Below are 461,373 nucleotides of genomic sequence, written 5' to 3'. Positions count from 1 at the left end.
TGGAGCCGAAGCCACCGGTCGCCATGTTGATGAAAGGGATACCGTTCATCTCGCCGACATCTATCGACACCGGATTACGGTCGAGCAACGTCAGCGCATCGAAGGGCGCGACTGGAATCTCGGCAGCCTGGGCAAAATCATTGGCGGTCCCGAGCGGCAGCACGCCCATGCTCGCATCGGAACCGCTGTCGAGCAGCGCCTGAGCCACTTCACGCACCGTGCCGTCGCCTCCACCGGCGATCACCGTTCGATAACCCGCAGCGAGCGCTTCGCGCACCAGCCGAGCCGAGTCGCCGGCTTCCCAGGTCACCCGCACGGCCAGTTCGTGTCCAAGCTCGCGCCATTGTTTGACAGCCGCACGCACCTGCTCGTTGAGTCCTTGCTTGCCGTGAAGCACGAGCAGCGCCTTGGGTTCATTCATGCTTTCGCTTCCAGATCGGTAACCGCAGATAAGACACGTGGCAGAACTGGAAAGTTGTGACGCAGCGGAAATCGTAGGGCTTAAGCCGAATCGGAAAAAGAGACGACCATCGGTCAGAAGCAACCGTAAAAAACCATCTACAGCAGATGGTTTATTGATGCTTTTTGTTATTAATCAATTGGTTATCACACAAATTTAATCCCTGGCGCTTCTTTGGCGGTTTGTACCCGTTTGATGAACTCATTTCATTGGAGGCGGTCGGAGCAGTTGTCCAGGTGAAGGTTGCGATAGCGGCCTGCCATCAGAACCGCGGATCGCGGCGATCAAAACGAGTATTGAGAGCTAGTAATAGCCGAAGGAAGGAGCCTTGTATGCGCTTACAGTCCGTTGGGACCCTTGAATACGCCCACCCCAGTTTCGTCGATTACTTCCTTGCCAGCGTTCGCCTGATCCACGGGCTGACTGCTGTGTTGCCGGGCGTTCTGCTGCTGCTTTTTCTGCCGCTCGACCTGCCGGCGGGCGGTGGCACCTTCAGCACCTTCCTGATGTTCTTCGGCGTAATCAGTGTGGTCATCTTCCAATCGGTCGGCATCTACAGTGAGGAAGTGTTCAGCACCCTGCTCCGCTTCCGCACCATGCTGGTCGCCTGGGCCGCAGCGTTCAGCCTGCTGATCTTCATGCACCAAGGTTTGGGCATGTTCAGCTATCTGGAAGCCAAGCACCTGACGTTCTGGTTCGTCACCAGCATCATCCTGTTCGGCGCCGAGCGCCTGATGATGCTCGCACTGTTCCGCCGCCTGATGGCCAAGGGCGTCTATCTGCAGAATGCTGTGATTCTCGGCGGTACCGATAACGGCGTGCGCGTTGCCGAATACCTTGCTCATCACCGTGACATCCGTACTGGCGTGCTCGGCTTCATTGATGACCGCCTGGAGCGCTTGCCCAAGACGCTCGCCGACCTGCCGCTTCTGGGCAATACGCGTGATCTGGAGCAGATGATCCGTGAGGAAAAGGTCACTCAGGTGCTGGTCGCCCTACCCTGGTTCGCCGACAGCCGCATCGGTCAGGTGATCAACGAGTTGCGCAAGCTGCCGGTCAATGTGCTGCTAGTGCCCGACATGGTTGCCTTCCGCCATGCCAACAAGCGCATCACCGAGGTTGGTGGCCTGCCCACACTAATCGCCTCCGACCTGCCGCTGCGTGGTTGGTCGCCAATGTTCAAGCGCATCGAGGACATCATCCTCTCCAGCTTGGCCCTGCTGGCCGCAGCGCCCGTAATGCTGCTGCTGGCACTGGCGATCAAGCTGGACTCGCCCGGCCCGGTGCTGTTCAAGCAAAAGCGCTACGGCTACAACAATCGTCTGATCGAAGTGTTCAAGTTCCGCTCGATGTACCACGCCAAATCGGACGCCAACGCCGAACGCCAGACAACGCGTAACGACGATCGCATCACCCGCGTGGGCCGCTTCATTCGCAAGACCAGCCTCGACGAACTGCCACAGCTGCTCAACGTTTTTCTGGGCAGCATGTCCATGGTCGGCCCTCGCCCACACGCCACCGCGACCAAGGCCGCAGGCGTGCTGTTCGAAGAAGCTGTCTCGGAATATTCCGCTCGCCATCGGGTCAAGCCAGGCATCACCGGCTGGGCGCAGATCAATGGCTATCGCGGCGAGACCGACACGCTCGAAAAGATCGAAAAACGCGTCGAGTTCGACCTCGATTACATCGAGCGTTGGTCGGTCTGGTTCGACATCTACATTCTCGCCCGGACCATTCCCGCCCTAGTGTTCAACAGGGACGTCTACTGACTGCGCGCGGCAGAACAGCCCATCACGGCAATCAGCCATATTTCATGCGCGAGCACAGCAGGAAGATTGAACTAATGAAGCGAGGCAATATCAGATTTGCGTTCTGTGATGCGTACGCCCAACCGCCCATGAATTCAGGGCTGCGAGGCTAAGCGACATGTTCCAGAACATCTTGATCATCTGTGTCGGCAACATCTGCAGAAGCCCAGCGGCCGAAGCGCTGCTGATACACAAACTGCAGGGAAGAAACCTGACGATCAGCTCGGCAGGCATAGGCGCATTAGTAGGCAACCCAATGGATAAGACCGCACATGAGGTGCTTCACGATCACGGACTGGAACACCTGTCCCACCGTGCTCGGCAGGTTGATAGTGAGATGTTGCACCAGGCGGACCTCATCCTCGCCATGGAGCAGAGCCACATCCAGCACATTCGCCAGATAGCCCCCGAAGTACATGGCAAAACCTTCCTGATGGGTAAATGGCTAGACGGTATGGAAATCCCGGATCCCTTTCGTCAATCCAAACCCGCATTCGAGCACGTTCACAGCCTTCTGACGCAGTCCGTCGAAAGCTGGCTTCCTTACCTGAAATAAGAAGAAGGAACTTCAATGACCACCATGCCCCGCCCTATCTACGAAACCAAAGAGGAGAAGGATATTGATCTGGCCCACCTCTTTGACACCTTGCTCAACAACCGGGCTCTCATCCTCACCATAACCGGCTTCTTCGCGGCGCTGGGTATCGCCTATGCGCTGCTTGCCACGCCGATCTATCTCGCCAGCGCGATGATCCAGATCCAACCGAAAGGTGGACTTCCCAGTCTTACCGATGTGGTGGGCGCCGCTCCGGCAGTCTCGCCCGCGCAGACCGAGATAGCGCTGCTCAAGTCACGCACCGTTGTCGGTGGCGCGGTCGAAGCACTGAACCTCGATATCATCATCGAGCCTCACCACTTCCCGGTGTTCGGTGGCTATATATTCCGCGGCTTCGAACCCACCGAGGAAGGTGAGCTTGGCTGGTACCCGGAAGGGTTCGAATCATACGCCTGGGGCGGCGAGTCGCTACGCGTCACTCGGCTGATCGTTCCGGACAACATGCATGGCGAAGAGCTGACGCTGGAAGCCGCAGAGAACAATGGCTTCATCCTGCGCGATACCGACGGTGAAGTGGTTGTACAAGGCGTAGTTGGCGAGCCCATGGAAACGCCGGAATACGGCATTACCGTAGCGGAGCTGAACGCACGACCGGGCACTACTTTCAGCGTGATCAAAAACCGCACTTATGCCACCACCGAGGACTATCAGAATCGTCTGTCGGCCGGTGAGCGCGGCAAGCAATCAGGCATCCTCAACGTGACGCTCGAGGACGCCGATCCGGAGAAAGCCGTTCGAGTACTAGAAGAAGTGGCCCAGCGCTACGTAGACCAGAACATTGCGCGCAACGCGGCCGAAGCAACACAGAGTCTGGAGTTCCTGAGCGAGCAAGTGCCGGAAGTTCGCAAGAAGCTCGACGCCGCTCAAACTGCGTTGAACAAGTTCCAGACCGGTAATCGCTCGGTGGACATCTCAGCGGAAACCCAGTCGGTGCTCGATCGTATCGTTGACCTCGAGAAGCAGATTTCCGAGCAGAACCTCAAGCGCACCGAGATGGAACGTCGCTTTACCCGTCAGCACCCTAACTTCCAGGCGCTGATTAACCAGACCAACCAACTCCAGGCGCAGAAGGCCGAACTTGAAAAGCAAATCGGCACCCTGCCCTCGACCCAGCAAGAACTGCTGCGTCTGAACCGCGATGTCGAGGTTTCGTCCGAAACCTATTCGATGCTGCTGAACAAAACGCAGGAGCTGGACATCATTCGTGCAGGTACCGTTGGCAACGTGCGCATCGTCGACCACGCCGCTGCTGACATCGATCAGCCGATCAAGCCGAACAAGCCGTTGATCGTCATTGCCGCGATTCTGCTCGGCGGTATCCTCGCGATCGCCTTCGTCTATGTTCGCGAAGCGCTCAAGCGGGGCGTGGAAAACCCAGAAGAAATCGAGCGTGTCGGCATCCCGGTGTACGCGGCGATTCCCTTCAGCGAGAAACAGGGGCTGCTGGAAAAGCGTCTGGTCAACTTCAAGCGTGACAAGAGCAGCGCGTCTTATCTGCTGACGATCAACGACCCGGCTGATCTGGCCACCGAAGCCATGCGCAGCCTGCGCACCAGCCTGCACTTCGCCATGATCGAGGCCAAGAACAACATTCTGATGATTACCGGTCCTAGCCCGGGAGTCGGTAAGTCGTTCGTCACCAGTAACCTGTCGGCAGTGATTGCACAGTCCGGCAAGAAAGTGCTGTTGGTCGACGCGGATATGCGCAAGGGCTACTTGCACAAAGTCATGCGTTGCCAGGGTGAGAAAGGCCTTTCGGACATTTTGTCCGGCCGTGTCACGCTGTTCGATGCGATCCAGAAGACCCAACTCAACAACCTTCACGTGATCACTCATGGTCAGTTACCGCCGAACCCTTCCGAGCTGTTGATGCACGAGAACTTCTCTCGCTTCGTCAAGGAAATCAGCGGCATGTACGATCTGGTGATTTTCGATACGCCGCCGATTCTCGCGGTCACCGACGCTGCGCTGGTTGGTAGTCAGGCCGGCACGACCCTGATGGTGACCCGTTATGGCCTGAACGGAGTCAAGGAAATCGAATTCGCCAAGCGCCGCCTCGAACAGAACGGCTTGATGGTCAAAGGCGTGATCTTCAATGCCGTCATCCGCAAAGTGTCCAATTACAGCGATTACGGCTACTACCAGTACGAATACCAACACAGCAAATAAGCGATGAGCGCCTGATGCCCGATGACTATATGCATCGGGCGCTCGAACAACTCCGTCCAATCGCCTGCACGCATTCGAACCGTTGCTTACTTGGCATCGGCCCTTCGTTGATCGTTACGCCGTGCGATCGAAGGACAGTCATTCGCTACATGCTCATTGGAGTTCAAAAATATGGAACGTCGCTCTCTCTCGCCTTTGCTCGGCGCGATACGTTTGATTGCTGGCCTATCCCTGGTCGGTTGCGTGTCCCTTGTCCAAGCTCAGCCCAGCACTGAACGCGCAGGTATCGACTTGGTCGGCATCAATATGTCCGGCGCCAATTTCGCACCGCATATAACACCAGGCAAGGTTGGCACCAACTACTTCTATCCCGAGAAGAAATACTTCAAGTATTACGCAGACAAGAACATTCGCTTGATCCGCTTCCCCTTCATCTGGGAACGCGTACAACACGACCTGAATAGAGGCGTCAACTTTGATCAGATACGCTTACTGAAAAGAACGCTTGATTTTGCTGCGCAGCATGACCAGAAAATCATTCTGGATATGCACAACTACGCTCGATACAAGGGCAAGCTGATTGGCTCACCCGAAGTACCATACGAAGCGTACGCCAACGTCTGGCGCAAGCTCGCGGAAGAGTTCAAGGATCACCCCGCCCTTTTGGGCTACGACATCATGAACGAGCCCCATTCGACCGATGGTTTGTGGCCTGCGGCGGCCCAGGCGGCAGTCGATGCAATTCGCCAGGTCGACGTGAAAACCTTGATATTCGTTGAAGGCGACCGCTGGGCGAGCTCGTTCCATTGGCGCAAGGTCAACGAGGATTTTCTGATCGATGATCCGGCGAACAAGATCATTTACGAAGCCCACCTCTATTTAGACAAAGATTTCTCAGGACGCTACGCGAACGACGAAACCGTTGACCCCATGCTGGGCGTCGAGCGTGCCCGCCCCTTCGTAGAGTGGCTGAAAGAAAACAACCTGAAGGGCTTTCTGGGCGAATATGGCGTTCCCGGCCACTCCGATTCGATGCTCGTCGCCATGGACAATATGCTCGCCTATCTCAACGAGAACTGCATGCCAAGCGCTTATTGGGCAGGCGGACCGGGCTGGGGCAAATATGTTCTGGCAGTTGAGCCCATCGACGGCAAGGACCGACCTCAAATGGCAGTCCTGCAGAAGAACATCGCTAACGACTGCACCGAATACGGGCCAACGCCGGGCTGACAGGACGTGAGCTCCGTCATAAAAATTTGGCGAAACCTGAGATTTCTACGCAACACAACCGCTAGCACGGTTGTCAAACGCTTCGACCGAGCACAGCGGAGCTAATCCAAGGGAACTTGATGACCCTCTGCTTATCGAAAGCGTTTGGTAACCGATGCCATGCGGGTGTAATCCGCGTCATAAAGGCATCAACATCGCAATGTTAAAAGTTTGAGTTTGTTGCGGCGTAGTTATCTGGATAATGGAAACGCACCTAAGGACTAAGGTGATGACAAGCATCAGCTCAAAATTCTTTTATTTGCCACTGACTATCCTGGCGCTCGTTCTGCATTTTTCTGTATTCGGCGACAGTACGCATAACCCACTTGGCTTCAAATTTCTCAACGAAGCCTACCTGGCGGCTTGCTTGGGTGTAGCGTTTCTCTTGATTCTTGCCAGCACGGAAGATGCCTCCAGAGAATTCCGCATTCTCATGTACTACGCGTTTTACAGCGTTTTCGTATTTACCGTGCTGCCTGCAGTATTTTCATTTTTTACCTTCGGCCAACCGATCGCCTACGGCCTGATCGAAGAACGCCGAATGTTGTTCACATTCGGGTTCGTGCCCCTGTTATTGCTTACCAAGCACATCAGCACTCTTCAGTTCGAGCGCGCGATCATCTATGCCGCGCTCATTGCAGTATTTTTGTCCTGGTGCTTCAAATTCGGACTGGTGCCTGATTTACGCGAAGAGCAAACGTCTTGGGATCGCCCGGATCGCTCCTCGATCGGCCCCTTCCTGATTTGCTTTGCCTATTTCTACTGCATTCAAATCTGGGCGAAAGGAAAGTCGCCAATCAACGGTGAACAACGGCAGAAAATTTTCTATTTGATCATCGCTGCGATCTTGCTGCTCACCTTGGTGTTCGCCACGCAAACTCGCCAACTTATCGTTCTGTGCCTGGCGTTTACCCTTTTTTCATTGAGGGTCAAAGCTGTCGCCTGGGCGGCCTCGCTCTGCGTTCTGCTATCGCCATTCTATTTCTATCCAGAATTACTCGAAATTCTCGGATTGAACATGGAGTTCTATGGAAGCAGCCTGGATGGCAACGTGGAAGACGGCGTGCGCCCTCACACGATCGCATCTGTGTTCAACCATCTGGAACTGGTCAGCTGGCTCCCAAGCGGTTCACTATCGCTCATGTGGCAGGACGGGTTCATTCCCTATTTCGGCGAGCATTTCTTTCTCTCCGACATTGGAATTATTGGCACACTGTTCCGCTTCGGTTTTCTTACCTTTCTGGTGGTTCCGCTGACGCTGTTCATTTATCAGCGTATCGCCCGGAACATCAACACGGAGATGGAATTCACCTATTCGGTAATGCTTGCGTTTTTCGTGATATGGCCGCTAAACGGTTTGTTCGAATATGTGCAGCCAGTTATTTGCATGCTTTTCGTTATTCACGCTCTGAGAGCACGCCATCTACGCAGCAAGGAACGAGTTCATGAACGTCGCACTTATTCTCAACTACAAAGCTGCTACTGAAACCATCAGCTGCGCTGAAAGCCTGCTCGCTCATTGCTCGACCATCGACCATATCGTCATTGTCGACAATGACTCGCAGGATGGCTCGGCGCTTGCTTTTCAGCAGTGGCTGGATGAAAAGGCTTACCCACAGGTGACGCTGCTCTGCAACCCTGAGAACAACGGGTACGCCGGCGGCAATAACTATGGCCTTCGCTGGGCGATGAAGAACCTGCAACCGACGCATTTCTGGGTCGTCAACAATGACACCTATGTCGAGAGCGATGCCTTCTCGCCTCTTCTCGAAGCACTGCAGCGCAACGACCGCCAATTCGTTGGTTCGCTAGTCTTGAGCGCCGACACCGGGCGTCTGGAATGTTATGGCGGCGGAAAACTGTATCCGATCCTCGGCAAGGCTCGCCTACTGGGCAAAAACCAGAGCATCGAGACACTGCAACAGCAGAATCTTCATCACGATCCGGATTACATAATGGGTTGCAGCCTGGCATTTTCAGCTGCGCTGACGGAAGAAATCGGGCTGATGGACGAAGATTACTTCATGTATTTCGAAGAAGTGGATTGGCAGTACCGCGCCAGGCGCTTTGGAGTGTCCATACAAGTCATCCCCGAAAGCCGTCTGTTTCATTACGGGTCACTCAGTCTAGGTAACCGTTCGGCGTTCTATCACTATTACCGCAACCGCGCTGCCACACGATTCAACAAGCGCTTCTATGGTTCGATGTTCGCGGTGGTTTCCGCGTTTCTTCTTTCGGCCGTTACGACGATCAAGGAATACAGGAACCCCACCCTCGCCTGGTCGGGTATCAAGGGCGCCTTCAAGGGAGTAGCAATGAGTGTCAAGTGATACTAATGCGTTCGGAATAGACTTCTATTCCGGCAATAAGAAAGCTTTATTGTCCTGCATCCGCGAGGGCATCAAGCAGCCCTATTCGTTTGTGGTAACGCCGAACGTTGACCACCTCGTTCAGTTGGAGCATGACGCAGAGCTACGGGATGCTTACGCCAAGGCACGCTGGAGGCTTTGTGATAGTCGCATTCTCCTATCGCTGCTCGACCGCCTGGGCGTACACCTCGACGAAGCCATTCCTGGCAGCGACCTGACGCTGGATCTGCTCAAGTGGGCAGACAAGGATCGCCTGCGCGTGGTTCTGATCGGCTCGCTGCAATCCGAAGCCGACAAACTTCGAGCGATTTATCCCGGCATCGAGCTTTATCACTACAACCCGCCGATGGGCTTCATCAAAAAACCGGAAGAAGTGCAGCGTTGCCTGCAGTTCGTGCGTGAAAACCCATCGGACCTGGTTCTCTATGCGGTCGGTACGCCTCGCGGCGAGGTCCTGGCCGCGGCGACTCAATCGCATGAGCGTTCAGGCATGGGCTTTTGTATTGGCGCCTCCATTTCGTTCGCCACAGGCACCATCAAGCGAGCTCCTAAATGGATGCGTGAGTACAAACTCGAATGGCTCCATCGCATGTGTTTGGAGCCTCGCCGGCTGGCCAAGCGCTATTTGATCGACGCGATGTATATCGTGCCTGCTTATTTACGTGAGAAAAATTCCAGACAAAAAGGCAGTCCTGCGAAACAGCAGTCTTGATTGAGCTTGGCGTTGGACTATTTCGGTCACGGTGACTGTTAAGGCAACCGGAAACAGGCCTATCTAATAACGCTTCGCTACTTTCCCAGCGCTATGCGACAGGCAGAGCGAAGCGAATGCACTTTAAACCTAACCTCATACAGGGAAGACAATGAAAGCGATTATCACCGGTATCACAGGGCAAGACGGCGCCTATCTGGCAGAGCTTCTGCTGGAAAAAGGCTATACCGTATACGGCACATTTCGCCGCACCAGCTCGGTGAACTTCTGGCGAATCGAAGAGTTGGGCATCGACAAGCACCCTAATCTGCATCTCGTCGAATACGACCTTACCGACCTGTCCTCCAGCATTCGGCTGCTGGAGAGCACTGGCGCAACCGAGGTCTACAACCTCGCAGCACAGAGCTTCGTCGGTGTGTCCTTCGAGCAGCCGTTGACGACACTGGACATCACCGGCGCAGGCGCAGTGAACCTGCTGGAAGCGATTCGTATCGTTAATCCGAAGATTCGTTATTACCAGGCGTCGACTTCCGAAATGTTCGGTAAGGTCCAGGCCATTCCCCAAGCGGAAACGACCCCGTTCTACCCCCGTAGTCCCTATGGTGTTGCCAAGCTTTATGCACATTGGATGACCATCAACTACCGGGAGTCGTACGGCATTTTTGGCTGCAGCGGCATCCTGTTCAATCATGAGTCGCCTCTACGGGGCCGTGAATTCGTGACGCGGAAAATCACCGACTCGGTGGCCAAGATCAAACTCGGCCAGCTGGATGTCCTCGAACTGGGCAACATCGACGCGAAACGTGATTGGGGCTATGCCAAAGAATATGTCGAGGGTATGTGGCGCATGCTGCAGGCCGACGAGCCAGACGTTTTCGTACTGGCAACCAACCGCACCGAAACCGTACGCGACTTCGTGACGCTGGCTTTCAAGGCAGTGGACGTCGAACTTCAGTGGGAAGGTGCCGGCGAGCAAGAACAGGCGATCGACATGGCGACCGGCAAAGTTGTCATGCGGGTGAATCCGAAGTTCTATCGTCCTGCGGAAGTGGACCTGCTGATCGGCGATCCTCAGAAGGCCAAGGATGTACTGGGTTGGGAGCCCAAAACTTCGCTGGAGCAACTGTGCCGCATGATGGTCGACGCTGACATGCGCCGCAATCAGCAAGGCTTTTCATTCTGAAGTGATTCGACCCGGTTGACGGGAAGCTATGTCGGAAGCCGTAAGCGGCAATACGAGAATGTTCGGTCCGGCAAACTGCACAGGGGCAACCGAGCTGCCCTGTGCATTCACTTCCCAACCAGCCACCCGTCAATACAGGCGGCATATAAATCGATTGTGGTTCTTACCGAGCAACCACCCGCACAGCACAGTTCGACAGCAGTCGTGTGGTCACTCGATCAACCGTAATCGGGACGCAACATCCCACCTCTATACAGGGATAAAGCGCTCCGCAGAACTTGGAATTCATCCCGGAAAGATCATGCGCAAAGTGCTGATTACGGGCGTCACCGGTTTTACCGGCCGCTATATGGCAGAAGAGCTCGCAGCCCAGGGCTACGAGGTCCACGGCCTCAGCTATCGCCAACCCGTGGGCGAGCTGCCTACGGCTGTTTCAGCCATCCACTGCTGCTCGCTGAACGATGACGAGACGCTGCGAACATTGCTGATGGAGATACGCCCGACCTACGTCGTGCATCTGGCAGCAGTCTCTTTCGTCGCGCATACCGATGCGGACGCAATCTACAATGCCAATCTGCTCGGCACTCGTCACTTACTCGAAGCGCTGCGCACCTCAGCAACGAATCTTGAAGGCGTACTCCTTGCCAGCAGTGCCAATGTCTACGGAAACGCTACCGAGGGTGTTCTGCCCGAATCCGCCCCCTTTGCTCCAGCCAATGATTACGCGGTGAGCAAGGCAGCGATGGAGTTCCTCGCCGGGCTCTATCGCGGTCGTTTGCCGTTGATTATCAGCCGGCCATTCAATTACACCGGAGTCGGCCAGGCTGAACAATTTCTCATCCCAAAAATAGTCGCGCACATACGTCGCCGAGCCGAGGTCATCGAACTGGGCAACCTGGATATCGCGCGCGATTTCTGTGATGTTCGCCAGGTCGTACAAGCCTATCGGCGACTGCTCGAAACGCCTGCCGCGATTGGCGAAACCGTCAATATCTGCTCAGGTTCTGCGTATACGCTTCAATATGTTCTGGAACAGGCGGCGGCCATCTCCGGTCACCTCTTGGACGTTAGAGTCAATCCAGCCTTCGTACGTAGTGCTGACGTGAAGAACCTGTTCGGCAGCAGAGCCAAACTGGACTCACTTATCGGCGATCTGCCCCAGCTTGAATTAAAAGACACGCTACGCTGGATGATCGAATACCCCACTGCGGATTAATACCTGCTGCAAAACACAGAGAAACACCTGCCAGCTACGCTAGTGCTCGACGCCTACTGAACGACGCAGGTGCGATTCATAACCGCCATTGGCACCGATATGCATACGCACAGAATCAGCAGCAGCTCTGTCAATTGATGATGGGCCTGTTCTAGACAGGTTCCAATGCAGTGCGCTACGCCTCTCTTTTTGTCAGCGCTTCATTTATGCGCATTGTCTTGAACCCCGCGTAAACGGAGCGGTCTATGGCTACTGTGAGCGGCAAAGCGTCTGTTTTCTCGGCCTGATGATGCGCTAGCGGTTAAGCGGAACCTATCACTGGCTCATCCGAAAAGTCTCACTTTGGAGTCGAGGAATTACACCAAGAGCTTTGCGGTAACGACACCGAGAGAAGCTGTTATTGAATTCGTTGTTATGCATTTTTCGAGGAAATCACCGCCGACAAATGGCAGACGAATCAATTTTCGCTCGCTCCTTAAGCAAAAAGTGAATCCCGCAGTTTCACTTCGTAAAAACAACTATTCCGTCAAGGATGAAGAACCATGAAACCATTATTTGCTCTCGCTTTCTCTTCCGTGCTGGCGCTCCAAGGATGTGTGTTTTCGCCCGGCCAATACCTTGATCCAGATGAGTTCAAGGATGGCGCAAAATCGGAAGACGGTACGGTACAGCTCATTCGCATCACGCCTGACATTCTCAAGGGCGAACTGTCTTCCGACAGGGGCACGTCCAGCAAGCAAGAGCTGCTCGACTTCAAACCCGAGGCATATCGCATCGGCGCCAACGACCTTCTCTACATCACCGTATGGGATCACCCTGAACTGACCGCGCCGTCCGGCCCGCAGCAGCAGCTCGATGCCAACGGTCGCCTGGTTCGTCCGGATGGCACTCTCTTCTACCCTTACATTGGCAACGTCAATGCTGCGGGCCGCACCATCGAAGAACTGCGGTCCGAAATCGCACGCCGCCTCGCCAATTACATTGACAGCCCACAGGTCGACGTCAGCCTGCTGCGCTATGGCAGCCAGCGCATCGTGCTCTCGGGCGCATTCAACACCGCCGGTGAAGTTCCGGTCACCACCGCGCCGATGACCATCGTCCAGGCGATCGGCCAGGCGAGCGTCGACACCGAGAACGCAGATCTGTCCAGCCTGATGCTCAAGCGCGACGGCCGTGAGTACCTGCTGAACCTCGACGACCTGAACCGCCCGGATTCTTGGTTGCATCAGGTCTATCTGAAGGACGGCGACCAGCTGCACCTGCCTTACAACGATCAGAAGAAGATTTACGTGTTGGGTGAAGTTACTCAACCGCAGGCTCTCAGCTTCAAGACAACGAGCTACAACCTGATGGATGCCATCGGTACTGCTGGCGGTATCCGTCAGGAAACCGCAGACGGCGAAGCGGTATATGTCATCCGCGGCGCGGAAAACATCGCCACCGAGCAAGCCAAGGTCTTCCAGCTGAACGCCGAATCGCCAACCGCCTTTGCCTTGGCCAGGAGCTTCCCGCTCCAGCCACAGGACGTGGTATTCGTCGGTCCGGCCGGTATCACTCGTTGGAACCGCTTCATCACCCAGCTGCTGGGATCAGCATCGGTCGTTGGGACTGGCGCAGCGTTCAACCGTTAATGACGTGACAAACACCAGGCTGGCAACAGCCTGAGCACAAACCGCAGTCAGCCCGTTGGGCGGCTGCGGTTTTTTATTTCCCCCATTTTCAGTCTCCGCAGATCGACGTTCATTATTCGTAGCCTGAAGGGTTACAAATGCAACGTATTCGCATTAACATCCGCATCTCAATAATAAATGCAATTGGAGATGCTCATGTCACGCCGCCCTGCCCTGCGTCCTCTCTTCGTGGCGTTGCGCACCGCCGGTCTAGCCCTGCCGGTCGTCTCCCTCAGCCCCGTTGCTTTGGCTCAATCAATGGATAGCGCCCCGGCAACAGACGCATCGGCGTTCGAGCTGCCGGCGCAGGAGGTTGTCTCCAGCGAGGCCGAACGCGCTGACGGACCGGTCGAGGGCTATGTTGCGACACGTTCGGCGACAGGTACCAAGACTGACACACCGCTGCTTCTGGTCCCGCAATCGATCAGCGTGATCACCGCCGATCGCATACAAGACCAAGGGGCGCAGACGCTGCAGGACGCATTGCGATACGTCTCTGGCGTACGCGGCGAAGCCTTTGGACTGGACGCTCGCGGCGACTCATCCAAAATTCGTGGCAGCACTCCGGTGCTCTATCTCGATGGTCTGCAACAGACCTTCGGCAGCTACACCAATACCCGCACAGACCCATTCACCCTCGAACGCATCGAAGTGCTGAAGGGCCCGTCGTCGATGCTGTACGGACAAAGCCCCGTTGGCGGCCTGATCAACATGGTGAGCAAACGGCCGCGCGACGAGCAGCGTACAGAACTACAGCTTCAATACGGCAGCTACGACCGCAAACAAATCGCGATCGACAGCACCGGCCCGCTGAACGAGGAAGGCACACTCCTGTATCGAGTCGTGGCGATCGCGCGTGATAGCGACTCGCAGGTCGATTACGTGGAAGACGATCGGCTGCTGCTGATGCCTTCGATTACCTGGCGCCCCACCGCCGACATCGAATGGACGTTGCTGGCGAACATACAGCGGGACGACAGCGGCTCCACCTCGCAGTTTCTTCCACACCGCGGCACCGTTCTCGATGCGCCTTACGGACACTACGACACCGATCTGTTCGTCAGCGAGCCGGGATTTGACGAATACGATACCGAACAGATGGCGCTCACATCACAGCTAAGCTGGCGACTGAACGAAACCTGGACGCTGCGACAGAACCTGCGCTACCAGGAAAGCGAAGTCAGCTACCAGCAGATCTATGGCTGGCCACCGGTGCTCAACGCCGATAACCGAACCCTCGATCGCATCTACCACGTAGCCAAACCCGAAGTTGACGTCTGGGTCGCCGATCACAATGCCCAGGCCTTGTTCGACACCGGTCCGGTGCAGCACACGCTGTTGATTGGCGGCGACTACCAGCACGCCACCACCAACCGTAAACGAGCCGGCGGCGCGACCACAGCGCTGGATCTCTACGATCCGGTCTACGGCACCTTCGATCCCTCCGTTATCGATCTCACCGCCGACCCCGAGCAGACGGTCGCGCAACAAGGCCTTTATCTGCAGGATCAGCTCAAGTACGAACGCTGGATGCTGACGTTGGGGCTGCGCAAGGACTGGGTCGACAACCGCACCGAAGGTGGTACACGGCAGAAGGACGATGCCGTCACCGGACGGGTTGGACTCACCTATCTCTTCGAAAACGGAATCGCGCCGTACATCAGCTACAGCGAATCCTTCCAACCAATCGTTGGCTTGAACACCTCGACCGGCGAGCCCTACAAGCCGCTGGAAGGAGAACAGTGGGAGTTGGGGATCAAATATCAGCCAGTCGATAGCAACAGTCTGTACACCGCCGCGGTGTTCGATCTGCGCGAACAGAACCGGCAGATGCCCGATCCGAACGACCCATCGAATACTGTCCAGACAGGCGAAACGCGCACGCAGGGGCTGGAACTGGAGGCGATGGTAGCCGTCCGCCCTGACTGGGATCTGATTGCGACCTACACCCATCTCAACACCGAAGCACTCAAGGGAACACCGCGCGAGGAAGGCGCTCGCCTGGCAACGATCCCGGAAGACATGGCCTCGCTCTGGTCCCAGCATCGTTTCGAACTCTTTGGCGTTCCCGGCTTCAGCGCAGGCGCCGGTGTGCGCTACGTCGGAGCGAGCTGGGATGGCACCGACACGCTGAAAACGCCATCCACAACCCTGTTCGACGCCATGCTCGGCTACCGCTATCAGGACTGGGCGTTCACGGTCAACGCCACCAACCTGGAAGACGAAACCTACTACACCAGCTGCCTGTCGCGCGGTGACTGCTTCCTCGGCAGTCGCCGGACGGTGGTCGGCACCGTCAGCTACAGCTTCTGATGGACGGATATCGGAGTCAGCACAAATGACTACACTCGCATCGTCCCGCCTCGCCAATCTGGCCGGGCGCATTTCCGCCGCGCTTTTCGGTGGCTATGCGTTGGCCTATGGTTTCACGGCATTTTTCTCTGTGTATCTGCCATTACCGCGTCCTGACCGGGTCGTGACGGCCAGCCTGCTCTGCTTCGCCGTCTGGGTCGCGGCGGTCATCTACGCCTTCGCCGCTCGTAGCGCCCTCGCCGCCTGGTTGCTGATCGCCGTGCTGGCCGCGCTCTTGCTCCTCGGCGCGTACCTACCCGTCGAGTGGAGGACCCGGCCATGATGCTTCGTCAATCCATGGCCGGGCTGCACACCTGGGGCGGGCTGCTGCCCAGTTGGTTGCTGTTCGTGATCATCTTCGCCGGCACGCTGGCCTGTTTCGACAAGGAGCTTGAACGCTGGATGCGGCCCGCCCTGCATACGCCTGCAGCAACCGCGATGACCGCTACTGACGTCGGCAACTGGGTGCAAGCAAACGTGCAGGCACCTCTGCATGCCTATTGGCTGCACGGCCCGACCGAACGCGAGCCATACTGGCGGCTGGGCTGGGAAGAAGATGAATCCGGGACCCGCGGTCGCGTCGCATTCGATCCTCGCACCGGACGGCCCATGCCCGAAACAGTCGGTGGCGAGTTTTTCTTCACACTGCATTACAACCTGCACGCCGGAACGATCGGCATGTACATCGTTGGCCTGGCCGGCATGTTCATGCTGGTGGCGCTGGTGTCGGGCATCATCGTGCATCGCCGGATATTCAAGGACTTCTTCACCCTGCGTCCACAAGCGAACGGCCAACGCGCCTGGCTCGACGCGCATAACCTGTTCGGTGTCATCGGCCTGCCTTTCCATCTGATATTGGCGTACACCGGTGTGGCGGTGTTTATTGCATCCTACATGCCCGCCGGGGCGATGGTGGCGTACGGAGGCGACCCTCTCGCCTTTTACGAAGAGGTGCAGGGTGGCTATCACCGCAACGAACTGAACCAGCCACCGGGTCGGTTCGCCCCGCTCGAGACGCTGCTGACCGACGCCCGCGAGCGTTGGGATGGCGCAGAGATCGGTTGGATCATCGTCGAGCATCCGTCCGATGCATCCGCCGTGGTCAGCGTGCGTCGCTTCGATCCATCGCGCATCGGCTCGCCACAGGACGCCCTGAGTTACGACGCATTCACCGGCGAGCTTCTTCATCAACAGCAGGCTCCGGCCGGCTATCGCGCCTACATATGGCTGGTGGGACTGCACATGGCGCAATTCGGCGGGCATATTGTGCGGCTGTTATACGGCCTGCTCGGGCTGGCCGGCTGCGCCATGCTGATTGCCGGCACTGGCGTATGGCTACGCAAGCGCGAGGGACGGCAGATTCGAGGCATCGAAATCGTGCGCGCGCTCAACGGCGCGGTGTTCTTTGGCATGCCTATCGCCTCGCTCGCATTGCTGTGGGCGAATCGTCTCCTACCCGACACATTGGCTGAGCGTGGCGCTGCCGAGGCCTGGTGCTTCTCCCTGGCCTGGCTGGCCGTCGCGGTGTTCGCCTACCTGAGTCGTCGGCAACCGCTCGGACTGTCTCGCCGGCTATCCGCCTTGCTGGCAATACTCGCGCTGGGTCTGCCGCTGCTTAACGGCCTGACGACACCGGAGGGGCATCTTCTGGCAAGCCTCGCGCGCGGGGAGCTGATGCTGGCGGGTATCGATGCAGTGTTGTTACTGGTCGGCAGCCTATGTGCCTGGTACTCGCTTCGCAGTCCACAAACGAAGAAACCGGCACGCGAGGAGACACGCCCGGCTACTCGGCAACAGGAGTTAGCTCCATGATCCTGCTCGCATTCGCACTGGCCTACCTGGCCATGCTGGCACTCTGCCTGGCAATGGCTCGACACCATCGAGCGGTGTACAACACCGCGCCGACACCCAGACGACAGCGCTGGCTGCGTGCCACAGCGTCCGGGCTGTTACTCGGCGCAGCTCTGCTGAATACCGCATCGTCAGGATTAGCGATTGGCTTGGTGATTGCGCTGACACAGCTGATGCTTGCCGGCCTGGTGGTCAGCCTGACGCTCGCATGGCGTCAGCGGTGGGCCGCGCCACTCGGCGCCCTGCTCGGTGTGATTGGAATGTTGTCAGCGATCAGCGGCGGCTAGCGGAATCCAACGAGACATGGGAGTGCCGGTTGAACCGATGCGACATAAAGCCTTCAGCCCGGGTACTAATCCTGGGCTGAAGGCATTTTGACCCCTTCGATCTATACCGGCAGATAAACGAACCGACAACAATCTCATTGCTTCGCCTGTGATGTACGGAGCCAATCCATCATGAACAGGAGAGATTCCAGTGACTCGTATGACTCCTCTCGCAGCAGCATTGCTGCTGGCGGCAAGCGGCAGCGTCATAGCCAGCGAACACATCGCCGAAATAAGCCAGACCGGCATCAACAATGTCGCGGAGCAGCAACAGAGCGGCGGGCTGCAACGCTCTTACATCACGCAAAACGGTACCGAGAACAGCGTACTAACCGAGCAGACCGGTATCAACGACCAAGAAAGCGAGGCGAGCATCGACCAGGTGGGCTCGCTGAATTCGGCCACTGTCTATCAGATCCATGGCGACCGGTCGGGCATGGCCAGCATCGAGATCCATCAAACAGGCGTCTCAAACAGCGCTCAGGTGGAGCAACGTGAATACCTCGGCGAGTTGTCATCGACCGCGACGGTTCACCAAGAGGGCACCGGCAATCGTCTCGACGCAACGCAGACTTGGGTGGGCAACCAGCTCGACGCGGTGTCGGTGGGGCAGGACAACGTCATCCATGTGGACCAATCAGGCTTTAGCACGGCGGACCTGCAACAGCGGGGAAGCGATAACCTGGTGCAACTACAACAAGTAAGCTTCGGCATTGGCGGTGGTTTTGCCGTGGTCGATCAGGACGGTACCGCCAACCAAGCAGACATCTATCAGGTTTCCGGTCGCTACCCTGCCGGAGACGTTTTCCTACAGCAAATCGGCGATGCCAACATTGCGGAGATCTCTTCCGGCGATGGTTACAGCGTCCTGGATTATCGCCAGCAAGGCGTTGGAAACGAGCTATATGCGTCCTTCGGCGGACAGGGCTCAAGCATTACTGGCTATTCGGAGGGCGACTATAACTTTGTCGATATTGCCCAAGTGGGCGACGACAACAGCATTGAGATTGCCCAACTTGGCTCTGACAACCGGATCGAAGCCTACCAAGGGTTCCATGCTCACGACGCGTTGATCAACCAGACGGGGCACGGGAACCAAGCGTCCCTTTGGCAGGATACGCTGACGTATACCACCAACTCCGCCAGCATTATCCAGAACGGAAATGGCAACATCGCCAACGTCACTCAGCGATAGGCACATCCCAACGGCGAGCCGATCCTGCCCGTGCGCCACGGACGCGCATGGGCAGGGCCTGAACAGAGCGAGATTTCTTGAGGCCTGCCAGGTCGCTCATTTACTCGGACACTTCCCGCGCCTAAGCCGCCCTTGCGCGCAGCTCTCCTGATAAACTTGCGCGCATTCCAAGCGGCTTATCTGGCCGCCTCATCAGCTTTTTGAGCTGAAATAGCCTCTGGTACATCACGTTCCTAGACGCTAAAAATTGCCCAGTCATCAAGTACCTATTCAACACTCCGGAACCCGATGGAAAACCGTCCTGCCCCGATAACCACGCCCCGCTCGCCATCACGCCGCTTCTCCGTCGCGCCCATGATGGATTGGACCGATCACCATTGCCGGTACTTTCTGCGTCAACTTTCCCGACACGCCCTGCTCTACACCGAAATGGTTACGACCGGTGCGCTGATCAATGGCGATGCGGAGCGTTTCCTTCGTCATGACGAAGCGGAACATCCCCTTGCGTTGCAACTCGGCGGCAGCGTGCCGGCGGAGCTGGCAGCATGTGCAAAGATGGCCGAAGCGGCGGGCTACGACGAGGTAAATCTCAACGTCGGCTGCCCCAGTGATCGCGTGCAGAACAATATGATCGGTGCTTGCCTGATGGGTCACCCGGCGCTGGTGGCCGATTGCGTGAAAGCGATGCGGGACGCCGTCGGGATCGATGTGACAGTCAAACATCGAATCGGCATCAACGGGCGCGACAGCTACGCCGAGCTCTGCGACTTCGTCGGTCAGGTTCGCGAAGCGGGTTGCCGCAGTTTTACCGTGCACGCGCGCATTGCCATTCTCGAGGGGCTGTCGCCCAAAGAAAATCGCGAGGTTCCACCCTTGCGTTACGACATTGCCGCGCAGCTCAAAGACGATTTTCCAGACTTGGAAATCATCCTCAACGGCGGCATCAAGACGCTGGACGAATGCGAGGCGCTTCTCCAACGCTTCGATGGTGTGATGCTTGGACGCGAGGCCTATCACAATCCGTATTTGCTCGCGCAGGTGGACGCCCTGCTGTACGGCAGTCATGCCCCGGTCATCAGCCGCGCCGAGGCACTAGCGCGGATGCGGCCTTATATCCAGCGGCACCTCGAAGCGGGCGGCTCGATGCATCACATCACGCGCCATGTTTTGGGGCTGGGTCTGGGCTTTCCAGGTGCGCGACGTTTCCGTCAGTTGTTATCGGTCGATATCCATAAGACGAAGGAGCCATTGATCCTTCTCGATCAGGCGATCGGCCTGCTCGAAGGACGTTGATAAAGTCTTGCGGAACACGCGGGACCATTTTCAATCCAAGTGCTGTCCGCCCGGACCATCCACTCGTCAAGTGGCTCGGTGGCCTCGGGTTCAGTCATGTCAACTCAGAGGATAGAGCGCCCCCATGACATCCAAGCTGGAACAACTCAAGCAGTTCACCACCGTCGTCGCCGACACCGGCGATCTCGATGCCATCGCCCGCTTGCAGCCGGTCGATGCCACCACCAATCCTTCGCTGTTGCTCAAGGCCGCCGCCCTGCCCCGTTACGCGGAACATCTGCAGGCCGCCATGTCCCGTTGTGGCGGAGACATCGGGCTGGGCTGCGATCTATTCGCCGTCGCGGTCGGCCAGGAAGTGCTCAAGCTGATCCCCGGGCGGATTTCCACTGAGGTCGATGCACGGCTTTCGTTCGATACCCAGGCGATGGTGCAGCGCGGCGAACGCCTGATCGGCCTGTACGAACAAGCAGGTATCGCGCGGGACCGCGTGCTGATCAAACTGGCTTCCACCTGGGAAGGCATCCGCGCCGCCGAGCAATTGGAAAAATCCGGCATCCAGACCAATCTTACGCTGCTGTTCTCCTTCACCCAGGCGGTCGCCTGCGCCGAGGCCGGTGTGTTCCTCATTTCGCCGTTCGTGGGCCGGATCTACGATTGGTACAAGAAACATGAAGGTCGTGATTACACAGGCAGCGAAGACCCAGGCGTGCTGTCGGTCAGCCGAATCTACGACTACTACAAGGCCCACGGCTACGACACGGTGGTAATGGGCGCGAGCTTCCGCAATACGGGGCAGATCGAAGCCCTGGCGGGCTGTGACCGTCTGACGATAAGTCCCGAGCTGCTCAGCCAGTTGGCACAGGAAGAAGGTTCGCTAGAACGTAAGTTGTCGCCAGGCCGCGCATCTGAGCCGCGCGTCACACTGGATGAGAGCAGTTTCCGCTGGGGTTTGAATGAAGACCCGATGGCGACCGAAAAGCTGGCCGAAGGCATCCGCCAGTTCGCTCGTGATCAGGAGAAACTCGAGGCTCTGCTGGAAGCTAAGCGCTAGATCAGGAGCGCTCGAGTGCCGTCACGAGGTCACGAAAGGCCTCGCGATTGGAGTCATTGAGGCTCATCAAAATACGGTGGGCCTCAAGCACTTTGTTCTTCACCACGTCTTCCGACTGATCCTGGCTAGGCAGGTCGGCAAGCTGCTCTGGCGATGGCAGCGGCTGATCGACGATATTGAATACCTGATCGAAGCCCATCGACTGCAACAGACGCGTGATATCAGCGTGCGTCGTAACCAGCGTAGGCAACATGCCGATCTTCTGGCTGGACAGAATCGACAGCTTGGCCAGCAACCCCAATGTCGTGCTGTCGATGCTGCGGCTTTCGGTGAGGTCGATGACGATCGCCGAGAAATTCAGCGACGAGAAGATTTTTTCGATCGTAGCGTCCAATGCCGAGCAAAGCGTCAGTCGGATTTCGCCGACGAATTTGAGAACGAACGTGCCGTCCTGCTCGGCGAACTGGATCTTACCAGTGCTCATGCAAGGTTCCTGCTCAATACCAGCAACGCGATGTCATCGGGCATATCCTCGAGATCGGCAAGGCCGAGCACTCGCTGGAGACCATCCAGCCTACCCCCGGCTTCGGAAATCAGTCCAGGCAAGCCTGCTTCCTTTTCTTTGAGCGTGTCACCAGGCAAAAGGTCCAGAATGCCATCGGAAAGCAGCGTGAGGCTGAATGCTTCGGGCAACTCGATTTCATAATTATCGTAGGTCGCTTCGACGAACAGGCCAACCGGCAAGCCCCGTCCCTCCAGATAGCTCGCAACGCCGCCTGTATAGAGCACCGGCATCGGCAGGTGCCCGCCGATGCTGTAGTGCAGCACGTTGCGCTCCTGATCGATCACGCCGCCCAGCATGGTGACATGCTTGCCGAGCTTGCAATTGATCAGCCCACGGTTGATGTGATCGAGCACTTCGGACGGTTTGAACGCGCGCGGCGCTCCCCTTCCCCGTCGAGACTCGTACAGCAGTCGCGTCGTCATGAATTTCAGCAGCGCCGTGACGAATGCCGAAGAGGCGCCATGGCCGGACACGTCGGCCAGATAGAAGCCGATGCGATGCTCGTCCACGCGGAAGTAATCGACGAAATCCCCGGACAGATAGAGGGAAGGGATGATCTGATGGGCGAAATGGAAGTCATCGATGCTGTAGGGCGTGACAGGCAGCATGTTCATCTGCACCTGACGCCCGGCATCCTGATCTTCCTGCAATAAATGCAGACTGGCTTGCAGGTCGCGGTTGGCGGTTTCCAACTGCTCACGGTAGCGCCGGTTCTCCATGCGCAACCGTGATCGGTCAAGTGCTCGACGCACCGAGTGCTCGAGCATCGCCAAGTCTTCAAGCGGCTTGATCAGGTAATCGGCCGCACCCAGACGCAGGGCTTCAACGGCATCGCTCATCACGCCGGCGCCAGACACTACGATGACTGGCAGGTCGGCCTGGCGTTCGCTGATCTGACGGATCAGCTCCAGACCGTCCATCTGCGGCATGCGCAGATCGCAAATCACCAGATCAGGCTGTTCGGCCTCGAACAGTTCCATGCCTTGCGGCCCGTTAGGCGCCTGCAGGACTTTGAAACCACTGTCATCCAGATAGGCGGCCAAACTGGCTCGTACCACATCGTCGTCATCTATGATCAGCAGCGTCGCGCTTGGGTTGTGCATGTTCCTACCAGGCGGTATCGCCAGGATGATTGGCGAAAGCATCGGCCCCCGCACGAACGCTGGGGCAAGGGATCTTTTCAAGGCGCAGACGGTACTCCCATACGATCCGCGTTTCAAGCCAGGCGCCGCCGCCCCGCCTGTGCTTTACAGGCTTAATTAACGGGCGTTATAAGAACTGACGCAACCAAAACTCAGAGGACGAAAAATGAGCCAGAGTGATCGGGACTACAGCGAAAAACGCGACTTCATCCGCATGCAAATAGAGACGGCGATCACCCTTATCCATAACGGCCAGCGCTACGACGCGATCTGCATGGACCTTTCGAGCACAGGTATGCAGGTGCTGGCCGCGACGAGCCTGCAAATGGGCGACAAGGTACGGGTGAATATCCCCTCGGAGCACGATCAGCTGGAGGGACTGGAGGCGGACACCGAAGTGGTACGAGTTGGCACGCATGAAGATGGACGGCAGAGCCTTGGCTTGGCCATCCTGTCGATGAGCTAAAAGGCACTCGGCGCTGAACAGCGCCGGGGGGCTGCGAACGCCACGTCATCCCCGTGGCGTCGCCGACAGCCATCAGAAGTCGTCTTCGACCTGCCCGTCCTGTGTGCGGAACTCGCGGTTCTGCAGATAGGCATTGCGAACGAAGATGTACTTATCACCGGTGATCATCTTCTCGGCCGAGAGCAAACCGGCGCGCAGGTCGACCACATTCACCGCTCGCGTCACGTTCCGGGTCGGTACATGGTCCATGTGGGGATAAGGCTGCAGGAAGGCATCAGGCACACGCCCTGCCGCGTCGCGCACGGTGCTCGGCCCGAGCAGCGGCAATACGACATAAGGTCCACTGCCAAGTCCCCAGGCACCCAGAGTCTGGCCGAAATCTTCGTCGTTCTTCTGCAAGCCCATGCGGGTCGCCACATCGAAGAAGCCCAGCACGCCAAAGGTGGTGTTGAACAGGATGCGGCTCGTATCGATGCCGGCATCGTGAACCTTGCCCTGCAGCAGATCGTTAGTCAGCACCACGACATCGCCCAGATTGCTGAACACGTTACCTATGCCGTCTTCGAGGAAATTAGGCGTGACTTTCTGGTAACCCTGCGCGAGCGGTTTGAGCGTGTAGGTATCGAGCTTGTCGTTGAAGTTGAACACCACCCTGTTCACGCCTTCCCAGGGATCCTCCTCGGCGGCCTGCAACGACGACGCGCTAAATATCGTCAGCGCTGCGACGAGCGTGACCCTGACATATCCGATCCAATCCTTGCCGATCATTTGCATCGCGGCCTTCCCCTTATCCCGAATGGTGGCGTGCCCAACAAAGCGCAACAGTATAAATCCATTCTGGAGATTGCGGCAGCGAACAGACATGCGGCTGCGAGCGAACTTCGCTGCACGACTCGCCCTCCAAGGAGGACAAGCCCGGGCCGCTGGCTTACTCCATCTTCACGAGCTGGCGAATTCGTAGTCTGAAATAAGAGGGAAGCAATATGCCGGAACATGATCTGCAGTCGCAGCTAGCAGAGTTGCGTAGTCAGCTGGCCCAGGACACGCCGCTGACCGAAGAGGAGCGCGCATCGCTACAGGCCATTGCACAGGACATCGAGCTTCGCCTGGCGAACCAGGGCGTAGTCGATCAGCACGATTCGCTGGTCGATGGCGTCAACCTCGCGGTAGAACGTTTCGAGGTCAGCCATCCCAATACCGCCATGACGCTGCGCAACATCATGCAGACGCTGGCGAACATGGGCATATGAAGAGCGAAAGCCGATAAAGCGGCTGGAGGCTGGACGAAAACGCCTCCGGCCCGCCGGCTGCACTCACTGTCTGACGAGACGCCCGTTGTTTACGGTGACGGCCTCGGTACTGCGATACGGATTGATGTCCAGCCCGCCGCGACGCACGTAACGCGCGTATACCGTCAGCCACTCCGGCTTCAGCAACCGCTGCAAATCGAGGAAGATGCGCTCCACGCACTGTTCGTGGAAGTCGGCGTGCTGACGGAAGCTCACCAGATAAGTCAGTAGACTGCCGTGATCCAGCGCAGCACCACGGTACTCGACCACCACCGTGCCCCAATCCGGCTGGCCGGTAACGGGGCAGTTGGATTTGAGCAAATGGCTATAGACGCATTCTTCGACCTGACGACTCGGGTCACAATTCAGCAGATCCGCGCGCGGGGAATCGTAGTGCTCGATGGCCACGTCCAGCTCATCGATGCAGCGTCCCGCCAGTGGTGCAATGCCTTCCCCGGTAACTTCGTCCAGCGTTCGTAGGCGAACACCGACCGGCTTGCCCGCTGCGGCCGACAAATCTTTGACCATGACCTCAACCAGCTCTTCGCGGCTTTCGAACACCGACTGGTTCAGCGAATTCAGATAGAGCTTGAACGACTTGGATTCGATGATGTTCGGCGAATCCGCCGGGATGCTGAACTCGCCGATGGCCACCACCGGCTTGCCGGACGGCAGCAGCCAGGACAGCTCGTAGCAGTTCCAGATGTCCACGCCTCGATAAGGAAGAGTGTCGACCGTCAGCCCCAGCTCGGCCCACTTCGGCGCGCGCGGGATCGGAAACAGTTGCTCGGGACTGTAGGTCGCGACATAGGCGCTGGTTTTACCCAGCGGTGAGAGTTCGGCGGGGTGTTGCATGGCGGGAACCTGTACGAAAAATGACCGCAAGTGTATCGGTTCCCGCCGTGTTTATCATCGCCAAAAACGTCCGCCGTCCTACCGCATGGCTGGCACTCAACGGGTCACTGGCGCATTCCACGGCCGCTTTTGAGCAATCGGATGCACCACAGATACATCAGCACGGCCGCCACCGCCATGAAGCTGATGGCAATCCCGATTTGGATATCGGAAACCCCAAGGATGCCGTAACGGAACGCATTGACCATGTGCAGGATAGGGTTGGCCAGCGACAACGTCTGCCAGAACGGCGACAGCAAGGTGATCGAATAGAACACGCCCCCCAGGTAGGTCAGCGGCGTCAGCACGAAAGTCGGAATGATCGAGATATCGTCGAAATTTCGCGCAAACACCGCATTGATGAAGCCGCCCAGCGCGAAGATCGTCGAGGTCAGGGTGATGACCAGCAGCGTGACGCCTAGGTGATGAACCTGCAGATTGGTAAAGAACATCGACAGCACGGTGACAATCAGCGCAACGGCCAGGCCCCGCGTGATGCCGCCCAGCGCGAAACCGATGAGAATCACGTGCGGCGAAACCGGCGAGACCAGTAGTTCTTCGATGGAGCGCTGGAATTTACTGCTGAAAAAGCTCGAGACCACGTTGCTGTAGGAGTTGGTGATCACCGACATCATGATCAGCCCCGGCACGATGTACTCCATGTAGCTGAAGCCGCCCATCTCACCGATTCGCGCGCCGATCAGGTTTCCGAAGATGACGAAGTACAGCACCATGGTGATCGCCGGCGGCAGCAGGGTTTGCGGCCAGATGCGCGTGTAACGGCGGATTTCACGATGGACGATGGTTTGCAGCGCAACCAGATTGGGCCGAAATTCCGCGTTCATTTGGCCACCTTGGGCAGATTGTTCTCCACCATCGAAACGAACAGCTCCTCCAGTCGATTGGTCTTGTTGCGCAGGCTCAGCACTTCGATGCCCTGCGCTGCCAGCAGACGAAACAGGTCGGTAATGCCCTGGCTCTTTTCCACCTGCACCTCGAGCGTGTGGTGATCGACCAGCCTCGCCGGGTAGTTGCCCAGCTCTGGCGGCACCAGCTGCGATTCCTTCAGATCGAGCAGGAAGGTTTCAACATGCAGCTGCTTGAGCAGCTCGCGCATGCTGGTGTTCTTGACGATCTGCCCATGGTCGATGATGCCGATGTTACGGCACAGCTGCTCAGCCTCTTCCAGATAGTGAGTGGTGAGGATGATGGTGATGCCTTCACGATTCAGTTCGGTGAGAAACGACCACATCGAACGACGCAGCTCGATGTCCACGCCAGCCGTGGGCTCGTCGAGAATCAACAGGCGCGGGCGATGGATCAGCGCGCGAGCGATCATCAGCCGTCGTTTCATGCCGCCGGAGAGCATCCGCGAGGACACGTCACGCTTGTCCCACAAACCCAACTGGTTCAAGTACTGCTCGGCGCGCTCCTTGGCGACCTTGGCCGGGATGCCGTAGTACCCGGCTTGCGTGACGAGAATATCGAAGGCCTTCTCGAACTGGTTGAAGTTGAACTCCTGCGGCACCACACCCAGACAACGCTTGAGCCTGGCGGGGTCGCGATCCAGATCATGGCCGAACACATTGACCGTGCCGCCTGTCTTGTTCACCAGCGTGGAGAGGATGCCGATGGTGGTGGATTTGCCAGCCCCGTTGGGCCCCAGCAACGCGAAGAAGTCGCCTTCGGCCACGTCCAGATCGATGCCCTTAAGGGCCTCGAATCCGTTTCCGTAAACCTTGGTCAACTGCCGAATGGACAGAGCGGTACTCATATGAACATGCACGCAAAGCAAGAGATTCAAACTAGATAAGGGCGCGGTGAGGCAATTGCAACGCCATCGCGTGGCTTTGCCCCAACCGGCCGACGCTGTATCTCCGATGAGGAACGCAGCCGCAATGCCCTACGCCGCTGGGACGCGGGCTCCGACGCTGGAGCATGGGCACGTGAAGACGCAAACCGCTATTCCCTAGAAGTCAGCCAGCTTGGTGCGAAACACGTCGTGACTGCGCTACCAAGTCATGCTCGAACTCACCATCCCCGGTCCGGTCATTACTTGAAACCAAACGCATCAACCGTCGCTGATCTCGATTCGCTTCCAACGCCTATGCTCAAGTAGGACGCCCTTCGCTCAACAAAGGAAAACTCATGACCCTGCTCTGGCTGCTCGTGTTACTGCTCGGCATCGCCGTGATCGCCCATCTACGGGTTTCGCCCGTGCCCGCGCTGGCCATCGTGGCCGCGTACTTGGTGTTCATGGGAGTCGCCGACGAAACGCCGGCCTGGCTGATGGTCATCCTCTGGCTCCTGCTCATTGCCGTCGCGGTGCCGCTCCTGGTTACCGATCTGCGCATCAAGCATTTCAGCGGGCCGATGTTCGACTGGTTCAAGAAAGTCCTGCCACCCATCTCCGACACCGAACGCGATGCCATCGACGCCGGCAGCGTCTGGTGGGATGGCGAGTTGTTCAGCGGCCGGCCGAACTGGGACACCCTGCTCGGCTATCCCAAAGCCACACTCACCGACCAAGAACAGGCATTCATCGATGGTCCCACCGAAGCGCTCTGCGCCATGGTCGACGACTGGGATGTCGGCCAGCGTCTGGATCTGCCGCAAGAAGCATGGGACTACATCAAGGCCGAAGGTTTCTTCGCCCTGATCATTCCCAAGGAATACGGCGGCAAAGGCTTCTCGGCCTATGCGCACTCGCAGATCGTGATGAAGCTGGCCACTCGCAGCGGCGACCTCGCAAGCACCGTAATGGTGCCCAACTCGCTCGGACCGGCCGAACTGCTGATGCACTACGGCACCGATGAACAGCGCAACCATTACCTGCCGCGTCTGGCCAACGGCACGGACATCCCCTGCTTCGCCCTGACCGGCCCCTACGCCGGCTCCGACGCGGGTGCGATGAACGACAGCGGCGTGATCTGCAAAGGTCAGTGGCAAGGCGAAGAAGTCATCGGGCTGCGCCTGAACTGGGAGAAGCGCTACATCACCCTCGGTCCGGTCGCGACGCTGCTGGGTGTTGCCTTCAAAACCTATGACCCCGAACACCTGCTGGGCGATGAAGGAGAACTCGGCATCAGCCTGGCCCTGATTCCCACCGACACCGCCGGCGTCGAGATCGGCCGTCGCCACCTACCGCTGGGCGCCGCGTTCATGAACGGGCCGAACTGGGGCAGGGACGTATTCGTTCCGCTGGAAGCCATCATTGGCGGGCGCGACATGATCGGCAAAGGCTGGATGATGCTGATGAATTGCCTGTCCGTTGGCCGTTCCATCTCGCTGCCAGCCACCGGTGTCAGCGCCGCCAAGGCCTGTAGCTATGTCAGCGGCCGCTATGCGCAGATCCGCGAGCAATTCAACGTGCCGCTGGCCGCATTCGAAGGCATTCAGGAACCGCTGGCCCGCATCGGCGGTAACGCCTGGCTGATGGACAGCGCACGAATCCTGACGGCCAATGCGGTGGATCTGGGCGAAAAACCGTCGGTGCTCTCGGCCATCCTCAAATATCACCTGACCGAACGCGGCCGCGAATGCGTCACCGACGCCATGGATATTCACGGCGGCAAAGGCATCATCATGGGCCCGAACAACTACCTGGGCCGCTTGTGGTTATCCGCGCCGATCTCCATCACCGTTGAAGGCGCGAACATCCTGTCGCGCAACCTGATGATCTTCGGCCAAGGCGCGATCCGCTGCCATCCGTTCGTATTGCGCGAGATGGAACTGGTCCATGAGCCGGACCGCGATGCCGCGGTGAAGAAGTTCGACAAACTGCTGATGCAGCACATCGGCTTCGCCGTCAGCAATACCGCCAGTACTCTGGTGCTCGGGCTGACTTTCGGCCTGTTCGGTAAAGCGCCAGGCAACGACCTCACCCGCCCCTATTTTCGCGCACTGAACCGTATCGCAGCGGCATTCGCCATGCTGGCCGATGTGTCGATGATGCTGCTGGGTGGCGAATTGAAGCGCCGCGAACGCCTGTCGGCCCGGCTCGGCGATGTGCTCAGCCATCTGTATCTGGCATCAGCCGCGCTCAAGCGTTATCACGATCTGGGCCATCCGGTGGAACAGGCGCCGCTGCTGCGATGGGCTTTGGATGATTGTCTATGCAAAGCCGAGGAAGCATTGGCCGGCACATTGGCCAACTTCCCCAACCGGCTGCTTGGCGGCGTGCTGCAGGTGCTGGTGTTCCCCTTCGGTACTCGTCACCGGGGGCCGTCAGATGAACTCGATGCGGAAGTTGCCGCCATCCTCGGACGGCCGGAAGGCGACGCGGCGCTGGAGCAGATTCTTGAAGGCGTTTATCGCCCGCTCGGCAGCGAGGAAGCCTTCGGCGCGCTGCGCGCTGCGTTCGACACGCTGGCCGCCACGCAACCGTTGCAGAAGAAGCTGCACAAAGCGCTCAAGAATGGAGAGTTCAAACCGACCGCGGCGCAAGACCCCATCACTGCGGCTGTGACAGCGGGCGTGTTCGATGAGGGCGAAGCTGCGCAACTGCGCAGCGCCGAAGCCGCCCGACGTAAAGTCATCGACGTGGACGACTTCGCCAAAGAGGCGCTTGAGCTACAGCCAGGCCGGATTCGCTAGCTGTTCGGCCCACCTCGGCAACGCCAAACGCTTCGCGCCGAGGCGGGTCTTTCTCATCGAGGTTGAACGTACGCAGCGTGGGCACGGCACAGTCAGCTACCTGCCTAGACACGCCTCTAGCAGTTTCGAATCGAACCCATGCCGTGGTCGCGAGTCAACTAGACACGTCCTATTTAATTACGCGCCGCCCTATAATCGCGCGCCCAACCCGACACAGGTGAACCATGGCCAACCCTTATCACGCCCACAACCTGGCTCTTCTGGCCCATCTGCGCGGCATCCTGCTTGCCATGGGTGAAACCGGACAGGTATCGGAAGAAAGCCACGCGCTGTTTCTTGAGCGCTTCGACGAGCTGATCATGAATCTCAAAGATGTGCCGGAAGAACGGCATATGGGCCAGGACATGATCTGCCAGGTCTTCCACCGTTATCCGCAGATCGCGCATCTGGTCCCTCGGGATCTGCTGTGGTACTTCGGCGGTGATTGCCTGCACTTCATGCCGGACGAAGAGATCGAGATTTTCCAGCAGCTGGAAGAGCGCCGCTACGAAGCCGAACAGAACGACGAACCTTTCGACTGGAACATGGAAAGGCAGCTGCTGAGCATGCCGGAAGAAAGCCCACGGCACTGACTAACTACCTGTCACTTAGTGCTAATGCAGGGCTTTGTAGGAGCGGGCCGCGCCCGCGATCCACGCGCATGGTGCGCTCCTGCAGGGCTTCAGCGCTTATCTGAACGGCTTAAGCACTGCTAATTCCGTCTCTGCTCGGCAGCGGACTTGGCGCCTCGGCTGAGCGGAACGATTGCGACACAGCTGTTGGCAAGGCTTGCCATTGCAAGATCGGCGCGGCGCGTCACGTCATGTCATGACTCGTTCGGATTACAGCAAGCGAGTCGCTTTTGCCGCCTCACTCCGCTCGAAACCGATCTCTTTCCGGCTCTCTGAGCGGGCGGCTCAGGCGTTCGGCAAACCGAATTATTTTCGCCGTCACCTATTGCATTTATCGCAAGAATGGAAGCGAAGCCCCGCTAACCGCCCGTTGATGGTAGACTGCGCGCCGTTGCGTCGCCGTTCAGCAAAGACGCAACCTCATTCTGCCGGGAACGCACCCGGCACCGCCGCTGCAGGATCACAGCGATCGCCGCCCATGTGCGTGCCGCTTGTGACGCTTTCGGATCGCGCTTGTCGGTCTCCCTCCTGTCAGCTTCCAGTCCGCACCCCTCGAACACCGGTTCGATCATGCCTGCCTCGCGCAGTGATTCGGGTGCCATAACGCCATGCCGTGAATACGGCCCTGCGTCGTGCCAGCGATGCTTGAGGCTCATAAAAAGGAGACGTTGTGTACCAACTCGCCCTACCCACCGTTTTGCTTCTGTTGCTGGGCTTCTATGGATTGACGTTTTTTCTGTCGACCCGCATCGGCCAGAAGAAAGAGAACGTAGACAGCTACATGGTTTCCAACAACTCGGTGGGTTTCGGCATGTCTGCCGCTAGCATGACCGCCACCTGGATCTGGGCCGCCTCGTTCTACGCCGCAGCAAGCGCGGGTTATAAGTACGGCCTCTCCGGTGCGCTGCATTACGGATTCTGGGGCGCGCTGATGATTCTGTTCATCTACCCCTTCGGCAAGCGCTTCCGGCAACTCGCGCCCAAGGCCCACACCCTTGGCGAGATCATGCAGGCGCGCCACGGTCGCTCCAGCCAGATGATCCTTGCAGGCTCCAACATCCTCGGTAGCTGCATCAGCCTGACGGTCAACTTCACCGCCGCTGGCGCGCTGGTCGAAGTGCTCTCGCCGCTGAGCTTCGTGCATGGCGTCCTGTTCGCCGGTCTCGGTGTGCTGTCCTACACGCTGTGGTCGGGCTTCCGTTCTTCGGTGCTGACCGACTTCGGCCAGCTGGTCGCCATGATCCTCGCGGCGGTCATCATCATTCCGATGATCTTCTTCCAGCTAGGCGGGCCGGAGCTGTTCGAGGCGGGAATGCCACGCCTGGCGCCGGAGCAAGCGAGCTTCTATTCACCCACGGCGATCCTTGAGCAAGGCGCGCCCTTCTTCGTCGCGGTGCTGGCCTACGCCATCGGCAATCAGACCATCGCCCAGCGCCTATTCGCCGTACGCGAGGATCTGATCAAGCCAACCTTCCTCACCGCGACCGTCGGCTACGGCGCCATTGTCATCGGCCTCGGCATGCTCGGCCTGCTAGCGCTGCTGGCCGGCATCGAGCCCATTGACGGTGATCTGAACAACCTGATCCCGCAGATGGCCTCCAACTACCTGCCGCCGTTCATGATCGGGCTGCTGTTCATCATGGTGATCGGCTCGCTCTCGTCCACAGCCGACTCTGACCTCTCCGCTCTGTCGTCCATCGTCATGACAGACATTTACGGCAAGACGCTGGCCAAGAACAAACCCAACCCGACCGTGATGCTCTGGGTCGGCCGCCTGACCATGATCGTCGCGACCATGGTCGGCGTCGCCTTCGCCAGCCTCAAACTCGACATCCTCACCATGCTGATCTTCGTCGGTGCGCTCTGGGGCTCCATCGTCTTTCCGGTGATCGCCAGCCTGTTCTGGGATCGTGTTACCAACAAGGCCTTCACCAGCGCGGTGGTCGCGGCCTTCGCCATGTTCATTGTCTGCCGCTTCGAACTGGTGCCGCTGGACGGCGTATTGGCGGTGTTCTTCGAACTCTGCGCCTCCGTCGGCGGCGGCGTGGTGATCGGCCTCATGACCTTCGGCTTCTTTGGTCGCCGCGCCGGCATTCTGCTTGGCGTACTGACGACGCTGGTGCTGGCGCCATTCGCCGTCGGCTTCCTGCGTAATTACACGGTTCTGCTCAGCTCGTTGACCGCCTACGGCGTCAGCATGGTGGTTTGCGTGGCTATCAGCCTGCGTAACCAGGAACGCTTCGATTTCGACCGGATCGGCGAAAAGGTCGTCGCCTTCCAGACCGTACAACCCGAAACCAATACCAAAGAGAAGGAGAACATCCCATGTCCAGTATCGCTCTGACCGCTTATGTCCTTATCTGGCCAGCCCTGGCCGCCCTTGTCCTCGGCCTGCTCTGCGTTGCCCTTGTGCACGACATGCGCGAAGCCAAGCGCAAGGGAACGGACTTAGTCTGATTCATTGCCCAGGCGGGACTCACCCGCCACAACGAGAAAGGCCCGCATTTATCAGCGGGCCTTTCTCGTTGTGGCATTGCGACTATCAGGACTTGTTGGATGACTTCGCAGCTTCGATCAGGTCCTTGCCGATATCCTGCTCGAACTTCTTCCACACCGGCTGCATCGCCTCGCGCCACTTGGCACGCTGTTCGGGCGTCAGTTCGATGATTTCGCTGGTGCCTGCATTGGCGATCGCATCACGCGCCTCGCGGTTCAGGTCGTCGGCCTGACGGTTCACCTCGACGGTGACCTCATCCATGATCGCTTTCAGCTCGCTACGAACGTCCTCCGGCAGCCCTTTCCAGAACTTGGTATTGGTGATCACCATGTAGTCGATCACACCGTGCTCGGAGTGGGTGAAGTACGGCTGCACTTCATGCACCTTCTGGCTGAAGTAGTTGGACCAAGTGTTCTCGGTCCCGTTGACCACGCCGGTCTGCAGCCCCTGATAAACCTCGGCGAAGCTCATCTTGCGCGGGTTGGCACGCAGCGCCTTGAACTGCTCGTCGAGCACGTTGGAAGCCTGTACACGGAACTTCAGGCCGCGCGCATCCTTGGGCTCGTGCATCGCCTTGTTGGACGACAACTGCTTCATGCCGTTGTGCCAGTAAGCCAGCCCGGTAATGCCTTTGTCTTCCATGCTGCTCAACAGTCCCTGGCCATGCGGACTCGCCTGAAAGCGGTCGACCGCCGCGATATCGTCGAACAGGAACGGCAGGTCAAAAATCTGGATGGGCTTGGCGTAATGCTCGAATTTGGCCAGCGACGGCGCCAGCATGTGCACGTCGCCCAACAGCAGCGCCTCCATTTCCTTACCGTCGCCGAACAAAGACGAGTTCGGATAGACCTCGACCTTGACCTTGCCTGGCAGGCGTTCCTCGGCGAGCTTCTTGAACAGTAGCGCGCCCTGCCCTTTCGGTGTGTTGTCCGCAACTACATGAGCGAACTTGATAGTGATCGGATCGGCGAAGGCCAGGCCGGCGGTGAGGGAAAGCGCGCAAGCAAGTGCTTTTACGGTGGTTTTCAGCATGGTGGTACCTCTGTTGTTTTTGTCAGATTTGGTACGAGTGCCGGGTGGATTGCCGTCAGGACACTCCTTGCCCGGCACGTTGCAGCAGACGACGGGCGCGACCGATGACGGGCGCATCGACCATCTGTCCGTCCACTACGAAAACCCCATCGCCGGACGCACCGGCGGCGAGGATGCGTTGTGCCCAGTCGAGTTCTCCTGCGCTGGGCATCAGCGTTTCATGCACCACAGCCACCTGGCTGGGGTGAATGCACAGCAAGCCGCCGAAGCCCATATCGCGGGCGTCGGCAGTCATACGGGCGAGGCCGCCCACGTTTTTGATATCGGGGAATACGCTGTCCAGCGGCGGCGCCAGATCAGCCAGCCGGGACTGCAGCAGAAGTGCATAGCGCGCCTGGTCGAGGATGCGCTCGGCGCCCGCGGTGCCGCTCGCCAGACCCAGATCCAGCCCGAGGTCAAGCGCGCCGAAGGACAGGCGCTCGACGCCCTGGGCATGGGCGATGTCCGCCAGATGAGCGAGCCCGCGGGCGCTCTCGATGATCGGCCACACCGGTTTGCCGCAGCCGACTGCCAGCGCCACTTGCACCGCGCTTTCCACCTTCGGCAGCAGGACGCCGATCACACCGGCGTGCCGCGCGCAGAGCGCTAGATCCGCGGCCTGTTCGGCATGGGTCGGCGCATTGATGCGCACCAGCACGCGAGCCTGCGGATTGGTCCGAAGAAACTCGTCGAGATTGAGGCGCGCCTCGCTCTTCTGGTTCTCGGCGACCGCATCCTCGAGGTCGACGATCACCGCGTCGGCACCGGTCGCCAGCGCCTTGGGAATACGCTCGGGGCGGGTCGCCGGGACGAACAGAGCGGTGCGGATGATGGCAGATGTCATGCTGCTTCCTTCTCGAATTGGTTTCGTAGGGCGGTCACACCGCGCCCTGTTCATGCAGGCGCTGAATATCACCGGCCGCATAGCCCAGCTCGGCGAGCAACGTGTCGGTGTGCTGGCCCAGCGCGGGGATCGGGTCCATGCGCGGCTCAAAAGCGGTATTGCGCCCTGGGGGCAGTAACGCAGGTAACTTGCCGGACGGGCTGTCCACCTCGCTCCACCGCTGGCGAGCCTGTAGCTGCGGATGCGCCCAGACGCCGGCCATGTCGTTGACGTGGGCGTTGGCGATCGGTGCGTTGTCTAGCCGAGCGATCACTTCTTCGGCGGTCAGCCTGGAGAACGCCTCGACGATAATGGCGCGCAGCTCGGCACGGTTTTCCGAGCGCTTGAAATTCGCCGAGAAACGCTCGTCTTGCGCCATCTCTGGCTGCAGCAGTACCTTCTCGCAGAACAGCAGCCACTCGCGCTCGTTCTGCAGGCCGAGCATTACGGTGCCGCCGTCGCCTGTGGGGAACGGTCCGTAGGGGTAAATGGTGGCGTGGGCGGCTCCGGCGCGCGGCGGCGGCGTGGCGCCCTGGTAGGCGTAGTACAGCGGGTAGCCCATCCACTCCACGAGGCTTTCCAGCATGGAGACGTCGATGCGGCTGCCGACGCCGGTCTTGTCGCGCAGCATCAGCGCCGAGAGCACGCCGGTATAGGCGTACATGCCGGCGGCGATGTCGGCGATGGAGCAACCGGCCTTGGCCATCTCGGTCTCGCCCGGCCCACCGGTGACGGAGAGGAAGCCGCCCTCGGATTGGATCAGCAGGTCGTAGGCCTTCTTCTGTTCGTAGGGCCCGCCTTCGCCGTAGCCGGAAATATCGCAGACGATCAGGCGCGGAAAGCGCTCATGCAGTTGCTCGAAAGACAGGCCCATGCGAGCCGCGGCACCCGGCGCAAGGTTCTGTACCAGCACGTCGGCGCCAGCCAGCAACTGATCAAGTACTTGCCCAGCGGCCTCCTGCTTGACGTCCAGCGTCAGGCTTTCCTTTGAGCGGTTGGTCCAGACGAAGTGCGAGGCAAGGCCGTCGACACGTTCGTCATAACCCCGGGCGAAATCGCCGGAGCCGGGGCGCTCGACCTTGATCACCCGGGCGCCGAGATCAGCCAGCTGGCGCGTGCAGAACGGCGCCGCGATGGCGTGCTCGAGGCTGACTACAGTGATGCCGTCGAGTGGGCGGGGTTTGGCGGTTGTGTCGTTCATATCTATTCCTGCTCGAGTGCCTCTGGTGGGCTGAGGCGGAGCGCAACCCGGCCCGCCAATGTCATTTTTCCGGTGCCCCGTTCTGGTGGGCTGAAGCCCACCCTACTGCTGAAGGGGAGCGTCGCCCGGCGCACCTACTGCTGTCCCCCGTAGGGTGGGCTTCAGCCCACCAGCTTTTTGCGATCAGCGAAAAACTCTCAAATCGTCGATCTCGCGCAGATGCCACACCTGCTCAATCAAAGCACCCGCCTCATCCGCACTGCGCGCACCGGAGAACTGCACCAGGCGCTGGAACTTGTCCTCCAGCTCGGCGCGGCTCAGGGTGTTGCCCGGATCGCCCTTGGGCTCGTCGATGGCGCCGTGCAGCGTGCGACCGTCGGTGGTGGTCACCTCGACACGGCCCAGCCAGCACGCCGGATAAGCGCCATCCACCTCGGAATCGAGCGTCATCGAGACCTTCTCGCGGAACTGGCCGACACGCGGGTCGGTAAGCGCGTGGGTATGGAATTCGGTCAGCCCGGCCTTGCCGTACAGGGCGATCAGGCCCAGCACAGTGCCCATTGAGAACTTCGCCTGGTGCACGGTTTGCGGCACCACCACACGACCCAGAACGTCGATGGCGCCCTGGTGAACGTGGGTGGTGACGCTGGCAATGTCTTCGGCGGTGAGCTTCTCGCGCTGCATCAGGTCCAGCAGCGCATCAGCGGCCGGATGGGTATGGCGACAAGAGGCGTGGAACTTGAACGAGGTTTCGGCCAACGCCCAGCGGCTGCCGAGGCGATCGGAAAGCGCACTCGGATTGGCGTCCTTCGACATCCCGGCGGCCATGCCCTGCTCGCCTTCGAGAATGTTCTGCGCGCCCGTCAGTCCTTCGGCGGTCAGGTAGGCCGCAAGCAGACCATCGGCGGCAGCCTTGGCGGTGTGAAGCTGCTTTGAGTCGGCGGCATCGCGAAGGAATTCCCACAAGCCCGCGGCCTGAGTGCCAGCGCTGCCCAGCAGATTGGTGAACTGCTTCTGATCGAAGCCCATCAGCTTGCCCACCGCCACGGCGGCAGCCAGGGTTCCGACTGTCGCGGTGGTGTGGAAGATGCGGTAGTGCGAGCGGCCGAGGAATTCGCCGATGCGAATGCCCGCCTCGTAGCCGGCCACCGAGGCAACCAGCAGGTCGCGGCCGGATTTGCCCAAGTCCTGCGCCGCCGCCAGTACAGCTGGGAAAACCACCGTAGCCGGGTGCAACACCGAGCTGTTGTGCAGGTCGTCCTGCTCCACCAGGTGCGAGCTGGCGCCGTTCACCAGAGCCGCAAAATAGGCGGAGCTGCTGCTGCGATTGACGAAGATGTGCGATGCGCCGGAAGCCGGACCCATCGTCTGGGCATAGCGTTCGAATAGCGGGATCGGGTGCGAACCGGCGCTGGCCAAAGCGGAGCCGAGCCAGTCGAGGAAAAGGTCTTCGGTGCGGGCGAGCACCGTATCGGGAATCTGCTCGTAGTGCAGCCCGGCGAGAAATTCGGTCAGCGCTTGGGTGTGCTGGCTCATGCGTTCGGCTCCAATGGATTGGATAGTTCGATCAGGTTCAGGTCCGGGTCACGCAGGTAGACGGAGCGGATCGGCCCGGTGGCGCCGGTACGCTGGACCGGTCCTTCGAGGATCGCGACGCCTTGTTGCCCGAGGTGCGCGATGACCTCTTCCAGCGGCGTGGCGACGATGAAGCAGAGATCCGCCGAGCCCGGCATCGGCCGCTTGGCCTTGGGCTCGAACTCACGCCCGGCCAGGTGCAGGTTGATCTTCTGCCTACCGAACGCCAGCGCCTTGCGGCCTTCGCCGAAGGTCACGGCCTGCATGCCGAGCACACAGCAGTAAAAATCCGTCGTGACGTCGAGGTCGGCGACGGTCAGCACCAGGTGGTCGAGGTGGCTGATGTGCATGGCGTATCTCCTTTCGCTCCTTTGGTGGGCTGAAGCCCACCCTACACGGCTGGCGTTTCGCTCTTTGGTGGGCTGAAGCGGGCGCTCAAAAAGAGCGCGGCAGATCGAGCAGGTGCTCGGCCACGTACGACAGAATCAAGTTGGTGGAGATCGGCGCCACCTGGTACAGCCGTGTCTCGCGGAATTTGCGCTCGACGTCGTATTCGTTGGCGAAGCCGAAACCGCCGTGGGTCTGCAGGCAGGCGTTGGCCGCTTCCCAGCTCGCCTTGGCCGCCAGGTACTTGGCCATGTTGGCCGCGGCGCCGGCGTTGCGACCAGCGTCGTATTCCTCGCAGGCGCGCCAACGCATCAGGTCGGCCGCTTCCAGCTCGATGTGCGACTCGGCGATGGGGAATTGCACGCCCTGGTTCTGGCCGATTGGGCGACCGAACACCACGCGGTCCCGTGCGTACTGGGCGGATTTCTCGGTGAACCAGCGACCATCACCGATGCACTCGGCGGCGATCAGCGTGCGCTCGGCATTGAGGCCGTCGAGGATGTAGCGGAAGCCCTTGCCCTCTTCACCGATCAGGCTGCTGGCCGGGATTTCCAGGTTGTCGAAGAACAGCTCGTTGGTCTCGTGATTGACCATGTTGGCAATCGGCTGCACGGTCAGGCCGTTGCCGATGGCTTCACGCAGGTCCACCAGGAAGATCGACATGCCGTCAGCCTTGCGCTGTACCTCGGCCAGCGGCGTGGTGCGCGCCAGCAGGATCATTAGGTCCGAATGCTGGATGCGCGAGATCCACACCTTCTGGCCGTTGATGACGTACTTGTCGCCCTGCTTCACCGCGGTGGTCTTGATCTTGGTGGTGTCGGTGCCGGTGGTCGGCTCGGTCACGCCCATCGATTGCAGGCGCAACTCGCCGCTGGCCAGCTTGGGTAGGTAGTAGCGCTTCTGTTCCTCGCTGCCGTTCCGCAGCAGGGTGAACATGTTGTACATCTGGCCGTGCACGGTGCCGGAGTTGCCGCCGCAGCGGTTCACTTCTTCGAGGATGATAGAGGCCTCGGCCAGGCCCAGACCCGACCCGCCATATTCTTCCGGGATCATCGCCGACAACCAGCCGGCTTCGGTCAGCGCGGTGACGAAGGCTTCGGGGAAGCCCTTTTCTTCGTCGATCTTGCGCCAGTATTCGGCGGGGAACTCAGCGCAGAGGGCGCGCACGCCTTCGCGGATGGCGTTGTATTCGTCGTTCAGGTACGGGTTCATGTTTTTGGTTCCTCGAATCTTGTCATGTACGGGGTGTCGGTTTTCGCCTCGCCCCTACCCTCTCCCCTGAGGGAGAGGGGGGTTGGTCTGTGCTGCTCTTGGGCTACGCAGCTCCGGCAACTCTCTTCAAGGGAGGGCTCGATCTGCGTAGTCAAAGGGCTCAGCGGCAGTGGCAACCCCATCAATCTGTCCCCTCTCCTCTCGGGGGAGAGGGCTAGGGTGGAGGGGCCGCCGCCACCGGCCTCACTCGAATTCCACTTCAGCTTTCTGCGCCAGTCCGTTGTGGTCCCCGGCCCAAAGCTCGGCCTTGCCCGGCGCGACGGCGCGGCCGCCGACCTCGAACGGCTGCGGCGCGATCAGCGGGCGCAGGCCGCGATAGGCGAAGCGCCGGGGACGCATATCGGGATTGGCGCGGCAGAAGGCACGCAGATTGAGGGTGGCGATCAGCGGGCCGTGCACTACCAGTCCCGAATAGCCTTCGGTTTCGGTGACGTAAGGCCAGTCGTAGTGGATGCGGTGGCCGTTGAAGGTAACGGCGGAATAGCGGAACAGCAGCGTCGGGGTCGGTGTTACCGCTTCGCGCCAGTCACCGGCGACCATCGGTTCGCCACTGACGGTTTTCGGCGGGCTGGGCTCGCGGTAGACGATGTCCTGTTCTTCGCGAATCGCCAGGCGGCCGTCCTGCAGATACTCGTGCTGCACGGTGACGAACAGCAGCGCGCCGGTGCGGCCGTGCTTCTCCTCGATGTGCTTGATGGTCGAAACCCGAGTCGCCTCACCGCCAGCCCGTAAAGGCTCGAAGAACTCCACGCGGCCACCGGCCCACATGCGGTTGCGATTGTCAGCCGGCGGCAGGAAGCCACCGCGCGCCGGATGGCCGTCTTCGCCCAGTCCGCTTTCGGCGACGGCATCCTGAAAGAAGCACCACTGCCAGAGCGGCGGCAGCGGCTCGCCATGGGCCGGCGTCGGTTCGCCGAGCGTCGCGGCGATGCGCTTGAGCATATTGCGGCTGAGCTGGTCATGGGTTTCTTCGGTGCGGCCAATCCAGGCTGTTAGGTCGGTCATCGCGAGCTTCCGGCTGTGTTGTTTTGCCGCAGCATGCTCCGAAGCCGGCGTTCCGAGAATTTGTATTTACCAACACCAGCGTTCGGCTATCCTGAACGCCGTTTCTCCCAGCGAGCGCTCTCATGCACTTCGATCTGGCCGATCTGCGCCTCTTCATTCACATCGCCGAATCTCCCAGCCTGACCCAGGGCGCGCGTCGTGCGCATCTCTCGCCAGCAGCCGCCAGCGCACGGATCAAAGCCCTGGAAAGCCAACTCGACAGCCGCCTGCTGTACCGCGACAGCCGCGGCGTGGAGCTGACGCCGGCAGGCAACCGGTTGCTGCAGCACGCGCGGCTGATCATGCGCCAGGTCGATTACCTGAAAAGCGAATTCACCGAATACGGCGCGGACAATGCCGGGCACATCCGCATCTTCGCCAACACCACGGCGGTAACCGAGTTCCTGCCCGAGGTGCTGGCGGGCTTCCTGGCCCAGCGCCCCGGCGTTACCGTCGATCTGCAGGAACGCCTCAGTCGTGACATCGTCCGCGGCGTGCTCGATGGCAGCACGGACATGGGCATCATCGCCGGCCCGGTACGGGCACAAGGCCTGCAGGTGCTGCACTTCAGCACCGATCGCCTACTGCTGGCAGTGCCAGTCGGCCATCCGCTGGCGACCGAAAAGCGCGTCAGCCTGCGCCAGACGCTGGCCTACCAGCACATCGGCCTGCACGAGGGCAGCACCCTGCTGACCTTTCTGCGCAACCAGGTGGAAAAGCTCGGTGGCAACCTGTCGCTGCGCATTCAGTTGTCCAGCTTCGAGGCGGTGTGCCGGATGATCGAGGCCGGCGTCGGCATCGGCATCATTCCCGAGTCCGCCGCGATCAGGCATAGCCGCACGATGCAGCTGGCGACGGTGGAGCTGGACGAGCCTTGGGCAGTGCGCGAACGCAGCATTCTGGTGCGCGATCTGGAGGCGTTGCCGGGTAGCGTTCGCGCCCTGATCGCAACGCTGCTACCGGGACAAAACGGAAAGCTTGAGCCAAGCTGAACGCTTATATGGACGGAGCTGCTCAGCCGTGACGGCTTTTCTGGTCCTGGAGTCGGCACGTCAAGGCGGCGAGCCGTGCTGACACGCTTCACTGGAGATTACCCGGCGTTTTGAATCCTCAGCGCAAACTGCTGCCCAAACCGCATACGCTGAACGCAACGGTGAGGCAGGTTGTCACCCGTTCTGGATGCTTTAACGGTTAGCCGCTTCTAGTCGATCGGCTCGTCACCCCAGACCATTGCATAAGGTTGTTCGCCATGACGTCGTTATTAGCCCCCATCAGTTCACTGCTGGGTGGCGTTGCATTACTACTGCTCGGCCACGGCTTGCTGAATACGCTGCTAACGCTTCGCGGCATCGCCGAGGGTTACTCCACCGGGATGATCGGCTTGCTGATGTCGGGTTACTTCGCTGGCTTTCTCGTTGGCACCTGGCTCGCTCCATCATTGATCCGACGTGTCGGCCATATCCGCACCTTCGCTTTTTACGCCGCACTGGCAGCGATCGCCGTGTTGCTGCACGTAATGATCGTCAACCCCTGGGTGTGGCTGATGTTGCGCGTACTTTACGGTGTGGCGCTGGTCACGCTGTACATGGTCATCGAGAGTTGGCTCAACGCCCAGGTCAGCGGTGAAAAACGTGGCCAGGTATTCGCTCTGTACATGGCAGTCAACCTCGGCTCGCTGGCCGCTGCTCAGCAATTGCTGAGCCTCGATAGCCCGATGAATTTCACCCTGTTCGCGCTGGCCGCCATTCTCATCTGCGCCGCGCTGATGCCGATCACGCTGACCCGCCAGGCGCAGCCCGCACAGCCCGACATGCCGGCGACCGACCTGCTGCAACTGGCTCGAATCGCGCCGCTCCCCTTGATGGCTGCAGGAATTTCGGGCCTGACTCTCGGCGGTTTCTGGGGGCTGGCGCCTGTCTACGCCTCGCAGAGCGGCTTCGATGCGTCCGGCGTGGGTCTGCTGATGAGCATCACCATTCTCGGCGGCGCCGTTCTGCAGTGGCCCATCGGGCTATTTTCCGACAAGCATGACCGTCGCCTGGTGATGCTCTGGGTCGTAGCGATCGCGGCGGTCCTTGGCGGCCTGATTACACCGCTGACATCCGGCCCGTTGTTGTTGGGCATGATGTTTCTCTGGGGCGGTCTGGCCTTCTCGATCTATTCCATCGCAGTGGCGCAGATGGTCGACCAGTTGCACCCGGACGAAATTCTGTCCGGCTCCAGCGGCCTGCTGTTGGCCAACGGTTTCGGCGCCGCCTTCGGTCCGGTGGTCGCCGGCGGCCTGATGAGCGTTCTCGGCCCCAAAGCCCTGCCGGTGTTCTTCGCCGTCACGCTGGCGTTTCTCGCCATCTATTCCTACTTCCGCTCTCGCCGGGTAATCGATCTGGTCACCGAGCCGCATGGCCACTTCACGCCGATGCTGCGTACCAGCCATACGGTGCTTGAGTTGATGCCCGATACGCCTGAAGGCGATAGCACGGAAACCCCGGCCACCGAGCCGGAAGCCGACGACGGCGTGCCCAACGATACGATTATCGAACAGCGCACTGGCACGCACTAAAACGCCTGAGCGGTGTCTGATCGCCGCTAAAAATCCACCTTGCCGCGCCCTGCCTTGATCGCGGCGCGTTTGCTCTTGCCTTCGAGGCGGCGCTTTTTCGAACCCAGCGTCGGACGTGTCGGGCGCCGCGTCTTTTCGACTTTCGCCACGCTGCGAATCAGTTCGGCCAGCCGCTCTAGCGCATCGGCGCGGTTCTGCTCCTGAGTGCGGTATTGCTGGGCCTTGATCACGATCACGCCGTCGCTGGTGATGCGGCTGTCACGCAGTGCCAGCAAGCGTTCCTTATAGAACGCTGGCAATGAGGACGCGTTGATATCGAAGCGCAGATGCAGCGCGCTGGAGACCTTGTTGACGTTCTGGCCGCCAGCACCTTGGGCGCGAATAGCGGTCAGCTCGATCTCGCTGTCAGGTAGCTGCACGCTATTGGATATGTCGAGCATCGGCCCTTCATGAATCAAAAATGAACAAGCATTGTCCACGAACCGGGCGGCGTGGACACGTTTTTATATGATTTCGAGCCGCTACAGGCGAGTCGGTTCGGCTACTGTAGCCCGCTTGCAACAGATGGATTTCTGCATGGACTCGATTACCCAGGCCCTTCTCGGCGCGACTGTTCAGGCGTCTATGCTCGGCCGCTGGCAAGGCCGCAAAGCCCTGCTGTACGGCGCGATACTCGGTACCCTGCCCGACCTCGACGTCGTGATCGACTACGGCGACGCGGTCGCCGACATGACCTATCACCGCGGCTTCAGTCATTCGCTGTTCGTGCTCAGCCTGCTTGCCGTAGCGCTGACCTGGCTGGCGCGACGAATACGGCCGAACCCGAATTACACCGGCATGCGGCTGTTTTTCGCGCTCTGGCTGGTGCTGATAACCCACGTCCTGCTGGATGCGTTCACCAGTTACGGTACTCAACTGTTCTGGCCCCTGACACCGTCCCCGGCGGCCTGGTCCAGCGTCTTCATCATCGACCCTTTGTACAGCGTGCCTTTGCTGCTTGCTGTGCTTGCCGGAACCATATTCGGCTTGCAGGGGCGCAGTGTCCGCGGGCCGGCGTTCGCACTGATCGTGTCATCGCTGTATCTGGGATTCACCCTGGCGGGCAAGCAGATGGCCGAGCGGCAAGTCGAGACCGCGATGGCCAGCAACGGCATCGAGAACGCACGGATATTCACCACGCCCACGCCCTTCAACAGCCTCCTGTGGCGGGCCATTGTGGTGGACGGCGACGTCTACTACGAGACGTTGGTCAGTTGGTTCGACGAGACGCCACCGCAACTGGTGCGCATCCAGCGCGGAGAACGCCTCGCTGCGCACCTCACGGAATCGCCGCAACACACCCGCTTGCAGTGGTTTACCGGAGGCGTGCTGCGCTATGACGAAATCGATGGCCAGATTCTGGTCACGGATCTGCGGCTCGGCATGACCGGCTTCCATCCCTTCCGCTTTGCCCTGGCCGAGCGCAACGGCGATGACTGGCAGCTGATCACGCATGTCGAGCGGCTGCCCGCCGAGCGTGGTGACATGGATCGCCTGAAGCAGATCTGGCAGCGCATCTGGCAACAGGAGCCGGGACTGCCACTCGCCGAGTGGGCGGCCGATCTCAACGCGCGCTAGCCCGACGATTCTTGTGCCAATGGCCGAAACCGTAGAGCAAGGTGCCAAGCGCCATCAACAATCCTGCTCGCAGCCAGGTGCCCGCGCCCTGCTGCGAAAGCAGTACCAGACAGGAGCCGATCGCCAATATCGGCAGTAGCGTCGGCGTACGGAAGTGCGGCGCGGCTACGTGATCCCTGCGCAGCACCAACACCGCCACGTTGGTGCTCATGAACACGAACAGCAGCAACAGCACCACGGTTTCGGCGAGCGCCGCCAGCGTACCGGTCACGGTGAGAATCATCGCCAGCAAGGTGGTGACGATGATCGCCAACCAGGGCGTACGCCGCTCGGGCAGCACGCGAGTCAACACTGACGGCAGCAGTCCCTCATCGGCCATGCCGTAGGCCAGGCGGCTGGACATAATCATGGTCAGCAGCGCGCCATTGGCCACCGCCACCAGCGCCACGGCAGCGAACAGCCAGTCCGGTATGGCATAGCCGGTCGCGCGTACGACCTCCAACAAGGGCGCGGAAGATTCGGCCAGCGTCGCCGGGGAAAGGATGGCCGTTGCCGCGACGCCGACGCCCACATAGACCAGCCCGGCCACCAGCAGCGCACCGAACAAAGCGCGCGGGTAGTTGCGCCGGATATCCTTGACCTCTTCGGCAACGTTGGCCGAAACCTCGAAGCCGACAAAGGAATAGAAGGCAATCAGCGCCGCTCCCAGCACGGCGATAGCCGGCGACACGCCTGGCGTGAACTCCATCACCCGCGCCGGCTCGCCCTGTCCGCTAAGAAGAAAGCGCGCAGCCAGCACGATGACGAACAGCAGGCCCGAGACTTCGATGACGGTCATCACCGCATTGGCGCCGAGGGATTCCTTGATGCCGCGCGCATTGAGCAATGCGACGACCGTCAGAAAGACCAGAGCGGTGGGCACCGCCGGGGTGTCCAGAAAGGCGCCGAGATAATCGCCGGCAAACGCCAGCGACAGCCCGGCCGCGCTGGTCACGCCAGCAGCCAGCATGCAGAACCCCACGAGAAAAGAGATCAGTGGCTTGCCGAACGCACGCTCAGCGAACACGGCGGCGCCACCGGCTTTGGGGTATTTGGTGACCAGCTCGGCGTAGGACGCCGCGGTCAACATCGCAAAGCCCAACGCAACCAGCAACGGCACCCAGACCGCGCCGCCCGCCTCGCCGGCAATCTTGCCCACTAATGCATAGACACCGGCGCCCAGCACATCGCCAAGGATGAACAGGAACAGCGCCGGCCCGGTAATCGCCCGCTTCAGCCGGGATTCGCCTGCAACGAATGCGGTGGTTTTCATCGGCGGGTCGCTCCCGGAACGGGAAGGGCGTTAACGAGCGACGGGGTGTTCAATCGAGCATCTCCACAGCGTGCGGCGACGGCCGCGTTTCTTTCTAGAGCGGTGGAGGCTCAATGGAGTTCAGCGCCAGATACGACAAAGCCCCGGCGGGCCGGGGCTTCAGTGCGGCAAGCGGGCGGGATCAGGTGCGGAAACGCGCCACCAGCCCCTGCAATTCGACGCCCAGGCGCGCCAGTTCCGCACTCGACGCGGCGGTCTGCTCGCTGCCGCTGGCGCTCTGCTCACCGATGTCGCGCACTCGCGTCACGCTCTCGGAGATATTTTCCGCGACGGCGCTCTGCTCTTCGGCAGCGGCGGCGATCTGTTGATTCATCTGCTCGATGGTCGATACCGACTCGGTGATGCGTTCGAGTGCGGTACCGGCTTCGCTGGCCAGATCAACCGTGCGCTGGGTCAGCTCACGGCTGGTCTGCATCTGCTCGACAGCATTTTGCGCAACCCGCTGCAGATTGCCGATCAGGCCTTCGATTTCTTCGGTGGAATCGTGGGTGCGACGCGCCAGCGCGCGCACTTCATCGGCCACCACCGCAAAGCCGCGGCCCTGCTCACCAGCGCGAGCCGCTTCGATGGCAGCGTTGAGCGCCAGCAGGTTGGTCTGTTCAGCAACCGCGCGAATCACCTCCAGCACGCTACCGATGCGTCCACTTTCAGTATTCAGCTCTTCGATGGCGTGAGCCGACTGCTCTACTTCGCCGGATAGGCTGTCGATCTGGCCGATGGCTTCCTTGACAACCAGGTCGCCCTGACGTGCCTGCTGATCCGCTTGGCGAGCAGCGTTAGATGCCTGCTCGGCGTTCTGCGCGACTTCCTGCACGGTTGCGGCCATCTCATGCATCGCGGTCGCGACCTGATCGGTCTCCTCACGTTGCTTCTGTACACCAACGCTGGTTTGCGCGGTGACGGCCGACAGCTGCTCGGCGGCAGCGGCAATCTGCCCTACGCCGCCACCGATGCGACCGATCAAGGTACGCAGGCTTTCGGTCATGCCAAACATGGCCTGCTGCAACTGCCCAAGCTCATCACGACGAGTGACCTTCTGCGATTGGGTGAGGTCGCCATCTGCCACCCGCTGCGCCAGCTGCACGGTATAACGCAGCGGCACAACGACCATGCGGGAAATCGCCGTAGCCGCTCCCAAGCCGATGATGACAGCCAAGGTCGTGATGACCGCGAGCAGCCAGTAGGCGCTGCTGCGCTGGCTCTGCATCGCCTGGTTGGCGGCCGCTAGCGCCTGGTTGGCGGTATCGAGTATCCGCTGTGCCTGGCCGACCATGGCCTCTTCCAGGGCGACCCGCTCCAAGCGATAACGCTGAAACTCGCCGAACGCTTGTTCGTAGATGGCAAGCGCGGCTAGCGCGCCATCCATGGTGGCTTTCTGTTCGTCGTTGATCCAGGTCTTCAGACTGGTGCCAATGGTAGTGACATCGTCATAGGCCTCGTTCCAGGCGTCCTTGGCTTCCTGGGAGCTGTCGCTGATGAACAGGTTTTCGAAGGTGCGCAGATCGAGGATGCGCTTGGTCAGGCCTGATGCCGCCTCGGCTATCGTCAACGGATCACTGCCCTTGAGGTGATCGCCCTCGAGTCGCAGGACGCGAACCGCGTCGTACATGTCCAGTTCGATGTATTCGAATTCTTCACGGCTGGTCTGCGCGGCGTCAGCCATGCGCTTGCGCAGCTCCACGCCTTTGCTAATCAGTACGCCATAGTCGGCAAACTGTTGGGCATAGATCGCTGCGTCACTTCGGATCTGCTCCAGCACCGCCTGTTCCTCAGCGCTAGAGACTTTGGCGAGATCGTCCAGGTCCCTGTTGAGCTGGTCCAGGATATCGCTCAGCGCAGCGGCCGAAGCGTCGCTGCGGGTCAGGGCGTAATCGCGCTCCTGACCGCGCGCGTCGAGAATTGCGGCGTTGATGGCCGCCAGCTGATCCGTCTGGGAAGAGCGGGTCAGGATCGAATCCACGGCAAAGAAACCGGTCCCGGCGACTCCCAGGGTCAGCAACAGCACCATGGCGAAGCCGAGCAACAGCTTCTTGCCCACGGAGAGGTTGGCGAATATGTCGAAAGACTGCATCAGAAATCCTTTGGAAAATAAGCGCACGTCATGGAGTCGGCCGGTGTTGGCCAAAGTTGAGCGCAAAAACAGGGCAATTTAAACAAGTTGCAATGGCTATTTGCCAGCAATCATTCCAAAGAATCGAACAGAACGCACAGCGAAACGGAAAGCGCGACTCAATGCTGCTGCAAATGTCCGTAAAGCTTGGCGTAGAGCCCTCCGTCGGCGATCAGCTGCTGATGGTCGCCCTGTTCGGCGATGCGCCCGCCATCGAAGACCAGTACCCGATCGGCCTGCTTAACAGCCGAAAGTCGGTGGGCAATGATCAGCGTCGTACGGCCATGCAGAAAGCGGTTCAGCCCCTCGTGCAGCGCATACTCGGTAGCGGCGTCCAGGGCGGAGGTTGCCTCGTCGAGAATCACCACCTTGGGTTCGGCCAGAATCATTCGCGCCACAGCCAGTCGCTGCCGCTGGCCACCCGACAGGCGCACCCCGGACCGACCGACAACACTGTCGAGCCCCGCCGGCAACTGGCGAATGGTCTCGGCCAGTTGCGCGATCTCCAGCGCCTGCCAGCAGGCCTGATCATCGCGCTCGCGGCCCATCAGCAGATTGGCGCGCACGGTGTCGTTGAACAGCGCGGGATGCTGCAGCACCACGGCAACATTGTCGCGAACCGTGCCGAGGCCAATATCCTGCACATCGACCCCGGCGAAGCGAATCTGCCCCGCCTGCGGCTGATACAGGCCCAGCAGCAGCTGGACCAGCGTGCTTTTGCCTCCGCCGCTAGCCCCCACGATCGCAACCTTTTCGCCCGCCGCGATGGACAGATCCAGGCCCTCCAGCACCGGCTCGTCCTGATAGGAGAAACGCAGCCCGCGGACTTCGATATCCACCGTCTCCCGTCCCGCGAACGGGTCCTGCCCTCCGGCATATTGAGGCTCATCGGCACGCGCCAGCAGCTGGTTGATCCGGCTGAGCGCGCCACCGGCTGCAAAGAAGGCGTATTGCAGATTCAGCAGTTGCTCCACCGGCCCGATCATGAACCACAGGTAGCTGAACACCGCGAGCATCTGCCCGATCGACAGGTCAGAGAACAGCACCGTGAGCATCGCCGCGGCGCGGAAGATATCGATGCCGAACTGGAACAGCAGACCGCTGGCACGGTTGGAGGCGTCGGTTCGCCACTGTGAGGCCACCGCGTAGTCACGTACCTCGCGAGCCCGCAGGCCCAGGCGGCCAAGGAAGAAACCCTGACGGTTGCCGGCACGCACTTCCTGGATCGCATCCAGAGTTTCGGTCAGCGCCTGGGTAAACAGCGAAGTGCTGTCGTTCTCCAGTTTTTTCAGGTGCTTGACGCGCTTGCCCAGTTGTACCGTCGCGTAGATCACCAGCGGGTTGAACAACAGGATCAGCAGTGCCAACTGCCAATGCATCCAGACCAGAATCGCCGCCGTGCCGGCGATTGAAAGCAGTGCCACTAGGAGGCGGCTAAGGGTCTCGCCGATGAATTTATCGATGGTTTCCAGATCGGTGACCAAGTGCGCCGCAACCGTGCCGCCGCCGAGGCTTTCGTACTCGCTCAGGGCAATGCGCTTGAGCCGCTCGATCAAGCGGATACGGATGCGATAGACCAGATCCTTGGACAGCCGTGCAAACAGCCGGGCCTGCAAGACGTTGAAGATAAGAGCGAAGGCGCGCAGCAGCAGCGTTGCGCAGAGCATCAAGCCGATATAGCCGATCGCCGTCTCCCAGCCTGCGGGCAGCACCCGATCCATGACCTGTAAAGCCGTGTCGCCATGCCCCAGCAGCACCTCATCGACCAGCAGCGGCAGCAGCAACGGGATCGGCACGCTGCACAGCGTCGCCAGCACGGCTACCAGGTTAGCGAGGACCAGCGCCTTGCGATGACGCAGCGCGAGTCGACGGATCTCCGCCCAGCTGAGCTGATCAGGCACCGACATTGTGTTCCAGCCAGCGATTCAACAGAGGCGAAAGCGCAGCGAGGGGCTGATAGCCGTTGGTCAGCAGAGCGAGCTGGCCGTCGTGCTCGGCAAGCAAGGTAGGAAAGCCGGCGATACCCAGATTGCGTGCCCAGTCGAAGTCGGCGGCAGTGGCATCACGAACGGCTTGGGAATCGAAGCGGTCGGCGAACTCGCTGCGCGAGATGCCAGCCGCTTCGGCCAGTTCGACGAGTTCCGGTGGCAAAGTAACGTTTCGTCCTTCGACATAGAACGCTCGCTGGATCAGCCCAGCGAGGTTCCAGTCAGCTTTAGCCTCGAAACCGCGCGCCGCAACCAGCGCGCGACAGGCCGGCTCCGTGTCGTACACCAGCCCGTCAGGCAAACCCGCCTCGAAGTTGAACGGCTGGCCGCTTGCCTCGTGGACCGCGTGCCAGTAGGACGCCGTGCGCTCGCGAGCCGGCTGATCCATCGCAGTGCGCTCCCGACGCAGGCCGCCGACGATTAGCTCGGCGCCGACGCCGCGCGCCTGCGCTTGCTCGATGAGCGCCTGCACCACCGGCGCAAAGCCCCAGCACCAGGAACACATCGGGTCCATCACATAGATCAATCGGGTGCTCATCTGGGCTCCGGTTCTCTCGGGGAGCGCGAACTGCGCACCATCATCTATCCAGGCAGCTTTAGCTATACACCCTGTTTGCGGTAGTTGTGACCGATCGGGTGCGGCTGGTTGCGCTTGAGCGCCAACTCGATCTGCTTCTGCCGCTCACGCGCACTGTGGCGAGTCTTCTCGCTCAGGGTATTCCAGCAATGCGGGCAGCTGATACCTGGAGCGTAGTGCTCCGATTGGCGGTCCTCCAGCGAGATCGGCGTGCGACAGGCATGGCACTGGTCGAAATCACCTTCGCTGAGGTCGTGACGCACGGTTACGCGGTTGTCGAAGACGAAGCAGTCGCCGCGCCAGCGCGTCTCGTCCTGCGGTACTTCTTCGAGGTATTTGAGGATGCCGCCCTTGAGGTGATAGACCTCCTCGAAGCCCTCACCGAGCATGTAGCTCGACGCCTTCTCGCAGCGGATGCCACCGGTGCAAAACATCGCGACCTTCTTGTGCTTGGACGGATCGTAGTGCGCCTTGATGTAGTCGGGGAACTCGCGGAAGGATTTGGTCTGCGGATCGATCGCACCTTCGAAGGTGCCGATGGCCACCTCGTAATCGTTGCGGGTGTCGATCAGCAGGACTTCGGGATCATCGATCAGCGCGTTCCAGTCCTGCGGTTCAACATAAGTGCCGACGCGCTGGTTGGGATCGACGCCTGGCACGCCGAGGGTGACGATTTCTTTCTTCAGCTTGACCTTGGTGCGATAGAACGGCTGCTCCTCGCAATAAGATTCCTTGTGATCGATATCGGCCAGGCGCGCATCGGTGCCAAACCAGGCGAGTAGCGCGTCGATGCCTTCACGGCTACCGGAAACCGTGCCGTTAATGCCTTCTTCGGCGAGCAGCAGCGTGCCCTTGATGCCGTTGGCGTTGAGTGTTTCGAGCAGGGGCTCACGCAACGCGACGTAGTCCGGCAGCGAGACGAACTTGTACAGCGCCGCGACGACGATGTTCTGGGTCATGCGGGTTACTTCCTCCAGTGGTCACCCTCGTAAAGGGCGGACCGGGAATACGAAAACGACAACGCCGGCGTGAGCCGGCGCGGCGCGCATTCTATCAATAAACGAGCAATGGACTTCAAGCGGCAGGCAGATAGCTACTTATGGCCACCGGCGCAGACAGGCGAGGCCGGAGCCGCGCCCTGCTCTGCCCACTCTTCAGGGGTATAGGTGTGCAACGCGAGGGCGTGTATTTGCTGCATCAGTTCGCCCATCGCGGCGTATGCCTTCTGATGGCGCTTGACCGCATTCAGCCCGGCGAACTGCTCGCTGACGATCACCGCCTTGTAGTGGGTTTCCTGCCCGCGGCTATGCATGTGGCTTTCATCCAGCACCTGCAGATACACGGGCTGCAGGGCCGATTGCAATGCGTTTTCGATGGTAAATAGTTTGGTCATGCCTGATGCACTCCCTCAAGGGTTCTTCTGGGTGTCGAGTTCGGCTGTCATTTCCGCCAGCAATTTATTCACCTGCGGCACAGCGCTTTCCAGCTTGGCCTGGGTCACTTGAGCCGAGCGCGTGTTGAGCTGCGGTAGCTGGGTGAGCATCTTCTTGCCCAACTCGGATTCGTAGAATTCGTTCAACTGCGTGAGTTCGGCTTCGCTGAAGACCTCGGTGTACAACGCCACCAGTTCGGGCTTGACCTCCTTCCAGCCGATGGCCTTTTCAAGCGCAGCATCCGCCTTGGATTGGTAGCTTTCCAGCAGTGCCCGTTTGCTCTCGGGAGCCTGGGTCTGGGCGAAGCGCTCGGCGAACATCTGCTGCACCTGGGCGTAGACCGGCACCGCAATGCGATCGGCGTTAACCAGTTCGAGAAAGCGCTCGGCCTTAGCCGCATGGCTGGCGCTGTCGGCGGTGGCCTGGCCGCTCAGCAGCGCCAGCGACAGGGCGCCGCACAGGCCGAGGGCCCGAAGCCCAGAGGTACGAAAAGAGTGCATTGGATGTTCCTTGGCGAACGATAGATGAGCCTCAATGGACTCATTCTGCGCGCGGAGTTCCAATCGCTCAAGAAACAGCGAGCCAGCCGATTGAACCTGTGTCCTCGGCGGGCGACCTAACAGGAAGACCTCATCGATGGAGCACGGCATGACCCGCACCGAAACCGACAGCCTTGGCCCAGTGGAAGTCCCGGAACAGGCGTACTGGGGAGCGCAGACCCAGCGCTCGCTGAGCAACTTCGCCATCGGCGAACAACGCATGCCGCTCGCCGTATGCCACGCGCTGGCCTTGATCAAGAAGGCTGCAGCGCGTGTGAACGACCGTATCGGCGACCTGCCACCGGATATCGCGCGTCTGATCGAGCAGGCCGCCGATGAAATTCTGCACGGCCAGCACGACGATCAGTTCCCCTTGGTCGTCTGGCAGACCGGCAGCGGTACCCAGAGCAACATGAACGTCAACGAAGTGATCGCCGGCCGCGCCAACGAGCTGGCCGGTGGTACCCGTGGCGGCAAGAGCCCGGTCCACCCTAACGACCACGTAAACCGTGCGCAGAGTTCCAACGACTGCTTCCCGACCGCCATGCACATCGCCGTCGCCCGTGCAGTTCACCATGACTTGCTGCCGGCTATCGCCGAGCTGTCCGGAGGGATTGCCGAACAGGCTGCGCGACACAGCCAACTGGTCAAGACCGGGCGCACGCACATGATGGACGCCACGCCGGTGACCTTCGGCCAGGAACTGTCGGCTTTCGTCGCCCAGCTGGACATCGCCGAGCAGTCGATTCGTCACACGCTGCCCGCAGTATTCGAGCTGGCGCAGGGCGGCACGGCGGTGGGTACCGGCCTCAACGCGCCGCACGGTTTCGCCGAGGCGATTGCCGCCGAGCTGGCCGCGTTGTCCGGCCTGCCCTTCGTTTCCGCACCGAACAAATTCGCCGCGCTGTCCGGACATGAGCCGCTGGTCGCGCTCTCCGGCGCTCTGAAAACCCTCGCCACGGCACTGATGAAAATCGCCAACGACCTGCGCCTACTCGGCTCGGGCCCACGTGGCGGCTTCGCCGAAGTGCGTCTGCCGGCCAACGAGCCGGGCAGCTCGATCATGCCAGGTAAGGTCAACCCGACCCAATGCGAGGCGTTGTCGATGCTGGCCTGTCAGGTGATGGGCAATGACGTGACGGTCGGTTTCGCCGCGAGCCAAGGTCATCTTCAGCTCAACGTGTTCAAGCCCGTGATCGTGCACAACCTGCTCGAATCGATCCGGCTGCTGGCCGACGGTTGTCGCAACTTCAATACGCATTGCATCGTCGGCATGGAGCCGGACACCGCGCGCATGGCCGAGCATCTGGAGCGTGGGTTGATGCTGGTGACCGCGCTGAATCCGCATATCGGTTATGACAAGGCTGCGGAGATCGCCAAGAAGGCATACGCCGAGGGCTCCACCTTGCGCGAAGCAGCATTGGAACTCGGCTATCTCACGGATGAAGAGTTCGATCAGTGGGTACGGCCGGAAACCATGCTGGAATCCAGCCGCAGCTGAGTGGGACGGTGGGCTGAAGCCCACCCTACGATTGAGTCGATGTGCGGTAGCGGTGGACTGGAGCGGAACGCCGCCCGGCCCCACCCTACGGGTTTAGTTTCGGGTGGGCTCCACTTGTAGGGTGGGCTTCAGCCCACCAAATACGCAGCCGCGCGTTCCCTTGAAACGTGCCGCTGCGTTCAACGCACCGCTTCGAACAGCCCTGACGCCCCCATGCCCCCGCCAACACACATGGTCACCACCCCATAACGCAGGTTGCGCCGCTGCAGCTCACGAATCAGATGCCCAGCGGTACGCGATCCGGTCATGCCGAACGGGTGGCCGATGGAAATCGAGCCGCCGTTGACGTTGAATTTCTCGTTGTCGATTTCCAGCGTGTCGCGGCAGTACAGACACTGCGACGCGAAGGCCTCGTTCAGCTCCCACAGATCGATGTCGCTGACCTGCAAGCCCTTGGCCTTGAGCAGGCGAGGCACCGAGAAGACCGGGCCGATGCCCATTTCTTCCGGCTCGCAGCCGGCCACGGTGAAACCACGGAAGAACGCGCGTGGCTTGAGGCCCAGTTCGAGGGCCTTGTCCAGGCTCATCACCAGCGTCATCGAGGCGCCATCGGACAGTTGCGAGGCGTTGCCGGCGGTGACCGAGCCGTCTTCCGCGAATACCGGTTTGAGGCCCGAAAGGCTTTCCAGCGTGGTGTCGGGGCGGTTGCAGTCATCACGGTCCACCACACCTTCGTGCTCGGTGCGCTCGCCGGTAGCCTTGTCCTCAGTGAAATAACGGACATTCATCGGCACGATTTCGTCCTGGAACAAGCCCTCGGCCTGGGCGCGTGCGGTGCGCTGCTGGCTCTGCAGCGAATAGATGTCCTGCTGTTCGCGGGTCACGTTGTAGCGGCGCGCCACCAGCTCGGCGGTCTGGCCCATGGTGTGATAGATGCCCGGCACCCGCTCCTGAATGATCGGGTTGTAGAGGTTATCGGTGTTCTTGCTCTTGGCGGTCAGGGTGATGGATTCGACCCCACCGGCTACGATCACGTCGCTGCAGCCGGATGCGATTTGGTTGGCCGCGATGGCGATCGCCTGCAGGCCGGACGAGCAGAAGCGATTGAGCGTCATGCCCGCGCACTGAGTGCCCAGGTTCGACAGCACCGCAACGTTACGGCCGATGTTGTAACCCTGCGCGCCTTCGTTGGAGCCGGCTCCGACGATACAGTCCTCGACCAGCTTGGGGTCGAGACCGTTGCGCGCCAGTAGCGCGTTGACGCAATGGGCCGCCATGTCATCCGGCCGGGTCATGTTGAACTTGCCACGGAAGGACTTGGCCAGGCCGGTCCGTACGCTGTCGACGATCACTACTTCACGCATGGCATACCTCGAATGGTGTGGCGAGTCATGACCACCGCGACCCACCTATTGACGATCAGCCGAGCATAGTTCCAGCCGTTCGCCGATGGCGACGACCATTCAGCAGGGATATAGTCGACCATCGTTCCGTCATTTTTCGCCGATGGCAGCCGCCAGCGCATCGTTGAGGGTACGCAGCACCTTGACCCTGGCGAAGCGCTTGTCGTTGGCCTCAACCAGCGTCCAGGGGGCGATCTCGGTGCTGGTGCGGTCGACCATATCCGCCACCGCGTGCCCGTAGTCTTCCCATTTGTCGCGGTTGCGCCAGTCTTCCTCGGTGATCTTGAACCGCTTGTGCGCGGTGTTTTCGCGCTCCTTGAAGCGCTCCAGCTGCGTTTCCTGGTCGATGGACAGCCAGAACTTGACCACCACCACGCCAGCGTCCACCAACTGCTCCTCAAAATCGTTGATCTCGGTGTAGGCACGCAGCCACTCATCCGGGCGGCAGAATCCTTCGACGCGTTCGACCAACACGCGGCCGTACCAGGAGCGATCGTAGATCACGAACTGGCCGCGCGCCGGTACGTTGCGCCAGAAGCGCCACAGCCAGGGTTGAGCACGCTCGTCCTCGCTGGGCGCCGCAACCTGAACCGTACGATACAGGCGTGGATCCAGCGCACCGGTGATACGGCGAATGGCGCTGCCCTTGCCTGCCGCATCGTGGCCTTCGAACAGCGCCAGCACGCCACGCTTGCGTAGGCGATGGTCGCGCAGCAGTTGGGACAGTCGCGCCTGCTCTTGAACTAATTGTTGCTTGTACCCGTCCTTTTCGAGCGTCTGGGTGAGATCGAGGCTGGCCAACAAGCTCATGCGGTCGGTGTGCAGTTCGACCGGTGCGGCGTGTGGCTGCACCGGCGGTTGCTCGGCGGCATCCAGCGCGGCGTTGAGCCCTTCGAGCAGCAGCCGTCCGGCCGTCAGGCTGCGATAACGCTCGTCGCTGCCCTCGATCACATACCAGGGTGCGAAGTCCCGGCTGCTGCGGCGCAGGATCAATTCGCCGTATTTGACGAAGCGGTCGTAAGTCTTGGACTGTTGCCAATCCAGCGGGCTGATTCGCCAGCTGTGCAACGGATCGTCCTTCAGCGAATCCAGCCGCTTCATCATCTGCTTCTTGGACAGATGGAACCAGAACTTGAACACCAGCATGCCTTCCATGCAGAGCATCCGCTCCAGACGCTGGGCGCGATCGATGGTCAACTCCAAATCGGCCTTTTTGGTACGACCGTGAACGCGATCCTCAAGCATCTTGCTGTACCAATTGCCGAAGAAGATGCCGGTCTGGCCCTTCGGCGGCAAGCGTCGCCAATAGCGCCAGGCCGGCGGATGCGAGAGTTCTTCATCGGTGGGCACGTCGAAGCTGTCGACGCGAATCAGCCGCGGGTCCATCCATTCACTGAGCAGCTTGATGGTCTCTCCCTTGCCGGCGCCCTCGATGCCATTGATCAGGATCAGCAACGGAAAACGCGCCTGCTCGCGTAACCGGTACTGCGCATCCAGCAAGGCCTGGCGCAGGGCCGGCTCCTCGGCGTCATAGGTTACCTTGTCGATGGTGTGGCCGATTTCTGCGGATTCGAACATGTGTTCTCCAGAACAATGACAGTACGGCAACTCCAGCGGGCAGAGCACCGCATCGGGGCCGCATAAATAAGCGCTATGTCGATGCGACAAACAGCACCCACGGCAGGTTTCGCACCGCTGCTAGAATCGCCTCCTTTCGCGCCAGGAATCGCCTATGCCTTCTCAGCCCACCACCGGTTTCCAGCATGCCGAGCTCGACTGGGATGAGAACGGCCAGCCGCAATCACGGCAGTACGGCGATGTGTATTTTTCGCGTGCTTCGGGTATGGATGAGACTGCTCACGTCTTCTTGCGACCCAACGCACTCGCCGAGCGATTCGCCGCGCTCGGTGCCGCGGAGCGGTTCGTCATCGGCGAAACGGGTTTCGGGACCGGGCTGAATTTTCTTTGCGCCTGGGCATTGTTCGAGCGCACCGCGCCGCCGGCAGCACGGCTGCATTTCGTCAGCGTCGAAAAGCATCCGCTGACCCGCGACGATATGCAGCGCGCATTGGCACTCTGGCCCGAACTGCAGCTCCTTGCGCGGCAGCTGCTTGATCAGTACGTGGCGGTCAATCAGGGTTTCCAGCAATTTCGTTTCGGCCGCGTGGTGCTGACCTTGCTGGTCGGCGATGCGCTCGATTGCCTCAGCAGCCTGGATGCGCAGGTCGATGCCTGGTTTCTCGATGGTTTCGCCCCGGCCAAGAATCCCGAGATGTGGCAACCCGAACTGTTCACTCAACTGGCGCGTCTGTCGGCGATCGGCGCGACCCTGGCAACATTCACCAGCGCCGGCAGCGTGCGCCGCGCATTGCAGAACGCAGGCTTCGAGGTCGAGCGGATTCCTGGCTTCGGCAAAAAATGGGAAAGCTTACGGGGCCGTTTTCTCGGCACGCCGCAGCCGGCCGGGATTCCCTGGTACGCCCGACCTGCGTTCAAACCGGAGCAGCGCGAGGCCTTGGTAATTGGCGCGGGGCTGGCCGGTTGCGCGACTGCGGCGAGCCTCGCCGCCCGTGGCTGGCAGGTGACAGTGCTGGAGCGGCACAGCGACATCGCCCAGGAAGCATCCGGCAATCCCCAGGGTGTGCTCTACCTGAAGTTGTCTGCCTACGGCACCGCGCTCTCGCAGCTGGTGGTGAGCGGTTTCGGCTATACCCGCCGTCTGTTGGGCAGCCTGCAGAAAGGCCGTGATTGGGACGACTGCGGCGTGTTGCAGCTCGGCTTCGACGACAAGGAACGCACACGCCAAGCCACGCTGAGCGATGCCTTTGCGCCCAGCCTGCTACGCAACGTGGAGCGAACCGAGGCCGAGCAGCTGGCCGGTGTGGCGTTGGACGATGGCGGTCTGTTCTACCCCGATGCTGGCTGGGCGCACCCGCCCGCGCTGTGCCGGTCTCTGCTCGATCATCCCGCCATCAAGCTGATCCGGCACCGACAAGCTGTCGATCTGCGCCGCGTTGACGGACGCTGGCAGGCATTGGATGGCGACGAGCTTTTGGCCGACGCCCCGATAGCGGTTCTGGCAGGTGCGGCCGACGTCGCGCAATTCAGTCAGAGCGCCTGGCTGCCGCTCAAGCGCATTCGCGGCCAGATCACTGAGTTGCCGGCGACCGAACAAAGCGCGGCATTACTTACCGTGCTTTGCGCCCAGGGCTATGTCGCCCCGCCACGCGACGGTCTTCACACACTGGGTGCCAGTTTCAATTTCGCCGAGACCGACCCGGCCCCGAGCGAAGCGGAACATCGATCCAATCTGGACATGCTCGAGAACATTTCCGCCGACCTGCATCAGCGTCTGGAGGCCGAAACCCGCCCCATCGAGGACCTGCACGGCCGCGTCGCGTTTCGCTGCACCAGCCCGGACTATCTGCCGATCATCGGTCCGCTGGCCGATCCCGAACGATTCGCCGAGGCCTATGCCGTGCTGGGCAAGGATGCCCGCCAAGTGCCGGACACAGCGTGTCCCTGGCTGGACGGGCTTTACGTCAATACCGCCCACGGCTCGCGGGGGCTGATCACCACGCCGCTGTCCGGCGAACTGCTGGCCGCATGGCTCGATGGCGGGCCGCTACCTTTGCCGCGCGCCATCGCCGAGGCCTGCCATCCGAATCGATTTCTGCTACGCAAGCTCATTCGGCGAACGGACTGAAGCGTCGAATCAATCGCGACGAAGGGGATCGTCCCAAAATGGACGATTCGCTTCGGTTTCGACATCGGCACGGCTCAGTCCGAGATCCTTAAGCATGTCGTCGTTCAGCGCGGCGAGCTGCCGACGCTGCCGATACAAGGCGTGCCAACGACCGAGCCGCTGCCAGTAAGTGAGCAGCAACGAGGCAAGTGACACGCTACGGCCGCGGGGCAAATACGAGGTCTTCAAAAACTCAGCATGGCTTTTCATCTGATGCACCTCCAAGTGGGATGGCATCAGTTTCCGGCCAGGATTATGATCAATCCAACGAATGTTTCTGATGACATTCATCTCGGAGATTGATGAATGGCCCACTACCCAAGTATCGATGCCGAACTGCTGCGCAGCTTCGTTGCCATTGCCGATCACGGCGGTTTCACGCGTGCGGCCGAAGCCGTCAATCGCACGCAATCAGCCATCAGTATGCAGATGAAGCGCCTGGAAGAAGACGTGCTGCAGCGGACCGTGTTCGAGCGCGACGGTCGTCAGGTTCGGCTCACGGCTGAGGGTCAGATACTGCTCGGTTATGCGCGGCGGATTCTCAAGCTGCACGGTGAAGTGCTGACTACTTTGCGCGAGCCACACATGGTTGGATCGGTGCGCATCGGCACGCCGGACGATTATGTGATGCGGTTTCTGCCCGGCATCCTTTCGCGCTTCGCCCAGGCCTATCCCCTGGTGCAGGTGGAGGTGCACTGCGAGCCGTCCTACCAGTTGCTCCAGCGCCGCGATCTGGACCTGACCATCGTCACCCGCGAGCCGGGCACGGAAATCGGCCAGTTGCTGCGTCGTGAGCGCTTCGTCTGGGCCGAAGCGCCGGGTTTCAATATTCACGAGCAACGGCCGATGCCGCTGGCGATGTTCAATACCACCTGTTTCTGCCGAGCCTGGGCATGCAACGCCCTGGACGGCCTGGATATCCCTTATCGAGTCGCCTATACAAGCCCGAGCCTGTCCGCGCTGATGGCGGTGGTCAACGCCGGGCTGGCGGTGACCGCACAGTTGCAGAGCCTGGTGTCGTCGGATATGCGCCAGCTGGGCGAGGCCGAGGGAATGCCGGAGCTGCCGCTGAGCAGCATCGTGCTGCTACGCAGCGAGCATAGCCAGTCGCAGGTGAGCGAAACCCTGGCCGAGCATATCGTCGAAGGGTTCCGTATCTAGGCCTTGGTGCGATGGGCTGAAGCTCACCCTATTTGGCTGCGGCATCACCTGTAGGGTGGGCTTTAGCCCACCACGCCGGCTGTCTTGTGTCGGTCTGACCGTTGCGGCTTGGTGGGCTGAAGCCCACCCTACGAATTGTAGCCCATCCTACCCGGAGCGCCGCCTTGGCCCACCCTACGAGCGATCTGGTTTGACCTGAGCGCGCATGTCTGTTTTGGTGTAAAGCCCGACTGACGCCGCAGGACGCGATCCGCGCGGTGCGGATTGCATCGACAAGCAGCAAGCCAGAGCAGCGCACGCTTGTCCGGAAACCTGAACTTCGCAATCCGCGCGTCAGTCACACTCCCCAACGGCAAAACCGGTAAGGATCTTATGTGTGGCATAGCTGGAGAACTTCGTTTCGATAATCGACCCGCTGACCTGGCGGCGATTGAACGCATCACTCAACACCTCACCGCCCGCGGTCCCGATGCGAGCGGTTTCCATAGCGCCGGACCGATGGCGATGGGGCATCGGCGGCTGAAAATCATGGATCTCTGCGAGGCCTCGGGCCAGCCGATGATCGATTCCGCGCTGGGCCTTTCAATGGTCTTCAACGGCGCCATCTATAACTATCCCGAACTACGCGCCGAGCTCGAAGCGCTGGGTTACAGCTTCTTCTCTGGCGGCGATACCGAGGTGCTGCTCAAGGGCTTCCATGCCTGGGGCGAAGCCTTGCTGCCGCGCCTCAACGGCATGTTCGCCTTCGCCATCTGGCAGCGCGATCGGCAGGAGTTGTTCATCGCTCGTGATCGTCTGGGCATCAAGCCGCTGTACCTGTCGAAAACCGGCGATCGACTGCGCTTCGCATCGAGCCTGCCGGCCCTGCTCAAGGGCGGCGACATCGCCGGCGTGCTGAACCCGGTGGCGCTCAACCACTACATGAGTTTTCACGCCGTGGTGCCGGCGCCGGACACGTTGATCGCCGGCATCGAAAAGCTTCCGCCTGGCACCTTCATGCGCGTCGATGTCAACGGCAAGGCAAGCCAGCATCGCTGGTGGCAACTGGAATTCGGCGCTCGTGAGGACGAGCAAAATTACACATTCGAGGACTGGCAGGACCGTACGTTAGCGGCGCTCCGTGAATCCGTGGCGCTGCGCCAGCGGGCAGCGGTGGACGTCGGCGTGCTGCTGTCCGGCGGTGTCGACTCCAGCCTGCTGGTCGGGCTGCTGCGTGAAGCCGGTGCGGCGGACAATCTGCTGACCTTCTCTATCGGTTTCGAAGATGCCGGCGGTGAGCGCGGCGACGAGTTCAAGTATTCCGACCTGATCGCCGAGCATTACCAGACCCGCCACCATCAGCTGCGCATCCAGGAAAAGGAAATCCTCGAACAGCTGCCCGCCGCCTTCCAGGCCATGAGCGAGCCGATGGTCAGCCACGACTGCATCGCTTTCTACCTGCTGTCGCGCGAGGTTTCCAAACACTGCAAGGTGGTGCAGAGCGGCCAGGGTGCCGACGAGCTGTTCGCCGGTTATCACTGGTATCCGCAGGTCGATGGCGCCGAGGACCCTGTCGCGGCCTACCTCGCCGCGTTCCGTGACCGCAGCTACGAGGAATATGCCGACACTGTGCAGGCGCAATGGGCCAAGGGCGATTTCTCCGGCGACTTCGTACGCCAGCACTTCGCCCAACCGGGCGCCGACGCGGCCGTGGACAAGGCGCTGCGCATCGACAGCACCGTGATGCTGGTGGACGATCCGGTCAAACGCGTCGACAACATGACCATGGCTTGGGGCCTGGAGGCACGGGTGCCCTTCCTCGACCACAACGTGGCGGAGCTGTCGGCGCGCATCCCAGCGAAGTACAAACTGCCCGACGGTGGCAAGTACGTTCTCAAGGAAGCCGCACGCAAGGTCATCCCCGCAGCCGTGATTGATCGACCAAAGGGCTATTTCCCCGTGCCCGGCCTCAAGCACCTGCAGGGCGATACCCTGAACTGGGTAGGCGAACTGCTGACGGACCCGAGCCAGGATCGCGGCCTATACAACCCGGCAATGATAGAGAAGCTGCTCAACGATCCGGAGGGGCAGCTGACACCGCTGCGCGGTTCGAAACTGTGGCAGTTGGCGGCAGTCAACCTATGGTTGAGCGAGCAAGGCCTATAAGCACTCGATCGTGACGACGCCCGGCCTGCACATGGACTCTTAGTCCCGCCTGCAAGCCGCAGCGTCCTGAACAAGCCTCAAGGAACACACCATGCAGAAGTCTCAAGCTTACGGACAGCGATTGTTGCGCGGCCAGACACCCACTTATGAGCGGCTGCAGGCACGGTTTGCCGAAGATGGCCAGGACGAACCCCAGGGGCCTGTCACGTTGCATTGCGGCTGGGGCCGCATCCTGGTTGGCCACACCTATTCCGATCCGGCCGATCTGGCCGCAGCCCTGCTGGATGAGCAGGCCGGTGAGCGCGATATCGCGCTCTATGTCGCCGCGCCCCATCAGGTGCTCGCCTATGCACCGCAGCAACTGTTTCTCGACCCGTCCGATACCTTGCGCATCTGGTTCACCGATTACCGCCCGGCCCGCCGCAGCTTTCGCGGTTTCGGCATCCGCCGCGCGCAGAGCGACGCGGACTGGAAGGCAATCAACTGTCTGTATCAGTCGCGCGGCATGCTGCCGGTCAATCCCGAGCTGTGCACGCCACGCGAACAAGGCGGGCCGGTCTACTGGCTGGCCGAGGATGACGACTCCGGGCAGATCATCGGCAGTGTCATGGGCATCAATCATCACAAAGCCTTCAACGATCCGGAGAACGGGTCAAGTCTCTGGTGTCTCGCGGTGGCGCCGAGCTGCACGCGTCCCGGTGTCGGCGAGGCGCTGGTTCGCCATCTGATCGAGCAGTACATGGGGCGCGGTCTGGCCTATCTCGATCTGTCCGTGCTGCACGACAACAAACAGGCCAAGGCGCTCTACGCCAAGCTTGGCTTCCGCGATCTGCAGACCTTTACCGTCAAGCGTAAGAACACCATCAATCAATCCCTGTTTCTCGGCCCTGGCCCGGAAGCGGAGCTGAACCCCTACGCCCGAATCATCGTCGACGAGGCCCGGCGTCGCGGCATCGAGATCAGCATCGATGATGCCGAAGCCGGCCTATTCACCCTGACCCAGGGCGGTCGCAAGGTGCGCTGTCGCGAGTCGCTATCCGACCTGACCTCGGCCGTGAGCATGACGCTGTGCCAGGACAAGTGCCTGACCCATCGCACCCTGGCCCGAGCCGGCCTGAAGCTTCCCGCGCAGCAGCTGGCGGGCGACGAGGACAGCAACGCGGCGTTTCTCGCGGAACATGGCAGTGTGGTGGTCAAGCCGGTCGATGGCGAACAGGGCCACGGCGTATCGGTGGACCTGCGCCGCATCGAAGACGTCGAGGAAGCCATCGCCCGAGCACGCCAATTCGATCAGCGTGTGCTGCTCGAGAGCTACCACCAAGGAGACGACCTGCGCATCGTGGTGATCGGCTATGACGTGGTAGCCGCCGCTATCCGCCGTCCTGCTGAAGTCGCTGGTGACGGCAGCCATACCATTCGCGAGCTGATCGAAACCCAGAGCCGCCGACGCCAAGCTGCCACCGGTGGTGAAAGCCGCATCCCGATGGACGAAGAAACCCAGCGTTGCATCGAAGATGCCGGTTACGACTACGACAGCGTGCTGCCGCGAGGCCAGCATCTGGCAGTCCGGCGCACCGCTAATCTACATACCGGCGGCACCCTCGACGACGTCACCGATCAGTTGCATCCCGAATTGATCGACGCGGCCGTTCGTGCGTCACGAGCGCTGGATATTCCGGTGGTCGGACTTGATCTGCTGGTACCGGCGGTAGACCAGCCGGAGTATGTCTTCATCGAAGCCAACGAGCGCGTCGGCCTGGCCAATCATCATCCGCAGCCGACCGCTGAGCGCTTCATCGATCTGCTGTTTCCGCTCAGCCATAACACTCATTGACGGCAAGTCACGGCGCCCCGACTGGGGCGCCATGCCCGCCCGTGGTACATCCGCATTCATTCAACCGCATGGCGGCAGCCTCTGCCCCGCAAGGAATGACCATGACTGCAAAACTTCCCGAACCCGATCTCAATTACCTACAGCGCGTGCTGCTGGAAACGCTGGCCATCCCCAGCCCCACCGGTTTCACCGACACCATCGTGCGCTACGTCGCCGAGCGTTTGCAGGAGCTGAAAATCCCATTCGAGCTGACCCGTCGCGGCACTATCCGCGCGACGCTCAAGGGTCGCCAGGACAGCCCGGACCGCGCCATCGCGGCGCACCTCGACACCATCGGCGCCAGCGTTCGCGAAATTCATGAAACGGGCCGGCTGGGTCTGTCACCGGTCGGCTGCTGGTCGAGCCGTTTTGCCGAAGGCAGCCGCGTCAGCGTGTTCACCGATGAAGGCGTGATCCGCGGCAGCGTTTTGCCGTTGCTCGCCTCCGGGCATGCCTTCAATACCGCAGTGGATGAGATGCCGATCAGTTGGGACCATGTCGAGCTGCGCCTGGACGCCGTGACCCGCAGCCGCGCCGATACCGTTGCGCTGGGCATTCGCGTCGGCGACGTGGTCGCGTTCGATCCGATGCCGGAGTTCACCGACAGCGGCTACATCAGCGCACGGCATCTGGATGACAAAGCTGGCGTTGCTGCTCTGCTGACGGCGTTGAAGGCGCTGGTCGAAAGCGGCCAGGAGTTGCCGATCGACTGCCATCCGCTGTTTACCATCACCGAAGAGACCGGCTCCGGCGCGGCAGGTGCGCTGCCGTGGGATGTCAGCGAATTCGTCGGGATTGACATCGCGCCGACGGCCAAGGGTCAGGAGTCCAGCGAGCATGCCGTCACGGTCGCGATGCAGGACTCTGGCGGGCCTTACGACTTCCATCTGTCCCGGCACCTGATCAGGTTAGCCGAAGGCCACGACATACCGGTGCGGCGCGATCTGTTCCGCTACTACCACAGCGACGCACAATCCGCAGTGGCTGCCGGACACGACATCCGCACCGCCCTGCTCGCCTTCGGTTGCGATGCGACCCATGGCTACGAGCGAACCCATATCGACAGCCTGGCCGCGATGAGCCGTCTGATATGCAGTTACCTGCTCAGTCCGCCTGTGTTCGCCAGCGATGCTCACAGCGGCCAAGGGACCCTGGAAAGCTTCAGTCATCAGCTCGAACACGAGACCCAGATGGAAATGACACGCGAGTACCACCAGTCGACTCGATTCTCGACAAGCGAACCGACGATTGACGTCCAGGTTTCATGATGTGCCGCCAAGTTGAGGCGTTTGCCAATTGCGATGAATCGGCGATAAGGGCAAAGTCGCAAGCCACTGATATTCATGGATCTGCAAACCAGCCGGACAATGCTGGTTTTGCCATATGCGTATAAACCGCGCACTGTTCGCGATTGGACTGCTTCGCTTGATCCGCTGCGACTTGCACCACTCCGGGTCCCTACATGCTGCCGCGTCTTTGCCTGGCCATCTTCCTGTTCTGCCTGTCTGCCCAGGTCTGGGCTTCCGCCCCCGTCCCAGTGGACTCGGACGATTTCCGCCAACCGCTTGGCAGCTGGACCTATTTCCTGCGCGATCCGGCCGCCGAGCTGGACGTTGCCGAAGTGTTCGAGTTGGCGGACAACACCTTCGAACCGGTCACCGGCATTCACCCCAACAAGGGCAAGAACAGCGCCGTATGGTGGTTTCGAGTGGAGCTCGACAATCAGCTGAGCGAGCCCATCGGCGGCTTCTTCGAAATCAACTACCCGCTACTCGACCACATTGACCTGTATCTGCGGCATCCCGATGGCAGCATAAGCCGACAGCAAGCCGGCGACAGTCACCCTTTCAGTGAGCGAGCGGTCAAGGTCAGCAATTTCTTGTTCCCGGTCGATCTGCAGCCCGGCACATCGACGCTGCTGCTGCGCGTGCAGAGCACCAGCACTCTGTATGTCCCGCTTTACTTCAGCAGCTATGCGGCGAACGCAGCCGCGGCCGAAGAGACAATGGGCCTCGCCGGAGCCTTCTACGGCGTGCTTTTCGCGATGTTCTGCTACAACCTCTTCCTGTTTCTGTCGCTTCGCGAGCCAGCCTATTTCTGGTACTTGGTCTACAACCTCAACGTCGGACTGTTCACGCTCAGCTTCGACGGCATGCTGGTCAAATGGCTGAGCGGTGATGGCGGCTTCGTCACCCAGGGCATCTATGCGCTGATGCTCAGCCACTGCCTGGTCTCGATCCAGTTCAGTCGCCACTTTCTGCATACCCGCGAGTACTTTCCCAGGCTCGATCTCACGCTACGTGTGGCGCTCGTGGCGTCACTTGGGGCGCTCCTGTCCGGGTTGGTGCTCGACATGCGAACCTGGAGCATCCTGTCCAGCGTCATGGTGATCGGCTCCTCAATCGGCCTGTTGCTGACCGGAGCGTTCGTCTGGCGCCGCGGTGTTCGCTATGGTCTCTATTACACCCTGGCCTGGGGCGTGTTGCTGGCGACCTTCGCGATCGTCACCGCCGGGTCCCTGGGCTTCAACCTGTTCGGTTTGTACGGCTCCTCGGTGGTCAAGGTCGGCATAGCCTTCGAGCTGATCACGTTGTCCATCGGCTTGGCCGACCGGATCAATCTACTCAAGGAAGAAGGCTTCCGGTCACGCCAGGCCGCCGCGCGGGCCGAAAGCGAGAATCAAGCGAAAAGCCGTTTTCTAGCGAAGATGAGTCATGAAATCCGGACCCCGCTCAATGGCGTGCTCGGCATGCTGCAACTGCTGCGCGGGACCTCGCTGGATCGCAAACAGCGCTTCTATCTCGACACCATCGCCAGTTCCAGTTCCTCGTTGATGTCAGTGATCAACGACATCCTGGACTATGCACGGATCGGCGCTGGCAAGCTGGTCCTCGAAGACATCGAATACGATCTCGAAGCGCTGATATCAGAAACCATCAGCCTGTTCACGGCCCAAGCGCTGGACAAACAACTCCAGTTGCACGTTGGCCTCGCCGCCGGCGTGCCCAGGCGAGTACGAGGTGATCCGACCCGGCTCAAGCAGGTATTGATGAACCTGCTCAACAACGCATTGAAATTCACCGAGCGCGGCTGCGTCATGATCGAGGTGGAGGCTCAAGGCCCGGCCGATGCACGACGGCTGGTGTTTTCCGTGACCGATAGCGGCATCGGCATGCGCGCCGAGGAGCTCTCGCAACTGTTCGTCTCTTTCGCCCAGGCCGATTCGAGCACTACCCGGCGCTACGGCGGAAGCGGCCTGGGACTGGTAATCAGCAAGGAGCTGGTGGAAATGATGGGCGGCCAGATCGACGTGCAGAGCGCACCTGGCCAGGGCAGCCGCTTCAGCTTCGACATCGCACTGTGCGATGCCGGCGACAACCATGATCCGCTCACCGCCCTGCTCGAAGGCCGAACCGCGGTGATCGCGTCCCAGGACGCCCATGGGCTCGATGCCATGAGCAATTTGCTCATGCGCTGGGGCATGCGTGTACTGCGCTGCGAAGAGCCACAACGGCTGTCCCGCTACCTCGACGACCATGCCGTCGCACCGTTGGTGGTCGTGATAGCGCCATGGCCTGGCAAGCCGCGGGATTGGCTGGCGACACTGAGCAACCAGCTCGAGCCGAACCAGCGGGTCATGTTCCTGTACCCACCACAGAGCGAGTATCCGGTTCTGGCGCCAGCGCTCCGGCTGGTCAACCTGTCATTGCCGCTCCCGCTCGGCCCGCTACGCGAGGCGCTGCATCGGCTCTACCAGCCAACGAACCCTGCAATCGAGGCGGTCGCCCCCCACGTAAACGAGACGAAGTCGTGCTCGCGTGTCCTCATTGCCGAAGACAATCCGGTCAGCCAGATGGTGGTGTCGGGTCTACTGCGCAAACGCGGTTACGAAGTGCTGATCGTCGAGAACGGACGCCTCGCTGTGACGACCTACAGCGAGAACCCTTCCGCCATTCAATTGATCCTGATGGACTGCGAGATGCCGGAACTGGACGGCTTCGAGGCGAGCCGGCAGATCCGCCGCATCGAGGCTGAACAGGGCTTGGACGAAGTGCCGATCATCGCGCTTACCGCTCATGTCCTCGACGATCATCGCCAGCAAGGCCGCGATGCGGGGATGAACGACTTCATTGGTAAGCCGCTGGAGAGTGAGCAGCTGTATGCTTGCCTGGATCGCTTTCTCAATGAGCCGATCACCGAATCCGACCATCCAACCTGATCCGACTCCATGCTCATTCCTTACGACCAACTCGAACCCGACACCCTGACCCGCCTCATCGAGGACTTCGTGACCCGCGATGGCACCGACAATGGCGACGAGACGCCGCTGCAGACCCGTGTCGAACGGGTACGCCGGGCGTTGAGCAAGGGTACGGCGGTGATCGTGTTCGATGCGGATCACCAACAGTGTCAGCTGGCGCTCAGAAGCGACGTGCCGAAGGAGTGGCTGGAGGACTGACGCTCAGCCCAGCACGCCGCCGTCACGCTCCCAGGCGCAACGCATCCGCAGATCGCGCTGATGAGGGCTGTGCGTGCCGCTTTCGGTTTCCCAGCGAAAAGTGTGCGTGCCGTTGAGTTCGGTTTCCAGATGGACCACCGCACTGGTCCAGTAGAGTTCGCTGAGCAGCGCCTCGAAGTTGCGTACCCATAACGCCCACTCGTACTCGACCGCGCGATAGCTAGCGCCGAAGTGGATGACCTGGGTCTGATAGACGCCCTCCTCCGCGCAGCAGGAAAACATTTCCCGCCCGATGAAGGGCCAGCCCTCGCCTTGCGGCAGACTGTCCAGCGCACGGCGGTTAACAGCGCGACGCATCCGACACTGCTCGGTGTCTGCCGATGGCCAGTCGCGGATACTGCCGTAGACGATGGATTCTGGCTCCACAGGGACGCTCCAGACGAAAGCCCGACATGTTCAATCAATTACGCGCTGTGTTCCAGCACCCGGCATCACCACCTGACGCAGGGGTGACGCAGGCCACAGCTCGCGACGCCAATCGCCTCGTCAGGTGGCAGTCGCGGCAGCCAGATCGCGCCGTGGAGCCAGACGCAAGGCAAGGACGCACATCACGGCAGACATGCCCGCCAGCACCAGAAACGGCCAGCGGTAGTCGCCGGCGACGTCACGCCCCAGTCCGGTCAGCACGGGCGTGAAGCACGCCAGACAATAACCGGTACAGAGCATCATGGCGGTCAATCGGCTCACCGCCAGCGGCGTGCTGGCCTCATACATCGGCAGTATCAGCGACATGGAAAAGGTGCCGTTCAACGCCACACCCAATAGCATGCAGACCACCAGCGGCTGGACCTGCGGAACCCAGGCGATGATCAACAGACAGATTGTCGCCAGCAAGCCACAGCCCGACATCAGCAGGTGCCGATTGCCGAAGCGCTGCGCCAGCCAGGGCATGGCGAACGAGCTGGGCAAGCCAATCAGCATGAAACCGCTGAAGAACGCGTTGCTCTGCAGCACGCTGAAACCGGCTTCGTGATAGCGCGCCACCAACCAGGTGGCCAGGGCGTAGAACAGCCCCGCCTGTAGCGCGAAATAGATACTTACCAACCAGGCACGCGACTCGCTCCACGGCAATCCGGCCTGGCGCTCGACGGCCGCTTCCGGCTGGCTCGGTAACCGCCACCACAGCGCCAGCGCCAACACGGCCGGAATGGCCCAGAGCGACAGACCCAAAGTCCAGCGCTGGTCCAACAATTGCGTCGCAGGCGCCGTCAGCACAACGCCAATGGTGCCGCCCACGGCCATAATCAGCGAATAGAAGGCTGCGGTTTTGCCCATGCGATCGAGAAAATGACGCTTGATGAAACCCGACAGCAGCGGCCCTGCAACCGCGATGCCGGCACCGACCATCGCCGCCGTGCCGATCAATACTGCGGCACTTTCGCCGAACAGACGCAGCACCAACGCCAAACCGATGACGCCCAGACACAGGGCAATGGTCCGCTCCAGCCCGAAACGCATGGCCAGACGCGGCGCGAGGGGAGCCAGCAGCCCCATCAAGAGAACCGGCAAAGCCGTGGTCAGGCTGATCAGACCGCGGCTGAGGTTCAGCTCTTCGGCGATGCGTTCGATCAAGGGAGCGAAGGATGTAATTCCGGGGCGAAGATTGATGGCGGCAAGCACCAGGGCCAGCATGAGAAGCCAGCGGGATGGGTTTTTCACAGTGAATCCATGGGTCGGACTGGGATCGGACCGGCAACCCTACTCTCGACCCCAGATCACAGCAAGCAAAACGGACCGGTTGGTCAGGTTCTGCTCTTGTTACGCTTCTTCTCCGCCAGCGCAGCCATCTCATCGTAGATGGCTTGCGGGTTCTGCTGCTTGATCTTCCAGGCCATACGCCCTTCGTCGTGCGGCAGAATCATGAACACGCCTTCTGCGACCTGCCGATACATATAGTCGGCGATATCCGCGGCGGTGATCGGCGATGCTTCGAGCAGCTTGCTGATCTGCGCCTTCATGTTCGGTGTCGGCCCCCGGTAGGAATCCATCAGATTGGTCTGAAAGAACGACGGACAGACCACATGGACGCCCACTTCCTGCTGCTTCAGTTCGACCAGCAGGCTTTCCGACAGCGCCACCACGCCGGCCTTGGCCACGTTGTAGTTACTCATGCCCGGCGCCTGCATCAGCGCGGCCATGGAGGCGATGTTGATGATCTTGCCGCGGCTCTTCTGCACCAGAGGCAGGAACGCCTTGCAGCCCTTGACCACGCCCATCAGGTTGATCGCGATCTGCCAGTCCCAATCCTCCAGCGACAACTCCTCGAAGAAGCCGCCGGACGCAACACCGGCGTTGTTGACCACCACGTCGATACCGCCGAGCTTGCTCTCGCAAGCCTGCGCCAGTGCGGTCAGCTGGCTGTAGTCGCGCACGTCGCAGCGTTGGATAAAACCGTCGCCTCCCGCTTCGCGCACCATTTTCAGAGTCTCTGCCAGACCGGCCTCATTGACGTCCGAGAGCGCCAGCTGCCAGCCCTCACGCGCCCAGCGCAGGGCGATTTCACGACCCAGGCCGGAACCGGCACCCGTGACCATCATGCGGTTTTGCATCGTTGTTGCCTTCTTGTTCGTTGAGTTGCAACGAGTCTAGCGAAAGCCGAGGCGCGCTCCGGCCTCTATCGAAATGCTGAATGACGGGCATGTTCCGAGTCCGATTGACGCCGCCGATATCCAGCCAGAGCGCCTTTGCCCGTACCGAAACGACGAAGGGCAGCCCTTGGGCTGCCCTTCTTTCGATGCTCGATCAGCTGTCAGTGAGCGACTGCGCCACTGGAACCCAGACCGGTCTGCGACCGCACGAACTGCGAGAAGAAACGCTCGCGCTCGAGACCCGCCGCCTTGGACTTGTCGGTGACCGAGAAGAACCAGATCCCCACGAACGCGACGATCATCGAGAACAGCGCCGGATACTTGTAGGGGAAGATCGCCTCGGCATAACCGAATACATCGACCCATACGGTCGGGCTGATGATGGTCAGGATCAGCGCTGTCGCCAGGCCCAACGAACCGCCGATCAGCGCTCCGCGAGTGCTCAAACCTTTCCAGTACATGGAAAGGAACAGCACCGGGAAGTTGCAGCTGGCTGCGATGGAGAACGCCAGACCCACCATGAACGCAATGTTCTGCTTCTCGAAGATGATACCCAGCAGGATCGCCACGACGCCCAGAGTCAGAGTGGTGATCTTGGTGACACGCATCTCGTCCTCTTCCTTGGCCTTGCCCTTCTTGATCACGCAGGCATAAAGGTCATGGGAAACTGCCGAAGCGCCCGCCAGTGTCAGACCGGCCACTACCGCGAGGATGGTCGCGAAGGCCACCGCGGAGATGAAGCCGAGGAACAGGTTGCCGCCAACGGCGTTGGCCAGGTGGATAGCGACCATATTGGTGCCGCCGACGATGGCGCCCGCTGCGTCCTTGAATTCCGGGTTGGTGCTGACCAGCAGGATCGCGCCGAAGCCGATGATGAAGGTCAGGATGTAGAAGTAACCAATGAAGCCGGTGGCGTAGAACACGCTCTTGCGCGCTTCCTTGGCGTCAGCGACGGTGAAGAAGCGCATCAGGATGTGCGGCAGACCCGCGGTACCGAACATCAATGCCAGACCCAGCGAGATCGCGGAGATCGGGTCGGAAACCAAACCACCCGGGCTCATGATCGCAGCGCCCTTCTCATGGATGCTCACGGCCTCGGCGAACAGGCTGCCGAAGTCGAAGTTGACCGCCTTCATCACCATGATCGCCATGAAGCTGGCACCGGACAGCAGCAGCACCGCCTTGATGATCTGCACCCAGGTAGTCGCCAGCATGCCGCCGAACAGCACATACATGACCATCAGCACGCCTACCAGAACAACCGCGACGTAATAGTCGAGGCCGAACAACAGCTGGATTAGCTTGCCGGCGCCGACCATCTGCGCGATCAGGTAGAAGGCCACCACGATCAGCGAGCCGAATGCAGACAGGATGCGGATCTGGGTCTGGCCGAGACGGTAGGACGCCACATCGGAAAAGGTGAATTTGCCCAGGTTGCGCAGGCGTTCGGCCATCAGGAACAGGATGATCGGCCAGCCGACTAGAAAGCCGATGGAATAGATCAAACCATCGTAGCCACTGGTGTAAACCAGCGCAGATATGCCCAGAAAAGACGCCGCCGACATGAAGTCCCCGGCAATCGCCAGACCGTTCTGAAAACCGGTGATGCTACCGCCGGCGGTGTAGTAATCGGAGGTGGATGTGTTGCGTTTGGCGGCCCACTTGGTGATACCCATGGTGAACGCGATGAACGCAACGAACATGGCAATCGCTGTGTAGTTGACGCCCTGCTTCTGCACTTCGCCGGTCAGGGCGTCGGCCATCAGTAAGGGCGAGGCGAGCAGCAGAGCGGCTGCCAGCAATGGACGCACAATCATTTTTGCTGAGCCTCGTTGAGGATTTCCTGGTTGATGCGATCGAATTCGCCATTGGCACGCTGGACATAAACGCCAGTGAGGATGAACGCCATGAAGATCACACCGACGCCCACCGGAATACCCCAAGTGGTGACAGTATCGGCGGCAAGCGGCACACCGAGGATCGCTGGCTCGAAGGCGATCAGCAGGATGAAGGCGAGATATGCGCCCAGCATGACGGCCGATAGCAGCCAGGCGAAGCGGCCGCGCTTTGCGACCAGTTCCTGGAAACGCGGATTGGCATAAATCTGCCGGTAGATATTTTCGTTGTTCATTGACTGTCTCCACACGATCACCGCCACTGATGAGGCGGGGCGGCTACTTTAGAGCCCGACAGACCGAACACCACCCGACCATAGTCTGGTTTTTATTTTCTGAAACGGCCGGAATAGACGGCTTGCGGCAAGCCCTTCGATACGCATAGAGCCGATCTATGTGGCTTATCAAGCACGACGATTTTCAAAACCAGCGTGGCGAAGCGAGACTTCAATCAACGGAGAATCATTCTCGACTGCATTTGGAGATCTACCATGACCAAGACCGTAACCTTCACCCTGATGCACTTCTGTATTGCCTTCGCGGTGACCTATGCCTTGACCGGTAGTCTCGCTGCAGGCGGCCTGGTGGCAGCCATCGAACCCATCTGCAACTCGGTCGGCTTCTACTTCCACGAGAAAATCTGGCAGCGTCTGGAAAAGCGCCAGACGCCTCGTGAGACGATCCCCGCTCACGCCTGGTTGCATCATCAGGCCTGACGGATGCACTAGCCACTCGCCAGATCCGAGCCGAGCCGAGCCGTTTGCATCGGCTCGCCTCTCCCATAAGCTCTCCATACGCAGCAACGAAGCCTGCAACCAGCCGGCTTGCTTGTGGTCAATGGCTAACGCGCCATGTCTTTCGCGGCGTCCCATTGTCGGAAGAGATGACGGCAGCATGCGCCTGCGGCTTAATCTGGCAACCTCGAAGACCGATCCCCCAATGCTGAAGTTTGCCGGCCATCCAAGCCCGCTAAGGAGAGCTCCCTACATGCGATTGCTGCTGTGCTTGATCGCGGTGCTTACGTTGGCCGTCGCGCCTGTCCAGGCTGCGGATATCAGCGTCGAGGCGTATGGCTACCCCTTGAGCAACCCCTTCGAAGCGACCATCGCCACGACCCCCGTGGCGCTGCGCGCCGAAGTACCCAGCGATGACGACATCGATCAGGCGGACTATCGCCTGCGTCTGCGTCCCGAACGGGAATTCATCCTTCCGGAAAATTTCTGGGCAGTGACACGGCTGACCTACCGCTTGGCACGGCAACCTGGGCCTGCCCCACTGATGTTCATCATCTCGGGCACCGGCGCAAGCTACGCGGCGGCGAAAGCCGAGTCGCTGAAGCGACTGTTCTACGGGGCCGGCTATCACGTGGTGCAGCTGTCTTCGCCAACCAGCTTCGACTTCATCGCCGCCGCCTCACGTTACGCCACCCCGGGTTACAGCCCTGACGATGCCAAGGACATGTATCGAGTCATGCAGGCCGTCCGTGCGCAGCAGCACGACCTGCCGGTCACCGAGTTCCATCTCACCGGCTACAGCCTCGGCGCGCTCAACGCGGCCTTTGTCAGCAAGCTCGATGAGACGCGGCAGAGCTTCAACTTCAAGCGGGTGCTGATGCTCAACCCGCCAGTCAATCTCTACACATCGATCAACAATCTGGACAAGCTGGTGCAAACCCAGGTCGAGGCGATCGACAGCACCACCACGTTTTACCAAGTCATTCTGGAAAAGCTCGCCCGCTACTATCGGCAAAAAGGCGCGATTAACCTCGACGAGGCTTTGCTGTTCGACTTCCAGCAGTCATCCCTGCGGCTGACCGACGAGCAAATGGCGATGCTGGTCGGCTCGGCGTTCCGTTTCTCCGCTGCCGATATCGTCTTCACATCCGACCTGATCAACCGCCGAGGATTAATCGTCCCGCCCGGCTACCCGATCGACGAAGGCACCAGCCTCGAGCCCTTCTTCCGCCGCGCCCTGCTCTGCGACTTCGATTGCTACATGACCGAACAACTCATCCCCATGTGGCGGGCCCAGCAAGATGGCGGAAGCCTGACGCAACTGGTGCAACAGGTCAGCCTGTATGCGCTGGAAGATTATCTGCGCGACAGCCCGAAGATCGGCGTCATGCACAACGCTGACGACATAATTCTCGGTGCTGGCGATCTGGGCTTCCTGCGCCGGACGTTTGGCGAACGCATGACGCTGTATCCGCGCGGCGGCCATTGCGGCAATCTCGATTACCGGGTCAATGCTCAAGACATGCTGGAGTTCTTCCGTGGCTAGATGTCATTTGTTTGCATTGCTGTTCTTGGCCAGCGGCATCGCCCATGCACAGACGCCGATCCCCGATGAGGATGGCTTCACCCATCCGCTGCGTAACCTGAAATTCAATCCTGGCCTGGATCAACGCGAGTTCGAGCGCGCCACCTTCGACGCGCTGGATATTCACGATCCCTGGGAATCGCTGAACCGGCGCATGTATTACTTCAATTACCGTCTGGATCAGTGGGTGATGCTTCCGGCGGTGCGCGGCTACCGCTATGTCACGCCTCGGATCGTGCGCACCGGCGTGAGCAACTTTTTCAGTAACCTCGGCGAGATCCCAACGCTGTTCAACAGCGTGGCGCAGCTCAAGGGCCAGCGAGCGATGAGCACCACAGCACGATTGCTGTTCAACACCATCATTGGTGTCGGCGGCATTTGGGACCCTGCGACCCGCATGGGCCTGCCGCGCTACAACGAGGACTTCGGCCAGACGCTAGGCTTTTATGGCGTCCCGCATGGGCCGTATCTGATCCTGCCCGCGCTCGGCCCATCCAACCTGCGCGATACCGCTGGACAGGTAGTGGACTTCGGCGTCGGGCGGCAAGTCGATTACTTCGACTATGGCGAAGCCAGCGGTGGTGAATTCGGCATTACCGCGCTTCGACTGATCGACATCCGCCACACCACCAGCCTGCGCTATGGGCAACTCAACTCGCCGTTCGAATATGAAAAGGTCCGCTACGTTTACACCCGAGCGCGGGAATTGCAGATAGGCGAGTGATCGAAGCGTTAGATAAGAATCGTGGAAACTTCGCATCAATCAATCGCGTGGGGCACGGTAGCCTTCATCCAAACCTCTTTGGAGATATGCCATGCCCATGCGCGAGATTCTTGAAATCAGCACCGGTCGCGCCACCTCCGATGGCGCCGGTGTCAGTCTGACCCGTTTGTTCGGCGGTGACGTAGCGGAGCGATTCGATCCATTCCTGATGCTCGACGAGTTCGGCTCCGACAACCCTGACGAGTACATCGCCGGCTTCCCGCCACACCCGCACCGCGGCTTCGAGACCGTGACCTATATGATCGAGGGCCGCATGCGCCACGAAGACCATCTCGGCAATGTCGGGCTGCTCGAAAACGGCGGTGTGCAATGGATGACGGCGGCACGCGGCGTGATCCACAGCGGGATGCCGCAACAGGAACAAGGCGTCATGCGCGGCTTCCAGCTGTGGCTTAACCTGCCCGCCAAAAGCAAGATGGGCAATCCGGGTTATCGGGACTTCGCGCCAGCAGAAGTCCCGCGCGTCACCTTGCCCAGCGGCGTCGAAGCGGTGGTCATCGCCGGACGGTTCCAAGCCGACGGGGTGGATCAGCCAGGCGCCGTGCAACGACCGGATACCGAACCGCAGCTGATCGACCTGCACCTGCCCGCCGGCAGCCAGCTCAACCCGCAGCTGCTCGATGGACACCGGCTGATCCTGTACGTATATGAAGGCGAGATCGAGATTGCCGGAAAGCGCCTCGGCAAGAATCAGCTGGCCAGGCTTTCCGATCAGGGCGAACTGCAGCTGAACTCCGGCACCGGCGCGCGAGTGCTGCTATTGGCCGGCCAGCCGATTGGCGAACCGATCGCCCAGTACGGCCCGTTCGTGATGAACAGTCGCGAGGAAATCGAGCAGGCCCTGCGCGACTTCCGCGACGGCGTACTTACGGAGTGATCGGTTTCTTCGGCAACTTTCTATAGAGGCTTGGCTCACCCTCTGGACGCGTCTTGAAGCGGCGGTGGGCCCACAGATATTGCTCGGGATGCTGCCGCACCACGTGCTCCACCCACTCGTTGATGCGCCGGCAATCGGCCTCCTCGCTTTCACCCGGGAAATCAAGCAGCGGTGGGTGAATGGCCAATCTGTAGCCAGAGCCATCGGCGAGCCGCGTCTGCGTATACGGCACGACGCGTGCCTTGCCCAGGCGGGCGAACTTGGTGGTGGCGGTCACGGTTGCGGCATTGATACCAAACCAAGGGACGAAAAGACTCTGCTTGCGCCCATAATCCTGGTCCGGCGCGTACCAGATCGCTCGACCGGCGCGCAGCACCTTGAGCATCGCGCGTACGTCCTCACGCTCGATGGCGCTAGCGTCGAGATTGTGCCGCTCCCGCCCGCGTCGCTGGACGAAATCGAACACCGCATTCTTGTGCTCGCGATACATGCCATCGATGGTGTGACGCTGACTCAGCAAGGCCGCACCGATTTCCAGCGTAGTGAAATGCAGCGCCATCAGAATCACGCCCTGCCCCTCGGCCTGGGCCTGTTGCAGGTGCTCGAGACCCTCGACATGCGCCAGCTTATGCAGCCGGTCCTTGGACCACCACCAGCTCATGGCCATTTCGAAGAAGGCGATACCGGTCGAGGCGAAGTTCTCGCGTAGCAGTCGCTCGCGCTGCTTGTCGTTCAGCTCGGGGAAACATAACTGCAGGTTGCGCCGAGCGATTTGTCGCCTGGAGCGGGCAACCCGATACATCAGTGCACCGAGGCCGCGCCCAAGAAGCAGCAGAACGCGGTAAGGCAGCCGCACCACCAACCACAGCAAAGCCAGTCCCAGCCACAGCAGCCAGAAACGCGGATGAAGAAAGGATGCGCGAAAACGAGGACGATCCATCGGCAAGCCCGAACCGGTAAAAGCGCGCATTCTAAGCCCTTGCGGCAAAAATTGCCGGAGCGGGACTTGGCCACAGCGGGTTGGTCGCTCGGCTTGCCGTTGATTTTTCTTGCCGCTGGCCGCTTGTGGCTTGCAGCTCAACGCCTCCCCCGCTATAAGTCCTCGCCATTTACCGCAGCAGGCAGACCATGAGCCAAGCCGACCTTTCCGACCAAGCCCCAGTGTTCCAGCTCAAAGGCAGCATGCTTGCCATAACCGTGCTGGAGTTGACGCAGAACGACCTGGAGCGCCTCAATCAACAGCTGGCCGTGAAGGTCGAGCAAGCGCCGGATTTCTTCAACAACACCCCGCTGGTCCTCGCGCTGGACAAGCTGCCCGCCGATTGCAATCTCGACCTTCCGGCACTCATCGCGCTGTGCCGCAAGCACGGCCTGCGCACCCTGGCGCTGCGTGCCGGCGATCCCCAAGTCATCGAGGCGGCAGCGGCGCTCGACCTTCCCGTACTGCCACCGTCCGGTGCCAAGGAACGCAAGCTGGACCTCGCCAGCAAGGCATCGGCAGCACCGGCCAAACCCGCCGAACCGATCTATCGCCCCACCCGCGTGGTCACCACGCCTATCCGCGGCGGCCAGCAGGTCTATGCGCAGGGTGGCGACTTGATCGTACTGGCCGCCGTCAGCCCGGGCGCGGAACTTCTCGCCGATGGAAACATCCATGTGTACGGTCCATTGCGTGGGCGTGCCTTGGCAGGTATCAAGGGAGATACCGACGCACGCATTTTCTGTCAGCAGCTCGCCGCCGAAATGGTCTCCATCGCCGGGCATTACAAGGTTGCCGAAGACCTGCGGCGCGACCCGTTATGGACCGAAGCCGTACAGATGAAGCTATCCGGCGACGTGTTGAACATCACCCGCCTTTAACGGATACTGCCGCGAATTTTCAAGCACCAAAACGGGCGTACCGCGAGCCGAATTGGCTACGGTCCCGACTTCCATATTAGGGTGAATCACCTTGGCCAAGATCCTCGTAGTCACTTCCGGCAAGGGTGGCGTCGGTAAAACCACATCCAGCGCCGCCATCGGTACCGGTCTCGCCTTGCGCGGCCACAAGACCGTCATCGTCGACTTCGACGTTGGCCTGCGTAATCTGGACCTGATCATGGGCTGCGAGCGCCGCGTGGTGTATGACTTCGTCAACGTCATTCAAGGCGACGCCACCCTCACCCAGGCCCTGATCAAGGACAAGCGCCTCGAGAACCTCTACGTGCTGGCCGCCAGCCAGACCCGTGACAAGGACGCCCTGACGCTCGAAGGCGTTGGCAAGGTGATCGATGAGCTGGCCAAGACATTCGAATTCGTCATTTGCGACTCCCCGGCAGGCATCGAGAAAGGTGCTCACCTGGCAATGTATTACGCCGACGAGGCCATCGTCGTAACCAACCCGGAAGTCTCCTCGGTTCGTGACTCTGATCGCATGCTGGGCCTGCTAGCCAGCAAGTCCCGTCGCGCCGAAAACGGCGAGGAATCGATCAAGGAGCATCTGCTGCTGACCCGCTACAACCCCGAGCGTGTGGTCAAGGGCGAAATGCTTGGTGTCGAAGACGTTGAGGAAATCCTCTCGATCCGCCTACTGGGCGTCATTCCGGAATCCCAAGCGGTACTCAAGGCTTCCAACCAGGGCGTACCGGTCATCCTCGATGACCAGAGCGATGCGGGCCAGGCGTACAGCGACGCAGTGGATCGTTTGCTGGGTAAAGAAGTGAACCATCGCTTCCTAGACGTTAAAAAGCAGGGCTTCCTGCAACGATTGTTCGGAGGTCGCGAATGAACCTTCTCGACTTCTTTCGTGAGCGCAAGAAGAAGGAAACGCCAGCCAACATCGCGAAGGAACGCCTGCAGATCATCGTTGCGCACGAGCGCGGCCAGCGTACGCAACCGGACTATCTGCCCGCTCTACAGAAAGAGCTGGTCGAGGTGATTCGCAAGTATGTGAACATCGAAAGCGATCAGGTGCAGGTCGCACTGGAAGATCAGGGCAGCTGTTCGATCCTTGAATTGAACATTACCCTGCCGGATCGTTAAAAATCTGCCTGGATCTGCTGCGCGTCGGCCCTGCAGCGTTAAAAACAGGCTCGGATGCTCATTTACAACAGTAAACTCCGCTTCCTCGCCTGTTTTTGCCTTGCATGGCTCTAGCTCGCGAGTTCCAGAATAGATTTTCAGTAACCTCTGACGGACGGCGACCCACGGGTCGCCGTCTTCGTTTATGGGAAACGCAGATGCCGTTAAGCAACATCCAGATTGTTCACCAGGACGCCGCTCTGTTGGTGATCAATAAACCCACCCTGCTGCTCTCGGTACCCGGCCGCGCCGAGGATAACCGTGACTGCCTGGTGACCCGCCTGCAGGAAAACGGCTATCCCGAGGCGCGCATCGTGCATCGGCTGGACTGGGAAACCTCCGGCCTGATCGTGCTCGCCCGCGACGCCGATAGTCACCGCGAGTTGTCGCGCCAATTCCACGATCGCGAGACGGAAAAAGCCTATACCGCGCTGTGCTGGGGCGAACCGGAACAGGACAGCGGCAGTATCGACCTGCCCCTGCGATACGACCCGCCAACCAAGCCCCGGCACGTGGTCGATCATGAACAAGGCAAGCATGCATTGACCTACTGGCGCGTCCTGGAGCGCTGCAGCCACTACAGCCGCGTCGAACTGACCCCTATCACCGGCCGCTCCCACCAGTTGCGCGTGCATATGCTTTCTATTGACCATCCGCTACTCGGCGACCGCCTCTATGCCCACGAACAGGCACTGAACGCCCATGAACGACTGTGCCTGCATGCGAGCATGCTCGCCCTGACTCACCCGCAGAGTGGCGAGCGGATGCGCTTCGAGTGCCCAGCCCCGTTTTGATCACCTTCCTCGACGTCACCCGTGGAGCGCCCGCGCACCCTAACGTGCACAAAGCACTCGACTACTGGACGCACAGCCCAGGCCTGGCGCTGGATCTAGGCTGCGGTGCTGGGCGCGATAGCTTGGCGTTGCTTCGCGCAGGCTGGAATGTTGTCGCGCTCGACCGGGACCCGGACGCATTGCTCACGCTGCAGGAACAGGCCGCTGCATATGCGCCCGGTGCGCTTACGACGCTGTGCCGGACATTTGAGGAAGCCGCTCCGTTGCCGGCAGTGGACTTCGTAAATGCCAGTTTCGCACTGCCGTTCTGCCGACCAGAGGCATTTGCCGACCTCTGGATGCGAATCACCCAGGCGCTACGGCTAGGTGGTCTGTTCACCGGGCATTTTTTCGGCCCTCAAGACGACTGGGCGGCGAAGGGCCTCAGCATCCACAGCCAAGACCAGCTCCGACGGCGGTTCGAACGCTGGGAGCTGCTGGAACTCAACGAATTCGAATACGACGGAAAGACCGCGATAGGACGGGCCAAACACTGGCATATGTTTGAGGTCATTGCACGGCAGGGTTGAAACGCCCGCCGTAAAGCGTCGAAGACTGCAGTCACCCTACCAATGGGATAGACTTTTCAGCCTTGCCGTCCGGAGCCCCCCATGCACGAAGAACTCAACCAAGGCCTGATCGATTACCTCAAGGCCTCGCCAACGCCGTTTCACGCTACCCGCAGCCTTGCGTTAAGCCTTCAGGCAGCCGGCTACAAGGCGCTGGATGAAAGCGAGACCTGGCATACCGAGCCAGGCGGCCGTTATTACGTCACCCGTAATGACTCGGCGATCATCGCCTTCCAGCTCGGCACAAAATCCGCCATCGAATACGGCGCGCGCTTGGTTGGTGCTCATACCGACAGCCCCTGCTTACGAGTCAAGCCGCAACCGGAGCTGCAGCGTCAGGGTTTCTGGCAGTTGGGTGTGGAAGTTTACGGCGGCGCCTTGTTGGCGCCCTGGTTCGACCGCGACCTATCACTGGCTGGCCGTGTCACTTATAGCCGCGACGGGAAGATCGAAAGCCAGCTGATTGATTTCAGGCTGCCCATCGCCGTGATCCCAAGCCTCGCTATTCACCTGAACCGGGACGCCAATCAAGGCTGGGCGATCAATCCGCAGAACGAACTGCCACCGATCCTGGCGCAGATCGCCAGCGAAGACAGCCCGGATTTCCGCGCCTTGCTGGCGGATCAGCTCAGCCGCGAACACGGCCTGGTCGCCGATGTGGTGCTGGATTTCGAACTGAGCTTCTACGACACCCAGAGCGCGGCGGTCATTGGTCTGAACGGTGAGTTCATCGCCGGCGCCCGACTGGACAATCTGCTGTCCTGCTATGCCGGACTGCAAGCCCTGCTGCGTGCTGGTCCGAACGAGACTTGCGTACTGGTCTGCACGGATCACGAAGAAGTTGGCTCGGCCTCCATGTGCGGCGCCGATGGTCCCTTCCTGGAGCAGGTACTGCGTCGCGTCCTGCCCGAGGGCGAAGCGTTCCAGCGCTGCATCAACCGCTCGCTGCTGATTTCGGCCGACAATGCCCATGCGGTGCACCCGAATTACATCGACAAGCACGACGGCAATCACGGGCCGAAACTCAATGCTGGCCCGGTGATCAAGGTCAACAGCAACCAGCGCTACGCCACCAGCAGCGAAACGGCCGGCTTCTTCCGGCATCTGTGCCTGGAAAACGAGGTATCGGTACAGAGCTTCGTCACGCGCAGCGACATGGGTTGCGGCTCGACCATCGGCCCGATCACGGCCAGCCAGCTGGGCGTACGCACCGTGGACATCGGCCTGCCGACCTTCGGCATGCATTCGATCCGCGAACTGGCCGGCAGCCAGGATCTGGCGCATCTGGTCAAGGTGCTCAGCGCCTTCTATTCGAGCGCCGAGCTGCCCTGACTCGGAAGATCCAGGCGAGCCTGCGCCCGCCTGGATTCGCTCACTCGAGGCTCTCGTCGATGACGAGCGCGACCTTGCCCGAGACTTGATTGCTAGCCAACGCAGCGAAGGCAGCTTCCACATCGCGGATCGGGAAGCTGCGCTCCAGTCGCGGCGAGAGGGTTTTATCAGCGAACAATGGCCAGATCCGCTCATGCATGTCCGCGAGCAGCTCGGCCTTGTCATCGGCGTTGCGACTGCGCAGTGTCGAGCCGATCAGTTGGATGCGCTTGGCCAGCAGGGCCGCCAGATCCATCTCTGCCTTGCGCCCGCCCATCATGCCGATGATCACCCAGCGCCCTTCGGTTGCGAGCAGCTGCGTATTGAGCGCTACGTACTTGGCGCCGACCGGGTCGAGAATCACGTCGAAGGGACCGAAGTCGCGAAGCGCTTCCAGCGAATCATCGCGCAGCACGCCGCCCCTAGCGCCCAAGGACTCGCAGTAGCCCAGGCGTTCCGCCGAGCCGACGCTGACCCAGCACGGGCTGCCGAACGCCTTACACAACTGGATGGCAGCCGAGCCGACACCGCTGGCGCCGGCGTGAAGCAGGACCTTCTCGCCCGGCTGTAGTGCGCCCAGACGGAACAGATTCAGCCACGCAGTAGCGTAGACTTCCGGAATCACGGCAGCCTCCATCAGCGAAAGGCCTCGCGGCACCGGAAGGATATGACGGGCATCGACAACCACTTCCTCAGCCATGCCGCCGCCAGCCAGCAAGGCGCAGACTCGGTCGCCTATACGATGAGAAACGCCGGACCCTACCTCACTGATGACACCGGCACACTCCAACCCCAGGATATCGGTCACGCCCGGTGGCGGCGGATAATGCCCGGCACGCTGCAACAGATCGGCCCGATTCAGGCCGGCAGCCGCCACCCGAATCCTTACCTGCCCATCACCGCACACCGGAGCGGCGCGCTCCACCCACTCGACCTGCCCCTCGACGCCTTGCAATGCCTTCATGCTGCCTCCATAGTGCTTAACACCTGTGCCCGCTCCACCGTTACTTGCCGGCGATGCAGGCCGCTGATAATTGCTGCATCAGACCATATGGCTATCCCTTACCACGAATTGCCGATTCGGTATGGCGTGGCGCCGGGGTTAGCCTGCCGGCTGATGCGATCTCTGTCGCGGCGTGTTAGCCGCCAGGTACCATCGGGCTGTTGTTATTCCGTCGGGCGGATGCCGCTCGACGCCTGATTGATGGCCTAATATGCGTTATTACCCAGCCTCGCGACGCCCCTTCGAAATGAAACGATCATTGACCGCCGGTTTTCTGGCCCTGCTGCTAGGCCTTCAGGCCAACACCGCCCTGGCCAAGCCAGCCGACGGACATGACTGGGATTACCTGCAGCCCGACCGTGATCAGGTGATCGCCAGCCTCAACGTGGTCGAACTGCTCAAGCGCCATCATTACAACAAACCCCCGCTTAACGATGCCCGCTCGGCAAAGATTTTCGACAGCTACATCGCAATGCTCGATCCGTCGCGCAGTTATTTCACTGCGGGAGATCTTGCCGAGTTCGAGGGCTGGCGCAATCAATTCGACGACTTCCTCAAGAACGGCAATCTTGAGCCCGGCTTCGCGATCTACAAGGTGCACCTCGAGCGCTTGCAGAGCCGGCTCGAATACGCGCGGGGCCTTCTGAACGAAGGCGTGAACAGCTTCGATTTCACCCTGGACGAAGAGTTACTAGTCGATCGTGAAAATGCCGCCTGGCCCAAAGACGAAAAGGAACTGGACGATCTATGGCGCAAACGCGTCAAGGACGAGGTTCTGCGTTTGAAGATCACCGGCAAAGAACCCAAAGCTATCGAGGAGTTGCTGACCAAACGCTACAAGAATCAACTGGCGCGTCTGGAGCAGACCCGTGGCGAGGATGTATTCCAGACCTATATCAACGCATTTGCCCAGTCCTACGATCCTCACACTCAGTACCTGTCGCCCGACAATGCAGAAAACTTCGACATCAATATGAGCCTTTCCTTGGAAGGCATCGGTGCCGTGCTGCAGAGCGACAACGAGCACGTCAAGGTCGTGCGCCTGGTCCCGGCTGGCCCCGCAGAGAAGAGTAAGCAGATTGTCCCTGCCGACAAGATCGTCGGTGTCGGCCAGGGCGACGAGGAAATGGTCGACGTGATCGGCTGGCGCCTCGACGAAGTGGTCAAGCTGATCCGTGGTCCGAAAGGATCGGTCGTTCGCCTCGAAGTCATCCCAGCGAGCAACGCACCAAACGATCAAAGCAGCAAGATCGTCGCCATCACCCGTGAAGCAGTGAAACTCGAAGAGCAGGCAGCGAAGAAATCAGTGCTCAATCTTGAGCAGGACGGCCGTAACTATAAGCTCGGAATCATTGAGATCCCCGCGTTCTACCTTGATTTCAAGGCCCTGCGCGCCGGAGACAAGGACTACAAGAGCACTACCCGCGACGTGAAGAAGCTGCTGACAGAGCTGAAAGACGAAAACGTGGATGGCGTCGTCATCGATCTGCGCAATAACGGCGGTGGATCGCTCCAGGAGGCGACGGAGCTGACTGGCCTGTTCATCGATCAGGGCCCGACGGTGCTGGTACGCAACAGCGATGGCCGTGTCGACGTGCTTGCCGACGAGCAGCAAGGCGCGTTCTACAAAGGTCCTTTGGCCGTGCTGGTTAATCGGCTGTCAGCGTCGGCATCTGAAATTTTCGCTGGCGCCATGCAGGATTATCATCGCGCCCTCATCGTCGGTGGCCAGACCTTCGGCAAGGGCACCGTGCAAACCGTCCAGCCTCTCAATCATGGAGAGCTGAAGCTGACGCTGGCCAAGTTCTATCGTGTCTCCGGCCAGAGCACCCAGCATCAGGGCGTGATCCCCGATATTTCTTATCCCGCCGAAGTCGATACCAAGGAAATTGGCGAAAGCGCCCTGCCGGAAGCGCTGCCGTGGGACAGCATCCGCGCTGCGATCAATCCCGATATCAATCCGTTCAAACCATTCCTCGCAGAACTCAAGGCGCGCCACGAAGCACGCACGACCGAGCACCCTGATTTCGTTTTCACCCGTGATCGCCTCGCGCTCACACAGGAGCTCATGCACGAGACGAGTGTCAGTCTCAACGAGGAGAAGCGCCGGGCGCAGCAGGAAGGCATCGAGAAGCGGCAACTGGCGCTTGAAAATACGCTGCGCAAGGCCAAGGGCGAGGAGCCGCTGGCCAAACTCGAACGGGAAGATGAAACGATCCCGGTCATTGAAGAGAAAAAGGTAAAGCCAGAGGACGATGCCTACCTTTCGGAAAGCGGCAGAATTCTGTTGGACTATCTGGGGCTACAGGACGCAATGGCTAGAAATACCGCCGTAGAGCGATAGCCACTCAAGATGTCATTAAAATGACATCATCGAGTAGTGAAATACGAAGGGTCGCCACTGTGCGGCCCTTCGCATTTCTATGGCCAACACGAGATCACCATGACCGTCACCGAGCAGTTGAGCACGCTGGATAACATCCTTGCTCACGGCGACATCACCAGCCTTTTCCAGCCTATCGTTTCACTTTCCGAACGGCATATTCTCGGTTACGAAGCGTTGACTCGCGGCCCGTCCAACACCGCTCTGCACTCCCCCATCAATCTGCTCGCGGCCGCACGACATGCCGGTCGGCTCAACGAACTCGAAATGACCTGCCGGGAAAATGCTTGTCGCCGCTATAGCCAGCAGAATCTACGAGGCAAGCTGTTTCTCAACGTATCGCCGGAAACACTGCTGGAGGCGGCCCACAAACCGGGCCGAACCCTGGAGCTGCTACAGAAATACCGCATCCCGGCGGACAGGGTCGTGATCGAGCTTACGGAGCAGACCCCCACGGAAGACTTCGAACTGCTCGATGCCGCACTGCATCACTACCGTGACATGGGTTTTTCGATCGCGCTCGATGATCTCGGCGCCGGCTATTCTGGACTGCGCATGTGGTCGGAACTGCGCCCCGATTACGTCAAGATCGATCGTTATTTTATCGATGGCATTCACCGGGACGCCGTCAAACGCGAGTTTGTCGAATCCATCATGAAAATCGCCCGAGCCTCACGCGCCCAGGTGATCGCCGAAGGCATAGAGCTAAGCGAGGAGCTCCGGATACTTTCGGACATGGGGGTCGATCTGGTTCAGGGGTACTTGTTGGGCCGACCGGAAGAGATACCGGCTATCGATGCAGCGGTGCTGCTGCCAAATATAGGGGATCGTGATGATACGCTGGACGAGAACCAGCCGGACCTGTCTCCACTGGTACTGAAACAAGCCGCGGTTACCATCTCCTGCCCGATAGGGGACGTGCTGGAACTGTTCCGCCTGCAAGCGAATCTGAATTCGGTCGCGGTCCTCGACGCGATGGACACGCCAGTAGGTGTCGTGCATCGAAGCCTGCTCTCTGACGCCTTGCTCAAGCCCTTTGCAACCGACCTGCTGGCGCGCAAACCCATCAGTAGATTGATGAGCGATGACTTTCTCGCCGTAGAGCTTGGCCAGTCCCTGCAACAGGTCAGCCGGCTGTTGACCTGCCGAGCACGACAGCGCATCGACGAAGATTTCGTCATCACCCTCAACGGTCGCTATCACGGCCTTGGCAGGGTCATCGATGTGCTGAGGCTGATTACCGAGATGAAGGTTCAGCAGGCACGCCATGCCAACCCGCTGACGCTGCTACCCGGTAATGTACCGATTCAGCAATGCCTGACGCGACTGCTGCGGCAACATCGAGAGGCGGTGATCTGCTACGTCGATATCGATCATTTCAAACCCTTCAACGACCTGTACGGGTACGCCAAGGGTGACGAGGTCCTGCTATGTCTTGCTCACTGCCTGGATGAACAGATCGATTCGAGTCGTGACTTCGTGGGTCACATCGGTGGGGATGACTTCATGTTGGTGATGAGGTCCGAAGACTGGTCAGCGAGAATCAGCCGGCTGTTCGACACATTCGAGCGACGCTGCCGATCCTTCTACCGCGACGATCATCTGGCCGAGGGTTGCTTCATTGCCGAAGGGCGGCAAGGCGGCCAGCAACGCTATCCCCTACTCTCTCTTTCGATCGGCGCGGTCCTTCTCAAGTCAGGGCCAACCCCCGAAATCGACGCCGCATCCCTCGCCGTCCTGGCCTCCGAAGCCAAGCGTCAGGCCAAGCAGGTAGCGGGTTACAGCCTGTACACGATCGATACGGAACGGCGGCCGTTAGGCGATCAAAGGCCGTGTTTGGCGGCGCTGGCTCTGTAACGTTCAGCCTCTTGCCGATCAGGCGCCAATCCATGCCCGCCCGCCTTGTACAACTGAGCCAGACGGGTCGTGGCTAATGGATGTCCGGCCTCGACGGCGAGCTTCCACCAATGCGCCGCCTGGGCTCCGTCCGGGCCGTGTTCGGCATCCTCACTGAGGGCGATCACGCCCATCTGGTAAGCAGCCTTGGCATCGCCTCCTTCGGCGGCCAGGCGCAACAAACGTATACCTTCCCGTCTTGCACCATAACCCTGCCCTCTGAAAAGCAGGATGTGCCCGTAAAAGCTCTGCGCCTTCGGATCACCTATCGCGGCCATACGCGAAAACTGACCCTCCATCCAGCGCCACAACTCTGGCTGCTCGACAGCCCACCGCATGCTCAACAGTTTGCGTGCGGTCAGATAACCGGCACGCGCCCGAACCTTGTGCAGCATTTATGGCGCCTCCGGATAGTCGAATTCGAACACGCGCGCGACTTCGCCTGCATGCCAGGAAGCAGCAGCTGCGCCATCGGTAGGACCTGCAAACCGCCCAAGACGAGCGGCGCATTCGAAGAAACCCGTTCTGGGCAAACGGCTGGCACCTTGGCTGATCACCAGTGCGCTGCGCAACGGTCGACCAGCGCGTGCGTCCAGTGTCGCCAAGTACTCCAACGCAGCCGTCAATGTCTGCATCGCTGGCGTGGGTAACTGGAGGCGCTCGACCAGCGCACGATAAGTCACCAGATGACGCTGCCGTCGAGCGGCGGTCAACTCATCCAGCAACGCCTGCCAGTGCGGGCGGCTGATGCGAATCGACGGCGCGGCGTCTTTCAAGCTTCCGGCTCCCATCCTTCGATCTCCATCGCACGGGCCAGGGAGCGGCGTATGGGGTCACCGGGATCACGCTCGCCGCTTTCGATAAGGCCAAGATAAACGGGGCTGATGCCTACGGAACGCGCCAGCGTCTCCTGACTCATGCCCTTGGCTTCGCGCATCGCCGACAATTCGCTGAATTTCGGTAAAGCAATCGGAGCCTCAGCGCCCGCCTGGGCAGTGCGCTCATTACGTTCACTCAGCAGCGCCTGATATTCATCCCAAGGCAGCACGGCGTACTCTGGCACACCGTCACGCATGATGACTTGAACACTCATCCGCTACCCCGCTCGTTTGTCCGTGAATGAAAGCGGATCTTAACAGCCTGAGAACGGTTTTTTAGCCTACGGGCACGCACTAAAGAGTGAAAGCGTGGCCGCCCATAGCAGCACGAAAGGATTAATCCCTTGATGTATCGTCTCGGAATCGGGCGCTGCGCGCATGGCTAACGTCGTCCGCCATTGGCTCATCTACCGAAGGGAGACGATCGATGTCAGCCTGCACATCAACTGGCTGGCTGTCTCTCCAATCGCGGAATGCCTGCAGCTCGCCGGACCATTTGCGCATGACCCATCCCAGCACCGCGAGATCGTCGATGAAGCCAAGCCCGGGAATCCAGTCCGGTATGGCATCCATCGGTGAGAGGAAGTACAGCAGCCCAGCCACTGCGGCGATCAGCGCGGGTCTGCTGATGGCTCTGTACTCGCCCCGCCACCAGGCCACACATAACGCCTGCAGCAAGCCCAGATCGTCACGCAGACCTTTCATAAGCCCGCCACGTGCCGAGCGCTTGCGAGCGACGGCAAGCAGCACCATGGGTAACCGCCCGCGGGCGAGTACGCGTTGCGCTATGGGCAAATAGCGGAAGAATTTCCAAGGGAGCTTCATTGAATACCTCCTGCAAAGCCGCGCCATAGAAGCATTCGGCAATTATCCACAATTCCTGTGGATAACCTTGTGAACAGTTCTTGGATGACTTCCCCAAACGCCCGTCTGACGCGGCCTTCAAACAGATCGATGGGTTTTTGTTCAGCGAACATAAATCCTTAAAAATCAGCAACTTAAGAATGTCCAGAAATTTCTTTAGCAGTGACGGTGAAGCCGGTGAGTTACGTTTCCTGGAATGTGCATAACCGTAACATGTCAACGCTTTTTTAAGGCAATTTCGGCTTCTCAGGAGTAGACAAAATCGCCTGATCGTTCTAACAGAGACAGCCCAGCGATCCTCTATGTTCAAGCCGAGCAGCTGTCTTTCCGGATTGAATCAAGCGCGCCACGAACGAAAACCCCGCCGAAGCGGCGGGGTTCTCCATCAGTCAACGAGCGGCAATGCGACCCTGTGCGGGTTACGCCTCATTCAGAGCCAGGCGCTCACCGTTAATTGGAATGCGCTTGGGCTTGGCTTCCTCCGGGACCACGCGCTCGAGCTGGATGCTCAGCAGGCCGCTGTTAAGTGCTGCGCCTTTGACCTCTATATGATCGGCGAGACGGAACGAGAGCTTGAACGCACGCTGGGCAATTCCCTGGTGCAGATAGGTGACGTTCTCGCCACTGCTCTCTCGTTTGCCGCCGCTGATGGTCAGCACGCCACGCTCGACCTGCAGGTCCAGATCGGACTCCTGGAAACCGGCGGCTGCTACGATGATGCAGTACTGGTCATCGCCGTGCTTTTCGACGTTATACGGTGGAAACGAGCTGCCCGCGTCGTTGCGCAGGGCCGACTCGAACAGATCATTGAAACGATCGAAACCAATGGATTGGCGGAAAAGCGGAGCCATGGAAAAACTAGTCATTTGTATCTCCTGATATTCAGCGAGTGGTTACTACAGGACCCGAATTCGGCATCCTGTGTAGCCCTAAATAGGAACTGCCCCACCCATTTCAAGACCATTCGTCGGAGTTTTCATGTCCAGAGTCATGCTGATTACAGGCAGCAGCCGAGGCATCGGTGCGGCCACCGCCAGACTCGCCGCAGCCGAAGGCTACGCGCTGTGCCTCAACTTCTATCAGCGTCAAGATATCGCGCAGCAGTTGCTCGAGGAGCTTCGAGGTGCCGGCGCTCACGCCATCGCGGTAAGAGCCGATATCGCAGACGAGGCACAGGTCGCCAGGCTGTTCGCCACGATCGACAAGGAATTCGGCAGGCTCGACGTTCTGGTCAATAACGCCGGCATGCTGGAGCGGCAGATGCGCCTGGACGAGATGGATGCGGCGCGGCTGGTGCGGGTGTTCGCAACCAATGTGACCGGCAGTTTCCTTTGTGCGCGCGAGGCGGTGAAACGCATGTCTACCCGCTATGGCGGCAACGGCGGCGCCATCGTCAATGTCTCTTCGATTGCCGCAAAGCTCGGCGCACCTAACGAATACATCGATTACGCGGCCGCCAAGGGCGCGATCGACAGCATGACGCTTGGCCTGGCGAAAGAAGTTGCCGCAGAAGGCATTCGGGTCAACGCGGTGCGGCCGGGCGTGATTCGTACCGAGATTCATGCCAGCGGTGGCGAGCCGGGACGCGTTGAGCGCGTCAAGGCCAGCGTGCCCATGGGGCGCGGCGGTGACGCTGAGGAAGTGGCTGAGGCGATTCTATGGCTGGCCAGTGAAAAAGCCAGCTATACCAGTGGCGCCCTATTGGACGTCAGCGGCGGACGCTAGACGACCGCCTCGAACTCCGATGCCTTGTCGGCGATGCCCAACAAGGCATCGAGTCGCTCACAATCGTCGACCCGTCGAAGCTGGGCAAACAGCGCAACGGCTTGCGGGTAAGTTCGGGTCAGCATGGAAAGCCATTGCTTGAGACGCCCGGGTGCGTAGCGCGGAGATATCTTGCGGCGCGCCTGCAACCAGAAGTCAGCGAGCAGCGGTTGCAGATCTTCCCAGCTCATCGGCTCAATCTCCGCGCCATGCTTTGCAGCATTGATCTGGCGCGCCAGGTCAGGCCGACAGACCAGCCCACGCCCAAGCATGATGTCTTCGACGCCGCTGATTTCGCGGCAACGGCGCCAGTCGTCCAGCGACCAGATATCGCCATTGGCGAACACAGGGATATTCACCACATCCTGAACCCTGGCGACCCATTCCCAATGCGCAGGCGGCTTGTAACCCTGCAACTTGGTTCGGGCATGCACGACCAGTTGCTCTGCACCACCATCCACCAGGGCTCTGGCGCAATCGAGCGCGCCTTCCGGACTGTCGAAGCCCAGCCGCATCTTGGCCGTGACCGGGACATGCGCAGGCACCGCCTTGCGTACCTCGCGCAGTATCGAATGAAGCAGCTCTGGCTCTTTGAGCAGAACAGCGCCGCCACGAGACTTGTTTACCGTTTTAGCCGGGCAGCCGAAGTTGAGATCGATGGCAGGCGCACCGAGGGTACAGGCAAAGGCCGCATTGTCGGCCAGGCAAGACGGATCCGAGCCCAGCAATTGCACACGTAACTGGGTGCCGGCGCGAGTCCGAGCGCCGTTATCGAGCTCGGGTGCAAGCTTGCGGAAGCTGGACGGCGGCAACAGGCGATCCGATATTCGAATGAACTCGGTCACGCACCAATCGATACCGCCGACACCCGTCAACACATCGCGAAGAATCTCATCGACCAGCCCTTCCATGGGGGCCAAGGCAATTTGCATCAGAAACAGCCCAATCGAAAAAGGAGCGCATTGTACGTAGCCCGACAGCGCTTAGAAACGCCCGGAGCGTGCCGCCTGGCGACTACTGGTCTGTATCTTCGCGGTCTCCAATGGTATCGGTACCGGTCGTTGCGCCCATGCCACCCGTGGTGCCGGTGGCTCCCGTGCCCATGGTGCCCAACGCAGGCTCATCATCCAACCCTTCGCCATCATCCGTTGGAGCGTCCCGCTCATCCCGCGCGCTCCCAATATCGGATGATGGCTGCTCTATCGCTTGGTTACCGGTGGTAGACGGATTGGACAGTTCAGTGTCAGCCAAGGCAGCGCCGGAGGCGAATATCAGGCCAGCGATCATCAAGACAAGTGTGTTCGACATCGTTGCTCTCCCGTTTCATCGATTCAGCCAGTCAGTCGTCATCGCGATCACGATCGCCCAGGGTGCGGCGCGGGCGATGTTCCATATCGGTGTCGTTATCACCGTGACCCGCTTCGTCGTAGATCTTTTTTTGCCGCTCCTTGCGCTCGACGCGATCTGCCCCGGGCTGCTCGGGTAGTCGCTGGATTCCTTCACCGACGCCCATCGAGCCGTTACCCAGAGAACGGTCGACCGCCCCCGTGTTTTGTGCCAACTCGATATCAACGGAATTGGCCGATGCGGCAGCTGCGCCGATCGCGGCAAGCCCAGCCACGAAGCCAAGCGTGATTACCAGACAGGTCTTCATATCTCCTCCTTCAAGAGTCGCGGCAATCGTTAGGCAACCCTCAGTGCGAGCCGTGCGCCGCCGAGCAGCATCACTGACCAGCGGCAGCGGAACCGTCCATCCAAACCCGGGTCCCAACTACAGAGGCTGATGTCAGGTTAGAAAGGAATCCAACAATGATTACTCCCGCACTGGTAATTCTTTTAATGATCGTCGGCTGGAGCACTGCCGCATTGGCAATGCTTTGGGGAATGCTGCGAATCGCTCGTTACCATCAGAAGCCCAGCCCGAGCGCTCCACCGGCCCGGCAGTTCCCGGCCGCTACTGCGAAACCAGGTATCAGCGTTTCGCTAAGCGCTTGAAGAAATAGGCGTTCTCCTAAATTAGGCCGTGACATGGCGAACCAAAGCTGTAGAATGCCGCCCCACAGACGCGGGATGGAGCAGTCTGGTAGCTCGTCGGGCTCATAACCCGAAGGTCGTCGGTTCAAATCCGGCTCCCGCAACCAAATACGAAAAGGCCACTCTCTGAGTGGCCTTTTTCGTTTCTATGTCCTGTCACTTGCGTAAAGCAACGTCGCTTGCTGAGCGCGCCGCTAAATAACTGAATAGAAACGCTTTCTTTTCGGCTTTTAGCTTGACAGCGTCATGCCAGCCTGTAGAATGCGGCCCCACAGACGCGGGATGGAGCAGTCTGGTAGCTCGTCGGGCTCATAACCCGAAGGTCGTCGGTTCAAATCCGGCTCCCGCAACCAAATACGAAAAAGGCCACTCTCATGAGTGGCCTTTTTCGTTCCGCCTCGCTGAAATCCCCTCCTCTCTCCACTTAACCTCGCGACCTTCGCTTGCTTAGGTTGAGTTCAGTCTCACGTTCCATTCTTTCCTTTTAACTTTTCCACGCCAAAAATTTATAGGCCGTTCGGCTTAGTTCCGAAGATGGATGACTTCAAAAGAATAGTTATTGACTCGGTAACCCAAGGCACTTTTATCCTTTTGCCTATCAATGGATTACGACAGACAGGCCGAAAACCCCCAAAAAAAAATTTAGTTTCCCATCTTGACTGCCGTCAGGTTCTGAATGATAACTAGGTCACACAAACGAGACAGGACGTTTCCTCGAGTGGCAAGCCAGACAGAACCCGGCATTGCTATTAAGTCCGCAGGGATAGCATCTCCGTAACAGCTAATTTTTGCTGTTCTGCGTTAACAGTTATTTCTCTTTATTGCTTCTCTCGAAACCCAGCCGAGTGCGGTAGCTTTGCCTGAAAGCCGCGCTATACGGGCCGCCCCAAGGAGTAGACGCCTGCGAGAGATGGCAAGCCAAATGGCGGCGAAAGCCTGCAATGGCGGTAGCTTTCCTAATAAGAACAGGCAGCAAAACCTCATATCTGGATAATTGAAGATTTCGCGTACCGTTCAAATAACAATTTAACTTTCAATCGCCGTACTCATATATTTATCCAAACCGGAGCTGATCGTGAATACCCTGTTCCGTAGCATCGACATCGAAGCGTATCAATTGATTGCCAGGGAAATGAGCGTCAAGGGAAGCTCCTGCATTACCAACTTCCTTACGCCCGAACAATTAATCTCATTACAAGAGCACATCCGTAATTATGCCGACAAACATAAAGGCCAATACTTCGCGCACCATGGTGGAGTTGAGATCGAAAGTTCTCTATTGGGCGTTCTAGGCGCTGCGCCGGAGTTCCGGCAGATGCTTGAAAGCATTTATCAGGCGGGCATCGGGAAAACTGCGTACAGCGATGAGATTCTTAAGGTGTTGCGCTGCGTGCAAGGGGCTTCAGGGCGTCGTGAGTCCAATTGCTTTCATTACGATGCAAGCCTTGTAACCGTACTGTTGCCCATCGAAATCCCTCAGAACGGGAATGATCGTGGTGATTTGATCATGTTTCCCAATCTCCGCCGAGCACGCTCGAATGTTCTGTTCAACGTGCTGGAAAAAATGCTGTTGCAGAATGCGCTGAGCCGAAAGGCGATAACCACAGCCATTCGCCATCATCTTCTGAAGCCCGAAAAGCTGCAGCTGATTCCGGGCAATCTGTATCTGTTCTGGGGCTACCGGACACTGCACGCCAACGAGCCCTGCGACCCCACCAGCCGCCGGGCAACCGCCATATTCCATTATGGCGACCCGCACGCAGGCAGCCTTGCGACCCGGCTGATTCTCAAGCTCAACCAGCGTCGCGCCCGTCGCGCGACCGCGCTCGGCACGCAGCCTACCGCATGACCGAACCCGGCCTCGGCCAGAGGTTTGCGCCTATCGATCTCGACGTGACTACCGATAAGGACATCGCGATGATCAATGTCACCAAATCCTTTCTAGGTAACAAAGCCAAGTTTCTGGGCTACGTCGACAGTATCTATGCGTCCGGCTGGCTGACCAATCACGGGCCGCTGGCCACCGAACTGGAAGATCGCCTACGCGATTACCTAGGTGTCCGAAATATCATCCTCACCAATAACGGCACCTTGGCGTTGCAGATCGCCTATCGGGCATTGAACCTGTCCGGCAGCGCCATCACGACCCCGTTCAGTTTCGTTGCGACCACCAGCTCGCTGCAGTGGGAAGGTATCCGGCCAATCTTCGCCGACATCGACAAGGCAAGCTGGAACATGGACCCGCAGGCTATAGAGGCGCGGATCGACAGCGACACCCGCGCAATCGTCGCCACGCATGTCTTCGGTAACGCCTGCGATGTGGAAGGCATCGCGCGCGTCGCCGAGCGGCATCGGCTGAAGGTCGTCTACGACGGTGCCCATGCATTCAGCGTGCGCTACAGGGACCGCTCGGTACTCCACTGGGGCGATGTCAGCACGCTCAGCTTCCATGCAACCAAGCTGTTCCACACCATCGAAGGAGGAGCCATCGTCACCAATGACGATGCACTGGCGGCAAGGATTCGTTTGCTATGCAACTTCGGAATCGTCGACACAGACACCATCGACGGTATCGGCATCAACGCCAAACTCAACGAGTTCGCTGCGGCCATGGGCCTGTGCATCCTGGATGACATGGCATTGATTCTGGAGCAACGGGAGGAGATCGCCAGGCGCTACGAAGACCAGCTGGGCGATTACTTCGACCTGCAGCACCAGCAGCCGTACTCCCAGCGCAACCATAGCTATTTCCCGATTGCCCTGGCGAACGAAGACCAGTTGCTGCGCTGTCGGAGGGCGCTGAATGCCAAGGGCATCAACCCCAGACGCTACTTCTACCCTTCGCTGGACACTCTCGGCTATCTGCAGCCGCAACCGCCGCAAATGCAGTCGAGAACCCTGAGCCGTCGAGTGCTGTGCCTGCCGATCTATCCAGGCCTGCCGCGGCATATCCAGGACACGGTTATTCAGACGCTGGTGCAAGAATCTTCGCGACGCAGCCAGCGGCAAACCGAGCGCTTCTGGCCACAGGCCAACGCTACCGACTTGATGGAACAGCGTTTCAGCCTGCCCGATTCTGGGTTCAAGAATATTTATTGATTCATTAGCGGCGGCCCGACTACATGTCTGATCGAAAGCTATCGATGATTCGCAACACCGGCCTGAGTTACGCCGGTCAGGCGTACGCCCTGCTCATCGGCATTCTCGTTCTACCCTTCTATCTCGGGCATCTTGGTGCTGAAGCCTACGGCTTGATTGGCTTCTTCGCGGTGCTACAGGCCTGGTTGCAGCTGCTAGATGCGGGGCTGTCACCGTCTCTGGTCCATCGGATTGCGCACTATCGCGGGCGGCTCGCCAGTGGTGCGCAGTGCTACGAGCCCGGACAACTGCTGCGCTCGTTCGAAATCATCTTCTTGCCATTGGCAACACTGACGGTTTTGAGCGTTTATTTCTCCAGTGGCTGGATCGCCCACCAATGGTTGCAAGCGCAGGAGCTGAGCACGGACACCATCGTTCAGTGCATCAGCCTGATGGGTCTGATGGTCGGCCTGAAGCTGTACGCCACTCTTTATAAGAGCGGCCTACAGGGCCTCGAACTGCACGCATGGCTGAACGGCGCCAACATCCTGATAGCGACGCTGCGCTATTTTGGTGGCCTGTTTCTGGTGGCCAATGTCAGTCAGAACCCTCTGGACTTCTTTCTGTTCCAGACGGTGGTCGCTCTGTTCGAGACGCTGGTGTTCGCCGCCAAGGCCTATGCGCTGATGCCTAACCCAACGATCCTGACCGGATTCGACTGGGCGGTGGTCAAGCCGGTATTGCCGTTCGCCGCCGGCATGTCGCTCACCTCGGTGCTGTGGATCATCCTGACGCAGCTGGACAAGGTGTTGCTGTCCAACGTGTTGCTGCTCAAGGAGTACGGTTATTTCTCGCTGGTGGCGCTGATGTCGACCGGCATCATGACCCTCACCAATCCGCTGGTGCAGACGCTGCTTCCACGCATGACCATGCTCGTGGCCGAGAACCGGATCGCCGACATGCAGGCGCTCTACCTGAACGCCACGCGATTCGTCTGCAGCCTCTTGTTCCCGCTCTCGGGGGTCATCGCCTTTCACTCCGCCGAGCTGGTCTTCGCCTGGACCGGCGATACAGAAGCGGCGCAATGGAGCCGACTGGTGTTGCCTTGGTATGTGGTCGGTAGCGCGATCATGGCCGTCACCGCCTTCCAGTTCTATCTGCAATACGCCTACGGGCAGCTGCGCCTGCATGTGTGGTTCAGCCTGGTCTCGGCAGCACTCAGCATTCCGCTGGTGGTTTATGCCGCGCTCGAGCATGGCGTTTATGGCGCAGCGCTGGCCTGGTTCGGACTGCGCATGCTGACGTTCCTGATCTGGCCTTCGATGGTGCACAAGCGCTTCGCCCCGGGCCTGCATCGGCAATGGCTACAGGACTTGTTGCGCATCACCGCCATGACGGGCCTGGGTCTGTTGATCGGAGAACCCGTGTTCGTGGCGATCGCGAGCGACAACCGTTTCGACATTCTTCTGGGACTGGCAGTCAGCGGCCTGATCTGTCTGGCGCTGGTTACCCTCACATCCAAGCCCGTCGTAATGCGGCTTTACGTACTGATGACCAAATCGAGCGTCTGAATGGACATGGAACTGAAAAACGAGCAGGACTTGATGGCAGCCTGGGGCAATAGCCGGGAACCGCTGCTGAGCATCGTCTGCCTGGCCTACAACCACGCAGCTTTCATCAGGGAAACGCTGGAGGGGTTCCTCCGGCAGGAAACGGACTTCCCTTTCGAGGTGATCGTTCATGACGACGCCTCGACCGACACCACTGCGGCGATCATCCGTGAATACGCCGCGCGCTTCCCGAGCGTGATCAAGACGATCTATCAGCGCGAAAACCAGTACCGCCAGGGTGTGCCGTTCAGCACGCGGTTGTTTGCACAAGCGCGCGGCAAGTACATCGCCTATTGCGAAGGGGACGATTACTGGATCGACCCGCGCAAGCTGCAAATCCAGGTCGACTTTCTCGAACGACACCGCGACTACGTGATGACGTACCACGATGCGTTCATGTTCGACAGCCAGGGCGTGGTGCGCAGCCCGCACCTGCAAGGCAAATATCGAAGGGACGCAACCGCCCGCCAACTGATGCAGGCGCGCCCGGTCTCCACCCTGACGGTGTGCTTTCGCAATCTGGTGCAGGAGCTGCCGCCTGAGCTGCACGGCGTCGAAGTACTGGATATCTGCTGGTGGTCGTTGCTCGGAGCCCACGGCAAGGGCAAGTTCATCGAAGAGATAAAACCCGCCGCCTACCGCGTGCATGAGGGCGGGATCTTCTCCATGCGCAGCAGCAAGCAACGCATCCAGATGTCCATGCACGCCTATTACAGCCTTGCCCGCTATTACCAGCGGATCGGCAACCAGTCGCTCTACGAGTACTTCATGATCCAGGTCTTCGCCCAGGCGCTGGCATCGATTTCGCCGCTCAGCAAGCTTCAGGCGTTGAGCCAGGTATTCCAGAACGCCAGCCTCAACCTGTTACGCAGGCTGATTCCAGGCGCCTGACAGCGCATGCCTGACACCTGCCGCACCGATGGCGCAATACTCAAGGAAGAATCCGCAATGACTGCCATGGCCCGCTCTTCACTGGAATACGACGAAGATAATCGCATCGACCTGGCGCGTATTCTGCGCGTGGCGTTCGATCATAAGGCTCTGATATTCACCATCACCGCCCTCTTCGCCCTGCTCGGCGTCGCCTATGCCGTTGTCGCTACGCCGGTTTACCGAGCGAGCGCAATGATCCAGATCGAGCCCAAGAAAGCCGGCATAACCGGCGTACCAGAAGCCATACCCCGACCGAACTCGGTTTCCCAGGCGGTGACCGAAATCGAACTGATCAAGTCACGCTCGGTACTCGGGCGGACGGTCGATGCGCTGAAGCTCTACATCACCACTCGCCCCAAATACCTCCCACTTCTCGGCAGCTATATGGCGCGCCAGCATGACCCAGATACGGACGGCGAACTCGCCGCGCCTCTGCTAGGTATGAGCAGCTATGCCTGGGGCGGCGAAAAACTGGACATATTCCAGCTGGATGTACCCGAAGCCTATCTAGGAGAGAAGTTGATCCTACGTGCCGGTAGTGCGGGCGCTTTCAGCCTATATGACGCGGACGAGAAATTGCTACTGAGCGGCAACACCAACGAAGCCGTGCAGCACGAGGGCTTTCGCGTACAGATCGCCGAACTCAAAGCCCGCCCGGGTACGGAATTCGCCGTCGTGCGCAGCCGTCCGCAAACCACCGCACTGGATTATCAGAAGCGCCTCAAGGTGGGTGAAGCCGGCAAGGACTCGGGAATCATCTACCTCACCCTCGAGGATCCGGACGCGGACAAGGCCAATCACGTGCTCGATCAGATCAGCCGTCTGTATGTGCGCCAGAACATCGAGCGCAGCTCCGCCGAAGCAGCACAGCGCCTGGAGTTTCTGCGTTCGCAGGTACCGCTGGTACGCAAGGAGCTGGAAAAAGCAGAAGCGGCGCTCAACGACTATCAGACCAGCGCGCAATCGGTGGACATCAGCATCGAAACCAAAGGTGTGCTGGACCAGGTCGTCGCGCTGGAAGCACAGATCTCCGAGCACGAACTCAAACGCACCGAATACAACCAGCTGTACACACCGGAGCACCCTACCTACCAGACGCTGATGAAAAAGATCGGTCAGCTGCAGGCACAAAAAGCTGCGCTGATGGGCAAGATCGACACATTACCGATGACTCAACAGGAGTTGTTGCGCCTCAATCGCGACATGCAGGTCACGACCCGCACCTACACCCTGCTATTGGACAAGGCCCAAGAGCAGGACATCTTGCGCGCCGGCACCATCGGCAACGTGCGCATCATCGACAACGCCTACTCGGTGGTGGAGAAGCCAGCCAAACCGATCAAGCCCCTGGTCGTACTGGTCGCCATATTCGTCGGCCTGCTGGTGTCGGCGATGGTGATCCTGTTGCGCCAAGTGTTCTATCGCGGCGTAGAGAGCCCGGAGACCATCGAACATCTGGGCATCCCGGTGTATGCCGCTCTGCCTTATTCGGCGAAACAGGAACACCTTTACCGGCTCAGGAAAATTCGCGACGGAAGAAGCAAGCTGCTGGGCACAGCCGATCCGGCCGATTTGGCCATCGAGTCACTACGCAGCCTGCGCACCAGCCTCAAATTCGCCATGCTCGAGGCTCGTAATCAAGTGCTGGTGGTCACCAGCCCGACCCCTTCGGTGGGCAAGTCCTTCGTTTCCAGCAATCTGGCTTCGGTGATCGCCCAGGCAGGCCAGCGGGTACTGCTCATCGATGCTGACATGCGTCGCGGTTATCTCGCCGGCGTGTTCGGCATGGCGCCGCGCAACGGTCTGTCCGATGCGCTGGTCAGCGGGCTGCGTCTCGCCGCGGTCATCAACAAGACCGACCAGACCAACCTGCATTTCGTTGCCAGCGGTTGCAGCGCGCCAAATCCGTCCGAGCTGCTGATGCACGACAACTTCGCCAAGTTGCTCAAAGAGGCGGAGCGCGAATACGACTTCGTCATCATCGATACACCACCGGTATTGGCCGTGACCGATGCGGTGCTGGTCGCGCAACAGGCTGGCACCTGCCTGCTGGTCGCGCGCTATGGGTTAAGCACCGCCAGCCAGATCGAAGCTTCCAAGCGGCGGCTGGCGCAGAACGGCGTATTGCTCAAGGGCGCGATTCTCAACGGCGTCAAGCGTAAGGCCTCGAGCACCGCCTATGAAACCGGCGCTTACGGCTATTACAGCTACTCTCAAAAAGCCTGATACGTGCGAGGGACCTGCCGTGCTCAGAACCGCAGCGATGATGCAACCCTACCTGTTTCCTTACCTCGGCTATTTCCAGCTGATCGCCCACAGCGATGCCTTCGTGCTGGGTGACGACCTTCAGTACGTCAAGGCTTCGTGGATCAATCGCAACAGGGTGCTAGTGAACGGGCAGCCTAAATTGATCACCTTCCCCCTGCGCAAGGGTGGTCAATTCGACCCGATCAACCAGCGTTGGCTATGCGAGGCCTTCCCGCAGGAAGCCCAGAAGCTCTTGAAGACGCTGGAATTCGCCTACGCCCGCGCCCCTTATCACGATGAAGTGATCGCACTGATCCGCGAAATCCTGACGCACCCGGAGCGCAATCTGGCGCGGTTCATCGAACATTCCATCCGCTGCATCTGTGCTTACCTGCAGATCACGACACCCATCCATATCGGGTCGGAGATGGGATTGCCGGCCCGCATGGACAAGCAGGAGCGGGTCATCGGCCTCACGAAAAAGCTGGACGCAGAGCGCTATATCAACCCCATCGGAGGCATGGCGCTGTACTGTCCCGCGCTTTTCCGAGCTTACGGCCTGTCACTGCGCTTTCTGCGCATGGACGACCTGAGCTACCCACAGTTCGGTCAACCTTTCGTGCCTGCGCTATCGATCATCGATGTGCTGATGTTCAACAGCCAGAGCGATGTGCAGGGCCTGCTCAAGCGTTTTTCTCTCGTCGAAGGGATCGAGCAGCAAGCCGCATTGCAGGCATGAACGACATCGACAAAACGGACTTCAGCAACCTCATCTCTATGGAAGGCAGCTTCACATGTCAGCGCTCGGCAACAATCCACACTGGTATCTGATTCAAACCAAACCCCGTCAGGAGATCCGCGCCGAAGAGAATCTCCAACGCCAACACTTCGAGTGTTACAGGCCACACAAGCCAAGCACTTCCGGTGACGGCAAAGCGGACGAAGCGCTGTTTCCCGGTTATTTGTTCATCCGCCTCGATCGGCACATGGACAACTGGTACCCCATCCGTTCGACCCGAGGCGTCGCCCGAGTGGTCTCTTTTGGCAGCGAACCCACACCGGTTCGGGACGAACTTATCGAGCAGCTGCGCCAGCGACTCGCGGCCCCGGCAGAGAAGCCGAAGTTCCAACCTGGCGAGCGTGTACATCTGCAGGGTGGCGGCTTCAACGAACTCGAGGCGATCTTCGTCAGCGACGACGGAGACGAACGTTCGGTGATCCTGCTGAAGCTGTTGCAGCGTGAGCAGAAAGTCCGCGTGCCAACGCGCTATCTCAGCGGTTGCGTCGCGCAGCCCTGACTCACGTGCACCGATGAACTCGGGGTTCCGATCATGAAGATTCTGTTTCTGCACAGCCTGTACGCACCCCATGTGGGTGGTGGCGCGGAAATTGTCGTGCGCCAGTTGGCCGAAGGCCTTCAGGGCCGAGGGTGCGACGTAACGGTGCTGGCCACCGGCCCGGAGACCGGGCTGCATGAGGAAACGCTAGGCGGCGTGCGACTCTATCGCGCCGGCCTGCACAACCTTTACTGGCACTTCACCCAGAGCCGGCCCAACCTGTTGTTGCGCCTCGGCTGGCATTACCGCGATCGCTACAACCGCCGCATGCGCCTGTACGTTCGCGAGGTGATCGCACGTGAGCAGCCGGACGTGGTGATCTGCCACAACCTGACCGGATGGTCGATCTCCGCGTGGGACGAGATCAGCGCGGCCGGTGTGCCGATCGTTCAGGTGCTGCATGATCTCTATTTGTTGTGCCCTAAAGACACCATGTTCAGCAAAGGCCGCAGTTGCGAGCGCCAGTGCGGTATGTGTTCGGCTTTCCGTCAGCATCACGCGGGGGCCTCGGCACAGGTCGCCGCGGTAATCGGCGTCAGTCGCTTCATTCTGGACCGGGTGTCCGGGCACGGGTATTTCAGCCAGGCCAGCCGCCACGTGGTGCATAACAGCGCGACACTGAGCGAGAGCGCACCGCGCACGCCGCGTCATAACCACAGCGGCCTGTTGCGTTTCGGCTATATCGGCACGCTGTCGGAAAACAAGGGCGTGGGGTGGCTGATCGATCAGTTTCAAGAACTGTCAATCAACGCCACCCTGGAAATCGCCGGGCGCGGCAAGCTGGACGATGAAGCGCAGCTGAAGGCAAAGGCCGATCCGGCCAAAGTCCGCTTCGTCGGCTATCAGAATGCCGCCACTTTCATGCGCAACATCGACGTACTGGTGGTGCCTTCGATATGGGCCGAGCCCTTCGGGCTGGTAGCCGTCGAAGCCTGTGCCCAGCACCTGCCCGTCATCGCAACGAACATGGGTGGCCTGCCGGAGATCATCCAGAACAATCTCAACGGGCTGCTCTGCTCACCGGCCGACCCCGACTCGCTCGGCAGAGCGATGCTCAAGCTCTATCTGGACAGCGGCCTGCGCCAGCGGTTATCGCAGCAGGCGCATAACAGCGTTGCGCCATTTCTAGACATGGAACGCATGCTCGATCAGTACCAATCGATCCTGCATGCCGCGCTACACGGCCGGAGAGCCCACGATGACGCCGATTTCACTGATTACACCGCATCCCAGATCGAGCCCGCTGGCGATTGACAAGCCAACCCTGCTGACATTGATCGCGGCCTCGCTGCTGATCAGCGAAACCTTTGCCGGGGCGCTGCGCTATTACCTCGATATCGCCGGTATCTCCGCCCTGCTCTACCTACCAAAGCTGGCTTGTTTGGCAGCAGTGGCGCTCGAATTGCCGCACGCACGAAGCAGGCCCGGCGTATGGCTGGTGCTATTTGCATTGGTGGTTTCGAGCTCGTTCGCGCTACTTCACGGGGCTTCGCTGAGAAACATCGGCTTCAGCTTGTTCATCTATGTTCCGCTGCTGTTCGGGCTGTTCTGCGGCACCTACCTGGAACGCAGAACCGTCCTGTTGGGCTGGGTGATCGGGCTATGTCTGATGGCCTCTCTGCTAGGCATCGCACTGGATATGTTCACCCACGTGCCATGGAAGGGGTACAGCTACATGATGGGCGACGTCGAGGTGACTGCGAACAAATCCTGGGCCTTCGGCAGTACCGACCGTCTCGCCGGATTCGCCCGGATGTCGACCAACCTGGCGGTGATGATCGCTCTGTACAGCCTGTTTCTGGCGGCTTTCCTGCGCTCCCGACTGCTGCGGATGATGCTTTACCCGCTGGCCTTCGGCGCGATCTTTCTCACCACCAACAAGTCCACCGCCGCGGCTTATCTGCTGACGCTGATGATGCTGTTCCTCGCCGGATATCGCATGCCCAGCGCCACGGCGTTTTTCATTGCGGTGCTGACAGGGATGGCATTGCCGATCGCCAGCCTGCTGCTGAACATTCCGCAGGCCGAGGCCTACAGCGGCGGCATGCTTGCGTCCTTCAACGACCGTCTGATCCATAGCTGGCCGAATTTCATTGAGGTGATCACCAACGAAGGTTGGGGTTGGTGGGGTGCAGGTTTCGGTGCGGTAGGCAGTAGTGCAGCGGTCTTTCCACTGGCCTGGCTGGAGCTGCTGAGCATCGCCGACAACACGGCGCTGTATCTCTGGGGAATGCTCGGCGTGTTCGGCGTACTGCTGTATTTGCTGTTGTTCCCGTTGCTGCTGCGCCTGCACGACCGTGGCCCGCGCATTCGTGACGCCCTGCTGGGCATCGTCTTCTGCACCTGCCTGATCGGCTGGGCAACCGATGTATTGGAAGTCACCACCTCCACCCTGTTCCTCGGTATGGCAATCGCCCATGTCCTGACGCCTCGGGACGCGCTTCATCGAGGGACGTACAGCCAGGTCACCACAGCACAACCGCATGGCGGCCTTGAACCGCATGCCTATAGACACAGGGACGAGCGACCATGAGTACCCGCCTCAATTTTTGCCGTCTGGCACTTGTCGCGGCCATATCCGGCCTGGCGCTGCAGTCACCGGCACAGCAGCCGGAAGACCCGTTCATCCTCGGCGTCTGCTCGCATGACCTGCATTTACGTGACAGCCGCAGCCAAGGCAATCAACTGTTGCGCGACGCCGGTATCGAGTCGATACGAACCGACGCGCACTGGGCGTTTCTCGAACGCAGCCGCGACCGGCTCAAGGTGGAGCCGCACTGGTACCGCTATCTCGCCGGCACCGAAGCGCAGGGGCTCGATAGCCTATTCATTCTGGGCTACGGCAATCATTTTCACGGCGACGGAGAAAAGCCGCGCAGTGAGCCGGTACGCGCCGCCTTCAACCGTTACGTCGCCTTCGTCGCGCAGCAATTTCGCGGCCGTATCAAGCACTACGAAGTCTGGAACGAGTGGGACGTCGAGAACCCGATTGATCCGCAATTCACGCAGGACTACGTCCGGTTGATCACCGACGCAGCGGGCATCATTCGCCAGCATGATCCGGACGCCAAAGTGTTGGCCGGCGCGGTGACCACCAAAGGCATCGAATCCGGTTTCGCCCTGCGCCTGATCGAAGCCGGCGTGATGCAATCGATCGACGGCCTCTCGCTGCACCCATACGTACATTGCCGTGGCCGGGGCAAGAACACCCCAGAGGCCTGGATCGAGTGGCTTGCCGACGTTGATATGGAATTGTCAGCCGCCGCCGGCCAGCCGGTGCCGCTGTATCTGACAGAGATGAGCTGGCCGGCCTATCAGGGTTCCTGTGGCATCGACGAAAGCCTGCAGGCCGCTTATCTGGCGCGCAGCTTCCTGCTCGTGAAGACGCTGCCCAATGTGCGGGGCTACTGGTGGTACGACTTGCGAAACGATGGCACCGACAAGCGTGAGCGGGAGCACAACTTCGGCTTGCTCCGTCAGAACTACGCCCTGAAGCCCGCGTATCGGGTGCTCAAGGTGGTCAGCCCGATCATCCAGAACTACCAGTTCCTTGGTCATGTCGACGAACCCAGGAAAGACACCGTTCTGATGCGCTTCGGTAACGCTGAAGAACAGCTTCTCGTCGCCTGGAGCACCGACCAAACACGCTCAATCAGCATTGAATCCGCGGGCCAGGCAACCGGCGCGCTGGAGCTGATCGATACCAAGCATCCTGAAAACGGCCGAACCCAAAGCGACGCGGCATGGAATTGCCCGGCCGAGGCGAACAACTGCACCGCCAATATCGAACTCGATGGATTTCCGAAAATCATCAGCCTCGGCAAGTCCGCTGCGGCTCGCTCCGGCTCCTAGGGTCTGTTGCCGTTTCGTACGCGGCCGCGCCTTGCGGAACGCCGCCCGGCCTGGCGACATTTGGCGCAGCAACGCGGCTCGCGACAAAACGGCAACAGACCCTTGCAGAAGCTCTCGACTCGTGAACAGTTTTTTGAAAAGGGGAATTTCAGATGATTGTGATCAATGCCCGCTTTCTGACCCAGGAAATGCGAGGTGTACAGCGCTTCGCGGAGCAGATCAGCCTGCAGCTCGGAAGCCTGCGCGATGACCTGGTCTTCGTTGCGCCAAACGACATACGCCTGCACGACAGCGCCGAACAGTTGCAGGTACGCCGCATCGGGCGCCACCGAGGCCATCTCTGGGAACAACTGGACCTCCCGCTGTGGCTCGCACGTAATGGCAGCCCACCGCTGGTTTCGCTCTGCAATACCGCCCCGCTCGCTTATGGCAACCAGATCGCGACCCATCATGACATTACCTATGTCAGGCATCCGGAAAGCTACTCGAGAGCGTTCCGGGCCATCTATCGCAATCTGACACCGCTGTTACTCAAACGAATCAAGGCGCTGATTACCGTGAGCGAATTTTCCCGGAAAGAGATAGCGCGCTTCTATGGCTATCCGGCACGCCATATTTGCGTGGTGCCCAACGCCGTGGACACGCGCTTTCAACCCTTCTGTGCCGAGCAATGTTCGCGTGGCTCGGCGCCTTATCTGCTTGCAGTGTCATCACCCAGCGCGCACAAGAACTTCGCCAGGATGGTCGCGGCATTTCTGAAACTTGAAGGGCTCGATGAAGTCGAGCTGCGCATCATCGGCGACTCGAACCGAATCTTCTCCGGCAGCGTCCATGATGTGGCCGGCAACCGGCGCATCCGCATGCTTGGCAGGCTCACCGATCAAGAGCTGGTGGAGGCCTACCAGGGCGCAACGGCCTTCGTGTTTCCGTCGATTTACGAAGGCTTTGGCATCCCCCCGCTCGAGGCGCAGGCCTGTGGCTGCCCCGTCATCGCGGCACGTGCCGCCTCCATTCCGGAAGTCCTGGGCGACAGCGCGCTGTACTTCGATCCTTTGAAGGTCCAGGACATCGCAGATTGCATGCAGCGGGTCCTGCGCGACGAGGCCTTACGCCAGGATCTGCGGCGGCGTGGCAAGGCGAATGTAGCGCGGTACTGCTGGAATTCGTCCGCCCGGCAGGTATCCCGGCTGATCGACCAAGCATTCACTGGCGTGAGTGATGGTAGGAAAGCAGACCTACAACAGCTCCCGCTCGGCCAGCCCAAGCATTAACTCGGGCAAACGCCGACAGAAGCCGGCCATGCCGAGTGCGTCCACAACCATCTGCCGCATCGCCGCGGCACTCCCAAACTTCAGTCGCCGACCGATCGACGATTGATCCCGCTGCCACTCTTTATCCATGAAGGCTAACGTATGAAAATCGCCATTGTTCATGACTGGCTGGTGACCTACGCAGGCGCCGAACGGGTGCTTGCCGGGCTGCTTGAGACCTGGCCGGAAGCAGACCTGTTCGCCGTCATCGACTTTCTCTCCGACGAAGATCGAGCCAGTCTCGGCGGCAAACGCGCCACCACCACTTTCATCCAACAACTGCCCAAGGCGAAGACGCACTACCAGAAGTATCTGCCCCTGATGCCCCTGGCTATCGAGCAGCTCGACATGTCGCCCTATGACCTGGTGATATCCAGCAGCCATGCCGTGGCAAAGGGCGTACTCACCGGGCCGAACCAACTGCACATCAGCTACGTGCACTCGCCGATCCGCTACGCCTGGGACCTCCAGCACCAGTATCTGCACGAGGCCAGTCTGGACCATGGTCTCAAGGCCAAACTGGCGCGCATGCTGCTGCACTACATGCGCATGTGGGACCAGCGCACCGCGAGCGGCGTAGACGAGTTCATCGCCAACTCTCACTTCATCGGCCGGCGCATCAACAAAAGCTACCGCCGTGAGTCAACCGTGATCTATCCGCCCGTCGACACCCGTCAGTTCACGCTATATGCGGATAAAGAAGACTTTTATCTAACGGCGTCTCGGATGGTGCCGTACAAACGCATTCCGATGATCGTCGAAGCCTTTTCGCGCATGCCAGACAAGAAGCTGATCGTGATCGGCACCGGACCCGAAATGGAGAAGGCAAAGGAGCTCGCAACACCTAACGTGACGCTGATGGGCTATCAGAACTTCGCCGTGCTGCTGCATCACATGCAACGCGCCCGCGCCTTCGTGTTCGCCGCGGAGGAAGATTTCGGCATCGCGCCCATCGAAGCTCAAGCCTGTGGCACCCCCGTGATCGCCTATGGAAAAGGTGGCGTGCTCGAAACCGTGCGGGGAATCGATCACCCCGAGCCGACAGGGATCTTCTACGCCGAGCAGACGCCAGAGTCCCTGATTGCTGCGGTCGCGGAATTCGAATCGGAAGCACATCACATATTGCCCGACACCTGCCGTGCAAGCGCGGAGCGTTTTTCAACCGAACGATTCAGGCAAGAGATTAAGACCTTCGTCGATACTAGGGTTCGCGAGGTTTCTTTGCTTCAGGGACAGGATGCGCTGTTGCCCCGACCGACCGTTGCACCGGTGAGCGTCGCACCGGTTTACCCAACGGCGGTTCCAATGAAGCCCGCCTGATAAGGACCCCATCTCAATTGCGAGGTTTCAAGGATGAACACAGCAACCGCAACTCAACGAGTCCAGACCACCTGCGTATTAGGCCTTGCCTTGCTGATCAGCGGGACGACAGGCGCCGTCCATATCGCCCAGCACACCGACGGTGAGCTGTATCGGCAAGGTCACGAAAGCTTCGCACGGGACGTGCCCAGCTGTGCCAACAGCTCGGTGGGCCGGGCGATTATCTTCGATCATGGGGCTCGCCGGATCGCACCATCGTGCAGCGCCACCAGTGGGTCCGTAACGATTACGCCCCCGCCAGTACGTCTGGCGAGACCGCTTTCCGATAGCCAGTACATCCGCTCTGGCGACAGCATCCGCTACTCGTTTTAACCCTGCGACCTTTTGGAGGTGCCATGGACAGTGCAGACCAAAATAGGCAATCGCTGGTTTACGCCGACGGTTATTCCTATACCGAAATATTCCAGGCGCCCGAGTTGCCAGGAATGCCCAATGGAAGCCGGTTGATCAGCGTCTTCCATGCGTTCTTTATCGCAGACCGGGACACCGACATTCTCGGTGCCGATCTGGCCACAGTACCGCCCGATGCCGAGATGACTGAAACCGCCAGCGACCTCTGACACTCCAGTCCACGGGCTTCGCGCTGCCGCGCTTCAAGCGCCTCACCGACGGCGTTGCGCCGTTGACGCGACAGCCGTTCCGCGATTCATGCCGAGACACCCCATGACTCCCAAAACCACAGTGGTGACCGTGACCTATGGCGATCGGCTGGCTTACCTGCAACAGCTGATCGAGCGCGCGCTGGCCTTCGTCGAAATCAACGAAGTGATCGTCGTGAGCAATGCCGCGCTGGCGCCGCTGGAGCAACTGCCGGAGCGCTGGCCTGGAAAGGTCCGACTAATCCAGCTCCCGCACAATACAGGCTCGGCGAATGGCTATGCCGTGGCGCTCGAAGCTGCCCTGGCAGGCGGGGCCGATTACATCTGGATGATGGATGACGACAACGCTCCGACCACCGCGGCGGTGTCGATCCTGCATCGTGAACTGGCACGCCTGGGTAGCCTGCTAGGCCCGGAACGAGTCGCGGTGCTGGGCTATCGCGCGACGCAGCAGGCGGACGTTGCCCAAGGCGTACCGCCGCGCTACATCCTTCAGCCGCGCTCCAGCTATTTCGGCTTTCACATCGCGCAGCTCCCCTACAAGCTGTGGCGCCGCCTGCCGTGGGCCAAGCGGCCCGGTAAACGGCCAGCGAGCATCAGCCTGCCGTTCGCCCCCTATGGCGGTATGCTGGCGCATCGCAGTCTGTACCAACGCATCGGCTTGCCGCTGAAGGAACTGGTGCTTTATGTCGACGACACTGAATACACGCGACGCATCACTGCTGGCGGCGGTCGTCTGTTCCTCTTTACCGATGCCGTGATCGACGAGCTCGAAGAATCCTGGAACATCAAGGCGCGCACCCGCAACATCTACGAAACCTTCCTGCTCGGCGACTCGGATTTCCGCGCCTACTACGCCGCGCGCAATCAAGCCTGGTTCGACAAGAACGTCTGGGCCGCTTCTCCCCGGCTGCATCGCCTCAATCGTGCGATCTTCTTGACCCTACTGCGCTTAATCGCCCGGCTGCGTAATACCCGTAAGCGCCTGAAGCTTATCGAGCAAGCCATTCATGACGGCGAAAACGGTGCCCTGGGCATGAGCAAGATCTTTCCATTGCGTTGACCTATCGCTGGCGGCTCCCCGCTGCCCAGCTCATCGAGGGATGGCTCATGGACGTCACATCAGTGCAACGTGACGCAAACAACTTCGACTTCCTGCGATTCTTCGCCGCTTCGGCAGTTGTCATCGGCCACTGCTATTGGCTGTCGGGAGCCGGCAATGTCGAACCGGTACGGCTATTCACCGGATCGATGGATACCGCCGACATTGCCGTGAACCTGTTCTTCGTAATGAGCGGCTTTTTGATCGCCGCCTCATGGATGAACAGTCGCAGCGTTCTGGACTTCGTCGCCAAGCGCGCGCTGCGGATTTTTCCAGCGTTGTGCGTATCGGTCTTACTCACTGCGTTCGTCGTCGGGCCACTGGCGACCGGGCTGTCGCTGAAGGCATACCTTCTCAATAGCCAGACCCTGGGCTACCTCAGCAACATGGCCCTGATCACGCAATTTCATCTACCGGCCGTCTTCACCGACAACCCCTTTCCCGGCACCGTCAATGGATCGGTCTGGACATTGCCCTACGAAGTGCTGATGTACGCCTCATTGCTGGCGATGGGGCTGCTCAAGTTATTCGGGCGACTCGCCGTGCTGACCGTGCCCGCGATGTTGATGTTGATCCATTTCCAGCTAGCACCTGGTCTGGGGCTGGACAGCGACATTCTGCGTAAGTCCACCCGGCTGGGGATGTTCTTCTTCCTCGGTTCGGCGCTATACCTACATCGCAGAAATCTGCCCTGGAACTGGAAGGTCGCCCTGAGCTTGCTCGCGCTTTCGCTGCTCAGTGCCAAAACTGAGCTATGGCTGTACATCCACGTTCTGACATTGCCTTACCTGACCATCTATCTGGCACACCTGCGGATTCCACGATTGTCCGGATTCGGCAGGTATGGCGATTTCTCGTACGGCATCTACATTTTCAGCTTCCCGATCCAGCAGTTGCTGATGCACTGGTTCAGCCCGCAGTTGCCGCTGGGCGCATTCATGGCGATCAGCCTCTTTGCAAGCATCGCCATCGCAGCGTTGTCCTGGCATTGGATCGAGTCCCCGGCATTACGGCTGAAACGCTATCTACCTGGGGCTCGCGAGCGTGCCGCCCGTATAGACCTCAGCCCTGCGCCCTGATTTCTGCCTACACCATAGACAGCCTGCTCGATTTGCTGCGAAAGATTGTGACGAGGCCTGGAGCGTCATAGCTAAACCCCCTACCATGCATCGCGATTTCCTTCTGCCTATCGACAATCAGATTTCATGTCTTTTGCCCTACTGTTTCGCGTAGACCTGCGGCGGCTGATTGTGATGCTGGCGATTCTCAGCGGGCTGATTACGCTGAGCATCAGCTTTTATGCGAGCTATCAGGTGCAGCGCGAATCGCTCATCGACAGCACCCTCGAGGCCAATCGGGCCTACGCGGCCAAACTGGCGGTCGGCACCGAAACCTTCTTCGATTCGGTGCAGCAGCAGCTCCGCTACAGCGCAAATATCCTGGCAGAGCAGTTCGATGATGAAACGCTGCGCAGGGAGGTCGAACGACTGCGGTTGCAGACGAACAGTTTCAACACCGTCGTCGTCACCGACGTCCGGAGTGTGGTGCGTGCGATTTCGCCCAACAGCGAGCCGCTGATCGGGCACCAACTGGGTTCACCCGGCGCGCAAGAAGCACTTCGAGAGCGACGGCCGCTGATCAGCAGCCCCTACATTTCAGCGCTCGGGACGCTCGTGATCTCGATATCCCAACCGATCCTCGACGAAGACGGCACGTACCTTGGCTACATCGGCGGCGTCATCAGTCTCAAGGAGCCGAACATCCTTAACAGCATGCTCGGCGAGCATTTTTACCAGGACGGTTCCTACCTGTACGCGGTAGACCAGAATCGGCGGTTGCTCTACCACCCGGACCCCAAACGCCTCGGCACCGTAGTCGGAGGAAATGCGGTCATCGATCGGGTTGTCAGCGGCGAGTCGGGTAGCCAGCGGGTCATCAACAGTCAGGGACAAGACATGCTGGCCGGTTTTGCCGCGGTGCCGACCGCGCGCTGGGGCATCATCGCGCAACGCCCGACCGCGGCGACGCTACACCCGCTCGACGACTTGATGCTTGAAGTGTTGCGCCAAACGGCCCCCCTCGCACTGCTGACCTTCGTTGGCGTCTGGTGGTTATCCGGGCTGATTTCGCGTCCGCTCTGGCAACTGGCCAAGAGCGCAGGCGGGATGGATGCACCCACCAGCGCGGAACGTATCCAGCGCATCCGCTCATGGTATTTCGAGGCAGCGCAACTCAAACGAGCGATGCAGCTGGGCATCAACCTGCTGCATCAACGTATCGGCAAGCTCAACCTCGATGCCCAGACCGATCCCTTGACCGGTCTGCACAACCGCCGCGGCCTTACCCTTGCACTGGAGGCTCTGAGTGCCGAAGGCCATTCATTCGCGGTCGTAGCCCTGGACATCGACCACTTCAAACGCATCAACGACAGTTACGGTCACGATGCTGGCGATCAGGTCATTCGTCAGCTGGCGCAATTGATGACCGCCTGCTCGCGAGACGCCGATACCCTTTGCCGAAGTGGTGGCGAAGAATTTCTGATGCTGTTGCCGAATACCAATGTCGAATCGGCATTGCGAGTCGCCGAACGCTTGCGCCATTGCGTCGAGCAAAAGCAGATCCCACCGGTGGGTCACATCAGCATTTCCCTCGGAATCGCCGTCTGGCCCATACACGCCGACAACATCGAGCGCGTCCTCAAACTGGCCGACGGCGCGCTGTACCTGGCCAAGCAGCACGGCCGCAATCGCTCAGAGGTCGCCGAACTGGATCGGGATCCAGCGTTGGATTTCAACCGGGGCGGTTGAATCGATTCAAGCTCGACCATGCTGAATGCCGCCTGGCACCTGTGCCTCAGATGACCACCGAAAGCCGCAGAAATAGCTGTATACTCGCGCGCTTTTTTACGCTTGGTGTCCTGAGGGTTACTCGATGAGCAAAGCGCCTACTGTTGGATTTGTTTCACTTGGCTGCCCTAAAGCCACGGTGGACTCCGAACGCATCCTGACCCAGCTGCGTATGGAGGGGTACCAGATCGTGCCCACCTATCAGGACGCCGACGTGGTGGTGGTCAATACCTGCGGCTTCATCGACAGCGCCAAAGCCGAATCGCTGGAAGCAATCGGTGAGGCCATCGCCGAGAACGGCAAGGTGATCGTCACCGGCTGCATGGGCGTGGCTGAGGACAACATCCGCAGCGTGCACCCCAGCGTGCTGGCTGTCACCGGTCCGCAGCAATACGAACAAGTCGTCAATGCCGTGCACGAAGTGGTGCCGCCCAATATTGATCATGACCCCTTCGTCGATCTGGTTCCCCCGCAGGGCATCAAACTGACGCCGCGTCACTACGCCTATCTGAAGATATCCGAAGGCTGCAACCACACCTGCAGCTTCTGCATCATCCCCTCCATGCGCGGCAAGCTCGTCAGCCGTCCGGTGGGCGATGTGCTCAGCGAAGCCGAGCGCCTGGTGAAGGCTGGCGTCAAGGAGATCCTGGTGATTTCCCAGGACACCAGCGCTTATGGCGTCGACGTAAAGTACAAAACCGATTTCTGGAACGGCCAGCCGGTCAAGACCCGCATGCTGGAACTCTGCCAGGCGCTGTCGAGCATGGGCGTGTGGGTACGTCTGCATTACGTCTACCCCTACCCGAATGTCGATGACGTGATTCCTCTGATGGCCGAAGGCAAGCTGCTTCCCTACCTGGATATCCCGTTCCAGCACGCCAGCCCGAAGGTACTCAAGGCCATGAAACGCCCGGCCTTCGAGGACAAGACCCTGGCACGCATCAAGAAGTGGCGCGAGATCTGTCCGCAGCTGACCATTCGCTCGACCTTCATTGTCGGCTTCCCAGGCGAGACCGAGGAGGACTTCCAGTACCTGCTCGACTGGCTGACCGAAGCGCAATTGGACCGTGTCGGTTGCTTCCAGTACTCCCCGGTCGAGGGCGCGCCGGCCGAGGAACTGGACCTCGAGCCGGTACCGGACGAGGTCAAGCAGGATCGCTGGGACCGCTTCATGGCCCATCAGCAAGCCATCAGCGCCGCTCGCCTGGAGCGCAAGATCGGCCAGGAAATCGAAGTGCTGATCGATGAGGTCGATGAAGACGGCGCTATCGGCCGCTCCTACGCCGATGCCCCGGAAATCGACGGTATGGTTTACGTCGACAGCGAGCATCCACTGCAGCCTGGCGACAAGGTCTGGGTCCGCGTGACCAATGCCGACGAGTACGACCTCTGGGCTGAGACGATCTAAGCGAGCAAGCCGCGCTAGCGGGCACTCATAGAGAAGCCCAGTCAACCAGAGTGACGTTCCAAACTTGATAATGGCAAACGCCCCGACTGCTGTACGGCATCGGGGCGTTTGTTTATGTCTTGAGAGCTACCTGAGAACGGATTTGCCGGCACCCTCACCGGATGAACCCCACAAAGGGAAAAGCCCGTATCGAGTGATACGGGCTTTCATTTTCAGCTTGCGTCTAGTCTGCGGATTTACAACCTGACGGACAGGGCTTCGATACAGCGAAAACCTTACTGTGCAGTGGCTTCTTCGGCAGCCTCGGGCTCGACTTCGGTGGCAGGGGCCTCTTCGGTTTCGTCGCCTTTGATACCCAGCAGTTCAAGATCGAAGACCAGCACCGAATTGGCCGGGATCAGCGGGCTCGGGCTTTGCTCGCCGTACGCCAGCTCGCTCGGGATGTACAGCTTGTACTTCTCGCCTACATGCATCAGTTGCAGTCCTTCGACCCAACCCGGAATCACGCCACCAACGGGCAGGTCGATCGGAGAACCACGCTTGATCGAGCTATCGAAAACGGTGCCGTCGGTCAGGCTGCCCTCGTAATGAACGGTAACGACGTCATTCGGACCAGGCTGAGGGCCATCGGCCTCCTTGATCACTTCGTATTGCAGGCCGGATTCGGTGGTCTTCACGCCTTCACGCTTGGCGTTCTCTTCAAGGAATTTTTTCCCGGCTGCGACCGCCTCTTCGTTCATTTTGACCATGCGCTCTTCGGCACGTGTCTGCAGATAGGCAAAGGCCTCCATCAGCTCCTCGTCGGTCAGCTTCTGCTCCTGCTTGGTCAGGGCATCGTCGATACCCTGCGCAACAGCGACCGAGTCGAGATCATCCATCCCTTCCTGAGCCAGGCTCTTGCCCATGTTCAGGCCAATGCCGTAGGACGCCTTCTGCGCCGGAGTTTCCAGCTTGGCGCTGGTTTCCGAATCACAGCCCGTCAGGACCAGGCCAACCAGGGCTATCGCAGACGCCAAACGATGATGTCTCATTCTGTTTCCTTAAATGCGCTTGAAAGGGAGGCGAAATCAATTGCCGGAGCTTAACAGTCGCCCCCGACAGTGGCTACCGAGCGTACCGATGTAAAGAGTAAAGACAGCGCAAAGAAAGGAAGTGCCGCACGAAACAAGCGAGCAGAGCGTGAAGCTTTCCTTTTACCGCGCTCCGCTGGCGGGCTGAAACGGAACGCCGCCCGGCCCACCCTGCAAATGTCTGGGCTTGGCGAACGTCGGTCGACAAGTGGTTTTGCGAATCGAAGACGAAAAAAAAGCGACCCTAAGGTCGCTTTTCTCATGCTATCAAGGCGTTCAGTGGTCCCTGATAACGAATATGGCGCAGCGGACGGGACTCGAACCCGCGACCCCCGGCGTGACAGGCCGGTATTCTAACCGACTGAACTACCGCTGCGCTAAACCTCGAGTGGTGGGTGATGACGGGATCGAACCGCCGACCCTCTGCTTGTAAGGCAGATGCTCTCCCAGCTGAGCTAATCACCCGTTTGCTCTCGAAGTGGGGCGCATTCTAGAGACGGTTCCGAACCTTGGCAACCCCCTTTTGAAAAAAAAATCAAAGAACTTACAAAGACTTAGGAACCCACTGTTTATTGCCGAATTGCGGTTTCCATCGGCATTGGCACCTTGCAGGCTTGGCCTGGGTTGCTCGGACGGGAATAATGCGCGCTTTGCTTTTACCGGAGTTCCAAATCGCCATGTGGTTTCGCAACCTGCTCGTCTACCGTCTCACCCAGAACGTCCCTTTCGATGTCGAGACACTTGAAGCTGCATTGGCCGCCAAGCCCGCCCGCCCCTGTGCCAGCCAAGAGCTGAGCACCTACGGTTTCGTCGCGCCCCTCGGTAAGGGCGAAGATGCGCCTCTGGTGCACGCCAGCCAGGGCTTTTTGCTGATCTCCACGCGCAAGGAAGAGCGCATCCTGCCCGGCAGCGTGGTCAAGGACGCACTGAAGGAAAAGGTTGACGAGATCGAAAACGAGCAGATGCGCAAGGTCTACAAAAAAGAACGCGATCAGCTCAAGGACGACATCATCCAGTCCTTTCTGCCGCGCGCCTTCATCCGCAAGTCCGGCACTTTCGCTGCCATCGCGCCGGAACAGGGTCTGATTCTGGTCGACTCCTCCAGCCCCAAACGCGCCGAGGATCTGCTCTCCACCCTACGCGAGGCCATCGGTTCCCTGCCGGTGCGTCCGTTGACCGTCAAGATTGCTCCTTCGGCGACCATGACCGAATGGGTGAAAACTCAGAAAGCTGCCGATGACTTTTTCGTGCTCGACGAATGCGAGCTGCGCGATACGCACGAAGACGGTGGCGTGGTGCGCTGCAAGCGCCAGGACTTGACCAGCGACGAAATCCAACAGCATCTGGAAGTCGGTAAGCAGGTCACTCAACTGTCGCTGGGCTGGCAGGACAAACTGTCCTTCGTGCTCGACGACAAGATGGTGATCAAGCGGCTGCGCTTCGAAGAATTGCTGCAGGATCAGGCCGAACAGGACGGCGGTGACGACGATCTCGGCCAACAAGACGCCAGCTTCCTGCTGATGATGCTGACCTTCGGCGAATTCCTACCCGCTCTGTTCGAGGCCCTGGGTGGTGAGGAGATCCCGCAGGGCATCTAAACTGCCCTAGCGCCGTCGGCCCGGCTGACGGCGCACTCTCAATAATCACAAGGTAAGCCCAATGCGAGCCCTCGCCGCCCTCAGCCGCTTTGTCGGCAACACCTTCGCCCTCTGGGTCCTGCTGTTCGCCGTTCTCGCCTTCTTCCAGCCCAGCTGGTTTCTGCCTGCCACCGCCTGGATTGTCCCGTTGTTGGGGCTGGTCATGTTCGGCATGGGACTTACGTTGAAAGCGACCGATTTCGCGGAAGTCGCGCGTCGCCCGCTTTGGGTGGCGTTGGGTGTCGGGGCGCAGTTTCTGATCATGCCAACTTTGGCCTGGCTGCTCTGCAAGTTGCTGGGGTTGCCGGCCGAGATCGCCGTCGGAGTGATTCTGGTGGGCTGCTGCCCGGGCGGTACCGCGTCTAACGTGATCGCTTGGTTCTCTCGCGGTGATGTGGCGCTATCGGTGGCGATCACCGCTGTCACTACGCTGCTCGCCCCGCTGGTAACGCCCGCGTTGATCTGGCTGCTCGCCTCGGCTTGGCTACCGGTCAACTTCGGCGCTCTGTTCATGTCCATCGTCCAGATCGTACTGCTACCAATCGCTCTCGGCCTGATTGCACGCCGTCTGTTGGGCAACCGTGTGCACCATGTGATCGAAGTGCTGCCGCTGGTCTCGGTGGTCAGCATCGTGATCATCGTCGCCGCCGTGGTTGCAGCCAGCCAGGCCAAGATTGCGGAGTCGGGATTGCTGATCATGGCGGTGGTGATGCTGCACAACGGTCTGGGGCTTAGCCTCGGCTACTTTGTCGGACGCCTATTCGGCCTGCCGCTGGCGCAGCGCAAGACACTTTCGATCGAAGTCGGCATGCAGAACTCCGGCCTCGGTGCGGCCCTGGCCAGCGCGCACTTTTCGCCCTTGGCGGCGGTACCCAGCGCGCTTTTCAGCGTCTGGCATAACCTCTCCGGCGCGCTGCTCGCGACTATCTACCGCCGGATGAAGGATCAGGAGCAGCAAGCCAGCTAATCGCAGCCCCATTGGTCCGGGCCGCTTGCCCGGACCATTTCCTTGTGCACAATAGCGCCTGCTGAGGACGACCTCAGGCTGCACAGACGCATCGGGGACGGCCCCACCCACATTACCGTCCTGTAGAGGTGCACATGTCCTGGATCATTCTGTTTCTCGCCGGTCTGTTCGAGATTGGCTGGGCCGTTGGCCTGAAGTACACCGATGGGTTTACCCGTCCTCTTCCCACCGTGCTTACGGTCGCCGCGATGCTGATCAGCCTTGGATTGCTGGGTCTGGCGATGAAGGAATTGCCGCTGGGTACGGCCTACGCGATCTGGACCGGCGTAGGCGCGGTTGGCACCGTGATTGCCGGCATCATCCTGTTCGGCGAGTCGATGAGCTTGGTTCGCCTGGGCAGCGTGCTGCTGATCTGTACCGGCTTGCTGGGCTTGAAGCTCAGCCATTAACAGATCTTTTCACGCCCGTTAGACATCGAGGCAGCCGGCCGAACGCCTGCTGCCTCGCTCATCAGCCGTGCAGCGCTGGCTCGCGGTAGTGCCTCGCGCAGGCCGCACCGTCGGCGCGGAACAGGTGGCATTTGTTAGCCAACAGCCCGGTGGCGTAGGGTTGGCCGACGGCAACGCGGCGATTGCCATCGCTGGCTACCGCAACCATGTCATCCACACCTTCGAAGTTCAGGTGTAGCAGGTTGTGATCGCCCAGTCGCTCGGCCACCGCAATCTCGCCGTTGAAGACGAAATCCGCTTGTTCGGCATCGACGAAATGCTCAGGCCGAACGCCGAGCGTCAACGCATCGCCTGGGTTGATCAGCGTGCCATCCACCGGCACCCGCAACGTGCTGCCGCCCGGCATCGTCACCTCTACCGAATCGGCGTCCGCACGCAGTACGCGCACGGGCAGGAAATTCATCTGTGGCGAGCCGATGAAACCGGCCACGAACTGGTTCTTCGGATAGTGATACAGCTCCAGCGGTGGCCCGACCTGGGCGATGCGCCCGGCGTTGAGCACGACGATCTTGTCAGCCAAGGTCATGGCTTCGACCTGATCGTGGGTCACGTAGATCATCGTCGCCTTGAGACGCTGATGCAGACGCGAGATTTCAATGCGCATCTGCACGCGGAGGAAGGCATCGAGATTCGACAGCGGTTCGTCGAACAAAAATACCTTGGGCTCTCGCACCATGGTGCGCCCGATGGCAACCCGCTGGCGCTGTCCACCGGACAGATCCTTTGGCTTGCGGTCGAGCAGTTTGTCGAGTTGCAGAATCTTCGCCACCGAATCCACGCGTTGTTTTATCTCGGCTTTGTCGATCTTCGCTAGTTTCAAGCCGAACGCCATGTTTTCGGCGACATTCATATGCGGATAGAGCGCGTAGGACTGAAACACCATTCCCACCGAACGATCCATCGGCGGCAGTTCGTTGACCCGCTCGCCGTCGATCTGCAGCTCTCCGTCGGTGATGTCCTCTAGGCCTGCGATCAGCCGCAGCAGCGTCGACTTGCCACAGCCGGACGGGCCGACGAACACCACGAATTCCCCATCGGCGATATCCAGATCGATACCGCAGGTGATGGGGACGTCTTCATAGCTCTTGCAGATATTGCGCAGGGTTACGCTGGCCATTCTTGTTGTTCTCCTTCAAACAGCCGCCGCGACGAATCGCGGCGAGCGGTAGGCCGGTCGAAACGAAGCAAGCGCCTCGTCCCTACCGGTCGACTCATCCGAGCCGGCGTGCGAATCCGAATCCATGCGCCGGCAGGTGGACGCCCTGCCCTTCGAAAACGGCCGTCGCCGATGGCACGTCCAGCCCTTCGACCGGTGCCGATAGATCGAAGTGCCGCGCACTGTCGCCCATATTGAACAGGCAGACCCAGACTTCTTCATCCAGACGGCGCTCGTAGACCAGCAGCGCATCATCATGGTGAATGGTGCGCATACTGCCTTCGATCAGCAAGCGCTGATCCTGGCGCCAGGCGAGGAAGCGACGGTAGATGTTGAGCATGGAGTTCGAGTCAGGCTCTTGGGCAGCCACCGACAGCGGCAGATGCTTGTCGGCCAGCGGCAACCAGGGCTGCTCTCGGCTGAAGCCGCCGTGCTGGTCCTGATCATGCCAGGGCATCGGCGTGCGGCAACCGTCTCGACCCTTGAATTCGGGCCAGAAGCGGATGCCGTAGGGGTCGACCAATTGCTCGAATTGCAGTTCGGCCTCGTCCAGGCCCAGCTCTTCGCCCTGATACAGGCACACGCTGCCACGCATCGACAGCAGCATCGCCATGAACATCCGCCCGCGCGCATGATCCGGCTGGCTGGCCAGTGCCCAGCGGCTCATCACCCGCACCACATCGTGGTTGCCGATCGACCAGCACGGCCAGCCGTCGACCAGCTCGCGCTCGACGCAATCGATGGTGTGCCGCAGAAAACCCGGGCTGCACTGCTCGGTGAGCAGATCGAAGGAATAAGCCATGTGCAGGGCGTCGCCTCCGCCGGTATAGGCCGCCATGGTGCTCAGGGAATGATCACAACCGATTTCGGCCACGGTGGCGCTGCCTGGATAACGATCGAGCAATTGCCGAATGCGGCGCAGGAAGCCCAGGTTTTCCGGCTGGGTCTTGTCGTACACATGCTTTTGGAACGCGTAGGGATTATCGAGCCGCACGCCGATGCTGCCTTCGCGAATATCGTGGTTCGGCGGGTTGTCGCGCAACTCGCGGTCATGGAAATAGAAATTCGCGGCGTCCAGACGGAAGCCGTCGACGCCTAGCTTCAGCCAGAACTCCATGTCATCGAGCAGCTGCTGCTGGACTTCTTCGCAGTGGAAGTTCAGATCCGGCTGGCTGGAGAGGAAGTTGTGCAGGTAGTACTGCTTGCGCCGGCTGTCCCAGGTCCAGGCAGCGCCACCGAACACCGACAGCCAGTTATTGGGCACGGTGCCGTCGTCTTTCGCGTCGGCCCACACGTACCAGTCTGCCTTGGGATTGTCGCGACTGGACCGACTTTCCTTGAACCAGGCGTGCTGATCCGAGGAATGATTGAGGACCTGATCGATCAGGATGCGAATGCCGCGTGAATGGGCGACGTCGATGACCTGCTTGAAATCTTCCAACGTACCGAACAGCGGATCTACGCCGCGGTAGTCGGACACGTCGTAACCGAAGTCCTTCATCGGCGAAGTGAAGAACGGTGACAGCCAGATGGCATCGACGTTAAGGCTGGCGATGTAGTCGATCTTCTCCACCACACCGAGCAGATCGCCGACCCCATCGCCATTGCTGTCGAAAAAGCTGCGCGGGTAAACCTGATAAATGACGCCGCCGCGCCACCAGTCATTGCGATTCATACAACCAACCTTCGATGTTTGGGGGAACACGCCGCCACTCTAGGTGCGTCAAACCACCGCAACATCCTCCCGCGCATCGATTGTCGAGGCGTATGAACCCGGCGTAGAGAGGCTCCTTAAAGGGGGCGTAGTGCCCGTCACGCCATCGAGTCAGCGCCCCGAATATTTCGTCATAAAACCGTCGACAAACAAGCGAATCGACACTTATCTGTCACGAGCGGCTTATAGGATCAGTGCAGTTCCAGGACTGATCCCGTAGTAGCTGCCGCGCCCAGCACTCCTTGCGCCGCCGCACCAGCCAGGAGCGACACGCATCCCCAAACCCATGGAGAGACGAAATGTTCAAGTGCAAGCCCCTCGCAGCCGCCATCATCGCGATCCTCGCCACCCAGGCTTATGCCGACGAAAACAGCGCAGAACAAAACCAGTCGGGTGCCGACAACATCGCGGAAGTGACCCAGACTGGCGGCCAGGACAACCTGTCCTATCAATCGCAGATCGGCGCGAACAATGATGGAACGGTCACCCAGGACCAAGCGACGATGTCGGATGCCGTCCAGACCCAAACCGGCGACCTGAATTTTGCCGATATCGTGCAGAACTCGACTGAACAGAGCGAAGCGGTCCAGCTGCAGAACGGCGACAACCACGACGCGAGCATCGTCCAGACCGACACCTTCGGCGCCAGCGCGCGTCAGTACCAGGAAGGCAGCTTCAACACCGCGATCACTGAGCAGACCTCCGCCAACCTGAGCACAGCCGTGACCGAGCAGGACGGTAACGACAACTTCGCCGAAACCATCCAGAGCAGCACCGAGTCGAGCCTGTCCGAGCAGCTGCAGATCGGCAACGACAACGTCTCACTGGTGTGGCAGGAGGGCGGCGCCCGCAATGACGGCTTCGTCGATCAGCAAGGCGATGGCAACGATGCGACCGTGTATCAGGTGAATGCCTTCGACTCCAGCGCTGAGGTCGTCCAACAAGGCGATCTGCAGACCGCGTCGGTGATGCAGGAAGGTTCGGAACATGCCGCCAGCATCGAGTCGCAGGGCCTGATGAACGAAGCCTACATCGACCAGAGTGGCAGTTTGCAGACTGCGTCGATCTACCAGGACGGTACCTCGAACAACGCCGACATTTTCCAGGCTGGCGAAAGCAACAACGCCAGCACCGAGCAGACCGGCGAAAACAACTACGTCACGGTCGACCAGCTCGACGGCAACTTCCAGACCGCTTCGCTGCAGCAAACCGGCCAGTACAACGAGGCTTATCTCACTCAGCAAGGCACGGATCACCTGATCGACTTCGCTCAGGACGGTTCCGACAACCTGCTCACCGCAGAGCAACGCGGCAATGGCAACGAGCTGACCGGTTCGAGCTATGGCGATAACAACCGCGTGGACGTCATGCAGGACGGCGACCTCAACGTGGCCGATATCCAGCAGATCTACGGCTCCGACAACGAGGTCAGCCTGATGCAGACCGGCGAAGGTCATCTGGCTCAGGTGCTGCAAGGCGGCACCGCCAACCAGGCGATTCTCGATCAGAGCGGCATGGGTAACTCCGCCATCGTGTCGCAGATGGGCTCGGGCAACATGGCCATCGTGACCCAGCAGTAAGCGATATCGGCAGCCGGCCCATGTGGCCGGTTGCCCTTCCCTTAGCGACTGCGTGCTGGGTTACCGACCACCGTCGCTCCTGCCGCTACATCTCGAGTCACCACGCTGCCCGCCCCGATCAAGGCACCATCGCCGATGGTCACGCCCGGCAGGATGACCGCGCCGCCGCCGATCCACACGTGCTCGCCTATCACGACCGGACGCCCGAACTCCAGTCCGCTGCGGCGCTCCTCGGCACCGCGCGGATGGTCCGCGGCATAGATTTGCACGGCCGGCCCGATCTGCGTGCCGGCACCGATACGCACCTCCACCACATCCAGAATCACGCAGTTGAAATTCAGGAATACCCCTTCGCCCAAGTGAATGTTGTAGCCGTAATCGCAGTGAAACGGTGGCCGTATCACCGCGCCTTCGCCGACGCTGCCAAACAACTCGCCCAGCATGGCCCGACGCACTGCGGCGGTTTCGCCGAGCGCGGCGTTGTAACGCACCATCCAGGCCTTGGCCGCGGCCTGGTCAGCCTGCAACTCGGCGTCGCCCGGCTGATACAAGTCGCCAGCGAGCATCTTTTGTTTTTCGGTCATGGGCATGGTCTGGCTCCAGCGATGGGAAGGTACGCACCCGCCGTTGGACCGGACGGATGCGCAAATGCTCGCAACGACGCTGTCGCTACTCGCCCTGGATCTTGCTCAACAGGCTGCGCGCCAGCTGCACGGCCTCGTTGCGGTGGGTGATATTGAGCTTCTGATAGAGGCTGCGAATGTGCGTCTTGATGGTGGTCGGCGCCACGTTCAGGTGTTCGGCGATCTGCTCGTTGGACTGGCCGGCGTGGATCAGGCTCAGCACCTGCCATTCGCGGCGGGTCAGCGGCGAATGACGGATCAGTTCAGGCACGTCCGGGCGATTGATGATGTCCTGGATTACCGCCTCATCCAGCGTGATGCGGATCGCCCGGCTGAAATCGCGCTGCTGCTGGGCCAACTGGATCAGCCGATCCGCGCGCTGGGCTTCGAGCTCATCGAGCTGGCGCTCGTGTTGCAGCGCCTTGAGCATGGCGATGATCAGCTTGCCGATGCGCAGGAAGCTGCCGATGGCCCCGGTGCTGCTGGCCAGTGTCAACGCCTGCTGCAGATGATCCAGCGCCTGCTGACGCTCCTCGCGCAGCCAGTGCAGCTGGGCCAGCAGGATGTGATTGCGGTTCAGGTCCATGATCAGGCCGTGCTGTTCGGCATCGACCTGCAGCTGCCTGAGGATCGGCAGTGCCCTGTCCGGCTGCTTCAGCGACAGATGGGCGCGCGCATGGTTGCGGCCGTTGTACTGGGCGAAGTGGTTGAGCCCGCGCTGCAACGCCGGTGCGGTGAGCAGCCATTGCTGGATAGCGGTTTTGTCCTGGGTCGAATCCCAGTAGCTAAGCATCACCGCGTGCGCGTTGGCCAGCCAGTCGACGTGGTAGTTGTCGTTGGCCAGCATGCTCTGGATCTTGCCGATGTAATCGGCGCACGCGCTCTGCTGGCCACGGGCATGGGCGACGCCGGCCAGCAGCGCATAGCACTGCATGAGCCAGCGATCGCCGACGTCTTCGAGAATCTGGATGCCCTGCAGCGCACACTGCTCCGCGGCGTCCAGATGATGCCATTCGAGCAGCACCTGTCCGCGCACGCGGTAGATGAATTCCATGATCGGCGTGGCTTGCAGCTCGGCCTGCTCGACGTACTGAATGGCTCGTTCCTGCAGCGAATAGGCCTTCTGCAGATAGCCCTGGGCGATGGCGATTTCCGAGAGCTGACCGAGGTTCCACACCACCAGATGCGAGGCACGAATCTCCCGCGCGCGGCGCTCGGCTTCTTCGTACTGCTTTTGCGCCTGGGGCAGCAGCCCCTGAACGAAATGCGCCTCGGCGAGCCCAGATAGCGCCGCCACCCTGGACGTGCGCATGATCAACGGTTCGCACGCCAGCGCTTCACGGGCCAGGGCGATAGCCTGCTGCTCATCGCCACGGTTCATCGCCACCTGCGCGCGCACGGCATTGAACTCACCAACGATGCGCGCCCAGTCCTCGTCCGAGCAGCTGTGTTGCAATGCCTGCTCGCTGGCCTTGAACCAGCGCTCGACCTGATCGAACTGATAGGAATTCTGCGACACCCAGGCTTGCAGCAACGTGAACAGCGGCGAGCCGGCGATGACCTGCTCCGGCAGCGTTTCCAGGCACTGCTGAAGCAGCCCCAACCGCCCCAGGCGGTAGAACTGCCGGCCATGGCGCTCCAGCACCTCGCCGACCCGCACCGGGCAACCCGCCTGCACCGCATGGCGCGCCGCCTCTTCAGGCAGGCTCTCGGCCATCAGCGCTTCGGCGGCGCGCAAATGCAGCTCCGACATGCGCTGCGGCTGGTGCGTGCGCAGCTCACCCTGGAGGAAGGTCGCGAACAGCGGATGGTAGGCGTACCACTGGCGCAGGCCGTCTTGCGGCAGCAAGAACAGGCCGCCGCGATCCAGCTGTTCGAGCATGTCCCGGGCGTTGCTGTTCTGGGTCAGGTGATTGGCCAGGGAGGCGTTGAAGCGATCCAGCAAGCAGGTGGCCTGGAGAAAATCGAGCGTCGACGCGCTCAGCCGGTCCATCACCTGCTCGCGCATGTAGTCACGAATATAGGGATGCCCGAGCTGCAGGTTCTCCAGAAACAAGTCCATGCCGCGTCCGGTCTGCACCTCTTGCAAAGCCAGTTGCAGTGCGCAGGGCCAGCCGCCGATGCGTCGATTGAGGCGCTCGACCTGCTCGCGGTTGACCGTCACCGGCAAGCCCAACCCAAGCAGCGCTTCCACCTCATCGGTCTCGAACGCGAGATGCTGCACATCCACGATGAGCAATTGATGTTTCACGCGTAGATCGGCCACGCCCAGTTCGGGCAGGCCGCGACTGCACACCAGCAGCGTTATCCACGCCGGCATGTTGCGCAGAAAAAACCGCAGGGCCGCGATAACTTCGGCGTTATGCAGCACTTCGAAGTCGTCCAGCACCAGCAGCAAGGGTTCATGCTCGCCCGGCAGTTCCGCCAGCAGATGCGTGAGCAGGGTGTCGAAGACTTCTCTGCCCTGCTCGGCCAACAACAGGCTGCGCGGGCAGCCATGTTCCAGCTGCGCATCGAACACGTGCAGCAGATAGCGGCCGAGCTGAAGCGGATCGTTGTCGCCGGGGTGCAGCTGCAGCCAGGCGACTCGCCCTTCGAAGGCAAGCGCCCACTGACACGCCAGGGTGGTTTTGCCAAACCCGCTGGGCGCCTGCAATACCGCCAGACGCACCTCGCCCAAGTGGTGAAACCACTCATCCAGTCTTGGCCGCGCCAACAGCCCGCGCGGCATCGGCGGCATCTTCATTTTCGCAGGTATCAGTGGCAGCGGAGCAGGCATTGCGGCATTCATATCGTCTCCCTCGATTCCGTTCACTGGTGCGCCTCTGGATGCGCGCTACCCCTTCACTCCGCCGGCTGTCAGCCCGCCGACGATCCACTTCTGGCAGTAGAGAAACACCGCGGTGATCGGCAGGCCGGACAACACCGCCGCCGCGGCGAAATCGCCCCACAGGTAGTTCTGCGGATACAGGTACTGCTGCGCGCCGACAGCCAGGGTGAGCTTGTCCACGTCCATCAGCAGCACCGATGCGATCGGGTATTCGGTCACGCTGGTGATGAACGAGAGGATGAACACCACCGCGAGAATCGGCACGCTCATGGGCAGCAGGATATGAAAGAACGCTTGCCAGGTCGTCGCGCCATCGACGATGGCCGCCTCCTCCAGCGAGCCATCGATGCTTTCGAAGTAACCCTTGATGGTCCAGATGTGCAGCGCCATGCCGCCCAGCGAAGCGACGATTACCGCGCCATGGCTATTCACCCCGAGCCAGCTGACATGCTGGCCGAGCTGGTCGAACAACGCATAAATGGCCACCAGCGACAGTACCGGCGGGAACATCTGGAAAATCAACATGCCCTTGAGAATCGGCGCTTTGCCGACGAAGCGCATGCGCGCAAAGGCGTAGGCACTGGTGGTCGAGAGCATGAGGATCAGCACCGAGCTGATCAGCGCGATCTTCACCGAATTCCACAGCCACAACAGCACCGGGAACGGCGGGTTGGTCACCGTGCCGTCCGCGTGGGTGTAGGGAATGCCCAGCGCCAGCGACCAATGCTCGAGCGTCGGGTTGTCCGGGAACAGGCTGCCGGTGGCGAAGTTGCCTTCACGGAACGAGATCGACACCACCATCAGCAGCGGGAACACGATCAGCGCGATGAAGCCGAGCAGCGCGGCGTGCGTCAGCCAGAGGCGGTACTTGACGGATTTAGGTTGAACCATGGCCATGTCCGGTCTCCTTAAAGTTTGCGAAAACTGCGAGCGCCGTCGCGAGGTTGTCTCAACGAGTTCGCGGCAAGGCGCGTTACGCAAAAAACGGGGGAGTTTGGCGATTCCAAATGACGCCGTTTTTTGCGTGGCGCAACGTCAGCAGCGGACATGTGGAGACGGCCGCAGTAGGCGAGAGCGTTTTTGCGAACTTTCATACTTTCACTTTCGAGAGTTTCAGATTCAGCCAGGCCATGGCGCCGACAACGATGAAGATCAGCGTGGCGATGGCTGCGGCCAAGGCAAAGTTCTGCCCCGAATCCTGGAAGGCGATGCGGTAGGTGTAGCTAACCAGCAGGTCGGTAGTCCCGGCCGGCGTGGTCGCGCCGATGATGTCCGGTCCGCCACGCGTGAGCAGCGTGATCAGCACGAAGTTATTGAAATTGAAGGCAAAGCTTGCAATCAGCAGCGGCGCCAAGGGTTTGATCAGTAGCGGCAGCGTGATCTTCAGCAGGTTATCCAGCGGCGTTGCGCCATCCATCGCCGAGGCTTCGTAGAGGTCACGCGGAATTGCCTGCAGCAGCCCCATGCACAGCAGCAGCATGTAGGGGTAACCCAGCCAGGTGTTGACGATCAGAATCATGCTGCGCGCCAGGGCCGGGTCGCTGAACCAGTCCGGGCGGATGCCGAACAGGCTGTCGAGCAGCAGGTTGATCTCACCGAAGTTCTGATTGAACAGCCCGCGGAACACCAGAATCGAGATGAATGCCGGTATCGCGTACGGCAGGATCAGCATGACCCGGTAGAACGGCTTGCCACGCACCATGTCCCATTGCAGCAGGTTCGCCAGCACCAGGCCCACGGCCAGCGTGAAGACCACCGTCAGCGCAGCGAAGCACACCGTCCACACGAATATCTGCAGGAATGGCTGACGGATGCTCGGGTCGGTCAGTACCTTGGCGAAGTTGTCGAAGCCGGCAAACACGGTGAAGCCCGGCGCCAGCGCCTTGCCGGCGCTGTCGATGTAGAACCCGATATCAAGGTCTGGCGTCAGGCGCTCGTCGGTCTGGTTGTTGATCAGCACACCATCTTCACCTTCGCGGTAGAGCGGCTCCACCGCCGCCACTTCACGCAGGCCATAGAGACGTAGCAGATGACCGTCCGGGCCGCGCATCACCCGCTGCTGCAACTGATCACGGCGCTGGATGACGTCGCGCAACGGCAGTGCCTCGCCAAGGTCGTTGACCTCTTCGGCCCGCTGCATTGCCAGCGGCTCCTCGGCATTCGGCTCGCCCGTCAGCGGCTCGCTGACGAACACACCCTGCTCACCCTTGTCGACGCGCAAACGCTCACCGTCCGGGCTCGTGTGCAGGCTGAACCGATAACGGTCGCCGGCGAGGTAGGTCTGGTTCAGGTGGTACTGCTGCACCTGTTTCTGGCTAAGCAAGTTGCTGCCACTGTAATTGGTGAAGCCGATGCCCACCGTGTACAGCAATGGAAAGATGACGAACACCAGCATCCCCGCCACCGCGGGGTAGATGTAGCGGTGGGCATAGGTACGGCGGTTGATAAAGACGTAGCTGGCCAGCCCGGTAACGACCAGGCCGAGCAGCGCGAATGCCATTTGCCCCTGGGCATAGAGCGCCACGACAAGATACAGCGCGAAGGCATTGAAGGTGAGCCAAACCAGCCAGCGCAACCCGGCCTTCAGCGAGGGGTGAAGCGTCTTGGTACGGGTGTTCATGGCAGGGCTAGGCAACTCAGCGAGGGCATTCACAACGGGGAACCTTTCTAACCTGAGAATAGATCACCGGCCGCGCCATGGCGGCCGGTGACGGTTTCATCGGGTGATGCGCTTGGCGGCATCGTCCAGAGCGGCGTCGACAGTCTGCCGGCCCGAAGTGATGTTGGTGAGCGCAGCCGCCATAGACGACCAGAAGACGCCCATTTCCGGCACGTTCGGCATGGGCTCGCCCATTTGTGCGTTCTCGAACGTGGCCTTGATGTGCGGGTTGGACGACAGCTCTTCCATGTACGCCTGATTCGCTACCGCGCCTAGCGGCACGTCGGCGTTGACGGCCTTCAGGCCTTCTACCTCGAGCAGGTAGTTCTCCAGGAACTCGACCGCCAGATCCTTGTTCGGGCTGGCCGCATTGAGCGTCGCGGCAGTGACGCCGACGAAGGGCTTACCGGGCTCGCCATTGATCGCCGGAATGGGCGCCACACCAAAGTCGATGCCGCTCTTCTCGATGTTGCTCCAGGCCCAGGGACCGCTGATCATCATCGCCGAGTCGCCCTTGTTGAAGGCCGCTTCGGCGACGCTATAGTCAGCGCCCTTGGGCATCACGCCCTTCTCGACCAGATCGCTGAGCACCTTGGCACCCTGCTTGGCGCCAGCGCTGTTGACGCCTGTGGACTCGACGTTGACGCCGCCATCGGTTTTCTCGAACACATAGCCGCCATTGGCAGCCAGCAGCGGCCAGGTGAAGTAGGTGTTGTTGTAGTCCCAGAGGATGGCGCGCTTGCCATCGGCAGCGAGCTTTTCATTGAGTGCGAAGACTTCATCGAAGGTCTTCGGGGGCGTATCGACCATCGCCTTGTTGTAGATCAGGCCGATGGTTTCCACCGAAATCGGGTAGCCCCACAGCGCGTTGTCGTAGCTCACCGCATTCCAGGCGAAATCCGCGATCTCGCCCTTGGTCTCTTCGCTCGGCGAGACCTTGGTGATCAAGCCGCTCTTGGCCCACTCGCCGATGCGGTCGTGTGCCCAGATGAAGATGTCGGGGCCGTTGCCGGTGGCGGCGGCCTGCTGGAACTTGTCAGTGGCGCTGTCCGGATGCGCCACTTCGACCGGGATACCAGTTTCGGCAGTGAACTTCTCGCCGACCTTCTCCAGCCCCTTGTAGCCTTTGTCACCATTGATCCAGATGACCAGCTTGCCTTCCTCGATCGCCGCCATGGCCGGCAATGGGAGACTGAAGGTTGCAGCCAGGCCGACCGCGGCCATACCCCACAGCGTCTTGTTCATGCTTTGTTTCCTCGTGGCTTCTTATTGTTGATCCCACATCTGCAGCCCTCGGGCATTTGCAGTTCCTGAATACTCGACCAGCCTCCTCGTGCGCACATCCTCCCCGGCGTAGTCAGCGAGGGCGTAGAGATGGGGCGTAGATGAGCCGGCTGCGCCATGAAAAATTCCGCCTGCAAAAACCGGTATTACGCCTGCACTTCGCTGACAGCAGGGTGTTAAATGCAGCGAAAACAACAAAACGGATCGATACCATGCACCGCCGGACGTCTGTTTGTCACTTGGCCTTTGGCCTCGCTCTTCCCGCTCAGCTCGTGCTGGCCGAACCGACCCTCACCGCTCGCATCGGCGACGAACCGCTTCACCTACGCTGGAGCGAAATGCAACCGGAGCGCTACAGCACCGAGCTGGCGCTGCCCGCCGGCGAACTCGAGCTGGGCGCGCCCGACGCCGATAACACGCAGCCATTGGCGCTCTACCGCAAGCAGCCGCTGGGCAAAGACAGCGCGTATCGCTTCAACGTTCCGGCGGCCGGCAATTACCGCCTGATTGCCGACATCGGCGAAGACGCCAGCCTGCGTCTGCTACCGATCAAGGAGGCCGAACCGTCAGAACCCTCCATTGCCTGCCCGGTCTGGCGCGGCGGGCCAGTAACGATCAGCGTCGGTGACGTCTTCGCAGAGGGCGAACGGGTGCGCGACGCCTACGGCGGCCAGACGACCGAGGTCCGAGGTGGACGCGTTACGCTGACGCCCGCCGCCGGCAGCGACGGCCTGCTCTTGCTGGAAGCCGTCGAAGCCCCCGCGACCGCTGCTCACGACTGGCGCAACGCAACCGTCTATTTCGTCGTCACCGACCGCTTCGCCAATGGCGACCCAACCAACGACAACAGCTACGGCCGCCAGCCCGACGGTAAAAATGAAATCGGCACCTTCCACGGCGGTGACCTGAAAGGCTTGACCGGCAAGCTGGACTACCTCGCCGAGCTGGGTGTCAGTGCCGTCTGGATCACCGCGCCGTACGAACAGATCCACGGCTGGGTCGGCGGCGGCGATAACGGCGATTTTCGCCATTACGGTTACCACGGATATTACGCGCTCGACTTCACCGAACTGGACGCCAACATGGGCAGCGAAGCCGACCTGCGCGAGCTGATGACCGAGGCCCACGCGCGCGGGATTCGTGTGCTGTTCGACGTCGTGATGAACCACCCCGGCTATTCGACTTTGGCGGACATGCAAACCTTCGGCTTCGGCGGGCTGCGTGACGGTATGGCGCAGTACCTGCCCGAACGCTGGGCAGACTGGCAGCCCGAGCCTTACGAGAATCTGCACGCTTACCACAACCTGGTCGACTACCAGCACCCGGACTGGGTCCGTTGGTGGGGAAAGGAGTGGGTACGTGCAGGCCTCGGCGATTACGACCAGCCGCCGAGCGCGGTGGTCGATCCGGTCAAGGGCTCGCTGAGCTTTCTGCCCGACTTCAAGACCGAGAGCGATCAGCTCGTCGGCTTGCCGGCTTTCCTGCAGCACAAGCAACCGACCGGCGCGACGGCCCGCGAAGGCTACCGGGTGCGCGACTACCTGATCGAATGGCTCACAGACTGGGTGCGTGAATATGGAGTCGACGGCTTTCGCGTCGACACGGTGAAGCATGTCGAACCCAATGCCTGGGCCGAGCTGCGTAAGGCGGCCGACCGCGCCCGTGCCGACTGGTCGGCCGCGAACCCGGACGACCCCTTCGCCGGCACGCCGTTCTGGATGGTCGGCGAAGTATTCGGTCACGGGCCGGAGACCAGTATGTACCGCGAAAACGGCTTCGATGCGCTGATCAACTTCGCCTTCCAGACCGAGGCGGCACCGGCGGCCAGCGAATGCCTGACCAAGGCCGAGCCGACCTATGCCGATTACGCCCGGTTGCTGGCCGAGCATCCCGAGCACAACTTCATGAGCTACGCCTCGTCGCACGATACCGCGCTGTTCTTTCAGCAAACCGGCGAAAGCCTGGGCAAGCAGCGCGGTTTGGCCAACGCCTTGCTGCTTGCACCCGGCGCGGTGCAGATCTTCTATGGCGACGAGACGGCCAGGCCGTTCGGCCCGACGGGTTCGGACCCCTTCCAGGGCACGCGCTCGTCGATGAACTGGGCAGAACAATCGCAACCGGAAATCAGCGAGCTGCTTCGCCATTGGCGCGTGCTCGGCCAGTTTCGCGCGCGGCATCCGGCTATCGGCGCCGGGCGGCACGAGCGGTTGCCCGGTCAGCCCTATGCGTTTTCTCGAACCCTGAGTGACGACCGCGTGATCGTAGTGCAGGCCGGGGCTTCGGCCGACCAGTGAATTGGCCGCAAGCCTTCGTCTATCCACAGAACGCGCTCGAAGCGCCACATGCCGGAACGTTCAGATGAATGCAACCTTGAATACGCGACAGAAGGCCCAGCTGGCCTTCATCGCGAGCGGTGCCGAGCTGGAAGTCGGGCGGCCCGAAGATTGCCCGCTGCCACTCTCAACCCTGGCGATGACCGACGGCAGCCAAGCCTACGTCAGCCGCGAGTTGTCCGGCGGTCTCACCGCACACGTCTATCGGGTCGAGGCGCGAGGCCAGAGCTGGACGCTCAAACGCGCCCGCGAGCGTTGCCTGGTGCAGAACGCCGACGGCCAGACCTCTTTTCTCAACGAGGTGCAGCGGCGGGCCGACCTCCAGGCGCTGAAGGTACGCCACGAGCTGGCCGAACGCCTGAGCGGAATCGTCGACACCTGTTATGCAAACTTCCGCCGTGGGGTGCTGCTGTCGCCCTGGATAGAGGGCGAGCAGGTCACCGATTGGAGCGAGACGCGGCTGATCGACCTATTCGATACCGTCATCACCCTCGCCTCGCAGGGCCTGTTCGAATGGGACTTATGTCCAGGCAATGTGCTGGATGATGGCCGGATCCGCCTGTTCGACTTCGGCTACCTGTACCGCTTCGATCCGCTGCGCGAATTCAACAGCGATGGCCTCGCCTCGCCGGGCTTTCATCCGGTCGAGCGCTTCGAAACGCGGCAGTTTTTCGCATGGCTGCTGGGACAGGAGCAGGCCGGTGAGAACCGCGCGCTGGCTGCCTTCCGCCTGGAGAAATCGATCGCGTTAGACCGTTATCAGCGCTGGCACAGCGAACTGGCGAGGCAAGGTGCGAGTGCGGCCGTACTGGATCGGCTCAGCGAAGTCATCCGCACCTGGCAAACGGCACTCAGCGGCTCGGCCGAGGCACTTTATTTGCGCGAAGCCTGGCGTTCGCACCGCCTCGATCTTGCCGACGATCTCGACGGCCAGACCTGCACGCCGCTCACGCTGCAACGGCTCGCCTGGCTCAAAGATATTGCCGCTACTCGCTACGCCGATCTCGTCGCCTGCGGCGCGTTGGCGATCGAGCGGGCCGAAGGACGCGACGATCTGCTGGATCAGCTTGACCGCGCCGAAGCGCAAGCCGTCGGCTGGCAGGTGCCACGCGCTAGGCCAGCCGGTCTGTAGGCAACTCGATGATGGCGTCAGCCTGGGCGAATAATTTCGCCTACGAGGTGCTGCATGGCTTGGCGAACCTCCGTACGCAGGCTGTCCTGTAGAGGCGAACTTTTCGCCCAAAGACTTCGTCATTCGACGACCATCACGTGCAATAACGCGCACAAAGCGCCTGCTGTTCGGCCGACATGCGCGCCTGGCGGTCGCTGCTTTCGCTGATCGCTACGACGCTTCCCATATTCTGCTCAGCCGCCGAGTCGATCGCATGCATGCCGCGCGAAACCTCCTCCGCTGCAAGACGCTGCTGGCCGGTGGCTGAATCGATCTCGCGCGACATCACGGCGATGCGCTCGACCTCCCGGCGGATGTCCTGCATCAGGTGATCGGCCTCGCCGACCTGGTCGAGATTGCCCTGCATCTGCGCTCGGCTCTTCTCCACCGACTGCACCGCCGATGCGATGCCTTGCGTCAGGCGCTCGATGCGCTGCTGGATTTCACCAGTGGATTGCGCCGTGCGTTGGGCCAGGCCGCGCACCTCATCGGCTACCACCGCGAAACCACGTCCCTGCTCACCGGCACGCGCCGCCTCGATGGCCGCATTGAGCGCCAGCAAGTTGGTCTGATCGGCGATCCCGCGGATGACGTCGAGAATTTGCCCGATCTGCTCGCTAAGGGCCTCGACATTGGAGATCTTGGCGACGCTCGCCTCAAGTTGCTGCGCCAACGCCCCGGTGTTCTCGCGGGTTTCGGCCATCAACTGGCTGCCCTGTCGGGTCAGGGCCTCAACGCTGCCGACCCGTGCCGCCGTCTCGCCGGCGTGCTGGGCAACCTCGCCGAAGCTGGTTTCCAGCTCGGCCAGGCTGGCGACCAGCGCTCCGATACTGCTGCGCTGTTGCTCCAGCCCGGCACGCGCCTGGCCGCACGCTGTGGCATTACGCCGGGCAATCTCGTCCTGCTCGTCGGCGTTGCGCCCGAGTTGCGCCAGCGCGTCGCGCATGTTGCCAGCGACCCGGTTGACGTGTTCGCTGACACGCCCGAATTCGTCCGGCCGACGGTAGTCGCACTGGCCGCGCAGGTCTCCGGCAGCCAGATGCTGCAAGGTGCCGGTGACGGCACCAAGCGCAGCGCGCATGGTGCGGCTCAGCCACAGTCCCATGAACAGTGCGAGCCCGATCGACAGCCCCGCCATCAGTAGCAGGCGGGTGACGCCATGCTGGTAGGTTTCGGCGGCCAGAGCCAACTGCTCGTTGCTGGCCTCTTGCGCACTAGTGATGAGCGTGCCGATGTCGTCTCGCGTCTGGCGCTGCAAGGCGTTGAGCTGGGCCTTCTGCTGCCGATTGGCCTGCTTGTCGCGGAGCCAGGCGTAGTACTGACCCACCGCGCCCGCGCCGGCGGTATCCATCTGTCGCTGAATGTCCTCGAATGGCGGGCGGAAGCTGTGCACATAGTCGGTTCGGCTGTCTTGATGCGGAGCGAGGTCCATCAGCACGTTGTCGAGCTTCTTCTGCAGGTCGGGCAGGCGTTCGGCGATCTTCACCCGGGCTTCGTCGAGCTTTTGTGTAGAGGCGCCGCCGATCGCGTCGAACAACAGGGCCTCGACCTGTTCGAGCGGGATGATGAAATGCTTGATCGAATAGGCCGCCAGGTCGTCGCCAGTGACGAACTGAGCTTGCAGCAGGTCCTGCTTGAGCCGCGAGAACTGCAACTGCAGATCACGCAGCGCCACGGCATTGCGGTCGACACGCTCGAGCAGGCCGCGATGCGCGCCGATTAGCGCCAGGCTGCGGCGGTCGAGCTCCGGCAGCATGTCGCTCAGTCGCTGTTTGGCGTCGGTATGCCCCGGTGTCAGGCCTTCGAGCTGGCTTAGCAGTTCGACTGATCGTTGGTGTAGTGCCTGGTGCCGCGTGGTGAAGGCGGCCAGCTGCTCCGGCCGGTCTTCGGCAAGGGCATCGGAGAGGTTCTGGGTCAGGCTCTGCAGCGTACTGAAGAAGCTCTCACTGACCAGCAAGCGGGAAGCGGTGGTCGAGATCTGTTCGGCATTGCCCTGCAGGCGGGTGACGGCGACCAGGCTGGTCCCGGCCACGAGCACCAGCAACGCCACGAGCGCAGCGATCAGCACATACAGCCGCGGCAGAAAACCGAGCCGAAAGACGGAGAAGCGAGAATGGGCGGACATGTGAGCTCCTGACGCGACAGCGAAACGCGATGGCTTTTTGTTATTGCGTCAGGATTGTCCGGGCTGCTCGACAGGACATCCTCCCCGAGCGTTATCGACAGGGAGGAGTGAATAGGCGTAGTGACCTCGGTGGGCTGAAGCGGAGCGCCGCCCGGTCCACCCTACCCCGTGCGGTCGAGCGTTAATCGGTGGGCTGAAGCCCACCCTACAGTGCGGTCCCATTCCGTAGGGTGGGCTTCAGCCCACCACGATGTCCGACTCAGAACGAGCCGCTAGTGCTCGCCCCGGCGGCAACCTGGACGCTGTTGTTGCCGCCCGAATCCCACTGACGTACCTGGGTGGGCCCACCCTACCCGTGCGGCCGAGCGTTAATCGGTGGGCTAAAGCCCACCCTACAGTGCGGTCCCATCCCGTAGGGTGGGCTTCAGCCCACCATGATGTCCGACTCAGAACGAGCCGCTAGTGCTCGCCCGGGCGACAACCTGGACGCTGTTGCTGCCGCCCGATTCCCACTGACGTACCTGGGTGGGCCCACCCTACCCGTGTGGTCGAGCGTTAATCGGTGGGCTAAAGCCCACCCTACAGTGCGGTCCCATCCCGTAGGGTGGGCCGGGCGGCGCTCCGCTTCAACCCACCACGATATCCGACTCAGAACGAGCCGCTGGTGCTCGCCCCGGCGGCAACCTGGACGCTGTTGTTGCCGCCCGATTCCCACTGACGTACCAGCGTGCCGTCAGCCTCGTTGCGTACGATGCACTTCCATTCCACCGCGTGCCCGGCCGGCAAGGCGATGGTGCCTTTCCAGGTTGGGTAGGCGCTGGTGTCGGTCAGGCGCACCGCGTTGGCCGGGCTCCAGTTGCCGAGCTGGCTGACGTTGCCGACGGCATAAACGCTGTCGCCCATCTGGGTCACGCCGTTGTCGCAGCGGAAGTTGACGCTGACCACGCTGCCATCGTCGCCACCGCCGTTGCCGTCATCCCCGCCCGTACTGCCAGTCGTCCAGATCCGCAACTGGCCGTTGTCCTGATTCAGCGCCTGGTTGAAGCTCCCGCTGCTGACTTGACCGGGATTGCTCAAATTCGATCCGAGCGCTATCACCAATGTCTGCGCGGTCCCGCTGACGGTCGCCACCAGCCCCGAATAGCCGTTGTGGAAGCTGATCGCCGAGTCGGCTTTCACGCCTGCGGCGCGGCGGATCTGGATCAGTTGGCGGATCAAGTCGCCGTGCCCCCAGTCGTACATATGCGACCAGTACACCACCGGTGTGCCGGGGCTGGAGAGAATATAGGCGTAGGCTTGGCGCACCAGATCATCACGCAGTGCCCAATGGTGCTGACCGCCGTTCTGCCCCGGCGAGTAACCGGTGTCGTGGTTGTCGACGAAGGTCACCGCGACTTCGCGCCAGCGCGCGTCCGGGTTGCCGTTGAGGCCGTTTTTCCAGTCGGCGATAGAGCCATTTTGCATGCGCTCCTTGAGGGCGAAATCGAACACCGGACACTTGGCGCGATCGGACCAATCCTTGATCACCTGCTGCCAGCTGGCGGTGTTGCGCCAATCCCAGCTCGGGTATTCGGCCGGCGCCTTCCAGAGTTCGCCGACACAGAAGGCGTTGTCGTTGGCCGCGCTCATCCAGCTGTCGACCCGCTCGCCGGCGTAGCCACGGACGAAGTCGAAGCGAAAGCCGCCGGCGCCATAGTTGCTGCGCAGGTTGGCGAACTCGTCGCGGAACATGCCGTAGACCTGCGGGTTGGCCGTATTCAGGTCGGCATCGCCGCCCATGAAGCGATCACCATCATCGCAATCGTTGGCGTAGTTGCCGGGGTCGGTGCAGTCGTGGCGCCAGAAGCCCTGGCCGCCCGGCAGGTTGATTTCCTTGTCCGGGTAGCCACGGTTCATGTGGTTGGGCACTGCGTCGTAAAGCACTTTCACCTGGGCGTTATTCAGCGCGGCGGCGGCCTGCTTGAGCTGGGCGTCAGTGCCGTAGCGGCCGTTCTTGTTGAAGTCGTGCCAGAAGTAGCCTTCGCCGCCGCCGGACTTGGCGCCATCGCTCCAGCTGGAGAAGTCGCGCCAGGGCACCGGCATCCAGATCGCGCTAAATCCGTCGGCGGCAATAGTCGGCGCCATGCTGCGCAGCGTGTTGTACCACTGGTTGGGCGATTCGCGGACGACGTTCCAATGAAAGCCCTGGAGGATGATTTCATCACCGCCGTGATAACGAACCCCGGCCGGGCTCTTGCCGGCCAGATCAGCTGCCTGAGCGGTGCCCAGGGTCAGCATCAGGGAGGAAACCGCCAAGGCCAGGCGGGCAGGAGACAAGCAATATTTCATCGAAGTAGCTCCACTTTTTGTAATTGTCGTGAGCACCCGACTGCGGGAACCAGCTCCCCGGATGACAGGGCGCAAGCGGCGCCAGAACACCGCCCGCCTGGCCAGACTGCCGCGCCAGGCGCTCTCGCCATACCTCCCCCCTGGCTTTTTTCCCGGCTTAGTGGCCAGGCGTAATGCGCACCGATACGCACACCACTGCCCCTCCTCCCCCGCTACGCCCCGCCGCTCCGCCTCGAAAAAAAACGGTCGGGAGGATGTTGCGAACGTCGTCGATCCGCAGGCTTTCGTCACCGCCAGCCCGATCCGGATACGACCGGGGCGATGTTGGCGCCACGGCTGGCAGTACCTAACTGGCCGCACTGCCCAACAACAAGAACAAAGGACTTTCGCGATGAACCCGCAACAATCCATACGTCTTCTGCAACCCACCCTGCTCTGCGCTGCCATATTGGCGGCCATGCCGAGCCATGCGGTGGATTTTCATGGCTACCTGCGCTCCGGTGTCGGCGCTACCGCTGGCGGTGGCGATCAGGCGTGCTTCCAGGCAGCCGGTGCGCCGGCCAAGTACCGCCTGGGGAACGAGTGCGAGACCTATGCCGAAATCGGTCTGGGCAAGGAGGTCTGGAAGGAAGGCGAGCAGAGCTTCTACGTCGACAGCATGATCGCCTACAACTCGCGCCAGGCTAACGACTGGGAAGCGACCCGCACCGATACCAATGGCAATGCCAACAACCCCTTCGATGAAGGCGGTGACGTGGCCATACGCCAATTCAACGTGGTCGGCCACAACCTGATCGCGAGCCTGCCGGGCGCCGATATCTGGGCCGGTAAGCGCTACTACAAGCGCCACGACGTACACATCAACGATTACTACTATTGGGACGTATCCGGTCCCGGCGCCGGCATCGAAGACATCGACCTGGGCTTCGCCAAGGCCAGCATCGCCTGGATCCGCAACACCGACGGCGAATGGACCTATCAGGGATCGGGCACCGGCACCAACATCGCCAACGACACGCTGGACATCCGTCTGGCCGAGATCGACGTCAATCCCAACGGCAAGCTCGAAATCGGCTACGACTACGGCAAGGCCAACCTCACCGACGAGCAGGAAAGCGACCCAGGCTTCACCGACCAGAAAGGTCACCTGGTCACACTCGAGCACACCCAGGCCAGCTGGTTCGGCGGCTACAACAAGCTGGCGGTTCAGTACGGCACTGACGGCATCATCGGCAGCAGCGGTCGCAACAGCACCGGCAACAGCGATGGCGACATGCTCCGCCTGGTCAACCAGGGCGTGGTCGGCATCACCGACAACATCGAAATGATGTACGTGCAGATCTATGAAGACCGCGACTTCGACAACGACTCCGGCCAGAAATGGCTCTCCTTCGGTGTGCGTCCGGTCTACAAGTGGAACGACACCATGAGCACCGCCCTGGAGTTCGGCTATGACCGCGTCGACCCGCAGGCCGATGGCGAGCGCAGCCGCGATCTGAAAAAGCTCACCCTCGCCCAGCAGTGGTCAGCGGGCCGCAGCTTCTGGGCACGTCCGCAGATTCGCGTGTTCGCCACCTACGCCCAGTGGGACGGCGGTCGCTACCAGGCTGCCAGTGAATCCATCGACGCGGGCGACGACGATGGCCTGACCTTCGGCGTCCAGGCCGAAGCCTGGTGGTAATCGCCTGAGTGTCGGCGGCGTGCGGCGGTCTCTCTCCTCCCGCTGCGCCCGCCGGCACTGGGCACGCTTCTGACTTTCCGCTCCCACCGTTTTTGACGGTGTGTTTACCCCGACCATGGCTGGTCGGGGTCTTTTTCGATTGGCGACTGGAGTATTACCCATGAGCAATCTGCGATTTCCCTTGCTTGGCCTTGCCGTCGTTCTGGTCACCGGTTGCGGCAGCGATCCCCTACGCCGTGTGGATGCCCTGGCGCACACGTCCGCCCCGCTGGAGCTATCCATGACCGACGCCCGCCAGGCATTGGCGAGTGCGCCGATCTGCTGCGACGCGATCGAAAACCTGCCCTTTCAACCGATCCCCGTGAATTTTTCCGGTGACGTGACGCTGGACGCCACGGCTCCGGCCTACCGCTTCGACAGCGGCAAAAGTTTCTTCCGCGCCTTCGCCCTGCCCAAGGACAGCAAGTCCTTCGAGGTTCGCCTTTACAGCCAGGCCGGCAAGACCGTACTGGCCCCCAGCGCCATGCTGCTCGACAGCCGCTTGCGCCCCACGCGCCTGCTCGATGCCGACGATTTCACCTACGCCCCCGCGTCCGGCCTGAAAGGCGACAGCCTGGATGCCCGCCTGCGCATCGACCGCACCTACCTGGACAACCCCGGCAACGAGTACTACCTGGTGCTCTTCACCGGCGAGCAGCAGACACAAGGCCAAACCACTCTCGAACACCCGGCCAAGGCCTACGCCAAGGCGCTGGGCAACGAGCCGCCCAGCCTTCCCGATCCGGTGGCGCAGCATGCGCCCACCGGCGTGATCAAGATGGTGCTGATCGAAGACAAGGTCGCCGGCCAACAGGCCAACACCTATGTGCCGGCTTACAGCATCGGTCGCGAGATGGGCAACGATTTGCCATCAGTACCCGCGCCCGCGGTACTGCCCGAAACCCAGGCCTATTACCGCCAGGGCATCGATGCGGCATTGGCGGCGAAGGATCTGGAGCGCGCGCTGCGCCTTGCTGACGAAGCCGCGCGAATCGGCGATCCAGAGGCCAAGGTCTATCTGCTCGAGCGCATCGAGATCAAGTGAATCGGTCGCCAGGCTGTCGTCGGTATCGCGCCGCGTCTGCCTGAGCCCATCCCTCATAACAAGGACGTAGCGGACCGGCCCTGCCGTTCGGCATGGACCGGTGCGGATTGGCGATGCGCAACTGCGCACGGCCAGCCGCCCGCATGCCGTCATGCAAGGAGGCATCCATGATCGCTTTGTTCAACGCCACGACGCTTTCGCTTCTTCTGCTCTGCCTGTCTGGGAACGCGCTTGCGTTCGAACGCGACAAGCTGCTGGTCTGGGTCAATCAGGACAAGGGTTTCAACGGCGTCGCCGAGGTCGGCAAGCGTTTCCAGGCCGACACCGGCATCACGGTCGAAGTCGCCACGCCGGACGACCTGGCCGCTCGCTTCGACCGTCAGGCCAATACGGCCAAAGGGCCGGACATCGTTATCTTCGCTCATGACCGCTTCGGCTCCTGGCTCGACGCCGGGCATCTGGCCGCGTTGTCCCCGAGCCCGGCCGCGCTGCAGCGCACACCGGCCTTCGCCTGGGAAGCCGTCAGCGTCGCCAAGCGCATCTACGGTTACCCGCTGTCCACCGAGGTGGTCAGCCTGATCTACAACCGTGACCTGGTGCCAACGCCACCGCGAACATGGGGCGAGGTGATCGAACTGGACCAACGATTGCGCGCCCAAGGCAAGCGCGCCATCGAATGGGACTACGCCAACCTCTACTTCTCCTGGCCGATCATCGCCGGCAGTGGCGGCTACAGTTTGCGCAAGCGCAACGGCTTGTATGACTTCGACGATCCGGGTATCGCCAATTCCGGGGCAATTGCGGGCTTCAGGCAGATTCAGCAGTTGCTCGAACTCGGCGTGCTGTCACCGGAAGCCAGCTATGGCCGAATGATGGATGCGTTCAAGGCAGGCGAGCTGGCGATGATGATCAATGGCCCCTGGGTGTGGAATGAGTTGCGCGCGGCGGGGCTCCGCTTCGGTGCTGCCGACGTGCCGGGCATCGATGCCAACCATCCCGGCAAACCCTTCGTGGGCGTCGTCGCCGCCGCGGTCAATGCGCACAGCCCGAACCAGAAGCAGGCACAGCGATTTCTCGACGACTACCTGACCACCGCAGAGGGACTTCGCAGCATTGATGCCGACAAGCCGCTGGGCGCGGTAGCGAATCTGGAACTGCTGGAAACGCTGCAGCATGAACCCTTGATCGCGCATACCTATCGCTCGGCCACCAAGGGGGAAATCATGCCCGACGTACCGGAGATGAAGCGTTTCTGGGCATTGTTCGAAAGCCGCCTGAAGCCGATGCTGCTCGGCGAGCGGCCAATCCCGGCAACGCTCGAAGAAATCAGCGGTCGCCTGAGCCAACATGCCCAGATGCAGAGCGTGCGCCGCCGCTTCTACCCCATCGCCCAAGCGAGCGACTCAGCGCCCTGAGCGCAACAGCCGGCCCGCTAATTTCCCAGCGCCTGTTCAAGGCGCTGAACTGCGCTCACCCAGCAGCCAGAGCCGGAAGCGCACCGCGAATTCCGGTACCGAGCTGAAAATCCAGCCGGCAACTAGCACGTTGAGCAGCGCCACGGCGAGAAACAGCTGCGGTATCGACAGCCCGGCTACGGTCAGAATCAGGATCGAGAAGATCGCCGAAATCACCATGAACAGCGCATTGAGGATGTTGTTCGCCGCCACCACGCGCGAGCGCTCCTCCAGCGCGGTGCGCGACTGGATCAAGGCATACAGCGGCACGATATAAAGCCCGCCGAAGGCGCCGAGGCCAAGGATATCGATCAACACCCACCAGGCCCGCGGCTCGGCCAATAGTGCCGTCCAGTCCCGGATTTCACTGGCTGCCGGCACGCTCGTCGCGTGCCACCAGAGCAGCACGCCGAACAGCGTCAGGCCGATCGAACCCAGCGGCACCAGGCCCATCTCCACGCGATGCCGCGACAGCCGTTCGCAGAGCATCGAACCCAGCGCGATGCCGATCGAGAAGACTGACAGGATCAACGTCACCACACCCTCGTCGCCCTGCAACAGGTCACGAGAAAACGCTGGAATCTGTGTCAGATAGACCGCGCCTAAGAACCAGAACCAGGAATTTCCCACCATCGCGCGCGACACGGCGCGCTGCTGGCCCAGCCCCAGGCGCATGATCCGCAGCGACTGGCGCAGTAAGTTCCAGTCCAGGCGCAGGCTTGGCAGCGCCGCCAGCGAAAACGGAATCTTCCGACTGGCCAGATAACCGATCACGGCCAGCAGCACCACGGCCACCGACACCCGCATGGCGTAATCGCCACCGGACATCAGCACGCCAGCGGTGATGGTGCCGCCGAGAATCGCCAGGAAGGTACCCATTTCCACCAGCGCGTTGCCGCCGACCAACTCATCGCTATGCAGTTGCTGCGGCAGGATCGAATACTTCACCGGCCCGAACAGCGCCGACTGCGTGCCCATGCAGAACAGCACCACGAGCAATAACGGCAGATTGCCCAGCAACATCCCCACGGCGCCGACCAGCATGATCAGGATTTCGGCGAACTTGATTCGGCGTATCAGCCACGCCTTCTCGTACTTCTCACCGAACTGGCCGCCGAGCGCGGAGAACAGGAAGAACGGCAGGATGAACAGCAGCGCGCAAAGATTCACCAGCAAGCTGACGTCGGCCGTGGTGCCGAGCTTGTAGAGAATGGCGAGCACCAGCGCCTGCTTGAACACATTGTCGTTGAACGCACCGAGCAGCTGCGTCACGAAGAACGGCAGGAAGCGCCGCGTACCGAGCAGACGGAACTGGGAATGCTGGCTCATCGGAAACCCCCGCGGCTACGCTCGCCCCGCACGAGATCCGCCCCGACGCTCACAGCGGCAGCTGCCCGAACGCCCAGCGTAAAAGAAAGAAACTCAGCAGCCCGCCGCCGATGGTGGCCAGCAGGTTGCGGCTGATCGCCGCGATGAAGATTGCCAGCAGGCCAGCCAGCAGATAGGCGTTGTCCCACGCCAGCGCCCATTCGCCCTCCGGCATCAGCATCGCCGGCACGACGATGGCAGTCAGCACGGCCACCGGCACGTAATGTAAGCCCTGCTCCACCAGACGCGGGAAGCGCAGGTCGGGCCAGGCGAAGAAGCTGTAACGAATCACGAACGTGATCGCCAGCATGCCCAGAATCAGCAACCAGATTTGCATGGGTTCGCCTCCTTTCGTGCATCACGTTCGGCTCGCCGTTCGGCTCGCTGTTCCAGCCAGACACCTACGACGATGCCGGCCAGTGCCGCGGCGATCAGGCCCAGCTTGTAGGGCAGTTCCCAAGTCAGCAGCGCCACGGCGGCGGCCACCAGCGCGGACGCCACTTGCGGGCGGGTGCGCATCATCGGTACGGCGATGCCGATGAAGGTCGCGATCATGGCGAAATCCAGGCCCCAACTGGCGACATTCGGCACCGCCTGACCGAAGGCGATGCCGGCCAGCGTCGCCAGTTGCCAGCTCAGATACATGGTCAGCGCCGCGCCGAGGAAGAACCAGTGCTTGTGCGGCGACGCGTCGTCGCTGGCATAGCGGTGCTGAATGACCGCAAAGGCTTCATCGGTCAGCCAGAAGGCCAGCGGCACCCGCCAGCGGCTGGACAAATGCCGCACGAACGGCTGCAGCGCCGCGCTGTAAAGCGCGTGGCGCAGGTTGACTACGAAGGTCGTCAGCAGCACCACGGCCGCGCCAACGCCACCGGTGATCAAGGTGATCGCAATAAACTGCGCGGAGCCGGCGAACACCAGCGCCGACATGCCGATGGTCTGCCAGGTCGAAAGTCCGGCCCCGATGGAGAGCGTGCCGAAGATGATGCCAAACGGGATCGCACCGACGATCAACGGAAGAATATCGCGGCAACCGTGCCAGAACTCTTGCGAGCGGGACATCGAGGCTCCTTAGGTGTGCACCGCAAACGATAACGAGCTACGCGCCGCCATCGCGGTCGGAGCGTAGGGAATTTTGAAGACGGGCTGATGACCACAGGACAACCCGCCCGTGGAAACGGCAGACATTACCTTATGTCGGCGCCTGACGGCGACGGGCGTGCTTCTCGTGGAGTTAATGACGAGGGCCGGGGCCGCTTTCCCCTCCCCCAACCCTCTCCCCGGTGGGGAGAGGGAGCTGAAAGCGGGTCCAGGAGGTGCCCTGAGCTACTGGGTTGGTCCGCAGCATTTCATCGCCCGGCAAACACCACCTGTAAAGCGGCTGGAGCACATCAGGCGAGCAAGCACGATGCTGACTGATCAACCAATAGCCCGCGCCTCCAACATACCCCTGACTGCCGGCCATTCTCGATCAGTGATGCTGTAGAGCACCGTGTCGTCCAGGCGGCCGTCGGCGAGGCGGCGATGGTTGCGCAGCACGCCTTCGCGCTGTGCACCGAGCTTCTCGATGGCGCGCTGGGAGCGCAGGTTGCTGGCGGCGGTTTTCAGTTGCAGGCGTACCAGTTGCCACTCATCGAAGGCGTGTTTGAGCAGCAGGTATTTGATCGAGGTGTTCAGCCCAGTGCCGTGCTCGGCTTTGTCCAGCCAGGTCCAGCCGAGTTCGCCAGCCGGCAGCGACGGATTGAAATCGGCGAAGCGAGTCGTCCCGATGATGCGCTCGGCCATGCGCAGGGTGAACGCCACCGCGCGACCGTCGCGCTGTTCGCTGAGCGCGAAACGATACCAGTCCGGGCGTAGCGGCCCGTTGAGGTAAATCAGCTCGTCGCGGTTACGCTCGGCGAGCTCGACCAAGGCCGGGATGTCGGCCTCTGCGAGCGGGTCCAGGCGCAGAGCGCCTCGCTGCAAAGTGACCGGACGCGGCATGAACATCGAGATTCTCCTATGTGGGCACGCTTGTTGTGATCACGGCGCAGGCGGTAAGTGCCCAGCGGCCATCCGCGTCAGCTGACAATGGGTACAAGCCAGCCCGGACGCGCGTGCCGAGACACCGAATCAGCCACCACAGCAGTAAGCCGCAGGCAAGCCAGTATTTGTCTAGTCCGGTACTTTCGCCCGTTGCGCCCGCGACGACCAGCCTCATGCGACGATGGTCGCAGCCGCCACACGCCGATCGCTTTTACTGCGAAACTTTACACATTGATCTATCACCAAGCGGCAGCCTTCGGTTATCCAAGACTTGCCGAGCATGAGCTGTCGCCGAGCGGTAATTCCGGTCCTGAAACAGTCGCATCGCACCGGCTGACCCTGATCAGCCGGTGCGAACGTACTGCTATACCGGCTATCGTCTAAGCGCAGCCCGGCTCGGCATGACGACCGGCCGGGCTGGAGCCTGCTACTTATTTGCTGTCTGGAGTTTGCATGTCATTGTCCGGTGGGTTGATCGCGCTGGTCGCCTTTACCTATATGGCCGTGCTGTTTGCCATCGCGTTCTATGGCGATCGAAACCGCGCGCATATGTCACCGCGTGTACGCGCCTGGGTCTATAGCCTGTCGCTGGCCGTCTACTGCACCAGTTGGACCTTCTTCGGCGCCGTTGGCCAGGCAGCCGAGCAGCTCTGGTCATTCCTGCCGATCTATCTCGGGCCCATCCTGCTGATGCTGCTGGCGCCCCAGGTGATCCAGAAGATGATCATAATCAGCAAGCAGGAGAACATCACCTCCATCGCCGACTTCATCGCCGCGCGTTACGGCAAATCGCAGACATTGGCGGTGGTGGTGACGCTGATTTGTCTGGTGGGAGTGCTGCCCTACATTGCCCTGCAGCTCAAAGGCATCGTGCTCGGTGTGAACCTGCTGATCGGCAAGCACAGCGAGGCCGTCGCCGGCTCCGGCACGCAGGACACGGCACTGATCGTATCCGTGGTACTGGCGCTGTTCACGGTACTGTTCGGCACGCGCAACCTGGATGTCACCGAGCACCATCGCGGCATGGTGCTGGCGATCGCCTTCGAGTCCCTGGTCAAGTTGCTCGCGTTCATGGCAGTCGGCGCCTTCGTCACCTTCGGTCTGTATGACGGTTTCGGCGACCTGTTCAATCAGGCTTACGTTTCCACGGAACTGACCGGCTTCTGGGAAGAAACAGTCAACTGGCCGGCCATGCTGGTACAGACCACCGTGGCGCTGATGGCCATCGTTTGCCTGCCGCGACAATTCCACGTGACGGTGGTGGAGAACATCGAACCGCGCGACTTCCGCCTGGCGCGCTGGGTCTTTCCGCTGTATCTGGTGCTGGCCGCGCTGTTCGTCATTCCAATCGCACTGGCCGGACAGCTGCTTCTGCCGAGCGGAATCAGCCCCGACTCCTTCGTGATCAGCCTGCCGTTGGCCGAAGCTCACCCGGCGCTGGCAATGCTGGCCTTCATCGGTGGCGCCTCGGCCGCGACCGGCATGGTCATCGTCGCCAGCGTCGCGTTGTCGACCATGGTGTCCAACGACATGCTGCTGCCTTGGTTGTTGCGCCGCAAAGAAGCCGAGCAGCCTTTCGAGGTGTTCCGCCACTGGATGCTGTCGGTGCGCCGCATTAGCATCGTCGCCATCCTGCTGCTGGCCTATGTCAGCTACCGCCTGCTCGGCTCCAGCGCCAGTCTGGCGACCATCGGCCAGATCGCCTTCGCCGCCCTGACCCAATTGGCGCCGGCGATGGTCGGTGCGCTGTACTGGAAGCAGGCCAACCGGCGTGGTGTGTTTGCCGGCCTCACTGCCGGCGCGATGATCTGGGTCTACACGCTGATTCTGCCGCTGCTCGGCTGGCCGCTGGAGATGTTTCCCGGCCTGCAATGGATGTACACCGCCGAGCTGCCGTTCGGCGCCAGCGCCCTGACGCTCGGCGTGACGCTGTCTTTGGTGGGCAACGCGACGCTGTTTTTCTGGGTCTCGATCCTGTCCCAAACCCGTGTGGCCGAGCACTGGCAGGCCAGCCGCTTCATCGGCCAGGAGATCCACCCAACCGCCAGCACGCGCCGACTGCTGGCCGTGCAGGTCGAAGACCTGCTCTCGCTGGCCTCGCGCTTCGTCGGTGCCGAACGCGCGGAGCTCAGCTTCCAACGCTTCGCCCGCCGTCATGGCCATGATTTTTCGCCCAGGCAACAGGCCGACGGCCAGTGGATCGCTCACACCGAGCGGCTGCTCGCTGGTGTCCTCGGCGCCTCCTCGACCCGCGCGGTGGTCAAGGCCGCGTTGGAAGGCCGTGACATGCAGGTCGATGACGTGGTGCGCATCGTCGGCGAGGCATCGGAGGTGCTGCAGTTCAACCGCGCACTGCTGCAGGGCGCGATCGAAAACATCACCCAAGGGATCAGCGTGGTCGACCAGTCGCTGCGACTGGTGGCCTGGAATCATCGCTACCTCGAGATTTTCGAATACCCGGACGGGCTGGTTTACATTGGCCGACCGATCGCCGACATCATCCGCTACAACGCCGAGCGCGGCCTCTGCGGTCCTGGCGACGCGGACACCCACGTGGCCAAACGGCTGTACTGGATGCGCCAGGGTCGCGCGCACACCTCCGAGCGGCTGTTCCCCAACGGTCGAGTGGTCGAACTGATCGGTAATCCGATGCCCGGCGGCGGCTTCGTCATGAGTTTCAGTGACATCACCGCCTTCCGCGAAGCCGAACGCGGCTTGAAGGACGCCAACGAAGGCCTCGAGCAGCGGGTCATCGAGCGAACCCAGGAACTGTCGGAGCTGAACAAGGCGCTGACCGCAGCCAAGAGCACGGCCGAAGCGGCCAATCAGTCGAAGACACGCTTTCTCGCCGCAGTCAGCCATGACTTGATGCAACCACTGAATGCGGCGCGGCTGTTCTCCGCCGCCCTTTCGCACCAGCACGACGCCCTGCCCCGCGAGGCGCAGGATCTGGTGCGCCATCTGGATAGCTCGCTGCGCTCGGCCGAAGACTTGATCTCGGATCTGCTGGATATTTCCCGCCTGGAAAACGGTCGCATCACGCCCGATCGCCACCCGTTCCCGCTGGCCACGCTGTTCGACACGTTGAACACCGAATTCACCATGCTCGCCGCCGAGCAGGCGGTCGATTTCAAGGTGCATGGCAGCCGGTTGCGGGTCGACAGCGACATACGCCTGTTGCGCCGGGTGCTGCAGAACTTCCTCACCAATGCCTTCCGCTACGCCAAAGGTCGCGTGGTGCTGGGCGTGCGGCGGCAGGGCGAGTCCCTGCGTCTGGAAGTCTGGGACCGCGGACCGGGAATTTCCGAGGACAAACTGCAAGTGATCTTCGAGGAATTCAAACGCCTGGATAGTCATCAGACCCGCGCCGAAAAAGGCCTGGGGCTGGGCTTGGCGATTGCGGACGGTTTCTGCCAGGTCCTGAACCACCCGCTGTCGGTACGCTCCTGGCCAGGCACGGGCAGCGTGTTCAGCGTAACGGTTCCGATCGCGAGCAATGTAGTCCGCCAGGCCAAGGTCAACGGCAAGTCCGAAGTACAGCAGACCGCACTGACCGGCATCCAAGTGCTGTGCATCGACAACGAAGACAGCATCCTGGTCGGCATGCAAAGCCTGCTTTCACGTTGGGGATGCCAGGTGTGGACCGCCAGCAACCGAACCGAGTCCGAGGCGTTGCTGAAGGACGATATCCGGCCACAGCTGGTGCTGGTGGATTATCACCTTGACCACGGCGAAACCGGCCTGGACGTCATGGCCTGGCTGCGTGCCCGCCTCGGCGAGCCGGTGCCCGGTGTGGTGATCAGTGCAGACGGACGCCCAGAGCTGATCGCGGCGGTGCATGCGGCGGGGCTGGATTTCCTTGCCAAGCCGGTCAAGCCGGCAGCACTGCGGGCACTGATGAGCCGGCACGTGCCTTTGCATTGAGCGAAATGCCCTGCTCCGCACCGATCCACTTTCGTAGGAAGCGCACCCTCGGCCTTATCCCAGCACAAGAGCCAATGCTTCGCCCCGAGGGCGGGCCTCCCACAAAAACCGCTGCTCCGTGCCGACCCGCTTTCGTAGGAGGCGTGCCCTCGCGGCAAAAGCGGACCTTATGCCAACATAAGAGCAAAGCTTCGCCCCGAGGAGGGACCTCCCGCAAAAAACCGCATACGCCGCAGCACGCCGCCTCCGTCGGTTATTCCCCAGCCTCTTCCAACGGCGTTTCCGCCCCGGCACGCTCAAGCCAGTCGGCCGGCAGCTTCTTACTCGCACGCGCGCCCAGAAGCTTCAGCTGCTCGGCACGACCAACCAAATTGCCCCGCCCATCGGTGAGCTTGTTGCGCGCCCCGATAAAGGCCTTGTCCAGTTGCTGCAGACGCGTGCCGATCTCGTCCAGGTCCTGAATGAAGGCGGCGAACTTGTCGTAAAGCGCACCGGCCCGTTCGGCGATCTCACGGGCGTTCTGGCTTTGCCGCTCCTGCCGCCAGAGACTGTCGATCACCCGCAATGTGGCAAGCAGAGTGGTCGGGCTGACTATTACGATGTGCTTGCTGTAAGCCTCTTGGAACAGCTCGGGATCGCCCTGCAACGCCGCGGCGAATGCCGCCTCGATCGGCACGAAGAGCAGCACGAAATCCAGACTCTGCAGCCCTTCGAGCCGCTGGTAATCCTTCAACGACAGCCCTTTCAGGTGACTGCGCAGCGACAGTACGTGCTGTTTGAGCGCCAACGCGCGGCTGCCTTCGTCTTCGGCGCAGGTCAGCGCCTGATACGCGGTGAGGCTGACCTTGGCATCCACCACGACCTTTTTGTCGCCCGGTAGCTGGATCAGCACGTCGGGCTGGAAGCGTTCGCCATCGGCGCTCTTCAAGCTGACCTGCGTATGGTATTCGCGGCCCTTCTCCAGTCCTGCATGTTCCAGCACGCGCTCGAGAATCAGCTCGCCCCAGTTTCCTTGAGTCTTCTGCCCCTGCAACGCACGCGTCAGGTTGGTCGCCTCGTCGCCCAGACGCTGATTGAGCTGTTGCAACCGCTCCAGCTCCTTGGCCAGGGAAAAGCGTTCGCGCGCCTCGCTCTGGTAGCTTTCCTCGACTCGTTTCTCGAACGACTGGATGCGTTCCTTCAAAGGGTCGAGCAATTGCCCGAGCCGCTCGTGGCTGGCCTCGGTAAAGCGCTGTTCGCGTTCCTCGAAGATTTTCCCAGCCAACTCGGCGAACTGCGCCCGCAGCTCGTCGCGAGCACTCTGCAGATCAATCAGGCGCTGCTCGTGGGTCTTCTGCTGTTCGTTGAGTTCGGCGGTAACGGCGGCATGAGCAGCGCTCAGGGCTCGTAGCTCGGATTGCTGCGCATCGCGCTCGGCTTCCAGATCATTGAGCGCATCGCGGGATTCCAGGCGCTGAGCCTGTAGCCACTCGGTTTCGCGGCGCAGCGCCGCGAGTTCGGCCTGCAGCGCGGCGCGCGACTCGTTGAGGTTGGCGTGTGCCAGACGACTGGTTTCGAGCTGCGCACTCAGACCTTCCTGCGCCATGGTGGCCTGGGCGAGCCGCTCGTCGAACAAGGCAAGTTCGGCCTGACGCCGAGAGAGACGAAGCTGCAACGCGACGGCCACGGCAGCCAACAGCACACAAAGGGAACCAAGCCCGGCGAACAGATAGATGGGGTCAAGAGGCATGAACGGCTCCGGCTGAATTGCCGGGCAGTATAGCCAGCCGTCGTTTGCCGGTCGCCTGTGTCAGCGCTTCGCGGAGAAGCGCTGTAGAGCGCTCGATGCCTCAGCCGAACCTTGCGCAGCGGCTTGCTCCAGCCAATGCCGGGCCTTACTCAACTCGCGGTACTGCGGCTGACAATACAGCTGCCCCAGCTCCAGCTGCGCCTGGCAATCACCGGCACGGGCGGCCTGGCGCAGCATTTCGAAACCGATGCGCCGATCACGCTGGCTGTCGCAGTCGGTGCAGAGCAGCCGCCCGAGCCGACTCTGCGCTTCGACCACGCCCTCGCGCGCGGGCTGCTTGAGCATCCGACCGGCGATTCGTTTGACACTCTTGGTTTGTCCTAGATGCTGGTTGTCCAGCAGCCATAGCGCCATGCGCAACGGCAAGCGCGGGGACGTTGATAGGCTATCGACGGAAGTCGAAGCGGTAGAGCGCGTTCTCATGAGTACCGAAGGGGTTCGAGGACAGGGCGCGCACTCTACTCCTTTTTTCTTAGAGTTAAAGCCTTGCAAAATTTGCAGAAAGGCGATCCGTATCACATAAAAATTTCATCCACAAAAGCTGTGGATAACTCTGTGGGCAAACGGGTTACAAATCCCGCTAGCGCTTATGGTTAGTGGGCTGCAGTTAAACTGGCGTTTTTTTCGCCAGTAGAAAATCTCCTTATTTTTCAGCAAGTTATTAATGATCTATGCGTCCGTACGATTTGCGACAGTTTGTCATAAGCGCTTGACAAGCCCGCTCGCGAAATGTGCACAAGTTTGTGGCAGCAAGCGCAGAGAGCCCGTCCCAAGCGGCTTTTGCGCAGGTTTGAGCGGCTAACGGGGAACTTTGTACTGCCTGACCGGTCGTCGGGTGCTGCCAGTTAGGGCACATCGCAATACCCGCAATGACCGGCTTATGCTTGGGCATCGGTCACAACGGGATAAGTCATGACGAAGGGGCGCAGGGTCCTAGGCTGGACGGTCGCGGGAGTGGTTCTGCTGGTTCTTAGCATTGCCGTCTACGGTGGCTTGCGCTGGCAAGAATTCAAGCGTGAGTTCGATATCGTCACGCTCGACATCGACGGGTTGCGCCTGTCGACCGATCAGCTACGCGTGCGACAAATTGTCTTGGTTAGGCAGACCGCATCCGACGAACGGCTCGCGGTAACGGTCGATAATTTGCGCCTCGGCATCGCGAACTGGTGGCGACCGCTGCCGCTCCGGTCGCTACGCATCGATCACCTCGACGTACAGTGGCAGCCGGTGCCCAACGCGAGTGATGAGCGCGAACCCACCGCCCTGCCCAGCCGCCAGCAACTGGAACGCTGGACGGCCTGGTTGCCCCGTAGCGGCCATATCGCTTCGCTCGTCACCACCCTGCCCTGCGCCAGCGGTACCTGTCAGGAACAGGGCGAGCTGAGCTGGCAGCACGCCGGTAGAGAGGTGCTACCCGCCACACTGAACCTGCAGCTACATCACGACACGCATCGGCTGGCACTGACGCTGGACATCCACGAACGGGGCGCCGACACCCATGCCGATCTGCAATTGCAACTGGACGACCAGCAGCGCCTGTCCATGCAAAACCGGCTGACGCCAGAGGCCGACTCGACACAATGGCGCGGCACGCTGGCCATGAGCGAGCTGCCGGAAGCGCCTTGGCTGCTGGAGTGGTTGGGCGAATGGCTGGCCTACGCACCGCCAGCTTTGCCCGAATTGCCGGAGCAGATGCGCATTGGCGCGGGCTGGTCGCTGCAGATCGATACCGGCGACCTTACGGGTGTATGGCGTGTGCTCGATGGCGAGCTACGCCTGTCGAGCCATCTGCCCGCACCCTGGCCGGTACCCGGCATCGGTCAACTGCAGGGACGATTGGATGCAACAGCCGAAGCCAACCGTGGCATCTGGCTACCTACCGAACTGACCGCCGATCTGCAACTGCGCCCGGCGGCCACGTTGGTCGAAGCCCTTCCGGCACCGCTGCGACCCGACGCGATCAGTCTGCAGATCACGCCAGCGCCGGCCACTGAAACAACGTCCACGATACCGCTGCAGATGCGCCTGAACGCGAGCGGGGCTACGCCGCTCACACTCGATAGCCTGATCGCGCTCGAAACCGCCGCGCCCTATGCGCTGTCCTTCGAGCAAACCAGATTGATGCTGGATAGCAGAGCGCTTTCGTTGGCGGAAATGACCTTGACCGACCTTGAAGCCGATCTGCGGATGCGTGGCCGCGCAACCATGGAAGCAGCCAATATCCAGTTCGAGAAAGGCTCACAGATCGCACTGGCTCGTCTGAGCAGCGGCGCCAATGTGGTGGCTAACAGCGTGCAACTTGACCCATCCGGGCTCGATATCGCTCTTGACTCCGACGACCAGCAGTGGGACGAATTGTCAATCGAAGGCAAGCCCACGCTCAAGATCGCCGAACTCCGGCAACCGGCGCTGCGCCCCATGGGCTGGCAATGGAGCGGCAAACTCGTTGCCGGAAGCGAACAGCTTTCGCTCGAAGGCCCGCTGCAAAACGACGCCGGGCTCACGCTCCCTCTGACGCTCAACCACAACTGGTCCAGCGGCGCGACGCGGCTGAATGCAAGCCTTCCTGAACTGTTCCTGCGCGCGGGCAATCCGTTGGCTGCGACGCTCACCGACTGGCCGCAGGTTCTGGAACTGAGCACTGGAAGGCTGCAGGGGCAAGGTCAGCTCGACCTGCCTGCCAATGGTCTTCCCGAGGCGAGCGCGACGCTCAGCGTCAAAGGGCTCGGTGGCATTTACGACCGCACCGAACTGAGCGGGTTGGACGCGAATCTCTCGATTGCGCTGCGGCGAAACCAGCTGCGCCTGGAGATTCCCGAACTGATCCTGCGGGAAGCCAATCCCGGCTTCACCTTCGGCCCGCTGCGGTTCGGCGGCGTATATACGGGCGACATCGATCACCTCGATCGGGGCCGTCTCGCCTGGAGCACCGCAGAGGTGCAATTGCTGGGCGGCCGGCTCTGGCTCGACCCCGGCGAGGCGGACCTGGACGCCGGCACGCAGCAGCTGAGCGCGCATTTGCGCGGTCTACAACTGCCGTTATTGCTCGAGGCCTACCCCGCCGAAGGCCTGTCCGGCACCGGCGTAATTGATGGCGAATTGCAGCTGCAGCGCAGCGAGGCTGGCGTGAGCATCGAACGCGGCTCGCTGCAGGCGCGGGAGCCGGGCGGCGTGCTGCGGTTCCGCTCAGCGAAAATTCAGGCGCTCGGCCAGTCCAACCCAGCGATGCGTCTGGTGACCGAGGCCCTGGATGACTTTCACTACGACCTGCTCGCCAGCGACGTGCACTACGCCGCCGACGGTACGCTCGACCTGGGGCTCAAGCTGCACGGTCGCAATCCGGCGTTGGAAGGCGGTCGCCCGATCAACCTTTCGATCAACCTCGAAGAGAACATTCCGGCTCTGCTGACCAGCCTGCAACTGTCCGATCGCGTCAGCGAAACCATTCAAAGGCGGGTGCAGGAGCGCCTCAGATAAGGCAATGTATCCGCCACCCCGAACAGGAGAAGACCGTTATGCGGTTGCGCTATCCGATCAGCATTCTGGCGCTGGCCCTGCTCGCCAGCGCCTGCACCCCAAGAGTGGAATTGGCTGTGCCCAACGAGCCGATCAACATCAACCTCAACGTGAAAATCGAGCACGAGATCTATATCAAGGTCGACAAGCAGCTCGACTCGATCATCAACGAAGACAGCGGCCTGTTCTAAGGAGCCTTATGAAAAGCTATCTGAAACTCGGCACCCTGCTCCTGGCGCTGTGCCTGGCCCTGCCCGCCGCCGCTATGACCCTCAATGAAGCCATGGCCGCTCTCGGTCAGGCCAAGGCCAGCGGCCAGCTCGGCGAGAAGCCCGACGGCTATCTGGGTGTGGTGCAGTCCGGTGGCCAGGCGGAAGATATCGCCAGTCAGATCAACCAGGCGCGGCGCGCCGAATATCACCGTCTGGCGCAGAAGAACGGCATCGCCGTCAGCGATGTCGAGGCGATTGCCGGCAAGAAGGCCATCGAGAAGACCCCCTCAGGGCAGATCATCCAGCTCAACGGCAGTTGGGTGAAGAAATAACCGGTCTACCCCGTTCGTAGGGCGAACTCGTTCGGGCTTGGCCAAGCAGGCCGCGCATTGGCCGAATGAATTCGGCCCTACAGCAACGCGCACCACTTCGCATCAGAACCAGGCGGAAAGCGTCAGGGAACCGAACTGATCGTGTTCGTCCTGGCCATTGAATTCGCGGGTCCGCCAGACACTGGCAAACGCCAGTTGCCAGCTGTTCCAAGTCAGCGCCACGCCGGCCTTGGCATCGCCAACCCACTCGCGGCTGTCGACCGAATGGCTGCTTTTGAAGGTATTGCCCTCCAGCAGCATGTTGTGGGCCATGTAGCGTCCTTCGAGGTTGGCGAAAAGGCTCCAGGCGAACCCGCCGCCCTGGTCGAAGAACATGCTGCCACTCTGTGCGGGCGCCACTGCCGGGATGCTGAAGCTGCGCGCCAGGCCCTGGCCGATACGAACGCCCAGGCCTGCGGAACCGTAGGTGTAGAGATTGCCGAGCGCGACGCCTGCGCTCGGCCCGTACTCCATTTCCAGCCCGGCGAAGCGCTGCTGCAACCACCAGCGTTTCTGGTAGCCGAGGTTGACGAAGGGCTCGTTGCGCAGCTGGTTGTCCCAACCCCTGGGCTCGTCGCTGTCGGTCGCATCATGCACCCAGCGCTGAATTCTCTTGCCGCCCGCAGCCGGCCCGACTACACCCACGTCGAGGTGCAGGCCGCTGGCTTCGCGCCAGCCCTCGTGCTGTATATCGGAAAAGAGCGACATTCCGGCGAACAACAGGCCGGCATAAGGCCGATCGTCCTCGATCAGCTCGGCCTGTTCGATCTCGTTCGGAGTGTAGATCTGATGCCCGAAGCGATAGGCCACGTTATCGACCTCCTCCGCCGCCCAACCCGGCATGGACCCAGCGAACCCGCGCGTCCAGTGATCGGCCTCGGGCTTGAACGAGCGCATCAGCTCGAAGCCGTTGGTGTAATGACCGTCACTACCGGTGGCGATGATGTCGTTCTCGATCTTCAGCGAGTACAGATCCGCCTGGCTGACGAGAGGAACACAAGCGACAAGTACGGCGAGGGAAATACGAGTACGCAAATGCGGGTTTGCCATGGCCCAGCTCCTTGGTTACATGCAACAGGAAATGTATCTGCATGTTTTAGAGCCGGGCGTTTACCGAAACGTTCACCGAAGCGTTTAGCGTGCATCTGCAACGGGTGAGCCGGCTCTAAGCCTAGCCGTGAAGCGGCACGGCTTCGACGTAGGGTGCGCTCCGCGCACCACCGAGCTCCGGTGCATGCGGCGTGCATGTAGCCTGCGGATGAATCTCCACAGACCTGCCCATCGTTCGAAGCTTCGCTGTCAGGTGCCGATAACGCCTCCGTCGCTCTTGGTGATGAGCACCGTTGAGGAACGCGGGCGAGTCTTGCCGTCGCCGGCCGGAAAACTCAGCTCGGGATGCTGCACATTGATCCACATGGCCCGGTAGTCCGGGCTCCAGGTGATGCCGGTGATCTCGCACCCGCGCGGGCCGACCAGAAAACGCCGCACCTCACGGGTCCGTGGGTCGGCGCATAGCAGCTGGTTGGTGCCCATGGCCTGCATCGCTGGCTCCTCGTCGCCGTAGTCGGTTTCGATCCACAACCGGCCGGCGCCATCGAACGCCACGCCATCTGGCGAAGAAAAAATATCCCCGTTGATGGTCCCGGTGAGATGAGCCGGCACCGGCTGGCCGTCCGCGTCTTTAGCGCCGCGTCGCTCACCGGCCAACAGGAAGATTTCCCAGGTGAAGACCGTCGCGGTCGGATCTCCGCCCTGCTCGTTCCAGCGCAGGATCTGCCCGTGCAGGTTGTTCGGTCGCGGGTTGGCCTTGTCGGTTGGCTGCTTCACGCCACGGCCATCATTGTTGGTAAGCGTCACGTAGACCTCCCGACTGTGAGGATGCACCGCCACCCATTCCGGCCGATCCATAGGTGTCGCTCCGACGTGATCGGCAGCGGCGCGGGCGTTGAGCAGTACCTCGGCCTGGTCGGCGAAACCGTTCGCGGCGCTCAAGCCGTTCCGCCCGTGCATCAACGCCAGCCACTCGCCGCTGCCGTCGGCATTGAAGCGCGCCACGTAGAGCGTGCCTCTGTCCAACAGCTGACGGTTGGCGTGATCAGCACCCGGCACGTAGCGCCCGCTGGGGACGAACTTGTAGACGTATTCGCCCTTGGTGTCGTCGCCCGAATAGAAGGCCATGCGCCCATCCTCGCCCAACGACAGAACGGAGCATTCGCGGCAATATCGGCCAAACGCGGTGCGCTTGATCGGCGTGCTCTGCGGATCGAACGGGTCGACTTCCACCACCCAGCCGAAACGGTTCGGCTCGTGCACATGGCCATTGTGGGGTTGCGCCGGGTCCGGCGTGGCGTTGAAGCGCGGATCGGCGGTCTCCCAGCCGTAGAGCTTGCTCAGCCCTTCGCCGGCAATACCGTAGCGCTTGTGCGAGACGCGCGTGGCCAGGTCCGCGGCGTCGTGGTTGACGAAGTAGTTGTGCCAGTTTTCCTCGCACACCAGATAGGTGCCCCACGGCGTGAAGCCGCTGGAACAGTTGTTCAGCGTACCGATGATTTCCCGCCCGCTCGGGTCGGAGGCGGTCTTCAGCGCGTCGTTACCGGCCAGCGGTCCGCTGACGGCCATAGGCGTCATCGCCGAGATACGGCGGTTGTAGCGCGACGGCATGACCCGCTGCCATTGTCCCTGCGCATCCTTCTTCACTTCGATGACACTGACGCCGTGTGCCGCCTGCTCCTTGCGCACTTCGTCCAGCGGGCGCTTGCCGTCGGTGAGCGTCATGCCGTTGGGGTGCAGTGGCGGATTGACGTACTCATGGTTGATCACCAGCAAGCCGTGGCTGTCCGGGTTTTCTGGAAACGGGAAGAAATGCATGCCGTCGTGGTTGTCGCCGGCCTGCTTGAGCTGGGCCTGCCAGTCGTCGCTGGCGTCCGGGTTCCACTCTGGTGCGTCGGCCAGCACCGCATCGCCCCAGGAAAAGAACGTCCGCGCGCTGTAGCCGGGCGCCACCTGCACGCTGTCGAATTTCGGGTCAAGCTGAGTGGGGATCCCGCTGAAGCCGATCAGCGAATCAGACTGCCCGGCGCTGCGGCAGGCGCTCAGGCTCGCGCCGAGAAAGCCGAGCGCGGCCAGACCAACACTGCCCTTGAGCATGCTCCGCCGGCTGCGATCGACCAGTTGCCCCAGCGAGGCATTCGAGCTCGGGTTAATGGCCTGATCGTCGAGGGCTGAAAGGTTGGCGTGAAAACTCTGAAAATCCTGTTTCATCAATGGCTCGTTCGGCAAATGGATCTGCTGCGCATCATTGGATGCGGTAGTGGAAGGTGTTCTTCACTTTGGGCACTGACACTGCACGCCCGTCGATGACACGAGGCTGATAGCGAAAGCTCTTGGCGGCAGAGAGCGACGGACGGATGAACAGCGGATGGCAGTCATCCAGCGCCTTCGGATTCTCGATCCGCCCCTGCGGGTTGACCGAATAACTCACGGTGCAGGTGCCCTCGATACCCTTGTCCAACGCACGTTGCGGGTAGGCTGGCGCATCCTTGGCGATCGGCAAGTACTGCCGACTGGCAGCCGCGGCGGCTTCGGCTTGGCGTGCTCGTTCAGCGGCGGCAGCCGCTTCGGCCTGCGCTGCCTGCTCGCGCTGTCGCGCCTCGCGGGCCAACTGTTCACGACGCTGGGTTTCGTGCTGCTGACGCTCGACCTCGAGCCGCTCTTGCCGCTCACGCTCCAACTGCTGCTTGCGTTGCCGCTCTTTTACGCGCTGCTCTTCGGCCCGTCGTTCCAGTTCGGCGCGCTTGTAGGCGAGCTCGGCCTGTTCGAGCCGATGCTGTTCGATTCGCGGATCGACTTGCGGTTCCTCGACCACGTCTCGAACCATGGTCTCGACTGGCTCCGGCAACGGCGTCGGCTCGGGTTCGACAGGCGCCGCGAGCACCGGTTGCGGAGCCGGCAAGCTGACCAGCTGGGTCTTGAGCACCTGTGTTGAGCTGGGTGCCGTCAGCTCCGGCGTCCAACCGTGCAACAGCAGGCCGAATACCGCCGCGTGCAGCGCGACGGTCACCACCGCTGCGCTGGCATGGCTGAGCCACTGCGGCCGGGGAGCTGGAAAGCTGTTGGGCAATGTCATGATCAGACTGCTCATGGCGCGGGCTGTCCGGGCGGCGCCTCGGTGATCAGGCCCAGATTCACCACGCCGCCGCGCTGCAACTCGGCGATCCCGGCCACCACGCGGCCATAATCGGCAGCGTCATCGGCGCGCACATAGACCTGGGTATCGCCGCGCTCGGCGATGATTGCCGCGACCTTCTCCCGCATCTCCTCGAGGTCGATGGCGCTGTCGGTCTGGTCCTCGGCGTTCAGCTCGCTGCCCAGGTTCCAGTAGAAGCCGCCGTCGGCCTTCACCGAGAGCGTGAGGATCTGCCGCTCGTTCTCCGTGGGCATCGCCTCGGCGGCCACCTTGGGCAGTTCGATCTTCACGCCCTGCACCAGCATCGGCGCGGTGACCATGAAGATCACCAGCAGCACCAGCATCACGTCGATGTAAGGGACCACATTCATTTCGGCCTTGGGGCCGTGTTTACGCTGTGGCTTGACCAGCATGGCTAGGCTCCTTTCAGGCGGCTGCCGCTACGCTGGGCGATGCGGCATGCAGGCGACGATGCAAGCGTGCCTGCAGCTCGTTGGCGAAGCTGTAATAGCGACTGCTCAGCGTCTGGCCACGCGCGGAGAAGCGGTTGTAGGCCATCACCGCCGGGATCGCGGCAAACAGGCCAATGGCCGTGGCGATCAAGGCTTCGGCGATGCCCGGAGCGACGGTCGAAAGTGTCGCCTGCTGCACCATGGACAGGCCGAGAAATGAATTCATGATGCCCCAGACGGTGCCGAACAGGCCGATGTAGGGGCTGACCGAACCGACGGTGGCAAGAAACTGAAGACCACTCTCGAGCCGCTCCTCCTGTTCCGCGATGGCCACATAGAGGCTGCGCTCGACCCCTTCGATCACCGCATCCGGTGCAATACCAGGCTGGCGGTGCAGCTGGTTGAATTCCTGATAACCGGCCAGAAAGATGCGTTGCAATGCCGCCTCGTTGGGGAGCGCCTGTTCGCTGCCCTCCCGGTACAGCTGGGCGAGTTCTCCGCCGCCGCGAAAGCGTTGCAGGAAGGTGTTCAGCAATCGTTCGCTGCGGCGCAACGCGGCCCCCCGTTGGATAATCAGATACCAGCTGGCGACCGAAGCCAGCACCAGCGTGATCATCACCAGCTGCACCACCAGGCTGGCCTCGCTGACCAGCCCCCAGACCGACATGTGTTCGAGTGTGCTTTGCATAGTTTCCTCCAGGCCGTCCGACGCGACGGCCTCGTATTTGATTGCACCGGCATGACCATGCGATGACAGTCACGCTAGATAGGCAGAACGACGGCTCAGTCCAGACCCAATGCCTCGGCAACGGCCGCCCAGGGGAGGTACTTGTAGTTCTGTGGCCCCTCGGGCATGCGCTTGCGGCCGTCCTGCACCACCAGCATTCCGCGGCTCCAGATGCCTCCGAGATTGGCCGAGGTGACCTCCAGACCGTCGGTTTCCGAAGCGCCATCGATACCCAGCTGGGCGTTCAAGCCCACACGGAAGGCGCCGCGCATGGCGTAGGGCGCGTGGGCATCGAGCACCACATAGCTGTCGTTGCCCTGGCTGGATATCACCAGGTAGTCAGCCTTCTCGCCCTGGTAGATCGCCAGACCTTCGATGTCGTCGTGCACCGGGCCGCCCACTCCGATGACCTTCTCCAGTACGGTCGGCGCGTCAGCACGGGCATCGAGCGTCCACACCGCGACGTCTTCCTCACCGACGTACAAGCGCTGGTTGCGGTCGTCGGCCACGCAGCCTTCCGGCTGGGTCTCGACTTTGAAGCTACGGACCAATTCACCGCGCGGCTCACCCGTGACGCCATCCAAGCGGTATTGCAGGAATCGGCCGTCCTTGTCGTTGGCGATGGCGTGGATGGCACCCTGCTCGTCCTTGAACATGCACAGGCCGTAGATATCACCAAGCAGCGTCTCGATCTGCCCGATGTCGCTCAGCCACCCGCTGCGTTGATCGATGGCAAATAAATGCAGACTGTTGTGATCGCGGTTGCTGGCGACGGCCAGATCGACCGGCTTGCCGTCCAGTGAAAAGCCCGAACGCACATCGACATTGTTCAACCGGCCTACCGACAGGTACTGCAACTGCTTGCCAGCCATGTCGTAGACACCCAGCCCGCCCTTTTTGTCGGTACCGAGCACTCGGCTGTTGGAGGGGTCGTTCGGGTTAACCCAGATGGCCGGGTCATCGGCCGCATCGCCCAGACTCGGCACCGGTTCGGTCTGGACCTGCGCTGGCAATACCGGGATGACGGGCGTCGCAGCAGACGCTTCGGGTTGCCAGTCCAGACGGGCCCTGTGCGCACCACGCTCGTCGATCAGCAACAGCTCGAGGCCGCGTTGCGTCAGCCGAGCGCTTATCTGCTCCGGTTCATCGAGCGCATCCAGCGGCAACACCGAATGGCTGAGCCAAATGCCGCCGTCTCGCCGATACAGATGCAACGCGCCCGTTTCCGGGTCCAGCACCAGCAACCCGCCCGGCACCAGAGCGATACCGGCCGCGGCTTGCGTGATGCTCCCGAAGGGCTGGCGGATATCTACCGGCTGGCGGAGCAGGGGCGCCTCCGCATCAGCGGCGTAGCTCCAGACGCCAACGCCCTCCTCGTTCACCAACAGCTCACCAGATTGGTCGTCGACCTGGCAGTACCCGCTTTCCGGCGGCAGGCTCAGACCGCGAACCCGTTGCGGTGCGCTTAGCAGGCGCTCGTCTGCGGCAATCAGCCATTGTTCGCCGATACCGTCTTCACCCAGCAGAAAGACAAATTCGTTGCGTGCCGGGTCTCGATACAGACAGAGCCCCTCGATAGCGAAATCGGTCTTCGGGATATACAACGGCTGGCTCCAGCGATGCGCTCGGTCCAATCCGAGCAATACAGCCTGCTGGCGCTTCTGATCGATGGTCGCGACCAGCAAGCCGTGCTCGCCTGCACGGTGATCGAGCCCTTCGAACCGGCCCTTCAACTGGCTTAGCAACTGGCCTTGGGCATCGAACAACTGCAGCCCGCGGGCGTCGGGGCGAATCTTCAGCTGGTCGGCACCCGGCCAGAAACGATCATCGCGGACGAGCTGGGCGTTCTCCGCTTCCATAACGACTGCCCCATCGGTAAACGCAAGGCTCGGTACCGCCGAAGGCTGCTCGTCGTGCTTGGCCGTCTGGCAGGCTGCCAGCGCAATGCAGAGGCTCAACAGCAAAGGTTTATGCAAAGTTACGTTCATGGTCATTCCATTCAGCAGCCGCCGGCCGACGCCGCCCTGTCAGGAACAGGTCGGTATCGGGGCGGCGAAAGGGATCAGAAGTGGGTAAGGGTCAGGCCGAGCTTGTAGGTCGGGCCGTATTCCTCGTACTGGGCGTTGTAACTGCGGCGCCCGGTGTAGACGAAGTAGGACTCGTCGGTGAGGTTCAGCGCCTCGACTGTCAATTGCAGGTTCGGCGTGATGAAGTAGCCGGCCTTGAAATCAAGAAACAGCTGCTCGTCGGCGTAGAGGTCGTGCGCCTCGTCATCGACGCCTGAGACTTCGGCCAGGTATTCGGATTTGTAGTTGGCAGCCAGACGCATGTTGAAGACGTCGTTCTCCCAGCCGACCATCAGGTTGCCGACCGTATCGGAGTGGTTCGGCAGATCGATGCTGCGCTGTCCGCCCTGCCCTTCGATATCGGCGTCGGACTTGCTGAAGGTGGCGTTGGCACCCAGCAACACTCCGTTCCACGGCGCCGGCAGCCAGTCGAGCTTCTGCGAATAGGACAGCTCGATACCGTAGAGCTTGGCGCTGCTGCCGTTCTCGAAGCTCAGCGCCTCGTCGAAGCCGGCCCACTGGCCCGTACCGGCCAGATCGGTGTTGTAGATGAAGTTGTCGATGTCCTTGTAGAACAGATAAGCCGACACGGCACCTGCGCGGCCCATGTAGTGCTCGATGCCGAGGTCGTAATTCATCGACTCTAGCGGCTTGAGGTCGGGATTGCCGAACGCGGCATCTTCACCATCGATAACGAAGCCCGGCGCCAGTTGTTCGAAGGTCGGGCGCACCACGGTATTGGTCCAGGCGGCACGCAATTGAGTGTTGGGGGTCAGTTGATAGCGGGCATGCAGGCCCGGCAGCCAATGGTCGTACCGGTTATCACTGGAGACGGCCTCGAACTCGCCGTCGCGCAGGCCCGTTCCCTTGGCGCTGAACTCGGTGCCCTCGTAGCGCAGGCCGGCAATGATGCGCCATTGGTCCAGGTCCAGGGTATTCATGAAATAGGCGGCGTTGATGTCCTCGCTCATGTCGAAGTCACCGATGCGCGACTCTTGCTCGTCGTAGAACTCGCTGGCGTCCAGGCCACCGATCAGCCCTTCCAACCCGCCAGCATCGATACCCGGACCAAAGCGGCCAAGGGCATAGTCGACCTTGCCGCTCTGGAAGTCAGCCAGGGTCAGGTCAGCGAAATCATCGTAGGCCCAGATATCGACGTCGTTGGTCTTGTCGCGCCGGCTGAGCTTACCGCCGACCTTGAACTGGGAGGCGTAGCCCCGAATGTCGTAATCACGGGCGAGGTCCAGGCGAATGTTCTTTTCTCGGTCACGCGCATCGCTCTTTTCCCACTCCACCTCGTCCAGCTCGAAACTCGCTGGATCGTAGAACGACGAGTCGATCGCCAGGCTCGGCTTGCGCGTGCTGGAGAAACCCGCGTCGCTGAAGTCGCCTACGAAGGTGGCGCCGGCGATGCCGCCCGGATTGCGCTCGCGCGCCTCGCTGTAGCCGGCCTGACCGCTCAGCGTCCAGAGCCCCATCATGCGCTCGCCGCCGAACACGTACGACTGGATAGTCTGGGTATCTTCGCGCGATTTCAGCTCACGCCAGCCTTCGGCTTCGCCCAGCTCCCCTGCCAGTTGCGCGTCGGCAAACTCGACACCTGCGGCGTTGCGCGTCTCGGTGTCCTTGAAGCGGCTATAAAGAGTGCGCAGGTAATAACTGCTGAGGTCGTCGGGCTTGTAATCGAAGTTGAGGCCAACGCCGGCACGTTCGCGGGTGATTTCATAATCGCGCTGCTCCAGCTCGCCAAGTCGCGCGCCATCCTCGAAATCCCAGGCGCCGCCGGTTTCGACGTTGTCCGAGCCGAAATCTCGCTCCTGCCAGCTCAGCGCCGCAGCGACGCCGAAATTGTCGACGCCATCACCCAGGCTGAAACGGTTGCTGAAGGCGCCGGAAAACTTAGGGCTGGTCTTGCTGACGTTATCGTCGTAGCTGCCCTCGCCGCTCACGCTATAGAACAGGCCGTCGTGATCGAAGGCGGACAGGCTTTCCACCTCGATGGTGCCGCCCAAGGAGTTGGCATCCATGTCAGGTGTGAGTGTTTTGACCACCGACAGCGACTGCACCAGCTCCGACGGCAACACGTCCAGCGCCACCGCGCGGCGACCGCTTTCCGGCGAAGGAACCAGCGTGCCGTTGATGGTCACGCTGTTAAGGTCCGGTGCAATGCCGCGCACGCTGACGAAGCGCCCTTCGCCCTGGTCGCGCTCGACCGACAGACCAGGGATACGCTGCAACGCTTCGGCGGCGTTGTCGTCCGGCAGCTGGCCGATGCCGTCGGCGTGCACCACGCTCTTGACGCTATCGGCGCTGCGCTGCTCCTTGAGCGCCTTGTCGATGCTAACCGCCTGGCCGATCACCTCGACGTGTTCCATGACAAGCGGCTCCTCCGCCCAGGCCGAACCGGCGCTGACGGCCAGGGCCAACAGGCTGATACGGAATCCTGCATGGCGGATGCCGCTGCGGTATGTGCTCATGAACAATCCCCCGAACGCTGTTTACCGGGTCCATCCCGGAACTGCAGCGGACGGTATGTGGGGGATATGGCGGTTCTGTGACAGGGGTTGGGGATGGGGCGGCAGACTGGGCTTGTTGGGGTGGTCTCCGGTGTGGAATGAGCCGATATGACCTGTCTGATGGATCACGGGGACGCATTTGTGGGTTTGCGGTTCGTGCCGCTGCGCGTATCAGCGCGGTCAAAAACGCTTGCCTCTGCATCCGGCCCTGCGCTTCGCTCCTGAAGGGGCGTTTGGTGTCGTCTGTTAGTGCGTGCACCGAAGCCAAGCCAAACCAAGCCGCGAAGCCGCCTCCAGCCCCGTAGGGTGGGCTTTAGCCCACCAATAGCAGGGCTCCACTCCGTCACGGTGGGCTGAAGCCCACCCTACAGTGCTTAGTCTTTCGATTTGCTGCAGATCAACAGGCGACTCGGGACGCCCCTTTCAGGAGGGTGAGCGTAGCCGCCATGGAGAGGGGCGAGCCGCATGGATGCGGCGAGAGCCGTAAAAGGCTAACCAACCCGAAATAACGCCTGAGCCAATTCAACCCCCTCCCCATTCATCCAAGCGTCACATTCATTTGTTTCCGTGCCCCTCACGCACTGGCGCGCCCTCGCCACGGAGACCCGATGAAATCCTTTCTAAAGCTGCATGCCCTGACCCTGCTCGGCCTGGCATTCGCGGCCAACTTCGGCCTGCAGATCTACCTCGCCACCGGCCAGCTCAAGCCTTGGGCTGAGATCGACTGGATGGACGTGGCCGGCGAAGGCGGCTCGGCGGTATTGGCGCTGGTCTGGCTGATCATGCTGCTGCACAGTCGTCCCGCCGGCCGAGTAACGCGGCTGCTAGCGCTCGGCCTTGCCTGCGTATTCCTGTCCTGGTGGATGGATGCGTTGGATGAGTTCATCCAACTGCCGGAATTGGCGACCTGGGATAACTGGTTGGAAACCGCGCCGATGCCCGTCGGCCTGGTGTTGCTGACATTGGGCATCTATCACCTGAATCAGGAACAGCGCGCCATCAGCCAGCAGATGAGCAAGCGCGAAAAGGGATTCCGTGAGCACCGGCTGTTCGACAAACTAACTCCGCTAGGCGCCGCCGAATATCTGCGCCAGCACGTGCAACTGGCACTCGCGCAGGCCCAGGCGGAGCAGCAACCCTTGTCACTGGTGGTCGTGGATCTGGACGATTTCAACGCGCTCAACCTGCGTTACGGTCAGGCCGAGGGCGACGCCGTGCTGCAGGCGATGGCCCACCTGCTGCTGCTCAATCTTCGCCGCCAGGACCTGCTCTGCAGGTTGGCGGGGGATCGCTTCGTTGCCGTGTTGCCGAACACCGGCGAGGCCCAGGCCCGTTCAATTGCCGACGAACTGCGCCAGGCCGTAGTCAGCCTGGCGCACAAAACCGCGCAGCACGGAGAGCGGGTGCACCTGCGCGCCAGCACCGCGACGGTGATGGCCTTCGACGAGGACGCCGAGCAATTCCTCAAACGCCTCAACCTGAACCTGGCCAAGACCAAACAGCAACTGCCGCGCTGCGCCTGAGAAACGACCATGCCCCTCGGTTACGAATGCGACACGCGTTTCATCGCGGCTCATCACCAACCGGCCGTATTGATCGACCTGGCGCTGTCGCGCGGGATCGGCAGCCATCAGTTGCTGCGCGGCACCGGGCTGTTCTACGAGGACATCACCAGCGGCCGAGCACGCATCAGCCCGGCGCAATTGCTCACGCTGATCAGCAATGCGCAACGCTTGCTGGACGCCGATGACAGCAGTTTTCTGTTCGGGCAACGACTGCTGCCAGGCCATTACGGCGAAACCAGCCACGCGCTGAACCACGCCTGCACGCTGCTCCAGGCACTGGAACACCTGCAGCAATTCCGCGCGTTGCTCAGCCCTCTGCTGACACCGCGGCTACTGCTCGACGACAAGCAGGCTCATCTGTACTGGGTGGAAAGTTGGGGCACGGAAGACCAGCAGCGTTTTCTGGTTGAGGCCAGCCTGACTGCGGTGGTCGCCATGACCCGGCGCCTATCGGGGGAGCGACTGCCGTGGCGCTTTTATTTCAGCTATTCGCAGCCACGCCACATCGAACAGTACTGGGTCCATCTGAGCGAGAACCTGACGTTCGACAGCCAGTGGACGATGATGAGCCTGCCTCACGAGTACCTGCACGCACCTTGGCCAAATGCCTCAGCCACCGCTGGCCAGGTTGCCCAGCAGGCCAGCCATGCACAACTGGCGAGCCTCGGTTGGCAATGTAGCTTTATCGATCAGCTGTACGACTACCTTCACGCCAACATCCGCGCACCGCTGAACCTCGAACGGGTCGCCCAGGCGTTCGAGATGAGCCCTGCCTCTTTAAAGCGCAAGCTGCAAAAACAGGGTACTCATTTTCAGGAACAGCTCGATCTGGTGCGCAAGCACGTCGCGCTCTATCTCTATCAGATGAAGGGTTACAGCAATGAGGAAGTCGCGAGTTACCTGTGCTTTAACGACACCACCAACTTTCGCCGATCGTTCAAACGCTGGACCGGCCTGGTGCCGAGCAGCCTGACCCAACTCCTCGATAGGTAGAGCCAAGGCCGACAATATCGCGCCTTTGGGCTTGGCCTAAGCGGCCCACCGAAGGGACACAGATTGGCGACTATGGTGCAGAACGGGGTTCTACCTGGCTGTCATCTCGCCCGTCGCGACTGGGCGAAATCTGTACCGACCCCGCGTCGTTCTGCTGACGATCCAATGCCTTGAATGCTCGACGCAGCAAAAACGCCGCAATACCAGCCACAGTCAGAAATGCGATCAACACCGGTACGGCATGCTCGTTCATTGCGCTTTGTCTCATCCGTTTGAAAGCTTCGCGACCGCGATAGCGAATTGATACTACAAGCTATCCATCCATATACCAACGGTGCGGCTGTGTCGCTCGCCAATATCCAGACGAGTGATTGCACGGAAATCTTTACTTGTGTGCGACGAATCGGTCTGTCGTTGGTCCTAGACCATGGACCCGAACAACACCAGAGCTACGGGGGCAAGATGAACCGGGACTACACCAGGCAATATCACCAGTTGCGCACCCACATCGAACGCATGCTCGGCAACGGCGCGGTGATCGCGGAGCGAGCGCCGCTCACGATCAGACGTGGCGATCAGCTTTTCCGGGTCTCGTGCGGGATGCTGATCAGCGAGCTGGCACTCGCTGACCGCTAAAAGGACAAGCCGCTCGAGCCAGCGGCCAGCCGATCATTCGCTGCTACGGCAAAACAGAGCCTGCATTAAGCCAAGGCGTCGTTAGCTCAGACCGTCGAATTTCGCGTAGGGATTGCTGCAGGGCAGTCTATAACCGAGAAAGGTCACGACGGGATTCGCTTCCTGCTGGCGGCGCAGGTAGTCGGTCGAGACCATGAAATCCGTCAGCAGTCTACGTTCGAAGTTGTCCACCCGAAGATTGGTATAGGCGCTGCCGACACCGGTTTGCTGGCGGATCTTGTACAACCCCATCAGCGCCGTGAGCTTCTCCGAACCATAGTGCCCGGCCATCGCATCGACGAACTTTCGCTGATCCTCGTCCGACATCTGAAAGTCACCGACAAGCTGGTGCAACAGTTCGGGAATGAATACCTGGCGGTCTTCGTACACCCAGGCTGCCGAGCCGACAGCAGCAACGCCCAGCGCGGCGGCGGATGAGAGCAGTAACGTGCGGCGCTTCATGGGCATTCCTTAGCTATAGAGCAGATCGGCGGCACGAATGGACAAGGCGGCCGCGGTCAGGCTCGGATTGGCCGGAGAGCAGCTCGGGTAGGTTGCGGTGCCCACGACGACGAGATTCCGCATGCGGTGATGCAGCATCTGGCCGTCGACCACCGAGCCGTCATCGACCTGTCCCATGCGCAGAGTGCCCTGGACGTGGGACTCGGTCAGACGCCATTCCCGGAAATTGATCGACTCGACCGGCAGCGGCGCGAGCAGCTTTTCCAGACTGTCCAGACCGTACTGGACGCCTTTCATGCCGTAGTCGGACTCGCCTCGGTAATCGATGATCGCCTGCCCGTTTTTCGGATCGATGAGGACGCGGTTTTCCACGTTGGGCAGGTCTTCGCTGACCAACATCAACGGCAGCGTCTGGTTCCAGCGGCCACGCTCCGGACGCAGGCCATACGGCCAACGGTTTTCGAAATAGACCAGACAGGCCGAATGGTCCTTGCGGAATTCACCGTCGTAAAGCGAATAGTTCAGGCCAGTGGTGATGGTACTGCCATCAAAATTGCCCAGGCCGTCGAGATAGACCTCGACGTTCGCGCCCACCTGTTCATGCAGGCCCATGCCGGTTTCGCCATTGACGATATCCGAACGCAGCAGGATCGCCGGGCTCTGGATGGCATTGGCGCCGAGCACGAACAGATCGCCGAAAACTTTGAATTCGCGACCCTCGGAAAGGATCGTGGCGCCCTTGACGGTGTTGCCTTCGTATTCGAGCGTGCGGACCTCTGTCTTCAGGCAGACGTCGACTTTGGGATGATTGAACAGGTCAGCCAGACCGTTCTGTGCCGTGAATTTGGCGTTGACCGGGCATCGATTGCAGGTCGCATTCGCGCAGCAGACGCCGCGGGTACCGGTCGCCACCCGAGCCCGGCCGGTCGGCATGATGAAGTGATGGTCAGGCATTGCCTGCTTCATGATCATGTCGATCGACGAGCCTTTGTGCGGCGGCTGCGGGAATGGCTGGCTGCGCGGCAGCACCTTAGCCATGTCCTCGTCGCCGGCAATCGACATGATCTGCTCGGCCTGACAGTAATAGGGTTCAAGATCCTCGTAGCTCAGCGGCCAGTCATTGCCGACGCCATAGCGGCTGCGCGTGGCGAAATCGCTGGGGTGCAACCGAGGGGTCTGCGAGAACCAGCAATTCATGCCGCCGCCGAGCGCGATGGTGGTGTTCCAGGGCTTCTCGCCGCGATTGTCGTACGTGGACTCGGGTGCGATCGCCGAACTGCTCTGCGTCTGGATCTGCCAGTCCCAGGGATGGAAATCCCCCCATTCGATGATCAGCGCACGCCCGGTAAGGTGCTTCAGCGCTTCGGTCAGAAAGAAGCTGGAGCCAAAACCCGATCCAATAACGACCAATTCATAATGTGCCTTGTCGACATCCCTTGCGCTTACCCGGTTGATATCCATCCAACTACCCTTCCATATCGCAGCGTCATCCTCGGACGAGCTGCTTCACTACAGTTCGCGCAACCACTTAGCCTGCTGCGCGCCGCAAGCGTTCCTATCCCTATCGGCTCCGCCGATCGGCAGTGTTGCCAGGTTAACTCGACCGGCGGTAGAGGCTTAAGTTCCGCCCCGGCCGGAGCGAACTAGAGCATTCACCTGGATCCGACTCGGTCAAACCATGGATTCGCCTCACCCGTCGCGGCGCGACACATGCGGATGGATGGAGCTAACGATCGCCACGGTACCGGGTCGAAGCAGAACCCCCGACTCAACTATCGAGGCCCCTCATGACCATCCCGAACATCGCCACCGCGGTTCTCGCCTTGCTCATCGCAACCAGCGCAGCAGCCAATCAGGAAAACACCGATGACCGCCAGCATGCGAATCCGAGCCAGAGCGGCGAGGAGTCGGCACATGGCTACGAAAATCCGACTGGCGTCGACCCGGATCCGCGCATGACCGAGCAAGAAGCGGAAAACGCATACGAGCGAGCCGAAGAGCAAGCAGAGCCTGAAGAGGAAAAGACAGAGCAACGCTAGCGGTCTGGTCGTGGCCCTGTCTTTCATGCGGCGCAGAGCGGCTTTAGCGCTGCCTCGCACCTAGTTTGGAGGGAGGCGTCAGCCGGAGCGGTATGTATCAGCGACGGTCGACCGTCACGATTTCCTGCCGTTCGGCCCTGCTGGCCGGCACGTCGGCCTCATCCATGAAGAACTGCTGATACCACTCGCGCAGCTGGTACACCGGACCGTCGCCCTCAGCCAGAACAGGATGGTCGATACGCGCCTTATTCTTCCAGATGTCGACGTCCTGATAGAACGAGGTGCGGTTGTTCGCGACGTACTGGAGCGCAAGCTCCTTGTTCTGCTCTTCGCTCCAACCCGGCACTTTCTTTACCAGCACACCAAAGCGCAGCTCGAAACTCTCAGGCGTGACCGGGACGTGGCAGTTCAGCAGAATGCTTTCTACCAGCAAGCCTTCGAAGTTGGCCTTCATGCGGGTGAAGTGGGTAGCAGGCCCGTAATAGGCCGACTCTGCGACGAGATCACCGCCCAGCCGCCCCGAATCTCCATGGAAGATCTGGTGCCCGACATGCCCTTCGAACACGTTGGCGAAGTAGGTGGTGGGCGTACCGTGCACCGGCCCGAAATGCTGGGCGTCTGCCAGGTTGTCCACCAGCTCTCGTGGATTGGTTTCGATCAGCATGGTATCCAGGTGCCAGTCGTTGTCCCACTCGTCGCTGTCGATCTCGGGCAAGTAAGGAATCTCGACGTCCGCTGCCGGGGGATTGCCCTCCGGGTTGTTCCAGACAAATAGCAGATGGTTCACCTCGCAGGTCTGCCAGCTGCGGGTCTTGGCTTTCGGCGGAATACGCTTGCAGTACGGGATCTCGGCGCAGCGGCCGCTCGCCTCGAACTTCCAATGGTGGAAGGGGCAGACCACCTGGCCATCGACCAGCTCACCCTGGGACAGGTCGGCTCCCATATGCGGGCAATGCGCGTTCAGAATGCTGATGGTGCCCGCTTCATTGGCGAACGCGACCAGGCGGGTACCGAAGATGTTCAGGGTGTGCAGCTTGCCATCACGGAAGTCGTTGGCGACACCCAGGCAGTGCCAACCACGGGCATAGCGATACTGGCCGGTTGAAGCGGCAGCTTTGATATCGAGCAGTTGCGTCATATCAGGGTCCTCAGAGGCATTGTTCTTATTCGCTGGAACCGTGGCTAAAACCACACGGCGTATAGCGATAATCGACAAGACGGGCGATGCCCTCATCCCTCAGATGGACTAGGGGTCTGTTGCCGTTTCGTCGCGAGCCGCGTTGCTGCGCCAAATCTCACCAGGCAAGGCAGCGCCCGCTCCCGGCGGGCCTGCTGCATTCACCACATCCATGTGGATCGCGTGGGAGGCAGGTAATGGGCGCTCCCTTGCCAAGTCCCGCAACGCAGCATGGCGAGATTTGCCGCGCAACCCTTCGGGCCGGGCCGGCGCGGCCGCGCACGAAACGGCAACAGACCCTATACGACGCTGTGAGACACCCGCGGAGGTGTAGACCTTCCGCGGCGGATGACGTACAGGCAGACACGCTCGTCTGCGGCCGTCAGCGCACGTCCCGGAAAAACGGACGTGGCAAGGTCGTGACAGGTATTTTCAGCGGCGTCAGCTGGTTGCCACCGAGGGCGACTACGCTGTTGAGCACGACCCGCACCAGCTCCGCCTGACGGCGCACGCCGGTCTTGGAGAAGATCGCGCGCAGATGGGCGCGAGCGGTGTTGCGCATGATATTGAGGTTCTCCGCCGCCTCCTCGAGCGACAAGCCGTTGGCCAACTCCAGTGCCAGAGCGGTTTCCGCCGGCGTGAAGTTGAACAGCTGCTTGGCTACCGCATTGTTGACTTGGGACTTACCGACCGCATCGCGCACATACAACACCACGGCGGGCTGCCCCTTGCCCTCGACCCAGTCAACCGCAGGCATGGGTTCGGCCACAACGCCCAGGTTGACTTCCCCCGAGGGCCGCGAGATGGACAGCGCATCGCGTGTCAGTGCCCGTTGGCCCTGATGAGCGGCAAAAGCTTCGTTGATCAGCTTGTGCAGCTCGCGGTTATCGCTCGGATAGGTCGCCTCCAGGCGCCCGCCTATCAGCTTCAGACCATCGGCCCGCTCCAGCAGCTCACGCGCAACTTCATTGAGCTGCAGCACCGCGCCGCTTCCGTCGAGCACGATGGTGGCTACCGAGAGACGGGTAATGGCCTGTGAATAAAGCGCGCCAATCATTTCGCTGCGGTTGAGCAGGTTGTGCATATGCAGACTGCGACGCAGGTGTGGCATCAACAGTCTGCAGATTTCACGGTCGCGCGCGTCGAACTCGGGCGCAGCGTGAGCGCGGGTGACGCGCAAGCGAACCAGCCCAGAATCCGGGGTGGTGATATCGGCGCCCATCAGATGGGAAACATCGTAATTGCGGCACAGATCGAGGTAATAACTTGAGGTTTTCCAGTCCGCTTCCGACAGCACGTCCAGCTCGGTGAAGACGGTATCCACGGGCTGGTTGCCAAAGGGCGTGGAACCCTCCTGGTAGGCCTGGTAGCAGAGCCGGCCGTGCTCTTTGTAGTTGCCGGCCACTAGCATCAGCCCCATCTCGTCCATGCCGACCACCTTGAGGATCAGCGTGACGTAATTGGCGCGAAAACAAATCCGCAAGGCCTCGAGCGCCCGGGTGAGCGTGTCACTGTCCAGCGAACCTTCCTGGATGATTTGTACGAGCGCATCGTACTCAGCGAGCGACAGGGGTTCTTTATACGGCGCAGGTGTGTCGTTCACGGAAATCATGGATAGCGGCATTGCTTGCATATCTGACCTCACTTACCGTCGGCGCCATCGCGCCGCAGCATTTATTGTTATTTTTAAGATTCATTCGTCGCTGGGAATCGGTGTTCAACCGAACTCGACTACGAATGAGCACATGCTACGTCATGAAGAATGCTTAAGGCTTTTCTGGATGTGTTCTCTCCCAAGGCTGACCACACTATTGAGAATGATGCGGACCAGTTCAGTCTGACGCCTGACGCCGGTCTTGGAAAAAATGGCGCGCAAATGCGCCCTCGCCGTGTTGCGTCTGATCCCAAGCGAATGGGCGGCTTCCTCCAGCGACAAGCCGTTGGCCAGTTCGATGACGAGGGCAGTCTCGGATGGCGTAAAGCCGAACAACTGCCGAGCGATGGCATTGTTCAGTAGGGTGCGGCCCTCGGCGTCGCGGACATAAACCAGAAGCGCAGGATGATCGCTGTCATCCGCCCACTCCCCGTTCGGTACCGGTTCCACCACCAGCCCCAAACTGACCCGCCCGGACGGGCGCGAGATGGAAAGCGCCTCGGCCTCCTCCGGCTCACCCGGCAAGGACCGGCGCAGCGCACTTCGGAGCAGCTGATAAAGTCGCTGGTTATCGCCGGGGTAGTAGGCCTCCAGACGCCCACCGACGCTTTTCAAGCCATCTCCGCTGGCCAGCAGCTCACTGGCAATTCGGTTCTGCTCGACGATCCGGCCGCTGGCATCCACGACCAGCGTCGCGATGGAAAGCCGGCCGATGACCTGGGAGTAGATGGACCGAAGCGACTCGTTACGGCCGAGCATCACATTCAAGTGCAGCACCCGACTGAGGTGCGGTACCAGGCGTGAACACAGCGCCTTTTCTGCTGGCGAGAAGTCTGGCGCGGTTTCAGGACGGGTAATTCTGAAGCGGAAGGTTCCGCTGCCAGGTGGCGAGATATCCACGCCCAGGACGTGAAAAACATCGTGGGCAGCGCAGTAGCGCTGGTAATAAGGGCATGCGCGCCATGTGCTGGTGCTCATCAGATCACTAACGCTGAACACCTCGTTAGGCGGTGTATCGACAAAGGGCGTCTCGTCATAGGGGTAGGTCAGGTAGGTCACGCTCCCCTGCCCTTCGATGTCGCCCAGGACGATCATCAGCCCCTTGTCCGAGTTGTTTGGAGTCCGCAGGATCAGCGTCACGTAGTTCGCCGCAAACAGCTCGTGCAACGCCGTCAGCGCCGGGTTCCAGCCGGGCTCGTCTACGGCGGCGGCGTACAGCTTGTCCAGCAACCGGTCATAGCCGTCGACATCCATCGCGCCCGCCAGCATTACTCAGCCCTCCACACTGGCCGCCAGCGCGGCGGACTTGCGGCGGGACGCGGCTTTCACCACCACCTCCGGCGTCCCCCGGTACTTGACCAGACGGGCCGAGCGGTCGAACCAGGCAGCCAGTCCCGGCAGCAGGAAGATCGCGCCAAACACATTAACCAGGAACATGAAACCGAGGAGGATGCCCATGTCGGCCTGGAACTTCAGCGGCGCAAAGGCCCAGGTGCCAACCCCGATGGACATAGTGAACGCGGTGAAGAGCGCGGCGGTACCGCGCTGGCGCATGGCCTCGTAGAAGGCCGTGCGCAAATCCCGCCCCTGGGCCAGTTCATGCTGCATCCGCTCATACAGATAGATGCCGTAATCGACACCGACCCCCACGCCGAGCGCTAGCACCGGCAGAGTGGACACTTTCAGGCCGATGTCGAAAGCGGCCATCAGCGCATTGCACAGCGTGGCGACGATGGCCAGCGGCGTGATGATGCACAGCACCGCACGGAAGGACCTGAACGTCAGCCAGCAGAACAACGCCACAGAGCCAAGCAACGCGCCGTGCATCTGCACTTCGGCATGTTTGACCGCCTCATTGGAAGCGGCCATGACACCGGCGTTGCCGCCGGCCAGCTTGAACTTCACCTTGCTCTGGTCCACCCCCGCCAGGATGCGTTCGATTTCATCCACCGCATGGGCGATGGTTTCGCCGCTGTGGTTTTCCAGGAACACCAGGATCTGCATGGTCTGGCAGCCGTCGAGCACCAGCCCGTGCGACTGTGAGTAAGCCATCGAGCCTGGCTGAAGTCCTCGTTGGGCACCGGGAATGGCCGCCCAGCGCGGGTTGCCCTCGTTGTTGCTTGCAATCGCCACCTTGCCCATTCCGGCAACGCTCTGCACCGATTGCACGCCTGCAACGCTGCGTGTCTGAAAGTCGACCTGCTCGACTGCGCGCATCACCTGCGGGTCCAGGCAAGCCTCGGTCACGTTCGGTACGTCGGCGTAGATCGACAGCACGTCCAGGCCGATGGCATAGCTGCCGATAATCTGGGCGTTGTCCCGGTTGTAGCGAGAGGTGTCACGCAGTTCCGGCGCGCCGGTTCCGACGTCGCCGATGACCAGGTCACGGCTTTTCCAGGCACCGCCCAGCAACAGCACCAGACTGACCGCGAATACCACGAGCGCCGGGCCGGGCGTCGCCACCACCGACAGTTTCCACCACAGGGCGTGTCGCTCACCTTGGGACTCACCGCTGGTCTTGAGGGCACCACGCTCCAGATGCATATGGGAAATGATGATCGGCAGCATGAGTTTGTTGGTGATGATCATCAGCATGACGCCGATGCACGCCGTCAGACCCAGCTCCCGCACGATCGGAATGTCGATCAGCATGATCACGCCAAAGCCCAGCGCATTCATCAGCAATGCCAGCGCCCCCGGCACGAAGATCTTGCAGAACGCAGCGTGCGCGGCGTCCACCGCATTGCTGCCGGCCAGCACATCCTGCTTCCAGGCATTGGTCATCTGCACGGCGTGCGACACGCCGATGGAGAAAATCAGGAAGGGCACCAGGATCGACATTGGATCGATGCCCAGACCCAGCAGTGGCAGCAGCCCGAGCAGCCATACGACGGGCAGTAATGCCACCAGCAGCGCCACGACGGTCAGTTTCAGTGACCGGCAGTACATCCACAGCAACGCCGCGGTGATGAAGAAGGCGATGACGAAGAAACCCATCACCGCGACGAGGCCATCCACGACGTCGCCCACCAGTTTGGAGAAGCCGACGATGTTCAACTCGATGTTTTCGCCGTCGAACCGTTCGCGAATTTCCTCCAATTGCTTGGCGATCTCGACGTAGGACACCCGCTCGCCAGTCTGCGGATTGAATTCCTGCAGATCGGCCCGGACCATCGCCGCACTCAGGTCATTGGCCACCAGTCGGCCGATCTGACCCGAGCGGGCGGTATTGTTGCGGACCTGTGCGAGGTCTTCCGGTGTGCCGCTGAACTGTGGCGGGACGACGACATCGCCGACATAACCGTTCTCGGTGACCTCGATATAACGCACATCGGGGGTGAACAACGAACGTACGCTGGAGCGCCGCACACCGGGAATGAAGAACACTTCATCGGTCACCTTGCGCAGCGTGTCGAGGAATTGCTCGTTATAGATGTCTCCCTCGCCCTTCCAGCGGACGCTGACCAACAGGCTGTTGGCGCCGGTAAAAATTTCGCTGTAGTGCAGATAGTTCCGCATGAAGGGGTGAGAGACGGGAATCTGCTTGTTGAAGCCCGGGTCTAGCCGGACCTGAGTGGCGCTATAACCGAGCCCGAGCGTGATCAGGATGAATATCGCCAACAGTGGCTTGCGCCACGCCAGCAAGCGATCGGCACTGCCCGTGACAAAGCGGGCAACCCAGCGATTACGGTTCGTCATGAGCATTCCTTATTTACGGGCCGCGAAGAGATTGGGGCCTTGAAGTCTCAAGCCATGCTGACCGGCCACAATCAGGCTGCCGTCACGCAGCATCACCGCCGAGGTGAGCGTGTCCTGCCCCTTGACGTAGCCCGTCTGGGTCAGCTCTCCGGTTTCATCGAGCCGGGCAAAGGCCCCGCCGCTTCCCACGATCAACACCCCGCCGTCGTCAGTACGGGCATGCCCGTACAAGGGCAAACGGTGGCCGAGTTCCACCTTTTCCCAGGTGGCGCCGTCGTCATGCGTGGCGAACACGTTGCCGCGCATTCCATAGGCGACCCAGTGACTGCCCGACAGCCGCGACACTCCAAACAATGAACCTTCATAGAACGGCTCGACCTGAGCCCAGCTCTTGCCCGCATCGAGCGAACGCAAGACCAGTCCCATCTCCCCGACGAGGATTCGGCGTCCGTCAGCGGCGCCATCCATGCTGTTGAGGTGTTCGCCATTGATCGGGAGGCTCTGCTCGGCCCAGTGCTCACCGGCGTCAGTGGAGACATAGAATTTGCCGAAGCTGCCAAAGGCATATATCTGCTGCCCATCCTCGCTCCAGAGGCCCAGTAGCGGCTCGCCGAGGGCGGCGTCGTACATCGTCGTGGTCCAGTGGCGGCCCCGGTCCGTGCTTCGCAGAATCAGGTTGTCGTGGCCCACGACCAGCAAGGTTTCGTCACCGTAAGCGGCAATGGCGGTAAGGGTTACCGGCTTTTCGGCCTGATCGTGACGACCGCTCCAGGTTTGGCCCTTGTCGTCGCTGAACAGAATCGTGCCGCGCTCGCCAACGGCGATCAACGTATCGTCAAGGCGCGTCATGTTGTTGATATGCACGCGTGTGACGTCCAGCTGGGCCGCGCGTGCCGCCTCCTCACTCCGGGGCGAGAAGGCGTAGACCACCAACACCGCGACGACGAAACAGAACGCGTAGCTGATCAGTTTGCTCATGGCACACCACCCTCCGGTCGACACTCACTGCGCAGACGCGCAGCGGTGCTCGTTGTTCTTGTTTTGGGTTCGGCCGACGAACATCCCGCATGTCCCGGATCGCAGCCTTTGCCCGATCTTCTGCGCCCGGGCGACAGTGAACATCGTCCAAATGGCTTACACCCGACCGGCAGGCGTCCGCCCGGGCGTGACGGCTCAAGGCAGCTCGAACAGCCCGGCTGCGCCCATGCCGCCACCGATGCACATGGACACCACGACATACCGCGCGCCCCGCCGCCGGCCTTCGAGCAGGGCATGACCCACCATCCTGGCGCCGCTCATACCAAACGGGTGTCCAATGGCAATGGCGCCTCCGTTGACGTTCAGCCGATCGTTGGCGATGCCCAAGGCGTCGCGGCAGTGCAGCACCTGGCAGGCGAAGGCCTCGTTGATTTCCCAGAGGTCGATGTCCGACACCCGCAGGTTGAAGCGTTCCAGCAGCTTGGGCACTGCGTAGACAGGGCCGACGCCCATCTCTTCTGGGCTGCAGCCCGCCACCGCGATCCCGCGATAGATCCCCAGTGGCGCCAGCCCGCGGCGATCGGCCTCGGCGCGGCTCATCAGCAGACAGGCGGCCGCACCATCGGACAGCTGCGAGGCATTGCCGGCCGTGATGTGCTCGCCCTGCTGGACCCACTTGCCGTTTTTCCACACTGGATTCAGTGACTGCAGCGCTTCGAGGGTGGTACTGGCGCGGTTGCACTCGTCACGGTCAGCCACCACCGTTTCGTGGCCGGCCGGGTTGCCTTCCTTGTCGAACAGCAGCCGGCTGGCCGATAGCGGTACGATTTCGTCGGCAAACAATCCGGCTTGCTGCGCGGCAGCGGTGCGTTGCTGGCTTTGCAGGGCGTATTCGTCTTGTGCCAGACGACTGATGCCGTAGCGGCTGGCGACGATCTCGGCGGTCTCGATCATGGGCATGTAAGCGGTCGGCATAAGCTGCAGCACCGCTTCGGACTGCGCCCGGTATGCGTTCTTGTGCTTGTTCTGAGTTAGAGAAAGGGATTCCACCCCGCCCGCCACGGCGATACCCAACTCGCCACAGGCGATGCCCTTGGCCGCCACGCCGATGGACATCAGCCCCGACGCGCACATGCGATCCAGCGCCATGCCTGGCACGCTCTCGGGCAACCCGCCCGTATAGGCGCAGAGTCGGCCGATGTTGAACCCCTGAGTGCCTTGCTGAACGGCCGCACCCATGATTACGTCGTCCACTTCGCCCGGCGCCACCCCAGCCCGTTCGACCACCGCGCGCACCACGTGGCCGCCGAGCACCGGCGCCTCGGTATCGTTGAACGAACCCCGGAAGGATTTGGTTAGCGCAGTACGCGCGGTGGAAACGATCACGGCTTCTTGCATGGCTACATTCCTCATGGAGCGGGCCTCATGGTGCGGGGTTGAAGGTGTAACGGCTGATGGTGTCCACCACGCAGCCGGGGCGGTCGTTGCCCTCGATCTCGACGGTGACGCGGACCACAACCTGCAGCGCGCCATTGGGCAGCGATTCCACGGAGCTCATCTCGCCGGTACCGCGCACGCGTGCGCCGACCTTTACCGGCGCAGGGAAGCGCACCCGGTCGCAGCCGTAGTTCACGCCCATCAGCAGGTTGTCCACGCGCATCAGCTGCGGCAGGAAGAAATTGACCAGCGACAGGGTCAGGTAGCCGTGGGCGATGCAGCCCTTGAACGGCCCCTTTCGCGCGCGCTCGGGGTCGACGTGAATCCACTGGTGATCGCCCGTGGCCTCGGCGAATCCGTTCACTCGTTCCTGCTCGATGGGCAACCAGTCGGTTGCGCCGAGCGACTCACCTACCGCCGCGTGCAGCTGTTCGGCACTGCTGAATATTCGTGTCATGAGCGTTCCTCAGGCGTGCTGCGAGCTGACCGAAAGCACTTCGCCAACCATGTAGGAGGCGTAGTCGCTGGCCAGGAACATCATGACGTTGGCCACTTCCCAGACCTCGGCGGCACGGCCGAACGCCTCTCGGCTGGTCAGTTGCTCGAGCAGATCCTCGCTGGCGGCCTTCTTCAGAAAGTCATGCAGAGCGATAGAGGGCGACACGGCATTGATACGCACGCCAAAGTCGGCGGCCTCAAGGGCGCTGCAACGGGTCAGCGCCATCACCCCGGCCTTCGCCGCGGCGTAATGAGCCTGCTCCTTCTGCGCGCGCCAGCCGAGCACGGAGGCGTTGTTGACGATGGCGCCGCTACCACGCTGTTGCATGTGCGGCAGCATGGCGCGGGTCATGCGAAAGGTGCCGGTCAGGGTGATGTCCAGCACCCGCAGCCACTCTTCATCAGTCATGTCGACGACACGTTTCTGGCCGCCCAGACCGGCGTTATTGATCAGCACGTCGACCCCGCCCAAGGCCTGCTCAGCGGCAGCGACCAGCGCCTGAACATCCGCCTCGACAGTGACATTGCACAGCTGGCCGTAGACAGCCTCAAGGCCAGTCTCGGCCTTGAGCTTCTCGACCGCTTCTTCCAGACGACGCGGATGGATATCGGAAATCATCAGCGCGCGACAGCCTTCCTCGGCGCTACGCCGGGCGGCCGCATAGCCGATGCCGCCTCCTGCGGCTGCGGTGATCAAGACGGACTTGCCGGCCAGCAACTGGTGACCAGGCACATAGGCGGGAGCGTGTTTCACGATGGCAACCTCGGATTAAAAACCTGAGGCCATCTAAGCGCGGCGGCCGGCGGGCCGGCATCGTCAAAACGGACGGGGTGCAATGGTGGTGGGTGGGCAACGCGGCGCGCTGCTTCAGCTCGTAGGGTGGGCTTCAGCCCACCAATTGAAGGTCCCGGTGGGCTAAAGCGGAACGCCGCGCGGACCACCCTACAAAGCTGCGAGCTTCTCAGTTCGTAGGGTGGGCTTCAGCCCATCGGAGCTCGACGCCGTTCACGCAGACCAGGCCAGGCGGTTATGAAGGCGGTGCCAGAGCTAGTGGTGGGCTGAAGCCCACCCTACAGGGACGTGAGTTTTTCAACTGCCCCAAACCTTCTGCGCCGCAGGGGCCTCCGCGAGGATCTGGGCAATGGCGTCTCCGGCCTCGGCGGGTTGCCAGCGCTCGTTTTTCTCACGGGTGACTCCGGTGCGCCAGCCGTCGGCCAGTGAGATGCGCCCTCCCTCGGCCTCGAATACCTGTCCGGTGACCTGTGCCGATTCGGCCGAAGCCAGCCAGGCCAGAACGTTCGATACGTTCTCCGGCGCCCAGTAGTCGAAGCTACCGTCCTCGGGCTTTGCCATACGGGCGGCCATGGATTCCACCGCCGTGGTCATGCCCGTGCGCGCAGCCGGGGCCACGGCATTAGCGGTGATACCGTAGCGGCGCAGTTCCGCAGCCTGGTTCAGCGTCAGTGCGGCAATCCCGGCCTTGGCGGCGGCGTAGTTGGACTGACCGATAGAGCCCTGCAGCCCCGCGCCGGACGTCGTGTTGAGGATCCGTGCATCGACTTTCCGCCCCGCCTTGCTCTGATCGCGCCAGTAATGCACGGCGTGCGAACTGATGCAGAAATGGCCCTTCAGATGCACCGCCATGATGGCGTCCCAGTCAGCCTCGGTCATGGAGGCAAACATGCGGTCGCGGTTGATGCCGGCGTTGTTCAACACCACATGCAGATCACCAAAGGTCTCGATGGCCTGTTGCACCGCGTTCTCGCTGTTGGCGTAGTGGGTGATGTCGGAGGTGTTCACCACCGCACGGCCACCATCAGCCGTTATCTGGTCGACCACCGCCTGTGCAGCAGCCTGGTTGATGTCATTGACCAGCACACAGGCGCCTTCGGCGGCGAATACACGGGCATGCGCGGCGCCCAGGCCGCCACCTGCGCCCGTGATGATGACGACTCTATCGTTGAGAATTCCCATGCTTCGTTCCTTTTTCAATATGTGACGGTCGGTCGAAGGCGCCTGCAGACGCGTCGCTAGCGCAGGTCAGGCAAGGCGAAATCGGCTGGGGAAGCGGAGTTTGCCGAGGCCAATGAGCATTCCACGGTCGATTTCAACGCGGCTTGACCAAGCGCAGCAGCGTCTGCCGCGCCCAGGGCCTGTCGATCTAAAGACGTTCGATGATAGTGACGTTCGCCTGCCCGCCGCCCTCGCACATCGTCTGCAAGCCGAAGCGTCCGCCGCTGCGCTCCAGTTCATGGAGCAGCGTGGTCATCAGCCTGGCGCCCGTGGCACCCAGCGGGTGGCCGAGGGCGATGGCCCCGCCGTTGACGTTGGTCTTGGCGGGGTCGTAATCCAGCTCCTTTTGCCACGCCATAACCACCGATGCGAAGGCCTCATTGATCTCCACAAGATCGATATCCGCCATTGTCATCCCGGCCTTTTTCAGGGCATGACGAGTCGCTTCGATCGGGGCAGTGAGATGCCAGATGGGATCGTCGCCTCGGACCGACAGGTGATGAATGCGCGCCCGCGGGGTCAGCCCGTAGCGTGCGAGCGCGGCCTCGGAAACCACCAGCAGCGCCGCCGAGGCGTCGCACGTCTGGCTGGAGACCGCGGCGGTGATATCCGGGTACGTCGGGTCGACCGGTTCCAGCGATGCCATTTTGTCCAGCGTCGTCTGGCGCGGAGTTTCGTCGGCCCAGACACCCTCGAGCGGGGCGATCTCGCGCGTGAAGCGCCCGCCCTCGATGGCCACCAGGGCGCGGCGATGGCTTTCCAGGGCGAAGCACTCCATCTGCGAACGGCTGATGTCCCAGTGACTGGCAATGCGCTGAGCGGCGTAGAACTGGTTAACGGGCTGATTACCGAAGCGCGCCTGCCATCCCCGGCTGCCGGAGAACGGATCGGTGAAGCCCAGCGGCTGCCCGGCAAGCATCGCCGAGGAAATCGGGATTTGGGTCATGGTCTGCACGCCGCCCACCGCGACCACGTCCTGAGTTCCGCTCATCACCGCCTGCGCGGCGAAGTGCAGCGCCTGCTGTGACGAGCCGCACTGGCGATCCACCGTGGTGCCCGGCACATTCAGTGGAAGGCCCGCCGCCAGCCAGGCGGTGCGGGCGATGTCTCCGGCTTGTGAACCGATGGTGTCAACGCAGCCGAAGATCACGTCGTCATATTCAGCGGCGGGCACCACGTTACGCTCCACCAGCGCCTTGAGCGCGTGCGCGCCGAGGTCGATGGCATGGACATGGGCAAGACCACCCTTGCGTTTGCCGGTAGGGCTGCGCAGGGCGTCGACAATATAGGCTTCAGGCACGGCTTAGTCCTCGAAGGTGTATTGAGGGCCGACCGGCGCGCCGTCGGCGAGGATGGCAGCCGCCACCCGGGAATTGTGAAAGGCGCGGTCGCCCCATGAAGAATCCAGAGCCCAGGCACGCTTCATGAACATCTGCAGATCGACTTCCCACGTGTAGCCCATGGCACCGTGCACCTGAATGCCGTGCCGTGCAGCGAGCGCGGCCGCCTCGCAGCAGGCCAGCTTGGCGTGGGAAACATGCACGGCGGCTCGCTCGTCACCGTGCGCCACGGCGTGAGCGGCGCGATAGAGCACCGGTTTGGCGAACTCGATCTTGCTGGCGACGTCCGCCAGATGATGCTTGATGGCTTGAAAGCTGCCGATCGGCTTGCCGAACTGCTTGCGCTGCACCACGTAGTCGACCGAGAGGTCGAGCATGCGCTGGGCCAGGCCAAGGCTCTGCCCGGCAACAGCCAGCGCACCGCGGTTGAGGGTTGCTGCCCAGAGCCGGCGCGCCTGTTCGGCGTCTGCCAGACACGTTGCAGCGTCGGGGTTCCAGCTGACCCGACACAGGCGGCGTGAGCTGTCGATACTCCGGTTGTGTTCGAGATCGATGGCGGAGCGCTCCACGGCGTAAATCGAACCGCCGCGTTCGAGAAGCAACACGTCAGCCATATGGGCATCGGCAACGAAGTGATTGACCGGATGGCCGACTGCGATACGCGATCCGCCGGCAGCGATGCCCTCGAGCAGCACGCTGCGCAGCGGACTGTCGTCCTGCATGTCTCTCAACAGGCTGGCGGCAACGTAGGCCGTGTCGGCCAGCGAATCAGGGATGGCGTAATAACCCAGCTCCTGAGTAAGCAGCGCCCAGGCAATATCATCCATGCCCAGCCCGCCTTGGGCTTCCGGTATGCAAAGCGCTGTGAGCCCCTGCTCCGCCATCTTCGAGCGCAACTCGGCAGATCGGCCATCGTCGGTCTCCCAGATCTCACGCAGCATCTCGGGCGGCGCTTCGGTCATCAGGAAGCGGCTGATCGCTTCGCGGAAGGCGAGCTGATCTTCGGTAAAGGTGAAGTCCATGGTCGCCCCCTTCAGGATTTAGGCAGACCGAGCAGCCGCTCGGCGACGATGTTTCGCTGGATTTCGTTCGTGCCGGCGTAGATAGGCCCGGCCTGCGCGAAGAGGAATCCTTCCAGCCAGCTGCCTTCATCGACGGCTTCGGGCGCGCTGCCGAGCAGCTCCCCGCGGGCGCCGAGGATGCGCATGGCCGTTTCGTGCATCTTCAGGTCCAGCTCCGACCAGACGATCTTGTTGATGCTGGCTTCGGCCCCGATCTTGGCGCCTTTATCGACCAGGCCTACCGTGTGATAAGCCGAGTAGGCATAGGCCTGCGCGCCCATCCAGCTTTCGATCACCGCATCACGCAGACCCGGATCGCGCTCGGCGGCCTGCGGGTAGCGTTTGTAGAGATCGACCAGCCGTCGCGCGGTCTGCTGGAAGCGTGCCGGTGAGCGCAGCAACAGCCCTCGCTCGAAGCCGGCGGTGGCCATCGCCACGTTCCAGCCCTGCCCTTCACCGCCGATCAGGTTCTTTACCGGGACCCTGACGTCATCGAAGAACACTTCGGCGAAGGCGTCCTTGCCGTTGAGCGCCTTGATCGGGCGAATGGTCACCCCGGGCGTGTTCAGCTCGACCATGAGATAGCTCAGACCGTGATGCCGGCTGCTGGTCGGGTCGGTGCGGAACAGGCCAAAGATCCAATCGGCAAAACTGGCGCGGGTCGACCAGGTCTTCTGGCCGTTGATCACGTAATGGTCGCCGTCCAGGGTGGCCTTGCTCCGGATGGCCGCCATGTCGGAGCCTGCATTGGGCTCCGACCAGCCCTGTGCCCACATGTCTTCGCTCGACGCGATCCGTGGCAGGAAGTGGCGCTTCTGCTCCTCGGTGCCGAACTCCATCAGCGTCGGGCCGAGCAGCAGCTGGCCGTTCTGGTTGACCCGCATGGGCGCGCCAGCGGCGTAGTACTCCTCTTCGAACATCAGCCACTCGATCAGGTCGCAGCCCATGCCGCCGAGGTGTTGCGGCCACATCACCATCGACAGGCGACTGGCATAGAGCCTGGCCTCCCACTCACGATGCTGTTCGAAGCCCTCCCGGGTGTCGTAACTGGCCAAGGGCTCACTCGGCACGTTGTCTTGCAACCAGGCACGCACCTCGGTGCGGAAGGCCTTTTGCTTGTCGGTGTAGGTCAATTGCATGGTTGCGGCCTCAGAACTGGGTGTCTCTTTTTTCCACGAAGGCACGGCGCGTCTCGGCCGAATCCGGCAGGGTGTAGGCCTCCAGCGTGAAGCCCTGCTCCCAGCGGTATTTGTCTTCGAGGTTGCCGTCCTCGATGCCGTTGAGCGCTTCCTTGGCGATGCGGATCATCGCTGGGCTCTTGGCGGCGATCTTCAGGGCAATTTCGCGGGCGGCGGCCGGCAGTTCCTCGCGCTCGACCAGCTTCTCGATGAAGCCGTACTGCATCGCGTCCGGCGCGGTAACCGTCTCGCCGGTGAAGAACATGTAGCGAACCTTTTGCACCGGAAACAGCCGTTGCAGGTGCGCACCGCCGCCCATGGCGCCGCGGTCCACTTCCGGCAGCGCAAAGGTGGCGCAGCGCGAGGCGAGCACGATGTCGGCCGCGCCGGTCATGCCGATGCCGCCACCCAGTACGAAACCGTGCACCGCGACGATCACCGGCACCTGGCAGCGATGGATGGCCTTGAAGGTCGCGTAGTTGCCCGCGTTGACCTTCACGATCCGCTCGGGATGCGCATCCAGCTCCTTGATGTCGACGCCGGCGCAGAAGCCGCGCCCCTCGGCGCGGATGATCAGCACGCGCACTTCGGCGTTGGCGCCCAGCTCGTCGATGCGGGCGGCCAGTGCCAGCCATTCTTCGCTGTTCAGGGCGTTGACCGGCGGCTTGGCCAGCACCAGTTCGGCGACACCCTGGTTGATCTCGACCTTGAATGCACTGCTCATGCGTGAGCCCTCTGTTGTCCGTTGACCGGCGTACCTGCCGGGTTCTGCTGCAAACGCGCGTTCAGGCGCTGCAGGCACTGCTCGGCTTCGCCGGCAATCTGTTCGATGAGTGCCTGGCAGCTCGGCAGGCTGTCGATGGCGGCGGCCACCTGGCCACTCGGCAAGATGCCTTCGTCGGGCATGCCGTCGACCATCGAGCGCTCCAACAGCACCGGTTGGTTGGCCGCCATGACTACCTGCGATAGGGCCGAAGGATCTTCCTTGATGGCCTTGAAAAAGGTCCTGAGCATGTGCGCACTGCTCATGCCGGTCTGCGCCTGCCAAGTGCGCGCGCTTTTCAACGCGATCCACAGCCGGCCCATCGGGCTGGCTTGCTCCAGGCGGCGGATAAAGGGGTTGTCGATCATCCGGTGGCGCATGCCGTCGACCGCCAGGGTGACGCGAATCTGCTGGGTGTCGCGCACCGCCAGGTAGCGTTCCAGCGTCGCGCGCGGGGTCGGCGAGTCGGAGGTCATCAGAAAGCGCGTGCCCATGGCGATGCCTTCGGCGCCAGCGGCCAACGCCGACGCCAGGCCACGTCCGGTGGAATAACCCCCAGCGGCGATCACCGGCACCGACACCGCGTCGAGCACCTGCGGCAACAGGATGGTGGTCGGCACGCCGCCGGTGTGGCCACCGCCCTCGCCGCCTTGAATGGTGATCATGTCGGCGCCCAGCTCCACGGCTTTGAGCGCATGTTTGAGCGCGCCGACCGTAGGAATGCAGAGCACCCCGGCGTCCTTGAAGCGGCGGATGGTCGCCTTGTCCGGCCCGCGCCCGTAGCTGACCGCGCGCAGGCGGTACTGGATGGCCAGGTCCACGCATTGCGCGGCGTTGTCCTGGAACATGTGGAAATTCAAGCCGAACTGGCTGCCGCCGGTGGCAGCGATCACCTTCTGTATCTCGCCTTCCAGCGCCTCGGCCGGGATGGTCGCCCCGGCGAGGAAGCCAAAGCCGCCGGCACGGGTGGTGGCGATCACCAGATTGGCGTCGGCCACCCAGCCCATGGCCGTCTGCACGATGGGGTAGCGACAGCCGAGCGCCTCGGTCAGGCGGGTCTGGAGCAGGGTCATGACGACTCTCCCCGGCCCGCCTGCTTCTTGTTCGCCTCGGCCATGGCCTTGCCGTCGTAGCCGCCCAGCTTGTCGCCGGAAACCATCTCGTTGTGGACATGGGCGAAGTGGTGCCAGGCGAAGGCTGCTTCCATCCCGCTGCGCTTGCCCTGCAAATCCTCGATGTGGTTCACCGCCTGCTTGGTCAACGCCAGGCCCATGCGCGGTTGAGCGGCGATGCGCCGGGCGATCTCCAGCGTCTCGGCGGCCAGCGCCTCGCGCGGCACCACCCGGTTGACCATGCCCAGCTCGTAGGCACGGGCCGCCGGCATGCGCTCGCCAAGGAAGAGGAATTCCTTGGCGATGCGCGGGTGCATCTCGAAGGCGTGGGCGAAATACTCCACCCCCGGAATCCCCATGCGCACCACTGGGTCCTGAAAGAAGGCGTCGTCACTGGCGACGATCAGGTCGCAGACCCAGGCCAGCATCAGCCCACCGGCGACACAAGCGCCCTGCACCATGGCGATGGTCGGTTTGGGGATCTCCCGCCAGCGCCGGCACATGTTCAGGTACACCTCTTGCTCGCGAGCGTAGAGGAACTCACCGCCGGGCTTGTTGGTGTGGTCCCACCACAAATGGGCGCGCTCGAACGGCTTGTTGACGTCGCGCCCCGGCGTGCCGATGTCGTGACCGGCGGAGAAGTGCTTGCCGGTGCCCGCCAGGACGATGACCTTCACGCCGTCATCATCCACCGCACGGCGGAAGGCGGCATCCAGCGCATAAGTCATCTGCGAGTTCTGCACATTATTGAACTGCGGCCGGCTCAGGGTGAGGATCGCCACGCCATCCTCGACGCGGTACAGCACCGGTTCGTCAGTCTCGTAGACGGCCGTATCCGGTCGCTCAACGAAGGCGTTGTCGTGGTTCATCCAGCGATCTCCTCGGCGGTACGCACACCGGCCGGATTGCCCTTGAGCTGCTTGCTGCGCAGATCGTGCGGGTCGAGCCGACGGATCAGCGCCAGCTGTTCGGCGGTCGGGTGCGGGGTCTCGCCCATTCCTTCGGCCTTCAGCAGCGGGAAGCCGGTGCGCGCCTGCACAGTGTCGAAATCCACCCCCGGATGCAGCGAGAGCACCTGGCACGCATGGTCCGGGCCGTTGAAGTCCATCACGCAGAGATCGGTGACGACCCGGCCGATGCTCATCAGGTCGCGACGCATACCCGGCCCCCAGCGCTCTTCCTTGAAACCGACACCGGAGACCATGTCCACCTCGCCTGCAACGAAGGCCCGGGTGCTGTGGTTGGGGACGAAGAAGGAGTTCTTGTGATTGATACTGTTGCCCGGCAGGCCGCGTGCGCCAAGCATCGCCACCTTGGGCCGGGCGTAATCGCCGACCACCGAAAGGTTGGTCTGCGCCCAGCGATCGACCTGCGTCGGGCCGATCATGGCGTGGCGACGCCCATGCCAGACGCATTCGAAAATTCGCTCGAAGGGCATATAGCCGGCGTATTTCGGCTGGTAGTCGCCACGCGGGCCGACCGGTACCGGTTCCTCCACCAGAAAGGCCTCGCTGTCGGTCATCAGCAGCTCGGGGCTGTGGCTCGATTTGGCCAGGCTGGCGCCGAGACGCGGGATGATGCCGAGCCCCGAAGCGAGCAGTTCGCCGTCGTCACGCCAGGCGTCGGAGGCGGCCACGATCATCAGTTCGGCCAGGCTGAAAGTGTTCTCGGACATGGGTTGCTCCTTCAGAAAATCGGCAGCGGCAGGCTGGCCATGCGTGCGGCGCCACCGTTGCGCTCGCGATAGGCGGCTTCATCGCCGTTGACGTAGCTGTCCAGGTAACGCTGCCAGCCACCCTCCTCACCTGCGCTGGCGACGTAATCCTTGAGGTGTTGCATGTCCCAGCCGTAGTCCGGCGCGCAGGTGGTCGGGTGGGCGCCCTGCGGGGCTTCCACCACACCGGTCACCAGCGAGCGCTCGAAGGTGTTGAAACGCGCACTGTCGGCGTCCAGCGCCAGGCGTTCCTCCACCTGCTCGGCGGAGACGAAGCACTGCTTCGCCGCACGGGCGAACAGGTGATCGAAATAGGCATCGCCACCGGTCACCAGGGTGTTGCCCAGGCGGTCGGCGCGGTTGACGTGGACGAACGCCACGTCCAGCTCCAACGCCGGCATCGCCAGCAGCACTTCACCGTCGTCATAGGGCGAGGTGATGGTGCGCAGGTCCGGGTTATGGGTCAGCACGTCAGTAGCAAGGCCGGCGCGCGCGGGCAGAAACGGCACGCGCATTCCGGCGGCACGCAAGCCCCACTGGAACAGCCCTTCGTCCAACTCCATCACGTTCAGCGTGCCCGCCTCGCGAGCCTTGCGGAAATAGGGTTCGAGCGGGATCGCATCGAGGGTGGCGAAGCCGAACACCAGCTTCTTCACCTTGCCGGCAGCGAGCAGCATGCCGACTTCCGGCCCACCGTAGGCGACCACGGTGAGATCCTTGACGTCGCTACGCAGGATCTCGCGAACAATCGCCATGGGCTTGCGCCGAGGGCCCCAACCGCCGAAGCCGACGGTCATACCATCGTGCAGCTGGCCGACCACATCGCTCAGGGTCATCAACTTGTTCATTGAACCTCTCCTTGCGCAGCGGCCTGGCGGCCTACCGAAAAGTCATGACCCCACAGGCTCACGCGGGTGAATTCGAAGGCGCTGTGCTCGTCCCAGTCCACCTGCAGGCCACCGCAGCCGTACTCCAGGTCGAAGCCGGACGGGGTCTTCACGTAAAAGGAGGTCATGCGGTCATTGAGGTGCTGGCCGAGGGTCGCCGACAGCGGCACCCCATGGGCAGTCACGCGATCGAGGGCACGACCCACTTCGGTCATGTTCTCCACCTCCACCATCACGTGTACGCACTTGCTGGGCACGTCGTATTCGGCAATGGCGAGGCTGTGGTGACGGGGGTTGGCGCAGTGCAGGAAGTGGATGCGCACCGGCGGCGCGTCAGGCGCAGCGCGGAAATTGAAGACGTCCGACACCTCGAACCCGAGCAGGTCGCGGTAGAACGCCCGGCATTCATCGAAACGCGGCGCCGGCAATACGGTGTGACCCAGGCCCATGTCGCCGGTGAGAAAGCGCGGCACACCCTGGGGCGAGACGAATGGCTGGCAGTCGGAACGATGACCCCATGTCAGCTCGTGGCGGTTGCCCGCCGGATCGCGAACGATGGCCAGCGCCTGCACACCGCGCTGCTCGCAGATCACCGCATCGCCCAGTTCGTAAGGTACGTCGGCCTTGGCCAGGCGAGCCAGCAACGCCTCGAATGCGCGCTCGCCAGACAGCTCCCACCCTGAAGCGAGGTAGCAGGCTTGCGGCCCCTCGACTATCAGCATGCGGAACGGGCGTTCATCCATCTTCAGATAGAGGCCGCCGCCGGGCGCCGGGCTGGTCATCATGCCCAGCACATCTTCAGCGTACTGACGCCAGGCATCCAGGTTTTCGATCTGAGCGACGAAATAGCTCAGTGAGCGGATATCGGTCATGGGTGCAACTCCTCATGCGCCTGTTTTGGGCTTGTGAGGATTGTCATGCCGATGATCGGGGGACTCATCGTCCGTTGAGACTAACAGCGGGGAAGCCGGCAGAGTGCCGCCTGCCGGCCCGAGAGGTTACTTGCTGGACGGCCCCGACAACGCCGTGCGCACCGCCACCACCGTGTCGGCGAAGGCGCGGTCGGCCAGGCCGACCATACCGAGGAAACTCATGAAGCCGTGGATCGCCCCCGGATAACAATGGCCGTGGACGGGCACGCCGGCCTGCCGCAAACGCTCGGCATATTCTTCGCCCTCCTCGCGCAGCGGATCGTATTCGGCCGTCATCAGCGTAGCGGGCGGCAGTTGTCGCAGATCCGGCGTATGCAACGGACAGACGCGTGTATCGCGGGTCTGCGGATCACCCAGGTAGTGCCCGAGCATCCAGCGCATCATCTCGGTTTCAAGGAAATATCCCTGGCCGTAGCGGCGGTAGCTTTCGCGCTCAAGATTGGTGTCGCACACCGGGTAGAGCAGCATCTGATGCGCAATGGCCGGGCCTTGCCGGGCGCAGGCGAGCTGGGCGATCACCGCAGCCAGATTACCGCCGGCGCTGTCGCCACCCACGATGAGGCGACTGACGTCCGCACCGAGCGCTTCGGCATGCAGCGCCACCCAGCAGGTCGCGGTCCAGGCGTCCTCCACCGCGGCAGGAAAACGGTGCTCCGGCGCCAGGCGGTAGTCCACCGCCACCACCACCGCGGGCAGCGCATTACAGAAGGCCCGCGCCAGGTTGTCGTGGCTGTCCAGATCGCCCATGACGAAACCACCGCCGTGAAAGAACACCAGCACCGGTAACGGCCCCTCGCGCTCCGGTCGGTAGATGCGCAGCGACAGTTCGCCGCCGGGACCGGGAATGCTGTGCTCCCGCACCTCGGCCACCGGCTCGGGGTTTTCTGCCGATGCCATCTTGTAGCCCACGCGCAGGCCCTCGGGGGTCATTTCGCTCCAGGGTGGCATCGGCTGACTATGAAGCTGCTGCATCAGCGCAGCGATCTGTGGGTCCAGGCTCATTGTTTTTCTCCACTTTCTCGGCTCGATTGTTCTTGTCTCGCATTCCGGCTGCGCTATGTTGCGTTCACTCCCAAGGCCGGAAACCGAAGCACCATGGAAATCAGCACGTCGCTTCACACCGTCAATGCACTGGTCGGTTCGATCTACGAAGGCGCCCTCGAAGATCCCCCGTGGCAGCACCAGCTCGCCGGCCTGCGCGACGCCATGGGCGCTACCGACGCCTTTCTGATCCTGCGTCGCCCTTCCGATACGGGGTTGGGCATCACCCTCAGCGCGGACAACACGCCGACCGGCTGGTCCGATGCGCCCTATTTCGCGCGGCGCCTCTATGCGTTGGACCCCTTCGTCAACCTGCCGCCGAACCAGCCGATGCTGCTCAGCGAACTGCTCGATGGCGCCAGCGCTCCGGAAGACGAATTCTTCCGTCTGGTCCTGCAGCCGTACGACATCGCCCACATCCTCGGTGTCGACCTGCATGACCCGAGCGGCCCCGCCGCCAGCCTGCGCTTCACCCGCAGCCACGCTCAGCCGCCGTTCGGCGATGACGAGAAGGCGCTGTGCGCGCTGCTTGTCACGCATTTCTGCCGCGCCCTGCGCATCCACGCCCGCCTCGGCGAGAGCGACACCGAGCGCGCGATCTATGCTGGCGCCATGTCACAACTGGCCGTCGCAACCTTCCTGTTGGACGAACACCAACAGGTGGTGCGCACCAATCCGCTGGCGGACCGGCTACTCGGCGACGGCTGCGGGCTGCACCTGCGCAGCGGCCGCCTGAAGCTGCCCGACGAACGTCAGGACGCCCGGCTGCGCCAGCTCCTCGCTCAGGTCACCACGGCGCAAACAAGCGGAACTGCAAGCCTCGCCCGCGCAATGCTGGTGGAGACCGGTACACGTGGCGCGCCGCTCAGTCTGGTGATTCGCCCGGTTCCGCCGGGGCAGTATTCCCAAGGCGCCAGCGTTCCGGTGCTCGCCATCTTCGTCAGCGACCCCGGCCAACAGGCCGAGTCATCGGCCAGTCTGCTGATGGAGCTGTTCCAGCTGACGCCAGCCGAAGCCAGGCTCTCCGTCCTGTTGGCCAACGGCGCCAGCGTCGAAGAGGCATCCACCGAGCTGCACATCAGCGTCCACACCACCCGCGCGCACCTGCGCTCGATCTTTTCCAAACTCGGCGTCACGCGCCAGCCGCAGCTGGTGCACCTGGTCCTCAAGAGCGTGGCCAGCCTCGGCTGAATCCACGCCTTCCTGCAGGCGAGTATCGAGGCGCTGGCGGCGTTCGCGCCTCGTTGAAATCGACTACTCGCCCCGTTCGCAACGGAATCGCCGCCGGCCCCAACGTTTAGTCGATTTCAACGATGCTCCTGCCCTGCGCCCCTGCGGATGATCGTCCTGTCCTATCCGGACACAGCGCCCAGGAGAACAAGAACAATGAATAAAAACCCACTACGCCTCGAAGGCGGCACCGTAGTCATCACCGGTGCGGCCAGCGGTATCGGTCTGGGGCTGGCTCGCCATGCCGCCACGCTCGGCATGCGTATCGTCGCGGCGGATATCGATGCCGATCACTTGCAATCGCTCGCCGCAAGCCTGGATACCGAGGTCTTGGCAGTGCCGACCGACGTCACCGATCCGGCTGCCGTGGAGGCATTGGCGCAAGCGGCCTGGCAACACTTCGGTGAGGTCGATCTGCTGTTCAACAACGCCGGCGTGATGAGCACCGGCTTCAGCTGGGAGATCCCGCCTGAACGCTGGCAGCGGGACCTGGCCGTCAATCTGGGCGGCGTGCTCAACGGCATCCGCAGCTTCGTGCCGCGCCTGCTGGAGGCGGGCCGCCCGGCACGGATCGTCAATACCGCCTCGGTCGGCGGCTTTTTGCCAAGCCCGCTGATGGCGCCCTACTCGGCGACCAAGTTCGCCGTGGTGGCGCTGACCGAGTCCCTGCACGGTGAACTGAGGCTGCTCGGCGCACCGGTCGAGGTATCGCTGCTGGCGCCAGGGCCGGTGCGCAGCGCGATATTCGACGATCCCTTTGGAGGCAGCGAGATTCATCCGGCGACACAGCAATTCGTCGGCGCCATGCGCGAACTGCTGACAGCCAACGGCCTTGACGCGGCGACCTTCGCCGAACGCGTATTCGCTGGCATCCGCGACGGCCAGTACTGGCTGCTGCCGCAGCCGGAAGCCATCGATGACGCCCTGCGTCTACGCACCGACGCCATCCTTGCGCGGCGCGAGCCGGCCCCGCTGCTGGGCGAATCCTGAAGTCGCACGCCATTTTCGGAGAACAGCACAATGAACAGCGATAGGAATCTGCGCGTCGTGGTCATCGGCGCAGGCATGGCCGGCATCCTCGCGGCGATCAAGCTGCGCGAAGCAGGCTACCGCGACCTCACCGTCTACGAGAAAGGTGACGACGTAGGTGGCACCTGGCGGGAAAACACCTACCCCGGCCTGACCTGCGACACCCCCTCGCACAATTACACCTACAGCTTCGCGCCGAACCCGGAGTGGACCCGACAACTGCCACCCGGCGCGGAAATCCAGGCCTATTTCCGCCAGGTAGTGGCCGACTACCGCATCCGCGAAGCGATCCGCTTCAACGAGGAAATCGTCCACTGCGAGTACCGGGACGGCCAGTGGTATCTGCAAACCCGCACCGGCCAACACGACCAGGCCGACGTGCTGATTGCCGCGACCGGTGTGCTGCATCACCCGAGCTACCCCAGCCTCCCCGGGCTGGAAACGTTCGAGGGCGCATGCTTTCACAGTGCTCGCTGGGACCACAGCGTGCCGCTGGACGGCAAGCGCATCGGCATCATCGGCAACGGCTCGACCGGCACCCAGCTGGTCGCGGCGCTGGTGAAGCGGGCGCAGGTCAAGCACTTCCAGCGCACCGCCCAGTGGGTCATGCCGGTGACCAACGATCTCTTCACCGAGGCGCAGCGGGCGGAATTTCTCAGCGATCCGCAGCTGCTGCATGACCTTAAAAACGATCCGACCTACATGGCCAAGGTGCGCCACTTCACCACCGCCGTGGCGGATGCCGCGTCCCCCGAGGCGGCACAGATCGAGGCGGTCTGCGCCACGCATCTGGAGCAAAGCATCGTCGACCCCGTGCTGCGCGAGAAGCTGCGCCCCACCTACCGCGCTGCCTGCAAGCGCCTGATCTTTTCCCCCGACTACTACCAGGCGATCCAGCAGCCCAACGCCGATCTGGTCAACGACGGTATCGAGCTCATCGAACCGACCGGCGTGCGCACCCGTGATGGCAAGCTGCACGAGCTCGACGTGCTGGCGCTGGCCACCGGCTTCAACGCCCATCTGTTCATGCGCCCCACGCAGGTCATCGGCCGTGGCGGGGTGAGTCTGGACGAGGTCTGGGCGAAGCGGCCAAGCGCCTACCTGTCCATCGCCATTCCGGAATTCCCCAACCTGTTCATGCTCAACGGCCCGACCGGACCGGTGGGCAACTTCTCGCTGATCGAGATCGCCGAGATGGAATGGGCGTACATCAGCCAATTGCTCGACCTGCTGAAAAGCGGCCGCTGCCGCGAGATCAGCGTGCGCCACGAAGCCATGCACGCCTACGAACAGCGCCGACTGGAAAAGGCCAAAACCACCGTGTTCGGCTCCGGCTGCACCAGCTGGTATCTGGACGCCGAGGGCGTGCCCTCCACCTGGCCCTGGGATTACGCGGCGTTCGAGCAAGCCATGGCCTGCCCGAATCTGGAGGACTACGAACTGGCATGTGAAGCGGCGCCGGTTGCCTGATAATCCCGCAGCAGGGCTGGCAAGTTTCGGTGGTACTGCCAGCTCGTTTAGGCTGGCTTTGGCTTGTTTTTTTTGCACGGACTGCCAGGCCACATGAAACGCCCCTTCAGGAGGGTGAGCGGAATCGTTGCGCAGAGGGGCGAGCCGCAGGGATGCGGCGAGAGCCGTAAAGGGCCATGGATGGCCCTTGTACGGCGACCCTCGGAGCGGTGATGGAGTGAAACGGAGCGCAGCGTAGTAACAGCCGAAGGCTGGCCCGAAGGCTGGCCCGAAGGGCGAGCGAAGCGAGTAACGAACCCGGAGCGAAGCGCAGGGCCGGATGCAGGGGCAAGCTTTTTTGGTTACTTTTTCGGCGTTTGGAAAAAGTGACTCGCCCAGCAGGGCGAAACCAAGCTATCAGACAGCTCTATAAGGAAATGCGAAGACCAAAAAAACACCGTCCCATGCCAATTCATGAGACGGCCCAAAGGAGCACAGCCCACACGCTACATATAAAGGATGACCAAATCGTTAATCACCGCCGGGCGCTCCTGCCCCACCACGTGCACGTTGAATTCCAGGGTCAGCTGGGTGCCGCGCTTGTTGCGTTCCGCCGCCTTGACCCGGCAACGCGAATGAACCAGCGAGCCAGCCGGGACCGGTGAGGGAAAGCGCAGGCGGTCGGAGCCGTAATTGACCATGTTGGTGAACCCGGTGATCTCGAAGTCCAGCGGCACCTGCATGCGCGACATGATCACTTGCACCAGCGCGCCGTGGGCGATGGTGCCGCCGAAGGGGCCTTCCTTGCGCGCCCGCTCGGGGTCGGTGTGTATCCAGTAATCATCGCCTGACAGTGCAGCGAAGGCATCGATCAGCGTCTGATCCACCAGCACCTGATTGCTCCAGGCAGTGAATTGATCAGACACCAGCGTCTTGAGCGCCGCTTCGTCGGCTACGTCGATCTTTCGGCGAGGCGCCAGGTTCTCGGTTTTCGGCGGTTCCGGTGCACGAACCACCTCGTCGATGTCATCCAGCTCGACCTGCGCGCCGGTGTAGCGCAGCAGCACGGTGCCATCGTCCTTCACCCGAGCGCGCACCGGTTTGACCGGCATGCCGATCTCGATCGCCTCCGGTTGCAAGCCAACCAGCGTGGTGTTGATGCGCACGCCCTGCTCAAGCTCCACCACCGCGAGAATCTGCGCATCGGGACCGGCGAACTCCGGCAAGGTCGGAATGCGCGCGACAGTGAAGGTGTAGAGCGTGCCGCGACCGCTGACCTCCTTCCATGACAGGTCGTGGGCCAGGCAGCTGGAGCAGTGCCGGCGCGGGTAGAAGGTCCAGGCCTGACAGGCGTTGCACTGCTGCAACTGGATCCGACCCTCCTTCAGCGCGTTCCAGAACGGGGCGGAAATGTCGGTCATCACCGGCATGGGTTTGTTCGTCATGGTCAGGCTCCCTGGAGAATCAATGCGCCCTGCTCGCTCATGACACCGCCGGTGCCGGTCACGAACACGTTGTCGCAGGTTTTCAGCTGGCGGTCGCCGGCACGTCCGGCTATCTGGTGGAACGCCTCGATCACTTGGGACATGCCGCCCGCCGCGCCGGATTGGCCGAAGCTGAGCTGGCCGCCATGGGTATTCATCGGAAAGCTGCCGCGCCAGGTCAGGTCGTTCTCGCGGATGAAGCGCATGCCCTCGCCCTTGGCGCAGAAACCGGCATCTTCCAGACTGAGCAGCACGGTGATGGTGTAGCAGTCGTAGATCTGCGCGGCATGCATGTCGGCAGGCTTCAGCCCGGCCATGGCAAAGGCGCTGCGGGCGGCCGGGCCGACTGGCGTCTCGGTCATGTCCGGCGAGTAGCTCGGCGATTTGTAACCCAGTCGCTCGCCGACGCCGGTCACCACCGCGCCACGGTTGCGCGCACGCGCCATCACTTCTTTCGAGGCGACGATCACCGCCGCGCCGCCGGCCACCGGCATGACGATTTCCAGAATTCGCAGCGGGTCTGCCACCATACGGCTGTTGAGCACGTCCTCGATGGTCAGCGGCTGACCACAGAAGATTGCCTCTGGATTGGCCTGGGCATTGGTGCGCTGATCCACGGCGATCTTCGCCATGGCCACCGGGTCGTAGCCGTAGCGCGCCGCGTAGCGCTGGGCAATCATCGCGTAGCCGGTGTTCTGCCCCATGTGTCCGTAGGGCAGGTCGAATTCCGCCTCGGGCGCGCCGTAGTTCGTGCTGTGGCCGCCGAAGCGCATGGCGCGCATCATCGCGCTGGGGTCCTCGTCCGGCCCCATCGGGGCCATCCGCGCCGGCAACACGCAGAGCACTGCCTGACAGAGCCCCAGCTCGATCGCCGCCGCCGCACGCCAGACCATACCCATACCGGTGCAGCCGCCCAGGTCCACCACCTCGGCGAAATTCACTGCCAAGCCCAAGTATTCGGCTGCCATCGCCGGCACGAATACCGAGGCTTCATGAAAATGCGGGCCGTTGATGACCAGCCCGTCGAGATCCTCGGCTTTCAGACCGGCATCGGCCAGGGCGCGCGCGGCCAGATCCGCCACCTGCTCCAGATGGAACATGCGCGGTGCCGTGGCGTACTTCTCGGGCTTGTACTGCGCGGCGCCGACGATAGCCGCCTGTCCTTTGAGTCCCATGCTTCGCTACCTCGTCTCGAACGCTCGGTGAGCTTTGGCCGGTGGTCCCCGGCCGCTCGGTTGTTGTTGTTCGAGCCCAAAGTGCCAGCGCAGGGAGGCTGCCGGCATCGTCCATAAGGCCTATGGGAAACGCCTGGGACGTGGGCCGGCACGCCGTACGCCATATGGACGAAGCCGCCAACACCGAGCGGAACGATCATCAGAGCTCCTGAAAACAACAATAAGGAAGGGCCATGCAAACCCGCCTGTTTCGCCATCTGCTGCCGTTCGCCTTGGCGCTTTATCTACCGGCAGGTTTCGGCGCCGCGTTGCCCGACCATGACTGGCCGCAGCACGGCCGCGACGCCGGTGAAACCCGCTACTCGCCGCTGGCGCAGATCGACCGCGCCAACATCGGCACGCTGGGTCTGGCCTGGCAGTTTCGCTTCGACCGCCCGCGCGGCGTGCAGGCGACGCCGCTCATGGTCGACGGCACGCTTTACGTCAGTGGCCCTTGGGGCGTGGTGTACGCCATGGATGCCAGAAGCGGCGCGCTGCGCTGGCAGCATGACCCTCAGGTGCCAGCGAGCAAGGCCGCAGTGGCTTGCTGCGACGTGGTCAATCGCGGGGTAGCCGTGGAGGACGGTCGCGTATTCGTCGGCACGATCGACGGTCGCCTTCAGGCACTCGACGCCAAAACCGGGGCCCTGCTCTGGTCGGAACAGACCACCAATCCGGAGCGCCCCTACACCATTACCGGCGCACCTCGGGTGATTGGCGATCTGGTCATGATCGGCAACGGCGGCGCCGAGTATGGCGTGCGCGGCTACCTGTCGGCCTACGATGCGGCCAGCGGCGCGTTGCGCTGGCGCTTCTACACGGTGCCCGGCAATCCCGCCGATGGACCCGACGGGCAGATTTCCGACAACCCGCTCAAGGCCTTGGCCGAACCCACCTGGAGCGGCGAATGGTGGGCGCTGGGCGGCGGCGGAACGGTATGGGACTCGATGGCCTATGATCCGCAGCTGGACCTGCTCTATTTCGGGGTCGGCAACGGCTCCCCGCATGATCGCGACCTGCGCAGCCCTGGCGGCGGCGACAACCTGTTCCTCTCCTCTATCGTCGCGGTACGCGCGAAGACCGGCGAGTACGTCTGGCACTACCAGACCACGCCCGGCGACAGCTGGGACTACACCGCCACGCAACAGTTGATCCTCACCGAGCTCAAGCTCGACGGGCGTATGCGCAAGGTGCTGATGCAAGCGCCGAAGAATGGCTTCTTCTATGTGCTCGACCGCGAGACGGGTGAGCTGCTCAGTGCGACCAACTACGTCCCCACCAGTTGGGCCAGCCATGTGGATATGGCCACCGGGCGCCCGGTGGAAATGCCTGGCGCCCGCTATCCCGCCGGGCAACCAGCGCTGGTGATGCCCTCCCAGATCGGCGGACACAACTGGCAGCCGATGGCCTGGAGCCCGCTGACAGGCCTGGTCTATATCCCCGCGCAGCAAAGCCAGGCATTCATGATGAAAGCGCAGCCGTTTCGCGTTGAGCCGGGACGCTGGAACACCGGAATACAGGACCACCCGTTGCCCACCGATGCGAAGAGCCTGGCGCAGGCGCGCGAAGCCATGACCGGGCATCTGCTGGCATGGGACCCAGCCAGACAGCGTGAGGTCTGGCGCAGCGAACATCCCGGCCTGTGGAACGGCGGCGTGTTGGCCACGGCCGGCCAATTGGTGTTTCAAGGTCAAGGTGGAGGCGGCTTGCACGCCTATGACGCCGAAACCGGCAAGCGTCTTTGGCAGAGCGATACATGGCTGGACATTCTGGGCGGCCCGATCAGCTACAGCCTCGACGGCGTGCAGTACATCGCCGCCGCAGCCGGTTTTGGCAGTTCGATGCACCTATCGGCCAGCGCACTCCTGCCGCGCCAGGGCATGCCGGCCCATGGTGGCGTCTTTGTCTGGAAGCTCGGCGGCAAGGCGCCCATGCCCGAACCTAGTTCCCGCCCGCCAAGGCCGCCGCTGCCGAAGCTGACGGCAGATGCTTCCACCCTGCAACACGGGGCACAGCTGTATACGCGTTATTGCATGGTCTGCCACGGCGCCGCCGCAGTGGCGGGCGCCGGCGTGCCTGATTTGCGTCGCTCGCCCTATCTGCAGAGCGCCGACGCATTCCGTCGACCGCCGCTCGATGGGCTGCTCGAAACACGTGGCATGCCGTCGTTCTCCAGCAGCCTCGATGAGGCAGGCATCGAGGCCATCCGGGCGTACGTCATACAAAGCGCGATGGACACGAAGAACTGATCCAGCGCCGCCCACTTAGCCAATAGCAGGCCGCCCCATGCTCGACTCTCTTCGTTTCATCGCCATTGCCGGCATCGTCATTTGGCTTGCATCACCCAACATGCCTTGGGAGACCGCGCGTGACTCTGCCATACAGCCACCGCAAACCTGTGCCAGCAGTAACTGCAACGCTCTCGCAGTCGGTGATCTGTACCTGCAACGCATCACGCTGAGCGCGTCCGACATTGAGCCTTGAGTTCAAAGCGAACCGACGCATCCATCGGTCATTGGCAAACGTCTTCCCCAGAAACGAGCAAGCCCCGGTAGTTTTCCGGGGCTTGCTCTAACACAGACTTGATCAGAACGAATATTTCGCCGCCAGGGTGACGTAATCACGGTCGGCCAGCTTGCGGCGGATCGGATCGGGTTCACCGAGGAAGGTGTTGTAGTTCACGGCGACCTCGAAGTTGCCAAGTCGGCGGAACGTGGTGCCAAAGGTCAGCCGCATGTCGCCCTTCGCGCCCTGGATGGCGCCTTGCAACGGTGTTGCGCCCTCGACCACGTGAGAGAAGCGAACCGGTACGATCATGTCCCAACCATTGGCGACACCTGGGTAGCTCAGCTCTACGCCGAGTTGGTATGCCGACGCGGTCTTGCTTTGCCAGGCGGTGGCGGTCCGGTAGGTGAAGTCGTCGCTTCCGCTCTGCCGGTGGTCCCGCACGCTATCGGCCCGCACATGAACGACTTCCCCGGTCAGAGTCGTCTGGTTGGCCCAAGGACGGTCACCCAAGATGTGGATGAACGACAACTGCATCTGCTGACCGCTGCCTCGGGTGTGCTGAGGGGCGCCTTGCGGGCTGAGGACGTTGACCGGCGCGCCGTCGCGATAGCTCCACTCACCACTGACCTGAGTGTCGCCCAGGCGGGTGGAGAAGCTTAGGCCGGTGAGCTTGATGTCTTCGTAGTAATTGATGCGGTATTCGGTCGGCAGCGGTAACACCAGGCCCGGCGCAACTTCCACCATGCCGTTATAGGTGGTCAAGCCAGCCGGACTCTTGTCGTGGTAACGAATGTGGAAGGCGGAAAGCTCCCAATCGAAGTTCGGCCGGTAGCGCACCTGCACACCCCACTGGCCGCTGTCACGAGGCTCATCGGCGCCAGCATAGAGCACCCGCTGGTTGAACACGTTTCCGCCGCCCAGCGGGATTCCCACATTCATGAAGTCGCGTCCTGGCCCGATGATGTCGGACGTGGACAGGTAACTACCCACCGGCGGCAATTCGGTGCCCTTCCATTCGTACTGCACGTAACCGCCCAAGCTGAAGTTGGGGTTGATGTTCCACAGCGCCGAGACCTGCCCCACCGGCAGGATGATCTCCTTGACCTCCACGCCCGGCAGCGAGCCCTTGACCGCGTCCGCCGGAGACTGGGCGCCGGATACGCCGGGGTAAAACAGACTCTCGCCCCAGGCGACCACGTGACGGCCCGCGTTCACGTCCAGGCTCTGGCCGTTGTCGAAGCGCCAGCCGCCGAATACATAGGCATCGAGAAAACGCGCGCGCGCACCGCTGTAGTATTCGGTGCCGCTAGTGAACTCGTCATGGTCGCCGAATTTATTTGCCCGGGCCGGCGCGTCGTGGTCATTCGTGCCTTGATAGGCGTCGTCGTAGAAAGCGTTGGCGCGCACCACGGCACCGTAATTGTCTTTGCGCAAGATCATCTCGCCCAGCGCACTGACCCGATGGGTCACCAGACTGCCGCGATCGAAGTTGCGGTTGCCATCGTCGGCATTGATGTCTCCCAGCAGATCGTCATCGGCACTCTCGGTCCGCATGCCGATCCCGTAGCTGGTGGTCAGGCTCCAGTCCATCGTCACGCCATTGTCGAAATACACCGTGTCGCCAGCCAGCGCCGCGGGCGCCTGCGAAGCCAGACAGACGGCCACCGCCAATCCCGCGAGCCGGAATTCGCACCGCTGATTGTCAGGACAGGTCTTCTTATTGTTTTTCATTGTTGGATCTCCCGATTTTTGGTCACAGACCGTTAGGTGCTTTCCTACAAATGTCCGCCCTGCTCAGATGTGAATGTCTTCCGGCAGGTCTAACCCCAGGGAGCTCGCGTCGGTCCGGCGAAACCGCCAGGTCCCGTCCGCCTGCTCGCGCGTCAGCGTTCCCTTCTCGACCAGGTAATGGATGTGCGCCAGGGTCTCGCCCAGCGACATCAGCAGATCGAATGCGCCCTTGATGCGGGGGAATAACAGCGGCCGTAGCTCGGCTGCCGTCATGGCGCCTTCGATGCGCTCCACCAGTTCGGCCAGATGCCGCTCGTGGTGCTGCTGCAGCTGATACAGGCGCCGGTGCAGACCGAAGAACGGCCGCTCATGGGCCGGCAGCACCAGCACCTCATCGGGCACCGCGCGCAGCCGGTGGATCGAGTCGAGCCAGTCGCCCAGGGGATTGGCACAGGGTTCGCCCGCCCCGACCAGCACGCTGGAAGTGATGCGCGGCAGCACCTGATCGCCGGAGATCAGCAGCTGGTCGTCCTCGCTCAAAAGGCAGGCATGCTCGGGCGAATGGCCGGCGCCGATTACGACTCGCCAGTGGCGCGTGCCAATTTTCAGCAGCGTCCCTTCACGCAGGCGGCGGTAGCTGCGTGGATGCCCTGCATCGAAGCGCAAGCTCTCAATGGTCGGCATCAGCCCGGCGATCTCTTCATCGTTCAGGCCCGCGCGGTGATAGAAGTCGTGAAATTCCCAGCCCGGCTCGCTGCCCTCAGGCGAGACGTGCATCGCCTGGAACTCACCGCGGGTCATGTACAACGGGCAGCGGAACCGCTCGGTCAGCCAGGCCGCCAGCCCTGTGTGATCGAAATGACAATGCGTGCAGATCACCGACAGCACCGGCAAGCCGCCCATCACCTCGACGAATACACGCTCCCAGACTTCCCGGCTGCGCGGGATGCCCAGTCCCGTGTCCACCACAACCCAGCCATCGCCGTGGCGCAGCAGGTAGAGGTTGATGTGATCCAGGCCGAACGGCAGCGGCATGCGCAGCCAGAGCACGCCCTCGGCAACTTCCTGCACCTCGCCCGGCGCCGGCGGTTCCGCCCAGGGAAAGCGCAGCTCGTGTTCCAGCGATGGCGCGCTCATGAGCTGCGCTCACTGACGAAAGGCACGAGATCGTTGGCGGCTAGCAGCTCGACGCTGTAAGGCTGGTAGCTGCCGCTGGCTTCGTCGCGTATGTACAGTGGGTCTTCAAACTGGCGCGGGTCATAGCCCTGGCGCTGCAGGTCAATTTTGCGCAACTTGAAGGTACTGGTCATGTCGGCACTGGCGCAGACCCGCACGAACACCGGCGCGGCGTAGCGCGGCAAGCGGGTGACGGTGAGCTCGAAGAACGCCTTCGGGTCAAACGCCCGTCCCGGCTGCATGAGGACCGATGCCATCCCGGCGCGGCCTTCGTGGCCGGGCACCTTCACGCCATAGACGTTGATCAGCTCCAGCCCCGGGAAGTCACCAATGGCATCGGCGACTTCCTGGGTCGACACGTTCTCGCTCTTCCAGCGAAAGGTGTCGCCGATGCGATCGACGAAGTAGCAGTAGCCGTGCTCGTCGCAGCGCAACAGGTCGCCCGAACTCCACCAGGCGTCGCCGTCCTGGAAGACCCCTCGCAGGATCTTGCTCTCGGTGGCCTTTGCACAGGTGTAACCCTCGAAACGCCCACCGCCGATTTCCGGGTGGTTGACGATGAACGCGACCGCCTCGCCCACTTCTCCCGGCTGACAAGTAATGCAGAATCCGCGCTCGTCACGCGGGTGAGTACCGGTCTCGTTGTCGTAGCGGATCAGCCGCACGTTGGTTTTGTCCCAGAACGGCACCCGGCCGCAGGAACCTGCGCGGTTATCGAGGTTGATGATGGCGCAGTTGGCCTCGGTGGAGCCCCAGCCCTCGAAAATGGGAACCTCGCCGAAGCGTTCCACCCAGCGCTGCCACGTCTCGGGCGACAGCCCGGCGCCGAGCATGCAACGCAAGCTGTGCTGACGATCATCGGCCTGCACCGGGCGGTTGAGCAAATAGCGGCAGATCTCGCCGATGTACTGGAATACGGTGACGCCGTGCGCACGTACGTCTTGCCAGAAGCCACTGGCGCTGAACTTGCGCCGCAACACAATGGAGGCGCCAGATTTGAGCGCGGTGGATGTCACCGAGGTGGCCGCCGCGCCGTGATAGAGCGGTAGGCAACAGTAGAAGACGTCTGCTGGCTCGACACCCAGGGTGACTTCCATCACGTCGCCCGAAGACATCCAGCGCATGTGGCTGTAGCGGGCCGCCTTGGGCAGCCCGGTGGTGCCGGAAGTGAAGATCAGCAGCATGGTTTCTTCGGCGCGGATACCGGCACGCAAGGCCGGATCGACCTGCTGCTCCGAGGCCTGCGCCACGGCATCGTCGAAGCCAGCATTGGCCAGGCGCAGCAGCTCGGCGGCGGCCGGCTTTTCCTCGTCGCGCACCAGCAGCAAGGGGTAGCGCGCGGCGTCCGGCGTATCGGCGAAAGGCTGCAGGCATTCCTCGCCGACCACCACGGCCTTGGCAGCGGTGGTCTGCAGCGCATGCAACAGCGGCGCGCCGGTGGCGTTGTGATTGATCAGCGCGGCCACCACGCCGAGCTTGGCCATGCCGAACCAGGCGAAGAAAAACTCGGGGCGGTTCTCCATCGCCAGCGCGCAGACATCGCCGCGCGACAAGCCCTGCTGGCGTAGCGCATGGGCGAAGGCGTTGGCCCGCGCATCGACCTCGGCGTAGCTGTATCGACGGCCCTGATAGATCAGGAAATCTCGCGTGGCGAAGCGTGCAGCCTGCGCCTCCAGACGGTCGGCCAGGGTGTAAAGATCCGCCGGCTTGATCGCCCCAGCGGCGGCCGAACGCCGATCCAGCATCTGCTGGGTCTGCTCGCGCGGGACCACGTCCGATTGCAGGTTTTGTTGTTCTTGTGCGTATGCCATGCCGGTCGTGCTCATGCTTACTCCAGGACAGATTCCAGGGCCCGGCTCGGGTAGTCGCTGTAGCCAGCGGGTCCGGGTGAATAAAGGGTGTGACGGTCGAAGCGGGCCAATGCCTGACCCTCGCGAAGGCGCTCCACCAGATCCGGGTTGGCGATGTAATGTCGGGCGAACGACACCGCATCCGCCGCGCCTGCCTCCAGCTGGCGTGCGGCGCTGTCGCCATCGAAGCCGTCATTGACGATCAGCGCGCCGCTAAAGCCCTGGCGGGCGATGGCGAAGGCATCCAGGCCCGGCACCGGTGAACGCATGATGTGCAGGTAGGCCAAACCCAGGCCGTCGATACCAGTCAGCAGCGCGTCGAGGGTGGCCTGGGGTTCGGGATCGTCGACATCGTTGTAGGGATTGCCCGGACACAGGCGCAGGCCGACGCGCCCGGCTCCGATGGCACCGGCCATGGCCTCCAGAACTTCCAAAGTGAAGCGGATGCGGTTTTCCAGAGGCCCGCCGTAGCGGTCCTCGCGCTGATTGCTGTTGGTGGCGATGAACTGCATCGGCAGATAGCCGCTGGTGCCATGCAGCTCGACCCCGTCGAAGCCGGCGGCGCGGGCATTGAGCGCCGCCTGGCGATAGTCGCCAATCACCTCGGCGATCTCGTTCAGCGTGAGCGCATGCGGCAGGTCGGTATCAGCCATGCCTTCAGTGTCGGTAAACAGTTTGGCGTTAGCCGCCACTGACGAGGGCGCAACACTGCGGCTACCGGCCGGCTTGTTGGCCCGAGCAGCGACACGGCCGCAGTGCATCAATTGCAGGACGATCCGCCCACCGCGCGCATGTACCGCTTCGGTCACCTGGCGCCAGGCCTGGATCTGTTCGTCGTTGTAGATGCCCGGTGTGCGGCAGTAACCAATGCCGTCGGTCGAAGGCGATGTGCCCTCGGCGACGATCAGCCCGGCGCTGGCGCGCTGGGCGTAGTAGTCCACCATGACGGCGGTGGGCACATGGTCGCTGCCGGCTCGGCTGCGAGTCATCGGCGCCATGACGATGCGGTTGGCCAACTCCAGATCACCGAAGCGTACGGGTGCGAAAAGCGTATTCATGGCATGCCTCCTCAGCGGACCCGGATGCGCGGCGCCGGCGTGTCGCCGCGCATCTGCCGCAGGAAGCCTTCCAGCGGAGCCGGAGCAGCCACTTCTGGCAGCTCCGCCTTGCCTGGCATCTCTGCCCAGAACGCTTTCCAGGAAGGAAACAGGTCGTGAAAGGTGCCGTGGTAGGGCTCGCGTCCCGGCCAGCGCATCTTCATGTCGCCAATCGGTGGCTTGTTCAGGTCGGTGGCGTACCAGTAGCAGGGCAGCCGACGGCGGAAGTACCACTGCCCGTCGATGCGCTCATAGTCGTCCCAATAGAGCATCTGCATGATCACCCACTCGGCGCCGGCCTCATGCTCGTTCTTGGAATACACCACGCCGGTTGCATGGTCGGCATCGGCGAACTCGATGATGTGCTGGCCCAGGTGGTGCGAAGTCCCGCTGAACTGGTGGCGCAGGGTGTCGTCCACCCAGGCTTTGAGGTGCGCCCGGCCGACCCGCTCACGACCGACGCGGATGTCCGGAGCGAACAGATTGACGTGGGCGTCGAGGTCACGCATATCCAGGGACAGGGAGTACCTGCCCGCCAGTTGCCGGATGGCTTCGATCGACTCGAGCCGGTCGATGCGTTGCACAAGTGCCTGCTGGTCCATGGTTTCACCTTGCTGTCGGTTCGGTTGCACGGCGGGGCCGAAAATCACTCCAGCACCGTGTAGAGATCCGAACTGCGCCCGCCATCGACAGGCAGGCTGGCGCCGGTGATATAGGAGGACTCGTCAGAAGCGAGGAACAGCACGGCGTTGGCCAGCTCTTCGGGCCGGGCAACGCGGCGCATGGGGATCAGCTTTTCGGTGTTGATGCGCGTCTGGTCGTCAGAGAGCATTCCGGCCGTCGAGGGCGTCGCCACCACGCCGGGCACCACCACGTTGCAGCGCACCCCGACCGCTGCGCCTTCGGAGGCCACCGCGCGGCTGAAGTTGATCACCGCGGCCTTGGCCGCCGAATAGCCGGACATCCAGGCGGTACCGAACAAGCCGCAAATGGAGGCGATGTTGACGATGGAACCGCCGCCGCTGTCCTTCATCAGGCGCATGGCGGTGCGGGTGCCCCAAAAGGTGCCGTCCACGGTGGTGGCGAAGTTGGCGCGCCAGTCCTCGGTAGACATGCTGTCCACCGCGCCCCAGGTAAAGGCCATGGCGTTGTTGACCATCACGTCGAGGCGCCCATGCTCGGCCGCCACCGCCTCGATGGCGCCGACGAAGGCCTGCTCGTCACTGACGTCAGCCACCTTGAATTCGGCGCGTCCGCCGTTCTTGCGGATGCTTTCGACCACTTCAGCCAGGGGCGCTTCGCGGCGGCCACAGACGATCACCGTGGCGCCCTCCTCGGCCAGGCGGCGAGCCGTGGCCGCGCCGATGCCGGAGCCGCCGCCTGTGATGAATGCGATCTTTCCTGTCATGCGAGATGTCATGTACGTGTCCTCAAAGGAAGGCCATGCCGCCGTTGACGGCGACGTTCTGTCCGGTGATGAAGCTGGCGTCGTCGCTGGCAAGGAAGGCCGCGACCCGGGCGATTTCCTCCGGCAGGCAGAGGCGAGCCAGAGGAATGGCCTTGACCATCGCCTCCATCCATTCGGCGGGAATGCCGGCCATCATCGGCGTGTCGGTCGGGCCGGGAACCAGGGTGTTGATGCGGATGCCATTGGCGGCCAGCTCACGGGCGGTGCTGCGGGTCAGCCCCATGATTCCAGCCTTGCTGGCGCAGTAATGGCTGGGCCCCTCGCCCGTCATGGCGGCGGTACTGGCCAGGTTGACGATGGCACCAGCGCCGGCCTGGCTCATCAGCCGGGCCGCTTCGCGGGTGCAGAGGAAAGCGCCGGTCAGGTTCACCCCGATCACCCGGTTCCAGTGCTCCAACGGTGTGTCGAGAAAGGCGTCGTGGGAACCGATGCCGGCGTTGTTGACCAGAATGTCCAGGCGACCCGACTCGCTGACGACGCGCTCGAACGCTGCGTTCACCGAAGCTTCGTCGGTCACGTCGCAGCGCTGTACACGGCCTCGCTCGCCCAACCCGGCAACGGTTTCTTCCAGTGCCTCGACGTTGATGTCCGCCGCGTACACAGTGGCGCCCTGCTCGGCAAAGTGCCGGACGATGGCCCGCCCCATTCCCTGCCCGGCGCCGGTCACAAATGCAATTCTGCCTTCGAGTCTCATGCCTGCTCCTCCTGTATGGGTCGTCGGCTTTCGGGCCTGACGAGCCAGTTGCGTTGGAGCGGATGATTCATGCCACCAGCAAGCGAAACATCGTCCGTTGAGACTAAAGGCCGGCAGCCGACTCGCAGGGCCGGGAGACGAGTTCGGCACTGGTCTGAATGGACGATGTGGCGCGCCGACTACCCCGCCGATGATCCCGGCAACAATGACAAGAACAAGACAGGAACGCCTATCGTGAGCAGCTCCCCGAGAGTCACCTGGCATAGCCACTACGCCCTATGCGTGCTGGCCCTTATCTACGTCTGCAACTACATCGACCGCTATCTCGTGTCGATCCTCATCGAGCCGATCAAGCTTGAGTTCGGCGTGTCCGACACCCTCATCGGCCTGCTAACCGGCGTTGCCTTCGCGCTGTTCTATACCGTGTTCGGCCTGCCCATGGGGCGCCTCGCCGACCGCATCGGACGCAAGCCTGTAGTGGCGCTGTCGTGCATTGCCTGGAGCCTGATGACCATGCTTTGCGGCGTGGCCACCAGCTTTGCCATGCTGCTGGCGTTCCGCATTTTGGTGGCGGTCGGCGAGGCCGGCGGCTCGGCGCCTTCGGTGGCGATGGTGGCCGATCTCTACCCGGCGCGGCTGCGCTCGCGGGCGCTGTCGATCTTCATGATGGGGCCGCCGCTCGGCCTGGCGCTGGGCCTCGGTGCTGGCGGCTGGGTAGCCGAGCACTACGGCTGGCGCGCGGCGTTCATCATCATCGGCGCGCCGGGCATCCTGATCGGCCTGTTGCTGGCCTTCACGGTGAAAGCGCCGCGCCCCGCACCGGTGTCGACGCAGATTCGCCAGGAGTCATTTCTGAAAACCGTGCAGGGCATGCTCGCCCTGTCGTCTTATCGGCTGATTCTGATCGCGGGTAGCCTGGCCGCTGTCGCTGGCAATGCCATCGGCACCTGGAACCCAAGCTTTTTGATCCGCTCCCACGGCTTAGGCATTCAGGAAGCCGGCTTTCTGATCGGCATCGTCGGTGGTTCAGCCGCAGCCCTCGGTACGCTTGCCTGCGGGATCGTCACCGACCGTTTGACGGCGCGCGATGCCGGCTGGCAGGTCGGCGTGGCGGCGCTTGGCACGCTCATCAGTGTGCCCTTCGGCCTGTTGTTTTTCTTCTGGCCCGACGGCGTCGCCCTCACCATCGCGGGCAACAGCGTACCGACTGCTTTCTTCTTCTATATAGGCTTCGCCTTCTTTGCCACCTGGTGGACGGTGCCTTGTTTCGGCGCCATGAGCGGCCTGTTCCCTCCGGCCAAGGTGGCCCAGGCCACCGCGCTGTTCCTGATGGGCGTCACCCTCGTCGGCGTCGGGCTCGGCCCGCTGGTGGTCGGGGTGCTGAGCGACCTTTTCCGCGCCGCCATCGGCGACGAAGCCCTGCGTTACGCCATGGCCAGCACCATTGCACTTCTGCTGGTTCCAGTGATCTGCCTGTCCCTGGCGGTACCCCGCTACCGGCGCCAGACCCTCGACGCCTCCCCTGACCCCAAGGCCAAAGCCGAAGCCGTTACCGCCTGAGACGAGGACTACTCAATGACCGAGCAAAGCCATGACCTGCCGCTGCCCACCGGCAAGTACGTCACCCTGAAAACCGGCCTGACCCTGCACTATCTGGATATCGGTGAAGGACCGATCGTGGTCTGGCTGCACGGCAGCGGTCCCGGCGCCAGCGGCTATAGCAACTTCAAGGGCAACTACCCGGTCTTCGAGCAGGCCGGCTACCGCAACATCATCGTCGACCTGCCCGGCTTCGGTCGTTCCGACAAGCCGGCGGATGCCGAGTACCATCTCGACTTCTTCATCACCCACCTGCACGCGCTGCTCGATTCGCTCGGTATCGACCGCTGCACCCTGCTGGGTAATTCTCTAGGCGGCGCTATTGCCCTGGGCACCGCGCTCGCCCACCCGGAGCGGGTCGAGAAGCTGATCCTGCTGGCGCCAGGCGGCGTCGAGGAACGCGAGACCTATTTCAAGATGAAGGGCATCCAGCGCATGGTGGAAACCTTTGCCGCCGGTCCAATGGGCATCGAACAGATGCGCCACGTGATGCAGCTGCAGGTATTCGATCCGTCCAATCTGACCGAAGCCATCCTCGCCGAACGCGCGGCGGTAGCACCCAGCCAACCGGCCAACCTGTTCTCCACCATGCTGGTGCCGAACATGACCGAGCGCCTCGGTGAGCTGAACTGCCCGATCTTCGGCTTCTGGGGCAGCGACGATGTGTTCAACCCGTCGAGCGGTGTGTTCAAGCTGCTCGAGCACGCGCGCAACGCACGCTTCACGCTGCTCAACCGCTGCGGCCATTGGGTTCAGGTCGAGCACCCGGAGCTGTTCAACCGCCAGTGCCTCGAATTCCTTCAGGAAGACTGAACCGCCGCCACGCAGAAGGACATTCACAATGACCAGCTATTCGCACCTGCTCTCCCCCGGCAGGCTGGGCAACCTCGAGTTGCGCAACCGCATCGTCATGGCACCGATGGGCTCGAACTTCGCCGAGCAAACCGGCCACTGCGGCGAGCGCATCCAGGCCTATTACGAGGCCCGTGCCGCTGGTGGCGCGGGACTTCTGATCATGGGTGTGTGTGCCGTGGCCTACCCGGCCGGCACCGCCGAACCCTGGCAGGTCGGCGTTTCGCGTGACGACTTCATCCCCGGCCTCGCGCAACTGGCCGAACGGGTCCACAAGCACGGTGCGAAAATCGCCATGCAGTTGCAGCACGCCGGCAAGGTGTCGGTGCGTGACATGGCCGAAGGCCGCGAACTCTGGGTGCCGTCCATGCCGACACCGGTCAAGAGCGACATCATGGACGCGCTGACCCCGGAGGAAATAGCCAATTTCGTCAGCTCATCGCGGGGCATCGGCTCCGGCCCGCGCATCCGCGTGATGGACCGCGAAGACATCGCGCAGATGGTCGAATGGTTCGCCGCCGCAGCGGTACGCGCCCAGCAGGCCGGCTTCGACGGTGTGGAAATTCACGCCGCGCACAATTACATCATCGCCGGCTTCCTCTCGCCCTATCACAACCAGCGCGACGACGAATATGGCGGCAACCTGGAGAATCGCTCGCGCCTGCTGCGCGAGGTGCTGGCCGAGACCCGTCGACGGGTCGGCGATACCTTCGGTGTCTGGCTGCGGCTGGATGCCTACGAGCTGCACACACCCGGCGGTATCACCCTGGAGGAAACCCGCCAAGTGGCGCAAATGGCCGAACTTGCTGGCGCCGATGCGGTGTCCGTTTCGGCCTATGCGCGGGTCACCACCGGCACCGCGTTCACCGACGCGCCGCTGCTGCACAAACCGGCCGGCTATCTCGATTGGGCAGCCGACGTGCGTGAAGCCGTGGGGATTCCGGTGATCGCCGTAGGCCGCCTGGAACCGGACGTCGCCGACCGCGCCATCGCCGAGGGCAAATGCGATTTCATCGCCATGGCACGTAAGCTCCTGGCCGACCCGGAGCTGCCCAACAAGCTCGCCGCCGGCGACCCCGACAGCATCCGGCCGTGCATCTATTGCTACACCTGCGTCAGCCAGATCTTTATCAACCAGCGGGTCAAGTGCGCGGTCAACGCCTTTACCGGACACGAGCACGAGGCGGTCATCATGCCGGCCGAGCGGCCGCGCCACATTGCCGTGGTCGGCGGCGGCCCGGCAGGTCTGGAAGCGGCACGCATCGCCAGCCTGCGCGGGCACAAGGTCACCCTAGTCGAGCGCAGCGAACGCCTTGGCGGCACGCTGTTCTTCGCCGCCCTCGCCTATCACGAAAACGGCCGGCTGCTGGACAACCTGGTGCACCAGGTCCGCGCCCTGCCGATCGATATCCGTCTCGGCACCACTGCGACGCCTGAACTGTTGAGATCTCTAGAGGTGGACGAAGTGCTGGTGGCCAGCGGCGCCCGCCGCGCTGCGCCGGCGATTCCCGGCGCCGACCTCAAACACGTCTGGAGCGGCGACGAGCTGCGCCGGCTGATGACAGGCGACCGCGCCGAGGAAATCGCCAAACAGAAGCTGTCGCTCACCCAGCGCACACTGATGAAAGCCGGCAGCCTGACCGGCGCCACCAATAGCACCGAGGCCATCCAGACGCTGTCGCGCCTGTGGATGCCGCTGGGCAAACGCGTCGTCATTGTCGGTGGCGGTCTGGTCGGCCTGGAACTGGCCGAATTCCTCATCGAGCGCGGTCGCCAGGTCGCCGTACTGGAACCGGGCAGCAATCTGGGCAGAGAACTCGCCATCGTTCGGCGCTGGCGGGTACTGGACAACCTGCGCAGCCACGAGGTGCCGCTTCTGACCGGCATCAGCGTCGAGCGTATTCGCGATAACGACATCGACTACCGCGACGCCAACGGCGAACGCCAGCAACTGCCGGCCGATTCGGTGGTCCTGGCCATCGGCGCCGAACCCGACGACACCCTCGCCACCAGCCTGGAAGCTGCTGGCCTCAACGTGCAGCGGATCGGCGACTGCGGCGAACTGGGCTATATCGACGGCGCCATCCATAGCGCCACGGCGGTGGCGCTGCGGTTGTGAGTTGACTGGCTGGTATCGCTTAGTTGAAAAGGCCTCGGTGGGAACATCGGAGGCCTTTTGTGTGCTCGTGACAACAGAGTTGTGGGACTGCCGGTTGGTTAGATATGGCTTGCTTGCTGATGATGGCACCGAGCCGAATCATGTCGTTGGAAGCAAAGCCCATCAGCACAGAAGAAACTACGAGGGAAAGATGTCCAGGCGCATAGATCTAGCAGTTCCGTATGAGGAAAAGGACGAAGCCAAGCAGTACGAAGTCGAGTGGGACGAAGAAAACCGTGTTTGGTGGACCACGGAAGAGCATATGTGCGAAGAGTTGGAGCGTTGGCTCCCTTACTTTCCGAGTTCGAAAGAGGTTGTTGAGTCTCTGTCTCCGCTCCACTCCACCCAAGCCGAACGCGAGCACGTACAGCTTCTTTCCCAAAACTGTGAGTTCAAGGAGTGGATGCTGCTGATGCTTCCGGATGGCCTGTGGGGTGCATTCTGGAGGGATGATTTAGAGACCTGTCGCGCTTCATATGTGATTGATGGCGACTATGCGAAGGGCTGCCGGTATGTGTCAGCAAGCCCAACAGAAACGATCACGTACATGCGTGACAACCGGCTGTATCTAGGCGCTCTACGAGACGGCTTGGAAACTACCGATGTCGAGCTACCAATCTGCTATGGCTCGTTAACCATTGGTGGGCGAACTATAGACATTGAGCTTCCCTGGTTGTGCGCGCATCTGATGGAACACATGTCAGAGCACACCCCGGTTCCCCCGAAAGACAGTGACATCGCATGTGAGATTTTCAGGTTTCTCGATAGCAATACTACTTCACAGTTTAAGTTCCCCCTGATCGAGCAATTAGCCAAGGCTGAGGAAATCTCACAAAAACTGCGAGTTCCGTTGCCTAAAGGTGCTCATGAAAATCGAATGGCCTGTCAGGAATTCATAGATACCCATAGTGCTGACCTCACAATGTATAAGGCGATTCGAAGACACCTGGACGTAGCCTCACGGCCAGTGACCAAGCGAATCAATAACTATGTGAGATGGTTGTTTGCTCGAACGATGCTCTCACAGGGCATCCCATGGGAATCCATCGCTGAACAGCTAGCGGTAAAAACTAAAGCAACAATCGAGAAGTATGCTGCTCAGGCCGACGAGGCAGAGCGAGAAACTCCAGAGCTTCTTACCGCTCCGTTCTATCAAGAGCTGGTGAAGGTGGGCCTCGCCGGTAATAGCGTCGACCTTGCCGTGAGTCGAATGGTCGATGCTGAGGCCTGGGACGAATTTAGTCACGAGCGCCAAGTAAGGCGAAAACTGAAAGCTACGCTCCGACAGCCAGCCTAGCTGAGGCTACAAGTGGAAAGGGGCAGATCTATCCATAGCAAACCGTCCGTTTCTGTCCCGTAACCGCTCAACCATATGTTCTGTTTTTGGGCCGTCAGCCCTCACCAAAATTGTTCTCCGAGCGATAAGTCTCGACGGCTTGACCATCCGACCCGCTGCGATTCGCAGCCACGCCGGTATCGCCCGCCTTTCGTACCCGTGTTTTTCCAGCCCTTCCTCAACTGACCATGTAGAATCCCGCGCCCGAAAAATGCAGGAGACGATACGTTGGTCATTCACTTTTTTGCGTCCGAGGAAAATGTTGCATGTGGACGCACTGGGACGAGCTTGAATAACACACGGGAAATCACCCAGGTCACTTGCAAGCTCTGCCTTCGCTCTGTCGAGAAGACAGCCAGCGAACCTGTACGCAAAACGCCAAGCCTCGCTGAATTGAGAGCGGCTGCAAAGGCTGAGAAAACCTCGGCGGCTGCGGCCAAGGCTGCAAAGGCTAGCGCCGGCCAGTCACCTCGCGTCGAGTGGCAGCAGCGTCTGGCGCAACTGCCAGGCCGAAACCGCCTGCCGCGCGGCATGTCCGGACAAGCTTTCGTCTAGACATCACCAGAGTGTCCGCTTCCGGCCAGAAGCGGACAATGAATCCAATAATAAATTCGTCCCCTTTTCAGAATACGTAGGTTCAGATAGGAACTTGCACAGGCTTGCCTTCGATTATCCTGTTGCTCCTTTGAATGAGTGTCATCGGGTTCGACGTGAAACTCTCTACCGTTGTGATTTCAGTGATGTCCGATAGGTCTCCGATATTTAGCTCTAACGCCCCTCGATCGTTTAGTGCCTCAGGCTCAGCGCCGAAGCATAGTCTGTACTCTCGTTGCCAAGCGTACTCAATCGGTTTGCGAAACAATCCTATCGGGCCGCTGTAGTCGCTGAAGTCTACGTAATCGACCTGGCCGTAGCCTCCTTCAAAGAAGGGAGAACTATAAAGGTGAGGGTGGGCCGCAATAGCTTGTGAAAGCCTTCTAGAAAACTCTGAGTGGTTCGTAATACGAAGGACATGGGTACCAAACTCTCCGAAACGCTCGCTGAATCGCAGCATTCCGTTGTTGAGCCCCCAAATTTGACCGTCATGTCCGGCTGACACAGAACCTAAGCAGTACACCATGACGGTTTCAGGACGAGGCAGATGCAGGGTCATGATTGTCTCCGGGCTCAACACGATTTCGTCGTGTCCTTCAGCCTGTAGCGCGAGCTCGCTGACAACCCCATCCCTTATGCCAGAGCTGAGCTTAAGGTACACATTCTCTAGATCGTCCCTTCGAAGTGCAGCGCCGGCTTCACCTTGAAGCTTCGCGAAATAGTCGGCGCTATTCATGTAAAGCAGGCCACGCTGCAGCGCCTGTAGTCGATCTAGATTAGCCACCTTGAATAACATCCAGCACTGCTTGTTCGGCATGCGATCAGGTATCACCTGCATCTGCACTTCACCAGATATCATCTAGCCTCCAAATCTCTACAGATCATTGTTCAACCAGCGGGGTGGGAACTGACTGCGGCTTGACGCTTGCGGCTACTGGCTCTTCAACCCCTGCTCGCACGGCACCGATAATATCGTCAAGAGCCGCTAGGGCGTCGTTCACTTTACCCACATCAAAACTGGTTGAATCGGCCCGAGTTTAGTAGGCATTTGGAATGACCGCTTCTGGCCGTTAGCTGCCACCACTAAATCTCTCAGTCAACAACCGCTTCTATATCTAATCCGGTGCAATTAGCAGGCAGGCCGGTTTCGGTCATTGTTCGTATCCAATAACCTTCCCCACCGATGGCACGCGCCAAAACGAGCGAAGCCACCGAATAAACAGTGGTCGGCAGTCCTTGGCATCCATGCCAGCGAACCAGCCCAGGTAACTCACCGAAAACTCCAGCCACATCCGAAGCAATACCAACCCGGTTGACCTAGAAGGCATCGCCTCATGCGAAAGTTACTGACCAGCGCGCCGGGCGGCTTCGGGGCCGAAATCGCCTGGCGATACATCACCGCGGTTGAGCCAGTAGCCACGACGCTGTTCGTTGATGAGGTTGAACGCTAGGTAGGTCCCGGCCTCCAGGTCATGGTAAAGGCCGACACCCGCCTGCCACCCTTCCAGCTCTGGAAGATGAATGGTGTTGAGCATGGAGGTCCGCCACAGGCCGCCACGGGTGTCGTAGTTGTCGCCCATCACCGGCATCCAGCTGTCCTCGTCGATGTACAGGTCGCGCTTGGCGTAGAGGTGTCGGTAACCTTCCTTGAGCGTCGCCTGTATCACCCAGACCCGTCGCAGCTCATAGCGCATCACGTCGGGGTTAATGTGGTTCGGCGTCAGCATGTCGGCGTATTTCTGGGTTTTGGCGTGGATCTTGTAATTATTCGCGGGGATGAAGAGCTCCTGCTTGCCAATGATCTTCCAGTCGTAGCGCTGGCCGGAGCCGTTGAAAATGCGCACCTCGTCCACGGTGATCGAACCGCCGGTACCGGGGAACGACATGTCATAGCCATAGCCCGGCGACTGGCGCACGCGTCGGGTGCCAGGATCGTAGCGCCAGCTCTGCGAAGGTTTGGCGACGTAATCCCAGGTGTGAATGCCGTTGTTCACCTCGCCTTTGTCGCGCAGCGGCAGCAACGTCAGGTTGCTGTAATAAGACGAGGCGGCCAGGTCTTTGGTGTAGATGACCTTGTTGGGTTGGTTGCCTGGCGCCGAGTTACGCGAGTGCACGCGCCCCCAGTTGACGTTGCCGTCCTTGAGGACGTAGGCGTTGTCCGAAATGTAGTCCTCCGTCCAGGCGTAGCGGCCACCCATGGTGGCGTTCATGCGGATTTCCTCGGCTGACTGAGGGATGGGGAACATCACCCCGCCCGCGCGACCCTCGATGCCTTCGCCGTTATTCACCAGTTTGGCGATGCGCGCGTTTTCCAGCGTCGCGTCGCAGACGCCCTTGTTGTAGGAGAAGTCGCGATGCGTCGGGTAGACCGGCATGCGGAAGGTGTCGGGGTACTGCTTGAACAACGCTTTCTGGCCGGCCGACAGATGCTCGGCGTAGCGATCCATCGTCTCGGCGGTGATCACGAAAAGCGGCTGTTCGTTGGCATAGGGGTCTTGCGGATGGGTGCTGGCTTTCGGGTCGATGCCATCCGGCGCGCCGGACCATTTGCCGCTGAACTCAGGGATCGTGCCTTCCGCATTCCCGGCCTTGATGGCGCCGAGGCAAGTCAGTTCGGTGCCCAGTCGGGCAATCTGATCTTCAGGCAGCTGTGCCAGGCTCAGACCGGAATAAACCTGTAAGGCGAGCACACCGGTAAGCCCGAGGCACAGGGACTGTTTACGTCGCATATTGTTCTCCTTATTGAATCGACGACTTTTCGCGCAGCCTGTGGGCTGCAACGAGACAAAGCTCAAGGCAGATACCGGCGAAGTGCCGGGGTTTGGAGAACAAGTGAGGCGACGCGCTCCGGTTCATACCTGTCCCTGAGGCAATGAGACGAGTATCGATAGCGGCGGCTGAACGCAGCATCGTCCGCTCGGACTACCGGAATATCAGGCGGAGCGCCTGACCAAAGAGAGGCTCTGCCCCGCAGGATCTGCAACTGATGGATCGCCGCGCACGCTATGCAATCAGTTACTCATCTGCAGCCAGAGCCACGGCGTGCTGGGAGCCGACGTGCAGGCGGCGGGAAACGAAGCGCCAGCCATCATCGCTACGCTGCAGGACGTCTTCGTAGCGGATGTACATGTCCAGACGCTGGTTCTGCGCTGCTATCAGATGGCTGGCCACGCAGTAGGTGAACCCCGCAGCGCGGTCACCTTCGATCCGATACAGATGGTTGTGCACATTGTGCATCGTCCACTCGAAGCGCTCGCTCAGCAGGCCAACGAGGTAATGGCCGTCGTCGAGGTCGTAGCCCGGCCCGCTGACTCGCACCTGGCCGTTGAGAAAGCACGCGCAGAAAGCATCGGCGTCGCGCCGGTCGGCGGCATCGGCGTAGCGATAGAGGAGTTGCTGAATTTCAAGCTGATCGTGCAGATGCTGGCTCATGTGAGGCTCCTGTGCTGGTGGCGCCAGCCTCAGCTGGAAACGGATTGCCGGCATCCTCGGAACGGACTATCTGGCGGGCCGAGAGCGAAGGTGCTCGGGTGCGCTCGATAAACGACAACAAGCCCGCCTCACGGGTCGCGAAGCGGGCTTGCATGTGCGCGTGCGGAGCTACAGGTAAGTTTTCACCAATGCCTCGACCGCGTTGCGCACGTCGCCACGACGATAACCAAGGCTGTTGTCCGGCTCATAACGCGCATAGTTACCGCGGCCGGTATAGATCGCCGAATCGGGCAGCAACGGGTGCTCTTGGTCCAGCTCCGGCAATTGCTGCCGATTGCCTGCCGCATCGAAGAACAGCTGGAAATACTCTGTGAAGGAGAGATTTTCTTCCCCGACCAGATACGCTTTGCCCGGCTCACCGCGCACCAGCGCATTGAACAACGCCTCGGACAGCGACTGCACCGACATGAAGTTGGTACCGCCCTTGGGACCGAACGGCGGGATCCCCTCCAACTGCCCCATGGCATACCGGGTGTAGGCCTCGAACATCGCGTTCGGCAGGCCAGGTACGTGACCGACCATGAACGGCGCGTTGACCGACATCACCTCGAACTCCGGCGTATTCAGTGCGCGAACGCCCATGCATGACTCATGGCGCGAGCGCACGTAGGGGTTGCTATCGATCAACTCCGGCGCAATCTGCGGGTAGAAGCTGCCGAGCATGACGGCGCGGCGGATGCCGGCATTGCGCGCCTGAGCGAAGAAATTCGGAATCGCCAGCGAATTGTTGGCATGCCATTGCGCTGCCAGATCGCCTGCCATATCGACATGGCGAATGTCGTGGCCAGCACAGAACAGCAGCGCGTCGAAGCCTTGAAGCAACGAAGCGTCGAGCTTCTTGCTGGTGTAATCCAACGCCACGAAGGGCAATGCCGCCAGCGACGGCGCTGTCGGTGCGTTGCGCGAGGCGATGGTGGCGTTCCAACCCTGCTGCTGCAGGTATAACGCCGCGTGACCGCCCAGCAGACCGCTACCACCCACTACCAATACGTTCATTTTTTGTCCTATTAGTCAGTACAAAGTGTCAGCGCCAATCGCGCGGGCTCAGTAGATAAAGCCACCGCTCTCGACCACCGGCGTATTGGTCCAACCGCCCTGCGGGGTGCGATACCAGCCGGCGGCGGCCAGCGCGCCGCCGTCGACATGCAACGTGGTGCCGGTGATCCAACCGGCCAGATCGCTGGCCAGGAACAACACGGCGTTGCTCATATCCTCTGGTTCGCCGAAACGCCCGAGCGGAATCCAGTCCGAGACCCGCTCGCGGTATTCGGGTTTGATCACCGCGCTGACCGGCATTTGCGGCGTTTCGGTGGTTTCGGGTGCGATCTGATTGACGCGGATGCGGTCGCCAGCCAGCTCCAGCGCCAGGCTGCGCGTGAAACCTCCCAGCGCTGACTTGAAAGCTGCATAGACAGAGAGAAACGGGATTCCGCGGTAGCCTTCGATGCTCGCCACGTTGACGATGCTGGCCTGCGCCCCGGTACGGCGACGGAGCAGCGGAATGGCTGCTCGCGTGACCTGAAAGACCTGGCGCAGGTTCACCGCGTAAAGCCGCTCGAAATCCTCGTCGCTGTATTGCTCGAGTGGCTTGAACACCTGCAGGGCGTCGCCCACGTTGTTCACCAATACATCCAGCGCCGGGTAGCGCTCTGCAACCGTGGCGAACGCGCTATCCAGCGCTGCCTGCGAAGTCACATCGGCCTCCAGCACCAGATGGCCTCCGTCGCCCAGAGACTGGCGCACCTGGTCCGCACGCACCGGGTCTATTTCGAGCACGATCACTCGCGCGCCAGCTTTAGCAAAACGCTCCGCCACATCGCGGCCGATACCGGCGCCGCCACCCGTGACCAACACCGTTTTGTCGTTGAAATTCATGGCTACCTCATTGTTGTTATTGAAAGGAATGCACATTGAAAATGACGGCCAGACTGGATAGCCGCTTCATCGTCCGGAGCGATGGTCAGAAGCTGTATTTAGCGTTGAACGACAGGTAGTCGCGGTCGGCCAGCATCCGTCCCTTAGCGATGTTCGGCGAGCTGAGGTAATCGACGTAGGTCATCCCGACCTGGAAGTTGCCCAGATACTTCAAATCCGCGCCGAGGGTCAGGCGCTTCTCTGCGCGGCCGATGCCCTGCAGGGCGCTGCCGTCGAGGTTCTGCTGCCAATTGACCTTGGTCACCAGGTCCCAGCCACTGAAGACGTTCGGGTACTCCAGCTGCGTCCCAAGCCCGAGCAGGGTCGAACCGCGGGTCTGGCCGTCGTAAACGAAACTGTCGAAGTTGCCGATGTCGACGCCATCGACGGTGATGCCTACCGGGTCTACCGAATCGATGTACTGGTGCATCACCTCGCCGAAGACCGACGTCTGATGCGCAAGCCAGCTCGGGCCGATCAGATACTGTGCGTTGACGTTGGCCTGCCAGACCTCGCCGCGTGCCGGCGTGCCGTTGTCCAGATAGACCGCCGAGCCGTCGCGGTAACTGAGATCGCCAGCGAACTGCACCGCATCGCCGATCTTCGAGCTGAAGCTCAGGCCAGTCAGCTTCACGTCCTCGAAATAACCCAGCTTGAAGGTTCCGGGCGCCACGCTGCCAGACATCGAGGAATAGCGGGTGTCGCCACCGAAGTTGAAGAACAGCGCACCGACACGCTCGTGGTAGCGGTAGTGAAACAGGCCCACCTCGGTGCTGTCGGTCAGCCGGTAGCGCAGGCCCACGCCCCATTGCCCGCTGTCTCGCGGTTCTTCTTCGCCACCGTAGGACAGCGCAGCGAACTGCGGATTGCCGGCAGCGAAGCGGAAATACTCGGCGCCTGGGCCGAAGATGTCACTGCTGTTGAAGTAATCGCCCACCGGATTGAGCTGGGTCTCTTCCCACTCGTACTGGTAGAAGCCCAGCAGCGCGAGGTCTTCGTTGAGCGACCAGGAGGCGGAGAACTGCCCCACCGGCAGGTAGGCATCTTTCGCCTCGGTGCCCGGCACGTTGAACTTGGTCGAATCCACTGGTGCCTGTCCCTGACTGATGTTCGGCCAGAACATGCTCTCGCCCCAGGCCACCAGATGACGGCCAGCCTTGAGCGACAGGTACTGGCCCTCGAGAACGTCAAAATTGCCGTACACGTACGCATCGAGCAGGCGCGCCCGACCACCGCTGTCGCGGCGCGTGTCGCTGGTGAAGGTGTCGTGACGGCCGCCCTTGTTCACGGTGTCCGGCGAATCATTGTCGTTGCGGCCATGGTAGGCCTCGTCATAGAAGTGGCTGGCGCGCAGCACCGCACCAAGGTTGTCGTGGCGTACCAGCACCTCGCCGAAGAGGCTGACGCGGTTGGTGATCAGCGAGCCGCGATCGAAGTTGCGCGTACCGTCGTCGTTGTTGAGGCTTTCGAGGTACTGCCTGGCGGGCTTGCCGGTCCGTACCGAGGCGGTGTAGTTCACGGTCAGCATCGTATCGATGGTGGTCTTTTCACCGATTTCGAAAGTCGGCCCGGCCAGCGCCGCTCCGCTGCCCATCGCTATCGCCACGCCCAGCACGTGCAATGCAAAACCTGATTTCTTGTTGCTCATGGCTTGCTCCGTTCTTGTTGTCGTCTCGCTACCGTTCCGATTCAACCCCCCGGCCGCATGCGGACCGAGGCAGCAATCGCCCGCCCCCGGGCGCGCGCTCGGCTGGTCGCCAGCAGTGTGCGAAGGTCGTTCTTGCATCTGGTTCGAAGAATTAGCGGTAGGGCTCGAAGCGCTCGAATGGCACTTCACCATGTTAAAAGCCGGCGCCACCATCGATCGCACCGGCTCTCCACATGCAACCGGTCAGCGCCCTGCGGCGCGAAGGGCGTCAGGCGTGTACATGCTCGGGGACAGGTTTCCAGCGTTCAGGATCGGCCCTTTTTTCGATTCGTTGGTCAACGAGTAGGCCAGGTACTGACCGGTGCTCAGGTCGTGGTAAAACGCCGCGCCCGACTGCCAAGCGCTCATGTCAGGGTGGTAGTAGTAGTTCGTGGAAGCGTATTTCCACAGCTGGCCGCGTGTGTCGTAGTTGTCGGCCAGCACGCCGTGCCAGGTGTCCTCGTCAAGGAACATCACCCGCTTGCCGTACACGTGGCGGTAACCCTCCTTCAGCGTCGCCTCCAGCACCCACACGCGGCGCAGCTCGTAACGCAGATGCTCGGGGTTCGGATGTTTGGGGGTGAGCAGGTCTGCGTACGTCACTTCGCCGCTATTGACCTTATAGGCGTTGGCCGGGATGTAGATTTCTCGTTTGCCAAGCATCTTCCAGTCAAACCGCTCCGGCCCACCGTTAAACAGGCGGTCCTCGTCGACGATCATGGTGCCGTTGCTCCCAGCCATTGGCTGGTCGTAACCATAGCCCGGCGACTGACGAACACGGCGGGTGCCAGGGTTGTAGGACCAGGCGGTCCGGGGATTGGTGGCGAAGTTGTAGGGTTCGTGAGCGGCAATGGCAGTGCCGCGATCCCGGGTCGGCAGGATGGTGTAGTTGTAGGAGTAGGCCTGTACACCAGCCTTGGTATAAGGCGTCTCGGTCGGGTGGTTGGCTGGCGACAGCCCCTTCATATGGGTGCGGCCCCAACCGATGTTGCCGTCGGGCATCACCGAAGCCAGATCACGTACGAAATCCTCGGTCCAGGCCCGCGCCGGAAGCTGATGGTTCCACAGCAGTTCGTACCCGTTCTTGGGAATTGGGAACATCACCTGGCCGATACCTTCCACACCCATGCCTTCATCGACCACCTCGGCGTTCAGCGCATTCCACTTGGCCCGCTCGCATATGTAATCCGGGTAGCGGTAGTCGCGGTGGCCAGGGTAAACGTTCATACGAAAGGTGTCGGGGTACTTGCGGAACATCGCCTTCTGGCCTTCCGTCAGGCGCTCGCCATGCTCCTCGAAGTTCGCCGCGGTGATGACCACGACCGGTTTCTCATCGGCATACGGATCGACCGCCTTCCCACCGGAGTGAAGTACGTGATCCCAACTTGGCACCTCGCCGAGGTATTTGCCTGTGAACTCGGGGATCGAACCGTCGGCATTGCCGGCACGCTCGGCACCCGTACAGGTGAGGTCATTGCCGAGGCGGGCCGCCTCTTCCTCGCTCACCTTGGCATACGCGTCCAGCGACATCAGTTTCACCGCCAGCGCCATTGAGAGAAGAGCTACAGATTTTTTCATTGTTATTGTCTCCATCGGTTGCCTATCGGATCTGGTACCGATTCTTTCCAGAGACCCAAGCCCTTACATCGTCTGTAAAGACTACCCGCCGTATTCGCTGGATCGATTGGCGCGCACCCGTTCGCGCGCGCTTGAACGCAGCGGTTACGCAGAGACGATTGCGTGATGAAAACGAGGACGAGCGACCGCGCAACAGCGAGAACTCGCCGCTGCGCGGGGACGGGAAGACGTGCCGGAGCCCAAGTCAGCACATAGGCTCGACCGGCACGGCAGGAAGGCTACAGCAGTGCTTTGAGCTCCTGTTTCACCAGCTTGCCCATGGCGTTGCGCGGCAGCGGTTCGTCGCGCAAGCAGAGGCGCGACGGCAACTTGTAGGCGGACAGTCGCTCGGCCAGGTGGCGTTGCAGCTGTGCTTCATCCAGCCGCGCACCAGGGCGCAGGCAGGCCACCAGCCCGACGCACTCACCCATCGCCTCGTCAGGCAGGGCAAATGCCGCCGCCTCGCTCACGTCAGGATGGCTACAGGCGCAGTGTTCTATCTCCAGAGCCGAGATGTTCTCGCCACCACGGATGATCATGTCCTTGATGCGGTCGGTGATACGTAGGAAGCCATCCTCATCGAGGACGCCGACATCGCCGGTGAACAGCCAGCCCTCGCGCAGCGTCTCGGCAGTCTCGTCCGGGCGGTTGCGATAGCCCTGCATCAGGGTCGGCGTCCTGAGCCAGATCGGTCCCGGTTGGCCGGGTGGCAGCGCCTGCCCTGGGTCCTCGCCGATGCGGATGTCGACGATCGGTAGCGCCCAACCGGCGCAGCCGGGGCGAGCAACGAACTGGTTACCCGCATAGGCCGCGCCGATGCCGTTGCTTTCGGTAAGGCCATAACCTGCTCCGGCCAAGGCGTTCGGCCTGAGCTCGATCAGTTGGTCCAGCAAGGCCGTCGAGGCCGCACCACCGCCCAAGCCCAAGCCCATCAGACAGTCGGTCTCGGTACTGCCAAAGCGTGGATGAGCCAGCACCTGCTGCATCATGACCGGCGCGCCGCTGAATTGGGTGCAACGCTCGCGCGCGACCAGTTCGAGCGCCTGGTCGACGTCCCATTTGTACATCATCACCAGCCGCCGGCCGCCGCGCAGCGCGTTGAGGAACATCGCGTGCAGGCCGCTGACGTGGAACAACGGCACCGCCAGCAGCACCGTGGGCTGCAAGCCGGATTCCAGCAGTGGGCGGATGCGCTCGTAGGAGGTCATGCCGGCGAAGGCGCTTTGGAATTCCAGCGCGAACAGGGCCTGGGCAATGGCACGATGGGATGACACCGCACCCTTGGCACGATGGGTGGTGCCGGAGGTGAAAAGGATCAACGCCGGATCGTCGGCAGCGGGACTGTGCGGTTCCACCGCCTCTACCGACTCGCGGAGCAAGTCCGCATAGGCCAGTATGCCTTCGGCCGCCTCGACGTCCACAGCCAGTGCGCGTACATCCAGTGCCGCCAGTCGATCAGCCACTAGATCCAGGCGCGCCGGATCGCAGATCAGCAGCACCGGGTCGATGTCCTCCAGCGCATTCAGCAACTCGTCGCGCAGCGCCCAGCTGTTGAGCGGGACCGGCACCGCTCCGGCCTGCACCACCGCGACGAAGCCGACCAGCCATTCGGGCCGGTTGCGCATGGCAATGGCGACCCGCTGGCCCGGCTGTACGTCGAGGGTGCGCACCAGGTGCGCGGTCAGCCGATCGACCGCCTGGTAGAACTCGGCATAACTCAGGCGCAGGTCCTGCCATACCAGGAAAGGCCGCTCGGCGAACGCCCGACCGGCCTGCACCGCTTCGACCAGATTAGCCGGAGCGTTGCGGAACTGACGCGTGCCCTCCTCCGACGCTACCACCTCGAAAGACGCTCCCGGCGCGATGAGCTGCTGCCATGCACCCTGCCACTGCTGGATCTGCTCCTTCATTTGCCGTCTCCTGTTACCGGGCCATGGCCGGGCGACCTTTGCCCGGCCTGCGACCCTCATCATTATTGTTGTTGTTTGGCGCGTGCTATGCGGGCCGGCTAGCCATTGCGCGCAACGCCTCAGCTCAGAATCGCGCCATAACGTTCGCAATGGAAGTCCGAATCGCCAAGGCAGGCCTGGGCCACACGAATGCGCTTGAGGTACAGGCCAAGGTCGTATTCGTCGGTTACGCCAATACCGCCGTGCATCTGCACCGCCTCGTTGGAAATCCGCTGCGCGGCCTCGTTGATCTTCCACTTGCCCAGGCTGACCAAGCGGGCCCGCTCGCTGGCATCCAGCTTGGTGTCATCCAACGCCTCGAAGGCCGCCATGACCACGCTGCGCGCCAGCTGCAGGTCGACATACAACCGCGCCGCCCGATGCTGCAATGCCTGGAACGAACCGATGGGCGCATCGAACTGCACCCGCGTGCGCAGGTATTCCAGCGTCATCTCGAAGATCCGCTCGGACATACCGAGCAGCTCCGCCGCCAGGCAGGCACGACCGCGATCCTGCGCCCGTTCCAGGACCGCCGCGGCATCACTCTCGCCGAGGCGTGCCGAGCACGGCACGCGCACGCTATCGAAGGCCAGCGCCCCGTGGTTGCGTGCATCCACCAGCGTCTGGGGCGTGACGTGCAGCCCCTCGCTAACAGCAGGCACCAGGAACAGCGCCGTCTGGCCGTCTTCGAGACGGGCAACGGTCAGAAAAGCATCAGCCTCGCGTGCATCCAGTACCCATGATTTGGTGCCGGCGAGCAGGTAGTCGTCCGCATCGGCAACAGCTCGCAGCGCGACCCGCTCGGGGGCGTGCCGATGGCTTTCTTCCAGGGCCAGGGCCAGGCGCTGCTCACCGCTGATCAAGGCCGGTATCAGCGCCTGGCGCTGCGCCTCGCTACCCAACTCCTCAATCAAACTGCCGCAGAGCACGATGCTCGACAGCAGCGGCGAGGGGCTCAGATGGCGGCCGAGCTCCTCGAACAGCGGGGCGAAGCCGGCAAAACCGAAGGCCAGGCCGCCCTGCTCCTCGGGAAACGCCACCGCGCTCCAGCCAAGTTCAAGCATCCCGCGCCAAGCGGCCTCGTCGAATCCGAGCGCCACGCCTTCATCGCGCAAGCGGCGCTGCTGGGCGACCGGTGCGCGGGCGGCGAGGAAGTCGCGGGCGCTGTCCTGCAGCTGTCGTTGTTCTTCGTTGTATACCAGGCTCACGGCAGACTCCTTCTACTTGCTATCCGGCAGGCCGAGCACGCGCTTGGCGATGACGTTCAGTTGTACTTCCGAAGAACCTCCGGCAATGGTCTGGGCGAAGCTGCCGAGCCATGCATGGGTCATCGCTACCTCGCGCTCGCCGTGGCCTTCGGTGGAAAACCCCAGCCCGCGGTGTCCCATCAGGTCCAGCATCAGTTCGAACTTGTCGCGCTCCTGCTCGGAATGCACCAGCTTGGAAATGGCCATGATTCCGGACACGTCTTCGCGAGCGCGCATGCCTTCCATCATTCTCCGCGTGGTCAGGCGGAAGGCGTGCTCGTCCATCAAGCAGGCCAGAGCACGCTGACGCAGGGCATGTTCGCCAGGCGTAGCGGGCTCAGGCAGGTACTGGCGCAGGTGCGGCAGCAGGTCGAAATGGGTCGGCAGAGCCGACTCGCTGAACTTGGACATCGCCTTGCGCTCGTGCTGCAACAGCGCTTTTGCCAGCGTCCAACCGCCGTTGAGCGGGCCGATCAGGTTCTTCTTCGGGACTCGTACCTCGTCGAAGAACACCTGGCAGAACGACGACTTGCCGCTGATCAGGTCGATCGGCGTGACGGTCACGCCCGGCGATTTCATATCCAGCACGATCAGGCTGATGCCGGCGTGCTTGGGCTGCTGCGGGCCGGTGCGCACCAGCGCGTACATCCAGTCGGACTTGTTGCCGTAGGAGGTCCAGATCTTGGTGCCGTTGATGACGAAGTCATCGCCGTCCTCGCGGGCGCTGGTCTTGAGGCTGGCCAGGTCGGAACCGGCGTTGGGCTCGGAGAAGCCTTGGCACCAGCGAATCTCGCCGTGCACCATAGGCGGCAGCAGTTCGCGCTTCTGCGCTTCGCTGCCGAACTCCAGCAGCACCGGGCCAAGCATCCAGATGCCGAGGTTGATCTGGGGCGGACGGCAACCGAGACGACGCATCTCGCCGGTCAGCACCGCCTGGCGCTCGGGGTCGAGCCCGCCGCCGCCGAACTCGGTCGGCCAATCGGGAGCGAACCAGCCCTTGTCGCGCATGCGCTCGAACCACAGGCGCTGGTCATCGGTCTTGAAATGGATGTCGCGACCACCCCAGATCAGCTCGTCTTCCGGCATCGGGGTGCGCATGGATGGGGGGCAGTTGGCTTCCAGCCAGGCCCTTGTCTCGTCGCGGAACTGCTCGATAGTGCTCATCGCATGTCCTTGAAAACTGAGAGTCGTCGAACGGGTGGATCGAATCTAAGGGCCGGCTAGCAGGCGGCGCGTCGTCCGGATGGACGAGCCCGCCCAGGCACGTTCAAACCATCGCGGCCCTGAGCCCCGCCTGCCGGCCAAAGAAGGTGGAGTCGCCCAACGACAGACCGGAGCTGTAACCCTCACCCCAGCGCGGCAGACCGCAGGCGGTGCGCCCGGCCGCAAAGAGCCCGGCGATGGACTGGCCGTCGACGTCAAGTACTTCGCCGGTCGGCCGGGTGGCCAGCCCGCCGAGGGTGAAGGCGTGGCCGCTGAAATCCCCGGCGCAATAGCTCAGCGCGGCAAACGGTGGTTCGGTGAGTGGGCGCAGCCAATCGGCGGCCTTGTGCAGCAGTGGGTCGCGACCCTCTGCAGCTTCACGGTTGAAGGTCGCTACCGTATGCGTCAGCGCACCGGCGGGCAGGCCCAGCTCCGCCTCGACCTCCTCCCAGCTCTCCCCCACCGCAGCGACCAGGATGTCCGGCTGCAGCATTGGCCTGCCGAAGATTTCGTTGTCCACCAGCAACCAGGCGCGACCCTCGGGCTGGCGTAGCACGTAATGCGCGACCCGCCCGTGATAGGCGTCTTCGTTGATGAAGCGTTCGCCACGCGCGTTGACGAAGATGCCCTTGACCAAGGACTCCGGCGGGAAGAACGGCAGCGTGGCGAAGAATTCCTGCATGTTCAGGGCCGCCGCGCCGACGCCGATACCCATGCGGATGCCACTGCCGTCGTCGTTGCCAGCCGTCACTTGCTGCTGGCAGGCCTCGGCCGCCGGCACGAAGCGCCGCACCATTTCCGGGTTAGCGATGAAGCCGCCAGCACAGAGGATCACGCCCCTGCGTGCCCGGACGAAGCGTGGCTGACCGTCCAGGCGCACCACCAGCCCGCACACCGCACCGCTGCGGTCGGTCACCAGGGTCAGTGCGCGGCTGCCGTAATGCACCTGGGCGCCGAGGGTAACGGCGCGCTCGCACAGCACCTCCATCAGCACCTTGCCCCCGCCCCAGCCCACGAATTGCGCGGTATGCCCGCGCGGCGCCGGTTGGGCAACCTCGCTGAACGGCCAGGCCTTTTCACTGCCGGACCACAACAGCGTGTCGTCGGTGGTCGGCTCGATCCACTTGCCTGGCAGGTAGGTGCCTTTGAACGGCACGCCCTGTTCGCGCAGCCAGCCGAAATGCTCGACGCCGTGCTCGGCGTACAAGCGCACGCGCTCGGCATCGGCTGCGGGCCCGCCGCACATCAGCAGATAACGGTAGAAGTCCTCGGTGTCGTCGCTGAAACCGGCCGCACGCTGGACATCCGTCCCGCCGCTACCGCCCACATAGACCTCGCCACCGGACAGCGCAGCGCTGCCGCCAGCGGCCGAGGCGACTTCGAATACATGCACCTGGGCGCCGGCGGCGCAGGCCTCGATCGCCGCACAACTGCCGGCAGCGCCAAAGCCGACGATGGCCACGTCGGTCTCGATATCCCAGGCAGGCACATCTTCGACACGGCAAGGCCGCGCAGGGGTGTAGGAAATGCTCATGACAGGCTCCGGAAGGTTTGTCTTGTTATGAAGAAGCCTGCAATCCCGTCGGCGAAAAGCGTCGCTCGGGACGCAGCAGCGCCGGGACAGGCCCGGCGCCTAAGGTTTCAGCGAACCGCGCGCGGCATGCCCAAGCCGAACTGGGCGATCAGTTCGCGTTGCAGCTCGTTCACCCCGCCACCGAAGGTCTGCGTCACCGCTTCGCGCACCTCGTACTCCAGCTCGCCGAGCAGGAAGGCGGCAGAGCTGCCGGGACGGACCAGGCCGTTGGCGCCCGCTACCTCAGTCAGCTTGCGAAGGATCTCGATGACCGATTCCGAGCCGTAGACCTTGGTGGTGGAGGCCAGCGCGACGTCCATATGGCCCTGCTCCAACTCCGCAGCGATGCGGAAGTTGATCAGCCGCATCGCCTCGGTGCGCGCATAGCATTCGGCGAGCAGCTGACGCACCCAGGGCCGATCGATCGCCCGCCGGCCGCTCTCATCCGGCGTGCGCGCCCAGAGATAGACCCGGCGGAACAGCCCGACCACCTTGTCGCCCCAGGCGCCGAGGCCGAGCCGTTCATGGTTGAGCTGCGACGTGATCAGGTTCCAGCCCTTGTGCAGCTGCCCCACCAGCATCTCCTTCGGCACCTTTACGTTGTCGTAGTAGGTGGCGGTCGTAGCCACGCTGCAAGTGGGGATCGGGGTATGCGAAAAGCCTTCGCTCCGGGCATCCACGATCATGATCGAGATGCCCTTGTGGCGCAGCTCCTCGGGATTGGTGCGCGCCGCCAGCCAAATGAAGTCGGCATTGCCGGCCCCGGAGGTCCACAGCTTGTTGCCATTGACCACGAAGTGATCGTTTTCAAGGCGCGCCGCCGTCTTCAACGTAGCCAGATCGGTACCCGCATCAGGTTCGGAGTAGCCGATGGAGAAGTGAATCTCGCCAGCGGCGATGCCGGGCAGGAAACGCTCCTTCTGCATCGGGGTTCCGTGCTCCATCAGTGCCGGCCCGACGGTACTGATGGTCACGAATGGCAGCGGCGCGCCCGCGATGTTAGCTTCCTCGAAGAAGATCAACTGCTCGGTGGCGGCATAGCCCTGCCCGCCGTACTCCTTCGGCCAGCCGACGGCCAACCAGCCGTCCCGACCCATCTGGCGGATCAGCGCGCGGAACTCCTCGCCGCCCTCACGGCCACGCATCTGCATGCGCAGCTCGGGGCTGATCAGCCCATTGAAATAGTCCCGCACCTTTAGGCGCAGGGCTCTCTGCTCATCGGTGAGATCAACGAACATTTCGCTCTCCTCAGGCCACGCCGAGAATCAGGCCGCTGGTTGGCACACCGGTACCGGCGGTCACCAGCACGTGTTCCACGTTCTCCACCTGGTTGACGGCGTTGCCACGCACCTGACGGACACCTTCGGCGACGCCGTTCATGCCGTGAATGTAGGCTTCGCCGATCTGCCCGCCGTGGGTATTGATCGGCAGCTTGCCGCCACGGGCGTGATGGCCGGCGCGGACGAATTCCTTCGCCTCGCCACGCGGCGCAAAGCCGAAGGCCTCCAGCTGTGGCAGTACAAAGGGAGTGAAGTGGTCGTAGATCACGGCGGTCTGGATCGCATCCGGGCCGATGCCCGCCTGGGCGTATAGCTCACGCGCCACCACGTCCATCTCCGGCAGGCCGGTGATGTCTTCGCGGTAGAACGAGGTCATCGACTGCTGCCCCGGCGCCATGCCCTGCGAGGCGCCTTTGATGATGACCGGCTTCTGCTTGAGGTCGCGGGCGCGCTCGACCGAGGTGATGACCATCGCCACCGCGCCGTCCGACTCCTGACAGCAATCGAGCAGGTGCAGCGGCTCGCAGATCCAGCGCGAGGCCTGGTGCTCCTCCAGTGTGATCGGCTTGCCATAGAAGAAGGCGTTCGGATTCGTCGAGGCGAAGTCGCGCGCCGCCACGGCCACACGCCCGAAGTCCTCGGAGGTCGCGCCGTAGGTGTGCATGTAGCGCTGGGCGAACATGCCGATCCAGGCCGCCGGGGTGTGGAAGCCGTGGGGCATGTACCAGCCGTAGTTGACGTTCTCGAAGATCGGCGTGTTGCCGAAACCGTAGCTGCCATTGCCGAAGCGGTACCAGGAACGCTCGTTCATCGCGCGATAGACCACCACGGTTTTCGCCACGCCCGTCGCCACTGCCATGGCGGCGTGCATGATGGGTGCGCACGCGGCGCCGCCACCGTGCGGGATCTGCGAGAAGAAACGCACCTGCTCGCTGCCGAGCAGCCGAGCGATTTCAAATTCGGGCACCTTGTCCAGCGTGTAGCTGCTGAAACCATCGACCTCCTTGGGATCGATGCCGGCCTCTTCGAGCGCCGCGAGGGTCGCTTCCATCACCATGCGCAGCTCGGTGCGCCCGGAGTTCTTGGAAAATTCGGTGGCACCAAGGCCGACGATGGCCGCCTGGGCGGAAAGATTCGATTGGGTCATGAACACTGCCTCCGGTTGATCACGGCAGGGCCACGGTGACCGTGCCGGTCACGTGGTTGCCCATGGAATTCCTGCCCTTGAGCGTGACGACGACGCGCTTGCTCGCCTCGTCGCGCTCGCTCACCTCACCGCTGAAGGTCATGCTGTCGCCCGGATAGTTGGGCGCGCCGAGCTTGATCTTGAGGTCCGAGAAACGCGCCAGCGGCCCGCTCCATTGCTCGATGAACCCTTGCACCAAGGCGCTGGTGGTCAGGATGTTCATGAACACGTTCGGTGCGCCTTGAGCCCGCGCAGCCTCCACGTCGTGGTGCACGGGTACGTAATCGCGCGTGGCGATGGCGCCTCCGGCGATCAACATCACGGTGACGGGTAGTTGCTGCTCCGGCAGTTTTTCGCCGAGGGTGACGTCAGCGAATGCCTTGGTTTTCTTCGAGGTCATATTTCCATCCCAGCGTGTCGTTGTTGGCAAGCCACTGTCCGAGTCGATCGAGTGTGGCGGCAGGTCCGCCCAGGGCCAGGCCCAGGTCGCGGCTCCAGTACAGGTAACGATGGATCGGGTACGTCAGGTCGACGCCGATACCGCCGTGCACGTGTTGCGTCTTGTGGCCGATCAGGTGCCCTGCCTCGCAGGCGAGGTAGCGGGTCGCCAGGGCTTCGGATTCGCAGCCAAGTCCCTGGTCCAGTCGATAACAGAGCTGGTAGAGCGATGAGCGCAGCGCCTCGGCGGCGATCCGCGCGTCGGCCATGGTCATCTGCACCGCCTGGAACGAGCCGATGGCGCGATCGAACTGACGCCGCTCGCTGACATAGTCCACGGTGCGGCGTATCTGCTCGTCGCTCACGCCCAGCTGCAGCGCGGCGGTGGCGGCGATGGCGCGTGTTTCCAGCCAGGTCAGCGCGGCCTCTGGCAACACCTGTTCGGCGGTCAGCAGCACGTTGTGGCAGTGCAGGTCCGCGACCGCCAGGCCGTGGTTGGCGATGCCCTCGACGCGCTCGACACCTTCGGCGCGCGGGTCGAGCAGCACCAGACGCGGTCCGTCCGCACCCTCGGCTACCAGCAGCAGCCGGTCGGCCTGTACCGCCAGCGGCACCGCGCCTACCTCGCCGGATAGCGAGAATCCGCCCTCGACGGACTCCAGTTGCAAGCCGATACCCCGCCCCGCGGCAAGGCCGGCGAGCGACAGCGAAAGCATCACGCCGCCCTCGGCCGCCCGGGCCACTTGTTCGGCATGAGCATCGCCACCCCAGCGCGCCAGGGTTGCGGCTGCCAGCTGGTGCTGCCACAGCGGCACCAAGGCGAGGCTCGCGCCCTGGGCCTGCAATACGCAAAGCAGTTCGGTCATGCCCAGCCCACTGCCGCCAGCGTCTTCGGGGATCGCCAGGGCATGCAGGCCGGTCTCGACGCAGGTCCGCCAGAGTTCGCCCATGAAGGGCTCGCCGGTCAGTTCCCAGGCGCGCTGACGCTCATCGGTGCAGTAGTCGCGGAACAGCCCGTCCGCCATCTCGGCGATGGCGCGCTGCTCGTCGCTGAATGAGAAATCCATGCGGCCTCCTTACCCGGCCACCGGCCGAAACTGGGGAAGCGTCAGCCGGTCGTCGAACGTGGCGAACTCCACTTGCAGACGCTGGCCGATCTTCAGTTCACCCGGCTCGACACCGACCAGTCCGGCAATCAGGCGCACGCCTTCGTCCAGTTCGATCAGGCCGACAGGGTTGGGATGGTCGAACGGCGCCACCTCGGGGTAATGCATGACCACGAAGGAATACAGCTCGCCCTGCCCGCTGGCCTGGACGTGGTCCAGCTCGAAGCTATGGCAGGTGCTGCATACCGGTGCCGGCGGGTGCTGGAGGGTCTGGCAGGCGGTGCAGCGCTGGATCAGCAGCTTGCCTTCCTTGCAGCCGTCCCAGAAGAAACGAGTGTCATCGCTGATGCCCGGCAGCGGGCGCATTGGCTTGGGTGCCTCCTGGCTCGCCGTTGCCGGCTCGGCTGCCTGTGGCCGCTCGGCCGGCTTGAACTTGAACACCCGGAACAGCAGCTCGCCGACCCGCTCGTCGTCCTGGCCGTCGGGCTGCTCGATGAAATAGGTCATGATCGCCGTGACGAAGAAGCCCGTGCCCAGCGCGGTGGTCTTCTCTTCGCTGATGGCGTCGATGCGGCTGCTGTAGTAGATGCGCTCGCCGACATGCAGGTAGCGGTCGAAGGTCAGTTCCGAGTTCACCGCCACCACGCCGGGGTAACCGCAGGCCTCGAGATCCTTGAGGATCTCGAACACGTTGGCGTCGGTGGAACCCGGCGCGAAGTTATCCAGGTCCGGTCCGGCCATGCCCCAGACCTGCAACATCGCAGGTGGCGCCACCACATCGGGGTAGCCGGCATCACGGGCAAAGGCCGGGTCGGTGTAGAGCGGGTTGTCGATGCCCATGAGTTCGCACCAGTGGCGAATCATCGGGGCATTCACCTGGTCCCAGGCGTACACCCGGCCGTACTCGCGTCCGACCGTGGCCCGCAGTTTTTCTATCAGCTCTTGATCAGCCAAGTTCGCCTCCTGATGGATCTGTCTGGACGCCACCACCGGCGGCGTCACCGGGGTTGCATCAATGCTGGTCGGCGTTGGCAGCAGCGAGAAACGCAGGCTTCTCGCCACCGCCATGCAGCAGCAGGTTGGTTCCACTGAAATAGGCCGCCATCGGCGAGGCGGCATAAAGACAGGCATTGGCGATGTCGTCCGGATCGCCCATGCGCCCGGCCGGAATGGTCCGGCCCACTGCGTCGATGCCAGCTTCGTCGCCGTAGTGCAGATGTGATTGCTCGGTACGGATCAGTCCGGGGCTGATGGCGGCCACGCGCACCCTGGGCGCCCACTCCACCGCCAGCGAACTCACCAGCGCCAGCACACCGGCCTTGGCCGCGCCGTAAGCAGCGGTGCCGGGCGAGGGGCGCAACGCGGCGACGCTGCCGATGAACAGGATCACCCCGCCTTCGGTCTGGCGCTGCATGAGCCGGTTGGCCTGCTGGGCAACATTCAGCGGGGCGATTAGATTCAGGCGGATGATGCCTTCGTGAAAGCGCGGGGAGGCGGTCGCAGCTTCGGCGGCCGGGCTGCCGCCGGCGTTATTGATCAGCACGTCCAGCCGCCCGTGGCGGTCTTCGATAGCGGCGAATAGAGCGACCAGCGAATCGACGTCACGCACATCCACGGGAAAAAACTCGGCGACCCGGCCACCGCCCTCTGGCAGCCGCTCCGGTGCCTGGCGACCGCAGACCACGACGTTCGCGCCGGCCTGCAGAAAGCGGCTGGCGATGATCGCGCCGATGCCCTTGGTGCCGCCGGTCACCAGTACGGTCTTGTCGGGAAAATCCAGGCTGCTCGGGGCATCCATCGCTGCGTCCTCGTCTAAGCAATGGCCTCACTGTATTGAGCTCGGATAGCCTGCTCGTCGTCTGAACGGACGATGAGTCGCCCATTGCACGCCCCAACAATCGGCGCACCCTTCCTGCCCCCGAGGAGCGCCGCGCTCATGAACCCAGCAGAAGAACCCACGGTGCTCTCGGACCGGCCCGCCGAGGGTGTGGTCCGCCTGCGCCTGAACCGCCCAGCCGTCAACAATGCCTTGAGCCTGGAATTGCAGGCGCTGCTGGCGCGGCATTTCAGTGAACTGGCGCAGGACCCCGCGGTGCGGTGCATCCTGCTCACCGGCGGCGAGCGGGTGTTCGCCGCCGGCGGCGACATCTCCAGCATGGCCGGCGTCGGCCCCATCGAGATTCTCCAGCGCCACACCGAGCGTGTGTGGGCGCCGATCCAGCACTGCCCCAAACCGGTGATTGCGGCGGTTTGCGGCTACGCCTACGGAGGTGGCTGTGAACTGGCGATGCACGCCGACATCATCTTCGCCGGCGAGGGAGCACGCTTCAGCCAACCGGAGATACGCATCGGCATCATGCCCGGCATCGGCGGCACCCAGCGTCTGCTGCGCGCGGTGGGCAAGGCCAAGGCCATGCAGATGGCCCTCACCGGCCGGCCGATCACCGCCCATGAAGCCTGGGTCGCCGGGCTGGTCAGCGAAGTGGTAGCCGATGACCAGGTGCAGGCTCACGCCCTGGAGCAGGCGCGCCTGGTTGCCGCCATGCCGCCGCTGGCCGCCGAGCAAATCAAAGAAGTCATTCTCGCCGGCATGGACGCCTCGCTCGAAGCGGGCCTGGCCTTGGAGCGCAAGGCCAACGCCCTGCTGTTCGCCTCGCGCGATCAGAAGGAAGGCATGCAAGCGTTCTTGGAAAAGCGCCGGCCGACCTTCGAGGGGTATTAGGGTCTGTTGACGTTTCGTCGCGAGCCGCGTTGCTGCGCAACCCTGCGGGCCGGGCCTGTTTTTACGCGATGCGGCGTTACTCGTCGCTCATTTGGAACAACCAAACTTCACTCCTCGTGCCTTGCCTCGCACAAAAACAGGCTCCGGCGCGGCCGCGAACGAAACGTCAACAGCCCCTAGTCCGTATCGAGGATTCCGCCGGCGCGCGCGTGCCATAGGCTGCCGGCCATCGATGCCCGAAGGAGCCCGAACATGGATTTCGCCTTGAGCGATGAACAACTGATGATCCAGGAGAGCGCCGCCGGCTTTCTGGCCAAGGCCTCGGATTCAACCGCCGTGCGAGCGGCGATGGAGAGCGACCGCTACAACGGCGAGCTGTGGCGGCAGATCGCTGGCGAGTTGTGCTGGCCGGCTCTGATCATTCCGGAAGACCACGGCGGCCTCGGCCTCGGTTTCGTCGAGCAGGCCATCCTGCTTGAACAGATGGGCCGGCGACTGCTCAGTTCGCCGTTCTTTGCCAGCGCCTGCGTCGCCACCCCGGCGCTGCTGTTGAGCGATAACGAGGCGCTGAAGGCACGCTGGCTACCGGAACTAGCGGCCGGCAGCCTCACCGCCACGCTCGCCTGCTCGGCCACCACGCGCGCCGGGCATGTGCTGCCGCAAGGGGTGCAGGCCATGGCCGAGGGTGACGGCTGGCGGCTCGACGGTGTTTGCGAGGCGGTGCTCGACGGCGCCGAGGCGGATCTGCTGATCGTTGCCGCGCAACTCGCAGGCGGCCCTAACGACGCCATCGGGCTGTTCGCCGTATCGGCCAATCAACCGGGCCTGAGCCGTCGCGCCCTGCCCACCCTGGACCAGACACGGCGCCTCGGGCACGTATCGCTGGAGGTTGTCCGGGTATCGACCGATCAATGCCTGCACGCGCCCGGCGCGGGCGCGCATTTGCTCGACACCACGCTGCAACTCGCTGCCATCGCGCTGGCCTGTGAGCAGACCGGCAGCGCCCAGCAATGCCTGGATCTGACCTTGGCCTACCTCGGCGAGCGCCAGCAATTCGGCCGTTCCATCGCCAGCTTCCAGGCCATCAAACACCGCTGCGCCGATCTCATGCTGGAGATCGAGAGCGCCCGCTCGGCCTGCTACTACGCCGCCTGTGTGGCCCATGAAGTGCTCTCAGCCGAAGGTGACAGACTGATTACAGGCGAATTGGGCGAAGTCAGCGCCGTCGCCAAGATCCACGCCAGCGAAGCCTTCATGCACTGCGCCGCCGAATCGATCCAGCTGCACGGCGGCGTTGGCTTCACTTGGGAATACGACCCGCACCTGTACTTCAAACGCGCCCGCGCCGGTGAACAGCTGTTCGGAAGCCCCGTCCAGCACCGCGAGCGCCTGGCCCACCTGATTCTGGAGCAGTTCACATGAAGATCGGATTCAGTGCAGAAGACGAGGCCTTTCGCCTGGAAGTTTCCGGCTGGCTCGCCGAGCACCTACGGGGCGCCTTCGAGCCGCTGCGCTTTCGCGGCGGACCGGGTGACGAGCATATGTTTCCCGAAGAACGCAAAGCCTGGGAACGCGAGCTGGCCAAGGGTGGCTGGATCGGTCTGGGCTGGCCGAGCACGTGCGGCGGTCGCGGCCTGTCGATCAGCCAGCAGGTGATCTTTCACGAGGAATATGCCCGTGCCGGCGGCCCCGGCCGCATGGGGCACATCGGTGAGGGCTTGATCGGCCCGACCCTGGTGGCCTTCGGCAGCGACGAACAGCGTGCGCGTTTCTTGCCCGGCATCCTCGAAGGTCGCGAGTTCTGGTGCCAGGGCTATTCCGAGCCGGGCGCCGGCTCTGACCTGGCCGGGGTCAAGACCCGCGCGCAATTCGACGCCGCGCGCGGCACTTGGCGGATCAACGGACAAAAGGTCTGGACTTCCCTGGCCCACGAGTCGGACTGGTGCTTCGTGCTGGCGCGCACCGACCCGGACAGCCGCGGCCATCACGGCCTGTCCTTCCTGCTTGTGCCGATGGACCAACCCGGCATCAGCGTGCAGCCGATCCAGCAGATCACCGGCACCAGCGAATTCAACGAGGTGTTCTTCGACGATGCCGAAGCCGAGGCGGCCTGCATGATCGGCGCGCCGGGCGAGGGCTGGAAGATCGCCATGGCGCTGCTGGGATTCGAGCGTGGCGTGTCCACCCTCGGCCAGCAGATGCAGTTTCAGAACGAGCTGGACGAGGTCATCCGTGTTGCCAAAGATAACGGCACCGCCGAGGACCCGCTGATCCGCCAGCGCCTGGCCCAAGCCTGGGCGGGTCTCAGGGTGCTGCGCTACAACTCGCTGCGGATGCTCTCCGGCCCGCAGGATGGCAGCCTGCGCCGCGAGGCGACCATCTACAAATTGGCCTGGTCCACCTGGCACGCCGAGCTGGGCAAGCTGGCGATGGACGTGCTCGGGCCACAGGCGGAAATCCTCGAAGGCGCGCCCTACGAACTGTCGCGCCTGCAGTCACTGTTCCTGTTCACCCGCGCCGACACGCTCTACGGCGGCAGCAACGAGATTCAACGCAACATCATTGCCGAACGCGCGCTAGGCATGCCGCGCGAGCCGAGGGTGCAGTAGCGCGCCTGGTGAAAGGCCCGGCTCTGAGCGCAACGCCGTTCGCCCCGAGGGCGGGCCTCCCACAAGCGCCAAAGCACGCTTTCGTAGCTTAGCCGATCCGCTTTCGTAGGAGGCGCGCCCTCGCGGCGAAAGCGTGTGTTCAAGCAACGCAAAAGCTGACGCTTCGCCCCGAGGGCCGGCCTCCCACAGCAGCAGGTGCATACCGTGGGTGTGCCCGACCTTGGGGCGAGTACTGGTTTGTCCGAGAGGCGGGCCGTCGACGGGTCCTGACGGGAACGGTCCAAACCGCCTGGAAGATTGTCAATGCTGCTTTGGCTTTTGAATTTCAACCGAACTGTCAGACAACTCCAGACGCCCCATCAGGAGGGTGAGCGCAATCGTTGCGCAGAGGGCGAGCCGCATGGATACGGCGAGAGTCGTAAAGGGCCAGGGATGGCCCTTGTACGACGACCCTCGGAGCAGCGATGGAGTAAAACGGAGCGCAGCGTAGTAACAGCCGAAGGCTGGCCCGAAGGGCGAGCGAAGCGAGTAACGAACCCGAAGCGAAGCGCAGGGCCGGATGCAGGGGCAAGCGTTTTTGCCTACTTTTTCCGCGACTGGAAAAAGTGGGTCGCCCAGCAGGGCGAAACCAAGCTCTCAAACGACTCGCTAATCGCCATGACAGCGATCCGTTCAGTCAGCCCCTCAAACTCGCCAACCCGATGGTCACCGCCATGAAACACGAACAACCACATCCCTGGAAAACTCAGGAAGCCGCCGCCTGGGCATTGAGCACCGGGTCACCTGGGGCACCAAGCACGCAGCTGGTACCGCCCGGCGTATACATCATCGCCACGCACCGATTGCACGCCGTACAGATGCCTTGCAGGCTGGAGCCCGAAGAAAACTTGGCGACCAGATCCGGCTCGGCGATCAGCGCCCTTCCCAGCGCCAGCGCGTCGAAGCCTTCATCCAGCACCTGCTGGACGCCGCGCAGGCTGGTGACCCCGCCCAAGTAGGCCAGCGGCACCTCGACGGCCTGGCGGATTCGCCGCGAATGCTCCAGCAGGTACAACTCGCGAAAGTCCACCGGCCGCTCGCGCAGTTGCTGAATGGCCATGGCCGCCGCCACCAGCGGATTGCTCGGGCGCACGCGGTTTTCCTTGGGAAACGAGGAGCCGAACATGGTGGTGATGGACTCGGCGTTCATGCCGGCGCTGAGCACCAGCATGTTCGCGCCCTCACCTTCGAGCTGGCGCGCAATGGCCACGCCGTCCTCGGGCTGATTGCCGCCCTTCACCCCCTCGGTGATGCTGTATTTGCACAGCACCGCCATGTCCCTGCCCACCGCATCGAGCACCGCACGCAATACCTGACGCGGAAAACGCAGGCGGTTCTCCAGGCTGCCGCCGTAGGCATCGCGGCGCTTGTTGTACAGCGGCGAGATGAACTGGCTGAGCAGGTAGCCGTGACCCATGTGGATCTCCACGGCATCGAACCCCGCCTCCCGCGCCAGCCGGGCGCCCTGGGCGAACTCGCGGACGACCTGATCCATGTCCGCCTCGGTCATCGCCTGCTTGCGGAACATGCCGCTGAGCATGCCGATCTTGTTGAAACCACCGCTGGCGGACAACGGCCGGGGCGTCGAACGCTCGGGCATAAAGGTGAAACAGCCGCCATGGGTGATTTGCGCCGAGGCCGCGGCGCCGTGTCGGTGCACCGCATCGGTCAGCACGCGAAGATGCGTCAGGCTGTCCGGCTGCAGCACGATCTGGCCCGGCAGCGTTCGCCCGTCGGGGCTGACCGAACAGTAGGCCAGCGTGGTCATGGCCGTGCCGCCAGCCGCCATCGACTCGTGGAAGCGCACCAGCTGCTTGCTGGGCACTCCACCGATGGACATGCCTTCATTGGTCGCGGCCTTGATGAAGCAATTCCTGAGCGTCAGCGGGCCGATGCGCAGGGGGCTGAAGGGAGACCTGGAAGTATTGTTGTCGTGGTCCATGAATCGCTTGCCTCTGATGGGCGAAATCGGGATCGGCCAGGTCACGGCTGGCCGATCATTCACTGCCTGGATCGCTCAGGACAGTTCGGCGCGCAGCTTCAGTTTGTCGATCTTGTTCGATGCGTTGGTCGGCAGTTGCTCGAAGAACACCACCTTGCGCGGCACCTTGTAGTTGGCCATGTGTTCGCGCGACCAGGCGATCAGGTCAAATGCGTCGAGTATCGCGCCGCTTTTGCGCACCACGCAGGCGCAGCCCACCTCGCCCATGCGCTCATCGGGAACGCCGATCACCGCCACCAATGCAACGTCCGGATGCTCGCCGAGTGCGGCCTCGATCTCGGCCGGATAGCAGTTGAAACCACCGACGATGAACATGTCCTTGAGCCGCCCGGTGATGCGCAGATTGCCGCTGGGATCCAGGCTGCCGACGTCGCCGGTGTGCAGCCAGCCCTCCGCGTCGATGGCCTCGGCGGTGGCGCCGGGGTCGTCGAAATAGCCCTGCATCACATGGAAGCCGCGCAAGCAGATTTCGCCGTTCTCCCCCGGTGGTACCGGTCGGTTGTCGGCGTCGACGATGCGCACCTCCGTACCGGGGATGGGCTGGCCGCTGGTGCCGGCAATGACTTCCGCGGCAGCGGCCGGGTCGCAGATGGTCGCCAGCCCGCCGCATTCGGTCAGGCCATAGGCGGTCGTCACCACCTCGCAACCCAGCTCGCCGCGGATGCGCTCGATCAATTGCGGCGGGATGGTCGATGCGCCGGTAACGGCAATTCTCAGGCTGCCCAGATCGGTGTTTTGCAGATTCGGGTGCGCCAGCATCGACAGGTACAGCGTCGGCGGGCCGGGTAATACGGTGATCCGTTCGCTGGCGACCCGCTCGAAAATCTGTTCAGCGTCGAACACCGCATGCGGCAGGATCGTCGCGCCAGCCAGCAGGCAGGTCAGCCAGCCGGCCTTGTAGCCGAACGAATGGAAGAACGGGTTGACGATCAGGTAACGGTCGCCCGGCACCAGGCCGATGATCCGGGCGTATTCGCCAAAAGCGCGCAGGCTTTGACCGTGGGCATTCATCACGCCCTTGGGTTTGCCGGTGGTGCCAGAGGTATAGAGCAGATCCGACAGATCTTCCGCGCGCACCGCCTGGGCGCGTTCGCAGGCGGCTTGCGGCGATACCGTCGAGCCGATGGCCACGAGCGCATCCAGGCTGAAATCCGCCGCAGCCGACGGGGCTTCGCCCAGCACCACTACATGTCGCAGGCCCGCTGGCCGGTGTGGCGCCAGCATTGCCGGATAGTCCACGCCGAGAAACTGCCCCTGCACGAATAGCAGGCGCGTACGGCTACGCGACAGGATATCCGCCGCCTCGGCGCCCTTCATGCGGGTGTTGAGCGGCACCAGCACCGCGCCGGCGCATAGCAGGCCGAGGGCCAGCAGCACCCAGTCAATGCAGTTCGGCGCCCAGATGGCGACTCGATCGCCCGCCTTCACACCGAGCGCCATCAACCCGCGGGTGATAGCCAGAGCGTGCTCGGGCAGCTCGGCATAGTCGATTCGCCGCTCGCCATCTTCCAGCGCTGTGCGCCCCGCATGGACCTCGGCGGCAGAAAACAGCAGCGCAGGCAGCGTCTGGATGGCGCGGACGTCAGCGTCGGCGCGGGTCGAAGGGGTCGTCAGCACGGTCATGTCAGCCTCGGTTCAATCAGTCGGGAAAACGCAGGTGGACGTAGCTGCTGAGCGCGATGGCCTGGCAGGCCAGCGTCCAGCCTTCCTTCAGTTCGTCCGCATCCAGGGCATCATTGGCCAGCAGCTCGACGTCACCCTCCACCAGGGTGCACATGCAGGAGGCGCAGGCGCCGACCAGACAGGAGTGCGGCGCTTGCAGCCCTTCCCGGCGCATCGCCGCCAGCAGCAGCTCGCCAGGTTCGCAGTCGATGGTGTGGCGCTCGCCGTCCAGCTCGACAGTCAGACGCGTCGCGGTAGCGCCGGCATGCTCCACCACATCGGCGGGCTGCTCGCCCTCGCCCGGCAGCGAGACGAACCGTTCGACGTGTACCGCCTGGTTCGGCAAGCCAGCGGCCTTCAGCGCGGTGACAGCGCCATCCATGAACGGTCCCGGCCCGCAAATGAACGCCTCGGCGTGACCGAAGCCCTCGGCGAACGCGGCCAGTTGCTCGGGCGAGGGACGGCCCTGCACGCTGTCCAGCCAGTGGATCACCTGCAACCGCCGCGGATGGAAGGTGGCCAGCTCACGCAGCAGGTCACGGAAGATCACCGACGCCTCGTCGCGGTTGGCATATATCAGGCGAACCCGGCCGTGCCCCTGTTTCAGCGCCGCGCGCAGGATCGACAGCACCGGTGTGATACCGCTCCCGCCAGCGAACAGCAGCAGGTCGGTGTCCAGCGATTTGGGCACGAACACACCGGCCGGCGGCAGCACCTGAACGCTGTCGCCGGGCCTTAACCGGTCGCATAGCCAGTTCGAGCCGCGACCGTCCTCCACTCGTTTGACGGTGACGCGCAGCGACTCGTCTTCCAGCGGCGAGCTGGACAGCGAGTAGCAGCGCGGCAGCCAATCATCGCCGTGGGGAATACGCAGGGTGAGGAACTGGCCAGGGCGGTATTCGAAACGCCGGATCAGAGCCTCAGGCACGTCGAAGACGAAGGAGCAGCTGTCGGCGGTCTCGTGGATCACCTCGGCGACCTGCAGCGTGATGTATTCGGGCGCGTTCATGTCTAGATACTCATGACGAACTGGCCACTATCGATGCGCAGTTCGATGCCATTGATCGCCCGCGACTCGTCCGAGGCGAGAAAGACCATGGCATTGGCCACGTCTTCTGGCCGGCAGGCCCGGTTCATGGGGTCCGTGTCGATGGTCAGCCGCTCCGGATCGATACCCGGTGGGTAGATCGCACGGGTCATGGGCGTAAGCACGCCGTCCGGATGCAGCGAATTGCAGCGGATGCGGTGCGCCCGGCCAAAGGCCGCGACACTGCGCGTGAGTGCACTGATAGCGCCCTTGCTGGCGCTGTAGGCCAGAAAGTCGGGCTTGCCGGCAATCGCGGCAATCGAGGACAGGTTGATGATCGAGCCGCCCCCGCCGCGCTTCATCAGTGCGACCGCCGTCTGGCAACCGAGGAATACGCTATCGGCGTTGACTCGCATCAGCGTCTGCCAGTCGGCCAGAGTGGTCTGTTCGATCGTCCCGGCCTTGAGGATGCCCGCGTTATTGACCAGCACGTCGAGCCGGCCATAGCGCTCATCCACTAGCGCGCCCAGCGCTTGCCAGCCATCGGGATCGCTGACGTCCTGCTGCACGAACGACACCGCGTCGCCCAACTCGTGAGCCAGACGACGTCCGGCCTCGACGTTCAGGTCAGTCAGCAGCACCTGTGCGCCTTCAGCGGCGAACTGGCGCACGGCGCATTCGCCCATGCCGCTGGCGCCGCCCGTGACGATCGTCACCTTGTCCCGCAAACGTGCACTCATGAGCATGCCCTCACGCCGTTGCCGACAGGTGGTGCGCGGCTATGTAGCCGAAGGTCATGGCCGGGCCGAGCGTGGCGCCGGCGCCCGGATAGCGCGTGCCCATGACCGACGCTGAGGTATTGCCGATGGCGTATAGGCCGGCAATTGGCAAGCCGTCCTCGCGTAGCACCTGGGCATTCGCGTTGGTCAGCAGCCCGCCCTTGGTGCCGATGTCGCCGGCATTCATCCGCATCGCATAGAACGGCCCCTTGTCCAGCGGCGCCAGGCAAGGGTTGGGTTTGACGTTCGAGTCGCCGTAGTAACGGTCGAAGACGTTGCCGCCGCGAGCGAAGTCCTCGTCGATACCGCTGCTGGCGAAGCGGTTCACGCGCGCCACGGTATCTTTCAACCCGTCAGCGTCGACGCCGATTTGGCGGGCCAGATCGTCCAGACTGTCGGCCTTCCAGTAGACGCTGCCCAGCCATTCCTTGCGCAGGCGGCTGTCCGGCATGATCTGCGCCGGCATCAGTGGGCCCATCGCATAGCCGAAGCGGAACCTGGCATCGAAGATCACCCAGGCGGGCACGCTTTTGCCGCCGCTGGTCTCGTTGTCGCGGTACATCGCATCGACGAATTCCAGATAAGGCGCGGCTTCGTTGACGAAGCGCCGACCCTGGCCGTTGACCACGATGGCGCCGGGAAAGGCCCGCTCGGCGAACACCCCGCGTGACTGCGGCTCACCCGGCACCTGTAGCGTCGGCGCCCACCACGCCCAGTCCAGCAGGTCGGTGGCGGCACCGATCTTCTGCCCCGCCTCCAATGCCGCTCCGGTGTTGCCGCCCTTGGGCGTGGCGCTCCATTCGTGATTGTTCGGCTGCGGCAGATATCGGTCGCGCAGAGCCTGGTTCTGCTCGAAACCGCCGGCACCGAGAATCACCCCGCGCCGCGCGCGGATGGCCATCGCCTGGCCGTCGCGCTCGACGACCACGCCCGTCACCACGCCGTCTTCCTCGATCAGTTCGCGGAAGCCGGTGTTCAGCCACAGGGGAATGTTGCGGTCGAGCATGGAGGCGCGCAGGCTCGCCACCAGGGCGTTGCCGAGCGCGGTGCGGCGGTCGCGGCGGGTCTTCTTGCGCCAAGCGAAGTCGAACTTGTAGCGCAGCATCAGCCAGAGCACCAGCAGCCGCCAGCCCGGCGTCTTGGCCATGGCCTTGTGGGCGTGCCGCGCGGTCCAGGCGATGCGCCCCATCAGCAACGTAGTCGGCGAGGCCTCGCGCAGGTTTTCCAGTTCCGCGCCCAACACGCTGACGTCGAACAGTTCCGGGTCCAGGCTGCGCCCGCCCTTCAGGGCGCCGGGCAGGTCCTGGTAATAATCCGGGTATTTGTCGGCCACCGTGTAATGCACCCGGGTCTGCTCCTCCAGGTACTGGATCATCACCGGGGCGTGGGTCAGGTAGGCATGCAGGCGTGACTCGTCGACCCGGTCGCCGATCGCAGCCTTGAGGTAGGTCATGGCCTGCTCGTAGCTGTCCTTGCCGCCGATCTTCTTGAAGTAGTGATTGCCGGGGATCCAGATGCCGCCGCCGGACAGCGCCGAGGTGCCGCCGTACTGCGCGGCCTTTTCCACTACCAGCACCGACAGCCCCTGGTCGGCAGCGGTTATCGCTGCCGTCATCGCACCGGCTCCCGAGCCGACTACCACGACGTCGTAAGTGTCTGGATGACTCTTGTTGTTATGCATGTTCCGGACTCACTTGCTTGATCGATCGAACCGCCGTCGCACAGACAGCGGCATGGCTGTCACACGTAGGGGTCGGGATTGGGCAGGCCGAGCTGGACGGCGCCATAGGTACGGGCAAACGCGGCCACGTTGTTGGAGATGTGCCCGCGGGCCTGGTGCAGGTCGCGGAAAATCCGCGCCACCGGATTGCTCTCATAGAGCCCGGACGCCGCCATGCAGCGCAGGATGCCGCTGACCTTCTCGGCACAGGTATTGGTCACGTAGGCCGACTGATAGCGGTACAGCAGGCGGGTCTCCACATCCGGGAAAGCGTTACCGGCGGCGATTTCCTGCAACTGCTCGTAGTTGCGATCGAGCACCAGGCGCAGCATGTCCAGGGTCAGCGAGGCGTCGGCCACGGTTTCCTGGGCGAGCGGGTCCTCTGCGGTTTTCGCACCGTGCTTGCCGATATGCCGCGCGGCGTTTTCACGGAACTCGTTGATCGCGCCCTGTAGTGCACCCAGGCAAGAGGTGGAAACGGCGCGGGTGAACACTTGGGCGAAGGGAATGCCGTACAGCGGGTTGGGGTTGGCTTCGCGGCCCGGGGTCGCTTCGAGGCTTGAATTATTGGTGCGCTGAACGCGGTGCGCCGGCACGAATGCATCCTCCACGACGATGTCGTGACTGCCGGTGCCGCGCAGGCCCAGGACGTCCCAGTTGTGTTCGATGCGGTAGTCGCTGCGTGGCACCAGGAAGGTGCCGTGCTCGGCGCCCTCGCCGTTCTCATCGGGCGGAATGATGCCGCCCAGGAGGCACCAATGGCAGTGCTCGCTGCCGCTGGAGAAGCCCCAGCGGCCGCTGATGCGATAGCCGCCCTCCACAGGCGTCACCTTGGCGACCGGCATATAGGTTGAAGACATGAGGGTGGATTGGTCCGAACCCCAGACGTCTTCCTGCGCCTGGAGCGGATAGCGGGCCAGCTGCCAGGGATGCACGCCGATGACGCCGTAGATCCAAGCGGTCGACATGCAGCCCTCGGCCAGCGCGATCTGGATTTCCGCAAATGTACGCAGGTCGGCCTCGTAGCCACCGAAACGCTTGGGTTGCAGGACCTTGAACAGGCCGGCTTCCTGCAGATCGGCGATGGTTTCGTCCGGCACCTTCTGCTGGCTTTCCGCTTGTGCGGCGCGCGCTTTAAGCACGGGGATCATTTGCCGCGCGCGCTCGATCAGGTCGACTTCTTGTTGTGTTTTCTGGCGAGTGGCTGCCATCTCTGATTCCTCTATAGCGCCGCTGCGAGGAAGGCGCGGCTGTTCTGATTATCGGAAGCCGGAGCTGGCAGACTCATCGTCAAAGCGGACTAGCAGAGGGTCAAAAAACACGGCCAATCACACCGGCAGGCCAGGGCGGCGCGACGACCAGGGACGGACCTGTTCCAGCTGCCCGGCCAGGCGCAGCAGCAGTTCCTCGCCACCCAGGCGCGCGGTGAACATCATCCCCACCGGCAACCCCTCCTCGCTCCAGCCGAGCGGCAACGAGATCGCCGGCTGCCCGCTGACGTTGGCCAGCACCGTGAAGGAGGCGCTGCCCATGGCCTTCTGCATGTAGCTTTCCCAGGGTTGCGAGAGGCGCAGCTCGCCGAGCTTGGGCGGCAGGTTGGCGGTGACTGGCGAAAGAATCAGGTCGAAGCGTTCGAACGGGCGCTCCATTTGCTCGCTGATGGTCTCGAACGCGTGCCGGGCGCGGTACAGCTCGAGCCCACTGACCCGCTCGCCATTGCCCAGCACGACATGTGTGATCTGCTCCAGCTCGTCTGTGTTCAGCTTGCGCCCGAGCATATCTTCGCGGTCACGGATGCTGGCCAGCAGCGCGGTGGCGCTCACCTTGCCATGGGCCGAGAACAGCTCGCGCGGGTCGACCGGCAGGGTCAGTTCCTCGATCTCATGACCCTGGCCGAGCAAGAGTTTCACGGTGTCGTCGAGCACCTGCGCCACTGCCGGGTCCAGCGTCGCACCGGTCAGCGAACGGCTGACCAGCGCAATTTTCAGGCGCCCGGGATCGCGCTCCACCGCCTCGACGAAGGGGCGCTCCAGTGGCTGGGTCCAGTATGGGCTGCCGGCCTCATGGCCCTGCCCCGCATCGAGAAACAGCGCCGTGTCGCGCACCGTGCGCGAAACCACGTGCGCCACGCTCGCGCCGAACCAGCCCTCGAAGCGGCCCGGACCGCTGGGCGTGCGGTAACGGCTGGGCTTCAGGCCGACCAGGCCGCAATAAGACGCCGGGATGCGAATCGAGCCGCCGCCGTCGGTGGCATGGGCCGCCGGTACGATGCCCGCCGCCACTGCCGCCGCCGCGCCGCCGGAGGAGCCTCCGGCGCTGCGCTCGAGATCCCAAGGGTTGCGAGTCTGGCCCCACAGCGCCGACTCGGTGGTGGTGGTCAGCCCGAACTCAGGGGTGGCAGTCTTGCCAAAGGGCACCGCACCGGCGGCCTGGTAACGCGCGATCAAGGTGCTGGTGAATTGCGACGGCGGGCCATCCCGAAACAGTCGACTGCCATGGCTGGTCACGGTGCCAGCCAGATACGTGCTGAGATCTTTCACCAGCAGTGGCACGCCGGCCAGCGCACCCGTCTCGCGGGCCGCGCGACGTTCGTTCAGCAGCGCCCGAGCGTAATCCTCATGCAGCATGTTCACGGCGTTGACTTGCGGATTGACCGCCTCGCAGCGAGCAAGCGCCGCGGCCAACAGCTCCGCGCCTGTCAGCTCACCGCTACGCACCGCCTCGGCCATGGCCCAGGCGTCGAGCCCCGCGTATTGCTCTGACGTTAGGCCGGTGGTTCGCTCGCCTGCCAGGGCGAAGCGACCGAGCATCGTGGCGCCCAAAACCAGCGCGCCGGCTTTGAGTACCCCACGGCGCGGCCAGGCTGGCTGGATTTCTAGCTCGGCGAGAACGGGCTCGCCAGCGGGGTCGGTTTTGCTCATGGGAATGCTCCGATCATGAATGACGGTTTTTACGCAGGGCCGGCGCGACCTGGCAGCCACGACCGGGCCATGTCTGCTCAGTCAGCGGTGACCTGCGCCTGCAAGGTGGCGAGAAGGTTTTCGCCGTAGGGCGGCAAAAGGCCCCACTCGCCGCGCCGGTCATAGGCCGGCGCCTTGAATATGGTGCGTGCATGACTGAACTGACAGAAGCCCTCCCAGCCGTGGTAGTGCCCCATGCCCGAAGCGCCAACGCCACCGAACGGGGCGTCATGCATGGCCGGATGCATCATCGCGTCGTTGATCGTCACGCCGCCCGACAAGGTGTGGCCGAGCACGTAATCCTGCTCGGCCTGGTCATGGCCGAAGTAATACAGTGCCAATGGCCGGGGCCTGCTGTTGATTTCTTCCACCACGGCGGGAAGGTCGCTGTAGGTCAGCAGCACCATTGCCGGGCCGAAGATCTCCTCTTGCATGACCAGGCTGTGCAACGGTGGGTTGACCACCACACTCAGCGGCCGCTTGCAGCTGCCAGGTACGGGCGCCTCGTCGGGGCAACGGATGATCTCGGCGCCCTGGGCCTCGGCATCGGCCAGGTAACGGTCGATACGCTGGAGGTGGCGCTCGTTGACCACCGCAACCAGGTCCGGGTTGCCGGCGGCTCGTGGGTACAGCACGCCAACCGCATCGCGGAGCGCGCCGATGAAGGCCTGTTTCTGTTCCACCGGCACGTAGACCAGATCCGGCGAGACGCAAATCTGCCCGCCGTTAGTGAACTTGGCGATGGCCAGGCGCCGGGCCGCATCGGCGATGTCCGCACTGCGGCCGACAATGGCCGGCGACTTGCCGCCGAGCTCCAGCGTCACCGGTACGAGGTTCTCCGCGGCGCGGCGCATAACGTCCCGGCCAATTGAGGTACCGCCGGTAAATACCAGATGATCGAACGGCTGGCTGGCGAAGCCCTGTCCGACCTCGACGCCGCCCGTGACAATGGCCAGCTCTAAGGGATCGAAACGATCAGCGATGGCCTCCGCCAGTACCTGCGCCGTGTTGGGCACAATCTCGGACGGCTTGAGAATTGCCCGGTTGCCGGCGGCGAGCACACCTGCAAGCGGGCTCAGCAACGTGAACACCGGCGCGTTCCAGGTGCCGATGATGCCCACGCTGCCCTTGGGCCGATACTGCACCCATGCCTCGGCACCGAGCTGGTCATAGGGCGCAAACGGCGGCCGGGGCGAATCCTGCATCCACTGCTCGGAATGGCTGCGAGCGTGCTTGAGTGAACTCAGCGCACCGAGCACATCGGTCATCAGTGAATAGCCCGGATGGCGCCCACCAAAGTCGGCATCCATCGCCTCCAGCAGCCTGTTCTGCTCGGCCACCAGCAGTTCGATCACCGCTTGCAGCCGGCGTCGGCGGGTCGCGGCGTCGACCGGGCCCTCTCGGTCGTAAGCCTGACGCTGTGCGCCAAGCAGCGCGCGCACTTCATCGATGGATCGCAGATATGCACTCATAGGGCCTCCCGGGCGGCCGTGTCGTTCCTGGTCGACGGACACGTTAGCCCGCGCCATCCGGCCCCTGCCTCGTCCATCCGGACGACACGCGGCGGACCGCGTTTTTAGTCCGTAAAGACGATGCTCCCACTTGCCCGACTGCCAATACTGCGTCCACGACTGACCGGATTCACGAGGCAGACCATGACGGCTGTAGCCAGCTTCAACCCTCAGGCGTTTCGCGCCGCGCTGAGCACCTTCACCACCGGCGTGACAATCATCACTACCCGCAACGCAGAGGGCGAGCCGGTAGGCGTAACCGCAAACAGCTTCAATTCGGTTTCGCTCAATCCGCCCCTCGTACTGTGGAGCCTGGCCAAATCGGCGCTGAGCTTGCCGGCGTTCACCGAAAACAGGCACTGGAACGTGCACGTCCTGTCGGCAGAGCAGGACGTGCTGTCGGGTCGTTTCGCCTCGCGCGGTGAGAACAAGTTCGCTGGTGTCAGCCTCGACCAGGGCATCAACGACACGCCGTTGTTCACCGATTGCACGGCGCGTTTTCAATGCCGTACGGCCTTCACCTACGAAGGCGGCGATCACCTGATCTTCGTGGGTGAGGTGCTGGCCTTCGACAAGTCCGAGCTACCACCGCTGGCCTACCAAAGCGGCCAGTACGCGCTGGCCACGTGCAAGCCTCGCGAACTCCTGCGCCTGGGTGCGGAGCCTCCACCCGAGTGCAGCTATACCGAAGACCTGCTGGGCTATCTGGCCGGTCGTGCGCACTACCAGCTGCTGGACGCACTGCGGCGGCTGCTGCATAGCCAGAAGATCGATGAGCATGCCTTCTTCGTACTCTCGGTGCTGTGCATCCAGGACAACCTGACCTTGGAAGAAATCAATGACTACGTCAGCTATACCGGCCGGGAAGTCACGCAATCGCTGATGCTGTTCCTGGAGAAACAGGGCTATGTGGCGCCCGACAAGCAGTTCGGGGTGCTTCGTTTTTTGCTCACCGCGGCCGGGCGGGAGCTGTCGCTCGAACAGATCGCGCTAGCCAAGGCGGTCGAACAGCAGCTGATAGAAAAGCTCGGTCAGGCCGACTCGCAGGTTCTGAAGATGCTGCTCAAGCGCCTCATTCAGGCGACCGATCCCGGCCTGCCGGACCTGTGGGCGCCGGCGTCACAGGAATTCGGCGCCCGCGCTTGAAGACTCTCGAAAAAAGGAAGACATCATGAGCTTGCTCGATCGCTTCACCCTGCGCGATGACGTCGCCATCGTCACCGGTGCTGGACGCGGAATTGGCCGCGCCATCGCGCTCGCCTATGCCGAAGCCGGTGCGCGGGTGGTCTGCGCCGCGCGCACACTGACGGACGTCGAGGCCGTGGTGGCCGACATTCGCGCCGCCGGTGGCCAGGCCGTCGCGGTCAGCTGCGACGTCAACGAGCCGGCCCAACGCCAAGCGATGGTGCAGACCGCGCTGGAGACCTTCGGGCGCATCACTCATCTGGTCAACAATGCTGGCGGTGCCGGACCGAACGATCCGCTGAAGATGAGCGTCGAGGAATTCGAGCAGGTTCTGCGTTTTAACGTGAGCTCGGCCTATGCGCTTGCCCAGCTCTGCGTGCCGCACATGCACGAAGCCGGTAGCGGCAACATTCTCAATATCACCTCTGGCGCCGCCCGCTACGCGCAGCCGCAGTTCAGCGCTTACGGTGCAGCCAAGGCGGCGCTGTCCCAATTGACTCGTCTGCTGGCGCACGATTTCGCCCCACGGGTCCGGGTCAACGCCATCGCACCCGGCCCGATCCTCACCGATGCGTTGAATCGAGTGATGCCGACCGAGATGCGCGCGGCCATGGAGGCGAACACGCCGATGAAATGCCTGGGGGAGGTGGAAGACATCGCCGCCGCCGCGCTGTACCTGGCAACCCCCGCCTCGCGGTGGGTGACCGGCAAGATCATCGAGGTCGATGGCGGCGCCGAATCCAGCGTCTGGCCGGGCTGAGGAGAAACCATGCTTGACCTGCAACTGATTGAAACCCTCGGCGACGAGCTGTTCGCCGCCCTGCGCGATCGTCGGACCCTGACGCCGCTGACCCAGCGTTACCCGGCCATCGACATCGATGACGCCTATCGCGTCTCGCTGCGTTTTCTCGCACGGCGCGAGGCCGTTGGAGAACAGCTGATCGGCAAGAAGATCGGCGTCACCAGCAAGGCGGTGCAGGACATGCTGAACGTGCACCAGCCGGACTTCGGCTTTCTCACCGACCGCATGCACGTGACCGACGGCAGCGACGTGAGCATGGCCAAACACCGTTTGATCCAGCCGCGCGCCGAAGGCGAGATCGCCTTCATTCTGGCCGAAGACCTCAACGGCCCCGGCGTTACCGCATCCGACGTGTTGGCGGCGACCGCCTCGGTAACCTGCTGCTTCGAAATCGTCGATTCGCGGATCGACGACTGGAAGATCCGCATCCAGGACACCGTCGCCGATAACGCCTCCTGCGGCGTGTTCGCCTTGGGCGAAACCCGCATCGACCCGCGTCAGCTGGATCTGGCCGCCTGCGAGCTACGGATGTTCAAGAACGATCAACCCGCTGGCCAGGGGCTGGGCTCCGCCGTGCAGGGCCACCCCTGCGAGGCCGTCGCGTGGCTGGCCAATACGCTGGGCCGGCTCGGCATTCCGTTTCGCAAGGGCGAGGTGATCCTTTCCGGCGCCCTCGCCCCGCTGGTGCCAGTGGGCGCCGGCGACCGCATCCACATGACTATCGGCGGCCTTGGCTCGGCCAGCCTGCAGTTCGTCGAGTGACCCCGAGCTGGCAAGGAGACGATTGATGAGCAAGAAAATCCGCTGCGCCCTGATCGGGCCCGGCAACATCGGCACCGACCTTCTGTACAAGCTAAAGCGTAGCGAGGTGCTGGAGCCTGTATGGATGGTGGGCATCGACCCCACTTCCGAAGGCTTGAAGCGCGCCGAGGAGATGGGCCTGAAAGTCACGGCCGAGGGCGTGGACGGCCTGCTGCCTCACGTGAAGGCGGATGACATTCGCATCGCCTTCGATGCCACTTCTGCCTACGTGCATGCCGAGAACAGCCGCAAGCTCAACGAACTGGGCGTGCTGATGATCGACCTGACGCCAGCGGCCATCGGCCCCTATTGTGTGCCTCCGGTGAACCTGAAAGACAACCTCAAGGCCGGCGCGCTGAACGTCAACATGGTCACCTGCGGCGGCCAGGCCACCATTCCGCTGGTGGCGGCGGTGTCTCGGGTGCAGCCGGTGGCGTATGCCGAGATCATCGCAACGGCGGCTTCGAAGTCGGTCGGGCCTGGTACTCGCAAGAATATCGACGAGTTCACCCGCACCACCGCCAGCGCGGTGGAACAGGTGGGCGGCGCGAAGAAGGGCAAGGCGATCATCGTCATCAACCCGGCCGAGCCGCCGTTGATCATGCGCGACACCGTGCACTGCCTAACGGAAGGCACCCCGGACGAGGCGGCGATCACCACCTCGATCATGGCCATGATCGCCGAGGTGCAGCGGTACGTGCCCGGCTACCAACTGGTCAACGGGCCGGTGTTCGAGGGCAACCGGGTCTCCATCTTCATGGAAGTGGAAGGCCTGGGCGACTACCTGCCCAAGTACGCCGGCAACCTGGACATCATGACCGCAGCCTCGGCGCGTACTGCCGAGATGTTCGCCGAAGAACTGCTCAAGCAGACCGAGCTTTAAGGAGCGCGCCATGGACCTTCGCGGCAAGAAAATTACCGTTCACGACATGTGCCTGCGCGACGGCATGCACCCCAAGCGCCACCAGATCAGCCTGGAGCAGATGAAAAGCATCGCCCAGGGCCTGGATGCGGCCGGCGTGCCGCTGATCGAGGTCACCCACGGCGACGGCCTGGGCGGTACCTCGGTCAACTACGGCTTTCCGGCCCACAGCGATGAGGAATACCTGTCGGCGGTGATTCCACTGATGAAAAACGCCAAGGTATCCACCCTGCTGCTTCCGGGCATCGGCACCGTCGATCACCTGAAGATGGCCCACGAGCTGGGCGTTGCCACCATTCGCGTGGCTACCCATTGCACCGAGGCGGACGTCTCCGAGCAACATATCAGCCACGCCCGCACGCTGGGCATGGACACCGTGGGCTTTCTGATGATGGCGCATATGAACAGTCCGCAAGGACTGGCGACTCAGGGCCGGCTGATGGAAAGCTATGGCGCCAACTGCGTGTACATCACCGACTCGGCCGGTTACCTGTTGCCGGAGGATGTCCACGCGCGGGTCGCCGCCCTGCGAGATGCCCTCGCGCCGGAAACCGAGATCGGCTTTCACGGCCACCACAACCTGTCGATGGGCGTGGCCAACTCCATCGCCGCCATCAGCGCCGGCGCGACACGCATCGACGCAGCCTGTGCAGGCCTTGGTGCCGGTGCCGGCAATACGCCGATGGAAGTGCTGGTGGCGGTCTGCGACCGCATGGGCATCGAGACCGGCGTCAGCGTGTTCGGCATCCAGGATGTGGCCGAGGATCTCGTGGTGCCAATCATGGATTTCCCCATCCGCAGCGACCGCGATGCACTGACCATGGGCTACGCCGGGGTTTACGGGTCCTTCTTGTTGTTCGCCAAGCGCGCCGAGAAGAAGTACGGCGTCTCGGCGCGTGAAATCCTGGTCGAAATGGGCCGCCGTGGCATGGTCGGTGGCCAGGAAGACATGATCGAGGACACCGCCCTGACTCTTCTCAAGCAGCGCCAGGCCAGCGCCTGAGCCGCCCCTCTCGGTCGGCCCGCCCAGGCCGGCCACCGGAGCCACGCATGACGACCGCGACTACTTCCGAGACTGGCCTTGGCTGGCGTACCCATGGCGTGCTGGCGCTGCTGGTGACGGCCTATGCCGGCAGCTTCATTGGCCGGCAGATCATGTCGGTGATGATCGAACCGATCAAACTGGAATTCGGCGTCAGCGATACCGCGATGGGGCTGCTCTCCGGTCTGGTCTTTGCCGCCTTTTACGCACTGCTCGGCCTGCCCGCCGGACGCCTTGCCGACCGCCATTCGCGCATGCGGGTGCTGGCTATCGCCGCCGTGCTGTGGGCATTGGCGACCCTGCTCTGCGGCCTGGCCATGAGCTTTTTCATGCTGGCGTTGGCGCGGATGCTGGTTGCGGCCACCGAAGCGCCGGTAATGCCGGCCTCGCTGTCGCTGATCGCGGATCTCTACCCGGCGCACAACCGCTCGCTGGCAATCAGCTGCTTCACCGGCGCGCCGACCCTGTCGGCCATCCTCGGCCTGAGCGTCGGCGCCTGGCTGGTCGACGTTTATGGCTGGCGCACCGGCTTTATGCTGATCGCCGCGCCTTTGTTGCTGCTATCGCTGGTGTTCGGTTTTGTGGTTCGCGAACCGTCTCGCGGCCGCTGGGATGCGGTGAGCACGCACCCGGTCCCGGGCGAGACGCTGACGCAATCGGCGCTGGAACTGCTACGCAACCGACCCTACCTGCTATTGATGAGCGCCAGCTCGCTGACGACCTTTGGCGCCTACGCCTTCGGCATGTGGAACACGACCTTTCTGATGCGCAGCCACGACCTCTCGCTGCAGCATGCCGGCATCCTCGCCGGCGTGGTCAGCGGGGCCAGCATGGCCGTTGGCGGATTGTTCAGCGGCTGGCTGACCGATCGCCTTAGCGCCTTGAACCGCGCCTGGCTATTGCGCATTCCGCTGCTGGGACATGTCGTGGGGCTGATTGGAATGGCGCTTTACCTGCTCGCGCCCAAGGGCACCTTGTTCATGCTAGGCGGCCTGCCCGTGCCGACAGCGATGCTCTGGGCTGCGCTCAGTGGCTTCTTCGCGATCTGGTGGGTGGCGGCTTCTTTCAATCTGCTGACTCAACTGGTCAGCCCCTGGCAACGCGGCACGGCGATCGCGCTGCAGACGATCTTCTCCACCCTGCTCGGCATCGGCCTCGGCCCGCTCGCTGCCGGGCTTCTGAGCGACGCGCTCAGCACCACGTTCGGACATGAATCGCTGCGCTACGCCTTGTTGGTGGTCAGCTGTAGTTTGTTCGCACCGCTGGCGCTGCTTCTGACGCTGTACCGTGCCCGGGCGTACCAGGAGACTTCGCCCGTTCGTACCCCCGCGCCCTCAGCCATCCCGCTCGCCGCTTGCGCGGATTAACGTCGGTTCTCCAAACGCAAAAACGCCTGGCAAGCCAGGCGCTTTTTGATCTGCGAGACGAACTTCAGAACGTGTTCGGTCGGACCATCGCGTCCATGCCGCCATCGGCGAATAGCACGCTGCCATGGACGAAACTCGCCTGTTCCGAGAGCAGGAAGGCGATCACCGACGCCACCTCCGTTGGCTCGCTGCCCCGGCCCAACGGCGCAACAAAACGACGGGTCGATTCGCCGTAGCGAGGATCGGCCTTGGACGCTTGCAACAAAGGCGTTTCCACGGCGCCAGGCGCGACCACATTGAGGCGCACCCCAAGCTTGCCCCAGTCCGGCGCCTTTTGCCGCGCCATGCAAGTGACCGAATATTTGGAACCGGCGTAGGCCATGTGCGGCTCGTTCTGCGACTCGGCCAGCTCGATCGCTCGGGTTTCATCACCGCTCAGCATGGCCTTGACCATCGGCAACTCATGCGCGCCTGGCTGCACTGAAGCGACGGACCCAACCACCACAGCGGCGGGCTTGTGTCCTTTCTGCAACGCCTCGAATAGCCCGTCCAGCAGATCGTTCACACCAAAATGATTGACCGCCACGATCAGCCCGCAGCTTGGCGCGGTGACGCCAACGCCCGCGCAGCAGACCAACCCGTCAAGCACGCCGCCACAACGCTCGAGCACCGAGGCGACTGCCGCCTGGCGACCACTGGGAGTGGATAAGTCGGCATTGATCTCGGCGTTGGCTCGGTCGATTCCGATTACGGTGTGGCCGGCGCTCATCAGCACCTCGCTCAGCGCCGCGCCGATGCCAGAGGCGGATCCGGTAATTGCTGTGACAGGCATGTGCTTCTCCTTCCAAAACGATATGGGTGGCGCCCTGACTTCAGGCATCAGCGGTTGGCTCATTTGCCCATGCGTTCACAGCGCCTCACATCGTCCGGAAAGACTAAAGCCTCCGAGGTTGTCTGAGATGTACTCCGTATGAACGATGCGCCGACCACGGGCTCTTGCCAACACTGATCGCAATCGTGGGCACCGCATGCCGAGCCGCCGGATTTCTGCCCACACGCTGATCACAAATGAAGGTGCGCCCTTTGGGCCAAACCTCGGCTCCAGCTACCCGCCGCCCCTGTTTCGGAGTCCTATATGAACAATCGAGCCTCCTCGCCCGTGTCGCTTGAACATAACGGCGCCATCAGCCAGATCCGATTCAACCGGCCAGAGGCGCTCAATACCATCGACCGGGACATGGCCTGGGCCTTTCTGGCGGCATGCCGTGAGGTGGCGGCGCGTCCAGCCAGCAGAGTGCTCGTGCTCAGCGGCGCAGGCCGCACGTTCATGGCTGGGGTCGATCTGCCGCAGGTACTCGCGGCGCCAGACTTGATCATCGAAGACCTGATCGAGCCGATGAATCAGGCCATACAGATCCTGACCGAGCTCGACATCCTGGTTCTCGGCAGCCTGCAGGGACCGATTGCAGGCGCCGGCATGAGCATCGCCCTGGCTTGCGATCTGGCCATCGCCGCCACCAATTGCCGTTTCAATTTCGCCTGTTTGCAGGCGGGCATCAGCAGCCAGCTCGGTGCTTCCTGGCACCTGCCTCGTCTCGTGGGGCTGCGCGCGGCCATGGAAATCGCGCTGCTCAATGAGCCCTTGAAGGCTTCCCAGGCGGCAGCCATTGGGCTGGTCAATCGCATCGTGCCGCTCGAAACGCTGGCCAGCGAGACCTCGTGCCTGGCCAAGCGCTTGAGCGAGGCGGCAGTACCCGCTCAAGGCCAGCTCAAGCGTTTGATGCGTGATGCCTACCAGCGCGATCTGCCGCAGCAGCTCGAAGCGGAAAAACGCGCGTTATCCGATTGCCTGGAGAGCGACGAATGCCAGCGCGCGGCCCACGCGTACCTGGAAAGGTATCCGGCCATTAACGGCTAGCAGTCTGTGAATCGGCCCCAGCATCGTCCGTTTAGGTCATCCCTGTTTCAGGAACGCTGCCTATCTTAGCGACAGCCAATCAGCAGGCGTGTTGAGTCGACTCGACCCTGCTCGCCCAATGAGCCGACATGATCAATCACGGAACAAGAGCCGACTTATGAGAGTTTTGGTACCCGTCAAACGAGTGGTCGATTACAACGTCAAGGTTCGCGTCAAGGCGGACAACTCCGGCGTCGACCTCGCCAACGTCAAGATGTCGATGAACCCCTTCTGCGAAATCGCCGTGGAAGAAGCCGTGCGCCTGAAAGAAAAGGGCGTGGCAAGCGAAATCGTCGTGGTTTCCATTGGCCCGACCGCAGCTCAAGAGCAGCTGCGCACCGCGCTGGCACTGGGTGCCGATCGCGCCGTACTGGTCGAGTCGACCGAAGAGCTCAACTCCCTGGCCGTGGCCAAGCTGCTAAAGGCTGTAGTCGACAAGGAGCAGCCACAGCTGGTCATTCTCGGTAAGCAGGCCATCGACAGTGACAACAACCAAACCGGCCAGATGCTCGGTGCTTTGACGGGCTACGCCCAGGGCACCTTCGCTTCGAAAGTCGAAGTGGAAGGCGACAAGGTCAAAGTCGAGCGTGAAATCGACGGCGGTGCGCAGACCGTTGCGCTGAACCTGCCGGCAATCGTGACCACCGACCTGCGCCTGAACGAGCCGCGCTACGCGTCGCTGCCGAACATCATGAAGGCCAAGAAGAAGCCGCTGGAAGTGCTGACTCCGGACGCGCTGGGTGTCACCACCGCCTCCACCGTGAAGACCCTGAAAGTCGAAGCGCCGGCTGCTCGCAGCGCGGGCATCAAGGTCAAGTCCGTGGCTGAACTGGTCGAGAAACTGAAGAACGAGGCGAAGGTAATCTAAATGACTATCCTGGTTATCGCTGAACACAACAACGCCGTTCTGGCTGCTGCGACCCTCAACACTGTGGCTGCCGCAAAGCGGATTGCCGCCCAAACCATTGGCGGCGACATTCATGTACTGGTCGCTGGTAGCGGCTGCGGTGCCATCGGCGAAGCAGCTGCCAAGATCGAAGGTGTGACCAAGGTACTGGTCGCCGACGATGCAGCCTACGCCCACCAGCTGCCGGAAAACGTCGCGCCGCTGATTGCCGGCCTGGCGCAAGGAGCCTCGCCGGCCGCCTACAGCCACGTACTGGCTGCCGCGACCACTAACGGCAAGAACTCCCTGCCGCGGGTTGCAGCGCAGCTGGACGTCGACCAGATCTCCGAGATCATCGCCGTCGAGAGCGCTGATACCTTCAAGCGCCCGATCTATGCCGGTAACGCCATTGCCACAGTGCAATCCAGCGCGCCGATCAAGGTGATCACCGTGCGTGCCACCGGTTTCGATCCGGTCAAGGCAGAAGGTGGTTCGGCTGCCGTCGAGCAGGTTTCGGGCACTGGCGACAAGGGCATTTCTTCGTTCGTGGGTGAAGAACTGGCCAAGTCCGACCGTCCCGAGCTGACCGCTGCCAAGATCGTTGTCTCTGGCGGTCGCGGCATGCAGAACGGTGAGAACTTCAAGCACCTGTACTCGCTGGCCGACAAGCTCGGCGCTGCCGTTGGCGCCTCGCGCGCGGCGGTCGACGCCGGCTTCGTACCGAACGACATGCAGGTCGGTCAGACCGGCAAGATCGTTGCGCCGCAGCTGTACATCGCCGTGGGTATCTCGGGGGCCATTCAGCACCTGGCCGGTATGAAAGACTCCAAGGTGATCGTCGCGATCAACAAGGATGAAGAAGCGCCAATCTTCCAGGTCGCCGATTACGGCCTGGTGGGTGACTTGTTCGAGATCGTGCCGGAGCTCGAGAGTCTGCTTGGCTGATAGACCGGTCTTCGGCGCTAGTCGGTCTAGCAGGCAACGGGTCGATGTCGAGGCCCCGTCAGCTATCCGGACGGACCACTGCAGCGATATCGATCATGACGTCCGTCCACTCCTCCTCGCCTATTTCCATCAGGCGAAAGAAGCGCAGCGCGAAAATGCCTTCGGCAGCGAAAAAGGCAACACGGGCGCGGCGCCCTTCTTCGGTCGAGGTGTCGAGTCCGGCAAGGCGCTCCCGGTACCACGCCTGGGTCGACTGCAGGTGCTCGGGAGTTTGTAGCAGCGCCGCCAACAGACTCGCCGCCTTGGCGTGAGAACCGAAGTCCGAGCCGCGAGTGGCCTCGATATGCGCGCGCACCGCCGTCAGCGGATCGGGGTCGTCCCCGGCGATGCGCTGGAACTGCTCGGTATAACCCTTGCCCCAACGCTCGAACATCGCGTTGATCAGCTCATCCTTGGTGCCGAAGCTGTACTGCACGCCACCTTTGGTAATGCCCGCAGCTTTGGCGACGGCGTCTATCGTCAGTGCTGCAGCGCCTTGTCGATTGACGATTCCTTCGGCCACATCCAGCAGTACCTCGCGATCGATAGTTCTCTTTCTGCCCACATTCATCCCTTTAAATTAAATACGTATGTATTTATATTCTGCCGCAACGTTTTCCCCCCGCCAATTGCTGGGATACCGGACCCGAGGATGACCCGTTGAAATCACCTCTTCGCTGGCTGGTGCTGGGCATATTATCCAGCGCGCTTTTGCTGATCGTCATCGACATGACGGTAATCTACCTGGCGTTGCCAAGCCTGACCTACGAACTGCGCGCCTCGGCCACCGAGAAGCTATGGATCGTGAACGCTTATGCCCTCACAGTCGCGGGCCTACTGCCCGGGATGGGCGCGCTGGGAGACCGCTTCGGCCACAAGCGGATGTTCATCGCCGGGCTGGTGGTGTTCGGTGGAGCCTCCCTGGGCGCTGCCTTTTCGCCCAGTGCCGAGGCGCTGATCGCCGCCAGGGTGGCCTTGGCGGTAGGTGCGGCGATGATGATGCCGGCCACACTGGCGATCATCCGCCACGTCTTCGACGACGTCCGCGAGCGCGCCCTGGCGTTCGGCATATGGGCCGCGATCGCTTCGGGCGGTGCCGCCTTCGGCCCGGTCGTCGGCGGTGTGCTGCTGGAACATTTCTGGTGGGGCTCGGTGTTCATCATCAACGTGCCGATCGTAATCGTGGCGTTGGTGCTCGCCGTGATCTGGGTGCCCGCCCGGCCCGGCAACCCCGATCGACCGTTCGACCTGCTCGCCTCACTGTGGATCATGGGTGCGCTGGTCGGCCTGACGCTGGCCATCAAGGAAGCCGGCAAGCCAGACCCGTCCGTGCTGCAAGCCAGCGCGGCGGCAATTACGGCGTTCGTGTGCGGCCTGGCTTTCCTGCGGCGCCAGCGCCAGACGACAGTACCGATGATCGAATTCGCTCTGTTTCGCGACCGCAGTTTCTCGGCTGGCGTAGCCACGGCATTGATCGCCTCGGCAGCATTAATGGGCATGGAGTTAGTGGTCAGCCAGCGACTGCAGTTGGTGGTCGGCTTATCGCCATTGCAGGCCGGTCTGGCCATTCTGCCAATCCCGCTGGGCGCCTTCGTCGCCGGTCCGCTTGCCGGATTGGCGTTGCCGCGACTAGGAGCGGAACGCATCCTGAGCACCTCCCTCGCCCTGTCGGCAGCCGGGGCGCTGCTGTACCTGCTGGGTTATGGCGCCGCGCTATGGGTTCAGATTCTATCGTTCAGCCTGCTCGGCTTCGGCATCGGCGCGGCAATGACTGCCGCCTCCAGCGCCATGCTGTTGCATGCGCCGCCAGACCGTGCGGGCATGGCGGCGTCGATCGAAGAGGTCTCGTACGAGCTGGGCGGTGCACTGGGCATCGCCATACTGGGTAGTTTGATGTCCGCGGTGTATTCCGCAGCCTTCACCACACCGGCAGGCAGCGCGGCGCCAGCGCTGGCCCGAGACAGCCTCGACGGTGCGCTGATCGCCGCCGAAGCCCTGCCTGAAACCGTTGCCGCCCCGCTTGTCAGCCTGGCGCAAAGCGCTTTCGACAGTGCTTTCGTAACGGTGATGATCATGGTCGTCGCGCTGCTCGGCGCGGCCTCGGCCGGCATCGCCCTGACCACCCGCCGCGCTCGTTAGTAGAACGCGCAAGCAACAGGACGAAGCTTCACGCCAATTGGAGATGCCAGCAAACCGCCTGCATGGAAAGGACCGATCTGGACCAAGGCAACACCTGGCTCGTTGCGCTGCATCAAAGCGGCATCGATCGATATGGCTCATAGCTGCGTTCGGCCATCGTCGTGCCGAACTGGCGCTCGCGGCGCGGGCATCCCGTCGGCTTCCAGCGGCGTCATGGCCGAGGTCCTGGCGGTGAAGAACGCTATGCCGCTCGCCCGCGACCAGTTGGTGGCCCGGGCCAAGGAGCAGCAGAATCCACGAGCCCAGCATGCGCCTGATCGCTTGTTACACGCGCCCGATTAGCTGAGCGCCTTCGAGCGCAGCTCCTTACAGAAGGTCCGCCGGTAATCCGAGGGGGTCGTGCCCAATTGCGCGGCGAACTGCTGACGCAGTGAAAGCGACGTGCCGAAGCCTACCTCCGATGCGATGCAGTCGATCGGCATCTCGGTGGTCTCCAGCAGCTGTTGTGCCCGCGCGACACGTTCGGCGTTGAGCCATTTGATGAAGGTCGTGCCTGTGGTTTCGCGAAAACGGCGGGTGAAGGTACGGCGACTCATGCTGGCCACATCAGCCAACGTATCGAGCGACAAGGGTTCAGCCAGATGTTCCCGCGCCCATTCCAGCACACCGGGCAGCCGGCTCTCACTCGGCAGCTGCGGAACAGGTTGTTCGATGTATTGCGCCTGCCCACCTTGCCGATGCGGTGGTGTAACCAGCAGCCGGGCCATTCGATTCGCTACATCGGCACCGTGTCGCTGACGCAGCAGATGCAGGCAACAGTCGATGGCGGCGACCGTACCGGCCGAGGTAATGATGTTGTCGTCAGAAACGTAGAGCACATCCGGGCGAAAGTGGCTGCTGGGGAAGCGTCGAGCGAAGAGATCGCGAGCCACCCAATGCGTGGTGGCTTCGCGGCCATCCAGCAGACCTGCATCGCCTAACACGAAGGCACCCAAGCACAGGCCAACGATCAGTGCGCCTTGTGCATGGCGCTGACGCAGGGCATCGGTCAGTTCGGTAGGTGCTTGCTGGTTGGGATCGCTCCATGCCGGCACGATGACGATATCGGCACGCTCCATTGCCTCTAGCCCATCGGGCACGTCGATCATCACGCCTTGATCGCTACGGACCTGGCCCGGCTTTGCAGCGCAATAGCCAACTTCGTAATGCGGCAGATCCGGTGCGTCTTTGGCTGCGCCAAAGACCATTCCGGGCACGGAGAGATGAAACAGGCTCACGCCATCGAACGCCAGGACGGCAACGCGAAGCATGGACATGGCAGATGACCCGCTTTGGGAAAGATGGCCCAAAAGTATCCAAGAGCTTTATTAAGGTCAAACATCGAGTGCAGAGCGGCATCGCTGGTAGGTGCTTCCCCGACCTGCGGATTGGGCACAGATCGGGGTATCCAACAGCGGCTTAGGCCGTCAGATAGGCTTGCGTCGAGATCACGTTGGCGTAGCCGAACTTAAGGGCAGCCATCATGGCCGCATGCACCTGAGCTGCCGGAACCTGTACACCCTCGAACTCCAGATCCAGCGTCGCGCAGGCATCGTGCAGTACGGTCACCGAATAGCCCAAATCGGCTGCGGCACGAACGCCGGCATCGACACACATGTGGCTCATCGCGCCGACGATCACGATTTCTTCTACACCCTGCTCGTCGAGCAAACGCTTGAGCTCCGTTTCACGGAACGAGTTAGGGTAGTTCTTGACGATGACAGGCTCGCCATTCTGCGGGGCGACAGCAGGTTGGATCTCGACGTTTTGAGTTCCCGGAACGAAAGCCGGGACTTCCCCGTTGACGAATTCATGACGGACGTGAATGACCGGGACATCCTTGGCGCGGGAGTCGGCAATCACTTTTACTGCGTTATCGACGGCTGCCTCGATACCGGTCAGCGGTAGATTGCCCGTCGGCAGGTATTCGTTCTGCAGATCGATTACGACCAATGCACGCTTGCTCATTATTGGCTCCTTGACGATGTTGTAAGGGGAAGCGTGACCATCATCAGCCATCGAGGCGCTTGTTGCGAAGTGGCGAGATCGACATCTTCAAGGGCTGGATCGACACATGCCGGATATGAACGTCATAGAGATCGGGATACTGCTGTATCCCGGTGCGCAGCTGGCGACGGTTCTGGGCCTGACCGATCTGTTCGCGTTTGCACAACGAATCGCCGACGAGCGAGGGGCGCCGGATATGCCGGTTTTGCGCATCAGCCAGTGGCAAAAACAAAGCCCGAGCGAAACTCCGGTGCGCGTACAAGATTCGCTTGCTGGCATGAGCACGACGCCCGCCGTGCTCATCCTGCCCCCTAGCCTGGAAGAACCGATTGCCACCAGCGCAGCGGCGCCTTACAGAGATGGCTGCAGGCGCAGCACCGCGTGGGGGCTACGCTCGCGTCCGTGTGTGCAGGCGCTTTCCTGCTTGGCGAAACAGGCTTGCTGTCCGGTCGCACCATCACGACGCATTGGCTCTATGTGGAGAAATTCGCGGAGCGCTTCCCCGATGTGCGGCTCGATATCGACCAGCTCATCATCGACGCCGACGACATCATCACCGCCGGCGGCGTCATGGCCTGGATCGATCTCGGATTGCGATTGGTAGACCGCTACCTGAGCGCTGCGGTGATGATCGACACCGCCCAGATGTTTCTCGTCGATCCGCCCGGACTCCAGCAGCGTTACTACAGCGCCTTCGCGCCGCGGTTGGCTCATGGCGATCAGGCCGTGCTGGCCGTGCAGCACTGGTTGCAAGAGACAGGTGCCAAGCACATCGCCCTTCCCGACCTGGCTCAACGTGCCGGCATGGAGGTGCGCACCTTTCTGCGCCGCTTTCAGAAAGCTACCGGCATGACCACCACCGAATATTGCCAGCGCCTCCGAGTGGGCCGCGCGCGCGATGCTACAGGCGAGCCAGTTACCCATCGAGCGGATCGCCTGGGAGGTCGGCTATGGTGACGCCGGAGCGTTCCGCAAGGTATTCACAGGTATCGTCGGGCTCACGCCTAGCGAATATCGACGACGTTTCAGTGGGTTTCATAGGCAGGCTTGGGCAAATTCACGACCCGCCGAAAGAATGGCCCGTTTTTATCTATGATTGTCTTTTGGGCCGCTATTGCTTCTTTCTCTCTGCTCCCACAATGCGCTCCTTCGAAACGAACCCAGGAGTCGCTCCATGCATTTTGCAAAAATCAGCAGTTCACTGGCTTTGGCCGTCAGCCTCGCCTTCACCAGCGCATTTGCCTCGGCACAACCAGCAGGTACATCAGCCACGCCTTCCGCGCAGGTGCAGCTGCAGCAGATCCGCAGCGCTACGCTGAAAATCATCTACGCCGACATGACCTTTCTTATCGACCCGATGCTCGCCAAGAAAGGCACTTACCCAGGCTTCGAGGGCACTTACCGCAGCGAACTTCGCAACCCGCTGGTCGAGCTGCCGATGCCAGCCGAAGAGGTCCTTGCCGGGGTCGATGCGGTGATCGTCACGCACACTCATCTGGATCATTGGGATGACGCCGCGCAGCAGATGCTGCCCAAGGATCTCCCGCTGTTCGTACAGAACGAGGCCGATGCCGAGATCATCCGTGGGCAGGGCTTTGGCGACGTCCGGATTCTCACGGACCAAGCGGAGTTCGGCGGCGTCACGCTAAGCAGGATTGGTGGCCAGCACGGTACCGACAAGATGTTCGCTACACCTGAGCTCGCGGAGTTCCTCGGCGTTGCGATTGGTGTCGTCTTCGAAGCGCCAGAGCACAAAACGCTCTATCTGGCAGGCGATACCATCTGGCGTGACGAGGTCGACCAGGCGCTAAGCCGGTACAAGCCCGAAGTCGTCGTGTTGAATGCCGGTTATGCACAGGTGACTGGCTATGACGGCGCGATCATCATGGGCAAGGAAGATGTACTGCGTGCCAGCCAGGCGGTGCCGGATGCAACAGTCGTGGCGACGCACATGGATGCCATCAACCATATGGGGCTGAGCCGTAAAGAGTTGAAAGCCTACGTTCAGGAGAAAGGCTTTCAGGAACGCGTCGAGATTCCCGAGGATGGGGCAACACTGAAGTTCTAAGCTGGCTTGGGACCGCCTTATCAGGGCGCCCCACCTGCGCTAGCCCAGGGCTGCTGGGGGCTGATCCAGAGACAACGGGGCTTTGAACCGACTCCATCATGCTCAAGAATGTAGATCAGGTCTGGAACGAACACTGATTGTATACAATTGCTGGAGATTTATTTGTCAGCATGTGTACAATTGAGCACATAGCTCCGCACCCAGCCTGCGGCCATCTCGACCGCAGGCACCACCAACAAGATGGGAGTCATATGGCAAACACAAGGTACTACGCCCCCACTGGCGGGCACCCAGCGCAGACTGAGTTGCTGACCGATCGCGCGATGTTCACGGAGGCCTACGCCGTCATTCCGAAGGGCGTGATGCGCGACATCGTCACCAGCCATCTGCCCTTCTGGGACAACATGCGCATGTGGGTGCTCGCCCGCCCGCTGTCCGGCTTCGCCGAGACCTTCTCCCAGTACATCGTTGAACTAGCCGACGGCGGTGGCAGCGAAAAGCCCGAGCAGGACCCGAACGCCGAAGGCGTACTCTTTGTGGTCGATGGCGAGTTCACCCTGACCCTCGAAGGCACCCAGCACGTCATGCGTCCGGGCGGCTACGCCTTTATCCCGCCGGCGGCCAAATGGAGCCTGCGCAACAACAGCGGCGCCCCTGCGCGCTTCCACTGGGTACGCAAGTACTACCAGGCCGTCGAAGGCTTGCCATATCCGGAAGCTTTCGTCACCAACGAGCAGGACGTCGAGCCGATCGCGATGCCGGGCACCGATGGCAAGTGGGTCACTACTCGCTTCGTCGACATGAGCGACATGCGCCATGACATGCACGTGAACATCGTGACCTTCGAGCCGGGCGCGGTGATCCCGTTCGCCGAAACCCACGTGATGGAACACGGCCTGTACGTACTGGAGGGCAAGGCCGTCTATCGCCTGAACCAGGACTGGGTCGAAGTGGAAGCCGGCGACTACATGTGGCTACGCGCCTTCTGCCCGCAGGCCTGCTACTCCGGCGGCCCCGGCAAGTTCCGCTACCTGCTGTACAAGGATGTGAACCGTCACATGGACCTGGGCAAATACAACCACCGGGCCTGATTCTTCGCATCGAACGCCCTCCTCGCCTCGGCCAGGAGGGCGTTTTCGTTTCTGCGGGTCGTTCTCGTAGAGGTCCGCCAGTTGATCTAGGCAGTCAGTATCGGGCTAGCTGGGAAAGTCAGTGCGATCGGGCGTACCCGGCACATACGGTCATAGCCAGAATGGAAGCGACCAGCTGTCGGCCACGTGCCGTGACTGCTTCTCGACCGGCTAGCTAGCATCAGGCGACAGCCTCGTGCCAGGGGCCGAAGGGGTCGGGAAGCCTTTCCCAGGTTTGCACGCCCGCTGCCATCTCCTGGTCGTCGAGCAGGCAGGCATCCAGTTCGACGCTCAGTCGTTCGAAATCGATGTTCTGCCCGATGAACACCAGCTCCTGACGGCAGTCGCCGGTCTGGACGTCCCAGTGTTTGAGAATTTCCTGCATCCCCTCGTCATCGGTGGGCCATTGTGTCTTGGGTACGAAACGCCACCAACGTCCCGCCAGACCATGGCGCATCAGACCACCCGCCTGGGACCAGCTACCGGCGTCGCGGTACTTGCTCGCAAGCCAGAAGAAGCCCTTGGAGCGCAGCAGCTTGCCATTGCTCCAGTCACGGATCAGAAATTCATGGAAACGCTGCGGATGGAACGGCCGACGCGCACGATACGCGGTCGAGGCGATACCGTACTCCTCGCTTTCGGACACATGCTCGCCCCGTAGCTCCTTGAGCCAGCCTGGCGCCTGGGCGGCACGCTCGAAATCGAAGCGGCCTGTGTCCAGGATACTGCCCAGGGGCACCCGGCCCATGCTCATCGGCATGATTTCGGCGTGCGTGTTGAGGCCGAGCAGGATAGCGGTCAGCTCTTCACGCTCGGAGCTGGAGATCAGATCGATCTTGCTGATCAGGATGACGTCGGCGAATTCCACCTGCTCGATCAGCAGATCGGTAATGGAACGCTCATCCTCGTCGCCCAAGGTCTCGCCACGGCTGGCCAGACTCTCCGCTTCGTGGAAGTCGCGGAGAAAGTTGATCCCGTCGACCACCGTGACCATGGTATCCAGGCGCGCCAGGTCGGAGAGACTGCGCCCCTGCTCGTCGCGGAAAGTGAAGGTCTCGGCCACTGGCAAGGGTTCGGCGATGCCGGTGGATTCGATCAGCAGGTAGTCGAAACGGCCTTCGCGAGCCAGGCGACTGACTTCCTCCAGCAGGTCCTCGCGCAGGGTGCAGCAGATGCAGCCATTGCTCATCTCCACCAGCTTCTCTTCGGCCCGGTTAAGGCTCACATTGCGTTGCACTTCGCTGCCGTCGATGTTGATTTCGCTCATGTCGTTGACGATCACCGCGACACGACGGTTCTCGCGGTTCTTCAGCACATGGTTGAGCAGCGTGCTCTTGCCGGCGCCAAGAAAACCGGACAGTACGGTGACGGGAAGTCGGTCAGTCATGGGGGGAGCCTCAGGTCTCACGTAGATGTTTCTCTTTCTTTTCCTGCCGCTCCTTGGCCTCGATGCACAAGGTCGCCGTAGGTCGCAGCAACAGGCGGCGCAGACCGATCGGCTCGCCGGTTTCCTCACACCAGCCGTATTCGCCGCGGGCCAGCCGTTCGAGCGCCCGGTCAATCTTGTCGAGCAGCTTCTTCTCACGTTCGAGTAGACGCAGCTGCCACTGGCGCTGCTCCTCCGTACTACCGATATCCGCAGGATCGCTGCTCGGCTCGTGATCGCGTAGTTCATTGAACTCGCTCGTGATTCGCTCCTGCAGCTCACGACGCTCGGTCAACAGCAGCTCGCGGAAAAACGCCTGCTGCTGTCCGCTCATATATGCGTTGGGGTGTTGCTGAAGCAGTTCCTGCTCAGTCATGGGTGGCACCAATGATCAATTGAGACGACAACATCCATAAATCAAACCGCTCTCTGAAGTTCATCTTGATAAAAGCGTTTTCGGCATACCTGCTGGGCTACGGGTGATCCCATTACGGTTTCGTCCAACTCGTATTGTTATGATATAACATTTAAGACATTTCAATCACACCCTACTCAAAATGAAGGAGCAGCTTATGAAACCAGGCATCCATCCCGACTATCGTCCCGTCCTGTTCCACGACACGGCGGCGGACGTCTACTTCCTGATCGGCTCGACGGTCGAAGCCAGCCGTACGCACCAGCACACCGATGGCAATACCTACCCTTACGTAGCGCTCGACGTGTCCAGCGCATCGCATCCGGTCTACACCGGCCAGCAGCGCAAAACGACGTCCGAAGGCCGTATCGCGGGCTTCAACAAGCGCTTCGCCGGATTTACCACGAAGAAGTGATCGCTCTTTTCACAACGCCAAGACGATCCGCTCGAATACCCGAGCGGATCGCGTCCTCACCCCGATAGCAATCATCCAAGCCACGGAAGACGCTTCAATGTCCCGCAAGACCCGCCTCCTTACTGTCCGCACACCCACCCGACTCCTTTCTGCTCTCGCCCTGCTACCCCTGACGGCACTGGGCGCTGACCAGCCCCTGAACTTCGAACCCACGGTCATCACCGCCACCTCCACGGCGCGCCAGCTGAGCGATGCCCCCGCAAGCGTTACGGTCATCACCCACGAGGAACTGAGCATGCGGCCCGTTCAGGATCTCGAAGATGCCCTGCGTGGCACGCCGGGGCTCCAGTTCACAGGCATTGGCATGACGCGCCGTGGCGTCAGCATTCGAGGGATGGGAAGCGAGCACACCTTGGTGCTGATGAATGGACAGCGCATCAATACCGCCGCTGGCGCCGTGGCGCATGCCGATTTCGACCTGGGCTGGATGCCGGTGGAGGCGATCGAACGCATCGAGGTGATACGCGGCCCGATGTCCTCGCTCTACGGCTCCGAGGCTCTCGGCGGTGTGATCAATGTCATCACACGGCGCGCGACGGACGCATGGCAGGGCGCGGCGCAGATCAACGGCGGCGTACGCGAGGACGGGCGCGGCGGCCAGACACATCAACTTGGGGTCTATGCCGGCGGCCCGCTTGTGCCTGGACTGCTCGGCCTATCCTTGAGCGGCGAGACGCGGCGCCGCCAGGAGACGCCCTTTAACGAGGACGCCTCGCTGTCGGAGATCGAAGGCCGTGACGCGCACAGCGGCGACATCACCCTGAGCTGGACGCCAGACACCGCGCAACGCATCGACCTCAGCTATGCAAGCGGCCTTGAGGATCGCTGGCGCAATACCCGCAGTGCAGGACGCGCACCGGTGGATTACGAGTCCAGCGACCGTATCGAACGTGAGCGATTCTCCCTCGCCCATAGTGGCGATTGGTCGTGGGGCAGCAGCTCGCTGCGCGCCTACCGCAACACACTGGAGCGCACCAACCGCTATACCAACGGCGTGGTCCCCTCCTCGCCACGTCAGGAACTCACCGACGACATCGTCGATGGCAGCCTGACCCTGCCATTCGCCGGCATGCACCTGATCACGCTCGGCGGCGAGTGGCGCAAGGAGCAGCTGGAGGACGGCGGCTTTACGACAGGCGATGCCCGAATCATTCACCGTGCGCTGTTTCTGCAGGATGAAATCCAATTCAACCCAGCGTGGTCGCTGGTCCTGGGCAATCGCTTCGATCAGCACGAGGAATATGGCTGGCACAACAGCCCGCGTGCCTACCTGGTTCACCATGTCAACGATGCCCTGACTATCAAGGGCGGCGGTGGCCGCGGGTTCAAGGCGCCCTCACTCAAGCAGCTATCGCCGGGCTATTCGGCCATCGGCGGCGGCGGGATGTTCAGGATCTACGGCAATCCGGATCTCGAACCCGAGATCAACACCATGTACGAAATCAGCGCGGACTATCAGGCAGACGGCTGGTCCGTGAACGCGGGTGTCTTTCAGAACAACGTGCGTGGTCTGATCCAGACGGTCTGCGTATCGAGCTGTGGCGTTCGCGGCCAAGAAGTTCGCAACTACGACAACGTCGACGAGGCGCGCATCCGCGGGCTCGAGCTAGGTGGCGGTCTGGATTTGCCCGCCAACCTGCGCTGGGACCTGAATTACACCTACCTCGACGCCATCGACCGCAGCGCCGACCGGCGCCTGGGTGATCGAGCACGCCATCTGGCCAACACCCAACTGCAATGGACGCCGAACGCCACGTTCACCGGGCAGCTGCGTGGCGAATACGTCGGCAGCCAGCTGACCTATTCCAGCAACACGGCCTATGCGGTGCCGGCCTACAGCCTGTGGCATCTGGAACTGACGCAGCGGATTACCGACACCCTGAGCATTCGCGGCGGCATCGAAAACCTGACCGACGAAGACTTCAGCGATGCGTCTGACAACTTCACCTTCGCCGAACCGGGCCGCACCTATCACGTCGGCTTGAGCCTGAGTTTCTGACATGACCAGTTGGATCAAAATCGGCGTGGCGCTAATCGCGCTGGCCGGCTGGGGAGCGGCTGCGTTCGCCAACCCGGTACGGCAAGACATTCATGTACAGGTGCTGACGACCGACTTCGTCCTGCAGGGCAAGTTCGACCGGCTGGCGGGCTGGGCGGACCAATACGGTGTCACTCTCGATACGCTGCGCGTGTCCTCTGTAGCTACGCCGCAACACGGGACTGACACGGACCTGCTGATACTGGACACGCCGCGCCCTGGGGACCTTGCAACAGTCCAGCAGCAGTTCGACGCGCTAATCGCGAAGGGCACGCCTTGGATACGCGTCGGCGGTGGCTCGCCTGCCTTTGGCAACCTGCCCACGCCGGTCGCCAAGCGGTTGATCGGTTATTACGCCAACGGTGGCGAGCAGAACTTCAGGGATCTGTTCGCCTACCTGCAAGCCTGGCACGACGACCTCCCCACCGACTCGATTCCTGCCCCTACGGAGCTGGGCAAGGTCGGTTTTTATCACCCCGACGCACCCGCGCCCTTTACAGAACTCGACGACTACCTCGCCTGGGGCGCCGATCGCTGGACGATAGATGCGCCGCGTGTCGCCTTCGCCATTCACCGCGGTGCCGTCGTCGATAGCCAGTTGCAGTTGATCGACGCGTTGATGAAAAGCAGCGAGTCGCGTGGCCAAGCTCCAATCGCGTTCTGGATAGATGACAGGGACCCGCAGGCGCTGAGCAAGGTGCTGGTACCCGCACGCAGCGATGTGCTGGTCAACCTTCAGCACATGCAGAACGGTCCGGCACGTCAGGCAGAGTTTCTAGTACTTGGCATCCCGGTGCTGTCCACCCTGACCTGGCGTGAAGGTGATCCTGCGCATTGGCGAGCGTCCGATAGCGGTATTACGGCGCGAACCGCCGCGGCCATGCTGACCATCCCGGAAAGCTGGGGCATGACCGATCCGCTGGTGATCGCCGCCGTCGAAAACGGCGAGCCGACCCCGATCCCCGAACAAGTCGAGGCGCTGCTCAGCAAGGCCGACAGCCTGACCCGGCTGCGTCGGCTTGCCGCCGCCGAGAAGCGTCTGGCGTTGATGTTCTGGAACCATCCCGACGGCGAAAAGAATGTGGCCGCCTCGAACCTCAACGTGCCGCGCAGCCTGGCGCACCTCTCCACTGCGCTGCTTGGAGCCGGTTATGACGTACCCGCTACGGATGAGGCACGATTGATCGAAACGGCGCAGCGCCTGCTTGGCGGTTACTACCGGCCGCAAACGCTGGATTCTCTGCTAGCCGACGGGCTTGCCGTGGCGTTGTCACTGTCGGATTACCAGCGCTGGCTCGCCAATCTGCAGGCACCCAGCCGCCAGGCATTGCTTGAGCGATGGGGCGATCCCGCTGACCATTGGGCGCTACGCGATATAGATGGCCAGCCTCACTTCATCATTCCCGCCGCGCGCCTTGGCAAGCTGTTGCTGCTGCCGCAACCGCCGCGTGCCGGTCGCCCCGGTGAGGCCTATCACGACAGCAAGGTTCCGCCCGATCATCTCTATCTGGCCGCTTATCAGGCGCTGCGAGAGGGTTTCCAGGCCGATGCCCTGATCCATTTCGGCACGCATGGCACGCAGGAATGGCTACCCGGCAAGGATCGCGGGCTGGCCGTGAGCGATTACCCCTTCCTTGCGCTGGGCGATATGCCGGTGTTCTATCCCTATATTCAGGACAACATCGGCGAGGCCATACAGGCACGCCGCCGCGGCCGCGCCGTCATCGTCAGTCACCAGACGCCACCGTTTGCGCCAGCCGGGCTCTACGATGAGCTGCGCGACATGCATGCGCTGATCCACGAGTATCAGCAACTCGATGAGGGCGCGGTGCGTGAAAACACGGCCGAACGTATTCGTCGGTTGACCCTGGAAAACAAACTGCTGGAAGACTTGGGCTGGGACGAAGCGCGCATGCGTGCCAGTACCGAAGAGTTCCTGCTGGCGTTGCATGATCACTTGCACGACATCGCCCAGGCGAACCTCCCGCTCGGCCTGCACACCTTCGGCGAGCCTGCATCCACCGAACATCGCCTGGCCACCGTGCTGCAACAACTGGGCGAGCCCTATCTGCGCGCGCTGGAGCTGACCGATGACGAGCCGATGGCCGAGGATTTCGCCGGGCTACAGGCCAGCCTTCCCTACCGCACGCTGCAGCGTTATTTGCGCGAGGGTGAAAGCCTTGATTCGATTGCCGATGCACGACTGCGCGAACAGATCGAACGCGCACGCGAGTTGGACGCCCGGCTGACCGACACGGGGGAAATGGAAGCGCTGCTGACCGGCCTTGCCGGTGGATTCATCGCACCCGGCCCTGGGGGCGACCCGGTGCGCAATCCGGACGTGCCAAGCGGTCGCAACCTCTACGCCTTCGAGGCCGACAAGTTGCCGACCCGAGCGGCCTATGAGGCAGGCGACAAGGCACTGGAGCAACTACTCGCGAGCTACCGTGATGAGCACGAAGGCGAATTGCCGGCGAAACTCGCGTTCAGCCTGTGGTCCTCCGAAGCCATGCGCCACATGGGCATTCTCGAAAGCCAGGTCCTGCATGCACTGGGTGTACGTCCGGTTTGGGATGAGGGAGGACGGATTCGTACCCTGGAAATCATTCCGGCAGCGGAACTTGGCAGAGCACGCATTGACGTCGTCGTCCAGGTCACTAGCGTCTACCGCGATCAGTTCGACGGCTTCATGCGTCAGCTAGCCGATGTAATGGAGCGTCTCGCCGTGCTGGATGAGCCGGGCAACACGCTGGCCACCAACAGCCGACTACTGGCCCAGCGGCTGGTGGATCAAGGGGTCGATGCCGAGCGCGCCGGGCGCTTGTCGCACTTGCGGCTGTTCGGTAACGAGCCCGGCGATTACGGCACCGGCGTTTCTCAGTTAACGATGGACTCGACACGCTGGGAGAACGATTCGGCCCTCGCAGAGCAGTTCATCTCGCGGTTGCAATATGGCTACGGCACCGGCAGTTGGGGAGAAAAGATCGAGGGCCAAAACCTGTTCGCCGAACAACTCAAAGGTGTCCAGGCTGCGATCATGGCCCGCTCCAGCGAGCTCAACGGCGTGCTGTCGACCGACCATCCATTCGAGTTTCTAGGGGGCCTGTCACTGGCGGTCCGCCATCTCGACGGTGCCAGTCCATCACTCTACATATCGGACCTACGCAAGGCCGAGCCCCGCACGACGGGCGCGGCGAGCTACCTTGCCAGTGAACTGCGCAGCCGCTACCTGAACCCGCAATGGATCAGCGCGATGCAGCAGGAAGGCTACGCCGGCACGTTGGAAGTGCTGAACGTCGCCAATAACCTCTGGGGCTGGCAGGCCGCCGACCGCAGCATGGTCCGCGCCGATCAATGGCAGGCCCTGCATGACACCTTCGTCATGGATCAGCGCGAGCTTGGCCTCGATGAATGGTTCGAGGCACACAACCCCACGGCCCAGGCCCAGCTGATCGAGCGTATGGCCGAAGCGATCCGCAAGGGCTACTGGGATGCCTCCGATCAAACCCGCCGCGAACTGGCCGAACGTTGGCAGGCGCTCACCACCGAACATGGCGCCGATGCCGGCGAGCCGATCACCCGAGACTTCATCGAACAGATGGCCGCCGGTTATGGCCTCGCTCCAGAAGCCGCTCCAACTGCCGAAACGCCCACCTCATCAAGCAACGCGAACGCGGGTGAAACGGTACGCGGCCAGGTGATGCAAGAAGTGGCTGAGCAACCGAACGAAGCGCCGAGCCCATGGCGGCTTTTGCTCGGCATCGCCGCGTTGGCGTCGTGCCTGGTACTTGGCGCGCTACTCCAAGCGCTCGCTAACCATCGCGTCGAGCCCGTTTTGAACCCTCAATGAACCGAAACCCATGAACGCACTTGAAACCAGTCTCTACGAACTGACACGTATTTTTCTCGCACCCGTCCTGCTATTGATCCTGGCCGCGCTGGCCTATGCCTTTCTGGCATTGGGCAGCTTCGCCATGGAGGCCTGGCAACGCCGTAACGGCCGCTATCGCTCCGTCCTTGCGGCGCACCAAGCGGCAAACGGTGGCACCAGCGATGACCTCGAACTCTGGATCATGCAACGCCTGGAATGGCTGCGCGTGACCTCGCGGAGCGCGCCGATGCTTGGGCTGGTCGCGACCATGATCCCCATGGGCCCAGCCCTGCTGGCACTGACCCAGAGCGATGCAAAAGGCATCGGCGAGAATCTGGTGGTCGCCTTCTCCTCGGTGATCCTTGCGCTCATCGCAGCGAGCATCACCTTCTTCGTTCTCACCGTTCGGCGCCGCTGGCTGTTGCAGGAGCTGCGTGCCATCGAGCGCGCCGGGGTACATCACCGATGAGATTTCTCGACCATGACGAGGACGATGACCCGCTGCTGTCGGTGGTCAACCTGATCGACCTGTTCCTGGTGGTGATCGGCATTCTGCTCATCGTCATCGTGCAGAACCCGCTCAATCCATTCAGCCAGGAGAAGGTCGTGGTTATCGAAAATCCAGGCGAAGCGAACATGCGCATGCTGATCAAGGATGGTCAGGAGCTGAAGCAATATGAGTCAAGCGGCGAAATCGGCGAGGGCCAGGGCGCCAAGGCTGGAATCACCTATCGCCTGAACGACGGAAGGATGATTTACGTGCCCGAGGAGAAGGCATTGGTTAAGTAATTTCTAACCGTGATCTAGGCAAAAGAAGACAGCCCAATCCTATTGAGGCCACATCGGTATCGGGCCGACAGCTGCCGGTAGTCGAACCTTACGCGGGGCCAGGTCGAAATTTGGCGAACAGTCATTCCAAATGACCTTGTTATATTATAACTTTCGCATCCCGCTTTATATCCAGGACGCGCTTACATGACTAACGCCGCCACGATGCCCGCAGCCGGCACGCTTTCATCCCTTCATGTGAAGACGCAGATACGCACGCGGATGCTTGCGATCGATGCATTGCGCGGGCTGGTCATGCTGTTCATGCTCGTCGACCACGTGCGGGAGACCTTTTTCCTGCACGTTCAGGTAGGCGACCCCATGGATCCGGTCAACACGCCACCGGAGCTGTTCTTCACGCGTATCAGCAGCATGGTCTGCGCACCGGTCTTTGTATTCCTGACCGGCCTTTCCGCATGGTTATACGGACAAGCCCACAGTCGCAGTGAAGTGTCGATATTCCTGCTCAAGCGTGGCGTGTTCCTCGTATTCCTTGAGCTGACCCTGGTGAACTTCGCTTGGAACGCGACCTTCGTACCGCCTACCCTGTGGTTGCAAGTCATCTGGGCCATCGGCCTGAGCATGATCATGCTGGCCGCGCTTATCCACATGCCGCGTGCAGCCTTGGCGGTACTGGGCTTCGTTATCGTTGCCGGACACAACCTGCTCGATGGCATCGTACTGACGGCGGATTCACCCTTCTTCGAGATCTGGTCGATCCTGCACCAGCGCTCGTTCCTGGAGATCACCGAGCACACACGGGCACGGACCACCTACCCGATCCTGCCCTGGGTCGGCCTTATCGCGCTTGGCTATTGTGCTGGACCGTGGTTCGCCCGCGACGCCGACCCGGCGCAACGTGTACGCCGCCTCATGACCTGGGGTATCGGTTTGCTGGTGGGTTTCGTCCTGATCCGCTACCTGAACGTCTATGGCGACAAGCCGTGGAGCACCATGGAAAACGGCGTACGCACCTTCATGAGCTTCATGTCGCTTACCAAATACCCACCTTCCCTGATGTTCCTAATGCCAACCATCGGTGTCGGCTTTCTGCTGCTCGCCTGGTTTCAGCAACTCGAAGGGCGTCCCGTGCTGAAGGTGCTTTCGCTGTATGGCGGTGCGCCGATGTTCTTCTACGTCCTGCACCTGCTGGTACTCAAGGCGCTTTACCTGATCGCTGTGCAGATCTGGGGCCTGAATCAAGGCAACTACTACGGTTTCGATAGCCTCGGGGGTATCTGGCTATGGGCAGTGATGCTGTCGGCGGCGCTTTATTTTCCGACCCGCTGGTTCGCGCAACTCAAGCAGCGCCGTCGCGATATCGCTTGGCTGAAGTACTTCTAAGGCTTGGTGATGAACAGAAAAACCGGTTACTGGATGCGGATGCTGTCGCTCTCATGCCTGCCATTGGCGGCATGTGCTGGCGCACAGGAGCAGGCGGCGGGTTTCATCGAAGATGGCACATGGAACCTGCTAAACCGCACCGTCTACGACCGTCGTGATTACCGCCACGGTGGGCTCAACGGGGCCGCGCGCAATGCAGCTAAACCGCGCGGCGAGCGCAGCGATCTGGCGGAGGAATGGGGCTACGGGCTAATGGGCAGCTACGCCTCAGGGTTCACCCAAGGCACGGTCGGCTTCGGCCTCGATGGCCACGCCTATCTGGGGGTAAAGCTGGACAGCGGCGGTGGTCGCGCTGGCAAGGCTCGCCTGCTTTCGGTGGATAACGAGGGGCATCCCAAAGATGACTATGGACGCGCTGGTGCGGCGGCGAAGCTGCGTCTGTCATCCACAGTGCTGAAATACGGCGAGCAGCGGGTGAAGACGCCCGTCTTCGGCTCGTCCGACAGCCGCCTGCTGCCTGAAACCGCCACGGGGTGGTGGGTGACCAGCCAGGAATGGGGCGACCTGACCCTCAACGGTGGTCATTTCACCGAAAGTACCGACCGCAATGCCAGCAGCCACGACCGTGGGTTCGTCGTGAACTACTCCAACGGGAGACAAGGCGACTCGTTCGACTTCCTGGGCGGCAGCTACGACGGCATGGAGCGCCTCAACCTGACCCTTTACAGCGCGCAATACGACGAAACCTGGCGGCAGCATTATCTAGGCGGCGTGTACGCATGGCCGATTGATGATGAACAGGCGTTGTCCTTCAATCTGAATCTCTACCGCACACAGGACACCGGAGAGGCACGCTCGGGCGCTATCGACAACACCACCTGGAGCTTGATGAGTTCTTACTTGCGCGGTGCCCATCGCTTTTCGTTGGGCTACCAGAAGGTGCATGGGGATACGCCGTTCGATTACGTCACCCGCGGTGCCATCTACCTCACTAACGCGGTGGCGCTGTCTGACTTCAACGGGCCGAATGAAGTCTCATGGCAATTACGCTATGACCTTGCGATGGCCGCATACGGCATACCCGGCTTGAGTTTCAGTGCAGCATATATTCGCGGCAGTGGCATCGACGGTAGCGATGTGGACCCCAGCGGTGGCTATACCTATCTGGGCTATGGGCGTAACGGACGGCACTGGGAGCGTGACCTGGAAGCCCGTTACGTCGTACAAAACGGGGCCGCGCAAGGGATGACCTTCAGCGCCCGCTATGCGGTGCATCGGGGCAACATCGATCAGGCGGAATTGGACGCCGACCAGATTCGCTTGGCGGTCGAGTATCCAATCCAGGGAATGTTCTAGTCCGCGACGCGGCGAGAGGCTACCGGGTCTATCCGAATGCAGGCCGCACGGCGGCTCGGCGCCGGTGAAGAGGCACGATGGATGCCCGCCGATACACAAGCATGGCTGCGATCGTCTCTCAGATGGTGGAGTCATTTCGACATAGGGCGGCTTCGGGCGGGCTGGAATGTGCGTTCTTGCCCCAATTTTGCCCAAACCAGACTCAGGAAAACAAAAAGCCCCGCTACACGCTAAGCGCTGCGGGGCTTTCAGGTCTTTCAATAGTGGCGGAGAGATAGGGATTTGAACCCTAGGAACAGTTGCCTGTTCAACGGATTTCGAATCCGTCCCGTTCGGCCACTCCGGCATCTCTCCAGCGGCGCGCATAATAGCAGCTCGCAAGCGATTGTCGAACCCCAGGAGGGTGTTTTTTCGCTCGCTATTCAGGATGTTGCGCTAAACCCCCAGCGCTTTTGAAGCCGCCACTCCGCTCCAATCAAAAGCTGTAATCAGGTCGTCAGCCGAGTCAGGGCTTCGCGATATTTGTCCGCGGTCTTCTGGGCGACATCAACCGGCACAGGAGGCGCTGGCGGCTCCTTGTTCCAGCCGGTGGATTCCAGCCAGTCGCGAACGAATTGCTTGTCGAAGCTTGGCGGATTGCTGCCTTCCCGGTAGCTATCGGCAGGCCAGAAGCGGCTGGAGTCGGGAGTCAGCACTTCATCCATGAGCGTTAGGTTACCGGCCTCGTCGAGGCCGAATTCGAACTTGGTATCGGCGATGATGATGCCACGGGTTGCCGCGTATTCGACGGCTGCCGAATACAGTGCGATGGAAGTATCGCGCACTTGGACTGCCAGTTCCTTGCCAATGATGGCCTCGCACTGCTCGAAGGATATGTTCTCGTCGTGATCGCCGACGGCGGCTTTGGTCGATGGCGTGAAGATCGGCTGCGGCAACTTAGCGGCTTCCTTCAAACCGGCCGGTAACTGGATGCCGCAAACGGTTCCGTTTTTCTGATATTCCTTCCAGCCGGAGCCAACGATATAGCCACGGACAATGGCTTCAACGGCAACCGGCTTTAAGCGCTTGGCGACCACCGCACGCCCCTCTACCAGTGGCAGCTCTTGCGCCGAGACCACGTCCTCGACCTTGTCGCCAGTGAAGTGATTGGGTACGAGAGCGGAAAGCTTCTCGAACCAGAAATTCGAAATCGCTGTGAGAATCTTGCCCTTCTCAGGTATTGGCTCGGCGAGAATCACATCGAATGCTGAGAGCCGGTCCGTAGCGACCATAAGCATGCGCTTGTCGTCGATTTCGTACAGATCACGAACCTTGCCGGAGTAGATTTTCTTCAGGCTGAGTGCATTGGGAGTAGGCATTTCGATTCTCGCGGTTCCGAACCTTCGTTACGTTGCGCGGGACGGCAGTGTAACGGCAGGCCTGTCATCAAACGAAACAGGCGAAACCGAGAGGGTTTCGCCTGTACTGGCTGGAGCGGGCTGATCGGTGTCTCAGTCCAGACTGTCCTTGAGCATGTTCAGCACGCGCCGTGCGACGTCGGCTGGCGCGACGGTGTCAAGGTTCTTGTCGAGCGTCACCTGGATGTTGCCGGCCACATCGTTCACACGGACCTGATAACGCTCCGCGCGCGCCTCGATCTCCTCACGGTCGGGCGCCCCGCCGAACAAGCGGGAGAAGAAGCCCGGCTCGTCGTCCGGATTTTCCGCACCTTCCGACAGGTTGATGTAGTAAACACCGAGGCTGCGATCCAAATCCTCGACGAGGATGTCACTTGCAGCCAGTGCCCGGCCCACACTTGACCAGGCACGGTTGAAGTCAGTATCAAGTTGTAGCACCGGAGTGCCGCTGCCCGCTTCGATGAGCGTCACTCGGCTGGGCGCGTCGAACTCGCGCTCTGCAAGCAGAGAGGCTGAACCGCCTTGGGCTGCGCTGCTATTCAAACCGACCTGCAGTTCATCGAGCAGTACCCGATCGAGTTCGGCATTGACTGGGGTATCAGGCCAGGCTACGTCAGCATTGCTGTCTGCGGGACGCTGAACGCTGAGCAGCTGGATCTCGCTCGTATTGCGCTGCACACCCGGTTCGATGCGAACCCGGATACGGGTCTCTCCATCGCCCAGCCCAAGGTTGCGCACCAGCGCTGGAGCAAGCTGATCACGGGTCTGCCAGGCCGTAATGAGCTCTCCCGTTTGCGGGCGCTCTTCGGCAATCTGAAAGCCATTGTCGGTGAAGAACTGCCGCGTCGCAGTCCAGACTTGCGACGGCTCACGCATCGCGACCAGCCAGCGCGCATCCTCCGACGTCTGCAGGCTGAACTCGCTGGCTTCTTCAGCGACCAGCAAACGTTGCGGGCGCGGCACCTCGTATTCGCCTGTCGCGCGTGTATCGGGGACCTGCTGGGGGATCGGTAGCAAGGGCTCGATTGGGCGCAGCTCACTATCGGCCGGGACTTGCATCGGCGGTACCTGATGGGCCTGGAGATAGTCGCTACCACGGTCACGGAAATATCCGTCTTCTCCCCACAGCCAGCCACAACCGCTGGTTCCAGAGATGATCAGGGCTAGGGTCGAGAGGCCGGCCAGTCGCTTCATGCATGTTCCTTCATTATTAGATCAGTACACCGGATACCGTTCAGGCCAGTACACCGGACTGACGCATGGCGTCGCGAAGCGGCTCCTGGCAACGCTGGCTGAGCCAGGTCAGCGGCAAGCGAATACCGTCCGACATCAGGCCCATTTCGTGTAGCGCCCATTTCACCGGAATCGGATTGGCCTCGATGAACAGCGTCTGATGCAGCGGCATCAGCAATGCGTTGATGGCACGCGCCTTCTCCGCATCACCGGCAATGGCGGCAGCGCATAGCTCGCTCATGGCGCGGGGCGCGACGTTCGCCGTGACGGAAATATTGCCTTTGCCACCCATCAGCATCAGCTCAACGGCGGTGGCATCGTCTCCGGAGTAGACAAGAAAGTCCTTGCCGACACGATCGAGCACTTCCTGCCCACGCTTGAGGTCGCCGGTCGCCTCCTTGATTCCGATGATGTTCGGCACCTTGGACAGACGCTCGACGGTTTCCGGCAGCATGTCGCAGGCGGTACGCCCGGGCACGTTGTAGAGGATCTGTGGAATCGCCACGGCTTCGGCGATGTGGCGGAAGTGCAGGTACATGCCTTCCTGGGTCGGCTTGTTGTAGTAGGGCGTGACCAGCAGGCAGGCATCCGCTCCGGCTGCCTTGGCATTTTCAGTCAGCTCGACGGCTTCGCGAGTGGAGTTGGCACCGGTGCCAGCAATCACCGGAATGCGACCGTTGACTTGATCCACCACCCGGCGGATTACCTCGATATGCTCGGGCACTTCTAGCGTCGCCGACTCGCCAGTGGTACCCACCGCAACGATCGCATTGGTGCCTTCCTGAAGATGGAAGTCCACCAGTTTGCTCAGGCTGTCCCAATCAAGACCGCCATGCGCGTCCATGGGAGTGACGAGCGCCACCATACTGCCTGAGATCATGCAACCACTCCTGCCGGAAAAAGAGAGGCGTAATGGTACAAGGCTCCTGAGCGCTTTGCGAGTACGCTGGTTACATCCCACCGTCGGAACGACCGAACGCCAGCGTTGCGCTTTTCGGGCTCACACCGCACACGCATTCCCTCGGGCGGTGCTTTTCGCTAACCTTAGCCATTTTCGGCTTGGCTGGCCGTCCGATTCATCTTCGCCAGGAACCTGCATGTCCACCCCCTCAGTACCTCGAGAACAGTTTCTCGTCATCAGCGCCATGGGCCGCAACCCTATGGCGCTCACCAACGTGCTTTGCAGAGCGAGCAACGAGAATCGCTGCGCCGTAGTCAGTACGCGTCTGACCCGTCATGGCGAATGCTGTGCGCTGGTCCTGGAGATCACCGGGACCTGGGATGCCCTCGCTCGCATGGAGACGGCGCTACCGAGCCTGGCCAAGAAGCACGACTTCACCACCAATGTAGTGCGCAGCGAACCATCGGAAACCCGCCCGCAAGCGTTGCCATACGTAGCCTATGTCAGCTCGGTATACCGTCCGGACATACTCAATGAGCTGTGCCAGTTCTTCATCGACCACCGCGTCGAACTGGAAAATCTTACCTGCGACACGTACCAGGCGCCCCAGACTGGCGGCACCATGCTCAACGCGACGCTGACCGTCACGCTACCGGCAGGTACGCAGATCAGCTGGCTGCGTGATCAATTTCTGGATTTTGCCGACGCACTGAATCTTGACGCTCTGATAGAGCCCTGGCGCCCGCAAAACCCCTGATAAGGAAACAAGTGATGGCCGTAGCAATCGACCAGCCCGTTCCGCCCTTCCAGGCCCAAGCCACTAGCGACACCCTGGTCAGCCTCGACACGCTGAAGGGCAAGCAGGTGGTGCTCTACTTTTATCCCAAGGACAACACGCCAGGCTGCACCACTCAGGGGCAGGGTTTCCGCGACCTGCAGCCGGAGTTCAGCGAAGCTAACACACTGATCTTCGGCGTTTCGCGGGACAGCCTGCGGACACACGAGAACTTCAAGGCCAAGCAGGCGTTTCCTTTCGAGCTCATTTGCGACAAGACTGAGGAGCTCTGCCAGCTGTTCGATGTCATCAAGCTGAAGAAGCTCTATGGCAAGGAATACATGGGCGTAGACCGCAGCACCTTCTTGATCGACCGCGACGGCATCCTTCGCCAGGAGTGGCGAGGCGTGAAGGTTCCCGGACATGTCGAAGCCGTTTTGCAGGCCGCTCAAGCACTGCATCGACAATAAGCGAAGGCCGGTAGCACCGGCCTTTCTCGTTCTAGCCGACCTCCACCACCGGGACCGTGGGTGGCCTGCGCGGCCAAGCGTATAGCACCGCCTTGAACAAGGTAGCCAGGGGGATCGCGAAAAATACTCCCCAGAATCCCCAGAGACCGCCGAATAACAGCACCGAGCAGATAATGGCCACCGGGTGCAGGTTCACCGCTTCGGAGAACAGCAAAGGCACAAGGACATTGCCATCCAACGCCTGAATGATCGCGTAGGCCACCATCAAGTAGATGAACTGGTCACCTAGCCCCCACTGGAATAAGCCAATCAGGGCGATGGGAATGGTCACCACGGTCGCACCGATATAAGGCACCACAACCGAGACCCCCACCAGCAGCGCCAGCAGCGCGGCATAGTTGAGTTCCAGCGCCGCGAACACCGCATACGACACCACACCGCAGATCAGGATCTCGATCGCCTTGCCCCGAATGTAATTGGCGATCTGCACGTTCATCTCCTGAGACACCTGCGTAATCAGCGCACGCTCACGCGGCAGGTAGCCGCTCAACCAGTCGCTTATCTGCTGGCGATCCTTGAGAAAGAAGAACACAAGAATCGGCACCAGGATCAGATAGATCATCAGGCTTAACAACAATGGCAGGCTGGACAACGACGACGTCAACACCACCTGGCCGTAGCGGCCTACCTCGCCACGCATGAAATCGATGCCACGCAGCACCTGCTCTTCGGTGAGCAATTGCGGGTAGCGCTCGGGCAGAAGCAGCAACAAGGACTGCCATTCCACAAGCATCCGTGGCAGCTCGTTAAACAGGGTTAGCACCTGCTGCCAGACCAAAGGCACAAGAAACAGCATGCAAACCGTGAGCGCGCCGACGAACATCAAAAATACTAGCCAGACCGCCACGAGGTGGGGAATCCTGATGCGCTCCAGCGCGCCGACCAAACCCTGCATCAGGTAGGCGAGCACCAGGCCGGCAAGGACTGGCGCAAGCATTTCGCCCAGCGTTAGCACCGCAGCAAAGGCAACCACCAACAGTACAGCCAAGACCACCGCTTCCTCATCAGAGAAATAGCGATGGGCCCAGCTGCGCAACACCTTGAGCATATGTTTCCCTTAGAGGCCTTCAGCCTTCAGCCTTACGCAGCCAGTAGCGATAGAGCCCTTCATCCGCCTCTTCCCGTAACAGAGCGTGGCCGGACAATCTGGCGAAACTACGAAAATCTCGCTGCGAGCCCGGATCGGTCGCGGTAACCTTCAGTACCTGCCCGCTGGCTAGTCGGTTGAGTTCAAGTTTAGCCTTGAGCAGCGGCATCGGGCATTCCAGCCCGACCGCATCCAGCTCGGCATCGCAGGTGACAGGCACGGTCTGTTGGGTCATGTTCATCTCCTCGAAAGGAGCGCAGGATACCGACCCGCGCCCGCCCCTGGCCAGCCACCCTGGCACAAGGCTACAGTAACGCTCCTGCCTTCATGAGCCAGTCTGGATGAAATTGCTGCGCCCCACCCTGCTGACACTGGCATGCCTGATTGCGCAGCCGGTCATGGCCAATGATCTGCCCTCTCTCGGCGATTCCAGCTCAGGTATCGTCTCGCCAGAACAGGAGTACCAACTGGGCCGGGCCTGGCTCAGCCTGCTTCGCGGACAGGTTCCGCAATTGTCCGACCCGCTGCTGAAAGACTATCTGGAACGCAGCGTCTATCGCCTGGCCGAGACCAGCCAGCTGCAAGACCGCCGTCTGGAGTTCGTACTGCTCGAAAGTCCGCAGCTGAACGCGTTTGCCGCGCCGGGCGGAATCATCGGAGTCAATGGCGGCCTGTTTCTTCATGCCCAGACTGAAGCCGAATACGCCTCGGTACTGGCGCACGAACTAGCGCATCTGTCCCAACGCCACTTCGCACGTGGCCTGGAAGCACAAAAGCGGATGCAGCTGCCGCTGATGGCAGCGATGCTTGCGGGGGTCGTAGCGGCCGCAGCCGGCGCGGGTGACGCAGGCATCGCCGCGATTGTTTCGACTCAGGCCGCGGCAATCCAGGCACAACGACGCTTCTCCCGACAGAACGAACAGGAAGCCGATCGCATCGGCATCGTCAATCTCGAACGAGCAGGTTACGACCCTCGCGCCATGCCGCAGATGTTCGGTCGTCTGATGCGCCAGTATCGCTACGACCAGAAACCGCCCGAATTCCTCCTGACCCACCCGGTCACGGAATCGCGCATCGCCGATACCAAAAACCGCGCCGAACAGTTTCCGGCTGGAGGCGTGCAAGACAGCCTGCGATATCAGCTGATGCGTGCAAGAGTCGACCTTAAATTCGAAAGCACACCCGGCCTCAGCGCTAAGCGCTTCCGAGCCATGCTCAATGAAGACGAAAGCCTGGATGCTGCTCGCTACGGCCTAGCGCTGGCTCAGATCAAGAGCGGCCAACTCTCGGACGCCGCCGCCAGCCTGCAACCGTTACTGGCGGAGTCGCCGGATGAAGTCAGCTACAACCTGGCGCAGATCGAGCTGGATATCACCGCTAACCGACTGGCCGCAGCACGCGAGCGAACCCAGACCCTGCTCGATCTCTACCCCAGCAGTTACCCGGTACGCCAAGCGCATATCGATCTACTGATAAAGGAAGACAAGCTGCAAGAGGCCGAGCGAGAGCTGGACAAGCTGGTCGAAGCACGCCCCAAGGACCCGGACATTTGGTATCAGGTTTCGGAGATCCGCGGACTTACCGGAAACATACTGGGGCTGCACCAGGGCCGAGCTGAATTCTTCGCCCTGGTCGGAGATTACGATCAGGCTATCGAGCAACTGGATCTCGCTAAACGCCGATCGAGCAATTTTCAAACAGCCGCACGTATCGACGCCCGGCAGAAACAGCTGATCGAAGAGAAGCGAATGATTGAGGAGATGCTGCGCTGAGCGTGCAGCACCTACCTCGACGACAATGATGTCAGGCGTTGCCAGCCTGCTTGATACGCGCAGCCTGAGTGAAGTCCAGCATGCGCTTGAGCGGCTTGACCGCCCGCGGAACTAAGGCTGGATCGACGAATATCTCATTGCTGCCGGTGCGCAGGCAATGCAGTGTACGCTCGAGCGTGTTCATCGCCATCCACGGGCAATGCGCGCAGCTACGGCAGGCGGCTCCGCTACCCGCCGTCGGCGCCTCGATGAACGCCTTATCAGGACAAAGCTGTTGCATCTTGTAAAAGATGCCGCGGTCGGTGGCAACGATGAAAGTTGGATTCGTCAGCGTCTGGGCCGCCTTGATCAGCTGACTGGTGGACCCAACGGCATCCGCCAGAGCGATCACCGATTCAGGTGATTCAGGGTGAACCAGAACGGCAGCGTCCGGATACAGTGCCTTCATATCCTCCAGCTGCTTCGCCTTGAATTCTTCGTGGACGATGCAAGCCCCATCCCAAAGCAGCATGTCGGCTCCGGTTTCACGCTGCACATAGCTGCCGAGATGTTTGTCTGGAGCCCAAATGATCTTCTCGCCGTTGTCCATCAGGCTTTCGACGATTTCCAGCGCACAACTCGAGGTAACTACCCAGTCGGCCCGAGCCTTCACAGCCGCCGAAGTATTGGCATAGACCACGACAGTGCGCTCTGGATGCTGATCACAAAAAGCCGAAAACTCTTCCACCGGGCAACCGAGGTCCAGCGAGCAGGTGGCGTCCAATGTCGGCATCAGCACCCGCTTTTCAGGATTGAGGATCTTCGCCGTCTCACCCATGAACTTGACGCCCGCGACCACCACGGTCTGCGCCGAGTGTTCGTTGCCGAAGCGGGCCATCTCCAGCGAATCGGAAACACAGCCTCCGGTTTCCTCGGCGAGCGACTGGATCACCGGGTCGGTATAGTAATGCGCCACGAGCACCGCATTCTGGCGCTTCAACTCGACAGCGATATCGTCGCGCAATTGCGCTTCCTGCTCGGGCGACAGCGGCTGGGGTTGTTTGGCTGCCAGGTGAGCCTGCACAAGAATGCGTTCGGGTATCTGCGTCATATTCGCGGTCCTGCAAAAGCGCGTTATTGCATGAAGCGCCGAGTATACCCGGCCAGCCTGTTCGAATCGGACGAGGCGAAAGAGGAAGACAGTGCGAGGTGCAGTCCGCCGCTCCCTGCCCGCTCAAGGGGCAGGAATACTAGCTGAAGCGTCTGCAAAAGGGAAAGCGAGGGGGCAAACGAAGGGTGTTTAGGCTCACCCAAATGAAAACCGCCGGCATTTGCCGGCGGTTATCGATCACTTGTCTTTGAGCATATGACCGCGTTCTTCCAAATTGATGTGCCAGTTCATGGCTTCGCGCAACATATGTGGAGTCTGGCCGCCCTTGTCGCATGCGCCTTCGAAGTAATTGTTCAGCGCATCACGGTACGAAGGATGGACGCAGTTATCTATGATCACACGGGCCCGTTCGCGGGGCGCCAGGCCACGCAGATCCGCCAGGCCTTGTTCGGTGACGAGAATTTCCACGTCATGTTCGGTGTGGTCGACATGCGCAACCATCGGCACCACACTGGAAATGTTGCCGCCCTTGGCGATCGACTTGGTCACGAAGATGGCCATGTGCGCGTTACGCGCGAAGTCACCGGAACCACCGATGCCATTCATCATCTTGGTACCGCCGACATGCGTCGAGTTGACGTTGCCGTAGATGTCGAACTCCAGAGCGGTGTTGATTCCAACGATACCCAGACGACGCACTAGCTCCGGATGGTTGGAGATTTCCTGCGGACGCAGCACCAGCTTGTCCTTGTACTTCTCCAGATTGCCGAATACGCGATCGTTGCAGCGCTCGGACAGGGTAATGGAGCAACCGGAAGCGAACTTCATCTTGCCAGCATCGATCAATTCGAAGGTGCAGTCCTGCAGTACTTCGGAATACATCACCAGATCTTCGAACGGCGAGTCGATCAAACCACATACAACGGCATTAGCGATGTTACCGATACCCACCTGCATCGGACCAAGGTTCTTCGCCATGCGACCTTCATCGACTTCTTTCTTGAAGAATTCGATCAGGTGATTGGCGATGGCCTGGGTTTCTTCGTCTGCTGGCGTGACGGTGGAATAAGAATCCGGCTGCTCGGTAATGACGATAGCGGCGATCTTGGCCGGGTCGACCGGAATGGCGGCAGTGCCGATACGATCGTCGACCTTGGTCAGCGGGATCGGACCACGGTTCGGACGCTCGCCCGGGAAGTAGATGTCGTGCAGACCTTCCAGATTCAGGTTATGCGCAAGGTTCAGCTCGACAATGATCTTGTCGGCGAACACCGCCAGATTGGCGGAGTTACCTACTGAGGTAGTCGGGACGATGTGACCCTGCTCGGTGATGCTCACAGCCTCGATGATGGTCACGTCCGGGCGCTTGATTTGGTTGTTGCGCATCTGCTCGACGGTGTGGGAGAGATGCTGGTCGATGAACATGACCTCGCCCTGGTTGATCGCCTTGCGCAGGACGGCATCCGCCTGGAACGGTCCACGGCGAGCCAACAAACCGGCTGCGGCCATTTTTCCATCCAGGTCGTTACCGAGGCTGGCGCCTGTGATGAGACTGATCTTCAGCTTTTCGTCCTTGGCGCGATCGATCAACGCCAAAGGCACAGCTTTAGCCTCACCCGCACGGGTAAAGCCGCTCATGCCGACGGTCATGCCGTCTTGAATAAGAGTAGCGGCCTTTTCGGCGCTCATGACCTTGCTCTGCAGGGAGGACAAGCGGATGCGATCAGAATACATTTGAGCCTCAAACCAACGGACAATCGGGAGGTCGCAGTCTATTACGTTTAATCTCGGCTGAGTCACAGACCAAGGTCGTAGTGAAAAACGCCTTTTATAACCGACGGAAATAACCCGTTTTGACTGCTGTGAATTGCGAACATAAAAAAGCCGGATGACCTAGCGGTCTCCGGCTTTTCGGCTCCCTAAGGAGAATATGGTGGGTCGTGTAGGATTCGAACCTACGACCAATTGGTTAAAAGCCAACTGCTCTACCAACTGAGCTAACGACCCAATGCGGGGCGCATGATACTGATTTGATTGATTAAATCAAAGTTTTTTTGGAAGCAATTAACGGTAGCGAGTCGGATCCGAAAGGCCGGCCTGCTCAAAACCTGCGGCTCGCAAACGGCAGCTGTCGCACTTTCCACAAGCACGCCCATCATTGTCGGCCTGATAGCATGAGACGGTCATCGCATAATCAACACCCAGACGGGCACCAGCCTGGACGATCTCCGCCTTGCTCAAGTTCTGCAAGGGTGCACGAATGGTAAAGCCCTGCCCCTCCACGCCAGCCTTGGTCGCAAGATTGGCCATGCGCTCGAAGGCATCGATGAATTCTGGACGGCAATCTGGATAACCGGAGTAGTCGACGGCATTGACTCCAATGAAAATATCCTGAGCGCCGAGCACCTCCGCCCAGCCCAACGCCAAGGAGAGAAACACGGTGTTGCGTGCCGGCACGTAGGTTACCGGTATGCCTTCCTCCGACGCCTCCGGCACCTCGATGCTACTGTCGGTGAGTGCCGAGCCCCCTATGCCATCGAGATTCATGCCGATGACCTTGTGTTCCACCACGCCCAATTGGCGAGCAACCCGCTCGGCAGCCTGCAGCTCCGCACGGTGACGCTGACCATAATCGAAGCTCATGGTGTAGCAAGCGTAACCTTGCGCTTTGGCCATCGCGACAACGGTCGCAGAATCGAGCCCGCCCGAAAGGAGGATTACGGCTTTCTTGTCAGTCATTAGGTTTACCTGTGAGAACTTCGGCTCCAGGATCAAAGCCGCTCCGGCGTACATTAATGGCCGGGCGCATCGTTCCAGAGAATTTTGTGCAGTTGAAGCTGCAAACGCACCGGAAGATTGTCGCTGACGATCCAGTCAGCCAACGCTCTGGCATCGACTTGCCGATGGCTAGGCGAAAACAGCACCTCACCAGCACGAGCATCCAGCCGGTACTCGATAAGCTTGGATACAGCCCAGTCGTAATCTTCGCGTGAACAAATTACGAACTTGATCTGATCGTTTTGCGTCAGCTGACCGATGTTCGCGTACAGATTGCGGCCCATCTCGCCTGACGCCGGCGTCTTCAGATCAACGACCCGGCTTACTCGCGTGTCGGTACCGGAAATATCCAGCGCACCACTTGTCTCCAGTGAAACTTCATAGCCCGCGTCGCAGAGCTCGCTCAGCAGCGGCAGACAGTTCGGTTGAGCCAGCGGTTCGCCGCCCGTGACACAGACGTAGCGGGGCTTATAGGACGCGACCCGCTCGAGAATTGCTTCGAGCGGCATGATCTCGCCACCACTGAAAGCGTAGGCGGTATCGCAGTAATGACAGCGCAGGGGGCAGCCGGTCAGGCGGACGAACACAGTAGGCAGGCCACTGGTACGGGTCTCCCCCTGCAACGAGTAGAAAATCTCGGAAATTCGCAGGGTATTTTGCATATCAGCCACGGGCGTGACGGCTAAACAGGCCATCCGCCTCCGTTGCGGGAAAAGGGCAGCGATTCTAACGAAAAAACCCGCTCAATGGGCGGGTTTTTGTTAACTGATGCCAACGTATCGGCTTATCGATTCAGTTGGCGCTGAGCCAACTGCGCAGCCGAGCTGTTCGGGTAGTCGGCAATGACTTGACGAAGAATCCCGTCAGCCTTGTCACGATTACCCAGCCGCACCTCGACATCCGCAAGCTTGTACAGCGAGTCAGGAACCTTGTTGTGCTGAGGATACGCCTGACTGACCTTCGCGAATGCCTGGCCGGCCCCCTGCAAATCTCCCTTGGCGAGATTGACCTCGCCCAGCCAGTACTGTGCATTACCGGCATAGGGGCTTTGGGGATATTTACGCAAGAAGGCGGAAAAAGCCTGGCTAGCCTTATTGAAATCCTTCGCCTTGATCAGATCGAAGGCTGCGTCGTAGTACAGCTTTTCCTTTTCAGGATCAGCCGATTGATTGCTCGCCTGATCTTGCCCAGAGGCATTCACGGGCCCTTGCACTGCACCACCGGCATGACTGCTGCCCGCGGCTGACGAATTCTGGTTGGCCAAACCGCCTGATGCGGCGTTCGACAAACGACTATCCAAATCCTGATAACGCTCCAGCCCTTCCTGTTTCAGGCGCTGGATCTCGTTCTGTTGCACTTCCAGCATGCCGCGCAGTTGCGCGATTTCTTCTTGCATCTGCTGCAACTGAACGAAAAGCATGCCCTGCGCCGAAGACGGAGCCGATGCTCCGCCTCCGACATAGGCACCGCTAGTATCTGCTCCGGTGGAATAACCCGACTCAGGCACACCGCTTTGGGTTTGCGAGTCATATTCGACCACTGGGACTTGAGCCGCCGCAAAAAGAGGCAAACCAAGCGCAATAAGCGTCAGAGCGTAACGGTGCTTGAGCATGATTTATTACTTACGCAGCTCAACGCGACGGTTCTGAGCCCACGACTGCTCGTCGTTGCCCATGGCAACCGGACGCTCTTCACCGTAGGAAACCAGTTCCAGCTGAGCGGGAGATACGCCCTGCAGAACCAGGTAACGCTGAACGGCCTTCGAACGACGCTCGCCCAGAGCCATGTTGTACTCGCGAGTACCGCGCTCGTCGGTGTGGCCTTCCAGAACGACACGGTTGCCAGCGGACTTCAGATCCTTGGCATGAACGTCCAGAGCGCGCATAGCTTCCGGCTTCAGGTCCGAGCTATCGTATTCGAAGTAGAAAGTAGTGATAGCGCGCAGAGCAGCTTCTTCGCCACCCATGCTGCCGTCGACAGCACCGCTGTCAGCGCCGTAGCCAGCGTTCGGATCAATGGCGGAAGAACCTTCGCCAGAGTCGTCGCCACCCTTGGACGAACAACCAACAGCTACGGCCATAGCCAGAGTCAGCGCAGCGAACTTACCGAATTTCAGCATTTCCATGTGTAACAACCCCAGTTGTGTTTTTGGTTAGGTAAAGCGTTGATACCGCATCAGTTCAGGTAAGGGGACCACGATGGCTCACGGACTTCGCCTTGAGCAGTAGGAAGCGGGAGCCTAACTCGACCATTGATTGATACGAGCATCAAGACTCCCCGGCCCTGCTGGCGGGTCGCGTAGATTAGCATGGTGCCATTAGGCGCAACAGTGGGCGACTCATCTAAACTCGTATCTGAGAGTAGCCGTAAATTGCCGCGCTGCAGGTCCTGTGCCGCCACCTTGAAATTGGTATAGCCCTCCTGGCGATGAATCATCACCAGCGTCTTTTCATCTGCCGATAGTTTCGGGTTTGCATTGTAGTTACCAACGAAAGTGACTCGTTCGGCATTATTGCTACCCAGACGCTGCTTGTAGATCTGTGGCTTGCCCGCACGATCCGAGGTGAAGTAGATAGTCTGACCGTCGGCGCCCCAGAAAGGCTCCGTGTCAATTGCGTAATGATTGGTGAGTCGCTGCAACTGACGCGACCCAAGATCCATCACGTAGATTTCCGGGTTGCCATCCTTCGACAGCACGAATGCCAGGCGATTGCCGTCCGGCGAGAATGCCGGCGCACCATTGAGCCCTTCGAAGTTAGTAATCTGCTCGCGACGCCCCGTGTCGATGTGCTGCATGAAAATACGCGGACGCTTCTGTTCAAAAGAAACATAGGCGATGCGACGGCCATCCGGCGAATAGCGCGGCGACAGAATCGGCTCACGTGATTGCAGCAGGGTCACGGCGCGCGCACCGTCGTAGTCGGAACGCTGCAGCGTGTAACGCGTATTGGTGCCGCCGAGACGTTCAGCAGTAACGTAGAGCAAGCGCGTGGAGAACGCGCCCTTGATGCCCGTCAGCTTTTCGAACGCCTGATCAGCCGCGAAATGCGCCATATCCCGCAGCTGATCCTGACCGCCACCCACGGTACCCGTCATGACCTGCTGTTCGGTGGTCACATTGAACACCTCGTAGCGGATCTGCAGTTTGCCGGCCGAAGGCTCGATGTTGCCGACCATCACGTACTGGGCACCCAATGCCTTCCAGTCACGGAAAATGATTTCGCTACCGCGCGTCGGCAGACTGATCATGTTCTGCTTGGGAATCGGCTGGAAAATACCGGTATTGCGCATGTCATTGCCGATGATTTCTGCCATGTCTTCCGGCAGCACAGTGCCGCCCTGCCAACCGAACGGCACAACCGCGATCGGAATCGCACGATCGGTACCGCTGGTGACGACAATGTTCTTCTCCTGCGCCACGGCACTGCCCATCACGAACAGGAAAAAGACGATAAAACCTCGAAGGTAATTGATCACAACGCTAGATCCTCAGGCGTAAATGTCATCGTGAACGAGCGATACGGCTGAAACTCCTGGGCAGTGAGCCCCTGCATTTCGGTCAGCCGACCAATATTCTTTACTGCTGCGACCGCCGAATTATCGAACGGCGCATCGCCACTCGAACGCGAAACGGTTGCAGCGGTGATGGTGCCATCCGGCAGCATGTTGACCCGGAGCGTTACCGACATGTTGTTCCGGGCCGATGGCGGTCGGGTCCAGCCCTCTGCCGCACGCATACGAATCAGGTCATCGAAGTTACCAGCTACCTGGTCGCCTTGAGTGTCAGCCATGGCCTGCTGCCGCTCCGTGTCTTCAGACAACAGTTCGGCAAGAGCTTGCGCCTTCTTGTCCTCGGCAGCCTTGCGGGCAGCCTCGGCTGCTGCTTTCTTCTTGGCTTCTTCGGCGGCCTTTTTCTTCGCAGCCTCAGCTGCCGCCTTTTTCTTTGCGTCCTCTGCCGCTTTCTTTTTCGCGGCCTCGGCAGCAGCTTTCTTCTTGGCTTCTTCGGCAGCCTTTTTCTTGGCCGCCTCGTCAGCCGCTTTCTTCTTGGCGATATCCGCCTGTTTTTTCTGTTCGGCTTGTTTCTTGGCTTCTTCGGCTTTTTTCGCCTCCGCGGACTTCTTTGCCGCGTCAGCCTTCGCTGCTTCGGCCTTTCGAGCCTCGTCCGCCTTCTTTTGTTCCGCTGCCTTGGCGGCGGCCTGTTTCTGCTGCTCGGCCTTGCGCTGTTCCAGCTGCTCGGCTTCGTACTGCTTGGCCGCCGTTTTCTGAGCCTCACCCGCAATCTTCTGATTCGTCTGAGTCGTAGCTTGGCTCTGAGATTTGAGCTGGTACAAGGTCGCCTGAACGATGGGCTTGGATGGCGGCAGCTCCGGCGTCATGGCGAAGCTGACGAAGAGCATTCCGAAAATAACGATGTGTAGACCGACCGCCAGAATGGTGGGCCAGTAGTAGCTCTCCGAGCGTGAACGTTCCGGCTGTTGCATTAAGGCGCCTCGGTGATCAAGCCGACGTTACCGACACCCGCTTCCTGCAGCCCGCCCATGGCAGACATCACCGAACCGTAGTCCACCGCCTTGTCGCCGCGCACGAACACCTGAACCTGCTTACCCTGGCTACGGTTCTGGTTCATGATTGCGGTGACCGCCTTGGTCATCTCATCCAGTGTCAGGGCCTGATCCTGGACGGTTTCGGTGTCCACTTCGCTCCCGATGTTCCAGAAGTAAGTCTTGTCCGCCTTGATCGAAATGGTCAGTACTTGAGCATCGTTATCCTGAGGCAGGACTTCGCTGCTGACCTTGGGCAGATCGACCTTTACACCCTGATTGAGCATCGGCGCGGTCACCATGAAGATGACCAGCAGCACCAGCATCACGTCGATGTAAGGCACCACGTTCATCTCGGCGACAGGTTTGCGTCTGTTACGAATTCTGGCCATGGCCTGGGGGCCTCAATCTTCGGTGGTGTGAACTTTGCGATGGAGAATCGCCTGGAACTCATCGGCGAAGGTGTAGTAACGACCGATGAGCATCTCGCCACGCGCGGAGAAACGGTTGTATGCGATGACCGCAGGAATTGCGGCGAACAGGCCGATCGCAGTGGCGATCAATGCCTCGGCGATGCCGGGCGCGACAGTGGCGAGAGTCGCCTGCTGCACCTGCGCCAGCCCGCGGAACGAATTCATGATGCCCCAGACGGTACCGAACAGACCGATGTAAGGACTGGTAGAGCCAACGGTCGCGAGGAACGGCAAACTCTGATCGAGCTTTTCTTCTTCGCGGGAAATGGCGACGCGCATAGCCCGGTTCACCGCATCCATCACGGCATCGGGATCCACACCCTGCTGCTGGCGCAGGCGGGAAAACTCCTTGAAGCCGGCGCGGAAGATCTGCTCGACACCCGAATCAGGATCAGGATTACTGCCAGCCTGGCGGTACAGTTTGGAAAGGTCGATACCGGACCAGAAACGTTCCTCGAAGGTGTCCAGCGAGCGCTTGGCGGCACGCAGCATGTTGCCGCGCTGGAAGATGATGATCCAGGACATCACCGAGGCCGCCACCAGGATCAGCATGACCAGCTGAACCACAAAGCTGGCGTTGCTGATCAAGCTCCACATGGACATATGATCGACGTTGGGTTCCACGCTTAATCTCCTGCAGGGGGTAGACCCGACCCGGCGAAGGCTGAGCGCAACGCTTCGGGAATAGGTCGGGGTTTCAAACTCTCTGTACGCACACAGGCGACCAGAAACTGCCCTTCACAGAGCAGCAAATTATCCTTGGCGCGTCGTACCTGCTGCCTGAAATGCAGGCTGGCGCGCTTTATTTTTACAACCTCGGCAGTTACCAGTAACTCGTCGTCCAGCCGCGCCGGCGCGTGGTAACGCGCCTCGCTCGAATGCACGACGAAAAGCAGGTCTTCGCCCGCCAGCTGCGACTGGGCGAAACCCAGGTTGCGCAACCGCTCGGTGCGGGCCCGCTCCATGAACTTGAGGTAATTGACGTAATAAACGATGCCGCCGGCATCGGTATCTTCGTAGTACACCCGACACCGATGAGTGAAGGGTTGAGCATCCGATTCCGCGCGCATACTAGAGCCAGGCCCCGTAAATTCCAATCGGGTGGGACAAGAATATTTTCTTCACTTTGTGTCGCCGTCGAACAGGTCCGCTACTGGCGAATCGCCCAGGCGTTTCGGCAGGTTCAGGCCGAAATGCAGATAGGCATGCCGGGTGACCACGCGCCCGCGCGGCGTACGCATGATGTAGCCCTGCTGGATCAGATAGGGTTCGAGCACGTCTTCGATGGTGTGGCGCTCTTCGCTAATGGCGGCTGCCAGATTGTCGATGCCCACTGGCCCGCCATCGAACTTCTCGATTAATGTCAGCAGCAACCGTCGGTCCTGATGATCCAAGCCGCGCTCGTCCACATCGAGCATGTTCAGCGCGAGATCTGCTGTACGGCGAGTAATCTCACCATTTCCACGAACTTCAGCAAAATCCCGCACCCGACGCAGCAGGCGGTTGGCGATGCGCGGAGTGCCGCGAGCACGCCGGGCAATTTCGAAAGCGCCTTCGGCCTCGATAGCCAGGCCAAGGATGCCGGCCGAACGGCTGACGATGGTCGCCAGATCGGCCGTGGAATAGAACTCCAACCGCTGCACGATACCGAAGCGATCACGCAGCGGATTGGTGAGCATGCCCGCACGAGTGGTGGCGCCAACCAACGTGAAGGGCGGTAGGTCGAGCTTGATCGAGCGCGCCGCAGGGCCTTCGCCGATCATGATGTCCAGCTGAAAATCTTCCATCGCCGGATACAGCACTTCTTCAACGATGGGCGACAACCGATGAATCTCGTCGACGAAGAGCACATCGCCCTGCTCCAGATTGGTCAGCAGCGCGGCCAGATCACCGGGCCGCTCCAGCACGGGGCCGGAAGTGCTCTTGATCGAGACACCCATCTCCTGCGCAATGATATTGGCCAGGGTCGTCTTGCCGAGGCCCGGCGGGCCGAAGATCAGGGTGTGATCAAGGGCCTCGCTGCGCCCGCGGGCCGCACGGATAAACAGATCCATCTGCTCGCGCACGACCGGCTGGCCGATGTATTCGGCCAGACTCAGTGGGCGGATGGCACGGTCGAATTGTTCTTCGCGGTCGCGGCCAGTGGCGGTAATCAGACGATCGGCTTCGATCATGCGCTTACACCATTCCCTTCAGGGCACGGCGGATCAGATCTTCACTACTCAAATCGTCTTCCTGTACGGCGGATACGGCACGGCTGGCCTCTTGCGGCTTGAACCCAAGGGAAATCAGCGCGCTGACCGCATCATTCTCGGCGCTTGAGACTGCCATATTCGAGCGGGGTTCCACCACCAGAGGTGCGATGGACGGCATGCTCTCCCAGGCTTTGAAGCGATCTTTCAACTCCACCAGCAGCCGCTCGGCCGTCTTCTTGCCGACGCCCGGAATCTTCACCAGCGCGGAGGTGTCCTGAGCCTGCACGCAGCGCACCAGTTCGTCCACTTCAAGGCCCGACATCAATGCCAGCGCCAGCTTGGGGCCGACGCCATTGAGCCGGATCAGTTCGCGAAACAGCTCGCGGTCACGCTTTTCGGCGAAGCCATAAAGCAGTTGCGCGTCCTCTCGCACTACCAGATGGATGTGCAGCGTTACCGGCTCACCGACAGCAGGCAAGCGGTAGAGCGTCGTCATCGGCACCTCGACTTCATAACCGACGCCATTCACATCCAGTATCAGATGCGGCGGCTGTTTCTCCGCCAGGGTTCCGCGCAAACGTCCAATCACAGTTATCCACTCCTCTCTCGGCTGAAGGAGTGCCGTCAGCCATTGTCTTGCTATCCGGCACTAGCTACTACAAACGCAAGCGCCCTGCCCTGCGCTTGGCACCGGCCAGCCCGTGCGGGATGAGACTCTGCCGATGATGCGCATGGCACAAGGCGATCGCTAGCGCGTCTGAGGCATCGATCTGTGGCTTTTTCACCAATTTCAGCAGGTGCATCACCATCATCTGCACTTGCACTTTGTCGGCACCACCGGTTCCGGCAATCGCCTGCTTGACCTGGGTGGCGGTGTACTCGGCTATCTCCAGACCCTGTTCGGCAGCAGCCACTATCGCGGCGCCTCGGGCCTGTCCAAGCTTGAGCGCAGAATCAGCGTTGCGCGCCATGAAGACCTGCTCGATACCCATGGTCACCGGGCCGTGAAGGCGGATCACCTCGCTGACACCAGCGAATACTGCCTGCAGCCGGGCGGACAGCTCACCACTGCCGGTGCGGATGCAACCGGATGCCACGTACTCACAACTGCGGCCGGTATCGCGCACCACGCCGTAGCCAGTGATGCGAGAGCCGGGATCGATCCCGAGGATGAGCGTCATGCGGTCGCCGTACTGTCTATTTATCCAGCCGCGAGTATAAAGGTACAGTCGCGGCGAGAGCTACCGGAACAATGCCAACGACCGCACGCATCAAGGCGCACAAATGAAGAAGCCGGAAACACGCAAACGGTGCTCCCGGCTTTCAGCTTCGATTCCTGACTTCTTACCAGTGCCCAATCACTCCAACTGCTCCATGATTTCGTCGGAAATCTCGGCGTTGTGGTAGACGTTCTGCACGTCGTCCAGATCTTCCAGCGCATCGATCAGGCGCAGCACCTTCTGCGCGGTTTCCAGATCGGCGAGCGGTGCGGCAATCGAGGGGATCATGGCGATTTCCGCCTCCTCGCCCTTAAAGCCGGCCGCACTCAGCGCCTCGTTGACGGAATGGAAATCGGCAAAGCTGGTGGAGACCAGCGCCGAGCCATCCTCGCCCATTTCCACATCATCGGCACCGGCTTCCAGCGCCGCTTCCATCAGCGCATCTTCGTCCACGCCCGCGGCAAAGCTGATCTGCCCTTTGCGATCGAACATGTAGGCAACCGAGCCATCGGTGCCAAGGTTGCCGCCGTGCTTGCTGAAGGCATGACGCACTTCGGCCGCGGTGCGATTGCGGTTGTCGGTCATGGCCTCGACGATGATGGCCACGCCACTAGGCGCATAACCTTCGTAGCTCAGTTCGACGACATTGTCGGCCTCGTTATTACCGGCGCCGCGGGCGATGGCGCGGTCGATCACGTCCCGCGACATGTTGGCGACCAGTGCCTTGTCTACCGCCAGGCGCAGGCGCGGGTTATCCGCCGGAATTGCGCCACTTTTGGCGGCAACTGTCAGCTCACGAATGAGCTTGGTGAAAATCTTGCCGCGCTTGGCGTCCTGGCGCCCCTTGCGGTGCTTGATGTTGGCCCATTTGGAATGACCAGCCATAACTGCCTCCCTCTTCGATCAACTTTCTTCTCGCTGAAACGGAGAAGCCCAGGTTTCCCTGGGCTCCGGCTCTGCGGTTATTCGGCTTTAGGCTGCTCGCGCAGGCGAATGTGCAACTCGCGCAGCGCCTTGGCATCCACCGCACCCGGCGCCTGGGTCATGACGTCCGCCGCGCTCTGGGTTTTCGGGAAGGCGATTACTTCACGAATCGATTGCGCGCCAGTCATCAGCATCACTAGGCGATCAAGGCCGAAGGCCAGGCCACCGTGCGGCGGCGCGCCGTATTTCAGCGCATCGAGCAGGAAGCCGAACTTCTCGTTCTGCTCCGCTTCGTCGATACCCAGGATACGGAATACGGTCTGCTGCATGTCCTTGCGGTGGATACGGATGGAACCGCCACCCAGCTCGGTGCCGTTGAGCACCATGTCGTAGGCACGCGACAGCGCCGCTCCCGGATTGGCTTCCAGCTCTTCGGGGCTGCACTTGGGCGCGGTGAACGGATGGTGCAGTGCCGACAGCGAGCCGTCGTCGTTTTCCTCGAACATCGGGAAGTCGACCACCCACATCGGCGCCCATTCGCAAGTCAGCAGGTTCAGGTCGTGACCCAGCTTGATGCGCAACGCACCCAGCGCTTCGGAAACGATCTTAGCCTTGTCGGCACCGAAGAAGACGATGTCGCCATCGACCGCACCCACGCGATCGAGGATCGCATTGAGGTTGGCTTCGGGGATGTTCTTGACGATGGGCGACTGCAGGCCTTCAACACCCTTGGCGCGCTCGTTGACCTTGATGTAAGCCAGGCCCTTGGCGCCGTAGATGCCGACGAACTTGGTGTAGTCGTCGATCTGCTTGCGCGGCATGCTCGCACCGCCCGGCACGCGCAGTGCGGCAACACGGCACTTGGGATCGTTGGCCGGGCCGGCGAACACTTTGAATTCGACATCCTTGAGCTGGTCTTCCACATCGATCAGTTCCAGCGGAATACGCAGGTCCGGCTTGTCCGAACCGTAGCGGCGCATGGCTTCTTCGAACGGCATATGCGGGAACTCGCCGAACTCGACGCCCAGCACTTCCTTGAATAGCTTGCGCACCATGCCTTCGGTGATGCCGATGATGTCGGATTCATCGAGGAAGCTGGTCTCGATGTCGATCTGGGTGAATTCCGGCTGACGGTCGGCCCGCAGGTCTTCGTCGCGGAAGCACTTAGCGATCTGATAGTAGCGATCGAAGCCGGCCACCATCAGCAACTGCTTGAACAGCTGCGGCGACTGCGGCAGGGCGAAGAAACTGCCGGGATGGGTGCGGCTGGGAACCAGATAGTCGCGGGCGCCTTCAGGGGTGGCGCGGGTCAGAATCGGGGTTTCCACGTCGAGGAAACCCTGCTCGTCGAGATAGCGACGAATGCTGGCGGTGATGCGCGAGCGCAGCTTGAGCTTCTCGGCCATTTCCGGGCGGCGCAGGTCGATGAAGCGATAGCGCAGGCGGGTTTCCTCGCCCACGTCGCTGTATTCGTTGAGCGGGAACGGCGGGGTTTCTGCCTCGTTCAGTACTTCCAGCTCATAGCCCAACACTTCGATGGCACCAGAGGCCATGTTCGGGTTGCGTGCGCCTTCCGGGCGCAGGCGGACCTTGCCGGTGATTTTCACCACATATTCGCTGCGTACCCGGTCGGCGGCTGCAAACGTCTCGGCGCGATCGGGATCGAACACCACCTGGGCCATGCCTTCACGATCACGCACGTCGAGGAAGATGACCCCGCCGTGGTCGCGGCGGCGATGGACCCAACCGCAAAGAGTGATTTCCTGGCCGTCCAGGCTTTCGTTCAACTGGCCGCAATAGTGGCTGCGCATCATGGTGGGGTTCGCTTCTCGTATCTTGGAAATTCGTTGGGTCGCTCGATTCGCGACTGGCAGACGGAGCCCAAATGGCGCTCCACCTGGGATCGATCGCTCATCGGCACAGAGCCAGAGCTGCCGGCAGACATCAGTACGCGGCTACCCTTACGGCAGACGGGCCGCCCGACACAAGCGCGGGATTATATCTGCATAATCGCTTCAACGCAGCCGACTCTGAACGCTTGCCCATCGAAGCAATAGCCAATCCGCATTGAACCCAACGCCTACTGGCGCCTTCCAACCAACAGACCGTTACCGGCGTCAGTGCGCCGCTCACTGTTAGCCGTCGTTTTCTGGCATAACTGTCAGTCAATTCATCCAAAGGGAGAGAACCATGGAAATTAATATTGGTATTGCCGAACAGGATCGCGCCTCCATTGCAGATGGTTTGTCCCGCCTGCTGGCCGACACCTACACGCTTTATCTGAAGACGCACAACTTCCACTGGAACGTGACGGGGCCGATGTTCAACACCCTGCACACCATGTTCGAGACGCAGTACACCGAACTGGCCCTTGCGGTGGACGATATTGCCGAGCGTATCCGCGCCCTGGGCTTCCCCGCGCCCGGCACCTACGCCGCCTACGCGAAGCTGTCTTCGATCAAGGAGCAGGAGGGCATTCCATCCGCAGAAGACATGATCAAGTTGCTGGTTGAAGGACAAGAAGCCGTCGTCCGTACCGCGCGCGGCATCTTCCCGCTGCTGGAAAAAGTCAGTGACGAGCCCACCGCCGACCTTCTGACTCAGCGCATGCAGATTCATGAAAAGACTGCCTGGATGCTGCGCAGCCTGCTTGCCGCCTGATACGAGACGCAACCTCCGCTGCAAGCGGGATGGCCGAAGCACGGCCATTCCGCTTGGCAAATGACACGAAGCTCGCCGCTAACGGCGTGACACCCGCCCCACCCCCTTCCCGATGCCTCGATGGGCAAGCCATTTGAGCACCGCCTTCCTTTACTGTTAAATACGCGCGCGTCGCAGCTTGGGCATTCAATTAAGGCGATCGCATACCACTCAATTTCCTCCGCCCAAGCCTGCCGCTTTCTGTCGTGCTATTTAACTGTGAGTCATAAGAATGCTTAAGATCATCCATGTATTAACGGGCGTTGTTGCCCTGACGCTGTCATTCGTACCCAGTATTACCGGGGCAATGCCCTTGCTGGTACAACCCGAGGCATTGAGCCTGCTGTTTCTAGGTCTGCTGAACGTACAGCTTGCATCCGCTCAGGCGAACAGCCACGGGCGTAGCCGCCCTGTTCTACTCGGCGCTTCTGTGCTGCTGATTATCGCGGTTGTGATCCAGGCTGCGATTCTGTTGCTTCCCGTCGTTGCCATTGCGGGACAACCAGCAACCCTGGCCAGCCTAGTGCTCGCCTTCATCGCCGTACTGCTGCAACTGGCTGCGACGCAATCAGTAAATGCACGTACCACCAACCGCAGCCCATCCTCGCATCGCAGAAGCCAGCACAAGAACGCCTCGGCGCCGGCTGCTAGTACCGCCGGGCGCGAAGCAGGCACGGTCAAATGGTTCAACACCTCGAAAGGTTTCGGTTTTATCTCCCGCGATAGCGGTGATGACGTGTTCGTCCACTTCAGAGCCATCCGAGGCGAAGGCCACCGGGTACTGGTAGAAGGTCAACGTGTCGAATTCGCCGTCATGATGCGCGACAAAGGTCTCCAGGCCGAAGACGTGGTCGCAATCTAGTCAGACCACCGACGTCGAACGCCAGAACAGTGCTGGCGTTCGTCACCCTGCGCCGCAGCCATCAATAATGCGGCGGAGGCGCTTCATCCTCCTCGCCCCCCATCCTGCTCTGCATGTCTTCCTGCCGCCTGGCCAGCACACCCAGCTGCGCTTGTAGCCGCTCGACGGTACGCTGCTGCGCAAACAGCACATCACTCAAGGTTTGGATCGTGTCGTCCTGAAAAGCCAGGCGCGCCTCGAGATCGGTGATGCGTTGTTCCATCTCCATTACGTCACTCCGCAAAACGAAAATTGTCAGTGAGCACCAGCTTCAGCTTCTGCCTTATCGCATCGACCTGCACCTCACTATAAGGATTGGCCGGCTTGTGACCCCAGACGGGCGCTGGCCAGGCGGCATCACCCCGACGCCGAGCGATCACGTGCATATGGAGCTGATTCACCACGTTGCCCAAGGTCGCGACATTCATCTTGTCTGCGCCGAAAGTGTCCTTCAGCGTTTCAGCCAGCGCCGTTGCCTCTCGCCAAAGCGCCTGCTGATCCGCCGCGTCCAGTTGAAACAGCTCACTGACCTCCTCACGGCGCGGCACAAGAATGAACCAGGGGTAATTGGCATCGTTCATCAGCAGCAAGCGACACAGCGGAAAATCACCCAGATTCAGCGTGTCCTGCTCCAGGCGTGAATCGAGAACGAACATAACGGCACTCCTGTTCATATGGGGAACCGGCAGCAGCGAAGCCGCACCGGATCGTCAGATAAGAATACTCCAACGTTCCAGCGCCAACAGCCGAGCAAAGCGCACCAATTCGGGACTGCCACCGAATGACAAAGCCCCGCTATAGAGCGCGCCGAGGCGCGCAGCAGTCAGTTTTCCTGCAACGAGGCAGCTTTTCATTCTGTGCACGGTTATTGCTTTGCGGTAAAAAGCCCCACGCGAGGGGGCAGAAAAACGTAAAAAGCTGGAGTAAGCTTGCTGTCGCTAGTTTCCCCAGCTACACAATAATTCTCGGAATACATTCCCAGAGTTGTTGCAGGTTTCGACCAGCTAGGTAAACAAGGACTGCAATTGAGCTTGTATACCGAAAATAAGATGCCTCTTTCCCGCCACAAGCAGGAAAGCAAGCACCAATTTGAACCAAAGGAGCAATCACTCATGCAAGTGATGAAGTGGAGCGTTATCGCAATGGCCGTGGCGGCCGGTACGTCGCAAATGGCATTCGCCAGTGCCCAGTCGGAATCGAAAGGTTTCGTGGAAGATGCAAGCCTGGATCTGTTGCTGCGAAACACCTATTGGAACCGTGATCATAACAATGGCAACGATGACCGGAACACTTGGGCTCAAGGCTTCATAGCTACTTTCGAGTCAGGATTCACCCAGGGTACGGTCGGATTCGGCATCGACGCCTACGGCCTGTTGGGCGTTAGACTCGATGGCGGTCAGGGTGACATGTTTCCTGGCGGCCCCACTGATTTAGACCCCACTGGAGATTGGGCAGATGATCTCTCCGAAGCCGGCGCCGCTGTAAAACTCCGCCTCTCCAACACTACCGTCAAGTACGGCAATCAGTTCGTCGGCTTGCCAGTCATCGCCTCCGACGACTCCCGCCTACTTCCCGAAGCCTTCACGGGCACGTTGATTACCAGCACCGAAATCGAAGGACTGGAGCTGAACGCTGGCCGTTTTACAGCAGACAGCCCGATGGGCTCGCCCGCTCGTGATGACAGAAGCCTGAAAAGCCTCGATGTCTTCGGAGGCACGTATGCCTTCACCGACAACCTAAGCACCTCGCTGTATTTCTCCGACGTCGAAGATACTTACGACAAGAAGTACGCCAATATCAATTACGTGATGCCGCTGGCGGAAGATCAGTCACTGACTTTCGATTTCAACTACTACAAAACAGATGATATTGAAATCGTTGCGGATGCCGATGACAACACCATCTGGAGCCTGTCAACTAAGTATGCCGTGGGGGCACACGCTTTTATTATTGCCCACCAGCGCGTTTCAGGTGACACAGGCTACCTGTACGACGAAGGCGACGGCGGCGGTAGTATCTGGGTCGCGAACTCTTTCCTGTCGGACTTCAACTTCAAGGATGAGCGTTCCTGGCAGGCCAGCTATGAGCTGGATTTCAGCGGCTATGGCATCCCCGGCCTGGCCTGGAAAACCGCTTACCTGCGCGGCGATAACATCGACGCGGCATTCTATGGTGGCGAGGGCGAGGCGACCGAGCGCGAGATCTTCAACCAGGTTTCCTATACCTTCCAGAATGGTGCGGCGAAGGACTTGACTCTTAGAGCACGCAACTCGATCCTGCGGACTAACAATCCCGCCTGGAACGACGTCAACGAATGGCGCCTGTATGCCATTTATCCGCTGAGCATTCTGTAATTCTGAGCGGTTACGCATGAAAGAAACCCGGCTTCAGCCGGGTTTCTTTATTTCGCAAGTCACAGCACTTCGACCGTCTGTCAACCACCACCCCACCTGTACGCCACCTCACCGCAGCCGTACAATGCCGAGCCAAATTCCCCGCTCTGCAAGGACACAACGGCCCTCATGCGCACCAGTCAGTTCCTGCTTTCGACCCTTAAAGAAACGCCTTCCGATGCAGTGGTCATCAGCCATCAATTGATGCTGCGTGCAGGCATGATCCGCAAGCTGGCGTCCGGCCTCTACACTTGGATGCCGATGGGGCTACGTGCGCTGCGCAAAGCCGAGGCCATCGTTCGCGACGAGATGAACAAGGCCGGCGCGCTGGAAGTCTTGATGCCTGCAATCCAACCCGCCGAGCTTTGGCAGGAATCGGGTCGTTGGGAGCAATATGGCGCCGAGCTGCTGCGCCTGAAGGACCGCCATGACCGTGAGTTCTGTGTCGGCCCGACTCATGAAGAGGTCATCACCGATCTGGCCCGCAACGAGCTGAACAGCTACAAGCAGTTGCCGATCAACTTCTACCAGATCCAGACCAAATTCCGCGACGAGATCCGTCCGCGCTTCGGCCTGATGCGTGGCCGCGAATTCATTATGAAGGACGCTTACTCCTTCCATGCGGACCAGCAATCACTGCAGCAAACCTATGACCGCATGCACCAGGCGTACTGCAACATCTTCACTCGCCTTGGGCTGAATTTCCGTCCCGTGCAGGCTGATACCGGATCGATCGGCGGCACCGGCTCGCATGAATTCCACGTACTGGCTGAATCCGGCGAAGACGATATCGCGTTCAGCGACAGCTCCGACTACGCCGCCAACATCGAGAAGGCCGAAGCCATCCCACGCGAAGCGGAGCGCAGCGCCGCTACCGAAGAACTGCGCCTGGTCGATACACCGAACTGCAAGACGATTGCTGCGCTGGTCGAGCAGTTTCAGCTGCCCATCGTGAAAACCATCAAGACGCTCGTCGTACAGGGGGTCGAGAAAGGCCAGCTGGTTGCTCTGGTCGTGCGTGGCGACCATGAACTGAACGAGATCAAGGCGGCGAACCTGGCTCAGGTTGCCAGCCCGCTGGTGTTCGCTTCCGATGCTGAGATCCGTACCGCCATTGGCGCAGGTCCCGGTTCGTTGGGCCCGCTGAATCTACCGATCAGCTGCGTCATCGACCGTTCGGTCGCGCTGATTAGCGACTTCGCAGCCGGCGCTAACCAGGAAGACAAGCACTATTTCGGCATCAACTGGGAGCGCGACCTGCCTCTGCCGCAGGTCGCCGACCTGCGCAACGTGGTAGCAGGCGATCCCAGCCCCGATGGCGTGGGCACTCTGGTGATCAAGCGCGGCATCGAGGTCGGGCATATCTTCCAGCTCGGTACCAAGTACAGCGAGGCGATGAACTGCAGCGTCATGGGTGAGAACGGCAAGCCGGTCACCCTGACCATGGGCTGCTACGGCATCGGCGTATCCCGTGTGGTCGCCGCAGCCATCGAGCAGAACTACGACGAGCGCGGCATTCTTTGGCCTGAGGCGCTGGCACCCTTCCAGATCGCCCTGGTGCCAATGAAGTATGAAAATCAGGCCGTTCGCGAAGCGACCGATAAGCTCTATGCGGAGCTCACCGCCGCCGGCTACGACGTACTGCTCGATGACCGTGACAAAAAGACCAGTCCCGGCGTCAAATTCGCCGATATGGAGTTGGTGGGCATCCCGCATCGCATCGTTATCGGCGATCGTGGACTTGCCGACGGCACGCTGGAATACAAGCATCGTCGCGATGCCGAAAGCCAGGCCGTTGCTGCCGCCGACATCCTTGAGTTCATCAATTCACGCGCCAGTCGCTGACGGACATCATGCACAACCGAAGTGCTTCACTGTGCGCCACGCTTTGCGTGGCGCTTTTTATGGGTGGCTGCGCCAACCAGCTGCCTCAACGCAGCGAACACGAAGCCCGTACCGAACGCAAACTGCTCGACCACAGCCTTCGTATCGAAGTAGGAGAGCCGCTGCTGGAGCTACCGCAGCGGCGTATTCGCGTGCTCGACCAGAAGACCTTCGAAGTCACTGATTTCGAAGTGACCCGCCGCTATGATCGCTACACGCCTTATCAGGCGTGGCGCGAGCTGTACGAGATTCCGCTGGGAGCAGTCGCGGTGGTCGCCGGGGTCGGCGCCAGCGTGCTCAACGTGGCCCTGCTGGGCAAAATGCCGGAAAGCGCCACAAGCGGCTGGATCAACTACGGTTTTGCCGGCCTCAACCCGTTCGTCAACGTCGAGTCCAACGGGCGCTCGCAGCAGAACCTTGCCAGCCTCGACGAACAGCGCCGCGATACTCGCCTCGAATACTCCAGCCTGCCTTGGGCCGAGCGCCCCGTGCTGGTCGTTGCCGGCCCCGAAACCCATGAGCTGAGCACTGACCGCAACGGAGTGTTGCGGCTCAACCTGCTCGATGGCTCGTTCGCCGATCAGGACATCAGTCAGATCGGCAAGCTCCACCTGCAGGTCGAGGATCCACAGGACTCGACCCGTGCCGACGCGATGCTGCTGGTCAGCCGCAGTCTGCGCGGCAAGCTGCTCGAAGCCCACGACCTGATTTTCAACGATCTCGAGGGCGATGACGTCAGCCAGTGGGTGCATCGCGTCAAGCGGCTCTCGGAGCTTGGCCTCGAGGAAGAAGCCAGCGAACTCGAGCAGAGCCTGATCGAGCTGACCCGCAATGATCCTGATTTGCAGCAGGAGTTTCTTCGCAGCCTGATGCAGGACGCTGGCCGCCAGGCCAGCGATCCGGGCGAAGACGGCTGATCCATCGTGACGCCGCTGCGCTACGCATTGCTACTTGTGCTGGTCGCCGCCGGGCCAGTGTCCGCCAACGTTCGCCAGGCACCCGAGCCGGAATTGCGCGAACTGATGCAACGCACCGTAGCGGAAGCCGAGAGTTTCCAGGATCGCTTCGAGGCGGAAGTCTGGCTGATGGATATGTCGACCCGCCTCAAGCGCTACGTTCGCGACCCGCAAGAACGGTTGACGCTACTGCGACTGGTGCACCAGGAGGCCAGCAAGGCGGGTTTGAAACCTGACCTGGTGCTTGCGCTCATACACGCCGAAAGTCATTTCGACCGATTCGCCATTTCCAGCGTCGGTGCGCAAGGCATGATGCAGGTGATGCCATTCTGGAAGGCCGAATTGGGGCGCCCGCAGGACAATCTCACCGACAACGCCACCAACCTGCGCTACGGCTGCACCATCCTCAGCTACTACCTGAAAAAGGAAAAAGGCGACATCAATCGCGCCCTGGCCCGTTACAACGGTAGCCTCGGCAAGAACCACTACCCGGCGAAGGTGATCGGCTTCTGGCAGGACTTCTGGTACGTGAAGCCCTAAGGGCAGCGGCAAGCTGCAAGCAGAAGCGCCACCGTCCCCTGCTGCCCTGCTCTTAACTTGTGGCTTGAAGCTTGAAGCTCGACCGCTACCTCCCTAACTTTGCCAGATGCTCCTGCAGGCCCTCAGCGGTTTGTTCGCCGACCAGCTGATGACGCACCTTGCCGTCGCCATCGACGATATAGGTCACCGGTAGCACCGCGCTGCGCGGCAGATCCAGGCGTTCGGCGGGGTCGACGCTGAGGACTCGAAAACCGATGCCCAGGTCCTTGGCTGCCGCAGCCAGTTCCTCCCCCTGCAGGCCGTCGAAATTGACGCCGAGAACGGTGATATCGTCGTGTGAGTCGTCCAGCGCATTCAGCTCGGGGATTTCCGTCCGACACGGGCCGCACCACTCAGCCCAGTAATTGATCAACAGCCATTGACCCTCGAGTTGCTGCGCCGTGACGTCGGCACCGTGCTGGTCGGGGCCCCAGTCTTCTGCACATCCAGTCAGCGCCAGGCAGGCGAGCAGACCGAATACACCAATGGAGCGCTTGATCATCTTCGTTTCCTTGCAATGCTGAATTGTCTCGTTCAAACCCGTCGCGCCTGCAGCCAGTCGGCAACACTGCCACCGAACAGGTTCGCCTGCTCCTTCTGTAGCAGCTCCAGCGACTGTTTCAGCGTCGGGTACCAGGGTTCGTCCAGCTGCTCCGGCAAGGCATGGTTACCCGAGAGCGGCCAGGGATTGGAGCGCAACAGCTGATCGAAACTGTAATGATTGAGATCGCGACACAGGACCCATCCGGACGACCCGGTCCGACAGACGAGTTGTTCCCGTTCGAAGAATTCGAAAATTTCATCCCACTCATCTTCGGGTAGTTGCCAACCGCTTCGATGCGCATCACGCAAGCGTACCTCGCGCCCAGCCTTCTGGCTTTCGTGCAGCACACGCAGCAACCCGAGCATGACCAGAAGGCGCGGTACCGAGCGACGCCGCCATTGCTGCGACGAAGACATACCGCAGACCAGCTCCGCACCAAACAACACGATCATCCAGGACAGATAAACCCACAGCAGAAACAGCGGTACCGCGGCGAAAGCCCCGTAGATCAGCTGGTAGCTGGGAAAATAGCTCACATACAAACCGAACAATTGCTTGGCCGCTTCGAACAGAACCGCCGTGAAAGTACCGCCGACAACCGCATGCCGTAACGGCACCCGGGTGTTCGGCACCGCTGCGTAGATCAGCGTGAAGGCCGCGACGCTGAGCACCAGCGGCATCGCCTTGAGTACGGTACGGGCGCCAATCAATGCATGGGGGCCGGAGATTAGCGACAAGGATGTGATGTAGGTGCTCATGGCGAACCCCGCTCCGAGCAGCAGCGGACCGAGGCTGAGGATGGCCCAGTACAGAAGGAAGCTCGAGATGCCACGGCGTGGCTGTCGCACCCGCCAGATTACGTTGAACGCCTTTTCGATGGTCAACAGCATCATCAGCGCGGTCGCCATCAGAAACCCCACGCCAAACCAAGTGAGTTGCCTTGCCTGATTCGTGAAGGCGACCAAATATTCTTGAATGGTTGCGCCCGTGGAAGGGATGAAGTTTCGGAAGATGTACAGCTGGATCTGCTCGCCGACGCCCTGAAATGCGGGGATGGCCGAAAGCATGGCGAAGGTGACCGTCATCATCGGCACCACGGCGAACAGTGTCGTGTAGGTCAGCGCGGCGGCACTGTGAGGGCCACGGTCCGCCAGGAAGCGTTGCACCAGGAAACGGCCGAACTCGACGAAATCATTGATCCTTTGCTGCATTCCATCCCCTTGATGACCCGTTCGTTCCAACCCTGTCCACCTGCGTGGGACAACCGGCGACTTACCTTTGCTCACCGTTGCCGGCGACCTACCGTTTCAGGCCTCGCTGCATTGAAGGTTAGAATGGCGACCTACCCTGGCGTGAAGCAACTACAAATGACCGAACTGACTCTTTATCACAATCCACGTTGCTCGAAATCGCGCGGCGCGCTGGAATTGCTCGAACAACGCGGCCTGAACCCCACGGTCGTCCGCTATCTAGAAACGCCTCCCACCGCCGCCGAACTCAAGCAGATCCTTGCACGTTTAGGCATCAGGCCGAGACAACTGCTGCGCAGCAGCGAAGAGGAATACAAGACCCTCGACCTGGCCAACCCTGCGCTCAGCGATGCCGAAATCATCGATGCGATGGTCGCGCATCCAAAACTGATTGAACGACCGATCCTGGTTGCCGGCGATGTGGCGGTGATCGGCCGTCCGCCCGAAAAGGTGCTGGAGATCCTGCCATGAGCGCACCCTACGTTCTGGTGCTGTATTACAGCCGCCACGGTGCCACCGCCGAGATGGCGCGACAGATCGCACGCGGTGTCGAACAGGCCGGGCTCGAAGCCCGGCTACGCACCGTGCCGGCCGTTTCCACCGAATGCGAAGCGGTAGCGCCGACGATCCCCGAACAAGGCGCGGTCTACGCGACGCTCGACGACCTGAAGAACTGTTCCGGCCTGGCGCTCGGCAGTCCGACTCGCTTCGGCAATATGGCCGCCCCGCTGAAATACTTTCTCGACGGCACCAGCGGACTCTGGCTGACCGGCGAACTGGTGGGCAAACCCGCCGGCGTCTTCACCTCGACGTCCAGCCTTCACGGCGGTCAAGAAACGACTCTGCTGTCCATGCTGTTGCCCTTGCTGCACCACGGCATGCTGGTACTCGGCCTGCCATACAGCGAAAACGCCCTGCTCGAGACGCAAGGCGGCGGCACGCCTTATGGCGCCAGCCATCACGCCGGCGCAGACGGCAAGCGCCTGCTGGACAAGCACGAAATCAGCCTCTGCCGCGCATTGGGCCAACGCCTCGCGCAGACCGCCAAGCGTTTGGAGAATGACCGTGGCTAGAAAGCCCAAACCCCTTCCGTCGCTCGAATGGCTGGCCCCGCGGTTGAAGTTCAGCCGAGTGCTCAGCCTGGCCAGTTTCATTAGCCTTGCCGCGTTGCTGATCGTCTGGAATCTGGCCTTCGCCGACCTGCACGGTGCGCGGACCTGGGTGGTGATCAGCATTCAGCTGATTCCGCTGCTGCTGGTCGCTCCGGGCATGATTTCCGGCAGCCCACGCGCCCATGCCTGGACTTGCTTCATCGTCAATCTTTACTTCATCCAAGGCGTTCTTGCTGCCATCAACCCAGCACGGATGGTTTACGGCTGGCTGGAAGCGATCATCAGCCTGACGCTGTTCATCAGCGCCCTGCTCTATACCCGCTGGGCGTATCAGTACGAGCGTAAAGCGGCGGGTGAAAGCTGAGGCGGCTTGAGCGCAGGGAGTTGCTGCCGGATGTTGGTGGGCTGAAGCCCACCCTACAACTAAAGCCCACCCTACCTGCTAGACCGTAGGGTGGGCTTCAGCCCACCAATGGCGCGACGCTGGAGCATCAGGCAAAACCCTCCAGCACTCCAACAACCGAATCGCTACCAGCCGAGCGTTTCCTTAAGAAACGGAATGGTCAGCTTTCGCTGCGCTTGCAACGAGGCCTGATCGAGCCGATCGAGCAATTCGAACAACGTGCTCATGTCGCGCGCGCCACGAGTGAGAATGAAGCGGCCGACGTCATCCGGCAGGTTCAGGCCGCGGCGCGAGGCTCGCAGTTGCAGCGCGCGCAGCTTGTCTTCGTCGGAAAGCTCCTGCAGCTGGAATACCAGCGAGAGGCTCAAGCGCGACTTGAGATCAGGCAGTTGCACGGCGATTTCCCGCGGCGAGGCATCGGCCGCGAGCAGCAGTCGCCGACCACTGTCACGCAGCCGATTGAACAGGTGGAACAGCGCCTCTTCCCATACGGGATCACCGGCTATGGCATCCACATCATCCAGGCAGACCAGCTCGCTCTGCTCCAGATTGTCCAGCAGCGCCGGCCCATACTCGGCCACGTCGGCGAGCGGAAGATACACCGCCAGCTCGCCGCGCTGTTCGACACGCAAACAAGCGGCCTGCAGCAGATGGCTACGCCCAACACCTGTATTGCCCCAGAGATAGATCAACTCATCGGACCAGCCGGCCTCGGGCGAACAGACCCGCTCGACATAGCCCAACGCGGCAGCATTGGCGCCCGGATAGAAGTTGGCAAAGGTGGCGTCGTCACGAAGACGAATGCCAAGGGGAAGCTGGATGGGTTTCATGTCTGGCTGGGTGGGTCGACCGATACGACCGGCGGCTCTACGTAAAGGTCGGAGAGTTTATAGAGATCATGCACGTGACGCAGCAGAACCATGATCACCGCCGCCACCGGCAAGGCCAGCAACACGCCGGTAAAACCAAACAGCTGCCCACCCGCCAGCACCGCGAAAATCACTGCGACCGGGTGCAGGCCGATCCGATCACCTACCAGCAACGGCGTCAACAGCATGCCCTCGAGCATCTGTCCGACCGTGAATACCGCCGCGACACCCAGCAACGGGTAAGGCTCCAGGCCGAACTGGAACAGCACAGCGACGACTGCCGCGCCGATCCCGACCACGAAGCCCATATAGGGCACGATGCTGGCGAGACCGGCCAGCACACCAATCAACAGCCCCAGCTCGACGCCGACCAGCATGAGGCCGGCCGAATACACCACCGCCAGCGCCAGCATCACCAGCAGTTGCCCGCGCAGGAATGCGCCTATCACCTCATGGCATTCACGCAGCAACGCCATGACTGTCTCTTCCCGCCGCCGCGGCAACAAGGCCCGCAGCTTGGCCATGATCAGATCCCAATCCCGCAGCAGGTAAAAGCACACCACCGGCACCAGCAACAGATTCGCCAGCCACGCCAGCAGCGCGATGCTGGAAGCCGTCGCCTGACTGAGAATGACCGCCACCACATCTTTGGTACTGCCAAGATTGGCGGTGAATGCGCTCTTGATCTGGTCGAAGCGCCAGAAATCTTCGTCAAGACCAAACTGCATCTGCACCCAGGGCAGCGCCGTCATCTGCAGCCAATCGAGCCCCACGGGCGCCAGCTGATAAAGGTGCATCAGCTGCTTGCCGAGCATCGGTACCAATACCAGTAGCAGCAACATGCACAGCAAGGTGAAAAGCGTGAACACCAGAATCACGCCCCAGGTGCGGGAAAGCTTCCAGCGCTCCAGGCGATCAACCAGCGGATCGCCCAAGTAGGCCAGCAGGATGCCCACCAGAAACGGCGACAGAATGGGTGACAGCTGATAAACCAGCCAGCCAAGCAGCAACAGTGCTGCCAGCCATAGCCAGCGGTTGGTATGAGTGATCGTCATGGGCTAGACGCCTTGCTCCGTTATTCGAGCCGCAGTGCCATCGCTGGCGAAAGGTAAGGATTCATGAACCAGCGAGCGCCACATGTGCAGCGCCCGCCTTGTCAGCATTGATCAAGCGGCGCATCACCAGCGGTAGCGCAATACCTCGCCCTGATCTGGCTGCAACGGTGGCTCAGCGGCAGGCTGGTTCGGCTCCTCAAGTGGGGTCTGGGCATCGATCGGAGGTGCTTCGCTGCCCGCAACCGGCGCGGTAGCATCGCTCGGCGGTGCGTCGGCATCGTTCGTCGGCAATCCGGCATCGATCGGCTGCGCAACAACTTCATCAGCCGGCACTTCCTGCAAACGTGCCAAGGCCAGCTGAGACCGCAGCTGATCCGGGCTGGCATTGAGGCGGTACACCAGCCGATCGCTTTCGACTCGTATCAGGCGAGCGCCGAATGGCTCGAGCAGGCGATCCAATTCGGCGAAACGCTCGACATCGGCGCCCAGCACTTCAAGCGTGATTTCTTCGGTCTCGCCCGGCGCCACGCGGTATTGCGGTGCGAGAAACTTGCTCACCGCCAACATCACCGCATCGGCCACCGCGGCCCGGCTGTCGCCGCTCGCCTTGCCTTGCGTCTGCTTATCACCAACCCAGAGGCGCCAACTGGCCTCCCAGGTTTCGCCGGACTGTTTCGCAAGCACCGTCAGCAGGCCATCCGCATCGTAGCGTTCCGACACGTCGCGAAGCGCCTCAGGCTCGTTCGCCGCGATGGTCTCGGCAGTGGCCGCGAGCTGCTCGCTCAGATCGGCGAGAGGCAGGCGCAGTGGCAAGCCGCGATGCTGGGCGGCTGCTTGCAGATCGGACGCCCCCTCCTGAGCGTCGCCGACCAGATTCGTGCCGTTGACCGACTCGCCCAGCCACCAGATCAGGATGCTCGGGCGGTCAGCTCCCCACAACGACAGCCCCGCGGACCGCAGCGCGCGCTCGGTTGTGATTGGATCGAAGCTCACCACAACGGCGTTGTCCTCATAGGCGTAGCGGCTTACGAGCTGCTGCGGATCGCTGCGCAGTTGCGCAACAGCTGCCGTTTCGGGCTCGCCCGTGAGGCGTAGTACGAGGGTGTCGAACGCCTTGCGCAGCGCTTCCTCGCGCTCATCCGGCTGCTGGCTGGCAACTGGTTCACGCACCTTGTATAGATCGCTGAGAGGTGCCGCCATGCCGTGGGCGGAGACGACCGCACAGCAAAGGGCCAAAAGACGGGGAATGAGGCGCATGGAAATACTCGCTGGCTGGCCAGTCATGGGAAGCCTGCCGGTCGACTGACGACGATCGGCTTCGGCCACGGGGAATCAAGCGCTATACCTTAAACAGGCGTCTGAACCGCGGCAACCGCCGCGCTCCGGAGTTGCGCGTCGGGCACCACTACTCTGCGGCGCATACTCGCCGATCCATCCACGGGAACCGCGGCGGGATGGCCGCTGTGCGGCAAGCCTGATAAAATCGCGCGCTTTCCGCAGACCGGTCCGGCGCCCTCGCCGCGTCGAGACAACAGCCTTGTCCCACCGGTCGCCCCGCACTCTCCTTACAGGTCCGGATTATGAGCAAGCAACCCTCCATCAGCTACAAGGACGCCGGTGTCGACATCGATGCAGGCGAAGCGCTGGTCGAACGCATCAAGGGCGTGGCCAAGCGTACCGCGCGTCCTGAAGTCATGGGCGGTCTGGGCGGCTTCGGCGCGCTCTGCGAAATTCCGGCCGGCTACAAGCAGCCGGTGCTGGTTTCCGGTACCGATGGCGTCGGCACCAAGCTGCGCCTGGCACTGAATCTGAACAAGCACGACAGCATCGGCCAGGATCTGGTGGCAATGTGCGTCAACGACCTAGTGGTCTGCGGCGCCGAGCCGTTGTTCTTCCTTGACTATTACGCCACCGGCAAACTCAACGTGGATATCGCCGCGACCGTCGTCACCGGCATCGGTGCCGGCTGCGAACTGGCCGGTTGCTCGCTGGTTGGCGGTGAGACCGCCGAAATGCCTGGCATGTACGAAGGCGAAGACTACGACCTGGCCGGCTTCTGCGTCGGCGTGGTCGAGAAGAGCGAAATCATCGACGGCTCGAAGGTCGCTTCCGGCGACGCGTTGATCGCGCTGCCCTCTTCCGGCCCGCACTCCAATGGTTATTCGCTGATCCGCAAGATCATCGAAGTGGCCGGCGCCGATATCGAGAACATCCAGCTCGACGGCAAACCACTCACCGAACTGCTGATGGCGCCGACCCGCATCTACGTCAAGCCGCTGCTCAAGCTGATCAAGGACACCGGCGCGGTCAAGGCCATGGCCCACATTACCGGTGGCGGCCTGCTGGACAACATCCCGCGCGTACTGCCCGAAGGCAGTCAGGCCGTCCTCGATATCGCCAGCTGGAATCGTCCCGCGGTGTTCGACTGGCTCCAGGAGAAAGGCAACGTCGACGAGCATGAAATGCACCGCGTGCTCAACTGCGGCGTCGGCATGGTCATTTGTGTGGCACAGGATCAAGTCGAAACCGTTCTCGGCAACCTGCGTGACTCCGGCGAGAGCCCTTGGGTGATCGGTGAAATCGCCTCGGCTGGTGCGGATGCCGAGCGCGTCGTACTGAACAATCTGAAACAACACTGATGAGCCTCGGCGCGCCCTGCAATGTCGTAGTGCTGATTTCAGGGTCTGGCAGCAATCTCCAGGCCCTGATCGACAGCCTCGGTGAAGAGAATCCGGTGCGTATCCGCGCGGTCGTGTCGAATCGCGCCGAAGCATTCGGCCTGCAGCGCGCGCAAGCCGTCGGCATTGCCACTCACGTCGTGCAACACAAGGACTTCGCCGATCGTGAAGCCTTTGACGCCGCGCTGACCGAGATCATTGATACGTACGAGCCGCAGCTGGTCGTACTGGCCGGTTTCATGCGCATCCTTACATCGAGCTTCGTCCGCCATTACCAGGGCCGTTTGCTCAACATCCACCCGTCCCTGCTGCCGAAATACAAGGGGCTGGACACCCACCGTCGCGCCCTCGCAGCCGGTGACCGCGAGCACGGTTGCAGCGTGCATTTCGTCACCGAAGAGCTCGATGGTGGCCCCGTGGCAATACAGGCCAGCCTCAATATCGAGACCGGTGAAAGCATCGGCGAACTGACCGATCGGGTGCATGCAGCCGAGCACATCATCTATCCGCTGGCCGTCCGCTGGTTTGCCGAAGGCCGCTTGCGCCTTGCCGAGCAAGGCGCGATGCTTGACGACATTCCGTTGCCGGCTTCCGGCCATCCGATACGAATCTAGGAGATCTTATGCGTCGCGCTTTGCTGCTCGCTCTCGCCGTACTGGCCCTGCCGGTCCAGGCCCTGGAGCTCAAGCCCTTCTCCGCCAGCTACACCGCGGACTGGAAACAAGTGCCTGTCAGCGGCACCGCCCAGCGCAGCCTGGAAAAACTCGAAGGCAATACCTGGCAGCTGGATTTCGAAGCCTCCATGCTGGTGGCCAGCTTCAATGAACGCAGCACCTTCACCGTCGAGGGCGAGACCTTCATCCCACAGAAATACCGCCTCAAGCGCAGCGGCCTAGGCAAAGGCAAATCTATCAAGCACGACTTCGATTGGCAGGCTAAGCAGGTCACCGGAGAAGATCGTGGTGATCCGGTCAAGCTGCCGCTCAACCGCGGCCTGCTGGACAAGTCCACCTACCAGATCGCGCTGCAGGAAGCGGTGGCAGCGGGCGAAAAAAGCATGAGCTATCAGGTCGTCGATGGCGATGAAATCGAAACCTACGACTTCCGTGTGCTCGGCGAGGAAGCGGTCAGCACCAAGGCAGGCCAGATCGATGCGATCAAGGTCGAGCGCGTGCGTGATCCGACGCAGAGCAAGCGTCAGACCATCCTCTGGTTCGCCAAGGACTGGGACTACATGCTGGTCCGCCTGCATCAGGTGGAGAAGGACGGCAAGGAATACCAGATCATGCTCGAAGAAGGCACCGTCGACGGCAAAGCCGTGAAAGGTGACTGATTACCACCGCGCCGGGCAGCCGGCGCGTCATCGCCCGCCGTTTCAGCGAATCTCACCATGACTTCTCCGCGCGTCTTGCTGCTCGCCCTGCTGCCGGTTTTTGCTGGCTGCCAATCGTTACCCTGGAGCGACGGCCCTCGCAAACAGCCGACAGAGCGGCTTCAGGGCGGGGTCACGCACCGCGACGGTCTGCTGTCGTTGCGCACTTGTCAGGGCGAACGCCATATCACACTGCTCGACACCGACGCGATCGGATTGTCAGAAGATGCCCAGGCGCTATTGTCCGACAGCGGCCAACCGCTGTTTGCCGATGTACGTGGCACGCTGATTTCGCGAGAGGGCGATAGCCAACTGCAACTGACCCAAGTCTATCGACTGCAAGCCGAAGGGCCGGGCTGCGACGCGGACGACTTCAAGCAATTGACGCTGCGCGCCAGTGGCAACGAGCCAGGCTGGAGCGTAAGGATCACCACCCGCGGCATGCTGCTTGAACGTCCCGGCGAGGCCCCCTTGGCCGTGCCGTATCTGGAAGAACAACTTCCGGGCGGACAGTCGAGCTTCAGCAGCGAAGCCAACAACCAGCGATTCGATCTCTGGGTGGCGCCACAGCGTTGCGTCGATGATGCCAGCGGTGCGATCAGCCATTTGACCGCCGAACTGCGCCTCGACGGCCAGACCCTGCGTGGCTGCGCCTATTACGGCGGTGCACGTAACGAATGATTTATCGAAGCGCGCATTTTGTGCGCTTCCCGACGTTTCGAAGACCACACAATGAATAACGACTTGTCTCTGCTGCAGCCTTATCCGTTCGAGAAGCTCCGCGCCCTGCTCGCTGGCGCGCAACCGCCGAGTGAAAAGCGCCCGATCGCGCTGTCGATTGGCGAACCGAAACACCCATCGCCTGATTTCGTTGCCCAGGCACTGACCGCCAATCTCGACCAGCTGGCCGTGTATCCATCCACACTCGGCATCCCCGAGCTGCGCGAGTCGATCGCCCGCTGGTGCGAACGTCGCTTCGGCGTACCGGCTGGCAGTCTCGATCCGGCGCGCCACGTATTGCCGGTCAACGGCACCCGCGAAGCCCTGTTTGCGTTCACTCAGGCCGTCGTCAACCGCAGCGCGGATGCCCTGGTGCTCAGTCCCAATCCGTTCTATCAGATTTACGAAGGCGCGACGCTTCTGGCTGGCGCCACGCCGCACTACCTGCCCTGCACCGCCGAGAATGGGTTCAATCCGGATTTCGACGCCGTTCCGGCCGATATCTGGCAGCGCACGCAGATCCTGTTTCTCTGCTCGCCGGGCAACCCCACCGGCGCGTTGGTGCCGCTCGACACGCTGCAGAAGCTGATCGCGCTGGCCGACGAGCATGACTTCGTCATCGCCGCCGACGAGTGCTACAGCGAGCTTTACTTCGATGAGAAACAACCGCCAGCCGGATTGCTGACCGCCTGCGCCGCGCTGGGTCGCACTGATTTCAAACGCTGCGTGGTGTTCCATAGCCTGTCCAAGCGCTCGAATCTGCCGGGGCTGCGCTCCGGATTCGTCGCCGGGGATGCGGACATTCTCAAGGCGTTTCTGCTCTACCGCACCTATCACGGCTGCGCCATGCCCGTGCAGACCCAACTCGCGAGCATCGCCGCCTGGAACGACGAGGCGCACGTCCAGGCCAATCGCCAGATGTACCGCGAAAAGTTCGATGCGGTTCTAGACATCCTCACACCAGTGATGGATGTGCAGCGCCCCGATGGCGGCTTCTACCTGTGGCCGAAAACGCCTGTCGACGACCAGCAATTCACTCGCGAGCTGTTTGCCCGCGAACATGTGACCGTGGTGCCAGGGTCCTATCTGTCACGCGAAGTCGATGGCGTCAGCCCTGGTAAGGATCGGGTTCGCATGGCGCTCGTGGCGCCGCTCGCCGATTGCGTTGAAGCAGCCGAGCGCATCCGCGCGTTTATCGCCACGCTTTGAAGCCAGAGCCGGACGCGGCGGCGTCCGGCCCTCTTTCAGGCGACACCTGGCGGAATCTTGTCTTTACCGTAGTCGCGCAGTTTCTCGAGGTTTTCCGGCTTCATATGCTCTGGAATGTCCGCCGTGATGGGTCCTTCGCGCTCATCACGCTCCTCCACATCGGGCTTTTCGGGCTCGTTCATGTCGCTCTCCTCAGATTGCGTTCTCTTCCCAAATCAGCTCACCGTCGTTGCTGACCTCCCTGACCTTGGTCAGCGCCGCCTCGGCTGCTACTTCGGCCTCGGACGCGAGGTCGTAATGCCTGCCGTTGGCGACTTTGAATACTCGGGCAGTGTCGTCGGTCTCACGACGCTTCACCGCGATCACCGCCTCGAATCCATCATCGGCAGGAACGGCGGAGGAAATGGCCTCATGGTTTTCGAAATGCTTGCGTGCCATACATGACCTCATCGTTGCGATTGTGATCAATGGACAACGTATGGCCTGAAAAAGGTCGAACCGCTTTGCGACCTTTGCGGCTGAACCGATGGCCGCTGCGGCGACTCCCACTTATTAGGATTCTCAAGGAGCCGACCATGCCCATGAACGAAACCTACGCCGCCAATGCCCCTTCGCGAGACGAAGTGGATGATCTCGAAGGGTTTACCCTGCTCGAATTCGGCACCGACTGGTGCGGACATTGCCGCGCGGCGCAGCCGCCATTGGCGACTGCTATGGCCGAGCGCTCACTGCGTCATCTGAAGATCGAAGACGGTCCTGGGCGGCCACTGGGGCGGTCGTTTCGCGTCAAACTCTGGCCGACGTTGATTCTCATGCGCCAGGGCGAAGAACTCGACCGCGTGGTGCGTCCGACCAGCACCCAGGCTATCGAGGATCTGCTGCGCCAGGCGGACAACTCCGCTAGCTAAAGCGCCAGGCCGCTCAAAGCGGCAGGTTCGTGTTCATCGTGGCATAATCCGCGGTCCAGTTTGGCCGGAGAATGCGGAGCTGTTATGCCCGATCAACACAAAGGACTCTGTCTGTACGGCATCAAGGCGTGCGACACCATGAAAAAGGCCCGTACTTGGCTCGACCAGCAGGGCTTGAGCTATGAATTCCATGACTACAAGAGCGCCGGCATCGACCGCGCCCACCTGGAAGCCTGGTGCAATGAACATGGCTGGCAGACCGTACTCAACCGTGCTGGCACCACCTTCCGCAAGCTGGACGACGTGCAAAAAGCTGATCTTGACCAAGCCAAGGCCATCGAGCTGATGCTGGCTCAGCCATCGATGATCAAGCGCCCCGTACTCGATCTGGGCGACAAGACGCTGATTGGCTTCAAGCCGGATATTTACGCTGTCGAGCTGGCAGCCAAGAACTGAGACCCGCTCGCCAAGACGAGCGTGATTGATAAAGGGATTCCCCATGAGCAAAAACCTATTCAGCCTGGCGTTCGGCGTCGGCACACAGAACCGTCAGGGCAGCTGGCTGGAAGTCTTCTACGCGCAGCCGCTGCTGCAACCGGCCGGCGAGCTGGTCGCCGCTATCACCCCGCTGCTCGGCTATGAAGGTGGCAATCAGGCCATCACCATCTCCACCAGCCAGGCCGCGCAACTGGCGGATGCGATCAAATCGATCGACAGCACCCAGCACGCACTGCTGACCCGTCTGGCCGAAAGCCAGCGCCCGCTGGTAGTCACACTGCTTGCCGAAGACGCTGCGCTGACCTCGACGCCCGAGGCCTATCTCAAGCTGCATCTGATCTCTCATCGCCTGGTCAAGCCGCACGGTCCGAACCTTGCCGGCATCTTCCCGCTGCTGCCCAACGTCGCCTGGACCAACCAGGGCGCGGTGGATCTGGCCGAGCTGGCCGAGCGCCAACTGGAAGCACGCCTGAAGGGCTATCTGCTGGAAGTCATCTCTGTCGACAAATTCCCGAAGATGACCGATTACGTGGTCCCGGCTGGCGTGCGCATCGCCGATACGGCGCGCATCCGTCTTGGCGCTTACGTGGGCGAAGGCACCACCGTCATGCACGAAGGCTTCATCAACTTCAACGCCGGCACCGAAGGCCCAGGCATGATCGAAGGCCGCGTCTCGGCAGGCGTGTTCGTCGGCAAGGGCTCGGACCTCGGCGGCGGCTGCTCGACCATGGGCACGCTGTCCGGTGGCGGCAACATCGTCATCTCCGTGGGCGAAGGCTGCCTGATCGGCGCCAACGCCGGCATCGGCATCCCGCTGGGCGACCGCAACACCGTGGAAGCCGGCCTGTACATCACCGCTGGCACCAAAGTGAACCTGCTCGACGAGCAAGGCGAGCTGGTCAAGGTGGTAAAAGGACGCGAGCTGGCTGGCCAAACCGACCTGCTGTTCCGCCGCAACTCGCTGACTGGCGCGGTCGAATGCAAGACGCACAAGTCCGCGATCGAGCTGAACGAAGCGCTGCACGCGCATAACTGACCGCTAGCTGGAAGCCATAAGCCGGAAGCCGGAAGCAACCGCGCATCGCTTGGGCTTCCAGCTTCCAGCTTCAGGCTTAACGCTATGCTTTTGTCCCCCTGGCGTTCCGATTTCCCCGCCCTGGCCATTCTCGAAGCCCAGGGCCAGACCTACCTCGATAGCGCCGCCACGGCGCAAAAGCCGCAAGCGTTGATCAATGCGCTGACCGGCTATTACACCAGCGGCACCGCCAACGTTCACCGCGCCCAGCATCAGCCGGCCGAGCGCGCGACACGCGCCTTCGAGGATTCACGGATCAAGGTGGCGCGGTGGCTCAACGCAGCCAGCCCGACCGAAATCGTCTTCACCCGTGGCGCCACCGAGGCGCTCAACCTACTTGCCTATGGCCTCGAACCGCTGATCGAAGCGGATGACGAGATCGTCGTCAGCGCGATGGAGCATCACGCCAATCTGCTGCCCTGGCAGCAACTGGCGAAGCGACGCAATGCCAGGCTGGTGGTATTGCCGCTGAATAATCGCGGAGTGATCGATCTCGAAGCGGCTACTCAATTGATTGGCCGAAGAACCCGTCTACTTGCCGTCAGCCAGCTATCCAATGTGCTCGGCGCTTGGCAACCGCTTGCCGAGCTATTGCCGCTGGCCAAGGCTCAGGGCGCGCTGACGATCGTCGACGGCGCGCAGGGCGTGGTCCATGGCCGGCACGACATGCAGGCGCTGGCCTGCGACTTCTATGTACTCTCCAGCCACAAGCTCTACGGGCCGGAAGGCGTCGGCGCGCTTTATGGGCGCGGCGAGTCACTGCTCAAGCTCAGGCACTGGCAATTCGGCGGCGAGATGGTCCGTATCGCCGACTTTCAGCACGCCGAATTTCATGCCGCACCGCTGGGCTTCGAGGCCGGTACACCGCCAATCGGCGCCGTCATCGGGCTCGGCGCAACGCTGGATTATCTGTCCAGACTGGACGCAACGGCGGTGGCTGACCACGAACAAGCACTGCATAAACAATTACTGGCGGGCCTCGCGACCCGTGAAGGCGTGCGACTGCTGGGCGAACCGCAGTTGGCGCTGGCCAGCTTCACCGCAGACGGCATTCATCATGGTGATCTGGCGCACCTGCTTACCGAACAGGGCATCGCCATACGCAGCGGGACCCATTGCGCACAACCGCTATTGAAAAGCCTGGGAATCGATGGCGCCCTCCGCGTCTCGCTCGGACTGTACAACGACGGCACCGATCTGGAGCGTTTTTTCGCAGCGCTGGACCAATCGCTGGAGCTGCTCCAATGAGCGAGCTGCTTGCCCCTGCTAGCGAAGCCCTGCTCAACTTTCAACAGGCTGCCGGTTGGGAACAGCGCGCGCGGTTGCTGATGCAGTGGGGCGATAGGCTCGAGCCACTCAGCGAATTCGAGCGCAACGAGACCAACCAAGTGGCAGGCTGCGAAAGCAAGCTGTGGTTGATCGGCGAGCGACAAGGAGATCTCTGGCATTTCCGCGGCACCAGCGAGGCGCGCCTTCTGCGCGGGTTACTCGCTGTTCTGCTGGTGCGCGTCAACGGGCTCGACGTTGATCAGCTGCGGCAGCTTGACATCGCAGAGTGGTTCGACCAACTCGGCCTGTCGCGGCAGCTATCGCCTTCGCGCAGCAACGGCATGAACGCAGTATTGGCGCGCATGCGCGAACTGAGCCGGCAAACGCAATAGCGGCTCATCTGGCAGAGCGCCAGGGAAACCAGCGCGGCGTACGTCGGCAATAATCGCGATACTGCTCACCGAACACCGATTCCAGGTAGGGCTCTTCATAACGCGCGATATATACCGCGGCGAAGCGGCTCCAGATCGCCAGCCACACCGCCAGCAGCGGCGAACTGTAGATCAACATCAGGCCGATCAGTACGAAAGTGCCCGACCACATCATCGGATGCCTGACCCATCCGTACGGACCGCCTCGCAGCAGGGCCTTCGGTCCAGATAGCGGGCTGACCGTTCCCTTGCCATGCCGGTACATCATCAGCGCGCAGACGATCGCCAGCAGCCCGCCCAGGTTCATCAGCGTGACGCCCGTGTATTTCAGAACTGCCAGGCGCGGCAGCTCGATGCCCAGTTGCTGTTCCAGTTGCAGAAAGAAACGCGGGAATACATAGAGCACGCCGAACGGGCCGACGATCAGGTAGATCAGGGTATCGACCCTGCCGAGCAGCTTATTCACGTGTATGGCGTCCGATCTGTCTCGTCTAAGGACAACAAGCGCAGCGCCCCGGTTCGCCTTCGACGAAGGCAACAGCGTCGGGACTAGCCTATCGGCGCACGCTCCGCCGGCCGCCTTGCTCCCGCCACCAGCTTGTCGACGGCGCGCGCCGCCGCCACCAGACCGAAACTGGCAGTGACCATCATCGCCGCGCCGAAACCGCCGGCACAGTCGAGCTTTACTCCCTCGCCCACGAAACTCTTGCTCTGGCAGACACCGCCATCCGGCTTGGGGTAGCGCAATTGCTCGGTGGAAAACACACAGGGCACGCTGTAGGTGCGGCCCGGCGTGCGGGAAAAGTTGTATTCGCGCCGCAGCAGGGAACGCACCTTGGCGGCCAGCGGATCGTTGAAGGTCTTGTTCAAGTCGGTGACTTGGATCTGCGTCGGATCAACCTGCCCGCCCGCGCCGCCCGTGGCGATGATCTGAATCTTGCGCCGCTTGCACCAGGCGATCAGCGCCGCCTTGGCCGGCACGCTGTCGATGCAGTCGATGACGCAATCCATCTGTTCGGTGATGTATTCGGCCATAGTGTCGCGCGTGACGAAGTCGGCAACGGCATGCACCACGCAGGCCGGGTTGATCGCCCTGATCCGCGCCGCCATCTCGTCAACCTTGGGCTTGCCAACGGCACCTTCCAGCGCATGCACCTGCCGGTTGGTGTTGGTAATACAGACATCGTCCAGATCGAACAAACTGATCTCGCCGACCCCGCTACGCGCTAGCGCCTCGGCCGCCCAGGAACCAACCCCTCCAATCCCAACCACTGCGACATGCGCCGCCGCCAAACGCTCTAGCCCAGCAGCACCGTAGAGACGGGCTATACCGCCAAAACGCTGATCGTCGATAGCCATGTCGATACCCCTGGGAAATATCGCGCGATTATAGGGCCGACATTCACCTCGATCCCAGCCCGTAATGTCAGCCCTGACAGCTCCTCTAAAAGCTTCGCCCCGAGGGCGGGCCTCCTACGCAAACCGAGGTCTGCAACGACCCCTGCGTTAGCCGCGCCCGACATTAAAGCCGAAGCCTGCACGAAACCCTGTTGGAGGCGTACCCGCCTGATCAACGCTCAAACAACCAGCAACCCTATCTGCCGGAAAGCCAAAAAGCTTCGCGCCGAGGGGGGTCTCCTACAAACCGAGGCCTGCATAAACCCTTGCGTTAGCCGCGCCGACGCTAAAGCCGAAGCCTGCACGAAACCCTGTAAGAGGCACGCCCTCGCGGCGAACATGGTGAGCACGAACAAGGACGAATTATTGCGCCTGATTCGCCGCTTCAGCTGCCTGGATCAGATCAACGCCGATTTCATTCTCGAACTTCTTCCAGGCCGGGCGAACCGCATCGCGCCAGGCATTGCGCTGCTCCTCGGTCAGCACCAGAATTTCGCTCTTGCCGGTATCGACGATGTTCTGCCTGGCTTTTTCATTCAGAGCCTCGGCTTGACGATTCACCTCGGCGGTAACCTCCTCGATGATTTCTTCGAGTTCGGTACGCACCGGAGCCGGCAAGCCGTTCCAGAACTGGGTGTTGGTGATCAGCAGGTAATTGCCGATCCCGTGATTGGACTCGGTCATGTACGGCTGCACTTCGTAGTACTTTTGGCTATAGATGTTCGACCAGGGGTTGTCCTGAGCATTGACTACGCCGGTCTGCAAGCCCTGGTAGATCTCGGCGAAAGCCATCTTTCGCGGCACGGCGCGCAGCGCGGTGTACTGAGCGGCCTGCAGATCCGATGGCTGAACACGGAACTTCAACCCGCGAGCGTCGGCCGGCTCGCGCAACGGCTTGTTGGCGGTGAACTGGCGCATGCCGTTAAGCCAGTAGGCCAGCCCGGTGATGCCCTTGTCCTCCATCGACTTGAGCATGGCCTTGCCCTTGTCCGATTGCTGGAAGCGCTGCGCGGCGGCGACGTCATCGAAGAGGAACATCATGTCGAACAGCTGCAGCTGCTTTGTGTATTGCTCGAGTTTCGACGGCGCTGGGGCGAGCATCTGCACCTGGTTCAGTAGCAGGGCTTCCATTTCCTTGCCATCGCCATACAGCGACGAGTTGGCGTAAACCTCGACCTTGACCTGCTCCGGCAGACGTTCCTGGACGAGCTTTTTAAACATCAACGCGCCCTGCCCTTTGGGCGTGCTGTCCGCGGTGATGTGGGAGAACTTGATCAGGATCGGTGCGCTCGGCTGAGATTGGGCCTGAGCGCCGAATACGGTGACCAATGCCGAAACGGCGAGCAGGCGGCTGATACCACGGGTGAGTCGTGCCATGGGAGAAGCTCCGTTTTGTAGTTGTGTGAGCTATGTAGCTAACCGGACTCTAGCCGGCGTCGTTTCCCGCTGACATTCATATTTGAGCAAGCGTGGCTTCGCTGCCCGCGAAGGCTAGGACGACGCCATGCCGTATACAGCCTGTTTTTCAGCGATTGCCTTCGCGAGTCGTGAGGTGCTCCAGCAACTGTCGCGCCGTGACCGAGAGGCTTTCGAGGTTGCGTACACCAATCTTCAGTTCGCGGCGTGCCCAAGGATCGGTAAGCGGAATGATCGCGACATCCAGCGCCGGCAAGTAATTGCGCACCACCTGCTCGGGCAGCACACCAATGCCCATGCCGGTATGAATCATCCGGCAGATCGCCTCGAAGCTGCGCACCTGAATGCGCAGCCGCAACGGCACGCCCATCTGCTGGGCTGACTGCTGCAGCAGCGCATGCAGTGACGCGTCTTGCTGCAGGCCGATGAAATCGAAACCGGCGGCATCGCGCAGGGCGATGCTTGTCAGCGTCGCCAAGGGATGCTCGCGCGGTGTGACCAGCACCAGCCGATCCTCGCGATAGCCGAACACCTGAATATCTTCGGCCGGCATGTGCCCGGCGAAGATGCCGATATCCGTCAGCCCTTCGCGTAGAGCACGCAGGGTGTCGCTGCTGACGCGCTCTTCCAGATCAATTTTTACTTCTGGATGCAAGCGAGAGAAGGCACTCAGATCTTCGGGCAGGAATTCAATTACCGATGAGGTGTTGGCGTGGATGCGAACGTGCCCTTTCACGCCTTGGCTGAATTCGCTGAGATCGGCATCCATCTGCTGTAGGCCATCGAGCAAGTTGCGCGCGTGATGCAGCAACGCATGGCCGGCGGGCGTCAGTTCCACGCCCTTCGGTTGGCGATACAGTAAGCTCACGCCGAGCTGGCCCTCCATGTCGCTGATGCGCTTGCTGACAGCCGCGAGCGCCAAGTGCTCGCGCTCGGCGGCACGGGTAAGGCTGCGCTCGTCGGCAATGGCGACAAAAAGGCGCAGGGTAACGAAATCGACACGCCGCATGGTTGGTTCTCGTATTCGCAAGTGACGAAGCGGCAACCTTAAACCGTAGCGTTCAGAAAGGCATCAGCTGAAAGCCTTCGCAGTCCGCGAAACCATCCTTGGTTATTTGGTAATTGTCCGGTACACGGCCCTCGGTCATCCTCCACATATGAATCGACCCGGCTTAGGTGTTGTGATGAACGAAAAGAATGAAAACAGCTTGCCGCTGCAAGGCCTCAAGGTCATCGAGATGGGCCAGCTGATCGCTGGCCCCTTCGCCAGCAAAATGCTCGGCGAGTTCGGTGCCGATGTGATCAAGATCGAGCCGCCAGGTGTCGGCGATCCATTGCGCAAGTGGCGCAAGCTCAAGGACGGCACTTCGCTCTGGTGGCACGTTCAGTCACGCAATAAGCAGTCCGTGACGCTCGACCTGAAAGCCGCCGAGGGTCAGCAGATCGTTCGGCAACTGGTGGCCGAAGCTGACGTGCTGGTGGAAAACTTTCGGCCTGGCACGCTCGAAGGCTGGGGCCTCGGCTGGGACGAACTGGCAAAGCTCAACCCGCGCCTGATCATGCTGCGCATTTCTGGCTACGGCCAGACCGGCCCCTACCGCGACCTGCCCGGCTTCGGCGTGATCGGCGAGGCTATGGGCGGATTGCGGCACCTGTCTGGCTATCCCGGCCAACCGCCGGTACGGGTAGGCGTGAGCATTGGCGACTCGCTGTCTTCGCTCTACGGCGTGATCGGCGTGCTGCTCGCCTTGCAGGAGCGCAACCGCAGCGGCAAGGGCCAAGAGATCGACGTCGCGCTGTACGAATCGGTATTCGCGATGATGGAAAGCCTGGTGCCCGAATACGACGCCTTCGGCTATATCCGCGAGCCGGCCGGCAGCGCCCTGCCCGGCATCACCCCGTCCAACTCCTATTTATGTAGCGATGGCGCCTACGTACTGATCGCTGGCAACGGCGACAGCATTTACAAGCGCCTGATGACGTTAATGGGACGCCAGGACCTTGCCGAGGATCCGCGTTTCGCACATAACGACGGTCGCTCCCAACATGCCGAACTGATCGACGCCGCCATTGGTGAATGGACCGCGAAGCACAGTCGTGACGAGGTAATCGAGGCGCTCAAAGACGCGCGAGTCCCGGCAGGTTATCCGTACACCGCCGCCGATATCGTCAAGGATCCGCATTACCTGGCGCGGCAGATGATCGAGCAGGTCCAGACCTTCGCCGGCCCGCTCAAGGTTCCGGGCGTGCTACCCAAGCTCAGCCGCACCCCAGGCCGCATCGGCACCGGCGGCCCACAGCTGGGCGAACACACCGAAGACGTACTGGCGGGGCTAGGCCTGACCGAAGCGCAGCGCCACGGATTGCGCGAGCGGGGAATTATCTGAGTAGCCATCAAATCCATTCGCCGCGGGGCGAAGCTTTGACTTTGTTAGCAGCCTATCGCCTGCATTCGCCGCGAGGGCGCGCCGCCCATAAAAAGCGGTGCGGCGTAGGCTTTGGATGTTGTAGGAGGCCTGCCCTCGGCACGAAGCAATTGTAGGGTGGGCTTTAGCCCACCAGCCACCGCCGCGAGGGCGCGCCTCCCATAAAAAGCGGTGCGGCGTAGGCTTTGGATGTTGTAGGAGGCCTGCCCTCGGCGCGAAGCAATTGTAGGGTGGGCTTTAGCCCACCAGCCACTCGCTGCCCAACGGGCATCTTATGGCTTCCACGCTCTGCGTAGGAGCCAACCCGACGCTTAGCGTCGCAGTGCCGTTCCCAGCGGAGCTTGGGGACAATCAAACTGACCTGATGGTCCTCGAACAATCAGCGCTTGCCACTCCCGGAGACATCATGACCAAACGCCTCTACATCCAGGACGTCGCTACCCGCGACGGTTTCCAGATTGAACCGAACTTCATCCCAACCGAAGGCAAAATCGCCTTGATCGATCGCCTCTCCGAAACCGGGTTGGCGAAAATCGAGGTAACCTCTTTTACCTCGCCCAAAGCCATCCCCAATTTGCGCGATGCCGAAGAAGTCATGCGCGGTATCCGCCGAACGCCAGGTGTCGAATACACGGTACTGGTACCCAACGTAAAGGGATGCGAGCGCGCCCTCTCCTGTCGCGTGGATGAAATCAACCTCGTGATGTCCGCTAGCGACACCCACGGCATGGCAAACCTACGTATGACGCCGGAACAATCATTGGCTCAGTTCCGCGAAATCATCGAAGTCACCCGTGGCAGCGGCGTGTTCATCAACGCTTCGCTCTCCACCACCTTCGGCTGCCCGTTCGAGGGTGATATCCCAGAGCCCCGAATATATGAACTGGTGCAGCGCCTGCTGGATCTAGACGTGCAGGGCATCACCCTCTGCGATACCACCGGCATGGCCGATCCGGCTCAGGTCGAGCGCATCTGCCGCGAAGCGACGAGCAACTGGCCCGAGGCGGTATTTACCGCGCACTTTCACAACACCCGAGGAATGGGCTTGGCCAACGCGCTGGCCGCTCTGAATGCAGGTATCGATCGTTTCGATGCGTCGCTCGGTGGCCTTGGCGGCTGTCCTTACGCGCCAGGTGCCAGCGGCAACATCTGCACTGAAGATCTCGTGCACATGTTTCAACGCATGGGCCTGAACACCGGCGTCGATCTAGACACGCTGTTGCAATGCGCCGCGAGCCTGCCGGAACTGGTCGGCCACGATGTGCCGGGCGCCGTCCTCAAAGCCGGTAAAGCAGACCGCCGTTATCCGAAGCCCAAGTGGATGCAGGAGTCAGACAAATAGGCCTATCAACGAGTAACTTGTAGCAGATGCGCAAAAGCTATTAGGTACCCAGATGAATATTGATGTGCGCTGGCAACAACGTCTGCATAACTTTAGCAGGGCGCTGCTACAGCTCGATGAAGCAATGAAACTCATGCAGCAACGCGAGCTATCCAGACTGGAAAAGCAGGGTGTCATTCAGGGCTTTAAATATTGCTATGAGCTTGGCTGGAATACGCTAAAAGACTTTCTCGTCTGGCAAGGCATCGATGACACCGTCAGCTCCCGCGACACGATTCGCCAAGCATTCAGCAAGGGCTTGATCAGCGACGGCCACGCCTGGATGCAAATACTCACGGACCGCAACCGGACTTCACACACATACAACGAGGAAACCGCCGAAGCGATCCTGACTAACATCCAGTTGCAGCACCATCCTTTGCTCAAGGAACTACAGCAGATACTGCTCAGCCGCGTTGAGCCAGGCGCATGAATCTACAGATCTCTGGCTTATCAGATAAGGACGTTGCGTCGATCCGCAAAACACTCCGGCTGTTTCCGAAAATTACCGAAGCGATTCTGTATGGCTCCCGCGCCAAGGGCTGCTACCGGCCCGGTTCGGACATCGATCTGACACTGAAAGGTAATGAGCTCTCATATCAAGACCTGCTCGACATAGAACTGGTCTTGGACGCCTGCTTCTGCCCTACAAGATCGACCTGTCCCTGCATCACCAACTCGATAATCCACAGCTGATCGATCACATCGCCCGAATCGGAAAACTCTTCTACAGCGCAGCGGGCTGACACACAGCGAAATCTGCGATTCACCTGTAGGAGGCCCGCCCTCGGGGCGAATGCAGGCGATAGCCTGCCAGCAGAACCAAAGCGTTTCGCACCGACAGCAGCTCTCAAAAAAACTAAAGCGTACACCGCACCGCTTCTGATTTTGTGGGAGGCGCGCCCTCGCGGCGAATGCAGGCGATAGCCTGCCCAAACCACCCTACTCAGCCGGCCCCGCTCTTCGCTGCTGATAAATCAAATCAACGATCTCACCCTCAGGCACATAACCGCTCACCACCTCACGCAGCAGTACCCGAACCTGCGGATAGTCATCCTGCTCGACAGCTTTAAGCAGTTTCGCCAGCACACCGCGCAGCACATCCCAAGTGAAGTACTCCTCATCGGCACGCATGATCATCGGGTGTTCGGTAGGGCTCACGTTGTCGCCGATCAGCAGCTCTTCATAGAGCTTCTCACCCGGGCGCAACCCAGTGAACTCGATAGCAATGTCCCCATGAGGGCTTTTCTCCGAGCGCACGCTCAGGCCGGACAGGTGAATCAGTTTCTCCGCCAGCTCGGCAATACGCACCGGCTGCCCCATGTCCAGTACGAACACATCACCGCCCTGCCCCATGGAGCCCGCCTGGATCACCAGCTGAGCGGCCTCGGGAATGGTCATGAAGTAGCGAGTGATTTTCGGATGGGTCACGGTTACCGGCCCGCCACTGCGTATCTGCTGATAGAAACGTGGAATCACCGATCCCGACGAGCCCAGTACATTGCCGAAACGCACCATGGTGAAACGGGTCTTGTTGACGTGATGCACCGCATCGTCAGCGCCGAACAGCACCGGTGCCGCTTCACGGCTCAACGCCTGCAGAATCATCTCCGCGACACGCTTGGTACTGCCCATTACATTGGTGGGCCGCACCGCCTTGTCAGTGGAGATCAGCACGAAGTTGGCCACACCCGCCTGCACGGCCGCCTGCGCCGTGTTCATGGTGCCGAGCACATTGTTCAGCACACCTTCGGCGACGTTGTGCTCCACCATGGGTACATGCTTGTAGGCAGCCGCGTGATAGATCGTCTCCACCTGCCAGGTGCGCATCACATCCAGCAGACGCTCAGCATTTCGAATGGAGCCCAGTATCGGCACCAACCGAACCGGCAGCGAAGCCCGCTTGATCACCCGCTCCAGTTCGATGTGAATGCTGTAAAGATTGAACTCGCTGTGCTCGAACAGCAGCAGTGTTTGAGGTTTGTTCGATAGAATCTGCCGGCACAGCTCCGAACCAATCGAGCCGCCGGCTCCCGTCACCATCACCACCTTGCTGCGAATACATTTCTCGAACAGCGCCTGCTGCGGTGGCACGGCATCACGCCCGAGCAAGTCAGCAATGTCAACTTCCTGAATGTCCTCGACCTTGACCTTGCCGCTGGCCAGATCCATAAAACCGGGAACGCTGCGTACATGGAGGGGGAAATGCTCCAATGTCTCCAGTACCTCACGCCGCCTGCCACGTGATGCAGACGGGATCGCCAACAGAATTTCATCCGCTCCCGTCTCGTCAATCATCTGCTGGATATGCTTGGGCGAATACACCCGCAACCCGGCAATGGTGCGGTTGAAGAGATTTGGATCATCATCGATGAACGCAACCGGACGCATCGCGCGCCCCAGCCGCAATGCTGCAATCAACTGATTGCCCGCCGCACCAGCGCCGTAAACAGCGACTTTCGGCAACCCCGCGTCGCGGCCCTTGAACTTAGTGAGCGAATCCGGAGAAAACCAATCCCCCATAAAGTACTGGCGCATCACCAGGCGCAAGCCGCCGATCAATACCAGACTCAGCCACCAATAGTTGAACACCATCGAACGCGGTATCAACTTGGGCGCATCGCTGCGCCAATAAACAGCCAAAGCCAGCAACAGGGCGGAAAGCGTAACGGCCTTGACGATGGCCATCAGGGCATCATTGCCAAAGTAACGCATCACGGCGCGATACATGCCGAAGCGGATAAAGATCGGTATCGAAAACACAGGCGTGAGGCCAAATAGCCAGGCGTGCCCGCCAAGCGGCTCGACAAAACCCGCCTCACCAAGGCGAACGAAGAAAGCCAGCCACAGCGCCAGCCAAACCAGAAGCACATCCGTACCGACCTGGACAAGGCGCTTCTGCCGCCTGGGCAAACGCACCAGATGCGTGCGCATTTTCTCCGCCAACCTCAACACAACACTTATCCTTCCTTTAGTTCTACTGGTATCCCATCGCAACAACGCACCGAAAGCCAAACACAGAATGGCTACGATCGACCCCTGCATCAAAGCGTATGCGCCGGTATCCGGATAGTCAGGTTTTCCGGACGATCCGATCCCCAGCGCCCTTGCCCGCCACAGTCATGAAGATGTACTTGAAGTAATGCGCCACGGTGAGGGTTCGGATCATCTTCTGATCAGTTTCCGCTAGCAGAGCCGGCGTAGACATATCGATTTCGCACACCTGCGCCAGCCCGGTGATCCCTGGGCGTACGTCGAACACGCCACGCTTGGCACGCTCGTTTGTCAGTTCTTCCTGATTGAATAGCCCCGGCCGCGGCCCTACCAGACTCATCTCACCCTTGAGTACATTCCAGAGCTGGGGCAGTTCATCCAGCTTGGTCTTACGCAGAAAATGACCGAAACGGGTAATGGAGGCACTGCTGGCCAGATGGGTGGCAACCGAGGCGGTATCCACCTTCATGGTGCGGAACTTGACCAGCGTAAACGGCTTCTGATGACGACCAACGCGTACTTGCCGAAAAATCGGCGAGCCCGTATCGAACAGGCCGATGACCGTCAGCAAAAGCAATACAGGGAAACCAGCTACCAAACCCAGCAACGAAAAAACAAAATCAAAAACTCGAATCACGGTTCACCTGGTCATTATTCAAACAGGATGCTCAAAGCAACGCCTAAGCCCTTCTTCAACGGTATAAGGCGGCTTCCAGTCCAGCAGTTCACAGGCCTTGCTGATATCCACCTGCAACGAGCCAAGCAGCCGTTGGGCCATCGCTCTCTTTCCCAACAAGGTAGCACCAAACTGAAGCATGCCAGCCGGGACGGGAATCAACCGCGCAGGCTTACCCATCGCCCTACCCACGCCACGCAGTAACTCGGTTGTAGACAGATCTTGGCCATCGCCCGCGAGAAATATCTGATTGGCGGCGGCGGGATGATCAATGCAACGTGTGATCAGATCAATCAGATTGTCGATACCCATTAATGAGCGCTTGTTGTGGATAGCACCAAGTGGGAGCGGAAGCCCTTTCTCAACCAGCTTGATCATGCTAGCGAAGTTGCCCTTAACTCCCGGCCCGTAAACCAACGGAGGCCGGATAATCACCACTTCCATTCCGGTTTCGGCAGCCAGCTGCATCAAGCCCTGTTCTGCTTCCAGCTTGGATGATCCGTAAGCATCCTCTGGAGCCGGCTCATCACTGGCGAAGAATGCCCGTTCATTGACGGTGGCCTCACCGTTTACTTTGATCGAGCTGATAAAGATAAAACGCTTCACCCCAGCAGCCACAGCCTGTCGAGCCAGGCTCAGCGTGCCTTCCACATTGACACGACGATACTCGGCCAAGGGGTCGGCCACCTCGTCCGTCATGATATGAGCGCGAGCGGCAGCGTGGATCAACACGTCCACGCCGGGCAACAAGGCAGACAGATTAGCCTGCTGCAAATCCCCCACCGCATGCAGCCCGGAACTGCTCCGTCCCTGTGGTAAGCGACGGCACAGACCGATTATTTGACGCTCAGAGCATTGCTCAAGCTGCGAGAGCAAACGCAAGCCGACGAAACCGGTGGCGCCGGTTAATATAATTTTGGTCATTGAAAACTTATGGCCCTAATAATGTCCGCTACCTGAAGCGCTCTGCGTCAGTTGGATGATGCATACCCGCCAACCTCAGGAATCCCCACCAAAAATATCTCTGGTGTAAACCTTGTGCATCACATCAGCCAAGGCTTCTTCCGGGCGGTTGGCGACGACAATATCCGCCACTTGCTTAAACTCATCCAGATCATTAATCACCCGCGACCCGAAGAAAGCTTCTTCCTCAAGCACCGGTTCATATACCACCACCTCAATCCCCTTGGCCTTGATGCGCTTCATCACACCCTGAATCGCAGAAGCCCTGAAGTTGTCCGAACCGGATTTCATCACCAAGCGATATATACCCACCACCTTTGGCTTTTTCGCGATGATGGAGTCGGCAATGAAATCCTTGCGGGTACGGTTTGCATCTACAATCGCCTTGACCAAATTATTAGGCACTTGATCATAGTTGGCTAACAGCTGCTTAGTGTCCTTGGGCAGGCAGTAGCCACCGTAGCCAAAGGAGGGGTTGTTGTAGTGACTGCCAATACGCGGATCCAGCCCCACGCCTTCGATGATGTGCTTTGAATCCAGGCCATGTACCTGAGCATAGCTGTCCAGTTCATTGAAATAAGCCACCCGCATCGCCAAATAGGTATTGGAGAACAGCTTGATGGCTTCAGCCTCGGTCGAGTCGCTAAACAGCACTGGCACGTCCTGCTTGATAGCACCCTGTTGCAAAAGCGCGGCAAACACCTTCGCCCGCTCACTCCGCTCGCCAACAATAATCCGTGAAGGGTGCAGATTGTCATACAACGCCTTGCCTTCGCGCAGAAACTCCGGCGAAAAAATAATATTATCTGTATTGAATTTTTCCCTGATCGCCTGCGTATAGCCAACCGGCACCGTCGACTTGATGATCATCACCGCGGCTGGGTTGATGGCCTGCACATCAACAATGACCGTCTCCACGCTACTCGTATTAAAGTAATTGCTCTGCGGGTCATAGTCAGTAGGGGTGGCGATAACTACATACTCCGCCCCGTGCAACGCCTCCTGCTTGCTCAACGTAGCGGTGAGGTTCAACGGCTTGTTCTTCAGGAAGTCGGAAATTTCGGTGTCTTCGATAGGTGAGACATGGTTGTTCAGCAGCGCGACCTTTTCAGAAACGATATCCAGCGCAACCACTTCATTGTGCTGCGCTAACAGCACAGCATTAGAAAGCCCTACGTAGCCGGTGCCAACCACTGCAATCTTTCTCATAAGCCTTTGTACTCCTTGAACCAGCGAACGAACCTGTCCATACCTTCTTCAATCTCCATCTGCGGCTTGTAGCCCACAACGGTTTCCAAGCGGCTGGTGTCGGCGTAGGTGCGTTCCACATCGCCAGGCTGCATGTCGAGCATGGTTTTTTTGGCATCTTTGCCGGTGGCAGTTTCGATGGCCTGGATGAAGCGGGCAAGAGGGATCGGCTGGTTGTTGCCAATGTTGAACAACGCATACGGCCGTTGGCCGGTGGGAATAACGTCCTGAATGCGCAGCACGCCTTCGACGATATCGCCAATATAGGTGAAATCCCGCTGCATCTTTCCATGATTGAAGACGTTAATCGGCTCGCCCTTGAGGATGGCGTCGGTAAACAGCCAGGGCGCCATATCGGGCCGGCCTGCAGGGCCGTACACGGTAAAGAAACGCAAGCCCGTCACCGGAATGCCGTACAGATGGGCATAGGAATGCGCCATAAGTTCGTTGGCTTTCTTCGTGGCCGCATAGAGAGAGACGGGGTTGTCTACCTGATCGTCTTCACTGAAAGGGATTTTGTCGTTCATGCCGTAGACCGAACTGGACGAGGCATAGACCAGATGCTCCACCTGGTGATGGCGGCAGCCTTCCAGAATGGTCATCATGCCCACCAGATTACTGTCCACATACTCAAAGGGCGCCTGCAAGGAATAACGCACACCAGCCTGGGCCGCCAGATGGATTACCCGCTGAAACTTCTCGGCAGCAAAGAGCCCCGCCATGCCCTTCCGGTCAGCAAGATTCATTTTCACAAAGCGGAAACTGGCATGGGGCGTGAGCCGGGCCAGACGGTATTCCTTGAGCACTGGATCGTAGTAGCTGTTCATATTGTCCAGCCCCACGACCTCATGTCCTTGCTGCAACAGCTGCTCGGCTACGTACATACCGATAAAGCCGGCGGTGCCGGTCACAAGATATTTCATGGATTAAAGTCCCCTTAAAAATCAGCGTCAGGCGCCCACAACGATGTCAAATCAAAACATCGTTGAAACCACCTTGGCGTCGCTACCGCTTCAGCAGCTGCTCATAAACCTGAATGTGCTCATCAATGGCCTTCTCCACATCAAAGGCTTTCTCGGCAAGCTCGCGGCCTGCTCGGCCCAGTTGCTGCCTTTGCTCAGGGTTGCTAATAAGACGCTCGATAGCATCAGCCAGCGCGGCACTGTCCTTGGTCGGGATAAGTAAGCCAGTTACATCAGCCTCAATAGCATCCCTGCAGCCCGGGTGGTCTGTAGTGATGACAGCCCGCCCACAAGCGGCCGCTTCAATCAGCACCTTGGGCAGCCCCTCGCCGTAACACGATGGCAGTGCCACAATATGTGACTGCGCAAATAGCTCGGCAATATCCGCCCTATAGCCAAGGCACTTGAGCAGCCCTTCTTGCTCCCAGGCATCCAACTGCGCCTGCGTAACCGTATTGGCATTGCCTGGATCGGGCGTGCCAATCAGCCAGAACGTTGCAACAATACCTCGCTGTCGCAGCGTACGAGAGGCCTCGGCGAATTCAACTACCCCCTTGTCCTTGAGCAAGCGCGAAGCAAAACTGATGACGACCTTTCCTTCCGGCTCAGGCAGAAAAGGATAGGCTGCAAGGTCAACACCAGCGCCACGAATCAAAACAGCTTTCTCTTCAGGCAGGCGCGCAAAGCGCTGGAGCAGAGCTTTGTCATCGCGATTCTGAAAAATAACCTTTTGTCGTTGATGACCAAAGGCAAAACGATATAAGGGATAAAGAATCGAACGAAGAGTAAGAGTCTTGAAACTATCCTGGCTAAATAAAATACCCAAGCCAGCAACAGCGGAAACAATCGCTGGGACACCGGCGAGCCGAGCAGCGACACCACCATAGAGATAGGGCTTGATAGTAACTAAGTGCACTACATCCGGCTTTAACTTCTTGAACAGAGAATAAAGGCCAAATACTGTTGCCAGTTCAGCAAAGGGATTTTTGCCTTTACGGGACATGGATACTTGATGATAAATAAAACCATTTGCCGCAATCTCATCAGGACAAGGCCCTGGTGCAACAATATGCACTCTATGGCCTTGTGCAAGCAAACGCTGACCAATACCCATACGATGGGAAATAAAATATTTAGGATCGTTGACAACAAAGGCAACTGAATTCATGTATTACGCCCGCTCAGAATTTTTCGCCTTGACTTTTTGGCGAAAGAGAAGAATGGATGAGGCACAAGAAGAAGCAGCATTAAGAAAAAACTTTTTAGCTTGAATAGCTTGTACCCGCTAGCGAGCCGAAATACAGCCTCAGAATAGCGTCCATCTGAAAGCGAGCCCAGAAAGTGTTTATAATAAACACTAAATAAATAACGCTTTTTACTTTTCTCTAAACGCCTAAAAAAGCAATAATTTTTTGAAAAATAACTGATAAGGAAAGGGGCTTTATTATGTCGTCCCAACCTGCTGCCATCAGCAAACTGATTCACTTTAACCAAAACTTTATTTAAGAAAGCAACTCTATAATTTGAAGCCATCATGAACCATAAAAACAAATCTTCCGTTAACACGGCATCTACAGGAAAACCACCAAGCGCTAGAACACTTTCTTTATTCAAAATAACTTTAGAAGAATTGACTAAAGGCGTGGACACGGAAAGATCGAAGTAATTATCAACATAACCAGCGAACCCTTCCGGCAGAGAACAAGCCGGAACAAACAGATTGGACTCATCATCAGCTATGCAGTGAAAAGAAGAATACATAGATGCGTCAGGACACTTGCCAATCAACGCATTCATCTCAAACAAGTACTCATTACTCCATTCGTCATCAGCATCCAACAATGCTACATACTCACCCGCAGCAAGCTTGATGCCTAAATTTCGAGCACTAGACACACCTGCGTTAACCTGCGAGACCAACTTGACACTAGCATTAGAATGCTCCTCGATGATAGCAGCAACAATAAGGCTGCTATCATCGGTGGAGCCATCGTCAACAATAATAATTTCAAACGGCTTAAAGGTCTGCGCGAGCACAGACCTCAAGCACCCCTCAATCGAATATCTCTTATTGTACAAAGGCACGACAACAGATATTAAATAGTGCATACCAACCCATTAACTTCAATAAAAACCGAAAAAGCACACTCAAACATGCACACCATCTTTTTTATCGTGCAGTAAAAACACTGAAAAGGATGCTAAAAGCGCCATTGTCATTGGAGCGCCCAATATAACATTCCCCTTTGCATGCACTATAAAAAGCAAAATTAATAAACCCACCCTATAAAACAAAGGCATACATTTTGTAATAATAAAGGAAAAACTAATTACCATAACAACAAGAGGGAGCCCACCAAAAAGCATCTGCCTCAGGAAACCGACATCGGTCCCGCCGTAATATAGGCCGTCATCTGATATATAGCGCCCATCCCCTATCAATACAGTGTCTACGTTATCGGGAATAAACCACATAGTGTGCAGCACATCCGTTGACGCACTTGAGAATGTCCCAGATCTCATCATATTAACTAGTGGCTCTAACATCCATTGAAATAGGATTGACTGCGCGGCGATCCACTCTAAAGTCTGCGTATAATAAAGCAAAAAAAACAAAATAAGCACAAATACTGACAAAGCACAAAAAATTACAAGTCTAGTAACCAAAGCTGCATACCACAGCACTGTGAGCACGGAAAAAAAAATGAAAATTACTGCTGTCCTTCCAGCTATAACAGCAGCCAATGATACGATTAAAGAAGTCAGAAAAAAGAGTAAAAAACCAATTCTTTTAGTAACATAAAAATAAGTCAAAATATATACAAAAAAACCCAGAAGCACTGACATTCCAAAAAAACCACCGGCGCCCGAGACAAAAGATTTTCTTAGTGAAAGAACCCCTCGACCATGTATATCTCGACCTGAAATATCCGGCGCCTGAATATGCGTCAAGAAATCTTTATAAGAGTCTATAAGCAGATACAAGACCGGAGAAAAGCTTTGAAGTATGAAAATAAAAATCAAAATCCTTATATAGTAATAACTCCCAAACCGCTTTATTACATAACTCGTCAAAACATATGAAGACACCATTACTATTACAATCTTGGAAAAGGAAATGAAAAAATCCACTTCTTCAGAAAATATACTCCTTAGCAAAACGTAAATGCTAATGGAATATAAAAAAAACAACTCACTCTTGAACTCAGAGAAGCTAAAAGAGATCAGTGACGACGGATAACACAAAGCAATTAAAAAAAGACCTACTAGTACAGACGCTCCGCCTCCCACGACAGAAATGAACAAATCAAAAAAAATCAACCAATATATTAAGCAAAGAATGATGAAGCCAACTACACCAGCCTCCTGCTTCTGCAATGGGTATGTCATTTCCGAAATAAGCTCTTGGGTAGAAAAAACTTTATCAAGAATTTATGCGTCTTAAAGCTAAGAAGCATTTTCGGATCAACCGACAGAGCATTTATTAGCCAAGAAAACGATTGAGCCTTGCTAAAAGTCTGAATGTCACAAGCATGCGTTAACATAGCCCCTGACAATGCCCTGTTGTATAGTGGATGAGATTTATACTTTGTGAGTATTTGATTTATTCCCGACCACATTTTATCTGTTTTTTTTGAAAAATTTTCTTCGTGGCGACGATATTTAACAACCAATTTACCCGTATTAACAAAGTACCCCCCCTTTTCCAGCAGCTTTAGCCACATGTGCCAATCCTCTATAAGAAGGCTTTCATCATATCCTCCAATAGATTTTAGACTTTCTGTACGTAGCATCTGAGAAGGCGCAGGCAAAAAGCTTTCATGTAAGAAGACCTCTTTAAAACTGTACTCCGCATACCCCTTGCCTATTACTTTTTCAGAGACAGAATTTCTATCAATAATTTCCATCGCGCCGAATAGTGCTTCACATGCCGGATTGCGCTCTAAAAAAGCCACTTGCTGAGAAACTTTATCCTCGTACATAACATCATCTGACGCAATGCAAGATAAATACTCGCCCTCACACCACTCCAGCGCTTCATTCAGCGTCGCACATAGCCCTTTATTCGGTCTATGCCTAAACTCAAACCGAGCAAAGCGCTCATTACAAACAGAAATTATTTCGTTAATAGCTTCAACGGAGCTATCTTTTGAGCCATCATCAATAATAATCAGCTCTATGTTTTCATAATCTTGATCAATCACGCTTTGTATAGATTCTTGTACAAACTGGGCATGGTTGTAGCAGGGGATAACGATGCTAACTAAAGGGTTTTCTTTTTCTGTTGGATTCACTGCTGTGCTCCGATAATAAATCTAATAAAACACTGCTCAACTATTTTTTATTCAGAGAAGAATTAATAACTAACTCATACTAAAGCTGTAGTAAAAACCAGTTACAACGAACGTACTTTTTTGGCAGGAATGCCTGCAACAATACTAAACGGCTCAACATCTTTTATCACAATGGATCCGTTTGCGATAACAGAGCCCTCACCAACATTAACACCTTTTAATATTGTGACATTTGCACCAATAAAAACATTATCCCCTATATTCACAGGCGAGCATTCATAAACCCCGTTATTTCTGTTTTCTAACTCTAAACCATGAAAGTCAGAATCAAATATATTTACGCTTTGCCCAATAAGACAATCATTCCCGATAGATATAGTCGTCTTGTCGGCAATAATATTCGCAGAATTATTGATAAAGGTTCTTTCGCCAATCGTAATTTTCGAATCATCTCCTCTTGCCTCTAAGTAAGCATATCCAGACAGAATCTGTGGTGACGGCCAAACACCAATTGTTGAGGTTTGGCCAATACAGATTACTCCCCTGCCTATAAACTGTGTCGGTTGAAATATACTCTTTAAACGGAAATCAGGTTTGTTGTCAGAGAGAAAGTAGATATATATTATTTTTTTAAGATTCAAATACTGCCGAATAAGAACTAAAACAAACGCTTTTCTTACGCCATAAATTTTAATTTTTCTTAAGACTGAGAACATTTCAAATTAATCTTCTAATTGATAAATATAAAAACATTGCAATAAAATGAAATAGGTAGGTAAAAGAGTGCGCTATTGTTGCTCCCTCTATTCCGTAGATTACAGTAAGAGAGCTTACAAGCAGATAAAATAATACTGCAAAAAATACCTCTGTAAACATAACAAACTTAAATGCAGCTTTTGCTATGACAACATAACCTAGTAACCAACTACCAATTTTCAGCGTGTCTCCTACCATTTGCCAAGCAAACAATTCACGCATAGGGATAAAATCTTGGGTGAAAAGTACACCAATAATAAAATCTCGCAGTAGGTAGATTACCAGGCCGCAGACAGCGGTTACTGGCAGTATTATTTTGTAACCCTGGATAATTTCTTTTCTTATTTCAACCGGCTCTTTTAGCTCGGAGAGCCTGGGCAAGTAGTACAGGCTTAATGTCGTGGTTACCAACATTAAGTAAGCTGCACTTAAGCGCCACATGGCTTCCCAGTAACCTGCGGCTTCCAGGCCAAACGTATTCCCTAGATGAGTACGGATGAGAACATGGCTGACGGGTACACAAGCGGCGCTGGTGAGTGCCATTGCGGTGTATTTGCTGAGGTTTAACAGTACGTTTTTGTCTAAGCCACCGAAGAGGTAACTGAATTTAAACCAGTCCGCTTTGTAGCAGAGGTATAAAGTGACTACAAAGGCGAACGAAGGGAAGACAGCCAGTGCCGTCAGCGCGCCGAACAAACCGAACTGAATTGCTAAAATACTGGTAACCACTAAAGAAAATAAACTGCCTGCTATATTGGCAATGATGTAACGGTGAATTTCCTTTTTTCCGTTCAATATGGCCAATAGCAGTGTATTGAATATATAAAAAACCAACGTGACGGAAAACCAGATGAACACAGCACTGTATTGTTCATCGTGTAAAAACCACTGGGCTATTGGTTTGCTAAATACTGAAACGCCAATACCCGTAACTACCGAACCTAAAACAGCAATCGTGCCCGCGCTACGCCAGACTTGTCGTTGCTTTTCCTCATCATCGTAATATTCAGCGGTGTACTTCACTACGCCGGTATTTATAGCGCCACTAGCGAAGGTGCTAATCATTTGCACCGCGTTTTGAAAGTTACCAATGGCGGCATAGCCTGCTGGCCCGACATAGATAGCCAGTATCTTATTCAGGCCAAGCATAGTCAGCATTTTAATAACGACAGCAATGCCATTTAGCAGGCTGGTTTTTATCAGGGTCATCACTCAGTCGCACTAAACGCATTGCAGGCATGGATCACTGCTGTGACTTCTTCATCTGTCATCACCGGGCTGATAGGCAGGCTCAGCACTTCCCGGTGGATCGCTTCCGTGAGTGGGTAGCTCCGCTGGTTCCACTCTTGATAAGCGCGTTGCTGGTGTGGAGGGATCGGATAGTGAATCAGCGTCTGGATACCCGCGGCGTTCAAATGCTCTTGCAATGCTTGGCGTTGCTCAGTACGCACCACATAGAGGTGGAATACATGGGACTCCAGCGAAGCTAGGGAGCTGTCAGACGAAATCGGCTGGGCGATGATTGGATTATTGATGCCCTGTGCGTATGCCAGAGCGATGGCCTGACGACGAGCAGTATCCGCATCAAGGTGTTTTAGCTTGACGGTGAGCATCGCTGCTTGGATCTCATCAAGGCGACTATTCACTCCCTGATAGAGATTTTCGTATTTTTTATGGCTGCCATAGTTGCCAAGCGCACGGATGGTTTTTGTCAGTTCGGCATCATTGGTGGTAATTGCCCCTGCATCCCCGAGAGCACCAAGATTCTTGCCTGGATAGAAGCTGAAGCCTGCCGCATGGCCCCAATTACCCGCCTTGCGACCAGCAATACTGGCACCATGCGCCTGGGCTGCATCTTCTAGTACTAACAGGTTGTGTTGCTCCGCCAAGGCCATGATTTCTGGCATAGGCGCCAACTGACCATATAAATGCACTGCTACGATCGCCCTCGTATTGGGCGTAATCGCTGCAGCAGTCTTCTCTGGGCAGAGGTTGTAACTTAACGGGTCTGGTTCAACCAGGATAGGCCGAAGGCGGTTTTCAGTAATTGCAAGAATACTAGCGATATAGGTATTGGAGGGAACGATAACTTCGTCGCCTTCCTTTAGCTTGCCTAACTCTTTCCAAGCACGCAGCGTCAGGGTCAGCGCGTCCAACCCGTTCGCTACACCGATACAATGTTCACTACCACAGTATGTTGCAAATTCACTTTCGAAGCATGAGAGCTCATTACCGCCTATATACCAGCCTGACTCTATTACTCGGGTACAGGCTTCGATCAGTTGCTTTTGGTAAACGCTGTTGATTTCACGCAGATTTAAAAACGGAATCACAACGCACCTCCAGTGATAGCAAGGAATTCGGAATAATCACGAATGTAGTCAGCGTCATCATAAAAATGGGACGTGAACACCATCAGTACTGCATCCGGTGAATATTTGTATTGAATACCCCAAACCATGGGCGGAAGATAAATTCCAAGCTCAGGACGATCGAGTATGAATTCTTGACGATTAACACCATCGTCAGCCACCACTGCGCAACTTCCTCGAACGCAGATCAGGAATTGATGACATTCACGATGGGCATGCTCCCCGCGAGTTTCGATACTTGGCACATCAAAAACCATGAAATAACGCTTTACAGCGAACGGTACGGTTCGCTCAAACTCTCCGACGGTTAGGTTACCGCGGATATCCGCTATTCGGGGGAATCGATGCACAGTGACCCCACGCACATTGGTTTCGGCCGCCCCGACCTCTAGCCCGCCAGTTGTCGCGACGGTTGTAACGTTCTGCCCAGCGTCGACGTATCCAATAATTCTTGCAGGATTACCCACAACAATTGAGTTAGCCGGAACTGAGCGTGTCACTACCGCACCTGCCGCTACCATCGCTTTAGCACCAATGGTAATACCGGGTAAAATCACCGCTCCCGCACCTATTGAAGCACCATCTTGAATCTTGGTTTCCAAGAATTTAGCTGGTTGCTGGCGACTACGAGGAAAGCGGTCATTGGTGAAGGAGACATTCGGACCGATAAAAACATCATTTCCAATGCGCAGGCCGTCCCATAACTGCACGCCACTCTTGACGGTTACCCGATCACCAACAATGACATCGTTCTCGACCAAACAATGCGAGCAAATATTGGCTTCGGCACCAATCCGAGCTTCGGGCAAAACGACCACAAACTGCCAAATTCTGGAGTTATCACCGATGTTTTTTGCCTGAACATCTGCAAGGGGGTGTACAAAAAAATTCATTTATTTATTCCTGAACTAATGTGGTCGCGTTTCTTTTTTTTGAGCGGTAGGCCGTGATCCGCTCACAACTCGAAGAAAAAGGTACGGAACTGTTCGGCTTACTGCATATCCCTGAGCAGAGCTAGCAAATACTGCCCATAGCCTGTTTTTTTTAAAAGTTCGGCCTGTTCGCGAATCTGGATTGCTGAGAGCCAGCCTTGATGAAAGGCAATTTCTTCTAGGCAGGCGATCTTGTAGCCCTGCCTTTTTTCTATGGTTTCGACAAAATGCGCGGCTTCCAGCAAGCTTTCATGGGTGCCCGTATCAAGCCAGGCGAACCCTCGCCCTAGTAGTTCAACATTGAGATCGCCGCGTTCCAGGTAGGCTTGGTTGACGCTTGTGATTTCCAGCTCACCCCGCCCCGAGGGTTTTACGTGCTTCGCTATTTCCACAACATCATTGTCATAGAAATACAAGCCGGTAACCGCAAAATGGGACTTGGGCTTTAATGGTTTTTCTTCAATGGATATGGCGCGCTTGTTTTCGTCGAACTCGACGACACCAAAGCGCTCCGGGTCTTTGACTTGGTAGCCAAATACGGTGGCACCCTTTTTCCTAGCTGCCGCTGCACGCAGCATCGGGCTGAAGCCTTGGCCATAGAAGATGTTGTCCCCAAGGACCAGACAAACTGAATCGTTGCCGATGAACTCTTCGCCAAGAAGGAATGCCTGTGCTAGCCCATCGGGACTTGGTTGCACCGCATAGCTGAGCCTGATGCCAAATTCGCTGCCGTCTCCGAGCAAACGCTGAAAACCAGCAATATCATCCGGGGTGCTGATCAGCAGGATATCGCGTATACCAGCCAGCATAAGAGCTGAGAGCGGGTAATAGACCATAGGCTTGTCATAGATCGGCAGCAGCTGCTTCGATACCCCCTTGGTAATGGGATACAACCGAGTGCCGGAGCCGCCAGCGAGGATTATGCCTTTCATGAGTTCTGCATCCTTATGCAATGGCACCGAGGCGTTCGCGCTTATAGCTGCCATCTTGCACACGGCGGCACCATTCCAAATTATTCAAATACCATTCGACCGTCTTGCGAATGCCGGTCTCGAAGGTTTCTTCAGGTGTCCAGCCTAGCTCTCGCTGGATCTTGCTGGCGTCAATGGCGTAGCGCATGTCGTGGCCGGGGCGGTCTTGGACATGGATGATCAGGTCTTTGTAGCTAGCCAAGTGCCGGGCGAATGAATTCGTCCCTACAGGTCGGAGTTCATCGAGGAGGCTGCAAAGTGTGTGGACGACTTCGATGTTTTGCTTCTCGTTGTGGCCGCCGATGTTGTAGGTCTCGCCGGCCTTCCCTTCCGTCACCACTGTGTACAAGGCTCTGGCGTGATCTTCGACGTAAAGCCAGTCGCGTATTTGATCACCCTTACCGTAAATCGGCAGCGGTTTGCCTTCCAAGGCGTTGAGGATAATCAAAGGGATGAGCTTTTCGGGGAAGTGGTACGGGCCATAGTTGTTGGAGCAGTTGGTGATTAGCGCCGGCAGGCCATACGTCCGCTGCCAGGCACGAACTAGGTGATCGGAACTGGCTTTGCTCGCCGAATAGGGGGAGCTGGGGGCATAAGGCGTGGTTTCGGTGAAAAGATCTTCCGGACCATCCAAGTCGCCGTACACTTCGTCGGTGGATATGTGATGGAAGCGAAAGGCTGCCTTGCGGTTGTCATTCAGGCTCTGCCAGTACTGACGGGCCGCTTCGAGCAGCGTGTAGGTACCAACAATGTTGGTTTCAATAAAGGCTGCCGGGCCATCGATGGAGCGATCAACGTGAGACTCAGCGGCCAAGTGCATTACGGCGTCGGGTTGATGCTCACGGAAAACTCGATCAAGTTCGGCACGGTTGCAAATATCAACGTGCTCGAAGATATAGCGATCGCTGTCGCTGACTTCGGCAAGGGATTCGAGGTTGCCCGCATAGGTCAGTTTGTCGAGGTTGACCACGTAGTCATCCGTGCTGCCAATGATGTGCCGGATTAAAGCCGAACCGATGAAGCCGGCACCACCGGTTACAAGAATTTTCATTTCTCTGTGTGTTCCTTCAATTACGTCCTAGGCACGAAAAAAAAGGCCTAGATCGGTACGCATGGCGCAGGCGTTTAGCTTATTAAGTCCAGCTTCTTTTCGCTCTCGGCATAGCGCGCCTCAAGAATGTCAGTCAACGCCTTCTTCGCCCTCTCCTCCCCATGAACTACCCGTACCTCAGTCGGCCACTGCTGCATTCCAGTCACAAACTCAACCAACCCTTTCTGATCCGCATGAGCAGAGTAGCCACCGATGCTGGTGATACCAGCACGGATATCGATGCGTTCGCCATCCAAGTCAACATAACCGCCTTTCGGACCATAGGTTTGGATTGTGTGCCCTGGTGTGCCTTTGGCTTGGTAGCCGACGAAGAGGACGTTATGCCTTTTGTCGCCCAGCATGGCTTTCAGGTAATTGACGATGCGACCGCCACTGCACATGCCGCCACCAGCGATGACGATAGCTGGACGTGCGGTCTGGGCCAGATGGTTGACGATGCGTTGGTGGTCGCTGTGGCTGTCTATCGTGATCAGTTGTTCGAAGGCCAGCGGGCGGCGACCGGACTGGATGCGCTCACGGGCTTCCTGATTCCAGAAGGGTTTTAGGCTTCGGTAGGTCTCGGTGAAGCGGCTCGCGAGTGGCGAATCGAGGATGACGGGGAGTTCGGGCCAGTTTGTTTCGGGTTTGGACTTGGCATTGGTGTTGTCCGCCTTTCCCCTCACCCTAGCCCTCTCCCCAGAGGGGAGAGGGGACTGGACTGCGGTCGCCCTTTGCTTGTTTTGAATGATGTCTTCGAGTTCGTAGAGCAGTTCCTGGGTGCGGCCGATGCTGAAGGCGGGGATGAGGACGGTGCCTTGGTCTTCGAGGGCTTGTTCGATGACGGCTTCGAGCCGCTTTCGGCGATTGGCGCGGCCTTCGTGGAGACGGTCGCCGTAGGTACTTTCCAGCACCAGGATGTCGGCACGCTCCGGTGATTCGGGCGGCATAAGGAAAGGTGCGTGCGGCGCGCCGAGGTCACCGGAAAAGACTACGCGCTTGTTCTGCCCTGTTTGCGGGTAAGTCAGGTCGATTTCGACATAGGCCGACCCGAGGATATGGCCAGCACGCTGCAGCCGTATGCGGGCCAGCAATTCGTCGCTATCGGCCAGGGTGAACCACTGTTGATACGGCAGTGCAATGATGCGCTGCTCAACGAGGCGGATGTATTTCTCAATCTGGCTATGGTCACGGCTGAAGCCGAGCTTGAAGGCATCTTCCAGCACGATCGGTAGCAGCTTCGCGGAAGGCTCGCTACAGAGAATCGGCCCCTCGAAGCCCGCTGCCAGCAGGTAAGGAATGCGGCCGACGTGATCGATATGCACGTGGGTGGCGACCAGCGCTTTTATGGTGTCCAGCGGAAATTCGATGGCGAGACGATCCGCGCCAGACTCATCTGGGATCGATGCGTCGTTGCCCTGGAACAGCCCGCACTCGATCAGCAGGCTTGCGGTGGCCTTCATGCGCAGTTGGTGGCAGGAGCCGGTAACGCCGTCCTTGGCGCCGTGATGCTCTATTTGTGGATAGTTCATGGTTATTCCTTTAACGAGCACCAAATTATGCGCTGCGCCCTGAATGCAAGCTGCAGATGCCCCCAGTAGCGTGAGATGGAGACACGGCGATCAGACTTACGCTTAGCTCATGCTTCGTCTAACCATGACTCGTATGAGCGCGACGAATATGCCGAGCATTCCACCTAGCACCAACCCGAGCGCAACTATCATCATCTTCTTTGGCTTGATCGGGGTTTGTGGCGGCTGGGCGGCACTGTCCAGCCTGAACACAGCGACCGTATTGGGATCTATCTCGATGGTGTTCAGGAAACTAAGCTCTTCCTGCAGGCTACGCAGCTCAGAGATGAAAGGGTCATCGGATTTACGAGCTTCCAAGACGGCCAGTTCAGCTTCGATAGCCTTGGCGCCACGCATATAGGTCAAGCTTCCATCGACAAACTCTTCCAGCTCCTGGCTCGATGAAGTGCGCCCTGCTGTTACCTGAGGAGTGATCATTCCGACTGCCTTGGCGACCACCAGTGCTTCTTGAAGCACGGCTATGCGATCCTGGCGCCGCTGAGATGCCGTGCTGCGCAGGGAGGCAATGCGGCGCTCGGTTGAGCGGATCCGGGCATCTATCTCGCTTATCACGTTGCGTTGCATGTCATCTTTGGCGGCAGATGCAGCCCGAGCAACGAAATCATTTACCCAACTTGCCGCTTGTTCAGCATCCTCATGCTCGACCCTAACCTCAAGCATGTCGGGTTGCTGTTTATCTGGCGCTCTGACAGTGAGCTGATCGTTAAAGCTCGCCCATAGACGATCTTCAGGTGAGGCCCTACGAGTCTCTGTCAGAGAAGGCAAATAAACATCTTGGAAGAACGCTCGGCGCAAGGACAAGGATTTCAGATTGCGCGTAAAAACAGCGTAGACATCCTCAGTCGAGAAAGACTTTAGCGAGTTTTGCGTTGAGGCGTTGCGCCCAGCATTGTAAGCAGCGATATCAGACAGAAAAGGCGGCAAAACCATAGCGCGGGCCTCATAAACAGGCCTAGACAGGAATGCATACGCAGCTGCACAGACAGTAACCACGATCGTAATGCCGATTATGATTAGTTTCTGTTGCCAAAGCGCTTTGAACAATTCCACCAGATCGATTTCATCGTCCCGGTATGGATTTGGATGGGTGTCCTTGTCCTGCATGAATCTCTCCAGGGATGCGCCTAAAAAAGGCGGAATCCTGCCATGGTCGGGACTCAAAGCCAAACACAAATCACATGTTTATCGGACGGAAGGTGGTTTGGCTCAAGCTGGCCTAGAACAAAAAGTTCAAACGACCGCGGTACTTATTCCTCCTCATTCACCCGATCACGCAGCTCTTTTCCCGGCTTGAAATGCGGGACGAATTTGCCATCGAGCGGGACGGATTGGCCGGTCTTGGGATTACGGCCGACGCGGGGGGCGCGATAGTGGAGGGAAAAACTGCCGAAGCCGCGAATTTCGATGCGGTCTCCGGTCGCCAGTGCTTGGGCCATTTGCTCGAGCATGGTCTTGATTGCCAGCTCCACATCCTTGGACGAAAGCAGCCCTTGTTGGGTGACGATACGCTCGATCAACTCCGACTTGGTCATGGTTTTCCCTTCGTTTTCAAGCGGCTAGATCATTTGGGTTGCGTTCGTTTGTAGCATGTTGTTCAGAGTTTGAACAGCCTGGCGAGGTAAGGGGATTTTGTGCGGAATTGAGATATGAACGGAGGGGATGGGACGAGCTTGGGGAAAGCGATGGGTTTCGTTGGTGTCATCGGAACGTTTGGACGCTCCGGCGCGCGAAGTTCGGTGATGGGTTCCACCCATCCTCCGCAAGCGAATAGCGGATACAAAAAAAGGTGGACCGAAGCCCACCCTTTTATTTTTCTAGCTAGCGAGAGGCTTTAACTTAAAGCGCTTCGCTGTGGTTAGGCATCAATCCTCGCGATAGCGACGCAGCTTGAGCTGCTTGCCGCCGACGCGGGTGTCCTTGAGTTTGCCGAGCAGACGCTCCAGTCCTTCTTCCGGCAGCTCGACCAGGCTGAAGCTGTCACGCACCTGGATGCGGCCGATGGCTTCGCGGGCCAGGCCGCCTTCATTGAGGATGGCGCCGAGCAGGTTGCGGGCAGCGATGCCATCGCGGGCGCCTAGGGGAGTACGGCAACGGGCGCGACCTTCGGCCAGGGGAATCGGGGCGCGACGCTCACGGTCACCGCTGCGCTCTGGACGATCGGAACGCTCAGCGCGTTCGCGCGGGCTGCTGGTCGGGACCAGCGGCTGTTCTTTTTCCACTTCGGCCAGGGTCAGCGCTTGACCATTGGTGGCCTTGCGCAGCAGCGCAGCGGCCAGGGCGCGCGGGCTGCAGCCGATATCGGCAACCAGCTTGTCGAGCAGTTCGCCATGGCTGGCTTCGGCATCAGCTACCAGCGGCGACAGGCTGTTGGTGAGTTTCTTGATGCGCGCATCCAACACCTGCTGGGCGTTAGGCAGACGGGCCTCGGCAACCTTCTGGTTGGTGACGCGCTCGATGACCTGCAGCATGCGGCGTTCACGGGGAGTGACCAGCAGCAGTGCGCGACCCTCGCGACCAGCACGACCGGTACGGCCGATGCGATGCACGTAGGATTCCGGATCGTACGGCATGTCCACGTTGAAAACGTGGGTGATACGGGCCACGTCCAGGCCACGAGCGGCGACGTCAGTAGCGACGACGATGTCCAGACGACCATCCTTGAGCGATTCGATTACGCGCTCGCGCTGATTCTGAGCGATGTCGCCATTCAGTGCGGCAGCCTTGTAGCCCTTGGCTTCCAACGCAGCGGCCAGATCAAGAGTGGCTTGTTTGGTACGTACGAAGGCGATCAGCGCGTCGAAATCTTCGACTTCCAGCAAACGCAGCACGGCCGGGATTTTCTGGTCGGCATGAACCATCAGGTGCGCCTGCTCGATGCGGGCGACGGTCTGGGTCTTAGCGGCGATCTTGATGTGCTGCGGCTCGCGCAGGTGCTTCTCGGCGATGGCGCGGATGGAGTGCGGCAGGGTCGCGGAGAACAGCACGCTCTGGCGGCTTTCCGGCATGGCTTCGAAAATGACTTCGAGGTCGTCCATAAAGCCCAGCTTGAGCATTTCGTCGGCTTCGTCGAGTACCAAGTACTGGATGGTCGACAGCAGCGCGCTGTTGCGGCTCAGGTGGTCGACCAGACGGCCGGGGGTGGCAACGATGATTTGCGCACCTTGGCGGATGGCCTTGAGCTGCGGGCCCATTGGCGCACCACCGTAGACGGCGACAACGCCGACGCCGGGCATCTGCTTGGAATAGGTTTCGAACGCGGTAGCGACCTGCAGGGCGAGTTCGCGGGTTGGCGCGAGGATCAGCGCCTGCGGCTCACGCTTGGCCGGATCGATTTTGGACAGAATGGGCAGCGCGAAGGCTGCGGTCTTGCCGGTACCGGTCTGGGCCTGGCCGATCATGTCGTGGCCGCCGAGAATTACCGGGATAGCCTGGCTCTGGATCGCCGAAGGCTCTTCGTAGCCCACCGCGATAACGGCAGCGAGTACAGAGGGATGAATACCGAGTGCGGCAAAGCCGCCGATTTCCTGGGTCATGGGTCTTTTCCTGATGCTCCGCAAAGACCCATGTTCCGAAGCTGCGCATGCCATGCAAAACCCGAAGGTCACCCTGGCAGCCTGGTCGGCGGGGTTTGCGAAAACGTATTGAATGATGAATCGTCTAGGACAGCCGCGAGAAGCGGACAGCAGCCGAAGCAGCGCTTCGTGTGTTGCAGTACCTGAACGCAGGCTGGGTTTCAGCCGGCGCGTACTATACCGGAATTCTGTGAAGCTGTGCGCGCAATTTGTCTTGTGGGTTAAGTTCGTAGCGACTCGGCGGGGAACCGCGTTTTGCTTTGGCTATGTCTGCGTTAAGTGTTGGGGTAGGTGCAAAGCCGTAGGGTGGGCCGGGCGGCGTTCCGCTTCAGCCCACCAATGCAGTCATCGTGGGCTAAAGCCCACCCTACAAGGCTCGGAGCCTTCCCGAACCCATCGGCAATAGCTACCTTTGCTTTTCGCCTCAGGGCGGCGCGAGGCTGCGACACCCTACTTTTAACTGGCTGGTCGTAGCGCATCGATTAGTGAATCCAGTGAATAACCAAGACGTGGTGCCAGGGTCGCGGCGCGCTCGCGCAAGGCGGCTATATCGAGCATCTGTTCCAGATCGGCCGGAACGAACAGTACGACATTGCCCTCCTTCACCGGGCACTCCCAATAATGGCGGTGGAACAGACCACGCAGCAGGGCAGCACCAAGCGGTTTGTCTTCGTCAGTGCCCCACTGATTGATGATCAGCCAACCGTCTGGGCTCAGCTTCTGCTGACACCGCTCGAGAAAGCGCCATGCCAGATGCGCCGCGGCCGGGCCCACATCGGTGTAGAGATCGACGAATATCAGATCGGCGGTTTCGGCCGAGTCGAGCAGCTCCACCGCATCACCGATGCGCATGTAGAGCCGCGAGTCGTTCTGCAGGCCCAAATAACGCATTGCCAGCTCCGGCACGTCCGGGCGTAGCTCGATGGCCTCGACATCTTCCAGCGGCAGGAATTCGAGGCACGCTTGAGTCAGCGTCCCCGCGCCGAGGCCGAGAAACAGGGCGGTCTCTGGCTGTGCGTGCATCAGGCCGCCCATCAGCATGGCGCGCGTGTAGTCGTACTCCAACCAGCTTGGGTCTCGCGTGAACACACAGCTTTGCTCGACCGCTGCGCCGAACTCGAGAAACCGGTAATCCCCTACTTCCAGCACGCGGATCAAGCCAAAAGCGTCATGTACTTCGGCCAGCATTACTTCCTGCTTGTCCATTACGCTCACTCCAAACCGGTCGGCGTATCTTAGCAGCCCGATTGGCAAGGGCTATCAGCGACGGCGCAGCGCATCAGGTAAAATCCGCGCACTTTTCGCGCAGAGAATCTATTCGATGAGCCATACCTGGAGCCCGACCAGCTGGAGAAACAAACCCATCCAGCAGCAACCCGACTATCCTGACGCCGACCACCTCCAGCGTGTCGAGGCGACCCTGGCGAGCCTGCCGCCGTTGGTGTTCGCTGGCGAGGCGCGGGAGCTGCGCCGACAGTTCGCCGAGGTGACCCAGGGCCGCGCCTTCCTTCTGCAGGGTGGAGATTGCGCGGAAAGCTTCGCCGAGTTTTCCGCACCGAAAATACGCGATACCTTCAAGGTGCTGCTCCAGATGGCAGTGGTCATGACCTTCGCCGCGGGCTGCCCGGTGATCAAGGTCGGCCGCATGGCCGGGCAATTCGCCAAGCCACGCTCGTCCGGCAGCGAGACCATCGATGGCATCACCCTGCCCGCCTACCGCGGCGATAACGTCAACGGCATCGGCTTCGATGAAAAAAGCCGCGTGCCGGATCCGGACCGCCTACTGCAGGCCTATCACCAATCCACCTCCAGCCTGAACCTGCTGCGCGCCTTCGCCCAGGGTGGTTTTGCCGATCTGCACCAGGTGCATCAATGGAATCTCGACTTCATCGCCAACTCGCAGATGGCGGAGAAGTACCACCGGCTGGGCGCGCGGATCGATCAGGCGTTGAGGTTCATGCGCGCCTGCGGCATGGACAACGCACCGCAGCTACGCGAAACCAGTTTTTTTACCGCTCATGAGGCGCTGCTGCTGAATTATGAGCAGGCGTTCGTTCGCCAGGACAGCCTGACCGGAGGCTGGTACGACTGCTCGGCACATATGCTCTGGATTGGCGACCGTACGCGGCAGCTGGACGGTGCCCATGTTGAGTTCCTGCGCGGCGTGGGCAACCCGATCGGAGTGAAAGTCGGACCAAGCATGGACGGCGAAGAGCTGATCCGCCTGATCGATATCCTCAACCCGGACAACGATCCGGGCCGCTTGAACCTCATCGTACGCATGGGCGCCGATAAGGTCGAAGCAGGTCTGCCACGCCTGATCCAGACGGTGCAGGCCGAAGGCCGCCAGGTGCTGTGGAGTTCGGACCCGATGCACGGCAACACCATGAAGGCATCCAGCGGTTACAAGACTCGGGACTTCGCTCGGGTGCTGGCCGAGGTGCGGCAGTTTTTCGATGTGCACCGCGCCGAGGGCAGCTACCCGGGCGGCATTCATATCGAGATGACCGGGCAGAACGTCACCGAGTGCATCGGCGGTTCGCGCCCGATTACCGAGGACGGCCTTTCTGATCGCTATCACACCCACTGCGATCCGCGGCTCAACGCCGATCAATCGCTTGAAATGGCGTTCATGATTGCCGAGACGCTGAAGCAGGTGCGGCCGAGCTGATAACTCTTACCGCTTGTAGGGTGGGCCGGGGCGGCGTTCCGCTTCGGCCACCAATCAAACTTGAAAATCCCGGTGGGCTGAAGCCCACCCTACGCGTTGCCTCCGCTGCGGCAGTCTGAAGACGCTCAATGCTTCGCCTGTCGTACTGCGGCCTGCCTGCACGGATCGACAAAAGGCCAGCACCACACCGCGCAGCTCTGTCTAAATCTCCTGATGCGGTACGCCATCGTGATTGGGCGGCTTGTAGAGTGGGTCGGACGACGGTCCGCTTCGGCCACCAATCAAACTTGAAAATCCCGGTGGGCTGAAGCCCACCCTACGCGTTGCCCCCGCTGCGGCAGTTTGGAGCCGCTCAAGGCTTCTCCTGTCGTCTGCGGCCTGCCTGCACGGATCGACAAGAGGCCGGCACCACACCGTGCAGTGCTGTCTAAATTCTTGATTCGGACGTCATCGTGATTGGCCAGCACTCGCGCTCGTATTAATTAGCAAACTAATCATTAGTCTAAACACTAATTCGTTTGCTAATTAATGGTTGTAGAATTCGCGCTGCATTTGACCCAGATTTCCTACGCCCTCTCGCAGCCGGGTCATCGAAAGAGGAACCTTCATGACCGATTCACCAGAGAACAAAGGAGCGACCCTGGCAGCCTCCATCGGCCTTTTTTTCGGACCGCTGCTCTTGTTGCTTTGCATCCTGACCGATCCGCCTGGCGGGCTCTCGGACATCGCCTGGTTAACCGTCGGTATGGCGGCGTTAATGGCCGTCTGGTGGGCCACCGAGGCCATTCCGATCCCGGCCACCTCATTGCTGCCCATCCTGCTGATTCCCTTGCTGGGTATCGATACGCTGGCTAAGGCCACCGCGCCCTATGCCAACCCGACGATTTTTCTGTTCTTCGGCGGCTTTCTGCTTGGCCTGGCCATGCAGCGCTGGAACCTGCATAAGCGCATCGCATTGGCGACGCTGCTGGCCGTCGGCAACGCGCCCAGCCGGCAGATTGCGGGGTTCATGATCGCCACGGCCTTCATCAGTATGTGGGTGAGCAACACCGCCACCAGCATCATGATGCTGCCCATCGGCATTTCCGTGATTGCCCTGCTCGTTGAAGGCAGCGAGGAAAAAGAATGCACACGCTTCGCCACCGCCCTGCTGCTGGGTATCGCTTATGCGGCAAGCGTCGGCGGCATCGCGACTCTGATCGGAACACCGCCCAACGCCCTGCTCGCCGCTTTTCTGCGCGACACCTATGACGTTCATATCGGCTTCGGCCAGTGGATGCTGCTAGGCGTGCCGGTTAGCGTCGGCATGCTGCTGTTCATCTGGTGGTGGCTGACCCGTGGCGGTTTCAAACTGGCCGGCGGAGATAGCCGCGCCATGCTGGAACAGGAAATGACTACGCTCGGCCCCATGTCCAAGGCAGAGAAAATGGTCGCAGTGGTGTTCAGCCTGGCTGCGGCGGCGTGGATTTTCCAGCCGTTTCTGGTCGAGTACATCGATGGCGTTAACGACACCAGCATCGCCATCGCCGCGGCGCTAATCCTATTCCTCATCCCGGTCGACATGAAGAACCGGGTGTTCCTGATGGACTGGGCTACCGCCAACAAAGTCCCGTGGGGGGTTCTGTTACTGTTCGGCGGCGGCTTGTCGCTAGCCGGTGTGATCGGCGCTTCAGGGCTCGCCGAGTGGATTGCCGAAAGCCTGCAGGGCTTCGGTATGCTGCCACTGATTCTGATGATCGGCCTGGTTGCGTTGGTGATTACCTTCCTCACCGAGATCACCTCCAATACCGCTACCGCGGCCGCCTTCCTGCCGCTGCTCGGCGCACTGGCCGTCGCACAGGGCTTGCCACCGGAAATGCTGGCGATTCCCGCCGCCATCGCCGCCAGCTGCGCCTTTATGATGCCGGTGGCGACGCCGCCGAACGCTATCGTGTTCGGCACCGGTCAAGTCAGCATTCAGTCGATGATCAAGGCCGGTTTCGCCCTGAACATCTTTGGTGTGTTCCTGGTGACTGGCCTTTGCTATCTGATGGTCGGCTGGCTCTGGGCCAACTGAGCCTCTGACACCATTCTGCAGCTGCACCGTAGGGCCCGAATTCATTCGGCCGCAAGATTGAAGAAGCCGAACAAGCTCGGCCCTACGAGCCACACAACTTTCCGCGCCGGGTTCCGGTGCGGTCGCGCCGAAACAGGAACAGATTCCAGCTGAATCGCGAAGGCGCTGCTAATCCTCCCGTTCCTGGTCAGCCACCCACAAAAAAGCCCGGCATCGCCGGGCTTTTTGCATCCTGCGAAGGTCAGGCCTTGACGCGGGATTTGTACTCGCCGGTACGGGTATCGATCTCGATCGAGTCGCCGATTTCGCAGAAGGCGGAAACCTGCAGCTCTGCACCGTTCTTCAGGCGGGCTGTCTTCATGACCTTGCCGGAGGTGTCGCCACGTACGGACGGCTCGGTATAGACGATTTCACGAACGATGGTGGTCGGCAGTTCGACCGAGATCACCTTGTCGTTGTAGAAGACAGCTTCGCAGACGTCGGTCATGCCGTCTTCGATGAAGGTCATCACGCCTTCGAGGTCGTCTTTTTCAATTTCGTACTGGTTGAACTCTTCGTCCATGAAGACGTAGAGCGGGTCAGCGAAGTAGGAGTAGGTCACTTCCTTACGCTCGAGAATCACCGGCTCCAGCTTGTCGTCGGCCTTGTATACGGTCTCGGTAGCGGAACCATTGAGCAGGTTCTTCAGCTTCATCTTGACCACGGCACTGTTACGGCCGGACTTGTTGAACTCGGCTTTCTGGATGACCCAGGGTGCGCCGTTGATGATGGCCACCTGGCCGGCACGGAACTCTTGTGCGGTTTTCATACGAATATCCGATGGGATTAGAGACAAAACAGGCCGCGTATCATAGCCAATCTGTGTAAAAAAACACCAGCTTTCCGGCTAGATCGCCGTTGGCAACCTGCTTGTGTGTCCAGCGTTCGGCATGGGCGATCAGCTCGGCCTCGTGACGGAGCAAGTCGGACCAAGTCGCCCCGCTCCCCTCGCCCTTGTTCCAGGCATGCCAGAAGTTCTTGAGCGCGACGGCGGCCGCTGGCGCCAGGTCGCACAGATAGAGTTCGAGGAAGGCGTTGAGTTTGCCCCAGTGGGCATCTTCCTCCTGCGGGTAGATGTGCCAGACCAATGTGCGCCCAGCCCACTGCGCGCGGATGAACGATTCCTCGCCGCGCACGGCGTTGAAGTCGCAGCACCACAACAACATGTCGTACTCGTTCTGAGTCATGAACGGCAGCACAGCGATCTGCAGCGCCCCACGGCTATGGCGATCGCCGGCTCGAAGCTGCTCTATCCCTAGCCAGCGTGCGACATCGCCGAGGACCCTACCTTCAGGAACCATTAGTTGCGTTGGGCGTGTATCCACCGCCAATGCATCGAGCCATCCCGCAACGGCCGGGTTTTCGTAGGCGAACAGCGAGACCAATCGCGCGCCGGGTTCTGCCGTTAAATCAAGGCTCTGCAGAAAAGCTTCGCGCAGCGTCGGATCGCACTGGAATGCCTCCCTTCGCGCCATCAGGTCACCTTCGCGAATCAGGCCGCCAGTGCCCTGCTCGAATCCCGGGAAGAAGAAGTACTTCTGCAGGCCATCGGGCTGCATCGAAGGCAGAGCATGACAGCCGACCACCCAGTCCTCGGCGCTCAGGTATTCCAGGTTGAGCCAGAGAATGCGGCGCTCGCTATTGGCCATCGCCTCGATATAGGCGGCGGGCAACTGGCAGGCGAACGCTTCTATCACCACGTCCGCAGGCTCGGCGCCAGGCCATTCGGGCAGCCAGTGCCGCACGTCGACACCGTCATGCCATTGCTGGCTGGCCGTGGCGCTGCTACCCGGGCAGAGTCGGGCAAAGGTATCGAGATCGTCGACCCACAAACGCACCCGCTGACCATGCTCGGCAACCAACTGCCGCGCCAGACGCCAGGTCACGCCGATGTCGCCGTAGTTATCGACGACCACGCAGAAGATGTCCCAGCTCGCTTTGACCGACAAACCAATACTCCTTGAACGAGAGATGCCAGGTAATCGAGCCTGGATGATACTCGCGAAGAATACAGATCACGGCGGGCCTGCGGCCTGCATTCGCCGCGAGGTCGCGCCTCCTACAATGGTTCGGTGCGCGTTGGCTCCTTTGTAGAGGCCCGACCTCGGCGCGAAGCTTTATGCTTTCGACTGCCGTCCGCCATTGATCATGAGAAACAAGTGGGCACGCAGACTCGCCGAATCTCATAAAAGAGGTCGGTGCATCGAACGATAGAAATAAGGGGGAATGAGATCGTCGTTATGGAGGTGAACCCTACCAGCCACACCCCGGCACACAATGTCACCGCTGCGGCTGCTCCCTTCCGGGCCTGACCGGGTTCACGGCTGATCGTTGCGAGGGGACCGGCAGGGCCCACCATAACGAAACCCGCCTGGCGGCGAGCGGCGCCATTGTACCGGCTTATTCCCAACTTACAACCAATCCCTTTACGCGCTAACGCATTGACTCGTCGGGCTTTAACGAGACTACCAAATGGCGGCGTCGCGTCACGTCGATGACGCTGCAGGCTTGGCTTATCGACGAACGAAGCGCCTGCGGCCAGCAAGACCAATGACACGAAGCTTCATGAGCGGGCCCAACTTAAAGCACGCCCGAGCCCTACTCACCGGCCCCACCACTCGTCAGTCCGCAAGGAAATAAGCACGCCGCGCACGCTTCATCGATCCGAACCCCTAGGCAAAACCTACGGTCTGTTTGAGGATAGAGAAGGCATCAGCATCGCCGTTTTGCTCTCCAAACGGCACCAGGACCGAACGAACCAGCGCAGTTGTCGCGCAGCGGAGACTGGCGGCGCTATCGAAAGAGGTAAGCATGAGCAAAGCTCCTATCGCCATTGTCGGTACCGGCATCGCAGGGCTCTCCGCAGCGCAGGCACTACGTGCCGCAGGGCAGTCCGTCCAGCTGTTCGACAAAGGCCGCGGACTCGGCGGACGCATGACCAGCAAACGCAGCGACGCTGGCCATCTCGACCTCGGCACCCAATATTTCACCGCCCGCGATCGTCGTTTCACCGAGACCGTCCATCAATGGCAAGCCGAGGGCTGGGCTGCTGAGTGGTCACCCAACCTTTACCAATCGCGTAACGGCCAACTGTCTCCTTCGGCCGACGAGCAGCTGCGCTGGGTCGGTACCCCGCGTATGGATGCAATTGCCGCCGGGTTGCTTGGCGAGCTGCAGGTCAAGCTTTCCTGCCGCGTGACGGAAGTCTTCCGAGGCGAGGAATATTGGACACTGGTGGATGCCGAGGGAAACAACCATGGCCCATTCAGTCAGGTGGTCATCGCCATTCCCGCCCCTCAGGCCAGTACATTGCTCGCTGCGGCACCGAAGCTGGCCGCCGTCGCCGCCAGTGTCGCCATGGAACCAACCTGGTCCGTTGCTCTGGGCTTCGCCAAGCCGCTCGAAACCAGTGTCGACGCGTGTTTCGTTCAGGACGATGCCCTTGACTGGCTGGCCCGCCATCACAGCAGACCCGGACGCGACGATCATCTCGACACCTGGGTGTTGCATGCGAGTAGCGCCTGGAGCCGACAACATGTCGATATGCCCAAAGAATCGGTGATCGAGCACCTGCACGGCGCATTCGCCGAGCTGATCGACTGCGTCGTACCTGCACCGGAGTTCACCCTTGCCCATCGCTGGCTCTATGCACGCCCCAGCCAGTCCCATGAATGGGGCGCACTGGCTGATACCCATCTTGGGCTATATGCGTGTGGCGACTGGTGTCTGTCGGGCCGCGTCGAAGGCGCCTGGCTCAGTGGCCAAGAGGCCGCACGGCGGCTGCTCGAGCAACTTTGACCAGACTTGCGCCGTCATCAGAGGCGGCGCAGCGATATCGGTAACCGGCAGATCGATGTTTCCTTACTAGCCCAGCGCGGTATCCAGAAACATCATCACCGCGAAACCACCCATCAGACCGACCGTCGCTGGCGTCTGATGACCATTGCGGTGAGTCTCGGGAATCACTTCGTGCGATACCACGAAGATCATCGCGCCAGCGGCCAATCCGAGGCTGACCGGATAAGCGACAGCCAAACCGCTGGAAATGCCCAAGCCCACCACGGCGCCGAGTGGCTCCATCAGGCCTGACGCAGCCGCGACCAGTATCGCTCGCCAGGCGGACAGGCCGGTTGTGCGCAAGGCCAACGCAACGGCCAGCCCTTCGGGAATGTCTTGGATGGCAATCGCGGTGGTGAGCGGTAAACCAACCTCCAGATCGCCCTTGGCGAAACTCACGCCTATCGCCATACCTTCCGGAATGTTGTGCAGGATGATCGCAAACACGAACAGCCAGACCCGGCTCATGCGCTGGTGATGAGGCCCGAAGGCACCGGCGGTTTCATGCTCGTGCGGCGTGAAATAATCCAGCCCGAGCATCAACAGCACGCCAAAGCCGAGGCCCACCACCACGGTCAATGCGGCCGCAGGGCCACTGTCGAACAGATCCCGTGCTGCCGCGAGCCCCGGAAGGATTAAGGAGAACGAACTGGCCGCGAGCATCATGCCGGCGGCGAAGCCAAGCATGCTGTCCTGGGTGCGCGTGGAAATATTACCCAGCGCAATCGCCATCAGCGCGCCCAGCGCCGTCGCCGCGAAGCCTGCCGTGCCGCCGAGCAGCGCATAGCGGATATTGCTTTCATCGCCGTTCTGAAATGCGCTGTAAGCACTGGCGCCGAGCAATATCAACACGACCAGAACCGTACCGATGAGCCCTAGCGCGACGACGGGATTTGCCTGTGCATGGGCAATCCATGCCGAGCGCAGCGTTGCTGCGGCGCTTTGAGTGCTTGCCATGATGAAGGCCCCGATATCGAAATCTTTTCGTCGCTCGTAACTGACGGAGGGGCCGACCGAGCGGTCGTTCTACCAAGCGGCCCCCGCTGCGTACGAAGCACGACGAGCGTCTATGGGATAGGACCGTAACGGGCTCGGTGAGTTTGGCCAGGGCTTTGAGCGATGCTGGGCTTGGGCCAAGCTTGAGCGGCTGCCCGGCATTCGATGTGACAACGGACAGGAATTGCAGACACAAAAAAAGCGACTCTAGGTCGCTTTCTTTGTGCTTGCGATTGGTCTTGACCTTTCGCAGCTTATTTGGAGCGGGAAACGAGACTCGAACTCGCGACCCCGACCTTGGCAAGGTCGTGCTCTACCAACTGAGCTATTCCCGCGTTACATCTACAACAAAAATGGCGTCCCCTAGGGGACTCGAACCCCTGTTACCGCCGTGAAAGGGCGGTGTCCTAGGCCACTAGACGAAGGGGACGCAGCCCGGAACTTCATATTTCTTCCGGCTTCCAGCGTCTGTGTTGTGCTTCACGCTGCAAGTGGCGCGCATTCTATGGAGCTCGAATAGGGCCGTCAAGCGCCTTGCTGAAATTTTTTAAAGGTCGATTAATTGAAGCTGCTTTTGAGCTATCAGCTTGCCATCTAACGCTCTACACTCGGCAGAAACCGCCCGGTTAGAGAGGTGCGCCCCGTGTCCCCGGTTCTGATTGCAGGATTGGTCGTTGCTGGCCTGTTCATATTGATAGCCATTGGTGTGATCAACCAGATCGTCGAAAAGAACAACCTGGAGAAAGCGCGCGTTCGAGCTGAGCTAGGCGATCGCATGCGTCGCTGCGCCAATCTGTCCGATGGTCTACCAGCCCAAATGATGACGCCAGCGCTCAAGTTGCTGCTGGCGCGGCTGGAGCTGCATCTGGGTGAACGACTGCTACAGCTGGACAAGAAGAACAGCACTGTGAGTGCCCGAGTTGACACGCTGCGCAGCGCTGTCGCCAAGGGCGACGAGATCGAGGTGCAGAACACACCAGTCAAAGTAGACACAGAAGCTCAGGCGAAAGAAATTCGCCTGCGGCTGGAAGACCTCTACGCGCAGATCGTCTGGGCCAATAAGCAGAACCAGCTCGATACGGCTGCAGCCAAACGCTGGATCCAGCACATCCAGCACATGACGGTGATGTTGCATATTGAATATTTCACCAATGTCGGCCAGCAGGCTCTGAAGCAAGGCAGTGCACACAAGGCTCGTCTCGCATTCGAACGCGGCATTCAGCACGTCCGCAAGCAACCCAACCCTGCCGAATTCCAATCCCAACTGGCGCAGCTCGAAGCGAACTACACCCATGCCAACAAGCTCGAGCAGACTCAGCAACAACCGAAGCTTGACGAACCCAGCGAGCTGACCGAAGGTTTGAAGAACTTCGAAAGCGAAGATGACTGGAAGAAGAACAACATCTACTAGGCGTAGGCCCGGACGAGTGCACGATATGGCTTGAGCGGCGAACGCATCGTGCTCCGGTGCTTCGCACCTCAATACTCATCCACTCACCGGTTCCGCCGCGCCTGTCCTGCCGCGGAGAAAAATCAATGTCCCTGACCTTGTTCGGTGCCCCACTGTCGCCATTCGTTCGCAAGGCACGCCTTTGCCTGCTGGAAAAGGGTCTGGATTACCAGCTAGAAGTCGTCATGCCATTCACACCGCCTGAGTGGTATCTGCAGCTCAACCCGCTTGGCCGTATCCCAGCCTTCAAAGATGGCGAACTCAGCCTCGCCGACTCCAGCGTAATCTGCCAGTACCTAGAAGAAACGTACGAACAGACGGCTCGGCTGTACGGTAACAGTGCGGTGGAACGTGCGCAGATCCGCTGGTTGGAGAAGTACGCCGACTACGAACTAGCGCCTCTGACGACCTTCGGGGTTTTCCGCAATCGTGTGCTGAAGCCAAGTTCCGGTCACGCCTGTAACGAAGAAAGCGTGCAGGCCGCTCTGAACGAAAAGCTACCGCCGCACTTCGACTATCTCGAGCGCCAACTCGGCGACAAAACGTACTTTGTCGGCGACCAGCTTTCGATGGCGGACCTCGCCTTCGCCTGCCAGCTGATCAACATGGAACATGGCGGCGAACTGATTGATGCCAATCGCTGGCCGGCACTGGCCGCTCACTTCATCCGGATGAAAGGGCTTGCTTCGGTGGAAAGCGTGCTACCGGGCGAGCAGCGCATGACGGCAAAGCTCATCGAGATGGGTAAGAAGGCGAAGCAGCCGGATTGATTCATCCTGCCCCGAAGCCAAAAGCCTTCGCGCCGGGCGGCCCACCTATAAGAGCAGCGGGTACGTCGACTCCGTGGTGGCCGCCCGCGGCGACTCGATCATTCCCGGCTCAGCACAAAGCCAAACACACCCGCTTGCAGCTATATCTGGCGTCTGAACCCAAGTTTCAGAGCAAACGAATCCCTACCCACTGCCGCGCAAACTGATAGGCGCAGCGGCCGTTGCGGTTACCGCGTGCCGTGGCCCAGCGAATCGCATCTTTCTCCAGCGCCTCATCCCAGCTCCAGGTGAGGCCGGCCTGCTCGGCCAGCGAGCCGACCCAGTGCCGCACCACGTTCAGATAATGCTCCTGAGTGAAGGGATAGAACGAAAGCCAGAGCCCGAAGCGGTCCGACAGGGCGATCTTGTCTTCCACCGCCTCGTTGGGATGCAGTTCGCCGTCGATCATCTGCCAATTCTCGTTATCGCTCTGGCGCTCAGGGACCAGATGCCGGCGATTCGACGTGGCATACAGCAGCACATTTTCCGGCGCTCGCTCCAGGGAACCATCCAGTACGCTTTTCAGTACGCGGTAGTCACCTTCGCCCGCCTCGAATGACAGGTCATCGCAGAACACTACGAAATGCTGAGGCTGGCCGACGAGCTGATCGACCACTTTAGGCAGGTCAGCCAGATGATCCCGCTCGATTTCAATGAGGCGCAGACCTGCCGGTGCATGCTCGGCCAGCATTGCCCGGATCAACGAAGACTTGCCGGTCCCGCGCGCGCCCCAGAGCAGTACGTGATTTGCCGGCAGGCCGGACACAAACTGGCGAGTATTATTCGCCAGCAGCTCGCGCTGCCGGTCGATGCCGATCAGGTCAGCCAGACTCAGGTCCAGCGACACCTGCAGTGGCTGTAAATAACCACCCTGCCCTTCACGATGCCAGCGTGCCGCCAGGCTGTTGCTCCAATCGACTGGCGCTCGCGGCGCTGGCAGCAGGGGTTCCAGGCGCGTCATCAGCGCATCGGCACGTTGCAGAAAGGCTTTCAGCTCGGCATCCACTCGAACAACTCCAGATATTCAGATGAACAGGCGCGGCATATGCGTCAGGCAGTGCCGCAGCATGATTAAAGTAGGGATTCGATGCGCTCTGCGAGCGCCTCAGGAGCCGTACGCGACGAGAACCGCTCCACCGAGCGACCTCCATCAGCGATGAGAAACTTGGTGAAATTCCATTTGATCGCCTTGCTGCCGAGCAAACCGGGTGCGCGCTTCTTCAGTTGCACGAACAACGGATGTGCGTCACCACCATTGACCTGAACCTTGGCGAATAGCGGAAAGCTGACACCAAAGTACCGTTCGCAGAAAGTAGCGATCTGCGCTTCGTCGCCCGGTTCCTGATGGCCGAACTGATCGCAGGGAAACCCGAGCACCACCAACCCCTGTTGGCGATACTGTTTCCAGAGCGCCTCCAACCCCTTGTACTGAGGGGTAAAGCCGCACTGGCTGGCCGTGTTGACCACCAGCAGAGCGGTGCCACCGAAATCGGCCAGGGTGGTCTCATTGCCGTCAATGGTGATGCAAGGAATCTCGAACAGCGGATCGCACATGATGGTGTCCCGGTAAGGCACTGCGATGGGCCGTCAGGCGTCGCGCGGCTTGTGATCGAGAGAGGCGGAATTGATGCAGTAGCGCATGCCAGTCGGCGCCGGGCCATCCGGAAATACATGCCCCAGATGTGCATCGCAGCGGGCGCATTTGACCTCGATACGATGCATGCCGTGGCTGAAATCGTCGAGGCTGGTGATGGCCGTATCGCTGACCGGCTGGAAATAGCTCGGCCAGCCGCAGCCGGACGCGAACTTGGCGTCCGAGTCGAACAACGGCGCATAGCAGCAGGCGCAATGATAGATGCCAGGGGTTTTGGTGTCGTTGTACTTACCAGTGAAGGGGCGCTCGGTCGCGCCTAGTCGGCAGACCTGAAATTGCTCGTCGGAGAGCTCTTCACGCCAGGTTTCAAGCGGTTTTTCTAGCTTGTCCATTGGTATACCTCCTAAGGGTCTGTTTCCGTTTCGGTCGCCAGCCGCGTTGCTGCGTCAAATCTCGCCAGGCAAGGCGCGGGACGCAGGTAATGGTTGTTCCCTTGCCAAGTCCCGCAACGCCGCATGGCGAGATTTGCCGCGCAACCCGAAGGGCCGGGCCTGTTTTTGCGCGATGCTGCGTTATTCGTCGTTCATTTGGAACAACCAAACTTCTCTCCTCATGCCTTGCCTCGCGCAAAAACAGGGCGCCGGCGCGGCGGCAAACGAAGCGGAACAGACCCTCTCTAAAAAAGGCGGATCTGTACCTTTTCCGGTGATCGGGCCGCACGTATGATGCGTTGCTCTTAGACGCCTAGTCTGGCAGCGGGGTTTCAGGCTGCCAAGGCGCCCGGGTTCATGCCAAACGTCGCCAGCCAAAGAGAGCCGGGCACGTCTTCACTTCGGGACACTCAGGATCATGCAGGTCAGCAAATCGAACAAGCTCGCCAATGTCTGCTATGACATCCGCGGGCCGGTGCTCAAGCACGCCAAACGACTGGAAGAGGAAGGTCATCGCATCCTCAAGCTGAACATCGGCAATCCGGCGCCGTTCGGTTTCGAAGCCCCCGAAGAAATCCTTCAGGACGTGATCCGCAACCTGCCCACCGCGCAAGGTTACAGTGATTCCAAAGGTCTGTTCAGCGCGCGCAAGGCCATCATGCAGTACTACCAGCAGAAGCAGGTAGAAGGCGTGACCATCGAAGACATCTACCTCGGCAACGGCGTGTCCGAGCTGATCGTGATGTCCATGCAGGCGCTGCTCAATAACGGTGACGAGGTACTGATCCCAGCCCCGGATTACCCACTCTGGACCGCCGCCGTGAGCCTGGCGGGCGGCAAACCGGTGCACTACCTCTGCGACGAGCAGGCCAATTGGTGGCCGGATCTGGCGGATATCAAGGCCAAGATCACGCCGAACACCAAGGCGCTGGTACTGATCAACCCGAACAACCCGACCGGCGCGGTCTACCCTCGCGAAGTGCTCGAGGGGATGGTCGAACTGGCGCGCCAGCACAAACTGGTGCTGTTCTCCGATGAAATCTACGACAAGATTCTGTATGACGATGCCGTACATATCTGCACCGCTTCGCTTGCACCGGACGTGCTCTGCCTGACCTTCAACGGCCTGTCCAAGTCCTACCGGATCGCCGGTTTCCGCTCAGGCTGGGTGGTCATTTCAGGTCCCAAGCACAAGGCGCAAAGCTATATTGAAGGCCTCGACATCCTGGCCAACATGCGCCTGTGCGCAAACGTGCCGTCGCAGCACGCGATCCAGACCGCATTAGGCGGATATCAGAGCATCAACGACCTGGTGCTGCCGCCGGGCCGGCTGCTCGAACAGCGCAACCGCACCTGGGAACTGCTCAACGACATCCCCGGCGTCAGCTGCGTAAAACCGATGGGTGCGCTCTATGCCTTCCCCCGCATCGATCCGAAGATCTGCCCGATCCACAATGACGAGAAGTTCGTACTCGACCTGCTGTTGTCCGAGAAGCTGCTGATCGTTCAGGGCACTGCCTTCAACTGGCCTTGGCCGGATCATTTCCGCGTGGTCACGCTACCGCGGGTCGATGATTTGGAACAGGCGATCGGTCGCATCGGTAGTTTCCTTAAGACCTACAGCCAGTAGCTGAATGGATCTACAGATCGACGACTTCCAGCGAGATGCCGCGGCCGGGCTATTGATGCTTTACCAAGCCTTTCCGCGGAAGATCACGCTATACGTGGAAGACCTGATCGGCCATGAAGAGCCCGACGAATTCGGCCTGCCCAGCAAGCGACACCAAAGCTGCCTTGCAGCACTGCTGTGGTTAGCCGAAGAAGGTTACCTACGCTTCGAAAGCACCATTCAGTTCCTGGCCATCGACCAGGCGGTGCTTACCGAAAAGGCCTTCCTGCGCTTGACCAGTGCCGTTCCCAACGTCGCGCAGGCTGACGAAACATTACCTCCCAGCGTGCACCGGGTACGCTCGAGCCTGGCACACCAAATGCGCCAGGCGCTACGCGACGGCCATGGCGAACGACTGGCGCACCTGACCCGTGAGCTTTTCACTAGCTCGCTCTCCAGCTGACCCTGAGCGCACCCGCACCATAGGCGACATAGCTTGAAATAGTCGCTCGGTTGAATAGCGCCGACCGGCACCTTATATAGCCTATCGTTCCTTATTGTTCCCCTTGGAGTCTGCCGCAACATGATGCGCATTTTCTTGTTTCTGGCCACCAACCTGGCTGTACTGGTCGTTGCCAGCGTCACCCTGAAGCTACTCGGGGTGGATCGCTATACGGGTCAGAACTACGGCAGCCTGCTGGCTTTCTGTGCGGTATTCGGCTTCGCTGGAGCACTTATTTCGCTGTTCATTTCCAAGTGGATGGCGAAGATGAGTACCCGCACCGAGATCATCAGCCAGCCTCGCACCCGCCATGAACAGTGGTTGCTACAAACCGTCGAACAGCTTTCCCGCGACGCCGGCATCAAGATGCCTGAAGTGGGTATTTTCCCCGCCTACGAAGCCAACGCCTTCGCCACCGGCTGGAACAAGAACGACGCGCTGGTAGCGGTCAGCCAGGGTCTGCTCGAGCGCTTCTCGCCCGACGAGGTGAAGGCGGTACTGGCGCATGAAATAGGACACGTGGCCAATGGCGACATGGTTACACTCGCGTTGATACAAGGCGTGGTGAATACCTTCGTCATGTTCTTCGCGCGGATCTTCGGTAACTTCGTCGACAAGGCGATTCTCAAGAACGAAGACGGCCACGGTATCGGCTACTTCGTCGCCACCATTTTCGCCGAACTGGTACTAGGTATCCTCGCCAGCATCATCGTCATGTGGTTCTCGCGCAAACGTGAGTTCCGCGCCGACGAGGCAGGCGCACAGCTGGCCGGCACCTCCGCCATGATCGGCGCCCTCCAGCGCCTGCGTGCGGAACAGGGCGTGCCGGTAGACATGCCGGACAGCCTCAAGGCCTTCAGCATCAACGGTGCTCTGCGCAACGGCCTGGCCGGACTGCTGATGACCCACCCATCGCTGGAAGATCGTATCGAAGCCCTGCGTCAGCGCGGCTAATCGAGCGCGGCGGGACAAGGGCGGCTTAGGCCGCCCTTTTTTTCGCCCAGGCTTTGCACATAGAGGCTGTATGCCTGTCGAACCAAGCGCATTCATCGAACAAGGAACATCACCATGCGCCGCTTCCTCCTGCTCGGTTTCGCCCTGCTCGCCCTGATTGGCTGCCAGAGCGCCTACTACTCCGCGATGGAAAAGGTCGGGTTGCACAAGCGCGACATTCTAGTGGACCGCGTTGAAGATGCCCGCGATTCCCAGCAACAGGCCAAGGAACAATTCAAGGACGCCCTGGAGCGCTATCGCAGCGTGGTGCAGGTTCAAGGTGGTGAGCTGGAAGAGCGCTACGAGGCGCTCAACAGCGAATTCGAAGCCAGCGAGAGCAGCGCGCGCGATGTGCGAAACAGGATCGAGGCGGTCGAGGACGTCGCCAATGCATTGTTCAGGGAGTGGAAACAAGAACTTGGTGAATACAACAATGCGAGCCTGAAGGCAGCCAGCGCCAAGGATCTGGAACGCACCCAGAAAGACTATCGAGTGCTACTGCAACGCATGAAGGCGGCGGAAAAGCGCATCGACCCTGTGCTCGACGTGCTGCGCGACCAGGTGCTGTTCCTTAAGCACAACCTCAACGCTCGCGCCATCGGTGCACTGCAGGGGGAATACCGCACGCTGGAGGGGAACGTCGATCAGTTACTGGCCGACATGCAGCGGGCGATAGATGAGGCCGACGTGTTCATTCGTCAGCTGCAAAGCAATCAGTGATGCGAAGGAATTCATGAGTTGATCGCGAGCCTGCACGTTGCAAACACCCTACCGCCGCACACCGAGTCGATAACAGGTCTCCTCCAGACGCGACAGACCGCGCTGAAGAAACTTCCAATTGCCATCCAGCACGTTCGCCCGTTCCAGCAGCTCGACGTCCCAACGCGAGCCCAAGGATCGGCGAACCTCAGCGTCACTCACAGCGAATGGCGGACCGGACATTTGCTCCTGCTCGTAATCCAGGGTGATCAGCAAACCCTGGCAGCTCGGCGCAAGAATGCTCGTCAGATGCTCGACATAGCGCTGGCGCATGGCCGCCGGCAATGCGATCAGCGCAGCACGATCGTAGAGCCCGTCGCAATCAGCAACATCGCTACGGCTCAGGGCAAAGAAATCGCCACAGCGGATTTCCAGCGCTCCGGCACGATACACCTTGAATTCACCACGGGTGCTGACTTCAGCGACCAGGCCTTGTTCGGTAAAAAAATCTTCCACGGCACGTTCGCTCAGCTCGACGCCGAGCACTGCAAAACCCTGCGCGACCAACCAGGGCATATCGAGGCTCTTACCGCACAACGGCACTAGCACGCGGGCACCTTCAGCCAATTGCATACCCGGCCAGTGACGGCGCAGATATGGATTGACCTCGTTCAGATGAAAGCCGATCTCTTTGCGCGCCCAGCGCCGCTGCCAGAACCCTTCATCCATATCCAAATCCTCATGAGCATCGACGGTCGAGCTTATCAGAGCCAACCGCACCGAACGCTCAAGGGTTTTCAGCTGGCATACAAGGCGGCATCCAGGTCCATGCCGGCGTCACGCATCTGGGCAAGTTTGTAGCGCAGCGTTCGCGCGCTGATGCCCAGACGGTCAGCCGTCTCCTTGCGGCGGCCCCGCTCGGTACGCAAGGTATCGATGATCAGCTCGAACTCGCGACGACGTAGATCTTCTCCCAGCGCGCCAGCGGCCTCGGTCGGCACTGGCGGCACTACGGCTGCAGACATCGACGGCACGGCATCAACCGCCATGATCTGCGCTCGCGGGGCAAACCCGACCACGGCGTTCAGGCACAGGTCCTCCGGCCGAATCAGACCACCCTGCTGCAGAATCAAGGCGCGTTGAATGGCGTTGTCCAGCTCGCGGACATTGCCGGGCCATGGATGACTGAGCAGGCTTTGACGCGCCTCGGCGGTAAGGCGGACGTTTGCTTGGCGCATTTTCACGGCGTGCTGGGCCAGCAGTCGCTCGGCAAGCGGCACGATGTCCGCAGGTCGATCGCGCAGCGCGGGCCAGGCGAGCGGAAACACGGAAAGGCGATAGAACAGATCTTCACGGAACCGCCCGCCGCGCACCTCGTCAGCCAGATCGCGGTTGGTGGTGGCGACAATACGAATGTCCAGCGCAATTGGCTTGCGGCCACCTACACGCTCGACCTCGCGCTCCTGCAACACGCGCAGCAACTTGGCCTGAAGCGCCAGTGGCATTTCGGAAATCTCATCGAGCAGCAGCGTACCGCCGTTGGCCTGCTCGAACTTGCCCGGCTGAGTCGCGATGGCACCGGTGAAGGCACCCTTCTCGTGGCCGAACAGCGTCGCCTCGAGCATGTTGTCCGGTATTGCCGCGCAGTTGATTGCGACGAAGGGCTTGTTCGCACGTGCCGATTGCTGATGGATGTAGCAGGCCAACACCTCTTTGCCGGTTCCGGATTCACCAGAAATCAGCACTGTCGAATCGCTCTGCGCGACGCGGGCAGCCAGCGCCAACAGCTGTCGGCTCGCCGGTTCGACGGCGACGGGGCCATCCTGGCCGCTCGCGCCCAGCTGGCCGCAGACGTGCCGAGCAACCACCCCAAGCAACATATTCGGCTCGAACGGTTTGACCAGATAGTCGACCGCCCCCTGGCGCATCGCCTCGACTGCGCGCTCGACAGCTCCGTATGCAGTCATCAGCAAGACCGGCACCTGGGGGTATCGCTGGCGAATCAGTACCTGCAATGCGTGACCGTCCATGCCGGGCATGTTCACATCGCTGACCACCAGGCCAAAACCTTCCTGCTCCTGCTCCAGCGCCTGCAGCGCGGCTTCGGCGCTCTCGACCGCGCGGTAGGCATAGCCGCCGAGTTCGAGCGTATCGCCCAGCGCCTCGCGCAATGCGCGGTCGTCCTCGACCAATAGAATCTTCGCAGCCATGGGCTTCACTCCGAAATAGCCGGTGATAGCACCGCAAGCAGCGGCAGTTGCAAGGTGGCGCAGGTGCCTCGACCCGGCCGCGAGCGCAGCTCGAGCGAACCGGAATGCGCACGCGCCACCGATTTGACCACCGCCAGCCCCAACCCGGTCCCGGTCGCCTTCGTGGTGAAGAACGGCTCGCCGAGTCGTGCCAGAGTCGTGGCGTCGATGCCCGAACCGTTGTCGCTGATACTGATGCGCAGCGCCCAACCCCGAGCGTAGAGATGCACCTTCAGCCGGCGGTCGTTGCCGGTAGCCTGAAGCGCATTCTCGATCAGATTGAGCAAAGCACCGACCAACATGTCGCGGTTGCACAGCAGCGCACCTGAGTGCGCATCGCATTGCCAACGTATGGTGATATCGCCCACTCGCGCCTCGGCCGCCGCACGCAGCGCCGCGAGCAACTCGGCCGGGGTCAGACGGTCCTCCAGCGGCAGATCGCCCCGAGCGAAAACCAGCATGTCGCGAACTTGATGCTCCAGCTCATGCAGCCGGTCCTTCAGGCGCCCAGCGAAGCGCTGCTGATGCTCGGCAGTCAGCCCGCCCTGCTCCAGATGGCTTGCATAAAGCAGCGCCGTGGACAGCGGCGTGCGGATCTGATGAGCCAGCGAAGCCACCATTCGCCCTAGCGCAGACAAGCGCTCATGGCGCGCAAGCTGCTCCTGCAACCGTCGCGTCTCAGTCAGATCAGTGAGCAATACCAGCTGGCCTGGCTCGCCGTTCAACGAGCGCGTGGCGATGGACACGCGACGCCCATCCTTCAATGAGATTTCATGACCATCGTCCCGACGCGGGGCGAAACTGCGGGCGATCACTTCGCGCCAGAGCACACCTTCCAGCGGCTCGTCGAGAAGCTCTTGGGCAACTGGATTGGCTTCTCGAACCACGCCCTGCGCATCGATGACGATGACGCCGCCGGGCAACAGATCCAGCAGACTCTGGAGCCGGTTGGCCAAACGCTCCTTCTCGTCGAATTCGCGGAGGCGCTGCGCGCTGGTTTCAGCCAGCTGATCTTTCAGCTCGGCTACGCGCATCTGCAGCAGCTGCTGGGATTCGCTCAACCGGCCGGACATGCGGGTAAACAACTCGAGCGATTGCTCAAGCTCTTCGCTCGCGGTCGTTTCGGCCGGTCGCCGGGAAGCCGATGAGGAGAATGCTGAAGTCACTGGCACGCGTATCCGTCAAAAAGATGGTCGGTGAAATGACTAGCAGCAAGGATCATGCCCAGAAGGCAGGAGGAAGGCAGGCGTCACGCCACCAGGACGGCGGCGTTGCAAACAGTTTTACTCGTCGAGATCGTCTTCGCGTCGATTCATGCCGTACTTGCGCATCTTCTCGACCAGCGTCGTCCGTCTGATACGCAAGCGCTCAGCGGCACGTGCCACGACGCCGCCAGCGTCCTCGAGGGCCTGCTGGATGAGGCCCTGTTCGAGATTACCCAGGTACTCCTTCAGATCAAGACCCTCGATGGGCAGCATAGCCTGCGTCCCGGCTGCGACAAGAGGGGTGTTGATAGTCGCGCGTGCCTCAATTTCGTCTTGCAAGTCGACCACGTACTGCTCGTCGTCGTCATCCACATGGCGGAACTTCTTCGGCAACTCCATAACGCCGATCACGCCGTACGGATGCATGATTGCCATACGCTCGACAAGGTTCGCCAGCTCTCGCACGTTGCCGGGCCAGTCGTGACGACACAGCGACATGATGGCCGCCGAGTTGAAACGGATGGAGCCACGCTTCTCGTGTTCCATACGCGAGATGAGCTCGTTCATCAGCAGCGGAATGTCCTCGATACGCTCGCGCAGAGGTGCCATTTCGATGGGGAACACATTGAGACGGTAATACAAATCCTCACGGAAGCTGCCGTCCACGATCATCTTCTCCAGATCCTTGTGGGTCGCCGCGATGATGCGTACGTCGGCATTCTGCGTGCGATTGCTGCCCACACGCTCGAAGGTGCGCTCCTGCAGAACCCGCAATAGCTTGACCTGCATTGGCAACGGCATGTCGCCAATCTCGTCGAGGAACAGAGTCCCGCCTTCAGCGAGCTCAAAACGACCGGCACGGGAAGTGATCGCCCCCGTAAACGCGCCTTTCTCATGACCGAACAGTTCGCTTTCCAGCAGTTCAGCGGGAATCGCCCCGCAATTGACCGGTACGAAAGGCCCACCGCGGCGCTTGGAATGGTAATGCAGGTTACGTGCAACCACCTCTTTGCCAGTTCCCGACTCACCGAGGATCAATACGCTCGCTTCGGTATCGGCGACCTGCTGCATCATCTGCCGGACATGCTGCACCGCGCGGCTGGTGCCCACCAGGCTGCGAAACAGATTGGGCTCGCGCTGTCGTCCGCGCGCCTTCGCCTGGTCATACATTTCCCGGTAGACCTGAGCCCGATGAAGTGAATCGAGCAATTTGTTGTAGCTCGGCGGCATTTCGAGGCTAGTCAGCACCCGACGACGGATCTCATCAGGCCAATCCGCCGGGGCGGGCTCGCCGATCAGCATAAGCGGAAGGTTCTCGTCCCACTTGCTGATCTGTTTGAGCAGTTCGACCGCGCCGCCCTTGACCGACACCTCACCCAGCAGGACGCCCAGCACGGCGCGGCTCGATTCCAGCGCATCGACAGCGGCTTTCCATTCGCTGCTGGCGCAAGCGATATGGTCTTCACTCAAAAAGCTGAGAATGACCGCCAAATCCCGGCGACGATCCTTGTCGTCGTCTATCAACAAAATCTTGGTTTCACGCCACATCTTGTTTATAGCTCTAGAGGCTGATAGGAGGCCTGCGCTCGTCTCCGGCAGAAACGACTACGTCTCGGCAGATGAGACGTAGTTAATTAAAAAAAACGCGTCGAGTCAAATTTATGACGTAGTTCAACGACAAAAAGCACGGAAAGCGTCGTATTTCTCGTGGGAACGGAGAGCGGAGCGCATTGAGGATCAGCTAAACAACCAATCGATCCTCTGCACGTCTGGTATGGGCAGAACGGATGGGATTTGCTGCGTCAGAGGCAACGCGAGACGTAATCGGCAGGAGCATTGGCGGACTCAGAACCTAGCGATACAGGCAAGGCATCGCGCTAACGGCTAGTAGATCAGCCAAACAGCTTGTAGACCTTTGCGCCATGCGCGGATTGATTGAGCTGAATGAGTTCATCAGCGACGCGGCGCTGCTCGGTCTGACAAGTCGTGACCAATTCACGATAGAGGCTCACCAACTCTTCCAGACGCTGACGAATCGCAGGCTCATCCTCGCGGGCTTCATTCATCGCAGCTTCGACAACCTGCCGGCATTGCAGATCCAGGACACTGATGGCAGTCCAGTCCTGCTGCACCATCGCATCGCGCAAGGCGTTGCCGGTTTCCTCAAGACGTTTGACTGCTGCACTCATGGATCCGCTCCGGATGAACTGGTTACAAAGGTCGAGCCTGCAAGGCCGCTCGGGAGTCTACTGCGACTGAAGCCTGTATCGGCCATTTTCGATCAGCCTTTAGCACGACCGATTAAAAACGATCAATGCAGGCTGCGTAATCCAGTAGGGACGCTGGGAGGCGCGACCGGCTCCCAAGGGCCATCCGGACGACCGGCGCAATACCAGTCGCCATCCCAGCGGTAATAAAGCCGCTCGCGATAGAACATGTTCCGTCCCTCCACGACATAGACACCCAGGCGATTGTCCCAATGCGCAGGGGCATGAGGCGGCGGCGCATAACGTGGATGGCTTTTTTGCGTGGCCGGCGGGCGCGGTGCCGGTGGTGTACGTACCGGCGGCGGGCTTATGACTGGCTCGCGAGGCTCGGACGCCGGCGGAGTCGGCGTAGGTGCCGGCTCCGAAGCCTGATAAGGATTGCCGGCACAAGCGCCCAGCAGCAGCGCCAGCATCGTTACAGCGCCCATTCGAGGCAGGAAAGAGACACCTGCCGAAACCGAACCTCTCACCATTAGCCCTGCCCTCTCGAGCGCCTCTACGTCAGGGCGCTTCCGGTTGATCGATAGTCAGCTCAATCGCATCTTCATTGTTCAACGTCAATGGCTCACTGCTGCCTTGCCATTCGCCCCGGGTCGCGTCTCCTTCCCGGGAAACGCGAGCGAACAACCTGACCTGCTCGAAGTTGGACAAACGAAGCTGCGGAGTCATTGCATCGGCGTCGGACAAACTGACGGTAGCCGGCAGATCGGCTACGGTCAGGCGCTTCACCGCCAACGGCATCGGCGGGCCGGAAACCGCACGAGCAAAGACGAATACCGTATCAGTAGGCTTAACTTTGTCGACAAGTGCCGCGCCCAGCTGCACATCGACTGTCAGGGCTGCATCGCTAGCTGCAACCGGCTCGCCAGCGGGTTTCGACACACTGCCAGAAGCCGTTTCGCCCAGCTGCTCCCGCGCTCGGGCAATGCCGCCCTGGATGGCCTCACGCGAAGGATCTTCGGCAGGCAAGGTCGCTACCAGTCGTTCCCAGAAACCTATCGCTTCATCGAACCGCTCGTTTTCATAAGCGGCGATGCCGAGCAGGCCAAGGCTGGTGACCTCATGGGGGTCTGCCTGCAGGGCTTCATCGGTGAGTCGCTGCATGCGCGGCGTCCAGCTCCGACCTTCGGCAAAATAAAGCGCCTGCGCCCACTGTCCCAGCAGTTCAGGCTGGCGCCCGGCCAGATTGACGACCTGCTCATAAGCCGCCGCTGCATCGGCCGGACGCTCCTGGCTCATGTAGGTTCTGGCCAGGAAATACCATGCCTCGGAAGACTCGGGCTGTGCCTTGACCGCGCGTTCCAGCCTCGCGGTCATCTCTTCGATGCTTCCAGGCTGCACCGCGAACTCCCGCGTCAGTTGCAGCTTGTCGCTCGCACCCCAATGCATATACAGACCATAGCCAAACAAGGGCACCAGGATCGCCACAATCAGCGGAACGGCCCGGCCCAGGTTGCTGCTGCGATGTGCGTCACTACCCTCGGTGTCGTCGAGTAGCTCCCGCGCCGCATCGGCGCGGCCCATCTCGTACTGCTCCAACGTAAGGGTTCCGGCTGCTTGCTGTGCAGTCAGCTCACCGAGCCGCTCCTGGTAAAGCGCGACGTTTAGCGCAGTTCGGTCCTCTTCTGCCTGTAAGCGACGCCCCCGCAACACCGGAAGCAGCAGGAACGCCAGGGCGGCCAGCAATAGCAGGCCCGCACCTATCCAGAAATCGATCATGGTTCTTTTTTATCCAGCAACGTGGCGAGGCGCGTGCGTTCGGCCTCGGAAAGTGTGTTCGACGCCTGGCTGGCTGCGCCACGGCGGCGGCGTATCAGGATGATCGCCAGCACGACGAACCCCAGCGCCAGCAAGGCGATCGGGCCGTACCAGAGCACGAGTGTCTTGGCATTGACAGGCGGCTTGTAGCGCACGAAGTCGCCATAACGAGCGACGAGGTAGTCGACGATCTGCTCGTTGCTTTGCCCTTCATCCAGCATGCGATAGATTTCGCGGCGCAGATCCATGGCAATGGGCGCGTTGGAGTCGGCGATGTTCTGGTTCTGGCACTTGGGGCAGCGCAGCTCCTCGACGAGCGTGCGGTATCGTTCCCGATCGGCCTCGCTCTTGAATTCGTAAGTGTCGATTGCGCCATGGGCAGCGAGGCTGAGCAGAAGGCCCAGTAGCGCGGTAGCGAAAAAACGGATCATTGCTCGTTCACCAGTGCCTGATAGAGCGGCCCGAGCCGTTCGGCCCAGACGCGCTCGTCGATGGCTCCGACGAATTTGTCGCGAATGATGCCCTGCTTGTCGACGACGAAGGTCTCCGGCGCGCCATAGACACCTAGGTCAAGGCCTAGACTGCCGTCGGGATCCTCGACATTGAAGCCGTACGGATTGCCGAACATCTGCAGCCAGTCGCGAGCCGCATCGCCGTTGTCCTTGTAGTTGATTCCGTAAACAAGGACACCCTGGGCTGCTAGCTTGTTGAGCATCTCGTGCTCGGCCTTGCAGGTCGGACACCAGGTTGCCCAGACGTTCACCAGCGACGGTTTGCCCTTGATGTCCTCTGCACTGACCAGCCGCTGCGGATCCTCGAGCGACGGCAGAGAAAACGACGGCATCGGTTTTCCGATCATCGTCGAGCCGATGTCCGTGGGGTCGAGGTACAGCCCCTTGTAGAGGAAACCCGCCACCAGAAGGAAAATCGCCAACGGCAGCAACATCAATAATCTTTTCATCTCAGGCTCCTTGCTGGGCCAAACCGAGCGTCTCGCGGACACGCGTTCTGACTTTCACTCGGTAGCGCTTGTCACTGACCGAGAGCACACCACCCAGGGACATCATCAAAGCACCCAGCCAGATCCAGCGAACGAACGGTTTGATGTGCACCCGCACCGCCCAGGCGCCATTTTCCAGCGGCTCGCCAAGGGCCACATAGAGATCACGAGTGAAACCTGCATCGATACCCGCCTCGGTCATCGGCATCTGCTGCACGGTGTAGAGCCGCTTCTCGGGGTGCAGGGTCGCAATCTGCTTGTCGCCATCGAAGACGCGAATGGTGCCCTTGTCGGACGTGTAGTTGGGGCCTTCGAAATGCTCGGCACCTTCGAAGACAAAGCTGTAACCGCCCAGCTCCAGCGATTCGCCAGGCGCGAGACGCAGGTCGCGCTCGTCGCTCTGCTGGCTCGTCAGCACCACACCTATGGCGCAGACCGCCAGCCCGAGATGCGCCAGCTGCATGCCCCAGTAGCTCGGCGCCAGGCTCCGCACGCCCTTCAGCAGCCCCTTGTGGCGGGTCTTGTCGAGAATGTCGCGTACCCCGGCGGTAACCACCCAAGCGGCCAGCAGACAGACCGCCAGCACCGCCCAGTGGAAATCGCCGAACAGCATCGAGCCCAAGCCGCCAAGCACGGCGCTGGTGATCAGTACCGGCGTCAGCATGCTCATCAGCCACTTCACTGGGGTGTCCTTCCAGCGCACCAGCACGCCCACGCCAAGCGCGAGCATCAGGGCACCGACGAGCGGCAGGAACATCGCGTTGAAATAGGGCGGCCCGACCGAGAGCTTGGTATCCGACAGCGCATCGAGCAGCAGCGGATACAGTGTTCCCAGCAGAATCATCGCCGTGGCGACCACCAGTAGTAGGTTGTTGACCAGCAGCAGCGTCTCACGCGACCACAGGCCGAAACCGACCTGGCTCTTCACCACTGGTGCACGCAGGGCGAACAGGGTCAGCGAGCCGCCTACCACCAACAGCAGAAACGCGAGAATGAAGACGCCGCGTTCCGGATCGGTGGCGAAGGCATGAACCGAAGTCAGTACGCCAGAGCGGACCAGGAACGTGCCTAGGAGGCTGAGCGAGAAGGCCGCGATCGCGAGCAGAACCGTCCAGCTCTTGAAGACGCCGCGCTTTTCCGTCACTGCCAGCGAGTGGATCAGCGCGGTGCCCACCAGCCAGGGCATGAAGGATGCATTTTCCACCGGGTCCCAGAACCACCAGCCGCCCCAGCCCAGCTCGTAATAGGCCCACCAGGAACCCAAGGCGATGCCTGTGCCCAGAAAGGCCCAGGCGACCAGCGTCCAAGGACGCGACCAGCGCGCCCAGGCTGCATCCAGGCGGCCACCGAGTAGCGCGGCAATGGCGAACGCAAAGGCCACCGAGAAACCGACGTAGCCCATATAGAGCATCGGCGGGTGCACGATCAGACCGAAGTCCTGAAGCAGCGGGTTGAGATCACGGCCATCCATCGGTGCTTGCGGCAGCAGGCGCTCGAACGGGTTGGAAGTGACGATCAGGAACAGCAGGAACCCGATGCTGATCAATCCCATGATGCCCAGTACCCGGGCCAGCATGTCCTCCGGTAGTTGCCGCGAAAAGATCGCTACCGCGAAAGTCCAGCCTGCCAGGATGAAAGCCCACAGCAGTAGCGAACCCTCATGCGCGCCCCAAACGGCGCTGAACTTGTAGTACCAGGGCAAGGCGCTGTTGGAGTTCTGCGCGACATAAGCGACGGAGAAGTCATCCACCATGAAGGCGTAGGTGAGACAGGCAAAGGAAAATGCCAGAAAACTGAATTGCCCCCAGGCCGCCGGTTGTGCCAGTCCCATCCACTGGCGGTCGCCCCGCCAGGCGCCGATCAGCGGAAGCGTGCCCTGCACGACGGCCAGGCACAGCGCCAGGATCATTGCTAGATGGCCGAGCTCAGGGATCATTTCGCATACTCCTGCTTATCGCCTTCGTAGTGCTTCATCATCCCGCTCTTCTCCAGCGCCTGGCTGACTTCCGGCGGCATGTAGTTTTCGTCGTGCTTGGCCAGTACCTCGTCGGCGATCAGAACGCCATCGGCATTGACCCGCCCAAGGGCGACGATGCCTTGCCCTTCACGGAACAGATCGGGAAGGATGCCTTGGTACTGGATGGTGACCGTTTCGTTGTTATCGGTAACGCGGAAGGAGACGGTGAGCGAATCACTGCTGCGTGTCACCGAGCCGGCTTCGACCAGGCCGCCGGCTCGAATCCGCGTGCCTTCCGGGGCTTCGCCCGCAGCGATCTGCGTTGGCGTATAGAAGAGGTTGATGTTCTCTTGCAGAGCGGTCAGCGCCAGCGCCACCGCAATGCCCACACCGGCCAGAATGGCCAGCACGATGAACAGACGCTTTTTGCGCACCGGATTCACTTCATTTCCTCCCGGCGCAAACGGCGCGCCTCGTCTTGCAGATAACGTCGGCGCGCCATCATTGGCAGCGCCACGTTCAGGATCAGGACAGCCAGGCTGATGCCGTACGACGTCCAGACATACAGGCCATGATTCCCCATGGCGATGAATTCGGAAAAAGACGAAAAGTTCATGGCTTGCCCACCAGCGCGTTCACTTCAGCCTTGACCCAGCTGCTTCGCGACTCGCGGCGCAGCACCTCCAGGCGCATGCGCATCAACAGCACCAGCGTGAAGAAGCAGTAGAAGCCCAACACCATGACCAGCAGCGGCAGCCACATTTCCATTGGCATGGCTGGCTTCTCTGTCACGGTGAAGGTCGCTGGCTGATGCAGGGTGTTCCACCACTCAACCGAGTATTTGATGATCGGGATATTGACCACCCCGACGATGGCGAGCACCGCACAGGCCTTTGCCGCGCTGTCGCGGTTGGTGATCGCCTGGCCGAGCGCAATGATGCCGAAGTACAGGAACAGCAGAATCAGCATCGATGTCAGCCGTGCGTCCCATACCCACCAGGCACCCCACGTCGGCTTGCCCCATACCGCACCGGTGAGCAGCGCGATGAATGTCATCCAGGCACCGATGGGCGCGGCCTGCTGCAAGGCGACGTCGGTCAGCTTCATCTTCCACACCAGCCCGACCACACCGGCTATCGCCATCATCACGTAGATCGACTGGGCCAGGAATGCAGCCGGCACGTGGATATAGATGATCCGGAAGCTATTGCCCTGCTGGTAGTCCTGCGGCGCGAACGCCAGGCCCCAGACTGCTCCTACGCCGATCAGAATCAGCGACGCCCAGGCCAGCCACGGCATCCAGCGGCTACTGATCTCGTAGAACCATTTGGGCGAACCCAGCTTGTGGAACCATGTCCAGTTCATAGAACCCGCCTCACTTCCACGGCGCCTGCCGATGCTGCCTCGAAAGAGGCCAGCACCCACTTGTTCGCAATCAGTAAATTCATCGAAGCCGCTCGTCTCGCCCCGGCAATTCGCGTTTCAGTACTGGAAAAATACATCATGCAACCCGTCATTCACCGACGCTGATCTTCAGACCAGCGGCTATTGCAAAGGGAGTCAGCGTGACTGCCAGTGCAGTCAGGCTGGAAAGCCATAATAGGTGACCGAGCGCAGGCAGTCCCTGCAACGCCGCCTGCAGAGCCCCGCTGCCTAGAATCAGCACGGGGATATAGAGCGGAAGAATGAGTAGCGCCAACAACAAGCCCCCACGCTTGAGTCCGACAGTCAATGCCGCCCCGACTGCGCCCAACAGGCTGAGCACCGGTGTGCCTAACAGAAGCGAGACCAGCAGCACCGGAAGCGCGCTGGCTGGCATGCCCAACATGAGCCCCAATAACGGCGCCAGCAGAACCAGAGCCAGCCCGGAAAACAGCCAGTGTGCCAGCACCTTGGCGAGCACAAGAAGAGCCAGTGGGTGCGGCGAAACGACCCACTGTTCGAGCGAGCCGTCTTCGAAATCGCTGCGAAACAGGCCGTCCAGCGAGAGAAGCACGGCCAATAGAGCCGCCACCCAGATCAGACCGGGCGAGATCGTTTGCAGCAATTGCGACTCGGGGCCGACCGCCAAGGGAAACAAGGCGATGACGATCGCAAAGAACACCAGCGGATTGGCCAGCTCCGCCGGTCGACGGAACAACAATCGGGATTCGCGAGCCAACAGCAGCGTGAACACGTTACTCATGCGGCCCGCTGCCCTAGATCGATTTCCCTGAAGCTCGCCGGTTTTTCGACGAGGGAATGATGGGTGGTCAGCACGACCATCCCACCCTGCTCACAGTGGGTCGCCAGATGCTTCTCGAGCTGCGCCACGCCATGCTTGTCGAGCGCAGTGAAGGGTTCATCGAGTATCCATAAGGGCGGCGGCGACAGATACAGCCGGGCCAGACCGACGCGGCGCTGCTGGCCAGCGGAAAGCGTATGACAGGGCACATCCTCGAAACCACGCAGTCCTACCGCCTCGAGCGCCTGCCAGATCGCATCGCGGCTCGCAGGTTGGTGCAGTGCGCATAACCAGGTCAGGTTTTCCTCCGCGCTGAGCAGCCCTTTGATACCCGCCGCGTGGCCGATCCATAACAGGTTGCGGGCCAGTTCGCCGCGCTGGCTTTCGAGGTCATGACCGTTGAGCAGCACCTTCCCCGCGGTTGGCTGCATCAGCCCGGACAGCAGTCGCAGCAGACTGGTCTTGCCACTGCCGTTGGGGCCGGCGATCTGCAACATTTCCCCTTTGGCGATCCGTAGGTCTAACCTCTCGAACAGCAGACGCCAGTCCCGCTCGCAGGAAAGCGCCACAGTTTCTAGAAAGGGGCTGGACACGCTAGGGCTACCCTCAAGATGGAAGAAGCCCGGCCGCTACAGCGAGATCAGGTCGGGCGGCCGGATTATACATGCCGAGCCCCGGCACCGAAGGCCACAAAGGCGAAAGGTTGTAAGAGCATTTAAGTAAAAATGACCGAGATCAAAAGTACCCCGGCGATCCCCGCCTCCGGCCCGTCTCGCCCGACGGCATCGCCGGCCGAGATGGCGTTGAAACTGCTGCAACCGATGCAGGGATTGCTCGTCGCCGGGGAAAGTGCCGAGGCCGAGGTCGTCCGCATCAAGGAAGCGCTGCAGAGCTTTCAGCTGACGCTGCGCTTGACCTTGGAGAACGGCCGGCAAGCAACCGTCGAAACCAGCAGTGCCAGAGCGGCCGCGCCTGGAGCGGCCATGCTCGTTACAGCGTTGTCCGACACCCGTCTGATTGCCGCGCTGCAACCCGGCAACCGTCAGCCGCAGAGCAGCATCGACCTCGATCTGCTCCCGCTGGGCACCGTCGTGCAGGGAAAGGTGACGGCTAGGCAGCAGATACAACAGGACGGCAAAACCCTGTTCAAGGTTGTAATCAGCCTGCTCAACTCCCCCCTTGCCGGGCAGAAGCTGAACGTCGAATCGGCCATGCCGCTCGCGCCGGGTAGTCTAATAACAGCCCGAGTCCAGGGCGATCAGTCCTTATCGTTCATGCCGCTGAGCGGTCGTCTCGATCAGCTGGTGCTGGGCCAGCAGCTGACTGCGCAACATAGCCGCCAGGGTTCTATCGAAGGGCTGTTTGGCGCGCTCACGTCCAGCTCCACATTGCCCGATCAATTGCGCGGCGCGGCCGAACGGTTGCTCGGTCTGGTTCCGGACATGCAACAGCTCGGCGATGCAAAAACGTTGGCACAGGCATTGGCGCGCAGCGGGGCGTTTCTCGAATCAAGCCTGTTGAGTGGACAGGCGGACGACCTGCCAAACGACATGAAAGCAGCCCTGCTCCGCCTGATTGCCCAGTTGCCCGGATTACCGGGCGGCACCCCGCAGTCCGCTATGCAGGCCGGCGGGGCTTTCGGACAGGCGCTACCGGCTTTTGCTCGCAATGCACTGGGCGCGCTTGGACAACCCAACGCACGCCACCAAGCGCAGAGCTTTCCACTGCCGAACCGGTTGGCGCCAAATGCCGACGACGAGGCTGACCTGGAGTTGCTGCTGAAACTTGCCGCGGCCGCGGTATCGCGACTACAGACGCATCAGTTGTCCAGCCTGGCCCAGACCCAGACCAACCCGGACGGCACTCAGGTCACGACCTGGCAGATCGAAATTCCAATGCGCGATCAGCGCGACATCGTCCCGCTGCAGGTGAAGTTCCAGCGTGAAGATGAACCCGCGCAAAACCGCAAGGAGAAACCGGAAACCCTCTGGAAAGTCGAATTGGCCTTCGATGTGGCGCCCCTGGGCCTGATACAGGTGCAGGCGCAGCTGCTGCAGGGCAGCCTGTCGAGTCAGATATGGGCCGAACGCAGCGGTACCGCTGCGCTGATCTCGGCGGAGCTGGATCACCTGCGGCAGCGTCTCGTCACCGCCGGGCTGTCCGTCAGTGAACTGGCCTGCCGCCAGGGAACGCCACCGCAAGGCCCGCGAACCACTCTTGATCAACGCTTCGTGGATGAAACCGCATGACAGCCCACACACCGCGACAGGCCATCGCGCTCACCTACGATGGCGCCAACACGCCCACACTTTCGGCCAAAGGCGACGATGAACTAGCCGAAGCGATACTGGCGATCGCCCGTGAGCATGAAGTACCGATCTATGAAAATGCCGAGCTGGTGAAACTGCTGGCGCGTCTGGAACTGGGCGATGCCATACCTGAGGCGCTTTATCGCACCATCGCCGAAATCATCGCGTTCGCCTGGTATCTGAAGGGCAAATGCCCGCCCGGCTTTTCCGAGCAACGGCATTCACCGGACGTTCCGCTACTCAATGGGCCTGAGCGTTGAGCGTCGTGATGCCGTTGAAGCCACTCTTCTCCTGCGGGAAGTCTGCCAGCACCCAGGCGAAATAACCTTCTCGGAAATAGAACACCTGCTCGTAACCCCAAGCGACCGCGAGACGAACCGCTTCGGCGCTGGCCGGACAGACTTCGCTGTCGCAATAGACCACCAGCGGCACGGTTCTCGGCCAATCGGTATGCGCCAGCCCGAGAAATTCGCGAGCCAGATCCATATGTACCGCGCCTTCGACATGTCCCCAGCCCCATTCACGGCTGGGGCGCACATCGATGAACACGGCCCCCAGCTCATGCAGCTGCCTGGCCTGGAACACATTGACGGTCATCGCCCCTTCAACCTCTACCGGCGCTTCCGCCGCCCATAGCGACATCGGTGCGACCAGCAGACACAGCATCAGAATGCGCAGCATCACATCCTCCTCGCCTTTCTGGGCATGGGTCTGCAACGAACAATGGCAGAACCCTGTCCTGATTTGGAGGAAGCAATGGTCATATCGTTCACTGCTGCGGACATTCGTCACGCAACCGCAACAACGAAAGGGAGGGCGGAGCTAGCTCGGTTTGCGTCGCGCCTGATACAGCTTGCGCATCAGTTCGGCTTCCGACTGGGACAGCCCGCAGGACTGCGTCAGATCATCGTCGCTGGCACCCATGCCAATCAGCTTGGCAGCCTGGGAAAAGGTGAAGTTGTTCGGATCGCGCTGCTCGAGCTGAGTGAGCCTTTCAGGCAGCGGCGCAACGACCCGTGACAGTTCGTGCAGATTCTTGCCCATGCGCACGCTGCCATCGAGGTAAGTATCCAGACGTGCGGCAAGTTCCTTGATGCGCTTATCGCGAGCGGCGTCTTCACGCACTTGCAACTGGGCTTGCTGTCGCTGGCGACGGAACAGCCAGATGCAGAAGCCCAGCAGTGCCAGGCAGCACAGGGCAAGCACGACGACTGCCGCGACCAGCGACGCCATCATCTGTCAGATGCTCTCAAGGTCCGCCCATTCTTCTTCGCTCATCATCTTGTCCAGCTCGACAAGAATCAGCAGCTCGTTGTTCTTGTTGCAGACGCCCTGAATGAACTTCGCCGACTCGTCGTTACCGACGTTGGGCGCGGTTTCGATCTCCGACTGGCGCAGGTAAACCACCTCGGCAACGCTGTCGACCAGAATGCCGACCACCTGGCGATCCGCCTCGATGATGACGATGCGGGTGTTGTCCGAAACAGGTGCCGTGTCGAGACCGAAGCGCTGACGCGTGTCGATCACCGTGACCACGTTGCCCCGCAGGTTAATGATGCCGAGCACATAGCTAGGCGCGCCCGGCACCGGTGCGATGTCGGTGTAACGCAACACCTCTTGGACCTGCATGACGTTGATGCCATAGGTCTCGTTGTCCAGACGGAAGGTTACCCACTGCAGAACCGGATCATCGGAACCCTGTGCGGAAGTCATCTTCATAGCCCACCTCTTCATATGCCGCTGTGGCGGTCGATTCTATCGGTTATTCAGGGTCTGTTGACGTTTAGTCGCGAGCCCCTGGTTGTTCAATTCGTCTACGACGGTACGCCCTTGAGATGACGGGTCGCGCCGCTGGCGATCAGTTCGGCAAGCGCGGCCACATCCACCAGCGCGCACATATGATCGATCACCGTTCCGGCCAGCCATGGCCGTTGAGTGCGCTGCGAGCGCCATTTGACTTCTCTCGGGTCCAGGCGAATCGAGCGGCTGACCTGATGCACCGCCAGCCCCCATTCATATCCCTGCACCGAAATCACATACTGAAGCCCCTCGCGAAAATCGTCGCGATAACGGTCGGCCATGACCCAGCGCGCCGTGTCCAGAACCTTCAGGTTGCCGGCCTGACTTGGCAATATGCCGAGAAACCAGGCGGGCTGGCCAAACAACGGCGTCAGATCCTGACCGGCGAGCGGATAAATGGAACCGAGGCTGACCAAAGGCACCGCCAAGGTTAGGCCGGCCACATCGAACAGCAAGCATTCGAAAGGTTCCTCGCCCCACTCCGGCTGGCCGCCTTGTGCCGGCGGGCCACCGGGCAGGTGCGCCTGCAACTTGATATCCGCAATCGGTTCGACCAGTACCGGTGCCTTTTCAGCCGGCGTTTCGGGCGGCAGCTCAAGCAAGGCTTCCGTCTCGACCAGCACAGGCGTAGGCGCGGGAATCGGCTCCGGCTCGGGCACGACCTGCCGCAGCGGAACCACCCGCTGGACGTCGCGTTGCTGCTCTTCGAGCACTGCAGCCTGGAACTCGTCGTGGCTGACCGATTCGGTCAGCTCCATGACGGCATCCTGCAGCAGCGCGTCGAGATAGGACTGCAGCGTCTGTTGCGATCGGCTTTCTTTAAGAAGGGTACGGCTCATGAAACCAACTCGTGCGAACCAACTGGATAGGCTATCGGCCACGACCACGGCGAACTTGAACCGTGATCAGGCCGTACGTCGTCTTCAAGCAACCTGAGGAGAAGCCTGCGCGGCCAACAGCGTCTTGAGCAGCGCGCGGTAGGCAATGACTCCTCGACTGTTGGGGTCATGCTGCGAAGGCGTCACACCGGCGCGGCTGGCATCGCGCAGGCGCGTATCGATCGGGATGTATGCCTGCCAGAGATTGGCCTGATAGTTATTGCGCAGCACCTTCAGGGTATTCATCGATGCCTGGGTACGCCTGTCGAACATGGTCGGCACGATGGTGTAGGGCAACGCCTGCCGGCGCGAGCGGTTGATCATCGCGAGCGTGCTGACCATCCGTTCAAGGCCCTTCATGGCCAGGAATTCCGTCTGCACCGGAATGACCAGCTGCTGGCTGGCCGCCAGCGCGTTGACCATCAGCACACCGAGCAGCGGCGGGCTGTCGATGATGGCGTAATCGAAATCCTGCCACAGCTGCGAAAGACTTTTGGCAACGACCAGACCGAGCCCATTCTGGCCTGGCGACTGGCGCTCCAGAGTCGCCAGTACCGTACTCGACGGCAACAGCGAGATCCGTTCGTGGCTGGTCGGCAACAGCAACTGCCAAGGCAGCCCTTCCGGCACAGCACCCTGGTGCTGGAACAGATCGAAGACGCTGTGCTCGAGATTATCGGGATCATGACCGAAATAGCTCGTCATCGACCCATGGGGATCGAGATCCAGCGCCACGACCCGCTTGCCGGAATCGGCCAGCAATCCGGCGAGTGCGATAGAGGTGGTGGTTTTACCCACTCCGCCTTTTTGATTGGCTACAGCCCAGACTCTCATAACTCGTTTTCCATCCGGATCGAACCAGACCGGGAAAGGCCGTGTCGGCATGACCGACGACGGAGAATTGACGACACCGCAAGCGGCACCTAACGACTCTCACTGGAAGCAGAATGTGTGCCAGAGTGCTGCGCAACTCCGGCAGTGCGGGCATTACCACTCCCTACCCCGCTGATGCTGCGCCGCACATCGAGATTGCGGGAAATGACCAGTATCACCCGGCGATTACGCGCGCGGCCCTCCGCTGTCGCGTTGTCGGCTATAGGCTGAAACTCACCGTAGCCCACCGCGGCCAGACGCGATGGATCGACGCCATCGGCCGCGAGCATCCGCACCACGCTACCGGCGCGTGCTGTGGAAAGCTCCCAGTTGGTCGGAAACTTGTTCGTGCTGATCGGCAGGTTATCGGTGAAACCTTCTACATGTATCGGGTTATCGAAGGGCGCCAGAATCCCGGCAACCCTCTCCAATAATTCGAACGCATGATCGTTGGGCAACGCATCGCCGCTGGGGAACAGCAGACTGGAATTCAGCTCGATCTCCACCCAGAGCTCGTTGCCGCGTACGGTGAGCTGTTTCGCGTCGATGAGATCGGCGAAGGCCTCTTGCATGCTCTGCATGATGCTCTGTAGCGGATCGATCGGCTCTCGTGATGATTGCGGTTCGTCTACTTGCGAGACGTCAGGTTCAGTGGTGCGGGGCCGCTCTTCGCCGATCGGGATCGGCTTGACCGCCCGGTCGACCTGATTGAAAACCCCGACAAGCGAGTCGGAGAGGATCTTGTATTTGCCCTCGTTGAGCGAGGAGATCGAATACATCACCACGAAGAAAGCGAACAGCAGCGTGATGAAATCTGCGTAGGAAACCAGCCAGCGTTCGTGGTTCTCCGGCTCCTCATGTGCTCTGCGTCGGGCCATGGTCAGGCCGCTCGCGAAGGATACGAACGGCCAGGCACAGCCACACGCACCATCGGAACGGTGGCATAACGGTGAGTGACTGTGATCGGAGCGCTTGCCATGTTCGTTCTCGTGTCTGCGGCGGCGAAATTGCGCGCCGTAGGCGGTCAGTCCATGAAACCTTGCAGCTTCATTTCTATCGAGCGGGGGTTTTCTCCTTCGGCAATCGACAGAACGCCTTCGAGCAACATCTCGCGGTAGGTGGTGTGTTTCTGCACCACGCTCTTGAGCTTGTTGCCCATCGGCAATACCAGCAGGTTGGCGAAGGCGACGCCGTAGATGGTGGCAACGAATGCAACGGCTATGCCACTCCCCAGCTGACTGGGGTCGGCGAGATTGCCCATCACGTGGATCAGCCCCATCACGGCTCCGATGATCCCTACCGTGGGCGAATAACCGCCCATGCTTTCGAACACTTTCGCCGCACGGAGATCGCGGGTTTCCTGGGTGTATAAATCGACTTCGAGGATGCTACGAATCACTTCCGGCTCCGCGCCATCGACCAGCAACTGCAAGCCCTTGCGGGCATAGGGGTCGGACTCGGTTTCGGCGATCGGTTCGAGGCCCAGCAGCCCCTCCTTGCGCGCCGTGGCGCTCCAGCCGGTGACCAGGCTGATGCCACGGGCCATATCGACGCGCGGCGGGAAGAAAATCCAGCCGACAATCGACATGGCGCGCATGAACACGGCCATGGGCGTCTGCAGCAGTACCGCGCCGAGCGTGCCGCCCAGCACGATCAGGGCGGCGGGGCCGTTGAGCAATGCCGAGACGTGACCGCCCTCGAGAAAATTACCCCCGACGATAGCGACGAACGCGAGGACCAGCCCGATCAGGCTGAGTACATCCATCAGATACACGCCTCGCTCAGATGGCGACCGATGTCATCGAGGCCATAGACGGCGTCGCTGAGGTTGGCCTTGGCCACCGCCATCGGCATGCCATAAATGACACAACTGGCTTCGTCCTGCGTCCACACCTGACTGCCGCTCTGCTTGAGCATGCGCGCGCCTTCCCGGCCATCGGCGCCCATGCCGGTCAGCACGACCGCCAATACCTTGTCGTTGAACGCCTTGGCGGCGGAGCCGAAGGTCACGTCCACGCAGGGCCGATAATGCAGACGCTCGTCACCGGGCAGGATGCGCACCGCACCGCGTCCGTCGACCATCATCTGCTTGCCGCCCGGCGCCAACAGTGCGAGTCCGGGACGCAGCAGGTCGCCGTCTTCGGCTTCCTTGACGCGGATCTTGCAGAGCTTGTCCAGACGCTCGGCGAACGCCTTGGTAAAGGCCGCCGGCATATGCTGGATCAACACGATAGGAGCCGGAAAACTGGCAGGCAACTGAGCCAGCACACGCTGAAGCGCTACCGGGCCGCCCGTCGAGGTGCCGATGGCCACCAGTCGATACGCCTTGCGCCGAGGCGCCGCCGACGCCTGTGTGGGGGCTGCGGTGCGTGGCGTCGCTGGAGCCGATCCCGAAGAAGTAGCCGCAGGACGAACTGCCGGTGCTACGGCTGCCGCGGTGCTGCTATAGCGGCGATTGCTGCGCGATATCGTGTTGACCTTCTCGCACAGCAGTCGCTTGACCTTCTCCGGGTTACGGGAAATATCTTCGAAATTCTTCGGCAGGAAATCCACCGCTCCCGCATCCAGCGCATCAAGGGTTACCCGTGCGCCTTCGTGGGTAAGCGAGGAAAACATCAAAACCGGCGTCGGGCAGCGCTGCATGATCTGTCGCACGGCGGTGATGCCGTCCATCATCGGCATCTCGTAATCCATCGTGATGACGTCGGGCTTCAGTTCGATGGCCTTATCGATGGCTTCGCGCCCGTTGGTGGCGGTTCCGATCACTTGAATATTCGGGTCGGAAGAAAGGATCTCCGAGACACGGCGGCGGAAGAAGCCGGAATCGTCCACCACCAGGACCTTGACTGCCATAACACACTCCTAGCGACGGCGGCCCGCTCGGGGCCGCTGCGAACTGATCAGATCCGGCGCGCGTAGCGCTTGAGCATGCTCGGAACATCGAGGATCAAGGCGATGCGGCCATCGCCGGTGATGGTCGCGCCGGACATGCCCGGTGTGCCCTGCAGCATCTTGCCCAACGGCTTGATGACTACTTCCTCCTGGCCCACCAGCTGATCGACGACAAAGCCGATGCTCTGATTGCCGACGTTCAGAATCACCACATGGCCCTCGCGCTGCTCCTCCTGCTCGGCGCCACGCACTAACCAGCGTTTGAGGTAGAACAGCGGCAGCGCCTTGTCGCGCACGATCACCACTTCCTGGCCGTCCACCACGTTGGTGCGGGACAGATCAAGGTGGAATATCTCGTTGACACTCACCAGCGGGAACGCGAACGCCTGGTTGCCGAGCATCACCATGAGCGTGGGCATGATCGCAAGCGTCAACGGTACCTTGATGACCACACGCGAGCCCTGACCCTTGGCGGAAAACACGTTGACCGTGCCGTTGAGCTGGGAAATCTTGGTCTTGACCACGTCCATGCCGACACCGCGGCCGGACACGTCGGAGATCTCCGATTTGGTAGAGAAGCCCGGTGCGAAGATCAGGTTGTAGCATTCCAGGTCGTTCAGGCGGTCGGCCGCATCCTTGTCCAGCAAGCCTTTCTCCACCGCCTTGGCACGCAGAACCTCGGCGTCCATTCCTTTGCCATCGTCGGTGATGAGCAGCAGGATGTGGTCGCCTTCCTGCTCGGCCGACAGCACGACCTTGCCGGTGCGAGGCTTGCCGGCGGCTTCGCGCTCTTCCGGCGTCTCGATACCGTGGTCAACGGCGTTGCGAACCAAGTGCACCAGTGGATCGGCCAGTGCCTCGACGAGGTTCTTGTCCAGATCGGTTTCTTCGCCGACCAGTTCCAGGTTGATCTCTTTTTTGAGGCTGCGGGCCAGATCCCGAACCAGTCGCGGAAAGCGCCCGAAGACCTTCTTGATTGGCTGCATGCGCGTTTTCATCACGGCGCTTTGCAGATCGGCGGTCACCACATCCAGATTGGATACAGCCTTGGCCATGGCTTCGTCGCCGCTATTGGAACCTAGGCGCACCAGACGGTTACGCACCAGCACCAGCTCGCCGACCATGTTCATGATTTCATCGAGCCGCGCGGTATCGACCCGCACAGTGGTCTCGGCTTCGCTCGCTGGCTTCTCGGTTGCAGGGGCAGCTTTGGCTGCCGTGTCCGTTTTAGCCGGAGCAACGGCGGCTTTGCTTGGCGCTGCCGCAGGCGCGGATTTCGCGGGCGTGCTTTTCTTTGCAGAGGATGCAGCGGCGACGGGAGCGGTCGGAGCAGGTGTTGGAATTACGGGCGCCGCTTCGGGTTCGAACTTACCTTTGCCGTGCAACTGGTCCAGCAGAGCTTCGAACTCGTCGTCGGTGATTTCATCACCCCCTGCTGCAGCAGGCTTGTTCGCCTCGACAGGCGGCGCAGGCGCAGCAGAAGCCGGCTCGGAGAAGTGACCCTTACCGTGCAGCTGGTCGAGCAACGCCTCGAATTCGTCGTCGGTAATCTCGTCGCTGACAGGCGCTTCAGCGACCGGTGCGGCCGATGCTGGAATGGGCTCCACCGCAAACTGGCCTTTGCCATGAAGCTGATCGAGCAAGGATTCGAATTCGTCGTCAGTGATCTCATCGCTGACGCTTGCGGTCGAGGCCTCGGCGGAATTTTCCAGCGCGCCAAGGAACTGCTCGAATTCGTTGTCCGCCGTCGCGGCTTCGGGCTCGGGCTCGGCAGGGGTGTCGACGACCGGCTCGTCTTCCCCGGCCGGTTCGGCCAGACGCGTCAGCGCCGCCAGCAGTTCTGGAGTCGCCGGGGTTACCGTGGTGCGCTCTCTAACCTGGGCAAACATTTCATTGACGGAATCCAATGCCTGCAGCACGACATCCATCAATTCCGAGTCGACGCGACGCTCACCCTTGCGCAGGATGTCGAAGACGTTTTCAGCAATGTGACAACACTCGACCAGCTCATGTAGCTGGAGAAAGCCGGCACCGCCTTTTACCGTATGGAAACCGCGAAAAATCGCATTGAGCAAGGCGGTGTCATCGGGGCTGCTTTCCAGCTCCACCAGCTGCTCTGACAATAGTTCGAGAATCTCGCCGGCCTCTACCAGGAAGTCCTGGAGGATTTCTTCATCGGCGTCGAAGCTCATATTCACCTTCCCCTAAAAGCCCAGGCTCGAAAGCAGATCATCGACATCGTCCTGTCCGGATACGACATCCTCACGTATATCGGCATGCATCTGCGGACCTTCACCATGGGAAGGCTCTTTTTCCTGTTTTTTCTTTTCCTGCTCGGCGCGCATGGCTTCGCGGTCATGCTGGATACCTGCCACGCGGTCGACCTGCCCAGCCATAAGCACCAGCTTGAGCAGGTTGCTTTCGAGCTCAGTGATCAGCCGGGTCACCCGCTTGATCACCTGACCGGTCAGGTCCTGGAAATCCTGCGCCAGCATGATTTCGCTGAGATTCTGCGACAGCTGGCTGCTGTCGCTCAGGGAGCGTTGCAGATACTGGTCAATGCGGCGAACAAGCTCCCGAAACTCCTCGGCGTTCATATCTCTGCGCATGAAGCGCTGCCAGTCGGCGACCAGGCTTTGCGCTTCGTAACTGACGTAGTTCACCAGCGGCGCCGACTCCTCGACCAGATCCATGGTGCGGTTGGCGGCCTTTTCGGTCATTTCCACGACATAGGAAAGACGATCGGTGGCGTCGGTGATGGGTGACGGATCGCCGCCCGTAGCGCAGGTATCCATCTCGAGCTTGACGATGGCGTTATGCAGCTCGCGGGTCAGCTTGCCGACTTCCTGGTAAAGCCCGTTGTTACGGGCCTGATTGAGCTCGTTGAACATCTGCGCCGCTTCGTCGAAGCGGCCCTGCTGCAAACTCTCGATCAGTTGGGGTGCGTGAGCCTTCAGAGTCGCTTCGAACTCCGCCAGGCTTTGGTCTGCTTGCGTCATAGTGCCCTCGCGGCGTTACTGCTTCAGCCGTTGACGCGCTCGAAGATCTTTTCGATCTTCTCTTTGAGCACTTGAGCCGTGAATGGCTTGACCACATAACCGTTTACGCCCGCCTGCGCGGCCTCGATGATCTGGTCGCGTTTCGCCTCGGCGGTGACCATCAATACGGGCAGATGCTTCAGGCGCTCGTCGGCACGGACGGCGCGCAGCAGATCGATGCCGCTCATGCCGGGCATGTTCCAGTCGGTGACGAGGAAATCGAAGCCGCCGCTTTTGAGCATCGGCAGCGCGGTGGTGCCGTCATCTGCTTCGGCAGTGTTGGTAAAGCCCAGATCGCGCAAGAGGTTCTTGATGATCCGTCTCATGGTCGAGAAATCATCGACGATGAGGATTTTCATATTCTTGTCCAAGTAAACCTCCGTAAATCCCGAATCCCCAGAACCTGCTCACGGTCTGTTGCGGGCCTCATGAATGAAGCTCGTAAGCGGCCTATAGTGCTTTTTTGCGAATCGATCAGCGCCCGCGCCACTCGCCAAGGCGAGCCCGCAGGCGCGCCGCGCACTGACTGTGCAACTGGCTCACCCGCGATTCGCTGACCCCTAGCACCTGGCCGATTTCCTTCAAATTCAATTCTTCGTCGTAATACAGCGAAAGCACCAGCTTTTCACGCTCGGGCAGGTTGCCGATGGCCTCAGCCAGCGCCTGCTGAAAACGCTCGTCTTCAAGATCGCGGGACGGCTCCGGATGGGCGCTGGCGGAATCCTCTCCAAACTCCCCGTGCTCACCTTCCTGCAGCAAATCATCGAAGCTGAACAAGCGGCTGCCCAGAGTGTCGCCCAGAATGCCGTAGTACTCATCGAGACTCAATTTAAGTTCGGCCGCAACGTCCTGATCTTTAGCATCGCGACCGGTTCTGGCTTCGATCGCCCGGATCGCTTCGCTGACCATGCGCGAATTGCGGTGCACCGAACGCGGCGCCCAATCGCCCTTGCGGACCTCGTCGAGCATTGCGCCGCGGATGCGGATACCGGCGTAGGTCTCGAAACTCGCACCTTTTCCGGCATCATACTTCTTCGACGCCTCGAGCAAGCCGATCATGCCGGCCTGCATCAGGTCATCGACCTGCACACTGGCCGGCAAGCGCGCCAGCAGGTGATAGGCGATGCGCTTGACCAACGGCGCGTACTGATCGATGAGTTGGTATTGCGAGTCTTTTGCCTGAGCTTTGCTGTAATACATAACGAGTCCAGCCGCGGTCAGTCGTTAGGCTCTGTGGCGGGCCTGACGAGGCGCTCCACAAAGAACTCCAAATGGCCCCGCGGCGTCGCCGGCAATGGCCAGGTATCCACCTTCTGCGCAATGGCCTTGATCGCCAGCGAGCATTTGGCTCGCGGATAGGCCTCATATACGGCGCGCTGCTTCTGTACCGCCTTGCGTACCGCCTCGTCGTACGGAACCGCGCCGACGTATTGCAACGCTACATCGAGGAACCGCTCGGTCACCTTGCTCAGCTTGGCGAACAGGTTGCGGCCCTCCTGGGGCGCGTGTGCCATGTTCGCCAACACACGGAAACGGCTGATGCCATAGTCACGATTGAGCAGCTTGATCAACGCGTAAGCGTCGGTGATCGAAGTGGGCTCGTCGGTCACCACCAGCAAAATCTCCTGCGCGGCCCGAACGAAACTCACGACACCGTCGCCGATGCCTGCCGCGGTGTCGATGATCAGCACGTCGATATCGTTGCCGAGATCGCTGAACGCCTGGATCAGTCCTGAATGCTGCAGTGTAGACAGCTGCACCATGCTTTGCGTGCCGGATGCCGCGGGCACGACGCGGATGCCACCTGGCCCCTGAATCAATACGTCACGCAGGTCGCATTCGCCCGCAATGACATCGGCCAGCGTTCGCTTGGCGGTCAAACCCAGCAGTACGTCGACGTTGGCCAAGCCAAGGTCGGCATCGAGCAGCACCACCCGACGACCAAGATCGGCCAGCGCCAGCGCCAGATTGACCGACACGTTGGTCTTGCCGACGCCACCCTTGCCGCCGGTAACTGCAATAACCTGTACGGGATGCATACCCATTTTCACACGCCTATATCTTGCTTGAGCCCTTGGGCCTTCGATGCGTTCAGCCCGAACGCGTCTTCTTTGTGTGTATCACGGAGCAAAGCGTTCATCCGACCTTCCGTGAAGAACCGTTGTACAGACCGGAGAACATGTCGGCCATGGTTTCCTCGCTGGGATTCTCCTCCGATTGCAGGCTCACCGCGCGACTGACCAGCTGATGACTGCGCGGCAGTTGCAGATCGTCGGGGATGCGCGGCCCATCGGTGAGGTACGCGATCGGCAGATGCTGGCTAATGGTGAGGCCGAGCACGTCACCCAGGCTACCGGCTTCATCAAGTTTAGTCAGAATGCAGCCGGCCAGCCCACAACGGCGATAGTGATGCCAGGTCGCCTTGAGCACCTGGCTCTGGCTGGTCGCCGGCAGCACCAGGTAGTTCTTCGATTTGATACCGCGGTCGGCCAAGGTATCGAGTTGCGCGCGCATCATCGGATCATTGGCCGGCAGCCCTGCGGTATCGATAAGGATCAGGCGCTTGCGGGCCAGCGGCTCCAGTGACTTGCTCAGCGGCTGGCTGGGATCGATCTGAATGACCGGCACGTCGAGGATGCGGCCCAGGGTCTTCAGCTGCTCCTGCGCACCGATGCGGAAGTTATCCATGCTCGCCAGGGCGATGCTCTGAGCGCCGTGCTTGAGCACGTAGCGCGCCGCGAGTTTCGCCAGCGTGGTGGTCTTGCCGGCACCGGCCGGACCGACCAGCGCAATGATGCCGCCCTCTTCCAGCGGCTCGACCTTGGTGACCTTGACCGCCTGGGCCAGGTGCGCCAGCACCATTCGCCAGGCCTGGCGCGGCTCGGAAACATTGGCAACCTTTTCCAGCAAGCCGCGCGACAGGTCGGCGGGCAGGCCGATACGTTGCAGCCGGCGCCAGAGATTGGCTTGTTGCGGACGGCGGCTCTGCTCGTGGCCCCAAGCAATCGAGCCGAGCTGCATTTCGATCAGTTCACGCAAACCCTGAAGCTCGGACTGCATGGCTTCCATCGCACGCGAGTCAGCCGCTGCGGCAGCAGCAACCGGCTTCGGCTGAGCGACCGCTGCAGGCTTCTCGTCAAGCAGTTGACGATCTTGGCCGGCGGCACTGCGCGACGGCGCGCTCAGCTCGGCATGGGCGCTGGCGATACGGGCTTGAGTCTTGCGCAGCTCGGCTTCAAGGGCCGCGTTCGGCTTCTTCGGCGCAGCGGGCTCCATCGGATAATCGAGCATGGCCGTCAGCTCAACGCCGCCGGCGACACGACGGTTGCCCGTGATCACGGCATCGGCGCCTAGCTCGTCACGAATCATCTTCATGGCGATACGCATGTCGGCTGCGAAGAAACGTTTGACCTGCATGGCCTGTACCCTCGATTAATTCTGACCCACCGTCGAAACGATGGTGACTTGCTTGTTATCCGGTATTTCCTGGTAGGCGAGAACGTGGATGTTCGGTACCGCGAGCCGGGCGAAGCGCGACAGCATCGCGCGGACCGGACCCGCCACCAGCAGAATCGCCGGCTTACCCAACATTTCCTGACGCTGTGCCGCCTCTACCAGGGAACGCTGCAATTTCTCGGCCATTCCCGGCTCCAGAAGAATGCCATCTTCAGAGCCCTGACCAGCCTTCTGCAGACTGTTGAGCAATATCTGTTCCAACCTGGGCTCAAGGGTGATCACAGGCAGCTGCGGCTCAAGCCCTACAACGTTCTGCACGATTGCGCGGGAAAGCGCGACCCGCACTGCAGCCACCATGGCGGCGGGATCTTGACTCTTGACGGCGACATTGGCGATGGCCTCGGCAATGGTGCGGATATCGCGTACCGGCACCTGTTCCTGCAGCAGCGCCTGAAGCACCTTGAGCAAGGTGGACAGGGAAATCATCCCGGGCACCAGCTCTTCGGCGAGCTTTGGCGAGCTCTTGGCCAGCAACTGCATCAGTTGCTGGACTTCTTCATGACCCAGCAACTCGTGGGCATGCTTGTGCAGAACCTGGTTCAGGTGAGTCGCAACCACAGTGCTGGCATCGACCACGGTGTAGCCGAGCGACTGCGCCTGATCGCGCTGACCGGGTTCGATCCACACCGCCTCCAGGCCGAACGCCGGGTCCTTGGCGGCGATGCCGTTGAGCGGACCGAACACCTGCCCCGGATTGATCGCCAATTCGCGATCCGGATAAACCTCGGCTTCGGCCAGGCTCACACCCATCAGCGTCAAGCGATAGGCGTTGGGCAACAGGTCGAGGTTGTCGCGGATATGCACCGACGGCATCAGAAAGCCGAGATCCTGCGAGAGCTTCTTGCGTACGCCCTTGATTCGCGCCAGTAGCTGACCACCCTGGTTGCGATCGACCAGCGGAATCAGCCGATAACCCACCTCCAGGCCGACCATATCGACAGGCGTCACATCATCCCAACCCAGTTCCTTGGTTTCTGCCGCGCGCTGCGCAGGCAGCGTTTCCAACTGCTTCTGCTCTTCCTGCTCGGTTTGCTGCTTGACCTGCTTCTGGCGATGCCAGATCCAGTAAGCACCGCCCGCGGCAACCGCGCCGAGACCGAGAAAAGACATATGCGGCATGCCTGGTACCAAACCCATGGCAATCATGATGCCGGCGGACACCGCCAGCGCCTTGGGCGAGGCGAACATCTGCCGGTTGACTTGCTGGCCCATGTCCTCGGAGCTGGTCACGCGAGTCACCATGATGGCGGCTGCGGTCGATAGCAGCAGCGAAGGGATCTGCGCGACGAGGCCGTCACCAATGGTCAGCAAGGCGTAAACCTGACCCGCCTCGCTGAAGCTCATGCCGTGCTGCGCCATGCCGATACCGACGCCGCCGATGAGGTTGATGAACAGAATCAGCAGGCCGGCGATGGCGTCGCCACGCACGAACTTGCTGGCACCGTCCATCGAGCCATAGAAATCCGCCTCGGAAGCCACTTCGACGCGGCGCTTTTTGGCTTCGGCCTGGTCGATGAGTCCGGCGTTGAGGTCAGCGTCGATCGCCATCTGCTTGCCAGGCATCGCGTCGAGGGTAAAGCGCGCGCTCACCTCGGAAATCCGCCCGGCGCCCTTGGTGACCACCACGAAGTTGATAATCATCAGGATCGCGAAGACGACGATACCGACCACGTAGTTGCCGCCGATCACCACGTTGCCGAAGGCCTCGATCACGTGTCCGGCTGCGGAGCCACCCTCATGGCCATTGATCAACACCACCCGAGTCGAGGCCACGTTCAGCGCCAATCGCATCAAGGTGGCGACCAGCAGGATCGTCGGGAACACCGCAAAATCAAGCGGCCTCAGCGCATAGACACTGACCAGCAGCACGACGATGGACAGCGCGATGTTAAAGGTGAACAGCAGATCCAGCAGGAACGGCGGCACCGACAGCATCATCATGCCCATCATCACGAGCAGCAGCAGCGGCACGCCAAGGTTGCCGCGACCTGCGCCCGCCAGGCCATTGCGAATGTTGATGAGTTGCGTGCGATCCAATGTAGACCCCGGCAAAGCAGACCAAAGAATTGACGCGAAGCGCGCCCTGCCGAGGCTATAGCAAGAAGGAGTCCAACTTGCTCAAGACCACTGAGTTCGGTTCGGGCGGCGCGCACCGTCCAGGACGATTCCGACTGGCATAGCGGTATTCGAACCGACCGGGGACTGGGCAGTCTCACTCCTAGCATCGTCGCCAGCCCGAAGCATGGCGACGGTGCTGCGACTGGCGGCCCTGCCGCTTTATTCACCTACCAGGAGTTTTGCCATGAAACAGTGGATTATCGCGGCGCTTGCCGGCTGCACGGCCATGGGCCTGCATGCCGAAACCCTCAGCGTACCGGTCAAGGCCGTGACAGCCCAAGGCGTTGGCGAATCCGTCGGCACCGTCAAGATCGAAAGCAGCCAGTACGGGCTGGTATTCCGTCCCGAATTGTCGGGCCTGGAATCCGGCGCCCATGGTTTCCATATTCACGCAAAAGGCGATTGCGGGCCGGCCGACAAGGATGGCGAAGCCGTCGCGGCAGGCGCAGCAGGTGGTCATTGGGATCCGCAGAACACCGGCAAGCATGGCGAACCCTGGGGCGACGGCCATATGGGCGATCTTCCGGCGCTGATGGTCGACGGTGCCGGCAACGCCAGCCAGCCGGTTCTCGCGCCCCGCCTGAAAAGCCTTGGCGACATCAAAGGCCTGGCGCTGATGGTCCACAAGGGTGGCGACAACCATTCCGACCATCCACAGCCGCTTGGCGGCGGCGGCGCTCGAGTTGCCTGTGGGGTGATTGAGTAAGAGCAGCTGGAAGTACGTAGCACGTAGGGTGGGCTTTAGCCCTCCAGACCCAGGCTACAGTGCTGCGGTTGCGGTGGGCTGAAGCGGAGCGCCGCCCGGCCCACCAGACTCGAGCTACCTTCCTATGGTGGGCTGAAGCCCACCCTACAAAGCAACAAAGCTTCAGGCTCGATAGCAGGGTCGCTCATTCATCTCGCAGCAATCCGGCGGGATCGGCAGTACGTAGGGTGGGCTTTAGCCCACCAAACCCAGGTTATATTCCTGCGGTGGGCTGAAGCCCACCCTACGACAACTACGAAGGTTCAGGCTCGAGCGCAGCTTTCGGGCCACTCATTCATCCCTTCGCAGATCTGGCGGAATCGGCAGATTGCCCAACGGATCCGGCCGTTTGCCCTTGCCGGAACGGTACTGGCGTAGCTGATAGACGTACGCCAATACTTGCGCCACGGCCAGATAGAGCCCCGCCGGGATTTCCTGGTCAAGTTCCGTGGAGTAGTACACCGCCCGCGCCAGTGCCGGAGATTCAAGTACCGTCACCTGATGCTCGTTGGCGATCTCGCGAATCTTCAAGGCCACGAAATCGCCGCCCTTGGCCACCAGCATCGGCGCCCCGCCCTTGTCGCCGTCGTATTTCAGCGCCACAGCAAAGTGGGTCGGGTTGGTGATGACCACATCGGCTTCCGGCACCGCCTGCATCATCCGGCGCTGAGCGGCATCGCGCTGCAGCTGGCGTATCCGCGACTTGACTTCGGGTTTGCCTTCGCTGTCCTTGTATTCGTCGCGCACTTCCTGCTTGGTCATCATCAGCTTCTGCTTGTTGTCCCAGAGCTGAAACGGCACGTCCACCGCGGCAATCAGGATCAGACCGCAGGCCATCCACAGCGCGCACCAGCCCACCACCTCGGCGCTGTGCATGATGGCCAGATCCAACGGCTGTTTGGCGATGGACAGCAGGTCGTCCTGATAGGCGTTGAGCACCGCCAGTGCCACCAGCAACACCACGAGAAACTTGCCCAGCGCCTTCAGCAGCTCGACCAGCGCCTTGGTCGAGAACATCCGTTTCAGACCGGGGCCGGGGTTCATGCGGCTGAACTTGGGCGCCATCGCCTTACCCGAGAACAACCAGCCGCCCAATGAGATCGGCCCGATGATGGACACGATCAGCAGCACGATCAGCAGCGGCATGATGGCCTCCAGCGCAATCATCCCGCTGCTCATCAGCAGTTGCACCATGGCGCTCTCATCCAGCAGCGTTTCGCGGCTGAGCTCGAAATTGCTTTGCATCATGGCCATCAGGCTACCGGCCAGGCTGCCGCCAGAGGCCAGCAAACCGCCGATGCCACCTAGCGTCACCGCCACGGTGCTCAGTTCACGGGAACGGGCGAGCTGGCCTTTTTCGCGGGATTCACGGAGGCGTTTCTCCGTGGGTTCCTCGCTTTTATCGGCACCGCTTTCGCTCTCAGCCATGCGCGGCCTCCGGCAGCTGTGAACAAGACATTGGCATCAGCGTAGTCCGATCAGTTCGCGAAGCATGCCCAACGCCTCGCTGACGAAAGTCTGGTACTGCGCGAGGATATCGGCCATGCCGATCCAGACCACGATCAGGCCGAGCACCAAGGTCAGCGGAAAACCGATCGAAAAGATGTTCAACTGCGGCGCGGCGCGCGTCATCAGACCGAAGGCCAGATTCACCACCAGCAGCGCGGTAATCGCCGGCAACACCAGCAGCAGTCCGGCCCCCAGCACCCAGCCCAGTTTGCCCGCCACTTCCCAGAAATGATTGGTGCCGACCAGCCAGCCGCCGATCGGCAGAGTGGTGAAGCTTTCGGTGAGGATTTCCAGCACGACCAAGTGGCCGTTCATCGCCAGGAACAGCAGGATCACCAGCATGTTGAAGAATTGGCCGATCACCGGCACCGAAACACCATTGGCCGGGTCGACCATCGACGCGAAACCCAGCCCCATCTGCATAGCGAGCAGCTGCCCCGAGACGATGAACAGCTGAAAAAACAACTGCAGCACGAAGCCCAGCATCACCCCGATCAAAATCTGTTCGGCAATCAGCACCAATGCCTGCGCGCTCAGCGCCTCCACCACCGGCACTGGCGGCAACCCGGGAACCAACACGATCGAAATGGCGAGCGCCAGGTAAAGCCGCACCCGCATCGGCACCAGCTGGGTACCGATGATCGGCATGCTCATCAGCAGCGCCGCGATGCGAAACAGCGGCAGCAGGAACTGCCCGACCCAGGCGCCGATCTGCGCATCGCTGAGTTCAAGCATCGGGGCGCACCATGCGGGCGGTGATCATCACGACTAGCCGATGATCAATGGAATGTTCTGAATCAAGCCTTGGGTGTACTCCATCAGTTCCCTGACCAGCCAGGGCCCGGCCCAGATCAACGTCAGCAGCATCACCAGCAGGCGCGGCAGAAAGCTCAGCGTCTGTTCGTTAATCTGCGTGGCGGCCTGGAACATCGCCACCACCAGCCCCACCAGCAGACTCGGGACCACCAGCACACCGACGATCATGGCCGTCATCCACAAGCCTTCGCGAAACAGATCCACCGCAACTTCGGGTGTCATGGGCGTCTTCCTCGCGCTAAAGCGTGCCGAAACTGCCGGCGAGCGTTCCAATGATCAAACCCCAGCCGTCAATCAGCACGAACAGCATGATCTTGAACGGCAACGAGATGATCAGTGGCGACAGCATCATCATGCCCATCGCCATCAGTACGCTGGCCACCACCATGTCGATGATCAGAAACGGAATGAAGATCATGAAGCCAATCTGGAACGCGGTTTTCAGCTCGGAAGTCACGAATGCCGGTACCAGAATCGTCAGGGGAGCGGCATCCGGCGACTGGATGTCGGTGCGCCGCGAAAGCCGTACGAACAACTCGAGATCGCTTTCGCGGGTTTGCGCGAGCATGAAGTTCTTCAGCGGCACCTCAGCCCGAGCGATCGCATCCTGCGCGGATAATTGCTCGTTCAGATAGGGTTGCACCGCCTCGTTGTTTATCCGTTCGAACACCGGCGCCATGATGAACAGTGTCAAAAAGATCGTCAGGCCGACGAGGATCTGGTTCGAGGGCGTCTGTTGCAGGCCCAACGCCTGACGCAGGATGGAAAAGACGATGATGATCCGCGTGAAGCTGGTCATCAGCATGACGAACGCCGGAATGAAGCTCAGCGCCGTCATGATCAGCAGAATCTGCAGGCTGACCGAATACTCCTGCTGCCCCTCGGCGTCGGTGCTCAGCGTGATGGCCGGGATCGACAGCGGGTTATCGCCCTGGGTAATCAGACCGCCGGCATCCTGCCCCACAGCAAAAGGAGCGGCCAATACCAGCAGGACCGCCAGCAACAATCGAAGCATCAGGGTTTGTCCTTCTGATCCCGGCCGAGCAATTCCATCAGGCGCTGGGCAAATTCGGGGTTTGCCGGCTCCGCATCCGGCAGATGAACCGGCTCTTCCAGTACATGCAGCGGCGTGATGCGCCCGGCACTCAGGCCGAGCAGTACCTGCTCGCTACCGACCTGTACCAGCACCAGGCGCTCGCGTGGCCCAAGGGCGTGGCTGGAGATCAGCTTGATGGCTTGGTTGCTGCGCGGATTGATCTGTTGCATCCGACGCAGCAGCCAGGCAAGCAGAAAGATCAGCCCGATCACCAGCAACAGGCCGAACAGCAGCTTGGTCATCTGCGTGCCCATGCCCGTGCTGCTCATGCTTGCCGCGGGTTCGGCGGCCATTGCCGGCAATGCCAGCGCGAGCGAAAGGAAAACCAGGGCTTTCATCTCAGCGCAACTTCTTGATGCGTTCGCTTGGACTGATGACGTCCGTAAGCCGAATGCCGAACTTCTCATTCACCACCACTACTTCGCCGTGGGCGATCAGCGTGCCGTTGACCAGCACGTCCAGCGGCTCGCCGGCCAGGCGGTCGAGCTCCACCACCGAGCCCTGGTTGAGCTGCAGTAGATTGCGAATGCTGATCTCGGTGCTGCCGACTTCCATGGAGATGGAAACCGGAATATCGAGGATTACGTCCAGGTTCGGGCCGTCGAGACCGGCCGTTGCGGCCGACTTCGGACCGCTGCCGAACTCCTCCAGCGGTGCGCGCGGAGGTGCCGGCGCGGTGGCTGGCCCCTGATTCAGCAGCGCATCGATATCGTCCTGGTTGGCATCGCCCGCCTCGGCCAGCGCCGATGCCCATTCATCGGCCAACGCCTGCTCTTCGGCGGAAGTGTTTTCGTGTTCGTCTGCCATCGATAGTCCTCGACCGGCTGGTAAATGTTTAGCAGGCTGTTGAAAAACTACCTGCGTTGGCATTACTTCGTTAAAAACAGGCTCGGAATTCTCATTTAGAATACTAAACTCCGCTTCCTCGCCTGTTTTTGCCTCGTCTTGCCTGCCTCGCCTACGTTTTTCAACGGCCTGCCAGGCTAATCAACGTGGCCGCAATACGGACTCGAGCACCTGCAGGGCCAGATTGCCCTTGTGCGCGCCGAGCTTGACCTTGAAGGCGGGCATGCCGTTGGCGCGCATGATCATGTCTTCCGGCATTTCCACCGGAATCACATCGCCCGGCTGCATGTTGAGAATGTCGCGCAGCTTCAGCTGACGCCGCACCACCGTCGCGCTGAGCGGCACGTTCACGTCGAGGACGTCTTCGCGCAAGGCGTTGACCCAGCGCTCGTCCTGATCGCTGACATCCGACTGGAAACCGGCATCGAGCATTTCGCGGATCGGCTCGATCATCGAGTACGGCATGGTCACATGGAAGTCGCCACCGCCGCTTTCGAGCTCGATATGAAAGGTCGACACCACCACCACTTCGCTCGGGCTGACGATGTTGGCCAGCGCCGGGTTCACCTCCGAATGCACGTATTCGAAGTTGACGTCGAGCACCGCATGCCATGCTTCCTTCAGATCGACGAAGGCCTGATCCAGCACCATGCGCACGACGCGCAACTCGGTCGGCGTGAATTCGCGCCCCTCGATCTTGGCGTGGCGCCCGTCGCCGCCGAAGAAGTTGTCCACCAGCTTGAACACCAGCTTGGCGTCGAGGATGAACAGGGATGTGCCGCGCAACGGCTTGATCTTCACTAGATTGAGGCTGGTCGGTACGTACAGCGAATGCACGTACTCGCCGAATTTCATTACCTGCACGCCACCGACCGACACATCGGCCGAGCGGCGCAGCAGGTTGAACATACTGATGCGGGTGTAGCGGGCAAAACGCTCGTTGACCATCTCCAGCGTGGGCATGCGCCCGCGGACGATGCGGTCCTGGCTGGTCAGGTCGTAACTCTTGATGCTGCCCGGTTCGGAATCGCTTTCGGTATCGACCAGACCGTCGTCGACTCCATGCAGGAGCGCATCGATCTCGTCTTGCGAAAGCAGGTCTTGAACAGCCATCTACAACGACCCCTATTGCAATACGAAGTTTGTGAACAGCACTTGCTCGATGGCAAGTTTGCCGATTTCCTTCTGTGCCAGCTCCTGAACGCTGGCTGTGGCCTGCTGCCGAAGCATCTCCTGCCCGACCGGTGTAGCCAGGCTGGCGAACTCCTGACTGGAAAACAGCATGACCAGTTGATTGCGCAACAGCGGCATGTGTTCCTTCAGCGCGTCGAGTGCCGCCTGATCACGCGACATCAGCGCCACGCTAACCTGCATGTAACGCTGCCGGCCACCGGTGTTGGAAAAATTGACGATGAATGCCGGCGCCAACACTTCGTAGATCGCTGGCTGACGCAGCGGTGCAGTCGGCGTATCCGAAGCGGCTTCCGGCTGTGCTTCAGTATCGCCCCGACTCATAAAGTAGAACGTGCCGCCGATCGACAATCCGACCGCCAGCAGCAGGCCGAGTACGATCAGGACAATCAACTTGAGCTTGCCCTTGCCACCGCTCGCAGCCGCCGGGCTCGGTACGTCTGGGGGTCCCTGTTTCTTAGCCATGCCAAATATCCGTCATCACAAGGTGATTTCACTCGCAACGAAGCGCTACGAGCAACTGCTGTGCCAGTATCGGCCAGGGACGCGGAGCCGTAAACGGCTGCAACAGGCCCGCGCTGATTTGTAGACGAATAGTTGGCGCGAAGTCCGCGTTCGCCGCAAGGGCGCGCCTCCGACGAGCAGCGTCGGCGTAGGACTAGGGCAACGGACTTTTTAGTGGGAGGCCAGACCTCCGGGTCTGGCGTTTGTGTGCAGCGTCTTGGGCCGGGCGCGAGCCCCGCTCCCTAGGTCAATCACAAAGCACTCAGGCGTAGTAATCCACCAGACCGCGATCGCCCCCGGAACGGCTCGTGCTGACTTCAAGCGTGCCGCCAACGATTTCCTCATCCCCGGTAGCCGATACGCCGGCTACGCTCCGGCTGCGCGACTCGCTACCGTCGCCCTGCCAGCCCTTGGACTGGTCGGAAACATTCACATCCATGGTCATGCCCTGCTGCGCGAACATATCCCGCAAGCGCTGCATCTGCCCTTCCAATGCGTCGCGTACGCCAGCGTGAGGGCTGAGGAACGTGACCTGTGTCTGAGTCTGATCCTTGTTCATGTCGATACGGATTTCCATGCGACCTAACTCGGCAGGATCGAGTTGAATCTCGGCGGACTTGAGGTTCTGGCTCGACAGCCACATCACCTTGTCGACCACCGCTTCGCTCCAGCCGGACTGCTGCATTTGCACCGGCTGGCCCGGCACCATCGTCAGCCGCTGCGCCTGCTGAGCCTGAGTCTGCTGTGCAATCGCCTGGGTCAGCGGGTTGAGCCGATTGGCCGCCATATCGGTGGCGCTCGTGCGGCTCTCCTTCGGGGCATCCAGCTTGTCCAGCAGATCACTGAAACTTTCCTCCAGCGAGAGCTCGTCGGACTCTTCCGTCAGTTCCTCGCCCACCAACAGGCTCGCTGAGAGCGTTTCCTGGGTTTGCTCGGAGGCTTCATTCGGCATCACGGCGTTGGCGAACGGACTCTTCTGAGCAGCGGATTGGATATCCAGGGAACGCGTGCCCACCATAGCCGGCTCGGCCTCTGCTTCAGCGGACTCTACGCCGGCCTGAGCCAGCCCCAGCCCAGCCAGAAACTCGCTGCCGGTCGGCGGCTGTGTGGCCAGCGACTCGTCACTGACTGGCACCTGCCCGCCCATGCCGAACAACAGCAACGGATCGAGCTCGGTCTCGCCGTCTTGCGGGGCGCCATCGGCCATCTCGGCGTCAGCAGGCAATTCGTTGCCGGCTTCGGCCACGGTCGGCTTTTCGCTGCCGCCAGCTTCGGCGGTTTCCTGACTCGGCTTGTCGCCAGCCGGCTTGTCCCGGACAGGCTTTGCCGCAGAGTCCTGACGTTCGACCGGCTTGGGCTGGCGCTCCTTGGCGTAGACGTTGGCGAAGCTGGAAGGCTCGTCCCGGCTGGGCTGGCGGGCGGCCTGAGGGGTCGCGCTCGCTGCCTTTGCGACAGCCGTGGGAGCCTTGATGTTGAGCAATAGATCGGGGGAAACGGCCATGGGTCTTCCGCTCAGGATGATGACATTGCGTTTATTCAAGCAAAGTCCAGGCCATACGCTTTATAGACGCCTGTATCCGTAGCCCGGCCACCTAAGGTGCACGCCAATGCAACCCGCCAGTCAGCCGAGCCCGCCGTAGCGCTGGCGTTCGGCTCGGTAGAGAATCCGTACGATGGCAAATTCACGCTCGATGCGTTCGATCAAGTGGGGGGCTTCGTCGATCTGTTCGAGCCGCGCCGCTTCTTCCAACTGGCGACAGAGATCCGCCAGTAACGCTGCGCCCATGTTGCTGCAACTGCCCTTGAAGCTGTGGGCAGCCTGACGCAGGTTTTCCGCCTGACCGCTGCGGCAGGCCTGCTGAAGCAACCACAGCCGCTCTTCCGAATCGACCAGAAAGGTATCCAGTAGCACCGGATATTCCGCCTCCATCACCTCTTGAAGGGTCGCCAGCACGCTAGTGTCGAGATGATCGACCATCGATAGGCTCCTGGCTGGAAAGCAGCGAATTATGCATGAGCGGCCCAATGGAATTCGACATTCAGAACCTTGCCGTCCGGCTCCCAGTAGAAGCGTTCACTCATCTGACGAATCATCCGCAGCCCCCGCCCGCCCAGGCATCCGGCACAGTACTGCTGGTCCAGCGCCCGCTGCACATCGAATCCCGGTCCGCTGTCGCGCACTGCGATGCGCAGATAGCCTCGGGTCTCTTCGGACTTGACGCTCAGCTCGATGGACACTGAGCCTTCGGTCAGCTCACTCAGTCGCCGCTGGCGTTCCTGATAGTAGTTGGCAAAACCGTCGGCGTCGCACTTCATGGAGGAATCGAGCAGCAGCACGCCATGCTCCAGCGCATTGGCATAAAGCTCGGTCAGCACCGTGTAAATCGTGCCGGCACGGTGGCGCAGAGGTGATATCTGCAACAGCAGCTGCATGGTCATCGGCAGTGGGTTGTACTCGCGCAAGCTGCTGGGGCGCAGCTCGAAACTGGCGGACCAATCCCTCGCACGCAACTCTGGCGCGCCGAGTGGGAAAACAGCCGGCGATTGCGCCGCAACGGCATCCTCCGCCTCGATCATGTTCACTTCGACGAGGCTCAAGTCGTCAAGTATTTGACCGTGGAAATCATGCAGAGCGGCCTGGATTTCATCCAACAAGGACGAGGGCTCGGTGTTGGCATCCATGACCGCCAACAGCCGCTGCTCGCCGAATAATTCATCATCGGCACTGGTGCTCTCCAGCACACCATCGGACATCAGCAGCAGGCGATCACCGATCGCCAGTGGCAAGGTCTCGAAACTGTCATCGAAATGGAGCGCATCGAGTACGCCAAGCGGCAAATGCCTGGAGCGCAGCGGCAGCCGCTCGCCCTCCGCGGCCCTGAGAAGATAACCATCCGGCAGCCCGCCGTTCCAGACGCGCAACATGCCCTGCTTGAGGTTGATATCCAGCAAGGCGGCGCAGCAGAACATTTCCACCGGCAGGATCAGCTTCAACTTGGCATTGAGCTCGCACAGGATCTCGCCGCTGGAATAGCCTTTGGCGGTCATTCCGTAAAAGGTCTCGGCCAGCGGCATGGCACCGATGGCGGCCGGCAGCCCATGGCCGGTGAAGTCTCCCAGCAGCACGAACATCCTGCCGGCAGGCGCATGCGCGGCAAGCAGCAGGTCGCCATTGAACAGCGCGCGCGGAGACTGCCGATAACGGATGTTGGGTGCGCTCAGGCAACCGGCATGCGCCACCTTGTCGAAAATCGCCTTGGCGGCGCGTTGCTCGTCGAGCAATTGCTGATTGCGTCGCGCGATGAGATCACGCTGCTCCAGCACCGTCGCCTGCAGCCTGCGCAGACGATGCATGGCCTGGATCTTCGCTTCGAGGATGACCGGGTTGTAGGGCTTGGCGAGAAAATCATCGCCTCCCGCTTCGAGGCAGCGCACCAGCGCTTCGTGCTCGGTGAGCGAGGTGAGAAAGATGATCGGCACCAGCTCGTTGCCGGCCAGCTGTTTGATTTGCCGCGCGGCCTCGAAGCCGTCCATCACCGGCATCAGCGCGTCCATCAGCACCAGCTGTGGCCGTTCGCTCTCGAACAATCGGACCGCTTCTGCACCGTTGGACGCCGTAGTTACACGATGCCCCTGACGACCGACGATGGCAGCCAGCAGCATGCGGTCGGCCGCGCCATCCTCGGCGATGAGTATGGAGAGCCGGCGAGGCATCAGGCTATCGCGAACAGTTGTTCGAAATTGGATACCGAAAGGACCTTTCGCACATCTGGGTTGCAGTTGATCAGGCGGATATCGGCCTTATCGCTGCCGGCGTGATCGCGCAGCAGCAGCAACATTCCGAGGGCCGAACTGTCGAGATAGGTCGCGCCAGCGAGGTCGACCACGTAGCGCTTGGGCGCGCAATCAGCACGCTGATAGGCATCGCGGAATGCTTGATGAGCATTGAAATCGAAGCGCCCCTGGATGGTAATCGTCAGCTCCTGTCCATCTGCCGATAGCTGTGAACTGATGGTCATGTAGCACTCCTGATCCAAGCGGAAACGTGGCAGCCGTGTTTTGCCGGACGAACGAGGCGCATCCGCCGGAGCCTTTTAGGGCTGGCCGTACTGCAGTAAACAAACTGATGAAGATTTAGCACCCAAACCCCGGCACAGCAAGCATCAATCCTGTCTGGGCCGACTTGCCAGCCGCTGCGAGAATTCGTCGAGCAGCTTTTGCTCGCGCTTGTCGGCCGCCGTTCTCGCTTCCTGAATATAGCGATCGACCAATTTGCGCAGCCCATCGAGCCGTGCGCGTCGCTGCTGCCACTGCTCGCGGAGCTTGTCGAGATTGTTGCGATGCCAGTCGACACTGCGCTGCTGCTGAGCGATGGCCGATTCGAGCTGTGAAAGGAACCGCTGATAATTGACCAGCCATTGCCCGGATACGCCCTGGCTGCCCTGGCTCATCCATTGCTGCTGGTAGTCGCTGAAGTACTGGCGCAGCTCGCCCAACTTGGTTTCGGCCTGGGACAGTTGGGTTTGCCCCTGTCCAAATTGCCCCGCGGCGTCGCGCTCGGCCCGTTCAGCCATGTCGATCACGGGCGCCAGCCGCGCGGCACGACTCGTCGCCAAGGTTTAGCCTGCGGCCTTGGGATTGAAGACGTTGATCAGTGCGACCTCGCTCTGCGCCAGGGGTTCGGCTTCGTCCAGACCCTGCCGGAGATAGCGGACCATCTCCGCCTGCCTCGCGATGGCCAGATCGGTTTCCGGATCGCCACCCGGTACGTACGCGCCGACGCTGATCAGATCGCGGCTCTGCTGATAGCGCGACCACAGCTGCTTGAACCGCTGCGAGCTGCGCACATGTTCGGGACTGACCACCTGCGGCATGACCCGGCTGATAGAGGCCTCGATGTCGATCGCCGGGTAATGGCCCTCTTCAGCCAGCCGTCGCGACAACACGATGTGGCCGTCGAGCACGCCCCGCGCGGAGTCGGCGATGGGGTCCTGCTGATCATCACCCTCGGACAGCACGGTATAGAACGCCGTGATCGAACCGCCGCCCGCCTCGGCGTTTCCAGCGCGCTCCACCAGACTCGGCAGCTTGGCGAACACCGAAGGCGGGTAACCCTTGGTCGCCGGGGGCTCGCCGATGGCCAGCGCGATTTCCCGTTGAGCCTGGGCGAAGCGGGTCAGCGAATCCATCAACAACAGGACGTTCTTGCCCTTGTCGCGGAAATATTCGGCGATGCGCGTGCAATACATTGCCGCGCGCAGGCGCATCAAGGGTGCATCGTCCGCAGGCGAAGCGACAACTACGGAGCGCTTGATGCTCTCTTCGGTGAGGATGTTTTCGATGAATTCCTTGACCTCGCGGCCACGTTCGCCGATCAGCCCGACGACGATGATGTCGGCCTCAGTGAAGCGGGTCATCATGCCTAGCAACACCGACTTGCCCACACCGGTACCGGCGAACAAGCCAAGACGTTGCCCGCGGCCGACCGTCAACAGGCCATTGATGCAGCGGATGCCGACATCCAGCGGCTCGCTGATCGGGTGGCGGTTGAGCGGGTTGATCACTGGCCCGTCCATCGGCACCCAGTCCTCGGCCTTCATTCCACCCTTGCCATCCAGGGCGCGGCCAGCACCGTCGAGCACGCGCCCCAGCATCGAGGTGCCCATCGGCAGGCGTCCGGTATTTGCCAGCGGCACGACACGCGCGCCCGGCGCGATGCCGGCCAGGCTGCCAACCGGCATCAGATAAAGTTTGCCGGCGGAAAAGCCCATGACCTCGGCTTCGACCTGGGTCGGGTGGTAGCTGTCGTCGTTGATCACCAGGCAGCGGCTGCCGACGGCGGCACGCAGGCCTTCGGCCTCTAGCGTCAGGCCGACCATACGCAACAGCCGACCCTCGAGGATCGGCTGGCTGGGTAGCTTGATCGCCTCGCTGTAGGTCTCGAAGCGTTTGGCGAAGCTGGTGCGTTCAAGGCGCATCTGAGCTGTCCAGATCCAGGTGCAGATCAGCTTCGGGCGGGCTGGTAGCGTTTTCCCGCTGCTGCTCGAATAGCTGCTTGATCGCCTGGCTCAGCCGCGTTTCGACACTGGCGTCGATGCGACTCTGTTCGGTTTCGATCCGGCAGCCGCCCGGCAGCAGATCGCTGTCTTCGACGATTCGCCAGGTTTCTTCATGGCGCTCACGCAGCGCCTTGACTAGTTCGAAGTCCTGCGGATTGATATGGATGCGCACGTTGCTGGCGCCCATCGGCAACAACTTCAGGGCGTCCCGAAGCACCTGGCGAATCTGGCTGGAATCGATCAGCAGGTCGCGCTGAATCACCTCACGCGACAGCTGACAGATCAACGTGACCATGGCGTGTTCGAGGTTGCGATCCTGATCGGCGATGGGCTCGAGTAATTGCGTCATCACCTGCTCAAGGCTCGCGAGTTTGGGCGACAGCGCCGCGTCGGCTTCCTGCCGGGCTTTCAGTTGTCCGGCATGAAAGCCGTCCTTCTCGCCCGTGCTGAAGCCCTCGTTGTAGGCCTCCTGGCGAATCGCTTCGAGTTCGTCGAGCGTCAGCGGTTTGACGTCCTCGACCGGGACGTCTTCGCTGTGCGACAGGTCCTGGTCCGCGCCCGACTCCTCGAGCGCCTCCGGCTCCGCCGGTTCCCCGCCTAGCGGATCGAAGCTCGGCAAGGCCCAGCGATCGAAGAGATTGACGTCCTTCGCGCGGATCACATCGCTGGGATTTTCCTTGGACATACGGCTCGCTTAGACCTAGATCATTTCTTCGCCGCCTTTGCCGCCGAGAACGATTTCCCCGGCTTCGGCCATGCGGCGGGCAATGGTGAGAATTTCCTTTTGGGCGCCCTCGACTTCGCTGATGCGCACCGGCCCCTTGGCTTCCAGGTCGTCGCGCAGCAGTTCTCCGGCGCGCTTGGACATGTTCTTGAAGATCTTCTCCTTGATCGCTTCGTCCGCGCCCTTGAGCGCCATGACCAGCACATCGGAGGATACTTCACGCATGAGCGCCTGGATGCCCCGGTCATCGACATCCGCCAGGTTGTCGAAGACGAACATCAGGTCTTCGATCTGCGACGACAGATCTTCGTCGACATCGCGGATGGCGTCCATTAGCTGGCCTTCGACCGAGCTGTCGAGGTAGTTCATGATGTCCGCCGCGCGCTTGACGCCACCCAGCGTCGCGCGGGTGGTATTGGAGTTGCCAGAGAACTGCTTCTCCAGGATCAGATTAAGCTCCTTCAACGCCGCCGGCTGGACGGTGTTGAGCGAGGACACGCGCAGCACGATGTCGAGCCGCACCTTGTGATCGAAATGCGACAGCACCTCGCCCGCCTGGTCGGGGTCTAGATAAGCCACCACGATCGCCTGGATCTGCGGGTGCTCGTAGCGAATCACGTCGGCGACCGCGCGCGGCTCCATCCACTTGAGGCTGTCCAGGCCACTGGTGTTGCCGCCCAGCAGAATGCGATCGATCAGGCCGCCCGCCTTGTCCTCGCCCAGCGCCTGGGTGAGCATCTTGCGGATATAACCGTCGGAGCCGACCCCGAGGCTGGTCTGGTCGCCAACGATCTCGACGAACTCTCCCATCACCTGTTCTATCTGGTTTTTCTGGACGTTGCGCAATTGCGCCATGGCGGTGCCGACCTTCTGTACCTCTTTTGGACCGAGATGGCGCAGAACCTGCGCAGCATCGGCTTCACCCAGCGAGAGCAGCAGAATCGCGGCTTTGTCGACCTTGTTCAGCTTGGCTGGAACTCGTGCATCACTCATCTTCGTTGATCCACTCTTTGACGACCTGAGCCACCCGGCCCGGATCCTCTGCTACCAGATTCTTGATGGCATTCAGTTGCGCATCGTACCCCTCGGTCGGGCTCGGCAGCATGATGCTCTGCGGCCCGCTCAGGCTGACCCGATCATTGCTCAGCGCACCATCCAAACCGTCCATGTCAGCCAGTTCGCCGTCACTACCGACAGGCTGAAGCTCCTTGCCCTTTCCAGCATTGGTCAGGTTGTTCAGTACGGGCCGCAGCACACCGAACACCAGCACCAGGATGAACAGTACTCCAAGCACTTGCTTGACGATGTCCCAGAACCACGGCTGCGAGTAGAACGGAACGTCGATGAACGTCTCTTCTAGCGAGTCGGCGGCGAAGGGTGCGTTGATCACACTTACGCTGTCGCCACGGCTGGCATCGAAACCAACAGCGTCCTGCACCAGGCGAGTGAAGCGCGCCAATTCTTCGGCGGTGCGCGGCACACGAGTGGTCTGCCCATCAGCAGAGACCGTCACCTGGTCGTCGAGTACCACCGCAACCGACAAGCGGCGCAGGCGACCTTGTTGCTGTTTGGTGTAACTGATGGAACGGTCCAGCTCGTAATTACGGGTCGCTTGCTCACGCTTGTCTGCCGGATACGGCGCCAACATCGGCTGGCCGGTCGCCGGGTCCATGATCTGCTGACCATTGGCGTCCAGCAAAGGTTGCCCCGGTGCGACCGCACCCGCGGCGGCTTGTCCAGCCAGCGCATTTTCCGGCGCGGTGGCAGGGCCTGGAGGCTGATTGCTCAGCGCACCCGGAACGCCTTGCGGGCCGACGCTGCTCTGGCGCTGTTCGCTGACGCTCTGCTCGCTGCGCAGCGCCGGCTGATCCGGGTTGAAGGTTTCGGACGTCGATTCGACGGCGCTGAAATCCACATCGGCGGAGACTTCGGCCTTGTAGCGACCGCTGCCCAGCACCGGTTGCAGGATGTTGTGCACGCGCTGGGTGTAGAGGCTTTCCATCCGACGGCTGTAGTCGAACTGCTTGCCGGCCATGCTCAGCTCGGTCAGCCCCTGCTGGTCGGACAGCAGGTTGCCCTTCTGATCCACCACGGTGATTTGCGACTTGGTCAGCTCCGGCACGCTGGTAGCGACGAGGTTGATGATCGCCATCACCTGACTCGGCTCGAGGTTGCGGCCTGGATAGAGCTCGACCAGCACGGAAGCGCTCGGCTTGCGCTCGTCGCGCACGAATACAGAACTCTTCGGAATCGCCAGATGCACGCGCGCCGCTTTGACGTTGTTCAGGCTGGAGACGGTACGAGCCAGCTCGCCTTCCAGACCGCGACGGTAGCGGGTGGCTTCCATGAACTGGCTGGTACCGAGGCCCTGCTCCTTGTCGAGAATCTCGAAGCCGATGTTGCTGTCAGTCGGTGCAACGCCAGCGCTGGCGAGTTTCAGCCGCGCACGGGCGAGATCATCGGCCTTGACCAGCAAGGCGCCGGAATTGGGCTCGACGGTGTAGGCGATGTCGGCAGCAGCGAGGGTTTCCATCACCTGGTTGGCGTCCATCCCGGCGAGGCTGCCGAGCAGCGGACGGTAGTCCGGCTGTTGCGACCAGAGCACCACGGCAAAGCCGATGGCGACGCTCGCAGCCAGCCCGACCAACAGGCCGACCTGCCGCAACATCGTCATTTCGGAAAGGTTTTCCAGGAACGACAGGCCAAACAGCGGCTTCTTCGGAGCGTCCGAATCGACCGTTACAGGAACTTTGCTAAGCGCTTCAGCCATTATTCAAACCCTGCCTTAAACGGGCATCTGCATGATGTCTTGATACGCCTGGACCAGCTTGTTACGCACCTGGGTCATGGCCTGAAAGGAAACACTGGCTTTCTGCGACGCGATCATGACTTCAGTCAGGTCGATCCCGCCCTGCCCCATCTCGAAAGCAGTGGCCAGCTGACTGGAGGCTTGCTGGGTTTCGCTCACCTTGTTGACGGCCTGGCCGAGCATGTCGGAAAAGCTCGGAGCGCCAACCTCGGGGGTAGCGGTCACGGGCTTGGCGCGCGCCATCGCATCGGTCTGCATGGCCCGCATTTCCAGCATCAAGCGATTGAATTCGATACCCTGGCTCATCATTCCTCCAACAGCCGCGGATTTTTTGACGCTTCGCAGCAAGCACAGGGGTAATTGCAACATCGGTGCCAGATAAGTTCGTGGCTAGCCGCTTGCGACTGCTCGGTAGTCCAGCTTCCAGCGCTTATCGATTCTGTAACGTAGATCGTCCCATCGACTGTATGGTGACGCATGCGGCCGGTGCCCCTAGGCTAGGCCGAAAAAACCCAACAGAGACAACCATGCCGGACGCCGCCCACTCGCTATCCCGCTCCTTCGCCGACAGTTCGGCTTCGACCGTCGTGGCGGGTTTCATTGCCATGCTTACCGGCTATACCAGTTCGCTGGTCCTGATGTTCCAGGCCGGACAGGCAGCAGGGCTCAGCGGGGCGGAGATTTCCTCGTGGATCTGGGCGCTGTCGATCGGCATGGCGGTGTGCAGCATCGGCCTGTCACTGCGCTATCGCACGCCAGTGGTGGTCGCCTGGTCGACTCCCGGCGCGGCGCTGCTGATCAGTAGCTTGCCCGGCGTCCCTTATGGCGAGGCGATTGGTGCCTTCATCTTCGCGTCGGTGCTGATTGCGGTATGTGGACTTACCGGCAGCTTCGAACGCCTGATGCGCAAGGTACCCGCCTCGCTGGCGGCGGCGCTGCTGGCCGGCGTGCTGTTCAACATCGGCAGCGAGATCTTCCGTGCCGTGGACGTTCAGCCTGTGCTGGTGCTGAGCATGTTCTTCAGTTACCTGCTGGCCAAGCGTCTGGTGCCGCGCTACGCCGTGCTCTCGGCGCTGATCGTCGGCTGTGTGCTCGCCGGCGTGCTGGGGCTGCTGGACTTCAGCGAACTGAGCCTGAAAATCGCGGTACCGGTGTGGACCACGCCGAGCCTGTCTTTCGCGGCCATTTTCAGCATCGGCATACCGCTGTTCGTGATCGCCATGGCGTCGCAGAACATGCCGGGGCTGGCCGTGCTGCGCGCCGAGGGTTATCAGGTGCCGGCCTCGCCGCTGATTTCGGTCACCGGTATCGCGTCGGTTCTGCTCGCCCCGTTCGGCTCGCATGGTGTCCACCTGGCTGCGATCACCATGGCGATCTGCGCGGGTCCCGAAGCGCATCCCGATCCCGCCCGGCGCTATACGGCCGCGGTGTGGTGCGGGATGTTCTACGGCATCGCCGGCATTTTCGGGGCGACGCTGGCGGCGCTGTTCGCGGCCTTTCCGGCAGCCCTGGTGCTGTCCATCGCGGCGTTGGCGTTGCTCGGTTCGATCGGCAGCGGCCTGACCCAGGCCATGCAGACGCCGCACGAGCGCGAAGCGGCGCTGATTACCTTTATGGTCACCGCTTCCGGACTGACGCTGTTCGGTATTGGCGCGGCGCTGTGGGGGTTGATTGCTGGGGTGGTGACGTTGGTGATCTTGGGGAGGCGGGTTTGAAAACGCGTGCTGTTTTCAGAAACAGATGGCATGAATCGCTTTGCCGGGATGATTGCTGAGTGTGCTGACAGTTCAGGTTTCGCCCTGCTGGGCGAGTCCCTTTTTCTTGTTTGGCCAAGAAAAAGGAACCAAAAAGAAGGCCACCCCAACATCCGGCCTCCTGAAGGGGAACAGGGTCCGAGTTGCCTGAAAGATCGTTGATGCTTTGCTTAGCTTCTTTTGCACGAACCGTCAGGCGACATCAATCGCCCCTTTCAGGAGGGTGAGCGCAATCGTTGCGGAAGGGAGCGAGCCGCATGGATGCGGCGAGAGGCTTAAAGGGCCATGGATGGCCCTTGTAAGCCGGCCCCTGGAGCGACGATGGAGCGAACGAACCCCGGCGCAGCCGGGGCCGGATGCAGGGGCAAGACCTTTTGGTTTCTTTGGGGCGACTGCCAAAAGAAACTCGCCCAGCAGGGCGAAACCAAGCCATCAAACAACTCAATAAACACTTATAAACCCAAACCTTCCAAACACAGGGATTGCCCGAACCAAAACCCTAAATAGCCGTCGCCCCACCATCCACCGCCAACGCATGGCCGGTAGTGAAAGCCGCACCATCGCTGCAGAGATAAAGCACCGCAGCAGCGATTTCCTCAACCTTGCCGACCCGCCCAACCGGATGCATGGCCGCCGCGAACTCCGCCTTGCGCGGGTCCGCCTCATAGGCACGGCGGAACATATCGGTGTCGATCACCGCCGGGCACACCGCGTTGACCCTGATCTGCTTCTTCGCATACTCGATCGCCGCCGATTTCGTCAGTCCGATGACCGCATGCTTGGACGCCGCGTAGATGCTCATCTTCGGCGCCGCACCCAGTCCGGCTACCGATGCGGTGTTGACGATGGCACCTCCGCCCTGCGCCAACATCACCGGCAGCTGGTGCTTCATGCACAACCAGACACCCTTGACGTTGACGCCCATGATGGCGTCGAACTCCGCCTCGCTGCCTTCAGCCAGACGGCCCTTCTCGATCTCGATGCCGGCGTTGTTGAACGCGTAGTCGATGCGACCGAAGGTCGTGACCGCCTGCTCGACCATCGCCTTGACCTGCTCGTCGCGAGTGACATCGCACTGCACGAATATCGCCTCGCCGCCGGCTTCGCGAATGGCTTCGGCGCATGCCGCACCGCCCATCTCATCCAGATCCGCCACCACCACCTTCAGCCCCTGCTCGGCGAACGCTAGCGCCGTCGCGCGGCCGATGCCCGCCGCAGCTCCCGTTACCAACGCGACCTGACCGGAAAAAGACATGCTCATGCTAGATACCCTGATCGATTGAATGAAGGCGCCGAGTCCGAAAAATGACTGCAAGCCAAACGCGGGTCATGGTTATACCGCCATCCCAGGCGCGGATTAAGGGTTCAAGGGCGATATCACTCAGGCGGATGCCACTGCATTCCAAGATTCTCGCCTTGCTTGCGCGGCCGGCTTCGGCGGGCTAAACCAAGGTTCTTACATAGACCGAGGTTTACATGGACACGACCAATCGCCAGTTCCTCTTGGCCAAGCGCCCGATCGGCGCGCCAACCCGCGACACCTTTGAATTCGTCGAAAAACCCGTGAGCGAGCCCGGCGCGAACCAGATTCTGGTCAAGGTGGAATACCTGTCGCTGGACCCGGCCATGCGCGGCTGGATGAACGATGCCAAATCCTATATCCCGCCGGTCGGCATTGGCGAAGTGATGCGCGCGCTGGGTGTGGGCAAGGTAATCGCCTCGCAGCATCCCAATTTCGCTGAAGGCGATTACGTCAACGGCGCGCTGGGTGTGCAGGACTATTTCCTCGGCGAGCCGAAAGGCTTTTACAAGGTCGATCCGAACCAGGCACCGCTGCCGCGCTACCTGTCGGCGCTAGGCATGACCGGCATGACCGCTTACTTTGGCCTGCTGGCGGTGGGCGAGCCGAAGGCCGGCGAAACCGTGGTGCTGTCCGGCGCTGCCGGTGCGGTGGGCAGCGTGGCCGGGCAGATCGCGAAGATAAAAGGGTGTCGCGTGGTCGGCATCGCAGGCGGCGCCGACAAGTGCCGCTTCCTTACCGAGGAGCTCGGTTTCGATGCGGCCATCGACTACAAGAGTGAAGACGTCGCCGCCGGCCTGAAACGCACCTGCCCGAAGGGCGTCGACGTATTTTTCGATAATGTCGGCGGCGATATTCTCGACGCAGTGCTGACGCGCATTACCGTCGGAGCCCGCATCGTCATCTGCGGCGCCATCAGTCAGTACAACAACAAGGAGGCGGTCAAGGGGCCGGCGAATTACCTGTCCCTGTTGGTCAACCGCGCGCGCATGCAGGGCATGGTGGTGATGGATTACGTGCCGCGTTACCCCGAGGCCATGACAGACATGGCAGGCTGGATGCAGAGCGGCGAGCTGAAGAGCAAGGAAGACATCGTCGAGGGGCTGGAAACCTTCCCCGACACGCTGATGAAACTCTTCACCGGCGGCAACTTTGGCAAGCTGGTATTGAAGGTCAGCTAAGCCGTATGGACCGAGCCGGCCGCATCAGGCGACCGGCTCATCATTCACGCCAGCTCGGCGACTACTGCGGCCAGCGCCTGGGCCGGATCGGCCGCCTGCGCAATAGGGCGACCGATTACCAGATAATCCGAACCCGCCGCCATGGCCTCGGCTGGCGTGAGAATCCGCCGCTGATCATCCGCCTTGCTGCCAGCCGGACGAATGCCCGGCGTCACCAACTGCAGCCGGGCGAATTGCGCCTTCAATGTTTGGGCCTCCTGCGCCGAACAGACCAGGCCGTCCAACCCGGCCTCCTCCGCCAGGCCTGCCAGACGCAACACCTGCTGCTGCGGTGCTAGGTCGAGGCCGATATCGGCAAGGTCGGCCTGCTCCATGCTAGTCAGCACCGTGACGCCGATCAGCAGCGGCTTCGCCCCGCTCGCCTTGTCCAGCGTTTCGCGACACGCCGCCATCATCCGCAGGCCACCCGAACAGTGCACGTTGACCATCCACACGCCCAGCTCCGCCGCCGCCTTGACCGCCATCGCCGTGGTGTTGGGGATGTCATGGAATTTCAGATCGAGAAACACCTCGAATCCTTGTGCCTGTAGCGCTTCGACTATTTGCGGACCACAACGGGTGAACAGCTCCTTGCCGACCTTGACGCGACAAAGCGCCGGATCGAGTTGGCCGGCCAGCGCCAACGCAGCATCACGGGACGGAAAATCGAGCGCAACGATGATGGGAGTCTGGCAAGTCATAGCGATTCCTCGGCAAATTTTCGGCGCGCATTGTCGCAGAAAAAACATCGTCCAGGCGGCACGCGAGGGCGTCGCCCGCCAGGCAGTCCAATCACATAATGGCGCCGCTACGGTTCGTGACGTAAGGTGAAATGAACCGCGTCGTCATCAGGAGTAAAGAACATGCCTTGGTATATCTGGTTATTGCTGGCCCTGGTGCTCGGTACGATCGTTGGCGGGCTTTTGATGCTGCGCGCCGGCGCCCGCAAGATCCCGCTCACCGAAGAGCAGAAACAACGAATTGCCCAACGCAACGCCGAAGCGGATGCCGAAGACGCGCGGAACAGGTAGCGCCTGCTGGCAGCCAACCGTCGGTCATGTCCACCCGACCCATCACGCCGACTGGCCCGACAGTTAAAAGGGGGCTTTTGGGCCTTCATCCAAGTAATCCGTCTGCCTCCTTTGAAGGAAGCATCAATGTCATCAGTTTTCTCTTCGTTCGGAGCCGGCAGCCCGAAGGCGCAGGTCGCTTTCTCCCGACGGATTCTGCCCGGCATCGCCTGCCTACTGGCCGCAGCCCTGCTCGCCGCGGCGATCGCGGTGATACACATCGCCCGCACCATCGATCACGACGCCCTGGCTCTGGAACATTTTCTCGCTGGCAAAGCATTCGAGGCGCAGATGAATGGCATGTCCCGCCATGTCGCCGACAATGGATTCTGGGGCGACGCCTACGCCAACCTGAGCAAAGAGGTCAATCTGAACTGGGCCTACGAGCAGGCGAACCTCGGCCCTTCGCTGTATGACGATTTCGGCTATGAGGCGGTGTTGGTGATCGACGCCAGCGGTGAAACGACCTACTCGGTCATTCGTGGAGAGCTGGTGCGGATCGATGCGCGCGCCTGGCTTGGCAACGGACTCGACGCATTGCTCGCCCAGGCCCGCGAAGCGCTGGAACAAGAAGAGACTTCCGTCGGCATGCTTTCGGCCGAAGGTCACCCGGCCATGGTGGCTGCTGCCGTTATGACATCCGGCGACAGCGACGTCGAGGAAATGGACGATCCCGCCTCGATCCTGGTTTTCGCCGATGTGTTGGAGCCAAACAGATTGCTCGACTTGGGTCAGGCTTATGCGATCAACGGCCTGCGCCTGAACGGCGAAGCCGCCCGGAGCAAGGATGAAGTGCTTGCCCTGCGGACGCTTGATGGATCGCCCCTATCATTTACCTGGACGCTATCCCGGCCTGGCCGGTACCTGCTGTGGATGACCTTGCCGGTGCTCGCGACGGTCACCCTTGGCCTTGGTCTGCTTGCCTGGTTGCTGCTGCGCCAGGCGATGAAGACCGTAAGAATCATGGACGTCAACTACGAGCGCCTGGCAAGAAGCCGTAGCGCACTGGCCGCCAGCGAAGAGCGCTTCCGCGACGTAGCGGAAGCTGCATCGGACTGGATCTGGGAAACCGACCAGAATGCCCGCCTGACGTACCTCTCCCGGCGTTTCGAGGAGATTACCGGCCACGATCCAGCCGCCTGGATTGGCCGACCGTTGATCGACCTTCTGATCACTGATCACGCGGCGCTGCAGGACTGGCTGGCCGCTCCGCACAAGACACCATTGCGCTGCAGTTACCACGCGGCGAACGCCTGCGAGCGCCACTGCCGGCTTTCCGCCCGTGGGATCTACCGAAGCGACCAGCTATTGGGCTACCGAGGCACTGCCAGTGATGTCACCGAGGAAACCCGAGCCCAGGCACGCGTTCAGTACCTTTCGCAGCACGACGCCCTGACCGGCCTGCCCAATCGAAACCACTTGCGCGACTATCTGGACACCAAGCTCGCCTCGCTCACCAGCGCATCCCGACTGACCGTCCTGTATATCGATCTGGACCGTTTCAAGCCGGTGAACGACACACTGGGCCACAGTGCTGGCGACGAGGTACTGACCGGCGTATCCAGCCGCCTGACGCAGTGCATCAGAGCAGACGACCTGGTCGCGCGCCTAGGCGGCGACGAGTTCGTCATGGTGATGAGTCGCCTGCAGCACAACGAAGACATCGAGCAGCTTTGCGCGCGCGTCGTCGATGCGATCAGCGAACCCTTTTTCTATGAACGTACACAAATTCATATCGGTGCCAGCATCGGTATCGCGATAGCGCCTACCGATGCGACGCAAGCCAACGAGCTGCTGCGCTGTGCGGATATCGCCTTGTATCAGGCCAAGGCGGGTGGTCGAGGGACCTGGCGGTTCTATGGCAGCGAGATGGATAAACGACTGCTGGAGCGACGCCGACAGGAAGACGACCTACGTCAAGCGATCAGCGAGGATCAGTTCGAGGTTCATTACCAGCCTCGATATTTCGGCGACGGCATGCACATCATCGGCGCAGAGGCCCTGCTGCGCTGGAAACATCCCGCTCACGGCCTGCTGCTGCCCGAGCATTTCATTCCGCTGGCAGAAGAAACCGGGCTGATAGATCCGCTCGGCGAATGGGTGCTACGTCAGGCCTGCATCGAGGCGGCAAGCTGGACAAGCGACATCATGGTTTCAGTCAACCTTTCGCCCTTACAGTTACGCAACGATGAGCTGGTTGAAGTAGTTCAAGCGGCGCTGGAACAGAGCGGGCTTGCGGCCAATCGCCTCGAACTCGAAGTAACCGAAACAGCGCTGCTCCAGGAAAGCCAGCGCACACTGGCGGTGCTCAGCGAGCTAAAAACACTTGGCGTAAGGCTTGCCATGGATGACTTCGGTACTGGCTATTCATCGCTCAGCAACCTGCGCAACTACCCGTTCGACACCATCAAGATCGATGGCAGCTTCGTTTCCGGCATGGAGCACTCCGTCGAGGACCACTCCATCGTCAAGGCGCTGATCGAACTCGGGCATGGCTTGCGCATGCGCGTCACGGCCGAGGGCGTTGAAACCTCGGAACAATTGAAACGACTTCTCGCCAATGGATGCAGCGAAATGCAGGGTTTCTACATGAGCCATCCGCTCATGACCACGGACTTCCGTGCCCTGTTGAGCGGCGTCGAGACCGAGCCATAGGTCGGAACCCTGCATAACGGTGCCCGACCGGTCAGCGCTTGAGTTCGAAATTGATCTGAGCCCCGTCGATCAGCGCGTCGTCGCGTTCCAGCCCCGGCAACAGACTGCCGCTCATTTGCACCGAGCGAGAGTCCTCGCCTGATTCGAACAACGGCGGCAGTAGCTTCAAGGCCGCTGCGTCCGGGGCAGGTTCGAGCTCCTCGGCCCAATCCTCGGGAAGGCTCAAATCCAGCTCCGGCTCGGGCAACTTGACCTGCTCGACCGCGACCTTTTTCTTCGGCGCGGCCGAAACGGCCTTCGATTCGGTTGCCGGCACGACTCGCTCGGATGGCAGCTCTTCGGGATCGCCGGTAGTAATAGGCTCGAGTTCGATCTCGATTTTAGGTGGGATATCAGTTTCTCGTTGCACGGGCGCGGTTGCGGCGTTGCGATCGACCGAAGGCTGGACCTCAGGCGCAGCCGGTGGACCAGGCTGGGACGGTAGATCGTCTCCATCACAGGCGCTCAGAAAAAGCAGCGCAAGCAGCAAACTCGACCATTTCATCTGCCAACGCCCTCCTTCCAGACGATGTAAAACCACGGCACTCGACCAACCGATTTCCCCGCAGTTAACGCACACGCATGACAGCCTGTTTGCCGTGCCTTGCTCTAGGTTCCCGCCTACCCGATCGGTTCACTAACCTGCCGACATAGCTCCCCTGCCAGCTCGCCAAGGGTCTTCAATGCCCGCTCCGCTTCGGTCGTCAACGGCAATGCGCAGTTGAGCCTCACACAGTGGTTGAACTGCTCGGTGTTACTGAAAATAAGACCGGGCGCAATGCTGATTCCGCGCTTCAGGGCCTGCTGATGCAATTCCTTGGCATTGACCCGAGCCGGCAGGCTGACCCAGAGGATGAAACCGCCCGTTGGCCGCGTCATTTGCGTGCCCTCTGGAAAGTAACGCTGCACCGCCAACTGAACGGCACTTAGATTCTTTCGATACTCATGGCGGATGTATCGCAGATGGCGATCGTATCCACCATTTTCCAGATACGCCGAAACCGCCATCTGTGTGACGCTGCAGGCCGAATGCGTACTGAACGTCTGCAGGCGCTGTATTTCTTCTCGATAACGACCGGGAACGATCCAGCCGATGCGCACACCTGGCGAGATCGTCTTGGAGAAGCTCGAGCAGTAGATCACTCGCCCCTCTCGATCATTGGATTTGAGCGCCTTGATCGATCCCGCATCGAACAGTAGCTCGCCGTAGATATCGTCCTCAACGATTTGGATGTCGAAACTCGCCGCCAGTTTCAACAACTGCTTCTGCCGCGCGTCGGGTACGCTGCCTCCCAGCGGATTGCTCAAGCGCGCCGTCAAGACCAAGGCTTTGATTGGCCATTGGCTGGCGGCCAGCTGCAGCGCTTCCAGGCTGAGTCCGGTATCCGGATCGCAGGGAATTTCGATGACCTTGAGCCCGAGCAGGTCGGCCAACTGCAGCAACCCGTAGTAGCTGGGCGACTCGGCCGCGATCAGGTCGCCCGGTTTGGTCAGCACCCGCAACGACATCTGCAGCGCGTCGACACAACCATGGGTGATCACCACTTCGTCCGGCCCGACGACCACGCCGGCGTCGCGCATGCGAATCGCCACTTGCCGGCGCAACGGCTCGTAACCGGGGCTGAACATATAGCTGAACGCCCGCTGGCTCTGAAAGCGAGTGACCTTGGCGAGCTGTTGATGCAGGGCGCGAGCCGGCAAGTAGTCCACATGAGGCACCGCGGCCCCCAGCGGAATGAGCCCGTCGCGGCGTGATTCGCTGAGAACCTGATTGATGATGCTGCTGCGTGTGACCAGGGTTGGCCGCTCGACCTGCGCAATATCCGGTGTGGGCGCGGTCAGCGCCGGCGTGTGGTGGACGTAGAAGCCTGATTGCGGACGCGCCCGGATCATTCCCTGATCTTCGAGATTGGCATAGGCCTGCAGGACCGTCGCATGGCTGACATTCAGCTGCATGCTCATCTTGCGCACCGAGGGCACGCGCTCGCCCGGACGGTAGACGCCGCGGCGAATGTCTTCGGCAAGCTGGTGTGCGATGCGCTGATAAAGCAACAGATTGGTCATTTCGTCCGGCTCCGGCAACTGAACCATAACAGTAGTACAACACCGTTATACGAAACCAATACAGTTACCGGCGAACTCGCCGACACAGTCAGTTACGTTTGCCGCCAATTGATCAACGAGCGCTGCCCAGCTGCCCTTGTTCGTTCGAAAACAAGATCTCGACCCGCCGGTTCTGCGCACGGCCACGCGCCGACGCGTTCTCCGCGACGCGGTATTGCTCGCCGTAGCCGACCATTTCCATGCGCGCTGCGTCGATCCCCAGGCTCTGCAGAAAATTACCCACCGATTGGGCGCGTGCCTGAGACAAGACGAGATTTTCGGCCGCACCGCCCCGGTTGTCGGTGTACCCCTCGATGCGGATCTTGCGCTTGGGATTGAGTTGTAGAAAATGCACGACCTTGAGCAAGGTGCGATTGGCCGATGATCCCAGTTCGGCGCTGTTGGCCCTGAACAAGACATCGCCCAGAGTCATCACCAAGCCGCGCTCAGTTTCGGCTGCCGCCAGGCCAATCATCTGGTCTTCGAGCCAACGGCCCTGTTGCTGCAGATCGAGCAGCTTGGCTTCCTGCAGAGCCTGGCGCAGGCGCTCCCATTCCATCGCCTGCTGGGTGGCGAGCCGCTGATTCTGCAATTGCTCGCTGTGCTGGCGAGCGATCTCGCTGTAGCGCTTGCCGAGATAGGCGTAATGGCCAACATCTTCCGTGCTGCCCCAATAGCTGGCAAACCGCTTGGCTCTATCCAGCGATTCGGCCGCGCGCATCACATCTTTGGGCGCATCTTGAAGCACCTGTTGGTCCTCACTGACGCTTTGGAACACGGCAGCCGCTTGTTCCAGTTGCTGTTGCGATGCGTGCGTGGCGCAACCCTGGAGCCCGACGAGTGACGCCAGCAATACAGAGGCCAGAAGAATAGGCTTCACTGCAAGGCCCTCAATTGCTCACGGAGCCGTTCGATGCGGCGGTTCACTTCTGCCAGTTCTTGCTGGCTTTTATCGTTGAGCACCTTTGCCTCCGCCAGCCGAGCGTCCAGTTCAGCTTTCTCGGCTTGCAGGCGTGCTTCCCGATAATCTTCGTCTTTCATCGCAGCGACGGCAGCTGCGAACGCTTGTTCGGCCAATACCAACTCTGGAGTCGCCTGCGAAGCACCAACTGAACGAGCCTGGATCAACGCCTGCTCGGTCAGACGCAGCTGTTCGGTGGGTGCCGGATCGCTGGCGCAGCCGGCCATCATCGCCAGCACCAGCATGCATGGAAGAAGTCTTATCAAGATTGGATTCCTAGCGTTGCGAATCGCCTGACGGTGCCGGTTGGCGTTGTTTCCACCGCTCGAGATTCTCTACCAGCAGTTGCTGCGGCACGCCGGCGGCGCGCAATTCTGTCATTTTTATTGCGAGCTGTCCGCGTAGCCAAGGGCTGTTGCAGGCCGAATCGTGTGCCACAGCGAAATGCATGCCGCGGCTACCGACCGATGGCTCAAGCCGCTGCATGTCGTCCAGCACCCCCTGCGATCCGGCTTGCGCGACGGCACTGTAGCGCTCATGCAGTATGTAATCGGCCTGGCCAGCCATCAGCCTTTTCACGGCTTCCGCCAGGGAGGGAGCCGAACTCAAGCGAAGATTGTTCTTCGCATAGGTCGCTAACTCACCACCGAAACGCGTCGCTGCGACATAGGTGCCAGGCCTGTCCTTTAGATCGTCTCGACCGGAATAGAAAAAACCCGGCTCGTTGCGTACCCAAGCGGCCGTTTCCAGAACGGTGATGGAAGGATGGATGAAGTCTAGGTACGCCAGTTCTTTCGGGCTGAGCAGCGCATCGACCAGCAGGTCTACCCGGCCGCTGCGAACCTCCTCGAGCGCCTTGCCGCTATCGCCGGTGTAAAGAACTTCGAGTTTCAGATCGAGCGAGTCGGTGATCTTCTTCAGCAGCTCGGCGTTCGCGCCCACCAGACGCTTGGGGTTCTGCGGGTCGCGCCACAGGAATGGCGGGTTATCCGCGCCACCGGTCGCGATTAGCCGGTCGCACTTCGAAGCCGCCGCGCCCGCTGCAAAGGGTGTTGCCAGCAGCAAGGCGATCAAAGCGAACTGAACGGCACTGCGCATCGAGAACCTCATCATTCGAATTCGGACAGGCACCCATCGGCGCCAGACGGGATGTTACCACTGGCCGCCGCAGCCGAGCGCCCACAAAAAACCCGCTGCGAGAGCGGGTTCTTTTGAGGCGGCTCGATTAAACGAGCTGTTCGAGCTCCGGCACGATCTCGAACAAGTCACCCACCAGGCCGTAATCGGCGACCTGGAAGATTGGCGCTTCTTCGTCCTTGTTGATCGCGACGATCACCTTGGAGTCTTTCATACCGGCCAGGTGCTGAATGGCCCCCGAGATACCCACGGCGATGTACAGCTGCGGCGCAACGATCTTGCCGGTCTGACCGACCTGCATGTCGTTCGGCACGAAACCAGCATCGACTGCCGCACGCGAGGCGCCAACGGCAGCGCCGAGCTTGTCGGCCAGCGAGTACAGGTGCTTGAAGTTCTCGCCGTTCTGCATGCCGCGGCCGCCGGAGATGACGATCTTGGCAGCGGTCAGCTCGGGACGGTCGGACTTGGCCAGCTCTTCGCCCACGAAGGAAGAAATGCCCTTGTCGCCAGTGCCCGAAACCTGCTCGACGGCAGCCGAACCACCTTCTGCCTTGACCGGATCGAAACCGGTGGCACGCACGGTGATCACCTTGATCGGCGCGCTGGATTGAACGGTGGCGATGGCGTTACCGGCATAGATCGGGCGCTTGAAGGTATCGGCGCTCTCGACGGCGATGATCTCGGAGATCTGGTCGACGTCCAGCTGCGCTGCAACGCGCGGCAGGAAGTTTTTGCCGTTAGTGGTCGCGGCAGCCAGTACGTGGCTGTAATCCTTGGCCAGGTCGGCAATCAGCGGCGCGACGTTTTCCGGCAGCTGGTGGGCGTAGGCTGCATCGTCGGCGACCAGTACCTTGGACACACCTTCGATCTTGGCAGCTGCTTCGCCGATGGCGCCACAGCCTGAGCCCGCGACCAGTACGTGGATGTCACCGCCAATGGCTTTCGCGGCAGCAACGGTGTTGAGGGTCGCAGCAGCCAGAACGGCGTTGTTGTGTTCAGCGATAACCAGGATAGTCATTTAGATTACCTTCGCCTCGTTCTTCAGTTTCTCGACCAGTTCAGCTACCGACTTAACCTTGATGCCGGCGCTACGGGCAGCCGGTGCTTCGACTTTCAGGGTCTTCACGGTGGAGGTGGTGGTGACACCCAGCGCGTCTGGAGTCAGAACTTCCAACGGCTTCTTCTTGGCCTTCATGATGTTCGGCAACGACGCATAGCGCGGCTCGTTCAGGCGCAGGTCGGTAGTAACGATCGCCGGCAGGTTCAGCGCAACGGTCTGTGCGCCGCCGTCGATTTCGCGCTCGACTTTGACCTTGTCGCCTTCCACTTCGACTTTCGAGGCGAAGGTGCCCTGGGCGTAGCCAGTCAACGCGCCGAGCATCTGGCCGGTCTGGTTGTTGTCGCTGTCGATGGCCTGCTTGCCAAGGATGACCAGCTGCGGCTGCTCCTTGTCGACGACCGCTTTGAGCAGCTTGGCCACGGCCAGGGAGTTGAGTTCTTCGGTCGATTCGACCAGCACAGCGCGATCGGCGCCCAGTGCCAGCGCGGTGCGCAGCTGCTCTTGGGCAGCGGTCGGACCAATGGAAACCACGACGATTTCGCTCGCCACGCCCTTTTCTTTCAGGCGCACGGCTTCTTCCACGGCGATTTCGCAGAAGGGGTTCATCGACATCTTGACGTTGGCGAGGTCGACGCCGGAGTTGTCCGCCTTGACGCGAACCTTGACGTTGTAATCGACCACTCGTTTGACAGCTACAAGAACCTTCATGGATTCCTCGTTACTCTCCGGTGAATAGAATTTCGCCGAGGCGAACCGAGCCGTGCTCGAGATCCGGGCCATCGATCGGCCATGGACTGTTCGGCGAGCGCAAACTGCCCGTATCTTGACTGCAGGCAATAGCCGGGGTCAATAACGCATATACCCAGCTATAAACGCAGTTTCGCCATACTAAACAGGCTCGAGGAAAATTCAAACAAACGTTTGTATTGGACCCTTTACGGCGGCTATATATAATGCGCCAGCTCGGCTTGATCAGGGACACGATCCAGCCCTCCATCTATAGAACAATCAAGCCTTGAGTAGGAGATAGCCAATGGAACGCGAATACATGGAATTCGACGTAGTCATCGTCGGCGCCGGCCCCGCGGGCCTGTCCGCTGCCTGCCGACTGAAGCAGCGAGCCGCTGATGCCGGAAAGGAAATCAGCGTTTGCGTCGTCGAGAAGGGTTCCGAAGTAGGCGCCCACATTCTGTCTGGCGCCGTGTTCGAGCCGCGCGCGCTGAATGAACTGTTCCCCAACTGGAAAGAACTCGAAGCGCCGCTCAACACCCCGGTCAAGCGCGACGACATCTATCTGCTCAAGAACGCCGAAGCGGCTCGCAAGCTGCCCAATGCACTGGTCCCCAAAACCATGCATAACGAGGGCAACTACATCATTTCGCTCGGCAACCTTTGCCGCTGGCTGGCCCAGCAGGCAGAGAACCTGGGTGTCGAAATCTACCCAGGCTTTGCCGCCCAGGAAGCACTCATCGACGACCAAGGCGTGGTTCGCGGCATTCTTACCGGTGACCTCGGCGTGGACCGTGAAGGCAACCCGAAGGAAGGCATGTATACACCCGGCATGGAACTGCGCGCAAAATACACGCTGTTCGCCGAAGGCTGCCGCGGTCATATCGGCAAGCAGCTGATCAATCGTTTCCAGCTCAATGCCAATGTCGATCCGCAACATTACGGCATCGGCATCAAGGAGCTGTGGGACATCGACCCGGCCAAGCACGAACAGGGCCTGGTCGTGCATACCGCAGGCTGGCCACTCGACGACGAAAACACCGGCGGCTCTTTCCTTTATCACTTGGAAAACAACCAAGTGGTGGTCGGCCTGATCGTCGACCTGTCCTACAGCAACCCGTTCCTATCCCCATTCGATGAATTCCAGCGCTACAAGCATCACCCAGTGATCAAGCAGTACCTGGAAGGCGGCAAGCGTGTTTCCTATGGTGCACGTGCCATCGCCAAGGGCGGCATCAATAGCTTGCCGAAGATGGTTTTCAACGGTGGCGCACTGATCGGCTGCGACGCCGGCACACTGAATTTCGCCAAGATCAAGGGCAGCCATACCGCAATGAAGTCCGGCATGCTGGCCGCCGAAGCGGTGGCTGACGCCTTGTTCGCGGGCCGCGAGGGTGGTGACGAGCTGACCGGCTACGAAGAAGGCTTCAAGGCCAGCTGGCTCTACCAGGAGCTATACGCCAGCCGCAATTTCGGCGCTGCGATTCACAAGTGGGGTGCGGTTAAGGGTGGCGCGTTCAACTTCATCGATCAGAACATCTTCGGCGGCAAGATTCCGTTCACGCTGCATGACACCAAGCCGGATTACGCATGCCTGAAGACCGCAGCAGAATCGAAGAAGATCGACTATCCCAAGCCTGACGGCAAGCTCAGCTTCGACAAGCTCAGCTCGGTGTTCCTCTCCAACACCAACCATGAAGAAGAGCAGCCGGTTCACCTCAAGCTGACCGATCCAAGCATTCCCATCGAGAAGAATCTGCCACTGTACGACGAGCCCGCGCAGCGCTACTGCCCGGCCGGCGTCTATGAAGTGGTAGCCAATGACGATGGCAGCAAGCGCTTTCAGATCAACGCGCAGAACTGCGTGCACTGCAAGACCTGCGACATCAAGGACCCTGCCCAGAACATCACCTGGGTAGCGCCGGAGGGGACCGGGGGACCCAACTACCCCAACATGTAAAACAAGAAAGGCTCCTGCGGGAGCCTTTTTCATATCTATTGTTTCGGCTGATCCAAAAATGCGTATCGGACGGATCGCCTCATTCAATCATGACTATTCAGCGCGCCCGATCGGAAAGAATTGCCCGCTACTCCAGACACCCAGCCAACCGGCACCGTCAATTTCTCGCGGCACGGCCAGCTCCACCAGCTGATAGAAGACGTTGCGATGAATCAGCGCTTCGAGGTTGGCACGCATATGTACATAGGGCGCCGGCTCCTGGGTCGCCGGGTCGAACTCGAAGCGCATGGGATGCTCCGGCCCTGCTTCGGCTTCATCGCCGACATTGGTGACGAAGCGAAGCACCTGCGCCTCGCCATTCCCTTCCACTTCCAGCCCAACCGCCACAAAAGGCGCATCGTCTACCTTGATGCCAACCTTTTCTACCGGCGTCACCAGAAAGTAATCATCGCCGTCGCGCCGGATGACTGTGGAAAACAGCCGTACTATCGCAGGCCTGCCGATCGGCGTGCCCATGTAGAACCAGCTGCCGTCACGGGCGATTCGCATGTCCAGATCGCCACAGAACGGCGGGTTCCACAGGTGTACCGGCGGCATGCCCTTCTTCTCGGCCTTCGGAATCTGGCTCAGCAGATCCGCAGCTTTCCCAGAATTGCTCATAAGCGACTCCTCAGCGACTAAGGCCTGTCAGGCGCCGGGCATAGTCGCGCAAAGGCGGCCCTAACAGTACCTGTGGTGTCGCGTCATAAATGTTCAACAGTCCGCCACGGCTTCGAATACGCGCCGTATCGACCAAATATCTAGTGCCGGTCTCGATGAGCATCAGCTGAATCACGCTGGTGTCCACACCCAGACGATCCAGAGCGCGCTGATCGTTGAACTCATCGAAACTTCCGATGCGGTCGTCTGCAGCGGCAAAACGTGTGTATAGCAAGTAATGGGCACCTGCGGAGGCCGCCTGGTTCAACGCTTCCTCCAACCCGGCAGGTTCAGGGGCACGACGGACGAGCGGAAAGTACTCGACGAAGCCCTTGAACGCCTCCTCGGCAACCACGTTTGGCCGCGGATAGGCATCGCCCGGCGGGACGAAGTGGCCCTGAGCGATGTAGATGAACGAATCGGGCTGCAGACGCCAGGATGCCGATCTCACCGTCTCACTGTGATCGAGAATGCCCACGTCTCGCAGTTGATGGCGAGTACCCTCAGCCATATCGCTGACCTTCATACACCCGCTCAATAGCAACACGGCTGCGATAAGGCTCCACACTTTCATCATCGTTCCTGCCTCTGACGGAAAACCGGCGGATAGCAAAGCGATGCAGCAAACGAGCCAGTTCTACGCAAGCGCTAAGACCACCTCGCCATGCATAGCGCAGCGGATTTGCAATGGCGCTGCGGTCTGCGCCGACAAACCGCCTGCCCGGCTTAAAAACATTCTTTGGGCGCTCGATAGCGGACGTATATCCGCAGCGAAACACGAATGCATTCCAACGACTAGAAAACACGTTCAACAAAGAGCGCTTACTGAGCGCAGTTCTTACTGACGAAAGCCGCCCTAACACCGCGGGAAACTGCAACAAGCGTAGTCAAATACGCCAGCTGCGGTCGAGTCAAAGTCGCAGTGGTCGTCCCGGTAACTTGTTCCATTTCTTAAGCACCGCAATGGAGTGAAGCTGGCTCGATCAACCGCGCGTGGCGATTCCGTCGCACGGCTGGTGACTGATCGAGTCATAAGCCTGACGAAACGGATCTGGAGGCTTAATGACCAATCAAGAACAACTGGCCCTGCTTGAGGAGCTCTTGCTTGCGCGTGGTCCCGCAGGCCAGGAGGAAGAAGTCAGGGAAATCTGCCGGCGCGAATTGGAACAGTGCTGCGACGAGGTCTGGCAGGATCCAGCAGCAAACCTCATCGGCCGCATCAAGGCTGTCGGCGTTCCGCGTGATGAAGCGGAGCGCCTTTCAACGCGCGTGATGGCCCATCAGGATGAGATTGCGATGGTCGTCAAACGCATAGACGCTGATGGTCGCTTGAGGGTTGTGGCGCTGGGCGGGGCATTTCCAGTCAACTTCGGCATGTGTCCGGTGGATATTCTCGCAGACACACAAACGGTTGCCGGCGCGCTGTCCTTCGGCACCATGCACGGGACGAGCGAGTCGAGCCAGTCGATGCACGTGCTCAAGGGAGACGTGCAATGGACCGACGTGCATGTGATTACCCGATACAGCAAGGCGGAACTCGGCGAGCTAGGCGTGCGCGCCGGCACGCGGGTGGTGCTGAGCCAGCATTGGCGCAAGCCATTCCTAATACGAGATTGCGTTGCAGCCCACTTCCTCGATGACCGAGCGCCTGTCGTCGCGGCGCTAGTAGCTGCCAGGCGCCTGGCAGAGCGACGGGATGAGTTGCGCGGTGACGTGCTAATTGTCCTGACGACCAATGAAGAGGAAACCAACTCCGGGGCGCAGTACGCAGCCCGGACCTTGCCGGGCTCGGTGTGCATCGCGCTTGAGGTCGGGCCGATAGCCGCCGAGTACGATACGCGCCTGGCCCTCGACCCCATCGTGCTGACCGGTGATGAGAAGGGCTACTACTCCAAGCAGGTATCGGATGGCCTGCTTAAAGCGGCTGAACGCTGCGGTTACTGTCCACAGCCTGCCTTAATGCCCGGATTCGCGTCGGATGCCAGTGCCGTGCTCGGTTCGGGATCCTCACCCCGCGCCGCTTGCCTGGCGATTCCAACCGAGAACACGCACGGCTACGAGGTCATCTTGCAAGAGAGCATGGATGCGTGTGCCAGAACGCTGGTCGATTATCTGGTTTCACTCGAATAGCGCGCCGCATTTGCCGGTCGTCGGGATACAAGCTTGTTGCCATTCCGTCATTCGGAGAGCGTCCCCAACCGGAACGACCGGCTCGATATCGCGAATGGGGATGCACTCAACGGGTTATAGCTCTGTTTGCCCGGCGCCTTTTCACCTGACGCGGTGGGCTAATCGCGCTTGCGCTTATTACCCATGCGCACACCAATATCCATTAGGAACTGGAAGAAACCTTCCTGATCCTCTAGCACATTGCTCCAGAACGGCGAGTGATAAAGCGCTACCGCACCATGTACCAGCGCCCAGGCGGCGCAATAGTGAAAATAGGGAGGCACGTCTTCCAGCTTGCCTTCGGAAATGCGGCCCTTGATCAGCTGGGTCAGATGCTCGAAGTTGGAGGCGCGAATGCGGTGAAGCTCCTCGACCATATCCGGCACCTGATTGCCCTTGACGACTTTCTCCTCGAGACGATCGAACAGGCGATAACGCTGCGGATCACCCATGCGGAACTCGAAATAGGCACGCGACAGCGCCTCTTTGTCCTGGTCTAGCTTGGGCGCATGCAGAAGCTCATTCAGATCCCGCTCGTAATCGAGCATAAGCCGCAGGTAAATCTCGGCCTTGGATTTGAAATGCTTGTAGATAGTGCCTTTGCCGATGCCAACCATGTCAGCGATCATCTCGACGGTAACGCTGTCCTCCCCCTGCTCCAAGAACAGCTGGAGCGCAGTATCGAGAATCTCTTGCTCGCGACGGCGGAATTCGCGGACCTTCCGGGGTTCAGTTTGCATAAGAAGCTGCAGCTCAGAGTAGAAGCAGACGATTATGCCTATCCAGTCAGAAAATGCACGGAACATTCCCATGAGCACATTGAATGACGAATTTCCTCAGATCGAAGGCTTGCGGTACCTGAACCATGCTGCGGTCGCGCCCTGGCCGCGCCGAGCCGCCGACGCCGTCACTGCGTTCGCCCAGCAGAACATAACGCTCGGCGCGCGCGACTATCCGCAATGGCTTGCGGTCGAAACCAGCCTGCGCGGCCGCCTGGCCAGATTGCTCAACGCTCCGTCGTCGGCTGATATCGCCTTGGTCAAGAACACTTCCGAGGCGCTTTCGTTCGTGGCATTCGGTCTGGACTGGAAAGCAGGTGACCAGATCGTTATCAGTAACGAAGAGTTCCCGTCCAACCGCGTGGTCTGGGAGGCATTGAAACCTCAGGGTGTCGAAGTGCTACAGGTCAACCTGAAGGGCGACGATCCTGAGGCTGACCTGTTGGCCGCCTGCGGTCCGAAGGTGCGCCTGATGGCGATCAGCGCCGTGCAGTACGCCAGCGGATTGCGGCTTGACTTGCCGCGCCTTGGCGAAGGCTGCGAACAACGCGGAGTCCTGCTCTGTATCGATGCGATCCAACAGTTGGGAGCCCAACCATTCGACGTTCAGCGATACCGCTGCGCCTTCGCCATGGCCGATGGCCACAAATGGCTTCTGGGTCCCGAGGGGCTCGGCGTCTTTTACTGCCGCAGCGATCTGCGCGCCAAGCTGAAACTTCATGAATACGGCTGGCACATGCTCGAACATGCTGGCGACTACGAGCGCAGCGATTGGCAGCCAGCCCGCAGCGCACGTCGCTTCGAATGCGGCAGTCCGAACCTGCTAGGGGCCATGGCGCTGGACGCCAGCCTGTCCCTGCTCGAAGAAGTCGGCATGAACGAAGTAGGCTTAGCGCTAGCAGAGCGCGTCGACTTTCTGCAGCACGAACTGTCAGCCATGCCCGGCGTCGAGCTACTGAGTCCTGCCGACCCGACGCGGCGCGCCGGCATTATCACATTCAAGATCGATGGTTGGGACAATCAAGCATTGTTCGAACGCCTCAAGGCGGAGCAGATCGTCTGCGCGCTTCGTGGCGGAGGGATACGGTTTTCGCCACACTTCTACACGCGCCCCGAGGTCATCAAGCAGTCGCTGGCAGTGATTCGTGGCCTGCTCGCAAAGTGAGCGCAATCAAGGTACGAGCAGCTATTCCAAATCCGTTTAAGAACGGCATCAATCGCGCCTGCAAAGTTGTCGATCAGGACCAATACTTCAAGCACTGGCCGCGCAATCCCCCAATGCTCGGCCAGCTGAGGGAGCGAGGAACGTGACCTCATACTCCTAATGGTCTTGACCCGGCTCCTTTGAGGCCGGGTTTTTTTTGCCTAGCCAGCTGAACGGCTCTTCAGGCATGCCTGGCGCGCCGACTGACGAGCCGAAGCTGAAAGCAGACCCAGATGAATAGCGCCCAGAACGGAATGGCGATAATCGACGTACGGAGCCCCGGCATCGAGAGCATGATGGCTGCGATCAGAGCCACGAACGCCAGACAAAGGTAGTTGCTGAACGGGTACCAGAACGCCCTGAACGAAGGTTGGACGCCCTGCTCCCTCATCGCCTTGCGGAATTTCAGATGAGCAAGACTGATCATTGCCCAGTTGATCAGCAGCGCAGCAACCACAAGCGACATCAACAGTTCGAGCGCATTCTGGGGAAGCAAGTAGTTCACCAATACGCAGAGCATGGTCACTGCCGCAGAGAAAGCGATCGCCAGCACCGGCACCCCACGACGATTCACAGTCATCAATACTTTGGGCGCATCGCCCTGCTCGGCCAGGCCATAGAGCATCCGGCTGTTGCAGTAAACGCCGCTGTTGTAGACAGAAAGCGCCGCTGTCAGCACCACGAAATTCAGGACATGCGCAGCGGTATCACTACCTATCAGTGAGAATATCTGCACGAAGGGGCTACCGCTGTAAGGATCGCCAGCGGCCCCCAGCGTTTCCAGCAGGCTGTCCCAGGGATACAGCGCCAGCAGCACACTCAGCGCTCCGATATAGAAAATCAGGATGCGGTAAACAACCTGATTGATGGCCTTGGGAATGACGGTTTTCGGATCCGATGCTTCAGCAGCGGTGATCCCGACCAGTTCAAGCCCGCCGAAGGAAAACATGATGATCGCCAGCGCCATGACCATGCCGCTGATGCCGTTGGGAAAGAATCCGCCATGGCTCCACAGGTTGCTGAAGCTGGCCTGCTCGCCGCCTTTGCCGCTCAGCAACAGATAGAGGCCCAGCGAGATCATGCCGACGATGGCGCCGACTTTGATGATCGCGAACCAGAACTCGGTTTCACCGAAGGCCTTCACGTTTACCAAGTTGATGAGGTTGATCAGCACGAAGAATGCCGCCGCAGTGGCCCAGGTCGGCACTTCCGGCCACCAGAACTGCACGTATTTACCGACCGCGGTTAGCTCAGCCATCCCCACCAACACATAGAGCACCCAGTAATTCCAACCCGAAAGAAAGCCAGCGTAGGGTGCCCAGTACTTATGCGCAAAGTGGCTGAAGGAGCCGGCAACCGGCTCCTCGACGATCATTTCGCCCAGCTGCCGCATGATCAGAAAGGCGATCAATCCTGCAATGGCGTAGCCGAGAATCATCGACGGACCGGCACTGCGAAGCACGCCTGCCGAACCGAGAAAGAGCCCCGTGCCGATAGCGCCACCGAGCGCGATGAGCTGGATGTGCCGGTTTTTTAGGCCGCGCTGAAGCGGCCCGGTATGCAGCGAATCGCTGGACATGGCGTCACCTTGTTGGGTCTGTGACGAGAAACGGCGCGGCCCGTGATGAGTGGAGATACGGAGCCAAGCGGAACCATCGTGTCCGCATGCCGATTGTCGACATGCGCACCGAAGCGGCGCGAATTGTACACGGCATCAGCGATCGAGAGATTCAAACAAGCGCATCGCTTCGACTGATAGGTGTTAATCAGCCACGGACCCGAGCCAAGGGAAACAACCGCTTGAAGTTATTCGTGGTTTGCTCAGCCAGGACCTCGAAATCGACACCACGCAACTGCGCAAGAAACTCGGCGACCTCACGCACGTACTGCGGAAGGTTCGGTTTACCACGGTAGGGAATCGGAGCCAGATAGGGCGAATCCGTCTCGACCAACAAGCGATCCGCAGGAACGCGGCGGGCGACGTCGCGAAGTGCGTCGGCATTTCGAAAGGTGACGATCCCGGACAGCGAGATGTAAAACCCAAGATCCAGCGCAGCCTTCGCCATCTCCCAGTCCTCGGTGAAGCAGTGCAGTACTCCAGCCTGCGGCAACGCCGCTTCGCCAAGCAATTCCAGCGTGTCGGCACGAGCCGCACGGGTGTGAACGATTACCGGCTTGCCGCTCGCTTTCGCCGCGTCCAGGTGAAGACGAAAGGATTGTCGCTGCAACGCAGCAGCTTCCGGTTCGTAGTGGTAATCCAGGCCCGTCTCACCGATTGCCACGACATGAGGGTGTTCCAATTCCTGCAGCAGCCACTCAAGCGCGGGTTCCGCACCCGGATCGAGGTCCAGCGGATGTACACCGACCGAGCAGTCGACATCGTCGTAACGCTCTGCCAAAGCCTTTACAGCCGCCGTATTGTCGGCACTGACGCCAATGCAGAGAAAGTGGCCAACGCCACGTTCACGCGCAGCGACCAGGGCCGCATCAAGAGAACCTTGATGCGCAGTGAGATCGAGACGATCGAGATGACAGTGGGAATCTACCAGCATTTGAACACGCTACTCATCAAGCCATGACCGGCGTGCATTGTAGAAGAAAGGAAGCTGCAAGCGATCAGAGAGGGCTGCGCTGGAGCTCGCTTACATCGTGTGTGTCGGTCGATCGGACTTCATCGCGCCGGCCAGATAGGTTTCGATCTTGTTACGAGCGGTTGAATCGCCTTCGTTGAATTGCACGCCGATACCGGCTGCCCGGTTGCCCTGCGCACCCTTAGGTGTAATCCACACGACCTTGCCGGCGACCGGAATCTTTTCCGGCTCATCCATCAGACTCAGCAGCATGAACACTTCGTCGCCGAGCTTGTAGGATTTGTTGGTGGGGATGAACAACCCGCCATGCTTGATGAATGGCATGAACGCGGCATAGAGCACCGACTTGTCCTTGATCGTCAGAGACAGAATGCCGTTACGCGGACCAAGGTTTGCAGGCAGACTCATGCGGTATTCCCTAACGACTATTCCAAAGGATTCTAGCTTGGTCCGGACAAGCTTGCCCACTGCACCAAGAGCGCTTCGAGAAGCAAGACACGGTTGAGGTTGGCTTTACCCAGCACTTTCTGTCGATGGGCCAGTAGCCAGTCCTGCAACGCTAGCAGCTTGGCAGGTGAGGTTTTCTGCGCCAGGTACTGAATGACCTTCTGCATATCGGCGGCGCCAAGCTCTTCCTCATCACCGGTAATCTGAAAACGCAGAATCAGGTGGGCCCATTCACAGAACCAGTCGAACAACAGAATCAGCGATAGCGGGTTCCAGGCTTCGGCCAACTGACTGGGCGATTGCTGCCGTTTTAGCAGCTTCTTCACCCCATCCACCACCTGCACACGCATCTCCAGCACGCCTACAGCGTGCAGTTTGAGCGCCGCCAAGGGCGAATCCGCCGCAAGCGTCAACAGCTCCTCGCGCTGAGCCGCCGACAGCTCCGGAAGCTTGCCTGCAAGCCAGTCCAGGCTTTGCTGACGGACCGGCAACGGGCAGCTCTGCTGAACACAGCGGCTTTTGATCGTCGGTAGCAATCGACTGGGCTGATGACTGATCAACAGCAACACGGTATTGCCTGCTGGTTCTTCGAGGCTCTTGAGGAGCGCGTTGGCAGCGTTCAGATTCATCGCCTCGGCCGGTTCGAGCAGCACCACCTTGCGCCCGCCGAGCTGCGCGGTCTGGCTGACAAATCCGACCAGTTGGCGGACCTGATCGACACGAATCGCCTTGTCCGCTTCTTCCGGTTCCAGAATGTAATGATCGGGGTGGGTTTGAGCGGCAAGCAGCATGCAGCTCTTGCACTGCCCACAGGCTCCGCTCGGCGCCGGCTGCTGGCACAGCAAAAGTGCCATCAGGCGTTCGGCCAGCGCGCGCTTGCCGATGCCGGCCGGACCGTGCAGCAGGTAGGCGTGGGCATGTTGCTGGCGGCCTGCGAGCAAGCGCCACAGATCGGCCTGCCACGGAAGGATGCCGTCAGCCACGGGCACGCTCGAACAGCTCAGGCAACAGCGCGTCCAGATCCTGCTGCACTGCGGATAATGGCTGCCCCGCATCGATCACGCGATAGCGTTGCGGAGCCTGGCGGGCACGGTCGAGATAAGCGCCACGCACGGCCTCGAAGAACTCTAGCCCTTCCTGCTCGAAGCGATCGAGACGCCCGCGCGCGGCGGCACGGCTCAGCCCGACTTCCACAGGCAGATCGAAGATCAGCGTCAGGTCCGGACGCATGTCACCCTGCACGAAACACTCGAGCTGCTCGATGCGCTGAACCGACTGGCCACGCCCACCGCCTTGATAGGCATAGGTGGCATCGGTGAACCGATCACATAGCACAATGGCGCCCCGCGTCAGCGCAGGCCGAATGACTTGAGCCAGATGCTGCGCACGCGCCGTGAACATCAACAGCAACTCCGTGTCGCTGGACATGGGCTCATCCGCAGGCGTCAAGAGGAGGTCCCGGATTCGTTCGGCCAGCGGCGTCCCGCCGGGTTCTCGGGTCAGTACGACATCGAGGCCGCGGTCGCGAAGACACTGAGCGAGATAGTCACGGTTGGTGCTCTTGCCCGCACCTTCCGGCCCTTCCAGGGTAATAAAGAGTCCTGTCACTGGTTAGTCTCGGTCGGTGCCGGAGCTTGCTGCGGCGGTGGACTGGAGCGATAGTCGGCGCGGCGCTTGAGCTGATATTCACGCACCGCACGGTTGTGCTCGCTCAATGAATCGCTGAAAACATGGCTACCGTCGCCACGCGCGACAAAATATAGACTTTTGCCGTCTACCGGATGCAACGCAGCATGAATGGCCTCGCGCCCGACCATTGCAATTGGCGTCGGCGGCAGCCCGCTGTTGGTATAGGTGTTATAAGGCGTCGGCCTACGTAGATCGTTACGGGTAATCCGACCTTTGTATCGCTCGCCCATACCGTAGATGACGGTAGGATCGGTCTGCAGCAACATACCCCGTTCCAGCCTGCGCACGAAGACACCGGCAATCTCGCCGCGCTCCGATGGCACACCGGTTTCCTTTTCGATGATCGAAGCCATGATCAATGCTTCGTACGGATCCTGATAAGGCAAACCTTCGCTGCGCTGCTGCCACTCTTCCGCCAGAACGGTTTCCAGGCGCGTAAAGGCCCGCTTAAGCAAATCGAGGTCGGTTACGCCACGGGTGAAACTGTAAGTATCCGGGAAGAAGCGTCCTTCAGGATGCAGACCGGGATGACCGAGCCGCTCCATGACTTCGTCATCGGACAGACCTGTGATCGTTTGGTGGATCGTAGGCATTGTCTCCAGCGCCACGCGAACCTGGCGGAAGCTCCAACCCTCGACGATCGTCATGGCGTACTGAACAACCTCGCCGCGCTGCCACAGCCCGATCATGTCACGCGCGGTCATCGCTGGTTGCAATCGATACTCGCCGCTGTGCAATGTTTGCCCGGCAAGATTCAGTCGCCAGTACAGCCTCAGCCAGAACGAGTCGCTCAGCGTTCCCTCTCGCTCCAGCCTTTGGAACAAGCCACTGGGCGTATCACCGGATCGAACCTCCAGCGTGTGCGCCTCGCTGAGCTGCAACGGCTGCTCCAACGTGGCGTGGAGTTTCCAGGCGGCCAGGCCGAGCGCCAGCGCGGCGACCAGCACAGCGCCCAAGAATGCGAAAGTCAGTTTTCGAATCACGTATTACTCGACAGATCATCAACCAAGCGTTGAAGTTTACGTGTGAGCGGACCTACCGGCCAGACGCGCGCTTCCAACTGCCGCACCGGCCAGATGCCATACAGGCTGTTGCACACGAAGACTTCGTCGGCACCGAGCAGTCGCTCGAGCGAGAGATCACAGACCTGGAGCGGCATTCCGGCCTGTCGCGCCCGATCGAGAATCTCTTCACGCATCACGCCAGCCACGCCACATCGCTCGAGCGATGGCGTCAGCAGTACACCGGTTTCAACGATGAACAGGTTACTGAAAACAGCCTCGACGATACGTCCAGAGGTATCGCGCATCAATCCTTCGGCAAAAGCTGGGTCATGCCATTCGGCGCGCGCTAGTACCTGCTCCAGGCGATTCAGATGTTTCAGCCCAGCGAGAGCAGGCTGCTCGGCAAGACGAGTTTTACACGGATACAGGCGCACGCCCACCGTAGAGCGTTCAGGCGCGTAGGCCGGCAGCGGCGCGCCCGTCAGCACTGTCCGGGGCCGACAGGCTAACGGCGGACCGTAGCCCCGCAGACCATCGCCGCGCGTCAGAATCAGCTTGGCTACACCCGTCTCCAGCACGGCGCTGAACGCCATGATCTGCGAACGCAGAGCATCTACATCAAAAGGGATAGCGAAACGCTGGCAACCGAGACCGAGGCGATTCAGATGACGATCGAGCAACTCCGGTCGCCCGTTCACCACCTTTATGGTTTCGAACAGGCCGTCACCGTATGCGAATCCGCGATCATGAACGGGCAGACCATTGGCAGGCTGCCCGTCTACCCAGCTCAATGTCACTCGGCGAACCGGCGGAAAACCAGAGAGCCGTTGGTGCCACCGAACCCAAAGGAGTTGGAAACAGCGATATCGATTGCTCTCTGCTTCGCTTCGTGAGGCACGAAATCCAAATCGCAGCCGTCATCGGGCTCGTCGAGGTTGATGGTTGGCGGCGCAACCTGGTCGCGAAGGGCAAGCACGCTGAAAATCGCCTCGACAGCACCCGCTGCACCTAGCAAATGACCGACCATCGATTTCGTCGAGCTGACCGAAAGTTCATAAGCATGGCTGCCGAACACGGTTTTGATCGCCGCGGCTTCGGCCTTGTCGCCGGCCGGCGTGGAAGTGCCGTGAGCGTTGATGTAATCCACCTGAGCCGCATCGATCCGGGCATCCTGAATAGCGTTGCGGATGCAGCGAGCAGCACCAGCGCCGTCATCCGGCGGCGAGGTCATGTGGAAGGCATCGGCGCTCATACCGAAACCGATTAGCTCGGCGTAGATCTTCGCGCCGCGTGCCTTGGCATGTTCGAGCTCTTCCAGAACCAGTGCGCCGGCGCCGTCGGACAATACGAAGCCATCACGATCCTTGTCCCACGGACGACTGGCTGCGGCCGGATCATCGTTGCGAGTGGACAGCGCGCGCGCTGCGGCGAATCCGCCGATGCCGAGACCGCTGGTAGCCATTTCCGAGCCGCCGGCAACCATGACGTCGGCTTCGCCGTAAGCGATATTGCGTGCAGCCATGCCAATGCAATGTGAACCGGTAGTGCAAGCCGTGGCGATCGCATAATTGGGTCCCTGCAGACCCAGATGGATCGAGAGGAAACCTGAAACCATATTGATGATCGAGCCAGGCACGAAAAACGGGGAAATTCGTCGCGGACCTTGTTCGAATAAGGCCTTGCAGCTGTTTTCAATATTGGTCAGGCCGCCGATTCCCGAGCCCATGGCAACGCCGATGCGCTCACGGTTGGCATCGGTAACTTCCAGTCCGGAATCACGTACAGCTTGAAAGCTGGCTGCCAACCCGTACTGGATAAACAGGTCGAGCTTGCGCGCTTCTTTTGCAGGCAGATACTGTTCGACGTCGAAGTTCTTGACCGATCCACCAAAGCGCGTGGAATAGGCAGAAAGGTCCATATGTTCTATTGGGCCGATGCCACTGCGGCCGGCGAGAATCCCCTGCCAGCTGCTTGGCACATCGTTACCCAGCGGTGATAGCATCCCCATCCCGGTGATTACGACGCGTCTACGCGACACAGCAATTCTCCTTACGTCTATATTTGGCTCGTTCCGCTCTTCAACGCTCGCAACGGACGGAAGACGAACCATCAGGCATCGCACAAGTGCACGACCAGCCGATTTTAACTATCTCAAACAAAAGCCGCACTGCCCCGTTCAGAGGCAGTGCGGCTTACTGGTTCGAAGCAGGATTACAACTTACTGCGCGTGGGCGTTGATGTAATCGATAGCTTCTTGAACAGTGGTGATCTTCTCGGCTTGCTCGTCCGGGATTTCAGTCTCGAATTCCTCTTCCAGAGCCATGACCAGCTCAACGGTATCAAGGGAGTCGGCACCCAGGTCTTCGACGAAGGAAGCGCTGTTGGTGACTTCCTCTTCCTTGACGCCAAGCTGCTCGGCAACGATTTTCTTGACGCGTTCTTCGATGGTGCTCATACCTTGTTTTCACTCCTATGGAAAAATCAGGCAGCTGATCTGCGCGGTAGTGTATAGAAAGCGTTTTCCGCATTTCAAGCTGAAAGCGGGCAAGCATGAACCTGCTTTCAACCTTCTGTCTATAAGCTAACCGCAGTTTTATAACGAAACGAATCAGCCGTTATGACTGCATGCTTGCGTTAGACGTCACATTAGCTCATGTACATGCCGCCATTCACCGGAACCGTGGCCCCGGTAACGTAGGCAGCGCCGTCAGAAGCAAGGAAAGCGACGACCTTGGCAATCTCTTCCGCCTGCCCAAGGCGACCCAGCGGGATCTGCCCCAGCAAAGCGTCACGCTGAGCGTCTGGCAGCTCACGCGTCATGTCTGTATCGATGAAACCTGGCGCCACGGCATTGACCGTGATACCACGCGAGCCGACCTCACGAGCCAGTGCGCGACTGAAACCTTCGAGCCCGGCCTTGGCCGCAGCGTAGTTTACCTGCCCCGCGTTACCCATCGCACCTACTACAGAACCAATACTGATGATCCGTCCCCAGCGCGCCTTTGTCATACCGCGCAAAACCCCCTTGGTCAGGCGATAGAGACTGCTGAGATTCGTATCGATGACATCGTGCCATTCATCGTCTTTCATCCGCAGCATCAGATTGTCACGAGTAATGCCGGCGTTGTTGACCAGGATGGCCGGCTGACCGAGATGCTGCTGGATGTGCTCCAGCGTGGCCGCTACCGACTCGTCACTGGAAACATCCAGCACCAGACCGGCACCTTCGATACCGTTCTCCTTGAGCGTCTCGGCGATGCGCTCAGCTCCGGCAGACGAAGTCGCCGTGCCGATCACGATGGCGCCCTGACGACCAAGCTCCAACGCGATGGCCTGACCAATACCACGACTGGCGCCCGTTACCAGAGCAACCTTGCCTTGCAGATTCATAGATGTCTCCTTGTTCAGACCAGAGCGCCACGAGCGGCAGCAAAGGCCTCCGGGGCGTCCAGATTGTAAGTGTTGATGCCTTTGACGCACCGCTTGTTGAGACCGGAGAGCACCTTGCCCGGACCGCATTCGACCAGCTCGGTCACGCCCTGCGCATTCAACGCAACAACGGTCTCGACCCAGCGAACCGGGCTGTAGAGCTGGGCCAGCAGGTCACGCTTGAGCGTATCGAGATCCGAAACGATCGCCGCGCTGACATTCTGGACCAATGGAATCTCCGGAGCCCGCCAGGCCGCCCCAGTGACGGAATCGGCAAAACGCTCTGCTGCCGGACGCATCAAGTCGCAATGCGACGGCACGCTGACCGGCAATGGCATCGCTCGTTTGGCGCCTTTGGCCTTGCAGGCATCGATAGCACGCTCGACAGCCGCGGCGCTGCCCGCGATCACGACTTGGCCCGGCGCATTGAAATTGACCGCGCTGACGACCTCACCCTGCCCAGCTTCGCTGCAAGCCGCCAGGACATCCGCGTCTTCCAGTCCAAGTATCGCCGCCATACCACCAGTGCCGGCCGGAACAGCTTGCTGCATGAGCTGACCGCGTAGCTCGACGAGCCTCACCGCATCAGAGAATGGCAAACTACCTGCCGCGACCAGCGCTGAATATTCGCCAAGGCTGTGCCCGGCGACGAATGCCGGCTTCGCGCCGTCTTCGGCCATCCACAAGCGCCACAGCGCAATCGAGGCAGTGAGAATGGCCGGTTGGGTCTTGTCGGTCTGATTCAGATGCTCTTCTGGGCCCTGCTGAGACAGTGCCCAGAGGTCGTAACCAAGCACCGAAGAGGCCTCGGCAAAGGTATCGATGATCAGGGACTGCCGTGCGCCGTGCTCGGCGAGCATGCCGAGGGCCTGGGATCCTTGGCCTGGAAAGACGAATGCAAGTGATGCGGACATGAAAACGGCTCTCTTGTGGTTGTTCGTCAGAATGAATACGCCGCGGGGACGCACCGAATTTTCAGTTGGATGGCGAGCTGCCGGCAGCGGTCACATCACCAGCGCCGCTTATTGACCGATTGGTCACGAGCAGGTGCTCGAGCCGACTATGCAATTGCTCCGGCAAATTATGCTGAACGTCCCGAGCCGCGCGCAGGATCGCCGACCGGAATCCCTCCGCGCCCGCACTACCGTGGCTCTTGACCACGATACCCTGAAGCCCGAGAAAGCTCGCACCGTTGTACTGCGCCGGCCGTAGATCGGCGCGCAACTGCCGCAACAATGGCAACACCAATGCCCCCACCGCGCGTGAAATCAACGAGCGACGGAAAAGCGCTTCGACACGCAAGGCGACCATATGCGCCAATCCTTCGCTGGACTTGAGCAGGATATTCCCAACAAAGCCATCGCACACCGCCACGTCGGTTTCTCCACGAAACAGCCCGTCGCCCTCGATGAAGCCTCGATAGTTGATATCGCCAGCTTGCTGCAAAAGCCCAGCAGCCGCCTTGACCTGCTGGTTGCCCTTGATGTCTTCGGTGCCGACATTGAGTAACGAAACCCGCGGACGCTCGATACCGAGACTCTCTGCCGCAACCGACCCCATTACCGCGAACTGATAGAGCTGCTCGGCAGTGCAGTCCACATTCGCGCCAAGATCAAGCAACAAGCAGACACCCTCGATCGTGGGTATTGCAGCCATCATGGCCGGACGATCGACACCAGGCAGCGTTTTCAATACGTGACGAGCAAGCGCCATCAGGGCACCCGTATTGCCGGCGCTGACACAGGCCTGAGCATGACCGTCACGCACCAACTCCAGCGCAACACGCATGGAAGAGCGCGGTTTGGCACGCAACGCCTGCGTCGGGCGTTCATCCATGCCAATCACCTCGTCGGCGCTGACAATCGCCAGACGAGCGCGATCCACAGCCGGATGCCGAGCAATGATTTCTTCAAGAACTGGAGATTGGCCAACCAGGGCCAGGTGCAGCGAGGGAATTTCAGCCAGGCACTGGAGGCTGGCCGGAACAATGCAGTGGGGACCGAAGTCCCCACCCATTGCATCGATCGCTATGATCGGAGCAGACAAGATTTACTCGTCAGCGCCCTTGTCGATCACTTTACGACCACGGTAGAAACCTTCCGGGGAAACGTGGTGACGCAGGTGAACTTCACCGGTGCTCTTTTCCACGGACAGGGCGTTCGGCACGAGCGCGTCGTGCGAGCGACGCATGTCACGGGCGGAACGAGATTTTTTGTTCTGCTGAACAGCCATTGGATCAACTCCTAAACGTTTGGGTCACGCTTTAACTGAGCCAGTACGCTGAACGGGTTGGACCGCGATACCTCGTCCTCATTCGGCTCGGGCTCATCAGGCCCAACCGGCGGCTGGCAAACTTCTTGGTCATGGAGTGGAACAATCGGAAGAGCAAGCAGAAGCTCCTCTTCAACCAGCGCCAGCAGATCCAACGGATCTTCTCCCACTTCCAGCACGTCATAGCCCTTAGGCAGGTGCTGACTGCTCGCGCCTTCATTCACCACGGCGTAGACGCATTCGCTGTGAATAGGCAGAACAACCGGCTCCAGACAACGCTGGCAAATCATCGTGACCTCAACATCCAGCGCACTGTGAATTACCACTGTGTGCTGCTCGTCGCGCCCGAAAACTAAACTGGCGCGCACCACACCCTTGTCATCCTCGAGAGGATCGACGAGCCGCTTCAGCTCCGACAATTGCAGCTCACCCTTCAAAGTGGCCGCTCGGTCAGCGAGCTTGCGCGGTTCAACGTGCGGTGGTATTGGTCCTTTCAACATAAGCGCGGCATTCTAGGGACGCACCCCTCGACTGTCAAAGGAATTCAATCCCACAATCGAGCGTAGCCGACCGGCAACCAGACACCCATATAAAGGAAGAAAAATGCGCCGCCTGCTTCTCGCCTCCAGCTCGCCCTATCGACGCGAACTGCTTTCACGACTGCGGCTGACTTTCGACTGTAGCGCCCCGCAAATAAATGAAACCGCACGCCCAGGCGAGCTACCCGAACATCTAGTACGCCGATTGGCCAGTGAAAAGGCTCGAGCCTTGGCAGCCACCTACCCGGATCATTTGATCATCGGCTCCGACCAAGTCGCCGTCTTGGGACAACGAATCCTAGGCAAACCTCACACATTCGAACGAGCAAAGCAGCAACTGCGAGCCTGCAGCGGCAAAGGCGTAAGCTTTCTGACAGGACTGGCACTACTGGACAGCCGAAGCGGAGCCATCCAGGTCGACTGCACGCCGTTTACGGTGCACTTCAGAGAGCTCAACGATCAACAGATCGAGCGCTACCTGCAAGCCGAACAGCCTTTTGACTGCGCAGGCAGCTTCAAGGCCGAAGGACTGGGGGTTAGCCTGTTCCAAGCCACGGAAGGCCCCGATGCCACGAGCCTGATCGGGCTCCCCCTGATTCGATTGGTCGACATGCTCAATAACGCTGGGATCGAGGTGCCCTGACAGCTAGCGCAGCTGCGGCCCTTGAAATCCCATCCACAAAGCCAGCTGTGAACCGACGCTGGCACCCAGCTTCTTGGTAAAACGATCCAGAGCGGAATCTTTGACAGTGAAGTCCATCAGCTCTTCCTCTCCGATCACCTCGCGCGCAACGTAGCTGGTGCTTCCAAGCCCATCGATCAGGCCGAGCTCCAGCGCCTGTTCACCAGACCAGATAAGTCCGGAAAACAGCTCGGGATGCTCAGCAACCTGCAAACGATCTCCGCGACCCCGCTTGACGCTTTCGATGAACTGGCGATGAGTAGTTCCCAGCACACCTCGCCAGAATTCGGTTTCCTCCGGTTTTTCCGGCTGGAATGGATCAAGAAACGCCTTGTGCTCACCCGAGGTGTAGACCCGACGCTCCACCCCAAGCTTATCCATCGTTTCGACGAATCCGAAGGTAGCCGCCGTGACTCCTATGGAACCGACCAGGCTCGACTTGTCCGCATAGATTTCATCCGCGGCGCTAGCGATGTAGTAGGCGCCCGATGCGCCCAGATCGGTAATCACCGCATAGACCTTGACGGCAGGATATTCGCCACGCAACCGGCGAATCTCGTCGTAAATGTAGCCAGACTGCACTGGGCTACCGCCCGGGCTATTGATCCGCAACACCACGCCCCTGGTGCTGGAATCTTCGAAGGCCGCTCTCAGCGCCCCGACAATATTGTCCGCACTCGCCGACTCCTCATCGGCAATCATTCCACGGACGTTGATTACCGCAGTATGGCTACCGCTCGCACCTTTGCCGTCACCGACTTGCAACAACGGGGAGAACAGCAAAAGAGCGCCAAAGAGATAGATGAAGGTCAACAGCTTGAAGAATATTCCCCAGCGCCGAGCTCGCCGCTGCTCCTGCACACCGGCAAGCAAGGTCTTTTCCAGTACCTTCCAGCTGTTGCGCTCTCCCTTGTCCTCAGCCTCGACTACGGGCGCTCTCCATTCATCCGACATATTCAACTACCTCGAGAGCGGTATCAGTGGAGCACAGCCAGTCACCGAGCTCCGAAAAGTGATTGATGGACATGCACGGCGCACAGGCCTGCAATACTTCAAGGGTCTGCGCACCATAGGAGACAGCGACACTGTCTACCCCCGCCCGCCTGGCCATCTCGAGATCGAACAACGAGTCCCCGATCATCAAGGCCCGCTCAGGACGGACACCGCAGTGCGCCAAAATCTCGTGAATCATCAACGGATCAGGCTTACTCGCGGTCTCATCCGCGCAGCGGGTCACATCGAAAAAATCGCTCCAACCCTGACCTGCGAGCACCCTATCCAACCCGCGCCGCCCTTTTCCAGTCGCAACGGCAAGCAGGTGTCCCTGCCCGCGTAACTGCTGCAATGCCAGCGCAACCCCCGGATAGAGCATCGATGGCTCAGCTTCCAGTAGAAGATAATGATCGGCATAGGCACGACGAAACGCCTCGACCCTTTTCACATCCGTCACATGCGGATACAGCGCGGCGATCGCCTCGGGCAAACCGAGCCCGATGATGCCTTTGATGATGTCTTCGTCAAGGGCGGGCAGGCTACAGTTCGCCGCCGCGACGGAAATCGACTCGACGATGCGCCCGATCGAGTCCACCAGGGTTCCATCCCAGTCGAAGATCAACAGATCGTATCTATTCACCAAGCCTCTCCAGCGTCCGCGCCCAGGTATCATCAACCGGCGCTTCCAGGCTCAGTTCGCCGCCGTCCGGCAGGGGCACCGTCAAGGCATAGGCATGAAGAAACAAACGTTTGCCGCCCAGCTCACGGATGACTCTGGAGAATTCTTCATCGCCATACTTGCTGTCTCCGGCGATGCCATGACCGGCATGACGCGCGTGTACACGGATTTGATGAGTACGTCCCGTCACCGGCTTAGCCTCGACCAGCGTGGCAAAGTCACCGAAACGACGTAGCACACGGAAAAGCGTCAGCGCCTCCTTGCCCTCCTCGGTGACCTCGACCATCCGCTCACCTGAGCGCAGGGTATTTTTCAGCAGCGGCGCATTCACCTGCTTCTTGCCGGTATCCCAGCGGCCACGCACCAGTGCCATGTAGCGCTTGTCGACACCGTCTCCGCGCAGCGCCTGATGCAGATGGCGCAACATGCTGCGTTTTTTGGCAATCATCAACAGCCCGGACGTATCCCGATCCAGGCGATGCACCAATTCCAGCTCTTTTGCGTCCGGGCGCAGCTGGCGCAGCGCTTCGATAACACCAAAGCTGAGACCGCTGCCACCATGCACCGCGATCCCTGCAGGCTTGTTCAGCACGATCAACGCCTTATCTTCGTAGACGATCGCTGCTTCCAGCCGCTCGAGCAGCCCCTGCGCCAGCGGAACCGGCTCGTCCCGCTCTGACAGCCGAAGCGGCGGCACACGAACGACGTCACCCGCCTGGAGTTTGTATTCGGGCTTGATCCGCCCCTTGTTCACACGCACCTCGCCTTTACGCAGGATGCGGTAAATCAGCGTCTTGGGCACGCCCTTGAGCTGAGTACGGAGAAAATTGTCGATGCGCTGGCCGGCAAGCTCCGGCGAGACCTCGAGCAGTAGCACGCCGGAGGTCTGAGAGGGGGTATTGGTCATCCGCGGATGATAGCAATTTTCCCTTATTTGAAGCACCGAAACATTGCTGTTATAGTCCAGACGCCGCCAAAAGCGGCCAAGTCGAGGGATGCCAGCGAAACCGCCATTCCCGACTCAGCACTGTTCGAGGACGTGAGGCCGTCCGACGGAGCTTCTCTACAGTAGCAGAGGCACCGAAACAAGCCTTGAAGACATGATGCGTGCCCCCGCTGGGGAATCGCGATAATCGATAACCCGCTCCCGGACTCTGTGAGCGGCACCCGATTTTCAAAGTATGAGTGTTGGGTGGAGATGCACAGCCATCGGATTGCGTAGCAAAGGCTTTCACAGACGCTTCATTCCGTCCGCTACCGATTGCTGATTCCTCCTCCCCGAACAATTGCCTCTGTTCCGACAGAAGCAGGAGACGTCGTCGCGACGCCGGCCCAACTGGCCTCACATCGCTGGACACTGGAGTGCCTTACAACCATTCCTGACTCACCTGACACCGACCGCGAGAGTCGTGTGTGCCGAACGCCGTTTCCGCTGCCCTGGAAACCGACGGTACTACATGAAAAGAATGCTGATTAACGCAACTCAACCCGAAGAGTTGCGTGTTGCACTGGTCGACGGCCAGCGCCTGTTCGATCTCGATATCGAATCTGGCGCCCGCGAGCAGAAGAAGGCCAACATCTATAAGGGCAAGATCACTCGCGTCGAGCCCAGCCTTGAAGCCGCTTTCGTTGATTTCGGAGCCGACCGCCACGGCTTCCTCCCCCTCAAGGAAATTTCCCGCGAGTACTTCAAAAAGGCTCCGGAAGGCCGCGTTAATATCAAGGACGTTCTGAGCGAAGGTCAGGAAGTCATCGTCCAGGTCGAGAAGGAAGAGCGCGGCAACAAGGGCGCTGCTCTGACCACCTTCATCAGCCTGGCTGGCCGCTATCTGGTACTGATGCCGAACAACCCGCGAGCAGGCGGCATCTCCCGCCGCATCGAGGGCGAAGAGCGTAACGAGCTGCGCGAAGCGTTGAACGGCCTCAACGTACCCGCTGACATGGGGCTGATCGTCCGCACCGCCGGCCTTGGTCGCTCCAGTGAAGAAATGCAATGGGACCTGGACTACCTGCTGCAGCTATGGAGCGCAGTCAAGGAAGCCTCCCAGGACCGCCCCGCTCCCTTCCTGATCTACCAAGAATCCAACGTCATCATCCGCGCCATCCGCGACTACCTGCGCCAGGACATTGGCGAGGTGTTGATCGATAGCGTCGAAGCGCAGAACGAAGCCCTTTCGTTCATCCAGCAAGTGATGCCGCAGTACGCCAGCAAGATCAAGCTGTACGAAGACAGCGTGCCGCTGTTCAACCGCTTCCAGATCGAAAGCCAGATCGAGACCGCCTTCCAGCGCGAAGTGAAGTTGCCGTCCGGCGGATCCATCGTCATCGACCCCACCGAAGCCCTGGTGTCCATCGACATCAACTCGGCACGCGCCACCAAAGGCGGCGATATCGAAGAAACCGCGCTGCAGACCAACTTGGAGGCAGCCGAGGAGATCGCTCGTCAGCTGCGCCTGCGTGACATCGGTGGTCTTATCGTTATCGATTTCATCGACATGACTCCAGCGAAAAACCAGCGCGCCGTGGAAGAGAAGGTACGCGAGGCTCTCGAAGCCGACCGCGCACGCATTCAGGTCGGTCGCATCTCGCGCTTTGGCTTGCTGGAAATGTCCCGTCAGCGTCTGCGTCCATCGCTCGGCGAAACCAGCGGCATCGTCTGCCCTCGTTGCAACGGCCAAGGCATTATCCGTGACGTCGAGTCACTCTCCCTGGCCATCCTGCGCCTGATCGAAGAGGAAGCACTCAAGGACCGCACCGCCGAAGTTCGCGCCCGCGTGCCGTTCCAGGTCGCCGCCTTCCTGCTCAACGAAAAGCGCAATGCCATTACCAAGATCGAACTGCGCACCCGCGCGCGGATCTTCATTCTGCCGGACGATCACCTGGAAACGCCGCACTTCGAAGTGCAGCGTTTGCGTGACGACAGCCCGGAAATCGTCGCCGGCCAGGCCAGCTACGAGATGAGCCCGACCGAGGTCGAGGAAGCTCAGCCAGTCAGCTCTACACGTACGCTGGTTCGCCAGGAAGCCGCAGTGAAAACTGCACCACAGCGCACCGCCCCTGCACCGACGCCCGCCCCCGCGCCAATAGCAGCTGCGCCTGTCGCTCCGGAGCCGAGCCTGTTCAAGGGGCTGGTCAAGTCCCTGGTTGGCCTCTTCGCCGGCAAGCAGGAAGCACCGACGGTCGAAGCCGAGAAGAAACCTGCCGCGAGCAGCCGCCCGCAACGCAACGATGAGCGCCGTAGCGGTCGTCAACAAAACCGCCGTCGCGACGCACGCGGTAATCGTGACGAAGAGCGCAAGCCACGCGAGGAACGTGCTCCGCGCGAAGAGCGCGCCCCTCGTGAAGAACGCCCGGCCCGCGAAGAGCGTCAGGCGCGCCCGCCACGCGAAGAGCGCAAGCCACGCGAAGCCCGTGAGCCGATCGAGGCCAACGATAGCCCTTCGCAGCAGCAGCCACGCCGCGAACGCACCCCTCGTGAAGACCGTCAGCCCCGCGAAGAGCGCAAGCGCGAACTGCGCGCACCGCTCGACGAACCAACGCAGACCGCTCCAAACGCCGGCACCGGTGAGGAAACTACCGAGCGTAAGCCGCGCCCGCCTCGCGAGGATCGGAAGCCGCGCGCGGAGCAAAGCGTGAGCGCGGAGGAGTTGCAACAGAGCGAAACGGCTGAGAACGCCCAGGACGAGCAGGATTCGACCGAGAACGGTGATCGCCCACGGCGCCGTTCCCGTGGCCAGCGTCGTCGCAGCAACCGCCGTGATCGTCAGCGCGACGCTAACGGGAACGAGATCGACGGCGAAAGCGAGACCACCACAGCCGAAGTCAACGAAAGCAATGCTCCGGTGAAATCCGAGCAGGTCGCCATTGCCGCGACCGCAGCGGCTCTCGCTGCTAACACGGCCGATACCGATACGGCGCCAGCTGTAGCCCAGGCAGACGTCGAGGCTGCTCCACAAGCACTGATACAAGCTGAAACGGCCAACGAGACCGCTGCCGAAACCGAAGTGGCTGAGCCAGCCGAAAGCGTCGCACCGATTGCTCAGGCAGACACCGTTGAGGTAGTCGCTGCGCA

The 461,373-nt window shown here is 60.8% G+C and carries 421 protein-coding genes, 8 tRNA genes, 1 other RNA gene and 7 pseudogenes (1 of these 437 only partly in view); 165 read left to right on the top strand and 272 right to left on the bottom strand.

Going from position 1 to position 461,373, the window contains the following annotated elements; all coding sequences use genetic code 11:
- Positions 1-421: the beginning of a lipid kinase YegS gene (gene yegS / locus E0D86_RS12980; protein ID WP_131650441.1), read on the bottom strand. It extends 509 nt beyond the left edge of the window; only the first 421 of its 930 coding nucleotides appear in the window; it begins with the start codon at positions 419-421; its stop codon lies beyond the left edge, outside the window.
- A 371-nt stretch (positions 422-792) separates the two neighbouring features.
- Here yegS and E0D86_RS12975 point away from each other — a divergent pair, with 371 nt between their 5' ends.
- The 17 genes from E0D86_RS12975 to tal all read left to right on the top strand — a co-directional run bounded on the left by E0D86_RS12975 (position 793) and on the right by tal (position 21,540).
- Positions 793-2,229 carry an undecaprenyl-phosphate glucose phosphotransferase gene (locus E0D86_RS12975; protein ID WP_131650440.1) on the top strand — a complete coding sequence of 479 codons (1,437 nt, stop codon included), beginning with the start codon at positions 793-795 and terminating at the stop codon, positions 2,227-2,229.
- Positions 2,230-2,386: 157 nt separating this feature from the next.
- Positions 2,387-2,824, top strand: coding sequence for a low molecular weight protein-tyrosine-phosphatase (locus E0D86_RS12970; protein ID WP_131650439.1), 438 nt, complete (start codon positions 2,387-2,389; stop codon positions 2,822-2,824).
- A 15-nt stretch (positions 2,825-2,839) separates the two neighbouring features.
- The gene (locus tag E0D86_RS12965; protein ID WP_131650438.1) at positions 2,840-5,053 is read left to right on the top strand and encodes a polysaccharide biosynthesis tyrosine autokinase; all 2,214 of its coding nucleotides are present in this window, start codon (positions 2,840-2,842) and stop codon (positions 5,051-5,053) included.
- A gap of 171 nt (positions 5,054-5,224) precedes the next feature.
- Entirely contained in the window at positions 5,225-6,283 is a 1,059-nt protein-coding gene (locus E0D86_RS12960) for a glycoside hydrolase family 5 protein (RefSeq protein WP_131650437.1), read from the top strand.
- A 268-nt stretch (positions 6,284-6,551) separates the two neighbouring features.
- Positions 6,552-7,808: a hypothetical protein gene (locus tag E0D86_RS12955; RefSeq protein ID WP_131650436.1), complete on the top strand. Its 1,257-nt coding sequence runs from the start codon at positions 6,552-6,554 to the stop codon at positions 7,806-7,808.
- Positions 7,768-8,652, top strand: a complete 885-nt coding sequence (locus tag E0D86_RS12950) for a glycosyltransferase family 2 protein (protein ID WP_131650435.1) — start codon at positions 7,768-7,770, stop codon at positions 8,650-8,652. The genes E0D86_RS12955 and E0D86_RS12950 overlap by 41 nt, the downstream gene beginning before the upstream one ends.
- Positions 8,642-9,403 carry a WecB/TagA/CpsF family glycosyltransferase gene (locus E0D86_RS12945; RefSeq protein ID WP_131650434.1) on the top strand — a complete coding sequence of 254 codons (762 nt, stop codon included), beginning with the start codon at positions 8,642-8,644 and terminating at the stop codon, positions 9,401-9,403. The genes E0D86_RS12950 and E0D86_RS12945 overlap by 11 nt, the downstream gene beginning before the upstream one ends.
- A 151-nt stretch (positions 9,404-9,554) precedes the next feature.
- A complete protein-coding gene (gene gmd / locus E0D86_RS12940) occupies positions 9,555-10,586 on the top strand; it encodes a GDP-mannose 4,6-dehydratase (RefSeq protein WP_131650433.1) in 1,032 nt (343 codons plus the stop codon).
- Positions 10,587-10,887: 301 nt separating this feature from the next.
- Complete coding sequence (locus E0D86_RS12935) at positions 10,888-11,802, top strand: GDP-mannose 4,6-dehydratase (RefSeq protein ID WP_131650432.1); 915 nt, start codon at positions 10,888-10,890, stop codon at positions 11,800-11,802.
- A 542-nt stretch (positions 11,803-12,344) separates the two neighbouring features.
- Positions 12,345-13,433, top strand: coding sequence for a polysaccharide biosynthesis/export family protein (locus tag E0D86_RS12930; protein ID WP_131650431.1), 1,089 nt, complete (start codon positions 12,345-12,347; stop codon positions 13,431-13,433).
- Between the two features lie 195 nt (positions 13,434-13,628).
- A complete protein-coding gene (locus E0D86_RS12925) occupies positions 13,629-15,785 on the top strand; it encodes a TonB-dependent siderophore receptor (RefSeq protein ID WP_256681205.1) in 2,157 nt (718 codons plus the stop codon).
- A 25-nt stretch (positions 15,786-15,810) separates the two neighbouring features.
- Positions 15,811-16,107, top strand: a complete 297-nt coding sequence (locus E0D86_RS12920; protein ID WP_131650430.1) for a DUF3649 domain-containing protein — start codon at positions 15,811-15,813, stop codon at positions 16,105-16,107.
- The gene (locus E0D86_RS12915) at positions 16,104-17,636 is read left to right on the top strand and encodes a PepSY domain-containing protein (RefSeq protein ID WP_131650429.1); all 1,533 of its coding nucleotides are present in this window, start codon (positions 16,104-16,106) and stop codon (positions 17,634-17,636) included. The genes E0D86_RS12920 and E0D86_RS12915 overlap by 4 nt, the downstream gene beginning before the upstream one ends.
- Positions 17,633-17,962, top strand: coding sequence for a DUF3325 domain-containing protein (locus E0D86_RS12910; protein ID WP_131650428.1), 330 nt, complete (start codon positions 17,633-17,635; stop codon positions 17,960-17,962). Before E0D86_RS12915 ends, E0D86_RS12910 begins: the two co-directional genes overlap by 4 nt.
- Positions 17,963-18,152: 190 nt before the next feature.
- A complete protein-coding gene (locus tag E0D86_RS12905) occupies positions 18,153-19,196 on the top strand; it encodes a hypothetical protein (RefSeq protein WP_131650427.1) in 1,044 nt (347 codons plus the stop codon).
- Positions 19,197-19,484: 288 nt separating this feature from the next.
- Positions 19,485-20,489, top strand: coding sequence for a tRNA dihydrouridine(20/20a) synthase DusA (gene dusA / locus E0D86_RS12900; RefSeq protein WP_131650426.1), 1,005 nt, complete (start codon positions 19,485-19,487; stop codon positions 20,487-20,489).
- Positions 20,490-20,613: 124 nt separating this feature from the next.
- Positions 20,614-21,540: a transaldolase gene (gene tal / locus E0D86_RS12895; RefSeq protein ID WP_131650425.1), complete on the top strand. Its 927-nt coding sequence runs from the start codon at positions 20,614-20,616 to the stop codon at positions 21,538-21,540.
- 1 nt (position 21,541) lies between these two features.
- On the opposite strand, the gene rssC is transcribed toward tal, so the two are convergent.
- The gene (rssC, locus tag E0D86_RS12890) at positions 21,542-22,024 is read right to left on the bottom strand and encodes an anti-sigma factor antagonist RssC (protein ID WP_131650424.1); all 483 of its coding nucleotides are present in this window, start codon (positions 22,022-22,024) and stop codon (positions 21,542-21,544) included.
- Positions 22,021-23,208, bottom strand: coding sequence for a two-component system response regulator RssB (rssB, locus tag E0D86_RS12885; protein ID WP_131650423.1), 1,188 nt, complete (start codon positions 23,206-23,208; stop codon positions 22,021-22,023). Before rssB ends, rssC begins: the two co-directional genes overlap by 4 nt.
- Before the next feature lie 205 nt (positions 23,209-23,413).
- On the opposite strand from rssB, the gene E0D86_RS12880 reads away from it, so the two are divergent.
- Positions 23,414-23,713 carry a PilZ domain-containing protein gene (locus E0D86_RS12880; protein WP_131650422.1) on the top strand — a complete coding sequence of 100 codons (300 nt, stop codon included), beginning with the start codon at positions 23,414-23,416 and terminating at the stop codon, positions 23,711-23,713.
- A gap of 72 nt (positions 23,714-23,785) precedes the next feature.
- Here E0D86_RS12880 and E0D86_RS12875 read toward each other — a convergent pair whose 3' ends face one another.
- The gene (locus tag E0D86_RS12875) at positions 23,786-24,487 is read right to left on the bottom strand and encodes a VacJ family lipoprotein (protein ID WP_131650421.1); all 702 of its coding nucleotides are present in this window, start codon (positions 24,485-24,487) and stop codon (positions 23,786-23,788) included.
- A 209-nt stretch (positions 24,488-24,696) separates the two neighbouring features.
- Here E0D86_RS12875 and E0D86_RS12870 point away from each other — a divergent pair, with 209 nt between their 5' ends.
- Positions 24,697-24,963, top strand: coding sequence for a DUF4404 family protein (locus E0D86_RS12870; protein WP_131650420.1), 267 nt, complete (start codon positions 24,697-24,699; stop codon positions 24,961-24,963).
- A gap of 63 nt (positions 24,964-25,026) precedes the next feature.
- Here the strand turns inward: E0D86_RS12870 and queF are convergent, their stop codons facing one another.
- The 3 genes from queF to E0D86_RS12855 all read right to left on the bottom strand — a co-directional run bounded on the left by queF (position 25,027) and on the right by E0D86_RS12855 (position 27,670).
- Positions 25,027-25,857 carry an NADPH-dependent 7-cyano-7-deazaguanine reductase QueF gene (queF, locus tag E0D86_RS12865; RefSeq protein ID WP_131650419.1) on the bottom strand — a complete coding sequence of 277 codons (831 nt, stop codon included), beginning with the start codon at positions 25,855-25,857 and terminating at the stop codon, positions 25,027-25,029.
- Positions 25,858-25,961: 104 nt separating this feature from the next.
- Positions 25,962-26,741 carry an ABC transporter permease gene (locus E0D86_RS12860; protein ID WP_131650418.1) on the bottom strand — a complete coding sequence of 260 codons (780 nt, stop codon included), beginning with the start codon at positions 26,739-26,741 and terminating at the stop codon, positions 25,962-25,964.
- Positions 26,738-27,670: an ABC transporter ATP-binding protein gene (locus E0D86_RS12855; RefSeq protein WP_131650417.1), complete on the bottom strand. Its 933-nt coding sequence runs from the start codon at positions 27,668-27,670 to the stop codon at positions 26,738-26,740. The genes E0D86_RS12860 and E0D86_RS12855 overlap by 4 nt, the downstream gene beginning before the upstream one ends.
- A 374-nt stretch (positions 27,671-28,044) precedes the next feature.
- On the opposite strand from E0D86_RS12855, the gene E0D86_RS12850 reads away from it, so the two are divergent.
- The 4 genes from E0D86_RS12850 (at position 28,045) to E0D86_RS21485 (ending at position 33,620) form a co-directional block, all read left to right on the top strand.
- On the top strand, positions 28,045-30,492 hold the full coding sequence (locus E0D86_RS12850; RefSeq protein ID WP_131650416.1) for an acyl-CoA dehydrogenase: 2,448 nt from the start codon (positions 28,045-28,047) through the stop codon (positions 30,490-30,492).
- A gap of 224 nt (positions 30,493-30,716) precedes the next feature.
- Positions 30,717-31,124, top strand: a complete 408-nt coding sequence (locus E0D86_RS12845) for a PA2817 family protein (protein ID WP_131650415.1) — start codon at positions 30,717-30,719, stop codon at positions 31,122-31,124.
- Positions 31,125-31,833: 709 nt separating this feature from the next.
- A complete protein-coding gene (locus tag E0D86_RS12840) occupies positions 31,834-33,507 on the top strand; it encodes a sodium:solute symporter family protein (protein ID WP_131650414.1) in 1,674 nt (557 codons plus the stop codon).
- The gene (locus E0D86_RS21485; protein WP_218568022.1) at positions 33,489-33,620 is read left to right on the top strand and encodes a putative transporter small subunit; all 132 of its coding nucleotides are present in this window, start codon (positions 33,489-33,491) and stop codon (positions 33,618-33,620) included. The genes E0D86_RS12840 and E0D86_RS21485 overlap by 19 nt, the downstream gene beginning before the upstream one ends.
- Before the next feature lie 85 nt (positions 33,621-33,705).
- Here E0D86_RS21485 and E0D86_RS12835 read toward each other — a convergent pair whose 3' ends face one another.
- The 7 genes from E0D86_RS12835 to E0D86_RS12805 all read right to left on the bottom strand — a co-directional run bounded on the left by E0D86_RS12835 (position 33,706) and on the right by E0D86_RS12805 (position 41,054).
- A complete protein-coding gene (locus tag E0D86_RS12835) occupies positions 33,706-34,692 on the bottom strand; it encodes a TRAP transporter substrate-binding protein (protein WP_131650413.1) in 987 nt (328 codons plus the stop codon).
- 55 nt (positions 34,693-34,747) lie between these two features.
- Positions 34,748-35,575, bottom strand: a complete 828-nt coding sequence (locus E0D86_RS12830) for a CoA ester lyase (protein ID WP_131650412.1) — start codon at positions 35,573-35,575, stop codon at positions 34,748-34,750.
- A gap of 34 nt (positions 35,576-35,609) precedes the next feature.
- Positions 35,610-36,815 (bottom strand): CaiB/BaiF CoA-transferase family protein, encoded by a 1,206-nt coding sequence (locus E0D86_RS12825; RefSeq protein WP_131650411.1) that lies wholly within the window; start codon positions 36,813-36,815, stop codon positions 35,610-35,612.
- Positions 36,816-36,998: 183 nt separating this feature from the next.
- The gene (locus tag E0D86_RS12820; RefSeq protein ID WP_131650410.1) at positions 36,999-38,351 is read right to left on the bottom strand and encodes an MmgE/PrpD family protein; all 1,353 of its coding nucleotides are present in this window, start codon (positions 38,349-38,351) and stop codon (positions 36,999-37,001) included.
- Positions 38,348-38,740, bottom strand: a complete 393-nt coding sequence (locus tag E0D86_RS12815; RefSeq protein ID WP_131650409.1) for a VOC family protein — start codon at positions 38,738-38,740, stop codon at positions 38,348-38,350. The genes E0D86_RS12820 and E0D86_RS12815 overlap by 4 nt, the downstream gene beginning before the upstream one ends.
- A gap of 85 nt (positions 38,741-38,825) precedes the next feature.
- Complete coding sequence (locus E0D86_RS12810) at positions 38,826-39,989, bottom strand: acyl-CoA dehydrogenase family protein (RefSeq protein ID WP_131650408.1); 1,164 nt, start codon at positions 39,987-39,989, stop codon at positions 38,826-38,828.
- A 243-nt stretch (positions 39,990-40,232) separates the two neighbouring features.
- Positions 40,233-41,054, bottom strand: a complete 822-nt coding sequence (locus E0D86_RS12805) for a MaoC family dehydratase N-terminal domain-containing protein (RefSeq protein WP_131650407.1) — start codon at positions 41,052-41,054, stop codon at positions 40,233-40,235.
- A 122-nt stretch (positions 41,055-41,176) separates the two neighbouring features.
- On the opposite strand from E0D86_RS12805, the gene E0D86_RS12800 reads away from it, so the two are divergent.
- Positions 41,177-42,085, top strand: coding sequence for a LysR substrate-binding domain-containing protein (locus E0D86_RS12800; protein ID WP_131650406.1), 909 nt, complete (start codon positions 41,177-41,179; stop codon positions 42,083-42,085).
- Positions 42,086-42,342: 257 nt separating this feature from the next.
- Positions 42,343-43,653, top strand: a complete 1,311-nt coding sequence (locus E0D86_RS12795) for an MFS transporter (protein ID WP_131650405.1) — start codon at positions 42,343-42,345, stop codon at positions 43,651-43,653.
- 26 nt (positions 43,654-43,679) lie between these two features.
- Here E0D86_RS12795 and arfB read toward each other — a convergent pair whose 3' ends face one another.
- Complete coding sequence (gene arfB / locus E0D86_RS12790) at positions 43,680-44,093, bottom strand: alternative ribosome rescue aminoacyl-tRNA hydrolase ArfB (RefSeq protein ID WP_131650404.1); 414 nt, start codon at positions 44,091-44,093, stop codon at positions 43,680-43,682.
- Between the two features lie 136 nt (positions 44,094-44,229).
- Here arfB and E0D86_RS12785 point away from each other — a divergent pair, with 136 nt between their 5' ends.
- Positions 44,230-45,270: a metal-dependent hydrolase gene (locus E0D86_RS12785; RefSeq protein WP_131650403.1), complete on the top strand. Its 1,041-nt coding sequence runs from the start codon at positions 44,230-44,232 to the stop codon at positions 45,268-45,270.
- On the opposite strand, the gene E0D86_RS12780 is transcribed toward E0D86_RS12785, so the two are convergent.
- The 8 genes and pseudogenes from E0D86_RS12780 to E0D86_RS12750 all read right to left on the bottom strand — a co-directional run bounded on the left by E0D86_RS12780 (position 45,257) and on the right by E0D86_RS12750 (position 53,250).
- On the bottom strand, positions 45,257-46,582 hold the full coding sequence (locus E0D86_RS12780) for an APC family permease (protein WP_131650402.1): 1,326 nt from the start codon (positions 46,580-46,582) through the stop codon (positions 45,257-45,259). The genes E0D86_RS12785 and E0D86_RS12780 overlap by 14 nt on opposite strands.
- Before the next feature lie 181 nt (positions 46,583-46,763).
- Entirely contained in the window at positions 46,764-47,477 is a 714-nt protein-coding gene (locus tag E0D86_RS21960) for a methyl-accepting chemotaxis protein (protein WP_371924071.1), read from the bottom strand.
- Between the two features lie 144 nt (positions 47,478-47,621).
- Positions 47,622-48,650 (bottom strand): annotated as a pseudogene (locus E0D86_RS21955) (methyl-accepting chemotaxis protein); the annotation flags it as partial.
- A 221-nt stretch (positions 48,651-48,871) separates the two neighbouring features.
- A complete protein-coding gene (locus E0D86_RS12770; protein WP_165914241.1) occupies positions 48,872-50,659 on the bottom strand; it encodes an ABC transporter ATP-binding protein in 1,788 nt (595 codons plus the stop codon).
- Positions 50,646-51,278, bottom strand: coding sequence for a DsbA family protein (locus tag E0D86_RS12765; protein WP_131650400.1), 633 nt, complete (start codon positions 51,276-51,278; stop codon positions 50,646-50,648). Before E0D86_RS12765 ends, E0D86_RS12770 begins: the two co-directional genes overlap by 14 nt.
- A 62-nt stretch (positions 51,279-51,340) precedes the next feature.
- Positions 51,341-52,276, bottom strand: coding sequence for a rhodanese-related sulfurtransferase (locus tag E0D86_RS12760; RefSeq protein WP_131650399.1), 936 nt, complete (start codon positions 52,274-52,276; stop codon positions 51,341-51,343).
- Positions 52,277-52,410: 134 nt separating this feature from the next.
- The gene (locus E0D86_RS12755; RefSeq protein WP_131650398.1) at positions 52,411-52,710 is read right to left on the bottom strand and encodes a BolA family transcriptional regulator; all 300 of its coding nucleotides are present in this window, start codon (positions 52,708-52,710) and stop codon (positions 52,411-52,413) included.
- A 15-nt stretch (positions 52,711-52,725) separates the two neighbouring features.
- Positions 52,726-53,250: a DUF2059 domain-containing protein gene (locus E0D86_RS12750; RefSeq protein WP_131650397.1), complete on the bottom strand. Its 525-nt coding sequence runs from the start codon at positions 53,248-53,250 to the stop codon at positions 52,726-52,728.
- Between the two features lie 148 nt (positions 53,251-53,398).
- Between E0D86_RS12750 and E0D86_RS12745 the strand changes: the two genes are divergently transcribed.
- Entirely contained in the window at positions 53,399-54,790 is a 1,392-nt protein-coding gene (locus E0D86_RS12745; RefSeq protein WP_131650396.1) for a class II fumarate hydratase, read from the top strand.
- A gap of 179 nt (positions 54,791-54,969) precedes the next feature.
- Here the strand turns inward: E0D86_RS12745 and E0D86_RS12740 are convergent, their stop codons facing one another.
- Both E0D86_RS12740 and pap read right to left on the bottom strand, forming a co-directional pair.
- Entirely contained in the window at positions 54,970-56,154 is a 1,185-nt protein-coding gene (locus E0D86_RS12740; RefSeq protein ID WP_131650395.1) for a thiolase family protein, read from the bottom strand.
- Positions 56,155-56,283: 129 nt separating this feature from the next.
- Positions 56,284-57,771, bottom strand: coding sequence for a polyphosphate:AMP phosphotransferase (gene pap, locus E0D86_RS12735; RefSeq protein WP_131650394.1), 1,488 nt, complete (start codon positions 57,769-57,771; stop codon positions 56,284-56,286).
- A gap of 154 nt (positions 57,772-57,925) precedes the next feature.
- Between pap and mnmC the strand changes: the two genes are divergently transcribed.
- Entirely contained in the window at positions 57,926-59,899 is a 1,974-nt protein-coding gene (mnmC, locus tag E0D86_RS12730) for a bifunctional tRNA (5-methylaminomethyl-2-thiouridine)(34)-methyltransferase MnmD/FAD-dependent 5-carboxymethylaminomethyl-2-thiouridine(34) oxidoreductase MnmC (RefSeq protein ID WP_131650393.1), read from the top strand.
- A 9-nt stretch (positions 59,900-59,908) separates the two neighbouring features.
- Here mnmC and E0D86_RS12725 read toward each other — a convergent pair whose 3' ends face one another.
- Positions 59,909-60,229, bottom strand: coding sequence for a DUF1127 domain-containing protein (locus E0D86_RS12725; protein WP_131650392.1), 321 nt, complete (start codon positions 60,227-60,229; stop codon positions 59,909-59,911).
- 15 nt (positions 60,230-60,244) lie between these two features.
- Here E0D86_RS12725 and E0D86_RS12720 point away from each other — a divergent pair, with 15 nt between their 5' ends.
- The 6 genes and pseudogenes from E0D86_RS12720 to E0D86_RS12695 all read left to right on the top strand — a co-directional run bounded on the left by E0D86_RS12720 (position 60,245) and on the right by E0D86_RS12695 (position 69,576).
- On the top strand, positions 60,245-61,099 hold the full coding sequence (locus tag E0D86_RS12720) for a LysR substrate-binding domain-containing protein (protein ID WP_131650391.1): 855 nt from the start codon (positions 60,245-60,247) through the stop codon (positions 61,097-61,099).
- Positions 61,100-61,471: 372 nt separating this feature from the next.
- Positions 61,472-63,244: an N-acetylglutaminylglutamine amidotransferase gene (locus E0D86_RS12715; RefSeq protein ID WP_131650390.1), complete on the top strand. Its 1,773-nt coding sequence runs from the start codon at positions 61,472-61,474 to the stop codon at positions 63,242-63,244.
- Positions 63,245-63,335: 91 nt separating this feature from the next.
- Positions 63,336-65,078: an N-acetylglutaminylglutamine synthetase gene (gene ngg, locus E0D86_RS12710; RefSeq protein WP_131650389.1), complete on the top strand. Its 1,743-nt coding sequence runs from the start codon at positions 63,336-63,338 to the stop codon at positions 65,076-65,078.
- A 101-nt stretch (positions 65,079-65,179) separates the two neighbouring features.
- A pseudogene (locus E0D86_RS12705) lies at positions 65,180-66,369 on the top strand (osmoprotectant NAGGN system M42 family peptidase).
- Between the two features lie 210 nt (positions 66,370-66,579).
- A complete protein-coding gene (locus E0D86_RS12700; RefSeq protein WP_131650388.1) occupies positions 66,580-69,336 on the top strand; it encodes a hybrid sensor histidine kinase/response regulator in 2,757 nt (918 codons plus the stop codon).
- Positions 69,337-69,345: 9 nt separating this feature from the next.
- Positions 69,346-69,576 carry a YheU family protein gene (locus E0D86_RS12695; protein WP_131650387.1) on the top strand — a complete coding sequence of 77 codons (231 nt, stop codon included), beginning with the start codon at positions 69,346-69,348 and terminating at the stop codon, positions 69,574-69,576.
- Positions 69,577-69,579: 3 nt separating this feature from the next.
- Here the strand turns inward: E0D86_RS12695 and E0D86_RS12690 are convergent, their stop codons facing one another.
- From E0D86_RS12690 to E0D86_RS12670, 5 genes are all read right to left on the bottom strand, one after another.
- Positions 69,580-70,002, bottom strand: coding sequence for a hypothetical protein (locus tag E0D86_RS12690; RefSeq protein WP_131650386.1), 423 nt, complete (start codon positions 70,000-70,002; stop codon positions 69,580-69,582).
- A gap of 120 nt (positions 70,003-70,122) precedes the next feature.
- Entirely contained in the window at positions 70,123-71,268 is a 1,146-nt protein-coding gene (locus E0D86_RS12685; protein ID WP_131650528.1) for a CynX/NimT family MFS transporter, read from the bottom strand.
- 110 nt (positions 71,269-71,378) lie between these two features.
- Positions 71,379-72,185, bottom strand: coding sequence for an SDR family oxidoreductase (locus E0D86_RS12680; protein WP_131650385.1), 807 nt, complete (start codon positions 72,183-72,185; stop codon positions 71,379-71,381).
- A 200-nt stretch (positions 72,186-72,385) separates the two neighbouring features.
- Positions 72,386-74,041: a cation acetate symporter gene (locus E0D86_RS12675; protein WP_131650384.1), complete on the bottom strand. Its 1,656-nt coding sequence runs from the start codon at positions 74,039-74,041 to the stop codon at positions 72,386-72,388.
- Positions 74,038-74,355 carry a DUF485 domain-containing protein gene (locus E0D86_RS12670; RefSeq protein WP_131650383.1) on the bottom strand — a complete coding sequence of 106 codons (318 nt, stop codon included), beginning with the start codon at positions 74,353-74,355 and terminating at the stop codon, positions 74,038-74,040. The genes E0D86_RS12675 and E0D86_RS12670 overlap by 4 nt, the downstream gene beginning before the upstream one ends.
- Before the next feature lie 255 nt (positions 74,356-74,610).
- Here E0D86_RS12670 and E0D86_RS12665 point away from each other — a divergent pair, with 255 nt between their 5' ends.
- The 4 genes from E0D86_RS12665 to E0D86_RS12650 all read left to right on the top strand — a co-directional run bounded on the left by E0D86_RS12665 (position 74,611) and on the right by E0D86_RS12650 (position 78,099).
- Entirely contained in the window at positions 74,611-74,835 is a 225-nt protein-coding gene (locus tag E0D86_RS12665; RefSeq protein WP_131650382.1) for a DUF2061 domain-containing protein, read from the top strand.
- 271 nt (positions 74,836-75,106) lie between these two features.
- Positions 75,107-76,399: a serine/threonine protein kinase gene (locus E0D86_RS12660; protein WP_131650381.1), complete on the top strand. Its 1,293-nt coding sequence runs from the start codon at positions 75,107-75,109 to the stop codon at positions 76,397-76,399.
- Positions 76,392-77,162: a VacJ family lipoprotein gene (locus E0D86_RS12655; protein WP_256681203.1), complete on the top strand. Its 771-nt coding sequence runs from the start codon at positions 76,392-76,394 to the stop codon at positions 77,160-77,162. The genes E0D86_RS12660 and E0D86_RS12655 overlap by 8 nt, the downstream gene beginning before the upstream one ends.
- Positions 77,163-77,253: 91 nt before the next feature.
- A complete protein-coding gene (locus tag E0D86_RS12650; RefSeq protein ID WP_131650379.1) occupies positions 77,254-78,099 on the top strand; it encodes a pirin family protein in 846 nt (281 codons plus the stop codon).
- Here the strand turns inward: E0D86_RS12650 and E0D86_RS12645 are convergent.
- A complete protein-coding gene (locus E0D86_RS12645; protein ID WP_131650527.1) occupies positions 78,089-79,039 on the bottom strand; it encodes a lipid A biosynthesis lauroyl acyltransferase in 951 nt (316 codons plus the stop codon). The two genes, E0D86_RS12650 and E0D86_RS12645, sit on opposite strands and share 11 nt — an antisense overlap.
- 188 nt (positions 79,040-79,227) lie before the next feature.
- On the opposite strand from E0D86_RS12645, the gene minC reads away from it, so the two are divergent.
- From minC to E0D86_RS12615, 6 genes are all read left to right on the top strand, one after another.
- Complete coding sequence (minC, locus tag E0D86_RS12640) at positions 79,228-79,959, top strand: septum site-determining protein MinC (RefSeq protein ID WP_131650378.1); 732 nt, start codon at positions 79,228-79,230, stop codon at positions 79,957-79,959.
- Positions 79,960-80,050: 91 nt separating this feature from the next.
- Positions 80,051-80,866 (top strand): septum site-determining protein MinD, encoded by an 816-nt coding sequence (gene minD / locus E0D86_RS12635; RefSeq protein ID WP_131650377.1) that lies wholly within the window; start codon positions 80,051-80,053, stop codon positions 80,864-80,866.
- Positions 80,863-81,120: a cell division topological specificity factor MinE gene (gene minE / locus E0D86_RS12630; RefSeq protein WP_131650376.1), complete on the top strand. Its 258-nt coding sequence runs from the start codon at positions 80,863-80,865 to the stop codon at positions 81,118-81,120. Before minD ends, minE begins: the two co-directional genes overlap by 4 nt.
- A gap of 197 nt (positions 81,121-81,317) precedes the next feature.
- Complete coding sequence (locus E0D86_RS12625) at positions 81,318-81,953, top strand: RluA family pseudouridine synthase (protein WP_131650375.1); 636 nt, start codon at positions 81,318-81,320, stop codon at positions 81,951-81,953.
- Positions 81,935-82,522, top strand: a complete 588-nt coding sequence (locus E0D86_RS12620; RefSeq protein ID WP_131650374.1) for a methyltransferase domain-containing protein — start codon at positions 81,935-81,937, stop codon at positions 82,520-82,522. The genes E0D86_RS12625 and E0D86_RS12620 overlap by 19 nt, the downstream gene beginning before the upstream one ends.
- 81 nt (positions 82,523-82,603) lie before the next feature.
- The gene (locus tag E0D86_RS12615) at positions 82,604-83,893 is read left to right on the top strand and encodes a M18 family aminopeptidase (protein WP_131650373.1); all 1,290 of its coding nucleotides are present in this window, start codon (positions 82,604-82,606) and stop codon (positions 83,891-83,893) included.
- Between the two features lie 40 nt (positions 83,894-83,933).
- Here the strand turns inward: E0D86_RS12615 and E0D86_RS12610 are convergent, their stop codons facing one another.
- Entirely contained in the window at positions 83,934-84,896 is a 963-nt protein-coding gene (locus tag E0D86_RS12610; RefSeq protein ID WP_131650372.1) for an NAD(P)H-quinone oxidoreductase, read from the bottom strand.
- 286 nt (positions 84,897-85,182) lie between these two features.
- Between E0D86_RS12610 and E0D86_RS12605 the strand changes: the two genes are divergently transcribed.
- Entirely contained in the window at positions 85,183-87,279 is a 2,097-nt protein-coding gene (locus E0D86_RS12605; protein WP_131650371.1) for a carboxy terminal-processing peptidase, read from the top strand.
- Between the two features lie 99 nt (positions 87,280-87,378).
- Positions 87,379-89,175 (top strand): bifunctional diguanylate cyclase/phosphodiesterase, encoded by a 1,797-nt coding sequence (locus E0D86_RS12600; protein WP_131650370.1) that lies wholly within the window; start codon positions 87,379-87,381, stop codon positions 89,173-89,175.
- On the opposite strand, the gene E0D86_RS12595 is transcribed toward E0D86_RS12600, so the two are convergent.
- The 5 genes from E0D86_RS12595 to E0D86_RS12575 form a co-directional block, all read right to left on the bottom strand.
- Positions 89,142-89,609 (bottom strand): tetratricopeptide repeat protein, encoded by a 468-nt coding sequence (locus E0D86_RS12595; RefSeq protein WP_131650369.1) that lies wholly within the window; start codon positions 89,607-89,609, stop codon positions 89,142-89,144. The genes E0D86_RS12600 and E0D86_RS12595 overlap by 34 nt on opposite strands.
- Entirely contained in the window at positions 89,610-90,005 is a 396-nt protein-coding gene (locus E0D86_RS12590; RefSeq protein WP_131650368.1) for a hypothetical protein, read from the bottom strand.
- Positions 89,987-90,307 carry a helix-turn-helix transcriptional regulator gene (locus E0D86_RS12585; protein ID WP_131650367.1) on the bottom strand — a complete coding sequence of 107 codons (321 nt, stop codon included), beginning with the start codon at positions 90,305-90,307 and terminating at the stop codon, positions 89,987-89,989. The genes E0D86_RS12590 and E0D86_RS12585 overlap by 19 nt, the downstream gene beginning before the upstream one ends.
- A 121-nt stretch (positions 90,308-90,428) precedes the next feature.
- Positions 90,429-90,917 carry a YkvA family protein gene (locus tag E0D86_RS12580; RefSeq protein WP_131650366.1) on the bottom strand — a complete coding sequence of 163 codons (489 nt, stop codon included), beginning with the start codon at positions 90,915-90,917 and terminating at the stop codon, positions 90,429-90,431.
- 458 nt (positions 90,918-91,375) lie between these two features.
- A complete protein-coding gene (locus E0D86_RS12575; protein WP_131650365.1) occupies positions 91,376-91,822 on the bottom strand; it encodes an Hsp20 family protein in 447 nt (148 codons plus the stop codon).
- A gap of 112 nt (positions 91,823-91,934) precedes the next feature.
- Here E0D86_RS12575 and E0D86_RS12570 point away from each other — a divergent pair, with 112 nt between their 5' ends.
- Positions 91,935-92,681, top strand: a complete 747-nt coding sequence (locus E0D86_RS12570; protein ID WP_131650364.1) for an SDR family oxidoreductase — start codon at positions 91,935-91,937, stop codon at positions 92,679-92,681.
- Here the strand turns inward: E0D86_RS12570 and E0D86_RS12565 are convergent.
- The 3 genes from E0D86_RS12565 to E0D86_RS12555 form a co-directional block, all read right to left on the bottom strand.
- Positions 92,678-93,652 (bottom strand): tRNA-dihydrouridine synthase, encoded by a 975-nt coding sequence (locus E0D86_RS12565; protein WP_131650363.1) that lies wholly within the window; start codon positions 93,650-93,652, stop codon positions 92,678-92,680. The two genes, E0D86_RS12570 and E0D86_RS12565, sit on opposite strands and share 4 nt — an antisense overlap.
- A gap of 82 nt (positions 93,653-93,734) precedes the next feature.
- Positions 93,735-94,028, bottom strand: a complete 294-nt coding sequence (locus E0D86_RS21625) for a hypothetical protein (protein ID WP_256681202.1) — start codon at positions 94,026-94,028, stop codon at positions 93,735-93,737.
- A gap of 31 nt (positions 94,029-94,059) precedes the next feature.
- Positions 94,060-94,374 carry a hypothetical protein gene (locus tag E0D86_RS12555; protein WP_256681201.1) on the bottom strand — a complete coding sequence of 105 codons (315 nt, stop codon included), beginning with the start codon at positions 94,372-94,374 and terminating at the stop codon, positions 94,060-94,062.
- Positions 94,375-94,784: 410 nt separating this feature from the next.
- Between E0D86_RS12555 and E0D86_RS12550 the strand changes: the two genes are divergently transcribed.
- The 13 genes from E0D86_RS12550 to E0D86_RS12490 all read left to right on the top strand — a co-directional run bounded on the left by E0D86_RS12550 (position 94,785) and on the right by E0D86_RS12490 (position 109,082).
- A tRNA-Met gene (locus tag E0D86_RS12550) sits at positions 94,785-94,861 on the top strand.
- Between the two features lie 169 nt (positions 94,862-95,030).
- Positions 95,031-95,107 (top strand) — tRNA-Met (locus E0D86_RS12545).
- A 722-nt stretch (positions 95,108-95,829) separates the two neighbouring features.
- Positions 95,830-96,603 carry a hypothetical protein gene (locus tag E0D86_RS12540; RefSeq protein WP_177493049.1) on the top strand — a complete coding sequence of 258 codons (774 nt, stop codon included), beginning with the start codon at positions 95,830-95,832 and terminating at the stop codon, positions 96,601-96,603.
- Positions 96,604-96,671: 68 nt separating this feature from the next.
- Positions 96,672-97,853, top strand: a complete 1,182-nt coding sequence (locus E0D86_RS12535; protein ID WP_131650523.1) for a DegT/DnrJ/EryC1/StrS aminotransferase family protein — start codon at positions 96,672-96,674, stop codon at positions 97,851-97,853.
- A 23-nt stretch (positions 97,854-97,876) separates the two neighbouring features.
- Positions 97,877-99,403, top strand: coding sequence for a lipopolysaccharide biosynthesis protein (locus E0D86_RS12530; RefSeq protein ID WP_256681200.1), 1,527 nt, complete (start codon positions 97,877-97,879; stop codon positions 99,401-99,403).
- Between the two features lie 6 nt (positions 99,404-99,409).
- Positions 99,410-100,333 carry a glycosyltransferase gene (locus E0D86_RS12525; protein ID WP_131650521.1) on the top strand — a complete coding sequence of 308 codons (924 nt, stop codon included), beginning with the start codon at positions 99,410-99,412 and terminating at the stop codon, positions 100,331-100,333.
- A gap of 57 nt (positions 100,334-100,390) precedes the next feature.
- Entirely contained in the window at positions 100,391-102,601 is a 2,211-nt protein-coding gene (locus tag E0D86_RS12520; protein ID WP_131650520.1) for a polysaccharide biosynthesis tyrosine autokinase, read from the top strand.
- A gap of 19 nt (positions 102,602-102,620) precedes the next feature.
- Positions 102,621-103,361: a WbqC family protein gene (locus E0D86_RS12515; RefSeq protein ID WP_131650362.1), complete on the top strand. Its 741-nt coding sequence runs from the start codon at positions 102,621-102,623 to the stop codon at positions 103,359-103,361.
- Between the two features lie 55 nt (positions 103,362-103,416).
- Positions 103,417-103,920, top strand: a complete 504-nt coding sequence (rfaH, locus tag E0D86_RS12510; protein WP_131650361.1) for a transcription/translation regulatory transformer protein RfaH — start codon at positions 103,417-103,419, stop codon at positions 103,918-103,920.
- Positions 103,921-103,953: 33 nt separating this feature from the next.
- Positions 103,954-105,213 (top strand): glycosyltransferase family 4 protein, encoded by a 1,260-nt coding sequence (locus E0D86_RS12505; protein ID WP_131650360.1) that lies wholly within the window; start codon positions 103,954-103,956, stop codon positions 105,211-105,213.
- Positions 105,158-106,492, top strand: coding sequence for a hypothetical protein (locus E0D86_RS12500; protein ID WP_131650359.1), 1,335 nt, complete (start codon positions 105,158-105,160; stop codon positions 106,490-106,492). The genes E0D86_RS12505 and E0D86_RS12500 overlap by 56 nt, the downstream gene beginning before the upstream one ends.
- Positions 106,489-107,811 (top strand): hypothetical protein, encoded by a 1,323-nt coding sequence (locus E0D86_RS12495; protein ID WP_131650358.1) that lies wholly within the window; start codon positions 106,489-106,491, stop codon positions 107,809-107,811. The genes E0D86_RS12500 and E0D86_RS12495 overlap by 4 nt, the downstream gene beginning before the upstream one ends.
- 152 nt (positions 107,812-107,963) lie before the next feature.
- On the top strand, positions 107,964-109,082 hold the full coding sequence (locus E0D86_RS12490) for a glycosyltransferase family 1 protein (protein ID WP_131650357.1): 1,119 nt from the start codon (positions 107,964-107,966) through the stop codon (positions 109,080-109,082).
- Here E0D86_RS12490 and E0D86_RS21410 read toward each other — a convergent pair.
- Complete coding sequence (locus E0D86_RS21410; RefSeq protein ID WP_165914235.1) at positions 109,047-109,244, bottom strand: hypothetical protein; 198 nt, start codon at positions 109,242-109,244, stop codon at positions 109,047-109,049. The two genes, E0D86_RS12490 and E0D86_RS21410, sit on opposite strands and share 36 nt — an antisense overlap.
- On the opposite strand from E0D86_RS21410, the gene E0D86_RS12485 reads away from it, so the two are divergent.
- The 6 genes from E0D86_RS12485 (at position 109,224) to rimO (ending at position 116,456) form a co-directional block, all read left to right on the top strand.
- Complete coding sequence (locus E0D86_RS12485) at positions 109,224-110,441, top strand: glycosyltransferase family 4 protein (RefSeq protein WP_131650356.1); 1,218 nt, start codon at positions 109,224-109,226, stop codon at positions 110,439-110,441. The two genes, E0D86_RS21410 and E0D86_RS12485, sit on opposite strands and share 21 nt — an antisense overlap.
- A gap of 395 nt (positions 110,442-110,836) precedes the next feature.
- Positions 110,837-111,061 (top strand): hypothetical protein, encoded by a 225-nt coding sequence (locus E0D86_RS12480; RefSeq protein ID WP_131650355.1) that lies wholly within the window; start codon positions 110,837-110,839, stop codon positions 111,059-111,061.
- Positions 111,062-111,164: 103 nt separating this feature from the next.
- Positions 111,165-112,163 carry a glycosyltransferase gene (locus E0D86_RS12475; protein ID WP_131650354.1) on the top strand — a complete coding sequence of 333 codons (999 nt, stop codon included), beginning with the start codon at positions 111,165-111,167 and terminating at the stop codon, positions 112,161-112,163.
- Positions 112,164-112,210: 47 nt separating this feature from the next.
- Positions 112,211-113,281 (top strand): acyltransferase, encoded by a 1,071-nt coding sequence (locus E0D86_RS12470; protein WP_131650353.1) that lies wholly within the window; start codon positions 112,211-112,213, stop codon positions 113,279-113,281.
- A 126-nt stretch (positions 113,282-113,407) separates the two neighbouring features.
- Positions 113,408-115,009 carry a sensor domain-containing diguanylate cyclase gene (locus tag E0D86_RS12465; RefSeq protein WP_131650352.1) on the top strand — a complete coding sequence of 534 codons (1,602 nt, stop codon included), beginning with the start codon at positions 113,408-113,410 and terminating at the stop codon, positions 115,007-115,009.
- 124 nt (positions 115,010-115,133) lie between these two features.
- Positions 115,134-116,456 (top strand): 30S ribosomal protein S12 methylthiotransferase RimO, encoded by a 1,323-nt coding sequence (gene rimO, locus E0D86_RS12460; RefSeq protein WP_131650351.1) that lies wholly within the window; start codon positions 115,134-115,136, stop codon positions 116,454-116,456.
- A 275-nt stretch (positions 116,457-116,731) separates the two neighbouring features.
- Here the strand turns inward: rimO and E0D86_RS12455 are convergent, their stop codons facing one another.
- The 3 genes from E0D86_RS12455 to E0D86_RS12445 all read right to left on the bottom strand — a co-directional run bounded on the left by E0D86_RS12455 (position 116,732) and on the right by E0D86_RS12445 (position 117,991).
- Positions 116,732-117,487, bottom strand: a complete 756-nt coding sequence (locus E0D86_RS12455) for an FKBP-type peptidyl-prolyl cis-trans isomerase (protein ID WP_131650350.1) — start codon at positions 117,485-117,487, stop codon at positions 116,732-116,734.
- 338 nt (positions 117,488-117,825) lie between these two features.
- A tRNA-Asp gene (locus E0D86_RS12450) sits at positions 117,826-117,902 on the bottom strand.
- A gap of 13 nt (positions 117,903-117,915) precedes the next feature.
- A tRNA-Val gene (locus tag E0D86_RS12445) sits at positions 117,916-117,991 on the bottom strand.
- Between the two features lie 212 nt (positions 117,992-118,203).
- On the opposite strand from E0D86_RS12445, the gene rdgC reads away from it, so the two are divergent.
- The 3 genes from rdgC (at position 118,204) to sugE (ending at position 120,579) form a co-directional block, all read left to right on the top strand.
- Positions 118,204-119,124, top strand: coding sequence for a recombination-associated protein RdgC (gene rdgC / locus E0D86_RS12440; protein ID WP_131650519.1), 921 nt, complete (start codon positions 118,204-118,206; stop codon positions 119,122-119,124).
- Positions 119,125-119,185: 61 nt separating this feature from the next.
- The gene (locus E0D86_RS12435) at positions 119,186-120,130 is read left to right on the top strand and encodes a bile acid:sodium symporter family protein (protein WP_131650349.1); all 945 of its coding nucleotides are present in this window, start codon (positions 119,186-119,188) and stop codon (positions 120,128-120,130) included.
- Positions 120,131-120,264: 134 nt separating this feature from the next.
- Positions 120,265-120,579 carry a quaternary ammonium compound efflux SMR transporter SugE gene (gene sugE, locus E0D86_RS12430; protein ID WP_131650348.1) on the top strand — a complete coding sequence of 105 codons (315 nt, stop codon included), beginning with the start codon at positions 120,265-120,267 and terminating at the stop codon, positions 120,577-120,579.
- Positions 120,580-120,640: 61 nt separating this feature from the next.
- Here the strand turns inward: sugE and malK are convergent, their stop codons facing one another.
- Both malK and E0D86_RS12420 read right to left on the bottom strand, forming a co-directional pair.
- The gene (gene malK / locus E0D86_RS12425) at positions 120,641-121,756 is read right to left on the bottom strand and encodes a maltose/maltodextrin ABC transporter ATP-binding protein MalK (RefSeq protein ID WP_131650347.1); all 1,116 of its coding nucleotides are present in this window, start codon (positions 121,754-121,756) and stop codon (positions 120,641-120,643) included.
- A 94-nt stretch (positions 121,757-121,850) separates the two neighbouring features.
- Positions 121,851-123,470 carry an alpha-glucosidase gene (locus E0D86_RS12420; RefSeq protein WP_131650346.1) on the bottom strand — a complete coding sequence of 540 codons (1,620 nt, stop codon included), beginning with the start codon at positions 123,468-123,470 and terminating at the stop codon, positions 121,851-121,853.
- 338 nt (positions 123,471-123,808) lie between these two features.
- Here E0D86_RS12420 and E0D86_RS12415 point away from each other — a divergent pair, with 338 nt between their 5' ends.
- Positions 123,809-125,089, top strand: coding sequence for a hypothetical protein (locus E0D86_RS12415; RefSeq protein WP_131650345.1), 1,281 nt, complete (start codon positions 123,809-123,811; stop codon positions 125,087-125,089).
- A 41-nt stretch (positions 125,090-125,130) separates the two neighbouring features.
- Here the strand turns inward: E0D86_RS12415 and E0D86_RS12410 are convergent, their stop codons facing one another.
- From E0D86_RS12410 to malE (E0D86_RS12390), 5 genes are all read right to left on the bottom strand, one after another.
- On the bottom strand, positions 125,131-125,679 hold the full coding sequence (locus tag E0D86_RS12410; protein WP_131650344.1) for a sugar O-acetyltransferase: 549 nt from the start codon (positions 125,677-125,679) through the stop codon (positions 125,131-125,133).
- Positions 125,680-125,758: 79 nt separating this feature from the next.
- A complete protein-coding gene (gene malT, locus E0D86_RS12405; RefSeq protein WP_131650343.1) occupies positions 125,759-128,503 on the bottom strand; it encodes an HTH-type transcriptional regulator MalT in 2,745 nt (914 codons plus the stop codon).
- A 45-nt stretch (positions 128,504-128,548) separates the two neighbouring features.
- On the bottom strand, positions 128,549-129,439 hold the full coding sequence (gene malG, locus E0D86_RS12400) for a maltose ABC transporter permease MalG (RefSeq protein ID WP_131650342.1): 891 nt from the start codon (positions 129,437-129,439) through the stop codon (positions 128,549-128,551).
- Positions 129,440-129,632: 193 nt separating this feature from the next.
- Positions 129,633-131,195 carry a maltose ABC transporter permease MalF gene (malF, locus tag E0D86_RS12395; RefSeq protein WP_177493048.1) on the bottom strand — a complete coding sequence of 521 codons (1,563 nt, stop codon included), beginning with the start codon at positions 131,193-131,195 and terminating at the stop codon, positions 129,633-129,635.
- A gap of 63 nt (positions 131,196-131,258) precedes the next feature.
- Positions 131,259-132,446, bottom strand: a complete 1,188-nt coding sequence (gene malE / locus E0D86_RS12390; RefSeq protein ID WP_131650340.1) for a maltose/maltodextrin ABC transporter substrate-binding protein MalE — start codon at positions 132,444-132,446, stop codon at positions 131,259-131,261.
- A 251-nt stretch (positions 132,447-132,697) separates the two neighbouring features.
- On the opposite strand from malE (E0D86_RS12390), the gene E0D86_RS12385 reads away from it, so the two are divergent.
- Entirely contained in the window at positions 132,698-134,779 is a 2,082-nt protein-coding gene (locus E0D86_RS12385) for an alpha-amylase (protein WP_131650339.1), read from the top strand.
- Between the two features lie 64 nt (positions 134,780-134,843).
- Positions 134,844-135,950: a hypothetical protein gene (locus E0D86_RS12380; protein ID WP_131650338.1), complete on the top strand. Its 1,107-nt coding sequence runs from the start codon at positions 134,844-134,846 to the stop codon at positions 135,948-135,950.
- Positions 135,951-136,083: 133 nt separating this feature from the next.
- Here E0D86_RS12380 and E0D86_RS21950 read toward each other — a convergent pair whose 3' ends face one another.
- The 3 genes and pseudogenes from E0D86_RS21950 to E0D86_RS12370 all read right to left on the bottom strand — a co-directional run bounded on the left by E0D86_RS21950 (position 136,084) and on the right by E0D86_RS12370 (position 140,391).
- A complete protein-coding gene (locus E0D86_RS21950) occupies positions 136,084-136,935 on the bottom strand; it encodes a methyl-accepting chemotaxis protein (protein ID WP_371924070.1) in 852 nt (283 codons plus the stop codon).
- A gap of 6 nt (positions 136,936-136,941) precedes the next feature.
- Positions 136,942-137,094: pseudogene (locus E0D86_RS21945) on the bottom strand (HAMP domain-containing protein); the annotation flags it as partial.
- Between the two features lie 1,668 nt (positions 137,095-138,762).
- Positions 138,763-140,391, bottom strand: coding sequence for a glucan 1,4-alpha-maltotetraohydrolase domain-containing protein (locus E0D86_RS12370; RefSeq protein WP_218568025.1), 1,629 nt, complete (start codon positions 140,389-140,391; stop codon positions 138,763-138,765).
- A 442-nt stretch (positions 140,392-140,833) separates the two neighbouring features.
- Between E0D86_RS12370 and E0D86_RS12365 the strand changes: the two genes are divergently transcribed.
- The 3 genes from E0D86_RS12365 (at position 140,834) to malE (E0D86_RS12355) (ending at position 144,622) form a co-directional block, all read left to right on the top strand.
- Positions 140,834-142,123, top strand: coding sequence for a maltoporin (locus E0D86_RS12365; RefSeq protein WP_131650335.1), 1,290 nt, complete (start codon positions 140,834-140,836; stop codon positions 142,121-142,123).
- 160 nt (positions 142,124-142,283) lie between these two features.
- Positions 142,284-143,207 (top strand): MalM family protein, encoded by a 924-nt coding sequence (locus E0D86_RS12360; protein WP_131650334.1) that lies wholly within the window; start codon positions 142,284-142,286, stop codon positions 143,205-143,207.
- A 167-nt stretch (positions 143,208-143,374) separates the two neighbouring features.
- Positions 143,375-144,622, top strand: a complete 1,248-nt coding sequence (gene malE, locus E0D86_RS12355) for a maltose/maltodextrin ABC transporter substrate-binding protein MalE (protein ID WP_131650333.1) — start codon at positions 143,375-143,377, stop codon at positions 144,620-144,622.
- Positions 144,623-144,658: 36 nt separating this feature from the next.
- On the opposite strand, the gene E0D86_RS12350 is transcribed toward malE (E0D86_RS12355), so the two are convergent.
- The 4 genes from E0D86_RS12350 to E0D86_RS12335 all read right to left on the bottom strand — a co-directional run bounded on the left by E0D86_RS12350 (position 144,659) and on the right by E0D86_RS12335 (position 148,018).
- On the bottom strand, positions 144,659-145,990 hold the full coding sequence (locus tag E0D86_RS12350) for an MFS transporter (protein ID WP_131650332.1): 1,332 nt from the start codon (positions 145,988-145,990) through the stop codon (positions 144,659-144,661).
- Between the two features lie 49 nt (positions 145,991-146,039).
- Positions 146,040-146,366: an AzlD domain-containing protein gene (locus tag E0D86_RS12345; RefSeq protein ID WP_131650331.1), complete on the bottom strand. Its 327-nt coding sequence runs from the start codon at positions 146,364-146,366 to the stop codon at positions 146,040-146,042.
- Positions 146,348-147,091: an AzlC family ABC transporter permease gene (locus E0D86_RS12340; protein ID WP_131650330.1), complete on the bottom strand. Its 744-nt coding sequence runs from the start codon at positions 147,089-147,091 to the stop codon at positions 146,348-146,350. The genes E0D86_RS12345 and E0D86_RS12340 overlap by 19 nt, the downstream gene beginning before the upstream one ends.
- 357 nt (positions 147,092-147,448) lie before the next feature.
- Positions 147,449-148,018, bottom strand: a complete 570-nt coding sequence (locus E0D86_RS12335; RefSeq protein ID WP_131650329.1) for a GNAT family N-acetyltransferase — start codon at positions 148,016-148,018, stop codon at positions 147,449-147,451.
- A 489-nt stretch (positions 148,019-148,507) separates the two neighbouring features.
- On the opposite strand from E0D86_RS12335, the gene E0D86_RS12330 reads away from it, so the two are divergent.
- On the top strand, positions 148,508-151,978 hold the full coding sequence (locus tag E0D86_RS12330; protein WP_131650328.1) for a PAS domain-containing hybrid sensor histidine kinase/response regulator: 3,471 nt from the start codon (positions 148,508-148,510) through the stop codon (positions 151,976-151,978).
- A gap of 253 nt (positions 151,979-152,231) precedes the next feature.
- Here the strand turns inward: E0D86_RS12330 and rmuC are convergent, their stop codons facing one another.
- Both rmuC and E0D86_RS12320 read right to left on the bottom strand, forming a co-directional pair.
- Positions 152,232-153,707: a DNA recombination protein RmuC gene (gene rmuC, locus E0D86_RS12325; RefSeq protein ID WP_131650327.1), complete on the bottom strand. Its 1,476-nt coding sequence runs from the start codon at positions 153,705-153,707 to the stop codon at positions 152,232-152,234.
- Positions 153,708-153,767: 60 nt separating this feature from the next.
- Positions 153,768-154,121, bottom strand: a complete 354-nt coding sequence (locus E0D86_RS12320) for a tetratricopeptide repeat protein (protein ID WP_131650326.1) — start codon at positions 154,119-154,121, stop codon at positions 153,768-153,770.
- 558 nt (positions 154,122-154,679) lie between these two features.
- Here E0D86_RS12320 and E0D86_RS12315 point away from each other — a divergent pair.
- From E0D86_RS12315 to E0D86_RS12305, 3 genes are read left to right on the top strand one after another with little or no spacing between them, the layout of a single operon-like run.
- Positions 154,680-157,244: a YdbH domain-containing protein gene (locus E0D86_RS12315; RefSeq protein ID WP_131650325.1), complete on the top strand. Its 2,565-nt coding sequence runs from the start codon at positions 154,680-154,682 to the stop codon at positions 157,242-157,244.
- A 38-nt stretch (positions 157,245-157,282) separates the two neighbouring features.
- Positions 157,283-157,474, top strand: a complete 192-nt coding sequence (locus tag E0D86_RS12310; RefSeq protein WP_131650324.1) for a YnbE family lipoprotein — start codon at positions 157,283-157,285, stop codon at positions 157,472-157,474.
- An 8-nt stretch (positions 157,475-157,482) separates the two neighbouring features.
- Complete coding sequence (locus E0D86_RS12305; protein WP_131650323.1) at positions 157,483-157,827, top strand: YdbL family protein; 345 nt, start codon at positions 157,483-157,485, stop codon at positions 157,825-157,827.
- 102 nt (positions 157,828-157,929) lie between these two features.
- On the opposite strand, the gene E0D86_RS12300 is transcribed toward E0D86_RS12305, so the two are convergent.
- From E0D86_RS12300 to E0D86_RS12270, 7 genes are all read right to left on the bottom strand, one after another.
- Positions 157,930-158,916 carry a lipid A deacylase LpxR family protein gene (locus E0D86_RS12300; protein WP_131650322.1) on the bottom strand — a complete coding sequence of 329 codons (987 nt, stop codon included), beginning with the start codon at positions 158,914-158,916 and terminating at the stop codon, positions 157,930-157,932.
- 249 nt (positions 158,917-159,165) lie between these two features.
- On the bottom strand, positions 159,166-161,127 hold the full coding sequence (locus E0D86_RS12295; protein WP_131650321.1) for a PhoX family phosphatase: 1,962 nt from the start codon (positions 161,125-161,127) through the stop codon (positions 159,166-159,168).
- A 34-nt stretch (positions 161,128-161,161) separates the two neighbouring features.
- Complete coding sequence (locus tag E0D86_RS12290) at positions 161,162-162,007, bottom strand: TonB family protein (RefSeq protein WP_131650320.1); 846 nt, start codon at positions 162,005-162,007, stop codon at positions 161,162-161,164.
- Positions 162,004-162,465, bottom strand: coding sequence for a protein TolR (gene tolR, locus E0D86_RS12285; protein WP_131650319.1), 462 nt, complete (start codon positions 162,463-162,465; stop codon positions 162,004-162,006). Before tolR (E0D86_RS12285) ends, E0D86_RS12290 begins: the two co-directional genes overlap by 4 nt.
- Before the next feature lie 13 nt (positions 162,466-162,478).
- Complete coding sequence (gene tolQ / locus E0D86_RS12280) at positions 162,479-163,192, bottom strand: protein TolQ (RefSeq protein WP_131650318.1); 714 nt, start codon at positions 163,190-163,192, stop codon at positions 162,479-162,481.
- Between the two features lie 95 nt (positions 163,193-163,287).
- Entirely contained in the window at positions 163,288-165,219 is a 1,932-nt protein-coding gene (locus E0D86_RS12275) for a phytase (RefSeq protein WP_131650317.1), read from the bottom strand.
- Positions 165,220-165,293: 74 nt separating this feature from the next.
- Complete coding sequence (locus E0D86_RS12270; protein WP_131650316.1) at positions 165,294-167,774, bottom strand: TonB-dependent receptor; 2,481 nt, start codon at positions 167,772-167,774, stop codon at positions 165,294-165,296.
- Between the two features lie 647 nt (positions 167,775-168,421).
- On the opposite strand from E0D86_RS12270, the gene E0D86_RS12265 reads away from it, so the two are divergent.
- The 3 genes from E0D86_RS12265 to E0D86_RS21405 all read left to right on the top strand — a co-directional run bounded on the left by E0D86_RS12265 (position 168,422) and on the right by E0D86_RS21405 (position 171,007).
- A complete protein-coding gene (locus E0D86_RS12265; RefSeq protein ID WP_131650315.1) occupies positions 168,422-169,336 on the top strand; it encodes a GGDEF domain-containing protein in 915 nt (304 codons plus the stop codon).
- Positions 169,337-169,345: 9 nt separating this feature from the next.
- Positions 169,346-170,371, top strand: coding sequence for an AraC family transcriptional regulator (locus tag E0D86_RS12260; protein WP_131650314.1), 1,026 nt, complete (start codon positions 169,346-169,348; stop codon positions 170,369-170,371).
- Between the two features lie 462 nt (positions 170,372-170,833).
- Entirely contained in the window at positions 170,834-171,007 is a 174-nt protein-coding gene (locus E0D86_RS21405) for a hypothetical protein (protein WP_165914240.1), read from the top strand.
- 81 nt (positions 171,008-171,088) lie between these two features.
- Here the strand turns inward: E0D86_RS21405 and E0D86_RS12255 are convergent, their stop codons facing one another.
- Entirely contained in the window at positions 171,089-171,508 is a 420-nt protein-coding gene (locus E0D86_RS12255; RefSeq protein ID WP_131650313.1) for a hypothetical protein, read from the bottom strand.
- A 9-nt stretch (positions 171,509-171,517) separates the two neighbouring features.
- The gene (locus tag E0D86_RS12250; protein WP_131650312.1) at positions 171,518-172,969 is read right to left on the bottom strand and encodes a GMC oxidoreductase; all 1,452 of its coding nucleotides are present in this window, start codon (positions 172,967-172,969) and stop codon (positions 171,518-171,520) included.
- Between the two features lie 326 nt (positions 172,970-173,295).
- On the opposite strand from E0D86_RS12250, the gene E0D86_RS12245 reads away from it, so the two are divergent.
- Positions 173,296-173,547, top strand: coding sequence for a hypothetical protein (locus tag E0D86_RS12245; RefSeq protein WP_131650311.1), 252 nt, complete (start codon positions 173,296-173,298; stop codon positions 173,545-173,547).
- Positions 173,548-173,644: 97 nt separating this feature from the next.
- Here the strand turns inward: E0D86_RS12245 and E0D86_RS12240 are convergent, their stop codons facing one another.
- From E0D86_RS12240 to E0D86_RS12150, 19 genes are all read right to left on the bottom strand, one after another.
- Entirely contained in the window at positions 173,645-174,685 is a 1,041-nt protein-coding gene (locus tag E0D86_RS12240; RefSeq protein WP_131650310.1) for a Rieske 2Fe-2S domain-containing protein, read from the bottom strand.
- A gap of 421 nt (positions 174,686-175,106) precedes the next feature.
- The gene (locus tag E0D86_RS12235) at positions 175,107-176,357 is read right to left on the bottom strand and encodes a helix-turn-helix transcriptional regulator (RefSeq protein ID WP_231752230.1); all 1,251 of its coding nucleotides are present in this window, start codon (positions 176,355-176,357) and stop codon (positions 175,107-175,109) included.
- Positions 176,358-176,477: 120 nt separating this feature from the next.
- Positions 176,478-177,647: a helix-turn-helix transcriptional regulator gene (locus E0D86_RS12230; RefSeq protein WP_131650309.1), complete on the bottom strand. Its 1,170-nt coding sequence runs from the start codon at positions 177,645-177,647 to the stop codon at positions 176,478-176,480.
- A gap of 3 nt (positions 177,648-177,650) precedes the next feature.
- Entirely contained in the window at positions 177,651-180,077 is a 2,427-nt protein-coding gene (locus E0D86_RS12225; protein ID WP_131650308.1) for an RND family transporter, read from the bottom strand.
- Between the two features lie 9 nt (positions 180,078-180,086).
- Positions 180,087-181,055 carry a YCF48-related protein gene (locus E0D86_RS12220; RefSeq protein ID WP_131650307.1) on the bottom strand — a complete coding sequence of 323 codons (969 nt, stop codon included), beginning with the start codon at positions 181,053-181,055 and terminating at the stop codon, positions 180,087-180,089.
- A gap of 195 nt (positions 181,056-181,250) precedes the next feature.
- The gene (locus E0D86_RS12215; RefSeq protein WP_131650306.1) at positions 181,251-182,453 is read right to left on the bottom strand and encodes an acetyl-CoA C-acyltransferase; all 1,203 of its coding nucleotides are present in this window, start codon (positions 182,451-182,453) and stop codon (positions 181,251-181,253) included.
- 25 nt (positions 182,454-182,478) lie between these two features.
- Positions 182,479-182,949 carry a MaoC family dehydratase gene (locus tag E0D86_RS12210; RefSeq protein WP_131650305.1) on the bottom strand — a complete coding sequence of 157 codons (471 nt, stop codon included), beginning with the start codon at positions 182,947-182,949 and terminating at the stop codon, positions 182,479-182,481.
- A 9-nt stretch (positions 182,950-182,958) separates the two neighbouring features.
- Positions 182,959-183,744 carry an SDR family oxidoreductase gene (locus tag E0D86_RS12205; protein WP_131650304.1) on the bottom strand — a complete coding sequence of 262 codons (786 nt, stop codon included), beginning with the start codon at positions 183,742-183,744 and terminating at the stop codon, positions 182,959-182,961.
- A 336-nt stretch (positions 183,745-184,080) separates the two neighbouring features.
- Complete coding sequence (locus E0D86_RS12200) at positions 184,081-184,965, bottom strand: SDR family oxidoreductase (RefSeq protein ID WP_131650303.1); 885 nt, start codon at positions 184,963-184,965, stop codon at positions 184,081-184,083.
- Between the two features lie 187 nt (positions 184,966-185,152).
- Positions 185,153-186,304 (bottom strand): acetyl-CoA C-acetyltransferase, encoded by a 1,152-nt coding sequence (locus E0D86_RS12195; RefSeq protein WP_131650302.1) that lies wholly within the window; start codon positions 186,302-186,304, stop codon positions 185,153-185,155.
- Positions 186,305-186,307: 3 nt separating this feature from the next.
- Positions 186,308-187,366 (bottom strand): acyl-CoA dehydrogenase family protein, encoded by a 1,059-nt coding sequence (locus tag E0D86_RS12190; protein WP_131650301.1) that lies wholly within the window; start codon positions 187,364-187,366, stop codon positions 186,308-186,310.
- Positions 187,367-187,377: 11 nt separating this feature from the next.
- A complete protein-coding gene (locus tag E0D86_RS12185) occupies positions 187,378-188,544 on the bottom strand; it encodes an acyl-CoA dehydrogenase family protein (protein ID WP_131650300.1) in 1,167 nt (388 codons plus the stop codon).
- 10 nt (positions 188,545-188,554) lie between these two features.
- Positions 188,555-189,307: an enoyl-CoA hydratase family protein gene (locus E0D86_RS12180; RefSeq protein ID WP_131650299.1), complete on the bottom strand. Its 753-nt coding sequence runs from the start codon at positions 189,305-189,307 to the stop codon at positions 188,555-188,557.
- Entirely contained in the window at positions 189,304-190,419 is a 1,116-nt protein-coding gene (locus E0D86_RS12175) for a nitronate monooxygenase family protein (protein WP_131650298.1), read from the bottom strand. Before E0D86_RS12175 ends, E0D86_RS12180 begins: the two co-directional genes overlap by 4 nt.
- Positions 190,416-191,327 carry an enoyl-CoA hydratase gene (locus E0D86_RS12170; RefSeq protein ID WP_131650297.1) on the bottom strand — a complete coding sequence of 304 codons (912 nt, stop codon included), beginning with the start codon at positions 191,325-191,327 and terminating at the stop codon, positions 190,416-190,418. Before E0D86_RS12170 ends, E0D86_RS12175 begins: the two co-directional genes overlap by 4 nt.
- A complete protein-coding gene (locus tag E0D86_RS12165) occupies positions 191,324-192,133 on the bottom strand; it encodes a CoA-transferase subunit beta (RefSeq protein WP_131650296.1) in 810 nt (269 codons plus the stop codon). The genes E0D86_RS12170 and E0D86_RS12165 overlap by 4 nt, the downstream gene beginning before the upstream one ends.
- 11 nt (positions 192,134-192,144) lie before the next feature.
- On the bottom strand, positions 192,145-193,020 hold the full coding sequence (locus tag E0D86_RS12160) for a CoA transferase subunit A (RefSeq protein ID WP_131650295.1): 876 nt from the start codon (positions 193,018-193,020) through the stop codon (positions 192,145-192,147).
- On the bottom strand, positions 193,017-193,931 hold the full coding sequence (locus E0D86_RS12155) for a VOC family protein (RefSeq protein ID WP_131650294.1): 915 nt from the start codon (positions 193,929-193,931) through the stop codon (positions 193,017-193,019). Before E0D86_RS12155 ends, E0D86_RS12160 begins: the two co-directional genes overlap by 4 nt.
- A gap of 126 nt (positions 193,932-194,057) precedes the next feature.
- Positions 194,058-194,993 carry an alpha/beta hydrolase gene (locus E0D86_RS12150; protein WP_131650293.1) on the bottom strand — a complete coding sequence of 312 codons (936 nt, stop codon included), beginning with the start codon at positions 194,991-194,993 and terminating at the stop codon, positions 194,058-194,060.
- Between the two features lie 93 nt (positions 194,994-195,086).
- On the opposite strand from E0D86_RS12150, the gene E0D86_RS12145 reads away from it, so the two are divergent.
- The 3 genes from E0D86_RS12145 (at position 195,087) to E0D86_RS12135 (ending at position 198,761) form a co-directional block, all read left to right on the top strand.
- Positions 195,087-196,223, top strand: coding sequence for a LuxR family transcriptional regulator (locus tag E0D86_RS12145; protein ID WP_165914239.1), 1,137 nt, complete (start codon positions 195,087-195,089; stop codon positions 196,221-196,223).
- A 195-nt stretch (positions 196,224-196,418) separates the two neighbouring features.
- Complete coding sequence (locus E0D86_RS12140) at positions 196,419-197,252, top strand: SDR family NAD(P)-dependent oxidoreductase (protein WP_131650291.1); 834 nt, start codon at positions 196,419-196,421, stop codon at positions 197,250-197,252.
- Positions 197,253-197,282: 30 nt separating this feature from the next.
- Complete coding sequence (locus E0D86_RS12135) at positions 197,283-198,761, top strand: NAD(P)/FAD-dependent oxidoreductase (RefSeq protein WP_131650290.1); 1,479 nt, start codon at positions 197,283-197,285, stop codon at positions 198,759-198,761.
- 485 nt (positions 198,762-199,246) lie between these two features.
- Here E0D86_RS12135 and E0D86_RS12125 read toward each other — a convergent pair whose 3' ends face one another.
- Both E0D86_RS12125 and E0D86_RS12120 read right to left on the bottom strand, forming a co-directional pair.
- Positions 199,247-200,185, bottom strand: coding sequence for an OB-fold domain-containing protein (locus tag E0D86_RS12125; protein WP_131650289.1), 939 nt, complete (start codon positions 200,183-200,185; stop codon positions 199,247-199,249).
- Positions 200,186-200,187: 2 nt separating this feature from the next.
- Positions 200,188-201,399: a thiolase family protein gene (locus tag E0D86_RS12120; protein WP_131650288.1), complete on the bottom strand. Its 1,212-nt coding sequence runs from the start codon at positions 201,397-201,399 to the stop codon at positions 200,188-200,190.
- Between the two features lie 233 nt (positions 201,400-201,632).
- On the opposite strand from E0D86_RS12120, the gene E0D86_RS12115 reads away from it, so the two are divergent.
- Both E0D86_RS12115 and E0D86_RS12110 read left to right on the top strand, forming a co-directional pair.
- Positions 201,633-203,687 carry a PQQ-dependent dehydrogenase, methanol/ethanol family gene (locus E0D86_RS12115; RefSeq protein WP_131650287.1) on the top strand — a complete coding sequence of 685 codons (2,055 nt, stop codon included), beginning with the start codon at positions 201,633-201,635 and terminating at the stop codon, positions 203,685-203,687.
- 37 nt (positions 203,688-203,724) lie between these two features.
- Positions 203,725-203,922, top strand: a complete 198-nt coding sequence (locus tag E0D86_RS12110; RefSeq protein WP_131650286.1) for a hypothetical protein — start codon at positions 203,725-203,727, stop codon at positions 203,920-203,922.
- Positions 203,923-204,024: 102 nt separating this feature from the next.
- Here the strand turns inward: E0D86_RS12110 and E0D86_RS12105 are convergent, their stop codons facing one another.
- The 7 genes from E0D86_RS12105 to E0D86_RS12075 form a co-directional block, all read right to left on the bottom strand.
- Positions 204,025-205,677 carry a DUF1302 domain-containing protein gene (locus E0D86_RS12105; RefSeq protein WP_131650285.1) on the bottom strand — a complete coding sequence of 551 codons (1,653 nt, stop codon included), beginning with the start codon at positions 205,675-205,677 and terminating at the stop codon, positions 204,025-204,027.
- A gap of 63 nt (positions 205,678-205,740) precedes the next feature.
- Positions 205,741-206,814, bottom strand: coding sequence for an MBL fold metallo-hydrolase (locus E0D86_RS12100; RefSeq protein ID WP_131650284.1), 1,074 nt, complete (start codon positions 206,812-206,814; stop codon positions 205,741-205,743).
- On the bottom strand, positions 206,811-208,679 hold the full coding sequence (locus E0D86_RS12095) for a long-chain-acyl-CoA synthetase (RefSeq protein WP_177493047.1): 1,869 nt from the start codon (positions 208,677-208,679) through the stop codon (positions 206,811-206,813). Before E0D86_RS12095 ends, E0D86_RS12100 begins: the two co-directional genes overlap by 4 nt.
- Positions 208,680-208,681: 2 nt before the next feature.
- Positions 208,682-209,761 carry an alkene reductase gene (locus tag E0D86_RS12090; RefSeq protein ID WP_131650283.1) on the bottom strand — a complete coding sequence of 360 codons (1,080 nt, stop codon included), beginning with the start codon at positions 209,759-209,761 and terminating at the stop codon, positions 208,682-208,684.
- Between the two features lie 11 nt (positions 209,762-209,772).
- The gene (locus E0D86_RS12085) at positions 209,773-210,402 is read right to left on the bottom strand and encodes a nuclear transport factor 2 family protein (RefSeq protein ID WP_131650282.1); all 630 of its coding nucleotides are present in this window, start codon (positions 210,400-210,402) and stop codon (positions 209,773-209,775) included.
- 44 nt (positions 210,403-210,446) lie between these two features.
- Positions 210,447-211,220, bottom strand: a complete 774-nt coding sequence (locus E0D86_RS12080; protein WP_131650281.1) for an SDR family NAD(P)-dependent oxidoreductase — start codon at positions 211,218-211,220, stop codon at positions 210,447-210,449.
- 10 nt (positions 211,221-211,230) lie between these two features.
- Complete coding sequence (locus E0D86_RS12075) at positions 211,231-211,962, bottom strand: SDR family NAD(P)-dependent oxidoreductase (RefSeq protein ID WP_131650280.1); 732 nt, start codon at positions 211,960-211,962, stop codon at positions 211,231-211,233.
- Positions 211,963-212,196: 234 nt separating this feature from the next.
- Between E0D86_RS12075 and E0D86_RS12070 the strand changes: the two genes are divergently transcribed.
- The 5 genes from E0D86_RS12070 to E0D86_RS21620 all read left to right on the top strand — a co-directional run bounded on the left by E0D86_RS12070 (position 212,197) and on the right by E0D86_RS21620 (position 218,462).
- Entirely contained in the window at positions 212,197-213,522 is a 1,326-nt protein-coding gene (locus tag E0D86_RS12070; RefSeq protein ID WP_177493046.1) for an MFS transporter, read from the top strand.
- A gap of 15 nt (positions 213,523-213,537) precedes the next feature.
- Entirely contained in the window at positions 213,538-214,374 is an 837-nt protein-coding gene (locus tag E0D86_RS12065) for an alpha/beta fold hydrolase (RefSeq protein WP_131650278.1), read from the top strand.
- 28 nt (positions 214,375-214,402) lie between these two features.
- A complete protein-coding gene (locus tag E0D86_RS12060; RefSeq protein ID WP_131650277.1) occupies positions 214,403-216,532 on the top strand; it encodes an FAD-dependent oxidoreductase in 2,130 nt (709 codons plus the stop codon).
- A 61-nt stretch (positions 216,533-216,593) separates the two neighbouring features.
- Entirely contained in the window at positions 216,594-217,868 is a 1,275-nt protein-coding gene (locus tag E0D86_RS12055) for a DUF5710 domain-containing protein (protein WP_131650276.1), read from the top strand.
- Between the two features lie 267 nt (positions 217,869-218,135).
- Entirely contained in the window at positions 218,136-218,462 is a 327-nt protein-coding gene (locus E0D86_RS21620) for a hypothetical protein (RefSeq protein ID WP_131650275.1), read from the top strand.
- Positions 218,463-218,544: 82 nt separating this feature from the next.
- Here the strand turns inward: E0D86_RS21620 and E0D86_RS12045 are convergent, their stop codons facing one another.
- The 17 genes from E0D86_RS12045 to E0D86_RS11965 form a co-directional block, all read right to left on the bottom strand.
- Entirely contained in the window at positions 218,545-219,360 is an 816-nt protein-coding gene (locus E0D86_RS12045; RefSeq protein ID WP_131650274.1) for a hypothetical protein, read from the bottom strand.
- 484 nt (positions 219,361-219,844) lie between these two features.
- The gene (locus E0D86_RS12040) at positions 219,845-221,230 is read right to left on the bottom strand and encodes a DUF1329 domain-containing protein (RefSeq protein ID WP_131650273.1); all 1,386 of its coding nucleotides are present in this window, start codon (positions 221,228-221,230) and stop codon (positions 219,845-219,847) included.
- Between the two features lie 286 nt (positions 221,231-221,516).
- The gene (locus E0D86_RS12035; RefSeq protein WP_165914238.1) at positions 221,517-221,933 is read right to left on the bottom strand and encodes a nuclear transport factor 2 family protein; all 417 of its coding nucleotides are present in this window, start codon (positions 221,931-221,933) and stop codon (positions 221,517-221,519) included.
- 168 nt (positions 221,934-222,101) lie between these two features.
- Positions 222,102-222,989, bottom strand: coding sequence for an NAD(P)-dependent oxidoreductase (locus E0D86_RS12030; protein ID WP_131650271.1), 888 nt, complete (start codon positions 222,987-222,989; stop codon positions 222,102-222,104).
- Between the two features lie 48 nt (positions 222,990-223,037).
- Complete coding sequence (locus E0D86_RS12025; RefSeq protein WP_131650270.1) at positions 223,038-223,868, bottom strand: SDR family NAD(P)-dependent oxidoreductase; 831 nt, start codon at positions 223,866-223,868, stop codon at positions 223,038-223,040.
- A gap of 85 nt (positions 223,869-223,953) precedes the next feature.
- Positions 223,954-225,555, bottom strand: coding sequence for a DUF1302 domain-containing protein (locus tag E0D86_RS12020; RefSeq protein ID WP_131650269.1), 1,602 nt, complete (start codon positions 225,553-225,555; stop codon positions 223,954-223,956).
- Positions 225,556-225,798: 243 nt separating this feature from the next.
- On the bottom strand, positions 225,799-227,172 hold the full coding sequence (locus tag E0D86_RS12015) for a DUF1329 domain-containing protein (protein ID WP_131650268.1): 1,374 nt from the start codon (positions 227,170-227,172) through the stop codon (positions 225,799-225,801).
- Between the two features lie 278 nt (positions 227,173-227,450).
- The gene (locus E0D86_RS12010; protein ID WP_131650267.1) at positions 227,451-229,121 is read right to left on the bottom strand and encodes a class I adenylate-forming enzyme family protein; all 1,671 of its coding nucleotides are present in this window, start codon (positions 229,119-229,121) and stop codon (positions 227,451-227,453) included.
- 119 nt (positions 229,122-229,240) lie between these two features.
- Positions 229,241-230,368, bottom strand: coding sequence for an acyl-CoA dehydrogenase family protein (locus tag E0D86_RS12005; protein ID WP_131650266.1), 1,128 nt, complete (start codon positions 230,366-230,368; stop codon positions 229,241-229,243).
- 12 nt (positions 230,369-230,380) lie between these two features.
- Positions 230,381-231,571 carry an acyl-CoA dehydrogenase family protein gene (locus E0D86_RS12000; RefSeq protein ID WP_131650265.1) on the bottom strand — a complete coding sequence of 397 codons (1,191 nt, stop codon included), beginning with the start codon at positions 231,569-231,571 and terminating at the stop codon, positions 230,381-230,383.
- 103 nt (positions 231,572-231,674) lie between these two features.
- Complete coding sequence (locus E0D86_RS11995; RefSeq protein WP_131650264.1) at positions 231,675-233,144, bottom strand: FAD-dependent oxidoreductase; 1,470 nt, start codon at positions 233,142-233,144, stop codon at positions 231,675-231,677.
- A 107-nt stretch (positions 233,145-233,251) separates the two neighbouring features.
- Complete coding sequence (locus E0D86_RS11990; protein ID WP_131650263.1) at positions 233,252-234,421, bottom strand: acyl-CoA dehydrogenase family protein; 1,170 nt, start codon at positions 234,419-234,421, stop codon at positions 233,252-233,254.
- 10 nt (positions 234,422-234,431) lie between these two features.
- A complete protein-coding gene (locus E0D86_RS11985) occupies positions 234,432-235,610 on the bottom strand; it encodes a lipid-transfer protein (protein WP_131650262.1) in 1,179 nt (392 codons plus the stop codon).
- Between the two features lie 19 nt (positions 235,611-235,629).
- Positions 235,630-236,049: a MaoC/PaaZ C-terminal domain-containing protein gene (locus E0D86_RS11980; protein ID WP_131650261.1), complete on the bottom strand. Its 420-nt coding sequence runs from the start codon at positions 236,047-236,049 to the stop codon at positions 235,630-235,632.
- On the bottom strand, positions 236,018-237,154 hold the full coding sequence (locus E0D86_RS11975; protein WP_131650260.1) for an acyl-CoA dehydrogenase family protein: 1,137 nt from the start codon (positions 237,152-237,154) through the stop codon (positions 236,018-236,020). The genes E0D86_RS11980 and E0D86_RS11975 overlap by 32 nt, the downstream gene beginning before the upstream one ends.
- Before the next feature lie 9 nt (positions 237,155-237,163).
- Positions 237,164-238,147, bottom strand: coding sequence for a bifunctional MaoC family dehydratase N-terminal/OB-fold nucleic acid binding domain-containing protein (locus tag E0D86_RS11970; RefSeq protein WP_131650259.1), 984 nt, complete (start codon positions 238,145-238,147; stop codon positions 237,164-237,166).
- A gap of 58 nt (positions 238,148-238,205) precedes the next feature.
- Positions 238,206-238,991 carry an SDR family oxidoreductase gene (locus E0D86_RS11965; RefSeq protein ID WP_131650258.1) on the bottom strand — a complete coding sequence of 262 codons (786 nt, stop codon included), beginning with the start codon at positions 238,989-238,991 and terminating at the stop codon, positions 238,206-238,208.
- Between the two features lie 138 nt (positions 238,992-239,129).
- On the opposite strand from E0D86_RS11965, the gene E0D86_RS11960 reads away from it, so the two are divergent.
- From E0D86_RS11960 to E0D86_RS11950, 3 genes are all read left to right on the top strand, one after another.
- Entirely contained in the window at positions 239,130-239,915 is a 786-nt protein-coding gene (locus tag E0D86_RS11960) for an enoyl-CoA hydratase (RefSeq protein WP_131650257.1), read from the top strand.
- 252 nt (positions 239,916-240,167) lie between these two features.
- The gene (locus tag E0D86_RS11955) at positions 240,168-241,337 is read left to right on the top strand and encodes an acyl-CoA dehydrogenase family protein (RefSeq protein ID WP_131650256.1); all 1,170 of its coding nucleotides are present in this window, start codon (positions 240,168-240,170) and stop codon (positions 241,335-241,337) included.
- Positions 241,334-242,524, top strand: coding sequence for an acyl-CoA dehydrogenase family protein (locus tag E0D86_RS11950; protein WP_131650255.1), 1,191 nt, complete (start codon positions 241,334-241,336; stop codon positions 242,522-242,524). The genes E0D86_RS11955 and E0D86_RS11950 overlap by 4 nt, the downstream gene beginning before the upstream one ends.
- A gap of 745 nt (positions 242,525-243,269) precedes the next feature.
- Here E0D86_RS11950 and E0D86_RS11945 read toward each other — a convergent pair.
- The 8 genes from E0D86_RS11945 to E0D86_RS11910 all read right to left on the bottom strand — a co-directional run bounded on the left by E0D86_RS11945 (position 243,270) and on the right by E0D86_RS11910 (position 254,185).
- Entirely contained in the window at positions 243,270-244,505 is a 1,236-nt protein-coding gene (locus E0D86_RS11945; protein WP_131650254.1) for an NADH:flavin oxidoreductase, read from the bottom strand.
- A 75-nt stretch (positions 244,506-244,580) separates the two neighbouring features.
- Positions 244,581-246,188, bottom strand: coding sequence for a FadD3 family acyl-CoA ligase (locus tag E0D86_RS11940; protein ID WP_131650253.1), 1,608 nt, complete (start codon positions 246,186-246,188; stop codon positions 244,581-244,583).
- A 16-nt stretch (positions 246,189-246,204) separates the two neighbouring features.
- Complete coding sequence (locus tag E0D86_RS11935; RefSeq protein ID WP_131650252.1) at positions 246,205-247,236, bottom strand: ferredoxin--NADP reductase; 1,032 nt, start codon at positions 247,234-247,236, stop codon at positions 246,205-246,207.
- A gap of 2 nt (positions 247,237-247,238) precedes the next feature.
- Positions 247,239-247,994 carry a glucose 1-dehydrogenase gene (locus tag E0D86_RS11930; protein WP_131650251.1) on the bottom strand — a complete coding sequence of 252 codons (756 nt, stop codon included), beginning with the start codon at positions 247,992-247,994 and terminating at the stop codon, positions 247,239-247,241.
- A gap of 10 nt (positions 247,995-248,004) precedes the next feature.
- Positions 248,005-249,714: an FAD-dependent oxidoreductase gene (locus E0D86_RS11925; protein ID WP_131650250.1), complete on the bottom strand. Its 1,710-nt coding sequence runs from the start codon at positions 249,712-249,714 to the stop codon at positions 248,005-248,007.
- A gap of 59 nt (positions 249,715-249,773) precedes the next feature.
- Positions 249,774-250,964 carry an acyl-CoA dehydrogenase family protein gene (locus E0D86_RS11920; RefSeq protein ID WP_131650249.1) on the bottom strand — a complete coding sequence of 397 codons (1,191 nt, stop codon included), beginning with the start codon at positions 250,962-250,964 and terminating at the stop codon, positions 249,774-249,776.
- A gap of 117 nt (positions 250,965-251,081) precedes the next feature.
- Positions 251,082-252,674, bottom strand: a complete 1,593-nt coding sequence (locus E0D86_RS11915; protein WP_131650248.1) for an amidase — start codon at positions 252,672-252,674, stop codon at positions 251,082-251,084.
- A 77-nt stretch (positions 252,675-252,751) separates the two neighbouring features.
- Positions 252,752-254,185, bottom strand: a complete 1,434-nt coding sequence (locus E0D86_RS11910; RefSeq protein WP_131650247.1) for a coniferyl aldehyde dehydrogenase — start codon at positions 254,183-254,185, stop codon at positions 252,752-252,754.
- A gap of 183 nt (positions 254,186-254,368) precedes the next feature.
- Here E0D86_RS11910 and E0D86_RS11905 point away from each other — a divergent pair, with 183 nt between their 5' ends.
- The 6 genes from E0D86_RS11905 to E0D86_RS11880 are packed head-to-tail and all read left to right on the top strand — an operon-like array spanning position 254,369 to position 260,343.
- On the top strand, positions 254,369-255,370 hold the full coding sequence (locus E0D86_RS11905) for a flavin reductase family protein (protein WP_131650246.1): 1,002 nt from the start codon (positions 254,369-254,371) through the stop codon (positions 255,368-255,370).
- Between the two features lie 25 nt (positions 255,371-255,395).
- A complete protein-coding gene (locus E0D86_RS11900; protein ID WP_131650245.1) occupies positions 255,396-256,169 on the top strand; it encodes a glucose 1-dehydrogenase in 774 nt (257 codons plus the stop codon).
- A 9-nt stretch (positions 256,170-256,178) separates the two neighbouring features.
- Complete coding sequence (locus E0D86_RS11895; RefSeq protein WP_131650244.1) at positions 256,179-256,973, top strand: fumarylacetoacetate hydrolase family protein; 795 nt, start codon at positions 256,179-256,181, stop codon at positions 256,971-256,973.
- Positions 256,974-256,998: 25 nt separating this feature from the next.
- Entirely contained in the window at positions 256,999-257,895 is an 897-nt protein-coding gene (locus tag E0D86_RS11890; RefSeq protein ID WP_131650243.1) for an acetaldehyde dehydrogenase (acetylating), read from the top strand.
- Positions 257,896-257,905: 10 nt separating this feature from the next.
- A complete protein-coding gene (gene dmpG, locus E0D86_RS11885; protein ID WP_131650242.1) occupies positions 257,906-258,937 on the top strand; it encodes a 4-hydroxy-2-oxovalerate aldolase in 1,032 nt (343 codons plus the stop codon).
- A gap of 47 nt (positions 258,938-258,984) precedes the next feature.
- Positions 258,985-260,343 carry an MFS transporter gene (locus tag E0D86_RS11880; RefSeq protein WP_131650241.1) on the top strand — a complete coding sequence of 453 codons (1,359 nt, stop codon included), beginning with the start codon at positions 258,985-258,987 and terminating at the stop codon, positions 260,341-260,343.
- 64 nt (positions 260,344-260,407) lie between these two features.
- On the opposite strand, the gene E0D86_RS11875 is transcribed toward E0D86_RS11880, so the two are convergent.
- A complete protein-coding gene (locus E0D86_RS11875; RefSeq protein WP_131650240.1) occupies positions 260,408-261,175 on the bottom strand; it encodes an SDR family oxidoreductase in 768 nt (255 codons plus the stop codon).
- 303 nt (positions 261,176-261,478) lie between these two features.
- Here E0D86_RS11875 and E0D86_RS11870 point away from each other — a divergent pair, with 303 nt between their 5' ends.
- From E0D86_RS11870 to E0D86_RS11860, 3 genes are all read left to right on the top strand, one after another.
- Positions 261,479-262,261 (top strand): enoyl-CoA hydratase/isomerase family protein, encoded by a 783-nt coding sequence (locus E0D86_RS11870; protein ID WP_131650239.1) that lies wholly within the window; start codon positions 261,479-261,481, stop codon positions 262,259-262,261.
- A 157-nt stretch (positions 262,262-262,418) separates the two neighbouring features.
- A complete protein-coding gene (locus E0D86_RS11865) occupies positions 262,419-263,168 on the top strand; it encodes an electron transfer flavoprotein subunit beta/FixA family protein (RefSeq protein ID WP_131650238.1) in 750 nt (249 codons plus the stop codon).
- Positions 263,169-264,131: an electron transfer flavoprotein subunit alpha/FixB family protein gene (locus E0D86_RS11860; RefSeq protein ID WP_131650237.1), complete on the top strand. Its 963-nt coding sequence runs from the start codon at positions 263,169-263,171 to the stop codon at positions 264,129-264,131.
- A 58-nt stretch (positions 264,132-264,189) separates the two neighbouring features.
- Here E0D86_RS11860 and E0D86_RS11855 read toward each other — a convergent pair whose 3' ends face one another.
- Complete coding sequence (locus tag E0D86_RS11855) at positions 264,190-264,735, bottom strand: TetR/AcrR family transcriptional regulator (protein WP_131650236.1); 546 nt, start codon at positions 264,733-264,735, stop codon at positions 264,190-264,192.
- Between the two features lie 95 nt (positions 264,736-264,830).
- Here E0D86_RS11855 and E0D86_RS11850 point away from each other — a divergent pair, with 95 nt between their 5' ends.
- The gene (locus E0D86_RS11850) at positions 264,831-266,309 is read left to right on the top strand and encodes an MFS transporter (protein ID WP_131650235.1); all 1,479 of its coding nucleotides are present in this window, start codon (positions 264,831-264,833) and stop codon (positions 266,307-266,309) included.
- Positions 266,310-266,647: 338 nt separating this feature from the next.
- On the opposite strand, the gene E0D86_RS11845 is transcribed toward E0D86_RS11850, so the two are convergent.
- From E0D86_RS11845 to E0D86_RS21615, 3 genes are all read right to left on the bottom strand, one after another.
- Positions 266,648-267,625 (bottom strand): GlxA family transcriptional regulator, encoded by a 978-nt coding sequence (locus E0D86_RS11845; protein ID WP_131650234.1) that lies wholly within the window; start codon positions 267,623-267,625, stop codon positions 266,648-266,650.
- A 142-nt stretch (positions 267,626-267,767) separates the two neighbouring features.
- Positions 267,768-268,316, bottom strand: a complete 549-nt coding sequence (locus tag E0D86_RS11840; protein ID WP_131650233.1) for a cysteine hydrolase family protein — start codon at positions 268,314-268,316, stop codon at positions 267,768-267,770.
- Between the two features lie 43 nt (positions 268,317-268,359).
- Positions 268,360-268,521 carry a hypothetical protein gene (locus E0D86_RS21615; protein WP_231752255.1) on the bottom strand — a complete coding sequence of 54 codons (162 nt, stop codon included), beginning with the start codon at positions 268,519-268,521 and terminating at the stop codon, positions 268,360-268,362.
- Between E0D86_RS21615 and E0D86_RS11835 the strand changes: the two are divergent.
- The 3 genes and pseudogenes from E0D86_RS11835 to E0D86_RS11825 all read left to right on the top strand — a co-directional run bounded on the left by E0D86_RS11835 (position 268,447) and on the right by E0D86_RS11825 (position 271,514).
- Positions 268,447-269,451: pseudogene (locus tag E0D86_RS11835) on the top strand (GlxA family transcriptional regulator). The gene E0D86_RS21615 and the pseudogene E0D86_RS11835 overlap by 75 nt on opposite strands.
- A 78-nt stretch (positions 269,452-269,529) precedes the next feature.
- Entirely contained in the window at positions 269,530-270,423 is an 894-nt protein-coding gene (locus tag E0D86_RS11830; RefSeq protein WP_131650232.1) for an MBL fold metallo-hydrolase, read from the top strand.
- Positions 270,424-270,674: 251 nt separating this feature from the next.
- The gene (locus E0D86_RS11825) at positions 270,675-271,514 is read left to right on the top strand and encodes a bifunctional allantoicase/(S)-ureidoglycine aminohydrolase (protein WP_131650231.1); all 840 of its coding nucleotides are present in this window, start codon (positions 270,675-270,677) and stop codon (positions 271,512-271,514) included.
- Between the two features lie 220 nt (positions 271,515-271,734).
- On the opposite strand, the gene zigA is transcribed toward E0D86_RS11825, so the two are convergent.
- Together zigA and dksA are read right to left on the bottom strand one after the other, a co-directional pair.
- A complete protein-coding gene (gene zigA, locus E0D86_RS11820) occupies positions 271,735-272,940 on the bottom strand; it encodes a zinc metallochaperone GTPase ZigA (protein ID WP_131650230.1) in 1,206 nt (401 codons plus the stop codon).
- A gap of 10 nt (positions 272,941-272,950) precedes the next feature.
- Positions 272,951-273,355: an RNA polymerase-binding protein DksA gene (gene dksA, locus E0D86_RS11815; RefSeq protein WP_131650229.1), complete on the bottom strand. Its 405-nt coding sequence runs from the start codon at positions 273,353-273,355 to the stop codon at positions 272,951-272,953.
- A 196-nt stretch (positions 273,356-273,551) separates the two neighbouring features.
- Here dksA and E0D86_RS11810 point away from each other — a divergent pair, with 196 nt between their 5' ends.
- The 7 genes from E0D86_RS11810 to E0D86_RS11780 all read left to right on the top strand — a co-directional run bounded on the left by E0D86_RS11810 (position 273,552) and on the right by E0D86_RS11780 (position 283,306).
- A complete protein-coding gene (locus E0D86_RS11810; RefSeq protein ID WP_131650228.1) occupies positions 273,552-273,809 on the top strand; it encodes a type B 50S ribosomal protein L31 in 258 nt (85 codons plus the stop codon).
- A gap of 97 nt (positions 273,810-273,906) precedes the next feature.
- Complete coding sequence (locus tag E0D86_RS11805) at positions 273,907-275,868, top strand: TonB-dependent receptor domain-containing protein (RefSeq protein ID WP_131650227.1); 1,962 nt, start codon at positions 273,907-273,909, stop codon at positions 275,866-275,868.
- 1 nt (position 275,869) lies between these two features.
- Positions 275,870-279,757, top strand: coding sequence for a cobaltochelatase subunit CobN (gene cobN / locus E0D86_RS11800; RefSeq protein WP_131650226.1), 3,888 nt, complete (start codon positions 275,870-275,872; stop codon positions 279,755-279,757).
- A 10-nt stretch (positions 279,758-279,767) separates the two neighbouring features.
- The gene (locus tag E0D86_RS11795) at positions 279,768-280,247 is read left to right on the top strand and encodes a MotA/TolQ/ExbB proton channel family protein (RefSeq protein ID WP_131650225.1); all 480 of its coding nucleotides are present in this window, start codon (positions 279,768-279,770) and stop codon (positions 280,245-280,247) included.
- On the top strand, positions 280,244-280,567 hold the full coding sequence (locus E0D86_RS11790) for a DUF2149 domain-containing protein (protein ID WP_131650224.1): 324 nt from the start codon (positions 280,244-280,246) through the stop codon (positions 280,565-280,567). The genes E0D86_RS11795 and E0D86_RS11790 overlap by 4 nt, the downstream gene beginning before the upstream one ends.
- 204 nt (positions 280,568-280,771) lie before the next feature.
- Complete coding sequence (locus tag E0D86_RS11785) at positions 280,772-281,950, top strand: DUF1624 domain-containing protein (protein ID WP_218568024.1); 1,179 nt, start codon at positions 280,772-280,774, stop codon at positions 281,948-281,950.
- 9 nt (positions 281,951-281,959) lie between these two features.
- Positions 281,960-283,306 carry an OprD family porin gene (locus E0D86_RS11780; RefSeq protein WP_131650223.1) on the top strand — a complete coding sequence of 449 codons (1,347 nt, stop codon included), beginning with the start codon at positions 281,960-281,962 and terminating at the stop codon, positions 283,304-283,306.
- A 264-nt stretch (positions 283,307-283,570) separates the two neighbouring features.
- On the opposite strand, the gene E0D86_RS11775 is transcribed toward E0D86_RS11780, so the two are convergent.
- The 4 genes from E0D86_RS11775 to dapA all read right to left on the bottom strand — a co-directional run bounded on the left by E0D86_RS11775 (position 283,571) and on the right by dapA (position 286,816).
- A tRNA-Ser gene (locus E0D86_RS11775) sits at positions 283,571-283,660 on the bottom strand.
- A 134-nt stretch (positions 283,661-283,794) separates the two neighbouring features.
- Positions 283,795-284,664: a phosphoribosylaminoimidazolesuccinocarboxamide synthase gene (locus tag E0D86_RS11770; RefSeq protein WP_131650222.1), complete on the bottom strand. Its 870-nt coding sequence runs from the start codon at positions 284,662-284,664 to the stop codon at positions 283,795-283,797.
- Positions 284,665-284,796: 132 nt separating this feature from the next.
- Positions 284,797-285,897, bottom strand: coding sequence for an outer membrane protein assembly factor BamC (gene bamC / locus E0D86_RS11765; RefSeq protein ID WP_131650221.1), 1,101 nt, complete (start codon positions 285,895-285,897; stop codon positions 284,797-284,799).
- A 40-nt stretch (positions 285,898-285,937) separates the two neighbouring features.
- Complete coding sequence (gene dapA, locus E0D86_RS11760) at positions 285,938-286,816, bottom strand: 4-hydroxy-tetrahydrodipicolinate synthase (protein WP_131650220.1); 879 nt, start codon at positions 286,814-286,816, stop codon at positions 285,938-285,940.
- 217 nt (positions 286,817-287,033) lie between these two features.
- Between dapA and E0D86_RS11755 the strand changes: the two genes are divergently transcribed.
- Together E0D86_RS11755 and E0D86_RS11750 are read left to right on the top strand one after the other, a co-directional pair.
- Positions 287,034-287,594, top strand: a complete 561-nt coding sequence (locus E0D86_RS11755) for a glycine cleavage system protein R (RefSeq protein ID WP_131650219.1) — start codon at positions 287,034-287,036, stop codon at positions 287,592-287,594.
- Positions 287,595-287,608: 14 nt separating this feature from the next.
- On the top strand, positions 287,609-288,082 hold the full coding sequence (locus E0D86_RS11750) for a peroxiredoxin (protein WP_131650218.1): 474 nt from the start codon (positions 287,609-287,611) through the stop codon (positions 288,080-288,082).
- A 31-nt stretch (positions 288,083-288,113) separates the two neighbouring features.
- Here the strand turns inward: E0D86_RS11750 and E0D86_RS11745 are convergent, their stop codons facing one another.
- Both E0D86_RS11745 and E0D86_RS11740 read right to left on the bottom strand, forming a co-directional pair.
- Positions 288,114-289,190, bottom strand: a complete 1,077-nt coding sequence (locus E0D86_RS11745; RefSeq protein ID WP_131650217.1) for an AI-2E family transporter — start codon at positions 289,188-289,190, stop codon at positions 288,114-288,116.
- 19 nt (positions 289,191-289,209) lie between these two features.
- On the bottom strand, positions 289,210-289,464 hold the full coding sequence (locus tag E0D86_RS11740) for a sulfurtransferase TusA family protein (protein WP_131650216.1): 255 nt from the start codon (positions 289,462-289,464) through the stop codon (positions 289,210-289,212).
- Between the two features lie 106 nt (positions 289,465-289,570).
- On the opposite strand from E0D86_RS11740, the gene E0D86_RS11735 reads away from it, so the two are divergent.
- Positions 289,571-291,001 (top strand): M48 family metalloprotease, encoded by a 1,431-nt coding sequence (locus tag E0D86_RS11735; protein ID WP_131650215.1) that lies wholly within the window; start codon positions 289,571-289,573, stop codon positions 290,999-291,001.
- A 31-nt stretch (positions 291,002-291,032) separates the two neighbouring features.
- On the opposite strand, the gene nadA is transcribed toward E0D86_RS11735, so the two are convergent.
- From nadA to aspS, 17 genes are all read right to left on the bottom strand, one after another.
- Complete coding sequence (gene nadA / locus E0D86_RS11730) at positions 291,033-292,091, bottom strand: quinolinate synthase NadA (protein WP_131650214.1); 1,059 nt, start codon at positions 292,089-292,091, stop codon at positions 291,033-291,035.
- 237 nt (positions 292,092-292,328) lie between these two features.
- On the bottom strand, positions 292,329-293,825 hold the full coding sequence (locus E0D86_RS11725; protein WP_131650213.1) for an acetyl-CoA hydrolase/transferase family protein: 1,497 nt from the start codon (positions 293,823-293,825) through the stop codon (positions 292,329-292,331).
- 197 nt (positions 293,826-294,022) lie between these two features.
- Positions 294,023-294,098: transfer RNA gene (locus tag E0D86_RS11720), tRNA-Lys, on the bottom strand.
- Between the two features lie 57 nt (positions 294,099-294,155).
- Positions 294,156-294,830 carry a 7-cyano-7-deazaguanine synthase QueC gene (queC, locus tag E0D86_RS11715; RefSeq protein WP_131650212.1) on the bottom strand — a complete coding sequence of 225 codons (675 nt, stop codon included), beginning with the start codon at positions 294,828-294,830 and terminating at the stop codon, positions 294,156-294,158.
- 53 nt (positions 294,831-294,883) lie between these two features.
- Positions 294,884-295,531, bottom strand: coding sequence for a 7-carboxy-7-deazaguanine synthase QueE (gene queE / locus E0D86_RS11710; RefSeq protein WP_177493045.1), 648 nt, complete (start codon positions 295,529-295,531; stop codon positions 294,884-294,886).
- Between the two features lie 122 nt (positions 295,532-295,653).
- On the bottom strand, positions 295,654-296,481 hold the full coding sequence (gene ybgF, locus E0D86_RS11705; RefSeq protein WP_131650210.1) for a tol-pal system protein YbgF: 828 nt from the start codon (positions 296,479-296,481) through the stop codon (positions 295,654-295,656).
- 6 nt (positions 296,482-296,487) lie between these two features.
- Positions 296,488-296,994 carry a peptidoglycan-associated lipoprotein Pal gene (pal, locus tag E0D86_RS11700; RefSeq protein WP_131650209.1) on the bottom strand — a complete coding sequence of 169 codons (507 nt, stop codon included), beginning with the start codon at positions 296,992-296,994 and terminating at the stop codon, positions 296,488-296,490.
- 50 nt (positions 296,995-297,044) lie between these two features.
- A complete protein-coding gene (gene tolB, locus E0D86_RS11695) occupies positions 297,045-298,301 on the bottom strand; it encodes a Tol-Pal system beta propeller repeat protein TolB (RefSeq protein ID WP_218568023.1) in 1,257 nt (418 codons plus the stop codon).
- A 41-nt stretch (positions 298,302-298,342) separates the two neighbouring features.
- Positions 298,343-299,350: a cell envelope integrity protein TolA gene (gene tolA / locus E0D86_RS11690; protein WP_131650207.1), complete on the bottom strand. Its 1,008-nt coding sequence runs from the start codon at positions 299,348-299,350 to the stop codon at positions 298,343-298,345.
- Complete coding sequence (gene tolR / locus E0D86_RS11685; RefSeq protein ID WP_131650206.1) at positions 299,350-299,802, bottom strand: protein TolR; 453 nt, start codon at positions 299,800-299,802, stop codon at positions 299,350-299,352. The genes tolA and tolR (E0D86_RS11685) overlap by 1 nt, the downstream gene beginning before the upstream one ends.
- A gap of 12 nt (positions 299,803-299,814) precedes the next feature.
- A complete protein-coding gene (gene tolQ / locus E0D86_RS11680) occupies positions 299,815-300,507 on the bottom strand; it encodes a protein TolQ (RefSeq protein WP_131650205.1) in 693 nt (230 codons plus the stop codon).
- A 2-nt stretch (positions 300,508-300,509) separates the two neighbouring features.
- The gene (gene ybgC / locus E0D86_RS11675; RefSeq protein WP_131650204.1) at positions 300,510-300,953 is read right to left on the bottom strand and encodes a tol-pal system-associated acyl-CoA thioesterase; all 444 of its coding nucleotides are present in this window, start codon (positions 300,951-300,953) and stop codon (positions 300,510-300,512) included.
- Positions 300,954-301,004: 51 nt separating this feature from the next.
- Positions 301,005-302,057: a Holliday junction branch migration DNA helicase RuvB gene (gene ruvB / locus E0D86_RS11670; protein WP_131650203.1), complete on the bottom strand. Its 1,053-nt coding sequence runs from the start codon at positions 302,055-302,057 to the stop codon at positions 301,005-301,007.
- Positions 302,058-302,061: 4 nt separating this feature from the next.
- Positions 302,062-302,667 (bottom strand): Holliday junction branch migration protein RuvA, encoded by a 606-nt coding sequence (gene ruvA, locus E0D86_RS11665; RefSeq protein WP_131650202.1) that lies wholly within the window; start codon positions 302,665-302,667, stop codon positions 302,062-302,064.
- A gap of 67 nt (positions 302,668-302,734) precedes the next feature.
- Positions 302,735-303,259, bottom strand: a complete 525-nt coding sequence (gene ruvC / locus E0D86_RS11660; RefSeq protein WP_131650201.1) for a crossover junction endodeoxyribonuclease RuvC — start codon at positions 303,257-303,259, stop codon at positions 302,735-302,737.
- Positions 303,260-303,436: 177 nt separating this feature from the next.
- Entirely contained in the window at positions 303,437-304,183 is a 747-nt protein-coding gene (locus E0D86_RS11655) for a YebC/PmpR family DNA-binding transcriptional regulator (RefSeq protein ID WP_131650200.1), read from the bottom strand.
- Positions 304,184-304,260: 77 nt separating this feature from the next.
- Positions 304,261-306,036, bottom strand: coding sequence for an aspartate--tRNA ligase (gene aspS / locus E0D86_RS11650; protein ID WP_131650199.1), 1,776 nt, complete (start codon positions 306,034-306,036; stop codon positions 304,261-304,263).
- A 376-nt stretch (positions 306,037-306,412) separates the two neighbouring features.
- On the opposite strand from aspS, the gene E0D86_RS11645 reads away from it, so the two are divergent.
- The 3 genes and pseudogenes from E0D86_RS11645 to E0D86_RS21935 all read left to right on the top strand — a co-directional run.
- On the top strand, positions 306,413-306,883 hold the full coding sequence (locus E0D86_RS11645; RefSeq protein WP_131650198.1) for a Dps family protein: 471 nt from the start codon (positions 306,413-306,415) through the stop codon (positions 306,881-306,883).
- Positions 306,884-307,154: 271 nt separating this feature from the next.
- A pseudogene (locus tag E0D86_RS21940) lies at positions 307,155-307,421 on the top strand (cold shock domain-containing protein membrane protein); the annotation flags it as partial.
- Between the two features lie 156 nt (positions 307,422-307,577).
- A pseudogene (locus E0D86_RS21935) lies at positions 307,578-307,784 on the top strand (cold-shock protein); the annotation flags it as partial.
- 61 nt (positions 307,785-307,845) lie between these two features.
- Here the strand turns inward: E0D86_RS21935 and E0D86_RS11635 are convergent.
- Both E0D86_RS11635 and E0D86_RS11630 read right to left on the bottom strand, forming a co-directional pair.
- On the bottom strand, positions 307,846-308,052 hold the full coding sequence (locus E0D86_RS11635) for a SlyX family protein (RefSeq protein ID WP_131650196.1): 207 nt from the start codon (positions 308,050-308,052) through the stop codon (positions 307,846-307,848).
- 4 nt (positions 308,053-308,056) lie between these two features.
- Positions 308,057-308,479: an HIT domain-containing protein gene (locus E0D86_RS11630; RefSeq protein WP_131650195.1), complete on the bottom strand. Its 423-nt coding sequence runs from the start codon at positions 308,477-308,479 to the stop codon at positions 308,057-308,059.
- Positions 308,480-308,935: 456 nt separating this feature from the next.
- On the opposite strand from E0D86_RS11630, the gene E0D86_RS11625 reads away from it, so the two are divergent.
- The 4 genes from E0D86_RS11625 (at position 308,936) to E0D86_RS11610 (ending at position 313,596) form a co-directional block, all read left to right on the top strand.
- Positions 308,936-310,177, top strand: coding sequence for an OprD family porin (locus E0D86_RS11625; RefSeq protein WP_131650194.1), 1,242 nt, complete (start codon positions 308,936-308,938; stop codon positions 310,175-310,177).
- A 168-nt stretch (positions 310,178-310,345) separates the two neighbouring features.
- Positions 310,346-312,061, top strand: coding sequence for a proline--tRNA ligase (locus E0D86_RS11620; protein WP_131650193.1), 1,716 nt, complete (start codon positions 310,346-310,348; stop codon positions 312,059-312,061).
- An 8-nt stretch (positions 312,062-312,069) separates the two neighbouring features.
- Complete coding sequence (locus E0D86_RS11615) at positions 312,070-313,017, top strand: hypothetical protein (RefSeq protein ID WP_131650192.1); 948 nt, start codon at positions 312,070-312,072, stop codon at positions 313,015-313,017.
- A 6-nt stretch (positions 313,018-313,023) separates the two neighbouring features.
- A complete protein-coding gene (locus tag E0D86_RS11610) occupies positions 313,024-313,596 on the top strand; it encodes a transglycosylase SLT domain-containing protein (protein ID WP_177493044.1) in 573 nt (190 codons plus the stop codon).
- An 85-nt stretch (positions 313,597-313,681) separates the two neighbouring features.
- Here E0D86_RS11610 and E0D86_RS11605 read toward each other — a convergent pair whose 3' ends face one another.
- A complete protein-coding gene (locus E0D86_RS11605; protein WP_131650191.1) occupies positions 313,682-314,137 on the bottom strand; it encodes a TlpA disulfide reductase family protein in 456 nt (151 codons plus the stop codon).
- A 32-nt stretch (positions 314,138-314,169) separates the two neighbouring features.
- A complete protein-coding gene (locus E0D86_RS11600; RefSeq protein ID WP_131650190.1) occupies positions 314,170-315,390 on the bottom strand; it encodes a virulence factor BrkB family protein in 1,221 nt (406 codons plus the stop codon).
- Between the two features lie 156 nt (positions 315,391-315,546).
- Between E0D86_RS11600 and arsC the strand changes: the two genes are divergently transcribed.
- The 3 genes from arsC to E0D86_RS11585 are packed head-to-tail and all read left to right on the top strand — an operon-like array spanning position 315,547 to position 316,905.
- Entirely contained in the window at positions 315,547-315,900 is a 354-nt protein-coding gene (gene arsC / locus E0D86_RS11595; RefSeq protein WP_131650189.1) for an arsenate reductase (glutaredoxin), read from the top strand.
- Positions 315,897-316,502 carry an NAD(P)H:quinone oxidoreductase gene (wrbA, locus tag E0D86_RS11590; protein WP_131650188.1) on the top strand — a complete coding sequence of 202 codons (606 nt, stop codon included), beginning with the start codon at positions 315,897-315,899 and terminating at the stop codon, positions 316,500-316,502. The genes arsC and wrbA overlap by 4 nt, the downstream gene beginning before the upstream one ends.
- Positions 316,495-316,905: a DUF2069 domain-containing protein gene (locus E0D86_RS11585; RefSeq protein ID WP_131650187.1), complete on the top strand. Its 411-nt coding sequence runs from the start codon at positions 316,495-316,497 to the stop codon at positions 316,903-316,905. The genes wrbA and E0D86_RS11585 overlap by 8 nt, the downstream gene beginning before the upstream one ends.
- Before the next feature lie 164 nt (positions 316,906-317,069).
- Here E0D86_RS11585 and hda read toward each other — a convergent pair whose 3' ends face one another.
- The 3 genes from hda to E0D86_RS11570 all read right to left on the bottom strand — a co-directional run bounded on the left by hda (position 317,070) and on the right by E0D86_RS11570 (position 320,125).
- Positions 317,070-317,774 carry a DnaA regulatory inactivator Hda gene (gene hda / locus E0D86_RS11580; protein ID WP_131650186.1) on the bottom strand — a complete coding sequence of 235 codons (705 nt, stop codon included), beginning with the start codon at positions 317,772-317,774 and terminating at the stop codon, positions 317,070-317,072.
- Positions 317,771-318,868, bottom strand: a complete 1,098-nt coding sequence (locus E0D86_RS11575; RefSeq protein ID WP_131650185.1) for an AI-2E family transporter — start codon at positions 318,866-318,868, stop codon at positions 317,771-317,773. Before E0D86_RS11575 ends, hda begins: the two co-directional genes overlap by 4 nt.
- A gap of 123 nt (positions 318,869-318,991) precedes the next feature.
- Positions 318,992-320,125: a DUF2066 domain-containing protein gene (locus tag E0D86_RS11570; RefSeq protein ID WP_131650184.1), complete on the bottom strand. Its 1,134-nt coding sequence runs from the start codon at positions 320,123-320,125 to the stop codon at positions 318,992-318,994.
- Positions 320,126-320,445: 320 nt separating this feature from the next.
- On the opposite strand from E0D86_RS11570, the gene purM reads away from it, so the two are divergent.
- Genes purM through dapC form a run of 5 tightly spaced genes read left to right on the top strand, consistent with a single transcriptional unit; the run spans position 320,446 to position 324,847 of the window.
- Complete coding sequence (purM, locus tag E0D86_RS11565) at positions 320,446-321,507, top strand: phosphoribosylformylglycinamidine cyclo-ligase (RefSeq protein WP_177493052.1); 1,062 nt, start codon at positions 320,446-320,448, stop codon at positions 321,505-321,507.
- Entirely contained in the window at positions 321,507-322,160 is a 654-nt protein-coding gene (gene purN, locus E0D86_RS11560) for a phosphoribosylglycinamide formyltransferase (protein ID WP_131650182.1), read from the top strand. Before purM ends, purN begins: the two co-directional genes overlap by 1 nt.
- Positions 322,161-322,168: 8 nt before the next feature.
- Positions 322,169-322,879, top strand: a complete 711-nt coding sequence (locus E0D86_RS11555) for a DUF3108 domain-containing protein (RefSeq protein ID WP_131650181.1) — start codon at positions 322,169-322,171, stop codon at positions 322,877-322,879.
- 57 nt (positions 322,880-322,936) lie between these two features.
- Positions 322,937-323,599, top strand: a complete 663-nt coding sequence (locus E0D86_RS11550; RefSeq protein WP_131650180.1) for a COG3650 family protein — start codon at positions 322,937-322,939, stop codon at positions 323,597-323,599.
- A gap of 51 nt (positions 323,600-323,650) precedes the next feature.
- A complete protein-coding gene (dapC, locus tag E0D86_RS11545) occupies positions 323,651-324,847 on the top strand; it encodes a succinyldiaminopimelate transaminase (RefSeq protein WP_131650179.1) in 1,197 nt (398 codons plus the stop codon).
- 35 nt (positions 324,848-324,882) lie between these two features.
- Here the strand turns inward: dapC and E0D86_RS21400 are convergent, their stop codons facing one another.
- Together E0D86_RS21400 and E0D86_RS11540 are read right to left on the bottom strand one after the other, a co-directional pair.
- Complete coding sequence (locus tag E0D86_RS21400) at positions 324,883-325,029, bottom strand: hypothetical protein (protein ID WP_165914234.1); 147 nt, start codon at positions 325,027-325,029, stop codon at positions 324,883-324,885.
- 10 nt (positions 325,030-325,039) lie between these two features.
- Positions 325,040-325,285, bottom strand: coding sequence for a hypothetical protein (locus E0D86_RS11540; protein WP_131650178.1), 246 nt, complete (start codon positions 325,283-325,285; stop codon positions 325,040-325,042).
- Positions 325,286-325,422: 137 nt separating this feature from the next.
- On the opposite strand from E0D86_RS11540, the gene E0D86_RS11535 reads away from it, so the two are divergent.
- From E0D86_RS11535 to E0D86_RS11515, 5 genes are all read left to right on the top strand, one after another.
- Positions 325,423-325,755: a thioredoxin family protein gene (locus E0D86_RS11535; protein WP_131650177.1), complete on the top strand. Its 333-nt coding sequence runs from the start codon at positions 325,423-325,425 to the stop codon at positions 325,753-325,755.
- Positions 325,756-325,839: 84 nt separating this feature from the next.
- Positions 325,840-326,211 carry an ArsC family reductase gene (locus E0D86_RS11530; RefSeq protein ID WP_131650176.1) on the top strand — a complete coding sequence of 124 codons (372 nt, stop codon included), beginning with the start codon at positions 325,840-325,842 and terminating at the stop codon, positions 326,209-326,211.
- Positions 326,212-326,254: 43 nt separating this feature from the next.
- Complete coding sequence (gene dapD / locus E0D86_RS11525; RefSeq protein WP_131650175.1) at positions 326,255-327,289, top strand: 2,3,4,5-tetrahydropyridine-2,6-dicarboxylate N-succinyltransferase; 1,035 nt, start codon at positions 326,255-326,257, stop codon at positions 327,287-327,289.
- Between the two features lie 84 nt (positions 327,290-327,373).
- Positions 327,374-328,576, top strand: a complete 1,203-nt coding sequence (locus tag E0D86_RS11520; protein ID WP_131650174.1) for an aminotransferase class V-fold PLP-dependent enzyme — start codon at positions 327,374-327,376, stop codon at positions 328,574-328,576.
- Complete coding sequence (locus E0D86_RS11515) at positions 328,573-328,989, top strand: SufE family protein (RefSeq protein ID WP_131650173.1); 417 nt, start codon at positions 328,573-328,575, stop codon at positions 328,987-328,989. The genes E0D86_RS11520 and E0D86_RS11515 overlap by 4 nt, the downstream gene beginning before the upstream one ends.
- A 4-nt stretch (positions 328,990-328,993) precedes the next feature.
- On the opposite strand, the gene E0D86_RS11510 is transcribed toward E0D86_RS11515, so the two are convergent.
- From E0D86_RS11510 to E0D86_RS11495, 4 genes are all read right to left on the bottom strand, one after another.
- Positions 328,994-329,494: an isoprenylcysteine carboxylmethyltransferase family protein gene (locus E0D86_RS11510; RefSeq protein ID WP_131650172.1), complete on the bottom strand. Its 501-nt coding sequence runs from the start codon at positions 329,492-329,494 to the stop codon at positions 328,994-328,996.
- Between the two features lie 83 nt (positions 329,495-329,577).
- A complete protein-coding gene (gene tcdA, locus E0D86_RS11505; protein ID WP_131650171.1) occupies positions 329,578-330,387 on the bottom strand; it encodes a tRNA cyclic N6-threonylcarbamoyladenosine(37) synthase TcdA in 810 nt (269 codons plus the stop codon).
- A gap of 402 nt (positions 330,388-330,789) precedes the next feature.
- The gene (locus E0D86_RS11500) at positions 330,790-331,803 is read right to left on the bottom strand and encodes a DctP family TRAP transporter solute-binding subunit (RefSeq protein ID WP_131650170.1); all 1,014 of its coding nucleotides are present in this window, start codon (positions 331,801-331,803) and stop codon (positions 330,790-330,792) included.
- Between the two features lie 148 nt (positions 331,804-331,951).
- Positions 331,952-332,851: a LysR family transcriptional regulator gene (locus tag E0D86_RS11495; protein WP_131650169.1), complete on the bottom strand. Its 900-nt coding sequence runs from the start codon at positions 332,849-332,851 to the stop codon at positions 331,952-331,954.
- A 175-nt stretch (positions 332,852-333,026) separates the two neighbouring features.
- On the opposite strand from E0D86_RS11495, the gene E0D86_RS11490 reads away from it, so the two are divergent.
- The 4 genes from E0D86_RS11490 to E0D86_RS11475 all read left to right on the top strand — a co-directional run bounded on the left by E0D86_RS11490 (position 333,027) and on the right by E0D86_RS11475 (position 336,345).
- Complete coding sequence (locus tag E0D86_RS11490; RefSeq protein WP_131650168.1) at positions 333,027-334,229, top strand: CaiB/BaiF CoA-transferase family protein; 1,203 nt, start codon at positions 333,027-333,029, stop codon at positions 334,227-334,229.
- Positions 334,230-334,674: 445 nt separating this feature from the next.
- Positions 334,675-335,610, top strand: a complete 936-nt coding sequence (locus E0D86_RS11485; RefSeq protein WP_131650167.1) for a hydroxymethylglutaryl-CoA lyase — start codon at positions 334,675-334,677, stop codon at positions 335,608-335,610.
- A 52-nt stretch (positions 335,611-335,662) separates the two neighbouring features.
- The gene (locus E0D86_RS11480) at positions 335,663-336,082 is read left to right on the top strand and encodes a nucleotidyltransferase substrate binding protein (protein ID WP_131650166.1); all 420 of its coding nucleotides are present in this window, start codon (positions 335,663-335,665) and stop codon (positions 336,080-336,082) included.
- Positions 336,079-336,345, top strand: a complete 267-nt coding sequence (locus E0D86_RS11475) for a nucleotidyltransferase domain-containing protein (protein ID WP_256681194.1) — start codon at positions 336,079-336,081, stop codon at positions 336,343-336,345. Before E0D86_RS11480 ends, E0D86_RS11475 begins: the two co-directional genes overlap by 4 nt.
- A 246-nt stretch (positions 336,346-336,591) precedes the next feature.
- On the opposite strand, the gene E0D86_RS11470 is transcribed toward E0D86_RS11475, so the two are convergent.
- The 20 genes and pseudogenes from E0D86_RS11470 to E0D86_RS11375 form a co-directional block, all read right to left on the bottom strand.
- Positions 336,592-338,583: a polysaccharide biosynthesis protein gene (locus tag E0D86_RS11470; protein WP_371924065.1), complete on the bottom strand. Its 1,992-nt coding sequence runs from the start codon at positions 338,581-338,583 to the stop codon at positions 336,592-336,594.
- Between the two features lie 139 nt (positions 338,584-338,722).
- Positions 338,723-339,280 (bottom strand): sugar transferase, encoded by a 558-nt coding sequence (locus E0D86_RS11465; RefSeq protein ID WP_131650165.1) that lies wholly within the window; start codon positions 339,278-339,280, stop codon positions 338,723-338,725.
- 18 nt (positions 339,281-339,298) lie between these two features.
- Entirely contained in the window at positions 339,299-340,243 is a 945-nt protein-coding gene (locus E0D86_RS11460) for an SDR family oxidoreductase (RefSeq protein ID WP_131650164.1), read from the bottom strand.
- Positions 340,244-340,318: 75 nt separating this feature from the next.
- The gene (locus tag E0D86_RS11455; protein WP_165914237.1) at positions 340,319-341,491 is read right to left on the bottom strand and encodes a nucleotide sugar dehydrogenase; all 1,173 of its coding nucleotides are present in this window, start codon (positions 341,489-341,491) and stop codon (positions 340,319-340,321) included.
- Positions 341,488-342,453 (bottom strand): NAD-dependent epimerase, encoded by a 966-nt coding sequence (locus tag E0D86_RS11450; RefSeq protein ID WP_131650162.1) that lies wholly within the window; start codon positions 342,451-342,453, stop codon positions 341,488-341,490. Before E0D86_RS11450 ends, E0D86_RS11455 begins: the two co-directional genes overlap by 4 nt.
- A gap of 82 nt (positions 342,454-342,535) precedes the next feature.
- On the bottom strand, positions 342,536-343,660 hold the full coding sequence (locus tag E0D86_RS11445) for a glycosyltransferase family 4 protein (protein ID WP_131650161.1): 1,125 nt from the start codon (positions 343,658-343,660) through the stop codon (positions 342,536-342,538).
- Positions 343,657-344,601, bottom strand: coding sequence for a glycosyltransferase family 2 protein (locus E0D86_RS11440; protein WP_131650160.1), 945 nt, complete (start codon positions 344,599-344,601; stop codon positions 343,657-343,659). The genes E0D86_RS11445 and E0D86_RS11440 overlap by 4 nt, the downstream gene beginning before the upstream one ends.
- A gap of 39 nt (positions 344,602-344,640) precedes the next feature.
- Complete coding sequence (locus tag E0D86_RS11435) at positions 344,641-345,882, bottom strand: hypothetical protein (RefSeq protein WP_131650159.1); 1,242 nt, start codon at positions 345,880-345,882, stop codon at positions 344,641-344,643.
- Positions 345,879-346,787 carry a glycosyltransferase gene (locus tag E0D86_RS11430; RefSeq protein WP_165914236.1) on the bottom strand — a complete coding sequence of 303 codons (909 nt, stop codon included), beginning with the start codon at positions 346,785-346,787 and terminating at the stop codon, positions 345,879-345,881. Before E0D86_RS11430 ends, E0D86_RS11435 begins: the two co-directional genes overlap by 4 nt.
- A gap of 101 nt (positions 346,788-346,888) precedes the next feature.
- Positions 346,889-347,503, bottom strand: a complete 615-nt coding sequence (locus tag E0D86_RS11425) for an acyltransferase (RefSeq protein WP_131650157.1) — start codon at positions 347,501-347,503, stop codon at positions 346,889-346,891.
- A 1-nt stretch (position 347,504) separates the two neighbouring features.
- Positions 347,505-348,752: an O-antigen translocase gene (locus E0D86_RS11420; protein ID WP_131650156.1), complete on the bottom strand. Its 1,248-nt coding sequence runs from the start codon at positions 348,750-348,752 to the stop codon at positions 347,505-347,507.
- On the bottom strand, positions 348,752-349,876 hold the full coding sequence (locus tag E0D86_RS11415; protein WP_131650155.1) for a DegT/DnrJ/EryC1/StrS aminotransferase family protein: 1,125 nt from the start codon (positions 349,874-349,876) through the stop codon (positions 348,752-348,754). Before E0D86_RS11415 ends, E0D86_RS11420 begins: the two co-directional genes overlap by 1 nt.
- Positions 349,873-350,808, bottom strand: a complete 936-nt coding sequence (locus E0D86_RS21755; protein ID WP_131650154.1) for a WxcM-like domain-containing protein — start codon at positions 350,806-350,808, stop codon at positions 349,873-349,875. Before E0D86_RS21755 ends, E0D86_RS11415 begins: the two co-directional genes overlap by 4 nt.
- A 98-nt stretch (positions 350,809-350,906) precedes the next feature.
- Entirely contained in the window at positions 350,907-351,779 is an 873-nt protein-coding gene (rfbA, locus tag E0D86_RS11405; RefSeq protein ID WP_131650153.1) for a glucose-1-phosphate thymidylyltransferase RfbA, read from the bottom strand.
- 13 nt (positions 351,780-351,792) lie between these two features.
- Positions 351,793-352,869 carry a dTDP-glucose 4,6-dehydratase gene (rfbB, locus tag E0D86_RS11400; protein ID WP_131650152.1) on the bottom strand — a complete coding sequence of 359 codons (1,077 nt, stop codon included), beginning with the start codon at positions 352,867-352,869 and terminating at the stop codon, positions 351,793-351,795.
- Between the two features lie 74 nt (positions 352,870-352,943).
- Positions 352,944-354,437, bottom strand: a complete 1,494-nt coding sequence (locus E0D86_RS11395; protein WP_131650513.1) for an MBL fold metallo-hydrolase RNA specificity domain-containing protein — start codon at positions 354,435-354,437, stop codon at positions 352,944-352,946.
- A gap of 102 nt (positions 354,438-354,539) precedes the next feature.
- Positions 354,540-355,601, bottom strand: a complete 1,062-nt coding sequence (locus E0D86_RS11390; protein ID WP_131650151.1) for an LPS O-antigen chain length determinant protein WzzB — start codon at positions 355,599-355,601, stop codon at positions 354,540-354,542.
- Positions 355,602-355,744: 143 nt separating this feature from the next.
- Positions 355,745-356,029: an integration host factor subunit beta gene (gene ihfB / locus E0D86_RS11385; RefSeq protein WP_045164450.1), complete on the bottom strand. Its 285-nt coding sequence runs from the start codon at positions 356,027-356,029 to the stop codon at positions 355,745-355,747.
- Positions 356,030-356,359: 330 nt separating this feature from the next.
- Positions 356,360-358,062: pseudogene (locus E0D86_RS11380) on the bottom strand (DEAD/DEAH box helicase).
- Positions 358,063-358,525: 463 nt separating this feature from the next.
- Positions 358,526-359,275, bottom strand: coding sequence for a spermidine synthase (locus tag E0D86_RS11375; protein ID WP_131650149.1), 750 nt, complete (start codon positions 359,273-359,275; stop codon positions 358,526-358,528).
- A gap of 115 nt (positions 359,276-359,390) precedes the next feature.
- Here E0D86_RS11375 and E0D86_RS11370 point away from each other — a divergent pair, with 115 nt between their 5' ends.
- Positions 359,391-360,740, top strand: coding sequence for a class II 3-deoxy-7-phosphoheptulonate synthase (locus E0D86_RS11370; protein ID WP_131650148.1), 1,350 nt, complete (start codon positions 359,391-359,393; stop codon positions 360,738-360,740).
- Positions 360,741-361,347: 607 nt separating this feature from the next.
- Entirely contained in the window at positions 361,348-362,796 is a 1,449-nt protein-coding gene (locus E0D86_RS11365) for a DASS family sodium-coupled anion symporter (protein WP_131650147.1), read from the top strand.
- 241 nt (positions 362,797-363,037) lie between these two features.
- Here the strand turns inward: E0D86_RS11365 and efp are convergent, their stop codons facing one another.
- The 3 genes from efp to ffs form a co-directional block, all read right to left on the bottom strand.
- Positions 363,038-363,604 carry an elongation factor P gene (gene efp, locus E0D86_RS11360; RefSeq protein WP_003296422.1) on the bottom strand — a complete coding sequence of 189 codons (567 nt, stop codon included), beginning with the start codon at positions 363,602-363,604 and terminating at the stop codon, positions 363,038-363,040.
- A 40-nt stretch (positions 363,605-363,644) separates the two neighbouring features.
- Positions 363,645-364,784 (bottom strand): elongation factor P maturation arginine rhamnosyltransferase EarP, encoded by a 1,140-nt coding sequence (gene earP, locus E0D86_RS11355; protein ID WP_131650146.1) that lies wholly within the window; start codon positions 364,782-364,784, stop codon positions 363,645-363,647.
- Positions 364,785-365,086: 302 nt separating this feature from the next.
- An RNA gene (gene ffs, locus E0D86_RS11350) (signal recognition particle sRNA small type) lies at positions 365,087-365,183 on the bottom strand.
- Positions 365,184-365,646: 463 nt separating this feature from the next.
- Here ffs and E0D86_RS11345 point away from each other — a divergent pair.
- Positions 365,647-366,633: an NAD(P)/FAD-dependent oxidoreductase gene (locus tag E0D86_RS11345; RefSeq protein ID WP_131650145.1), complete on the top strand. Its 987-nt coding sequence runs from the start codon at positions 365,647-365,649 to the stop codon at positions 366,631-366,633.
- Positions 366,634-366,699: 66 nt separating this feature from the next.
- On the opposite strand, the gene E0D86_RS11340 is transcribed toward E0D86_RS11345, so the two are convergent.
- The 3 genes from E0D86_RS11340 to E0D86_RS11330 form a co-directional block, all read right to left on the bottom strand.
- Complete coding sequence (locus tag E0D86_RS11340; RefSeq protein WP_131650144.1) at positions 366,700-367,629, bottom strand: ZIP family metal transporter; 930 nt, start codon at positions 367,627-367,629, stop codon at positions 366,700-366,702.
- A 298-nt stretch (positions 367,630-367,927) separates the two neighbouring features.
- A tRNA-Gly gene (locus tag E0D86_RS11335) sits at positions 367,928-368,003 on the bottom strand.
- A gap of 19 nt (positions 368,004-368,022) precedes the next feature.
- Positions 368,023-368,098, bottom strand: a tRNA-Glu gene (locus E0D86_RS11330).
- A 213-nt stretch (positions 368,099-368,311) separates the two neighbouring features.
- On the opposite strand from E0D86_RS11330, the gene E0D86_RS11325 reads away from it, so the two are divergent.
- Together E0D86_RS11325 and E0D86_RS11320 are read left to right on the top strand one after the other, a co-directional pair.
- Positions 368,312-369,079 carry a hypothetical protein gene (locus E0D86_RS11325; protein ID WP_177493043.1) on the top strand — a complete coding sequence of 256 codons (768 nt, stop codon included), beginning with the start codon at positions 368,312-368,314 and terminating at the stop codon, positions 369,077-369,079.
- Positions 369,080-369,204: 125 nt separating this feature from the next.
- Positions 369,205-369,888, top strand: coding sequence for a glutathione S-transferase family protein (locus E0D86_RS11320; RefSeq protein ID WP_131650143.1), 684 nt, complete (start codon positions 369,205-369,207; stop codon positions 369,886-369,888).
- A gap of 166 nt (positions 369,889-370,054) precedes the next feature.
- Here E0D86_RS11320 and E0D86_RS11315 read toward each other — a convergent pair whose 3' ends face one another.
- The 3 genes from E0D86_RS11315 to msrB form a co-directional block, all read right to left on the bottom strand.
- The gene (locus tag E0D86_RS11315; RefSeq protein ID WP_371924069.1) at positions 370,055-370,888 is read right to left on the bottom strand and encodes an ATP-binding protein; all 834 of its coding nucleotides are present in this window, start codon (positions 370,886-370,888) and stop codon (positions 370,055-370,057) included.
- Between the two features lie 110 nt (positions 370,889-370,998).
- Positions 370,999-371,481, bottom strand: coding sequence for a glutathione peroxidase (locus E0D86_RS11310; RefSeq protein WP_131650141.1), 483 nt, complete (start codon positions 371,479-371,481; stop codon positions 370,999-371,001).
- Positions 371,482-371,514: 33 nt separating this feature from the next.
- On the bottom strand, positions 371,515-371,913 hold the full coding sequence (msrB, locus tag E0D86_RS11305) for a peptide-methionine (R)-S-oxide reductase MsrB (protein WP_131650140.1): 399 nt from the start codon (positions 371,911-371,913) through the stop codon (positions 371,515-371,517).
- A 46-nt stretch (positions 371,914-371,959) separates the two neighbouring features.
- Here msrB and E0D86_RS21395 point away from each other — a divergent pair, with 46 nt between their 5' ends.
- From E0D86_RS21395 to E0D86_RS11285, 5 genes are all read left to right on the top strand, one after another.
- Positions 371,960-372,247 carry a hypothetical protein gene (locus E0D86_RS21395; RefSeq protein WP_165914233.1) on the top strand — a complete coding sequence of 96 codons (288 nt, stop codon included), beginning with the start codon at positions 371,960-371,962 and terminating at the stop codon, positions 372,245-372,247.
- Positions 372,248-372,370: 123 nt separating this feature from the next.
- A complete protein-coding gene (locus E0D86_RS11300; RefSeq protein WP_131650139.1) occupies positions 372,371-373,582 on the top strand; it encodes a pyridoxal phosphate-dependent aminotransferase in 1,212 nt (403 codons plus the stop codon).
- A gap of 4 nt (positions 373,583-373,586) precedes the next feature.
- Complete coding sequence (locus tag E0D86_RS11295) at positions 373,587-374,024, top strand: hypothetical protein (protein ID WP_131650138.1); 438 nt, start codon at positions 373,587-373,589, stop codon at positions 374,022-374,024.
- Between the two features lie 120 nt (positions 374,025-374,144).
- Complete coding sequence (gene htpX, locus E0D86_RS11290) at positions 374,145-375,017, top strand: protease HtpX (RefSeq protein ID WP_131650137.1); 873 nt, start codon at positions 374,145-374,147, stop codon at positions 375,015-375,017.
- 114 nt (positions 375,018-375,131) lie between these two features.
- Complete coding sequence (locus E0D86_RS11285) at positions 375,132-375,776, top strand: DUF2959 domain-containing protein (RefSeq protein WP_131650136.1); 645 nt, start codon at positions 375,132-375,134, stop codon at positions 375,774-375,776.
- A gap of 48 nt (positions 375,777-375,824) precedes the next feature.
- On the opposite strand, the gene E0D86_RS11280 is transcribed toward E0D86_RS11285, so the two are convergent.
- The 15 genes from E0D86_RS11280 to ccmA form a co-directional block, all read right to left on the bottom strand.
- On the bottom strand, positions 375,825-376,484 hold the full coding sequence (locus tag E0D86_RS11280; protein WP_131650135.1) for a thiopurine S-methyltransferase: 660 nt from the start codon (positions 376,482-376,484) through the stop codon (positions 375,825-375,827).
- Positions 376,485-376,552: 68 nt separating this feature from the next.
- Positions 376,553-377,965, bottom strand: coding sequence for a sigma-54 dependent transcriptional regulator (locus E0D86_RS11275; protein ID WP_131650134.1), 1,413 nt, complete (start codon positions 377,963-377,965; stop codon positions 376,553-376,555).
- Positions 377,966-377,970: 5 nt separating this feature from the next.
- Positions 377,971-379,077 carry a PAS domain-containing sensor histidine kinase gene (locus E0D86_RS11270; protein ID WP_131650511.1) on the bottom strand — a complete coding sequence of 369 codons (1,107 nt, stop codon included), beginning with the start codon at positions 379,075-379,077 and terminating at the stop codon, positions 377,971-377,973.
- A gap of 210 nt (positions 379,078-379,287) precedes the next feature.
- Positions 379,288-380,757 carry a sigma-54 dependent transcriptional regulator gene (locus tag E0D86_RS11265; protein WP_131650133.1) on the bottom strand — a complete coding sequence of 490 codons (1,470 nt, stop codon included), beginning with the start codon at positions 380,755-380,757 and terminating at the stop codon, positions 379,288-379,290.
- A gap of 344 nt (positions 380,758-381,101) precedes the next feature.
- Positions 381,102-381,398: a flagellar protein FliT gene (locus E0D86_RS11260; RefSeq protein ID WP_131650132.1), complete on the bottom strand. Its 297-nt coding sequence runs from the start codon at positions 381,396-381,398 to the stop codon at positions 381,102-381,104.
- 122 nt (positions 381,399-381,520) lie between these two features.
- Positions 381,521-381,889 (bottom strand): hypothetical protein, encoded by a 369-nt coding sequence (locus tag E0D86_RS11255; protein WP_231752256.1) that lies wholly within the window; start codon positions 381,887-381,889, stop codon positions 381,521-381,523.
- An 88-nt stretch (positions 381,890-381,977) separates the two neighbouring features.
- Positions 381,978-383,195 (bottom strand): c-type cytochrome biogenesis protein CcmI, encoded by a 1,218-nt coding sequence (gene ccmI / locus E0D86_RS11250; RefSeq protein ID WP_131650130.1) that lies wholly within the window; start codon positions 383,193-383,195, stop codon positions 381,978-381,980.
- Positions 383,192-383,665, bottom strand: a complete 474-nt coding sequence (locus E0D86_RS11245) for a cytochrome c-type biogenesis protein (protein WP_131650129.1) — start codon at positions 383,663-383,665, stop codon at positions 383,192-383,194. Before E0D86_RS11245 ends, ccmI begins: the two co-directional genes overlap by 4 nt.
- Positions 383,662-384,195: a DsbE family thiol:disulfide interchange protein gene (locus E0D86_RS11240; RefSeq protein ID WP_131650128.1), complete on the bottom strand. Its 534-nt coding sequence runs from the start codon at positions 384,193-384,195 to the stop codon at positions 383,662-383,664. Before E0D86_RS11240 ends, E0D86_RS11245 begins: the two co-directional genes overlap by 4 nt.
- 1 nt (position 384,196) lies before the next feature.
- Positions 384,197-386,170, bottom strand: coding sequence for a heme lyase CcmF/NrfE family subunit (locus tag E0D86_RS11235; RefSeq protein WP_131650127.1), 1,974 nt, complete (start codon positions 386,168-386,170; stop codon positions 384,197-384,199).
- Positions 386,167-386,634: a cytochrome c maturation protein CcmE gene (ccmE, locus tag E0D86_RS11230; protein WP_131650126.1), complete on the bottom strand. Its 468-nt coding sequence runs from the start codon at positions 386,632-386,634 to the stop codon at positions 386,167-386,169. Before ccmE ends, E0D86_RS11235 begins: the two co-directional genes overlap by 4 nt.
- The gene (gene ccmD, locus E0D86_RS11225) at positions 386,631-386,807 is read right to left on the bottom strand and encodes a heme exporter protein CcmD (protein WP_131650125.1); all 177 of its coding nucleotides are present in this window, start codon (positions 386,805-386,807) and stop codon (positions 386,631-386,633) included. The genes ccmE and ccmD overlap by 4 nt, the downstream gene beginning before the upstream one ends.
- Complete coding sequence (locus E0D86_RS11220) at positions 386,804-387,556, bottom strand: heme ABC transporter permease (RefSeq protein ID WP_131650124.1); 753 nt, start codon at positions 387,554-387,556, stop codon at positions 386,804-386,806. The genes ccmD and E0D86_RS11220 overlap by 4 nt, the downstream gene beginning before the upstream one ends.
- Positions 387,557-387,704: 148 nt before the next feature.
- Entirely contained in the window at positions 387,705-388,376 is a 672-nt protein-coding gene (gene ccmB / locus E0D86_RS11215; RefSeq protein WP_131650123.1) for a heme exporter protein CcmB, read from the bottom strand.
- The gene (ccmA, locus tag E0D86_RS11210) at positions 388,373-389,008 is read right to left on the bottom strand and encodes a cytochrome c biogenesis heme-transporting ATPase CcmA (RefSeq protein ID WP_131650122.1); all 636 of its coding nucleotides are present in this window, start codon (positions 389,006-389,008) and stop codon (positions 388,373-388,375) included. Before ccmA ends, ccmB begins: the two co-directional genes overlap by 4 nt.
- Positions 389,009-389,140: 132 nt before the next feature.
- On the opposite strand from ccmA, the gene E0D86_RS11205 reads away from it, so the two are divergent.
- Positions 389,141-390,664 carry a flagellar hook-length control protein FliK gene (locus E0D86_RS11205; RefSeq protein ID WP_131650121.1) on the top strand — a complete coding sequence of 508 codons (1,524 nt, stop codon included), beginning with the start codon at positions 389,141-389,143 and terminating at the stop codon, positions 390,662-390,664.
- Positions 390,661-390,984, top strand: a complete 324-nt coding sequence (locus E0D86_RS11200; RefSeq protein ID WP_131650120.1) for an EscU/YscU/HrcU family type III secretion system export apparatus switch protein — start codon at positions 390,661-390,663, stop codon at positions 390,982-390,984. The genes E0D86_RS11205 and E0D86_RS11200 overlap by 4 nt, the downstream gene beginning before the upstream one ends.
- Here the strand turns inward: E0D86_RS11200 and E0D86_RS11195 are convergent.
- The 15 genes from E0D86_RS11195 to flhA form a co-directional block, all read right to left on the bottom strand.
- Positions 390,965-391,405: a rhodanese-like domain-containing protein gene (locus E0D86_RS11195; protein WP_131650119.1), complete on the bottom strand. Its 441-nt coding sequence runs from the start codon at positions 391,403-391,405 to the stop codon at positions 390,965-390,967. The two genes, E0D86_RS11200 and E0D86_RS11195, sit on opposite strands and share 20 nt — an antisense overlap.
- A gap of 141 nt (positions 391,406-391,546) precedes the next feature.
- Entirely contained in the window at positions 391,547-391,960 is a 414-nt protein-coding gene (locus E0D86_RS11190; protein ID WP_131650118.1) for a DUF2802 domain-containing protein, read from the bottom strand.
- A gap of 3 nt (positions 391,961-391,963) precedes the next feature.
- A complete protein-coding gene (locus E0D86_RS11185) occupies positions 391,964-392,443 on the bottom strand; it encodes a chemotaxis protein CheW (RefSeq protein WP_131650117.1) in 480 nt (159 codons plus the stop codon).
- 95 nt (positions 392,444-392,538) lie between these two features.
- Positions 392,539-393,363, bottom strand: a complete 825-nt coding sequence (locus E0D86_RS11180; RefSeq protein WP_131650116.1) for a CheW domain-containing protein — start codon at positions 393,361-393,363, stop codon at positions 392,539-392,541.
- Positions 393,364-393,447: 84 nt separating this feature from the next.
- Complete coding sequence (locus tag E0D86_RS11175; protein ID WP_131650115.1) at positions 393,448-394,236, bottom strand: ParA family protein; 789 nt, start codon at positions 394,234-394,236, stop codon at positions 393,448-393,450.
- Between the two features lie 89 nt (positions 394,237-394,325).
- Complete coding sequence (gene motD, locus E0D86_RS11170; RefSeq protein ID WP_131650114.1) at positions 394,326-395,153, bottom strand: flagellar motor protein MotD; 828 nt, start codon at positions 395,151-395,153, stop codon at positions 394,326-394,328.
- Positions 395,154-395,299: 146 nt separating this feature from the next.
- A complete protein-coding gene (locus E0D86_RS11165) occupies positions 395,300-396,040 on the bottom strand; it encodes a flagellar motor protein (RefSeq protein WP_131650113.1) in 741 nt (246 codons plus the stop codon).
- Positions 396,040-397,128 carry a chemotaxis response regulator protein-glutamate methylesterase gene (locus E0D86_RS11160; RefSeq protein WP_131650112.1) on the bottom strand — a complete coding sequence of 363 codons (1,089 nt, stop codon included), beginning with the start codon at positions 397,126-397,128 and terminating at the stop codon, positions 396,040-396,042. The genes E0D86_RS11165 and E0D86_RS11160 overlap by 1 nt, the downstream gene beginning before the upstream one ends.
- A gap of 47 nt (positions 397,129-397,175) precedes the next feature.
- The gene (locus E0D86_RS11155; RefSeq protein WP_131650111.1) at positions 397,176-399,359 is read right to left on the bottom strand and encodes a chemotaxis protein CheA; all 2,184 of its coding nucleotides are present in this window, start codon (positions 399,357-399,359) and stop codon (positions 397,176-397,178) included.
- A 12-nt stretch (positions 399,360-399,371) separates the two neighbouring features.
- Positions 399,372-400,166 (bottom strand): protein phosphatase CheZ, encoded by a 795-nt coding sequence (locus tag E0D86_RS11150; RefSeq protein WP_131650110.1) that lies wholly within the window; start codon positions 400,164-400,166, stop codon positions 399,372-399,374.
- A 23-nt stretch (positions 400,167-400,189) separates the two neighbouring features.
- Positions 400,190-400,564 carry a chemotaxis response regulator CheY gene (locus E0D86_RS11145; protein WP_177493042.1) on the bottom strand — a complete coding sequence of 125 codons (375 nt, stop codon included), beginning with the start codon at positions 400,562-400,564 and terminating at the stop codon, positions 400,190-400,192.
- A 115-nt stretch (positions 400,565-400,679) separates the two neighbouring features.
- Positions 400,680-401,426 carry an RNA polymerase sigma factor FliA gene (gene fliA, locus E0D86_RS11140; RefSeq protein ID WP_177493051.1) on the bottom strand — a complete coding sequence of 249 codons (747 nt, stop codon included), beginning with the start codon at positions 401,424-401,426 and terminating at the stop codon, positions 400,680-400,682.
- Positions 401,423-402,250: a flagellar synthesis regulator FleN gene (fleN, locus tag E0D86_RS11135; protein ID WP_131650107.1), complete on the bottom strand. Its 828-nt coding sequence runs from the start codon at positions 402,248-402,250 to the stop codon at positions 401,423-401,425. The genes fliA and fleN overlap by 4 nt, the downstream gene beginning before the upstream one ends.
- A 91-nt stretch (positions 402,251-402,341) precedes the next feature.
- The gene (flhF, locus tag E0D86_RS11130; protein WP_131650106.1) at positions 402,342-403,622 is read right to left on the bottom strand and encodes a flagellar biosynthesis protein FlhF; all 1,281 of its coding nucleotides are present in this window, start codon (positions 403,620-403,622) and stop codon (positions 402,342-402,344) included.
- A 15-nt stretch (positions 403,623-403,637) separates the two neighbouring features.
- Positions 403,638-405,758, bottom strand: a complete 2,121-nt coding sequence (gene flhA, locus E0D86_RS11125; RefSeq protein WP_131650105.1) for a flagellar biosynthesis protein FlhA — start codon at positions 405,756-405,758, stop codon at positions 403,638-403,640.
- Between the two features lie 265 nt (positions 405,759-406,023).
- Here flhA and sodC point away from each other — a divergent pair, with 265 nt between their 5' ends.
- Complete coding sequence (sodC, locus tag E0D86_RS11120) at positions 406,024-406,545, top strand: superoxide dismutase family protein (protein WP_131650104.1); 522 nt, start codon at positions 406,024-406,026, stop codon at positions 406,543-406,545.
- Positions 406,546-406,875: 330 nt separating this feature from the next.
- Here the strand turns inward: sodC and flhB are convergent, their stop codons facing one another.
- The 18 genes from flhB to fliE form a co-directional block, all read right to left on the bottom strand.
- Positions 406,876-408,012: a flagellar biosynthesis protein FlhB gene (gene flhB, locus E0D86_RS11115; RefSeq protein WP_131650103.1), complete on the bottom strand. Its 1,137-nt coding sequence runs from the start codon at positions 408,010-408,012 to the stop codon at positions 406,876-406,878.
- A gap of 36 nt (positions 408,013-408,048) precedes the next feature.
- On the bottom strand, positions 408,049-408,828 hold the full coding sequence (fliR, locus tag E0D86_RS11110; RefSeq protein ID WP_131650102.1) for a flagellar biosynthetic protein FliR: 780 nt from the start codon (positions 408,826-408,828) through the stop codon (positions 408,049-408,051).
- 33 nt (positions 408,829-408,861) lie between these two features.
- Positions 408,862-409,131, bottom strand: coding sequence for a flagellar biosynthesis protein FliQ (fliQ, locus tag E0D86_RS11105; RefSeq protein ID WP_131650101.1), 270 nt, complete (start codon positions 409,129-409,131; stop codon positions 408,862-408,864).
- 16 nt (positions 409,132-409,147) lie between these two features.
- On the bottom strand, positions 409,148-409,924 hold the full coding sequence (gene fliP / locus E0D86_RS11100; RefSeq protein ID WP_131650100.1) for a flagellar type III secretion system pore protein FliP: 777 nt from the start codon (positions 409,922-409,924) through the stop codon (positions 409,148-409,150).
- Complete coding sequence (fliO, locus tag E0D86_RS11095) at positions 409,924-410,343, bottom strand: flagellar biosynthetic protein FliO (RefSeq protein ID WP_131650099.1); 420 nt, start codon at positions 410,341-410,343, stop codon at positions 409,924-409,926. Before fliO ends, fliP begins: the two co-directional genes overlap by 1 nt.
- Before the next feature lies 1 nt (position 410,344).
- On the bottom strand, positions 410,345-410,812 hold the full coding sequence (gene fliN / locus E0D86_RS11090) for a flagellar motor switch protein FliN (protein WP_131650098.1): 468 nt from the start codon (positions 410,810-410,812) through the stop codon (positions 410,345-410,347).
- 180 nt (positions 410,813-410,992) lie between these two features.
- On the bottom strand, positions 410,993-411,964 hold the full coding sequence (fliM, locus tag E0D86_RS11085; RefSeq protein WP_131650097.1) for a flagellar motor switch protein FliM: 972 nt from the start codon (positions 411,962-411,964) through the stop codon (positions 410,993-410,995).
- A 12-nt stretch (positions 411,965-411,976) separates the two neighbouring features.
- Positions 411,977-412,507: a flagellar basal body-associated protein FliL gene (gene fliL, locus E0D86_RS11080; protein ID WP_131650096.1), complete on the bottom strand. Its 531-nt coding sequence runs from the start codon at positions 412,505-412,507 to the stop codon at positions 411,977-411,979.
- 301 nt (positions 412,508-412,808) lie between these two features.
- Complete coding sequence (locus tag E0D86_RS11075) at positions 412,809-414,047, bottom strand: flagellar hook-length control protein FliK (RefSeq protein ID WP_131650095.1); 1,239 nt, start codon at positions 414,045-414,047, stop codon at positions 412,809-412,811.
- A gap of 120 nt (positions 414,048-414,167) precedes the next feature.
- A complete protein-coding gene (locus E0D86_RS11070) occupies positions 414,168-414,524 on the bottom strand; it encodes an Hpt domain-containing protein (RefSeq protein ID WP_131650094.1) in 357 nt (118 codons plus the stop codon).
- A gap of 29 nt (positions 414,525-414,553) precedes the next feature.
- On the bottom strand, positions 414,554-416,260 hold the full coding sequence (locus tag E0D86_RS11065; protein ID WP_131650093.1) for a fused response regulator/phosphatase: 1,707 nt from the start codon (positions 416,258-416,260) through the stop codon (positions 414,554-414,556).
- A complete protein-coding gene (locus E0D86_RS11060; protein ID WP_131650092.1) occupies positions 416,260-416,565 on the bottom strand; it encodes an STAS domain-containing protein in 306 nt (101 codons plus the stop codon). Before E0D86_RS11060 ends, E0D86_RS11065 begins: the two co-directional genes overlap by 1 nt.
- Positions 416,566-416,709: 144 nt before the next feature.
- Complete coding sequence (fliJ, locus tag E0D86_RS11055; protein ID WP_131650091.1) at positions 416,710-417,162, bottom strand: flagellar export protein FliJ; 453 nt, start codon at positions 417,160-417,162, stop codon at positions 416,710-416,712.
- Between the two features lie 3 nt (positions 417,163-417,165).
- Positions 417,166-418,524 carry a flagellar protein export ATPase FliI gene (fliI, locus tag E0D86_RS11050; protein ID WP_131650090.1) on the bottom strand — a complete coding sequence of 453 codons (1,359 nt, stop codon included), beginning with the start codon at positions 418,522-418,524 and terminating at the stop codon, positions 417,166-417,168.
- Positions 418,514-419,290, bottom strand: a complete 777-nt coding sequence (gene fliH / locus E0D86_RS11045) for a flagellar assembly protein FliH (protein WP_131650089.1) — start codon at positions 419,288-419,290, stop codon at positions 418,514-418,516. Before fliH ends, fliI begins: the two co-directional genes overlap by 11 nt.
- Positions 419,291-419,305: 15 nt before the next feature.
- The gene (fliG, locus tag E0D86_RS11040; protein WP_131650088.1) at positions 419,306-420,322 is read right to left on the bottom strand and encodes a flagellar motor switch protein FliG; all 1,017 of its coding nucleotides are present in this window, start codon (positions 420,320-420,322) and stop codon (positions 419,306-419,308) included.
- On the bottom strand, positions 420,315-422,099 hold the full coding sequence (fliF, locus tag E0D86_RS11035; RefSeq protein ID WP_131650087.1) for a flagellar basal-body MS-ring/collar protein FliF: 1,785 nt from the start codon (positions 422,097-422,099) through the stop codon (positions 420,315-420,317). Before fliF ends, fliG begins: the two co-directional genes overlap by 8 nt.
- A 15-nt stretch (positions 422,100-422,114) precedes the next feature.
- Positions 422,115-422,444 carry a flagellar hook-basal body complex protein FliE gene (gene fliE / locus E0D86_RS11030; protein ID WP_131650086.1) on the bottom strand — a complete coding sequence of 110 codons (330 nt, stop codon included), beginning with the start codon at positions 422,442-422,444 and terminating at the stop codon, positions 422,115-422,117.
- Between the two features lie 221 nt (positions 422,445-422,665).
- On the opposite strand from fliE, the gene E0D86_RS11025 reads away from it, so the two are divergent.
- Entirely contained in the window at positions 422,666-423,853 is a 1,188-nt protein-coding gene (locus E0D86_RS11025; RefSeq protein WP_131650085.1) for a benzoate/H(+) symporter BenE family transporter, read from the top strand.
- Positions 423,854-424,391: 538 nt separating this feature from the next.
- Here E0D86_RS11025 and E0D86_RS11015 read toward each other — a convergent pair.
- Positions 424,392-425,153 carry an SDR family oxidoreductase gene (locus E0D86_RS11015; protein ID WP_131650083.1) on the bottom strand — a complete coding sequence of 254 codons (762 nt, stop codon included), beginning with the start codon at positions 425,151-425,153 and terminating at the stop codon, positions 424,392-424,394.
- A gap of 215 nt (positions 425,154-425,368) precedes the next feature.
- Between E0D86_RS11015 and E0D86_RS11010 the strand changes: the two genes are divergently transcribed.
- Entirely contained in the window at positions 425,369-426,373 is a 1,005-nt protein-coding gene (locus E0D86_RS11010) for an NADP-dependent oxidoreductase (RefSeq protein ID WP_131650082.1), read from the top strand.
- Positions 426,374-426,417: 44 nt separating this feature from the next.
- Here the strand turns inward: E0D86_RS11010 and pyrF are convergent, their stop codons facing one another.
- The gene (pyrF, locus tag E0D86_RS11005; RefSeq protein ID WP_131650081.1) at positions 426,418-427,113 is read right to left on the bottom strand and encodes an orotidine-5'-phosphate decarboxylase; all 696 of its coding nucleotides are present in this window, start codon (positions 427,111-427,113) and stop codon (positions 426,418-426,420) included.
- A 162-nt stretch (positions 427,114-427,275) separates the two neighbouring features.
- On the opposite strand from pyrF, the gene E0D86_RS11000 reads away from it, so the two are divergent.
- Both E0D86_RS11000 and E0D86_RS10995 read left to right on the top strand, forming a co-directional pair.
- Positions 427,276-427,443 (top strand): DUF2897 family protein, encoded by a 168-nt coding sequence (locus tag E0D86_RS11000; protein WP_131650080.1) that lies wholly within the window; start codon positions 427,276-427,278, stop codon positions 427,441-427,443.
- A 126-nt stretch (positions 427,444-427,569) separates the two neighbouring features.
- Positions 427,570-430,137: an EAL domain-containing protein gene (locus E0D86_RS10995; RefSeq protein WP_131650079.1), complete on the top strand. Its 2,568-nt coding sequence runs from the start codon at positions 427,570-427,572 to the stop codon at positions 430,135-430,137.
- 31 nt (positions 430,138-430,168) lie between these two features.
- Here E0D86_RS10995 and E0D86_RS10990 read toward each other — a convergent pair whose 3' ends face one another.
- The 7 genes from E0D86_RS10990 to E0D86_RS10960 form a co-directional block, all read right to left on the bottom strand.
- Positions 430,169-430,681, bottom strand: a complete 513-nt coding sequence (locus E0D86_RS10990) for a hypothetical protein (RefSeq protein WP_131650078.1) — start codon at positions 430,679-430,681, stop codon at positions 430,169-430,171.
- A 116-nt stretch (positions 430,682-430,797) separates the two neighbouring features.
- Entirely contained in the window at positions 430,798-432,240 is a 1,443-nt protein-coding gene (locus E0D86_RS10985) for a PLP-dependent aminotransferase family protein (protein ID WP_131650077.1), read from the bottom strand.
- Positions 432,241-432,352: 112 nt separating this feature from the next.
- On the bottom strand, positions 432,353-433,159 hold the full coding sequence (locus E0D86_RS10980) for an OmpA family protein (RefSeq protein WP_256681191.1): 807 nt from the start codon (positions 433,157-433,159) through the stop codon (positions 432,353-432,355).
- The gene (locus tag E0D86_RS10975) at positions 433,156-433,467 is read right to left on the bottom strand and encodes a DUF4398 domain-containing protein (RefSeq protein ID WP_131650510.1); all 312 of its coding nucleotides are present in this window, start codon (positions 433,465-433,467) and stop codon (positions 433,156-433,158) included. Before E0D86_RS10975 ends, E0D86_RS10980 begins: the two co-directional genes overlap by 4 nt.
- Before the next feature lie 49 nt (positions 433,468-433,516).
- The gene (locus tag E0D86_RS10970) at positions 433,517-434,350 is read right to left on the bottom strand and encodes an ABC transporter substrate-binding protein (RefSeq protein WP_131650508.1); all 834 of its coding nucleotides are present in this window, start codon (positions 434,348-434,350) and stop codon (positions 433,517-433,519) included.
- 115 nt (positions 434,351-434,465) lie between these two features.
- Positions 434,466-435,395 (bottom strand): electron transfer flavoprotein subunit alpha/FixB family protein, encoded by a 930-nt coding sequence (locus tag E0D86_RS10965; protein ID WP_131650076.1) that lies wholly within the window; start codon positions 435,393-435,395, stop codon positions 434,466-434,468.
- Positions 435,396-436,145 carry an electron transfer flavoprotein subunit beta/FixA family protein gene (locus tag E0D86_RS10960; protein WP_131650075.1) on the bottom strand — a complete coding sequence of 250 codons (750 nt, stop codon included), beginning with the start codon at positions 436,143-436,145 and terminating at the stop codon, positions 435,396-435,398.
- A 325-nt stretch (positions 436,146-436,470) separates the two neighbouring features.
- Here E0D86_RS10960 and E0D86_RS10955 point away from each other — a divergent pair, with 325 nt between their 5' ends.
- A complete protein-coding gene (locus E0D86_RS10955; RefSeq protein ID WP_131650074.1) occupies positions 436,471-438,126 on the top strand; it encodes an electron transfer flavoprotein-ubiquinone oxidoreductase in 1,656 nt (551 codons plus the stop codon).
- Positions 438,127-438,219: 93 nt separating this feature from the next.
- Here E0D86_RS10955 and E0D86_RS10950 read toward each other — a convergent pair whose 3' ends face one another.
- Together E0D86_RS10950 and E0D86_RS10945 are read right to left on the bottom strand one after the other, a co-directional pair.
- Complete coding sequence (locus E0D86_RS10950; protein ID WP_131650073.1) at positions 438,220-438,786, bottom strand: DUF1285 domain-containing protein; 567 nt, start codon at positions 438,784-438,786, stop codon at positions 438,220-438,222.
- A 10-nt stretch (positions 438,787-438,796) separates the two neighbouring features.
- Complete coding sequence (locus E0D86_RS10945; RefSeq protein ID WP_131650072.1) at positions 438,797-439,402, bottom strand: DUF4823 domain-containing protein; 606 nt, start codon at positions 439,400-439,402, stop codon at positions 438,797-438,799.
- Between the two features lie 485 nt (positions 439,403-439,887).
- Here E0D86_RS10945 and E0D86_RS10940 point away from each other — a divergent pair, with 485 nt between their 5' ends.
- Complete coding sequence (locus tag E0D86_RS10940) at positions 439,888-440,955, top strand: M20/M25/M40 family metallo-hydrolase (RefSeq protein WP_131650071.1); 1,068 nt, start codon at positions 439,888-439,890, stop codon at positions 440,953-440,955.
- 158 nt (positions 440,956-441,113) lie between these two features.
- Here the strand turns inward: E0D86_RS10940 and E0D86_RS10935 are convergent, their stop codons facing one another.
- Entirely contained in the window at positions 441,114-441,734 is a 621-nt protein-coding gene (locus E0D86_RS10935; protein ID WP_131650070.1) for a TetR/AcrR family transcriptional regulator, read from the bottom strand.
- Between the two features lie 70 nt (positions 441,735-441,804).
- Here E0D86_RS10935 and E0D86_RS10930 point away from each other — a divergent pair, with 70 nt between their 5' ends.
- A complete protein-coding gene (locus tag E0D86_RS10930) occupies positions 441,805-442,938 on the top strand; it encodes an aminotransferase class V-fold PLP-dependent enzyme (RefSeq protein ID WP_131650069.1) in 1,134 nt (377 codons plus the stop codon).
- A 220-nt stretch (positions 442,939-443,158) separates the two neighbouring features.
- Here E0D86_RS10930 and E0D86_RS10925 read toward each other — a convergent pair whose 3' ends face one another.
- The 14 genes from E0D86_RS10925 to E0D86_RS10860 form a co-directional block, all read right to left on the bottom strand.
- A complete protein-coding gene (locus E0D86_RS10925) occupies positions 443,159-444,556 on the bottom strand; it encodes an amino acid permease (RefSeq protein ID WP_131650068.1) in 1,398 nt (465 codons plus the stop codon).
- A gap of 187 nt (positions 444,557-444,743) precedes the next feature.
- A complete protein-coding gene (locus tag E0D86_RS10920) occupies positions 444,744-445,529 on the bottom strand; it encodes a TatD family hydrolase (protein WP_131650067.1) in 786 nt (261 codons plus the stop codon).
- A gap of 90 nt (positions 445,530-445,619) precedes the next feature.
- Positions 445,620-445,976 carry a PilZ domain-containing protein gene (locus E0D86_RS10915; protein ID WP_131650066.1) on the bottom strand — a complete coding sequence of 119 codons (357 nt, stop codon included), beginning with the start codon at positions 445,974-445,976 and terminating at the stop codon, positions 445,620-445,622.
- A 32-nt stretch (positions 445,977-446,008) separates the two neighbouring features.
- Complete coding sequence (locus tag E0D86_RS10910) at positions 446,009-446,998, bottom strand: DNA polymerase III subunit delta' (RefSeq protein ID WP_218568021.1); 990 nt, start codon at positions 446,996-446,998, stop codon at positions 446,009-446,011.
- Positions 446,991-447,623, bottom strand: coding sequence for a dTMP kinase (gene tmk, locus E0D86_RS10905; RefSeq protein WP_131650064.1), 633 nt, complete (start codon positions 447,621-447,623; stop codon positions 446,991-446,993). The genes E0D86_RS10910 and tmk overlap by 8 nt, the downstream gene beginning before the upstream one ends.
- On the bottom strand, positions 447,620-448,687 hold the full coding sequence (mltG, locus tag E0D86_RS10900) for an endolytic transglycosylase MltG (RefSeq protein WP_131650063.1): 1,068 nt from the start codon (positions 448,685-448,687) through the stop codon (positions 447,620-447,622). Before mltG ends, tmk begins: the two co-directional genes overlap by 4 nt.
- Positions 448,684-449,499: an aminodeoxychorismate lyase gene (gene pabC / locus E0D86_RS10895; protein WP_131650062.1), complete on the bottom strand. Its 816-nt coding sequence runs from the start codon at positions 449,497-449,499 to the stop codon at positions 448,684-448,686. The genes mltG and pabC overlap by 4 nt, the downstream gene beginning before the upstream one ends.
- A 2-nt stretch (positions 449,500-449,501) precedes the next feature.
- Positions 449,502-450,746, bottom strand: a complete 1,245-nt coding sequence (gene fabF / locus E0D86_RS10890; protein WP_131650061.1) for a beta-ketoacyl-ACP synthase II — start codon at positions 450,744-450,746, stop codon at positions 449,502-449,504.
- Between the two features lie 180 nt (positions 450,747-450,926).
- Entirely contained in the window at positions 450,927-451,163 is a 237-nt protein-coding gene (acpP, locus tag E0D86_RS10885; RefSeq protein ID WP_003283670.1) for an acyl carrier protein, read from the bottom strand.
- A gap of 191 nt (positions 451,164-451,354) precedes the next feature.
- Complete coding sequence (fabG, locus tag E0D86_RS10880) at positions 451,355-452,098, bottom strand: 3-oxoacyl-ACP reductase FabG (RefSeq protein ID WP_131650060.1); 744 nt, start codon at positions 452,096-452,098, stop codon at positions 451,355-451,357.
- A gap of 14 nt (positions 452,099-452,112) precedes the next feature.
- Positions 452,113-453,051 carry an ACP S-malonyltransferase gene (gene fabD, locus E0D86_RS10875; protein WP_131650059.1) on the bottom strand — a complete coding sequence of 313 codons (939 nt, stop codon included), beginning with the start codon at positions 453,049-453,051 and terminating at the stop codon, positions 452,113-452,115.
- Between the two features lie 61 nt (positions 453,052-453,112).
- On the bottom strand, positions 453,113-454,183 hold the full coding sequence (gene plsX, locus E0D86_RS10870; RefSeq protein WP_131650058.1) for a phosphate acyltransferase PlsX: 1,071 nt from the start codon (positions 454,181-454,183) through the stop codon (positions 453,113-453,115).
- A gap of 3 nt (positions 454,184-454,186) precedes the next feature.
- The gene (rpmF, locus tag E0D86_RS10865; protein WP_037021568.1) at positions 454,187-454,369 is read right to left on the bottom strand and encodes a 50S ribosomal protein L32; all 183 of its coding nucleotides are present in this window, start codon (positions 454,367-454,369) and stop codon (positions 454,187-454,189) included.
- 11 nt (positions 454,370-454,380) lie between these two features.
- On the bottom strand, positions 454,381-454,908 hold the full coding sequence (locus tag E0D86_RS10860; RefSeq protein WP_131650057.1) for a YceD family protein: 528 nt from the start codon (positions 454,906-454,908) through the stop codon (positions 454,381-454,383).
- Positions 454,909-455,011: 103 nt separating this feature from the next.
- Between E0D86_RS10860 and E0D86_RS10855 the strand changes: the two genes are divergently transcribed.
- Positions 455,012-455,590: a nucleoside triphosphate pyrophosphatase gene (locus E0D86_RS10855; RefSeq protein ID WP_131650056.1), complete on the top strand. Its 579-nt coding sequence runs from the start codon at positions 455,012-455,014 to the stop codon at positions 455,588-455,590.
- A 3-nt stretch (positions 455,591-455,593) separates the two neighbouring features.
- Here E0D86_RS10855 and E0D86_RS10850 read toward each other — a convergent pair whose 3' ends face one another.
- From E0D86_RS10850 to rluC, 3 genes are read right to left on the bottom strand one after another with little or no spacing between them, the layout of a single operon-like run.
- Positions 455,594-456,583 carry a S49 family peptidase gene (locus tag E0D86_RS10850; RefSeq protein ID WP_131650055.1) on the bottom strand — a complete coding sequence of 330 codons (990 nt, stop codon included), beginning with the start codon at positions 456,581-456,583 and terminating at the stop codon, positions 455,594-455,596.
- On the bottom strand, positions 456,573-457,262 hold the full coding sequence (locus tag E0D86_RS10845) for an HAD-IA family hydrolase (protein WP_131650054.1): 690 nt from the start codon (positions 457,260-457,262) through the stop codon (positions 456,573-456,575). The genes E0D86_RS10850 and E0D86_RS10845 overlap by 11 nt, the downstream gene beginning before the upstream one ends.
- On the bottom strand, positions 457,255-458,208 hold the full coding sequence (gene rluC / locus E0D86_RS10840; protein ID WP_131650053.1) for a 23S rRNA pseudouridine(955/2504/2580) synthase RluC: 954 nt from the start codon (positions 458,206-458,208) through the stop codon (positions 457,255-457,257). The genes E0D86_RS10845 and rluC overlap by 8 nt, the downstream gene beginning before the upstream one ends.
- A 550-nt stretch (positions 458,209-458,758) precedes the next feature.
- On the opposite strand from rluC, the gene rne reads away from it, so the two are divergent.
- The coding region (gene rne / locus E0D86_RS10835) for a ribonuclease E (protein WP_256681189.1) at positions 458,759-461,373 on the top strand (2,615 nt) is incomplete at its 3' end.

The sequence above is a fragment of the Pseudomonas sp. IC_126 genome (genome assembly GCF_004331835.1).
Lineage (GTDB): Bacteria > Pseudomonadota > Gammaproteobacteria > Pseudomonadales > Pseudomonadaceae > Stutzerimonas.
The sequence above is the reverse complement of the archived record's forward strand: the minus strand, read 5'-3'. Positions and strand labels throughout refer to the sequence as shown.

Coding starts and splice junctions, on each gene's coding strand:
- E0D86_RS11520 (WP_131650174.1), top strand. CDS start 327,374: ATGCTTTTGTCCCCCTGGCGTTCCGATTTCCCCGCCCTGGCCATTCTC.
- E0D86_RS12015 (WP_131650268.1), bottom strand. CDS start 227,172: ATGAAAAAATCTGTAGCTCTTCTCTCAATGGCGCTGGCGGTGAAACTG.
- E0D86_RS12215 (WP_131650306.1), bottom strand. CDS start 182,453: ATGCAAGAAGCCGTGATCGTTTCCACCGCGCGTACTGCGCTAACCAAA.
- E0D86_RS12815 (WP_131650409.1), bottom strand. CDS start 38,740: ATGCACATCAGCCACCTCGACCACCTGGTGCTGACCGTCGCCGACCTC.
- E0D86_RS11205 (WP_131650121.1), top strand. CDS start 389,141: ATGACCGAGATCAAAAGTACCCCGGCGATCCCCGCCTCCGGCCCGTCT.
- E0D86_RS10935 (WP_131650070.1), bottom strand. CDS start 441,734: ATGCAAACTGAACCCCGGAAGGTCCGCGAATTCCGCCGTCGCGAGCAA.
- E0D86_RS12330 (WP_131650328.1), top strand. CDS start 148,508: ATGTCATTGTCCGGTGGGTTGATCGCGCTGGTCGCCTTTACCTATATG.
- E0D86_RS12615 (WP_131650373.1), top strand. CDS start 82,604: ATGCACGAAGAACTCAACCAAGGCCTGATCGATTACCTCAAGGCCTCG.
- E0D86_RS12345 (WP_131650331.1), bottom strand. CDS start 146,366: ATGCAAATCTGGTTGCTGATTCTGGGCATGCTGGCGATCACGTTCGTG.
- ngg (WP_131650389.1), top strand. CDS start 63,336: ATGCAGAAGTCTCAAGCTTACGGACAGCGATTGTTGCGCGGCCAGACA.
- E0D86_RS11190 (WP_131650118.1), bottom strand. CDS start 391,960: ATGATGGCGTCGCTGGTCGCGGCAGTCGTCGTGCTTGCCCTGTGCTGC.
- rfbA (WP_131650153.1), bottom strand. CDS start 351,779: ATGAAAGGCATAATCCTCGCTGGCGGCTCCGGCACTCGGTTGTATCCC.
- E0D86_RS11555 (WP_131650181.1), top strand. CDS start 322,169: ATGCGTCGCGCTTTGCTGCTCGCTCTCGCCGTACTGGCCCTGCCGGTC.
- E0D86_RS12165 (WP_131650296.1), bottom strand. CDS start 192,133: ATGTCCGAGAACACTTTCAGCCTGGCCGAACTGATGATCGTGGCCGCC.
- E0D86_RS11075 (WP_131650095.1), bottom strand. CDS start 414,047: ATGGCCGTTTCCCCCGATCTATTGCTCAACATCAAGGCTCCCACGGCT.
- E0D86_RS10940 (WP_131650071.1), top strand. CDS start 439,888: ATGACCAATCAAGAACAACTGGCCCTGCTTGAGGAGCTCTTGCTTGCG.
- E0D86_RS12105 (WP_131650285.1), bottom strand. CDS start 205,677: ATGAAAAACAATAAGAAGACCTGTCCTGACAATCAGCGGTGCGAATTC.
- E0D86_RS12535 (WP_131650523.1), top strand. CDS start 96,672: ATGATCAATGTCACCAAATCCTTTCTAGGTAACAAAGCCAAGTTTCTG.
- dusA (WP_131650426.1), top strand. CDS start 19,485: ATGGAAAACCGTCCTGCCCCGATAACCACGCCCCGCTCGCCATCACGC.
- tolR (WP_131650206.1), bottom strand. CDS start 299,802: ATGGCCAGAATTCGTAACAGACGCAAACCTGTCGCCGAGATGAACGTG.
- E0D86_RS12755 (WP_131650398.1), bottom strand. CDS start 52,710: ATGACCAAACTATTTACCATCGAAAACGCATTGCAATCGGCCCTGCAG.
- dksA (WP_131650229.1), bottom strand. CDS start 273,355: ATGACTGAGCAGGAACTGCTTCAGCAACACCCCAACGCATATATGAGC.
- E0D86_RS10960 (WP_131650075.1), bottom strand. CDS start 436,145: ATGAAGGTTCTTGTAGCTGTCAAACGAGTGGTCGATTACAACGTCAAG.
- E0D86_RS12465 (WP_131650352.1), top strand. CDS start 113,408: ATGTCTTTTGCCCTACTGTTTCGCGTAGACCTGCGGCGGCTGATTGTG.
- E0D86_RS11535 (WP_131650177.1), top strand. CDS start 325,423: ATGCCCATGAACGAAACCTACGCCGCCAATGCCCCTTCGCGAGACGAA.
- fliN (WP_131650098.1), bottom strand. CDS start 410,812: ATGGCAGACGAACACGAAAACACTTCCGCCGAAGAGCAGGCGTTGGCC.
- E0D86_RS11795 (WP_131650225.1), top strand. CDS start 279,768: ATGAACGCACTTGAAACCAGTCTCTACGAACTGACACGTATTTTTCTC.
- E0D86_RS12965 (WP_131650438.1), top strand. CDS start 2,840: ATGACCACCATGCCCCGCCCTATCTACGAAACCAAAGAGGAGAAGGAT.
- fliQ (WP_131650101.1), bottom strand. CDS start 409,131: ATGACACCCGAAGTTGCGGTGGATCTGTTTCGCGAAGGCTTGTGGATG.
- fleN (WP_131650107.1), bottom strand. CDS start 402,250: ATGGGTATGCATCCCGTACAGGTTATTGCAGTTACCGGCGGCAAGGGT.
- E0D86_RS12365 (WP_131650335.1), top strand. CDS start 140,834: ATGAACCCGCAACAATCCATACGTCTTCTGCAACCCACCCTGCTCTGC.
- E0D86_RS11375 (WP_131650149.1), bottom strand. CDS start 359,275: ATGGACAAGCAGGAAGTAATGCTGGCCGAAGTACATGACGCTTTTGGC.
- E0D86_RS10970 (WP_131650508.1), bottom strand. CDS start 434,350: ATGAGGTTCTCGATGCGCAGTGCCGTTCAGTTCGCTTTGATCGCCTTG.
- E0D86_RS12135 (WP_131650290.1), top strand. CDS start 197,283: ATGAACAGCGATAGGAATCTGCGCGTCGTGGTCATCGGCGCAGGCATG.
- E0D86_RS12455 (WP_131650350.1), bottom strand. CDS start 117,487: ATGAGACATCATCGTTTGGCGTCTGCGATAGCCCTGGTTGGCCTGGTC.
- E0D86_RS10915 (WP_131650066.1), bottom strand. CDS start 445,976: ATGAGTCTGCCTGCAAACCTTGGTCCGCGTAACGGCATTCTGTCTCTG.
- E0D86_RS12415 (WP_131650345.1), top strand. CDS start 123,809: ATGTTCAAGTGCAAGCCCCTCGCAGCCGCCATCATCGCGATCCTCGCC.
- E0D86_RS11890 (WP_131650243.1), top strand. CDS start 256,999: ATGAGCAAGAAAATCCGCTGCGCCCTGATCGGGCCCGGCAACATCGGC.
- E0D86_RS11975 (WP_131650260.1), bottom strand. CDS start 237,154: ATGGATTTCTCATTCAGCGACGAGCAGCGCGCCATCGCCGAGATGGCG.
- queF (WP_131650419.1), bottom strand. CDS start 25,857: ATGCAACACCCCGCCGAACTCTCACCGCTGGGTAAAACCAGCGCCTAT.
- E0D86_RS11965 (WP_131650258.1), bottom strand. CDS start 238,991: ATGGATGCCCCGAGCAGCCTGGATTTTCCCGACAAGACCGTACTGGTG.
- arfB (WP_131650404.1), bottom strand. CDS start 44,093: ATGCTCGACATATCCAATAGCGTGCAGCTACCTGACAGCGAGATCGAG.
- E0D86_RS12025 (WP_131650270.1), bottom strand. CDS start 223,868: ATGAATTTCAACGACAAAACGGTGTTGGTCACGGGTGGCGGCGCCGGT.
- E0D86_RS11785 (WP_218568024.1), top strand. CDS start 280,772: ATGCCCGCAGCCGGCACGCTTTCATCCCTTCATGTGAAGACGCAGATA.
- malT (WP_131650343.1), bottom strand. CDS start 128,503: ATGAATGCCGCAATGCCTGCTCCGCTGCCACTGATACCTGCGAAAATG.
- E0D86_RS12140 (WP_131650291.1), top strand. CDS start 196,419: ATGAATAAAAACCCACTACGCCTCGAAGGCGGCACCGTAGTCATCACC.
- E0D86_RS11985 (WP_131650262.1), bottom strand. CDS start 235,610: ATGACCCAATCGAATCTTTCCGCCCAGGCGGCCATCGTCGGCCTTGGT.
- E0D86_RS11875 (WP_131650240.1), bottom strand. CDS start 261,175: ATGCCTGTCACAGCAATTACCGGATCCGCCTCTGGCATCGGCGCGGCG.
- E0D86_RS11180 (WP_131650116.1), bottom strand. CDS start 393,363: ATGAGCCGTACCCTTCTTAAAGAAAGCCGATCGCAACAGACGCTGCAG.
- E0D86_RS12570 (WP_131650364.1), top strand. CDS start 91,935: ATGTCCAGAGTCATGCTGATTACAGGCAGCAGCCGAGGCATCGGTGCG.
- acpP (WP_003283670.1), bottom strand. CDS start 451,163: ATGAGCACCATCGAAGAACGCGTCAAGAAAATCGTTGCCGAGCAGCTT.
- E0D86_RS12765 (WP_131650400.1), bottom strand. CDS start 51,278: ATGAGCACCCGATTGATCTATGTGATGGACCCGATGTGTTCCTGGTGC.
- E0D86_RS11000 (WP_131650080.1), top strand. CDS start 427,276: ATGCCTTGGTATATCTGGTTATTGCTGGCCCTGGTGCTCGGTACGATC.
- E0D86_RS11165 (WP_131650113.1), bottom strand. CDS start 396,040: ATGGATGTACTCAGCCTGATCGGGCTGGTCCTCGCGTTCGTCGCTATC.
- E0D86_RS12035 (WP_165914238.1), bottom strand. CDS start 221,933: ATGAGCCAGCATCTGCACGATCAGCTTGAAATTCAGCAACTCCTCTAT.
- E0D86_RS12860 (WP_131650418.1), bottom strand. CDS start 26,741: ATGAACGCGGAATTTCGGCCCAATCTGGTTGCGCTGCAAACCATCGTC.
- E0D86_RS12410 (WP_131650344.1), bottom strand. CDS start 125,679: ATGCCCATGACCGAAAAACAAAAGATGCTCGCTGGCGACTTGTATCAG.
- E0D86_RS12685 (WP_131650528.1), bottom strand. CDS start 71,268: ATGCTGGCCCTGGTGCTTGCCGCCATCAATCTTCGCCCCGGAATTACA.
- E0D86_RS10965 (WP_131650076.1), bottom strand. CDS start 435,395: ATGACTATCCTGGTTATCGCTGAACACAACAACGCCGTTCTGGCTGCT.
- E0D86_RS12060 (WP_131650277.1), top strand. CDS start 214,403: ATGACCAGCTATTCGCACCTGCTCTCCCCCGGCAGGCTGGGCAACCTC.
- tolB (WP_218568023.1), bottom strand. CDS start 298,301: ATGGGCAGTGCCGTGGCGCAGGAGAAGAACATTGTCGTCACCAGCGGT.
- fliE (WP_131650086.1), bottom strand. CDS start 422,444: ATGAGCCAGGGTATCGAATTCAATCGCTTGATGCTGGAAATGCGGGCC.
- dapD (WP_131650175.1), top strand. CDS start 326,255: ATGAGCAAAAACCTATTCAGCCTGGCGTTCGGCGTCGGCACACAGAAC.
- E0D86_RS12220 (WP_131650307.1), bottom strand. CDS start 181,055: ATGAGCAAACTGATCAGCTACGCGTTCTGTTTCGTCGTCGCGGTGTTG.
- E0D86_RS12645 (WP_131650527.1), bottom strand. CDS start 79,039: ATGGATCGTCCTCGTTTTCGCGCATCCTTTCTTCATCCGCGTTTCTGG.
- tcdA (WP_131650171.1), bottom strand. CDS start 330,387: ATGGCTATCGACGATCAGCGTTTTGGCGGTATAGCCCGTCTCTACGGT.
- E0D86_RS12270 (WP_131650316.1), bottom strand. CDS start 167,774: ATGAGCACATACCGCAGCGGCATCCGCCATGCAGGATTCCGTATCAGC.
- E0D86_RS11925 (WP_131650250.1), bottom strand. CDS start 249,714: ATGCATAACAACAAGAGTCATCCAGACACTTACGACGTCGTGGTAGTC.
- E0D86_RS12750 (WP_131650397.1), bottom strand. CDS start 53,250: ATGCACTCTTTTCGTACCTCTGGGCTTCGGGCCCTCGGCCTGTGCGGC.
- E0D86_RS21405 (WP_165914240.1), top strand. CDS start 170,834: ATGAACCGGGACTACACCAGGCAATATCACCAGTTGCGCACCCACATC.
- E0D86_RS11270 (WP_131650511.1), bottom strand. CDS start 379,077: ATGTCCGGCCGGTTGAGCGAATCCCAGCAGCTGCTGCAGATGCGCGTA.
- E0D86_RS11860 (WP_131650237.1), top strand. CDS start 263,169: ATGACTATCCTGGTTATCGCTGAACACAACAACGCCGTTCTGGCTGCT.
- E0D86_RS11950 (WP_131650255.1), top strand. CDS start 241,334: ATGAAGATCGGATTCAGTGCAGAAGACGAGGCCTTTCGCCTGGAAGTT.
- E0D86_RS12120 (WP_131650288.1), bottom strand. CDS start 201,399: ATGGGACTCAAAGGACAGGCGGCTATCGTCGGCGCCGCGCAGTACAAG.
- E0D86_RS10990 (WP_131650078.1), bottom strand. CDS start 430,681: ATGAAATGGTCGAGTTTGCTGCTTGCGCTGCTTTTTCTGAGCGCCTGT.
- E0D86_RS12335 (WP_131650329.1), bottom strand. CDS start 148,018: ATGTTCATGCCGCGTCCGGTCACTTTGCAGCGAGGCGCTCTGCGCCTG.
- ruvB (WP_131650203.1), bottom strand. CDS start 302,057: ATGATCGAAGCCGATCGTCTGATTACCGCCACTGGCCGCGACCGCGAA.
- nadA (WP_131650214.1), bottom strand. CDS start 292,091: ATGACGCAGATACCCGAACGCATTCTTGTGCAGGCTCACCTGGCAGCC.
- E0D86_RS12880 (WP_131650422.1), top strand. CDS start 23,414: ATGAGCCAGAGTGATCGGGACTACAGCGAAAAACGCGACTTCATCCGC.
- E0D86_RS11255 (WP_231752256.1), bottom strand. CDS start 381,889: ATGCTGGCGCTGCTGCTGGGCGCTTGTGCCGGCAATCCTTATCAGGCT.
- fliP (WP_131650100.1), bottom strand. CDS start 409,924: ATGCTTCGATTGTTGCTGGCGGTCCTGCTGGTATTGGCCGCTCCTTTT.
- E0D86_RS12090 (WP_131650283.1), bottom strand. CDS start 209,761: ATGAATACGCTTTTCGCACCCGTACGCTTCGGTGATCTGGAGTTGGCC.
- bamC (WP_131650221.1), bottom strand. CDS start 285,897: ATGAAGCGACTGGCCGGCCTCTCGACCCTAGCCCTGATCATCTCTGGA.
- E0D86_RS11865 (WP_131650238.1), top strand. CDS start 262,419: ATGAGAGTTTTGGTACCCGTCAAACGAGTGGTCGATTACAACGTCAAG.
- E0D86_RS12960 (WP_131650437.1), top strand. CDS start 5,225: ATGGAACGTCGCTCTCTCTCGCCTTTGCTCGGCGCGATACGTTTGATT.
- E0D86_RS12470 (WP_131650353.1), top strand. CDS start 112,211: ATGGACGTCACATCAGTGCAACGTGACGCAAACAACTTCGACTTCCTG.
- msrB (WP_131650140.1), bottom strand. CDS start 371,913: ATGGACAAGCTAGAAAAACCGCTTGAAACCTGGCGTGAAGAGCTCTCC.
- E0D86_RS11840 (WP_131650233.1), bottom strand. CDS start 268,316: ATGAGCAAGCGTGCATTGGTCGTAATCGATCTGCAGAACGAATACCTG.
- E0D86_RS12830 (WP_131650412.1), bottom strand. CDS start 35,575: ATGACATCTGCCATCATCCGCACCGCTCTGTTCGTCCCGGCGACCCGC.
- E0D86_RS12485 (WP_131650356.1), top strand. CDS start 109,224: ATGAAAATCGCCATTGTTCATGACTGGCTGGTGACCTACGCAGGCGCC.
- E0D86_RS11275 (WP_131650134.1), bottom strand. CDS start 377,965: ATGGCTGCGAAGATTCTATTGGTCGAGGACGACCGCGCATTGCGCGAG.
- E0D86_RS12605 (WP_131650371.1), top strand. CDS start 85,183: ATGAAACGATCATTGACCGCCGGTTTTCTGGCCCTGCTGCTAGGCCTT.
- E0D86_RS12665 (WP_131650382.1), top strand. CDS start 74,611: ATGACCAAGACCGTAACCTTCACCCTGATGCACTTCTGTATTGCCTTC.
- E0D86_RS11025 (WP_131650085.1), top strand. CDS start 422,666: ATGCCGGACGCCGCCCACTCGCTATCCCGCTCCTTCGCCGACAGTTCG.
- E0D86_RS10975 (WP_131650510.1), bottom strand. CDS start 433,467: ATGGCCGGCTGCGCCAGCGATCCGGCACCCACCGAACAGCTGCGTCTG.
- E0D86_RS11155 (WP_131650111.1), bottom strand. CDS start 399,359: ATGAGCTTCGACGCCGATGAAGAAATCCTCCAGGACTTCCTGGTAGAG.
- E0D86_RS12340 (WP_131650330.1), bottom strand. CDS start 147,091: ATGTCCCGCTCGCAAGAGTTCTGGCACGGTTGCCGCGATATTCTTCCG.
- E0D86_RS12315 (WP_131650325.1), top strand. CDS start 154,680: ATGACGAAGGGGCGCAGGGTCCTAGGCTGGACGGTCGCGGGAGTGGTT.
- E0D86_RS11345 (WP_131650145.1), top strand. CDS start 365,647: ATGAGCAAAGCTCCTATCGCCATTGTCGGTACCGGCATCGCAGGGCTC.
- ybgC (WP_131650204.1), bottom strand. CDS start 300,953: ATGCGCGCGGAATCGGATGCTCAACCCTTCACTCATCGGTGTCGGGTG.
- E0D86_RS11260 (WP_131650132.1), bottom strand. CDS start 381,398: ATGAGTGCAGCAGTCAAACGTCTTGAGGAAACCGGCAACGCCTTGCGC.
- htpX (WP_131650137.1), top strand. CDS start 374,145: ATGATGCGCATTTTCTTGTTTCTGGCCACCAACCTGGCTGTACTGGTC.
- dmpG (WP_131650242.1), top strand. CDS start 257,906: ATGGACCTTCGCGGCAAGAAAATTACCGTTCACGACATGTGCCTGCGC.
- fliH (WP_131650089.1), bottom strand. CDS start 419,290: ATGTCCAAGGAAAATCCCAGCGATGTGATCCGCGCGAAGGACGTCAAT.
- E0D86_RS12715 (WP_131650390.1), top strand. CDS start 61,472: ATGTGTGGCATAGCTGGAGAACTTCGTTTCGATAATCGACCCGCTGAC.
- E0D86_RS12160 (WP_131650295.1), bottom strand. CDS start 193,020: ATGAACAAGTTGATGACCCTGAGCGATGTGGTCGGCCAGCTGCACGAT.
- E0D86_RS12260 (WP_131650314.1), top strand. CDS start 169,346: ATGCCCCTCGGTTACGAATGCGACACGCGTTTCATCGCGGCTCATCAC.
- E0D86_RS11810 (WP_131650228.1), top strand. CDS start 273,552: ATGAAACCAGGCATCCATCCCGACTATCGTCCCGTCCTGTTCCACGAC.
- E0D86_RS11540 (WP_131650178.1), bottom strand. CDS start 325,285: ATGGCACGCAAGCATTTCGAAAACCATGAGGCCATTTCCTCCGCCGTT.
- E0D86_RS11490 (WP_131650168.1), top strand. CDS start 333,027: ATGAACGAAAAGAATGAAAACAGCTTGCCGCTGCAAGGCCTCAAGGTC.
- hda (WP_131650186.1), bottom strand. CDS start 317,774: ATGAAACCCATCCAGCTTCCCCTTGGCATTCGTCTTCGTGACGACGCC.
- E0D86_RS11060 (WP_131650092.1), bottom strand. CDS start 416,565: ATGACCATCAGTTCACAGCTATCGGCAGATGGACAGGAGCTGACGATT.
- E0D86_RS12700 (WP_131650388.1), top strand. CDS start 66,580: ATGCTGCCGCGTCTTTGCCTGGCCATCTTCCTGTTCTGCCTGTCTGCC.
- E0D86_RS12100 (WP_131650284.1), bottom strand. CDS start 206,814: ATGAGCGCGCCATCGCTGGAACACGAGCTGCGCTTTCCCTGGGCGGAA.
- E0D86_RS11480 (WP_131650166.1), top strand. CDS start 335,663: ATGAATATTGATGTGCGCTGGCAACAACGTCTGCATAACTTTAGCAGG.
- E0D86_RS12915 (WP_131650429.1), top strand. CDS start 16,104: ATGATGCTTCGTCAATCCATGGCCGGGCTGCACACCTGGGGCGGGCTG.
- E0D86_RS12235 (WP_231752230.1), bottom strand. CDS start 176,357: ATGCAAGCAATGCCGCTATCCATGATTTCCGTGAACGACACACCTGCG.
- sugE (WP_131650348.1), top strand. CDS start 120,265: ATGTCCTGGATCATTCTGTTTCTCGCCGGTCTGTTCGAGATTGGCTGG.
- E0D86_RS12255 (WP_131650313.1), bottom strand. CDS start 171,508: ATGAAGCGCCGCACGTTACTGCTCTCATCCGCCGCCGCGCTGGGCGTT.
- E0D86_RS11935 (WP_131650252.1), bottom strand. CDS start 247,236: ATGAACGCGCCCGAATACATCACGCTGCAGGTCGCCGAGGTGATCCAC.
- E0D86_RS11390 (WP_131650151.1), bottom strand. CDS start 355,601: ATGCAGGACAAGGACACCCATCCAAATCCATACCGGGACGATGAAATC.
- E0D86_RS12530 (WP_256681200.1), top strand. CDS start 97,877: ATGTCTGATCGAAAGCTATCGATGATTCGCAACACCGGCCTGAGTTAC.
- E0D86_RS11455 (WP_165914237.1), bottom strand. CDS start 341,491: ATGAGAAAGATTGCAGTGGTTGGCACCGGCTACGTAGGGCTTTCTAAT.
- E0D86_RS12520 (WP_131650520.1), top strand. CDS start 100,391: ATGACTGCCATGGCCCGCTCTTCACTGGAATACGACGAAGATAATCGC.
- E0D86_RS12725 (WP_131650392.1), bottom strand. CDS start 60,229: ATGAATGTCATCAGAAACATTCGTTGGATTGATCATAATCCTGGCCGG.
- E0D86_RS12740 (WP_131650395.1), bottom strand. CDS start 56,154: ATGCGTGAAGTAGTGATCGTCGACAGCGTACGGACCGGCCTGGCCAAG.
- E0D86_RS11185 (WP_131650117.1), bottom strand. CDS start 392,443: ATGAAGATGACTTCCGCACAGGGTTCCGATGATCCGGTTCTGCAGTGG.
- E0D86_RS12785 (WP_131650403.1), top strand. CDS start 44,230: ATGGACTCGATTACCCAGGCCCTTCTCGGCGCGACTGTTCAGGCGTCT.
- E0D86_RS10925 (WP_131650068.1), bottom strand. CDS start 444,556: ATGTCCAGCGATTCGCTGCATACCGGGCCGCTTCAGCGCGGCCTAAAA.
- E0D86_RS11300 (WP_131650139.1), top strand. CDS start 372,371: ATGCAGGTCAGCAAATCGAACAAGCTCGCCAATGTCTGCTATGACATC.
- E0D86_RS12580 (WP_131650366.1), bottom strand. CDS start 90,917: ATGAAGCTCCCTTGGAAATTCTTCCGCTATTTGCCCATAGCGCAACGC.
- E0D86_RS11175 (WP_131650115.1), bottom strand. CDS start 394,236: ATGAGAGTCTGGGCTGTAGCCAATCAAAAAGGCGGAGTGGGTAAAACC.
- E0D86_RS12675 (WP_131650384.1), bottom strand. CDS start 74,041: ATGATTGTGCGTCCATTGCTGGCAGCCGCTCTGCTGCTCGCCTCGCCC.
- E0D86_RS12245 (WP_131650311.1), top strand. CDS start 173,296: ATGACCATCCCGAACATCGCCACCGCGGTTCTCGCCTTGCTCATCGCA.
- E0D86_RS12020 (WP_131650269.1), bottom strand. CDS start 225,555: ATGAGCAACAAGAAATCAGGTTTTGCATTGCACGTGCTGGGCGTGGCG.
- E0D86_RS12000 (WP_131650265.1), bottom strand. CDS start 231,571: ATGAGCACTATCGAGCAGTTCCGCGACGAGACAAGGGCCTGGCTGGAA.
- E0D86_RS12780 (WP_131650402.1), bottom strand. CDS start 46,582: ATGAAAACCACCGCATTCGTTGCAGGCGAATCCCGGCTGAAGCGGGCG.
- ybgF (WP_131650210.1), bottom strand. CDS start 296,481: ATGCTCAAGCACCGTTACGCTCTGACGCTTATTGCGCTTGGTTTGCCT.
- dapC (WP_131650179.1), top strand. CDS start 323,651: ATGAATAACGACTTGTCTCTGCTGCAGCCTTATCCGTTCGAGAAGCTC.
- E0D86_RS12855 (WP_131650417.1), bottom strand. CDS start 27,670: ATGAGTACCGCTCTGTCCATTCGGCAGTTGACCAAGGTTTACGGAAAC.
- E0D86_RS12870 (WP_131650420.1), top strand. CDS start 24,697: ATGCCGGAACATGATCTGCAGTCGCAGCTAGCAGAGTTGCGTAGTCAG.
- E0D86_RS11880 (WP_131650241.1), top strand. CDS start 258,985: ATGACGACCGCGACTACTTCCGAGACTGGCCTTGGCTGGCGTACCCAT.
- E0D86_RS11420 (WP_131650156.1), bottom strand. CDS start 348,752: ATGACCCTGATAAAAACCAGCCTGCTAAATGGCATTGCTGTCGTTATT.
- E0D86_RS11940 (WP_131650253.1), bottom strand. CDS start 246,188: ATGACCGTGCTGACGACCCCTTCGACCCGCGCCGACGCTGACGTCCGC.
- E0D86_RS10920 (WP_131650067.1), bottom strand. CDS start 445,529: ATGCTGGTAGATTCCCACTGTCATCTCGATCGTCTCGATCTCACTGCG.
- E0D86_RS12150 (WP_131650293.1), bottom strand. CDS start 194,993: ATGAGCCTGGACCCACAGATCGCTGCGCTGATGCAGCAGCTTCATAGT.
- E0D86_RS11240 (WP_131650128.1), bottom strand. CDS start 384,195: ATGAAAAGATTATTGATGTTGCTGCCGTTGGCGATTTTCCTTCTGGTG.
- E0D86_RS21410 (WP_165914235.1), bottom strand. CDS start 109,244: ATGAACAATGGCGATTTTCATACGTTAGCCTTCATGGATAAAGAGTGG.
- E0D86_RS11780 (WP_131650223.1), top strand. CDS start 281,960: ATGAACAGAAAAACCGGTTACTGGATGCGGATGCTGTCGCTCTCATGC.
- E0D86_RS12495 (WP_131650358.1), top strand. CDS start 106,489: ATGAGTACCCGCCTCAATTTTTGCCGTCTGGCACTTGTCGCGGCCATA.
- E0D86_RS12240 (WP_131650310.1), bottom strand. CDS start 174,685: ATGACGCAACTGCTCGATATCAAAGCTGCCGCTTCAACCGGCCAGTAT.
- tal (WP_131650425.1), top strand. CDS start 20,614: ATGACATCCAAGCTGGAACAACTCAAGCAGTTCACCACCGTCGTCGCC.
- E0D86_RS10985 (WP_131650077.1), bottom strand. CDS start 432,240: ATGACCAATCTGTTGCTTTATCAGCGCATCGCACACCAGCTTGCCGAA.
- E0D86_RS12225 (WP_131650308.1), bottom strand. CDS start 180,077: ATGACGAACCGTAATCGCTGGGTTGCCCGCTTTGTCACGGGCAGTGCC.
- purN (WP_131650182.1), top strand. CDS start 321,507: ATGAGCCTCGGCGCGCCCTGCAATGTCGTAGTGCTGATTTCAGGGTCT.
- E0D86_RS11930 (WP_131650251.1), bottom strand. CDS start 247,994: ATGAGTGCACGTTTGCGGGACAAGGTGACGATCGTCACGGGCGGCGCC.
- E0D86_RS12155 (WP_131650294.1), bottom strand. CDS start 193,931: ATGACCGATATCCGCTCACTGAGCTATTTCGTCGCTCAGATCGAAAAC.
- E0D86_RS11285 (WP_131650136.1), top strand. CDS start 375,132: ATGCGCCGCTTCCTCCTGCTCGGTTTCGCCCTGCTCGCCCTGATTGGC.
- E0D86_RS11910 (WP_131650247.1), bottom strand. CDS start 254,185: ATGAGTGCATATCTGCGATCCATCGATGAAGTGCGCGCGCTGCTTGGC.
- E0D86_RS12435 (WP_131650349.1), top strand. CDS start 119,186: ATGCGAGCCCTCGCCGCCCTCAGCCGCTTTGTCGGCAACACCTTCGCC.
- rfaH (WP_131650361.1), top strand. CDS start 103,417: ATGTCAGCGCTCGGCAACAATCCACACTGGTATCTGATTCAAACCAAA.
- E0D86_RS21400 (WP_165914234.1), bottom strand. CDS start 325,029: ATGAACGAGCCCGAAAAGCCCGATGTGGAGGAGCGTGATGAGCGCGAA.
- E0D86_RS21625 (WP_256681202.1), bottom strand. CDS start 94,028: ATGTCGAACACACTTGTCTTGATGATCGCTGGCCTGATATTCGCCTCC.
- E0D86_RS12095 (WP_177493047.1), bottom strand. CDS start 208,679: ATGAGCACGACCGGCATGGCATACGCACAAGAACAACAAAACCTGCAA.
- minE (WP_131650376.1), top strand. CDS start 80,863: ATGAACCTTCTCGACTTCTTTCGTGAGCGCAAGAAGAAGGAAACGCCA.
- E0D86_RS11635 (WP_131650196.1), bottom strand. CDS start 308,052: ATGGAGATGGAACAACGCATCACCGATCTCGAGGCGCGCCTGGCTTTT.
- minC (WP_131650378.1), top strand. CDS start 79,228: ATGAGCCAAGCCGACCTTTCCGACCAAGCCCCAGTGTTCCAGCTCAAA.
- E0D86_RS11340 (WP_131650144.1), bottom strand. CDS start 367,629: ATGGCAAGCACTCAAAGCGCCGCAGCAACGCTGCGCTCGGCATGGATT.
- E0D86_RS11065 (WP_131650093.1), bottom strand. CDS start 416,260: ATGCCTCGCCGGCTCTCCATACTCATCGCCGAGGATGGCGCGGCCGAC.
- E0D86_RS11280 (WP_131650135.1), bottom strand. CDS start 376,484: ATGGATGAAGGGTTCTGGCAGCGGCGCTGGGCGCGCAAAGAGATCGGC.
- E0D86_RS12065 (WP_131650278.1), top strand. CDS start 213,538: ATGACCGAGCAAAGCCATGACCTGCCGCTGCCCACCGGCAAGTACGTC.
- E0D86_RS12320 (WP_131650326.1), bottom strand. CDS start 154,121: ATGGCGCTATGGCTGCTGGACAACCAGCATCTAGGACAAACCAAGAGT.
- E0D86_RS12305 (WP_131650323.1), top strand. CDS start 157,483: ATGAAAAGCTATCTGAAACTCGGCACCCTGCTCCTGGCGCTGTGCCTG.
- E0D86_RS11900 (WP_131650245.1), top strand. CDS start 255,396: ATGAGCTTGCTCGATCGCTTCACCCTGCGCGATGACGTCGCCATCGTC.
- E0D86_RS11475 (WP_256681194.1), top strand. CDS start 336,079: ATGAATCTACAGATCTCTGGCTTATCAGATAAGGACGTTGCGTCGATC.
- E0D86_RS12975 (WP_131650440.1), top strand. CDS start 793: ATGCGCTTACAGTCCGTTGGGACCCTTGAATACGCCCACCCCAGTTTC.
- tolR (WP_131650319.1), bottom strand. CDS start 162,465: ATGCTGGTCAAGCCACAGCGTAAACACGGCCCCAAGGCCGAAATGAAT.
- E0D86_RS11160 (WP_131650112.1), bottom strand. CDS start 397,128: ATGGCAGTCAAGGTCCTGGTGGTGGACGATTCCGGCTTCTTCCGCCGC.
- E0D86_RS11200 (WP_131650120.1), top strand. CDS start 390,661: ATGACAGCCCACACACCGCGACAGGCCATCGCGCTCACCTACGATGGC.
- E0D86_RS12695 (WP_131650387.1), top strand. CDS start 69,346: ATGCTCATTCCTTACGACCAACTCGAACCCGACACCCTGACCCGCCTC.
- fliM (WP_131650097.1), bottom strand. CDS start 411,964: ATGGCTGTTCAAGACCTGCTTTCGCAAGACGAGATCGATGCGCTCCTG.
- E0D86_RS11010 (WP_131650082.1), top strand. CDS start 425,369: ATGGACACGACCAATCGCCAGTTCCTCTTGGCCAAGCGCCCGATCGGC.
- E0D86_RS11150 (WP_131650110.1), bottom strand. CDS start 400,166: ATGACGCAAGCAGACCAAAGCCTGGCGGAGTTCGAAGCGACTCTGAAG.
- E0D86_RS12625 (WP_131650375.1), top strand. CDS start 81,318: ATGCCGTTAAGCAACATCCAGATTGTTCACCAGGACGCCGCTCTGTTG.
- E0D86_RS12910 (WP_131650428.1), top strand. CDS start 17,633: ATGATCCTGCTCGCATTCGCACTGGCCTACCTGGCCATGCTGGCACTC.
- wrbA (WP_131650188.1), top strand. CDS start 315,897: ATGAGCGCACCCTACGTTCTGGTGCTGTATTACAGCCGCCACGGTGCC.
- rssB (WP_131650423.1), bottom strand. CDS start 23,208: ATGCACAACCCAAGCGCGACGCTGCTGATCATAGATGACGACGATGTG.
- efp (WP_003296422.1), bottom strand. CDS start 363,604: ATGAAAACCGCACAAGAGTTCCGTGCCGGCCAGGTGGCCATCATCAAC.
- E0D86_RS11460 (WP_131650164.1), bottom strand. CDS start 340,243: ATGACCAAAATTATATTAACCGGCGCCACCGGTTTCGTCGGCTTGCGT.
- E0D86_RS12810 (WP_131650408.1), bottom strand. CDS start 39,989: ATGAACCCGTACCTGAACGACGAATACAACGCCATCCGCGAAGGCGTG.
- E0D86_RS11655 (WP_131650200.1), bottom strand. CDS start 304,183: ATGGCTGGTCATTCCAAATGGGCCAACATCAAGCACCGCAAGGGGCGC.
- cobN (WP_131650226.1), top strand. CDS start 275,870: ATGACCAGTTGGATCAAAATCGGCGTGGCGCTAATCGCGCTGGCCGGC.
- malG (WP_131650342.1), bottom strand. CDS start 129,439: ATGGCCATGGTTCAACCTAAATCCGTCAAGTACCGCCTCTGGCTGACG.
- fliL (WP_131650096.1), bottom strand. CDS start 412,507: ATGGCTAAGAAACAGGGACCCCCAGACGTACCGAGCCCGGCGGCTGCG.
- E0D86_RS12920 (WP_131650430.1), top strand. CDS start 15,811: ATGACTACACTCGCATCGTCCCGCCTCGCCAATCTGGCCGGGCGCATT.
- E0D86_RS11725 (WP_131650213.1), bottom strand. CDS start 293,825: ATGTATTCTGATCGCATCCGCTTGTCCTCCCTGCAGAGCAAGGTCATG.
- rfbB (WP_131650152.1), bottom strand. CDS start 352,869: ATGAAAATTCTTGTAACCGGTGGTGCCGGCTTCATCGGTTCGGCTTTA.
- E0D86_RS12075 (WP_131650280.1), bottom strand. CDS start 211,962: ATGAGACTCGAAGGCAGAATTGCATTTGTGACCGGCGCCGGGCAGGGA.
- E0D86_RS11905 (WP_131650246.1), top strand. CDS start 254,369: ATGACGGCTGTAGCCAGCTTCAACCCTCAGGCGTTTCGCGCCGCGCTG.
- E0D86_RS11310 (WP_131650141.1), bottom strand. CDS start 371,481: ATGTGCGATCCGCTGTTCGAGATTCCTTGCATCACCATTGACGGCAAT.
- E0D86_RS12030 (WP_131650271.1), bottom strand. CDS start 222,989: ATGAACGTATTGGTAGTGGGTGGTAGCGGTCTGCTGGGCGGTCACGCG.
- E0D86_RS10860 (WP_131650057.1), bottom strand. CDS start 454,908: ATGTTGAAAGGACCAATACCACCGCACGTTGAACCGCGCAAGCTCGCT.
- flhB (WP_131650103.1), bottom strand. CDS start 408,012: ATGGCTGAGAGCGAAAGCGGTGCCGATAAAAGCGAGGAACCCACGGAG.
- E0D86_RS12650 (WP_131650379.1), top strand. CDS start 77,254: ATGCCCATGCGCGAGATTCTTGAAATCAGCACCGGTCGCGCCACCTCC.
- E0D86_RS11735 (WP_131650215.1), top strand. CDS start 289,571: ATGAAATTGCTGCGCCCCACCCTGCTGACACTGGCATGCCTGATTGCG.
- E0D86_RS12040 (WP_131650273.1), bottom strand. CDS start 221,230: ATGCGACGTAAACAGTCCCTGTGCCTCGGGCTTACCGGTGTGCTCGCC.
- pap (WP_131650394.1), bottom strand. CDS start 57,771: ATGTTCGAATCCGCAGAAATCGGCCACACCATCGACAAGGTAACCTAT.
- E0D86_RS12720 (WP_131650391.1), top strand. CDS start 60,245: ATGGCCCACTACCCAAGTATCGATGCCGAACTGCTGCGCAGCTTCGTT.
- pyrF (WP_131650081.1), bottom strand. CDS start 427,113: ATGACTTGCCAGACTCCCATCATCGTTGCGCTCGATTTTCCGTCCCGT.
- E0D86_RS12565 (WP_131650363.1), bottom strand. CDS start 93,652: ATGCAAATTGCCTTGGCCCCCATGGAAGGGCTGGTCGATGAGATTCTT.
- E0D86_RS10955 (WP_131650074.1), top strand. CDS start 436,471: ATGGAACGCGAATACATGGAATTCGACGTAGTCATCGTCGGCGCCGGC.
- E0D86_RS11995 (WP_131650264.1), bottom strand. CDS start 233,144: ATGAGCATTTCCTACACCCCTGCGCGGCCTTGCCGTGTCGAAGATGTG.
- E0D86_RS12500 (WP_131650359.1), top strand. CDS start 105,158: ATGACGCCGATTTCACTGATTACACCGCATCCCAGATCGAGCCCGCTG.
- E0D86_RS11605 (WP_131650191.1), bottom strand. CDS start 314,137: ATGATCAAGCGCTCCATTGGTGTATTCGGTCTGCTCGCCTGCCTGGCG.
- malK (WP_131650347.1), bottom strand. CDS start 121,756: ATGGCCAGCGTAACCCTGCGCAATATCTGCAAGAGCTATGAAGACGTC.
- E0D86_RS12175 (WP_131650298.1), bottom strand. CDS start 190,419: ATGACCCTGCTCCAGACCCGCCTGACCGAGGCGCTCGGCTGTCGCTAC.
- E0D86_RS12575 (WP_131650365.1), bottom strand. CDS start 91,822: ATGACTAGTTTTTCCATGGCTCCGCTTTTCCGCCAATCCATTGGTTTC.
- E0D86_RS12010 (WP_131650267.1), bottom strand. CDS start 229,121: ATGAAGGAGCAGATCCAGCAGTGGCAGGGTGCATGGCAGCAGCTCATC.
- E0D86_RS12555 (WP_256681201.1), bottom strand. CDS start 94,374: ATGAAGACCTGTCTGGTAATCACGCTTGGCTTCGTGGCTGGGCTTGCC.
- E0D86_RS11600 (WP_131650190.1), bottom strand. CDS start 315,390: ATGCAGCAAAGGATCAATGATTTCGTCGAGTTCGGCCGTTTCCTGGTG.
- E0D86_RS12505 (WP_131650360.1), top strand. CDS start 103,954: ATGAAGATTCTGTTTCTGCACAGCCTGTACGCACCCCATGTGGGTGGT.
- E0D86_RS10995 (WP_131650079.1), top strand. CDS start 427,570: ATGTCATCAGTTTTCTCTTCGTTCGGAGCCGGCAGCCCGAAGGCGCAG.
- ihfB (WP_045164450.1), bottom strand. CDS start 356,029: ATGACCAAGTCGGAGTTGATCGAGCGTATCGTCACCCAACAAGGGCTG.
- E0D86_RS11960 (WP_131650257.1), top strand. CDS start 239,130: ATGAACCCAGCAGAAGAACCCACGGTGCTCTCGGACCGGCCCGCCGAG.
- E0D86_RS12670 (WP_131650383.1), bottom strand. CDS start 74,355: ATGAACAACGAAAATATCTACCGGCAGATTTATGCCAATCCGCGTTTC.
- E0D86_RS12080 (WP_131650281.1), bottom strand. CDS start 211,220: ATGACATCTCGCATGACAGGAAAGATCGCATTCATCACAGGCGGCGGC.
- E0D86_RS11980 (WP_131650261.1), bottom strand. CDS start 236,049: ATGACCTCGAAGAAAACCAAGGCATTCGCTGACGTCACCCTCGGCGAA.
- ccmI (WP_131650130.1), bottom strand. CDS start 383,195: ATGATCGATTTCTGGATAGGTGCGGGCCTGCTATTGCTGGCCGCCCTG.
- E0D86_RS12230 (WP_131650309.1), bottom strand. CDS start 177,647: ATGCTGGCGGGCGCGATGGATGTCGACGGCTATGACCGGTTGCTGGAC.
- E0D86_RS12850 (WP_131650416.1), top strand. CDS start 28,045: ATGACCCTGCTCTGGCTGCTCGTGTTACTGCTCGGCATCGCCGTGATC.
- E0D86_RS12250 (WP_131650312.1), bottom strand. CDS start 172,969: ATGGATATCAACCGGGTAAGCGCAAGGGATGTCGACAAGGCACATTAT.
- E0D86_RS12590 (WP_131650368.1), bottom strand. CDS start 90,005: ATGGGAGCCGGAAGCTTGAAAGACGCCGCGCCGTCGATTCGCATCAGC.
- E0D86_RS10945 (WP_131650072.1), bottom strand. CDS start 439,402: ATGATGAAAGTGTGGAGCCTTATCGCAGCCGTGTTGCTATTGAGCGGG.
- E0D86_RS11515 (WP_131650173.1), top strand. CDS start 328,573: ATGAGCGAGCTGCTTGCCCCTGCTAGCGAAGCCCTGCTCAACTTTCAA.
- E0D86_RS11830 (WP_131650232.1), top strand. CDS start 269,530: ATGCATTTTGCAAAAATCAGCAGTTCACTGGCTTTGGCCGTCAGCCTC.
- E0D86_RS11435 (WP_131650159.1), bottom strand. CDS start 345,882: ATGACATACCCATTGCAGAAGCAGGAGGCTGGTGTAGTTGGCTTCATC.
- rimO (WP_131650351.1), top strand. CDS start 115,134: ATGAGCAAAGCGCCTACTGTTGGATTTGTTTCACTTGGCTGCCCTAAA.
- E0D86_RS12660 (WP_131650381.1), top strand. CDS start 75,107: ATGCGATTGCTGCTGTGCTTGATCGCGGTGCTTACGTTGGCCGTCGCG.
- mnmC (WP_131650393.1), top strand. CDS start 57,926: ATGCCTTCTCAGCCCACCACCGGTTTCCAGCATGCCGAGCTCGACTGG.
- tolA (WP_131650207.1), bottom strand. CDS start 299,350: ATGCAACAGCCGGAACGTTCACGCTCGGAGAGCTACTACTGGCCCACC.
- E0D86_RS11495 (WP_131650169.1), bottom strand. CDS start 332,851: ATGCGGCGTGTCGATTTCGTTACCCTGCGCCTTTTTGTCGCCATTGCC.
- E0D86_RS11895 (WP_131650244.1), top strand. CDS start 256,179: ATGCTTGACCTGCAACTGATTGAAACCCTCGGCGACGAGCTGTTCGCC.
- E0D86_RS11320 (WP_131650143.1), top strand. CDS start 369,205: ATGTCCCTGACCTTGTTCGGTGCCCCACTGTCGCCATTCGTTCGCAAG.
- fliG (WP_131650088.1), bottom strand. CDS start 420,322: ATGAGTGATGCACGAGTTCCAGCCAAGCTGAACAAGGTCGACAAAGCC.
- E0D86_RS12380 (WP_131650338.1), top strand. CDS start 134,844: ATGAATGCAACCTTGAATACGCGACAGAAGGCCCAGCTGGCCTTCATC.
- E0D86_RS12925 (WP_256681205.1), top strand. CDS start 13,629: ATGTCACGCCGCCCTGCCCTGCGTCCTCTCTTCGTGGCGTTGCGCACC.
- E0D86_RS12190 (WP_131650301.1), bottom strand. CDS start 187,366: ATGGACTTCACCTTTACCGAAGATCAGCTCGCCTTCCGCGAAGCGATC.
- E0D86_RS11530 (WP_131650176.1), top strand. CDS start 325,840: ATGCCCGATCAACACAAAGGACTCTGTCTGTACGGCATCAAGGCGTGC.
- E0D86_RS11750 (WP_131650218.1), top strand. CDS start 287,609: ATGGCCGTAGCAATCGACCAGCCCGTTCCGCCCTTCCAGGCCCAAGCC.
- E0D86_RS21960 (WP_371924071.1), bottom strand. CDS start 47,477: ATGCATGAGATGGCCGCAACCGTGCAGGAAGTCGCGCAGAACGCCGAG.
- E0D86_RS21755 (WP_131650154.1), bottom strand. CDS start 350,808: ATGAATTTTTTTGTACACCCCCTTGCAGATGTTCAGGCAAAAAACATC.
- E0D86_RS11370 (WP_131650148.1), top strand. CDS start 359,391: ATGAGCCATACCTGGAGCCCGACCAGCTGGAGAAACAAACCCATCCAG.
- E0D86_RS11805 (WP_131650227.1), top strand. CDS start 273,907: ATGTCCCGCAAGACCCGCCTCCTTACTGTCCGCACACCCACCCGACTC.
- E0D86_RS12760 (WP_131650399.1), bottom strand. CDS start 52,276: ATGACCCAGAACATCGTCGTCGCGGCGCTGTACAAGTTCGTCTCGCTG.
- malE (WP_131650340.1), bottom strand. CDS start 132,446: ATGAACAAGACGCTGTGGGGTATGGCCGCGGTCGGCCTGGCTGCAACC.
- E0D86_RS12125 (WP_131650289.1), bottom strand. CDS start 200,185: ATGACGAACAAACCCATGCCGGTGATGACCGACATTTCCGCCCCGTTC.
- E0D86_RS12045 (WP_131650274.1), bottom strand. CDS start 219,360: ATGATATCTGGTGAAGTGCAGATGCAGGTGATACCTGATCGCATGCCG.
- E0D86_RS12475 (WP_131650354.1), top strand. CDS start 111,165: ATGACTCCCAAAACCACAGTGGTGACCGTGACCTATGGCGATCGGCTG.
- E0D86_RS12930 (WP_131650431.1), top strand. CDS start 12,345: ATGAAACCATTATTTGCTCTCGCTTTCTCTTCCGTGCTGGCGCTCCAA.
- E0D86_RS11485 (WP_131650167.1), top strand. CDS start 334,675: ATGACCAAACGCCTCTACATCCAGGACGTCGCTACCCGCGACGGTTTC.
- E0D86_RS11945 (WP_131650254.1), bottom strand. CDS start 244,505: ATGGACCACGACAACAATACTTCCAGGTCTCCCTTCAGCCCCCTGCGC.
- E0D86_RS12265 (WP_131650315.1), top strand. CDS start 168,422: ATGAAATCCTTTCTAAAGCTGCATGCCCTGACCCTGCTCGGCCTGGCA.
- queE (WP_177493045.1), bottom strand. CDS start 295,531: ATGCAAAATACCCTGCGAATTTCCGAGATTTTCTACTCGTTGCAGGGG.
- E0D86_RS10930 (WP_131650069.1), top strand. CDS start 441,805: ATGAGCACATTGAATGACGAATTTCCTCAGATCGAAGGCTTGCGGTAC.
- E0D86_RS11245 (WP_131650129.1), bottom strand. CDS start 383,665: ATGATCCGTTTTTTCGCTACCGCGCTACTGGGCCTTCTGCTCAGCCTC.
- E0D86_RS11770 (WP_131650222.1), bottom strand. CDS start 284,664: ATGCCTACTCCCAATGCACTCAGCCTGAAGAAAATCTACTCCGGCAAG.
- E0D86_RS11915 (WP_131650248.1), bottom strand. CDS start 252,674: ATGAGCAAAACCGACCCCGCTGGCGAGCCCGTTCTCGCCGAGCTAGAA.
- E0D86_RS12795 (WP_131650405.1), top strand. CDS start 42,343: ATGACGTCGTTATTAGCCCCCATCAGTTCACTGCTGGGTGGCGTTGCA.
- ccmB (WP_131650123.1), bottom strand. CDS start 388,376: ATGAGTAACGTGTTCACGCTGCTGTTGGCTCGCGAATCCCGATTGTTG.
- E0D86_RS11070 (WP_131650094.1), bottom strand. CDS start 414,524: ATGGTCGATCATCTCGACACTAGCGTGCTGGCGACCCTTCAAGAGGTG.
- E0D86_RS12595 (WP_131650369.1), bottom strand. CDS start 89,609: ATGCTGCACAAGGTTCGGGCGCGTGCCGGTTATCTGACCGCACGCAAA.
- E0D86_RS11625 (WP_131650194.1), top strand. CDS start 308,936: ATGCAAGTGATGAAGTGGAGCGTTATCGCAATGGCCGTGGCGGCCGGT.
- E0D86_RS11470 (WP_371924065.1), bottom strand. CDS start 338,583: ATGCGCACGCATCTGGTGCGTTTGCCCAGGCGGCAGAAGCGCCTTGTC.
- rpmF (WP_037021568.1), bottom strand. CDS start 454,369: ATGGCTGTTCAGCAGAACAAAAAATCTCGTTCCGCCCGTGACATGCGT.
- E0D86_RS12600 (WP_131650370.1), top strand. CDS start 87,379: ATGACCGTCACCGAGCAGTTGAGCACGCTGGATAACATCCTTGCTCAC.
- sodC (WP_131650104.1), top strand. CDS start 406,024: ATGAAACAGTGGATTATCGCGGCGCTTGCCGGCTGCACGGCCATGGGC.
- fliR (WP_131650102.1), bottom strand. CDS start 408,828: ATGCTTGAACTCAGCGATGCGCAGATCGGCGCCTGGGTCGGGCAGTTC.
- E0D86_RS11740 (WP_131650216.1), bottom strand. CDS start 289,464: ATGACCCAACAGACCGTGCCTGTCACCTGCGATGCCGAGCTGGATGCG.
- E0D86_RS12420 (WP_131650346.1), bottom strand. CDS start 123,470: ATGAATCGCAATGACTGGTGGCGCGGCGGCGTCATTTATCAGGTTTAC.
- E0D86_RS11425 (WP_131650157.1), bottom strand. CDS start 347,503: ATGTTCTCAGTCTTAAGAAAAATTAAAATTTATGGCGTAAGAAAAGCG.
- E0D86_RS11235 (WP_131650127.1), bottom strand. CDS start 386,170: ATGATCCCTGAGCTCGGCCATCTAGCAATGATCCTGGCGCTGTGCCTG.
- E0D86_RS11920 (WP_131650249.1), bottom strand. CDS start 250,964: ATGGCAGCCACTCGCCAGAAAACACAACAAGAAGTCGACCTGATCGAG.
- E0D86_RS12300 (WP_131650322.1), bottom strand. CDS start 158,916: ATGGCAAACCCGCATTTGCGTACTCGTATTTCCCTCGCCGTACTTGTC.
- E0D86_RS11315 (WP_371924069.1), bottom strand. CDS start 370,888: ATGACGCGCCTGGAACCCCTGCTGCCAGCGCCGCGAGCGCCAGTCGAT.
- E0D86_RS11445 (WP_131650161.1), bottom strand. CDS start 343,660: ATGAATTCAGTTGCCTTTGTTGTCAACGATCCTAAATATTTTATTTCC.
- E0D86_RS11365 (WP_131650147.1), top strand. CDS start 361,348: ATGACCGATTCACCAGAGAACAAAGGAGCGACCCTGGCAGCCTCCATC.
- E0D86_RS11955 (WP_131650256.1), top strand. CDS start 240,168: ATGGATTTCGCCTTGAGCGATGAACAACTGATGATCCAGGAGAGCGCC.
- E0D86_RS12085 (WP_131650282.1), bottom strand. CDS start 210,402: ATGGACCAGCAGGCACTTGTGCAACGCATCGACCGGCTCGAGTCGATC.
- E0D86_RS11990 (WP_131650263.1), bottom strand. CDS start 234,421: ATGTTCGTTGATCTCACCGATGAGCAGAGAGCCCTGCGCCTAAAGGTG.
- E0D86_RS12200 (WP_131650303.1), bottom strand. CDS start 184,965: ATGGGAATTCTCAACGATAGAGTCGTCATCATCACGGGCGCAGGTGGC.
- E0D86_RS12950 (WP_131650435.1), top strand. CDS start 7,768: ATGAACGTCGCACTTATTCTCAACTACAAAGCTGCTACTGAAACCATC.
- E0D86_RS11630 (WP_131650195.1), bottom strand. CDS start 308,479: ATGTTCGTTCTCGATTCACGCCTGGAGCAGGACACGCTGAATCTGGGT.
- gmd (WP_131650433.1), top strand. CDS start 9,555: ATGAAAGCGATTATCACCGGTATCACAGGGCAAGACGGCGCCTATCTG.
- rmuC (WP_131650327.1), bottom strand. CDS start 153,707: ATGCCTCTTGACCCCATCTATCTGTTCGCCGGGCTTGGTTCCCTTTGT.
- E0D86_RS12820 (WP_131650410.1), bottom strand. CDS start 38,351: ATGAGCCAGCACACCCAAGCGCTGACCGAATTTCTCGCCGGGCTGCAC.
- E0D86_RS11845 (WP_131650234.1), bottom strand. CDS start 267,625: ATGTCCATGCTTCGCGTTGCCGTCCTGGCGTTCGATGGCGTGAGCCTG.
- E0D86_RS12180 (WP_131650299.1), bottom strand. CDS start 189,307: ATGAGCAGTGCATTCAAGGTCGAGATCAACCAGGGTGTCGCCGAACTG.
- ccmD (WP_131650125.1), bottom strand. CDS start 386,807: ATGAACTTTTCGTCTTTTTCCGAATTCATCGCCATGGGGAATCATGGC.
- rdgC (WP_131650519.1), top strand. CDS start 118,204: ATGTGGTTTCGCAACCTGCTCGTCTACCGTCTCACCCAGAACGTCCCT.
- E0D86_RS12295 (WP_131650321.1), bottom strand. CDS start 161,127: ATGAAACAGGATTTTCAGAGTTTTCACGCCAACCTTTCAGCCCTCGAC.
- E0D86_RS12110 (WP_131650286.1), top strand. CDS start 203,725: ATGCTCGACTCTCTTCGTTTCATCGCCATTGCCGGCATCGTCATTTGG.
- E0D86_RS21950 (WP_371924070.1), bottom strand. CDS start 136,935: ATGCGCGACGCGCTGGCGCAACTCGGGCGCAACGCCGACGAGCAGGAC.
- E0D86_RS12745 (WP_131650396.1), top strand. CDS start 53,399: ATGACCCGCACCGAAACCGACAGCCTTGGCCCAGTGGAAGTCCCGGAA.
- E0D86_RS12835 (WP_131650413.1), bottom strand. CDS start 34,692: ATGCTGAAAACCACCGTAAAAGCACTTGCTTGCGCGCTTTCCCTCACC.
- E0D86_RS12770 (WP_165914241.1), bottom strand. CDS start 50,659: ATGTCGGTGCCTGATCAGCTCAGCTGGGCGGAGATCCGTCGACTCGCG.
- E0D86_RS12955 (WP_131650436.1), top strand. CDS start 6,552: ATGACAAGCATCAGCTCAAAATTCTTTTATTTGCCACTGACTATCCTG.
- E0D86_RS12680 (WP_131650385.1), bottom strand. CDS start 72,185: ATGCAAAACCGCATGATGGTCACGGGTGCCGGTTCCGGCCTGGGTCGT.
- E0D86_RS11575 (WP_131650185.1), bottom strand. CDS start 318,868: ATGACGATCACTCATACCAACCGCTGGCTATGGCTGGCAGCACTGTTG.
- E0D86_RS12845 (WP_131650415.1), top strand. CDS start 30,717: ATGGCCAACCCTTATCACGCCCACAACCTGGCTCTTCTGGCCCATCTG.
- E0D86_RS12825 (WP_131650411.1), bottom strand. CDS start 36,815: ATGAACGACACAACCGCCAAACCCCGCCCACTCGACGGCATCACTGTA.
- queC (WP_131650212.1), bottom strand. CDS start 294,830: ATGACTGACAAGAAAGCCGTAATCCTCCTTTCGGGCGGGCTCGATTCT.
- E0D86_RS12875 (WP_131650421.1), bottom strand. CDS start 24,487: ATGCAAATGATCGGCAAGGATTGGATCGGATATGTCAGGGTCACGCTC.
- E0D86_RS12935 (WP_131650432.1), top strand. CDS start 10,888: ATGCGCAAAGTGCTGATTACGGGCGTCACCGGTTTTACCGGCCGCTAT.
- fliI (WP_131650090.1), bottom strand. CDS start 418,524: ATGCGCCTTGAACGCACCAGCTTCGCCAAACGCTTCGAGACCTACAGC.
- ruvC (WP_131650201.1), bottom strand. CDS start 303,259: ATGACGCTCATCCTCGGGATCGATCCCGGCTCTCGCATCACTGGCTAC.
- E0D86_RS12610 (WP_131650372.1), bottom strand. CDS start 84,896: ATGAAGGCATTGCAAGGCGTCGAGGGGCAGGTCGAGTGGGTGGAGCGC.
- E0D86_RS11450 (WP_131650162.1), bottom strand. CDS start 342,453: ATGAAATATCTTGTGACCGGCACCGCCGGCTTTATCGGTATGTACGTA.
- fliF (WP_131650087.1), bottom strand. CDS start 422,099: ATGGCTGAAGCGCTTAGCAAAGTTCCTGTAACGGTCGATTCGGACGCT.
- E0D86_RS11755 (WP_131650219.1), top strand. CDS start 287,034: ATGTCCACCCCCTCAGTACCTCGAGAACAGTTTCTCGTCATCAGCGCC.
- E0D86_RS12525 (WP_131650521.1), top strand. CDS start 99,410: ATGGAACTGAAAAACGAGCAGGACTTGATGGCAGCCTGGGGCAATAGC.
- E0D86_RS11195 (WP_131650119.1), bottom strand. CDS start 391,405: ATGCTGCGCATTCTGATGCTGTGTCTGCTGGTCGCACCGATGTCGCTA.
- E0D86_RS12210 (WP_131650305.1), bottom strand. CDS start 182,949: ATGACACGAATATTCAGCAGTGCCGAACAGCTGCACGCGGCGGTAGGT.
- E0D86_RS11395 (WP_131650513.1), bottom strand. CDS start 354,437: ATGAACTATCCACAAATAGAGCATCACGGCGCCAAGGACGGCGTTACC.
- fliO (WP_131650099.1), bottom strand. CDS start 410,343: ATGAAAGCCCTGGTTTTCCTTTCGCTCGCGCTGGCATTGCCGGCAATG.
- fabD (WP_131650059.1), bottom strand. CDS start 453,051: ATGTCCGCATCACTTGCATTCGTCTTTCCAGGCCAAGGATCCCAGGCC.
- E0D86_RS12115 (WP_131650287.1), top strand. CDS start 201,633: ATGCAAACCCGCCTGTTTCGCCATCTGCTGCCGTTCGCCTTGGCGCTT.
- E0D86_RS11570 (WP_131650184.1), bottom strand. CDS start 320,125: ATGCGCCTCATTCCCCGTCTTTTGGCCCTTTGCTGTGCGGTCGTCTCC.
- E0D86_RS10855 (WP_131650056.1), top strand. CDS start 455,012: ATGCGCCGCCTGCTTCTCGCCTCCAGCTCGCCCTATCGACGCGAACTG.
- rssC (WP_131650424.1), bottom strand. CDS start 22,024: ATGAGCACTGGTAAGATCCAGTTCGCCGAGCAGGACGGCACGTTCGTT.
- E0D86_RS10950 (WP_131650073.1), bottom strand. CDS start 438,786: ATGAGCAATTCTGGGAAAGCTGCGGATCTGCTGAGCCAGATTCCGAAG.
- E0D86_RS11295 (WP_131650138.1), top strand. CDS start 373,587: ATGGATCTACAGATCGACGACTTCCAGCGAGATGCCGCGGCCGGGCTA.
- E0D86_RS21485 (WP_218568022.1), top strand. CDS start 33,489: ATGTCCAGTATCGCTCTGACCGCTTATGTCCTTATCTGGCCAGCCCTG.
- E0D86_RS12805 (WP_131650407.1), bottom strand. CDS start 41,054: ATGACCGACCTAACAGCCTGGATTGGCCGCACCGAAGAAACCCATGAC.
- E0D86_RS12145 (WP_165914239.1), top strand. CDS start 195,087: ATGGAAATCAGCACGTCGCTTCACACCGTCAATGCACTGGTCGGTTCG.
- E0D86_RS12370 (WP_218568025.1), bottom strand. CDS start 140,391: ATGCTGACCCTGGGCACCGCTCAGGCAGCTGATCTGGCCGGCAAGAGC.
- E0D86_RS12385 (WP_131650339.1), top strand. CDS start 132,698: ATGCACCGCCGGACGTCTGTTTGTCACTTGGCCTTTGGCCTCGCTCTT.
- E0D86_RS11550 (WP_131650180.1), top strand. CDS start 322,937: ATGACTTCTCCGCGCGTCTTGCTGCTCGCCCTGCTGCCGGTTTTTGCT.
- E0D86_RS11870 (WP_131650239.1), top strand. CDS start 261,479: ATGAACAATCGAGCCTCCTCGCCCGTGTCGCTTGAACATAACGGCGCC.
- E0D86_RS11145 (WP_177493042.1), bottom strand. CDS start 400,564: ATGAAAATCCTCATCGTCGATGATTTCTCGACCATGAGACGGATCATC.
- E0D86_RS12585 (WP_131650367.1), bottom strand. CDS start 90,307: ATGAGTGTTCAAGTCATCATGCGTGACGGTGTGCCAGAGTACGCCGTG.
- E0D86_RS12970 (WP_131650439.1), top strand. CDS start 2,387: ATGTTCCAGAACATCTTGATCATCTGTGTCGGCAACATCTGCAGAAGC.
- E0D86_RS11645 (WP_131650198.1), top strand. CDS start 306,413: ATGGAAATTAATATTGGTATTGCCGAACAGGATCGCGCCTCCATTGCA.
- tolQ (WP_131650318.1), bottom strand. CDS start 163,192: ATGCAAAGCACACTCGAACACATGTCGGTCTGGGGGCTGGTCAGCGAG.
- E0D86_RS12170 (WP_131650297.1), bottom strand. CDS start 191,327: ATGAACCACGACAACGCCTTCGTTGAGCGACCGGATACGGCCGTCTAC.
- dapA (WP_131650220.1), bottom strand. CDS start 286,816: ATGATCTCAGGCAGTATGGTGGCGCTCGTCACTCCCATGGACGCGCAT.
- fabG (WP_131650060.1), bottom strand. CDS start 452,098: ATGAATCTGCAAGGCAAGGTTGCTCTGGTAACGGGCGCCAGTCGTGGT.
- zigA (WP_131650230.1), bottom strand. CDS start 272,940: ATGACTGACCGACTTCCCGTCACCGTACTGTCCGGTTTTCTTGGCGCC.
- E0D86_RS12800 (WP_131650406.1), top strand. CDS start 41,177: ATGCACTTCGATCTGGCCGATCTGCGCCTCTTCATTCACATCGCCGAA.
- E0D86_RS12275 (WP_131650317.1), bottom strand. CDS start 165,219: ATGAACGTAACTTTGCATAAACCTTTGCTGTTGAGCCTCTGCATTGCG.
- E0D86_RS11015 (WP_131650083.1), bottom strand. CDS start 425,153: ATGAGCATGTCTTTTTCCGGTCAGGTCGCGTTGGTAACGGGAGCTGCG.
- E0D86_RS12350 (WP_131650332.1), bottom strand. CDS start 145,990: ATGAGCCAGCATTCCCAGTTCCGTCTGCTCGGTACGCGGCGCTTCCTG.
- E0D86_RS10850 (WP_131650055.1), bottom strand. CDS start 456,583: ATGTCGGATGAATGGAGAGCGCCCGTAGTCGAGGCTGAGGACAAGGGA.
- pal (WP_131650209.1), bottom strand. CDS start 296,994: ATGGAAATGCTGAAATTCGGTAAGTTCGCTGCGCTGACTCTGGCTATG.
- E0D86_RS12290 (WP_131650320.1), bottom strand. CDS start 162,007: ATGAGCAGTCTGATCATGACATTGCCCAACAGCTTTCCAGCTCCCCGG.
- motD (WP_131650114.1), bottom strand. CDS start 395,153: ATGGCCCGACGCAGAGCACATGAGGAGCCGGAGAACCACGAACGCTGG.
- E0D86_RS11825 (WP_131650231.1), top strand. CDS start 270,675: ATGGCAAACACAAGGTACTACGCCCCCACTGGCGGGCACCCAGCGCAG.
- E0D86_RS11220 (WP_131650124.1), bottom strand. CDS start 387,556: ATGAACTGGACATGGTTCCACAAGCTGGGTTCGCCCAAATGGTTCTAC.
- E0D86_RS11440 (WP_131650160.1), bottom strand. CDS start 344,601: ATGCACTATTTAATATCTGTTGTCGTGCCTTTGTACAATAAGAGATAT.
- E0D86_RS12310 (WP_131650324.1), top strand. CDS start 157,283: ATGCGGTTGCGCTATCCGATCAGCATTCTGGCGCTGGCCCTGCTCGCC.
- E0D86_RS11790 (WP_131650224.1), top strand. CDS start 280,244: ATGAGATTTCTCGACCATGACGAGGACGATGACCCGCTGCTGTCGGTG.
- aspS (WP_131650199.1), bottom strand. CDS start 306,036: ATGATGCGCAGCCACTATTGCGGCCAGTTGAACGAAAGCCTGGACGGC.
- rluC (WP_131650053.1), bottom strand. CDS start 458,208: ATGACCAATACCCCCTCTCAGACCTCCGGCGTGCTACTGCTCGAGGTC.
- flhF (WP_131650106.1), bottom strand. CDS start 403,622: ATGCAGGTCAAACGTTTCTTCGCAGCCGACATGCGTATCGCCATGAAG.
- arsC (WP_131650189.1), top strand. CDS start 315,547: ATGACCGAACTGACTCTTTATCACAATCCACGTTGCTCGAAATCGCGC.
- E0D86_RS12360 (WP_131650334.1), top strand. CDS start 142,284: ATGAGCAATCTGCGATTTCCCTTGCTTGGCCTTGCCGTCGTTCTGGTC.
- E0D86_RS11745 (WP_131650217.1), bottom strand. CDS start 289,190: ATGCTCAAGGTGTTGCGCAGCTGGGCCCATCGCTATTTCTCTGATGAG.
- E0D86_RS11265 (WP_131650133.1), bottom strand. CDS start 380,757: ATGTGGCGTGAAACCAAGATTTTGTTGATAGACGACGACAAGGATCGT.
- E0D86_RS11500 (WP_131650170.1), bottom strand. CDS start 331,803: ATGGCACGACTCACCCGTGGTATCAGCCGCCTGCTCGCCGTTTCGGCA.
- E0D86_RS11615 (WP_131650192.1), top strand. CDS start 312,070: ATGCACAACCGAAGTGCTTCACTGTGCGCCACGCTTTGCGTGGCGCTT.
- E0D86_RS12490 (WP_131650357.1), top strand. CDS start 107,964: ATGATTGTGATCAATGCCCGCTTTCTGACCCAGGAAATGCGAGGTGTA.
- E0D86_RS12480 (WP_131650355.1), top strand. CDS start 110,837: ATGGACAGTGCAGACCAAAATAGGCAATCGCTGGTTTACGCCGACGGT.
- E0D86_RS11620 (WP_131650193.1), top strand. CDS start 310,346: ATGCGCACCAGTCAGTTCCTGCTTTCGACCCTTAAAGAAACGCCTTCC.
- E0D86_RS12185 (WP_131650300.1), bottom strand. CDS start 188,544: ATGCAATTGACCTACACCGACAAGCAAAAGGCCTTCCGCACCGAGGTG.
- malE (WP_131650333.1), top strand. CDS start 143,375: ATGATCGCTTTGTTCAACGCCACGACGCTTTCGCTTCTTCTGCTCTGC.